The following is a 461373-nucleotide window of genomic DNA, read 5'->3' as shown; positions in this document are numbered from 1 at the left end:
GAATTCGCATGGCGCGTGGCATTAATAAAGTTATTCTGATTGGTAACCTGGGCACTGACCCGGAAGTGCGCTATATGCCGCAAGGCGGCGCAGTGGCGAATTTAACGGTAGCAACCTCAGAGAGCTGGACCGACAAAGCCACTAACGAGAAAAAAGAGCAAACCGAATGGCACCGTGTAGTGATTTATCAGCGTTTAGCCGAAATTGCCGGTGAATACCTGCGTAAAGGCAGCAAAGTGTATATTGAAGGCAAGCTGAAAACCCGTAAATGGCAGGATAAAGACGGTGTAGAACGTTATACCACCGAAATTATTGCCAACGAGCTGCAAATGTTGGATGGCCGTGGTGATGGCCAGCAACAAGGCGGTGGTATGGGCGGCGGCCAACAGGGCGGTTATCAAAAACCAGCCCAACAGCAGGGTGGTTATCAGCAACCGGCTCAACAAGCTGCACCGGCCTATCAGCAACCACAACAAGGTGGTTACCAGCAAGCTGCACCACAGCAGGGCGGCTACCAAAAGCCAGCGCAGCCACAAGGTGGTTACCAGCAGCCGGCACAGCCGCAACAGCAACAACGCGCTCCGATGGAACCGCCAATCGACTTTGATGACGATATTCCGTTCTAAGATTGTATTTTAAAACAATAAATTAGAATGCTCTGAAAGCCTCACATCTGTGGGGCTTTTTTGTGAGCGCCATTCACCCTCAATCCCTGACAATGCTGATAATGCCGGCTAAGGCTCTGCACCAAATTAGAGATTCTGCTTGACAATCTGCACCGATTTTATTCTACTCAGACGCAATAACTAAAACAGTGTTATTTAATCGGGGGAATAATGAAGACTATTTTTTTATGGGCGATAACCGTGGCGCTGGCCGGATTTTTATTCGGTTTTGACACCGCAGTTATCTCCGGAGCCGACCTGCCGATACAGCAGCTTTGGCAAACAGATCCGCTATTTCACGGCATGTTCATCATGTCATCGGCATTGTGGGGTACGGTCATTGGCGCGCTTTTTGGTAGTGTGCCGTGTGACCGGTTTGGTCGTAAGGCTACCCTTATTGCTATCGGTATTTTATATATTTTGTCTGCGCTGGGCTCAGCGTTGGCAGCAGATCCTTATACGTTTTCATTTATGCGGTTTATCGGTGGCTTAGGGGTTGGAGTTTCGTCGATTGCGGTACCGGCGTATATCGCTGAGATAGCACCTGCTAAACATCGTGGGCGCTTGGTTGCGATGTACCAGTTCCAGATTGTGTTTGGTATCTTAGTCGCATTTTTCAGCAACTACTTGTTATCAGGTATTTCAGCTGAGGATTGGCGCTGGATGTTGGGCGTTGAAGTTATTCCCGCTATGGTCTTTCTGTTTCTGGTGTTTAAGGTGTCAGAAAGCCCGCGTTGGCTGATCCTGCATAAAAGAGATGAGGCTGCAGCCAGAGTGGTATTTAACCAGCTGCAAGAGAAAGATGTAGATAGCATAGTGGCTGATATCAAGCGCACCCGGCCGACAGAGAAAAAGTCCAGCTTGTTCTCTGCCCGCTATCGCTTCCCGGTAATGTTGGCGTTTTTGGTCGCATTCTTCAACCAACTATCGGGCATTAACTTTATTATCTATTTTGCACCGAGAATATTCTCGCTGGCGGGTTTAGATAGTGATTCTGCTTTATTGTCCTCGGCGGGTGTTGGCATTATAAACCTTGTCTTCACTATGTTGGGGTTATATTTAATTGATAAGGCAGGCAGGCGTCTGCTGATGCTAATTGGTTCGGTTGGCTACATAGTGTCGTTAAGCGTAGTGGCGTATGCTTTTTATGCTGGTATCGGCGGCATGGCCGTGGTGTTTTTTGTGTTTTTGTTTATTGCTTCGCACGCCATTGGCCAGGGCGCGGTGATCTGGGTGTTTATATCTGAAGTCTTTCCTAATGCGGTTCGCGCCAAAGGCCAGTCGCTTGGGGCCAGCACACACTGGGTATTTGCGGCATTAATTGCTTTACTGATGCCGTTTTTCTTAAGCGTGTTTACACCCGCCACCATTTTTATCTTCTTTGCTTTTATGATGGTACTGCAGCTGGTTTTTGTGTTGTTTGTTATGCCTGAAACAAAGGGGCGTACGCTGGAGTCTATCTCGGAAGAGATCCAGACAGAACATTCTAAGGCTGTTGTGTTAACGAAGTAAAACCTGACAGCATGGCGTACCATCCGCCATGCTGTTATTTCTGTTGCAACCTGTCCGGTACACCGCCTTTTAACAGTACAGTGCGGTCTGGTGCGAAATGCGAATAAAGCGGCAAAATAGCACCACCAATGGCAATCGCATCTTCACCCAGGCTGCCTTTTTCGATCTGTGGTACGAATAAATTTGACGTTGGCATCGCTGCCAACCGTCTTTTGATCATGCTGATAAGCTCAATTAATAAGAACGTTGGCAATTGGGAGTCAATGACGACCTTTTCTAAATCGAGGAAACTGACACAAGACATAATGCAGAATACAACGCCTTCTGCGCAGTCCTGCATCCAGTCATGCACCAGTGCCCGGTTGTCATCAATAATATCGGCAAGATCGGCAATATTATCGATATTAACCTGATGAAACTGCAGGTGTCTCAGAAGTGTTGCTATCGAAGCCCGGTTAACTAAGGTATCCCAGCCTGAGGTGTTGCTTTGGCTGTCCAGCCTGGACTGCGGCACAGGTAACGTTGCCAGATTGGCGGCGTTGCTATGCACCCCTCTTTCCAGATTGCCATTGAGTACCAGGCCGCCGCCGACAAAGGTATCAATATAAATGTAGAGGAAATTGTTTGCCGCCTTTATCTGGCCAAAGTACAGCTCAGCCGCCGCGGCCGCTGAGCAGTCATTTTCAAAGAATATGCTGTATGGCAGGCGTTGTTCCAATTCATTGGCAAAATCGATATCAACCCACTGCTGCGCGATGTCAGGTGCCATTTCATGCTGTGCGGCCCAATTGCCTAAAAACCAGGGCATCGCAATTCCGACACCAACAAAGCGCTGACGTTGTGCTGGCGATAGTTTGCCCAGCATCACTTCAATGCCGCTACTTAAGCTATCGATAAGCTGCTCTGGAGTGGGTTCTTTATAACGATGGGATGCTTTATCGATTACCTGACCGGCAAAGTCAGATAGTACATACTCAATATTTTGTCTGCCCAGCTTGATACCAACCGAAAACAGGCCATCGGCTTTAATCTGATACAGGTTGGATGGCTGACCAATACCAACACTGCGCCGGCCGGATTTTTCCAGCAACCCTTTTTCTTCTAACGCATCGACAATACGGGTTAACGATTGCAGTGTTAAACCAATACTTCTGGCAAGATCCGGTTTAGATGCGACGCCAGCCTTGCGCACGGCGGAAATAACCACGCGCTCATTGTACTGCCTGAGAGTTGATGAATTACTGCCTTGCCCCATAAAATTCCACATTATCTTGGTTGTACAACGGTTGAACGGCGAAACGCCATATTTGCCGTGATAATAACCAGTTAAGGCACATTTTTCTATGATGATACTACGTACCCTAACGGTACGCAGAGTTTAATTGCAGTAAATCAATCAGCAATGCATCAGCAGGCCAGTTTCTGTTGAACCTCTACTTTGCTCGGCGGCATGCAGCCATGGCGGGACACATTGATGCTCGCGGCAACAATAGCATGCTTAAGTGCAGGGCGAAGTTGTTTGTCTGACAGCAATGAGGGAGCAATAGTGTCGAGGTTTTCAGACCAGAGGTAAGCTAACAGCATACTGTAAAAGGTGTCACCCGCGCCGACGGTATCGCCGAACACGTCCGGACGAATTACCGGCATTGTAATTTCTATCGCTTGGGTGCATAAAAGTGCGCCCTTATCACCTTCAGTGTAAGCAAAGAGTGCATCCGGTATCAGCAACTTAAACTTTGCCAATGCATCGCTCAGTGGCATGTCCGGATACAGTTTACTCAGGTCTTCGTCGCTTGCTTTAACGTAATCGCAAAGTGGCATCAGCTCTTCAATGCCGGCACTGTAGGCGGCTTTATCGGTAACGAAATCCATTCTGATATTAATGTCTATGCTGATCCTGACCCCTCTGGATTTGGCAAAAGCTAAAAGTGTTTTAACTTTTGTTAAGTCCTCAGGCTCCAATGCCAAAGAGCCGGTGTGCAATATGCGGGTTTTTTCCGGCAGGCAAGAAACCAGCAACCCGGTACTGATATCCCTGTCGGCAACGTGATGGCGGTAAATACTATAATGTGGCTGGCGCTGTGCATCTAACGTGACGATAGCCGCCGAGCTTGGTAGCGCTGAGCGATGCGGCGCACCATACTCAACACCCTGTGTTTGCATATAGCTCAGAAAGTTGTCACCAAACCTGTCCTGTGAAATGGGCGAAAGGTATGTAACAGGCACTTCCTGTTTGGCAATGCCAATTGCAACGTTAAACGGTGATCCCCCCAGATGAGGGCAAAAATTTCCATCAGGCTGCATTAACAGATCAACAACGTTCTCTCCAAGCACCGCAATCATAGTGTTCTCCGTGTTCATTTAAGGTGCAAACGCCACCTCGTCAATAGTAATGAGCCGTGTATCCTGGCGTTACCATGCTTTCTGTCATATGTCACCTATTCTGTTTTAGCTTTATAACTAAATCAATGTTATTTTTTATTTTATGTTTGTTATTTATAACTTAAATAATTAAGTTGCTGTTTTAAAAGAAAAATAAATATAGATTTCAAAGCGGATGCTTGATTATTTCTTAATTATTGCATTTTTCTGAACTGGTCAAACTTGATTAACTAAAACTGTGTTGTATATTGGTGCATGGATGGTCGAATAATGTGCAATATGCAAAACAGGAAAATTGACGGTTTCCAAACATGCATGTGAAAACTGCCCTTAGTTGATACTGCAAAGGGCCAGTACGGCCGGAACAGACCGCCAAAAGATAATAATTAATAGAAATCACTTCTTCTATAACAGCAAACTTTGGGGCCAGGCAGAGTTGATGTCGTCTGGCCCGATGCAGAGATGCTGTCTCTGAAGAAAAATAAAACGAGACGGGGGAGCTATGAAAAAACAAACTTTTGCGTTAAGTGCACTATGCTGTGCATTGCAAAGTGCAGGACTGGCAGCGCAGGTGCAACAGGACTCAGTGCCTGATGAATTGGTCGTGCAGCAACAAAACTCCGAAGCGCAACAAAGCGCTCTGGAGAAGAAAGAAAAAGAAGTTGAAACCATAGTGGTGGTTGGTTACAGCAGCACGCGGCAGGAAGATATTACCGGTGCAGCAGTCGATGTGAAAATCGCCGATGTGAAAGATTTGTCCTCAGCCAATATTATGCAGAATTTGCAGGGGCGGGTGCCTGGCGTACAGATCCTGACCAACGGTAATCCAAATTCAACCGCTCAGGTAAAAATTCGCGGTCAGGGGCTTGGACCACTGGGGTATAACGACCCGTTATACGTGGTAGACGGTGTGCCAATGAACTCCGGTTTGCACGAGATTAACAGCAACGATATTGAATCACTTGTGGTATTGCGTGATGCGGCCAGCGCAAGTATTTACGGGGCGCGGGCAGCGAATGGCGTCATTATCATTACCACCAAGAAAGGTAGCGGTGAGCCAAAGTTTGAAGTTAAATTAAATACCTCAACGGAAGACTTCGAGTACGACCTCAATCCGCTAAATACCAAGCAACGTGCCGAAGTTGTCTGGCGCGCTGCCGTTAATGACAGGGCTAACCCGAATAATGTCAGCCCGCTGTATCAGTACGACTGGAACGGTGACTACGATAATCCGCAGCTTAACAATGTCATTCTGAACACTTACATTGACAGTGCGCAAACCATGCGCCCGGCTGATACCGACTGGTTTGATGAGGTGACCCGGCGTTCTACGTCAAAAGATTTAAACCTGTCTTATTCCAGCGGCAGTGATACTTCAGCGGTGTACGCATCATTTGGATATCTTGATCGCAACGGTGTAGTGAAAAGCTCTGAATTTACCCGCATCAGTGGCCGGGTTAATTCACATGTTGAGCTATTTGACGGCAAAGTGCGGGTAGGTGAAAACCTTGCCCTGACTGATCAGAAGCAGAATCTGGTCAACGATCTGGCTGGCGGCATTCTTGGCCTGGCGATTGAGCAACAGTCTATTATCCCAATACGCACTGAAGATGGCACTGGCTGGGGCGGGCCAACTGCCGGTATCACAGACCGTGATAATCCGGTACGGCTGTTGGAAATGAACAAAGACAACACCAACAGATTTAACAAGGTGCTTGGCAATGTTTATGTCGAATATCTGCCGCTGGATGATTTAACGCTGCGGACCAACTATGGCCTGAGTTATGGCAATTTTAAGTTTCGTAATTTCACCAAAGCGTTTCAGGCTGGCAGCCTGAATTTTAATGACCGTCTTACGGTGACGGACGACTGGAACAAAACCACTGTCTGGTCAAATACTGCAGAGTACAAATACTTACTGAATTATGACCATATGTTTACCCTGTTGGTGGGTAATGAAACGGTTGAGTTTGAGAGTGAGTTTTTTAGCGCTTCCGGTTCCGGTTTTGCGTCACAAGACCGTGACTATGCCTTTTTAGATCAGGCAACCAGCGGCATTACTGCCAACGGTTTTGCTGATGGCTGGACGCTGAAATCTTACTTTACCAAACTCGACTATGACTATGACAGAAAGTATCTGGCGTCTTTTACATTGCGCCGCGATGGTTCGTCCCGCTTTGGCGAGAATAATCAGTGGGGTAATTTTCCGGCGGCGTCGGTAGGCTGGCGTGTTTCAGATGAGGATTTCTTTAAGTTTGATGCGATGAACCAGCTGAAATTCAGAGCCAGCTGGGGACAAAATGGTAACCAGGAAATTAATACCCGGGCGACTTCATCCATTTTTCAGTCACGTTACGCCACACAGTCGCTGTTTACCAATGAACAGGATGAAGGTACCGCGTATGATTTGACCGGCAGTGATCAGGGCAATCTGCCGTCTGGCTTTGCCAAAGTCAGCTCCGGTAACCCGGACTTAAAGTGGGAAACATCAACCCAGCTGAACCTGGGGGTGGATTTTGATTTCTTTGACAGTGCGTTATACGGCAGCTTTGACTGGTTCAGAAAGCGCACCGAAGATATTCTGACCACAACGCAGCCGCTGGCGACAGAAGGCGAAGGTGCGCAGATGATCGTTAATGGTGGCACCATCGAAAACACCGGTATCGAGCTGATGCTGGGTTATACCGATGAGTTTACTGTGGCCAGCCTGGGGAGCTTTACGTTCGATATTACCGGTAATATTTCAACCGCAAAAAACAAGGTCATTGCGCTGCCTGACTCGGTAGTGAACTCATTTGGCGGTAACGGCCGGGATAAAACCATTCTGGGCAAGTCGGTAAATTCGGTATTTGGTTATGTTACCGATGGCTTGTTCCAAAGTGCGGAAGAAGTTGCCGCTCATGCCAGCCAGCCTGGCGCGGCTCCTGGCCGGATACGTTATGTTGACCTTAATGGTGACGGTATTATTAACGATCAGGATCAGGATTTCTTTACCAATACCGATCCGGATTTTATCTACGGCCTGAATTTCACGCTGACCTACGGCCGTTGGGACTTCAATATGTTCTGGCAAGGTGTGAAAGGCGGCAGTGTTCGTAACAGCTGGCGCTTGTTTACTGATTTCACCTCACTGAATATCGGCTCTAACTATGGCGACAGAACGCTGAATGCCTGGACAGCAGGTAATACTGACACCAATGTGCCGGCATTAACCTTACTGGATAACAACAATGAAGCCAGAGAGTCCAGTTTCTACTGGGAGGATGGTTCATATCTGAAGCTGCGCAATCTTTCTATCGCATACAACATCGACCCGGCAATTCTTGATGCAAGGGTTTACTTAAGTGCACAGAACTTACTGACGATAACGCCAAGCGGCACTTTAAGTCAGGATCCTGAGGCGCCGAACAGTGTATTCCCCATTCCAAGAACCTTGACCCTGGGTCTGTCGATGACATTCTGAGTTGATGCTTAAATAGGACATGAATTATGTATAACAAACTAAAAGCAGGTGTAATGATAGTTGCCGGCACTGTGCTGCTGACAGTGGCGGGTTGTGGCGGTGATCTTGAGCAATCACCACAAGGCACCCTAACGGAAGAGCAAATTACCGGCGGTGGTAATCTGGAGGGGCTGGTGACGGCTACCTACTCTTACCTTGGCAATGATCACTATACTGCGCCAAACTTTCTTTGGCCTACAGGTAACTTGCGGGCCGGTGATGCACACAAAGGCGGCAATGGGCCCGGCGACATATTTGCCTACCATGCGCTGTCAATGTATACGTCGATTATTGCTGATATGGAGTCTTACCCACCGGATTTTGTTGACCTGAATAACAAGAAGTGGGTAAGGAACTACACTGCCATCTCAAGAGCCAATACCGCATTAAAGGCCCTTGGTAATGCCTCAGAGGCACAGTTTGCGAAAAAGACTATTCGAGAGGCTGAGCTGAGGTTTTTAAGGGCTTTTTTCTATTTCGATCTGAAAATACACCACAAGCATATCCCTTATGTTGATGAAACCATGTCATCAGAGCAGATTAAAGCGCTGACAAACTTTGATTTAACCGATCAGCAATTGTGGGACAAAATCGCCGCAGATTTCCAGTTTGCCGCCGACAACTTACCGGTTACCCAGAGTGAAATCGGCCGGGCCAATCAGTTAAGCGCCAAAGCTTATCTGGCGAAAACGAAGTTGTATCAGGCTTATGAGCAAAATGATGTGCATCAGGTCGTCAACATTGATCTGGAGAAACTGCAAACGGTGGTCGATCTGGTGGATGATATTGAAGACGCCGGTGTCTATGGTTTGCAAGATGACTTCGGACAAAACTTTCTGCACCGTTTTGAAAACAGCAAAGAGTCTGTGTTTGCTATTCAGCGCTCACGCAATGATGGCTCGCCGGATGGTCGTGGTTCCTGGCCAACAGCGCTGAATGCGCCTTTGCAAGGCGGCTTTGGTTGCTGCGGTTTTCATGTACCGACAGAGAATTTCGTGAACGCGTTTAAAACCGATGCTCAGGGGTTACCGCAGTTTGACAGCTTTAACAGCACCAATTATGTACTGGTGCAGGATGCGGTTGACCCAAGGTTAGACCACACCGTGGCCATGCAAGGTAAGCCGTTTAAATATGACAGCGAGCTGATGATTGAAAATGGTAATGCCTGGGCACGGGCGCCGGCAGTTTACGGCAATTTCATTTCAATGAAAGAGCTGGAGCATCCGGATTGTGAATGTCGTATACAAAACGGGCCCTTCCCGGTGTTTTCGATGAATACGGTGTTGATCCGTTTTGCCGATGTGTTGCTGTGGAAAGCAGAAGCGCTGATCGAACTCAATCGTCTGGACGAAGCTGTGCAAATCATCAACCGTTTACGCAGCCGGGCTATGAACAGCACAGCAATGCTGAATAATGCCAGTATTTACAATGTCGGGCTTTACACTGCATTTACGTCACAAGAGCAAGCCCGCCGGGCACTGCGTATGGAGCGACGGTTAGAACTTGGCCTGGAAGGACACCGTTTCTTTGACCTGGTGCGCTGGGGCGTAGCAAAACAGACATTAGATACTTATCTTGAAGTTGAACGTACCCGTAAGCCTTATTTACAGGAAGCCCTGTTCACCGCCGGGCGCGACGAGTATCTGCCGATCCCACAGCAACAAATCAATTTAAGTGGTGGATTGTATAAGCAACTACCCGGCTATTAATTGTATGGCAGCAGCTGAGCTCAGATGCTGCCATCTGTTAAAAAGGAATACAGTAAAATGAGAAAAACAGTTTTAGCTTTATGCTTAGCATTCAGTAGCACTATGGTACCCAATGCCTTGGCGGTAGAGGATTTATATCAGGAACCACACCGGCCGCAATTCCATTTCAGCCCAGAGCAGCAATGGATGAATGATCCTAATGGCATGGTGTATCTGGATGGTGAATACCACCTGTTTTATCAATATAACCCGTACAGTAATATCTGGGGGCCTATGCACTGGGGCCATGCTATCAGCAAAGATTTGGTGCATTGGGAGCAACAACCCATAGCGTTATATCCGGATCAACATGGCACCATCTTTTCAGGCAGTGCGGTGGTAGACTGGAACAATACCTCTGGTTTTGGTAGCAAAGACAAGCCAGCTATGGTGGCCATTTACACCTATCATGATCATTTGCAGGAAAACTTCGGCTCTGACACCTTCCAGTCGCAGGGTATTGCATACAGCTTAGATAACGGCAGAACCTGGACCAAGTACGACGCTAATCCCGTGCTGAAAAGCCCTGATATCAGGGATTTTCGCGACCCTAAAGTGAGCTGGCATGAAGATTCTTCCAGCTGGGTGATGTCGCTGGCGGTAAAAGATAAAATCAGCTTCTATACGTCAACCGACTTAAAAAACTGGCAGCATAGCGGTGATTTTGGTCAGGGCATTGGTGCGCACGGTGGTGTATGGGAATGCCCGGATCTTATTAAGATGCGGGTTAATGGCAGTGACGAAGAAAAGTATGTGTTACTGGTCAGTATTAACCCGGGCGGCCCGAATGGTGGCTCGGCCACACAGTACTTTGTCGGCGACTTTGATGGTAAAACCTTTAAACTTGATCCGGCATTTAACCAACAGCTTATGGCGGCGGAACAAGGCTCGCCTGCAAAACAAGCAGCAGTTTGGCTGGATTACGGTACCGACAACTATGCTGGTGTAACCTGGTCTGATGTGCCGCAGCAAGATGGCCGGCATCTGTTTATTGGTTGGATGAGCAACTGGCAATACGCCAATAAAGTACCGACCCAACGTTGGCGTAGTGCTATGACTATTGCCCGGCAGCTGGAATTAGAAAAGCGGGGTAACAGCTATATAGTCAGCTCGCAACCGGTAGCCAGCCTGTCGTCGTTGGCGACCGATACTAAAGTTGTACGCAATAGTAGTATTAAAGGCGGTCAAGCCGTTGAATTAGTTAAATTAACTAAATCTGCAGAGTTGGGCGAGCATATCAAACTTGAGCTGGATTTAAAGCAGTCCAAGCGGGTCGAACTATCATTTGAAAATGCAAAGCACAGCCTGAAACTAAAAATAGACGCCGTAGCGGGACAATTGATTTTAGACAGGACTAACGCCGGCATTGCCGACTTTGAAACCGGCTTTGCTTCTGTGCAACGGGCGCCACTAGATATTAAAGCTAGCGTCGTGCAGTTAGAGATATTTCTGGATACCTCTTCTATAGAAGTGTTTGCCGACAATGGCCGTACGGTGATGACCAGTGTGGTATTTCCTGAAGCACCCTATAGTCAGCTTAAACTCAGTACTGACAGTGCTGTTAACATTCAGCAGCTATCTATAGCGCAACTCAGGTCCATATGGCAAAAATAGCCATACCGGGTTGGTTGCCGGTTAACGACGGGTCGTTTTTTTAACAGCTAACCCTCCGCTAATTTATCGGGAAAAGCCTCTAAAATCAGAGGCTTTTTTATTGCCGCTTATCTAACCCTTGAAACCGCTGAGGTAGGCCCCCATTGCTAATATGGTTTTATACCACTTGGTATGTAATATCCATATTCACAGCGATGCGGAGCGCACATGATCCCTTTATCCATTTTAGATTTAGCCCCGGTTTCAGCAGGCAGCACTGTGGCCGACAGCTTTGCCGCCAGCAAAGCGTTGGCACAACATGCCGAGTCACTCGGTTACCATCGTTACTGGCTGGCCGAACACCATAATATGCCGGGCATTGCCAGTGCTGCTACGTCGTTATTAATCAGCCATTTAGCCTCTGCTACCTCGCGTATTCGTTTAGGTGCCGGTGGCATTATGCTGCCGAATCATTCGCCGCTGGTTATCGCCGAACAATTCGGCACGCTGGCAACCTTATACCCTAACCGTATCGACTTAGGCTTAGGCCGGGCACCAGGTAGCGACCAGGCCACAGCACGGGCATTACGGCGGCATAAAGTAGAAACCGAAGCGCAATTCCCGGCCGACATCGCCGAGTTACAACAGTATTTTGCCGCCGCCAGGCCAAATCAGTTAGTGCAGGCCGTGCCGGGGCAAGGGTTGCATGTGCCGCTATGGATATTAGGCTCCAGCTTATATGGAGCCCAATTAGCGGCGCAGTTGGGGTTGCCCTATGCATTTGCTTCGCATTTTGCCCCCGGCATGATGCAGCAGGCAGCAGAGCTGTACCGGCGTGAATTTAAACCCTCGGCACAACTGGATAAACCCTACCTGATGCTGGCGCTGAATGTGTTTGCAGCAGACACCGCAACTGAAGCCAAACGGCTGTTTAGCTCGCTGCAACAGCAGTTTGTTAACCTGACGCGCGGCACGCCCGGCTTATTGCCGGCGCCGGTGGATAGCATGGACACTATTTGGCAGCCGCATGAAAAAGCCTATGTACAGACAGCATTAGCCTGCTCTGTTGTCGGCGATGCCGCTGCGGTGCAGCAAGGCATTAAGGATTTTATCGCCAAACATAACCCCGACGAGCTGATGCTAACCAGCATGATGCACGACCCGCAAGCGCGGCAAACCAGTTACCGCATAGCGGCAGAGTTAATGGCATAACAAAGCACAGGTTTTTACCCGGCCACGATTGCTTACTACATTTGTTGCAGTAAAGCGGTTAAATCGGCCGGGCTGAAATGGTAGTTTTTATTGCAGTATTCGCAGTTAATGTCCAGTTTGCCTTCGGCAATATGCTCGTTAATGATGTCACGGCCCAGGCTGATAATGGCTGACGCGCATTTATCACGCGAGCAACCGCATATAAAGCTGACTTGCTGCGGGGCAAACAGTTCTACCTCTTCCTGATGGAATAAACGGTATAACAGTTGCTCGGCTGGCAGGCTGAATATTTCGTCTTTGGTTAGGGTATCGCTCAGAATCACTAAATCTTCAAAATCGGCTTTAGCTTTTTGCTGATCTACCGGCAATACCTGCAACATAAAACCCGCCGCTCGGCAGTGTGCTGCTTGTAAGTCGGTGTACAGGTATAACCGGGTGGGCAGTTGTTCTGACTGAGCAAAATAGGCTTCCAGGGTACTGGTTAAGCTGTCGCCGCTTAGCGGGATAATACCCTGATAACGCTCGCCCTGTTTTGGCGTAATGGTTACCAGCAGATAGCCTTCACCAATCAGCTCGCGAAAACTATCACCGGAAATTTCTGCCTGCATCCGCACTACACCGCGAAATTGCTGTTGATCAGTGCCATTTACCGCAGCAAAACGTATCGGGCCATCGCCCTGAATTTGCACGGCAATATCGCCATCCAGTTTCAAAGTGGCGGTTAGTAAACTGGTGGCTGCCACCAGCTCGGCCAGCAGCTGTTTCACCGGCTGCGGGTAATCATGATGTAACAGCATCTGATCAAGGCTGTCTGCCAGTTGTACCAACTCGCCACGTACGTTGCGGTTTTGAAATAAAAAGCGGAATAAATTATCTGAATTCATGCTGTTCTCTTACTGCTGCGATTTTAATAAAAGCAGCTTACGCCGCTCTTTTTTGTCTGGTTTAGTATCCGGGTGCGGAGCAAACAAGCTGTTGGTTTTTCTCAGCTCGGCCCGTTTTAACCGCTGATCAATGCTGTCGGCTGTTTCTTCATACAGCTGCTGCGCCAAAGGTGCAGCCAGGCGTTTTTCCGACAAACCCAGCACTATTACTACTTTTTCATCTGTGCCTTGCGGCAGGCGCACTATGGCGCCAGTTTCTACCGTTCTGCTGGCTTTGCAGCGCTGGCCATTATAATGTACTTTACCGCCTTCGATCATTTCTTTGGCTAAAGCGCGGGTTTTATAAAAGCGGCAGGCCCACAACCATTTATCTAACCGTAATGTTGGGGTGGTATCCTGCGTGGATTGTTTTGCTGACGACATAATTTACACTGTGTGGTCGAACTAAGATCGCCATTATAGTGCCAAAGCAGGCGAAATGGCGGCAGATACGAAAAAAACATGGTTAATACCTTGTAAATTTCGGCGCTGGCCTTGTTGGCTGCCGGACAACTGGGTAAGATAAATTTCTCTCTTAAAGTAGAAGTGTGCAATGAAGCCGTTATTAGACACGCAGCAGTTAGCGAGACAACTACAAAAGGTGCCACTAAACCGGGTGCAGCAGGTGCTGAACCTGATGTTGGTTATTCTGCTGGCATGGTTACTGGCACGCTTTAGCTGGCAACTGGTACCGGCCCCTGAAAATAATGCCCTGCCACCCGCCAGCGGGCCTGCGGCGGCAGTAAAGCAAAGCGGTGGCGTTAGCCTGGCAGCGTTAACCGGTTTCTCGTTATTTGGCAAAGCATCTGCCGTGCCGGTACAACAAGCTGCACCTGTGGTAACTGAAGCGCCAAAAACCCAGCTAAATGTTAAGTTAACCGGTCTGGTTGCGGTGGGCGCCAGCCCGAATCAGGGTAGTGCCATTATAGAAAGTCGCGGCAGCGAGGCAACCTACGCCATTGACGACACCATTGAAGGCACCAGTGCAGTGTTAAAACAGGTGTTAGCCGACCGGGTGTTGTTGCAGCAAGCCGGGCGTTATGAAACCCTGATGCTGGATGGCTTTGAATACACGCAAATTGCACAGGCTAATGCTGGCCTTGGCCGTTCTGACGAGCAAATGGAAGAGCCTTATACCGATATGGCACCGGCACCCGAGCCGATGGAAATGCAACCGTTGCAGGTAAGTGAAGATTTGGATGCGCGTCGCGACGAGCTGATTGCCCAGCCGATGAAGTTTTTTGACTATATCCGGGTTTCACCCCACCGGGATAACGGCCAACTGGCGGGATACCGCTTAATGCCGGGCAAAGACCCGTCCTTATTTACTCAGCTTGGCTTGCAGCCTAATGATTTGGCTGTAGAAATTAATGGTATTCGTTTAAATGATATGCAGCAGGCAATGAACGTAATTAATGAATTGCGCGATGCCAAAGAAGCGGCAATAAAAGTAGAGCGCGATGGCGAGATCAGGGATATTCTGGTTAGTCTGTCACAATAATTATTAAAACTAATTGGTTATAAATTAATGAAATCAGGGCAATTTTCTTTATTCTCCCGCCGTTCGCTGGCCAGTTTGCTGGTGGCGGCCGCGCTTACTGCCGTTGTTCCGGGTGTGTCTGTTGTGGCACAGGAAGAAGTAATGTATTCGCCTAACTTTAAAGGCACTGATATTAATGAGTTTATTAATATCGTCGGTATGAATCTGAAGAAAACCATTATTGTTGATCCGCAGGTACGTGGCCGCATTAATGTGCGCAGCTACGAAATGCTGAACGAAAAACAATATTATCAGTTTTTCCTCAACGTACTGGAAGTGTACAGCTTTGCTGTGGTGGAAATGGATAATGGCGTATTGAAAGTTGTACGCAACAAAGACGCCAAAACCAGCAATATACCTGTGGTAACCGATGATGCACCGGGCCAGGGTGACGAAATGGTTACCCGTGTGGTGCAGGTGCGTAATGTGTCGGTTCGTGAGTTGGCGCCGTTATTACGCCAGTTTAGTAACCAGGCCGGTGGCGGCCACGTAGTAAACTACGACCCGTCTAACGTGATTATGATGACCGGCCCGGCCGCGGTGGTAAACCGGCTGGTAGATATTATTCAGCGGGTAGATAAAGCCGGCGATCAGGAACTGGAAATTGTCAAAATGCAGTTCGCCTCGGCACCGGAAATTGTGCGGATACTTGAAAGCATTTATAAAAGCCAGGGACGGGCTGAACAGCCAGATTTTCTGGTGCCGCGTATTGTGGCTGACGAGCGCACCAACAGTGTGATTGTCAGCGGCGAATTACAGGCGCGCCAGCGTGTAATTGAGCTGGCCAAACGGCTGGACAGCGAACTGCAAACCAGCGGCAATACCCGGGTGTTTTACTTAAAATACGCCAAAGCGGAAGAGTTGGTACCGGTGCTAAAAGGCGTTAGTGAATCAATAGTAGCAGAAGTACAGGGCGCCGCAGGTGCTGCCGGAGCACAGGGCGGGCGCAGTGCCTCCGCCAATACCGGCCGGGCTATCAGTATTGAAGCCCACGCCGACAGTAACTCACTGGTAATCACCGCCCAGCCGGATATGATGCGCTCGTTAGAAGAAGTGCTGCGCCAGTTGGATATCCGCCGTGCCCAGGTACTGGTTGAAGCCATTATTGTTGAAGTATTTGAAGGTGATGGTACCGATTTAGGCGTGCAGTGGCTTAATAAGAACGGCGGAGGTACTAACTTTAGTAATGGCAATACCATTTCTATTATTGATGCTGCCGGTGCAGCTTTAGCTGCCAGGCCAATTAGGAACCCACCTCGGGTTGAACAATCAACTATTCCTGGTGTTCCCAGCGTAACTATACCTGTGCCGGATACAGAAGGTGACTACACGCTTGCAGGGCAGGTATTGGGCGGATTAAATGGGGCTTTGCTGGGCTTTGTCAGCGGCGATTGGGCCGCTCTTGTGCAGGCGGTACGCACCAGCACTAACTCCAATGTGCTGGCCACGCCGCATATTACTACTATGGATAACCAGGAAGCGTTCTTTCTGGTAGGCCAGGAAGTGCCGGTTATTACCGGCTCTACCACTGGTTCCAATAATACCAACCCGTTCCAGCAGGTAGATCGGCAGGAGGTGGGTATTAAGCTTAAAGTGACACCGCAAATTAACGAAGGCGATGCGGTGCAATTAACCATTGAACAGGAAGTGTCCAGTATTGGTGGCGCCACTGCGGTGGATATCACCATTAATAAACGTGAAATTAAAACCACGGTTATGGCCGATGACGGTGCTACTGTGGTGCTGGGCGGCTTAATTGATGAAGACGTGCAGGAAAGCGAATCCAAGGTGCCAATTTTAGGCGATATTCCTATTTTGGGGCATTTGTTTAAATCGACCAGTGTTACCAAACAAAAACGTAACCTGATGGTATTTATTAAAGCTACTATAGTACGCGAAGGTTCGGCCATTTCCGGTATTTCGAAAACCAAATATAACTATATTCGCGCCGAGCAGTTAAAGCGTGAAGAAGCCGGTATCCGCTTAATGCCAAATACCAAGCAGGTGGTGATGCCAGAGTGGGATGAATCACTGACATTACCGCCTACTTTTGATGATTATATGAACAAGCAACAACCACCGGCCGGTGTTGAGCAAGGGAAGCAAGACTAATGGACGCGCTGGAAGCAGAACAGGTAAAACCGGCCAGTAGCCGCATCCGCCTGCCGTTCGGCTTTGCCAAACGCCACGGTGTCTTGCTGAAACTACAGGCCGATGAGGGCTGGCGCTTATATATTCATACCGCGACCACCGCTGCTGCCGTGTTGGAAGTGCGCCGTATGCTGGCAGAGCCGTTTCAGATTCAGCGTTTATCGGCGGTAGAATTTGAAGCCATGCTGGAAGCCAGCTACCAGCGGGACTCCAGCGAAGCGCAGCAGCTAATGGAAGATATAGGTAACGAAGTTAACCTGGCTTCACTGGCTGATGATATTCAGGAAAGCGAAGACTTACTGGAAAATGAAGACGACGCGCCTATTATCAAGCTGATTAACGCCATGCTGGGCGAAGCCATTAAGCTGGGTGCGTCCGATATTCATGTGGAAACCTTTGAAAAAGCGCTGATAGTGCGTTTTCGGGTAGACGGTATTTTGCGCGAAGTACTGCGGCCAAACCGGCGCTTGTCCAGCTTGCTGGTGTCGCGTATTAAAGTAATGGCCAAACTGGATATTGCCGAAAAGCGTGTGCCGCAGGATGGCCGTATCAGCCTGCGCATTGCCGGCCGGGCGGTGGATGTGCGGGTATCTACTATGCCGTCCAGCCATGGCGAGCGGGTGGTAATGCGTTTGCTGGATAAAAACAATTCCCACCTGAATTTAGCTGATTTAGGCATGACATTGTCAGTGCAGCAGGCGTTTTCGCAGCTTATTTTAAAGCCGCACGGCATTATTCTGGTTACCGGCCCTACCGGTTCCGGTAAAAGTACTACTTTGTATGCCGGTTTAACCGAAATTAATACCAAAGATCGCAATATTCTTACCGTAGAAGACCCGATTGAATACGAGCTGGAAGGTATTGGCCAAACCCAGGTTAATACTAAAGTGAGCATGACCTTCGCCCGTGGCTTGCGCGCTATATTACGGCAAGACCCTGATGTAGTGATGGTAGGTGAAATACGCGATCTGGAAACCGCACAAATTGCTGTACAGGCCAGTTTGACCGGCCATTTGGTGTTATCTACGTTGCACACCAATACAGCCGCCGGTGCCATTACCCGGTTGGAAGATATGGGCGTAGAAGCGTTTTTATTATCGTCCAGCTTGCTGGGTGTATTGGCACAGCGCTTAGTGCGTACCTTATGTATACACTGTAAAGAAGCGCATGAACCTGATAAAGAAGAGCGTAGCCTGCTAAGTGTGACCAAAAAAGAAGGCGTACTGATCTACCGCGCCAAAGGGTGCGATCAATGTAACTTTACCGGCTACCGTGGCCGTACCGGTATTCATGAACTGTTACTGGTAGACGAGCATATCCGCGAGCTTATTCACAACGGCAAGGGTGAGCAGGCCATTGAAAAATATGTGCGCCAGCACAGCCCCAGCATCCGCGCCGATGGTTTTAGCAAAGTGCTCAGTGGCGAAACCACGCTGGAAGAAGTGCTGCGTGTTACGCGTGAGGATGTATAGTGCCAGCCTTTGAATATCAGGCACTGGATGCCAGAGGCAAAAACAGCAAAGGTGTGCTTGAGGCCGATAATGCCCGCCATGCCCGCTCGTTATTGCGTGAACAAAAATTAACACCGGTTAGCGTGGCGCTGGCGTCACAGCAGGAAAAAATGCTCGCCTCGGGTAAGCAATGGTTTAAGCGTAATATTTCCGCCTCCGAGCTGGCGCTTATTACCCGCCAGTTGGCTACGCTGGTTGAAGCTGCCCTGCCGATTGAAAGCGCATTGCTGGCCGTTGCCGAGCAATGCGACAAGCCACGGCTAACCAATATGATGATGACTGTGCGCTCTAAGGTAGTGGAAGGTTACAGCCTGGCTGAAGGCTTAGCTGAGTTTCCCTATGTATTTGACCATTTATTCCGCTCTATGGTGGCAGCGGGGGAAAAATCCGGCCATTTGGATCAGGTGTTAAACCGGCTGGCCGATTACACAGAGCAGCGCCAGCATATGCGCAGCCAGATTTTGCAGGCCCTGCTGTACCCTATTATTCTGACCTGTTTTGCCGTGCTGGTGATATCAATCCTGCTGGCGGCGGTGGTACCCAAAATTGTCGGCCAGTTTGAGCATATGGGCCAAACCCTGCCCGGCACAACCTTGTTTTTAATTGCCGCCAGTGACTTTTTACGCGCTTACGGCATCTTTGTCCTGATTGGTTTTATGCTGTTGCTGGTGCTGTTTAAACGGGCGCTACGTAAACCAGCGTTTCGTTTTCGCTGGGATGCACTGGTGCTAAAAAGCCGCATTATGGGCAAAGTAACGAAAGGGCTGAATACCGCCCGCTTTGCCCGTACCTTAAGTATTCTCAATGCCTCAGCAGTGCCGTTACTGGAAGCTATGCGCATTAGCGCCGATGTGCTTAGCAATACTTATATGCGCCAGGCAGTAACAGATGCCACGGCAAGGGTGCGTGAAGGTACTTCGCTACGTAACGCGCTGGAGCAAACCAAGCTGTTTCCGCCGATGATGCTGCATATGATTGCCAGCGGCGAAAAAAGCGGCCAGCTTGATTCAATGCTCGAGCGCGCTGCCAATACGCAGGACCGCGAGTTTGAAACCTTAGTTACAGTGTCGTTAAAAGTGTTTGAACCGGTGTTAGTAGCGGTAATGGCCGGTATGGTGTTATTTATTGTCATGGCGATTTTGCAGCCGATTTTAGCGTTAAACAATATGGTAGGTGGTGGTTAATATGGTAAGGCAACATAAGTTTAGACAGCACAGCGGCTTTACGCTGTTAGAAGTGATGGTGGTTATCGTTATTCTGGGCATTATCGCCAGTATGGTGGTGCCGAACCTGATAGGTAACCAGGAAGCCGCCGCACGGCAAAAAGCCGTAGTGGATATTCAGCAGTTGGAAAGCGCGCTGGACATGTACCGTTTGCGCAATGGCTTTTACCCCACCACAGAGCAAGGCATGCAGGCACTGGTTACCGCACCAACGTCACAACCGGTACCACGCTCATTTCCGGATGGTGGTTTTATCCGCCGCTTACCGAAAGACCCATGGGATGAAGACTATATTCTGGTAAGTCCGGGCCAGGTTGGCCGTATTGATATCCTGAGTAAAGGCCCGGATCGCACCGCAGGTACTGATGATGACATCGGTAACTGGAATCTGGATGCCAACGGGAATTCAAACAACTAATGCCATCTCTGCCGGCTGTTCAGCATCGTAGCAACGGCTTTACCCTGGTTGAGGTAATGCTGGTTATGCTGCTGATTGGTTTGCTGGCTACCACAGTGGTAATGAATTTTAGCGGCGAATCACGCGAAGAGCGGCTGGAAAAAGAAGCCGAGCGTTTTCAGCAGTTATTTCAGTTTGTCGCAGAAACTGCCATGTTAAAACAGCAGGAATGGGGCCTGTATGTGCTGCCAGATCGTTATGGCTTTTTGTATTACGACAATAACGAAGGCAAATGGGCTGAAGCCGATGAACCTGCCGGTTTACGGCAATATACATTACCGCGCGATATCGCCTTAACACTGGAGCTTGAAGGCTTGCCGGGCGAGGAAACCAACCTGCTAAGCCAACTGGACTGGCAACTGGATGACGACGACCAACAAAGCGACGAAGACAGCAAAATACCGGTGCTGCCGCAGGTGTTTGTGCTGTCGTCGGGCGAAATCAGCCCGTTTCAGCTATTGCTGACAGAAAGCTCTGATCTGACACCGTTGTATAGCGCAATATCGACCGATTTTGCCATACCGCTTACCCGCACGCCGGTATCTGCGGAGCTGCCATGAAGCGTAACGGCTTTACCCTGCTCGAGCTGCTGGTAGCCATGGCCATTTTTGCTACCGCCGGTATGGCCATTATGCAAGCCAGCTCTGCCCATATCCGCAGTTTAAGCCAGTTAGATGATTTAACCATGGCCAGTTACATCGCCAACAATCAGATGCAACTGGCGATGATAGAAACCGAGTGGCCGGGCAAAGAGAAAGATCAGGGTCAGGTAGAAATGGCCAATCGCAACTGGTTATGGCAACAACAGCTAACCCGGGTACCGGACGAAGATTTACGCCTGATACAAATCAGTGTCAGCCTGGCTGAATCGCCGGAGCAGGTGCTGTTTCAGTTGCAAAGCTACAGGGGTAAGCCCGGTGGTTAAGATAATGGGCCCGGTGGTTAAGGCAAACAGCGGTTTTACCTTTATTGAGATGCTGCTGGCAGCGGCCATTTTTGCTTTGGTAGGGCTGGCGTCGGTAGCGGTGTTAACCAGTGTAACGCAAAGTGATGAATTATCGCAGCAGGCCAGTGAGCGCCTGGTGCAGCTGCAGCGCACTATGCTGATGCTGGAACGTGACTTTATGCAAATCAGCGTGCGCCATGTGCGCCTTGATGGTGAAGCCGCGCAAAAATACCGTTTGTTTGGTGAGAAATTTTTACTGGAAAGCGAAGATCATGGCGTTAGCTTTGCCCGGCACGGCTGGCGTAATCCGGGCATGATTTTACCACGCAGTGAAATTCAAACCGTTGCTTACCGGTTACAGGAAGGCACTTTGCAGCGTTTATTTACCTTGTACCCGGACGCTGTAACCGGCACTGAGCCTAAAGTACAGCAGCTGCAAAGCGGCTTATCTGGTTTTGAAGTGCACTACCTGCAGGGTGAAGAATGGCTGGAGCGCTGGCAGGATGCAAATTTCCCGCTGGCGGTACGCATTACGCTGGTTGATGAAAGCCTCGGCCGGTTAGAGCGTATTTTTATGCTACCGGATGCTGCCGTTGCCGCAGGAGCAATAGAATGATGAGGCCGCACAAACAAGCCGGTGTGGCATTGGTTGCGGTGCTGATGATCATTGCCATCGTAGTGGTGATTGCGGTAAACATGACCGGCCGCCTGCAACTGCAACTGCAGCGCCAACAGAATATGCAGCAGCAACAGCAGGCATTCTGGTATGCCATCAGTGCCGAGCAGTTTGCCCGTGTACTGCTGGCCCGCGAGTTATCTGGCCAGGAAACGGTAAACCTGTCACAAAACTGGGCCATGGCCGGCGCGACCTTTCCGGTAGAAAACGGCACCATATCGGGCGATATTATCGATTTGCGCAGCTGCTTTAACTTAAATGCGCTGCAAAATGTTACACCGCAAAGCGGTGGCAGAGTAGAGCAAAGTGCCGGGCAAAAAGCGTTTCAGCGCTTATTGGAGCTAAAAGCGGCAGAGCTATCAATGCCGGCCGAATATCTGACAGCGCGCCTGGGCGACTGGCTGGATGAAGATGGTATGCTAAGCACTGCCGGTAGCGCCGAAGATGATGATTATGCCGCGCTACGGTTTCCGTATTACGCCGCTAACAGCCTGATGGCCAGTGTGTCAGAGTTGCGGGTAATACTGGATATGACACCGGCAGATTACCAGTTACTGGCACCTTTTGTTTGTGTGGTGCCGGAAGATAACCGCTTATTACTGAATGTAAACACACTGACCGAAGATACGGCAGTATTGCTGGCGGCGCTGATCCCTGAGCTGACAGAGCAGGCGGCACTGGATATTATCGCTAACCGGCCGGAAGAGGGTTTTGCTACATTGGAAGAGCTGTTTGCCACCGCTGAGCTTAGCGCTATTACCGTGCCGGATGAGGCTAAAAGCATGCTGGCGCTTAAGTCAGATAGTTTTCAGCTAACAGCGACAGCGGCCTATCTGGAAAGTGGCTTTGTATTAACGTCGGTACTTAAAATAAATGATAATAATCAGGTCAAAGTATTGGCCCGGCGATTTGGAGGCCAGGGGTGAGTGAACAGTTGGTGATCCGGCTAGGTAGCCGGGCAGAACAAAGTATCAGTTGGCTGGTGTGGGCCAGCCATAACCAGGAAGTGATCGCCAGCGGCGAACTTACCGGCACTGAACAATTGCCGGAACTGGCAGTACGGCTAGGTAACCGGCCGGTGGTGGCATTGGTACCCGCATCCGATGTGGTGTTAAAGCAGGTAACCCTGCCGGGCAAGCCTAACCGGCAACTGCTGCAGGCATTACCTTATATGCTGGAAGAAGACCAGGCCGAAGATATTGAGCAGCTGTTTCTGGCGTTGGGTGATGTAGTGCATCACGACGGCCAGTACAGCCAGCAAGTAGCGGTGTGTCAGCACGAGCGGTTGGAGCATTGGCTGAGCGCACTGCAAAGTGCCGGTTTTAGCGTTAGCCGCATGTTACCCGACGCCCTGTTGCTGCCAGAGCAGCAGCTACCCGCCTGTATTCAGTTACATGAGCAGTGGTTGTTAAAACAAAGCAGCTGGCAGGTAGCGGCTATTGATGCACCCTGGTGGGCAGATTACCTGCAACTGGCCGCTTTGCCGATGTTAACCAGTTACAGCCCCTGGCCAGCAGAGCTGATGCAGCCGCATCAGCTGGCAGAGCCGGAGTTGCCTTTAGCATTACTGGCCAGCCAGCTAAACCAGAATAGCTTTACGTTGCTACAAGGCGAATATAAACCCAAGCGTCAGGTAAACCGTCACTTGCAGCTGTGGCGCAATAGCGCCATTTTGGCCGGTGCCTGTTTAACACTCTATGTGCTGCAACTGGGCTTAAATAATTGGCAGTTAGGACGGCAAAGCGCCGCACTGCAACAACAAAGCCTTAGCGTATATCAGCAGGCTTTTCCGAATGAGCGCGTGGTTAACCTTAACCTGCAACTGCAGCAAAAGCTTGCCGCGGTAGGCGGTAGCAATGAGCAGAGCTTTCTGGCCTTGCTGGACAGCCTGCAGCAGCAACTGGCAAAAGTGCCGGATATCAGCCTGGAAAACCTGCGCTTTGATGGTAAACGCGCCGAGTTGCGCTTTCAGGCCAAAGGCGAAGGCTTTCAGAGTTTTGAGCGCTTAAAAACCGCACTGGAGCAGGCTGGCTTTATTGTTGAACAGGGCGCATTAAGTAACGATGGCGGCAAGGTGCAAGGCAGTGTCGCGGTGCGGGGCAAAGTATGAAGCAGCAGTTTTTAACCTGGTGGACAGGGCTACAACTACGCGAACAGCGGCTGGTTGCCGGTGCAGCAGTAGTAGTGGTATTGGGTTTGTTTTACTGGATGCTGTGGCAACCGCTGCATCAGGCCCGTGATATACAGCAACAAAAGGTGCAAAGCGCCCAGCGCCAGCTTAGCCAGTTGCAGCAATTACTGCCGCAGTTAAAAGCAGCCTCTGTTACTACTGCGCGTAGTGGCGGCAGCCTGGCACAAATTATCAGTAACAGTGCGCGCAGCAGCGGTATCAGTGTCAGCCGGATGCAGCCGCAAAACGAGCAGCTCACACTGGTGCTGGAGGATGTCAGTTTCGACAAACTGTTAAGTTGGCTGCATGCGCTGCAGTATCAGCATGGTGTGAAACTGGTAAATTTAGACGTAGCCACTGCTGAAACACCCGGCATAGTGCGGGTGCGGCGTATGGTAGTGGAGTAAGTAAAGCTATGTCAAAAACCAAACTTATTGTTATTGGTGTAACCTGCTATTTAGTGTTTACCTTGCTGTTAACGCCGGCCAGCTGGTGGTTAAAACTGGCGCCAATGCCAGCACAACTGCAGCTGGGCACAGTGTCGGGCACCTTATGGCAGGGCGAAGTAGCCGGTTTACGTTATCAGCAGCTACAGTTTGACAACCTGCAATGGTCTTTAAGTCCCTGGCGGTTATTTACCGGCAAACTGCAGTTTGAGCTGCAAAGTGGCAGCGCGCAAAACCCGGCCCAGCCTTATGTAAAAGCGACAGCCAGTTACGGTTTTGACGGTGGCGCGCTGCAAAATAGTTTATTAAAGCTGCCTGTCGTACAGTTATTGCCAATGTTACCCTTGCCATTACCGGTAGATGCCAGTGGTGAACTGGTGCTGGATGTAGCAGAGTTTAGCCAGGGCCAGCCCTGGTGTAAGGTATTAAACGGCCATGCCAGCTGGCAGGATGCCCGCTTACAAACACCAACCGGCACCTGGCTTGAGCTGCAAAGCCTGTTTGGTGAATTAAGCTGTGCTGACGGTACTGTAGTGCTGACAACCGACGGCGCTAACCGGCTGGGGCTGGATATTAAAGCGGTAATTAATGCCGAGCAGTTACTGGTAAACGGTACGCTAAAACCCGAGGCCGATATGCCCGAAGAAGTGCATCAGGCGATGCAATTCCTCGGCAAGCCGGATCCCCAGGGGCGCTACCGTATTAGCTTTTAAGCCCTAAGCTTAACGGCTAACTGCGATAGTTTCGGATATCATCCAGCAGCACGGTGTAATCGGTAATGGCCGGAAACTCGGTAATTTGCCGGCTTAATTGCTGGCTGTCCGGGTTGGCTACTGCCAGCAAATGCTTAATACCAAAATTCTGTGCGGCTGTTAAAATTGGCAGGCTATCGTCAACAAATAAGGTACGCTGCGGGTTAAAACCGAGCCGTTGTTGCAGCTTTTGCCACAGTGCCCAGTTTTCTTTGGTGACACCAAATTCATGGGTAGAGATCAGCGTATCTATATAACTGGCCAGTTCGGTACGCTCAATTTTAAGCGATAAACTATCCGGATGGGCATTAGTAACGAGCGCTATCTGGCGGCCACTTTGTTTTAACGCGGTAAGAAACTCTGGCACATCGGCACGCATAGCAATTTTATGCATTACTTCGCGCTTTAGCTCGTTAATCGGCAGTTGCAGGCGCTTACCCCAGTAATCCAGACAATACCATTCCAGTTTACCGGTCAGTTCAGCGTACTCGGCTTTTAATTGTGCTTCTGCATCTGCAATGCTGATGCCGCTAATCTCGGCCCAGCGCTTGGGCAAATGTTGCAGCCAGAAGTAATTATCGAAGTGCAGATCCAGCAAAGTACCGTCCATATCCAGCAGCACAGTATCAATTTCAGCCCAGTTCAGCATAGGTTTTTCCTGTTAATCGTTTTATAGTAGCAGTATTGGATTGTACCAGAGGTGGCAGCATGGCGCAGCGGCAGGACGACAAACACAGCAGCAAACAAAAGCCTGAAATTTTAAGTGCAGATATCGTTGCACAAAGCCGCTTATTTAAAATTGAACAGCTGGAGCTCTTGTTTAGTAACGGTGAGCAGCGCACCTATGAGCGTATGCGTGGCGGCGGCCGCGGTGCGGTAATGATTATTGCCTGCCCGGATGCGGAACATTTGTATCTGATCCGCGAATATTGCGCCGGCACCCACGATTACCAATTGGGATTTCCAAAAGGCTTAATTGATCCGGGCGAAGATGTGATTACCGCCGCGAACCGTGAGCTAAAAGAAGAAATTGGTTTTGGGGCGCAACGTTTTGTTCAGCTGAAGTCGCTGGCCTTAGCCCCGGGCTATTTTAATGCTACAATGCATATAGTTCTGGCCTTTGATTTATATGCAGAAAGCCTTGAAGGTGATGAGCCCGAGCCACTTGAGCTGGTGCCGTGGGCACGGCAAAACAGCGTAGCTCTGTTACAGCAGGCCGATTTTACTGAAGCCAGAAGTGTCGCCGCTCTGTTATTAGCGCAGCAATATTTGGAAGCGAACCCGGATGTTTTTAAGCAAACTGCTTGACCCTGTTAAATCTGCGGCCAGAGAGGCCGGAGCAGAGCTATGGCAGCTATACCAAAGCGGTGATTTTCAGCAGCAGCAAAAAGCCGATTTAAGCCCGGTAACCTCGGCCGATCTGGCCGCCAACCGGATTATTATTAATCGTTTGTCTGAGCTGACACCCGATATCCCGATTATTTCAGAAGAATCTCATCTTATTCCGCTGGCACAGCGCCAGCACTGGCCACGTTACTGGCTGATCGATCCTATGGATGGTACCCAGGAATTTGTTGCCAAAAGCGGTGATTTTGCTGTCAGCATTGCGCTGGTGGAACATGGCTGGCCCGCGCTTGGGGTGATTTACTGGCCTAAAGAAGAGGTTATGTACTACGCCAGCCGAGGTAATGGCGCTTTTAAACAGCGGCGTAACCTGATTAATCGTATGCGGGTTAACCAGCACCAGGCCGGGCAAACGCTGAAAATTGCTGTTAGCCGGCGCCAGCCGCTGCAGCCTATTGTCGATTTACTGCAAAGCCAGCACGATGTGGAATATATTGCCCTTGGCAGTTGTTCGCTAAAAAGCTGCCTGGTCGCAGAAGGCAAAGCCGATTGTTATATGCGTCTGGGCCCTACCGGCGAGTGGGACACCGGCGCAGTACATGTTATTGTTGAAGAAGCCGGCGGTAAAATTCTCGACAGCGAATTTACCCCGCTAAGCTACAACCAGCGCGATACCCTGGCAAACCCTGACTTTATGGTAATGGGGCAAGCCAGTATTCCGTGGCCAAAATTAATTAAATCCCGACCTACCGAACGTAGCCTTACCGCTTGATACTGAAAGCTTTCAGTGTGGGTTACGAAGTGTTTTTCATTACTATTATCTTACCGCTGGCAGTTTGGCAACTCCATATCTGGTAAGGCTTTTAGCCAAATCAGCGCATTTTCCGGCTATCTTTTATTCTGGCAAAACGCTATTATGTAGCCGGGTTTTTGCACAGAAAAACAGCATATTGTGACAAAAATACCGAAAATTAAGTCCGCCAGAGACTGCACCCTTACCTACAGTACCCTTAGGAGTTACATCATGTCCGATCTGGATCTGGGCCAATACGGCATCACAGATGTCACGGAAATCGTTTATAACCCTTCGTATGATCAGCTATTTGCGGAAGAAACCCGCAGTGATTTACAAGGCTATGAACAAGGCAAACTGACCAAACTGGGCGCGGTTTCAGTCGATACCGGTATCTTTACTGGCCGCTCGCCAAAAGACAAATACATAGTACGCGACGACACTACGCGCGACACTGTGTGGTGGTCTGATCAAGGTAAAAACGACAACAAAGCCATTACACCTGCAGTATGGGCTGATCTGAAAATGCTGGTAACAACACAGCTTTCGGGTAAGCGGTTGTTTGTCGTAGATACTTTCTGTGGCGCCAACAGCGACACCCGCTTAGCGGTGCGTTTTATTACCGAAGTGGCCTGGCAGGCGCATTTCGTTAAAAACATGTTTATCCGCCCAACGGATGCCGAGCTGAAAACTTACAAGCCAGATTTCATTGTGATGAACGGTGCTAAGTGCACTAACCCTAACTGGCAGCAACAGGGCCTGAACTCAGAAAATTTTGTCGCCTTTAACCTGACTGAGCGCATTCAGCTGATTGGTGGTACCTGGTACGGCGGCGAAATGAAAAAAGGTATGTTCTCCATGATGAACTACTTTTTACCGCTGCAGGGTATTGCCTCCATGCACTGCTCAGCTAACGTGGGCAAAGACGGCGATGTTGCGGTATTTTTTGGTTTATCCGGCACCGGTAAAACTACCCTGTCTACCGATCCTAAGCGCCAGCTGATTGGCGACGACGAGCACGGCTGGGACGACGATGGCGTATTTAATTTTGAAGGTGGTTGTTATGCTAAAACCATTAACCTGTCGAAAGAAAACGAACCGGATATCTACAACGCTATTCGCCGCGATGCGCTGCTGGAAAACGTAACGGTATTAACTGACGGTGAAATTGACTTTAACGATGGCTCTAAAACCGAAAATACCCGCGTGTCTTACCCGATTTATCATATCGATAATATCGTTACACCGGTGTCTAAAGCGGGCCACGCGAAAAAAGTGATTTTTTTAACTGCTGATGCCTTTGGTGTATTACCACCGGTATCTAAGTTAACTAAAGATCAGGCCAAGTACCACTTCCTGTCTGGCTTTACTGCCAAGCTGGCCGGTACTGAGCGAGGTATTACTGAGCCAACACCCACCTTCTCCAGCTGTTTTGGTGCGGCGTTTTTAAGCTTGCACCCAACCAAGTATGCCGAAGTATTAGGCAAGCGTATGGCGGCATCGGGCGCAGAAGCTTATTTGGTGAATACCGGTTGGAATGGCAGCGGTAAGCGCATTTCGATTAAAGCTACCCGCGCCATTATTGATGCCATTTTAGATGGCAGCATTGAAAATGCGGAATTTGTGCAACTACCGTATTTTAATCTGGCAATGCCAACCGCACTGCACGGGGTGGATGATGTATCTATTCTCGATCCGCGGAACACTTACGCTAATGCGGCAGAATGGCAGCTAAAAGCCAAAGACTTAGCCACACGTTTTATTGATAACTTTATTAAATTTACCGATAACGAAGAAGGTAAAGCATTAGTGGCCGCAGGCCCGCTGCTTTAATTTTAAGGTTATTGTTTAAAAGGCCGCACCTGCGGCCTTTTTTTATGATGCGTTTTATGCTGTTGTTATTGATATGCTGCTACTATGTGCAGTATTAAGGCTATTAGGAATGCAAAAAATAGTGCAAAAAAGTATGCTGGGTAAGAGTAGATGGCTTATAAACCCTAATTGGCAGTGAATCATTATTTGGGAACGAGGTAACCGATGTTAAGAACGATTTCGATTCAAAAGCGGCTGTTAGCTGCTTTCGGTACACTGGCACTGCTATTGGCTATTACAGGTGTGTTTAGCTTACACAGCTTATCTAAAGTGCGTGAGCAGGCTAATTTGGTAGAAACAAATTTATTGCCTTCGGTCAGTTATTTAGGCGATGTTGATGCTGATATTGCCCGAAGCCGGGCGCTGACATTGCGGCTACTGCTGGCGATTGATATCAGGCAGGAGGGTGCTACGTTTGATAGTCTTGAAGTGCTGAGGCAAGGAGTTGAAAAGTCAGAGCAAGCTTACGCTGCAACGGTTTATATGCCAGAAGAGCGCAAGTTGTATGAGGCATTTAGCGGCGTTAAAACGCAATATTTCGCGTTACAACAACAGGCTCTGGCGCTGCTGAAGCAGGAAGAAGTTGGTGCGGCTACAGATATGCTGGACAAAATGAACCCGTTGGCTGATCAACTGACCAGCATTTTAAACCAGCTGTCAGAGCTTAATCAGAAAGCAGCCGCTAATGCACGGCTGGAATCTATAGCTACTTATGGCTCGGCACAGATGACGGTTATAGTGTTAATTGTTATTGCAATTATGATTGCGTTGGCTATTGCTATGCTAATTTCCCGCAGTATTAATCAGCCTCTTTCACGGGCTGTAGTATCAGCACAGTATATTGCTGATGGCGATCTAACCCAACAGGTTACGGTCGAGGGTAGTGACGAGCTTACCCAACTGGCAACCGCGCTCATGCAAATGCAGGAAAAACTGCGAGATGCGATTGGTCACATTGCCAGCTCTTCTAATCAGCTGGCTTCAGCTGCTGAGGAACTGAATGTCGTTACTGATGAATCAGCCAAAGCACTGCAACTACAAAATGATGAAGTTCAGCAAGCCGCTACCGCTATTACTGAGATGAGCTCAGCAGTAGATGAAGTGGCAGGCACTGCTCTGAAAACTTCTGAAGCCTCCGCACTATCAGCTAATCTGGCTAAAGACGGCACACAAAAAGTGGTACAAACCCGCAGCGTGATTGAAAAAATGAATGCCGATGTGCGCCAGAGCACTACTGTTATTAACACCCTGGCCGAGAAAGTATCATCTATTAATCAGGTGCTTGAAGTTATTCGCAATGTAGCCGACCAAACTAACCTGCTGGCGCTTAATGCTGCGATAGAAGCGGCCCGTGCCGGTGAGGCTGGCCGCGGTTTTGCTGTGGTGGCTGATGAAGTACGCAGCCTGGCGCATCGCACTCAAACCTCTACCGGCGAAATTGAGCTGATGATTCAGCAGGTGCAATCGTCAGCCAAAGAAGCCGTGAACGCGATGCAGCTCATTAGCGGCAATGCGGATAATGCGCAAAATGTTGCTAAAGCTGCTGCCGATGCGCTGGAGCTGATAGCAGAAAATATTATGGCGATCAGCGACCAGAACCATGTGATCGCCGGGGCTGCAGAAGAGCAATCGAAAGTAGCACGCGAAATAGACAGAAACATAGTAACCATCAGCGATTTAGCGGCACAAACGGCGGCAGGTTCAAATCAAACTACCGCCAGTGCATCTGAGCTGTCGCGCCTGGCCATTGAGCTGAATACGCTGGTCAGTAAGTTTAAGGTGTAGTATTTATTTTAAATTAAATTACCCCAGCAAAAGCCAGAATATTTATTCTGGCTTTTTTATATCTGCTGCAACACCGTTAATTTTTTATCAATTATTAAGTTTTAATTGTTTACTTTTGAATTCATTTGAATACACTGAGTGTTAGTTGAACACAACGACTATCTGGCAAGGAGCGCACAATGAGTAGCAAAACGGTGCCTTTTAGTGCCCGTATCAGCATTGAAGACGCAGAGTTTATCAGTATGTTGGAATATGATGGTGCTCATACACCATCGGATAAACTCCGGGCACTGCTGGCTGAAACCCGGCGCCGGCATGCCAGTTATACCGATTACGGCCAGAATCTGGCACAAATGCAGGAATGGTTAGGACAGATTAAACGGCAGTTGCTGGTGCGTCAGCAGCAATTGAACCAACACGCTGAGCCAGTATCCCGCGTGCTGGACGCTCTGCCTGACTTACTGGCAACATTGCAGACCATGTCCGCCCGCTGCCCGACAATGAATGTACGTGAATTACAGCAAACAGAGCACAGCGTACTGCAGAAAGTTTACCGTTTGAACGAGTTATTGTTACCGCTAGCTGTTACACAGTCAGGTGGCGATAGCTGCGAATTACAGCAAGGTTTATTCGCACTGGTAAAGTTAGTAAATGAACACAGAATGGCAATACAAGGAGAGCAGGCATGAGCGAGAGTATTACCCGCCGGGTAGCCCGGTTAGTTAGCGGTAGTGTTAATGCATTGGTTGACGCTGTAGAAACCAGCGCACCAGAGGCGGTAATGGAGCAGGCAATTCGCGAGTTAGATACCGCTATTGCTGACACCCGCACAGAACTTGGCCAACAGGTTGCACAAAAGCACCTGGCTAGTAAAAAGCTGATGGAAGAAAACAGCCGGTACGAAGCCTTAGCCGGACATCTGGAAGTTGCAGTTGCTAATGGCCGCGATGATCTGGCAGAAGCGGGTATAGCAGAGCAAATGGATATTGAAGCACGGATCCCGGTGTTGGAGGCTTCAATCAGTGATTGTGCCGCACGTGAGAAAGAGCTGGAAGGCTTTATTCAGGCGCTGCAGGCCAAAAAACGCGAAATGAAGGCTGAGCTGAGTGCTTTTGTACAAGCTCAGGCGGCAAAAAACACTGCTGCAACAGCAGGCACCCGCGCCAGCACAAGTGCTACAGATAAAGCAGAGCGCGCCAGTGATGCATTTGGCCGGGTACTGGAAAAAGCCTCTGGCATAGCCGGACGTGATACTGGCTTGGGTAACGCCGGTAAATTAGCTGAATTGGAAGAGCTGGCACGGAAGAACCGTGTAGCAGAACGTTTAGCGGCGCTTAAAGCCGGTAAAAACTAATGCTAAGTCTGATGCTGGCCAGCGAGAATCTGGCTTTTAGCATAGCTCTTGTTCTGATGATAATGATAGCCGTGCTGGAAGGCGTAGCAGCATTGCTAGGTGCAGGAATGTCCTCAGCATTAGAAAGCTTGCTACCAGAATCCGAACTTAGCCCGCATACCGAAGTAGGTCAGGTTGACGCCGATACAGCATTAAGCCGCTTTCTGGGTTGGTTACGGATTGGCGAAGTGCCGCTGCTGATGTTACTGGTTATATTTCTATTCAGCTTTGGCTTGTTGGGCATACTGCTGCAAGGGCTATTTCAGGCTTTAACTGGCTGGCTGGCGCCAGGGTGGCTGGCAGTACCGCTGGTATTTGTAGCCAGTTTGCCTTTGGTGCGGTTGGGGGGCGGAGTATTGCAGGCGGTTATGCCAAGAGATGAAACCACAGCGGTGACTGAAGACAGCCTGTTAGGGCGTATTGCCGTTATTACATTAGGCACTGCCCGGCAAAATTATCCGGCAGAGGCCAGAGTGAAAGATCAGCATGGTTACACCCATTATCTGCAACTGGAACCCGATGCTGAGGGCGATGAGTTTTTGCAGGGAACAGAAGTATTGCTGTTGTCCCGTCAGGGCGCAGTTTATAAAGGGATTAAAAATATTAATCCTCATTTGTCAGATCAGGACCAAAGCCGATCCTGAAATAATGGAAATACATTAAGGTAAAGGAGCAGTAAATGTTGGCAATGAATTTAGTGGATATTCTCGTTATCGCCGGTGTGGCACTGGTAGCGTTGCTGGTGCTGGGGATGATTCTCGCACGGCTATATAAGAGGGCAACCAAGGAAATTTCTTTTGTTCGCACCGGTTTTCGTGGCGAAAAAGTTATTATGAACGGCGGCGCCATCGTGCTGCCGGTATTACATGAAATTATTCCGGTAAATATGAATACGCTGCGCCTTGAAGTGCGCCGTGCTGCCGAGCAAGCGTTGATTACACGGGACAGGATGCGGGCTGACGTAACAGCAGAGTTTTATGTTCGGGTAAAGCCGACAGTAGATGCTATTGCCAACGCAGCGCAGACGCTGGGTTTAAAAACCATGAACCCGCAAGAGCTAAAAGAGCTGGTGGAAGGTAAGTTTGTTGATGCACTGCGCTCTGTTGCGGCTGAAATGGCAATGGAAGAGCTGCACGAAAAACGGGTCGATTTTGTGCAGAAAGTACAGCACGTAGTGTCAGAAGACTTGCTGAAGAACGGTCTGGAACTGGAGTCGGTATCATTAACCGGGCTGGACCAAACCGCATTTGAACACTTTAACCCGCAAAATGCCTTTGATGCGGAAGGTTTAACCAAGCTGACTCAGGCAATTGAATCGCGTCGTAAGATCCGTAACGACATCGAGCAGGAAACTGACTTAGCCATCAAAACTAAAAACCTGGAAGCTGAACGCGCCAAGTTGCAGATCTCACGCGAAGAGGAATACGCCCGCTTAGAGCAGGAACGTGAAGTATCAATTCGCCGTGCCTCGCAAATGGCAGAGATTGCCCGTGAGCAGGCAGAAAAGAAACGTGAAGCAGAAGAAGCTCAGATTGCTTCACAGCGCGAAATTGACTTAAAACGTATTATGTCTGAGCGTGACATTGATAACGAGAACATTCAGAAAGACCGGGCAGTACGCGAAATGGATATCGCTAAACAACGTGCTGTGGAACAAGCTGAAATTGAACGGCAAAAGGCGGTAGAACTGGCGTCACAAGAGAAGTCGATAGCTGTTGCAGAGAAATCCCGTGCTGAATCTGAAGCTAAAGCTGAAGCGGATAAAGCCAGGGCTTTAGCAGTAAAACAGGAAGAAGGTGTTATTACGGTACGGCAAACCGAACAGGCAGAACGTGCTAAACAAGTTGAATTGATTCAAGCGCGTCAGCAAGCAGAAAAAGATGCGATTCATTTAGTTGTAGCGGCTGAGGCCGAGAAAAAAGCAGCTGAAGATCAGGCTGAAGCATTGCGGGTAGCCGCTCAGGGCCAGGCAGACAAAGAGCGTTTAACTGCTAAAGGTCAGGCCGACGCCGAGCTGTTACTGGCCGATGCTAAAGCACGCAGTTATGAAGTTGATGCTGAAGGTAAGAAAGCGATTAACGCAGCGGCAAATATGTTGTCAGTTGACCAAATCGCGATGCAAATCCGGTTAGCGTTGATCGAGCAGTTACCAGAAATTATTGCGCAAAGCGTTAAACCGATGGAGCAAATCAGCGATATTAAGATCCTGCAGGTTAACGGTATGGGTGCTCAGGCTGGGGGTAACGGCGAAACTGCTGCAACCGAAGGTGGCAATGGCTCCTTGGCTGATCAGGTTGTTAACAGTGCACTGCGCTATCGTGCTCAGGCGCCAATTCTGGATTCACTATTGTCTGAAATTGGTTTAAAAGCTGGTGATATCAATGGTATGACTGAAGCGTTAAAAGCCCCACTTAAGCCATAAATAAATACGTTAACAAAAAACAGGCCGCAATTGCGGCCTGTTTTATAGAGTGAAACGTCAGTTAGTCTTCTGACAGGTTTTTCAGTTTATGTTCCCAGCGGCGCTTGGCAAAGCGGCGCATATTAGGGATATCGTCGGTTTCGTCCATAATGGGTTGGCCGATAATGGTTTCAATCACATCTTCCATCGTTACCAGGCCAAGCCAGGTACCGTATTCATCGTATACTAAACACATGTGCTGGCGGTCGTGCATCAGTTGAGCCATTAACTGCTCTACACTCATTTTATCTGAAATAACCTTTACCGGTTTCATCAAATCAGCCACTGTTTTTTGCTCGGTAATGTTGAGCATATCGTAACGGAACGCTATACCCAGCGGGGCTTCATCTTTATCCAGCACCGGGTAGCGTGAAAACTGGCCTACCTTAACCCGTTTAGCAAAGCTATCCAGCGGCTCTTCGGGGCTGGCGGTTTCGCATACGGTGCGCGGTGTCATAATGTCGCGTACTTTAATGTCGTGTAAATCCAGAATATTGGCGATAACGCGCTGCTCGTCTTCATCCAGTTTGTTTAGTTCGCGGCCCAACACGGTTAGGGCTTTAATTTCCTGGCGTAAATCATGTTCGTGGTGGCTGCCGCCAAACAGCTTCATAATTTGATCTGACAACCAGATAAACGGTTTTAACAGTGTAATCATACTGTTAAGCATAACAGGCAGTATCGGTGTCAGTTGCGGCCAGTAACGTGCGCCTATGGTTTTAGGCATAATTTCTGACAACACCAGAATAAGAATAGTCATTATTGCTGACGCAATACCCAGATAGCCATCACCAAATACTAGCGTAACCTGAGCACCCACACCGGTAGCGCCGACTGTATGAGCAACCGTGTTTAGTGTCAGAATGGCTGCCAGTGGCTGGTCAATCTTGTCTTTTAATACTTTTAGCTGTTCATACAGCTTAGGCCGGGTAAGTTTTTGCTGGGCAATGTAGCTTGGGGTAATCGATAGCAAGGCTGCTTCGAGGATAGAACAGACAAAGGATACAGCTATTGACAGAACGACAAAAGCAATTAGAAGACTCATACAGGTTAGTTACAACACTCCGTTTTACTAGGACAGTGGCAGTATAAAGGTGGTGCAGTAAAAAAGCGAGCCACACGCTGATGGTGTGGCCCGCTGTTGCATCGTGCTGAAACGGTTAGAATTTACCTTTAACGCCCAGCGCAAAGGTCATGCCGTACTCTTCAAACTGATAAGTGTAGGCTGAGCTACCCTGATACAGCTCAAGTGGTTCGTCTGTCAGGTTTACCAGCTCTGCCACCAGTTCAACATGCTTGCTCAGTTTATACGATGCTGTAACATCAACCTGAGTATGGGCCGCGACATAGATATCATAGTTGCTGTCATCACCTACTTCGCTTAAGAACTTGTCACGGTATGACACACTTAAACGGGTGCTGAATTTACCATCTTCATAACCCAGATACAGGTTACCGGCCCGCTCAGCAGATTCCGGTAAGCTAAAGCTTTCACCGGCACGCTCTGCGACGGCTAAATCGGTGTCGAGCAGAGTAAAGTTAGCACCCATTAATATCCCGGCAAGCGCCGGCTGGATAAAGCTGTGCTGCCACGCAAATTCAAAGCCTTTTACGCTGGCACTGAGTGCATTAACCGGGCGGGTTACATCAAAGCCGGCAAACTCTGCCACGTCGTTGCTGGTTAGCTCAACAATAAAGTTATCGATATCTTTATAAAACACACCGGCGGATAACAGGCTGCCATCGTTGTAGTACCAGTCTAGCAACAGGTCATAGTTTACGGCTTCGTATGGGTTCAGATCCGGGTTACCCAGCTCAACTTCGTTGTCTTCTAAATTTATCTGGGCACGGGGAGAAATATCATTAAAGCTCGGGCGCGCTATGGTGTTGGTCCAGGCGGCGCGTAGCACCAGATCGTCGGCCAGATCGTAGCTCAAATGCAAACCCGGTAGCAGGTTAGTGTAATCGCTGCTTACCGAACGGCTGCTGATTGCCAGCTCACCGTCTTCATTAAATGTCAGCTGGTTACCACTGGCAGAGTAGTCGGTACGCTCTACCCGCATACCGGCAATTAAGCGCCAGTTCTGTGCATCGTACGTCGCCATCAGGTAACCGGCCTGCACGTCTTCGTCGGCAACAAAGTCTTCACCTAGTGACAGCTGCGCATTTTCGGCCATATCTTGTGGCCGCTCGGTAAAATCACTGCGGTTTTGATTAAAGAAGTTGATATAAGCGCCAGAGCTGATGCCCTGGCCCAGATTGCCTAAACCATAAGACGGCGCACCTGTAGTAAACTGATCCAGCGTTGCGTCTGGCGTGCGGCGCAATTCAATAATATCGGTGTTGGTGTCTTTTTGTTTCCAGCGCAGATCGGCACCGGCTTTTAACGTCAGGTTGCTGTTGCCAAAGGCATAAGGCAGCTCAATATTGGCGCCAAGGTTATACTCATCGTCGTCGATGATTTTTGGCTCCAGTACCGCCCGATCCAACTCATAGTTGGCGTTGTCCAGGTGCGTAGTGTCAGCCACACCGTCACGTAAAATGGCAAAATTTGGCACACCATTGCCAATCGAATACGTTGCATCCAGCTCGTCACCGGTATATTCAAAACGGCCTTCGTTCTCGTCCAGTACCCGCTCACGGGTTGTTGATACACCAGCATAATAATCCAGCGTATAGCTGTTGCGGATATGCTCAGCCCCCAGGTTCAGTGCCAGTGTGTCTTGCTCTTTGGTACGGTAGCGCACGCGGCGGCGCAGTGCGTCAGGGGCTATTTCGGTAACCGTAGCAGCACTGCCGTCGAAATCAGTTAAACTGCCTTCTTCAAATACATAAATGCTACGCTGGCGGGTTTCTGCGTCACTAAAGCGGCTAAATACGGTATTGGCGAAATATTTGTTGCTGCTGTCCGGGCGGAACTCCAGGTTCAGGTTGGCGCCAATACGCTCACGGTTCACAAAGTATTTGCGCTGTTGCAGTTCAATTAAGCCAAAGGCTTCGCCGTCCTGATAATCAACCATATCGTAGGCCGCTTCTACGTTATCGGACTCCAGCTTGCGATCTAAGTAGTTAATGCCGAACGCTACACCAAAGTCTTTACCGTCACCGGATAAACTAAAGGTGTCGCTGGCGTTGAGGCTGAATTTCGGGCTGGTTTCGCTGCTCAAATCGTTATACGACGCTTCAGCGCGATAACGTATTTGCCGGCCGTCTTTCTCAAATGCAGACGCCGATTTTACATCTATAGCACCACCAATAGCATCGCCCGGCATATCCGGCGTAGGCGCTTTGGTAACCGAGATACCTTCGATAGAGCCGGTAGGAATAACATCCAGTGGCACCGCGCGTGAGCTGCCTTCTGGTGTACCAATACGCATGCCGTTTACTGTGACAGTGCTTAAACCGGCAGAGATACCACGCACGCTAACAAAGCGGCCTTCACCCTGATCGCGGCTGATTGACGTGCCGGGCAAACGCTGTAGCGATTCGGCGACGTTTTGGTCAACAAACTGCCCCATATCATCCGAGGCGATAAAGTTGGTTACCGCGTCTGACGCACGGTACAGATTCAAGGCTTTATTTTGCGCCTGACGTTGGCCTACCACAGCCAGGCGTTCAACTTCGTCCAGTTGCACTACAATTGCGGTGTTGCTGTTATCTGTAATGTTAATTTGCTGCGTCTGCGGCGGTAAACCAATATAACTGACTTCCAGTGTCACTGCGCCGGCAGCCAGATTACGCAGCACAAAGCGGCCTGAGGCGTCAGTAAATACTTGTTGCTCGGTGCCAGCTACTTTAACCAGTGCGCCCGCCAGTGGCGTGCCGCTGTCTACTTTTTGTACTATACCTTCAGCTACGCCAGCGGCTTGTACATAACCCGCTACCGGCAATGCCAGTGCCAGCATCAGGCCGCTTAACAGCGGGCGCTGGCGCAGGGTTACCGTGGTTTTGTTGCTTAACATATTGACATCCTTAAGATAATTTTAAGTTCTGGGCCAAATGTTAACAATGTCAGATTGCATTAGGGTGACATTGATATGTCACTAAAATGACAAAAAAGACAATTGAGGTTATTGTCATGTTATTGTCATCTGCTGCTTTTAAGCTCGGCCGCTTTGGCCTGTTGTCAGGAGTGCATGCTGTGCTGCGTTGTGGTTTACCACTAAGTTTTATATTGGCTTTTGCCGGTTTTGCGATAGCAGAGCCACAGTGGCAGGCCAATTCGGTTATTGAGGTAACACTGGGCCAGTTGCGTCCGACACAAAGTGTTATTGCCCATGAGCAGGTAAATTATAAGCTGGCACTGTACCGGCAAAACCGTCAGGCGTTATTCACTGATTTATGTGAAAGTGCCGGTTGGGGCAAAAAAGTCAGTTTTACGGCCAACTCAACACCACAGCAGCCCGGCAGTTATCAGTGTACCAATGCCGGGCAGAAAAAACGCAAAACACAGCAGATGAAAACAGCCGTGCTGGGCGCAGATAACCAGTTATATCTGACCGATGGTCATCACACCTTTTCAGCGTTTTATGATATGCCAGATGGCGGTGCAGAACTGCCGGTAGCCGTATATTTGCAGGCAAAGCTTGACGTGAAAGAGCAGCAAGCGTTCTGGCAACTTATGCAGCAGCAGGGCAACGCCTGGCTGTATGACGCCGCCGGAAACCCTATCGGCTATCAGCAACTGCCCGCCAGTTTAGGCCGCGCCAGTTTAGAAAATGATCCTTACCGTGCCGCCATGTATTTTTTACGCGATGGGGTTTGGGACAAACCCGAGCCCGCTATCCCTTTTGTTGAATTTTATTGGGCACAATATTTGCGCCAGCAAGACGGGCTGCAATTTCCGGGCTATTACAGCGGTGCTGACTATATACAATGGCTGGAACGTATTCATGGCCATTTAGCTGGTTTAAGCGCTAATACCGCTATTTTTGCCGGTTTTACTGCAGCAGATTTAGGCTGGCGCGGTGGTGTGCATTACCAGCAGCTAAGCCAGTTATTGTGCCAGCGCAATAGCAGCGGCGCCAGCAGTGGCAGGCTGGCGGTAGCGTTGCAGCAACGGGGCATGCCGGTAAATTGTGACAACAGACAGTATCTGGATCGTAATGCGCTGCACAGTGGGCTTAGCGCATTACCTCAAGCCACAAATGCCGATGGCAGTATTAATGTGTTGATTGAAATAGCCGCTGGCAGTGCAGACAAATGGCAGCAAGATAAACAAGCGCCGCTGCAACTGGAGTGGGAGCAACAAAACGGCGCTTTGCGCCAGGTGCAGTATCTGCCGTATCCGGTAAATTATGGCATTGTCACCAGCACTTTACTCAGTAAAGCGCAGGGCGGAGATGGTGATCCGCTGGACGTGCTGCTACTGGGCAGTGCCCTGGCACAGGGGACAATACAGCAGGTAAGGTTGGTTGGCGTTATGCGCATGCTGGATAACGGCGAGCACGACGACAAGCTGCTGGCGGTGCCATTAAACGGCACTTTTGCCAGCGTACATGATCTTGCCCAGCTACAGCAGTTGTTTCCGGGTGTCACGGCGCAACTACAAAACTGGTTTGAGCATTACAAAGGCCCGGCCGCTAAAATAACAGTGCAGAAGTTTGATGATGCAGCGGCGGCACTGACGCTGATAAAAAACAGCCAACTTTAAGGTTGGTTGTTTTCCTGTTGTAAAAACACCTGCTTTGGCATCAGGTTAATACTTTCATGCAGCTCAGAATAAACAATCACTACGTCGCCGCTTTTTAGCTGGCGTTTTACCATAGCAACTTTTTCTGCCATGGCCATTTCATACTCGCCGTAATCGGTGCCTTCGCGCAGTACATAGTATTCAATCAGATTGTTTAGCGTATCTTCGGCGATGTCGGTGTACGGAATAATCATTTTGGTAACTGCTCAGTAATAAATTGCGGAATGCGTTGGTTTAACCAGAATTTGGGTTTTAACGGGCTGCCATAAACAAAACCGACATGGCCGCCGCCGCTGGTTAGTTCGTAATGAATATGCGGGCTAAGCTCACTGGCCTTGGGAATCACGTCGTCGCTTAAAAACGGGTCGTCCTTCGCATGAATAATCAGCGTGGGTATGCAAATATGGCGTAAAAATGCTTTGCCACTGGCTTTTTGATAATAGTCCTGCGCGTTTAAAAAGCCGTGGATCGGTGCGGTGTAATACTCGTCAAACTGTTCAATACTGCTAAAACCCTGCACCTGTTGCGGCGTGAGTGGCAGCGGAAAATCGGTAAATTGCGTTAGTTTAAGCAAAGTGCTGCGCTTTAACCGCCCCAGCAGGTAACGCTGATACAGCTTGCTGCTACCGGTATTAATGCGTTTAGCACAGGCCGACAGCGACAGCGGCGGGCACACGGCAACTGCCGCCGACAACGGGTTGTGTTCAGCCTGCTCACCACAGTATTTCAGTAACACATTACCGCCAAGTGAATAACCTACGGCGACTAATGGCCGGTTCGGGTAACGGCGTTTAACTTGTGTTATCACCAACGCCGCATCGGCAGTATCGCCGCTGTGATAAGCGCGGGGCAGCTTGTTGGGTTTGCCGTTGCAACCACGAAAATGCAGTAATACCGCCGTCCAGCCCAGTGCATGGCATTGGGCCAGCATGGCCTGAATATAATGGCTGTTAATATCACCGGCTAAGCCGTGCAGCAAAATAACCACCGGGGCGTTGTCGCTGCTGTTTTCACTATGCAACCAGTTTAGTTGTACTTCATCGCCATCTGGCAGAGGTACGGTTTCTGCTTCGGTGTTCAGGCGCTGATTCGGGCTTAAATATTTGGCAAAAATGGTTTGCAGATGGGCATGTTTTAACCACCAGGCTGGCTGAAATGGGTTGGTTGATACTGGTCTGATCTGGTCTTGCAAAGTCGCGTATCCTGATAAACAATAAGTGAAGTTTTACTGCAGGTGCAGCACTATGGATCGGCGGCAATTTATTTTATCTGGCATAGCCTTAGGTGCTGCATCCAGCCTGGGGTTAGGTGTGCTTAGCTGGCAGCAAAGCCGGCAACCACATAACGATAACCTTGATCTGGTGCTTAGCGCACTGCTACCTGCGTTATTGTACGGTGCTTTGCCACAGGATGCGACTTTAGCTGCCGCTGAAATTAGCCGCACTAAAACTGCTGTTTTCGACTTTATGCCGTTTTTACCGCAGCGCCAGCAGCAAGAGCTGCACCAGCTGTTTAACCTGCTGGCCGGCCGGGTTACGCAACTGGCATTAACCGGCCATATCACTGCTTTAGCACAACTTTCGATTAGCCAGCGGTTGCAGTTGTTAAACCAGTGGCGTGACAGCTACCTTGGCTTATTGCAGCAGGCTTATCATGGCCTGCGCGAACTACTGTACGGTGCCTACTACGGCCAGAGTGAACACTGGCAAGCGCTGGCTTATACCGCGCCGCGGTTTCGCTAATGACAACAAACCATCTTGATGCCAGCCAGTTTACGCACAACCGGCAGTTTGAAGCGGATATCGTTATTATCGGTTCCGGCGCCGGTGGTGGTATTGCAGCAGAACAACTGGCACAGGCCGGTTTTAAAGTACTGCTGCTGGAAGAAGGGGCTTATTACACCCGCGACGATTTTGTGATGCAAGAGCGCTGGGCCTACCCGAATTTGTATCAGGAGGGGGCAGCGCGTAAAACCCGCGATCAGGCGATTGGTATTTTGCAGGGCCGCACCGTCGGCGGTTCAACCACCGTGAACTGGACAACGTCAATACGCACACCCAAGGCCACATTAAGCTATTGGAATAGTGAGTTTGGCATCAATTTTAGTGGTGATAACGATTTAGCCGCTTATTTTGCGATGGCCGAGCTACGGCTGAATATTCAGCAGTGGCAGGTAGCACCCAATGCCAATAACGCCAAGCTACAGCAGGGCTGTGAAGCGCTGGGCTGGCAGCATACGGTAATTAGCCGTAACGTTAACGGTTGCGCTAATTTGGGTTACTGCGGTATGGGTTGTCCGATTAATGCCAAGCAGTCGATGTTGGTCAGCACTATTCCCTCAGCTATGGCACTTGGCGCCACGTTAATTTCGCGAATTTCCGTGCGCCAATTGCACTGGCAGGGCGATAGCATAACCGGCCTTGAAGCGGTGCCGGTAGATCAACATTTTCAGCCGCGCACTGACCTGCGTATCCGCATTAAAGCAAAACACTATATTGTTGCCGCCGGCGCTATCGGCTCACCGGCGTTGCTATTGCGCTCCGGCGTGCCCAACCCGTCCGGCCGCTTAGGCAAACATACCTATTTGCACCCCAGTGTTATTTCCGGCGCCTTGTTCGATACTCCAATTAACGGCCACAGCGGCGCACCGCAATCGATTTACTCTGATCAGTTTGTCTGGCCGGCAGATAACAGCAAGCCTGGTTATAAACTGGAAGTACCGCCGCTGCATCCTGTGTTAATGGCGACTAAGCTGATTGGCAGCGGCGGGCAACATGCCGCCTTAATGCAGCAATTTAACCACTTACAAGCCACCATAGCGCTACTGCGCGATGGCTTTCACCCGCACAGCCAGGGCGGCACTGTGCTGTTGGACAGCGCGCAGCAGCCGCTGTTGGACTACCCCATCAGCGATTACCTGTGGCAGGGCATGCGCAGCGCCCTGCTGTCGATGGCCGAATTGCAATTTGCTGCCGGTGCTAAACAGGTGTTGCCCATTCACCACGATGCCAAATTGTATAGCAGCTGGCCAGAGGCCAAAGCGGCCATATTGCAGTTATCGATGGAGAAACTGCGGCAAACCGTGGTATCGGCGCATGTAATGGGCGGTTGTAATATGAGTACCAGCCCAACTAAAGGCGTGGTCAATCAAAACGGCCGCCACCATCAGCTGCAAAACCTGTCGGTATTCGACGGCTCTATTTTACCAACCAGCCTTGGCGCTAACCCGCAGCTAACTATTTACGCGTTGGTATGGCGTAATTGCAGATTGTTGATCGATGAGTTGAAGGCTGGATAAAACAATGGGGAACTTTAGCATCAACATTTCAAAGAGGTTTGCTCATTCGTCAAAAAATGGTCGTGGATATTGCGTCATCTGTAGTAGTTATGGTGATCTGAGTTTTGATCATGTTCCGCCACAGGGCTCTGTAATAATAACTAAAACAGAACAACGGCTTATTACAGAATCGACAGTTGACACATTCCATAAAGTGAAAGGGTTGATGTCAAAGAATGGTAGTAAATTCAGAACAATATGCAAATCATGTAATGGATTATTAAGTCTCGGCGACAATGAAATTGCCCGTATCTATCAAAGTTTGACGCCAGTAATCAGGCAGTATTTTGAGTCTCCGTTTGAGCTATACAGTTTAAAAAAAATCAGAATAGATACAAAAAAGTACACTCGATCTATGATTGGTCATATTCTCTCAGCTACTTCAGAGGAGGAATGTAAGGCTGAGTCGATCGAAGCTCCCTACTTTAGTCCGCTGCAACGGTTTGTATTGGGTGACGACAACGCGATCGCCGATACTCATGACATATATTACTGGTTTTATCCGTTCAGGCGGCATATCAGCGCAAAGATGGTTGGTTTTTACAACAATGGGCATCTTTGCACGATGAGTTTATTGTCATTTTTCCCTATTGCATTTCTAGTTGTCGAAAAAAATAAAGGGATATACCCTGCGCATGCCAAACGACTTGAAATTACAGATGAGTTTCTCTTTCTCGACCTTTCTCTATCAAATCATGCTTATATAACGTTTCCGTTTGTGGAATTGACGGGGAACCGTATGTATGCCGTCAAAGATGAACTTTGTATAGTCAGTTATCCAGTGGGTCAGTAGAACCCTAATAAGATTAGAATTTAATATTTATTGCAAAGAGTCAGCCACAGGTCCGGCTTGTTAATACATTGACGGATAGTGGGTTCTGAGACATTCAAAATAGTCAACGAATTACAGGTTGTGAAACATTACAGCAGTTGCCTAATCAGTCCCCGCTACTTATAGTGTCCTAAAGCTGTTTTCACGGACGGATATGACAACTAATTATAAGAAAACAATCTCTAGCTTCGGTATTCAGGGTTATAGAAGCTTTGGGTCCACCCCGCAGTTTTTCCCCAAGCTTGCTCAGATAAATCTTTTTATCGGCCAGAACAACTGTGGTAAGTCAAACGTTCTTCATGTTGTGAATAGGTTGTTGCCGAATGCACCAAGAAAAAATGCAAAATTAGATACTTTGGACTATCACCTTCCAGAAGCGGTTCACGGTGTTTATATCGAATCTGATTACCAAGAACGTAACCAAAAGCAAATTGATGAGGTAAATGCGAGAAAGCAAGCAAGACGTAATTTTACTAACGATGATAACGAGAAGCTGCAAGGCTATTATGCTCTTAAAAGTATCTTAGACGCGGCAGCTGACGGAGACGGAAAATTATGGTTTTGTTTTTCGCACAAGGGTGAGCTTATCGTGCCGCAGTTCGCTGGAGATATTCTACCCGTTCATTTGATTGAGCCGATTCTAAATATCTTTCCAAGAGTCTCATTTCAGAGGCACGAGTCTTTTCAATCAAAGATTAGTAAAATTTGGCCTCACTTATCACCAGAGTCTAAAGAGGCTTATTCTGCCATTTTTGTTCCTGCGATTCGCGCTGTAGGAAAATCTGGTTCTTCCCCGGAAGGTTTTGGTGGTGATGGAATTATAGAAAGGCTGGCAGAGCTTGAAAGTCCTAATATCCTTAAGCAGTCACTAAGGGATAAATTTGATGCAATAAATCAGTTTTTGCGTGAAGTAGTTGACTCTGACGGTGCCACAATCACGGTTCCTTATGAGCGCAATACAATCCATGTTCGTATGAATGACAAAGTACTGCCAATAGAATCGCTAGGGTCGGGCATTCATGAAGTGATTATTCTTGCCGTTGCTTGTACCTTACATGATGAGACAGTGATTTGCCTGGAAGAGCCGGAACTGCATTTAAACCCGTTATTACAAAAAAAGCTGATCCGTTATTTGCAAAAATCGACAAGCAATCAGTATTTCATAACCACGCACTCCGCAGCCTTTATGGATGTTAAAGATGCCGAGATTTATCATGTCAGGCTTGAGGATGGGCAATCCAAAGTAAGTCATATCACCGCAAACCAACACCGGGCGCAAGTTTGCTGGGATCTTGGTTATCACCCCTCGGATTTATTGCAAACCAACAGCATCATCTGGGTTGAAGGCCCGTCTGACCGTATTTACCTGAACTGGTGGCTTAGTCAGAAAGCGCCGGAGCTATTGGAAGGCGTGCATTTTTCTATCATGTTTTATGGTGGACAGTTATCACACCATATAACCGGTGGAGATGAAAAAGAACTGCTGGACGATTTTATTTCCCTTAGCAGAATGAACCGAAATTCAGCAATTCTGATGGACTCTGATAAAAGTACTGCCAGGGCTTTATTGAAAGCTAATACTCAGCGGTTAAGAAAATCGTTTGAGGAGCAACAGAGGCTTTGTTGGATAACGCAAGGCCGGGAGGTTGAAAACTACTTGCCTGCAGAGCAAATAGCAGAAGCTCTGGGTCACACTCACCCTGAGTCAAACATAGCTACAGAACTGGGTGTGTATGACAACCGTTTAACAATTAAGGCAAAGCGCAGTAAGTCCAAAGAAGTACAGGCAAGTAAAGTGAAGGTTGCTCAGTATATTACAGAGCACTTTCAACCAGACTTTACTATTCTTGACTTGGAGAGAAAGTTAGACGAGCTGATACATTTTATTAAAAATGCAAATCCAAAGACCTCGGTGGAGTCATTTAAACGATGAAAGTATTGCTGTTGTATAGCGTAGGGTCTGTGTTTACTGATTTTCATTCGAATGTTCAGCCAATGCAATGCCGGATATTACAGGAAGAATATTAGCTTTATTTTATGTAAACCGGCCTGCACCACCAGATATCCTTGTTGATTCATGCTAAGGTTTAACAAACTCCCTGTTGTAGTTGTTTCGCAGTTTTATGAATACTGACAGTTACAAAGCCCTTAGCCAATATATTGATTTACTGCTGGATGCCATCTGCGTAGTAGATAAAGACGGCCGTTTTGAATTTGTCAGCGCCGGTGCTGAACGTATTTTTGGTTACACCCCAGAGGAATTGTTGGGGCGGCCGATGATTGAGCTGGTACACCCGGACGACAGGGCCCGCACCTTGCAAACGGCCAATGAAATAAATGCTGGCGCGGTAAAAGTGGACTTTGAAAACCGTTATATCCGCAAAGATGGCCAGACAGTGTATTTGTTATGGTCGGCCCGCTGGTCAGACACCGATAAACGCCGTGTAGCCGTAGCACGGGACATTACCCGCAGCAAAAAAATAGAGGCGCGTCAGGCCGCCGTTTATGCTATTTCAGAAGCGGCTTTTGCCAGCGACGATTTACCCGGATTGTACAACAGCATTCAGCATATTATTGCTGGCTTAATACCCATGTGCCGCTTTGCCATCGTATTGCCAGATGCAAACAGCGGGCAATTAGACTTTGCCTATGATTCGCTACTGCAAATAAGTGCAGTGCCCTCAGGTTTTGACATTTTGGCATTATGTGCCGAGGTAGTCAGGCGCTCGGAAACTGTGCTGCTTACCGGCGATAATAAAGCGGAATTGCCAGCAAAGTTGCAGCAATTGTCAGTTGGCACAGCCATTAACTGGTTAGGTGTGCCGCTAAAATCACACACTGCGGTTATGGGCGCCTTAATGGTACAAAACAGTGCAGACGCGCCCCGTTACCGCAATAGTGAAATGGAATTGCTCGAGTTTGTTTCGGTACAGGTGGCAGTGGCCATAGAGCGCAAACAAATGCTGGATCGGCTGCACCGCAATGCGCTGTATGATCAGTTAACGCAATTGCCTAACCGTGAACTGTTTTACGACAGGCTGCAGCTGGCGCTGATCACGGCCGAACGCGAGCAAAGCCAGTTTGCGTTGTTATATCTGGATTTAGATAAATTTAAACAGATTAATGATAATTACGGCCATCATATTGGTGACGAATTACTGCAACATACTGCCCTGCGTATACAGTGCTGTTTGCGTAGCAGCGATACTGTGGCGCGCTTTGGAGGCGATGAATTTGTTATTTTACTGCAGCAGGTTGATAGTGAAGATCTCGCCCTGCTGCTGGCAGAAAAAATCCGCCAGGCGCTAAACCAGCCTTTTACTTTAGCTGACACGTCCTTGCAGGTGCAGCCCAGTGTTGGCGTGGCTTTGTATCCGCAGCACAGCAATGAAGCACAGGCATTAATGCTTAGCGCCGACAATGCCATGTACCGGGCAAAAAAAGCAGGTGGTAACAGAATTATGTTAAGCGATGCTGCGGTGGTAAAACACCGTGTTACAACACCTGGCGAGCCTGTTTAATTAAGCCTGCTTTAGCCCAACATCGCCAGTGCTACTGCTTCGGCTACTTTAATGCCGTCTATACCGGCGGATAAAATACCGCCAGCGTAACCGGCACCTTCACCTGCCGGATATAAACCTTTGATATTAATGCTTTGGTAATCTGCACCGCGTTTAATGCAAATAGGTGACGAGGTGCGTGTTTCTACCCCAGTCAGTAAACCATCGGCCTTAGCAAAGCCTTTAATTTGCCTGTCAAACGCTGGTATGGCTTCGCGAATAGCGGCAATGGCAAAGTCGGGCAGTACCTGTGTCAGATCAGTGAGGGTGATACCAGGGGTATAAGAAGGCTTAACATCGCCCAATTCGGCCGAGGTTTTGTCTGCTAAGAAATCACCGATTAATTGCGCCGGCGCATGGTAGTTTTCACCGCCGACTTTAAACGCTAAGGCTTCCAGATTGCGCTGCAACTCAATACCTGCCAACGGGTGGCCGGGATAATCACGTTCCGGGTCTATACCTACAACTATAGCGCTGTTGGCATTACGTTCGTGGCGAGAATACTGGCTCATGCCGTTGGTAACCACACGGCCTTGCTCTGACGCTGCAGCCACTACTGTGCCACCCGGGCACATGCAAAAGCTATATACGGTGCGGCCATTGTTACAGTGATGCACCAGTTTATAATCGGCGGCGCCTAAAATCGGGTTACCGGCATTGGGGCCAAAGCGGCATTCGTCAATCATTGATTGCTCGTGTTCGATGCGAAAACCAATGGAAAACGGCTTGGCTTCGACATAAACGCCTTTGTCATACAGCATTTGAAAAGTATCGCGCGCGCTGTGGCCCACTGCCAGCACCACATGGCGGCTGTTTAAGCGCTCGCCTGTTGCCAGCGTTAAACCTGTTATTTGGCCATCTTCAATATGTAAGTCGTCTACCCGGCTGCTAAAGCGAATTTCGCCACCCAGCTCAATAATGGTGGCGCGCATTTTTTCTACCATGCTTACCAGCTTAAAGGTACCGATATGTGGCTTACTTACATACATAATTTCGTCCGGCGCACCGGCGGCAACAAACTCACTCATTACTTTGCGGCCATAATGCTTAGGGTCTTTTACCTGGCTGTACAACTTGCCATCGGAAAAGGTACCGGCGCCGCCTTCGCCGTACTGCACGTTAGACTCGGGGTTTAGCTCTTTACCACGCCAAAAGCCGAAGGTGTCCTTAGTGCGCTCACGTACTTCTTTGCCGCGCTCTAAAATAATCGGCTTAAAGCCCATTTGTGCCAGCACTAAGCCGGCAAATAAACCACAGGGGCCAAGGCCGATAACAATGGGGCGCTCGCTTAGCATGGCCGGAGCCTGAGCGACAAATTTATAACTGGTATCCGGCGACGGTTTTACATGCTGGTCTTTGGCAAAGGTGTGCAGCAGTGCCGCTTCGTTATCCACCTCAATATCCAGAGTGTAAATAAGCTGGATATCGGTTTTTTTGCGCGCATCAAAGCCGCGTTTAAATACCGTAAAGCTATGCAGTTGCTCTGGTTTTAGTTTAAGTTTATCGATAATGGCGGCAGTTAGTGCATTTTCGTCGTGGTTTAACGGCAGTTTTATTTCGGTCAGGCGCAGCATAGGGTTTCCAAATCGGTGTCATTGCTGCGCAGCAACAGGCGGGCAGCTCACAAGATTAGGTTATTTTACGTCAAGCATCGGGTTATGTCCGTATTCGTTTTAAAACTGACGGACTTTTCAGCGAGAACCTGACTACTCTAAGCTAACCGTTGCAGGCCAGGATGGCCGAATCGAGCCCCCAGGGATGGGTTCACGGCGTGTTAGCGTGAGTTGTCAGGTTCGTGCCCGATAGCGACTGATAGGTTGTTTTTTCACAGCGCTGCAGTATGATCGCCCCCTGAAACAATAGGAATCGATACGCTATGGCCTTTGTGGTGCTGGATAACTGTATAAAATGCAAATACACCGACTGCGTTGCGGTATGCCCGGTAGATGCTTTTTTTGAAGGCCCCAACTTTCTGGCCATAGATCCGGTTATTTGCATTGATTGCGGCTTGTGTGAGCCGGAGTGCCCGGCCAATGCCATAGTGCAGCAAGATAAAGTGCCGGCAGAGCAGCACGGTTTTATTCAGCTAAATGCTGAACTGGCTGCGCTGTGGCCAAATATCCGCGAAGTAAAACCGGCGCCAACCGATGCCGATGCCTGGAATGGCGTGCCGGATAAACTGCAGTATCTGGCGTTAGAGTAAGCTCTTCAGCTCTTCGCGGTTTGTGCCAGCACCATATCAAATACCCATGGTCTTAATGCTACTAATAACCCAACACCTTTTTTGTCTGTAGATTCGGTTGCCAAATCTAACTCAGCCAGCTCAGCAAAGTGTTCACTAAGCTGGGTTAAACGGCGCTGTAAAATGCTGACAGACGCACTGGACAGCTCGGCAGTTTCCAGACGCAGTAAATGCCCCGGTGCAGTAAAGCTGTCATCAATAAACATCATTTTCACCTGTTGTTCATAGCGACGGCGCACTGGGCCATTTGGCCGCCACTGTAAATCGCGTGCTACCAGCAACCGCACTTTGTTGTAAGGCTGCAATTCAATCAGTTTTAAGCGATCCAGTGCAGCTAACAGCCGGGTGCTTTTAAGTTCATCCAACTGGTAGCGGCTATTAATCTTCGCAGGTTGCCAGCCATTTAACAGCAGGTATAAATATGTCAGCAGGATAGGGTCATCGGCCAGTGCCTGTTCTTGTGCCGGGCTTAATTGTCTGGGCAGGCTGTCTTTTGCCAGGCTGCTCATTTTCGCCAGTTCATACAAGCTGATATCCAGAACCCGGCAAATTTGCTCCAGCCGGTTTAGGGTAAAACTATGCTTGGCAAAGATACGTTTAACGCTGGCCTCACTTAGCTGCAGTTGCTCTGCTAAGTGGCGATAGCTTATGCCTTTGGCTTTCAGGCAGTGCTTTAGTGCAGCAATCAGTTGATTGGTTTGGTTCGTCATAGTCGCCTTAGTCGCGCCTTAAGGTAGCGGAATCTAATACTTTGAATGTTTGTATAGCATAAGTTGCTAACTGTCAGCTAGTGTCGGCGCATAACCTGCAAACAGGAGTTATGTTATGTGTAATAAGCCAGAGCCAGCGGTAGTTGTAAATGATGTGCATGCCAAATTAAACCCAACTGTGATGCAGCGCTATTTGCAGCCAAAAACAGTGGAAGAGGTAATAAACGTTGTAATACAAGCAAATAAAGACGGCAGCACTTTAGTTGTTGCCGGTGGCCGTCATGCTATGGGCGGGCAGCAATTTGTTACCGGCGGTGTACTGCTTGAACTTAGCCGGTTAAACCAGTTGGAGCACTTTGACCCGCAGCTGGGGCAGGTAACAGTTCAAGCCGGTATGCAGTGGCCGGAGTTAATGCGTAAATTACATGTCATGCAACATGGTGCCAGCAGGCAGTGGGGCATCAGGCAAAAGCAAACCGGAGCCGACCGGCTGAGTGTGGGTGGTGCTATTGCAGCCAATATTCATGGCCGGGGCCTGAATATGCCGCCTTTTGTGGCTGATATTATCAGTTTCGAGCTGGTGAATGCCGATGGCCAGTTAGTGCATTGCAGCCGACAGCAGAATACAGAGTTATTCCGGCTGGTGGTGGGAGGCTATGGTTTATTTGGTATTGTTGTAACAGCAACCCTGCAATTAGCGGTACGACAACAGGTAGTGCGCGAGGTTGAGCTGTGTACTTTAGCGCAGATGATACAGACGCTGCCACAACGGATACAAGCCGGTTATTTATACGGTGATTTTCAGTTTGAGACGGCGCCGGCATCTCCGGGCTTTTTGCGCCACGGGGTATATTCCTGCTATCGCCCGGTAGCCACAACACCGATAGACAAACAGCAACTGCGCCTTAGTAAAGCCAATTGGCAGCAGCTGTTGTATCTGGCCCATACTGATAAAGCAGAGGCATTTCGCCGGTTTTCACAGTTTTACCTGGCATCCAGTGGCCAGCGCTACTGGTCAGATAGCCATCAGTTAAGTATTTATCTGGACGATTATCATCTGCTGCTTGATCAACAGTTAGCCCGGGGCTGTGCCGGTAGTGAAATGATTACCGAGCTTTATGTGCCGTTGCCAGCATTAGAACACTTTATGGCAGACTGCGCAGAAGACTTCCGGCGACATAACGTAGACTTAATATATGGCACGGTACGGTTTATCCGCCGCGATACGGAAACCGTATTAGCCTGGGCCAGACAAGACTATGCCTGCGTCATTTTTAACCTGCATATTGATCATCAGCCAGCTGCAATCGCCGCCTCGGCGACACATTTTCGCCGCCTGATTGATATTGCAATTCGGTATCAGGGTAGCTATTTTCTTACTTATCACCCCTTTGCCACTAAACAGCAAGTTGTTGCCTGTTATCCGCAGTTTGCCAGGTTTTTGCAGCAAAAACGTGTTTACGATCCTGCGCTGCGCTTTCAAAGCAACTGGTACCGCCATTACAGCGACCTGTTTAACGGGGAGTTAAAATGAGTAATACCAGCCTACTTATTTGTGTCAGCCAGTGTTGGCCGGGGTCCCCGGGTGATGGGCCTGGCAGCCTCAACCAGCAACTCGCCAGGCAAGTATTACAGCACAGTGGATGGCGGGGCCGCTTGTTACTGGCCATGTTGCGCTGGCGATGGAGCCGCGCTTTATTTAGCGACCTGTTGCAATGTAGCCTGCCGGGTATCATGGCGCACTATCAGTGGCGCAAGCGCCATATTAATGCCTGGATACAGCAACAGGTAGAACAGCAGGGTATTGAGCAATTGGTAATTATTGGTGCCGGTTTTGACGCGCTGGGAGCCATATTCAGTGCCAAATATAAGCATCTGCAGGTAGTCGAAATTGACAGGCCCTGCACCATAGCTATAAAACAGGCGGCTTTACACCGCTTAAATGCACTGTCGCCAAACCTGTGTATCAAAGGTGCCGATCTGGCTTGCTGCAGTGTGGCTGAATTGCTGGCAGACACCGCCGCATTTTCTGCTAACCGGCCAACGCTGGTATTGGCTGAAGGCGTGCTGATGTATATAACAGAGCCAGCAATTAAAACCTTGTTCCAGCAATTGTGCCAAAGTGTGAGCGCCCCGCTGCAGCTTGTGGCCACCCAGATGCAGTTGGATCAACAGGGCCGGCCTCAATTCGCTCAGCAACGCTGGTTGGCCGATATAGCGCTGGCGATCAGTAAAGAACGTTTCGTCTCAGGGGTTGTGCGAAAGGACTTGCCAAATTGGTTAGCCGGCATGGGGTTTAGTTTGCAACAGCTGGTTCCGGCAGGCCTGCCGGAAAACGCCGATCCTTGCCCCGGCGAGCTGCTGTTTTATGCCAGTGCATTACCGGCAAAACCGAAACCTTATTAGCAACTGCAACTATTTACCGTCGGGCTGCTCGTGTCCGACTTTATACATAAAGTACACGGCGTAAAAAATACATAAGCCAATCACTATAGCCAAGCCGCTAAAAGAGATAAAAATTACCGGGTCGTTTAAAAATTCTTGCCACAGGTTCATAACCTTACCCTCTTGCTGTGTTGTTAGCGCAAGTGTAGGCAAAGCAATAACCGGCTTAACTGATACAGATCAAAGATTAGCCGCTGTGCTGCTTTAACCGTTTGCTGGCTTGACGCAGATCAAGTATTTGCGCTGACAGTGCGTCGATATCAGCGTTGAGTTGCGCTAAATACAGCTCCAGCAACGGTGCGGCTTTCTTGCTTAGCGCCGGACAGTGTTGCAGCAGCAGCTGTTGTTCCAGCTTTTCCAGTTCCAGCTCGGCTTGTAGCAACGCCTGCTTTAACGTCTGCTGTTGTGCCGGCAGTAGCGGGGCTGCAGCGCTGTTTTGCCGCAGTGTGCGTAATGGCTTGGTAAACTGCGCGCTGAAGTTTTCCAGTTTTGCTGCCAGTTGCTGCAGCTCAGAGGCGGTTAAGCTAAGCTGCTGCTGTTCTAAATAGCACAGTAGCAGCAGCAGGTTAACGTTGGCGCTCAGCTCATTCTGCCATTGCAGACAGAGGTTTTTTACCTGAGGGTAGAGTACAAGGCTAAATTGCCACAGCTGTTCCGCGCTGATCGGCTCAGCCATTTTGCTGTGATGGTTAAGCATTGTTTTGCCAGAACTGCGCAGTTTTTTGCTCCAGTTCATCCTGTGCCATAAACCAGTCTTCTTCAATACTGGCCAGGCTGCTGCTGGCGCTGGCTTGTTTCGCCAGCAATTCGGTCAGCTCAGCTTTACGTTTAGCGTCGTAAATATCGGGGTCGGCCATTTTTTCTTCTATCGCCGCCAGCTCTTTAGTCAGCTTTTCCTGTTGCAGCTCCAGCTTTTCCACTTTTTGCTTTACAGGCCTGAGCAAATTGCGCAAGTCAGCTTCCAGCCGCTTCTGATCTTTACGCACCACATTACTGCTGGCTGGCGTATCAGCCTGAGCGGCATTGGCTGCTTGCCGTGCATCTTGTTGCAGCCACTGGTAATAGTCGGTCAAATCGCCGTCAAAGGGTGCTACGCGGCCATGGGCGACTAAATAAAACTCGTCGGTACAGCTGCTGAGCAAATGCCGGTCGTGCGATACGATAACAATGGCGCCTTCAAACTCCTGCAGCGCCATCACTATGGCTTCACGCATATCCAAATCAAGGTGGTTGGTTGGTTCATCCAGCAGTAACAGATTGGGGCGTTGATACACGATTAAGGCCAGTACTAAACGGGCCTTTTCGCCGCCGGAAAATGGAGCACAGGCTTCCAGTGCTTTATCACCATGAAAGCCAAAACCACCCAAAAAGTCGCGCAGTTTTTGCTCGGGTACTAACGGGTCTAACCTTACCAGATGCTGCAAGGGGGAATCCTGTGGCCGTAGCGTCTCCAGCTGATGCTGGGCAAAATAGCCCAAACTTACGCCGTTGGCATACCATACTTCACCGCTTTGCGGCGTCATACCACCAGACAGCAGTTTAATTAGGGTAGATTTACCGGCGCCGTTGCGGCCAAGCAAACCAATGCGGCTGCCGGGCAACAGCTGAAATTTAATCTGGCTTAAAATAATATTGTCGGCGTAACCAGCCTGCACGTTTTCCATTTTTAATAATGGATTGGGCAGTGCTTTGGGTTCACGAAAGCTAAAGCTGAACGGCGAATCTACATGCGCTGGCGCTAACACAGTCATCCGCTCCAGCGCTTTAATCCGGCTTTGTGCCTGGCGCGCTTTGGTGGCCTGAGCTTTAAAACGGTCGATAAATTTTTGTAGATGCGCCACCTGGCGCTGCTGTTTGTCAAAATTGGCCTGATGCTGTGACAACTGCTCAGCGCGCTGGCGTTCAAACTGGCTGTAGTTGCCTTTGTACACTGTCAGCGTTTGGCGCTCGATATGCACAATATTGTCAGTTACCGCATCAAGAAAGTCGCGGTCGTGGCTGATAAGCAGCAGGGTGCCCTGATAGTTAGCCAGATACTTTTCCAGCCAGAGTACGGCGTCTAAATCGAGGTGGTTAGTGGGTTCATCCAGTAATAACAGTTCGGCGCGTTTCATTAACGCGCGTGCCAGGTTTAACCGCATACGCCAGCCACCAGAGAACGATTTGACGGCGTGTTGTTGTGCTTCACCACTAAATCCCAGACCGTCGAGCAAAATACCGGCTTTGGCTTCAGCGCGGTAGCCGTCTAAGGCTTCAATTTGCAGGTGTATTGCGGCTAAATCACTTTCGCTGCAACCGGTGCGCACTTTTAACAGTAACGGAAATAACTGCTCGTCACCTTGCAGTACATAATCCATCGCGCTGCAGTCCAGCGCGGGTGTTTCCTGTGCTACGGTGGAAATATGCCAACTCGAAGGAATACTGATATTACCAGCATCGGCGTGCAGTTTATTTTGCAGTAAGGCAAACAAGCTGGATTTACCACAGCCGTTAGCACCGACAATTCCCACCTTTTGCCCCGGAAATACGGTAAGATCGGCGCCCTGAAACAAACACTGAATACCGCGGCGCAATTCGACCTGTTGCAGTTGGATCATGTTTTTTCCTGTGTACTGAATTGGGTTGCTAATTTACCCGTATAACGCCAACAAACCAAGGCTTGGCGGATAAAATCGCCGTGGTAACCTGATGAGGTGCGATATGACAACACGTAAAAAGAAACGTTTTATTGCCGGCGCCAGCTGCCCGAAATGCAAGGCGGTAGACACGATGATGTTGTTTTTGGAAAATAACGTAGAAAAAGTCGAATGCGTGGCATGCGGCCACCAGATGGTGCAGCCCGAAGCGCAGATAGCCAAAGCCAGCCGCGCCGCCGAGCAGGTTATCGGCGTTTTTAAGCCGGAATAACCTGCAGCATATCTGACAGGCAGCGTATTACCCTAAGCTGACCGTTGAAGGCATGGATGCCTGAGTCGAGCCCCCATGGATGGGTTTACGGCGTGTCAGCGTGGGAAATGCGCTGCTTGTGCAACAATCATGTATTCGACATTTATTTGCTCTAATCAATAATGCGGCGGTGGTGGCTCTTCCTCCGGCCGCAATATACCCTGATCGTCCGGCAGGTTGCGTAGTTTCTCGGCCAGCAGCATTACCTGCTGGGCCAGCCGGTCTATGCGTTTTTGGTGCTCCAGCAATTCATTGCTTAAGCTGTTTACCGTATCTTCCTGAAACGCCAGTTTGCTCTCCAACTCAATAATATGCAGCTGTAATTCCTGCTCACTTGGTGTCATCTGTTATCTCCCATACTTCGGCTATGCCACTGGAGCTTTCGCTTATCAGCTTGTTGTCTGTTAAAAATGCTACCGCATGCACTACCGCGCTGGGCGGGCGGCTGTCTGGTTTTACGCCGACTTGCCATTGCTGCAACTCGCGGCCGCTTTGCACATCCCATAACGCCAGTTTGCGAGTGGGGGCGCCAGTGGCGAGATATTTACCATCGCGGCTAAAGCGTACTGCACTGAATATTTGCTGGCGGGCGGTAAATTTTAACGTGCTGACTAACTGGCCGGTTTGAATATCCCAAATTTGCGCTAAATCCTGGCTGTCGGCAGTAAAGGCATAACGGCCTTGCGGGTCCAGTGCTACTTTGGTTACCCGGCTGGGGTGGCTAAAGCTATATAAAATTTGAGCGCTTTGCGTATCCCACAAATGTGCTTTGTAGTCGTTACCGCCGGTTAAGGCGTAACGGCCATTGGGTGACATGGCTACACTGTTAATGCGCTCGGTATGGCCTAAAAACTCCAGCCGCCGGCCTGATGCCAGCGTAATATGCTGCACACCACCATTACTTTTACCAATTAATAAATGTTCACCGTTATCCGAAACGGCTACGTCGCGCACGGTAGCGGCATCTAATTGCCAAAACCCGACATTTTCGCCGTTACTAAGCTGCCACAACGCATAGGTGTTTTGATCTGCCGTGAACACATGGCTGTTGTTATGGCTTATTGCCAGGCTAAACACCAGATTTTCAGCGCTGTCCTGATGCTTCCACTGGTATTTTAACGCATTGGTTTGCAAATCCCACAACGCCACACCATCCTGAATTGACGATACAGCACTGTAGCGGCCATCATCTGACAAAGCTGCGGCGTAGCTACCCTGAGCCACATGCGGAAATTGTTGCACCGGTGGCGTTGATGTCAGTTTTTCGCAGCCACAAAGCAGTAATAGCAGAAAAAACACAGGATATTTCATGTCGGGTGTTAACCTCATCCGCACAAACCGTTAGTATAGGTCAGTTCATTGGACACTATTAAAACATACTTTTGCAGCCTGGCTGCGTAAATCTTGGAGAACCGAATGCGCTTAGTTACCAAAATGTCACTGGTCGCAGTGGCTGTTATTACTCTTGCAGCCTGTCAGAAAGAAGCAGAGCAAAAGCCAGCTGTGCTGGATACTGACGAAGCCAAACAATCTTATAGCTTAGGTGTGTCTGTTGGCCGTTACCTGGACAGCACGCTGGACGAATACAGCAAAATGGGTCTGTCGCTGGACAGCGCGTTAATTTTACGTGGTGTACAAGACGCTATTGCTGATAAAACCGCACTGACTGAAGAAGAAGTGCAAACCATGATGACCGCACTGGAAGAACAGTTCCGTGAAAAACAAGCTGCGGTAGTGGAAGCAGAAGCCGCGCAGGCTATTGCAGCCGGTAAAACATACTTAGAAGAAAACGCCAAGAAAGAAGGCGTAACGGTAACTGAATCAGGCTTACAGTACGAAGTACTGCAGGCGGCAGACGGCGCCAAGCCAGCTGCAACTGATACCGTGAAAGTACATTATGTGGGTACCTTAACTGACGGCACCAAGTTTGACAGTTCACTGGATCGTGGTGAACCGGCACAGTTCCCGTTAAACCGCGTTATTCCAGGCTGGACAGAGGGCGTACAGCTGATGAACGTAGGTTCTAAGTTTAAGTTTACTATTCCAGCAGAGCTAGCCTACGGCGAGCGCGATATGGGCGTTATTAAGCCAAACAGCGTGCTGGTATTTGAAGTAGAGTTGTTAGAAATTTCAGCGGCAGAAACAACAGAGCAATAATCTTTTGCAACAATAAAAAAAGCGGCCCAGGCCGCTTTTTTGTTTTGCTGTGGTGGTTATTCCACTACAGGCTCAATATGAATTTCTACCCGGCGGTTTAGCGCGCGGTTGGCTTCAGAGGTGTTTGGCACTATTGGGTAACTTGGGCCATAACCCTGAGTTTCAATACGAATGGCCTGTACATTCTGTGCCGTCAGATACTGTTTAACACTGTCAGCGCGCGCCTGCGACAATGTCATATTATATTGATAAGCTCCGGTATCATCAGTGTGGCCGGCAATAACCAACATGGTTTTTTCATAATCACGTAGTACCTTGGCAATATCATTAAACACCGGGTACAGGTTAGAGCGGATGTCTGAACGGTTAATATCAAATGTTAGCTGAGCCGGAATATCCAGGCGTAATTTGTCGCCATCGCGCACCACTTTTACGCCACTGCCGCTTAACTCTTTATTAAGGGCTTTTTCCTGGTTGTCCATGTAGCTGCCTACAGCAGCACCGGTTAAGGCGCCAATGGCAGCGCCGATAACCAGACGTTTGTCTTTATGGTTACCGGTGGCTTTACCTGCAACAGCACCAACCACACCACCTATAGCGGCACCCTTGGCAGTGTTAGAATATCCGTTGGTGGCACAACCTGCCATTACCAGGCTGGCAGATAATAAAGATACTAATAAAGCTGAACGGCGCATAAGAAACTCCCGATAAATTATTCTGTTTAGCATAGTGCTGACAGCTGAATTCGGGCTGAACTATAACGGAACTAAGAAAAAGCTTTTGTTGCTATTTTGTATATTTATGTAAGCATGATTCACTTTAGGTGGTTTTTTCAGTATTGTAAGCAGGATTTTGTCTGCACGCAGTTTGCCAGTGTGCACTAAGGGATTGAATAATGACAATAATGATACGGTTATATTTACCGCTCGCCAGTCTGCTGGTTGCGCCTTATATCAGTGCTGAAGTATATAAATGTACGGCTGCTAATGGTGACGTGGTATTTCAGGGCGAGCCTTGCCGTGGTGGTGACGAAGTAAAAGTAGATATTCGCTTTGGTGAACAACAGGCCGTGGATATTAATCAGTTAATTTCTGGCAGTTGGTGCGAAATAGGCACTTCTGTTGTGGCTGACGGCACTGTTACGCTGGACAGCGCCATGCGTAAAACCTGGATTTTCAGCGAGCGGCAGATGGTGCAGCATATCAGCCAGGGCCAACGCCAAGACACCTTTAAATATGCTATTCGTCAGACCCCAGGCTCTTTTGTTATTGACCACCCGGCTTTCGGTAGTGGCCAGGTTAGCTGGCAGGTAAGAAAACTTACTGACGAGCAACTGATTATTGCTGCTTATGGCGGCTTTACCCATTTGTCGCCCGGCAACTGTGAGGTAAAAGTAGCCCGCTCTCAAAATTAAATAGACATATAGACGCCTGAACTTTAAGCTGCTGCCACTACAGCAGCGTGAAGGTGTGTCTATGTTAAATTCAGCCTGGCGGCGCATTGTGATCAAGGTTGGCAGTGCGCTGATCTCCCCCGATGCCAAAGGGTGTTCTACCCGTTATTTACTCGCTATTGCGCGCTTTATCAGCGAATGCCGTCAGCTAGGCGTTGAAGTGGTGTTGGTGTCTTCCGGCAGTGTCGCCGCCGGGCGTTCGGCCATTGCTTTTTCACACCATCCGTTACCTATCAATATTAAACAAGCTATGGCCGCCGTAGGCCAAACCCAGATGATGGCCACCTGGAGCCATTTATTTGATTTCCGTTGCGCCCAGATTTTACTGACACATGATGATCTGGCCGACCGGCGCCGGTATCTTAATATCGACAATACGCTGCGTACCTTGCTGGCGAACCAGATACTGCCGGTTGTGAATGAAAACGACAGTGTTGCTACGGCGGAGCTGAAAGTAGGTGACAACGACAACCTGGCCGCGATGGTGGCGGTATTGGTTGATGCGGATGTACTGATTATTTGCTCGGATATTGACGGGCTGTACAGTGCCAACCCAAGAACTACACCAGATGCGCGGTTTATCCCCAGAGTAGAGCAGGTTGATGCCGCCATTTATGCCATGGCAGGCGGCAGCCACCACGCTATTGGTACCGGCGGCATGGTAACCAAAATTCAGGCAGCAGAAAAAGCTACCCGGCTGGGCGTAGATACTTTGATTATTAACGGCCAGAAAGCCGAAAGTTTTGATGCTTTACTCAAAGGTGAGCAGGCCGGTACGTTATTTGTACGCCAGCAAGACCGGCTCAGTGCAAAAAAACACTGGCTGCTGCACAGCCTGAAAAGCCATGGCAGTATTGTACTGGACAGTGGTGCAGTGCAGGCACTGTTGCATAAGGGCGCTTCTTTGCTGGCAAAGGGCGTTACCGCGGTAACTGGTCAGTTTGATAAAGGCGACGCTATCTGGTTGTGTGACAGCGGTGGCAAGCAACTGGCAAAAGGTATCTGCCAGTACAGCGCAACTGAACTACAGTTAATTAAAGGCTTACACAGCCAGCAAATTGCTGACACACTGGGGTTTTGCCCCAGCGAGGAAGTGGTACACCGCGATGATATTGCACTGACAAACTAAGGCAGATACCGGATGAAAATAGCAGTAGTGGGCGGAGGCATTAATGGCTTAAGCAGCGCCTGGCAACTGGCGCTGGCCGGGCATGATGTTAGCCTGTTTGAGCGGGACGGCCTGATGCAGGCTACCAGCCAGGCCTCCTCGAAGCTGCTGCATGGCGGTCTGCGCTATTTAGAACAGGGTGAATTCCGTCTGGTGCGCGAGGCTTTGCAAGAGCGGCGCTGGTGGTTAAAAAAAGCGCCGCAGTTAACCCGCCGCCTGCCCATTTTGTATCCGCTGTATAATAACTCGCGCCGCGCCCGCTGGCAGCTAAAAATAGGCCTGTGGCTGTATGACACTTTTGCCGGCAGAAAAGGTATTGGCCGCCATCGCTGGTTAACGGCTGCGCAGGCACTGCGCTGTTCGCCACAATTGAAAAGCGAAGGGTTAACCGGGGCTTATCTGTTTTTTGATGGCCAGATGGACGACCAAAAGCTGGGTCTGTGGATGGCGCGGCAGTGTACTAAAGCCGGGGTGCGCATTTTTGAGCATAGCCCGGTGCAGCAGGTAACAACAGATGGCAAGATATTGCTTAACAACGGCTGGCAGCAGTTTGACCGCATAGTAAACGTGGCCGGGCCCTGGAGCCAGCAGCTGTTGCAGCAATCGGACTTGCCGCAGCAACCGCTGGACTTAGTGCGCGGCAGCCATTTATTGCTGCCGCCAATCAGCCGTTACGGCCATATGCTGGAAGTGCCGGGCGAAGCGCGGATTGTGTTTGTGTTGCCGTATCAGGGCAAAACCTTGCTAGGCACCACCGAAGTGCGCCAGCAGTTGGATGAGGCTATAGTCTGCTCTGATGCCGAGCGTGATTACCTGCTTGGTGTATACAATCACTACTTTTTACCGGCGCGCCAGCGCGATGCAGTGCTGGCAGATTTTGCCGGTGTACGGCCTTTGCTTGGGGGCACAGCCAATGCCAGCAAAGCCAGCCGCGAATATCAGCTTAGCTGGCAGGGCCAGTTGTTAACAGTGTCGGGTGGTAAATGGACTACTGCGCGGGCCCTGGGCCAGCAGGTTGCCGCGCAGATACAACAGCCGGGCTGATTACAGCGTAATCGCCAGAATTTTAGAGCGGCGCTGGTAGTTATATAGCTGCTTTTTCTGTGCCGGTAAATCGTCTACCGTTAACAGCTCAAAGCCTTGTTCTAAAAACCAGTGAATGCTGCGGGTGGTCAGGGCAAACAGTTTGTCGTACTTACGCTGCCGCGCTTGCTGAATAATGCTTTTTAGCAGCAGACTGCCGCGGTCGGCATCGCGGTAATCCGGGTGCACTGCCAGACAGGCAAATTCGCCGACATTTTCTTCCGGGAACGGATACAGTGCCGCACAGCCAATCACTAAGCCATCGCGTTCAATTAAGGTAAACTGGTTTATTTCCATCTCCAGTTGTTCACGGGAGCGGCGCACCAGCAGGCCTTGCTGCTCCAGCGGCCTGATCAAATCCAGAATACCGCCGATATCTGAAATAGTGGCTGCGCGTAGTTTTTCTGCCGATTCGGTAACAATTTGTGTACCGATACCATCACGCGAGAACAGCTCCTGCAGCAGGGCGCCATCTTCGTCGTAGCTAACTAAGTGGCAGCGTGGCACACCGGAGCGGCAGGCAGTAATAGCGGCATGCAAAAACGCCAGTGTACCGGGGCAGGCATTGGGTTGCTGCTCCATCTCCAGCATAATTCTTTCGGCGTAGTTTGGCATTAACTCTGCCGTTATCTCGCCATTTTCGCCAACGATACCGCCAATTTCACTAAAGCCAATCATTTTGTCGGCTTTCAGTTTTACCGCGACCTGGGTAGCAATATCTTCGGCGGTAAGGTTAAAGCTTTCACCGGTAACCGAGGCCGCTATTGGCCCCATCAGCACTATGCCGTTATTATCCAGCTGGCGGCGGATACCGGCCGCATCAATACGGCGTACCCGGCCGCTATGGTGATAATCGATACCTTCGTCGACACCCAGTGGCTGGGCGATAACAAAGTTACCGCTTACCACGTTAATTTGCGCGCCTTGCATCGGGGTATTGCTTAAACTCATCGACAGCCGGGCAGTTATATCCAGTTGCAGCGCACCAGCGACTTGCTTAATCAGTTTAAACGAGTCGTCATCGGTTACCCGCACGCGGTTATGGTAAGTAGGCTCTAAGCCGGCTTGCTGCAGTGCCGCATTAATTTGAGGCCTGGCGCCATACACCAGCACAATTTTAATGCCCAGGCTGTTTAGTAGGGCAATGTCGTTAATAATGCTGCGAAAACCGCTTTGGCTAATAGCTTCACCACCGAGCATGACCACAAAGGTTTTGCCGCGGTGAGCATTAACATAAGGGGCAGACTGACGAAAACCGGAAACAAGTTCAGTAGTGCGCACGGGCTTGGGGCTTCCTTCTGAAAAGACAACACAGGTGTAAGGCTTAAAGATGGCAGCAAGATGACAAAATGCCAACAGTAGCTGCGATAAAAGCGGCATTTTAGGTGATTAGTGGGTGTATATCTACTTTTTAAGCATATTTATTCTTTTTTTGTGCTATAGCTGGGCATGCGTGACATACTGATCTTATTGTTCGTTCTGTGTGGCTTGGAGCGTTTCCTTACAGCCAACATAGCGTCGAGCGGCAATAACCAACCCACAGCAACTGCAGATTAAACAAACTCTGACCTCGACGACTGCAGAAGGTGAATGCACCGAATATTTTTCCCTGCAAGCCGAGGCAGATGGTAACGCTGGTGCTGACCGAAGGCATTGCAGGCCGCGATATCGCTGAGACGTTAAAGCAGCAGGTGGTTGAGGCGTTGTTACATTGAAAGCTCGTTGTGCAGCTGGTTCTGCAGTGATTTTCGTTCTATGCGGAAGTTATGAATGAATTTATGTTGGCAGACGATAATGAGAAAATCTTAAAGTCAGCAAAGTTGTCAGTTGTTACAGTATTTTGAGCTGTATGCTGCTTCGCGCTATGATGCTGTCATATATTTACAAGGATAGTTAGTGCTATGTCCGTAAATCCTCCAAAAGTATTTATTAGCTACAGCCACGACTCTGCCGAGCATAAGCAAAAGATACTGGCGTTGTCGGATCAGTTGCGAAACGACGGCGTCGATAGCTTCATTGACCAGTACGTTAATGGCCAGCCCAAAGAGGGCTGGCAACGGTGGATGGAGAAGCAAATTGAAAGCGCCAACTTTGTGCTGATTGTGTGTACACAACTGTATCTACGCCGATTCAGAGGAGAAGACCGTGAAGGAGGACGCGGAGTAAACTTTGAGGGAGTTATTATTTCGCAAACTTTATATGACCAGTTTCAACAAAATAACAAATTTATCCCTGTACTGACTGACAACGGCCATATTGATCATGTGCCTTTAATATTGAAATCTGGCAGTACTTACTACTTTGGTAAGCAGTATGAAGAATTATATCGAGTTCTTACTGCTCAGCCACTAACAGAAGCCAGGCCACTTGGCAGCGTAAAACATTTTCCGCCTCAAAACAGTGGTTTGAAAAACGCCACGGTTGGTCGAATCTATTCTGACCGTCTGCCGACAGTTTCAGGTGGGTTCTTTGGGCGCGAAGCTGAACTTAAACTGCTTAGTGATGCTCTGGAAAACGGCACCACCAACATTATTCAATTTATTGCTCCAGGCGGTACCGGCAAAACTAAGATGCTGCGTTACTGGTTGGATCAAGTTCAACCTGAAAAGCTTATTGCCTGGTCATTTTATTCACAAGGTGCGAGTGAAGAAAAGCAGCCTAGTGCTACCTTGTTTTACAGTCGTGTGTTTGAGCTACTTGATCCATCTAAAACTATCACTGATTTTGCTAACCAACCAGAACAGATGGGTGAGTATCTGGCAGATCTTCTGCGTCAGCAAAATTGCTTATTGATACTTGATGGATTTGAACCTCTGCAGCATTCCAGTTCCGTGGTACGAGGGGAGCTAAAAGACAGAACATTGCGGGCATTATTGAAATCGCTCGCCGCTAAGCACTCTAGCCTATGCATTATTACTACCCGGATTGCAATACGTGAACTCAGTGGCCACTCACAGCCAGCTGTTATTTCTTATGATTTACAAAATCTTGATGAGCAAGATGGCGTAAAACTATTGAAATCCCTACATGTAACGGGCAGCGATGCTGCGCTGCTTAAAGCGGTAAATGAATATGGTTGCCATGCGCTGGCACTGCACTTACTGGGCAATGCGCTTACCATTTATCTGGATGGTGACATTCTTAAACGCGACACACTGGATGAGTTGTTTGGTGAAGAAGCCTACACCGATGTTGAAAGGCATGCCTTTAAAGTTATGCAGGCATATAAAACATGGTTGAAAGATACGCCGGAATTGCAACTGCTGTATTTGCTAAGCTTGTTTGACCACCCGATTGAAGCTGAAGTGCTTGAAGTGCTCTGGAAAGCACAGCTTCCAGGTTTAACAGATAAAATTCCACTCAAGGCATGGAAGGTTGCTATTCGTGACCTGCGAGAGAAGCACCGTTTATTATCCATACACGAAGGTAGGGACGAATTGCTCGACTGTCATCCGCTAATCCGTGAATATTTTGGTAAACAACTGGAGCAGAATCAGCCTCAAGTTTGGCAGCAAGCACATAAAAAATTGTATGAATATTACAAAGGGTTATCGCCGAAACTTTATCCAGATACATTGGACGAAATGCGGCCATTGTTCCACGCAGTAACCCATGGGTGCGCTGCTGGATTGCATCAGAGAGCATTAACAGAAGTGTATTATTCCCGAATTTCTCGTAAGGAAGAGGCTTATAATGTCAAAAAGCTCGGAGCTTTCAGTGATGATCTTGCCATTACAGCTTGTTTTTTTACTGAAGTGTGGCATAAGCCGTCTGCAAAGCTAAAAGACTTGTGGCAACTTCAAATGTTAGGTAATGCAGGGTTTTGCTTGCGGGCCCTGGGCCGATTACATGAAGCATTAGGCCCTGTTCAAGCAAGTATTGATATAGCTTTACGGCAAAAAAACTGGAAAGAAGCAGCTAAGGGAGCTTGTAATCTTAGTGAGCTACAGCTCATTTTAGGAGAGGTAGCGCAAGCGGTTGAGAATGGTTCTTCTAGCTGGCAATATGCCGATAAGTCAGATAACATTTTTTTTACTTCTGCTTTCCGGACGACCCAAGCAGATGCTTTACATCAAGCTGGGAACATTACCGCTGCTCTTGCCTTGTTTCAGGAAGCCGAACAGCTCCAAAAACGACACCAACCTCAGTTTCCATGTTTATATTCAGTGCAAGGTTTTCGTTATTGTGAGCTGCTGTTAGCACAAGGGGGCGCAAAGGAGGTTCTGGAACGGGCGACACTGGCGCTGGAGTGGGCAAAGCAGGAGGGGGCCTCACTGCTAAGTATTGCTTTAGATCAACTTAGTCTTGGCCGCAGTTATCTGCAGCAAGCTTACACAGGAGATTTAAGTGATTGTATTTTATCAAATGAGCTTTTGAAACAAGCTACCTGCTGGCTGGAGGATGCTGTGCTTGGTCTACGTGCAGCAGGCCAGCAATCGATGTTACTTGGTGGCTTACTTTCTCGTGCTGAAAAATATCGCCATGCTCGCGATTTCACTCTTGCCCGCCTGGATTTAAAAGAAGTATTTGATATCGCGGCAGGAAGCGGAATGAAACTACACTTGACTGATTATCATTTGGAGATGGCTCGACTATTGATTGCAGAGTCGAGTATGGCTTCTACCCTTGCCGGCGAGAATGTGGGATATAAGAACAACAGCCGCGCGTCTGACTTGGCAAACCATATAAACGCTGCGGCCAAGTTAATTACAGAAACAGGCTATCATCGTCGTGACTCAGAACTTGCAGCTTTACAAGCTGAGTTCGCAAGGCAACAAGTTGGCAATTCTACAAGCTGAAGTATTGCCGCCAACAGCACGGGCTGGCGCTATAGTTCTGGGATTTACCGTTCCAAAAGCTTCAGTATCGCCTAGGTTATTGTCCGCGTAGCAAACTCTAAATCTCAAAACATTTACTATTTCTGATAGATACTGCTGACACTTTAAACATCAAAAATTTAACTTTCCATAAACATTGCAAGCAAGCATAATGCATTAATTTGTAAATTTAGTGTTTTTTTTGTGTTTTCGTAGTGCGGTGATAATGCCGTCATCTTTAAGTTACCAACGAAAAGAGAAGGAATTTTTATGAAATTAGAGTTTTATCTAGTGCCAGAGGAAATATTCCGCCTTGGCAATGCCAATTCACCTAAGTTGTCTAACGTACGTCCTCGTGACGTTGATACAATGTCAATCAACGGTGTTACTGTTATAGTCGCAAATGGTAAAGGCGTCAGTGTGTATGACAGGCAAGGTATGAACGAATCGCCAATGACGGGCTGGGTGTGGCGCTTTCCGCCGAATACACAGCCGCCGGTGGGGCTGAAGTTGGTGCAAGACAAAGCACATCACTACTGCATCGCCCCAATTCAGAATATGCCAATAGATAAGTATAAAGGTTTACTGGAAGAGATGGCGCTTAAAGCCGCAAGAGTATTTAAGAAAGAGGGTAAAGTGGTATGAGCCAATTTCAACTTAACTTAGTGGAATCAGAGCTAAAAATTGTGCTGGAAGCCTTGATTGAAATGGAGTCGCGTATGGCGCATATCTGCGAGACATCTGACGACGAAGATGAAATCGCTGATATTGGTAATGATCTGATTGAAGTTCGGCTGTTACTTAAACCATTGCTGGCAAAAGCCGTAGCACAGTATGGCGAAGGCATCCGGAATTTCTCTCGCGAGCCGTTGTAATAGACATAGACCAGAATATGCCAGGGATCGACAACCGAACACTATTAGTGTCGTTGCAGGCAACTTATGAATGCATTAACCGCTATGAGACGTTACTGGATTCTGAAACGCTGAAAGACCCTGAAACCATCGATGAAATACTGATGTTGTACTACGAGGGTTTTAACGTTCTCAAGGCCGTGTATCAGGAGCAATTAGATAAAGGCGAGGCTTTACCGTCTTTGCAGCAGATTATTCCGGCTAAGTTGTAGGACAGACTTATGTTTGAGCTAATCAAAGGTAGTGGCATGACTCTGCCACGGGAAATGCAAACGTCGCTAGGCGACTGGGAAACAAGGTATATTCTTGAGGCCCTGAGCAACGAAAAAGCACGCTTGTTGCAAATTAACCAAACAGCTGAAGATGAAGATGCCGCTGCTGATGCGGGTAACGATTACATCGAGCTGGCAGGCTTTTATAAGCGATTTGAGGCCGAAGCGGTTGCGGTTTTTGGCGAGCAGATCAAAAACTTTAGCCGCGAGCCGCTGCAGTATTATCACTGTTCTTTTTAAACACCAACTGGTCGCGACTGCGGCCTGGGTTGTTTGCTACAGTGCGTTTCGTTACATTTGCGCATTGAATTAGTTGTTACAAGGAAAACACAAGCCAGATGGTAATGACTGAAGTCCAGATGTTAGACCTGTTTTTCCGCTTTGCTGCTGTCGGCCAACTGATACTGTTAGTGCTGTTGCTTTGGCGAAGTAAAGTTATTGCTGCCAAGGCGGCCACGAATACACTGCTGTTATGCTGCATTGCTTATATATTGCTTACGGCGCCTGTCGATGATGTCCATTATGGCTGGTTGAGGCCGCCTCTTTTATTGTTTACCGACCTCACAGCCTATGCGTTGTTAGCGGTTTATTGGCAGGCGGTGCATCACAAAAGTTTACTGTCGCAGCTATCTGGTTGGCTGAAAGTTATGTTTAGCCTTTGGTTAGTATGGCTGTGTTACTTTTTTCTGCTGCTGCAAGGCAAAGGCCTGTTTCATGATGTTCATCACGCCATACTGCTGTTGGTGCTGGTTTTTGTCGTCATCAATGCATTTATTGGCTTGAGTGATGATTTAGTTGAACGGCGGCGCCGGCTAAGAATTGCTATTATTGCGGCTGGCAGTGTGTATATGGGGCTGCTGACGTTGCTGGAATTTTCGCCGCTTGCTATCAAGGACAATATGTTATTCAGCAGTTTTAATGCCGGGCTGCTTTTTGCGGTGACAACAGTTATTGCGGTTTGTCGTTTAGCCGGCTTTCGATCAGAGCAGCAAACTAAGGTGGCAGAGCCGATCAAACAAATTGCTGCCTCTGAGGTACACAGCGAGAGTGCAGAAGCTAAGCAGCTGAAAAGCAAAATGGCCGCGGGCTTGTACAGGATAAATGGCCTGAATATCAGCCAGCTGGCGGCAGAGCTTGGCATACCGGTATACCAGTTGCGTCAGTTAATCAATGTGGAATTAGGCTTTGATAATTTTTCCCACTTTATAAACAGCTACCGTATTCCTGCAGTTTGCGCCAGATTGGCAGACCCGAAAGATAATGATAAACCGGTACTGACGCTGGCACTTGATGCGGGTTTTAATTCTATTGCGCCTTTCAATCGCGTATTTAAACAGAGCCTGGGTATGACACCAAGCCAATATCGTGCCCAATTTTAAAAATCGATCAGACTTTTTTCAGTTTCAATAAGACAGGCCGCAACCTTAGTTCTATTTTGCAGCAGCTATTTTCACTACTCTAAGGAAAGCTGTTCATGCGAAACAAAATTATCGCGGTGTTAATTCTATTATTGCTGGCAGGCGCCTATGCCTTGCTGCAACCGGTATATCAGTTTTATAGCCACAAGGGGGATTGGCCCCTGCCGTTTTGGGGCTTTGTCAGCATTGAGGAGCCTGTGCCAGAGCTGAACCGGGTATTGGATACTAAATACCAGGGCGCGGCAGACGAGGCTATACAAAAACTAAAAACGCATCGTAAGGCTATTAACAGCCCTGGTATCTCGGCAGCGGTGGCGATTGATGGCAAGTTGGTATGGCAAGGTGTTGCTGGCTGGGCCGATATTGCTGCGGGGAAACCAATAAACCCGGAAACACAGTTCCGAATTGGCAGCACATCCAAGGCGCTGACATCGACCTTGCTGGCCCGGATGGTGCAGCGAGGCAGTATTGAACTGGATACCCCGCTGCAACGCTACAAACTGATTGAACAGTACCCACGCTGGCGCAATATTACACCCCGTCAATTGGCTTCGCATATGGCGGGTATACCACATTATGATGAAAACACCGATTGGTTGGGGCTCTACAAAACCATAGCACTAAATACCCGTTTCCACGATGTCAGCGAAGCGCTGACAGTATTTGATGACAGTGAAGTATTGTTTTCGCCGGGTGAACAATTCAGTTACTCCAGTTTGGGCACGGTGTTGCTAAGTGCTGTCATGCAGGAAGCCGGTGGCAGACCCTATGCAGAGTTAATGCAAACGCAAGTCTTTGCCCCACTGGGAATGACCCACACCGCTATCGAGCCGGAAATTGGTATTACTACGCCAGAAGCTGCACAAATTGCAAGTTTTTACTGGCGTGATGATGAGTCACAGCCGGTGGTCAGAATATGGCGCGACGTGGATTTAAGCCATCGGCTTGCTGCGGGCGGATTTATTTCTACCTCAACAGATTTAGTTAAACTGGGTCTGGGATTTTTGCGCGATGATTTTGTTTTACCTGCTACCAGGCAACAATTCTGGACTGCGCAAACACTAAACAATGGTGAGGTGAATGAACAGCAATATGCTATTGGCTGGCGGGTTAGAGATTATGATTTTGCTGATCCGGTGGGGGTACTCTTTAACGCCAACCATGGCGGTGTCTCCAGAGGTGCGCAAAGCTGGCTGATGGTAATACCTGAGTTCAACATGGTTGTAGCAGTAAATATCAATAGTAATACCGAGCAGTTTTGGGACTTTGGTAAAGTGTCAGTTGAGCTGGTACGGGCATTTCTGCTGGCACGGCAACAACAGGTTTTAGCGCAACAACCTTCAGGTTGATATGGAGCACTGCACGACGTGGTTGATAAATTTTTTATACGACACCATGTTGTTACTAAACAGGCCGCAGGAGCGGCCCGTGGTTTTTGGCGCTAGGCTACATGCTACATAGCTGCGCCCAGCTGCTGTCGCTGCCAGGTATAGATTGTGTCCACCAATTGGCCTGATACAGCGCGTTTTGGTAGATCAGTTGATCGCTACCGGCGGCGTGTCCGGCTTGGCCCTGAGTGTTGCCTTGTGGCCAATCAGGGTAGGTGTTTACGCTACTCAGGTCATAACCCGGACAATTACCCGGTGGGTTGTTGCCGCCATCATCTGACGCCGGGCGCAGGTCAAGGTTATAAAAGCTGCTGTTATCCCGTACATAGGCGCGGTTGTTGGCTAAATCGCTGCTAAAAACCACATTATCGCCGCTTAACGCGCCAATTTGCAGCAGATTACTGTACTGGGTGTTTATCTGTGTTGCCAGTTCTGTGGCCCAGAGTGCATTGCCGATATTGGCGTTGGTGATCTGCCAGCTTTCGTCTATCAGCTCTTGCCCGTTGGCATCAAATAGCCGTAGCTGAGCATAACCGCCTATTTCTGCCGGCGTTTGCAGGTTAACAAAAGCACCTTTATCAAACCATAGCACTGGCGAAGTGTCGCTGCTGCCATTTACCAATTCGATATCTGAGCAGTTATAGAAACCTTCGCCAACTACATCCACCCGCTGCCAGCGGGTATAAAGCACTGCCGGGCCGCTGCGATCTGCTGGTAGCTGCATATTAAGGTTATAGTAACCTGCCTCTGCGGTGACATCGTTTTGCTGGTGTATCAACTGTAGCTGGTTCCAGCTAAGTGGCTCTGCTGCAGCATCGAAGTCCGGTTTACTGATATAAATTTGCCAGTAGCTGGGGTTGTGTGGCGTGGTGGCGCGAAAACGCAGTGTGATCTCATTGCTTTGCGTAAGGTTAATACTGGTGCGTTGCCAGTCGGTTGAGGGAATATCCATCCCACTTTTGCGGCTGTCACCACCGGCGCACAGGCTACCATCGCTGACGACTGCCTGCACGGCTGCCATATTGCGGTAATCGGCAACGTTGGCCGAAAACTCATGGTGCTGCGTTAGCATATAACCGCCCGATTGCTGGTAAGCGGCGCGGCAGGCAGAATTAGGTATGCCGCTGCCATCGGCAGGCCACCAGTAACCGCCATCGTCTTTACAAATTTGCTGCCGGGCTTTGGGGTAGTCGACATAGCCATGGCTGCTGGCCTGCAGGCTGGTAAATAGCAGGCTGGTTGTTAGTAGTGTAGGGAGTAAGTATTTGGGTTGCATAGTGATTTCTCTTGGTTATGAGGCTTGGCGCTCCGGGTCGAAGACCTTCTCAGGCTCGCCACAGCAACTCGCCCGCACTGGCGTGCGGACTCAGACACTCTGTGGCGCCCTGATAAGGCATCGACCCTCGCAAGGAAAAGCGGTAAGTCTGCTACTCACCGTTTTCCGCTTGGTAACAGCTTACAAATTACAGATAAAACTCCAGCTGCCATCACTACCGGGCACCGAGTTTGTCCACCAGTTGGCTTTGTAAACGCCGCCCTGATACGACAGGTAATCACCATTAACAGCATGGCTTGGGTTACCTGCCCAGTCGGGTTGCGGCCAGGCCGGGTACGGGTGAATAGTGGCGGTAATGCCGCCACAACTCTCGCCGTTACCGTCGCCATCTCCGTCACCGGGGCCATCATCATTGCCGATGCTAACAACCGGTAACTGTGGATACTCTTCGGCAAAGGCATAACTGTTACCATTGGCGCTAAGGATCCAGTTAGACGGCATCGGCATTGGCAACTGATAATTCAGCGTAACGGTAACGCTTTCACCGCTGGCTACGCTTAAATAACCCGGCAGATTAAAAGCGACCCGGTGCAGGTTATTTTGCAGGCCGCCAATATTATTGCCGCTGGTGTTTCGGCCACTTTCCACTACCGTTAAACCAAAACCGCTTTGATCGCTGATGGTATCGGGTATTGCTGTGGGTACGTCAAAGCTGAAACTGCTGCCACCGGGAATAGTGCTGTTGCTGTGGTTAGTCAGCGTAAGCTTGGGGTTGATAGGGAAGTTTTGATCGCCGAGTTTAAAATCACTGATACTTAAGCGCACATCTATCGCCTGGGTTGGCATAGCGCGTTCGGCTTTTACTGCGCCATAAGGGCTGGCATTTTTAAAGCTGTTATAAAACAGCGATGTCAGCGTGTTACCGATAAAATATTCGCTTTTGGCTGCGTCCCAGTCGTAGTCGCCGGCCAGCTCCCAAAACATCACGCCGCCAATGCCGTTGTCAATCACATACTGTGCTTTGGTAGCGATGCTTTGCTCAGTTTCTACCGATAAAAACACCTTTTTTTGCGCATTCCATAACCAGGGGCCTGCGGCAGTGGCATCATAGTGGCGGCTGTAGCTGCCGGTTAACTGGTGCTCTGGGTTGCCTGGATCAAGAGCATACAGGCTGAAGTAGCTGGCGCTGATGCCTTCGGCCAGGTTCATGGTGTGCCACAACGGGTTGGAACCTGCCGGCATCTCACTGCCCTGAGTATTTTTGTCGTGCCACAGGTTATCGATACCCACTGCACCGTTACCGCACTGGCTTACCGTGCTGCCACCGGTGCCGGGCGGGCACTGGCTCTGGTTTGGTAACGCCGCCGAGCCCCACAGGCCTAAGCTGCCACCCTGTACATCTTTCCAGCCGCGGCTGTAATACGGAATGCCAATATTAATGCGGCCTGCAGGCATGGTGCCGCGAAAATAACGGTAAGCCCAGTCGGTATTCAGGTAACCGATTTGCTGGTACTGGCTGGTGTTGTAGTAATTCCACGCTACCAGCTCGGCGTCCTGGCCGGTGTCAAACAGTGCCGCATTGTGGCCAACAAACTGGTTCCAGGCACCGTGCAGGTCGTAGGTCATAATGTTAACGTAATCCAGGTATTGGGTTACCTGAAAGGCTTCCATACCGCGTAGCAGATAGCCGGACGAGGGGGAAGCTATGGTAAGCAGATAATGCTTACCGTCGGCAGCACCGGCGGCATCCAGTTTTTGCCGCAGCACTTTCATCAGCTCGACATAAGAGCGCATCAGGCCACCACGCAGGCTGTTAGCCAGCGCAAAGTCGTCTGGGTTGCCGGCATCATTCATGCTGGTGGGATATTCGTAGTCAATATCCACGCCATCAAAACCATACTGGCGAATAAAAGCTACGGCCGAGTCGGCAAAGGTATTAATGCCCTGAGTGTTAATGCTTAAATCGCTGTTGGTGGTCATCGTATAAAAACCACCACTGGCAATGCGTTCGCCGTCGTCGTCAAAATAGCCACCACTTTCGGCCCAGCCACCGACCGAAATCAGCGTTTTTACGTGCGGGTGCTGCTGTTTGTATTTTTGCAGCAGGTTAAAGTGACCTTTATAAGGCAGGCTTGGGTCCAGTTCAGCGCCGGCCACGCCAGGCCATTCCATATTGGTTGATGCATTATCAGGCGAACCCGTATTACCCACAGAAATCTGGTTCGCGCCATTTACATGGGCGAAGGCGTAGTTGATATGGGTAATTTTATCCCACGGAATATCCGCGGCTAAATACGCTGGCTGACCGTTTTTGCCATGGCGCCAGCTGGTGAAGTAACCAATAATGCGCCGCGGATGATCCGGGCTGATTATTTCGCGGCCGTCAGTATCGTACACAGTGCAGTAGGGTACGTTAATGCCTGGGGTTTGGTACAGGCCGTCGGGCCTGCAGTTGTTATCATCAGTTTGTTGTGAAAATGCCGCTGTGCTAACCAGTGCCAGCAACGACAGTAAGATAAGTTGTTTCATTGTGGTATTCCCGGAAAATGCCGCAGGGAACCTGAGCTAATGGCAGGGGAGCAAGAACCGCTTTGCTCTAAGCTAACCGTTGCAGGCCAGGATGCTGACAAATTCGTCTGGAGCGAATTTGCACAGCTCTGCTGGCCCGAAGGGTAGACTTCAGGAGGAAATCTACAATCGAGCCCCCAGGGATGGGTTCACGGCGTGTTAGCGTGGGCAAAGCGGTTTTTGCTTACTCCTCTGTTTGTGTTGTCAGTATCCGGGCCGCGGCAGTATGGTTATTGCTGCGGATGGCCTAAGCCTTCATGCATCGCGTTTAAAATATGGCCGTTGTCGGCATCGATTTCCCAGGCGAAAATACCGCCCAGCTGATGCTGCAGAATATAGGCCCCTTTTTCCTGTACCGAGCGCTTGGTATCAATGCTGATCAGCGTATTGGTTGTAGGGTTCCAGACATAGCTGGCTTTGGCAGTGTTATCCCAGCCCACGGTAAAGCCATTAACACCGCTGGCTTCAGGCCCGCCCATATAGTCGGTTTCAATTTTTTTGTAGTCCATAATGCCAGGTTCCCAACCACCACTGATGCCTGCACCACCGGTGCCGGTAAAGGGGTTATTACCGGTTACACCTGCCACGTTTTGCCAGCCGCGGCCATACATGGCGGCTCCCAGCGCAATTTTGCCTGCCGGTACGCCGCGGTTAAGCAGGTATTGCACGGCTTCATGGGCGCTAAAGCCGGGAGTGGGAGAGTTAGCCGACGGATACAGGCCAGTCTGGTGGCCCAGCACGCCGTTCCAGGCGCCGTAGTAGTCGTAGGTCATCAGGTTAATGTAGTCCATGTACTGGTGGGCATCTTCCCAATCAACAACGCTGAGTTTTTCTACCCCGCCAGACATCGCTGCGGCCAGCTCATAATCGCGGCCGGTTTCTACACTCAAGGCATCCAGGGCAGCACGCAGCTCTTGCATCAAGGTGGCAAAACCGGCACCGTCCTGGGCTGAACCTAAATTAGGGTTGGCACCACCACCGCCAGGGAATTCCCAGTCGATATCAATACCGTCGAAAAAATCATAAGTGCGGATAAAATCGATAATAGAATCAATAAATACCGCCCGCGCTGCTGGATTAGTACCTACGGCGTACAAGGGGTCTGACAGTGTCCAACCGCCAACTGATGGCAAAATTTTAATATGCGGATGAGTTTGTTTTAAGCGATACAGCTCGGCAAAAATACCGCGTATCGGTTGATCCCAGACATCGCCAGGGTAGCTTTTTTCCAGAGCGGCAAATTTGTCGTGTATTACCACAGAGTAATCCGGTTTACCGGCACATTGGCTGTTCAGAGCAGCGTAACCTTCGGGGTTTGCCTGTTGTAAGCCGGCGTTCGTGCCACATAGCGGAATAAAACCGTAGTAAATATGCGTCAGGTTTTGCGCCGGTATATCGGCCGCATTAAAGGCGCGGCCATAAATACCCCATTCGACAAAATAAGCACCCACTTTTTTGCCGGTGGTATTCTGATACGGCAGATTACTTTGTTTTAGCGGGTGCGGCCAGGCGGTTAAATCCAGATCAGTCCAGGGGTTAAAGCCGTCATCGCCGCCACCGTTATCTCCACCACCATTGTCACCTCCGTCACCACCGTCGCTGCCGGTAATATTAATAGTGGTAATGCCACTGCTGGCGCATTCTTCTGCAGTACCCGTTACCTGGCACAAGCTTGCCTGTAACTGATAACTGCCGGGTTGGGTAAAGGTAAGGTTGGTAGTGCCGGTTTGTGCATTCTGGCCATTTGGTGTTATTGCAGCAGTAAAGACAACGCTGTCATTTTGTTTTAAATACCACTTGTTACCGTTGGTACCCCACCACATATCCCAGCGTACCGGCACCTGCACACTGCCGTTTTGCAGGCTGTATTCTGTTGGCATCCAGCTGATCACCGGTGCATTCGGTGTGGCGGCCTGTACACTGGCTGCCAGTAGCAGCAGTGAGGCAGCACTACATAGGTTAACTGTTTGTTTAAACATAACTTCCTCCGGTTTTGTTACTTGTTTTTATCTTTTTTTATCTCGTGGTGCTGGCTGGGTTTTACCGTTGCAGCACATGTTTGTTGTTGCACATTCTGGCGCCTGCCTGGCGTAAGTAGCGGTTCCGTATCGTATAGGAAATGAGCGAATTGACTATGGCAAAAATGACAGCGTTGTCAAAAAAGTGATTTAATTTTTAGATGATAAATTTTTGATGTAAACTTAAATGACTGAAATAAGACGAAATGTTTTTACATCGCGGTGCCGGACTTCTTTACATATTATCGGGCCAGAACGGTGTTTTTCGGGAAGAATGTTAATTTTAACCGGAGCGCTTTAGCTTGCGCCCCGGTGCGTAACGGTGAATTAGTCGAGGATAATATGCGGCAAAAAGCGTGAGCTGTCTTTGGTGATCAGGCTGTTGTCTTCACGGATGCAAATACCGGCGGCACTATCTGCTACTACCCAGCTGCCAATCAGCGCATAGTTGCCGTTAAACTGCGGCAATGGCGCTAACGCCTGGCGGATATAGCCGCTGTCGTTGTAAGGGCCGTCTTGCTTTAGCGCTTTGCCATCGCTGGTTACCAGCTCTATATTGGCGCCTTCGCGTGAAAGCAGTGGTTTACGCACCCAGCCATTTTGTAATGCGCTGCCGTCATCAAAAAAAGCCGGTAGCAGGTTAGGGTGGCCCTGATATTTTTGCCATAGCAGCGGCAATATGCCTTTGTTAGACAATAAACACTTCCACAGCGGTTCAAGAAACTGGGTCTGGCTGGTAACAATAGTGCTGGCAAAGTCTTCCTGCAGCATAAATTCCCACGGGTACAGCTTAAACAAGCCTTGTATCGGGAAGCCTTCAAGATCAACCAGTTGGCCATCGATATCACCCAACTGCTCTAACTGAATATAACGGCTGTTAATACCAGCTTGCAGGGCTATATCCATCAGGTAATCTACTGTGCCTTTATCTTCAATGCTTTCGGTTACGCTGGCAAAGTAAAACGGCTGTGGCAGGTCAAGTTCACTAAAGGCTTGCTGCAGTTTGTCCTGCAAAGAGTTGAACTGATCAGCGCCTTGCGGTAACTCGCCACGCATCAGTTGGTCTTCCAGCCATACCCACTGAAAAAAGCCGGTTTCATATAATGAGGTTGGCGTGTCGTAATTCAGCTCCAGCAATTTAGCCGGGCCGGTACCGTTGTAGCTAAAATCCATGCGGCCGTATAAATGCGGCTGTTGGTTTTGCCAGCTGCTGCGCACGGCGTCCCAAAACTGGCGCGGTATCGCAAGTTGCTGCAGCATTTGCTCGTTGTTAACGATATCGTCAACCAGATCAAGCGCCATCTGGTGCAGCTCTTCGGTAGGCTGTTCCAGATCCTGCTCTATTTGCTGCAGGCTAAACTGATAATAGGCACTTTCGTCCCAGTACGGCTCGCCATCAAAGGTATGAAAATTAAAGCCAACACTTTGTGCAAAGGCCTGCCAACCCGGCCTTGGGGTGCTGTTCACTCGTTTCATGCCGGTTTAACCACCATAGCTGCCAACATTGCGCTTAGCTGCCTGGGCACCAAAACCACCACGGCGAGCCATGGAAGCAGGCTTAGGCTGCACTGCTGATGGCCGTATGCTGGTGCTACCCGGCTGGTTGGCAACGGCAGTATTGGTTGCTGTACGAAAAGTACTGCGATCGTCGCGTGATTTATACAACGGCTGGTTTGGCACCGGCGAGCGGTTGGCGGCGGCTGCCTGCTGCTGTGGCGCCCCGGCCATACCACCGCGGTTTAGCATTTGCCCGGCCATAAAACCCATCATCATCGGCATAAAAAAGCCGCTGCTTTGCTGGCTTTGTTGCGTTTGTTCTGTTGGCACAGTGTTGTTTGCGGCAAGTACCGGTGCGGTTTCACACTGGCCGTTACCAAAATCGGTTTCACATTCCTGCTTGCTGGCATAGCGCGGTGCCACCTGCGGATGCAAAGCTTTGGCGTCGTCAAACGCAGCTTTACATTCTGCCGGCGGGTTATAGTAGGCGGCGCATTCGTCTGGCGAGTTAAACACCTGTACTTCAACCGGCTTTTCGCCACAGCCTGCCAGCACCAAACCTGCGGCCGGTACCATCATAATCAGGCGGGCGGTTTTGCTGCGTTTAAATGTTTTAGTGTTAGTCATAGTGCGATCCTTAATAACTCATACAGGCGGCATTTAATATACCTACGCTGACTGAGCAACAAGCCGAGAAAATACCGGCTGCCAGTTCACCCTGCGTAATACGCTGCGGCAGCTTTTTTAGCACAGCGGTGCTGATAAAAAAGGTCAGAATCTGTACCAGCAAGGCTACGCCGCCCCAGATAGCGCAGTCGAGTAATGACATGGAGTGCGTAATAGCGCTTGCCAATGGCCAGGCAAAACCAATTAAGGCGCCACCAAAAGCAACAGCGGCAGAGGCGTTGTTAGCGCGGATCAGGGCAAATTCGTCATGCGGTGTCACCAGTGTGTACAGGCGGACAAATAACAGCACCAGCACAATGGCCAGCGCAAAGTACGCTGCGAAAGCCGGTAAACCGGTTAGTGAGGTTAAGGCAGTATTTAGCATAATAGATCCCGTGTTTTTAGTGATAGTGCCGATCCTGCGGAAAATACGGCTGTAGTTCAAGTTAAATCGGTCTGCTGCGGCAGGTTATTTATCGCAGCAGGCCTTCTGCTTAACCTGTATTGGCTGGACACCGCTGATCATGCTTCTACACTGGCCTGCGTTAAAACAATAAGAATGTTAATAACCAGGAATCACTAATGAAAAAAATTACAACAGTCGCGCTGAGTATTGCGCTGGCGCTGGGCGTGGCATCGTGCTCGAACAGCAGTGTAACCGCTGAAAATAATGCTGTGGTGCAAACCCAGACCGGCCTCAGTTCAGGTATCGAACTGGCGAATATGGACACCAGCGTAGCCCCACAACAGGACTTCTTCCATTATGTAAACGGCAGCTGGATGGAGAAAACCGAGATCCCGGGTGACAAAGCTCGCTGGGGCAGTTTTGACGAACTGCGCGAAAACGCAGAAAAACAAGTATTGGCCATAGTGCAGCAACTGGCGGCTGAGCAACATGTTAAAGGCTCTGACGAGCAGAAAATTGCCGACTTATACAGCGCATTTCTCGATGAAGAGCTGGCCGAAGTGCTGGGCCTGAACCCTTTACGTGGTGAATTGGCGCAAATTGATAATATTAAATCGCACAAAGACTTAACGGCGCTTTGGGGACAATGGCAGCGCTACCGCGTTGGTACACCGGTAGCTGTGTTTGTCGGCCAGGATCAAAAGCAGTCTGATCAGTACATTACCGGTGCATCGCAGGCGGGTTTAGGTTTACCTGATCGTGATTACTACTTAAAAGATGATGCCCGCTCGGCCGAATTGCTTGGCCAGTATCAGGCATTTATTGCCAAATTATGGGCCCTGGCGGGCATGGATAATGCCGAGCAGGCTGCCGCCGATATCGTTGCGCTGGAAAAGCAAATTGCTGCTGCCCAGTGGAGCCGGGTGCAAAACCGTGACCGCAACGCGACATATAACAAGCTGACTATTGCTGAGTTAACTAAACTGGCGCCGGGTTTTGACTGGCAGGCTTTTTTAACCGCAGCGGGCCTTGGCAGCATCAACGAGTTAGTGGTGCGCCAGCCCACCTACTTTACCGAATTTGCCAAACTGCAGGCCAACACCCCGGTAGCGCAGTGGCAGCAGTATCTGAAGTTTCATTTAATCCGCAGCAATGCCGGTAACCTTAGCAGCGCCTTTGCCAATGCCAGCTTTGATTTTTACGGCAAAACCTTAAATGGCCTGCAAGAGCAGCGTAGCCGGGAGAAGCGTGCAGTTAGCCTGGTAGACAGCAATCTGGGCTTTATGGTGGGTAAAAAATACGTAGAGCAACACTTTAAGCCAGAAGCCAAAGCCCGTATGGACCAGATGATTGAAAATCTGCGTGGGGCATTTCGCCAGTCAATTGATGAGCTGGAATGGATGAGCCCGGTAACGAAAAAGCAGGCACAAATTAAGCTGGCTAAATTTAACACCAAAATTGGTTACCCGGATAAATGGCGTGATTACAGCTGTGTAGAAATTAGCCCTACTGATTTAGTTGGCAACCTGCGCCGCAGCGCCGAGTGTGAATATCAGCGCACCATCGGGCGTTTAGGTAAACCGGTAGATCGCAGCGAATGGGGTATGACACCGCAGACGGTAAATGCCTATTACAGCTCTACCATGAACGAAATTGTGTTTCCGGCCGCTATTTTACAGCCACCGTTTTTTAATGTAGACGCAGACGACGCGGTAAACTACGGCGCAATCGGCGGTGTTATCGGCCACGAATTTACCCACGGTTTTGACGATCAGGGTCGTCGCTCAGACGGCGATGGTAACCTGCGTGACTGGTGGACAGAGCAAGATGCTAGCCAGTTTCAGGGCCGGGCTCAGCTGATGATTGACCAATACAGCGCTTTTAACCCGATAGACGATTTACACCTGCAAGGCGCTTTAGGTTTAGGCGAAAATATCGCTGACTTGGGCGGCTTAACAGTGTCGTACAGAGCCTATCAGAACTCACTGAACGGCCAAAACGGTGCAGTCATTGATGGCTTTAAACCGGAGCAGCGCTTCTTTATGGGCTGGGCTCAGGTATGGCGTATCAAATTCCGTGACGAAGCGCTGCGCCAGCAAGTGATCACCGGGCCACACTCTCCTGGCATGTATCGCGTGTTAGGTACACTATCGAATATGCCACAGTTTTACCAAGCCTATGATGTAAAACCGGGTGATGGCATGTACCGTGACGACAAAGTGCGGGTGAAAATCTGGTAATAGATGCTGTAACAATTAAAGGGCTACATTGGTAGCCCTTTAATTTCAATAGTTCTGGTAAATTGAATAAATATTGATAATAAACAGCTTTATTTAACTGAGTTTTTATTTAGTAAGTGTACGCAGTACGTTATTTTATAGGATTAAAGTGACGTGAGTTATGTTTAAAAATCCCACCTTATGTTAATTGTGTAACAAATTTAGTTTGCCTGTCTTCTGAAAATAAATTATAAAGGTTAAAATTTAGCCGGTAATGGCATTGTTTTAGTATTTATTCAAGGAAGAAGAAGTATGCTACGTTGGATATTGGCGTTGTTGTTTGTTTTTCCACTGGCCGGTCAGGCCGTAAGCTTTACCCAATACCCCACTTCAACTAACACAAGCGGTAGTTTTACCCTGGCATGGCAGTCTCTTCCCGGAGATACGCAGAATTTCAAAGTGCAGGAGCTAAAAGCAGGGGTAGAAACACGTGTTGTAGCGAGTAGTGGCACTTCTGTGATTGTTACCGGCCTCAGTAGTGGTACTTATAGCTATGAATTGTGGATAACCAGACGTTATTTTAATAATCAAATTAGCGAGTGGGTAAGGGAAACTACTAAGCATGACACTATTTCAGTTGTTGTATCTGTAACCATACCGCCACCTGCCAAACCTACAGCACCCTCATTAAGTAATAATGGCACTTATAGTGTCAGCTGGGATGCTGTTACTGGTGCAAGTAGCTATCACCTTGAAGAACAAATAAATACCGGAGGTTGGCTTGAAGTACAAAACTCTGCTGATCGGAGTAAAGCTTATACCGGTAAAGCGGATGGCACCTATGCTTATAGGGTGAGGGCTTGTATTGGCGGTAATTGCTCAGGTTATAGTGCTACAGCAACAGTGCAGGTTACTTATCCACCTGCCAGCGCACCAGGCATTACCTCGAATATTAGCCAGACAACGTACAGTTATACAGGCAATCTTAGCGTGGCATGGAATGCGGTCGCTACGGCTACGCGTTATGAGCTTGAGCAGTTAATTGGCAGCACCTGGACAAATAAAGTGAGGGCTAACCAAACCTCGGCATCGTTACTAAATTATGAGTTAGGCAGTTATTCGTTCCGGGTGCGGGCTTGTAATGCCGGTGGCTGCAGTGGCTGGTCAGCAACGAAAGTTATTTCGCTGGCACAAGCGCCAAATATTACCGGCGCCACCACATCCCGAGGGGCGATAAGCTTAACCTGGGCACAACCGGGGCCTGCGAACTATGTTAATGTGGTAGAGAACAACGTATTAATCGCCACATTCAGCCCGACATTAGACGGTAAAACTCTCACCTTAAACCGGCCGGATGGCACCTATAACTATGCCATGCGCAGTTGTATACAGATTGATGGTGGTACAGATAACTGTAAGCCTTATGGCCTGCCGCATACGGTGCAGGTGCTGACTGTACCGGGCATACCGGCCTCTATCGCGATGCCGGCGACCTCAGATAACCGCTCGTTGGCCGTATCCTGGGGTGTAGCCACCGGTACAGTACACCGTTATCAGTTATTTCAGCAGTTGGGCAGTGGGAGCTGGCAGCCGGTATATAGCGGTACGGCCAGAGCAGCTACAGCAACAGGTTTAACGGATGGCAGCTACCGGTTTCAGGTGCGGGCATGTAATACGCTGGCAGGTAGTGAAGACTGTAGTACCTACCGCACATCTACTACTGCGCTGGCGGCTGCTAAACCTGCGGTGCCAGCAGGAATAACGGTGCCGGCGAACAGTAGCAGTGCCAGTTTGAGTATAAGCTGGCTGGCCGAACCGTCTGGTAATGCAGATGAGTACAGGCTGCAGCAGCAGTTTAATGGCGGAACATGGCAGAATGTATTTAGCGGCAATGTGTTGAATACAAATGTTAACGTGAATGCAGATGGCCGTTATTCCTTTCGGGTAATGGCATGTAATACCGAGCAAAGCTTTACCAGTTGCAGCGGCGAAACGGCGTCTGCCAGCGTTATAGTTGCTATTGCGCCTGGCATGCCTGGGGTGTTTTCTGGTGTCCCTACAACCAGTACATCCGCTGCGTTTAACATTAGCTGGGGGCAGGCCAGTGGCAGAGTAGATCGTTATGAACTTGAGCAAGTGGCAGCAGGGGGAGGCCTTACACATTTATATGATGGTCCGCTACTAAGCAATGCCGTTGCAATAGGCGCGGATGGCAGTTATACATTCCGGGTACGGGCTTGTAATGACGAAGCGGGTTTTTCCGGTTGTAGTACTTACCGAACCTCTTCTGCAACCATTGTGGCAGCAATCCCTACTACGCCCGGTGTCCCTTCGCATAATACAACCGGGCTGGGTAAACTTGCTATCAACTGGGGCGTATTGGCGAAGCCTGTTTATTATGTATTGCTGCAAGGCCGGGTCAACAACGGCAGCTGGACTGCAATAGGTGGCAACCATAGCGGCACAGGGATACCGCCAGTGAACCTTACCGATGGGCAATGGCAGTTCAGAATGCGGTTATGTAACGGATACAATTGGGCGTGTAGCAGCTATTCGCCGGCCAGCAGCGCGGCGGCAGTGCGCAGTGCACCTCTGGCACCTACCGGTTTGCAATTGCCTGATTCAAGCGACGGAGCCTTACTGTTAAATTGGTTGGCGGCAGATAATAAGGCCACCTATTTTCAGGTATTTAAACGCCAGGGAGGCGGAGACTGGCTACCCGCCGCGGCAGATGTGGCGATAGAAACTGCGGCGATCTCAAACCTTGCTGTGGGCAACTGGGAAATTGCCGTTAAAGCCTGTAATGGCTTTGCCTGGGCTTGTTCGCCTTACAGCAGCCCGGTAACCCATACCGTGATTGCTGTACCCGATTGGGTAAGAAAGTCTTTTGACCAACCGTTACTGGGTAATATCTCCAATGATACCTATACACCGTTAAAGCCTGATATTGGTGCTATCCGGGCCGAGGCCGGTGTCAGCGGTGGCCAGGCCAGTTACCGGCTTGCTATGCCATTGCCGCCTGGACGGGCAGCAATGCAGCCAGAGGTAATTATTAACTACCATTCACAGCAGGGTAATGGCGTTATGGGGGTTGGTTTTGGTTTGGCCGCTGGTGAGGCTATATCCCGCTGTGCAGCAACAGTGGCTCAGGATGGTGTTACCGCTAACGTAAGCTATACCGCTACAGACAGATTATGTTTGAATGGTCAGCGTCTGATGGCAGTAAGCGGCAGTTATGGTGCGGTTAACAGCCAGTACCGCACCGAAATTGACCAATTCAGCCGTGTCACCCAGCTCGGCGGCAGCCTGAACGAGAGCAGCACTTACTTTAAAGTTGACTACCCGAATGGCCGTACCGCGTATTTCGGTTCTGCAACTAATATCGCTAAAGTTATTCATAGTGGCCGCAGCGAAGCGTTTAGCTGGCTAGTGGACCACATCCTGGATGCAACCGGCAAGAATGCTATTCATTATAACTATGATGATTTGGGCAGCGGCGAGGTGTTATTAAACAGTATTTATTACACAGGAAGTTCTGCTTCTGTCCAGGGCGATCGCTCTGTACGTTTTACTTATGAAAGCCGGCCTGATATCAGCCAGTCGTATCTGGCAACCGGGTTATCTATGCAAACCCAGCGGCTAAAGACTATTAGCAGCTATGTTGGCGGCGATATGACACAGCAGTTTTCGTTGGCCTATAAAGCCAGCGGCGCATCCAGCCGTAGCCTGCTGCAGTCTGTTCAGCAATGTGGTTACCAGCAGGCGCAGCCTGTTTGCTACGAGCCTACAGAGTTCAGCTGGCAAGATACGCCGATACAGTACCAGTTGGAACAACTAAAGTTTGATGGTGTACCGGTTTACCAGCAGCATCGTACGGTGGATACGTTGGTGCCGCATGGTGATATTAACGGTGATGGGGTAAGGGACTGGCCGGGCCATTTTGTATCGGCCGAGGGCATAGTAACTGGCGAGCATAGTTTTGCGCTGAACAACTGCCAGAAAAACCCTTTTACGTTACGTATGGAGTGTGTAGAGGGTGATTTTGATAACAATGGCCTGACCGATGGCTGGGATGTTAACGCCGGTAAGTTACGGCTACTGCTGACTCAGCCGTCAATGCAACAAACGATAGTTAACACCAATATTAATTTGCAAAGCAAGCAGGCTTTTGCCCGTTATCAGGATCATGTTCGGCATATTGCTGATTTTAACGGTGATGGCTGGCAAGATATTGTAATTTATCGTTACAACAGTGGTCATCCGCAACTGCAGCTATATAGCCATTCGGGCAATGTTGCTATGCCTTACAGCGAGGCGAATAAAGTATTGCTTTATACTTTTGAAACAGCGATTCAGGGCTCTTTACGGGTAGAAACATCTTCAGTACAGTTTATTGGCGATATTGATGGCAACGGGCTGCCAGATCTGGCAGAAGCCGGCACCTATACTTTTGATCATGGTAGTGTTTCACCAATCCCATTAGTCAGAAAATTTTTACTGAACCGTTCTACTTTAACCATTACACAGTTTATCCCCCAAGCATTTATACCTTTTGGTAACGCTGCGGTGCCGAGGTACTTTAGCTACTTTTTAGATGTAAACGGCGATGGTTTAGCGGATTGGCTAGGCTGGGCAGATGATAACTTTACTGTTCAGTTGCGGTTGAACAAAGGTGGTGGACAGTTCTCTGATTTGATTGACCTGGGCGTCACGGTAGCAGTACGACGCTATAGAACCCATATTAACGGGGAGTGGACGGTTACGGCCTACCCTCAATATTTAAGTAGCTTTCGCGTGATGGACATTGACAGTGATGGTAAAGCCGAACTGCTAATTCCTGGTAGCCGGGTTGCTGTTGCCTGCACTATGGTAAAAGAAGCCACCAACGCTGGCGTTCAGGACAAAGAAGTGTGTGGTGATGAAATGTACCTGCCTGTGAGAATGCAACCGGGTTCATCTAATACCTCACCGTTACCGACTGACCAGTTTGATGACAGTGTATATCGCTTTACCGCGCTGAAGTTTGATGTAACGGCGGGCGGCAATATTACTGCTACCGAACAACTGACCGATATCTATGGCTCTGCTACAGAGAACTTTGCCACTGATGCTTTTGGCAAAGGGCTAACCGATATGGTGTTTGCTTATGGCCCGCGCTTTCCTGAAACACATATCGACTCTGTCAACGGGGCAATGGCGCCGTTTGGCCACCAATACGGGCTATATATTAACCGTAACCGGGGCAGTGCCACAGGCGCTGCACCTTATGCCCAACCTGACGTATTAAAAGCGGTGCAGGATGGCTTTAACGTGGTACATCAGTGGGATTATCTACCGCTTTCCACCGCCAAAGCCACGCTGCGAAACACAGCGTTAAGCCTTGATAGCGCTGACATCTCCGCTCAAAACTCATCTTTGGCGTTCTACCTGCCCGATCGTAGCTACGTTGAAGATGGTCAGCATTTTCATTTTGCTTCCAGTATGTTTGCTGTAGCCCAATTCAGCAGCAGTGACGGTTTAGGCGGCATGAGCCACACACGTTACGCTTATCGTGGCGCGATGTACCATACACAGGGGCGGGGATTCAGAGGGTTTCGTGCCATTGTCACAGAGGATAGTAATACCGGGCTTATCAACCATACTGATTTTAGACAGAAATTTCCGTTTACCGGCCAGGTGCGTGGCCAGTTCAGTTTTGCAGGCACCGATTACCCCTCTGCGTATCCGGCATTTGGTTATGACGCAGCGCAGGCCACGCAGGCAGCTAATGCACTGTCGGTGCAGGTATATAACTGGCAGCAGAACCCTGCTCATGCCAGTGCTATGGGTACCAGTTGTACCAGCCAGTACCGGCCTGAAACAGACGAAACCGATCTCAGCTGCCCTGCCGGTGCTATTGTTAGCCTATATCTGGCGGGATCCGACAACTATACGTATGACTTACATAGCAAACAGCAGTACAGCCACCAGCGCAGCCGCACGAGCAGTATAGATGCGTTTGGTAATGTGCTGCAAAGCAGCCAGACAATAACAGATGATAGCGGTGTGTACGCCTCACAAACGGAAGCAACGTATGTGTCGCAAACCAGCCCCTGGTGGCCACACCGTTTACAAAGCCAAACCCGGCACAGTATACCGGTACAGCAGCAGGGCACAGTGCTGAGCTATGATTCAGCACTAGACAGCGCAAGTTGGGTAAAAACCAGCTATAGCGACTGGCATCTGTCTGGTGCACCACAGCAGGTGGCGCTGAGCAGCAGCGACAACAGCCGTAGCCAAAGTGTGGTAACCAGCTTTAACGACTACGGCCTGCCACTGTCGGTAACACGCACGGCTGAAGTAATGAATGCTGGTGGTGTATGGAATTCGCAAAGCCGGACAGAGCAAATTCGCTATAGCAAAAACGGTACCACCGAAGTAGCAGATGGTTATTTCCCGTTTAAACTGACCAACGCATTAAACCATACCAGCTATCTGCATACCGATGCTGCCACTGGCCAGCCGGCCAGCCAGATTGACGCCAACGGCGTAACCACCACTATGACATACGACGCTTTGGGCCGCGCCGCCAGCATGCAGCGCACCGGCCAGGCTGCACAATACAGCTGGTATGACAGCGCAACGCATGACAGTAATGCACCTGCCGGCGCTGTGTGGATGCAGGTAGTTACCCAGGCCGGTATGCCACAACAGCGCAGCTATTATGACCAGTTGGGCCGTGCGCTGCGCAAGAGTATTAAGGGCTTTGCCGGTGACTGGATAAACCAGGATACCGAATATAACCACCGTGGTTTAGTGGTACGCCAGAGCGGGCCGTATCAGGCAGGCAGTGCCGGTGGCGAAACCCTGTTTGCTGATTATGATATTTTGGGCCGGCCCGGTAGCAAGCTGTTACCGGGTGGGCTGGGTATTGAATATCACTACAGTGGCCTTAATACCGACATTACCGCCAACAGCAGCCTGCAAATGCGTCGCAGCTATAACAGCCTGAACAAACTGCTGCACACTGAAGACGCCAACGGCGGCCATACGTATTATCGCTACAATGGCCAGGGGTTGCCGATAGTACTGCAGGACGCCAACGGCGTGCAGTTAACGGCCAGTTACAATGCGCTGGGGCAGAAGCTAAGCGTTATTGACCCGAACCAGGGCAACAGCAGCTACCAATACAACGGTTTTGGCGAGCTGGAGCAGGAAACCGATGCCAATGGCCTGGCCATAAGGTTTGACTATGACGTACTGGGCCGCCAGACCACGCGCACCAGCTACAGCGGCAGTACAGTAAAAGACAGTGCCGCCTTTAGCTACGACACGGCGTTTAAAGGCCTGCCGTATCAGGAAAGCGCCAATGGCATAACGCGCACCTTTGGCTATGACGGCAGTGGCCAACTGGTGAGTAATATGCTAGCGCTGGATGGTAAAGGCTTTACCACACGCTACTTCTACGATAACAGCACCGGGCAACCGACGGGCCTGCGTTACCCCAATGGCCTGACAGTGCAATACGGCTATACCGCCAGCGGCTATTTGCAGCAGGTAAGCAACCTGGCCAGTGGTTATGTGTATCGCACAATAACCAGCCAGGACGGCTTTGGTAACACACTGAGCGCCAGCCTGGGCAATGGTACCGCACAGGATAACCAGTACGACAGCGAAACGGGTTGGGTACAGAGTTTAACGGCCTGGCGTGGTGGTACACGGGTGCATGATGTGGAATGCCAGCAGTATGATGTATATGGCAATATCCGCCAGGTGCACAACCATGTCACCGGCGCGACAGAAAGCTACGACTACGACGCACTGCACCGTTTAACCAACAGCACCTACAGCAATATGGGTTATACGGTGCCAATAAGTTACGACTATGACGCCGTAGGTAACCTGCAACAAAAGAGCGACTACGCCAACACCTACCGATACGGCAATGCGCAAAAAAGCTTAGGCGGCAATGCCGGTGCCAATGCGGTGCGTCAGGTAGTTAAGCTCAATAACAGCACGGTAAATTTCAGCTATGACAATCAGGGTAACCTGCTTAGCGGTGACGGCTTAAGTATCAGTTACAACAGCTTTAAACAACCCACGCAAATCACCCGAGGCAGCAACAGCTTCGCCTTTACCTATGGTGCTAACTTAGAGCGGTTAAAAGAAACGCGCAGCGGCATAACCACCTATGAAATAGACAAACTGTACGAAGAAGAAAGCAACGGCAACTGGCGCATTTACCTAAGTGATATTGCTATTATTAAATACGATGCGACCAACCAGCACCAGATACGTTATACGCATAAAGACCGTTTAGGCAGTACGTTAACCTATACCGACCATAACGGGCAGGTCACGGACAGGCGGATGTTTGATGCCTTTGGTAAACCCAGAGCGGCAGATGGCAACACCCTTACACCACCCAGGCTGCAAAACCTTGCATTAAGCCGTAATGGCTTTACCGACCATCGGCATTTGGATGAAGTAGAGTTAATTCATATGAACGGGCGGGCGTATGATTACAACCTTGGCAGGTTCCTCTCTGTTGACCCGTTAATACAGGATGCAGCAAACAGCCAGAGCTTAAACCCGTATTCGTATATCATTAATAACCCACTTTCTGGTACAGACCCTACAGGATATGCCAGGATAACCGGCAGCCGGATAGATCGTGATATAAAAGAGTCAGATATTATCGGCGACAACATCACCGGGGTCGGTGGTAATGTAACGTTTAGCGGCACATTCCAAGGTGGAGGCAATGGTGCTCCGACCGCGCAACAGGCGCAAGTTAGTCCGCAGACTCCGGCGACGGATATTGGTAGGCAAAGCGGAGGGTGTGGGAGAGCGGATAGTTCTGGATGTAATTATACGAGCGGCCAGCGGAAGAATACTCAAAATGTAGATATAGGAGGAATTGTTCGGGAAGAATATCCACTGTCGACAATTACGGATTTTACTCCAATTGTCGGGGATATTAAGGGTATTGTAGAAGCTGTATTAGATCCCTCATTACTCAATATAACCGCTGCAGGTGTGGGTTTATTTCCTTTCTATGGCGATGCTGCTTCTAAGGCTATGAAGGAGGCTAAGCATCTCAGAAATGCATCAGAAAGTGTTGCAAACAGTGCACAGAAAGCTCTTGGTCATTTACGCATCGGTCATACAGTTCCTTGGGCTGATATGACAAAAGCTCAGCGCAAAGCATTTCAACATTCCTATTCACGCCATGGGGCTGAGCTAGGGCTTCCAAAATGGCAGCAAGGAGATGCGGAGGCATTAAGGCAGCAGTTCAATAATGTTGTTGGGCATATTCGTGAAACTGGAACCAATCTGGGAACCATGATGAAGCCTTTCAATGGTAAATCAACGCGGGTCAATTATTTCGAATCAAATCTTCAAGGTACTAAATATTACTATTACGAAACGATGAGTGGCCAATTTGTTAGTGCTGGAAAAGCAAGATAAGGGGCGGAAATGGAAATTATAGAGATCTACATCCTTTGCAAAGAAAGATCCAAAAAGTTGGTTTTGGAGTTTTTAGATAAACTTCTTCCCAATAGGGATACTTCAGCAGAAGATTATCCCTATCCAGAATATGATGATGAACCTGAGCATGTCTATGATGATATTTATGATTTAATGGTTGTATTGGACGATAATAAAAATGAGTCGTACTCATTATATTGGGGTGCCACTGATAGCGCTGAAGTAAAAAACGCGATGGTTTTCTATACAGCAGACGGAGGATTAATAGCTGGTATTGCGGTTGAAGATGGTGATAGGGAAGCTTGGCTCAAAAGACTCTCCAAATTAGTTGGTGGTAAGTTTGGTTACGTGAGTTTTGACAGTCCTCCCCCAGAGACTACTCAAGACTTTATAGCGTATTGCGAAAGTTCTGATCAAATAAGGCTGGTTGCAGGTAATGTAATACAAGGTTAACTTTTGTGTGATGTCCCGTTCATACCGTTCGCATGGTTGGGGTGGATAAAACAACCGGATTTTGTTTGAGATTTAATCGACTTCCGGTTGTTGGCAATCACCTGAAATGAGCAGAACCACCAGCAGGCCGCGCAGGCTTGTCCGGTAGAAGTGATCAGCGTGGAGCAGCGGGCCTGGCAATCCGGGCCAGTGCCACTACTAATGCTGTAGCCTGATAATTCACACCACCAACAAAGGCTGTTGTTGCTGATCTAACCGGATAATATGATCGGCAGTGCTGGGTAGCTGCTGCCAGCTGGCTTGGGTTAAGCGCTGAAACGGCAACATAAACCGCGCCAGTTCGGCTTCTGTCATGCCTTTACCACGGCTTTGCCACAGCTGTTGCTCTTGCTTGGCACGCCAGCGGCATACGCAATCCCAGCTGGGTGCCTGTAGCCAAATCAGTGGTGCTAGTAACCGCCAATATTCTGCGTAAGGCCAGGCCAGTTGCTGGTTTACATAATGCCTCCAGCGGCCGCTGCTATCCTCGTGTGCTTCCAACTCGTTAACCGGTGTCGTCAGTTCTGCTTCAGCCTGCGCCGTTACACCCAGGCACCAGCCTTCAACAATGAGAATATCCAGTGTTTGTGCCGGTAAGGTAGCCGCAGGCTCATCCAGGGCTTTATCAAATTGCGGCAATGCTACCGGCTCGCCGGCCATCACCGCTCTGGCATCGGCCAGTGCCTGCGTAATATTTTGCGTACCCGGTACACCGCGTTGTGCCAGCAGGGGGTGAATATCTTCTGCCAGTTGCCGGCGCTGTGCTTTGCTCAGGTAGTAATCGTCCAGCGATACGGCGGCAGCGCTGCAGCCTGTTGCATTAAACATCTGCGTCAGCATAGTGGCCAGCGTACTTTTGCCGCTACCCTGAGCACCGCTGATACCGATAACCACCGGGTGCGGCATATTCTGCAGTGCGCTGAAGAGTTGCTGCAGCATTTGCCGGTAAGCCTGCTCTGCATCTGTATTAAGCTGCAGCTGTTGTAAACATGCGTTAAGTTGGCTCATTGTTGCCCGGCCTGTTGTTCTTCCAGCCAGCGATACAGCGTGCGGCGGGTAATGCCGAGCATTTCTGCCGCTTGTTGCTTATTGCCATTGGTATGCTGCAATACCTGACGCATATAGTTGTGTTGTACCTGCTGCAGGCTGGGCCAGCTGGTGTCACTGGCTTGCTGCGGCACCGCCGGTTTGCCCTGATAGCTGACAATACGCTCGGGTAAGTCGTCGGGGGTTATTTCATGGCTGCTGGCAAAGGTATAAGCCCGCTCCAGCGCATTTTGCAGCTCGCGCACGTTGCCCGGAAACGGATAACGGTACAGACAATCCAGTGCATCGCTGCTGATACTGTGTACATTCGCCGGTTGTTTTTGCTTTAACTGCGCCAGAAAATGCTGCGCCAGCAGCTCCAGATCGTCGGCACGCTCGCGCAGCGGCGGTATATTCAGCGTAAAGGTTTCCAGCCGGAAGAATAAATCGGCGCGAAACTGGCTGGCTTCAACCAGCTGTTCTAAATTCTGATGCGTGGCGGCAATAATGCGTACATCAACCGCTACTTCGTCATCGCCACCCACCGGCCGCATGCGGCCTTCCTGCAATACGCGCAATAATTTGGCCTGCAACAGCAGCGGCATTTCGGCTATTTCGTCCAGCAACAGAGTGCCACCATCGGCCTGTTTAAATAGCCCGGCGCGGCTACCTCTGGCACCGGTGTAGGCGCCAGCGGCGTGGCCGAAAAATTCACTTTCCATCAGTTCGGCCGGAATGCCGGCACAATTTATCGCAATAAAGGGCTTGCTGGCGCGGTCACTTTGCTGGTGCAGTGCCTGCGCTACCAGCTCTTTACCGCTGCCGCTTTCACCCAGAATTAATACTGCGCCCTGCGCTTTGGCTATGCGCTCAGTTTGCTGGTATAAACGGCGCATGGCACGGCTTTGGCCGATCATACCACCCGGCCCTTGCTGGCTGCTCTGGCGGTATTGTTGCACTTCCTGTTGCAGCGCCTTATGCGCCAGTAAGCGCTCAACACTAAGCAGCAGATGTTCTAAATCCAGTGGTTTGGTAAGAAAGTCATCGGCACCCTGTTTTAGGGCAGCCACGGCCTGGCGTACGGTGCCAAAAGCGGTGATTAAAAGCAGTGCCGGTGGTTTAGGTTGCTGGCGCAAACGTTGCAACAGTGCCATACCATCAATACCTGGCAGGCGGATATCGCTTATTACCAGATCAGGCGTTAAATCTTCCAGTTGCGTCAGTAAGGCTTCGGCACTGTCACAGGCTGCTATCTGATAGCCATGGCTGGTTAACTCTTCTTGCAATAGCTCCAGCAGTGCCGGGTCGTCCTCTACTACTGCAATACGGTACGGTGAGGCGTTTTTCATACATTGGCCTCCGGTTTAGCTGCTATTTCTGCCTGTAACGGCAGGGTTATACGCACACAACCGCCGCCTTCTGGCCGGTTCGACAACAACAGTTTACCCTGATGCTCCAGCACAATTTGCTGCACTATGGCCAGCCCCAGCCCGGTACCGCGGCCCTGCGCTTTGGTAGACACAAACGGTGATAACAGCTGTTCGGTACTAAATTGCGGCGGTAAACCGGCGCCATCATCCAGCACACTAATGGCCAGCTCGCCGGCATTTGCTTCCACCTGCACCAATACACTGCTGGTTGCCGCCTGCACCGCATTACGCAGTAAATTCACCAACGCCAGTTCAAGCCGGCCCGCGTCACCATACAGCGTTACTTTCGGGCACGGCTGTTGCAACTGCGGCTGTGTATCTTCGGCCTGCAACTCAAAACTGAGGCTGTGAATGGCCTGTTGTAATAATTCGGCTACTGACAGCGGCTGGCGCTGGGCCACCGGCGTATAAGCAAATGCCTGTAATTGCCGTACCAGTGTGCTTAAGCGCGACACCTGATTACGTACGGCCTGCAACTGTCGCTCGGTGTCTTTATCGTTGTGCTCGCGCAGTACGCGTTGTACACGGCCATCAATTACCGTGAGCGGAGCGCCAAGCTCATGCGCTACGCCACTTACCAACTGACCTATTACCGCCATTTTTTCCTGTTCTTTTAATTGCTGGGTCAGCAGTTGTTGTTGCAGCTGCTGCTGGCGCAGCTGATGCTCGGCCTGCTGCATGCTGTCTAGCATGGCGTTTAAACCATGGCCGACTTCCTGAAACTCGGCCGGGCCAGACAGCACAGCCCGGTGTTGCAACTCGCCTTGCGCCACCCGGCGCATACTGCCCTGCAGCTGCCATAAATAGCGGCCAATGGCCTTGTTATGGCCAAAGCGGATAATTAAAAAACTGAGCAGCGCCAGCGCGCCCCAGCTAAGCCAAGCCAGACGGGACAAATGGGTTAATGATTGCTCAAAGTCACTGGCGCGGCGGGTAATTTGCAGCAGGCCATGAATACGGCCACTGCGATCGGTTACCGGCATAAACTGCGAATATAACTGCCAGCCGGATACCACACTATAAGATTCCTGCTGCTCGCCGGTACGCACGGCTTCCGAGGCCGCCAGTGAGCGGGTTAAATCAGTTTCTGCCAGCCCGGTCGAGGCTACCAGCCTGCCACTGGTGTTATAAACCGCAGCACCATAAATTTCATTGATGGCAAACACCGATTCCAGATTTGCCAGTATAGCATTGCCATCGCCACTGAGCAGGGCGTCACTTACCGGGGTACGAATGGCCCGGCCGATTAGCTCCAGATCGCTGCGCAGGCTCTGGCTTACCATGTCGTGGGTAAAGCTAAGGCCAAAGCGGATGGCCAGGCCACACAGCAATAACATAGGTAAAACCACATAGCAGAACAAGCTGCGCTGTAAGCTGCCTTGAGGCCAGCGTAGTAAACTGGATAGTTTTGTCACAATGTCTCCTTTGGTGTGTAATAAGTATACATAAACTTAGCGGTATAGCCGAATCTCAAGTCGCCATTTAAATATAATTCATTAAATTCAACAGCTTAAAAATTGGCACGCAACTGGCAATAGTAACATTGCAACAGTAATAATGAATTGTTATCAGAGGAGACTCTTTATGCGTAAAACTTATTTAGCCGCCATTCTGGCTGGTCTTACCCTGTCTGGTGCAGCGTTGGCACAACAAACTGCTACAGAGACGCCTACTCAGGCTGCAGCAGCTACGCAGCAAAGTGCGGTAGATTTGAGTGACGCTAATTTGCTGAAGTTCAGTGTAGCTATGGATTCCATCCAGAAAGTTGGCTCAGAGTATGAAAGTAAGTTCCAGGCAGCTGAAACGCCGGAGCAAGCCCAGCAAGTGCAGCAAGAAGCACAGGCTGAAATGGTAAAAGCGGTGGAAGCGGCGGGTTTAACTGCTGATGAATACAATGCCATCGCCCAACAGGCTCAGCAGGATGAAGCCCTGCGTAACAAAATTCTCGCTATGGCGAAAACCCCTGCGTCAAACAAGGGTTAAGCCAGGCAGAACCGCTGGGTAAACCTGCCAGCCAGGCCGGAGCTGATCCGACTGGCTGGCAACCTTTCACTTTTCGCGTTAGGCTAAGTGCAACATTCTGTTGATTCAGTGAGTTGCCATGTTAAACGCCGCAGCTAAACCCCTTGTTAAACTGGTTGAACGCTACCTGCCCGATCCCTACATCTTTGTGTTACTACTCAGCATAGTGGTGTTTGCCGCAGCAGTGCTGTTTGAGCAACAAAGCCCGCTGGCCGTTATAGGCTATTGGGGTGATGGCTTCTGGGGCTTACTCGGTTTTTCCATGCAGATGCTGCTGGTACTGATTACCGGCTTTATGCTGGCCAATACGCCGTTGATCACGGCTATATTAAACCGCCTTGCCGCACTGGCAAAAACCGCCGGCCAGGCGATAGTGCTGGTAACGGTGATCTCATTAATTGCCAGTTGGTTAAACTGGGGTTTTGGATTAGTAGTCGGCGCTTTATTTGCCAAAGCCTTAGCGCGGCGCATCAAAGTAGATTACCGCCTGCTGGTGGCCAGCGCCTATTCCGGTTTTGTGGTGTGGCATGGCGGCCTGGCTGGCTCAGTGCCGCTGACTATCGCCACACCAAATCATTTCAGCGAAGCGCAAATTGGCATTATTCCCACCAGCGAAACCATTTTTGCCGGTTTTAATCTGCTGTTAGTCGCACTGCTGTTTATCGCCGTACCGCTGGTGAATTATCTGATGTTACCGGCCAAAGGCGACAGTGTGTATGTTGACCCGGCCAAGCTGCAGCCTGCTCAGCCGCTGGATACCGGCAGTGCGCGGCCGGCTGATAAGCTGGAAAACAGCCTGGTGCTGGCGTTGTTGGTCGGCTTTGCCGGTATTGCCTACTTAGTGCAATACTTTGCCAAAGGCGGCACATTGAACCTGAATATCGTTAACTTCTTATTTTTATTTCTTGCCATAGTACTGCACGGCACACCAAGACGTTTGCTGCACAGCCTGCAACAGGCGATAGCCGGCGGTGCCGGCATTGTTATTCAGTTTCCGTTTTATGCCGGCATTATGGCTATTATGGTGCAATCAGGCCTGGCACAAAGTATGTCGCAGTGGTTTATCAGCTTTGCCAGCGCCGAATCACTGGCGTTCTGGAGCTTTATCAGCGCCGGTATTGTGAATATCTTTGTACCTTCAGGCGGCGGCCAGTGGGCAGTGCAGGCACCGGTAATGCTGCCGGCGGCGCTGGAGTTGGGTGCTGATGTTAGCCGCATTGCCATGGCCGTGGCCTGGGGCGATGCCTGGACCAACCTTATTCAGCCGTTTTGGGCTTTGCCGGTATTGGCCATTGCGGGTTTAAAAGCTAAAGATATTATGGGCTTTTGTCTGGTACAACTGGTTATTACCGGGGTAATTATCAGTCTGGTATTAAGCTTTGTCTGAGCTGGCAGGGTCAGCTCAGCTCAATTTACTTCTGGTTTAATATTTATAAATGATAATCGATATCAATCACAATAGCGGTTGATAAGGATTCCTATTAACATTAATATATGTGGCTTGATGTAAGGTACACAGGCACTAAAAGATGGCAAAACTCAGTAATCGTTTTTGGTTTCAGTTGCATGGCTGGTTTTCGCTGCCGATCTGGTTGGTGTTTTGCTTTGTTTGTTTAAGCGGCACGGTTGCTGTATTAAGTCATGAACTTACCTGGCTAACCAACCCGGCATCGCGTGCAACAAATCCTGACAACCTGCCAGCCAAACCCACCGCAGAACTGGTAGAAATAGTGCAGCAGGCACATCCTACGGCAGCAATTACCATGGTTGTGGCGTTTGAACCCTACCTGGTAAATGGCGTGATGTTTACTGATCACGATAAGCCAATGGCCATTGCCTACGTTAATCAGTACACCGGCGAAATTCAGGAGGTTAATCAAGGCATAACCTTTATTAATTTTATGCGCAGCCTGCACGGCTGGTTGCTGTTTCCGTGGCAAAACGGCTACAGCGTTGGCTATTATCTGGTGTGTGCCATGGCAATAGTAATGCTGGGGGCCTTAATTACCGGCCTGATTATCTATAAAAACTTCTGGCGTGCTTTTACCCAGCCCAAATTGCGGCTGAATCAGGGGAAAAAAACTATCCTGACCGACTTACACCGTTTAGCCGGGGTATGGTCTATCTGGTTTTTATTGGTGATGAGTGCCACCGGGGTGTGGTATCTGGTGCAGGCAGTGCTGTGGCACGCCGATATTGATATCGAGCCGCATGATCCTATTGTCGCCATTCATGACTTACCGACAGAACAACAAGCACCTAAGGTCGATTTCGCTGCGGCAATGCAGATAACACAGCAGCGCTTCCCGGATTTTCAGCCAAGCTACCTGATGCTGCCAGAGCATAACCGCGGTATGTATACGCTGGTGGGCGGTGGCGACCATATTTTCTATGATCAGTATTCGTATCATCTGAATATTAACCCCTGGACCGGCGAAATTGCCAAAGCCAAATCACCAGAAACCATGACAGCACTGCAAACGGTAATGCATATTGCCGACCCGCTGCACTATGGCACTCTGGGTGGGATCTGGACGAAATTATTGTGGTTTGTGTTTGGCCTGATATTAAGTGGTATGTCGATTACCGGTTTTATGATGTGGGGCAGCCGCACCGTGAAAGCGGCCAGAGAGCGGCGCAGCACCGACAACAACCTGTTAACGGAGGCCAAAGATGGCGTTTAAAAACAGCTTTTGGCAGCGTAATAAATTTAAGTTAAGCGGTTTGCTGCTGATATTGCCGTTCTGGTTTTTGTATGACTCGTTAACGCCGGTATTCCCGCCAGCCTGGAGCGAGCAAGCTGTTGGCCCTTACGTTATAACGCCAATGCCGTTTGATTTAAAGCAGCCTTATGCGCACCACGAAGAGTTTGTAAAAGATTTTTTGCTGATGTTTAAGCAAGGCGATGTTAATACTATCCGCCAGGGATACGTGAATATTGGCCCCTCAGCGTTGCCACTTGCCACACTGCAACAAGGTGATGAAGGCATATTACATGGCAGTGAACATGGCCTGCATGTACATGCGATAGCGCCAAAGCAGTTTAGTGCCACGGATAAACTTTGGCTTACTATTGAAACCTGGCAGGGTGAACTGCTGACCAGCAGCTGGGAGCTACCACCGGAATTACTGCCCAAAATTCTGCCATAGCCTGATCGCGCCGCAGTGTTGGCGCGTAACCTGTGGCATGCCAAACAAACCACAGGTAGTAAAGGGTGACAATAGCAATTATTGGCGCAGGTATCGCCGGCGCCGCCTGTGCCGCTGCACTTACGCAGCAGGGGCATGATGTGGTGGTGTTTGATAAAGGCCGCAGTGCCGGCGGGCGTATGAGCAGCAAGCGCACTGAGCAGGGTTACCTGGATTTAGGTGCGCAGTATTTTACTGCCCGTAGCGACGCTTTTCGGGCGCAGTGTGATAAATGGCTGCAAACAGACACTATTAGCCGCTGGAATGGCCGTTTGGCTGTGTTTGATGGCGGTAACCTCATGCCATCACCGGATAATACCGAACGCTATATTGGCCAGCCTGCTATGCAGGCGCCGGTGGTGCAGTTACTGAATAACATTCACCTGCAGTGCAATTGCCAGATAGATCAGCTGCAATTTGATGGTAAGTATTGGCAACTGTTCAGTAAGGGTATTGCGCTTGGCAGCTTTAGCCAACTGGTGCTGGCGATACCACAGCAGCAGGCGCAGCAGTTATTACAGCCTGTTCTGACACAAAGTGCCCGGCTGACAACACTATTTGCCGCTACGGCGCTGTTGCCATGCTGGGCGGTAAATATTCAGCTTGAGCAACCTTTCCTGCCTTATGACGCTATTTTTGTTAAAAACCACCCTCTCAGCTGGCTGGCCCGGCAAGCCTCCAAACCGGGGCGTTGCAGTGCAGAGCACTGGCTGTTGCATTTCAGCCCGGCGTTTTCAGCCCAACATCTTGAAGCCAGCACTGAAGTCATAGCTGAGCAGGCTGTTATAGCCTTACAGCAGATAAGCGGGCAGCCAATAAATGCGGTAACAACCCTTTGCCATCGCTGGCGTTATGCCCAGCAGGCAGCTGAGTTTCCGGTAGCTGGCGCAATATATTTACCGGCATTAGCGCTGGGGCTGGCCGGAGACTGGCTTAACGGTGGCCGGGTAGAAAACGCCTGGTTAAGTGGCGTGCAATTGGCAGAGGAGTTAACGCTATGACGCAGTCTGTGTTGGTTATTGGCGCCAGTAAAGGCATAGGTTTGGCGCTGGCCCGGCATTACGCAGATAGCGGCGCCAGTGTTTGTACAATAAGCCGGCAAAATAATAGTGTCGGCAACGCTGGCATGCACTGGCTGCAAGCCCCGTTGCTATCGGAAGAACACAGCGCACAGGTGGTAAAGCAGGCATTGCTGTATCAGCCGGATACCATCTTCATTTGTAATGGCGTATTGCACGACGACAAAGCTATGCCGGAAAAAACCATTCGCCAGTTGGATACTGCCATCCTGGCTGAACGTTTTTTAACTAATGTGCAGGTACCGGCTTTATACCTTAAACTGTTATTCCCCTACCTTAGCAAGCAAGCCGATGTGCGCGTGCTGGCACTTAGCGCTAAAGTGGGCAGTATCAGTGATAACGCCCTTGGCGGCTGGTATAGTTACCGAATGACCAAAGCAGCGCTGAATATGTTGATAAAAAACCTCAGTATTGAGGTGGGCAGGCTAAATAAAACCGCTGCGATAGTGAGTATTCACCCCGGCACCACAGACACCTCATTGTCAGAACCTTTTCAGCAAAATTTACCTCAGGGGCAATTACAAACCGCGGCTGCGACTGCACAGCGGCTGGCACGTGTGGCCGCCGGGCTGAGTGCAGACAAAACCGGCCAGTTACTTAACTGGGACGGCACCACATTGCCATGGTAATCAGCGGTTACAACAAAGCCAATTAGCCCAAAATCCACCAAAGTGGCTATAAAGATTTAAGAGTTCAACGCTTACTACCTGCTTCATATCTCAAGTTTTACGCACTTTCATTGCGGTGGATATTGTTATGTTATAACATTTGCCAATCACTTCACCCAAGCAATGTAAAACTCATGAAAAAGCGGTTCTTATTTTCGTTACTCGCTATCTCTACCAGTGCAGCAGCACAAAATACCGGCAATAATGCTATTGAGCATCAAGAGGCTAATGCCGGTATTGAGCATATTGAAGTTAAAAAACACTGGCAGCCTTATCGCGGCAATGTACCACTTATTGATACGCCGCAAGCCATCGATCGCATTAGTGTTGATAAATTAGAAAACGAGGGCATTACCCGTCTTAGTGACGCCTTAGACTTTTCTGCATCTATCGTTCGACAAAACAACTCTGGTGGTATGTTTGATAGCTTTGCTATCCGCGGTTTTTCCGGCGATGAATCCAATCCAACTGGTTACTTAATCAACGGTTTTAACGTACGCGGCTATAGCGGCAACAGAAGTACGGTAAATATTGAAACCATTGAAGTCATGAAAGGGCCCGGTTCTGCGCTATACGGCCAGGGAGAGCCTGGTGGTACCATCAATGTGATCACCAAGAAACCCCTGTTCGATGAGCAGGGTTACCTTCAGGCAACAGTAGGAAATTACAACAAGAAAGTACTGGAATTTGACTACACCAATGGCCTTAACGATGTCAGTGCTTACCGTATTACGGGGGCTTATGAAGATTCTGATACACACCGGGATCATGTTTTCTTTAAAAATCTAAACCTAAACCCCTCTTTTATCTGGAACATTTCTGACCAGACCAGTCTCAGCTACGAGATGGAAATTCTTGATCAGGAAAAACCACTGGATCGCGGTGTTTATATTTTAGATAACGATTTCGACGCGGCCAATCCTGAAGATTTTTATGGTGATATTCGGGACCGTGCCCACGAAGTTAAAGCCTTTGGTCATCAATTGATCTTAAATCATACACTGAGTCAGGATTGGCACCTGTTAACCGGTTTTGCCTACAGAGATTCATCCATGAAGGGGCAATCTTCAGATACAGAGTTATCAGATGGCAGGCAGTTGCTGTTAACTGATCCCAATCGTTTATCAAGACAACGCAGAGAGCGGGATTATCAGGCACGGGATCTGTCTTTACGTTTTGAGCTAAGTGGTAACATCCAGCTTGCCGGTATTGTGAATAACGTATTGGTCGGCGTAGATTATTACAATTATAACCTGGACACTGATTACAGATTGTGGCGAACAGTCTGGGGATCTGGCGATACAACCTATAGCATTGACCCGAATAATCCTGATTACACCATCTTCCGCCCGGACGTGTTACCGGCAACACTGACGGATGAAAAACAGCAAGGCTTAGGTTTTTATGCCCAGGACTTAATTGAGCTGACAGAGAGAACGAAGTTACTACTTGGTTTTCGGGTAGATCGGTTTGAGCAAGATATTTTCAATAGAATCAGTGGAGTATCTCAAAGCCAGGATAAAACACAATTTACACCACGGGCCGGCTTTGTTTATGAAATTAACGACAGTGTGAATTTGTACACCAGTTATGCTGAAGGCTTCAGACCCAACCCGGGGCTGGATTCTGACAGAAATGCCTTTGCTCCTGAGGAAACCAGCTCTTTTGAAATCGGTGCTAAATGGCAAAATCTCGCCGGACGTTTCTCAGGTAGTGTTGCTATTTTCGATGCAGAAAAAACCAATATGTTGACGGCTGTACCAAACTCCAATTTTTCAGCAACCTTAGGTGAAGTAGCAAGTCAGGGAATTGAATTTCAGCTAACGACCAGCCTGACGACAAGCACCAGTATCGACCTGGGCTATGCCTACGTTGACGCAAAAACAGCTAAAGAGGCAACCAATCTCGAGTGGGGTGTACCTATTCCTAAAGGCTCACGGTTAATAAATATCGCTAAACACTCTGGCTATATTTCTGTGAATCACTTTACTCAGGTATTAGCCAAAGACGCTTTTTTTGCTGTAACTGTACGCCACGTTGGTGACCGCGTGGGTGAAACAACCGATGCGAACTACATTTTGCCTGCATATACCCTGGTTAACCTGGCAGCGTCTGTCGATTTAAGCCAACAGCTTAGCCTGAAGTTTGATGTAAACAACCTGTTTAACGAAGCATACATTGAGAACTCTTACCATAAGTTATGGAACCTTCCGGGTTCGCCGGTAAACTACAGTGTTAGTGTGAAATATCAGTTCTGAAGTTAAGGCTTCCCCCACTACATGTAATATTTTTTATTGAATTTCGGGACGATTTAAAATGCAGGAACTGGTTATAAGTGCTTCAAATTTATGCGTTAACGTCAAAGAAAAGCAAATATTGAAGAATGTTTCTTTTAGTGCCCGAAAAGGCGAAGTAATGGCGCTGCTGGGCGGTAATGGCGCAGGTAAATCAACTACCATCAAAACCTTTCTTGGTCTTATGACGCCATCATCTGGCTCTGTGTCATTGGCAGGGGTTAATGTGCACCAGCAACCGGATGTCGTTCGGCAAAAAGTCGCGTACTTGCCTGAGTCTGTCATGCTGTACGGCCATTTAACGGCGATTGAAAATATAAAATATTTTTTATCATTGTCTGGCAAGCAGAAGACAGCTGGCGATATTGCTGAAGCTTTACAGCGTGTTGCATTGCAGGAAGCATCCTGGAATTCAGCACTGGCTGGTTATTCAAAAGGCATGCGGCAAAAAACAGCAATTGCCCTGGCATTGCTGCGTGAAGCGCCCATTTTGTTTTTAGATGAACCCACATCTGGCCTGGACCCTGTTGCTATTGATGAATTCAATCGTTTAGTAAAACAGTTGGCCGCGCAGGGCTCTACTATTTTTATGGTAACTCACGATGTTTATGGTGCCTGCCATGTAGCTGACCGCATTGGTTTACTGCATAACGGAGAAATTGTTGGCATGTTCGACGCGCCCGAACACGGCAATATCGACTCTGAGGTCGTGCACAAAGCGTTCACTGCAGGGGCGCGGAATGAGTAGCGCGGTAATGGGTAGTAAGGTATTAGCAATCGCCAAAGACGAGTGGCGCTACTGGCGACGTTCCAGTTTGGCGCAAACCGTGTTGCTGATTGCACTAGTGTTAGCAATTGCCTCGGTTTGGGTAACGCAAGCCGCCATTACCGCAACGGCTGAAAAGCGTCAGCATATGCAATCTGATGCGACGCAGGTGTTTGAGGCACAGCCAGACCGCCATCCACACCGCATGATCCACTATGGTCATTACTTATTTCGCTCACCGCCACCGTTAAGTACATTAGATCCGGGTATCGATGCGTTTACCGGTAATGCCATTTTTCTTGAGGGGCATCAGCAAAACAGCGCGACCTTTGCCGAGCAAAAGCAAAGCAGTGGCTTAACCTGGCTCGGTAAACTCACCCCGGCGTATGTCATGCAAGTACTCACCCCGCTGCTGCTTATTGTACTGGGCTTCGGCGTTATGACCCGTGAGCGTGAGGCCGGCACCCTGGATTTTCTTAAGGTGCAGGGGGTGTCACCGCTAACACTTATTCTGGGTAAAGCTGTGGCGCTGGCCGGTGCGGGCCTGTTAATACTTGCCCCGCTTGTTGTGGGGGCACTATTGACGCTGTTAAACGGTGCCGCGCTGTTACCTGTGGTGGCTTTTGTCTTCGCCTATCTGCTGTATCTGGCTATTTGGTGCGGCATCGTGCTGGCTGTTTCTGCTTTGGCATCCTCTAACAGCACCAGTTTTAGTGGCTTAATGGCGGTTTGGATCCTCATGTGTCTTATCCTGCCGAGAATTGCCGGCAACACTGCCAGTGTTGCTCTGGCCTCGCAGGGTAAACTGGAAACCGATTTCGCTGTGCTACAAAGTATTCGTGACACAGGGGACGGGCACAATGCTAACGATCCTGCTTTTAAGGCGCTGAAAGACAATCTTTTAGCGCAATATAATGTTACGACAGTGGAAGAGTTGCCTGTTAATTTCAGAGGTGTGGTATCACGCTATTCAGAGTCGCAGCATACAGACGTTTTGAACAAATTTGCCGAGCAAAAAATGCAAATTGAGCAAGCTCAGGCTGATATTGCCCGCAAATTTGGCTGGTTATCACCGGTTATTGCCATTCAAACCGCCTCAATGAAACTGGCCGGCACCGATTTGGAGAACTACCAGCGTTTCCTGCGCAAGGCAGAAGCAATACGCTTTGACTTTGTGCAATCGCTGAACACGCTGCACGCTGAAGGGCTTAGCTACGCGCAAGATGCAAACAGATATGCCAGCCAGCAAGCGCAGAAAGAGGCGACTGTCAGCTCAGCTAACTGGCAAATACTGGATGAATTTCATTTTACACCATTAGCGCCAACGCAACTTTTTGCAAACAGTCTTATGGCGTTGTTACAGCTATTTTGTGCCATGGCTATTGTGGTGGGATTTATTTTATTTGCAGGTAGACGTATATGAGTTGGTTAGACATTTGCCGTGAAACCAGATTTGTTTTACACAAGAAGAGCGTCGCTTTAGTGCTTTTGGTTGGTTTTTTACTGGCTTTATTTTCTGTGTGGACCGGCAGTGTGGAAGTCGCGCAGCAACATGCCACCATTGAGCGTATGCAAAAAGCAGATGAGCTGGATCAAGCCGGTGTAACAAAGCGCTATGATGAGGCGGGTCTCCTTGCTTATTATACTTTCCACCTGACTTATGCGCCGCCATCTTCACTGGCCTTTGCAGCTGCAGGCGTACGTGATGTTTACCCGTGGAAACATCGTATCCGCATGCTGGCAATTGAGGGGCAAATTCATGAGTCTGATACCCAAAACCCTGAACTGGCAATGGTTGGCCGTATTGATTTTACTTTTGTAATCGCCGTGATTGCGCCACTACTGCTTATATTGTTGCTACATGATTTACGGGCCAGCGAACGGGCTGCCGGTCGGTTAGACTTTTTATCTATTACTGCGCGCACGGGCTATAGCTTGTGGCCATTACGGGCCGTAGTTGTTGTACTGACGCTGTGGTTAGCACTTGTGCTGCCTTTTATCGCAGGCGCTATATTCAATGGCGTCTCTGCCGGGTTAATACTATCGGTTATATTTATAGCACTGGTTTATATTCTGCTATGGTCATTACTGTGTTATTGGGTGGCACGTTTTAGCTTTTCTGCCCCGGTACTGGCTTCGTTTTTAATCGGCTTTTGGTTATTAACCACCTTTATTATTCCTGCTGTTGCTAATGTCGCAATTGATAAAGGCTTTCATGGCCCGCAAGGCGGCGATATTCTGATGACCCAGCGTGAGGCGGTAAATGATGCCTGGGATATTCCTATTGAAACAACCATGCAGGCTTTTGTGGTCTCTCACCCTGAGTGGGCTGACAAAACGCAGGTAAAATCGCTGTTTGAATGGAAATGGTATTACGCCTTTCAGCAACTGGGTGATGAAGCGGCCAAGCCATTAGCGCAGGCTTATCAGCAAACAGCAGAAGATAAATATCGGGCAGCGGGTTGGGTCGCATGGTTATCACCGGCAACCTTACTGCAAAGAACTCTTACCGATTGGGCGCACACAGACGCGAAAGCGGCATGGCGCTATGAGCAAAAAGTCAGAGATTTTCACGCCCAACTGCGTCATTTTTATTACCCGCTGCTGTTCAGTGACGATAAATACCACGCTGAAGTTCTGGACGCCCGGCCAGTCTTTAAACCCTGATACAGAGACTGGCGGCGCATTGCCGCTTAAGCTTAAAGTCAGCAGTAAAGTTAATTACTGCATGTTATGCTGCTGTTTTAGTGCGGCAAATCCGGAGGCGTGGTGTTTCAGGCAGTTATTTTCGATATGGACGGTGTGCTGATCGATTCAGAGCCGTTATGGCATCAGGCCGAGCAGGCCATTCTGGGCGGCTTGGGGGTGGATTTCACTAAACCACCACGGTTGCAAAGCACCGGGTTAACTACCGCCAGCGTCATTGCGCATTGGTATCAGAATCAGCCCTGGCCAACGTTTACACCACTGCAGGTAGAGCAACAGATTATCCAGTTTGTTGCCAACGGCGTAAAGCAAGGCGGTGTGGCCAAAACCGGTTTGCCTGCACTGCTACAGCAACTTGAGCAAGCGGCGCTGAAGATCGCCGTGGCCACTAACTCGCCGCAATTGCTGCTTGACATTACCTTGCAACGGCTGAATATCGCGCATTATTTTCAGGCCCGCTGTCATATTGAGCTGGTAAAACAAGGTAAACCGGCACCGGAAATTTATCTGTTGGCAGCGGCTAAACTGGGTGTTGCGCCACAACATTGCCTGGTGTTTGAAGACTCCTTCGCTGGCGTTACGGCCGCCAAAGCAGCCGGTATGACAGTGGTTGCCATACCGGCAGAGCATGAATGGCATCATAGTAAATTTGATATTGCTGATCATAAAATCCGCTGTTTTACTGAGTTTGACTATCAACAATTGTCACTGCGGGTAAATAGCCGGTAGCTCTGGAGCAAGTATGGATTTTTACAGCAAAATAACAGCAAGCAGGCAGTTGCAAAGTAGCGCAGCCGATTTACAAAGTGCCTTGGAGAGTGACCGGGGCCGCATTATTCACTCTGCCGCCGTACGGCGTTTACAGCAGAAAACCCAGGTATTCCCGCTGGAGCGCAACGCCGCAGTGCGCAGCCGGTTAACCCATTCGCTGGAAGTGCAACAAAGCGGTCGTTTTATTGTGCAGACTATTTTTCGCAGCCTGACACCGGAGCAACTGGAACAATATGGCCTGACAGAATTGGAGCGGCCGATAGAGTCGTTGGTTGAAATGGCCTGCCTGCTGCACGATGTCGGTAACCCACCATTTGGCCACAGTGGTGAAAGCGCCATTAATACCTGGTTTAGCCAAATACTGCCTGAACTAACCAAACAGCATAAGCTGGAAAACAACGCGCTTTGGCGTACTTTAACTACTGAATTGGCACAGTTTGAAGGTAATGCCCAGGCCATCCGGCTGGTGCACAGTTTACAGCGTATGAACCTGACCTATGCGCAAACCGCCTGTATTTTAAAATACACCCGCTGCGCCACCGCCACTAAACCCGATAAGCAGTGCAGCCTTAGCTATTTGCAAAAAAAGCCGGGATATTATTTTTCTGAGCAGCCTTTTGTTGAGCAACTGTGGCAAGCGCTTGGTACCGCGCCGGGTTGTCGCCATCCGCTGACGTATATTATGGAGGCAGCAGACGACATTTCGTATTGCCTGGCTGATATTGAAGATGCAGTAGAAAAAGGCTTATTCAGCCTCAAAGAACTGGCTCACCAGCTTAACATTGCCTTTACTGAGCTTGAGCCCAGCGGCCGTTTAATTACTACCCAGCGTGGTGGCAGCGCCAGCTTTTCGGCACTGATTAAAGCCGCGCTGGACACCGCTGAGGCTGAGCCGGTAAATTCTGTTTCGGCCTTTTTTATCAGGCTGCGCGTCATGATGATACACCCATTGGTTCGCCATGCAGCAAACCAGTTTATCAGCAATATTACGGCGGTGTATGACGGCAGTTTAAATCGTGCTCTGCTGGAAGATGGCAGCCAGTATCATGCCATTACCAGTGCCTTTAAGCAGGTTGCCCGCCAGTTTGTGTTTAACCAGCCCGAGGTAGAAACATTGGAATTGCAGGGCTTTCGTATTATTGCCGGTTTGCTTGGCAGTTATCAGCCGTTATTGCTGTTATCGCGGGCTGAGTTTGACGCTGTGTTACAAAGCGACGGTTATCATTTAGCCCAACAGCAACGGCTGGCACACCGGCTGCCAAATAAACATCTGGCGGCGTACCAACTGGCAGTGGCGCAATTAGCCCCGGACGACAACGCGCTTGAGTTGTATTACCGCTGCCGTTTATTGCAGGATTTTATCAGCGGTATGACCGACCATTTTGCGTTTGACGAGTACCAGACACTGGTGCATTGCCACCAGTAACTTTCCCTAAGATTCAGTTCCTAGGTTAATACCAATTTTGTGTAGAAGAGCTGTCCTTGCGAGAAATGATTAGATTGCTCCTACTCACACTTATAAAGTCAAACACATTGGCTAAATCTGCACCGATGATAATATCACAATGCGGGACACCAACAATCATATTAGATCTGACTCTATATAAGCCAGATCCAATCCTGACATTGATAAAACTATACACCCGATTGTTAATCTCTATATTTTCAAGTTCATCAGAGTTGGCAAACCAAGGGTAAAATAAAAATCTTTCCTGATATCGCTTAGTTAAGTATGAAAAACGGCTGCCAGTGTCAAAACAGTAACTCATTCCGTCTTCAGCCAGAAAAGTGATAATCCCTTGGTAGTATATAAAAGGAAAAATATCTCCTTTGATATTCTCAATGCTAATTCCCGAAGTGTTAAATGCTAACGGGTTATAACGAATTAAAGATGATCTTAAAGATAGTACGTTATCATCTTGGTTATCCTTTACCCAAATTTCACCTACAGCATAGCTGTCTACGCACTTAAAAACTTGCTCAGTTTTTCCAGAAAGAGTTTTTATTTCTTTGGTATCATCAGTTACGCAAGAAATTTTTTTCCTAGAAAAAACGTTAGAACTAGCTCCTGTATCAATGACAACATTTAATTCATTATCAACATATCTAAAGTCTTTGCTTAAAAAAATTTACCGTTAGCGTTATTGTAAAATTTGGAAACAGAATCAAGGCTTCTATCATCACTTAGATTGGCATTTCTTACATAAGCTATTTTACAACTATTTTTATATACCGCATCAGCACAAAAACTCTCGATATCGTTTTGTGAGTAGTCCCTGCCTGACAATAGATAGAAATTATAGCCAAATAATTCAGCCAGCTGCTCCTCCATCACTTTTGTAGGTAATAGCGCCTTAGTTATATTTTCATGAATTACCGCAGGTTTACCACATAACCCGAGCCTGTGAAGAAGCATGTTTCCGCTAACTTTTTGTTTAAATAGAGAATTTATTTCTTCATGTATATATAACTTTAACAGAGTAGGATCTTTTACTACCTCACTAGAAAAAATGTGAGCAAGTACTCCCCCCATCATACTGTCAAAGTTCGTACCTATTTTTTTATTTTTCTTTCTTAAAATTGAAAAATTAGTGCAGTAATCATTCATGTTCGGGTTTAACAAAAATTGCTCAGCAAGCGAATTGGTCCACCTACCTTCGAATGGAATGTCTAAGGCTCTGTTTAGTATTCGATATGAATTCAGCGTTATCAGGCTTGCAGCATACTCATTAACTAAAAGATCGCTGAGTTCAGAGTTACCCTTGAAAGGGGGGTACAGTATATGGAAATTTTCATGCATCAATGAAGCTAGTCCAGTAGCAATGCTATATTTTGAACTTTCATTAAAGGCAGCATTAACTGGAATGTAAATAGTTATGCAGGGATTAATATCTGCTTCTAGATCATAACTCTTATTTTTGTCGACAATAATAAGGCAGTAATTCCTACCATATAGTGAGTAATAGTCAAAGCCTTGTGATTCTTTTGCTGTTCGTCTGAGTTTAAAAAAAGCATCGTGAGTTAATTTCGCATACTGTTCATAGTCAATTCTATTAATATCACAATCAATACTAACGCTAATATTTTCGTCTTTTAAATTATAGCAATTTTCAATATTTATTGATTTTTTATTTCCGATGTTGCTGCTTTTTAGTGTTTCACGCCCATCTTTATAATATTCGTAACTATAATTAGCATATATACAAAAAGGGCACAGAGCTAAGAGTAATAAAATTTTTTTTAACATTAAGTACCTCTCGAAGAGCTTGGCGGTGCTTCCGCCAAGCTGGCATTTTACCTATCTACTTGCTCTGCGCCACCACCACCGATATTGCCGCTACGATACGAGTATGTAGAAGCCGCAAGTGTATTTCCTGAATATTGCACTGCGGTAGTAATACCCCCTGAAGTTCCACCAAAATTTGGCTCGATATCTACGATCTCTGCACTAAATTCATCAATGCTATCGTAAGTTAAAACCCATGATTTTACTGCAGAAGGGTTTGTAAATTTTGCACTGCTTTGAGTGTCAATGAGGTAGGCAAAAGTTTTCCTCGCAACTTCATTGCCGAATGACTTAAGAATAACTGTCACCTGCCCTGGTTTGTTGGTTACAAACGCATTTTGCCCGGTGTAGTTTATGCCGAATTGGCTAAAATCTAGTTCAATCAGTTCGTCGTTGACGTATGCATAGAGTTCTTTTCGCTGATTCCCTTCGTGATCGATCTTAAAGTTTACCGTAACCTCAGCTCCCGCAGAAGTTTCACATTCCATGTTATTACAAGTCGTTGATACGCGCGCTGACGCACTACCAGCACAACCTGAAATTACGAAACTTGAAGCGCAGCATAGCGGTTTCTGTCATTTGCATGTTGCTTCATGCTCAGCTTTTAAATTTAATCAGCCAGTCTGTTATTTTAGTAGCCAGCTTGCCATAGGGCGGCAGCAACATGCTGACGCTGTTAAAGGCGCCCTGATAAAACACCGGCCGCAGTTTGGAAAAGGTAATAAAACCTTCGTAGCCGTGATAGTGCCCCATGCCACTTTGGCCAATGCCACCAAAGGGTAAGTCGTGCTGGCTGACATGCAAAATAGCGTGATTAACCGTTACGCCACCCGACATGACTTGTTCAAGATAAAATTGCTGCAGCGCTTTATCATAACTAAACGGGTAAAATGCCAGTGGCCTTGGTTTAGCGTTAATATAGTTAACTACGTCGGTTTTATCGCGGTAGGTTTTTACCGGCAGCAACGGGCCGAAAATTTCACGCTGCATCACCAGCATATCGTCGGTAACATTAAACAACAGTGTAAGCGGAAATTTTCGCAGCCCCGCTGCTGTAGTTTGGCCCGGCATCAGGTTTACCGCAGTGGCACCTTTAGCAATGGCATCGTCCAGCGTGTGCTGTAGGCGCTGGTAAGCGCGCTGGTCAATAATAGCTGTGTAATCGTTATGGTTAATGTCGGGGTAACGCTGTGCCACCAGCTTTAACGCCAGCTCGCTAAAGGTTTGCTCGCTGCCGTGCGGTAAAAACAGATAATCGACATTGGTACAAATTTGCCCGGCATTAAACGCCTTGGCCCATAAAATGCGATCGGCAGCTTTTTGTAGCGGGAAATCCGGCGCGATAACAGCGGGCGATTTCCCGCCCAACTCCAGGGTTACCGGGGTCAGGTTTTTTGCGGCGCTGGCCATAACAGCTTTGCCGGTTTGCGCAGAGCCGGTAAAAAACAGATGATCAAACGGCTGTGCTGAAAAGGCCGGGCCGCTGCCGTCGTTGTCGGTAAAAAACTGCAGTTTGTCGGACGCAAAGTATTTTGGCGTCAGCTCAATTAACAACTGTGCCAGCTGGCCGGAGTTCTCCGACATTTTTACCATGGCGCGGTTACCGGCAGCAAAAATGGCGACCAGTGGCGACAGTGCCAGCATGATTGGGAAGTTCCACGGTACAATTACGCCAACCACGCCCAGCGGTTGTGGCAGCACTTTGCAGCTTGAGGTTGGAAACAATAAACGGTCAATGTGACGCCGCTGTGGCTTAAGCCATTTTTTCAGCTGTTTTTTCGTGCGGCTAATATCTTCCAGCACCATTAAAATTTCAGAAAAGCGGGTTTCAAACCGGCAACGGCTGCCGTAATCAGCATTTACCGCGTCAACCAGCGCAGTTTCGTTGTCGCTTACCAGTGCCGCCAGCGCAGTTAAATCGGCAAGGCGCTGCTGGTAACCAGGCACTGGGTTGGCATGATAAGCCTGGCGCTGCAGTGTCAAAGCCTCGGCAAACAGCGAAAAAGAGGGGTGGGTTTCTGCGCTATTATCAGCGGGCAGATGCATAGCAAACTCCAAAAAAATAACAAAAACCCGTTAAGCGCCCGGGTTCAGCCCATTGGCTGCAGTTAACCCGCAGCAATAGCGCTGGCCGAATCACGGCATACCAGCACCGGCTCAAATACATTCTTTAACTGTAGCGCCTGTTGCTGGTAAATATTTTTTAGTACCCAGCGTGCTGCCATACGGCCCATTTCGCCGATTGGGTAGTCAATAGTGGTAAGTTTGGGGTAAATGTAGCGTGCCAGGATCAGGTTATCAAAACCGACGATGGATAAGTCGTACGGCACATTCAGGCCGTGGGTGCGTGCTACTTCCATCGCGCCGGCTGCCATTTCATCGTTGGCGCATACCAGTGCCGTAAATGGTAAGCCTTTAGCCAGCAACTGTTGCATACAGGCGCTGCCGCTGCTGTCCTGAAAATCACCTTCGGCCAGTAAGGCCGGGTTAAAACTCAGGCCATGCTCTGTCATGGCGCGTAAGTGGCCGTTGTAGCGTTCTTTGGCATCGCTTTTCCACATTGGCCCAGCCATATAGGCCAGTTGCTTATGGCCTTGCTGCAGTAATTGCTTTGTCGCCAGATAACCGCCCAGCTCGTTATCCAGACTGATGCAATTATTTGCCAGTCGCGGAATAAAACGGTTAATCAGCACTATTGGCATGTTGCCACTTGCCAGTTTAATCAGATAGTCGTCGGATACCGCTTCAACATGCAAAATCAGCGCATCACAGCTACGGCTGATTAAAAACTCAATACCGTCTTTTTCACTGGCTTCTTCGCTGTGGCCGGCAGCAATAATAACGTGCTTACCAGCTGCGCGGCATTCGTTCTCAATGCCGCTTAGCATTTCACCATAAAAAGGGCCATGTAGCTCTGATACCAGAATACCCACGCTGTTAGAGCGGTTTGACGCCAGCGATTGCGCAATAGAATTGGGCCGGTAGCCCAGTTGCTCCATTGCCGCCAGCACTTTATTGCGGGTGGCTTCGCTGACACGGGCGTTATTATTCATTACCCGGGATACTGTCGCCAGCGATACCCCGGCTAATTCTGATACTTGGTAAATGGTTGCCATTGCCTGCCTGCGTAATAACGTTTATGTAGTTACTCTAGCATGCTCGGGTGCAATGCCACCAGCGCGCAGCGCCAGCTGACGGTGGATATCCAATACCCGTGGCCCGGTTAAGCGATAACGGCTCATGACTACTGCTACCAGTACTGAGCCAATAGCAGGCAGTACCGTAAAGCTGAGTAAAATACCCTGCTGTGCCGCTGCGGTTTGCGGCACGTCGGCCTGATAACCGTAGCCGGCCAGTAACCAGCCTGCCAGTGCACCACCTAACGCCAGCCCTAATTTGATAAAGAACACGATAGACGAGTACACCAGGCCGGTAATACGAATGCCGGTTTTATAGTGGCCGTAGTCAACGGTGTCGGCCATTTTTGCCCACAACAGTGGCGTGGCCATTTGTAAAAAGAAGCCCCAGAGAAAATACAGCGCAAATGCCAGTACCAGTTGCTCGCTGCCGATAAAAAAGCTCAGTATACAAATGACTGCAGAGATCAACTGCAAACCAATATAGGCTTTTACTTTATCGACGTAACGACTAAGCCACTGGGCTACAGCGCATCCGGCGATATTGCCAATCATGCCCAGCGTAACAAAAGCCGTGATTAAATCTTCACGGCCTAAAAAGTATTTAACATAGTAAATAGCCAGAGTGGTACGCAGCACCATGCCGGTAAGCAGAAAAAACGCAGCGACACACAAAATACGCCACTGATCATTTTGCCACAGCGAAGCAAAACTGCTGCGCAGTGTAAGCTGCTGATCAGCCGGTGGCAGCACCCTTTCACGGGTGCCGGCAAAGCAGAGTAAAAACAGCACCAGGCCCAATACGCTCATAGCGGCGATAGTAAGCTGATAACCTTTAGCGTTATCGCCATTACCAAAGAAGTTAACCAGCGGCAGTGTACATGCCGTAACCAGCAAGCCACCCAGCATACCAAACACAAAACGGTAAGACTGCACAGACACCCGCTCGGTTGGATCGGCTGTTAACACACCACCGAGCGCAGAATACGGAATATTAATGGCGGTGTAAGCCAGCATCAGCAGGGTGTAAGTAGCAAAAGCGTAGATAACTTTGCCGTTGGCAGATAAATCCGGTGTGGTAAACGCCAGCACACTGCACAGGGCAAAGGGTAATGCCAGCCAGAGCAAATAGGGCCGGTATTTACCGTGGCGGCTTTTGGTTTTATCTGCCATTGCACCCATTAACGGGTCGGTTACCGCATCAATAATGCGCACCAGCAAAAACATGCTGCCTACCACCGCCGGCGAAATACCAAAAATATCGGTGTAGAAAAAGGTTAAAAACAGCATTACCGTCTGAAACACAATATTGCTTGCGGTGTCGCCAAGGCCGTAGGCCACTTTTTCCCGTTTTGTCAGCATACTAACCCCGTGATAACTGCTTTATTATTATTTTTTACGCCCGGCGAACACTTCTCGCAGTGCTATAGCACTGTCTTTTAATGTGCGCTGTTGTGTAGCGTAATCGACATAGACTATACCAAAACGCTTGGCATAACCTTCGGCCCACTCAAAATTGTCCATCAGGCTCCAGGCAAAGTAGCCATCAATACGCATACCGGCTGTAATGGCATCTTCAGTGGCTTGTAAGTGCTGTTCAAAGTACTTAACCCGCTGCGTGTCCTGCACCTGTCCAAGATGCATACTGTCAGGTATGGCGGCACCGTTTTCGGTAATATACACCGGCGGCAGCTTATAGCGCTTATGTATTGCCAGTAATATTTCAGTTAAGCCCTGCGGATAAATTTCCCAGCCCATATCTGTTAACGGTGGCGTGGTGGGCGGTACATCGCTAAACCAGCCTTTGCTGTTAGCACGATACACGGTGCGGGTGTAGTAATTTACACCGAGAAAATCCAGTGGCTGGGCAATAATAGCCATATCGCCGTGTTGAATTTGTGGCTGCTCTGCCGCGGGCAATTGTTGCAGCAGTGCCGGATAACAGCCTTCCATTAACGGTTGCAGGTACCATTGGTTGTGGTACTGATCGGCCATATCGGCGGCGCGGATATCCGCTTCGCTGTTGCTGGCAGCATGACAGGGGCTGAAGTTCAGTACTATGCCGTTAAGTGCCCGTGGCGCGTTTTTCTGCAATACCGGCATGGCCAAACCATGTGCCAGCAATAAATGGTGCGCTACCTGCCTGCCTTGCTGGCGGTTTTGCACGCCAGGGGCATGAATACCGGCTTCATAGCTTAAATAAGCACTACAAAACGGCTCATTTAATGTGGCGTAAGAATACACTCTGTCGCCAAAAGCCCGGCTAACAATATCGGCGTATTCTGCAAATTTATAGGCAGTGGTGCGGTTAAGCCAGCCGCCGTTATCTTGCAGGTACTGCGGTAAATCCCAGTGATATAGCGTAACAAAAGCTTTGATATTGCGTTCGTTTAACGCATCAAGCAGTCGCAGGTAAAAATTCAGCCCGGCCTGGTTTATGCTGCCGTCGGCATTAATTACCCGGCCCCACGACACTGAAAAGCGGTAGGCATCTACACCCAGCGCGGCAATCAGCTCAACATCGTCACGCCAGCGTGCGATATGGTCGCAGGCAACCAGGCCGTTTGAGCCATCTTTAATCCGGCCGGGTTGCGCACAAAACGTGTCCCAGATGCAGGCCTCGCGGCTATCGGCGGCCCCTTCAATCTGAAACGATGCAGTGGCAACACCAAACACAAAGTCAGGTTTAAGTAAGGGTGAGCTGTTGGCTAAGGTTATTTTCATCGGTTTTGCTGTCTTCCGGTCGTATTGTTACGGGCTGCTGAGCGACAAAAGGATTGCCAACAGCGTGATATATGCTATAAATGAAAGCGCTTACATAATACTAGACGGCGACAAAGCGCGCGTCAATGAAAAACATAAAACACCGGGGAGGACAAGATGGCTGTAACACCAACGCTTAGCGAGGCTGCGCCACAGGCTGCATCAGGCCAGCTCAACTACAGATTTGCTTTAACATCGTTAACCACGTTATTTTTTATGTGGGGCTTTATTACCTGTCTGAATGACATTCTGGTGCCTTATCTCAAAGGCTTGTTCGATCTCAGTTACACGCAGGCGTTGTTGATTCAGTTTTGTTTTTTCAGTGCTTATTTTGTGGTTTCTGTGCCTGCTGGTATGTTGGTAAGCCGTATTGGCTATCAGTCGGGTATCGTTACCGGCCTGCTGATTGCCGGTGCCGGTTGTCTGTTGTTTTACCCTGCCGCAGCCGCGCATTACTACCCGCTGTTTCTGATCGCGCTGTTTGTGTTAGCCGCCGGTATTACCATTTTGCAGGTTGCTGCTAACCCCTATGTTAGTGTGCTGGGCCGACCTGAAACGGCTTCCAGCCGTTTAACCATGACGCAAGCTTTTAACTCACTGGGTACGACTTTAGCGCCCTTTTTTGGTGCTTGGTTAATTTTTGGTGGTATGGAAGCGCCCACGCCGGGCGAGGTCACCGAATCGACCGTGCAAATGCCTTACCTGCTGCTGGCTGCAGTGCTGATTATAATGGCCCTGATTTTTGCCTTTTTACGCCTGCCAAAACTGGGCAAAAAAGACGTTAACCTGGATATCAGCAGTGGCTCTGCCTGGCGTTACCGGCATTTGGTGCTGGGTGCTGTGGGTATTTTTGTTTATGTGGGTGCCGAAGTAGGGATTGGCAGTTTTCTGGTTAGCTTTATTACCCAGCCTGATATCAGCAGCCTGGATGCTCAAAAAGCATCACATTATATTGCCTGGTATTTTGGCGGCGCTATGGTTGGTCGTTTTATCGGTGCTTATGTTATGCAATATATTGCCCCTGGCAAGGTTTTGGCGTTTAACGCGGTGTGTGCCGTGATTCTGCTGGCGCTGACGATCAGCAGCAGTGGCAGTCTGGCTATGTGGGCGCTGTTACTGGTGGGCTTATGTAACTCTATTATGTTCCCAACTATTTTCAGCCTGGCTATTCACGGCTTAAAGCAACACACCGGTCAGGGCTCGGGCATTTTATGTCTGGCGATTGTCGGTGGTGCAGTGCTGCCACTGGCGCAGGCGCGGCTGGCTGACACGGTTAACGTGCAGATCGCTTTTATTATTCCTTTGCTGTGTTATGTATTTATTGCCTGGTACGGCGCGGTTGGCAGCAAACCGCGTGCTGTGGCGTAACGGAGAACCCCCTATGACATTTCGCCTGAAACTTTCACTATTAAGTTTAAGTTGCGCTGTCATTTTGACAGCCTGCGCCAAAGCCCCAACAGAGCCTGACACTGTGACAGATAAAACCGCTGCCATTTGGCCAGAATTACAATTACCTGTAGCAAAAGATGCCGCTATGGAGCAAAAAATCAGCGATATTATGGCAGGCATGACGCTGCAGCATAAAATTGCCCAGATGATCCAGCCGGAAATCCGCGATATTACCGTTGAAGATATGCGCAAATATGGCTTTGGCTCATTTTTAAACGGTGGCGGTGCTTTTCCAAACGATAATAAACATGCCACGCCTGCCGACTGGATAGCTCTGGCCGAGGCGATGTATCAGGCATCAATAGATGACAGTCTGGACGGCAGCCGTATTCCAACGATGTGGGGCACTGATGCCGTACACGGCCATAATAATGTGATTGGTGCGACATTATTTCCACACAATATTGGCCTGGGCGCGGCAAATAACCCGGCATTAATTGAAAAAATTGCCAAAGTAACCGCCCGCGAAGTGATGGTTACCGGTATTGACTGGGTATTTGCACCCACGGTTGCGGTGGTACGTGATGATCGCTGGGGCCGCACCTATGAAGGTTACTCGGAAGACCCCGACATAGTGCACGACTACGCTGCCGCTATTGTTACTGGTTTACAGGGCGCGGCAGATCAGGATTTTCTCGGCGATGAGCGGGTGATCAGCACTGTTAAGCACTTTGTTGGCGATGGCGGCACTTTAGGTGGTGATGATCAGGGCGATAATATTGCCAGTGAGCACGAGCTGTTCAGCATTCATGCCCAGGGCTACGTGGGCGGCCTGCAGGCTGGCGCACAAAGTGTTATGGCGTCATTTAACAGCTGGCACGGCAGTAAAATTCATGGTGATAAATACCTGCTAACCGACGTATTGAAAACCCGGATGGGCTTTGATGGCTTTGTGGTAGGTGACTGGAACGGCCATGGCCAGATCCCCGGTTGCACTAATGATAACTGCGCCCAGGCCGCACTGGCCGGGCTGGACGTTTACATGGTGCCAACGGCAGCCTGGAAACCGCTGTACTATAACCTGATTGAGCAAGTTGAAAACGGCGCTATTCCACTTAGCCGGATTGACGATGCGGTACGGCGTATTTTACGCGTAAAACTGCGTGCCGGTTTATTTGATAAACCCAGCCCGGCGAAGCGGCCATTGTCGGGTAAAACTGAATTAATCGGCTCTGCTGAGCATCGCGCTGTAGCGCGTGAAGCGGTGCAGCAATCCCTGGTGTTGCTGAAAAACAACGACGCTATTTTGCCGCTAAACCCTAAGCAACGTATTTTGGTTACCGGTGAAGGTGCCGACAATATTGGCATGCAGTCGGGTGGGTGGACTATCAGTTGGCAGGGCACCGGCAACACTAACAGCGATTTTCCCGGCGGCAGTTCAATTTATGCCGGTATTAAGCAGGCGGTAGATGCCGCAGGCGGAAGCACCGAGCTAAGCACCGATGGCAGCTACAGTAACAAACCTGACGTAGCGGTGGTGGTATTTGGTGAGCAACCCTACGCCGAAGGTAATGGCGATCTGGACAACTTAGAGTATCAGCGTGGCAATAAAACCGATTTAGCCCTGCTGCGTAAACTTAAAGCCGATGGCATTAAAGTGGTGTCGCTGTTTATCAGTGGCCGCCCGCTGTGGGTTAACCCCGAACTTAATGCCTCTGATGCGTTTGTCGCAGTATGGTTGCCGGGTAGCGAAGGTGCCGGTGTGGCCGATGTTGTTATGGCAAAAGCAGACGGCAGTGCTAATGTCGATTTTCGCGGTAAGTTATCTTTCAGCTGGCCTGCCACCGCGCAGCAAATGGTAAACCGGCATGATGCTGACTATCAGCCGCTGCTGCCATATGGCTTTGGTTTGCGCTACGGCGATGCCAGCACGCTGAGCAATGCTCTGCAAGAGCAGGTCGCCACGGATACAACGCTGGACGACCTGGTACTGTTTGAGCGGGCAGTAAAAGCGCCGTATCAGTTGCAGTTACACAGTGGTGCAGAAACGCAGGCCGTAGTAAGCAGCGTGCAGCAGCTGGGAAATATTGCCATGCGCACTTTTGATAAAGCTGTGCAGGAAGACGCGCGTCGTTTTGCCTTTAGCGGTCAAGCCAAAGTGTCACTAAGCAGTGCTTTCCCGGCCGATTTACGCTCTTACCAGGAAGCCGGTAGTGCGCTGGTGTTGCAGGTAAAACGCAGCGGCGCAGTGCCTGACAGCGTAATGCTGGGTATGGACTGCGCGCAAAACTGTAGTAGTGCGGTTAATATTGCACCACAACTGCAGGCTCTGGCCGATGAAGAGTGGCATACCCTCAGCGTTGATTTAGCCTGCTTTGCACGGCAAGGCGTTGACTTCAGCCAGATTTTCACGCCGGTATCATTAGCCACAACAGCGCCGCTGGTGCTAAGCTTGGCTGATATCCGGCTGAAACCTGCTGCGGCAGGCAACGCTACTCTTTCCTGCAACGGAGACTAAAAATATGCGCCGTTACCTCGTGACCCTGCTTGCCAGCGCTGTGCTGGTAAGCTGTAGCACCACAGTGCCACCAGAGCCAGATGAACAAAGCGTGGCACAACATCAGCCTGATGCGATTGACAGCTCAGACTGGCAACTGGTGTGGCAGGACGAGTTTGACAGCAACAGTATTGACCAGAGCAAATGGAGCTTTGAACAAAACTGCTGGGGTGGGGGTAACGACGAGCAACAGTGTTATACCGACAGGCCGGAAAATGCCTATGTCGATAACGGCGTGCTCAATATAGTGGCACGCAAAGAAACGTTCACCGGCCCGGCGTTAAACGAAGATGCCCCGGATTTTAGCCCGCATCAGCGTAAAACCTTGCCGTATACGTCGGCAAGGCTGCGCAGTAAAGGTAAAGGCGACTGGTTATATGGCCGCTTTGAAATCCGGGCAAAATTGCCAAAAGGCCAGGGTAGCTGGCCGGCAATATGGATGCTGCCAACAGACTGGCAATACGGCCCCTGGCCGTTATCCGGTGAAATAGACATTATGGAAGCGGTAAACCTGGGGTCTATCTCTGATGAACCCAGTGCGCTGGCTGATGAGCCAGAGCGGCGTATTCATGGCACCTTACATTATGGCGAGCCGTGGCCAGACAATATCCACAGTGGCCAGAGTTATAAACTGCCCGACGGGCAAAGCCCGGCTGACGATTTTCATACCTACGCCATAGAATGGCAGCCGGGTGAAATTCGCTGGTATGTCGATGATGTATTGTATGCCACGCAAAAAAGCAGTGAATGGCACGCTGGCGCTGTGACACTAAAAACCGCCTTGCCCAGGCATGCCCCTTTTGACCAGCCTTTTCATTTACTGCTGAATTTAGCGGTGGGTGGCAATTGGGCAGGCTCAGTAAATGAAACCGGCATTGACCCCAATGCCTACCCGCAAAGCCTGCAAATTGACTATGTGCGGGTATATCAGCGCCAGAAACCCTAATAGTTTAGTCAACCAAACTCTTTAAAGCCGCTTATTACAGCGGCTTTTCATTAAATGCTGCCAGTACTGCTAGCGCCCTATCGGCTTATTATACCCATATAGAAGTTATGGTTTGATGTGGCGTGTTATTTTTACTGCTACACTTTGCATCGGTATTAGCAGATGATTATTTATGAGCAAAAAGTTACTGATAGCATTGCTTTTTATGTTCACGGTTGCCACTAATGCCGCGGCTGGCATCGATCTGAGTACTAAGCGTGTCTTACTGCTGTATTCTTATGACCCTGCATTTCCTACCTCAGAAAAGATTCTTAAGGGTTTGTTGTCTGCTTTTCCTCAAACCGCCCCGATAATTGATCAAGAATTTCTCGATAGTAAACGTTTGTGGGATGTTACCAGCCAACAAAATGCTTTGCGTACTTTGTCTCACAAATATCAGTTCAGGCCTGCCTATGATGCGGTGGTAGTGGCTGATGACAATGCATTGAATTTTGTCTTGCAACATAAAGCAGTGCTGTTTGCCAAAGCACCCATAGTATTTATGGGGATCAATGATATTGAGAGTGCAGTAAAAAACAGTAAACGGTCTGATGTAAGTGGTGTAGCAGAAGTACCATCTTTTAAAAAAACACTGCATATGGCCATGTCGCTTTTTCCGCAGCGGCAATATTTACATATCATCACGGATGCCGGTGTTGCCGGGCAAGCTGATTTAAACGCAATACGCGTACTACAGCAGCATTTTCAACAATATCACTTTGATGAATTAGATTTGTCTTACCTTAGTTGGCAAGAATTAGCCGACCGTGTGGCACAGCTAGGGTCACAGGATCTGATTTTTCTACTCTCGGCGTTCCATGATAAAGAACAAACAGAAAAGTCTTTTAACGGCAGTTTAGCTTTAATTAATGAAAACAGCCGCGTGCCAGTATTTCATTTCTGGGAGCACGGCATTGGCGACGGAGTGTTAGGTGGTTTTGTTGTAAGCCATTTTGAACATGCTCATCAGGCGGGCTTAATGGTGCAACACATTTTAGCTGGCAAAAGTATCAGTGAGTTGGCGCTGATTGCAGAAAACGCCAATGTCCCGATGTTTGATCACCGTCAGTTAGAGCGGTTTTTAGTAGATAGCGCGTTATTGCCAGCGGGTAGTATTATCTTAAATAAACCTGTCACACTTTGGCACCTGTATCGTACAGAGCTCATTTTTATCGCCAGCCTGGTATTTACCTTATTGCTGACAACGGCTTATCTGGCCAGACAAAATTTGATAATGAGAATGTTGAGCAGCAAACTCAGCGAGAAATCGAGTTTTTTACATCTGTTGATGAATACTTTGCCGGATCTGGTCTGGACGAAAAATCCGCAGGGCATTTACATAAACTGTAATCAGCGGTTCGAAGATTTCTTTGGCGTAAAAACAGCAGAAATTATTGGTAAATCAGATGCCGACTTTGTTGAGCAATCGCAAGCTGACGCTTTTAGAAAAGATGATCTCAGGGTTATCCGGCATGGCCAAGCCATTTTTATTGAAGAAGAAGTGTGTTTTAAGAATGATGGTCATTGTGAATTACTTGAAACAATAAAAACGCCGGTTTACAACACGCAAAGCGGTGAATTACTCGGAGTATTGGGGGTTTCACGTGATATCACCGAGCGCAGAAAGAGCGAGCTGGCAGTACGTGAAAATGAAAAAAAATACCGGGTATTATTTGAACAAATTACTCAGGGAGTGTTGGTTTATGATCAAAATCTTTGTGTTATTGATGTTAACCCGGCGGCGCTGGCCATTTTAGGAAAAAGCCGGGCTGATATTATACTGCAAAGATTTGTACCAGAGCTGTGGTTTGCCATTGATAAACCGGCAGCAGTTCAACACATAGAAACGATTCTTGAGCAGGTATTTGAACAGCGCAGCTTGCGTAAAAACATCTTGCTCAAAGGTTGGCATCAGGTTCGGCAAACTCAGGCTTGGTTGGTGGTGGATATAGTGCCTCTGGTATCGGCAGAACAGCAAAGCGCCAGGCTTTTTGTCAGTTTTAATGATGTCACAGAGCAAAAACAAGCCGAAGCATCGTTAAGTTTGGCGGCCAGTGTGTTTGAAAGTTGTGCTGAGGGGGTAGTGATTACCGACGCAGAACACCGGATTATTGATGTGAATGGTTCATTTTCCCATCTGACCGGTTACGTCAAAGCAGAGGTTATCGGGCAAACATCGCTGATACTGGAATCAGAAATTATTCAACCAGAGGTATACCGGGAGATTTGGCAGGCGCTTAGCCTTAAAGGCATGTGGCGGGGCGAATTACAACACCGGCATAAATCCGGTAACACTCTGGCTGTGTGGCAAACCATTACGGCGGTGAAAGATGCCGGTAATATCCTCAGCCACTACGTTACGGTGTTTTCAGATATCAGCCCGTTAAAACAATCACAACAAGAGATTTATTATCTGGCTCTCCACGATGCGTTAACCGGATTACCAAACCGGCGTTTTTTGAACGAGCAACTGGAGAGAAATATTCGCCAGGCTAGCTCTGACAATAGCGCTTTTGCCGTGATCTATCTGGATCTGGATAATTTCAAAATGATTAATGATACTCAGGGACACTGCGAAGGTGACAAGGTATTGGAGGTGGTAACCGGTTATCTTAAATCCTTGTCGCTGGCCGATAGCACAGTGGCTCGGGTAGGTGGCGATGAGTTTGTTATATTAATTTCTAATAATACTAAGGAGCAGGTACACCAATTGGCCTGTTCCGTATTAGAGCAAATTGAACAACCTATCATATTAAACGGCCAGCGCATTAATGTGGCAGCCAGTATGGGTATTTGCTTTTATCCCCATGATGGTGAAAATGCAAAAGACTTACTACGCAATGCCGATATTGCCATGTACAAAGCTAAACAGCAGGGTAAAAAGCGCTGTTTGTTCTATGACAAAAGCATGGCTGACGACATTCTGGCCAAAGCCCAGATAGAAATGCAGCTACGCCTTGCCATTTCTAAAAATGAATTATCGTTGGCTTATCAACCACAATATGAACTGAATTCAAAAAAAATCATTGGTGTTGAAGCGCTACTACGCTGGACTAACCCTCAATTAGGCCCGGTTTCGCCGGACAGAATGATCCCGGTAGCGGAAGAAAGCGGGCTTATTTTGCCACTGGGCTTATGGGTGCTTAATGAAGCTGTACGACAGATTAAAGACTGGCTAGATAGGGGCGTTTTTATTGGCCGGGTGGCAGTAAATGTTGCCGGGCCGCAATTATATAGCGGTAATCTGGTAGAGCAGACGCAACAAATCTTAGCTTTACATAAGGTGCCGGCAAAGTATCTGGCGCTTGAGGTAACAGAAACCTTCATTATGCAGCACAGTGCGACAGCGATTAAGCAATTGCAGTTGCTGCACGATATGGATATTGAAATTGCGATAGACGATTTTGGCACAGGCTACTCATCGTTGAGCCACCTGAAGCGGCTACCGGTAAACAAGCTAAAAATAGACAAATCGTTTATCAATGAAATTCCGGGTAATAAAGACGACATCGCCATTACCAAAACCATCATAGCGTTGGCAAACTCTCTGAGCTTGCGGGTCATTGCCGAGGGTGTTGAAACAGAAGAACAGGCGCACTTCCTCCTTGAGCATGGCTGCGATGAGGCCCAGGGTTACTTATTCTGTAAACCGGTGCCGGGTGACGAAATTGAGCGCTTATTGCGTCTGCAACAAAGCCTTTTAACTGCTACGCAGGAAAAGTAACAGACGCATTGCAGAGGTTGCCAGCAACCTTAGCGGTTTAACCGGCTTAGCAAACGGCACGTAATTACGTGCCGTTTGCTAAGCATTGGCCCCAGTATGCCGCGTTTATCCGCCGGCAAATGTGCTGCGATGTCGTGATTTGCATTAAACACATTATAAAAAGGGGCTGAGCTAATTAGCCCCAATCTAGCTGTGTCGCTTGCCTGTCGGGCCCGCACTCTCTCAAATGCACGCCCAAAGACTTGCCCGACAATGCTCGCCGCCTAAGGGGGGCATTGTCAGGGACACTGTATCCATCATAACGGTTAATAGCGATATTCTCAGCCGAGTTGTTTGCTATTGCTACAACTAAGCCTTGGTGATTCGATACTATATCTTGGCGGTAAGTGGATACCGTGCTTGCGTTAGTGTATTGAAATTGCGCAACTATGGCTGATGTGCAGCCAAATTCGCCTCGCTCCGTGAGCAGCCTGACGCTATCACGGAACGGGCGGGCAGCCCGGCGTTACTTACTCACTGCCGGACAGTAGCTTTGCAAAAACATCTGATGACTGGGTAATTGCGCTACTAAGCGCTGATTTTGTTGCTTAATTTGACTGAGAAAATGATTAAGCTCTTGCTCGCTCATCAGCTCTACTATCGGGTGGTGTTGCTCGGGCATAATGCCCTGGCCCAGCATTACCTGGGTCCAGGAGTTCTCGCCAAATAACTCATTTGGCACCTTAAATACCCGGCCGGTTTCCTTAAACAAACGAATACGATGCGCCAGTGACTCCGGAATGGGCATATTTTGGCAGTAGCGCCAAAATGCCGTGTCACGTCTTGCGGTAACGTGATAGTGGAGAATAATAAAATCACGAATATTCAGCACTTCATGTTCGGTTTGTTGATTAAACTCATCAATATCGGCCTGGCTGATGCCACTCAGCGGGAACATTTGCAGCAAGCGCACTATACTGCGTTGGATTAAGTGAATACTGGTCGACTCCAGCGGCTCGATAAAGCCACTGGCTAAACCCAGAGCAATACAGTTTTTGTTCCAGTGCTTACGGCGCATGCCGGTGCGAAACTTAATTAAACGCGGCTCAGTCAGTAACTCGCCACTAATATTTGCCAGCAACACCGCTTTAGCTTCTTCATCTGAGTAATACTTACTGCAGTACACTAAGCCGTTACCTACCCGGTGTTGCAGTGGTATTTGCCATTGCCAGCCTGCGCCATGAGCGATAGAGCGGGTGTAGGGCACAGGTTCACGCGTGGCGCGGGTTTGCACTGCTACTGCAGAGTCGCAGGGTAACCAGTGGCTCCAGTCATCAAAGCCGGTGTTGAGGGTTTGCTCAATTAACAGCGCGCGAAAACCGGTGCAATCAATAAACAGATCGCCGGCAATGCGCTCACCGTTGGCCATCTGCAGCGCGCTGATATTGCCGCTTTGCTCACAGGTTTCTACGCTGGCGATTTTGCCCTCAATACGTTTTGCGCCATGTTGTTCTGCCAGGGCGCGTAAAAATTTAGCATATAAGCCAGCATCGAAGTGAAAGGCGTAATTTAATGGCCGGGTCGGCAAGTGGGCAAATTTGCCAGCCTTTGTTGCCAATAATTCCGGACAGTAATCACCGTAGTCACTGGCCAGCCCCAGTTGTTGCCCTTTTAGCCAAAAATGCTGAAAGCCTGCCGCCCAGCAGTCCTGGCCGGTGGTACCAAAGGAGTGAATATAGTCATGGCCCTGATCGCGCCAGTTTTCAAATTGAATGCCCAATTTAAATGTCGCCTGAGTGGCGGCCATAAATTCAGCTTCGTTAATACCCAATAGCTTATGCAGGGTTAATAACGGCGGAATAGTTGCCTCGCCCACGCCGACAGTGGAAATTTCATCACTCTCTACCAGGCAAATGTGTAAATGCTTACCCATTAATTTGGCGATAGCGGCGGCCGCCATCCAGCCAGCGGTTCCACCGCCGGCAATCACCACGCGTTTGATTGCTTGCGACTGCATACAGACCTCATTGTTATTGTTTGAGTTATCGGTTGAGTTTATTTAACAGCTCGGCGCGGATTTTCCGGGCCACGGGCTCAGTTAGGGGCCCTTGTAAACCACGCAAATGTTCAGGTATGTGTTCAGCACTACCTTCGCCAAACACATAGTGTTCGAAGTGCGCGCGCCATGCTGCTTTTTGCTCTGCCGGTAAAGCGTTAATGCTAAGCATTGCCAGCTTCAAAGCTTGCTCTGGGCTGGGAATATAAGCCGGGTTGTCACGCCACCAAAAATTCATCAACACATTAAGCACGCTAAGTGCTTCAACGTGATGCCACCACATACTGGGAATAATTAACGCATCACCCGGCTCCAGTTCAATCACTTGCGCATGCGCCATAGCTTGTGCAAATTTTGGAAATTGCGTTAAATCTGGCTTGGCAAAATCTACCAGGCTAATGGCCCGGCCTGCCGGAGAGGCATCCAATGGGCCAATATACAAATTGGCCAGTTGTTCAGGCGGGAATAGGGTAAAACGACGCCGTCCGGCTACCACAACGGCCAAATTTTGCGGCAAGTCGGCATGCGCTGCTACGCGACTTTGATTGCCAATCCATAGGCTGACCAGAGCATCATTGGCATATTGTGTTAGTGCGGGCACCTTCTGCTGCTGCAACCAGTTTGGAAACCAACGCGGTACAAAGGTGGCGCCGACATACCAGTGTGCAGCGCCGGGGGGCGATGCTAACAGTTGCTCAAGTTTGGCATGCACCGGTTTAAAGTTAAAACCGCTGAAATCGGCATTGTAAAACACCCGGCCGCCATTTTTCGCATCACTGATAAAGGCAGTAAGTGGTTCACCACTGTAGTGGCTAAGCAGATAATCAGCAACGCCAGCCTCACTTTGCTTAGCTGCACCAACCGCAGGCCAGTGCGCAGCAAAATCCGGTAAATACAGTGGCTGCGGGCTATTGAGTAAGGCGGTGCTTATGCTATCGGCGGTTACCCCGGACAGTGTTGCCACCGGTTGCGCTGCAGACCACATCTTAGTTGCTTGCCGACAGTTGATTTTTAATGCCAATTAAGCGCGCAAACTGGGATTGCGAGGCCAGCATCATGTAAATAGCTTCCAGGTAGCCCGTTTGCTGCAACTGTGCCAATTGTTCAGCACTAAGCCGGGCTAATCGTGGCTCATTGATAGTATAGAAACCATGCAAACTGTGTTGTTGGCCATTATTTAATGTGACATCCAGCACAAAAGACTCAATTAGCTCCAATGCCAGCAGCTGCTGGCTGAACTGCCCGGCGTCTGTAATGCCATGGTGCAGGGTTTCCAATTGCTCAGCCACTTGCTGTAAATAGGGGCTTTGGCCACCGAATTCTAAAAACAAGGCTTCACCGCTGCTGGTGTTTACCTTGGGGTGCGCCATATCAAGGTGGATCACGCGCTCAGCATTTTGCATGCCAATGGTAAACGGTGCGCGGGCGATGTCTAACGGCACATAACCGGCTTGCCAGCCTTGCTGTTGCACAAACAGATTTTCACCTGCTTGAAACCCCAGCAGCAACACGGGCATAAACCGGCCGGTGTTATTGTCTTTGTAAAACAGGATAGGGTAATAGGCTTGTGCAGCGCGAAACTCAGCGGGAAAACTCAAACAAAACATTTGGTTATCACCCAGCTGTGGGCTACGTTCAGTGCGGATCTTCACGCCGGAATGATCAACGTTGTTAAGTAATTCAATAGTAGCCATTTGCTCCCCTTTAAATCTTTTGTAAGCCGTGAGCTTTGATTTGGTTCAATAATTCGCGATTACTGACCAGGCCCGCTCTGAGCTGTTGTGTTTTTTGTTGTACTTCGGCAAATGCCTGGTTGGCACGTAAAGCTGAGCCTGGCGTTATGGGCCGCCCGCAACCCGGTAAGTGTCGCATACCGTATAGAATATATTGGTAACTGGCGGCCGGAAATAATTCTTCTGCCATCGGTAAATCATAACGGCTTGGCATAAATTGGTGCCACATCAGCAGTTTTTCCTGCAGTGACGATGGTATTGAGCCCTCAGCGCGCTGGGCCAACCAATATTCGCTATCATCGCGTGTCGACAACACGTAGTGCAATTTTAAAAACTCAACAATTTGCTGCCAGCGGTAGCTGAATGTTTGATTAAAGCGCTGACTAACTATAGCCAGCTGTGCCAGGCTGCGTGGTAATTGCTCACTGATAAACTTAGCTGATAACTCGACCATCACCAGGGCTGACGCTTCTAACGGTTCAATAAAACCCGCTGCCATGCCTACAGCTACGCAATTGTGTCGCCAAAATTGCTGACGGTAGCCAGGTGTAAAGCGGATCAGTTTGGGTTGATAGTGTGAGCTAAACTCACGCTCTGATAAATGCAGGTACTGTGCAAGCGTAGCCAGTGCTTGCTGTTCGTTAGTATGGCCGCTGTGGTGCACAAAGCCTACGCCGCGTCGGGTAGGTAAGCCGATATCCCATACCCAACCTTGTGCTTGCGCAGTGGCCAGCGTCGCCGATGCGATGGGCGCGTGCTCATCCTCGTATGCCACTTGCACCGCCATGGCGCTGTCGTTTAGTAAACAATGCTGCACACTAATAAGCGGCGTTTGGTAATGCTTGCCCAGCAGTAAGCTTTGCAGCCCCGAGCAGTCGACAAATAGATCGCCTGTTAAGGCGCCGTGTTGCAAAGTTTGCAGCGCGGCAATACGACCATCGGTGTGGCTGTGTACAGCAACCACATCATCAATGATGTGCTTCACGCCAAGCCGTTTCGCATGCTCACTTAGCAAGGTGACAAACTTACCGGCATCTAAGTGATAGCCGTAGTTTTGTAAAAAGGCGTATTCCGGGGTTGCGATACGTTTAGGGGCTAAGCCAGCGGCAATCACTGCGGGTTGGCTGGATACCGCCGGCGCAAACTCGACTTGCTGATGGTGGCTGAACCAATGCTCAGCAATGTCCAGTTCATTAGCAGCCACAGGGGCGGTAAACGGGTGGTAATAGCAATCTTGTGGCACAGCGCTGCGCCATTGCCGGAACACACTGCCTTGTTTAAAGCTGGCATCGCAGCGGATGATAAATTCGGTTTCAGAAATGCCAATTCGCGCTAACGTTGCGCGCATTGATGGCCAGGTGCCCTCGCCAACACCAATGGTAGGCACTGTAGCGGACTCAATAAGGCTTATGGTTACCAGTGGGTTAGTTTGATGATCTGCAGCCAGTAATGCTGCTGTAAGCCAGCCAGCGCTACCGCCACCCACGACCACTATATTCACCCGCCCTTGGGCAAACGACTGCGTGTTTGCAGCAGTGGTTAGGGTATCAGTTGCGCGAGACTCGGTTGCTTGCATCATGACCACTTCTTGTAAAAAGTAGCCATCTTGCGATGGCTACTTATTCAGTGCAACAACATCTTAGAACGTATAACGCGCACCGATGTTAAAACGACGACCTGTTTCAGTATAGTTCACCAATTGCAGTGAATTACGTTCATGTGAACGGGTCGATTCGTTGGTCAGGTTGATGGCTTCAATAAAGAAGGTCAACTGTTCGGTTACGTCATAGCTGGCGCTGGCATCCCATTGACCGTAGGATTCTACGTAAATTGGGTTTTGCAGGCCTTGTGCGTTAACGGTTGATGCCAGGAACTTATCACGCCAGTTATACGCTATACGTGCTTGTAAGCCATCTTTGTCGTAGAAACCAACTACGTTATAGGTATCACTCATGCCCAGCAACGCAAATTGTTGGCCTAAGCTGTAGTTGTCGTAATTAAAGTCACCATCGACAAGCGTTGCGTTGGCAATCACCCCAAAGCCTGACTCACCGAATAAGTGTTGTACGGCAAACTCCCAGCCATCTAACTTAGCGTCATCTTGGTTAACCGGGATAACAATATCAAAGGTCGCTGCTGGATCGCCTTCTACACCCAGAATAAAGCCATTCTCATCAACCGTTTCCGGGTAGTTCGTTCTGATATAGTTACGAATTGCTGTGGCATCACTCCCCACTGCCGCAACAGCTTCGGCATAACGCGGGCCTTGCGCAGGGTGTGGCAAGTTGAACGTTTGCTCTTCAACGGTAGTACGGCCGATAAAGTTTTCCGCCTTTTTCCTGAAATAACCGGCCGCTACATAGCTGCCCTCGCCGTAATACCACTCTGCTGACAAATCGAGGTTGGTTGATTCAAACGGGTCTAAGTCGGGGTTACCGCGAGCACCATCGCCGCCGTCAATCCGCACTAAAGAGTTAAGGGTTTGACCGCCTTGAATATCGGCATAACTTGGCCGGGCAAGGGTTTTACTTACTGAGGCACGCAGAATAACGTCGTCAACAACTTCAATATTAAAGTCGATATTGGGTAACGCATTGGTATAAGAGCCTGTCAAATTAGTGTAGGCAAATTCACCGGTTTCGATCAGAGAAAACTCGTTATTAGCCGTCCAGGCAATACCGCTGTATACCGGCACTAAGGCACTTGAAGTAACATCGGTTTTCTCATAGCGTACACCAGCGGTTAAGCCATAAGGACGCTCGCCAATTTCGCCGGCAAAGTTAAACTGCACATAAGCCGCTTGCTGTTCTTCAGTAGTGGGGCGATCAACATTGGGGATTGATGATGCACAAAATGACGTGCCGCAATCACCTACTGAGCCTAAATCACCATAGGTGTCGTTAGCAATTTGACGAATGGTATTGAAATCCCAACGAAAGAATTCTTTCAGCATGTCGCTGCCGGAAGAGGCATCAAAATTATCGGCCAGCTGATCAAGCTGAAATACCGATGGGTCGATATCGCCAGCGGCCCCTAAGCCACCCCAGTTATCCTGTTGCACGTTAGAAAACGCTGAACGATTTCGCGTTTCTGAACTTGCTACACCAAAATCAATGCTGCTTAACAAGCCTGTATCAAAAACGTAGCTACCGCGAATTTGCAGTTGCTCAATATCACTGCGCATTTGGCTGTTACGGAATGAACTACCTGTTATACGCACATCTTCGGCATTAAGGCCGGTAAAACCATCAGGGTAAGTGATAGCTAAAGTCGGTAAATCGCTGTCGAAACGTGCTGTCGTTACCGAGCGCACAAAGGTTGCGGTACCAATGGTATTGTTGCTGCCGAACGGGCTATCCGGACGCGACTGTGCTGAAGAGTCGTGATAATCCAACTCTAATTTCAGGTTGTCGTTAACGTCCCATTTGGCATTGAAGCCCAGAGACTTATTCTCGTTCATCGTCGAGAACTGGCCTGCGCCCATGGCTAAATCGCCTGGTGCAGTTAACGCTTCGGAGTACACAATCGGCGCTGCTACCGGGCCATCGCTCCATATACCTGTCGACGGGCCGAAGTTAAACCACGCAGACACGTCGTTGTAACGGTCTGATACTTCGTTTTTCGAATAGGTGTAGTCTAAGGTGGTGGTTAATGCTTCAACCGGTTTATATTGCAGCACCAATTGGCCGTTAGTACGGGTTCTTTCCACTTCATGGAAGGCAAAACCTAAGCTTTGCGGTACTGAGTAGATTGAGTCTGCGTCGGGGTAATTTTGATAGGCATTTTCGCCGTCAGGGATCAAGCCACCCCAGTCAGCATTACCGCCATCCCAGTCGAAACCATTAACGTTTCCAGGAAATGTGCGCCAACCGCCGGTATTGGCTTGCTTATTACCGCTATCACGTTTTTGATATGAGCCGCTGATTGCGACACCAAACTTGTCGTCGTTGAAGGTATTGCTATATAAACCTGATAACTCAGGCGTGATATTTGAACCCTCGTCAGTTGACTGGTCCATAACACCTTTAACACCAAAAGTGGCTTTCATGCCGGGAGCATTTAATGGTTTTGTGGTCAAAATGTTAATAGTTGAGCCCAAACCGCCGGTTGCAATGCTGGCTCGACCGGTTTTGTATACTTCAACTCCTGCAACACCTTCTGACGCAAGGTTTGCAAAGTCAAAGGAGCGGGATGATGAAGCTGTTGTTGCTTCCAGTGATGATGCGGGCATCTGCCGGCCATTTAGCATCACCAGGTTAAATTCCGGACCAAAACCACGTACCGTAACCCGGCTACCCTCACCGTTTGAGCGGTCAATAGATACACCGGTAATACGTTGCAGTGACTCAGCAAGGTTAGTGTCGGGGAATTTACCAATATCTTCAGCAGAAATCGCATCCACCACACCGACGGAGCTACGTTTCACATCCATCGACTTGACTAAACTGCCGCGAATGCCTGATACCTGAATAACTTCGATTTCTTCACTGCTGTTTTCTGTTGTAACATCCTGAGCGTAAACAGGAGCCAGAACACCAGCGCCTGTGATCAGTGACAAACTTACCGCCAGACGCGATAGCTTGAAACGTGTTTGGTTCATACCCTTTCTCCCGTGTTTTGCTGAGTATCTAATCGTTTTAATTATTTGGTAGCGCTTACATTTTTAATTTTACAACTGAAATTGATAATGTAAGCGCTTACAAAATGTAGATGATAAAGGCAGCAAGGTCAACACTTCAACAGTAAAAAGCTGCACAATATTACAGCACGTTTGACTCGCGGTGGTGCAGTGTGTCAGGAAAACTTAGCCATTACATAAAGTTTTACTTTAAATACAATTTGTTGAACATAATCCTGGCTCTATCAGAGCGTAGCTGGATTGCTCTTCGGTAGTGCCTCCACAGCATGTTAAAGCAGTGGCAGAACAGTGTTATGCAAAAAGCAGTAACTTAAAAAAGTTACTGCTTTTTGCTGTGATATACGACTGTGCTGCTAATGTGGTTAGTTTGTCAGGTGCTTTAATAACATCTGATGAAACTCCTGCTCAGCTTCTACCTGCGGTGAATGGCCCAGTTCGGGCAGTTCCACCAGTTTTGCTTGCATGGCTTTAGCTGCGGTCCGACCCAGTTGTGGATAATTGCCAAGCTTGGCTGCCAGTTCTTTGCTGGCGCGGTTTGCGCCCGGTGCGGTGCGATCTTTTCCGCCAATAATCAGTACTGCTGGTACGCGGATATTGGCAAATTCATGTACTACCGGCTGGGTAAATATCATCTCAGAGGTTTGTGCCTGATTCATTGCTACTATGTTTTTGCCTGCTCCGCCATAAAGACCGGCCTGCATAGTTACCCATTGCTCATACTCAGGCTTCCAGTTGCCGTCGTAATAAAACTTCAGCTGATAGGCTTTAATACTGTCGAAGCTGGTTTTCAGCTCGTTGGCGTATAAGGCGTCAATAGTGGCATAAGGTACACCTTCAGCCTGCCAGTCTTCCAGGCCTATAGGGTTAACCAGTACAATTTTTTCCACGTTTTGCGGGTATTGCAGCGCATAGCGTGCGGTTAGCATGCCGCCCATAGAATGGCCGATAATAACCGGCCGGGTAACACCAATACTGTTAAGTAAACTGTGCGTATTAGCGGCTAATTGCGCCAGGCTAAACTGATAGCCCTGCGGCTTACTGGATTTACAAAAGCCGATTTGATCAGGCACTACTACACGGTAGCCTTGCCCGGCCAACACCTTAATACTGGCGTGCCAGGTGGCGGCGCAAAAGTTTTTACCATGCAACAGCACCGCGGTTTTGCCGTTAGCTGTTGCTGTTGGGCTGATATCCATATAGGCCATTTCCAGCTGTTGGCCCTGGGTTAACAACGGGTAGTTTTTTACTTCAAACGGATAGTCAAACCCTTCCAGGCGCGGGCCATAAGTGGCTTGGCCAAACGCCGGGGCTGAAAAAACATAAGCCATAGCAGTGGCAACAATAGCTGTGAAAATACGCATAGATTGTTCCTGTTTTGTTTTAGCTTCGTTTGAGTGTAAAGAAAAACACCGTGATGAAACACCCCCTATTGTTGCACCGGTTTTTGCTGGCTGTTAGCGGTGTGGCATTAGGCTACTGTTTTTACTTTACTACTGGAGTGTATAAAAAACAGCGCAATCGCCAGGCAGGCAATTGCCGCCATGCGGCTGTTTGACAGCGCAATGGCTTCGTTGCCCAGCCAGCCGAAGTTATCAATCAGCACACTCATGGTTAACTGGCCAAAGATAACGGCTACCGTGGCTACTGCAGTGCCAATGCGTTGCACCGCAAGCACCATAATAACGATATAAGGCACCCCGCACAGAGCACCAAGCAGCTGCCATTTAGGGACATCCAGCAAGGTAACGGCATGGCGGGGTTCAAAAAAGAAAATAAGTAATGCCGTAACTAAAGCGCCGACCGAAAAGGTTAAAAAGGCACTGCGAAACACACCAACATTACTGCCCAGCCGGCCATTTAATGCAGCTTGCACACTTAGTGTGGCGCCACCAATTACCGCCAACATAATCATTAAAATAGTCATAGCGTTACCTTACCCTTTAGCCATAAACACCAGTGCGGCGACAATAAACAGCAGTGCAATAATACGTTTAACATCAATTTTGCGGCGCGCCGTACCAAACAAACCATAGTGGTCAATAATTAAGCTTTTAAACACCTGGCCAGCCAGAATGCCAATCATGGTCATGGCAATACCAATGGCCGGTGCTGCCAGTGTCAGAATAACCACATAAACCGGACCTAGTACGCCGCCAAGCAGCAGCAAGGGGGGCTGTGCAAAAAATGATGGGCTGTTGCGCGGGCTGAAAAACAGCATTAACAGAAATGTCAGTGCTGCGCCGACACCAAAAATGCTGAAGGTGGCCCATAACTCACCCACTTCACTGCCCAGCGGCCCTAACAGGCCAGCCTCAACCGACAAGCCCATGCCGCCGGCCACAACCAGCAATATCAATAAAATCTGCATAAACACGCTCCAATAGTTCAGGTGGCGCAGCATACAGCAGTGCAGTATTACGAAAAACGCTATAATCTGGAAATGACCTTTGCAGGAGTTGCACAAGTGAACGATGTAAATGCAGTGAGTATTAAGACACTACTGTTGTTTATCAGTGTGTTTAATGCGCAGAGTTTTTCCGAGGTGGCACGCAGGGAGGGGGTTTCTGCCTCTATGGTATCGCGCACCATACAACAGCTGGAAGACGCACTGGGGCAGCAACTTTTTTACCGCAACACCCGCGCAGTGGTGCCTACAGAAGCTGGCAGGCTGTTTGTTAACTACGCCAGAACTATTACCGATCAGGTAAGTGAGGCACGAAAAGCGCTGCAGGACAGAACCCTGGAACCGGGCGGCTTGATCCGAATTAATGCTCCGGTATTTTTTGGCCAGCGCCATATTGCGCCCTGGCTGGCAGGTTTAACTGAACGCTACCCGCTGCTGCAAATAGAGCTGACACAAACCGACGACTTTATCGATCCGCATCGCGATGCCACTGACCTGATCTTTCGCATCGGCGCCCTGACAGATTCTTCATTTCATGCCCGGGTTTTCGGCACTCAGGTGTATCATCTTGCCGCTTCGCCTGGCTATGTTAGCCAACACGGTAGGCTGCAAAGCCCGGCCGACTTAAACCAGCATAAATGTCTGGTGTATAAAGGTTCTTCAGGTCCCAACCGCTGGCTGTTTAAACAGCAGCACGAAAACTGGACCCATTATCCGGTAGCACCGCTGCTGGCATCTAATAATGCCGAAACCTTACTGATTTCCGCGCTTAAAGGCATGGGTATAGTGCTGTTTCCCGACTGGCTGCTGGGCGATTGTCTGAAAAAAGGCGAGCTGATTAAGTTGCTGCCGCAGCACGATGCGGCCATTGATACTGAGCCTCAGCACATCGCTGCTATATATCCTAATGTACGTCACCCGCCGCTGAATGTCAGGGCAACCATTGACTACTTTGCCGAAGTGTACGGCTCGCCACTTTACTGGCAACTGTGATAGCAGTTCATACCGGTGCGTTTTAACGCGCTAAAGCAGTGTTCTGCCGAAATGCTGACAATCTTTACCTAATCTTGACGTTTGCTGCGTTGAGCCAATGTTAACGCTAACTTATAGTAAGCGCGGATTTTACTCAGGTTACAGGAATTACGGAAAATGGCGTTGCTGAAGAAACCTTTGCTGTTGGCAGGTGTGGTAGTAGTAGTTGCAGCTGCAGCTTATTTTTTATGGCCAAAGGCTGGCAATTCAGACGCAGCGCCCGCCAGGCAAATGAATCCCTGGGCAATGCCGGTTCCTGTGCGGGTAGTAACAGCTAATGCTGCCGATTTGCGGGTGCAAATAAAAACTATTGGCACGGTTACGCCATTAAATACCGTAGTAGTGCAAAGCCGGGTAACCGGCATACTGCAAAACGTAGCCTTTACCGAAGGTGGTAAGGTTGAGCAGGGCCAGTTGCTGGCAGAAATTGAGCAGGCCGATTATCAGATCCAACTGGCGCAGGCACAGGGCCAACTGGAGCAAAATCTGGCCCAGCTGAAAAACGCTGAAGCGGATTTACAGCTGTACAGTAAACTGCGTGAGCAAAGCTCTATTTCAGCGCAGCAATACAATCAGCAGCAGGCGTTGGTAGCGCAGCTTGAGGGCACAATTAAATCGAATCAGGCACAAATTGACGCGGCCAAGCTGCAATTGTCCTATACCCGTATTCATGCTCCTATCAGTGGCCGGCTGGGTTTGCGCCGGGTTGATCCGGGTAACCTTATTCAGGCCAATAATACCGAAGGGCTGGTCACTATTACCCAAAGCTCACCTATTGCAGTGGTGTTTGCCATTCCTGAGAGTCAGTTGCTGCAGGTGCGTGATGCCGTGCGCCGCGGTGAAAGCTTAACGGTAGAAGCCTGGGATAGATCTGAGCAGCAATTGCTCAGTCAGGGCGCGCTTACGATTCTGGACAACCAGATTGACACTGCTACCGGCACACTGCGGCTGAAAGCCGAATTTGCTAACGAGCAGGAAGAGCTGTTCCCTAATCAGTTTGTCAATGTAAGGCTGAATGTAGCGGTGCAGCAAGACGCGGTAACCATTCCGCAAGACGCAGTGCAATATGGTTCGGCCGGTAACTATGTATATGTTATTGAGCAAAACAAAGCGCAAATCCGCCAGGTTAAACTGGGTGCTGCAGATAACGGCCTGGTGGCGGTGGAAGACGGCCTGCAAACCGGCGATCTGGTGGTGTTGGAAGGGCTAGACCGCTTAAGGCCGGGCCGGGCAGTGGAAGTGATTACCGATCAACCGGTTCCGGCCAGTTAAGGGGCCGTTGATGAATTTATCCCGTCCTTTTATCCTGCGGCCTGTGGCTACGTCATTGTTGATGCTGGCGATACTTATAGCCGGTATTCTCAGTTGGCGGCAGTTACCGGTAGCCGCGTTGCCACAGGTAGATTACCCGATTATTCAGGTATTTAGTTTTAACCCCGGCGCCAGCCCCGACATTATGGCACGCACGGTTACTGCACCGTTGGAGCGGCGGCTGGGGCAAATTCCCGGTTTAAAGCAAATGTCATCCAGCAGTTCAGCCGGTGCATCGGTTATTACGCTGCAGTTTGCGTTAGTGGTGGATATGGGTGTGGCCGAGCAGGAAGTGCAGGCCGCCATTAACACTGCTGCCTCGCTATTACCATCCGATCTACCCACGCCACCGGTGTATCGTAAAGTAAATCCGGCTGATGCGCCTATTCTTACGCTGGCCGTAACGTCTGACACCCTGCGCTTGCCACAGGTATACGACTTAGTCGACACCCGGATGGCACAAAAGCTGGCACAGCTGCCTGGTGTGGGCATGGTCAGCCTGGCCGGTGGACAGCGCCCGGCGATAAGGGTAAAAGCCAATCCGGCTGCACTGGCGAATATGGATTTAAGCCTGGAAAACCTGCGCACCGCCATTGCTGCAGCTAACACCAACCAACCCAAGGGCAGTTTTGATGGCCCGTTTCGCTCAACCATGCTTGATGCCAATGATCAGATCCGCGATATCGCTGAATATCAGCAACTGATTATTGCCTGGCGTGACAACGCTCCGGTGCGGTTGGCAGATGTTGCCACGGTAGAGCAAGGTGCTGAAGACCGTTTTCTGGCAGCCTGGGCTAACGAGCAACCGGCTGTGCTACTGAATATTCAGCGTCAGCCCGGCGCTAATGTTATCGAAGTGGCCGACAGAGTGCAGGCGCTGCTGCCGCAACTTACCTCCACCATGCCGGCAGCGGTGAATGTAACGGTATTAACCGATCGCACCTTGAGTATCCGCGCCTCGGTGCGTGATGTACAAAAAGAACTGATTTTTGCCGTTTGTCTGGTGATCCTGGTCACTTTTGTATTTTTGCGCACCATACCGGCCACCATTATTCCCAGTCTGGCGGTGCCGTTATCACTTATTGGTACCTTTGCTGTAATGTTGCTGCTGGATTTCTCGGTAAACAACCTGACGCTAATGGCGCTGACTATCGCCACCGGCTTTGTCGTAGATGACGCCATAGTGATGCTGGAAAATATTGCCCGTCACCGCGAGCAGGGTGCCTCACCGATGGAAGCGGCACTTAAAGGCGCCAAGGAAATTGGCTTTACGCTGATTTCGTTAACCTTTTCCCTGATTGCCGTGCTGATCCCGCTGCTATTTATGGCCGATGTGGTCGGCCGGCTGTTTTATGAATTTGCAGTAACCCTGACCGTGGCAATACTGATTTCGTTAGTGGTGTCGTTAACCCTTACGCCCATGCTGTGCGCCCATATGCTGACAGCACTGCCACCGCACGAAGATAAAGATAATCCCGGTACCATGCAGCGGGTGATCAACGCCTATGGCCGTGCGCTGCAATGGGTGCTGCGCCATCAGCGGCTGGCGATGGCCAGTATGCTGGCAACAGTGGCCCTGACGGCCGGCTTGTATATGATTGTGCCAAAAGGGTTTTTCCCGGTACAGGATAGCGGTGTAATACAAATTATCACTGAAGCGCCGCAGGACATTTCGTTTCAGGCAATGGCGCAGCGCCAGCAGCAATTGGCGGCGAATATTTTGCAGCACTCTGATGTGAGTAGCCTGTCGTCATTTATTGGTGTAGACGGTAACAACAGCAGCATCAATAGCGGCCGTATTCTGGTGAACTTAAAGCCTCATGGTGAGCGCAGTGAATCGGCGGTGCAAATCATCCGTCAACTGGAGCAGCAGGTGCTGGCTGTGCCTGGAATTAAAGGTTGGTTCCAGCCGGTGCAGGAGCTGAGCATCGAAGACCGGATCAGCCGTACCCAGTATCAGTTTAGCCTCAGCACACCGGACCATGAAATGCTCAGCCAGTGGCTGCCAGACTTATTCAGCGCTTTGCAGCAACGGCCGGAGTTGTCTGAGGTAGCGCATGACTTGCAGCAGCAAGGGTTACAGGCCTATATTGATATTGACCGCACAGCTGCCGCACGGCTGGGCCTGAGTGTGTCGCAAATAAGCTCGGTGCTGCAAAGTGCCTACAGCCAGCGCCAGGTTTCAACCTTGTTTACCCAGTCGAACCAATACCGCATTGTGCTGGAAGCTGATCCGGCACAGGTAACCGGCATCGATGCGCTGGACAAACTGTACCTGACCAGCAGCAGTGGCGCGACAGTACCTTTGTCGGCGGTGGCAACGGTAAGCCAGCGACCCGCCCGGTTGCTGATTAACCAGCAGGGCCAGTTTCCGGCGGTTACGCTGTCGTTTAATCTGGCCCCAGGCTATTCGCTGGGCGAGGCAGTTGCCGCAATTGAGCAGGTGCAGCAACAGCTGCAACTGCCACCCGAAGTTGAGCTAACCTTTCAGGGCGCGGCCGAAGCATTTCGGGCTTCACTTAGCAATACGCTGTGGTTAGTGCTGGCAGCTATTGTCACTATGTATATCGTACTGGGTATTTTGTACGAAAGCCTGATCCACCCGGTAACCATTTTATCTACGTTGCCATCTGCCACAGTGGGCGCCTTGCTGGCTTTACTGATTACCGGCCAGCCGCTGGATCTTATCGCAGTAATCGGCATAGTGCTGCTGATTGGTCTGGTAAAGAAAAACGGCATTATGATGGTCGATTTTGCCCTCGATGCGCAGCGTAATCAGGGCTTAACACCAGACGAAGCCATTTATCAGGCTGCTTTAATGCGGTTCCGACCCATTCTGATGACAACACTGGCGGCCTTATTTGGTGCCGTACCACTGATGCTGGGCACAGGTTCCGGTGCCGAGCTGCGCCAGCCGCTGGGGCTGGTAATGGTAGGCGGTTTAATGGTCAGCCAGATACTGACACTGTTTACCACGCCAGTGGTGTACCTGTGGTTTGACCGGCTGTTCAGCAAACGCAAACCGGCAGTGCAGCCAGAGGCTAGCGCAGTATGAACCTGGCGCAGCCTTTTATTCAGCGGCCGGTAGCCAGCTCCTTACTGGCCACCGCCATTTTGCTGCTGGGTTTATTAAGCTGGCGTTTGTTACCGGTGTCGCCGTTACCCGCCATTGATTTTCCAATGATTGTTGTTACCGCCAGTTTGCCCGGCGCCAGCCCGGAAAGTATGGCGGCAACGGTGGCAACGCCGCTGGAGCGAGCGCTTGGCAGTATTTCCGGTATCCGCCGTATTAGTTCGTCCAGCAGCCAGGGCTCTACTCAGGTACGGCTGGAGTTTGAGCTGGACCGCAATGTCGATGATGCCGCCCGCGAAGTACAAGCGGCCATTAATGCTGCCCGCGGCCAGTTGCCATCGGGTATGCCGGGCAACCCGGTGTACCGCAAGTTTAATCCGTCACAGGCGCCGATTATGGCGCTGGCGCTAAGCTCAGGTCATCTGGCCGGCAGTGTGCTGTACGACAACGCCTCTACCGTGCTGGCGCAAAAACTGGCGCAAATTACCGGCGTAGGTGAAGTGGAAGTCAGCGGCTCTTCACTGCCTGCAGTGCGGGTGCAGCTTAATCCCGGCATGCTGGCGCACTACGGTGTAGCGTTGGATGAAGTCCGGGCTGCCATCAGCAGTGTCAATGCTTCCGTGCCGCTTGGTGTGCTGGAAAGCGACAGCCATCGCTGGCAGTTAGCCACCAGCGAAACGTTACGTCAGGCCGCCGATTACCAAAACCTGATTATTAAGTACATTAACGGTGCGCCAATCCGGCTGTCAGATGTGGCACAGGTAACCGACTCAACCGAAAACCGTTACAGCGCGGGTTTTCACAATGACAAAGATGCCGTGATCCTGCTGGTAAGCCGGCGTACCGGTGCCAATATTGTCGAAACTATTGATGCTATTTATCAGCAACTGCCTTTGTTGCAGGCACTGACCCCGGCCGGAGCTGATTTAGCCGTGGTGATGGACCGCAGCCCGGTGATCCGCGCTACACTGGCGGAGGCGCAAATTAGCCTGCTGATTGCTGCTGTGTTGGTGGTATTGGTGGTTTGGGCATTTCTTGGTAGTTTTCGCAGTGCACTGATCCCCAGCCTGACCATACCGATATCACTGATTGGCGCCTTTACCGTGATGTACCTGTGTGGCTTTTCACTGAATAACTTATCAGTTATGGCGCTGATTGTTGCCACGGGGCTGGTGGTAGATGATGCCATCGTAGTGGTAGAAAATATCAAACGCCATCTGGAACGTGGTTTGTCGCCGCTGCAGGCTGCCCGGCAGGGCGTGGCTGAGGTGGGCTTTACCCTGCTGGCGATGAACCTGGCACTGATTGTTATTTTCCTGTCTATTTTATTTATGGGTGGTCTGGTCGAGCGGCTGTTTCGAGAATTCTCGATTACGCTGGTGGCCGCTATGGTTATTTCGCTGCTGGTATCATTAACCCTTACGCCCAGTATGTCGGCACTGATGCTAAAAGCATCGCCGTTAGCACAACAGAAACAAGGGCTGTTTTACCGCTTTGGTCAGGGGTACCGGCGTAGCATTGATGTAGGCCTCAACCATTACCGCTGGTTGCTGTTGGTGCTGGTGCTACTGTTTGCTGCCAGTGGCTGGCTGTACAGCAAAATACCGTCTGGTTTGCTGCCAGAGCAGGATACAGGTCAGCTAAATGGCTTTGTTCGCGGCGATGACGGCGCCTCCTTTCAGATGATGCAGCCAAAAATAGAAGCTTTCCGCCAGTTTGTGTTGCAAGACCCTGCCGTAGCCGATGTTACCGGCTCCAGTGGCGGCAACAGCGGTGTCAGTAATTCATGGATGCGGGTAAGGTTAAAACCATTGGCCGAGCGGCAGGTATCAGCGCGTGAGGTAGTCGACCGGCTGCGGGCAACGGCACCTAAGGTGCCGGGCGGTATTTTATTTATGAATGTTGATCAGGACATCCGCTTGTCCTCACCCTTTGGCCGCAGTGATTACGAAGTACAGCTGCTATCGGACGATCTGGCATTGCTACGTCAGTGGGGCAAAAAAGTCGGCGAAAAACTGCAGGAATTGCCTGGCCTGGTAGATGTAGACACGCCGGGCGGCGAAGATGCCCAGCAAATTGAACTGCATATTGACCGTGAAGCCGCGCAAAGGCTGGGCATTGATATGCGCACTGTAGCTACGTTATTAAATAACTCCTTTTCACAGCGCCAAATCGCTACCTTATATGATCAGCAAAACCAGTACCGTATCGTGATGGAACTGATGCCGGGTTACACCGCCCAGCCAGAGGTGTTGCAGCAATTGCAGGTTATTACCAGTGACGGCCGGCAGATACCGCTGTCGGCTATTTCCAGTTACCGCTATGGTTTGGTTAACGACAGGGTACAGCACGACGGCCAGTTCGCCTCTGTTAACATCGGCTACGGTCTGGCGCCCGATACCACCATGGAACAAGCATCAGCAGCAATCGATCAGGCACTGGCAGAGCTGATGGTGCCGGGGGCCATTCATGCTATTAGCGGTGAAAACCAGCGTAATGCCATGTTTGCCAGCAGCGATCAAACCTGGCTTATTATTGGCGTGATCCTGGCCGTGTATTTACTGCTGGGCATATTGTATGAAAGCTTGTTACAACCGCTGACTATTCTGTCTACCTTGCCCTGTGCCGGGCTTGGCGCCCTGCTGGCGCTGTATCTGACTAACAGCGATTTTAATTTGATCGCGCTGCTGGGCCTGTTTTTACTCATTGGCATTGTGATGAAAAACGCCATTTTACTGGTCGATTTTGCCCTGGCAGCCGAACGTAATCAGGGGTTATCGCCCCAAGAAGCGGTTGCGCAGGCGGCCCAGCAACGGCTGCGGCCTATTTTAATGACAAACTTTGCCGCTTTGCTTGGGGCTTTACCGTTATTATTGGGCGTAGGCGAGGGCTCTGAGCTGCGCCAGCCGCTGGGTATTACCATAGTAGGCGGTTTACTGGTAAGCCAGATCCTCACGTTGTACACCACCCCGGCGGTATATCTGCTGATCAGCAAGTGCCGTAAAAGCACGTTAAGTACTGATGTAACATCGTCATCTGCCGCGGGTTAAATTGTTAAAACAGACCGGTTGCCATCAGGCAGCCGGTGCCTGCAATGGCTTTTTTTACCGGTCAACCGGTAAATTTTTCTGTATCCCGTTCATATAGCCGTTTTATTTTATCGCTGAATTTCCATTAAAACTTTAAATATCAATAACATAGTTTGTTTTGTAAAAGCTGGCATGTTATTGGCTATATTCCTACTGACAATTGACCTTGTGCATATCGCACATAAGGAGAACATTATGTTGGGCTGGGCATTAACATTCTTAATTATCGCGCTTATTGCTGCTGTTCTTGGCTTTGGTGGTATTGCTGGTGCAGCTGCAGGTATAGCTAAAGTTATTTTCTTTATCTTTATCGTGCTGTTGGTTATCTCACTATTGGCAGGCGCATTGCGCGGTAAGTCGCCAAGACTTTAAGTGACAAGTAGTAAGTGTTTAATTTGTAAGCTGTAAGAAGAGGAAATAAAGTATGACAATAACTAACGTATTATTCCGTTTAATGTTGGTAGCAACACTGGTTTTTTCCGTTGTAGCATGTGAAAAAAATAATGCTGAAGAAGCGGGTGAAAAAATTGATGAAGTCGCTACTGATGTAGGTAATAAAGTGGAAGACTTATGTGAGGATGTCAAAGACAAAGCAGATGCTAAAGACGACGATTGTTAAGCATATAACGTAGCCGCCCATGGGCGGCTACGTTTGTCTTGTTTGTCAGGAATACAGCTTTGGCAGGAGGACGACCGGCTATGATCATCGCTCTGTACTATGTGTTGCTGGCATTATTATTCGCTGTTAGCAGTTGGTTTGTTCCCTACCTGTTGTTACAACTAATATTGGGCTGGGCGGCATTGTCTTTTCTGGTGGTCAGTTCTGCTTACTGGCTAAATACTGCAACTGTGTTTCGCAAGCGCAACGATGGCAGCTTGCCATGGTACAGCCGCTGGTTGTTTATTCCCTTTTTATTTAGTGCAGGCCTGTATAACCTGCTGGCTCGACGTCGCGATAAAGTGGCGCCTATGCAGCGGGTCAGTGGTGGTTTATATCTTGGCGCCCGTTTAACTGCAGCAGATATGGTGCAGTTGCGCGAAGAGCAAATAACGGCTGTGCTGGATGTTACCGCTGAATTCGCCGCTCTGGACGAATTAAGCCAATCTGATGATATCAGCTACCTGAATATTCCGGTGCTGGACCACGCCAGCCCCAGCCGCACCCAGCTGCAACAAGCTGTAAACTGGCTACAGCGCCAACGCGCAGATGGCCGTAAAGTACTGGTGCACTGTGCTTTGGGGCGCGGCCGCTCAGTGTTAGTGTTGGCGGCTTTTTTACTTAGCCGGCACAACAGCCGCAGTGCCGATAAAGCCGTAGCGCTGATCCGGCAGGTGCGGCACACCGCCCGGCTTAACAAGCATCAACTGGCCGCACTGCGGCAATTTACCGATAGTTACACCGAACAGGGCCAGCAGCCGGTATGGCTAATTGCTAACCCTGCTGCCGGTGGCGGTAAGTGGGCAGAAGCAGAAACAGAAGTTGTCGAATTGCTTTCACCTTTTATGCAACTAAGTGTGCATACCAGTAGCGATAACTGCTCCGCGCATCAACTGGCTGAGCAGGCAAAGCAGGCTGGCTGCACTATGGTTATTGCCTGCGGCGGTGACGGCACGGTTAGCGAAGTCGCTTCAGTGCTGGCTGGTAGCAAAATCCGTTTGGGTATTATTCCGCTTGGCACAACCAATGCCCTCAGCCATGCGCTGTGGGGTATCAGTGCCAAGCTGATGCCTGTGCGTTCTGCCTGCCTGAATATTATTGAAGGCCAAAGCCGAGCAATAGACACTGCACGCTGTAACGACAAGCTGATGCTGCTGTTAGCTGGCGTTGGTTTTGAACAACAAATGATAGCGGCGGCAGATCGTGCCAGTAAAGATCAGCTTGGGCAACTGGCGTACCTCAATGGTTTATGGCAGGCCGTACAGGCCAACCATATTCAGCAGTTGCTGGTGCAATTTGATGATCAGCCAGAACAACAGCTGGATACCGCCAGCCTGGTGATCGCCAATGCCGCACCCCTAACTACCTTATTGGCTCAGGGCCACGGTGCACCTGATTTAACGGATGGTAAACTGGATATTACCTGGCTGACGGCCGACAATGCCGACAACAACGCCGTACTGGGTTTAGCAGAGCTGGCACTGGCGGGTTTAACCAATATCAGCCTGAATGCCATCAGCCAACATTGCAGCGCCCGCCGGATAAAAATTCGCCGGCAGGACGGGCAAAACTTGCAGTATGTTATAGATGGTGAGCTTTACAGCGATAGCGCACTGGATATCAGTGTTGTTCCGGCATCACTGCTGGTTATGCTGGCAGACAGTGCTGACAGCGAGCAGGCTGCCGCCTGAGCACAGCTTACTGCTCGGTCTGCTGATATTTTTCCAGTTTGTTGTACAGAGTTTTTACACTGATACCCAGTTGTTGTGCGGTATCGGTTTTATTGCCGGCATTTTGTTCCAGCGTATTTAAAATAGCGGCCTTTTCCAGCTCTTCCAGTGATACACCACAGGGTACTTCGGTCAGGCACTGTTCATCAGCATCCTCTGTAGCGGTTTCTAGCAGCAGATGCTCGGGCAGAATGTCTTTATCGGCCAGAATATAGGCGCGCTCTACCGCATGTTTTAGTTCACGCACATTGCCAGGCCAGCTGTGCTGCGCAATCAGTTGCAGCGTTTCGGCTGCCAGCTGTTTTTGTTGCTCTTCTTTAGCGTTACGGTAGGACAGAAAGTGCTTGGCCAAACCGCAGATGTCATCGCCGCGATCGCGCAGTGGTGGCACATGCACCGGAAATTGCGCCAGGCGAAAATATAAATCCTCCCGCAGTGCGCCATCAGCGATAGCTTGTTGTGGGTCACGGTTTGTTGCCGCCACAATACGCACATTGGCCTGATGTGCTTTGTCGCTGCCTACCGGGCGGTATTCGCCGCTTTCTAATACCCGCAGCAGCTTAACTTGTTGATCTATCGGCATCTCAGTTATTTCGTCCAGAAACAAAGTGCCGCCTTCTGCCTGTGAAAATACTCCCTGGTGTTCACGTAGTGCACCGGTAAAGGCGCCTTTGGTATGGCCAAACAGTTCGCTGTCTACCAGCTCGGGGCTTAGTGCTCCACAGTTAATGGCCACAAAAGGCTGCTCTGAGCGGTAGCTGGCTAAGTGCAGCGTATTGGCAACCAGCTCTTTACCTGCACCGCTTTCACCAACAATTAATACGTTAGCTTCTGTTACTGCAACTTTCCGTAAAATCCGGTACAGCTTAAGCATGGAACGGGAAGATCCCACCAGTAAACCGAACTGATCCAGCGCACTGACGTTAGTTTTTGCCTGCTGCTGGCTGGTGCTGAGCTGCTCATAAAAATCTTGCAGGACATTAAGTACGCGGGCGATGTCCAGCGGCTGGCGGAAGTGATAACCAGCACTGGAGCGCATCAGCTGATCCAGTACCGGATCAGGGAAGCCGTCGCTGATGACAATAAAATCGATCTCTGCCAGCAACTTACTGCTCAGCAGCCGCTGATAGTCGGCCTGGCTGTGTTTATCCGCCTGAATAAATGCCAGCTCACAAGGCTGTTGTTGCAGTTGCTCAGGCCAGGGAGCGGCATCGCTGCTTCTTACTACCACGAAGCGGCGCACAGCAGACGATTGTAACAGCTGGGCAGCCAGTCCGGAGTCCTGCACATGCAGGAATAAACGTGGTTGTTTCATTTGTCAGCTCTCAGTTGCGATATATAACTCTATGTCAGCACGGTAAATTTAACAATCCGAATGGGTAAAACTTACCAATATGTGTTACGGCCAAACTGCGAACTTATAAAATAACTAATTAAATCATGAATATACACTTTGGTATATGAATTGAATATGAACTATGACCGCTAAAACCGCACAGGAGGTACCCTTATGGAGTATGCAGGTTCAGCAAAGTCAGAACAATGGGCAGAAGAAAGAATATTATCTGGCGTTTATTCCGTCTGCGTCGCAGCACAACGCTTCTTTCAACAAGCAGCACAGCAAGTCGCCGATAGTAATCTGCGCTACAACTTCATTGAATTGTCGAAGCTACATAGTGCGGCAGCACAGCAGTTACCTGTTGCAGCGAAACAGGAAGCTATACCGCAGGATTACAGCAGCGAATTGGCTGCCGTGCAGTTTTGGTACCTGCATCAGCAAACGGCTTTGCATAATCAGCCATTGCTGCAGCCTATGCAGGACGAACTGGCCGGTTTGTTACAGCAGCAACTGAAGGTGTTAAAGCAACTGATTAAAACGGTCCATAGCCGCGCAGCAAAAGTAACATTGGCGCATTTATCTGCTGCGCTGCAAATGGCCAGTGATCAATTACAGCCATTGCTGAAAGTTTTACCGGTAGATAGGCAAAATATACAAACAAAAAATTAACACGAGCTGAATGGTAAAATAAATTCTTTATAGAACAATGGCTTAAATTGTGGCATCAAACTGGCATTAGTCTTATCGTCTCAATAACAAGGAGCGACAACATGAAACGTACAACTTTAGCAATGATGATGACTCTGGCATTAACCACCACAGCAGTAGCGGCGAATGACTGGAAAGACGGCGCCAAAGATGCGTGGATTGACGGCAAAGCCGAAACAACATTACTGTTGAACGGTAATCTGAATTCGTTTGATATTAATACCGATGTTAAAAACGGCAACGTGACGTTAACTGGTAAAGTGGAAAGTGAAGTAGATAAAGCACTGGCAGAAGAGCTGATCGAAAATCTTGAAGGCGTAACTGACGTAGATAACCAGTTAACTGTAGTTAATACAGGTAAAAATGCTGACAGCAAAGACAGCAGTGCGTTAAAAGACGCCAAAATTGCCACTGTGGTTAAAACCCGTTTGCTATTTGAATCAGAAGTAAGTGGTACCTCGATCAATGTCGACGCTAAAAACGGCGTAGTAACATTGCACGGTGAAGTCGATTCTGACGCTGAAAAAGATTTAGCGGTGACCATTGCAAAAAACACCTCTGATGTCAGCCGCGTAGTCGACAAACTGCAGGTTGCAAAGTAGTAGCGTAATACCATTGCCGTGACGCTGCGGCAGTAAATTAACCGCCGATCTGAGCCTGCCGGGCCAGATCGGCTTTTTGCTGTCTGGCGTAGTATCCGGTATGCTTTGGCCACTGATTTCCCCGGTATTTTCCCGCTATGCGTATTCTGCACACTTCTGACTGGCATCTGGGCCAGCACTTTATTGGCCGCAGCCGACAGGCTGAGCATCAGGCTTTTTTAACCTGGCTGGTGCAACAGGTAACAGCACTGAATATTGATGCCATTATCGTTGCCGGTGATATCTTCGACACGGCCACACCGCCCAGCTATGCCCGTGAGTTGTACAATCAGTTTATTGTTGAGTTACAAGGTAGTGCTTGCCAGCTGGTGATTTTGGGCGGTAACCATGATGCCGCTGCAGTATTGAATGAAAGTAAAAATCTGCTGCACTACTTAAACACCCGGGTATTTGCGAGCAGCAGTGAAGATCTGAACCAGCAGTTGGTACTGCTGCATGATCAGCAAAAACAGCCTGCCGCGCTGCTGTGCGCCGTACCTTTTTTACGTGCCCGTGATTTACTGCAAAGCCAAAGTGGCCAGAGTGCCCGTGACAAACAGCTTAGCCTGCAGCAGGCCATAGCACAGCATTATCAGCAACTGTATGTGCTGGCACAAGGCTACAACACTGAGCACCAGCTGCAACTACCAATCATTATGACCGGACACCTGACTACTGTCGGCGTTAGTACGTCAGAATCTGTACGCGACATATACATAGGTACGCTGGATGCATTTCCGGCGGATGCATTTCCGCCGGCTGATTATATCGCGCTTGGCCATATTCATCAGAGCCAACAGCTAAAAGCCGCTACCGACATCCGTTACAGCGGCTCGCCGATAGCACTGAGTTTTGATGAAGCCAAAGCGCAAAAACAGCTGTGGTTGCTCGAGTTTAACGGCGCTGAAAAAACCGTTAGCAGCGTGCCTGTGCCGTGTTTTCAACCGTTGTGCAGTATTAAAACCAGCCTGGCTGATGTGCCGGAAAAAGTGCAGATGGCGCTGCAGGGCGTATCTGATGGTAGTACGCTATGGCTGGAGCTGGTGATAAGCGAAACTGATGCTTACCTTACTGACTTACAGCAAAGAGTTGAGCAACTATTGCAGGGTTTACCGGTGCAACTGCTGCGCTTACGCCGTCAGCGTAGCAACCAGGCTGGTGGTTTAACTGCGCCGGTGCAGCAAAGTTTGTCTGAGCTGACGCCAGAGCAGGTATGGCAAACCCGGCTGCAAACAGAAACATTAAGCGATGAGCAGCAACAGCAACTGACCATACTGCACCGTCAGGTGCTGGCTAAAGTGGAACAAACGGCATGAAGATTTTGTCGGTGCGGCTGCAAAACCTTAATTCTCTGCGTGGCGAGTGGCGGATAGATTTTCGCCTGCCACCTTTTAACCAAAGCAATATTTTTGCCATTACCGGGCCCACCGGTGCTGGCAAAACCACCATTCTCGACGCCATTTGTCTGGCGCTATATCACGAAACTCCGCGGCTAAGTACTTCTGCTTCCAGCAATGAGCTGATGACGCGCCATACCAGTGAGTGCCTGGCCGAAGTTGAGTTTGAGGTTGCCGGGGTGGGCTACCGGGCGTTTTGGAGCCAGCGCAGGGCCCGTGGCCAGAGTGATGGCAAATTACAGGCTGCTAAAACTGAACTAGCGAAGCTGGATGGTAGCATTTTGGCAGAAAAAACCAGCGATAAATTGCGTCTGGTTACCGAGATCACCGGGCTAGATTTTGGCCGTTTCACTAAATCTATGCTGCTGGCGCAGGGCGGCTTCGCTGCTTTTCTTAATGCTAATGCCAACGAGCGCGCTGAATTACTCGAAGAGTTAACCGGCACTGATATTTACGGCCGTATTTCACAACAGGTATTTAATGACTGCCGTGAGCAAAAAAACCAGCTGGACCTGCTGCAGGCCAGGGCCGGTGCGGTAGAGCTGCTTAACGAGGAACAACAGCAAACGCTTAGCAATGAGCTTTCAGCGTTAAAAGCGACACTGACACAACAACAGAAGACAGTGACACAGCAACGTAAAGTGTTGGCCTGGCGCGAGCAGTTTGACAGTGCTGAGCAAGAACTGCAGCGCTCAGAGCAAGAGGTGCAGCAAGCATTGGCCGCAAATGCAGCGCATAAAACGGAGCTGGCCCGGCTAAGTGCTTATCAGCCGGCCAGTAAGTTGCAGCCGTTGTACACTGCTGTGCAGCAACTGCTGGTGCAACAACAGCAGTATCAGCAACAACAAGCCACACTGGCACAGCAAATAGCCGGTGGTAGCCAGCAACAGGCCGAGTTGCTGTGGCAGGGGGTAGAATTTCTTAAACAACAGCAACACAGTTTTGCTCAACAGGCGCAGCAGCGTGCGAAACAGCAACAAGATACCCAACAACAGCAGCTTACGCTGACAACGCAACTGGACGGGCTTAACAGCCGCCAACAGCAGTTAGATAGCGCATTAAGCGGCGCTGAGCCAGACAGCCTGCGCCAGCAACAACAGCAACGCCGTGAGCAGCAGTATCAGCTGCAGCAATTACAGCAGACATTACAGCAGCAACAAAAACTACAATTAAAAAGCACTGAGTTGAAGCAGCAACTTAGCAGCACCGCAGAGGCATTGGCACCGGTAACCGCGCAGTTAGTCACGCTGCGCCAGCATTACAAAGCACTGACCGAGCAGATCAATGACAAAAAACAGCTGTTGGCCCAGCAACAGCTGATTATGCAACTGTCTGAGCACCGCTCAAGGTTGCAGCCAGAACAGCCCTGCCCGCTGTGCGGCGCGACAGAACACCCGGCTGTCACTGCATATCAACAGCTTAACAGCTCCACTACAGAGCAGCAGTTGCAGGCAAAAGAAGCTGAACTCAACCAAACGCAACGTCAGGGCGAAGAGCTTAACAAGCGTGAATCAGCGCTGCAGGCCGAGCAGCGGCATTTAACCCAGCAATTAGCCCAGCTGGACAGTGAGCTGGCAGAGCTAAACACCGAAATTTCCCACCAGGCTGAAGGCAGTTCGCAGGCAACTATTACCACACAGCTTGATGCTATCGCGGCAGAGCTCAGTAAAAATGAGCAACACCTGCGCCAGTTGGAGCAGTTGCAACAGCAGCGCCAGCAAGTAAAAGAACAGCAGCAGCAGCTTGAGCGACAACTGGCAGATAACCAGCATCAGTTGCAGTTATGGCAGCAGCAGGCGCTGCACCTGGATAAACAGCAGGCAGAGCTGGCGGCACAGCATGATCACTGGCATCAACAATGGCAAGCTATGCAGACACCACAACCACAGGCAGCAACGCCGGTAACGGAGTTAAAGACAGTAACGGCTGCTTTGCAGCAGTTACAACAGCAAATGCAGCAGTGGCTTGGCCAGCAGCAGGTGCTGCAGCGCCAGCAACAGCAAACCGCTACTGAGTTGCTACAGGCCACGCAGCAATGGCAGCAAGCGCTTACCGATAGCAGCTTTGCTGACGAAGCGGCGTTTAAGGCTGCATTGCTTAGCGAGGCTGAACTCAGTGCCCTGCAGCAGTTACAACAGCGGTTACAACAAACCGAAGTTGCCGCAAAGCGCTTGCTGGCCGACTGGCAACAGCGGCTGCAACTTATTGCCCAGCAGCAGCTGTCGGTGTTATCTGCCGGTGAGTTGGCTAATGAGCTGCAGCAGCAAGAAGTGCAAGTACAGCAAATGACCGAGCAACTCGGGCAGTTGCAGCAGCAACTTAATAGTGATGCCCAGCGGCGCGATAGCCAGCAGCAGTTGCTGCAGGATATTGCCGGTAAACAGCAGCAGTATGAACACTGGCAGCGGCTGAACAGTTTAATTGGTTCGGCGGACGGTGCCAGATACCGCCGCTTTGCCCAGGGCTTAACACTACAGCAACTGATTGTGCTGGCCAACCGCCAGCTGACGCTGTTACATAACCGCTATCAACTGGCACGCCATGCTGATGCCGAACTGGAACTGGTGGTACTGGATACCTGGCAAGCCGATAGTTTGCGCGATACCAAAACCTTATCTGGCGGTGAGAGTTTTCTGGTCAGTCTGGCGTTAGCGTTGGCATTGTCAGATCTGGTGAGCAGCAAAACCCGCATTGATTCGCTGTTTCTCGATGAAGGTTTTGGCACTCTTGATGCTGACACGCTGGACAGCGCGTTAAGCGCACTGGATAATCTGAACGCGAGTGGCAAGATGATTGGTATTATCAGCCATGTAGAGGCATTAAAAGAGCGGATAGCGTTGCAGATAAAAGTAGAAAAACAACAGGGCCTGGGTTATAGCCAGATCCGGGTTGTCAGTTAAGCGGTGATTGTGAGGAAATTGCCCGCCAAATGGCGGGCACAGCAATTAGAACGAATACACCAGAGTCAGAGAAGTCTGGGTGTCAGTGCTTTTTTTGCCTACGGGTACATCAGAGTCATTTTGTACCAAAAATGCGGCTTTCATCTGCAGTGAGCCATTTATTTTCGCCATTAGCGAGGTCTCTGCGATAGAACGGGTATTGTCGTCACCGTATTCTACGCTTAGCGTTTGGGCAAAACTGGCAGACTCACTGATGGTCCATTTAAAGGCAGCTGCGCCGCGCACAATCAGACCGTTTTCTGTTTCACCGGTAGAGCGTTTGCCGCTGAAATAACCCGGACCTATCTCCACATCCAGCGATTTATCTTCAACGTTGTACACCCGGGTGCCATAACCGATAGCAACAGTGGTGTATTCGGTATAAGCACCAAATTCATCATCAGTGTATGAGCCAAAAGCAAACAGTTTGGCAAACTCGCTTTCCAGTTTATAAGCAGTTTTTGCCGAGAGCATATACCGCTCTGCCGACTTCTCGGTTATTTTGTCGCCGTTGTCATCGGTTTTCTCATCTTCTTTAAAGAAAGCACTGAAAATATACTGGTTGCTCCACTGCTCCAGCTCCTGTTTGGCATCAATCTTACCGGTAATAGAGGTGCCGACAGTGTTGCCTGAGGTGGTAATGGCACCAAGTTCTGCTGAGGTGGTCCATACTTTGCCGGTTGCTGCGGCATCATGGGCCTGAGCCTGTGCACCGCCAGCGACAACCAGTGCCAGAATTGAAAAATACTTCATGCTTACTCCTGCGTGTCTTTTTTGATATGAACGTCCATTTGCGGGAATGGAATACCTATGCCTTGCTCATCGAAAATCAGTTTTACTTTTTCCAGTGTGTCCCAATAAACGCCCCAATAATCGGCAGAGTTTACCCAAGGCCTGACGTTAAGGTTTACTGATGAATCGGCCAGTGCGGCCACTTTTACGGAGGCTGCGGGTTCCTGTAATACCCGCTCATCGTTTTTCAGAATGTCTTCCAGAATTTGTTTCGCTTTGCGCAGGTCGGAGTCATAGCTGATACCGATAACCAGGTCAACCCGGCGCAGAGGCTCAGCAGAGTAATTTGTAATTGGCCCACCGGTTATTTGTGCATTGGGTACAATGACCTTTTTGTTGTCAGGCGTGCGCATCAGAGTCTGGAATATTTCAATCTTGTCGACAGTACCGCTAACACCGCCGGCATCGATAAAATCGCCAGATTTAAACGGCCGGAATAAAATAATCAGAATACCGGAGGCAAAGTTAGCCAAAGAGCCCTGTAATGCCAAACCTACCGCCAAGCCGGCAGCACCTAAAATGGCGATAAAGGAGGTGGTTTGAACACCAATTTGCGATAGTGCCATCAACACCGTGGCGATCAGCAGAATGGCATAAATAAGACTGGCGACAAAAGCCACAACTGCTTTGTCTACCGCTCGCGCCACCAGCGTTCTTTCGATAAAGCGTGAAACCGCTCTTGCCATCATACGGCCAATATAAAAAATAAAAATTGCGGCGATAACCTGCAGAAAAATCTGTAGCGAATAGGCGAGCAAAAGCTCGTGATTACCCTCAAATAACGTAGTTATTTGTTCCATAATACTCTCCGGTAGCATAGGTAAGATTGCAAACGGCGAAAGGATACCACAGAATAAAAGCGTGCTAAATGAAAACGCCAACAAGCTGTTAACTGATTTCTTGCCTGAAAAGGCTTGGTGTTGAAAAAAAACTTCGTTAGAATAGCGGCCCGCAACGGTGACTGTAGCTCAGTTGGTAGAGCCCCGGATTGTGATTCCGGTTGTCGTGGGTTCGATCCCCATCAGTCACCCCACTTTATTCTCCCGCAGCTAAGCTTGTTTCACTATGCCACCTACTACAGGCTTTGCTCGCTATGACTGATCTGTCTGCTATACAGCGCCATCTCAACCAGCCTGGTCTTGCACCAGTTGAAAGCTGGAACCCACCATTTTGTGGTGATATTCCGCTGCATATCGATGCACAAGGTCAGTGGTTTTATCAGCAAAGTCTAATCCAACGCCAGGCCATGGTTAAACTTTTTGCCTCGGTTTTAATCTGCCAACAGGGTGAGCATTTTTTGCAGACGCCGGTAGAAAAAGTACGCATCACTGTGGCAGATGCACCGTTATTAATTACCGACTGGCAGTGGACAGACACCATAACCGGCCCGGCATTGCTGCTGACCACTAATTTGCAGCACCAACTAGTGCTAGGGACTGAATACCCTATGATTGTCAGGCAGGACCCGCAGCAGCAGTTATTGCCGTATATCCAGCTTTGGCATGGCTTACAGGCCAAACTTAGCCGTAATGTGTATTATCAGCTTAGCGGGCAAGCCAGGCCGGTGTATTGCAATAGCCAGCAACATTTCCAGTTAAAAAGCGCCGGTTACCCTTACACTTTTGCTATTGTTTAATCCTACGCTGGTCGGCTAAAACCGTTCGCCCGTCTCAAGCTGGTTGTTCATTGCTGCGATAATGCTATCACTGAAGCGCAACTTCTATTTAAAAGGCACTAACAATATGAATAAAACGCCCCTTGCTATACTCATCAGCACCTTATGTATCAGCCCGGTCGCCAGCGCCGCTACGTTGATCCATGCTGGTACGCTTATTACTGCTGAAGATAAAAAAGTACTTTCTAATCATACTATTGTAATAGACCAGGATAAGATTACCGCTATAGAAGCTGGCTTTCGCAACCCCACTGCGGAAGATCAGGTTATCGATCTGCGCCAGCATACGGTAATGCCGGGTTTAATGGATATGCACACGCATTTTTATAGCCAGTTTAGCCCAACGGTGTACAGCGAAGGCTTTACTATGAATGAAGCTGACTATGCGCTACGCGGGGCTACATTCGCCGAGAAAACCTTAATGGCGGGTTTTACCACAGTACGTGAGTTGGGAGATAACCATCACATTAGTAATGCACTGAAAAAAGCTATTGCCAAGGGTTATATTAAAGGGCCGCGTATTTTTGCGGCCGGTAAATCGATTGCTACCACCGGTGGACACGCCGACCCGACTAATGGTGTGGCCTATGCGTTAATGGGCGACCCAGGCCCTAAAGAAGGCGTGGTTAACGGTGCAGATGAAGCACGCAAAGCTGTGCGTCAGCGCTATAAAGAAGGCTCCGATCTAATTAAAATTACCGCCACCGGTGGGGTGCTAAGCGTAGCAAAAAGTGGCAGCAACCCACAATTTACTGATGAAGAGCTGGCGGCTATCGTTAGTACTGCCAACGACTACGGTATGAAAGTCGCTGTACATGCGCACGGTAAAGAAGGCATGGAGCGCGCAATTAAAGCCGGGGTACATTCTATTGAGCATGGTACCTACATGGATAAAAACACCATGGCGATGATGCGCAAACAGGGCACCTACTTTGTGCCAACGATCAGCGCCGGTAAATGGGCGGCAGAAAAAGCGGCTATTGCAGGCTTTTTCCCAGACCTGGTACGACCGAAGGCGGCCACTATCGGCGCTAAAATTCAGCAAACCTTTGCTGAAGCCTACAAAGCCGGGGTGAAAATTGCTTTTGGTACCGATGCCGGAGTATATGAACACGGTGAAAACTGGCGCGAGTTTATTTATATGACTGAAGCCGGTATGCCTATGCTGGAAGCCATTCACAGTGCCACCATTGAAGGCGCACGTTTACTTGGCGTAGCAAACGAGCTGGGCAGCATCAAAGCCGGTAAAATTGCCGATATTATTGCTGTGCCGGGTGATCCGCTGCAGGATATCCAACAAATGGGCAAGGTAAGTTTTGTGATGAAAGCCGGCCAGATATACCGGCAGTAGAGCAACACGCAGCCATTAAAATACCAGCCGGCTTAGCCCGGCTGGAAACGCTGTAACAGGGCAGCAGTATCTGCCAGAATAAAATCTTTCAAGTCTTGCTCAGCTTTAAGCCTGATTTCATCCTGCTGGCGGGTAAGTACTTTGTCCTGTTGTTTGCGGGCTTTGTGGGTTGGCATATCTTTAACCACCTGATACATCTGGTGCAACCCCGGATAAGTAACAACCGGATCAGGTTGGCGCTCTGGTACCAGATGATCCAGTAACACCCACAGCCGTAATGTGCCTTCCGATAATTCGCACTGTTGCTCCAGCATCGCTTTGCAAATCAGCGTAATACTGTCACGCAGGTACTTTTCTTTGTCGCTTTTCTGTTGCTGTTGTTGCCGGCTTTGTTGTTGCAGTTGCCACAGCAGGCTACCGGCATAAAACGCCAGGGCTGCTACTATCAGGCTACCAACAATAATTACCGCTAATAGAGTACCGCTCAATATTAATCCTCATCGCCTAGTAAGTCTTTACGCCAATCTTTACTTTCAAAAGCAGCCAGAGGATCAACAATAGCATCATCTTCGTCTTCTGTTAAACCCAGTTCCTGCAGCAGCTGCTCCAGGCGGGCCGTTTTGGCGTTAAAGTACTTGGCGTCTTTACCTGTCAGCACTTCGTCTTTTTCAACCCGCTCCAGCAGTTGCTGCAAATGGCTGTCGTTTTCAATCAGTGCCAGTTCCTGCTCAGCGGTTAATTCTGCCGGTTTTACTTTAGCTAAGCTGGCTTTGGGCTGTAACAGCGGTTGAACCACAACCGGTTGCTCGGCCACAGGCAGCAGAGCTATGGGGGTTTTGCTGCCAATACGCTTGTCTTTTTTGCTTGAATCTTTAGCGGCTTCAGCTGTTTTTACTGGCGCAATATTGTTGCGGTTGCCAGATTTAAGGCCAGATCCCTTTTTCTTGGTTTCTTCTTTGGGCTCGCGTGTTTTGCGGGCGTCTTCCGCTGACAGATGGCGTAAACCATTAGGGCCGGCGGAACGGGTTTTTTTCTGACGAGTCATGTTTGTTACCTGTAAAAAAGGGCGCACATTTTAACCAGTTTTGTGCTGAAACACTAATGCTTTATGCGCTGCAGAATAACCACATCTTTATCAGCAAATTTCACACTAAAACCGTCGCGTTGGGCTAAGTAAGTAAAAGTATAGTCAGCAAAAAAACTGACATGGGTTGGATCCAGTTTGTAGTGCCAGTTAGCAAAAGCGTCTGCCGTAGTATAGCGTTTGGTCATAATAGCCAAAGTGCCCTGCGGCTTTAGCAAGCTTAGCCACTGGGCCCATTCTGTTGCGGGCCGGGAAAAATGCTCTATCGCCTCGCTACAGCTGATAAAGTCATATTGTTGCTGCAGTGCAGTCTTGTCAGCTGCAAAGTATGGGTCCCACACCGACATATGTTGGCCCGCTTCAGTAAGAATTTTCGCCAGCAGTGGGCCAGGGCCACAGCCAAAATCCAGTCCGGCGAGCCCGGTGCTCGGCAAAGCTGTCAGCAATGGCCCGGCTAGGCGCTGCAGAAAGCGGCGATAGCCTGCGTCGTTAATATCGTTATTGTGCAGCTGATATTGTGCCAATTCATCCTCAGCAGATAGCAAGCTGGTACGATCAGCAAATACCAGCTGACATTGTTGGCATTGATAGTAGCATCGGCGTGTATCTTGGTGAAATAAGCCACAGTGCAGGTGTAAGCACAGCGGGCATGCAGTGTCGGACATAGGGCTATTGCTGAATTCAAAATAAAAGAAAAGGCGATAAGATCACTTATCGCCCTGGATATGCTTGTGTCAAATGGACACTTCTCTCATTCGCTGTCATCATCCTGATGTTGCTGCAACGCCCTGTCTGTATGTTCCCTTTGTTATTCTGGCTTTCCGTACCAATTATTTATTCTTTACGATCATCCTGATACTTTCGTAATCATCCCTGAGCGTGAATCACGCAGCACATCATCCTGATGTGTTTATTAAGGCACCGCGCACTTACGTACTGGTACAACCCCTTCCTTGCGACGAATCCCTGTTTTTTTCAGTTACAAAATGTAACAGGTGGTAATTTACTCTTATCTGCTCATATGGCAAGACATTGCTGCAAAAAAAAGCGCTGCATTGTTTTAAATTTGAAATATAGTTATTATTTTCATTGTGTTATGGGTTATTCACTAGAATAGAAAAGTTCCCTGAAATTATAATACGGGTACTTTTCCTACAGAGCTTGTGAGATATATCTCACAATTTATCAAAGGCCAAATAGCAAAAACCGGCGATGAACGCCGGTTTTTATGCGATTATCTGCGAAAAACAGGGTAATTAATGCAAGCCACCCAGATACTGCGACAATACTTCTATATCATCATCAGTTAATTTTTTCGCGATATCCTGCATCATGCCATTGAGATCATTAGCACGCTGGCCGCTACGGAATTCCTGCAGAGTCGTTTTCAGGTAGGTGGCATTTTGAAACGATATTTTTGGGAAGCCACCTAAGCTGCTGCCTGAACCACGTGGGCCATGGCAGGCAATACAGGCTGCGATACCACGGTTAGCATCGCCGCCACGGTATAATTTTTCACCGCGGGCAATAACATTTTCCGGTGTAGTGCCAGACTTCATTTTTTGCGAAGCAAAATAAGCTGCCAGATCTTTCATATCCTGATCAGACAGCGACGCTACCATGCCAAACATAATGCTGTTGTTACGGCCCTGTTTGCCACCGGTTTCCATGCCTTGTTTGTATTGGCGTAATTGCTTATACAGATAAGGTGCATGTTGCCCGGCAATTTTCGGGTACATATCAACCAGGCTATTGCCATCTGGACCATGACAGGCTGCACAGGTAGCCGATTTAGCTTTACCTGCTTCAGCATCACCGTCAAATGCATGGGCTGTTCCGATTAGACCGAATAACAGCGTCAGTGGAAGTAGAAGTTTTTTCATTTTTTATCCGTCTCTGTCCGCATTAAACCGCCAGCATACTGGCAACCAAGAGTAATAACCTTAATTTTTATGCCTATTTTACACGAAACTGCCCAAAGTAAAATCCCATACAGCGCGCAAAAGCTTCTGCCGATCCGCCAGATCCGCTACAATGGCATCAAATTATTCGCCGGAGAAGGCAGTGTACAAGTCAAAAATCAATTATCAGCAAGCTACTTTTTTAACCAGTGCGCCTGATATCAAAGCATTACCAGCAGATGAGGGCATTGAAGTTGCCTTTGCCGGCCGCTCAAATGCCGGTAAGTCCAGCGCATTAAATACGCTGACGCGGCAAAATAGTTTAGCCCGCACCAGTAAAACGCCGGGCCGAACCCAGCTGATTAATACTTTCAGTCTGGATGAACAGCGCCGGTTAATTGATTTACCCGGTTATGGTTTTGCCAAGGTGCCGCTGGCGGTAAAAGAAAAGTGGCAAAAGTCCCTTGCCGAATACCTGATGAAGCGCAGCAGTTTAAAAGGTTTGGTGGTGTTGATGGATATTCGTCATCCGTTAAAAGATTTAGATCAGGATCTTATCCATTGGGCGGTGGGCAGTGAGCTGCCGGTACTTATTCTGCTAACCAAAGCCGATAAACTGGGGCCGGGAGCAAGAAAGAAAACCTTGCTTGAAGTGCGTGAAGCGACATTGGCATTTATGGGTGATATCACCGTGCATGCATTTAGTTCATTAAATAAACTCGGCTTACCAGAACTGGAGCAGGTGCTGGATCTCTGGTACGGCGTAGCAACAGATACCGAGACGGCCGCGCAGTAAGCTGCAGGCATAAAAAAACCGACACTCGAAAGTGTCGGTCATAGCAAACGGGGAGAAGCTATAATTTCAAATCAACAGGGTGTCTTATCGCTAAGACAACTTCATTATACAGCAAATTTTTATTGTTTGAAGTATTTGCTCTAAAAAATCTAATAAATTTTCATTTTAGTTGGTGCCTTGTTACTCAGTAACCGTTTTGCTGTGCTGATATTATCGCCAGATAGCCGCTTGTCTGCGGGTTTTTCAGGCAAAAAAAAACGCCCCACTGCAAGCAGTGGGGCGGCTAAATAAGCCTACTTTCATTCGCTGGAGCCCTAAAGCTCTGGCACTGAAAGATAGAACATCTTACCTCTGTACCCTACACGTCAAATTTTAACCAGCCAGCCTGATAAAGCAAGTGCTTTTTGTAATAAAACTACAAAAATTGCTGTTTGTTTGCTCTTTTTACTATTTTTGGTAATTTAATTACTTTTTTACACAAGGCCTGAGATAAAAAAAGCCCCGCTTGGTAGCGGGGCTAAAAAGTGTAAACAGGAGAGATGAATAACTTAACTATAACGTCAGACTGGTGCCTGCGTAGTTAGTTCAACATTAATGTGCTTCATCCCAATTATCCCCGTCTCCTGCTTCTGCCAGCAGCGGAACATCCAATGTTGCAGCCGTTGCCATCAGCTCAACTAACTGTTGTTTTATCTCGCTGACTTTATCGGCATCCACTTCAAACACCAGTTCATCGTGCACCTGCATAATCATGGTAGCAGCGGGCTGTTTTTGCTGTTGCAGCCAGTTATCTACAACTATCATGGCTTTTTTTATAATGTCGGCAGCAGTGCCCTGCATGGGAGCGTTAATTGCTGCGCGCTCTGCGCCTTTGCGCCGTGCCATATTCTGGGCATTGATCTCTGGCAGATATAAACGCCTGCCAAACAAGGTTTCAACATAACCCTGTTCATGCGCTTGCTTGCGGGTACGCTCCATATAGTTAAGTACGCCGGGGAAGCGCTCAAAGTAACGGTCAACATACTGCTGTGCTTCTGAACGGCTTACGCCAAGCTGTTTGGCTAAACCAAATGCTGACATGCCGTAAATCAGGCCAAAGTTAACGGCTTTGGCGCTGCGGCGCTGATCTGAGGTAACATCGTCCAGTTTAACGCCAAAAACTTCTGCTGCTGTAGCACGGTGGATATCGCGGCCCTGGGCAAAAGCGTCCAGCAGCGCCTGATCCTGTGACAGATGGGCCATAATACGTAGTTCAATCTGGGAGTAATCCACCGCGACGATCTTTTTACCTTTAGGGGCAATAAACGCCTGCCGAATACGCCGGCCTTCTTCGGTGCGAATAGGGATATTCTGCAGATTGGGATCGGTTGAACTTAAACGGCCGGTTGCGGCCACTGCCTGATGATAGGAGGTATGTACCCTGCCTGTCAGCGGGTTCTGCATTTTCGGCAGTTTGTCAGTATAAGTGGACTTAAGTTTACTTAAACCGCGGTGCTCGGTAATCAGCTTGGGGAATTCATATTCCAGTGCCAGTTCTGCCAACACGTCTTCGGCGGTGGAGGGGGTGCCGGTCGGGGTTTTTTTCAGCACCGGCAGTTTCATCTGCTCAAACAAAATTTCCTGCAACTGTTTAGGCGATGCCAGGTTAAACGGTTTACCTGCCTGCTCGTAAGCCAGTTGCTCCAGTTCGGCAATACGGCTGGCCAGTTGCTCACTTTGTATCGCCAGCAACTTGCTGTCTATCAGTACGCCATGGCGTTCTATCCGCGACAAAATATCTACCAGCGGTATTTCAATATCCTGCAACACGGTAACCAAGCCGGCATCCTGCTGTAGCTGCGGCCAAAGTGTCTGGTGCAGTTGCAGAGTAACATCGGCATCTTCGGCGGCATACCGGGCTGCTTTTTCCAGTTCTACCTGATTAAACGTCAGCTGTTTAGCGCCTTTACCGGCAATGTCTTCAAAGCTGATGGTTTTACGGCCTAAATACTTCAGTGCAAGGCTATCCATATCATGGCGCGAGGCCACTGAGTTCAGCACATAGGATTCCAGCATCGTATCGAAGCACACACCTTTTAATGTGATGTCGTAGCGTGCCAGTACGCTTTGATCATACTTCAGGTTTTGGCCTACCTTTGCTTTGCTGTTATCTTCCAACCAGGGTTTAAGCTGTGCCAGTACCCAGTCGCGGTTTAATTGCTCTGGCGCACCGATATAATCATGCGCTACCGGCACATACCAGGCTTCGCCTGCTGCGGTGGCGACAGACAACCCAACCAGCTCAGCCTGCATATAATCCAGGCTGGTGGTTTCGGTATCAAAAGCGACCAGTTCGCAGCGGTGCAACTGCTGCAGCATACTATTAAAAGCTGCTTCATCCAGTACAGTAAGGTAGTTATCGGGCACGGTGCTAACTGCTTTCGTTGTGTTGTCAGTATCATCGCTGCTGGCAAACATATCCGCTTGTGCTTCGCCGGTTTGTGGCTTGGCTACTGCCGGTTCATTACTTAATACTTCACTTAACCAGCGGCGAAATTCGCACTCTTTATATAGCTCGGCTAACTGCGTATTGTCTGCTGTTTTAATCATTAAGTCTGTTAGCTGATAAGGCAGTTCAACGTCGGTTTTTATCGTTGCCAGCTGATAGGATAACTCCAACTGGGTACGAAACTCTTCCAGCTTTGCCACCATGGTTTTAGCGCCGCGAAAACTCAGTGTTGGCACCTTATCTAACTGCTGATAAATCTGCGCAATAGAGCCCAGCCCCTGCAATAATGCCGCTGCGGTTTTTTCGCCCACACCGGGCAAACCTGGAATGTTGTCTACTTTGTCGCCCATCAGCGCCAGATAATCAATAATCAGATCAGGGCCGACGCCAAATTTGTCTGCAACACCTTGAGGGTCGAGCAGGGTGTTGGTCATAGTATTAATTAACGTGACATGTTCATCTACCAGCTGTGCCATATCTTTATCGCCTGTAGAAATCAGCGTATGGCGGCCTTGAGCGCTGGCTTGCCGGGCCAGCGTACCAATAACATCGTCAGCTTCTACACCACTGACACATAACAGTGGCAATCCCATGGCTTCTATAATGCGGTGTAACGGCTCGATCTGGCTGCGCAGGTCATCTGGCATCGGAGGTCGGTTGGCTTTGTATTCATTGTACATTTCGTTACGAAAAGTGGGGCCTTTGGCATCAAATATTACGGCCATCTGTGTTGGCTGATACTGGCGTAGTAAACTTTTCAGCATGTTAACCACGCCATAAATAGCGCCGGTAGCTTCGCCACGGGAATTAGTTAAATGTGGTGGAGAATGATAAGCACGGAACAAATAAGACGAGCCATCGACCAGGATCAGTGGAGTGCCGGAGATAGAAACCATGGGTAGTAATATCCTGCAGAAATAAAGCTATAGCATGCCACAGCGCGTGCAGTGCTGCCAGTCATACGGCTGTCTTGTTCAGGATGATAAGCTGTGGATAACTTTGTGCAAAACATAGCCGAACGAACCATGTCTTTTTGCAAGATATAGTTTGATGGTGTTTTAATGCTTTGTTTTATAAAGAAAAATAGGGGTTTACCGCAGCGCCCATATTACTATTTTCTAATTTTTATTTTGTGGAAAAGCTTTTCCATGTTAATCAGGTACTTCACAGAACTGCAGAATAAATCGTGAATTACCGGCCGAATAGACTACCACAAAGTTGGTGGATTCAAAGCGAAAACATTAAATAATTTAGCTTTAAAAGAAGTTCTGTAAGGAACAAAAAAGCATATAGCAGATCTGCCAATATCTGTTGCAGATTTAGCGCCAGACTGGTAATAACAGCGCACTTTATTACGCAATTATAACGGCGGCTATTGTTGGGGCTTCCCCTTGCTGTGGCTTGGGGGCTATAATGCCTCAAATTTTGTGCGGCTTTTACCACAGGAACCAAGAAGATGAAAAAATTAACTCTCGCTTTCGCCTTGTTGTTAACAACAGTGAGTGTCAATGCCAGTTCTGATACAGACAACGAAGCACTGGCTAAGCGTCTTGCCCCTGTGGGTCAGATTTATGTTGCAGGTGCTGCAGCTGCCTCTGACGCCGGTCCTTCTGGCCCGCGTAGTGGTGAAAAAGTATACCAGACAGCCTGTTTTGCCTGTCATGGCACCGGCGCACTGGATGCTCCAAAGAAAGGCGATGTAGCCTGGAAAGCACGTATGGATCAAGGCTTCGATATTCTGCTTAAACATGCGATTGAAGGTATTCGCAATATGCCGGCCCGCGGTACCTGTGCCGATTGTTCAGATGATGAAATTGCCGCTGCCATTAAGTTTATGACCGACGGCGTATAACAGAGTATTGTCACACTAAGGCCGCTTAATGCGGCCTTAGTTGTTTTTGTCAGTACAGAAAATAAATTGACCTAAGCAATTGTTAATTAGTACCGGTTTGGCTCTTCCATGTGGTTAAACTTTGTGCATAATGAGTCGGTTAAAAATAAAGTTGCCCAGTAATAACTGGCCATATAAAAATCGTATCAGCGTTGAAGGGATCAACAAAACTGAATAAGCGTTTACGTCAGGCTGAAATAAGGTTGCGGCGTCTTACATTGCTAGCGCAGCGCTATAAACAAGCCTATATCATTCAGGGCGCTTTACTGCAGCTATCTGAACTAGCCAGCACTATCAGTGATATGCGGGAATTTTATCCTGCTATTCACAAGATGGTATCTGAACTGCTGCATGCCGAAAATTTCTACGTCGTGTTTTATAACAACGCAACCGAGCAGTATTCCCCACAGTATTTTTCTGATGAAAAAGATCAGCAGCTTATTGCACAGGTGCCTTCAAGTGCTTTTTCAACCGGTTTAACCGGCTATGTTGTCCGTAGCGGCAAGGCGCTAATGTGCGACAGTGAGCAGTTTGAGCAACTGGTGCTTAACGGCCATATTCAGGCACAGGGTTCACCTTGCGCGCACTGGCTGGGCATACCGTTGTGCCGTGGAGCCCAGGTTATTGGTGTCATGGCTATTCAGTCATATAACGCTGAGCATCTGTATACCGAAGCTGATCTGGCATTGTTCAGCAACATTGGTGGCCACACTATTACCGCGCTGGACAGAGTTAAAAGCCGTGAATTGCTTGAAGATACTGTACGACAACGTACACAGCAGCTGCAAAGCATTAACCAGTCATTGCAAAAAGAAATAAAAGAACGCACCAGTGCTGAACAGTTGCAGGTGGCGTTGTACCGTATTTCTGAACTGACCGCCAGCAGCAGCGATATGAACAGCTTTTATCGTGCCGTGCACCAGGTGTTGTCTGGTTTGATGCATGCAGACAACTGTTATATAGCCTTGCTTAACAGCGATAAAACCAAACTCACCTTCCCGTTTTATATTGACCAATACTCACCACCTGCGCGTGAACGGCCGTTAAGCCGCGGTTTTACTGAATATGTAATACGTTGTGCTGACGTAAGGCTGATTAACGCCGATACCGCCGCAAAATTGGTTGCCAGCGGTGAAATATGCCGCGGCATCAGCGATTTGGCTTCCGCTGTACGCTATTCTACCAGTTGGCTGGGCGCACCCCTGATGCTGGATAAGCAGGTTATTGGCGTGATAGCGCTGCAGTCTTACGAAAAAAGTTATTGTTATTCAGAGGCTGAGCTGAATATTCTGCGCTTTGTATCGCAGCATATAGCGGTGGCTATTCACCGCAAGCAAACAACAGAACAGCAAAAGCGTCATCAGGAAGAGCTGGAACGTAAAGTATTTGAAAGTACCCGCGAACTGCGTCAAACCAATCTGTTTTTGCGCTTGCAGGTAGAAGAGCGGAAAAAAGCCGAGCAAAAGCTGTTTTACGAAGCCAACCATGATGCCTTAACCGGGCTTGCCAACCGGCAAATGTTTCTGCAACAGCTAAAACAGCAATTTGCGCTGAGTAAGCGCCAATCGCAGCTGAAAATAGCCCTGCTGTTTATCGATCTGGACCGTTTTAAGCAGATTAACGACACCCTGGGGCACCATATTGGTGATGCGTTTCTGGTTGAGGTAAGTAAGCGCCTGCAAACTACAGTACGTGAGCATGATCTGGTGTCGCGTCTGGGTGGGGATGAATTTGTGGTGCTGCTCACCAGCCTGGCCGATGAAGTAGACGCGGAAGAAGTCGCTGAGCGTATTATTGACATGATACGCCAGCCGTTTTTATTGCAGGGCCAGCAGGTAAACTCGGGTGCCAGTATCGGTATTGCCCATTTTAGCCATGAACACAGCAAAGCCGAAGCCTTACTGCGGGATGCTGATGCTGCTATGTATCAGGCTAAATCGATGGGGCGTAACCGCTTTGTAATTTTTAATGAAACCATGCGCGAGCAAATGCTGCAGGCCCTGAGCACCGAGCAGGTCATGATGCAGGCATTAGAGCAGCAGCAATTTACTGCCGTGTACGAACCGGTGCTGTGCGGTCAGGCGCGCAGTTTAATGGGCTACGAGTTACATGCCCAGTGGCAGCACCCGCAACTGGGTACCCAGTATAATTTCAGTCAGCATGCCGCCCAGGTAGGTATTTTGCCGCAAATCGAACAACTGTTGCTGCAGCAGGCTTGCCGCCAGTTAATGCTAAGTGATGCAACCGCAGGTTTATTGACTGTGCGCCTTAGTGTGCAGCATTTGCAGCAACATGACTTATATGACGCGTTAAAGCGACGGCTGACAGGGGGTACAGAATTACACCGGTTATGCCTGGCATTTTCAGAAGCTGACTTGCTGCAAAGTGGCAATGCAGCGACGGTGCAGCATAACCTGCAGCAGCTAAAACAGTTGGGTGTGCGCCTGGCGCTACACAACTTTGCTGCCGACATGGCGCCGCTGAGTTTATTGCTGCAACAGCAGTTTGATTTTGTCAAACTTGACGCTGCTTTTTGTCGCCAGTTGGTACGGAGCGAGCAAAAACGCCAGTTACTGCAAATGCTGCAGTCGCTGGCGCTAAGCTACAAATTTCGCTTACTAGCCGATGGGGTTGATAACGCCGACTTACTCAACCTGCTGCTGGCCGAAGGCTGCTGCTTTATGCAGGGCAAATATGTGGCTGAGCTGTTGTCGGCCCAAGAGCTAAGTTCCACACCGTCAATTGTTCTTCAGCATCTGGCGTAAGCGTTCAATATGCGCCTGGCCGGTTTGCTGACGCTGCTCGGCCGTTTTTACCGGCGCAGCGCTTTGCCACTCTAAATCATCCTGCGGTAATTCATATAAAAACCGGCTTGGTTCGGGCCGCACCACTTCGCCAAACTGGCGCCGCTCTTTAGCATAAGTAAAAAACAGCTCGCGCTGGGCGCGGGTAATGCCAACATAGGCCAGCCGGCGTTCCTCTTCAACGTTGTCTTCATCTATGCTGACCTGGTGCGGCAAAATGCCCTCTTCCATGCCTACCATAAACACATAAGGAAACTCTAACCCTTTAGAAGCGTGCAGCGTAAGCAATTGCACCTGATCGGCGTTATCCTCTTGCTCCTGGCGCTCCATCATATCGCGTAGTGTTAAACGGGTAACCACTTCAGGCAATGTCATCGGTTCGTCGTCATCTTTGCCTTGCAGCATTTCGCTGATCCAGCGGTATAGCTCATTAACGTTTTTCAGCGCCATTTCGGCCGCTTTAGCACTGGTGCTGGTTTCAAACAGCCAGGCTTCGTAATGGCTCTGGCGAATTAAATCACGTATTGCTTCTGCCGGATCGGCGCGCTGCACATTGTCGGCAATGCCAACAATCCACTGGGCAAATTGTTTAACGGCATTGTGGGCGCGGGCCGATAAATGCATCGACAACTCACTGTCGCAGCAGGCCTCAAATAAACTAACTTGCTTCTGGTTCGCCAGATTACCAATATGCTGCAGGGTAGCTGCGCCAATTTCGCGCCGTGGCACATTAATAATGCGTAGCAGGGCGTTATCGTCGTCCTGGTTTACTATCAAGCGCAAATACGCCATCACATCTTTAATTTCGCTGCGCGAAAAAAACGAGGTGCCACCGGAGATTTTGTACGGAATGCGGTTGGTCATCAGCGCTTTTTCAAATAAACGCGACTGATGGTTACCGCGGTACAATAAGGCATAGTCGCGATACTGGCTGCGGTTAATAAAGCGGTGCGAGATAATCTCAGCTACCACTTTTTCGGCTTCATCTTCCTCATGCTTACAGGGGATCACTTTTAGCGGCACGCCGTAACCGTTTTCGCTGAATAGTTGCTTTTCAAATTCGTGCGGGTTGTTGGCAATTAAAATATTGGCGGCTTTTAAAATACGCTCGGCCGAGCGGTAATTTTGCTCCAGCTTAATCACGTTTAAATTGGGAAAGTCGGTTTTTAACAGCACCAGATTTTGAGGCCGCGCACCGCGCCAGGAATAAATAGACTGGTCATCATCGCCCACCACGGTAAAACGCTGGCGCTCGCCTACCAGCCATTTCACCAGTTGGTACTGGCTGGTATTGGTATCCTGATATTCATCTACCAACAGATACTGAATTTTTTGCTGCCACTTCTGCCGCACCTCGGCGTTATGGGCAAAAAGTAAGGTGGGCATTAAAATTAAATCATCAAAATCCAGCGCGTTATAAGCGGTTAGCTGCTGGGTATAGTGCTGATAATAATTAGCAAAGCTGATGCTTTGCGCATCTTGTGCTTCAGCTATGGCTTTGGCCGGCAGCGTTAATTCGTTTTTCCAACTGCTGATACGGCTTTGCAGTGCGCGCAGTAAGTCTTTGTCACCCTGTATATCGTTTTCGCTCAGCTCTTTTAACAGTGCCATGCTGTCCTGATCGTCAAACAGGGTAAAGTTGGCTTTATAGCCAATATGGCGGTATTCCTTTTTCAGAATTTCCAGCCCAAGGGTGTGAAAGGTAGAAATAGTCAGGCCGCGGGTGGCGGTTTTCGGTAGCTGATGGTTAATACGCTCACGCATTTCGCGGGCGGCTTTATTGGTAAAGGTAACCGCAGCTATGTGCCGTGCCGGCATGTCGCATTGCTGGATCAGGTAGGCAATTTTATTAATAATTACCCGGGTTTTACCACTGCCGGCACCGGCCAGTACCAGGCAGGGCCCGGAGATAAATTTAACGGCAGCATTCTGTTGCGGATTTAACTTCATTCACTCACCCTTACACTAAGGCTGGCATTGTAACGAAATTTGCCGCTAAATAGCATGCGTGATTACGGTTTTGGCCTGTAGAATAAGGCTTACGGTTCAGCATAACGTCGCAAGCTACTGATGCGATACAGGAGAGCAGCATGATAGACCCGAAAAAAATTGAAGATATTGCCAAGCAAATCGGCAACGCCATTCCACCACAGGTACGCCAGTTTGCCGATGACGTTGAAGCCAAGGTAAAGCAGGTACTGCAAAGTAAACTGGCTGATCTGGATTTTGTCAGCCGCGAAGAGTTTGACGTACAGCGCCAGGTATTACTGCGCACCCGCGAAAAAGTAGAAAAGCTGGAACAGCAACTCGCTGCGTTACTGGCCGAGAAAACTCAGCAGTTTGACACCAAAGAACTGCCATCGTCTGATCAGCAATAAACTGTTAGCGCAATATTACCCGGATATTGCGCCAATTTGTTTAGTTTTTGCTAAGAGTTACGGCTGCTCCGACAGAAAGTATGAACCGACCTTGCTGTGCTATTTCTGCTGCGGCAATACTGCCTTGGTTAGTAACCAGTGGTCGTCGTTGCGTTGAAATAAAGCCAGATGGCTTTTAGTTTCGAATAAGATCAAATTATTATGCTGGCTAACTTTGGTTTCAGGGTCGAAAGGTGAAATCATGGCGTCAAAGTGGCGCAACAGCTCTTGCTCAATTGTAGTTTCAAAATCCTTTCCCAATCGATAGCCAGCAACGAACTGACTAAAATCATCCATGCTCATGGCATCGGTTACAACATATTGATTTATAAATTCGTAGTGTTCACATTCAGAGAAGATAGTTGTAGCCTGGCCATCAAAGCTGGTTTTCTCAGCGCAAATTTCGGCAGGAACAATAGCAGTAACTGATTTCTTTTCAATTTCCACTCCGTGACAACCAAACACCGAGAATGCGAGCGTAAGAGGTAGCAAAATTTTCGTTAGCATAAATCAACCAGCCCTTTTTATACGTTGTACCATATGCGCTTCCAGTTTAACCCGCCACATATCAAAACTTAGCGGATCCAAAATGATGGCTTCGATAGGTGTAAAAATATCAGTCATTGTTTTTAATGATTTTCCTGTCGAGAATACCTGACCCGCCACACCTAACTTACTAAGTTGCGAACCATACTTTCCCATCTGGTTACCACTTTTTTCAGCTATGTGGCTGCTGCCTTCAGTTGCAAAGCCTTCGACACCACTAACTATTTGCAAGACTTCCGTAAGTACACCTTCAATCATCAGGGTTCTTAAATCGTAGCTCAGGTTATCACGATACATCATAGCAATTGGTCTTTGCCGAAGAATCTGGTTTATTGCACCAGCACTTAGCGCCTTGCTTGAAAAAAAATCAGCGAAGGTTGCAATTTCTACCCGTTCCATTTCTGAAATAGTCGAGTTTTTATTGAGCTGGCGTAGTATGTTAAGTAAACGATTTTTGACCTTGTCATAATGCTGCATATATCACCTCCATTGATTTTCTGTTAAATTAACGCAAATTATTAACTTGATCAACGTTTTTGCCACATGGTAGTAGGGAACCGTCGGGCTGGTTTCATTTGTTGATTGAGGTCGCTGTGTTCGGAATGAAAGCTAAGAATTCTACCCTTTAGCAAAACGAGGTAATACATCTGGACTCCGGCAAACGTGATGCGCTATGCAAATGAACTGAAGTCAGCATGAAAATTATCTATCACGAAAACTACAACATCGACGTAGGTATTTTTAAATTTCTGCACCCATTTGATGGCTGTAAGTTTAGTAAAGTACGTGCGGCGTTAAATGACGCAGATATCATTGCACCGCAAGGTCCTATTGCTGAAGATGCCATTCTCAGCTCTTTAAATGAGCTGCTTAAAATTCAGATTAAAGATAAAGCCGCGTTGTGCAGGGCGCTGGAAATTCCGAAAATTCCTTTCCTATCGTTTTCATGGCTGGATAGCAGAATATTGTCGCCTATGCGCTGGGGCGTCGCCGGTACGTTAATCGCCAGCCGTTTAGCGCTTGGCGGTGACGATGCGTGGAACCTTGCCGGTGGTTATCACCACGCCAGCCCACACCGAATGGAAGGCTTTTGTATTTACAACGATATTGGCATTAGCTATCAGCAGCTTATCGCCAGCGGAGAGTTAACAGCTGATGACAAAATACTGATTATTGATATCGACGCCCACCACGGCAACGGCAACGCCCGAACCTTTCACGAAAACAAAAACGTCACTTTGCTTGATGTGTATAACGCCGATATTTACCCCAACGACCCGGTAAGCCGACGCAGAGTTGATATCGCCGTACCACTGCCAAGCGGCACCGGTGGTGAGTTATATCTGAATAAACTCAGTGCGGCATTAGAGCAGCTAAGCAGCGGTTATAAACTCGCTTTTGTGGTCGCCGGTACAGACGTTTTAGCCACAGATCCATTGGGTGGCTTATCTCTTAGCGTGGCTGAAGTAGCACAAAGCCATAAGCTGGTGTACCAGCGCTTAAAAGCGCTGCATATTCCAACGGTGTTTTTAGGCGGTGGCGGTTATGGCAAAGATAGCGCCGCGGCAATGGTTGCGGGGATTAAAGCGGTGTCTGCAATGGACTGATGCTCTTAGCATTTAGAGACTTTGGTCTTTAATAAGTCATGAACACAAAAGCCAGCGCTACGCTGGCTTTTGATGTTAAACAGCCGCTAATTACACCAGCAGTTGCTGGCGCAGGTAGTCGTATAGGCGGCGTTCTTTCCGTGCTTCTTCGCCATCGCTTTGCATAATCTGCTTAGCGGTATCCAGCGCTTTTTGTTTATTGAACATCAGCGCATCTTTCAGCCCTGCCAGATAAGCTTCGGTTTTATCAGCACGAATAGCTTCGCGCACATCAGCCATGGTCTGGCTTTGTACAGCGGTAATGCTGTTAACACCATCCCAGCTTAAGCTATCGGCTATTTCGTCAACCAGCTCCTGCTCGTTCAGACGAATTTTACCGTCTATGCGATACATCATAATTGCCAGTTTCAACAGTGCTTCGTTAAACGCTTGTTGTGTTGCCATGTTCTTTTCCTTTTAGCTATTACCGTACGTTCGCGTTACTTCTTCGGCTGGGCGATTTTTAGAATTTCGGTTAAACCGGCAACAGCACCGCCGATATTGGCAAGTTCGGCCGGTACTATCATGGTGTTGTTCACTTTGGCCAGGTTACCGAACTCTTTTACATATTGCTCGGCTACGCGCAGGCTTACGGCTTCTGAACCACCCGGGTGATTAATGGCTTCGGCAATCTGGCGGATACCTTCGGCGGTGGCAATGGCGATAAGCTCAATTTCGCGGGCGCGGCCTTCGGCTTCGTTAATCTGGCGCATCTTGTCGCCTTCAGACAGGTTAATTACTTCCTGCTTCTGGCCTTCAGACACGTTAATCATGGCCTGGCGCTCACCCTCAGATTTGGCAATAGCCGCACGGCGCTCACGCTCGGCACGCATTTGCTGCTCTAACGCATCTTTAATGCTAAGCGGCAGTTCAATGTCTGAAATTTCATAACGCAGCACCTTAATACCCCACGGCGATGCGGCTTCGTCCAGTGCTTTTACCACTTCTTCGTTAATTTTGGCGCGCTCTTCAAAGGTTTTATCCAGATCGGTTTGGCCGATAACTGAGCGCATTGTGGTTTGCGCCAACTGAGAGGCGGCGTAGCGGTAATCGTTAATACCGTAACTGGCTTTGTGTGGGTCTACTACCTGCAAATACAGCACGCCGTTAATGCCCACCTGAATATTGTCGCGGGTAACACAGGTTTGCCGCTCTACGTCGATCACTTCTTCTTTTAAGCTGTGGGTATAGGCCACTTTGTCGATAAACGGGATCAGAATATGAAAGCCTGAGTCCAGCGTGCGCGAGTATTTACCTAGGCGCTCTATAACATAGTTACTTTTTTGCGGCACTACGCGCGCTGTTTTTACGATGGTAATCACAACGGCGATGGCAAAGCCGGCCATTAAAATAGTGTTGATATCGATTGTTTCCATCAGATTTACTCCTTAAAACAGATGGTTAGTTTAGAAACTCAGGCAGATTTGGCGCCAGACACCACCAGCTTGATACCGTGATTGGCCACAACAAAAGCAACATCACCGGCTTTCAGTGCATCGGTTGATTCGGCATCCCATTGCACGCCGTTTAACACTACGCGTCCGGCGCCCTGATGAAAATCGCTATGTACGATAACGCGACGGCCAATATCATCGGCCAGCCTGGATGGCTGCTCTGTGCTGTCTGCGGTGTAACCAACAAACCAGCGCTTGCAGCGGCCTCGGGCAGTAAACAGTAATACCAGCGATAATACGCCGAACAGTAAATACTGCATGCTGTAGCTTTCAATCAGGCCGAAGTTCAGTAATAAACCGACAATAATAGCGGCAATACCGAAAAATACCGCAACTATGCTGGTGGCCATAAGCTCAGATAAAATCAGCACTATGCCAACAATGATCCAGATGGTAGCAACACTCACTTATTCTGCTCCGTAACAATTGTTATGCTGCACATTAACGTAAGGCATACAAAGCGGTCAATCTAATACGTAATTGCTTTGTAACAGTATTTTACGCCGCTGGCACCGCAGCTATACAGCCCGGTGCCAGCATGAAGTGGGTAACAAGAAGTGGATAAGCGGCTATGCCGGATTAAACAGCTTTTGCTCCAGCGTCTGGCCTTTGGTCAGGTTGCGGTAGCGCCAGCCATTGGCAGCTAAACATTGCAGCACGGCCAGGTCAAAATCGGCATTATGCTGCGGGTTATAGCTTAGCACCAGCTCTCGGCGCTGGGCACTGTGTAAATCAATCAGGCCGGGCAGTTGGCGTAGCGCCGCGCTGATGGCGTCGTTGTTGTCCTGCTCTAAGTGCAGGGTAAGGTATTGCAGCTGTGCTGCGTTATCGCTGCCGCTGTGCTGTTTTAGCTGACCGTTTTCTAAATAAAGCACTTTATTGCACAGTTGCTCCAGCTCAAAAATATTGTGCGAGCTGATCATAAAGCTAACTTCACCACTTAAGCGGCTAATTAGCTGGCGAATATGCAATGCATTTACCGGGTCCAGCCCGGCGGTGGGTTCGTCCAGCAGCACCAGTTGGGGTGTGCCAATAAACGCCTGAGCAATAGCTGCCCTTTTACGCATACCGTGGCTTAGGGCACCGGCTTTATGCTGCAGTTGCTCAGTCAGTTCTACCAGTGCCAGTACCCGTTTGCTTTCTTCACGCGCGGCTTTGCTGCTTAAACCTTGTAAGCGGCCGTAAAAATCCAGTTGTTCGCCAATGCTGAAGGCCGGGTCAAACTGGGCATCTTGTGGCAGGGCTGCAACCTTACCAAACAGCGCACTGCTACCGGCTTTATGGCCAAAAATACGGGCACTGCCGCTGTCCGGGGGCAAATAACCACATAAAATGCTGAATAAGGTGGTTTTACCGGCGCCGTTGGGGCCAATAAGCGCGGCGACATCGCCCTGATGCAATTCAAAACTAAGTTGTTGCAGCACAGTTTTGCTGCCAAAGCGCTTTGCCAGTTGCTGACACTGAATAATAGCGTTCATAGTGCTTTCCTTGTTAACAAAAACGTGGCGCTGCTGAGTAATACCAGTGTTTGTAGCAGCGGCAGCAAGGCATGTTGCAGTGTTTGCCAACCTTGCATAGGCAGCAACTGCATTACCTGAGTACCGGGCATATAACCGAGTAGAAACAGAAAGTCAGGAAAGTAAAAAACAAAGGTGCTAAGCAGTACAAACACCAGCCCCAGGCTAACAATCGCCAGGCTTACCGCAAGGCGGGATGAGCGCACCATGGCAGAAAAGCAGCTCATTAATGCTGTAAAAGGCAGTAATACCAGCAACAAATTAACGGCAATAACAGCGGCGGCATTTAGCATAGCCAGGGTTAAGCCGCCTTCACGCCAGGCCGCCAGCGAGAGGGTGGCCACCAGAGACAGCAAAATTAAACAGCTTTGCACCAGCATCTGGCCGCTAAAACGGCCCAGCACTATGCTTAAGCGGCTGCTGCGCAGTGCCAGCAAGCGCAGGGTGCCGCGCTCCAAATCACTACACAGCTGGTTAGCGGTAAAAAATAAACACAGCAGCGGCAGTAGCATTAAACTGAGGATCCAGTAAATTGCCAGCTCCGGTGCCGGCCAGGCAAACAGCTGGCTTAAACCAAAGGCGCCAAAAGCGTCGCGAAACATTTGCTGAAAGCCTTCACTGCCAATCAGATCGCTGGCGGGGGCGATGGCATAACGCAGCAGAAAAAACCACAGCACCGCGGTGGCGGCTAATGTCATCAACCCGCGGCGGGTTAGCCACAAGCGGTGAAGTTCAAAACCGGCATATAAACCACAATGTTTTAAGGTTGTTATAAATCGCGCCATAGCGTGCTTCCTGTGCAGTGCATTATTGTCAGTGTTACCACAATACTCCCGGTGGCTTATTGCAGTATTAGTACCTTGCAGTATTAGTGCCATTGATTAAGTGCTATTAAATCAAAATCTTATGTTTTTTTACCCAATGCACTTGCTGAAATTGGTGACTAAATCGTTAATTTAACCACTTTGCAGCCTATATTAATTACTTTTTAAAATCACAAAAATAGATTGAGTTAATTTAATTTAATCATTTTTTTCGCTTTCAATTAGCTACTACTCTTGAGCCTGCAGGAAGGGATAGACAACATTTAAAAGGCAATAGCTATGTTTAAACGATCAATAATAGTAATGGCTATCAGTTTGTCGCTGGGAGTTCAGGCAGCGGGTACACTGACTAAAGACAACAGCGCGCCGGTAGGCGATAACCAGAACTCTATCACAGCCGGGCCAAATGGCAGCACTTTGCTGCAAGATGTGCATTTAATTCAGAAGTTACAACGTTTTGCCCGTGAGCGTATTCCTGAGCGGGTAGTGCATGCCCGTGGCACTGGTGCCCACGGCGAATTTGTTGCCAGTGCCAATTTATCTGATCAAACCGTGGCATCGCTGTTTGCTGCTGCCGGTAAAACCACGCCGGTGTTTGTGCGGTTTTCTACCGTAATTCATGGTAACCACAGTCCGGAAACCTTGCGTGATCCACGCGGCTTTGCGGTAAAGTTTTACACCGATCAGGGTAACTGGGACTTAGTGGGTAATAACCTGCCAGTGTTTTTTATCCGCGATGCGATCAAGTTCCCCGATATGGTGCACTCATTAAAACCCTCGCCGGTGAATAATATGCAGGACCCAAACCGGTTCTTCGATTTTTTCTCGCATGACGGCACCGCCACCCACATGTTAACTCAGCTGTACCACGATATTGGTATTCCGGCCAGTTACCGTCAGATGGACGGTTTTGGTGTGCACGCCTACAAGTTTGTTAATGAAGCCGGCGAAGTGCGTTATGCGAAATTTAACTGGCGCAGCCAGCAAGGGGTAAAAGGTTTAAGCCTGGACGAAGCCGCTAAGGTGCAAAGCAGCGATTTTAACCACCTAACCCGCGATTTATATGCGGCGATTAATGCCGGTGATTTACCCAAATGGGATCTGTATATCCAAACTATTACCCCGGCCCAGCTGAACAGCTTTAGCTACAACCCGCTGGATGCTACCAAAATATGGCCGGATGTACCTGAAGTAAAAGTGGGCACCATGACACTCAACCGGATGCCGGATAACTTCTTCCAGGAAACCGAGCAAGCCGCTTTTGCGCCGGGCAACCTGGTACCGGGTATCGAGCCGTCAGAAGATCGCTTATTACAGGGGCGTATTTTTTCTTACAGCGACACCCAGTTATACCGTTTAGGCGCCAATCACCAGCAATTGCCTATTAACCGGCCGTTGGTTGCGGTAAACAGCAATAATCAGGACGGTGCAGCCAACAGCGGTAACACCAAGTCGAATGTAAATTATGAGCCAAGCCGGGTTGAGCCAAAAGGCGCGTTAACCACAGCGCGTGCTGTTACCACAGCGTTAAACGGTACGGTGCAGCAGCAGGCCATAGATAAAACCGACAACTTTAGCCAGGCCGGTGCCTTGTACCGCGCTTATAGCAAAAAGGAAAAAGATAACCTGATCCGTAACCTGGCAGCCGACTTAGGCCAGGTAACAGACAGTGCTACCAAGCACGCCATGTTGTCTTACTTCTACAAAGCTGATGCAGATTACGGCAGCCGTATTACCAAAGCGGTAAAAGGTGATTTAGCCACGGTAAAACAATTGGCGGCACAGCTGTAACCCAGCACGGCAATATTGCTATTGCCAATAGCGGTGCAGCGCTATTGGTACTGAATAAGCGTTAAAGCCCTGCAAAGCTCAATCAACCCTTCCTGCACCTGGGTGAGCTTTGCAGGCACTTATACAAGCAAATATTTAAATACAGAGACCCGATTATGAGAACACTGACATTAATACTAAGCCTGTGCCTGTTGCTGTCAGCGGGCATTAATACTGCTCAGGCCAGCAGCAACGACATACCTGATCCGACCCCAGCACAGCAACAATTGACTGACTATTTTTTTGCCGCTGCCCGCAGTGGTAACAGTGAAGTGTTAAACGAGTTCTTAGCCGCCGGGTTTCCGGTAAACCTGCAAAACAGCGACAGCTATACCGCATTGATGACAGCCACCTACTACGGCCATGCCCACGCAGTGGAGCTATTGCTAGCTTACGGTGCTGATGCCTGTATCCGCGATAAACGCGACCACACAGCGATGATGGGCGCTATTGTAAAAGCAGAATGGAGCATTGCCCGCACTTTATACCGCCTAGACTGTGACAACCAAACCGGGCAGCAAAGTATGAAAACAGTGGAAGAATTTGCCGCTGTATTTGGCCAGAGTGAAAAATTAGCGGCATTAAAACAACAGATGCAGACACAGCGTTAAGCCGCGTTTACTGCGCGGCTATAATTTTAATCTCAATCTTCCAGCCCGGATCGGCCAGTTTAGCTTCAACGGTGGCGCGGGCCGGAGCTTGGCCCGGTGCTACCCAGTTATCCCAGGCCAGGTTCATTGCGGCATAATCGGCCATATCGGCCAGGTAAATAGTAGCGTCAACCAGTTTGGTTTTATCGCTGCCGCACTGTGCTAACAGCGCATCAATTTGTGCCAGCACGTCTTCAGTTTGTAAGGTGGCATTGCTGCTGGTGGTAGATGGCACCATGCCGGCACAAAAAATTAAACCGTTAACAATTACCGCTTCAGAATAGCGGCTGGCAGGTAAAATACGTTGAATGGTCATCAGTTACTCCTTGGATGTATCGCTACAGGCTAACCTGAAGTGGCGCGGATAACCAGTCGGAGCAGTAACGGCGGCAGGCAAAAAAGACGCGCTGTCAGGACGAGAGCAGCGCGCCAAAGTCGTGGTTGGGAGGGTACACGAAACCTTTTTGTCAGTTGAATATGAATATCAGTTGTACAGGTAAAACGCAGTGCTGTTATTGCTGTTTACCTCAATTAAATCGTATTGCTGCATTTGCGGTATCGCCTGTTGAATTTGGCTTTCCAGCGTATCCAACGCTTGCAGGTTGTTACACATTGCATCACCACGTTGTTCCAGCGCCTGGGCTTTAATATCCATCCGCGCTTCTAAATCTTCACCAAAACGTTCCATCCGTTCGCCAAAAGCTTCCATCCGTTGTTCAAAGTTGCCTTCGCCGCTGGCCATGGCTTTGCCCACCAACATTAAAATGCTGCCCATCGAATTGGTAACGGCTTCTTCAATCGCCTGTTCAAACTCGGCACCAAAGGCGTCATCGAGGTTGTCAAAGCGGCTGCCGTAAATGTCGATATTGTCGCCGCTGCGCACTACGATGCTCTCGGTGCTGGTTTTAATTTTATCCAACGCGGTTTGCAGCGCCGGATGTTGTTGCAGCGAGTCACCGGTTAGTTCGGTCAGCACAGAGTCAACGGCATCGGCCGCCAGCACCAGCGCATCTTCTACCAGTGCTACGGTTTCCAGTGTTTGTGTGCGAATGCCGGCCTGATACTCGCGCAGCAGTGCCTGAGTATCGTGGTCGGTGGTTACCGCTTTGCCATCCAGCCACAGCTGACCGCTGCTATTAATGCGCCACAATTCAGTGCTGCCATCTTTCATGCTGACCAGTTGGCTGTTAATAGATAAGTCTTTATCAAAATTGACATTACAGCTGTGCTCGTCGTGTGCCATTACGGCAGTGCTGATGCTGGTTAAGACAAAACTGCTGGCGATAAGTAAGTTTTTCATTTTCGTTATCCTTGTGGCCGTTAGCCGCTGTTAATTACGCCAGAGCTATTACAAAGTTAATGCCAATATTTAAGTGGATGTTATTTATGAAAAAGTTTGAATGTCAGCAATAAATATTTTTTTCTACTTAGTGTTTTTCACTATTTTTTGGTCTGTTTATCAGCGCTGTGGTATAGCCAGGCGCTAGTTTTTAATTACTTATTGGAATAAAGAAGAGAGATCCATTCTTTTACTGGTATACATATAGACGGCTAAAATGGCTGTAATTATTGTGTGCAGGGTGTTTTATGCTTTTATCTTCCTTAGTGGCGCAGGCCAGTCCGTTGTCCGAGCAGCAGGTAAGCCAGCTGCAGGGCTTAGTCAGCCAGTTAAACCCTATTCAGCAAGCCTGGGTTAGCGGTTATCTGGCGGCCAGCGCTCAGCTTGCCGGGCAACTCTCCGGACAACTGCCCGGACAGCCAGCAACTGCGCAGGCCGCTGCCAGTGCCAGCCTGACTATTTTATTTGGCTCGCAAACTGGCAATGCGCGGCATCTGGCAGAAGCCTTAGCTAAACAAGCGCAGGGTAAAGGCATAGTAGCCAAAGTGGTTGATATGGCCGAGTACAAAACCACTCAGCTAAAGAACGAGCAATATCTGGTTATTGTTACCTCTACTTATGGTGAAGGCGAGCCGCCGGAAAATGCCATTGGCCTGCATAACTTTTTATTTAGCAAAAAAGCGCCAAAATTAGCCGGGTTAAAATATGCCGTGCTGGGGCTGGGCGACACCAGCTATGAGTTTTTCTGCAAAACCGCACAAGACTTTGATCAGCGCTTAGCCGAGCTGGGTGCGACATCTGTGCTGCCACGCATTGATTTAGATGTCGATTATCAGGCTCAGGCCGACAGCTGGAGCAACGAGCTGGTTACTAAGCTGGAACCGGAGCTTAAAGCTTCTGCCGCGCCGTCAGCGCAGGTTATTGCCTGGCCAGGAGCAGACATTACTTCAGGTAGTGTTAGCCAATACAGCAAGCAGCAACCCTTTGCTGCCGAGCTGTACACCAATCAGAAAATTACCGGTCGCGACTCCACCAAAGATGTGCGGCATATCGAAATTTCACTGGCCGACAGCGGTTTAACTTATCAGCCGGGTGATGCGCTGGGGGTGTATTTCAGCAATGATCCGGAGTTAGTGCGCGAACTACTGCTGTTAACTGCCATAGCGCGAGATACACCGGTTACGCTCTCTGATGACAAATTGACAGTAGAGCAGGCATTAACCGAACAGCTGGAACTGACGCAGTCGTATCCGGCCTTTGTCGAGAAATACGCTGCCGCCACCAATAACGCAGCTTTAACTGCGCTGGCCGCCGATAAAGCCGCGCTGCGCGCTTACATTAATGAGCGGCAGATTATTGATATAGTACGTGACTACCCGGGTTTGCTTAGCGCTCAGCAATTAGTAGATGCGCTGCGTAAACAGCAGCCGCGGTTATACTCTATTGCCTCCTCTCAAGCCGAAGTGGAAGAGGAAGTGCATTTAACGGTAGCTGTGGTGCGATACGATGCTTACGGCCTGCCGCATTTGGGCGGTGCCTCCGGCTTTTTAGCCGAGCGTTTGGCTGAAGGCGCTAAGGTAAAGGTGTTTGTTGAGCACAACAACAACTTCCGTTTGCCGGCCAATGACGACACGCCGGTGATTATGATAGGCCCCGGCACTGGTATAGCGCCGTTTCGCGCCTTTTTGCAGCAACGTGACGCCAGCGGCGCCGCGGGCAAGAACTGGTTGTTTTTCGGCAACCCGCATTTTACCCAGGACTTTTTATACCAGTTGGAGCTGCAAAATTACCTCAAGCGTGGCCTGTTAACTAAACTAGATGTGGCCTTTAGCCGCGACCAGGCGCAAAAAGTGTATGTGCAGGACAAACTGCGTACGCACGGCAGCGAAGTATGGCAATGGCTACAAGACGGTGCCCACCTGTATATTTGTGGTGACGCTAACCGGATGGCAAAAGATGTGCAGCAGGCCTTACTGGATATAGTGCAACAATATGGCGGTAAAACCGCTGAACAAGCGCAAGCTTACTTAGACGAATTACGTGTCGCAAAACGTTATCAGAAGGACGTGTATTAATGAGCCAGTATCCAATTAATCCAGATTTAGTGGCACCGGGTGCACTGTCTGATAACGAGCGCTTAAAAGCAGAAAGCCAGCATTTACGCGGCACCATTGAAAGCGATCTGAAAGATGAGATCACCGGTGGTTTTAACGGTGATAACTTTATGCTGATCCGCTTTCACGGCATGTATCAGCAGGACGACCGTGATATCCGCGCTGAACGCACCGCGCAAAAACTTGAGCCGCTGCATAACGTGATGCTGCGTGCCCGCATGCCGGGCGGCATTATTACGCCGCAGCAGTGGCTGGCAATTGATAAATTTGCTGGCGACAACACTATGTACGGCAGTATCCGTTTAACCACGCGGCAAACCTTTCAGTTTCACGGTGTGTTAAAGCCACATATTAAGCCGATGCATCAGTTTTTAAACAGCATTGGCATTGATTCTATCGCCACTGCCGGCGATGTTAACCGCAATGTATTGTGTACTTCTAACCCGGTAGAATCAGAGCTGCACCAGCAGGCATACCAGTGGGCGGCGAAAATCAGCGAGCATTTACTGCCGAAAACCCGCGCCTATGCCGAAATATGGCTGGATGAAGAGAAAATTGAAACCACCGAAGTCGAACCGATCCTTGGTGACAACTACCTGCCACGCAAGTTTAAAACAGCGGTAGTTATTCCACCGCACAACGACATTGATGTACACGCCAATGATTTAACCTTTGTCGCCGTAGCGGAAAAAGGGCAGTTAGTCGGTTTTAACGTGCTGGTGGGCGGCGGTTTAGCCATGACCTTTGGCGACGATGCCACTTATCCGCGTATGGCCGATGACTTGGGTTATGTTGCGCTGGAACACACGTTAAAAGTGGCTGAGCATGTGGTAACGGTGCAGCGCGATTACGGTAACCGCTCAAACCGCAAAAATGCCAAAACCAAATACACCATTGACCGCATCGGCCTGGACGCCTTTCGCGCCGAAGTGGAAGCGCGCACCGGCGTGGCTTTTGCACCTGTGGTGCCATACAGCTTTACCAGCCGCGGCGACCGCATTGGCTGGGTAGAGGGCATCGACGGTAAGCACCACTTAACGTTATTTATTGAAAACGGCCGCGTACTGGATTTTCCGGGCAAACCGCTGAAAACCGGCTTAGCGAAAATTGCCGCTATTCATCAGGGCGATTTGCGTATGACAGCCAACCAAAACCTGATTATTGCCGGTGTGCCGGCGGCGCAAAAAGCCGAAATTGAAGCTATTGCCCGCAGCCATGGCTTAATTGATGAAGGCCACAGCGAACAGCGCAAAAACTCGATGGCCTGTGTATCATTCCCAACGTGCCCGTTGGCGATGGCCGAAGCCGAGCGTTACCTGCCTGAATTAGTAACCAAAGTAGAAGCCTTACTAGGTAAACACCAGGTGGCTGACGAGCATATAGTATTGCGGGTTACCGGCTGCCCGAATGGTTGTGGCCGCGCCATGCTGGCCGAAGTAGGCCTGGTGGGCCGTGGCCCGGGCAAATATAACCTGTATCTGGGCGGTAACCGTGAAGGTACCCGTATTCCGCGCCTGCTGCTGGATAACGTCGGCGAAACGGATATTCTGGCGACCCTGGATGGCTTGATTGGCCGCTGGGCCACTGAGCGCAATAACAGCAGCGAAGGCTTTGGTGATTTCGTGATAAGGGCCGGTGTAATAGCGCCGGTAGTGGTGCCAAAAGATGACTTCCATAGCTAAAGCATCGCGCACAGATTACAGCGCTATTCTGCTGCAGGATGATGCTACGCAGCGTGCCTGGCTGGCTGAGATTAACCATCTGCTGACGCCACTAAGCGCGGCAGAGCGGGTGCGCTGGGCGCTACATAACCTGCCGCAAAACCCGATGCTCAGCTCCAGCTTCGGTATTCAGGCGGCGGTGATGTTGCATCTGGTAACGCAGCAACAGCATGATATCCCGGTAGTATTAACCGATACCGGCTATTTATTTGCCGAAACCTATCAGTTTATTGATCAACTGACGGCGCAATTAAAACTAAACCTGAAAGTATACCGGGCGCAGCTAAGCCCGGCCTGGCAGGAAGCACGCTTTGGCAAATTATGGCAAAGCGCCGAGGGTATTAAGCAGTACAACCAACTGAATAAAGTAGAGCCGATGCAACGCGCACTGCAGGAACTGCAGGTAGGCAGCTGGTTTACCGGCCTGCGCCGCAGCCAAAGCAGCAGCCGTGCCGATAAGGCGATTGTTGAGATCAGCCGTGGCGTAGTGAAAATTCAGCCGATCATCGACTGGAGTAATAAAGATGTGTTTTATTACTTAAAAGAACACGGCTTAAGCTACCACCCGTTGTGGGAGCAGGGTTATGTCTCGGTAGGCGATACTCACTCCACGCAAAAGCTGGAACTGGGGATGAGCGAAGAAGACACCCGCTTTAACGGCTTTGGCCGTGAGTGCGGCCTGCACGTAGATGGTGATGGTATTTAAGCGTGGCCAGGCCGAAAAAATTAATGTTACTTTTTGTTCAGTCTCTGCCATAGTCACAATTAATCGTGTTACTAAGGCAGAGTGAGGGTATGAGGAAAATCTGGTCAGGCTTAGTTGTTGTAATGTCAGTCTTTTTGACAGATGCTGCGCCGGTGAGTGGCCAACTGACAATTTACACCGAGCATTTTCCGCCATACAGCTATCTGGCCGATGATACCGTTACCGGCATTAATACTGAGCTGGTAAGGCTTAGCTGCGAAAAAGCAGGTTTAAATTGTCATTTTTTGCTTTACCCCTGGTTACGTGCTTATGAAGCGGCACAAAAAGAGCCTGCAGCGGCCGTTTATTCTACCTCGCGCAATGCACTGCGCGAGCCGCTATTTAAATGGGTTGGACCGCTGGCACATTCACATGCCAATATGTACCGGTTAAAAAGCCGGCCTGATATTAACCCCACAACGCTGGAAGAGGCAAAACGCTATGTGGTGGCAGTTGCCCGTGGTGATGTGTATGAGCTGTATTTAAAAAGCCAGGGCTTTGAACACGGCGTTAATTTGCTTGGGCTTACTGCCAAAGCAGATGCCGTGGGGCTATTTTTGCAGGGCAAAGTGGATTTACTGATTGGCTCTGAGCTTATTTTGCCGGTGTGGCTGGCAAAATATAACCAAACACTGGACAGTATTGAGCCGGTGCTGGATTTGTCTGTAGTAGGGGCTAATTATCTAGCACTGAACCTGGCAGTACCAAACGAAACGGTAGAAAAATTACAGCTCGCGTTAGACGAGCTGCATGCCAATGGTGAATATCAGCGCTTAATGCAGCTTTATATTCACAACAACTCAAACTGATATTCAGCGTCATCGTTGCGTAATGTCATCACATTATTATTAAATGTCACTTTGGGCTTGCCTTGCAAAAAGCTGCTGAACGCTTGTTCGCGCTGCATTAGAGGCTCTGAACAGGCCATCATGGTACTGGCCAGTTGAGAAACCACCAAGCTGCCCTCATCTAGGCTGTAATTGCCAATCATGTTGTTGCAACCGGTAAAACCTGTCAGGCGGTTGTCCTGCAGGCTAAGGCGCAGCGGTTTAAGAGTCGTATCGTTGTTTAGTTGCTGGTATTGGCCTTGCGGTAAGCTTAATTGCTGGCAAGCGGTAACTAACAGCAGCAGACAGCAGGCTGCAACAGTACAGATAAAATGCTTAGTAAACATAACAGGCTCCTGATGCGTTGTGTGGCAATACACAATGCCATAGTGTAGCTAAGCGTAGGCTGAACAAGCGGCAGTAAATATTGTCATCAAAAAAAGCGATTAAATTAATTTGTTTTATTCGTTTTGATAACTGATTGCAGCACGGTACACTGGCTGCAGTTGAAACATTACCTGTGAACCAACCTAAAGGAGTAAGACTATGTCTTCTATTATCAACACTAAAATCAAGCCGTTTAAAGCTACTGCATTTCATCAGGGTAAATTCGTACCTGTTACTGAGCAAGATTTAGCTGGCAAATGGTCAGTAGTAGTATTTTACCCGGCTGACTTCACGTTCGTATGCCCAACTGAATTAGGCGACCTGGCTGATTTCTACGCTAAGTTCCAGGAAATCGGTGTTGAAGTGTACTCAGTATCTACTGACACGCATTTCACGCACAAAGCATGGCACGATGCGTCTGAAACCATCAAGAAAATCACTTACCCGATGATTGGCGACCCAACTGGTGCCATTACCCGTAATTTCGGTGTAATGATCGAAGAAGAAGGTTTAGCACTGCGTGGTACTTTCGTAATTAACCCTGAAGGCGAAATCAAAGTTGCTGAAATTCACGACTTAGGTATCGGCCGCTCAGCTGCAGAGCTGTTCCGTAAAGTACAGGCTGCACAGTATGTTGCTAACCACGATGGCGAAGTATGTCCTGCTAAGTGGACGCCGGGTGAAGCAACGTTAGCACCATCTCTGGATCTGGTTGGTAAGATCTAAGTAGTGCAACAAGCTGCAGTTATTGCAGCGGGATCTGGTTACAGCCTGCGTTAAGAAGCTGTAGCTCAGCTTCCCTCTGCCAAACTCCGGTTTGGTACCCGGGCAGGCAACACCTGCCCGGCTTACCCCAAAACTGAATATTTACAGTCTGTTTTACAGGCTGAGGCTTTGTGACGCTGATTTTTTATCGTCTTATTATTTACCCAGTTAATTTTCCGGGAGTTTTTATGCTAGATACTAACCTGAAGCAACAATTAAAAACCTATCTGCAGAACCTGAAAACCGAGGTAGAGCTGGTGGTATCTTTAGACGATAGCGCCAAAGCTGCTGAAGTAAACCAACTGGCAACAGACATTGCCGAATTATCTGATTTAGTGTCATTGCGCCGCGATGACAACGCCCTGACACGCAAGCCAGCGATGCTGGTGCGGTCGGTGGCTAACGACACCCATATCACTTTCGCCGGTGTGCCGCTGGGCCATGAATTTACCTCTTTAGTGCTGGCGCTGCTGCATTCAGGCGGCCACCCGATTAAAGTTGCTGCCGATACTATTGAGCAAATCCGTCAGCTACAGGGCAGCTTCGCCTTTGAAACCTATGTGTCATTAAGCTGCCAAACCTGTCCGGAAGTAGTACAGGCGCTGAATATTATGTCGGCGATTAACCCCGGTATTACTAACGTGATGATTGACGGCGCTATGTTCCAGCAGGAAGTGGCCGACAAAAACATTATGGCGGTGCCGTCAGTGTACTTAAACGGTGAGCTGTTCTCACAAGGTGCTATTACACTGGAAAAAATCATCCAAAAACTGGATGTAAATGCTGAAAAACGCCAGGCAGAAGCACTGAAAAACAAAGCCGACTTCGATGTATTGGTAGTGGGCGGTGGCCCGGCCGGTGCTGCAGCCTCTATCTATGCTGCCCGTAAAGGTTTAAACACCGGTATCGTAGCCGAGCGTTTTGGTGGCCAGGTAGCCGATACAGTGGGCATTGAAAACTTTATTTCGGTGCAGTACACCGAAGGGCCAAAGCTGGTAAACAGTTTAGAAGCCCATGTGCGTGAATATAACGTTGATATTATGAACAACCAGCGTGCTGTAGCACTGCGTAAAGACGGTAAGGTACAGCTTGAGCTGCAAAACGGCGCCGTAATGAACAGCAAAACGGTTATTTTAAGCCCGGGCGCGCGCTGGAGAGAAATGAATGTGCCTGGCGAGCAGGAATACCGTGGTAAAGGCGTGGCGTACTGCCCGCACTGTGACGGACCGCTGTTTAAAGGCAAAAAAGTAGCGGTAATTGGTGGCGGTAACTCAGGCATTGAAGCCGCTATAGACTTAGCCGGTATTGTTGAGCATGTTACCGTGCTGGAGTTTGCCGCTGAATTACGTGCGGATGCGGTACTGGTGAAAAAAGCCAAATCAATGGGCAATATCACTATTATCACTGAAGCGCAGTCTACCGAAGTCACTGGCGATGGTAGCCGTGTAACCGGTATTAACTACACTGACCGCAAAACCGGTGAAGCACATCATGTTGCACTGGCTGGTATCTTTGTGCAGATAGGTTTAGTGCCTAACACCGAATGGTTACGTGGTGCCGTGGAATTATCACCACGCGGCGAAATTATTGTCGACGAACGTGGCCAAACTTCACTGCCGGGCGTGTTTGCTGCCGGTGATGCCACTACCGCACCGTACAAGCAAATTATTATCGCCATGGGCTCAGGCGCTAATGCTGCGCTGGGTGCCTTTGACTATATGATCCGCCAGTAAAGCGCTGGCGTACAGTTTTAAACTTCACTCTCTCTGAAGCTTTGACGGCAACTGTGGTTGCCGTTTTTTTTATTTTCACACACTACAGTTAATTTTTATTTAAATATTAGATACTATGTAACCATAAAATCATCATTAATCTATAACAAGGACGAAGATAATGAAGTTATACTTTTTACTAGCTGCAATGATTCTGTGTTCAACTATGGTGAACGCAGATCAGGAAAGGATCATTTCAGATTTTAGTCAGAATCCGCAATTTAGTAATATGAAAATATCTCCCAATGGTGAGTACCTCGCTGTCGAGACATATATTAAAGGTATAAAGGTGCTTGCATTTATCAAGCGGCAGAGTCTGGAGATGGTAAATGCTGTGCGATTTGGCTCAAGCGGCGAGCTCAGCAATTACTATTGGGTAAATAACGAGCGTGTAGTTATTCAGCTAGCACAATCAGAGCCTTGGGCTAAAGAACCACAATATACTGGCGAGCTTTACGCTATCAACATTGATGGCAAAAAAGCTGAGTTGATCTACGGTTACCGTGCTGGCAAACAACAAGTCGGTTCAAATATAAAAAAGCGTGAATCAATCTATGGCTGGGCTGATATTATTGATCTTTTACCTGATGATGAGCGGCAGATCCTGATAGCCAGCACTTCATGGAGCTTGAAAGGAGACCGACATGCTGATGTGTTGCTTTTAGATGCCTATACAGGGAAGTCTCGCAAAGTTAGCTATGCACCTGGTCCGTACACCCGCTTTTTAACTAATCAGCAGGGCGAGCTAGCATTAGCTGTAAGCTTAAATAAAGATAACCGTCAGGATGTTTTTACTTTTGACAAGGAAAATAACGACTGGGTGAAAGTGCCTCCTCAGACGTTTGGTAGGAGCTTCTACCCCGTTGCTTTAAATGATGATGCCAGTGCTGTATATGTTTTGGATGATTATCAGCAGGATAAGCAGGGGTTGTTTGAGTTTTCATTGTCGGATTTTAAATACAAAGCGATTTTTTCCGATGAAAAAGTGGATATTTCCACCCTGCAAGTAACAAAAAAACAGCAGATATTTGGTGTTAAGTTGGATGATGGATTACCTACCTATGCCCTCTTAACAGATAAATATACTGAAGCTCAAATCTTTAAAGAGTTACTCGCGGTTTTTGCAGGAGAAGCAATAGAGATTACGAGTAAATCACTGGACGATAGATTTTGGGTTGTCTATAGCTATTCAGACAAGACACCTGGAAGTTACTTTCTCTTTGATAAAAAAGAAGGTTCGTTGGCAAAAATAGCTGATGTTATGCCTAATCTTAATAGTTATTCAATGGTGGCGATGGCGCCTATCCAATACGAATCTTTTGATAGTAAAAAAATACATGGGTACTTTACTGAAAGTGAGCTTGTATCAGAGCATAAACCGTTAGTTGTCTATGTACATGGCGGCCCTCATGGGGTGAGAGATCGCTGGGGTTTCGATCCTGAAGTACAGCTACTTGCCAAAGCAGGCTACTCCGTACTTCAGGTAAATTACAGAGGCTCGGGTGGTTACGGCACTGTACATTTGGAAGCAGGTTATTTGCAATGGGGGGATGCTATACAGAGAGACATTATTGCAGGTACAGAATGGGCCATTGCCTCGGGTAAAGCAAAAAAAGGCAACATCTGTATTGTCGGAGCCAGCTTTGGTGGTTATTCGGCGCTACAATCCGCCACGATTGCCCCCGATTTATATAAATGCATTGTTGGAGTTGCAGGCGTATATGATTTGTCGCTTATGCGAACTGAGGGTGATATTCCTTTAAGAGATTTCGGTATTTCATTTTTGAATGAAGTTATTGGCACTGATGCTAAAATTCTGTCGCAGTATTCGCCGGTTAACAACGTTGCTAAGCTTACTGCTCCTGTACTAATAGCTCACGGCAAGAATGATAAAAGAGCACCATTAGAGCATGCAGATGTGTTGAAAAAGGCTATGGACTCGGCAGGCAAGAAGTATCAGTGGTTGTTATTTAATGATGAAACCCATGGTTTTTATTCTCCTGAAAACAGAGAAATATATTACAAGGAGTTATTAGCATTTTTGAACAAGCACCTAGCACATTGATATATTAGCATTATGAGTAAAAATGCAACAACCAGAGGTGGTTGCTGGTAGCTAATTTGTCCTATCTATATTTGTAGTCATCACGGCAACTCCGGTTGCCGTTTTTTTTGCGTCCAGCTTCAACTATGCTTTTTACAATTCCACTTATTACAATCTTTGCATTAATTCCTTTTAGTTATATCTGAGCGTAATTAACTATTTTATAAAAGCCATACAGACGGCTATGCTGCAAGCCTGAAATCTTTGTAGCAACCTGACCGCAGGAGTTGGTGTGCAGTACTTACCTTTATTTGTAAAGTTAACCGATAAACCGGTGCTGATTGTCGGCGGCGGCTCGGTGGCGCTGCGCAAAGCCGGTACTCTGTTAAGCGCCGGTGCCAAACTGACCGTAGTCGCACCGGAGTTTGCTGCTGAGTTTGTGCAGTGGCAGCAACAAGGCCAGGCCGAATTAATCCATGGCTACTTTAGCCCTGAGCTACTGGATGGCAAGTTACTGGTAATTGCTGCTACCGATATTGATGCAGTTAATGCCGCGGTATATGACGCCGCCACGGCGCGTAATATGCTGGTGAATACTGTAGACGACCAGCCCAAATGCGGCTTTATCTTCCCGTCGATTATCGATCGCAGCCCGATATTAATTGCTATCTCCAGCTTTGGCACCGCCCCGGTGCTGGCACGGCGCTTGCGCGAAAAACTAGAAACTTTGTTACCACAGCATTTAGGGCCATTGGCAGAATTAGTTGGTCGCTTTCGCCATAAGGTAAAAGCCAAAATCAGCGGTTTTGCCGCCCGGCGGCAGTTTTGGGAGCAGGTATTTGATTCAGACGTAGTGCGTGATGTGCAGGCAAACCAACTTGAAAACGCCGAACAACGCCTGCAGCAACTGCTGGACCAGCCACAGCAACAAGCCGGTGAGGTTTATATAGTGGGTGCCGGTCCCGGTGATCCGGAATTGCTGACGTTAAAAGCCCTGCAACTGATGCAGCAGGCTGATGTAGTGGTGTACGACTACTTAGTGTCGGCACCCATTATGGAGTTGGTACGGCGCGATGCCGAGCGCATTTGCGTGGGCAAAAAAGCCGGCGATCACTCAGTGCCGCAGCAGGATACTAACCAACTATTGATTGATTTAGCCCTGGCCGGGAAAAAGGTTTGCCGCTTAAAAGGCGGTGATCCCTTTATTTTTGGCCGTGGCGGCGAGGAAATTCAGGCGCTGATACCGCATAACATCGCCTTTCAGGTGGTGCCGGGTGTTACCGCTGCCGCCGGTTGTGCGGCGTATGCCGGTATACCGCTAACCCACCGCGATCATGCGCAAAGTGTACAGTTTGTGACCGGCCATTGCCGGCCGGATGGCAGCGAGCCGGATTGGCACAGCATGAGTAAAGCTAACCAGACACTGGTAATTTATATGGGGTTAATGAAAGCCGCCCATATTCAACAACAGCTGATTAGCGCCGGGCGCAGTGGCCGCACGCCGGTAGCCATTATTGAAAACGGTACCCGCAGCGAGCAGCGGGTGGTTACCGGCAGCCTGGATCAACTGGCGCAACTTATTGCGCACTACCAGCTCGGTTCACCTGCTTTGCTAGTTATTGGCGAAGTGGTAAGCTTGCAGCAGGACTTACATTGGTTTGGTAAACGGCCGCAAACTGCGGTGTTCAGCCAGACCATTACCCAGATGGAATGAGGATCATAATATGTCTGAAGTAGCAGGCACTTTGTCACATCTACAGCAGCTGGAAGCGGAAAGTATTCACATTTTCCGTGAAGTGGCCGCCGAGTTTAAAAAACCGGTCATGCTGTATTCAATCGGTAAAGACTCATCAGTATTACTGCATTTAGCCCGCAAAGCCTTTGCGCCGGGTAAAATTCCGTTTCCGTTGTTGCACGTGGATACCAACTGGAAATTCCGCGAGATGATCGAGTTTCGCGATCGCTTAGCCAAACAGTACAACTTTGAGCTGCTGGTGCATAAAAACCCGGAAGGCTTAGCGATGAATATTAATCCCTTTATTCATGGCAGTGCCAAGCACACCGACATTATGAAAACCCAGGGCTTAAAACAGGCGCTGAATGCCTACGGCTTTGACGCGGCCTTTGGTGGTGCGCGGCGCGATGAAGAAAAATCCCGCGCTAAAGAGCGGGTGTATTCGTTTCGCGACAAACATCACCGCTGGGACCCGAAAAACCAACGGCCAGAGCTGTGGAATATCTACAACGGTGCCATTAACGAAGGCGAAAGTATCCGCGTGTTTCCGCTGTCAAACTGGACAGAGCTGGATATTTGGCTGTATATCCTGCAGGAAAATATCGACATAGTACCGCTGTATTTAGCCAAGCCACGGCCGGTTGTTGAGCGTAACGGCACCCTGATTATGGTAGATGACGAACGTATGCCACTGGAACCGGGTGAAACACCGCAGTTAAAATCGGTACGCTTCAGAACCCTGGGCTGTTATCCGCTGACCGGTGCTATTGAATCTACCGCCGATACGCTTGAAGGCATAGTGGAAGAGATGCTGCGCGCCCGCACATCGGAGCGCCAGGGCCGGGTGATTGATCAGGATCAGTCCGGTATGGAACTGAAAAAACGCGAGGGTTATTTCTAATGTCATCATCTCTGGTTACCTCGTTAAACGAGCAATTAAACAGCCTGGGTATTCGCGGCTATTTACAGCAGCATCAGGACAAAGGCCTGCTACGGGTACTTACCTGCGGCAGTGTTGACGATGGCAAAAGCACCTTGATCGGCCGCCTGCTGCACGACAGCCAACAGTTGTACGATGATCAACTGGATGCGTTAAAGCGCGATCATAAAGGCCGTAACAGTGAAGGCGAGTTAGAGCTGGCGATGCTGGTTGACGGTTTACAGGCTGAGCGTGAGCAGGGCATTACCATCGATGTGGCCTACCGTTATTTTTCTACTACCGAGCGCAAGTTTATTCTGGCCGATACACCGGGCCACGAGCAATACACCCGCAATATGGCCACCGGCGCCTCTACTTCAGATGTCGCTATTTTGCTGATCGACGCCCGTTACGGCGTGCAAACGCAAACCCGGCGCCACAGCTTCATCTGCGCTTTGTTGGGTATTAAGCATTTAATTGTTGCCGTTAATAAAATGGATATCGTTGGCTACAGTGAGCACATTTATAACGCTATTGTGCAGGACGTGCAGGCACTGATGGCGCAATTGCAGGTACCAACGGTAGATGTGGTGCCGATCAGCGCACTAAAAGGCGAAAACATTTTAACGCTGTCGGCCAATATGCCGTGGTACACCGGCACTGCCTTATTACCACTGCTGGAAACTCTGCCAATACCGCAGCGCGGTGGTGCTGCAACACGGTTCCCGGTGCAGTATGTTAATAGGCCAGATCTGGATTTTCGTGGTTTTGCCGGTACTCTGGTTAGCGGCCGTTTAGCTGTTGGCCAGGCCGTTACTGCCTATCCGTCAGGTAAAAAGAGCACCATTAAGCAAATTGTCAGCTTTGCCGGTGAACAGCCATCAGCCACTGCTGGTGAAGCCATCACATTAACGCTGAACGATGAAATTGATATCAGCCGTGGCGACTGGCTGGTGCCGTCGGATAACACTGTCAATTTAAGCAACCGTGCGCTGGCCTATGTAGTGTGGTTTAACGACCAGCCGCTGCAAACCGGCAGGCTTTACGATTTAAAACTGGCGACGCGAAAAAGCAGTGTCAGCATTAACCGGCTAAACCATAAGGTAAATATTAATACACTGGCGCAGGAAGCGGCAGAGCAGGTAGCGATGAACGATATTGCGCTGGTAGAGCTGGAATTAACCGAAACTTTGCCGCTGGATACCTTCAGAACCCAACCCGGCACCGGTAACTTTATTCTGATCGACCGCTTAACCAATGCTACCGTCGCGGCCGGGTTAATTCAGAATGTATTGGCAGAAGAAAAAGCCGCCAGCACTAATATCAGCGCTTTTGAGCTGGAACTGAATGCACTGATCCGCAAGCACTTTCCACACTGGGGTGCGCAGGACGTGCGTGAGCTATTTAAGGCAGGGTTGGATAAGGAAGAACAATAATGCCGTATCAGCAGTATGGTGTAATCGCACTGCTACTGGCGCTGGTGGCGGGGCTGGTACTCAGCAAACGCTCACCGGCACAGTGGTTTGGCGGTGCCCTGCTGCTGAGTTATTTGCTGGGTTGGTTGCCGCTGGAAAGTGCGTTGCAAAACTTCGCCAATCCGTCGCTTATTACGCTGCTATTGCTGCTAATGGTGTCAATTGGCATTGAGAAGTCACAATTGGTTAGCTGGCTCAGTCGAGGCTTTGCAGGCAAGCGTTTAAGCAGTGTTATTGCCCGCTTAAGTTTATCCAGTGCGCTGATGTCGGCTTTTATTAACAACACGGCGGTGGTATCTACACTGATGTCATCGCTTAGGCATCATAACCATTTTGCCGCGTCCAAATTGTTGTTGCCGTTGTCGTACAGCGCTATTCTCGGTGGCATGCTAACGCTGATTGGCACCTCAACCAACCTTATCGTTAACGGCTTTGTTGAACAAAGCGGTGAACCTCTGCTGGGCTTTTTTGACTTTACCCTGCTTGGCGCTTTGGTGCTGACAGCAGGTACCATAGTACTGGTGATCGGCAGTCACTGGCTGCCTGATAACAGCAAAAATGCCAGCCAGGCCGCACCCTATTATCTTACCGCCCATGTGCGTAGCGACAGCCAGTTAATTGCCAAAAGCGTAGAGCAAAACCAGTTGCGTGAGTTACAGGCCTTGTTTTTGGCCGAAATTCAGCGCGGTCCGCAGCGTATCTGCCCGGTAACGCCGGAGACAGTAATTGAAGCCGGTGACGAACTGCGCTTTGTCGGCGATCTGGAGGCCGTATCGCGCTTACAACAATTTCCCGGTTTAGAACTGCTGCGTCAGGATCAGCAGCAGGGCGAATTGCTTGAGGCCGTACTTAGCTACAGCTCGCGCCTAGTGGGCAAAAGTTTAAAACAAATTCGTTTTCGCCATGAGTACGATGCAGTAGTCATTGCTGTGCGCCGCGGCCATGAGCGGCTGCAAGGCGGCTTGGGCGATCTGGTGCTGCATGCCGGTGATGTATTAATTTTATCGGTGGGTAAACATTTTCCCGGCCAGCATCAGCTTAGCCAGGAGTTTATTTACGTTAATGGTTTATCTATTTCTACGCCGCTGTCAAAAAAACGCAGCCATTGGGTATTGCTTAGTTTTGTGACGGCGCTGGCGCTGTCTATTTTCGCTATAGTGCCGTTGATTAAAAGCCTGCCGGTGCTGCTACTGGCGTATGTTGCCGGTAGTGCGGTAACGGTAAATGAAATTAAAAACCGCTTTCCGCTGGAGCTATGGCTAATTGTGGGCTCGGCCATTGGTTTGGCGCAACTGATGATCCAAACCGGGGTTGCCGGCCAGGTAGCCGATGGTTTGATCATGCTGGTTGATGGCAGTGGAGCTTACGGTGCACTGGTAGCCGTATTTGTTGCCACCTGGCTGTTTACCGAGCTGGTAACCAATAATGCCGCCGCCGCGCTGACGTTTCCTATTGCCTATGCCATAGCGCAAAACCTGGGGGTAGACCCGGTACCATTTTTTATGGCGGTGGCTTTTGGCGCTTCGGCCAGTTTTATTTCGCCGTTTGGTTATCAAACTAACTTGATGGTGTTTTCGGCCGGTAATTACCAGTTGCGTGATTATATTCGTCTCGGCGTACCGATGGCGTTGGTATACAGTGCGGTAGTATTGATATTTTTACCGCTGATTTATCCGTTTTAAGTGATGAAGAGCAATGACACATAACGATATTAAATGGCAACAACATGATGTTAACGCCGCGCAACGCCAGACTTTATTTGGCCACCAAAGTGCGGTGATCTGGTTTACCGGTTTATCCGGCTCGGGCAAATCCAGTGTGGCCAATGCGCTGGAGCAGGCTTTGGCCACACAGGGCAAACATACCTACTTGCTTGATGGTGACAATGTGCGCCACGGTTTATGCGCTGATTTAGGTTTTAGCGCCGAGGACAGAACCGAAAACCTGCGCCGTGTTGGCGCGGTGGCAGGCTTAATGGTTGATGCCGGCTTGCTGGTATTAAGCGCCTTTATTTCGCCGTACCGTAGTCAACGTGAACTGGTAAAAAGCCTTATTCCATCGGGCAAGTTTATTGAAGTGCATATCGCCACCCCGCTGGAAGTATGCGAACAGCGCGATGTAAAAGGCTTGTACAAAAAAGCCCGCGCCGGGCAAATCAGCCACTTTACCGGTATTTCAGACCCGTACGAGGCACCCGAAGCTGCCGATTTGGTGTTGGACACCTCAGTAACATCGCTGGAAGATAGCGTGCAACAGTTACTGGCGTTGCTAAAGCAAAGACAAATTATAAACTGACACCCAGACACAGTGACAAGGTGTACTTTCGCAGCAGCGGCAGGGATGCCGCGCAGGCTGAGACAGCACAGGGATGTGCTGTTGAAGGCGGCGAAGAAAGTATTGCCTTGTCGCTGAGTTTACGTCTGAGCTGAAAGCTTCGACAGCTAACAGCACTCGGGGACGCCGTAAATATGTCCCTATAGGCTCCTCTCCGGCATCCCTGCTGGAGACGCCCCGCTTAGCTGTTAGCTGTCTGCGCTGGATCTTCAGGTGTAATGCCCCACAATAGAAAAGGTTACTTACATGAACTATTTACCTGCGATTATCGACATAGCAGAACAAGCCGGTCAGGCGATCCTCGAGGTATATCAGCAAGACAATGCCGCCTTTAATATCACCGGCAAGGCCGATGACTCACCGCTGACAGCAGCCGATTTAGCTGCGCATCAACTGATTGTAAAAGCCTTAACGGCACTGACACCAGAGCTGCCAATACTGTCAGAAGAAGCCGCTGATATCAGCTGGGACATCCGCCAAAACTGGCAGCGTTACTGGCTGGTTGACCCATTGGATGGCACCAAAGAGTTTATTAAGCGCAACGGCGAATTTACCGTCAATATCGCGCTGATTGATAACGGCGAGCCGGTGCTGGGTGTTATTCATGCTCCGGTATTGGCTAAAACGTACTACGCGGCTAAAAGCGAAGGCGCTTTTGTTAAAGCTGCTGGCGAGACGAGTGCCATTCAGGTTGCCAAACCTGGTAATACCGTGAGGGTGGTAGGCAGTCGCAGCCACCCCAGCCCGGATTTAGCCGGTTATCTGGCGCAATTTGCGCAGCACGAAATGGTGCCGGTTGGCAGCTCATTAAAGTTTTGTTTAGTAGCCGATGGCAGCGCCGATGTTTATCCGCGTTTTGGCCCAACTATGCAGTGGGACACCGGTGCCGGCCATATTATCGCGCTGGAAGCAGGTGCCACTGTCAGTTTCGACGGTATCAGCGAAAAAGTGTATCAGCGTGAAAACCTGCGCAACCCTAACTTTATCGTGTCTGCGCTAACGCTGTGAAACGGCACTGAGTTAGCGACGAACTGGCCAAATTTGGTTACACTAGCTAAATACCCAAACTAATTGAAGTTGTAGCTAGGCGGCAAGCGAATGAATCCCCATGAGCATAGACATGCTATGTGATTGGGGTGAGCGAACGCAGCCAACAACGCTGCAGCTTTAAGTAGGACGGGGATTTATAGGTGAATTATGCGTTTAGATAAATTTATATGTGACTGCACCGGCTTAACCCGCAGTCAGGCCGGTAAAGTGATCCGGCAAAAATTAGTAACAATGAACGGTGAACTGGTAAAGCAAGCCGCGCTGCAGGTAAAAGACAGTGACGTGGTGAGCCTTGATGGCGAGCAATTGCAGCTAATTGGCTTGCGCTACTTTATGCTGCACAAGCCAGATGGCTATATTTGCTCTACTGAAGACCCGGAACACCCAACGGTATTTACCTTAATGGATGAGCCATTAATCGAGCGGCTGCACACCGTTGGTCGGCTGGATTTAGACACCACCGGTTTAGTGCTGATAACCGATGATGGCCAATGGTCGCACCGCATCAGCAGCCCAAAACATCACGTGGCTAAAACCTACCGCGTCTGGACTGCAGACCCAATCCCTACAGCCGCAATTGCGCAATTTTCTGAAGGTGTAATGCTGCGCAATGAGAAAAACACCACCTTACCGGCGCAGCTGGAAATAGTCAGAGAAACCGAAGCCCTGCTTACCATCCACGAAGGCCGTTATCACCAGGTGAAGCGTATGTTTGCCGCTATTGGTAATAAAGTTGAGCGGCTGCACCGCGAGAAAGTCGGCGGCTTGCAACTGCCAGATGATTTAGCTGAAGGCGAGTATCGCGCCCTGAACCAGCAGCAGCTTGAATTACTGCGTAGTTAAAAAGCGGGGTTTTAGCCCCGCTCTCTGGGATTAGCGCAGCAGAAATTACTTCTTCTTTTCGCTAGGTACAGGTTGGCCATATTTCGGCGATCTCGGGCCGTACAATAAGCCGTTGTGATCTTCAACAAACAGTAGACGGTTTGCACTAATCGCGGCTATGTCAAAACCACGGTCTGTAACGGTTTCAATGATTTGACTAAGCGCAGCCTCTACTAACATGCCAACCAGACCACCGCCGCTGTTGCCACGCTGTTCTGCTGAAGACGCACGGGCAATATCTTGCCACAGCACCACGCCTGAACGCAGGTCTACGAGAGTGGCAGACACTTTTACCACCGTTTCACTGGACAATATAACGTAGCTGGTACCATATTCTTCAATGGTCATGTACAAACCGGTGTCTGCACCGAAAATTTCATACATCTTTTGAAAAGGTACTGCATGTATGTCTGCAGCTTCAGTCAGACCATTACTGCGGAAAGTTTGATTAACTAATGCTACAGGGAAAACATAGTAACCTGATTCAGCAATTGGCTGGTGAACCTGGGACATCAGGCTGTAAGGAGCAATAACCTCAACCGTGTTATTTATCGGCGGCAATATCAACACTGAGTGCGGGTCTGCAATACGAAATGCAGTGTAGTCGTGTGCCGGTGGTGCACTGACGCAGCCGGTTAATATTACTACAGCGCCTGCCAGACAAAACTTTAACCAGCTCATATCAAGCTCCTTGGCGCGATGTTAATAAAAAGTCTAGGTACTTAACGGACTCTGGAAACAACACTTTTTCCTGTTCGAACTGTTGTTTGCCCAAATCAGCATTGCCACTATCGAAATACAATAAACCAAGGTGAGCATGAATACCGGGAGCTATCGGCTTACCTGCATTCGCCGCAGCCTGGATGGTTTGTTGCAGAATATTAATTTGTTCTTCAAGCGTGGTGTCTTCCGCTTTAAAATAAGCGTAAACCGCCTTATTGTAAGCGCCGTGGTAGTATAAAGGTTCTGTAGTTTTACAGGCGGATACTGCCAACACCATTACCGTTACAGCAAATAGTTTTTTCATTTTTAGTTCTCTATTCTGCCTGCCATTGGCCTGACTCTAAGCCAGTCACCAGTTTATTTACGACTTCACGGATAGCTAAATCTAATACTTTGCCATTTAATGTTGCATCGTAACCTGCTGTACTACCAAAGCCGATAACTTCGCGCTCAGATAAACTGTACTCGCCAGCTCCCTGAACTGAATAGATCACTTCAGACGTCGTTACATCAACCACGTTTAACGTTACCTTTGAGTAGGCAATTTGCGACTTGCCTTTGCCCAGCAAGCCGAAAAGCTGCCTGTCGCCAATAGATTTACGACCAAACTCAGTGACATCACCGGTAACCACATAACGAGCACCTTTTATTGACTGCTGCACACCGGAAAGTCCGGCCTCACCAGACAGTAGTTGCATATTGTCGCGGTCCATTACACTAAACCGATTGGTTTGTTGCAGATGACTGATCAACGTTGTTTTAGCCTGATTGCCCAGCATATCGACACCATTGGAAAAGATGCCATTCTGGAAATTTGAGCGGTTCACAAATTGGCCGATCACCAATTTACTTTTTGCACCACTATAACTAGTGCCGTAACTGGCAACTGTGGGCGTTTCAACTACTTTAGATGATGTTGTCGCGCAGCCAGAAATTAAAGAGGCTGCAACACCTGCCATCACAACAGTTAGAACTTTTTTATCTAAATTTCTAATCATTTTGCGTTCCTTGGTAGAAATAATAGTTGCAACAGCACCTGCACAGCGTTAACACAAACTGTTCATTAGTAACCGTTACCAACCGCATAATATCATTAAGCTAAAAACTTGAAATGGAATTTAATGAGTAAAAAAATATTTAAAAGAGGGCGGCAAAATACAAGTAGCTGCTGTGGTGTGGCGGAGTTGGCTGGCTGCTGCGTTGATCTGGCTTGAAGGGCCAGCTACGAAAAAACTAGGGTTTATAATTTTTTTTTAAGACTCTTGAGTTTTGTACCGTTTTATCATAGCTTCGCTACGCAACTTAAGTTGCAATAAAAATAAAAAATATGGAGATTTTATGAAAATATCTTTAGTTGCCGCAGCTGCTGCTGTTGTTGTAGTGTCTTTAGCTGTTGCACCTGCCGCGCAAGCGCAACAAAAACTAAATCCATGGAAGCAATGCGGTATCGGCGCGATGATTTTTAATGATAACGGCGCTGCTGCCGCTATTTCTAATATCATTTGGGACTTAGGTACTACGGCGGTATCTTCAAACATTAGTTCACAAGACTCATGTGAAGGTGCAAAAGTCGCCGCTGCACAGTTTATCAATGACAGCATTGTTAACATCGAAGAAGAAACTGTGGTAGGTAATGGGCAGCACCTGACTGCGATGTTAAATATGATGGGTTGTGAGGCAACTGTTCACCAAGCTATTATCAATGCCGTGCGTGTTGATTTAGATGTTTCTGCAGTTAATAACAATGCTAAAGCTGAGGCTTACTATCTGCAACTGGAAGATAAAACATCAGGTCAGTTTGTCGCTCAGTGCCAGGTTATCTAATTTAGTTTTATTAGTGCTTTTAAACCCGCCTAATCGCGGGTTTTCTCATTTTGCTGGCTGTAAATTATGTGGTGTTGTCTCCGTATCTTGTTACTTAGTATTTTACTGTGCAGTGGTTTTCGCACTGTTGCTGAACCGGTAAAAAGCTTCAAAGAGTTAGCCGATGAGCCATACTGGCGCGCTTTACTGCATTTCCCTAAGGGCGCTGAGCACAGCGAAATTGTTGATGTTGGATTTTTTCTGGCTCCTGATGGTGCCCGCAATCCTTACGCCGAGTTACGTGCTACTGTGCAGCAGCTAAATGCTGCAGTAAGTGAAGATCTAAACAGCCACGCGCAGTGTCGTTTTATCGCCCGTTTTCACTGGCTAAAGCGGCATTTACCTAATGAGTTTACAAATGCGCCGGCGGTTAGCTGCCCATTATTTAATAGCTGGACAGATCAGCAACAAATAAGCTCAGTTAGCGCAGTATTTGCCAGTGGTTACCTTGGCAATCCTGCCTCTTTTTATGGCCATATTCTTCTAAAATTAAATAGCAGTAACCAGAATAAAAATATTTTACAACAGCAAAGCCTTAACTTTGGCGCGGCCGTGCCAGACGCAGAGCATCCGCTGGTGTACATCGCCAAGGGTTTGTTTGGTGGTTATAAAGCAGTGTTTTCGCATGGCCTGTTTTATAAAAACGTACAGACTTATGGTGAGGCAGAATTACGAGACTTATGGGAGTATCAGCTACAGCTTGAACCAGAGCAGGTGCAACAATTGGTATTTCATGCCTGGGAGCTCATAGGGCGGGACTATAAATACTTTTTTTTGAAACAAAACTGCGCCTATCGCATGGCAGAATTGTTGGAACTGGTTATCGATAAAGAGTTGATCAGCAAACGCCAACTTTGGGCTATGCCGGTTACCGTATTTCATCGTTTATCAGAGATACAACATAACGATACCCCATTAGTGCAGCGTGTTATCCACCATCCATCGCGCCAGCAACGTTTTCATCAGCGTTTTCTGGAACTGAATACCGACCAACGTAATGTTGCCAGCGCTATTATTGATGCAGGCTTTTTGGTTCATTCAGATGCCTACGCTCTGTTAACCGCTAAGCAGCAAAGTGAAGTGTTAGAGATGTTGTTTGATTATCTGGAATTTTTACGGATCAATGAGCATGCTTTGTTTTCCGATGATTCAAAACAGCGCTTACTAAAAGCCAGGCTTGCATTGCCGGTAACTGAATTAACTACCTCTGCAAATAACAATGCGACACCTCCGCACTCAGGCACACTTCCCTCTATGCTGCAGCTAAGTGCCGTGCAGAAAAACACAGCAAATAATGCTGTACAACTGAGGTTTCGCGCTGCTTATTATGATCTGTTGACTGCCGATGCTGGTCGAGCACCGTATTCAGCGTTGTCGATGTTTGACGTAACGTTGCGTTATGACGGTGAAGTTGATTTACAGCGCTTTGAACTGCTGAATATCGAAAATATGAATCTGGGCAAAACAGGATTACCCGGAGATGGCGGTTATGCCTGGAAGATTAATATAGCTTACGCGCCACAACATCTTGCCTGTGATGATTGTCTGGCTCCGCAGTTTACGGCAGGCTTAGGCAAAGCACAGATGTTGGCTGATAACGTCCTGGCTTATGTCCTAACAGACGGTAGCTTGCATAGCAATACTGAGCAAACAGGTATGGTATCTTTGCAGCCAAGGCTAGGGGTGGTGGCTGATATTACGCCGTGGTGGCGCATGCAGCTTGAAGCCGGGCGCCGTTTTTATATTTCCGGCAATGCTGAGCATATGAATTGGTATAGCTGGCAGCACCGTTTTGGCACTTGGCAAGGTGCTGATATCCGTTTAGGGATACAACGAAAAAAAGAAACGGAATTGACGTTGGCTTATAGCTTTTACTGGTAGTGATACTTTTGTTGCATTTATTTTGTTGGAAATATTATCTATGAAATATCTGTTCTGCATAGCAATGCTCAATGCGGCAATACGCTAAATACGGGACTTGTTTGAAAACAACTCCAGCGACTCGCCACTTGTTGGTGAGTCGTTATCCTTTTTAGCTTTGGCGTTTAATCTGGCCCGACGCTGGCTTAGCAGTTTTAAGATATGTGCGCGCTCTTCCACCGGCTTGGCGTGCCAGTTAAAGCGCTCATCGCGTGAGCGCAAGCAGCCAATGCAGTAGCCGCGGCTGTTGCTCTGGCACACACCGATACAGGGATTGGGCAGTTCAAACAGCTCTAACTGATCCACAGGCCACCACGCTGACTAACGAATAACTTAAGTGTACGTTGCCTATCACTACAGGTGCAAACTATCGAACCGGTTTACACACACCAACACGCCGTAAATACGTCCCTGTAGGCTCGATTATAAACTTCATCCATGAAGTTTATCCTGCGGACCAGCAGAGCTGTTCAAATTCGCTCCGGGCGAATTTGTCAGCATCCTGGCCTGCAACGGTTGGTTTAGTGTAAGCCGATTCTCACTTCGATGTGGCTGTTACCTAATTGACTATTTTTTAGCAGATCGCAAAAACAAGTTGACTTCAGACTGATAGACGGCTATTTCTATTAGCCAATTGCGCTGCTAAAAAGCGCTAAATAACAAATACAGATTTCAACCAAGCAGATAAGTAAGAATCAAATTATGCGTTTAGCTACTGTTCTGAACATTATTGTCCTCGTGGTCGTGGTGATTATTAATCTCCGCGGGGGCGGTGTTTTGGAAAAAAAGTAGCGTAAAAAGCGAAATCCAACAAAACCCCCGCTCCGCAAGGACCGGGGGTTTTGTCGTTTCAGGGCATTAGAAAAGTTAAACAAGGCAAGAGGACAGAACATGAAAGGCGCAGAGTTGGTACTACAGGTGCTGCAGCAACACGGGGTCGATACCATATTCGGCTACCCCGGTGGCGCTATTATGCCGATTTACGATGCCCTGTATCAAAGCGAGGTTAAGCACTACCTGTGCCGGCATGAACAGGGCGGTGCGTTCTCGGCCATTGGCTACGCCCGCGCTTCCGGCAAGGTTGGCGTGTGTATGGCCACCTCTGGCCCGGGTGCAACTAACCTTATCACTTCGCTGGCCGATGCCATGCTGGACTCAGTACCGGTAGTAGCCATTACCGGTCAGGTATCGCAAGCAGTGATGGGCACCGATGCGTTTCAGGAAATTGATGTACTGGGTTTAAGCCTGGCGGTGACCAAACACAGCTTTATGGTGCGCAGCGTAGAAGAGCTGGCCGCAACCCTGCACGAGGCCTTTGCTATTGCCCAAAGCGGCCGCCCGGGTCCGGTGCTGGTTGATATCCCTAAAGACGTGCAATTGGCAGAAATTGATTATCAGCCAGAGAATGCTTCAACAGCAAAGGTGGCACCAGTAAATACCTCGCTGGCCAATGCCGCTAAAGCCCGCGCCTTAATCGCTGCGGCGAAAAAGCCGATGGCCTATATCGGCGGTGGCGTGCATATGGCCGGCGCAATGCCGCAGCTGCAGCAGTTTCTGGCCGCTAACACTATGCCGTCGGTTACCACATTGAAAGCCATGGGATCGGTAGCCAAAGACAACGCGCATTATCTGGGCATGTTGGGTATGCATGGCACCCAGGCAGCGAATTTAGCCGTACAGCAGTGCGATTTACTAATCTGTTTAGGCGCCCGTTTTGATGACAGGGTAACCGGCAACCTGCAAAAGTTTGCACCGCTGGCCAAGGTGATCCACGTTGATATTGACCCGGCCGAAATTAACAAGGTGCGTTTTGCCAATGTAGCGCTGCTGGGCGATATGAAGCAGATATTACCGGCAATGACAGTCGGCACAAACTGCGCCGATTGGCTGGATCAGTGTGCGCAGTTAAAGCAGCAATACGGCTGGCGCTATGATCACCCGGGAGAGCGCATCTATGCGCCGCTGATGTTAAAACAATTAAGCGACCGCATGCCGGACAACAGCGTAGTGTGCTGTGATGTCGGCCAGCACCAGATGTGGGTGGCACAGCATATGCGCTTTAGCAGCCCGCGTAATCATTTATCCAGCGGCGGCCTGGGCACTATGGGTTTTGGTTTACCGGCGGCGATAGGCGCTAAGTTAGCCCGGTCGCAGGATACGGTAATCACGGTATCCGGTGACGGCTCTTTTATGATGAATGTACAAGAGCTGGCGACCATCAAGCGTTTTCGCTTACCGGTAAAAATTGTCATTGTTGATAACCAGCGGCTGGGCATGGTGAAGCAGTGGCAACAGCTGTTTTTTAACGAGCGTTACAGCGAAACCGACTTATCTGACAACCCGGATTTTGTCGCGCTGGCGGCCGCTTTTGCCATCCCCGGCCACTGCATTACGCGTAAAGACGAGGTAGAAAGCGCACTGGAAGCCATGTTTACCTGGCCTGGGCCTTATTTACTGCATGTATGTATTGACGATAAAGACAACGTCTGGCCACTAGTACCGCCGGGTGCCGCTAATCAAGAGATGATCACGGAGCTAAAAGCATGAACCACGTACTGAATATCACCGCAACAAACACCCCGGCCGTGGTAGAGCGCCTGTTACAGGTTACCCGCTACCGCGGCTACGAACTGGCCGGGTTAGAGCTGACCCCGCGCAATGATGCGCGAAGCTTAAGCATTACCTTAACTGTTAGCAGTGATAAGCCAATTCACTTATTAACCAGCCAGTTGCATAAACTGTACGATATTCAGCAACTGGAGCTGGCCGGTGCCGAGTTGGCAGTACTAAGTGCTTAATGCTGGTTTAACCCTATACTTTTTTATTTACCGAATACACGGAGTACCGCAATGCCAAAGTTAAGATCCGCCACCGTTACCGAAGGCCGCAATATGGCAGGTGCCCGCGCACTGTGGCGTGCCACCGGCGTAAAAGACACCGATTTTGGTAAGCCGATTATTGCCGTAGTAAACTCATTTTGTGAATTTGTGCCGGGCCATGTGCACCTGCGTGACTTGGGCAAGCTGGTGGCAAAAAGCATTGAAGATGCCGGCGGCATCGCGAAAGAATTCAATACCATAGCGGTAGATGACGGCATTGCCATGGGCCATGGCGGTATGTTGTACAGCCTGCCATCGCGCGAGCTGATTGCCGACTCGGTAGAATATATGGTCAACGCCCACTGCGCCGATGCCATGGTGTGCATTTCTAACTGCGATAAAATCACTCCGGGCATGTTAATGGCGGCGATGCGCTTAAACGTACCGGCTATTTTTGTCTCCGGCGGGCCGATGGAAGCGGGTAAAACCAAGCTGTCGGATCAAATTATTAAGCTCGATTTAGTTGATGCGATGGTGTCGGCAGCCGACCCTAAAGTAACCGACAGCGACAGCGAGCAAATTGAGCGCAGCGCTTGCCCGACGTGCGGCAGCTGCTCCGGTATGTTTACCGCCAACTCAATGAACTGTTTAGTGGAAGCTTTAGGCTTGGGTCAGCCGGGTAACGGTTCGCTGTTAGCGACCCATGCTGATCGTAAAGACTTATTTGTGCAGGCTGGCTTCAGAATTATGGAGCTGTGCAATCGCTGGTATAAAAATGATGATGCCAGTGCTTTACCACGCAGTATCGGCAATAAAACCGCCTTTGAAAACGCCATGATGCTGGACATTGCCATGGGCGGTTCTACCAACACCGTGCTGCATTTACTGGCTGCTGCGCAAGAGGCCGAAGTTGACTTTACCATGGCCGATATCGACCGTTTATCGCGCATAGTGCCACATTTATGTAAGGTAGCGCCGTCAACACAAAAGTACCATATGGAAGATGTACACCGCGCCGGTGGCGTTATCGGTATTTTAGCCGAGCTAAACCGTGCCGGTTTGTTAAACCCTGATACGCCGCATGTGTCCGGTAGCTCATTGGCCGCTGTGTTGGAGCAGTGGGATCTTAAAACCAGCCCTTCAACTGAAGTGCAGCAGTTTTACGCCGCCGGCCCGGCCGGTATCCGCACTACGCAGGCATTTTCACAAAACTGCCGTTACCCCAGTGTCGACGATGATCGCGTAGAAGGTTGTATCCGCAGTAAAGAACACGCCTATTCGCAAGACGGCGGCCTGGCTGTACTGTTTGGTAACCTGGCACCGCAGGGCTGTATTGTAAAAACTGCCGGGGTAGAGCCAGAAAACCTGGTATTTAGCGGCCGCGCCCGGGTGTTTGAAAGCCAGGATGATGCGGTAGAAGCGATATTAAAAGGCAAGGTAGTGGCCGGCGATGCGGTAATTATCCGCTATGAGGGCCCCAAAGGCGGGCCGGGTATGCAGGAAATGCTGTACCCCACCAGCTACTTAAAATCGATGGGGCTGGGTAAAGCTTGTGCCTTGATCACCGATGGCCGCTTCTCCGGCGGCACTTCGGGGTTATCGATTGGCCATGTGTCACCGGAAGCTGCCAGCGGCGGCGCTATCGCGCTGGTGCAGGAAGGCGACAAAATTGAGATTGATATTCCCAAGCGCAAAATCGGTATTGCTATCAGCGATGACGAACTGGCGCGGCGCCGTGTAGCGATGGATGCCAAAGGCAAGCAGGGTTGGAAGCCAGAGAACCGCCAACGCGTTGTCAGCTCTGCTTTGAAGGCCTACGCCCTGCTGGCAAGCAGTGCTGATAAGGGCGCAGTGCGGGATTTGTCGAAACTTGAAGAATAAACCTGAGTTGCAGGCTACGACAGGTAACAACACGCGGGGACGCCGTAAATATGTCCCTATAGGCTCCTCTCCAGCATCCCTGCTGGAGACGCCCCGCTTAGCTGTTACCTGTCTTCGCTTGAAACTGAAGCTTGCCGGATGGCACAAGCAGCAAGACGATAGGCGATGGGCAAGGTGTGCTCTTGCAGCAGCGGCATGGATGCCGCGGAGGCTGAGACAGCACAGGGAAGTGCTGTTGAAGGCGGCGAAAAGAGCATTTCCTTGCCGTGAGCTGGAGCTGGATTTGCAGGCTGGCGCGTGCTTGAAGTAGATGGAACTGAAAAACACGAGCCCGCTATACAGTCCGGCTACGCGTTTGAATAATTAACAGCAGTGGAGCAACAATGAACAACCTGGCAACAGTACAACAAGCGCAGACAGATACCGATTTGATGCAGCAGTATCTGCGCGAAATTCTGCTGTCGCCGGTATATCAGGCTGCGGTAGAAACCCCGCTGGATGCCATGACTAAACTCAGCCTGCGCCTGGGGCATAATGTGTTGCTAAAGCGCGAAGATAAGCAGCCGGTGTATTCGTTTAAGCTGCGCGGTGCTTTTCATAAACTGCATAAAGTAAAACAACACAGCCCGGATGCCAGCGTGGTGTGCGCTTCGGCCGGTAACCATGCCCAGGGTGTGGCGTTATCTGCCAGTAAGTTGGGGCTTAACGCCACTATTGTTATGCCCATTACCACACCGGAAATCAAAGTCGCAGCGGTAAAAGCGCTCGGCGGCAATGTGGTGTTGCACGGCACCGCTTTTGATGAAGCCAACAGCTACGCCATTAACCTGGCTAACAGCGAAGGCGCTATCTATATTCCGCCGTTTGACGATAGGGACGTTATTGCAGGGCAAGGCACGGTAGCCAAAGAGTTGCTTAGCCAGCATAACCAGCTGAACGCTGTGTTTATTCCGGTTGGCGGCGGTGGCTTAATGGCCGGTATGGCGGTGTATATCAAAGCCATACAACCGAATGTTAAAGTCATCGGCGTGGAGCCTGAAGACGCCGCTTGTTTAAAAGCCGCTATGGCCGCCGGTACGCCGGTAACGCTGGAACGGGTGGGCTTATTTGCTGATGGCGTGGCGGTTAAGCGCATCGGCACTGAAAATTTCAATCTGGCCAAACGCTTTTGCGATGAAGTGGTGACTGTAAGCAGCGATGAAATATGCGCTGCAATAAAAGATATTTTTGATGATTTACGCGCTGTGGCCGAACCGGCCGGCGCGCTGGCGCTGGCCGGGCTGAAGAAGTACAGCCAGCAGCTGAAAAACAGCACCTTAAGCAAACCGCAGCAGTTTGCTGCTGTGTTAAGTGGCGCCAATTTAAACTTTGATACGCTGCGCTATGTATCTGAGCGCTGCGAACTGGGCGAGAAAAAAGAAGCAGTATTTGCCGTAACGATACCGGAAGAAAAAGGCAGTTTCCGCCGTTTTTGCCAAACGCTGGGCGGGCGGGCTATAACCGAGTTTAACTACCGCTACGCCAGTGACAATAAAGCGCATATCTTTGTTGGTATTAAACTGCGCCACGGCCAGCAGGAGCTAAACACTGTAAAAGAATTGCTCAGTAAAGCCGGCTATGACTATCAGGATTTATCTGACGACGAATTGGCCAAATTACACGTGCGGCATATGGTCGGCGGTATGCCGCCCCGCCAGCTGCAAGAGCAGGTGTATCAGTTTAACTTTCCGGAATACCCGGGCGCGTTAATGAATTTTTTAAACACCCTGGGCGAGCACTGGAATATCACTTTGTTTCACTACCGCAACCACGGCGCCGCCACCGGTGATGTACTGGCCGGCTTTGAAGCAGCCAGCCATAACGATATTGCAGCTTATTTGGATAAACTGGGCTATCAGTATCAACGTGTTAGTGGCAACAAGGCTTATAAAACCTTCTTGACTGCAAATTAGTTGAGAAACCAAAACTTGAAATATTAAGGTGAGAAGCACTGTAAAGCAGTGCTTCTCCGTGCTTTAAATATCAGTATGACAAGTAGGGCAAGGCTGGTGGTTACCATTACCCCCTGTAACTTTGCCCAAGTACTTAACGGTAGTATAAGTGCCGTCATTAATGGTCGCGTAAACTCTGAAATCGGTGCCGAAATAATCAGAAGCAAAATTCACAGTAATGTTACCTGTCCGCTGGTCAAATGCATATGGATAATGCTCTATCATACTACCCTCAAGCGCAGTGCCGTGAAATTTGATACTCGCCCGGGTGTTGGGGTCTTTCACAGCTTTTGAATACTGATCAATATTAACTTTAACTACCGCTTGCCCATAGGTTAGCGATATCAGCTGAAAATCAGGTTTCTTCTGTACCCAAACGCCCTGCGCTGAGCATAAACCACCTCTGGTAACCCAGGCTAGGCCATAGCCGTATGTAGTGTCAAACTGTGTGTCATAATATGCATTAGCTTCTATGCTGGATTTATCCTGTCCGACATAACCTTTTTCTGAACTATGGAAGTTAACATAAGCAAAAGTATCGAATAAGTTACCTTTGAAAGTAAAAGGCACGCCCTGTAATACATGGCTTGGTGCTTCTATTCTGAGATAATCAAAACTATTCAATAATGAGCCAAGGCTGTAAGCAAACTCTGCCCAGCTGGATACATCATATGGATTGCCATAAAACGCTAACCCGCTTTGTACCGCTGATGCTACATCAGAAGCAGCAACATCGTACTGCTTGACGCGGCCATACTCACAGCTCGAAGGTAGTGAATTATCAACGGCATAACATGTAGTGCTGCCCAAAAAAAATGTAGCTGCTACCAATACTTTAATTTTCATGCTTATCTCCTATATTGTAAGCCGTCGAATGTTTCCATATGAGAAAATTAAATTAAATAAAAAGAGTAAAATATCATAAAATTATCACTTATATGTATTTTTGATGTTTGTTTTTTTGGTTGCAAAATGATTTAACTCCACGTGAAGCTATGGAGTTTTTCTCTGCCGCAGTTATTATGCTTATTTAGAAGTATCGAGCGAATAAAGATGCCAAAACCGTATTATTTTTACACTACCTTATTGATTGCACTGCTGATCTTTATTGCCTGCTTAATGATGAACGGCCCGATGCGGCCGGGGTTGCCGGTAGGCGATGATTTAGCCACCCGGCTGGCTTATATCAACGCTAACCTGACGTTATGGCAATGGGGCTGGCTAAGCTGGATGGCCGCCGCGCTGAGCCTGCTGGCGTTTGCGGTGATGCTGTCAACGGAACTGCAACCGGGTGCTGCACGCCAGTACGGCGTTTTGCTGGTGGCGTTGGGCATTGCACCGGATCTGATAGCCGAAACGCTGTATGCCTTTGCCATGCCACAAGTCGCGGTTACCGATATTGCCTTGCTGCAGTTTATCGATAACCTGGCCATGCACCTGACCGGCTTTCTCGGTAATGGTTTGTATAACCTGGGTGGTATGTTGTTAACGCTGGCGCTGTTAAAGCAGCAACCTGCGCTTAAGCTGTGGCTGTATCCGGGTATAGTAGCCTGGCTGCTGGGGTTGGGGTTATCCGTTAGCATCGCCTTGCAACAACTAAAACTGGCCGAGTATTTTACCGCCGGCAGTATGGCGTTAAGCACGCTGTGGTTTGTGCTTATTGCATGGAAATTATGGGGAGGCCAACGTGTACGCTGCGCTTAAAGTATTGCACTTAGGTTCACTGATTATGTGGCTAGGCCCCGCCATTGGCTCCTGGTTGGTACTGCGTTATATGCAACAGCAGGAAGGCGAGCTGTCGCCTGCTACTGCCAAAGTATACCGGGTGTTTTTCTGGACTATTACGCTGGAACATATTGCACTGTGTAGCCTGTTGCTAAGCGGCGCGGCTATGGCATTTCATTACGGTTTTATTGCCATGCCCTGGTTGCAACAAAAGCTGTGGCTGGTGCTGTTACTTATAGTGCCGTTGGAAATTGTCGATATTTGGCTGGGTAACTGGAAGGTGAAAAAACTGACCGAAAAGCGCAGCAGAGGCACTGCGCTAAGTCAGCGCGAGCAGGCGATGATTAGTTTCTACCATAAAGGCTTTACCAACCTGGCACTGATCACTCTGCCGCTTACAGTGTTGGTAATTATGTGGCTGGCAGTGTCGAAGCAAACGTTATGGTAAGCCAATTAACGCACAAACATCCATACCCCGGCGGCCAGCATAATCAGGTTTTCAGTTAGCGAGACAAACCCCAGCGGTACCTTGCTGTCGCCGCCAACGCAGGCGCAGGTTAATTCACGCTTATCAATATAAACGGCTTTAATCACTGATATAGCGCCCACAGTACCAATAAAGATTGATACCGGTGCTACCAGAATGGCAGATAAACCTGCAATCATGCCAAGACCGGCATAGGCCTCCAGAAATGGATAGACATAAGCGTACGGGATCATTTTCATCGCCAGTAAATCGTAAGTAATAAACGAATTGGAAAAGGTATACAGGTCGCGCAGCTTCTGTACTGCTAACATCACCATCGTCAATGCCACAAAAAGCTCTATAACCTGCATCACGCCAGCAGTCTGATTATCAGCAAATACCACCGCCAGCGCTGTCAGTAAAGCAATGGCAAAAATGGTTATCACCGGTGTATAGGTGGTGCCCTGTTGTCCGGCCTTGCCCATATTAAAATACTGTCGCAACGCGTCATACCCGCCAATGCGCTTATCATCAATAAAGGTTTGCGGTGTCGTTTCCACTTGGTGCTGTTGCTTAAAACGATCTGTTTCTTCGCGCGATGTCAGCTTGTGATCTGACACGCTATAACCCTGACGTTGCAATAAGTCTTTGGACTTCAGACCAAAAGGGCAAATATGCTCGTCTGTTTCCATCCGGTATAAGGTCGCTTGTTTAGTCATCTGCTGCTCCTTTAAACGGGTTTAAAAGATGCTGGTACCACTTCAGTATAGCCCCTCAGTTTTTGCCGTGATTAAACATAGCTAGCGCTGGAACTTATTGCCGTTGCTCAGGCCAAAGCTTGCGGTTACACTGTGCGCGTTTTTTAATCAGGAGTAAAAAGATGAACAAACCAGCGGCGTTCGAGCATGGCCGCGGCGAGATCCGCGATAATGCGATAAAGGCCTTAGTCACCAGTAAGTTGTTTCAAACCAGGGTGGTAAAGGCGAAAAAGGGCAAAGGCTCCTACAACCGAAAAGGGCGTAATTCAAAAGATTACGCCCTTGTTGTTTTGGTAAGCCGTTACACTAACCAACATACCGCTGCTTTTTAATTGCTTTTCACCCGCATCCGGCCAACAATTACTGCGTTGAAGGAGATGCAACCATGCCAAGCCCGTTAAGAAAAGATGAAGCCCATAAACTGATAGATACATTGCCCGCTGATGCCACCTGGGACGACCTGATGGAGCAAATTTACGTACACCAGGCGATAGAGAATGGTTTACGTGACAGCGAACAGGGCAAGTTGCAATCTGTGCAGGAAATCCGGCAAAAATACGGCTTGCCTGAGTAAGAGTGAACTTTTAATTGATAACCAGCTTTCAGTCCGGTTAATCGCAATGGACAGGTGATACTCCTCTTTCTTAAAGTCGGAATCTATTTCTCAAACCGAGGCCAATTAAAAACAAGAAAATCACGCCAAGTAAATTTTGAACTATTGTAAGTGATGAAAACAGTGTTGATGAATGTCCCACGTTTAACGCGGTATATAAATTCTGTTGAAGAGATCGACTTATTGGGAAAACCGGCAATGTTTGAACAAGCGAGTACAGAAAACCATCAGCGAAATTAGCCTGAGAAAAGGTATCTGAAAAGCTCCGTGCTAATAAATCTTTTTGCGCGATAACTGAATACACAACACCAAATCCAAGTACCAGAATTCCCCAGGCAATAAACGGTCGGAGAATACTTTGTCCATAATTACTAAGCATAGAAAAAGCAGCATCAAGAATGGACGACAATTTTGGCATGTCATTCCATCTTCTGGCGCGCATTTCAGCAGCATGAAATCGTAACGCTGCAGTGTGATTCTTATTCGTTTCGGCAATTTCTTTTAAACGACGTAACTTAGATGCGGCCGCTTTTGAATTGGTTTTTAGCGTTCCAGGAAGATATTTGACAGCCCGAGTACGGTGCAGTGTAAAACCTAAATTATCAAGGGTGGTGTGAGTTGCCAACTTTGTTTCTCTTAAGTCAATGATATCTTCGGTGGTTACCCAGCTAACATCAAGTGTGCTGTGAAATAATGACTTTCGGAATGAAAACTTCTTTGCTTGAGATTTTTGTTGTGCTCGGTCAGAGAAGGATGCTCGGCCAGAGAATTCGCAGGACTCAAAAATGTAATTCCCATCGGCAAGATCTAATTCACTGAAATCTACTATCTTGCAATCAAAAGCCGAGTATGAAAAATCTATAGTTATTTTTGCAAAAGTGGACATGCTAAAGAGCGCGCTATAGCCACTTGTTTTCAAATATCTGAAGTTCACTGAGTCGCTAACTTTAGAATAGTTGCAACCATGAAAATCTAAATTATCAGTTCCAAAATCGACTGATGAGAAAGAAACCTGTGCGACTTCAAATGTGCACTGGCTAAAAAATTTGCTTCCAGCTCCGAATTTACTACCTTTAAAATCAACAATATCTCCTTTTATTTGTGCTCTGGATAGGGAGAAATCGCCATCACGAAATACTGTGCCTGAAAAATCCGCAGCCCCTTGGTTGAGCTGCAAGCCACTGAAGTTGATATCACCTTTGCCGAAAACCATATCCCGACACAGTAAATCTCCGAGGGAAATAGAAATATTTGTCGCCATCAAATCAGTTCTACGGTCATGGCCTCCGATTCGTGACCCGCTCAGATGTATTGTTCCGACACCAATTTTTAAGTTTGAAATGTTAATGGAAGGGCCATGTAGTACAATATCAGCTAGCGTTAATGATGTATTTTTCAAGTCAAGATTAGAAAAATCCAATGACCTTGCACCAAAATCTGTTCCTGAAAAATCCAGATTTCCAGATTTAAAACAATACCCTTTGAAGCTAATAACGCTATTTTTCAAACCTTGTTTAATATTTAGAGCATCCAGCCGCATTTGATAATGTGGCCATTGGACTTTTGAGAAATTAAAGTGAATTTCATCGTAGCTATCAACAAATTGATTCCATGAGTCAGGTCCTTCAAGATATAGATCTAGCGTCTTTTCCAGACTTAATGTCACACTTCTCATATTTGGAATTGATGTTGGCATTAAACGCTGATCCCATCAGTAATCTTCACCAACTCCCTGAAAAATCTGACGGCTTTATCCAAATCTTCTTTTTTCACCAGATGTGCTTTTTGTGGATTGTCACTTTCGCAGGCGCTATGTACTGCATCGCCGCGTTTGGACAACCAGTGATTTAGTTGCTGGCGCGCCTGCGCAGGCTCGGTGTTGGCCCATTTCCAATATTCAGTAATATCACACCGCAAAAACTCTTTAGAGAGTTGTCGCACCTTATCGCCACTGGGGTTATTCAGTCTTTTAATTTCGGCTTCAAACTTTTGCTGAATAAAGTCACCGGCAAAACTACCCTGAATACCGTTGATCTTTTTTATCAGTAACTCATGCAGGAAGGTCTCGATATAACTCTCCCATGCTGTGGTGGTCATCACTAACGCTGCGCGTTTCAGCACTTCGTACTGCTGGCGTTGCTCTGGCGACTCCAGATTGTCGAACAGCTGTATCAGCTTGGCGACATCCTGCATTCCGGTTTCAAAAATAGCGTAGGCACGGCTGGTCATAACTTCCTTTTCCTACTGCGGCAGGTAGTCCTTTATTGTTTTATAGCTTTAACCTAAGCCAAGGCGGAGAAAAAGCAAAGCACTTTTTTGGTACATCAGTAAGTAAGATATTACCGGGTGTTAGAACAGCGGCTGTCTGATCTCAACTTACTTTTATGTCTGTTACGCCGCTATAATGCCGGTATTTATCCTGTCTGAAGACTAACCGATGCAACCCGAAGTAAAAATTGAAGATATTATCGAAGGCACCGGCAAAGCCGCTGAGCGTGGGGCGCTGATCACTGCGCATTACCGCGGCTGGCTGGAAGATGGCACTGAGTTTGATTCATCTTACAAACGCGGTGAGCCGTTTCAGATAGTGCTGAGCAATAACCGCGTGATCCAGGGCTGGATACTGGGCCTTAAGGGTATGAAAACCGGTGGTAAGCGTAAGCTTTGGGTGCCGTCGGTTCTGGCGTATGGCGAGCGCCAGATAGGCACTATGATCCCGCCCAACAGTAATCTTATTTTTGAGATTGAGCTGCTGGAAGTGCTGACACGGGATGACTGACCGCAGTATCGCCGAATTGCTGCGATCAGTCCGGGTAACAGCTGGTTTATCTGGCCATTGGCCGCAGTGGTAAATCAATATAGCTGCCGCTAAGCCATGTCAGTTGCAGCGGCTCTGCTGCATCCTGTATCGATTCGTCACTGACATCGGTTCCAGTGCCATAGTTTATCTGCGCAAAACCATTGTAGTTAACGTTTGCCAGTAGCAGCAGGCGGCTGCCTTTGCTAATTTTTTTGCCAACCATTCTGCTACGGCTGAAAGGCATATGTTCTGCTTGGCCGGGTATCAGCAGTTGCCTGCGGGTTGGGTCTTTGGCATAGCTGGCGCGGCCAAGAAAATAACTTAAATGGAAGTATTGTCCATCAGGCTTTACCTCATACAAGGTTAAGCCCAGGTCGACATCTTTTTTATTCAGCCGCAGTATCAGCTCGCCACTGAAGGCACCAGCCAGTGCCATATCCTCTGCTAACGGTTCGCTTAGTAACTGCAAACCATTCTCTGGCACAAAAGCGGGCTGCACTATCGGGCTGGGATAATAATGTTGGTTGTAACTCTGGCTTCTGTCTTTAAAATCAATGCGTTGCTCTGCTATTACGGCAATGTCCGGGGCCTTGGGTTGTAATTGATAAGAGCCATCAGCGGCTGGCGGCGCAAAATATAACCTGTGCTTTTGCTGCTCCAGCGCCGTTAATGAGGCAGCATAGTGCCAGCTGTTATCATCCATCAATTGATAAGTTATTTTATCTTTGAGTAACGCCGGCTTGGCTTTGCCTTTAAGCACATAGTCAAACCAGCCGAAAGTCAGCGCCAGCAAATCTAAGTGGGCTACAGCATCAAGTTTATAGCCGCGCAGCATAGTGTTGGAACCATGCTGGGCACCGAAGTGATCATAAGGCCCAATCACCAGATAATGTTCCGCTTGCGGCCGGTGCCGGCTGTGGTCGCGCACATACTGCAGCGCCGAAATCTGGCCGTCATCGTAGTAGCCGGTAATACTTAATACCGGAATAGCTAAGCGGGTATATTGCTCAGCGGTTGGGATCAAGTTTTGCCAGTAGCTGTCAAAAGACGGATGGCGCAACCATTTTTGTAACCACGGGTTGGCCTGGCCAGCAATCTGGTCAAAATCGCGATAAGGACTGCCACTTTGGTACCACTGCTGGTTAATGGCAAACCAGTCCTGTGCTTCATAGGCTGCATCATCGTTATAGCGGGCATTACTGACAAAAAATGGCCAGGCATAATTGGCATTGAGAAAAATATTATTTTCCATTGGCAGGCCCTGACCGGGAATGGCCGCTGCTGCCGGTACTATGGTTTTCAGTGCCGCCGGTAGTATTTTGGCGGCGGCCCACTGGGTAAAACCAAGGTAGCTGCCACCATACATGGCAACCTGGCCATCGCACCATGGTTGTTGGCTAATCCAGTTGATAACGGCGCTAACATCCTGGCTTTCGTTCTCGTACGGCGTTATGGCTGCAGTACTATGCCTTTTGCCGCGTGAATCCGACACCACACCAACATAACCTCGTGCTGCCGCCGCAATGGCATGCTGTAAATTACCGGCCTCGTCGGCGTAAATACTGGCGCTTAAAATAGCTGGTAATGGCGTATTGTGCTTTTTGTTACGCACGACCATGGCAGAAAGCTCAATGCCTTCGGCGGTGCGAATCATTACCCTGGTATCTATGTGGTAGCGGTTCTGCCTGTCTAGCTGCAGCGGTACGGCGGCCAGTTGCAGCACCTGTGCATGCAAATAATAGTCAGCATAGGCACTGAAGAACTGCAGCCACAGATCACGTTGCGCCGGGTGTTGCCGGTTAAATGGCAACTCAGCGCCTGTTGCAGCAGATGCCAATTTCTGTCGCACAAATTGTAAATAGCTTAAGTCTGCCGCAATACTGCGGGTAGCAAAGCGGCTAGCCAGATGGGCATCGGCATCAGACAGTGTGCCGATGTAGCTGGAGAAACCGTCGGCGAAGGCGTTCTCCAGCTTTTGCTCTGTGGCGTTTACCTTTAGCCGGGCCTGCGCCAGCAATTCAAAAGCGATCTGCTCATAAGGGTTGGTATTGCTGCGCTGCGCCTGATGTTCAGCGCGCAGTATATAGAGCTGTTTTAAGGCGGCCTCATTCTGATTTAACAGCAACAGTAACCTCAGTTGTTGTGAAGGGTTGGCAACTTCCAGCAACTGCGCGGCGATAGCCTGATACTGTTCGGGTAGTTGTGAGGCGCTATCTGATAGCACCAGCGGCGGTAAAGGTTCAGGTTGCCAGGGCGGGCTTTGCTGAGCCAAAACGGGCAGTGCCAGCAAGCCAGACAGTACCATTAGCAGATAAAAGCGATACAAAAGTGTAAACACAGTAAACTCCTTACAGGATGATATTCAGCGCCAGCATAGAGCTGGCCAGCTGTAAGGTCGTGTACCAGACGTGATTTTTTATGACCAGAAGTGACCTGGCGCCGAAATACGGTAAGATCCGGCCAGGTTTATAAGGGAGCACCTGCATGCGGTGGCAGTTAGCCGGGATACAATTTTGTGATGATAAGCATCTGCTGTGGCGCAGTACAGCGTTAATCCAACTGGAGCCGAAACAGGCTGAGGTATTAGCCTATTTCTGCCGCAACCCCGGCCGGATGATTAGCCGGGATGAATTTATTGCACAGGTTTGGCAAGGCCAGATAGTCACCGACAATGCCATCAACCGTATTATTGCCAAATTACGCAAATCATTGGGCGACTCAGCTAAACACAGCGAATTTATTATTACCCTGCCGCGCAAAGGCTATCGTTTTATTGCGCCGGTAAAACAACTTGCTGCAGTTGATGAGATGCCGCCAGTTGCAACGATGCTGGTAACTTCCCGTTCGAGCTGGCATAGGGCCATTCTCGGCTGGCTGTTGCTGAGTGTGCTAACTGCTTCTGCCGCAGTGGCCTGGTACCGGTATTCGGCCACACCACAAGCTGTCTATTTGCTGTCAGAACCACTGACCAGAGAGCACGCAGAAGAAGTGCTGCCGGCTTTGTCGCCGGATGGCCGCTGGCTGATCTACTCAGCTTATCAGGGCCAGTGGCTGAGGTTGTACATTAAAGATCTGCAATCCAGCCAGATTTGGCCGTTAAGTCACGGCGAAAGCCATGCAGGTAATGGTGATTGGTCGAAAGACGGCCGTCGTTTTGTGTACTACCAAACCACAACAGACAGTTGTCAGCTAACTTTACTTGAATTTAGTGCGGTAAGTATGCCCAAGCTGATATCTGAGAATACGGTGCATCAGTGCCCTGCAGGCAGCTATGGTAATGTTGCTTTTAGCCATGATGTCCGCAAACTGATTTTTAGTGAAAATAGTGGCCCGGGCACGGCATATTTTATTTATCTGAAAGACCTGGCCAGCGGAGAAATTTACCAGCCTGCCCAACCAGCGGTTTTTCTGGCCGGCAATGCAGAGTTTGATTTACATCCCAGCAAGGAACAACTGCTGATCGCCTCACCGGACGAAGCCCAGCAGCTGGCTTATTATGTACTTGATATAGAAAAGAATAAGCTTAGTTATTTATTTAGTAAGAACCAGTGGTTATGTTGCCCCATCTGGAACCAGCAGGGCAATGCTATCCTGCAAACAGACTCTGATCCGGCGAATAATATTTTACAGCTCAGTCTTAGCGGTAAGTTACAGCACAAGGTATACAGTGCCGCTCATGGCATTTTCAAATTAAAACGGGTAGCGGATGGCCACAGCTATGTGTATTCCGGCGCTAGCAGCAACCAGCAGATCCGTGTTAAACCGACTACAGCCGATGAGCCGCTAACGCTGATAACCTCATCAGTCAGCGACTCTTTACCCCGAGTGTCGAATCAACAGCAGCAACTGGCATTTGTCTCAGAGCGCAGCGGTAGCCGTGAAATCTGGTTACATCAGTTAAGCAGCGGCGAAAACCGCAAATTAAGCCAATTGGGCCGGAATGACTGGATCTATGACGTACAATGGTCGCCGGATGACAGCCAACTGGCGGTACTGCTTATTAATACGCTAAAGCTGATTAATGTTGATACCGGCCAGGTGCTGACACTGCCTTTACCTGCGCAGGAAATCCGCGGTATATCCTGGGTTACCAATAGCAGTTTGGCATTTAGCTTATTAGTTGGTCAGCAGTGGCGGTTACATCATTTCCATATTGGCGCACAACAACTGCAGATCCAGCCTGGCCGCTGGGCTTATGCCAGTTATGATGCGCAGTCACAACAGGCACTTTTTATTGATCAGCAGCAACAGCTATTTTTACAACAGCAGCTGTTAACGTTGCAATTGCCGCAGCAGATTGACCGCCAACGGCGTTTTTACTTTAGCCTGAGCCAAGGCAAACTGTATTTTGTGCAACCGACAACCGGCGGAAATACAGAGGCTAACCGCGGCGTTACGACACTGTGGAAACTGGATATCGCCAGCGGCGAGCAAACAAAACTGATGGCTCTGAGCGCCAGCCAGAGCTTTAGTGTCAGTGAACAAGGGGTCTACTTCACTACAAGAGCCGCACCCGAGGCCGATATTTTTCGTATCAGTGAGCTCGACTAGCCTATTAATAATTTATAACTTCTCGCTAAAACCCGACTGTATTTCAGCCGGGTTTTAGCGAAGGTGTTATTGTCTGGCGGTTCTGATGTCGGCGATCAGTTCAAGTACGTCCTGGCGCTGCAAAATAGCGTCGATGTTATCTGTCAGACGCCGGCGCCAGTTGGGATACTCATTGCTGGTGCCCGGAATATTAACCGGAGTAGACATCAGTAATAAATCCTCCAGCTGAAAGGCAAATAAGCGGGCCGGTTGTTGCGCAGTAAACAAATGGCTGGCGCGGATTAACTGCTGGTAATCGCCTTCATGCAGTTGCAGGCGCTGGCTCATCAGTTGTTTTTCATCGGCACGCAGCTGATAAAGGCTGTCGGCTACCTGCGGGTTGGGAAATAAATCCAGTTCGTGGCGCAGCTCAAGATCACCTTGCTGCCAGTATCCCACCAGTGTTGGCATATCGTGTGTGGTTACCGTTGCCAGTGCCAGTTCAGGATAGGTCTGGGCGGCGTAATCGTAGCTGCCGGATTTTTGCTCCAGCATAAATACCCGGTACGACAATACCTGATACTGCGCCAGCAAATGGCTGATCTCTACCGGCACTGTGCCTAAATCTTCCCCTATTACCACGCAGCTGTTGCGCTGGCTTTCCAGCGCCAGAATGGCAAACAGGTCGGCAGCCGGAAAGCGGATATAAGCGCCGGCAGTGGCATCGGCACCTACCGGACAACACCATAAACGTAACAGCGCCATAACATGATCCAGCCGCAAGGCTCCGGCAAAGCGCATGTTGGCCTGCAGCAGTTCAATAAAAGGCTGATACGCTTTTTGCCGTAAGGTTTGCGGGTTGTAGGCTAACAAGCCCCAATTCTGACCTTTGGGCGCCATAATATCGGCCGGCGCACCTACGCTTAAATCCAGCAGATAATCTTCCGGTGCGCCCCAGCTTTCTGCACTGCTGCGGCTGGTGCCAACGGCAACATCGCAGTACAGGCCAATGGCCATGCCGTGCTGCTGACACAAACGTTTTACCTCTGCCAGCTGCAACTGTGCCTGCCACTGCAAATACAGTTGCTGGTTTATGGCGTCGCTGTTTGCACTGGCAAATTCTGCTACGGCACTGCTGTGCGGATCGCGCAGTTGCTGCGGAAAATTTTGCCAGGCGGCCATATTCCAGTCTTGCTGAAACAACTGACCCTGTAACACCTGATAAATAGTCAGTTGGCGCAGGCTGTCGCCACCATCTGCCACAAACTGCTGAAACAGCGCTGCACGCGCGGTGTTTTTTGCCAGATGTTGCTGTTTAAACTGCTGAAACAATAACGTCGCCACCGCTTTTTTGGCTGTGGCTACGCCGATATAGTCAACGTAAGTTTGTTCACGTAAATGTTGTAAGCGCTGCTGAAAACTTTCAGAGTTAACCAGTTGCTGTGCGGCTGTGCAGTCGGCAAATTCTGCGGTGTACTCCAGCGCGACATATTCGGTATTTAACCATAAGCGGCTGTTCGGGCTATACGGGCTGCAGTCTTGTGGTAATTCAGGGTACAGTGCATGCAGTGGGTTTAAACCAATAAAATCAACGCCTTGCTCTGCCAGTGGTGCAACTATCTGTTGCAGATCGGCAAAGTCGCCAATACCCCAGTTGCGCGCCGATTTAACCGCATACAGCTGAATAGCCGGGCCAAAGGTTTTATGTAGCACGGCTTTGTCATGCAGCTGAAAGCAGCGCTGCGGTGTAATAATCAGTTGCTGGCTATAGTGCTGGCGGTTATTGCTTAGCGTTAACTGGTGATATCCCAACGGTAAGCTGATATCTAAAACCAGTTCGGCGGCCAATACTTCGCCCTGGCGGGTTTGGCGGCGCTCGATGATATCTTTGGCGGCAATGGTAAGGCTGCCGCTGAACTGCTGTTGTTCTTCAGTGTTAATTTGCCATTGCCAGTCGCTGACAGCGTTTTGCTGTAACTGTTGTACACGAATGCGTAGTAGCTCGCCTTGCTGACACACAGTAACCGGGGCGATAACTTCAAGCCATGGCTGCTCACTTAGCTCAACGATTTTTTCCTGCATGGCATCATTCGACGTTAAGTCATATCCCATTGCCTGCAATATGGCCTGTTGTTTATCCAGGCTAATCACTTCAGTGTGGCCCTGCGCGTGTACGTAGCTGTCCTGCAAACCCACCAGTGCGGCGAGTTGCTTAATTAATTCCATAATTCACCTGTAACCCCGGCTGGTGCAAGCCGGATAAATGACGACGTCTGTTTGCCGCGAGCTGCTGACGCTGGCGAAACACGCCCGGTGAGCAGCCCTGCCAGCATTTAAATGCTTTTTGAAAGCTGCTCTGTTCTGCAAATCCAAGCTGAAAAGCAATTTGCTGCAGGCTCAGGCTGGCGTCTTGTAAATAGTGATGTGCCAACTGGTGCCGGCACTGACACATCAGCTGACGAAAGCTGGTATCCGCTTGTTGCAGGGCGCGTTGTAACGTGCGACTGCTCATATTCAGTGTGCTGGCGGCATCCGTTAATCTGGGCGCCTGCGGCAGTTGCTGCAGAATAAACTGGCGCAGCTGCGCTAATACCGGTTGTGGCTGTGTACTCTGGCTGCAGTCAAACGCCGCCAGGCTGTATCCCGTCAGAATATTATTTTTCATATTTTGCTCCGCGCTGGCAGCAAAGCAAGATCCACAAGTTTGCTACGGGCTGCCATATGGTGGTGCAAGCATAAATCAGGGTTATGTATTTATTAAACCTGTTGCATACGTATGCATTGAAAATATCATGCGACGAAGTCCTGCAAAGGGCTGCAGATCTGTTCTGGCAGGCTGCACAGGTGGCTGTTAGTCTAAACTTATGTAGGCAGAATGCAGTTTGCACTGCGTTGGTGCGTTTTTGCGATGACCGCTCTGTGTTTGTGCAAATTAGTAATTATGAATACGTATTCATGTTGAGGTGTTGCGCTAATAAGTTTAATAAATAGCCTTAGACAGAAGTCTGGTTGTACTGATACGGCTGCGCTTACAGCTGACAGACAGCACACACAACACACCGGGGATGAAGGACATGACTAAATTTAAACTCAATATGTTGACGGTTGCCTTAGCAACGGTCGGGTTGAGCAGCTACAGTATTGCAGCCCAAGAAACATCGGCTGACGCAGAACAACGCGAGTCGCCAGCAGAAGCCAGAGAGAAAGCAAAGGCTGCTGCAAGCGTAGAAGTTATTGAAATAAAAGGATTTAGACGCTCTGTTGCCGAGTCAATTAACACCAAACAGTACTCTAACAGCATTGTAGATTCTGTTTCTGCTGAAGATATCGGCAAGCTGCCGGATTCCAGTATTGCGGAATCTATAGCACGCTTACCGGGCTTGTCAGCACAGCGTTTGGATGGCCGTGCCAGTCTGATTTCTGTTCGTGGTATGGGTGGTGATTTCAATACCACAACATTTAACGGCCGCGAGCAGGTTTCTATCGGTGATAACCGTGGGGTTGAATTCGATCTGTACCCATCTGAGGTTATCAGTGAAGTTGTAGTATATAAAACGCCGGATGCATCACTTATCACTCAGGGGATTGGTGGTACTGTTGACTTACGCTCAGTTCGTCCGCTAGATAAAAACGAGCGCATTATTAATGCTAACGTGCGTTTTGAGAAAAACGGTTTAGAAGCGGTTAATCCAGATATGGATGATCAGGGTAAACGCGGCTCTATCGGTTATATCGACCAGTTTAATGACGGCAAAGTGGGTGTGGCGTTGGCCTATGCACATATGCAGTCACCCAACCAGGAAGAGCGCTGGCACGCCTGGAATTACGATAAGAATGATGACGGTATTCGCCGGCTGGGTGGTGCAAAGCCATATGTTCGTTCTTCTGAACTGACCCGGGATTCGGTGCTTGGTGTACTGGAATTTGCGCCAAATAAAGATCTACATCTTACATTCGATGCCATGTACGTTGATTTTGAAGACAAACAAATCTTACGTGGTGTTGAGTTACCTATTGGTTATGGCCGTGATGATGGCTCTTCTACTATCGACATACTGGAAGAGCGTGATGGTGTGGCAACACGTTTCCGTGCCAATGATGTTAAAGGCATAGTGCGTAACGACGTAAACTTCCGTCAGGCAGAATTGACCTCGTTTGGCGCGAACGTTGAATACCAGTTGTCTGACTGGACTCTTGAAGCCGATTTAAGCTATTCAAAAGCCGACCGTAAACTGTGGGTTATGGAAAGTTATGCCACAACCGGTCGTGGTGGTAATGCCGGCCAGGGTGTAGGTGACGACATTATCGTTGAAATGAACGACAGCCTTACCGGTGCAACTTTTACCCCTTCTCTGGATTACTCAGACCGTGCATTATTTGAGTTAGGTGCAGCAAGAAACTGGGGTGTAGGTGAAGTGGGTGTTGATGGTCAGGACGGTAACTTACTGACGCCTGAAACTAAAGACGAAATGACCACCTTCAAGCTTGCGGCAAACCGGCTGCTAGAAAATGACTTTTTTAGTTCTGTAGAGGTAGGTGTTAACTACAGCAAACGTGAAAAGTCGAAAGTAGACTACGGTGAATACTTACGCGTGCCTAATTATGTGGCCGGCGACGTAAATTCGACCCTACCTATTGCCGATAAATATTATTTGGGTAACGTATCTCTTGGTTATCTGGGCATGGGTAACATGATTGCCTATGACTCACTGGCAATGTATCGCGATGGTGTATATGACTCTGTAGTGCAGGGCGACACAGTCCCTGATAAATGGCGTGGTACCTGGACAGTATTTGAAGATATTTATACTACTTACGTAAAAGCGGATATAAGCAGCTATGTGTTTGATTTACCGTTATACGGTAACATCGGCGTACAATATGTATACACAGACCAAAGCTCGGATGGTTTTCAGGTCAGCTCACGCCCGGAAGGTGGGTTAAATATTGACCCTACAACGCAGGGTGACAGCTACAGCAATGTATTACCAAGTTTAAACCTGGTATTAAAAGTAACTGATGAGCAGCAATTGCGTTTTGGCGCAGCACGCACTGTGGCACGCCCACGTATGGATCAAATGAACTCAAGTTTTAGCTATGGTTTTGATCGCGGACGCAACAACCCTGGCGTGTTTAACCCTGACGATCTAACCACGTCACCATGGAGCTCTGGTAGTGGTAACCCTTCACTAAAACCTATCGTTGCCGATCAGTTTGATTTGTCGTACGAATATTACTACACCAGTGAAGGTTATGTGTCTGCAGCATTGTTCCACAAAGACATAAAAGACTGGGTTGCCAATAACGATACCATTTTTGACTTCTCAGACTTTAACACGCCTAATCCGGAAGATGTGCCAATTACCAACCTGGGTGTTAATACCATACCGGACAACGTTGGTGATGCCAAAGTGAGTGGTGCTGAGTTAACAGCAGTAGTGCCGTTTAATGTTCTGACTGAAGCACTGGATGGTTTTGGTGCGGTATTAAGTGCTACTTTCCTGGATTCAGAAGTAGATGTGAAAGGTATGCAGCAGGAGATCCCTGGCTTATCTGACAAAGTATACAATTTCACTGTGTACTATGAAAAAGCAGGCTTCCAAATCCGTACCAGCATGAACCATCGCTCAGAGTATCAGGGTGCAGTGCGTAATCAGAGTGCTAACCTGGATACCAGAACAGCAGCAGCTGAGACGTTGTGGGACGCACAACTGGGCTATGACTTCTCAGAATCGTCTATCGATGCACTGAAAGGCCTGAGCGTGACATTCCAGGTACAGAATATTACCGACGAGCCTTTTGTTACCAATTTTGTTGATGGTGAAACCGGCCAGGTTATTGGCGCGCAAGACTATCAAAGATATGGCCGTAACTTTATGCTTGGCTTTGGTTATAAGTTCTAACCTTAATATTGTCTGACATTACAAAGCCCCTGTTGTCAGGGGCTTTTTTATAGGGACAAAATATGCACCAGAATGGTATTCGTCATATAGTAATCGCAGGCGGCGGCAGTGCTGGCTGGATGGTAGCATCAGCCCTTGCCAAAGTGTTTAAAGACAAGATCAGGTTAACTCTGGTTGAGTCTACTGATATTGGCACTGTCGGGGTAGGCGAAGCCACTATTCCACCCATTCAGAGCTTTAACCAGTTGCTGGGTATTGATGAGCGGTATTTTATTCAGCAGACGGATGCCACGATTAAGCTGGGTATTGAGTTTGCAGGCTGGGGGCAGGCGTCCAGCCAGTATATGCATGCTTTTGGTGATGTTGGCAGCAATGTCGGCTTAACCCATTTTATCAATTATTGGCTCAGGCAATCACCGCAAAACGCCTCAGACTATTGGCGCTATTCGTTAAATTTTCTGGCGGCAAAAGCGAATAAGTTTTCGCCTGCTAAAACATTGCCCGGAACCACTATTCCGGGGCTAAGTTATGCCTATCACTTTGACGCCTCTGCTTATGCCCGCTTACTGCGTGATTACGCGGTCAAGTTAGGCGTACACCGCATTGATGCGAAAATTTCACGGGTTAATATCTGCCCGGCAAGTGGCAGCATCCGCAATCTGATACTTGATGATAATCAGGTTGTGGCAGCCGACTTTTTTATCGACTGTAGTGGCTTTCGCGGCTTGTTGATTGAAGAGGCGCTTAATACAGGATACGAGAGCTGGCAGCATTGGCTACCGGCTGACAGTGCTATTGCAATACAAACCAGACAGGGTAATACCACACAACCTTACACGCGCTCAATAGCGCACGCTGCGGGCTGGCAGTGGCATATACCGCTGCAAAGCCGCACAGGGAATGGCATGGTGTACAGTAGCGCCTTTATGCAGCAGGAGCAGGCACTTGACACCTTGCTGCAACATTTACCTGAAGGCGAAAGGTCGGCCCCCAAATTTTTGCGGTTTACCACAGGCCGACGTAAAAAACAGTGGCATAAAAACTGTCTGGCGTTGGGGTTGGCCAGCGGGTTTTTAGAGCCGCTGGAGTCTACCAGTTTGCATTTGATCCAATCGGGTATAGGGCGTTTTCTTAAGTTATTTCCTCAAAACCCTGCAGATACCTGTCTGGCAGATGAGTTTAACCGCCAGGCCGATTTAGAAATGGAAGCTATCCGCGACTTTATTATTCTGCACTATCATCTTAACCAGCGCAGTGAGCCGTTCTGGAAAAGATGCCGCGAGATGGCAGTACCTGACACACTAACCGAGCGGATTGCGCTTTTTGCTGACTCCGGCCGGGTTTTTCGCCGCAGTGATGAGCTGTTCTCAGAAATGGGCTGGTATCAGGTGTTATTGGGGCAGGGTATTATGCCGCACAGTTACAGCCCGTTAGCCAATACTCTGCCTGAGGCAGAATGCAGTGATTTTATGAGTAATATCAGTGCTGTATTCTCAGGTTATGTTAGTCAATTACCCACACAGGAAAGCTATCTGCATGGTATCAGCGCCAAAAAAAATGAATAAAGTCGTGATTGTAGGCGGCGGCTCAGCCGGTTGGATAACGGCTTGTTTGTTAAGAAAGCACCTGGCAGCTGATATCACCATAGAGCTTGTCGGCGCACCTGAAATAGCCACTATTGGTGTGGGCGAGGGCTCCACGCCACAACTGCGTGGGTTATTTAATACCTTAGGTATCCCTGAAGCTGAGTGGATGAGTGCCTGCAATGCCACTTACAAACTGGGTATTGAGTTTACTGGCTGGACAGACGCACCGGGATACAGCCGTTATTTTCATCCCTTTGTCGCCCAGACAGATTTACACACCCAGGATGTATTTATTCATAGTTGTTATTACCGTCGTCTGGGGCTGGATGTCAATGCAAACCCGGAGCACTACTTCCTTAATGCTACCCTGGCACAGCAAGGCCGCCAGCCTTTAGCTGATGAGTCTTTCCCGTTTAGTGTGGAGTATGGCTACCATTTCGACTCCACGTTATTAGGCCAGTTTCTGGCAACTTATGCTAAAAGCCAGGGGGTAACTTATCGCGAGTTTAGTGTCAGTGACGTTGTTATAGCTGAAGATGGCTCTATCAATGCCCTGGTGTCGGCGCAACATGGTGTGCTTGAAGCAGACTTTTTTGTCGACTGTACCGGCTTTTCTGCCCGCTTAATTAGCCAGGCACTGGGGGTTAAGTTTATCAGTTACAGCGCAAACTTGTTTAATGATGCTGCCGTGGTTATGCAAACGCCTTGTCTGCCTGATGAAAAACTGATGACGCAATCCACCGCACTGCGTAATGGCTGGGCATGGCGTATTCCACTGACCAGCCGTGTTGGTAATGGCTATGTATACAGCTCGAAATACTGTAGCGCTGAACAGGCAGAACAGGAACTCAGAGCACACCTTGGCGTTGATGACAGTGTTGCGGCAAGACATTTGAAAATGAAAGTTGGCAGGCTGGAGCAGCACTGGTACAAAAACTGCCTTGCGGTGGGGTTGTCGCAAGGCTTTATTGAGCCGCTGGAGGCAACGGCTTTGCATCTGGTGCAAACTACCGTAGAGATGTTTGCGGATTGTTTGGTCAAAGGCAATTACAGTGACGCCCTGCAGCCAGAGTTTAATCAGCGCATTAACAGCCGCTTTGAGGGCATACGCGATTATATTGTCGGGCATTATCGTTTAAATAACAGAACTGATAGCCAATACTGGCGTGATAATGCTGCCAATGAAGACTTACCGCTGCACTTGAAAGGCTTAACCCGGGCCTGGCTAAGCAGAGAGGATATTGGCCCTTACCTGACAGCCAATAAACTGGACAGTTACTACAGTATCAACTCATGGCACTGTTTATTTTCTGGCTACGGTATTTACCCGTCTCAATTAGTGCCGGCAGATAGCACTAAGCCTGAGGTTCAGTCGTTTTTACGCCGCATTGATGACGTGGGCCACTTTAACCGCATGTGCAGCCAGCATTATCCGTTAAATAAACAGCGCTAAAACAGATAGCTGTGTAAGCAAAAGCCACCCTCGCAGGTGGCTGTTGTTTTTCGGTTACTGCGCCAGCAGCACTGCACCCCATTTGGCCGGAATAGTCAGGCGGATTTTATCGCCGTTTACCGTTACCGGCAGTTGGTCAATCTGCTCCTGCCAGTTTAGCTGGTCGCGGCTTAGTGTCACTTGCTGCGGCTTATCGCTGTTATTCAGAATAACCCGTACCCGTTGCTGCTGATAACGGCGCTCAAAGCCATACAGCGCTTTGTCGTTATCGGTAAGCAGGGTGCTGAAATCACCCAGTTGTAATGCTGGCAGGCGGTTACGTAACTGGATCATCTTGCGGTAATGCTGCTGCAATGTTTTATTTACGGTAACCTTATCGGCCGGGCGTTTGCTGCCGTCCGGATTAGTTACTTCATCTTCATAGTTAATATCATCCCAGATCATCGGTTTGCGATCATCCGGGTCATTGGCGCCCCACATGCCTACTTCATCACCGTAATACACCATAGGCGCGCCAACGTAGGTCATCTGAAAAATAACAAACAGCTTTTGCAGGCGTAGTTCTTCGTCATTGGGTTTACGTACTTTGTAATCCGGGTTACTGCCAACCTGTGATAACTGAAAGTAGCCGCCCCAATCACGGAAGTTACCAATGCCGCGGTTAACAATGTGCGAGCCAATCCGGTTGGAGTCATGGCTGCCAAACAGGTTTTGCGTTACATACGCCACGCCTTTAGGATACAAACCGCGCATCTCACGCAGTTTGGCATCAAATTCTGTGGCGCTTATGTTATGTGGCGGCGGGTTAAACATAAACTCAGCGGCGGTAAAGGCAAAGTTGTAGTTCATTTCGCCATCAAATTCATCACCCTGCAGATAAGGTTTTACCAGTTCCGGCGGCATAACAATTTCTGCGGTGATATAGGCCTCTGGGTTAAGGGTTTTTACATGGCCGCGCCAGTCTTTCCAGAAACCGTGCGCCACACAAAAGGCTACATCCAGCCGCCAGCCATCGATACCATACTCGGCACCTTTGCCTTTGGGGTTCATCCAGCGCTCGGTAGCGGCAAATACATAATCGCGAGGGCCCTGCACCAGGCCGTTTTTATCTTCTTTAAATTCAGGCAGCGACGGCACACCAAACCAGCCTTCATAGCTAAATTCAGTGCCGGCTTTTTCGTCTTTAAAGCTGTTTACGGTAAACCAATCTTTATAAGGCGAGTTTTGCTGGTGCTGCTTCAGGTGTTGAAAAGCAAAACTGTTGGCACCCATATGGTTAAATACGCCGTCAAAAATGACTCTGATGCCGCGCTGTTTGGCCTGTTTAATCAGTTCCAATGCCAGTTCGTCGGCTTTGGTCCATACCCAGCTGGATGGATCCAGCGGGTTTTCTTTCGCCATCAGCGCGCGGTCGCCGTCCGGGTCCGGGCCAAAGTTAGGGTCGATATGGTGAAAGCTGGCACCGTCGTATTTATGCAGCGAAGGCGCATCGAATACCGGGTTCAGGTAAATGGCGTTAAAGCCCATATCTTTAATGTAATCAAGCTTGCTGATCACCCCTTGCAAGTCACCGCCATAGCGGCGGCGCAACAAGTGTTTCCACAGTTCCGGTTCGCCATTGGCAACTTCGTAAGGTTGTAACTTATACCAGTCGCTGCCCCAGGGGTGTACCTGCCACACTTTGGGCTCTTCTACCGGATCAGCACCGGCAATATCGGCTACTGTCGGGTTGTTGGCCGGGTCGCCATCGCGGAAGCGCTCAGGAAATACCTGATACCAGACCGCACTTTTAGCCCAGCCGGGCACAAATTCGCCCTGTTCATTCAGGGCAATCGGGCCCTTCGGTGTGGCATCTGAAGTTTGCGGACAAAAAGCTGCTGCCGCAGTGGCATAAAACAGTGTACCTGCCGCCAGCAAGCCGGCCATTACCGGTGTCAGTTTAATATTGAGCATGTTGCCTCTCTTTTTATGTGGCAGGTGGCCTGCCGGGTGCCTGTTAATTTGTCTTATGGGGTAATTATCCAGCTGTTCAATGTGTAAACGTTTAGCTGGTGGCATACAAGTTTATGCATACGTATTCGTGCACCAAAACTGTGCTTTCGTGGTTTTTCCTGCACATCGACAGTGCTCTGAATGGTGTTTTATATACCAGTTTGGTGCGACTGCGGGAACAGCATTAGCCTTTTTGCACCGTGATGGACGACTGAATACGTATTCATATTGCGGGTTACTGTTTAACGGTTAATAAATAAACACTGAAACAACAGGCTGCAGGTTTTCATGCCGGTCGCATGGAGCGCGCAACCTTTAAAAAAACAACATAAAAATAAAACGGGGATACAGGGCATGAATAAGTTCAAGCTTAGTCTGCTCACGCTTGCTATGGCAGGGGTGGGGAGTCTGGCGTGTTCTGCTGTGGCACAAACAGCAGATCAGGCGCAGCAATCAGCAAATCAACAGGCAACGTTGCAAAACAATACTCAGCCGGCAGCGGAAGATGCGGTTGAGGTTATTCAGGTGCGTGGCTTTGCCAGCAGCCTGTTCCGCTCACTGGACGCCAAACGTTTTGGCGATACCGTATCGGAAACCATTTCTGCAGATGATTTAGGCGCTTTGCCGGATGTGTCGATGGCCGATGCACTGACCCGCTTGCCGGGCATTTCAGCGGTGCGTACCGGGGGCCAGGCAGCAGAGATTAATATTCGCGGTATGTCGGGTGGTTTTGTGTTTTCTACCCTGAATGGCCGTGAGCAGGTGTCTACCAGTGGCAAGCGTAATATTGAGTTTGACCAGTATCCGTCGGAACTGATTAATTCAGCTGCGGTGTATAAATCGCCAAAAGCTTCATTAATTGAAGGCGGTGTGGCCGGCACGGTAGAGCTGCAAACCGCCAGCCCGCTGCGCAATGAAAAACAACACACCTTTACCGTAAATGCCCGCGGCATGTATAACGATCGTGCCAACGAAGTGCCGGATGGCGTCGATTTTGGCCACCGTTTCAGTATGTCGTATCAGGGTAAATTTCTTGGCGACACTCTGGGTTTTGCTGCCGGCTATGCCCGGCTGTACCAGCCCAGTGTTGCCACACAGTTTGCCGGCCTGGCCTATAACGGCCAGAAAGACACTAACGATGATGGCGTAAATGAATATATCAGCGAAGGGTTTGAGCTGCAGCACCGCGGCGGTGAAGAAACCCGCGATGGCTATATGGCCGCGCTGGAATGGACACCACATGATGCCTTTACGCTAAAAGCAGATGCGTTTTTATCAAAGTTTGAAAAAGAAGCCTTTGCCCGTGGTTTTCGCGTTAAGTTTGGCGGCCCGACAGCAGCGTTGGGCAACCCGGTATTAAACGACAGTTCGGTTATTGGCGGCACCTTTAACCGCACCTCCAGCAGCTTTACCCGGGTTGAGCTGGTTAATGATGACAACCGCGACTACGACGAAGTTCGCAGCTTTGGTATTAATGCCGACTGGGATGTTACCGATACAGTAAATCTGTCAGTTGACGTTTCGCACTCCAGCGCTAAAAGCGATTTTCGCAATGGTTTGTTGTGGGGCCTGGTTGCCGAAGATGCCACTGTTGCCACGCCGGTGCTGGACAGCAATGTATCAATTTCTTACCTGTTAAATGGCCTTAACCTGCCAAGCGTGGGTTTTAATCAGGCGGCTGCATTTTCTGACATTGATAAGGTAATGGTAAGCAAATACGGCATTTACCCTTATTTGAACGAAGATGAAGTCATCGCTTATCGTTTTGATGCCAACTGGGTGCTGGATATGCCGGTTATTGCCTCGCTGGAAGCCGGCGTGCGTTACTCAGAGCGCACCTACAAAAATGACCGCTCGGTATTTGAATATGGTAGCGACGGTGCCTTTTTAGCGTCGCAGCCACCGCTGCGTTTAACTGATGATATGGCAGAGGTAGTGAATTTTAAAGGTGACTTTGCCACTTACCCCAGTTACCTGGCGATAGATCTGGATAAAGCATTAAATGCCTGGTTCCCTCAGGGTATTCCGCAACCTGTGCAAACCTGGGGCACCGGTAATGCCGGTATCCTGCCGTCGCAGCAAGTAGCAAACGGCCCCGATACGGGTTGGACTATGCTGGAAAGCGGCGAAGTATATGAAGATGTGCTGGCCGGTTATGTGATGGCGAACCTGGACACGGAAATTTTTGGTATTGGGCTAAGCGGTAATATTGGTGTGCGTGTAGTGCAAACCGACCAAAGCGCTACCGACTTAGCCGATGTAAATGGCGACCCGCTGCGCGGTGCGCAAAATATTACCGATGACGCCGGCCTGGTAAACACCCGCTATGCGCCCGGCGTGTTGGGCGAAAAATACACCGATGTGTTGCCGCAGCTTAACCTTAACTTTGCCATTACCGACAACTCACAAATTCGTTTTGCTGCTGCCAAAGTGATGTCGCGCCCGCCGATTAATCGGTTGGCGTCTAACACCTCTATTACCATCAGCGATGATGGTGAGATCAATGGCAACAGTTCCAACAGCCCGTTTTTACGGCCGTTTGAGGCAACCCAGTACGATTTGTCGTATGAATACTACATTCCATCCGGTGCCATCGCTTTTGCTTTGTTTTACAAAGACATTAAGTCATTTGTGAACGATTTTACCATTCAGGAGTTTGATTTCGCTGGTGCAGGTTTTGATGTGCCAGGCGTTATTGTTGACGAAGATGGCATTCCGCGTGAAACCTTTAACGGCGCTTTCTCTACCGCAGTAAATAACGGCGAGGGCGGTTATATCCGTGGTGCTGAGCTGGCCTTTACCAAGGTGTTCGACTTTCTGCCAGAGCTGTGGTCCGGCCTTGGTGTGCAGGGCAGTTACTCTTATACCGAAAGCGAAGTCAGCCTGATTAACAGCCTTGGCGGCGCTGCGATAGAAACCACCTTTGAAGGCCTGTCGCAGGATGTATTTAGCAGCACAGTATTCTGGAACTATCAGGGCTTTGACGCCCGTGTCAGCGCCCGCTACCGCTCGCCTTTTGTGTCATCGCAAGTGGGTATAGATGAGCAAATCACCAACTTTGACAGTGAAACGGTGATCGATATGCAAACGTCATACGACATTAACGACAATTTCAAGGTGTTGTTCCAGGTGAATAACCTGACCGACGAGCCGACAAAAAGCTACTTCGGTGACAAAGCGCAAACCGGCACTATCCAGTTTTTTGGCCGCCAGTTCTACCTTGGCGCGGTGTACACCTTTTAACCGGATTTTGGAGCAAGAATAATGACTACAACAATAAAACTGCTAAAGCTCAGCGCGCTGGCGCTGGCGGCTCATATGCTGGCTGCCTGTGGCGGCGGTGATTCAACTAAACCCGGTGAAGTATTACTAACCTGCAATGTGCCGCAAATTCCCGATGCGGCAGGCACGGCCTGTATTGATCCGCCACCGATAAAATGTAAAAAGCCGTCATTTCCCAGTGCCAATAATGAGTCCTGTATTATTGGTTATGACCCTGACGCCCCGGATCCTGTAGTAATGGCGGGGGCAAATCAGGCGGTGCTGTATTACAAACGCTCTGATGGTAATTATACTGACTGGATTTTACACACCTGGAATAATGAAAGCTGCGATGCCTATGAGGCATCTTCTGTAGCGCCGTCGTGGGAAGGCGGCCTGGTGCACAACGGTGTAGATGTGAACTATGGTGCTTATTGGGTGCTTAATATAAAACCGGGCTATGCTGGTACCGAGGGCGCCTGCGGCAACTTTATTGTGCACAAGGGTGATGAAAAAGACTTAAGCGACGCCGACATGAAAATGCCGTTGACGCAACAGCAACCGGAAGGTGAGCCTGATTTCTCCCGCATGAACTGGACCTTCTCTGCTAAGCCTGATGTGTATCAGTATCCGGTGGTGTCTTTAGGTGTCAGCATTGCCGGTGCGGCAGCACACTGGCTAGATCAACATACTTTTGTCTGGAGCTCTGCGATAGCAGCAACAGCGGCAGAGGTAAAACTGCACCACGCTGCAGATGCCAGCCTGGAAGTAGACTTTGATGAAAAAATACCCGGTAGTGCCGTGTCGTTAACGCCGGTACCTTTAACTGACGAGCAAAAAGCATTAGTGCCGCATCTGGCAGAGCAAAGTGCATTTAGCGTTGATTTTACCGCGGACGAAGCCAAAGCCATGCTGAAAAACCAGCTGGTACTTGCCGCTTACGACAGCGAAAACGTGCTGCTGGATGCCACCTGGATACAGGCAGCAAAGGTGCTGGATGATTTATACACCAAAGCGGATAACGATGCTGATGAAGCCAGTTTAGGGGTTATTTACGAAGGTGGCAGTATTACCGCTAAAGTGTGGGCCCCAACGGCACGCAGTGTAAACCTGAAAGTATACAATGCCACCAAAACCCTAACTGCTACCCATGCGATGACAGCAGACAGCGAAACAGGGATCTGGAGCTATGCCGGCAGTAGCGCACTGGACCGTCAGTTCTACCGCTATGAGGTCACGGTTTATCATCCGCAAACCCGCAAGGTAGAGACCACTGAAGCGACTGACCCTTATTCGCTGAGCGTATCTACCAACGGCCGCTACAGTCAGTTTGTTAACCTGGACGATGACGACTTAAAACCGGCTGGCTGGGATGACCGCACGGTTCCTACTGTTGCTAAACCGGAAGACATTGTGATTTACGAAGGCCACGTACGCGATTTTTCCATCCGAGATCAAAGCGTAACGGCGGCTAACCGTGGTAAGTATCTGGCCTTTACCGAAACAGACTCTGAACCGGTAAAACACTTAAAATCATTGGCGGATAACGGCTTAACACACTTTCACCTGCTGCCGTTAAACGATCAGGCCAATATTAATGAAGATGCCAGCCGCCGTATTGAGCTAACCGAGACTGTTGGCCGTTTATGTCAGTTAAATGCAGCAGCGCCGGTATGTGGCAACACCAGCGCAGGTGACGCCTTGTTGTCAGTGTTGCAAGGCTACTCACCATTTGGTGAGAAAGCACAGGAACTGGTACAGGCTATTCGCGGCATTGATGGCTTTAACTGGGGTTATGATCCGCAGCACTTTATTGCCCCGGAGGGCAGCTATGCCTCTAACCCGGATGGCGTAGCGCGTGTTACTGAAGTACGGGCGATGAACAAAGCCCTGAACGATCTTGGCCTGCGCACCGTGCTGGACGTAGTGTACAACCATACCAGTGCTTCCGGCCTGAACACCACTTCAGTGTTTGACAAAATCGTGCCCGGTTATTACCACCGCTATAACCCGGTTAGCGGCGCCATGGAGCGTTCAACCTGCTGCGAGAACACCGCTACTGAGCATCGTATGTTCGAAAAATTTATGCAGGATTCAATGGTGATTCTGGCACGGGATTTTGGTTTTAACGACTTCCGCTTTGACGTAATGGGCCACCACCCGAAAGACAGCATTCTGGCGACCCGTGACATAGTAAGCAGCGTGGCACCTGACGTGTACTTTTACGGTGAAGGCTGGAACTTTGGCGAAGTAGCCGACAACCGCTTATTTGTGCAAGCCAAGCAGCAGGATATGGCAGGCTCTGGCGTCGGCACCTTTAACGACAGGCTGCGTGATGAAGTGCGTGATGCCGTACTGTTTAGCAATGAAGCAACAGAGGAGAACCTGCGTAAACAGGATTTAATCCGCATTGGCCTGGCCGGTACGTTAAAAGACTACGTGCTGCAAAGTTATCAGGGTATTGCAGGCCCGGCATCCAGTTATACCTGGAACGGTCAGGCGGCAGGCTATGCCGAAAAACCAGCCGATATTATTAACTACGTGTCCAAGCACGATAATGAAACCCTGTGGGATCAACTGCAGTATGGCTTGGCGGCGAGTGTCAGTATCGACGAGCGGGTGCGGGTACATAATATGGCTATTGCCATCCCGCTGATGAGCCAGGGTATTCCATTCTTGCAAATGGGTGATGATTTCCTGCGCTCAAAATCAATGGACCGTGATAGCTACGACTCCGGCGACTGGTTTAACTTTGTTGATTTCAGCATGCAAACCAACAACTTTGCCATTGGTTTACCGCCACTTGAAAAGAACGAAGCTAACTGGCAGCGCATCAGCAATATACTGACTAACCCGAATGCCAAACCGGCAGCAGACGATATCCGTTTTGCCAGCGATGTATTTAAAGAGTTTTTAAGTATCCGTGCTGGTAGCAACTTGTTCCGGCTGGTTAGCGCTGATGATGTTATAGCCCGGGTAGGTTTTCATAATATCGGTAAAAGCCAGACGCAGGGTTTAATAGTGATGAGCATTGATGACGGCGCGGGTTTAACCGATCTGGACCCAATGCTGGACGCTTTAGTTGTGGTTGTTAACGGCACGCCCGAAGAGCAATCGCATACTGTGCGTACCGCAGCCGGTTTTGACTTACACCCTATCCAGCAGGCTTCTGCAGATACCCGGGTGCGCACGGCAAGCTTTAGCGAAGGCGCAGATGAGGGCACTTTCACCGTACCGGCACAAACCATAGCGGTATTTGTTAAACAACAACAGGGCGCACAGGGTACAGGCCTGGCGGCTGATGCCACCACTGGTGCACCCGATATTCCACCGTATGAAGCTACCACCGTATTTGTGCGTGGCGACATGAATGGTTGGGGTGAAGTAGATGCCTTTAACTACGAAGGTGACGGTATCTATATGGCAACCATTGATATTGCCGCCGGCAACTACGAGTTTAAACTGGCCTCCGGGGATTGGTCGACAGTAGATTTTGGCGCCGGCGCAGATGGCCAGAGCGTAACGCTGGGGCAAGCAAAAACGTTGAATCGCGGTGGGGCTAATTTGCAGATTACTATCGTAAATACGGCAACCTATGTGTTTGTAGTGGATGCCACGAATAAAGATGCACCAGTATTAACCGTGCAGGAGTTACCGCCTTACGGTGTGGATGTTACGGTGTACCTCAAAGGTGATATGAACACACCGACGTGGTCAAATAACGACCCCATGACCTATGTTGGCGGCAATGTTTATAGTATCGATGTGACATTGAATACGATTAAACCCTACGAGTTTAAGTTTGCTGATGCGAACTGGGCTACGGTGAACTACGGGTCGCAAAATGGTGCTTTTGTCCTGGGGCAGGGCAAAACACTTGAATCCAACGGCGGCAACCTATCGCTGGATGTAACCGAAGTGGGCACTTACCGCTTTAGCGTAAATGCCACAAATTCGGAGGCACCGGTAATGACTATTACTAAACTTTAACGGTGTTTTACCCCGGCTTTAGCCGGGTTCCTCTGGTGTTTAGCCGCAGCTTGCTGCGGCTTTTTTATGCACTCGCAAGCATCACCGCTTTATTGATCCGCCTGCTGAAAGTACTTGAGCTGCAGCTGCCGGTATTGCGGGCTTTGCTGAAATGCCAGCAACGCCTGATTAAAACGCTGTACCAGCCAGCTGTCCTGTCCCAGCAGGTGATAGCTGTTAATGCCAAACAGCGGCAGTTGCTGCAGGCGGGTATCACCGGGGGCGGTTTGCTGGTAGTAGTAGGCAAAAATATTTTTATCCATTACCAGCACATCAGCCCGGTTTTTTAGCAGCATAGCGGGTAGCTGTTGTTGATCGACGACTTCCTGATAACTGGCAAAGTGGGGGATCAGCTGTGCGTAGTCTTGCGGTAAAAACAGGTGCGCATTTTGAAATGCCATTACCCGCTTACCGGCTAAATCAGCCAATGTATTGACCGGAGGCTGCAGATCTGTGCGGGTAATCAGCACATTTTCGTAATGAATATAAGGCAGCGTTGCGCTAAAGCCATCCGGCACAGTGCGCTGTAGCGAAACAAAATCGGCTTGGCCTTGCTTAAACAGTTCAAGTAGCCGGCCATTAGGTGTATGTAAAAATACAGCGCAGCGCTGCATTTTCAGGCTCACCTGCTGCAGCAACTCCAGCTCATAGCCGGTTTGTGTTGCCACTTCAATATAAGGCGGTTTGTTTACACCGACTAAAAATGTCAGTTCGGGCCATTGGCATGACAGTGCCGGGCAGCAGTAGAACAGAATAACTGTGGTCCATAACCTCATGCCTGCTCCGGCGCTGCAAGTGTTAAACCCACAGGTTTAGCACCTTACATTCGTTAACTATTATATAGTCAGCTTAACCAAGCTACACCGGTTGCGCCAGTATCAAAACCGGAACAACTAGTTGTCGCTACGGTAAATGAATAACGGATACTCCTCGCGCTGACAGGGCTTTTGCTGTAAGCTGCGCGCCCCTCCGTTTGGGAGGCAACTGCAGCTGCGGCAGACTTTTTTCGCAGCATTAACTGCGGGATATCGCATGCAATTTACTGATTTAAACCTGTCGGCAGCGCTGCTTAAAGCCATTGCCGACAAGGGCTATACCACTCCTTCTCCTATTCAGCTGCAGGCTATTCCTGCGGTGCTTGGCGGCCGTGACCTAATGGCTGCGGCACAAACCGGTACCGGTAAAACCGCCGGCTTTACCCTGCCGCTGCTGCAATTGCTGACCGACGGCGCTGCTAATGGCAGGAAGGTGCAACCTAACCAGGTGCGGGCGCTTATTTTAACGCCAACGCGCGAACTGGCAGCCCAGGTAGCAGAAAGCGTAGCGGTGTATGGCAAGTACCTGCCACTGCGCAGCACTGTGGTATTTGGTGGGGTAAAAATTAACCCGCAAATGATGGCGCTGCGCCGTGGCGTAGATATTTTGGTGGCGACACCAGGCCGTCTGCTGGATTTATATCAGCAAAATGCCGTGCGTTTCACCCAGCTGGAAGTGCTGGTGCTGGACGAAGCCGACCGCATGCTGGACATGGGCTTTATTAATGACATAAAAAAAGTGCTGGCGCTGCTGCCAAAAAAACGCCAGAACCTGTTGTTCTCAGCTACCTTTTCGGATGATATCCGTAAACTGGCCAAAGGCCTGGTAAATGACCCGCTGGAGGTTTCTGTCAGCCCGGCCAACACTACCGCAGAGCGGGTTGAGCAAGTTATTTACCCGGTAGATAAAAACCGTAAAGCGGCTTTAGTCACCAAGCTGATTAACGACAATAACTGGCAGCAAGTGCTTATTTTTACTAAAACCAAGCATATGGCGAATAAACTCAGCCTGCATCTGGAAAACGCCGGTATTAATGCTGCGCCTATTCATGGCAATAAAAGCCAGAATGCCCGCACCAAAGCATTAGCCGATTTTAAAAAGGGCGAGATCCGCGCTCTGGTGGCTACCGATATTGCGGCCCGTGGCCTGGATATTGACCAGCTACCACAGGTTGTTAACTTTGAACTGCCGAATGTTGCTGAAGATTATGTGCATCGTATTGGCCGCACGGGCCGTGCTGGCGCCGCAGGCCATGCTGTATCGCTGGTATGCGCTGATGAAAGCAAAGAACTGGCCGGTATTGAGCGTTTAATTAAGCAGGAGTTACCGCGCCAGGTGCTGGACGGTTTTGCGCCGGTAAATGCATTGCCGCAGTCTAAACTTAATGCCAAGCCGTACTCTCCAAAGAAACCTAAAGCGCCCAAGCCAGAGCACCGCGATGGCCAACGTGCACCAGCCCGGCCAGCTAACAGAGCAAAATAATCTTTAATCAGTTACATTTTGCCCGCGGCAAGGTGTAACCTGCTGTGCTAGAATGATATTTCCTTGAGTGCTTGTTATTTTAACCGGCACTTTTCTATTAAAAGCAGATTGCAGTGATCAGAGCATATACCCGGTTTATAGCTATTTTCAGTGTGGTTAGGCAATGAGGTGGTTGGCCTTGTTGGCCATAGTATTGTCGTGTTGCGCCTTTAAAAGTGCAGCCGCAAGTACTGTCGTGGTAAATAACAGTGTCCCACTGGATAAACTGACCCAGGCACAACTGCGCAGTATTTTTACCATGCGGCAAATTCAATGGCCGGATGGCTCTCCTATTTATGTTGTGGTGTTACCCGACAACAGTCCCGAGCATCAACGTTTTAGCCGTGAACAGCTGCGGCTGTTTCCGTATCAGTTAGCAAACATCTGGGACAGACAGAGCTTTTCCGGCACCGCCAGCCGGCCACAACTGGCAGCAGATCAAGCACATATGCTGCAGTTATTACGCACTACGCCTGGCAGTATTGGCTATGTTGAGCAGTATCAGGCCGACCCGGCAGTAAAGGAGTTACGCATTGAATAATACCGCTAACGCCGTAGCCGCAGCTTTGCTTGCCTTGTGGCTTTCACCGGCATCAGCTGCCGATATTGATTGGAACGGCTTTATTGCCCAGGGCCTTATTAAGGCGCCGGGCAGTGGTTTTGTGAATAGCAGTGGTGATACATCCGCCGAGCTGACCGAGCTTGGCCTGAACAGCCGTTTACGTGTTGCACCTGCCTGGCATATCTCCGGGCAATTGGTCTATCTGGATGGTGGTAACCGCTATCCGTCTGGCCTGCGGCTGGACTATTTGTTTCTGGACTGGTATTTCCATAATAGTGCCGACCTGCAGGCAAACTTGTATCTGGGGCGGATAAAGAACCAACATTGGCTGTATTCCAGCACCCGTGATGTGCCTTTTACCCGGCCTTCTATTGTCTTGCCGCAGTCAGTATATTTTGATGCCTTTCGCGATATTGCAGTAGGCAGTGACGGTGCGGCGTTGCAAGCGCGGCATTACAATAGCCTGGGTGATTTCACCTTTAACTGGAGTATCGGCACAACGCCGGTATCAGCGCAGCAAAGTGAGCTGTTGCTGGGCAATGCGATTAGCGGCAAGCTGAAAATGGATTTTGACCATCAGGCCAGCCTTTACTGGCAGCCAGATCTTAGCCGTTTCAGTTTTGGTATGGTGTTGCTGGACTCCAAGTTCAGTTACCGCGCCAGTGAAACTGAGCCTTTCTATGCGTCAGACTTTAGCGTAAGCCGGGTGATGCTGAATATGCGCTATCAACTGGAAAAATGGGAGTTTTCCAGCGAAATACAACAAGAGCGGTTGCAGGTTGACGGTTTTTTCTCACCACTATTCCGCCAGGACCAACTAGGGCAAGGCGGCTATATCATGGCGCAGTACCGCCAGTCACCTCAGTTGCGCTGGTTTGCCATGCTGGATTATTCCGTGGCAAATAAAGATGACCGGCGTGGGCAACAGTTAAGTGAAAATAGCGGTGGCACTGTACCGGCCTATTTTGGCTATCAGCAATCGGTGGCCGGCGGGCTAAGTTATGATATTAGCCGCAGCTTAAGGCTAAGTGCAGAAATTCACTGGGTTGAGGGGGCTGGTCGGTTGTCGCCGGTGATATTGCCTGATGTGGTTACAAACCGGCATAAATACTGGCAGCTGTATGCTTTACAACTGACGTACAGGTTCTAATCTGATGCGTTATATGAGCCTGTCATGGAAAATACTGCTGCTAATGCTCAGCATGTTGCTACTGTTACTGGCCTGGTTTACCAGCTTGTCGCTACTGCATATGAATGATCAGTTTAACCGGCAGCAGGCGCTGCGTAAGGTTCAGGGCCAGCAGTATTTTCAGCTGTATAACCGCTCGGTAGACCAGCAATTATTAACCTGGATGCAAAGCTTTGCCGAGTTACAGCAGGTAACCGGCCGCGACAGTTTCGCGCCATTTGCGGCTATGTTGCCAGGCCAGATTGAGTCACTACAGCTTAACTTTGCGCTGCGCCAACTGGTGTTGTTCGGCCCTGCACAGCAGGTGTTGTATCAAAGCAGCCCGCAGTTATCCGAACACAGCGATGATATTTTACAACAGACTCTGCGCCAGCAAAGCCCGCAAGCTATGATCCGCTGTGACGAACAATGCTACAAGCTACTGACCTTGCCGTTGCTAAATGCCGATGGTGAGGTGGCAGTAGTGCTAATGGTTACAGAGCTGACAGAGGTGCTGTTTAACCTGCACCAGACACTGGGTACTGAAGTGGCTTTGCTCAGTTACCAGCCCGGCCAGACCATAAGGCAGCAATTCCGGCTGCTGCAGGCATCTAACCGGCAGCTGATACGCACGCTATATCAGCAGTTGCCAGATGATGTTGAGGTAGGCTCAGTGCGTAGCGACGGCATTATTATTGCGGTAGCTGATTTAAGTTATTACCTGCATTTAATCCCGCTGGACCCTGACAACGCTATGTCGTATCAACTGCTCATGGTTGAAGATGTTAGCAGCGCGATGCAGGACAAAAAGCGCTATCAGCAGCAAATTTTATCGGTGGCGGCGGGATGCTTTGTTGCTGTGCTGGTACTGATTTTATTTATTACCCGCCGTATCAGCAGCCGTATTTTACAGCTGGCAAGTGCTTTACCCTTGCTAGCCCAGCGGCGGTATCACGAATTTCGCCATGCCAGCCAATTGCCCGTAGGGTTGCTACAGGATGAACTCAGTACGTTTAGCCAGTCGGTACTTAACCTGAGCTATGAGCTGGAGCATCTGGATCAGCGGCTGGCCGACAAAACCACGGCACTGCAACAGGTTGCCATGTTTGATCCGCTGACCGGCCTGGCTAACCGCAATTTGCTGCAACAACAACTGCGGGTTGCATTGGCCGGTTTGCCGTTGCATAGCGGTTATGTTGGTTTGCTGTTTCTGGATCTGGATAAATTTAAAACCATTAACAATAGCCGTAGTCACGCTACCGGTGACTTATTGCTAATTGAAACCGCACAGCGGCTGCAAAGCCTGTGCGTCAATGGCGAAGTGGTATGCCGTTTTGGTGGCGACGAGTTTGCGCTGGTTATGCCGAATATCAGTGATCCGCAACAGGCCGAGCTTATGGCCTGGCGGGTGCTGGCGGTGTTTGATCAGCCGTTTTTACAAGGGCAGGGCGCGGTGTCGCTTAGTGCCAGTATTGGCATTAGCTTTACTGCCGAACCGGAGCTGGCAGAGGAAGAATTAATTCGCCGGGCCGACCTGGCTATGTATCAGGCCAAAAGTAATGGCCGCAATTGCTACTATGTATTTAATGAGCAAATGTCGAGCGATCTGGCTAACCGGCTGCTGCTTGAGGCTGAACTGCGCCAGGCTATAACCCTGCAGCAGTTTTCGTTAAGCCTGCAGCCAAAAGTAAATTTACGCAACGGCCAACTGGCCGGGTTTGAGGCTTTGCTGCGCTGGCATCATCCGGTACGTGGCCAGGTAGGGCCGGATGAGTTTATCAGTGTGCTGGAACAAGCGCAGCTTATTGTAGATGTGGGTTACTGGGTGTTTGAGCGTTGCTGCCAGCTAAGCAATGAACTGGCTGACATGGGGTTGCCGCATGTGGTTATTGCGCTTAACCTGTCTGCTGATCAGTTTTTACAGCCAGGGTTACCAGAGCGGTTTCGCCAGTTAATGCAGCAATATAACGTTAGTGGGCAGCAGTTTGAGCTGGAGCTGACCGAAAGCACCTTAGTTAGCCACGTCAGCCAGACGCTGGATATTATGCATCAGCTAAAAGCGCTGGGGTTTAGTTTTGCTATCGACGATTTTGGTACGGGTTATTCATCGTTGAATTACCTCAAACGTATGCCGGTAGACACTATTAAAATTGATAAGAGTTTTGTGCTCGGTATGCTGGATAACCCGTCAGACTATCAGATTATTGCGTCTACCATTGCCATGGTGCAAAAGCTGGGCCTGCAGGTAGTGGCAGAAGGCGTAGAAAACTACCAGCAGCTGCAGTTATTACAGCAGCATCATTGTGATTTGGTGCAGGGCTTTTACTTCTCAAGGCCGCTTTCACAGGCTCAGCTCAAAGCGTTTGTCCAAGAGGTTACACAACATAAATGGCCAGCGCAGTTACTGCGCTGACCGTGTTATGCCACATTAACTACCTATTGTGCCGCCATCGTCTTTAGTAATAATAACGGTAGCCGAGCGTGGCCGGCTGCTGCCGCCATCTGGCCAGTGGCTGGTAAATTCACCTGGTGCTGAACGATCGCCGGGGTGCTGAATATTGACAAACATGGTTTTCAAATCCGGAGTCATAGTCACGCCGGTAACTTCACAGTCTGTCGGGCCAACTAAAAAGCGTTTTACTTCGCGGGTAACCGGATCGGCGGCCAGCATCTGGTTGTTGCCGTAAGGGCCATCACTTTGCTGAGAGCCGCTCATATCGGTTTGGATCCACAACAGACCGTTGGGTGCAAACCACAAGCCATCGGGGCTGGCCAGATGGTTGTCTGCGGTAAGCTCCAGCTCGGTATCTGGCGTTTGGGTGCCTACGTCACCGGCCAGCAGGAAAATATCCCAATCAAAAGCTGTAGCGGCCTGCGTTTCGCGCTCATTCCAGCGGATAATATGGCCGGTGGTATTGTTAGCCCGCGGGTTAGCCGCGTCAACCTGAGCATCGGTACGGCGGGTATTGTTGGTCAGGGTAAAATATACTTCGCCGGTTTCTGGGTGTACTGCGCCCCATTCTGGCCGGTCCATTTTGGTCGCACCGGCAACATCAGCAGCCAGGCGGGTGTTTAGCAGCACATCAGCCTGATCGGCAAAAGTAACGCCGGCGGCTGTGGTTTTAGTAATAAAGTCAGCGTTGTTGACATCCAGTGGTAACCATTCACCGCTGCCATCTTCGTTAAAGCGGGCGACATATAAAATACCGTCATTAAGTAAATGGCCACCGGCGGTGTTTTTGTAATAAGGCGCTGTAGAGACAAATTTGTAGATATATTCAAAGGTAGAGTCGTCGCCGGAGTAAACTACCACCGGCTGGCCTTCTTCCAGTTTGCCGAAAATTACACCTTCATGGCCAAAGCGACCCAGTGCCGTGCGCTTTTGCGGCGCGCTGTCGGGGTTAAACGGATCAATTTCTACTATCCAGCCAAAAGTATTTGGCTCGTTGCGGTAATCGTCTTTCGCTTCAGCACCGGTAGTGCTGGCATTAAAACGCTGATACACATCGGCAGCTGGCGTGGCAGTTTCCCAAAAATAACGGCCATTAGATGACGACACGCCATAACGGCTATGTTCGCGCGGTTGTTGGGCATCGGTATTTACAAAGTAACCAGCCCAGTTTTCTTCACAGGTTAAATAAGTGCCCCAGGGCGTAAAACCGTTGCCGCAGTTATTCAGTGTGCCGCGGGTACGGCTGCCATCCTGGCTGTATTTGGTTACCACTTTTGCACTGCCGCGCACCGGGCCTGCCAGCTCCATCGGAGTGGCACCGGTAATACGGCGGTTAAACGGGCTGTTATTTACCAATGCCCAGCTGCCATCAGCCTGCTGCTGAATATGCGCTACAGATACACCGTGAGCTGCAACCTCTTTACGCACTTCGTCGGCCAGCCGCGGTACTGTGGTAATGCCGTTGGTGTGGATCAGGTTGTTGTCGATATATTCATGGTTAAATACCAGCAAACCCTCTGTTGAGTTTTCGCCGGCGCTACGCTCATCAATAGGAAAGAAGTGCATACCGTCATGGTGCATACCAACCTGTTGTTCCTGATCGCTGCCACTGTTGCTGCCATCATCCAGATATTCCGGATAGCTGCCATTTAACGGCGTACCCCAGGGCAAAAATGCCTGAGCACTATAACCTTGCGGTACGGTAATGGCATCAGCGCGGCTGGTGGTAATAGCAGTAAAGCCAAGCAGTGGCACTGCGGTTTCCGGAGGTACGGCTACCGGGTCACCGTCATTGCTACTACAGCCTACCAGTGAGCCGCCAATAAAAGCGGCAACAGCAGCACCGACACTGCCTTTAAGAAATTTGCGTCGCGCCATACGGCTGTCAACAATGGCAGCAAAAGTAGGGTTAAGCGAAAAGTTAGTTTGCGGGTCAACACCCGAGTTATCGATCGATACGACGGTTTTACTGTCTGACATTGTTGTAGGCTCCATAAATAAGCGCTTTAGAGGTTTGTGCTATTAAAGCCATGCTTAATGTCAGTGTTGTTACAGTTAAATAGCAGTTTTGTGATGCTGTTATTACAAGGCGATGGCAGCGCTGTGGTTTCTGTGTGGGCGTAAGGCTTTTTCCTCTGGTATAGTACGGTTTTACGTCGTCAGGGAGCGGGAATAAATGCAGTGGCAGGTACTAACCTTCGGTGAATTGGACACATACACGCTATATAGTTTGTTGCAGTTAAGGGTAGATGTGTTTGTGGTAGAGCAAAATTGCCCTTACCCGGAGTTGGATGACAAAGACTTACATGCACAAACCCGCCACGTTATTCTGAAAAAAGGCGATAAGGTAATAGCCTATTCGCGGGTACTGGCGCCGGGCGTCAGTTTTGATGGTTTTCCGGGCATTGGCCGGGTATGCGTGTCACAAACGGCTCGCCGTTTAGGCTTGGGCCAGGTATTGGTAGAGAAAACTCTCAGCGTGGCAACCGAGTTGTGGCCGGATACTGATATTCATATCTCCGCCCAGTGCTACCTGCAGCAGTTTTATCATGATCTGGGCTTTAAACCGGCCAGTGAACCTTACTTGGAAGACGATATCCCGCACCTGAAGATGATAAAGCCAGTGCAGTAAAAAACAAAAAGCCGCAACGAATGCGGCTTTTGCTATTAGTGATGGTTAAAAGCGGTAGCTGAGTGAAACCCACAGGCTACGTGCTTTTTCGGTAGTGTTGTAATCAGCAGTACAGCTATAAGTATCCTCTGTTTCTGCCAGCAGGCAGGTACGACTGGAAAGATCGTCGTCTAGTAAGTTGTTAATGCGGGCGCTAAAGCTTAGCTGCTCTGAGTACTGATATCTGGCGCCTAAGTGAAACAGTTCATATGCCTTATAGAACTGCTTGATAGTTTCCGGCCCGGTTGGACCACTTATATTGGCCGTACCACGGAAACGTTCACCCCGTACTTCACTGATCAATTGTAAACTCAATGCATCCAACACTTGCCAGTTTAAAGTGGCATTCAGCATATGTTCTGGTGTGCTTACTAAGGGTAAGCCCGCGTCGCGGCCACTTTTTACTTCGCTGTCTGTGTAGGTGTAATTAGCATTGAGGCTAATTGCATCAGTAAACTCATATTTAGCAGCTAGTTCTACACCGCGGGTTTCTGATTTGTCTACGTTTGCAGCTTGAGTGAACTGATTATAGCCAAGCTCTGCCCAACCTGGGCCTATATCAACACAAGGCACACCTGCAGCAGAGGTTTCACAGTTTGGCAAATTATCCTGATTTATAATTTTGTCTTTAAAATCATTGTAGAACAGCGTGATGTTACCGCTGAATGCATCGCCGTTATAATAAGCTGCTAATTCATAGTTGATACTGGTTTCTGGCTGTAGATCTGGTGTGCCAACAAAGGGGCTTACTCCTTGACCACCAAAGCCGGTGATGCCTGGAAATAACTGATTTGGTTTGGGGGCTTTATAACCAGTACTGATGCCACCTTTCACTGTCCATTGCTCTGTTGGCCGGTAGTTCAGGTATACGCGAGGGCTGAACTGACCGCCAAAGATATTGTGATCATCATAACGACCACCGGCAGTAGCAGTAAATTGTGGGTGAAATTCCCAGCTGTCTTCGGCAAATACCGCTACCTGACGATGTTTCTGGCTGGTACCATCGCGGAAACCATCGCCATACATCCCAAATACACCATCCTCCATCTCAGAATCTAAGTATTGTCCGCCAACCACGAAGTAGTGATCTTGATACTGTGATTCTATTTTAGTATCGAATATCAGGTTGTCTATTTGCAGTGTTCTTGATGGGCGAGGCAGAAATTGGGCAGTTAGCTGAGCACTTAAATCATCAGTTAGTACAGGTCTGGCAGTGCCCTGATTAATAATTTCCTGATTCCAGATCTGTTGCAGTTCGCTACGCTCTTCTACTGTAAGCGGTAAAGAACGGCCAAAATTTTCACTACGGCTCTGTGTAAGGCTACTGGTTAAAGTACCAAAATCAAAACGGCCGACATGAGCCAGAACAAATTGCTCCCGTTCCACCCGCTGATAAGGTGTATAACCTACACGGGGCTGAATAGTGCCGGCACCATTTACCCGCCACAGGCTTGCTGAGCTATCTAAGGTCCCTGTTTGACCTTCGGTGTTATCGTAACGTTGTTTGGCAATATCATATTCAAAGCTGATGTGATGTTGCTCGTTTACCGCATAATTTAGCGTGGCGCCAAGGTTCCAGTTTTTGGCGGCAACAATCTTTTTATCACCAAAACTGCCTTCATCCACCCAGGTTGAGCCATCAGGTAATGGTAAGTTTTCGCTGTAAGTTGGTTCACTTTGGTCGCGGTCATAAATGCTACCACGCAAAGCATATGTTAAACCTTTTGCTCCGGTTGGACCGGTTAAATAAAAATCAGCTTTTTTATCATCGCCATATTGGCTGTCTTGTTGCAGGTTGCTGCTGACAGTAAAACTGCCATGTATATTGTCCAGTTCTTTGCGGGTAATAATATTGATTACACCACCAATAGCGTCAGCGCCATAGAGAGTAGACATTGGGCCGCGCACAACTTCGATACGTTCAATAGCTTCCAGCGGCGGCATATACATAAACTGGCTATTGCCAAAATTATTAGGGCCTATATCGCCAATATCACTTTGGCGACGGCCATCAATTAGAACCAATGTGTAATCTGCAGGAAGACCCCGCATAGTAATACTTATATTGCCGTTTTTATCCTGACCGGCGCCAACATCTATACCTTCAATATCACGCAATGCATCAGCCAGGCTGGTAAAGGGTTTACGTTGCAAATCTTCACGTGTCACAACAGAGACACTGGCGGGAGCGTCCACCAGCTTTTGCTCATAGCCCGACGCAGTAACCACGATAACTTCCATATTGTAATCCGGCGCAGCCGCCGCGAGTTCAGCCTGGGCTGACGGTAGCGAAAAAACAGCGGCCATGGCGCAAGCCAGAGTAGTGGGGCGAAACAACATTTTTAACTCCTTTAACAGTGTTATTCAGGCATGTATGCCGGGCTGGAACGTAAATTTTTGTAAATAATGTGGCGAATGATAATTATTATCATTAGTGAGATCAATCATTATATTCCGCTTTGTGTGTTTGAGGGGCCGCCGTTATATCTAGGGTTGTTTTGGTTACCATTAATTAACTTAAAAATTGATTAATGAAACAGGCTGCAACGCCTTTAAAACCGTAGATCAAATGAGATTGATTCGTGTTTTTTACTGTGTTCTAATTGCGCGCATTAAAGCTTATTTGTTAATAAACGGAGTTTTTATGCACAAGTTATCACTGAGCCTGCTCTCGGTAGCGGTGGTATCAACGTTCTCTGCAGCGGCAGAAACCACGCTGAATACCATTGAACGCGTCAGCATTATTGGTTCTGCGCAGGCGGTAAATGATATTCCCGGTTCGGCCAGCTATATCTCGCAACAAGAACTGGATGTGTTTAGCTACACCGATATTTCCCGCGTGCTGGGCAGCACGCCAGGGGTTTATGTACAGGAAGAGGACGGTTACGGTTTGCGCCCTAACATAGGTATGCGCGGCACTGGCACCGGCCGCAATGACAAAATAACGGTGATGGAAGACGGTGTGCTAATTGCCCCGGCACCTTATGTTGCGCCCGCCGCTTATTATTTTCCGACTACCGGCCGGTTGGAAGCGGTAGAGATTATCAAAGGTTCGTCTTCGGTTAAGTATGGCCCGCGCACCACCGGTGGAGTGCTCAACCTGGTGTCCCGCAGTATTCCGCAGGCAGATCTGGCCGGGCGGATTGACGCCGCACTGGGCGAAGATGGCTTTCGTAAGCTGCACGGTTTTGTCGGCGGCGAGCGGGAAAACTTAGGCGCGGTCATTGAAGGTTATCACTACGGTGCTGATGGTTTTAAGGACTTACCTAATGGTGCAGACACCGGTTTTGAAAAAACCGACTTGCTGGCTAAATTTGCCGGTCGTTTTGGTGCGAATAATGCGCACAAACTGCAGTTAAAGCTAAGTTATGCCGATGAAACTTCAGATGAAACCTACGCCGGGTTAACTGATGCGGATTACCGGACATCGCCTTATCGCCGTTATGCTGCGTCACAAAAAGATGTGATGGACACCGAGCATAAAGGTTATCAGTTAAGCTACCAATATGATCTGGCTAATGGCGCAAAATTTAGCACCACGGTGTATTTAAACGAATTCAGCCGCAACTGGTACAAGGCCAATCAGGTTAGTCCGGCTAATTTAGCCGCGTACTCCGCATTTGAAGCCAACCCGACAGCCGAAGGCATTAATGTCAGTGTGCGCGCGAATAACCGCGATTATGAATCCAAGGGCATTCAGGCCGAATACACTCTGCCTATAGCGGCACATCAACTGACATTTGGCGGCCGTTTTCACCAGGATGAAGAAAGCCGCTTTCAGTGGGATGACGTATACCGCCTGCAGCAAGACCTGAGCATGACCCTAACCAGCGCCGGTGTACCGGGCACGCAAGACAACCGTGAGGCCTCTGCCGATGCCATAGCCTTGTTTGTGCATGACGAGTGGACCATGGGCAATTTGGTACTAAGCGGTGGTTTACGCTATGAAGATATTGACACTAAAAATGAAAACTGGAACCGGGCACCGGATCGCGCTGGTGTCTCAACGGTAAGCAAAGCCGGCGGCTCTATTGTGCTGCCGTCATTGGGGGCAACCTACCGGTTAACTGATGCTGTGGTATTGCTGGCAGGTGTGCAAAAAGGCTTTGCACCGGCAGCGCCAGCCAACGCTGAGCAAAAAGAAGAAGAAAGTATCAACGTTGAAGTAGGTGCGCGGTTTAACTTCGCCCAAAGCCGCAACGAGGTTATTTTATTTCAGTCGGGCTACGACAATATGCACGGTAACTGTGCTGCCAGCATCGGGTGCAACCCCGACAATATTGGCGATCAGTACAATTTTGGTGAAGTAAAAGTTAGTGGTATTGAGCTAAGCAGCCAGCGTGATTTTGCTCTGCAAAACGGCTTTAAACTACCGGTAAAAGTTAGCTACACCTATACTGACAGTGAATTCCGCTCTGATTTTAACAGCGGGATTTGGGGCGAAGTAAGCCGCGGCGACAAGATGCCTTATGTGCCGCAAAATCAGTTTAGTCTGCAGCTGGGGCTGGAAGGCGAGTTGTTTGCACTACACAGCCGCATAAGCTATGTATCTGCCGCTCATGCCAGCCTGGCAGCCCAGGATCTGAACGCGATAGACGGCCGCACTGTGGTAGATTTATCGGCAAAATACCAGTTGGCTGAAAAACAGCAGCTGTACTTTAATGTCGACAACCTGTTGGATAAAACCTATGTTGCCAACCGTGGTAACGGAGGTATTCAACCAGGTAAACCCCGCACTTTATCAGTAGGTTACCGGTTAGATTTTTAAACCGGCTGAATAAAAAAGCCCGTAAGGGCTTTTTTTAACGCTGCGGCGGGCCGTATATTTGCTCGGCGCTGTTAAACAGGATCCAACTGGTTAAAATGTACTTGTCGTTTGATACCGGCACACAGCCGCGGTGGGTATGGGTAAAGTACGCCGGTGCTATTACCATACTGCCGGCTTTGGGTGAAATACTTCTGTTCTGGTAATAAAACTCGGTCTGGCCGCCCTCGGCCACATCATTTAAATAAAACATAAATAATAAGGTACGGTGTAATGGCTCGGTACTGCCTTGCTGGGGATACACTTCACTGTGCCAGTAACCGTAATTGCCAATGCCAGCCTGATACTTCTGTGCCTGAATATTACCCAGACGAAACAGCGCGCGCATAAAATCCAGTGTTTTGGCCTCACCCAGTTCGGCAAAATTGTCATGCGTAATGGCGGTGGGCCGGCCGGTTTTCGGGTGCGCTATGGTTAAACCCATCGGGCCAATCAGGGCAAAGTGGTATTTTTTAAAATATTCACAGGCGTAGCGTGTTGTCGCTTCCCAGATTACTTTTAGTAGCGGCTGGTACTCGGCATACTGATACAGATATAAATCTGTACTGATTTTTTTGCTGGTATCAACGCCGGCGCCGGTGCGGCCAGCCGTGGTATGCGGGCTTTGGTCAAACACCTTAATCAGCTGTTGGCAAAACTCGCAGCTTAACGCATTATCGTACACCTCTATAAAATCGGTCATCGGGTTACCTTTATGTGGCAAGAGATTATTTCTCCGCGTTTCTCTGACACGGATGCGCTGGGGCATATCAACAATACTGTGTTTGCGGTCTGGTTTGAAGGCGCAAGACAAGATGTTTTCAAAATTTTTACACCAGAGCTTAATTTACGTCAGTGGCCGCTGATTATTGCCAGCGTAAAGCTGGATTACCATGCCCAAACGCATTACGGCGCTGATGTTGAAATCCGCACTTACATCAGCCGTATTGGCGGCAGCTCTTTTGATGTGTATCAGGAAGCCTGGCAGCATGGTGTAAAAACGGTGTCGGGTACGGCAGTATTGGTGCAGTTTGATTATGCAGCTAATAAAGCGGTGGCTATTAGTGCAGAGCAAAAACAACAGCTTAACCAGCATCAGTATAAAGCGTAAACATCGCAGGCTACGTTTCACTGGTCGTAAAGCTCTGGTATGGTAGCCGCAGGCTGAGTAAGGTCGAACAATAATAATTTTGCGGAGTGTGCTATGAAAAGCTTGTTAATCGGTGTGGCTGTTGGCGTAAGCCTGGTTTTGGCCGGTAATGCCCAGGGCTACGACCGCATTACCGGCGCCCAGTTTGCCAGTCGCTCTGAAGTGATCGCCCCAAATGTTATGGCGGCCACCAGCCAGCCGTTAGCAACGCAAATTGCACTGGATATTATGCGCCGTGGTGGCAATGCAATTGACGCCGCCATTGCGGCCAATGCCGCACTGGGGCTGATGGAGCCTACCGGCAATGGCATCGGCGGTGATTTATACGCCATTGTTTGGGATGCCAAAACACAAAAGTTACATGGTTTAAACGCCTCAGGCCGTTCGCCGCTGAGTTTAAGTTATGAAATGCTTGCGCATGAGTTACAAAAGCTTGACCGCACCGACTTACCGCCGCATGGCATGTTGCCGATAAGCGTTCCCGGCGCAGTTGATGGTTGGTTTGAGCTGCACCAGAAATTTGGCAGCATGCCAATGGCAGAAATTTTACAGCCAGCTATCGGTTATGCTGAAAACGGTTTTCCGGTAAGCGAGTTAATTGCGTATTACTGGGATCGCAGTGTGCCGGTGTTAAGCCAGCAACCGGGCGATTTCAGCGGCACTTTTACCATTAACGGTAAAGCGCCGGCCAAAGGCGAAATGTTTAAAAACCCGGCGCTGGCCAATACCTTTAAAGTGCTGGCGAAAGATGGCCGTGACGCCTTTTATAAAGGCGATATAGCGGTAGAAATTGATCGTTTTATGCGCGCCAATGGCGGTTATCTGCGTTATGCTGATTTTGCCAATCACCGTTCAAGCTGGGTAGAGCCGGTGGGTGTAGACTACAAAGGTTATACCCTGTGGGAACTGCCGCCTAATGGCCAGGGCATAGCCGCCTTACAGATGCTGCAAATTCTGAAAAACTTCGATTTAAAAGCCGCCGGTTTTAACACGCCGGAAAGTTTGCATCTGCTGGTTGAAGCGAAAAAACTGGCCTTTGAAGACAGAGCTAAATTCTACGCTGATGAAGATTTTAATAAGGCGCCGGTAGCAGCGTTAATTTCAGCAGAATATGGCCGCGAGCGCGCCAAACTGATTGGCGACAAAGCCGCAAAGCGGGTGGATGCCGGTAACCCGAATTTGTATGAAGGCGATACTATTTATATGACCACTGCCGACAAAGACGGCAATATGGTGTCGTTAATTCAAAGTAATTACCGCGGCATGGGCTCGGGCGTAGTGGTGCCGGGCTTAGGCTTTGTATTTCAGGACCGTGGCCAGCTGTTTTCGATGGATAAAAAACACGCCAATGCCTATCAGCCGGGCAAACGACCGTTCAATACCATTATCCCGGCTTTTATTACTAAAGATAATAAACCGCTGGTTAGCTTTGGCGTAATGGGTGGCGCTATGCAGCCGCAGGGCCATGTGCAGATCCTGATCAATATGGTGGATTACGGCATGAACCTGCAAGAAGCCGGAGACGCAGCACGCTGGCAGCATCTGGGCAGCACCGAGCCAACCGATGGCAGCGACATGTATCTGCAAAACGGCGGCTACATTGAAGTAGAACGTGGCATACCTTACGAAACCGCCCGCGAGCTGATGAAAAAAGGCCATGATGTACGCTATGGTTTAGGCGGCTACGGCGGTTATCAGGCCATTATGCGTGATCACGCCAACGGTGTTTGGGTGGGGGCATCTGAATCACGTAAAGACGGCCAGGCGGCAGGGTACTAAGCTTACGAGGCCACATTACCCACACCAACACGCCGTAAATACGTCCATGTAGGCTCGATAATAAACTTCATCCATGAAGTTTATCCTAGCGGACCAGCGGAGCTGTTCAAATTCGCTCCTTGCGAATTTGTCAGCATCCTGGCCTGCAACGGTTGGTTTAGGGTAACGTGATCTCGCTTTAGTTGCTCGCTAGCTGCACCTGCACCTGATAATTGGCGGTAATTTGCTCGATGGCCTGTTGCATATCACCGTCAAAATCGGCGCACAACTCGGCGTAGCTGTGCCGCAGTTTCAAGCGTTGAGTGGTTTTTACAAAGCGTAACACTTCTTCTTTGCTGGTTAAAATCAGCCGGGGTACCCGCACATTGTTGCCCTGCTCATCTTTGGCTATCATGGTGAAATACGATGAATTACAGTGCTTTACTTTACTGGTTTGAATATTCTGCGCTTCAACGCGAATACCCACCACCATTGAACTGTTACCAACAAAAATAACTGAGGCTTTTAACGTTACCAGCTCACCTACTTCAATCGGATTAAGAAAATCGACTCTGTCTACCGAGGCAGTCACACAATAACGGCCACTGAATTTTGAGCCGCAGGCAAAAGCAATCTGGTCCATCAGCGACAGCAGGTAACCACCGTGAATTTTACCGCTGAAATTAGAATGCGACGGCAGCATCAACTGCGACAGCGTTACGCGGGAACTGCCGCTTTTTTTATAGAGATCAGTCATAACAAGCCTGTTTTAGGTTTATGCCGTGCTAAGTGTAGCAAAGCTTAATTCAGCTCTTGCTGCAATGGTTTATGCTGTACCAGCACCCAGGGCGAAATTACCACCGCCCACAGCTCAGTTTGGTTATCAAACCACTGTTGTGCCTGCTGCTCGCTGGTACGCCCTACGGTACCCTTTGCCAGTAAGTCAGCAACCGTGGCTTTATCGTCCAGGCTAAAGGCAAAGGCTACCTCGACTAAATCCAGCTCAGACGCCACCGTAATAACAGCGCCCGCGGCGTAAAATTTCTGCAGCTCCAGCCAGTTAATCCGGGCCGTTTCACTGACAATTTTAGCTTTTATCAGCTCGGGGCTTTCTGCTTCGTCAGCCAGATAAGCATCGGGTGGCGTTATTGCTGTCATACCTGCTCGCTATTCAGTTTCATCGCTTTGCTCAGTGATCTGGGCGGCGCTGAGTTCATGTTTTTTCAGTAATTTATAAAAGTCGGTACGGTTACGCCCGGCCAATTCTGCAGCGCGGGTAACATTGCCTTCTGTCATCTGCAGCACGCGGATAAGGTACTGGCGCTCAAACTGGTCACGTGCTTCGGTTAATGTTGGCCAGTAGCTGCTGTCATGCGACAGCGCTTGCTCTACCTGGGCCGCACCAATAACCGGGCTGTGGGTTAATGCGACGCATTGCTCTACCACGTTTACCAGCTGGCGCACATTACCGGGCCATTTGGCGGTGGCTAACAGCTGCAGCGCATCATCAGAAAAACGGGTGACATCTACCTGATGGCGTTCAACACTTTGCTGCAGCACATGGCGCGCCAGCAGCGGAATATCTTCCGGCCGCTGCTCCAGGCTGGGCAGTTGCAGGTTAACCACGTTTAAGCGGTAGTATAAGTCTTCACGAAAGCTGCCATCGCCCATCGCCTGCTGTAAATCGCGGTGAGTTGCCGACAGCACCCGCACGTTGATTGGGATAGTTTTACTGCTGCCTACCGGGCGTATTTGCCGCTCTTGTAACGCCCGTAGCAGTTTTACCTGCAACGACACCGGCATATCGCCAATTTCATCTAAAAACAGGGTGCCACCATCAGCTTCACGAAACAGGCCGCCGTGCTCTGTAACGGCACCGGTAAAAGCGCCTTTTGTGTGGCCAAATAATTCGGATTCCAGCAAATGCTCTGGCAGGGCACCACAGTTAATAGCAACAAAGGTTTTGGCTGCGCGTGGGCTGGCTTTATGAATCGCTTTTGCCAGCAGCTCTTTACCGGTACCGCTGGCACCGGTGATTAACACACTGACATCGCGCTGAGCCACGCGGTAGCTTTGTTCCAACAGCTCTTCCATCAGGCGTGAGCGGGTGATAATTTCGGCGCGCCATTCGGCTTGCTCAGGTACTGACTGATGCACCGCATTTTGCAAGATATCACGCAGTTCATTGGTGTTAAGCGGTTTGGTTAAAAAACCAAATACACCACGCTGGGTAGCAGCGACAGCCTCCGGGATTGAGCCATGTGCCGTCATCAGCACTACCGGCAGGCCTGGGTAACGTTTGGCAATTTCATCAAACAGGCTCATACCGTCCAGGCCTGGCATCCGCAAATCGCTTAATACTACATCGACGCTGTTTTTCATCAGCAGAGGTAAAGCCGCTTCAGCTGAATCTGCGCTGATCACCTGATAACCTTCGCCTTCCAGGCGCAGGGTTAATAAGCGCAGTAAGCTAGGATCATCGTCTACAAGCAGTAACTTAGGCTTACTGGGGCTGGCCATTATCGTCCTCTTTAACCGGCGTGGGCTGATTCAGCTGCGCTTCTATCTGAGTTAGCGCATCAATTTTTTTCTGCAGTTCTTTATTGGTTTTTTGCAGCCGCTCAATATTATCGTGCTGCTGCGCATTAAGCCGGGTTAAGGCACTTACGGCTGATTCGGCTTCGAGCAGTTTTTGATTAAACACCAGATCCCAGCTTAACAACGCTGCCAAAGGCGCAGGCAAAGCGGCTAGTTGATCAGCCGACTGCATTTGCACCCGCAAGCGGGTAAGGTAAGGCGTATCGGGGTGTAGTTGTAAAATGGTGCGCTTTAATACCCAGACATCATCCTGAGCCGTTTCGCTGTTAAGTAAATCGCGTTCTTCATTAATGCGGTTTAGCATGGCTGCGCGGTAATTTACCCAGGCCTGCAAGGTGGCGGCGTCGTCGGCAATGGCCAAAGGCGTTTTTACCGGCTCAGGCTCGGGCAGTACTACCTGTTCGGGTTCGGCTTCCAGTAACGGTTCAGGCGTCGGTTCAGGCGCTACCGGTTGTGGTGCAAGCTGGCAGCCGCTAAGTGCCAGTATGGCCACAAAAATTAACCCAGTTTTCATCCCAGTTTTTCCTCTAATAGCGGTAGCCGCACCCGGATACAGACGTCGGCATAAATTACATCAACAATATCAGCGTGACCGCCTAGCAGGCGGGCGCAGTCGGCAACGATAGACAGCCCCAGGCCAGAGCCCTGTACTGAGTCAAAGCGGGGGGTGGTGCCGCGCTGAAATGGCTCAAACAGTTTTTCCCTTAATGATGTCGGAATAGGATTGCCGTTATTTGCGACATCTAAAATCAGCTGATGTTCCTGCTGATACAATTTTACCCACACCGGGCTGTCCTGGCTGCCATACGCTTGCGCGTTGTTAATCAGATTGTCGAGTATACGCCGGAACAGCGTAATATCGGTATAAATTGCGCTTAGCTGGCAACTGAGTTCGACAGTCTGGCCGCGTTGCTGCAACGATAGCGCATGGTCATTAAAACAGTCGGTAAATAATTGCTGGGGCGAATGCCAGTCGGGCTCGGGTTTGGCTTGTTGCAATAAGCGGTTGTAATCCAGCAGTTGCTCGGTTAACTGGCTTAGCCGATCGGCACTGCCGTTTAGCAGGCCAACCACTTCCAGTTGTTGCTTGTTCAGCGGCCCAACTAACTGCTCACTTAGCAAAGCGCAACCTTCACGAATACTAGACAACGGCGTTTTTAACTCATGCGAAGCATGGCGCAGTAAAATCAACCGTAAGGCTTCCAGTTGTTGCAGGCGTGAGCTGAGCCAGCGCAGTTGCTCACCCAATTCGGCCAGCTCACGCGGGCCGGTAAATTTTTCATCAGGGAACTGATGTTGCTGGCCAATAGCGCGGATCATTTTATCCAGTTTGCGTACCGGTGCGGTAATACGGCCCGATGCCCACAGCACTAACAACAGGGTTAATAGCACCAGTGCTACCGTTTGCCAGGCCAGTTGCTGCTGGCTTTCTACCACAAAGCGTTGTTGTTGTTGCAGGTTTTGCTCCAGCAGCAGCCAGATTTGTTGCGTAAGCTGTTGCTGTTGCTGACGAAACTGCTGCATCAGTGGTTCAAGCTCTGTGCTGCTAAGCTCGGTAAAGTTATCCAACAGTATGTCTAGCTGAAGTTGCTGCTGCTGGCACAATTGTGACTGGCCGACATTGTCACATACCTGGCGCAGCAATTGCTGATAGCTGTTCAGATGGGTGCGCGCCACACGGGCCAGCGCATCAGTTTTGACTACGGCATGCTGGCGCACAGCACGTTCTATATCTACCACCAGGTTTTGCATATTCTCTGCCCGGCGTACGCTGGCTACCGAGGTTTCGGCTTCAGCTACGGCATTTTGGCTAACACCGCTTAGAGCTTTATGGCTTTGCCATAGCAGCACCGCCACGGGGATCAGGGCCAGGAAAAAGCTCAGCAGCACTAACTGGCGTAAAGACGCGGTCTGAATCGAAAAACGCATAATTGTTTGTCTTATTCACAGGGTTGTTAAGCATACCCTATTTTAGCGGCAAAAAAAAAAGGCCAGTGGGGTGCTGGCCTTACAAACATTCAGCAAGTGCTGAACTCATGGGATCATCATGCAAAGCGGGCTGTTAAGCGGCTTTTGCCAAATAAATTGGTTGGTACTGTGGAACTGCCACTGGTTGTACTGCAGCAACTTGTGCCTGCTCCCAAGCCAGAACGCTGTCGTTGTTTAAATTAACACGGCGTAACATGGTTACTGCTACAGCTACGTTAGCCAGTAAAAATAACACTGTACCAAGTAAGAAAAAGTCCATAACAACCTCCGTTAGATGCAGCGTTTATTTCGATTTGGCTGCGTTAAGACGTTTTGAAGGAGAATGTTGCAAAGGCACATGAGCTATCTGGGCTCTGAGACTTGCGCTTGCGACATTCTCCTGAATCGTCGCTTGCCATAACTAATACAAGCCTTGTGCCAACTTTGAAATTTATTTTATTTTCTTTATAAATCAGTTGGTTAATTTTATTTTGTAGGCGAGGCTAACAAGGTGGGGGAATTAACTGTCGCTGTTTAGCAACAGTTAATAAGGTGCAATTTTAAAAGTGTTATTTTTCAATTGCTTACTGTGTATGCTTTTTGCGACATGACATCTATATTATTGATTTTAATCAAATAAATCCGTATCGCTTTGCTACATGATCAAAATACTCCAGGCATTGCTTGGCATATTCACGTTTTTCCACATACGTGCCCGGAAAAAAGCTCTTTTTAAAGCCATAAGCTACGATGTCTTTTAGCCGCTTTAACGGAATATCAAAGTTATCCAGTGCCAGTTGGTATTCTTTGCTGACTGTGGTGTTAGACACTAAACGGTTATCGGTACAAATAACTGTGGCAATGCGGCTTTCCAGCATATTTTTAAACTTATGCTGCTTTATATCGGTAATGGCCGGGTTGGTTTGCAGGTTGCTGGTTAAGCAAACCTCTATCGCGATACGCTTATCCGCAATGTAAGACGCCAAATTGCGGATATAGGCGGTTTTATCGCTGATATCAGGGTCAGTGATCATCTCCGGGATAAACATAGAGTAACCGTGGCCGATACGGTCGGCATAACATTCGGTTATCGCTTCAAATACGCTTTCTGCACCATAGGCTTCACCGGCGTGGAGGGTTTTTAGCAAAAAGTGCTGATGAGCATATTCGTACACTTCTTTAAATTTACTGGCCGGATAACCGGATTCCTGGCCGGCTAAGTCCAGCCCGACAATAGGAATAGCCTCTTCGTCGCGTAATCGCACACTGGCGCGCACCAGCTCCATCGCCGCCAGCTTAATGACATCAATAGGCGCAAAATCACGCATCAGTTGAAACAGGTTGGTGTAGTAGGGCGAAAAGCCTTTATCGCCAAACATCCGCATGGCGCAGTTAATAATGCCGTAGGCAAATGGCGGTTTCTGGCTGCTCATCACAACTTCGCTGCGGTTGTATTCCTGCATTGCCCGTTTTAAGCCGTTATTAACCGCATGCATTACGCGGTCAAAATCGATACCGTTAGGTAAGTCTATTAACAGCTGCGGCGCAAAACGCACTTCAATATAGTTTACGCCTTCAAGCTGGTTATCTATGGCAAGTTCGTAAGCTGCGCGCTCTAAGTTTTCCATATCGCGCAGCACCGCACAGGTGTACTGAAAACAATGCAGGTATTCGCCCAGGTTGTTGTACTTTTCTTTAAATACCAGCTGCTTTAAGCCTTCTACTGTATCGGCCGGTAGTTTAGTGCCGGTGCGTTTGGCCATTTCAATCAGGCTATCCAGCCGCAGGCTGCCATCCAGATGCAGGTGCAAATCAGACTTAGGCATCTCTTTAATAAACTCAGCAGAATAACGTGGCATAGCGGCTCCTCAACAAACACTTACTGCAACAAATAATTGCGCTAAGTGTATCGCAATTTCTGTGGTTTTCGTTGGCAAAGCGCTTAGTTAGCCGCATATTTATTGATATTGGCAAACGCCAGCAGAATATCTTTGGCATAACTGACTCTGGGGTGCTTTAGCGCCCCTTTACGCCATACCAGATAAATAAAATTCTCTGGCCCCGCTTCACCCAGTTGCACCAGCTCGCCGCCAGTTATTGCATCGCGGCATAAATAATCCGGCAGCACACTATAACCGACACCGGCTTTGACAATACCGGCAATGGCACGAATGTCGGGGCAAATGGCAGCGATCGGCGACTGGCAGCTTTCATTAAACACGGCATTAAAGTAATGGCGGATCAGCGGCAGGGTTTGATCATAACTGACCACAGGGTACAGCCTCAGCCGCTCTGCACTGACGGCTTGCTGCGACAAATGTGCGCCGGTAAAGCGGTTGGCTACCAACATCAGCCGTTCACTGTCAATAATCTGGTAATCATAAACTGCCGGATCCGGTGTTGAAGCAGTAATGGCAAGCTCAGCAGTACCATCTGCCAACAGCTGATAAATGCGATCTTTATTACCGATATGCACCACCAGATTCACCTCACCCGCCTGCAACAAATTGGCAAACTGCGCACCGGCAATATGGCTGACGTACTCGGCCGGGCCGGCAATGTTCAGCGTGCCGTACACGGCATTGCTACGGTTACGCACCGAGGCCAGTTTTTGCTCAACAGCGTCTAAATGCGCGGATACCTGCAAGGCTAAATCGTGCGCGGCAGCGGTGGGTGTTACGCCGCGTGCTTTGCGCTCAAACAACGCAAAGCCAACCAGCGATTCTATGCTTTGAATATGCGCCGTCGCCGCCGGTTGCGATAAACCCAGGTTAGCTGCGGCACGGGTAATCGTGCCGCAGCGGTACACTTCAACAAAAGTACGTAACTGCACAAAATACGACATAAGCGATCAGCTATCAGAAATATGATGGCTGATAATAAAAGCTCTGAATTCTCATCGCAAGCTAAACCGCCTAAGCTGGTACCACCTGAAACAGCACTGAGATTGCTTTAAAGCTCACCTCAGTGTTCACCTTAATGAGGAACAACTATGTTTAAGCACACTATATTAGCAGTGGCCCTGCTGGGCAGCTTTAGCCAAACGGCACTGGCGGCCGACAGCAAAGGCCAGATCTTGGTGTTGTTATCCAGCGAAAGCCAGATGCAACTGCAGGATGGCAAAACACTCAGTACAGGCTACTACCTGAATGAATTTGGTGTGCCGGCCGATGCGTTTATCAAGGCCGGCTACGAGCTGGTGTTAGCCACGCCAAAGGGTAATGCTCCGGTAGTAGATCAGAAGTCGGTAACGGTGCAGTATTTCGCCGGTGATGCAGCTGAAATGCAGCGCATCAGCCAGGTTATTGCAGCTATCCCCGGCATCGACGATACGCTGTCGTTAAAAGAAGTGATTGACGGCGGCCTGGCAAAATACGAGGCGGTATTCATTCCCGGTGGCCATGCGCCGTTAATTGATTTAGCCAATAACGCTGAAGTTGGCACCATTCTTACGCATTTTAATGCACAAGCTAAGCCCACTGCAGCTATTTGTCATGGCCCTATTGCGCTGTTGTCTGCGCAACAAAGACCGCAACAGTATCAACAGGCGCTGGTACAGCAAAATCCGGCCACGGCAACCAACTGGATTTATGCCGGTTACAAAATGACCATTTTTTCAGACGCTGAAGAAACCGTATTTGAAGGCTCATTAAATGGCGACAAGTTGCAATATTACCCTGGCAAGGCCATGCAACAAGCCGGTGGTGCTATGCAATACAGCGAAGCCTGGACACCGAATGTAGTGGTGGATCGCGAGCTGATCACCGGGCAAAACCCGTTTTCAGATAAAGCGCTGGCGCAAGCTGTGTTAGAACAACTGCAACAGCAGCGTTAATTGTCTTAATTGAATACCGGAGTAGCTATGTTAAATTTTAACTTTAAAAATCAAACCGAAATCTTATTTGGCAAAGGCCAGATTAAAGAAGCAAAAAGCCGTTTACCCAAAGACGCCAAGGTGTTGCTGTTATACGGTGGTGGCTCGATTAAACGTAACGGCGTGTACGACGATGTGATAAAGCTGCTGGAAGGTGTTAGTTACCAAGAGTTTGGTGGTGTAGAACCCAATCCGACGCTGGAAACACTGATGCAGGCAGTCGAACTGGTGCGTGCTAAAGGTATTAATTTTATTATGGCTGTCGGCGGCGGTAGCGTAATCGACGGTGCCAAGTTTGTTGCGGCTGCCGCGCATTTTGACGGCGAGCCGTGGGATATTCTGGCCAAAGGCGCTGCTTTTACCAGCGCGTTGCCTATTGGTGCTGTGTTAACGCTGCCCGCCACCGGCTCAGAAAGCAACGGCAACTCTGTGGTGACCAAAAAAGCTACAGCACAAAAACGTGCCTTTGGTTCAGATTTAGTGCAGCCGGTATTTGCCGTGCTCGACCCGGTATACACCTATTCACTGCCGTTAAAACAAGTGGGCAATGGTGCGGTTGATGCTTTTGTGCATGTGATAGAGCAGTACCTGACATATCCGGTAAACGCGCCGTTGCAAGACCGCCTTGCCGAGGGCATTTTACAAACCCTGATTAGCGAAGGCCCCAAAGCGCTGACTACGCCACAAGATTACGACGTGCGCGCTAATGTTATGTGGTCTGCCACCATGGCGCTGAATGGTTTAATTGGTAAAGGCGTGCCGCAAGACTGGGCTACCCATATGATAGGCCACGAGCTAACGGCATTGTTTGGCCTGGATCACGCGCAAACTTTAGCCATAGTGCTACCACCGCTAATGTACGTGCAGCGCGAGACTAAACGGCAAAAGCTGCTGCAGTTTGGTCAGCGGGTGTTTGATATCAGTAACGGTACTGAGGATGAGATTATCGATAAAACCATTAAAGCCACCCAGGACTTTTTCGAGCATATGGGGGTAAAAACCCGCTTGTCGGATTACAACCTGGCAGCAGCCGATATTGATAAACTTATCGCCAACCTGGAGCGCAACGGCATGACTGCGCTGGGCGAACATAGCGATATTGATCTGGCTAAAGCACGGCAAATTCTTACGCTGGCGCTATAACACCGGTTTGCCGGACAGAAAGCCCCGGCAGCGCGTCGCAGCCGGGCTTTAGTCAGTTTAGTAGCCGGACTGAGTGGGTTGTACTATCAGCTCATCCACATTCACATCGTCGGGCTGGGCAATGGCATAAGCAATAGCGTTGGCTATGGCTTCTGGTTTTAACGCCACCTTACGGAAATCTTCCAGCCAGGCTTTGGTTGCGGTATCTGTTGTGGTGTGAGCCAGCTCGCTCTCCACTACGCCAGGTGAAACGGTGGTAACCCGTACTTTTTTCGTTTCTAAGCGCAGGCCGTTTGAAATAGCACGCACAGCAAACTTAGTGGCGCAATACACCGCTGCGGTGGGAAAAACATTATGGGCGGCGATAGACGCCACGTTAATAATGTGGCCGCCGCGCTGTTCCATTGCAGTTAAAACAGCCTCAATGCCATTTAGCACACCTTTAATGTTAACGTCGATCATCTGCTCCCATTCGTCCGATTTAAGCGCTGCCATGGGCGACAGCGGCATTAAGCCGGCGTTGTTAACCAGTACATCAATCGGGCCGAACTCCTCCGTTGCCGCAGCAACCACGGCTTTGAAATTGTCACGCAATGTCACATCCAGCGCATAGGCTTTGGCAATGCCACCATCTTGCTTAATTGTCTGAACAAGGGCTTCAAGCCGGTCGGTACGACGAGCTGCAACAATAACCGTATGCCCGGCTTTTGCTAATACTTTTGCTGTCGTTTCGCCAATACCACTGCTTGCCCCGGTAATCAGAATAACTTTGGCTTTATTAGTTGTCATAACAAGACTCCTTCATAGATAAACAAGAGATACTGCTGGTTAAATACGGGTTGCCCCGATGCCTGTTATGCTAACGGTATGAAGCACTGTTATGGATACACAAAGATACGGTATGATTGCCTGATTATCCGGCCGAAAAAGGTAAATCAGAATATGGACGACAACTTGAGGCAAAAACTTTTGCGTTTGGTTAAGCAGATAGCTGTTGATGAGGGAGTTAACACAACCGCTATCCCCAACGTATTCTGCTACAAAATCTGCCGCCCCCAGGTCACCATGCCTGCGGTGTATCAGCCTTGCCTGTGTATTATTGTGCAAGGCCGTAAGAGCGTGCTGCTTGGCACAGACATGCTCTGTTATGGCGAGTTGGAGTTTCTTATCGCCTCGGTAGATTTGCCTATTCTGGGCACCGTGGTCGAAGCGTCAGAACAGCGGCCGTATTTTGTTATTCAGATCAACATTGATGTCCGGCTGCTTTCTGAGTTGTTGCTGCAAATGGATTATCTGGCTGTAGCCAACAAAACGGCGAAAAGCGGCTTATTTATCGGCCAGGTTGACCGGCAAATGGGTGACAGCCTGCTGCGCTTATTTACACTACTGGAAGAACCTGAGGATATTGCCGTGTTAAGCGAAGCCTTTGTTCGCGAGATGCACTATCGCATGCTGCGTAGCAGCTACGGCAAAGAAATCGCGCAAATTTCGTTAAAAGGCACGCCGACACAACGTATCTCTGTCGCCATTCAAAAATTGCGCCGTGATTATGATCAAACGATAACGATAGAGGAACTGGCGGGCCTTGCTGGTATGAGTGTGTCCTCTTTTCATGTGCATTTTAAATCGGTAACCAATATGAGCCCGTTGCAGTTCCAAAAATCAGTGAGGTTGGTGGAGGCGCGAAGTTTAATGATCTCGCAACAAATGGATGCAGCAAGCACTGCTTACAAAGTCGGCTATGAAAGCCCGTCCCAGTTTAGCCGTGAATATGCCCGTATGTTTGGTTGCCCGCCAGCGCGAGATATTGCCAGAATAAGGCTGTGAACACTTAACGTGTTGAACCCGTAATTACACAGCAAATTTCCTTGCTGCTGTCGGCGCACCCAGCGGATCTGATGCGTTAGCGCCGGTTGCCCTTAGCTCAGTTGCGCAGGGCCGGCATATGGTCTACTCTGTGAAACTCCGCATATTTAACAGTCAGCGTTGTAAATCTTATCTATAATAATTAAATTTCCCCTAAAAACAATAAGTTGAAGGATACATGCATGATGAATAAATTTATAACAGCCAGCATCGCCACTGCGATTTTAATCTTCGGTATGGGCCAGGCAACAGCCGGGGTATACAGTTCAGAGCAGGTTATTGCCAATCAACAGCACCAATACAATAAACAGCAGGTTTTATCTTTTGTCGACAGTGCCGAAGTACAGAACAAGCTGATTGAATTGGGCGTAAACCCTGAAGATGCTAAACAACGTATTGCCGCCATGACTACGGCAGAGCTGGATACGTTAAATAACGAACTTAACGACATGCCGGCAGGTGGCATCGTCGGTGTTATCGTAACCGTGCTGGTAGTAGTAGCCGTGCTGGACCTGATGGGTATTACTGACGTTTATCCGTTTATCCGCCCCATCTGATAAATGTTTTTTATCCGTTCAGTGTTGCAGGCCAGCCTGTTGGCTGGTCTGTTAGTTGTACTAACGGCCTGCCAGACACCACCGCAAACTAAACAGCTCTTGGCTGCGCCGCCTGATATTACGCGCCAACATGTTATTGCCCAGGTACCGTTTTATCCGCAGCAACAGTTTTTCTGTGGCCCGACAACCTTAGCTGAAGTAGCGGGTTTTTATGGTCTGAGTAAAAGCCCTGACGATATTGCGCCAGCTACTTTTATTCCCGGTTTGGATGGCACCTTACAAATTGAGATGGCAGCCGCAACCCGGCAACTGGGGCTGGTGGCTTATGCGCAGCCGCGTGCCACTATGGCGCAGCTACTCAGCCTGGTAGAAGAAGACATCCCGGTGATCGTGCTGCAAAACAACTCCATTGCCTGGTTGCCGCAGTGGCACTATGCCGTGGTAATTGGCTACGACCTTGATGCAGCCGAAGTGGTTCTGCATACCGGCGTAACACAAGCGTACCGGCTTAATTTTGCTACCTTTGAACGCACCTGGCAGCGCGGTAATTATTGGTTGTTAGCCATGCTGCCGCCGGATAAAACCAGTACGCAGTTAGAATCGTTTTTATACACCAGAGCCAGCCAGGATTTACTTAACACCGGCCAGCCTGATGCTGGCCTTGCTGCGCTTAAAAACGCCATCCGGCAATGGCCGGATTACTGGTTACCGTATTTTTTACTGGGTAATCATTATTTCTCTGTAGAGCCGTTAGTTGCTGCGGCCTGGTTTGACAAAGGCCTGGCGATGGCTCAGCAAGAAGTGTCGTATCTGAACAATTATGCCGTGTTGTTAAGTGAACTTGGCTGCTATAGCAAAGCGACAAAGCTGATCAATAGCGCGTTGAAACTGCAGCCGCAGGACAATAACCTGCTGGATAGCCAACAGCAGATTCTGACGGCACAGCAAGCTGGGGCTGATACTGTATCGGAATGCAGGCTCGATGTTGTTAATCAGGCGGCCGTTAAACTGCGTGCCGAGGCAGAGTAAGCTCTCTATTTGGGGATAATATTTTCTATTTTTATAACTTTTAGGAATAAAGTTTGACACTGACTTGAAAGCCTATACACTGGCAACGCTTTATCAGCTTGTTCAATATTTATGCGAAGTCTCGAATGTTACTGCCATTTAGTACCTCCTCCTGTATTCATAAGTTAAAACATCTCTTGTAGCACTCTCGCCTGACATCAGGCGCATTTAATATATTTAGTACAGGTACATATTATGTCTAATACAACTACTGGCACAGTAAAATGGTTTAACGAAGCTAAAGGTTTTGGTTTCATTGAACAGGCCTCAGGCCCAGACGTTTTTGCTCATTTCAGCGAAATCGCAAGCACTGGTTTTAAAACGCTTCAGGAAGGCCAACGCGTACAGTTTACTGTTAGCGCCGGTCAAAAAGGTCCGCAAGCGTCACAAATCTCTGTAATGTAAAGTTGCATTGCATAACCTGAAACAGCACCTTTGTTGTGCGTTTAGGTTAAACACTAAAAAGGCTACGCTACTGCGCTAGCCTTTTTTGTTGGCAGAAATTCAACATCAGCCACTCCAGCCGTCAGCGTTGCAGTAAGCCTGATAAACAGCAATAGCGTGTTTAACTGACTTAGGTTGGTGCAGTGGTCAATTATCTGCTAGGCTAAATCAGTCTGAATAAAACCGTTTTAAGGTCGGTTATGCAAACTGAAACAATTACCTACTTAAAAGAGCACGCCAACACGCTGGAACTGCGCGAAGAGCTACTGATCACTAAAAATGGCAAACCGGCCTTTGTGGTGCAGTCTTATCAGGATTATCAGTTTCAGCAAGACACGCTAGCACTGCTAAAAATGTTGAAGTTGTCGGAAAAGTCATTGCAAGTGGCGGAGCTAAGTCTGGATCAGGCATTTGAGTAGCACTTATACCGTTGTTGCGTCGCCGCTGTTTAAACTATCACAGCAGCGGCTTGCTGCATTTTTAACTGAAAAATACTCCGCCACTCTGACGCAAAATACGCTAATGAATATTAAACAGCGCATTAAGCAGGATCTGGCAACGCATCCCACCTTAGCACCTATCAGCGAACGTTTGCTGGCGCTGGGTATTGCAGATTACCGGCAGTGGCAGGTAGATCAGCATAATCTGTTGTTTTACCGGCTCGATGAACAAAAGCAGCGTATCGAATTATTATTGCTGATGGATAGTCGGCAGAATCTACAAAAGCTGTTGTTTGAGTTGATGCTGCTTGTTTGATACCAATGGTAAAAAGTAGTATGTAGAAATTGGATCTGATCCTTGGCGTTCAGAGTATTAGGGGAGTTGTTCGTCAGTACGCTACCCTAAAGTATTAACTTCAGCTGATGCCAGGCTTTTACGTTGCAATTTTGCCTGATACATGGCGGCATCACCAGCGGCTAAAACGGTATCGAGAGTATCCGGAGGCGTACTGAATACTGCATAACCTATGCTGGCTGACGCTGAAATGCTTTTCCCGTTCAGCTCAATAGTAAATTGCTGAAAGTGGTTTTGCAGCTCGGCTAATTTCGCCGTAATTTCTGCCTGGTTTTTAAAACTCGCCAGCGTGACAAATTCATCGCCACCAATGCGAGCCACGGCATCTGTCATGCGCATTTTTTTACTAAGATAACTGGCAACGGTTTTCAGTGCCGCATCACCAGCGTTATGGCCATAGGTGTCGTTAAGCTGCTTGAATTTATCCATGTCGACATAAAACACGGCCAGTAACGTATCTGATTGGCGTTGCATACTAAGTAGCTGCTGCGCTTTTAAGGTAAAACCCCGTCGGTTCAGAATATTACATAATATATCCATGTTAGCGTCGTTCTCGGCCCGCTCTTTTGCTACCGCAATGCGACCTATACGGCGTGAAACGGCAATGGCCAGCATAAAGCTTTCTACTGCAAAGGCGATAATGAAGCCATAACGTTGCACAAAAGGAATGCTGTCTAATAGCACTATCCTAAACACCATACTAAACAACACAATACTCAAGGCGCTAAACACTAAACTGGCTTCATTTACCCGCCGGAATACTTGCAAAAGCGCCGTGAAAAATATTGCAGCAACCAATATTAAAGTGCCATATCCCATCATAATGGAGCAGACGGCTAACCATGGGTTTTCATTGACAACTAGTCTGCACATGCACGCCAGCAGCACCAGTAATGAAGTAAGTTTAAATAACTGGCTGGTGCGGGGGAAGTCGGTATTAATTTTCAATATTTCGCACATAAACCACGTGGCGCTAACAACAGTCAGGCCAATACTCATTAAGTACGCGGTATGTATTTGTGGCAGTAAGTTGCTTGGTAAATACAGGTACAACTGGCCTTCTTGTAGCAAGATAAAGCCGCTGATACAAAAAATATATACGCTGTAAAGTGTTAGTGCCTTATCTTTGACCTCCAGATTTAAGATAAAGACATACAGCATAAGCGTAAAGCTCAACCCATAAAACAAGCCGATGATGAGGTTATGCTTCTGGCTTGAAAGCATAAAATCCATCGTTGTTTGCCATTGAAATCGCGGGTTGTATTCAAATTTAGAGTTTAGCGCAATCAGAGCAGAGGACTCGCCCTGGTCAATGATAAACGTGACATCACTCGATGGCAGTGGCGGCTTTGCTATACCTGCCTGCTGCCAGCTATAGCTGTTTAAACCATGGCGTTGAAATGAAAACACTCCGCCTCTGCTCAGGTTACAACTAAGCTTAAATTGATTGGTGCCACGATTAAGCCTGATGTCCGATTTTTCTGCCTCTACCAACACAATTGCATCGTGATTGGTATTGTGCTCAACACGCTCAAGTGCGCAGAAATCGGCTGCAGTTGCCTGGCTTGGAGTGTAAAAAGTTAGCAATAAAGCCAGCAGTGCTAACTGAACAAAAACAAAAATTTGCTTGTGAAAAGTCATATTTATCATATCGCCAACACAAAAGCAGGGTAAACAGCATTCATCTCAGCATGCAGCATAGCATTTAATCAAACCTATGGTCGGGTCTGTTTAAAGATGTTGTGTTTAACATGCGTTGGCCATGTTTTAGCGGGTTAACGAAATATTTTTACCAATGGTTGGGTTATAGTGGGCAGCTGTTGTTTGAGTTGATGTTGATTGTTTGACAGCGATAGCTGCTGGCAATTGATGATGTAACGAGAAGAAATGGTGCCCGGGGCCGGACTTGAACCGGCACGCCCTTTCGAGCGAGGGATTTTAAATCCCTTGTGTCTACCGATTTCACCACCCGGGCTGAGTCGTTTGCGGCAAAGCGCTTGGTAAGACGGCGCGCATCTTATGTAACCTTGCCGTAATATGCAAGTGGTTTTCAACACGGATAAAGTTTTTTGCCGTTTAGCCATCTATACTGTTGCAGTTAAAAAATAACCATGCTATTACTATTGGCGTTTTGCTAACCAATGTAACCAACAGAGCAATTAATGAATTTTAACCGTCGCGTTTCTACAATTAGCCTCCTCGTGCTCCTCACCGGCGCGCGGGGTGCTGCTTATTGGTAAAAACGTAACGAACCGATAAAGCTAAAACCCCGTGCCACTGGCCGGGGTTTTTTGCATTTAAGCCCCCGCCACAGGTTGCAACCTAAACCGAGATAACGGAACAGGAAACACAAGATGAGCGGCGACAATAAAATTTGGATCTTTGACACCACCTTGCGCGACGGCGAACAGGCCTTAAGGGCCAGCTTAAGCCAGAAGCAAAAAATTCAACTGGCGCATGCCATAGCCAGGCTGAATGTTGATGTAATGGAAGTAGGCTTTCCGGTATCCAGCCCCGGCGATTTTGACTCAGTACAGCGCATTGCACGGGAAGTAAAAGGCCCGATTATTTGCGGCCTGGCCCGTGCTGTTAGTGCCGATATCGAAGCCTGTGGCGAAGCGTTAAAAGATGCAGAACGGCGCCGTATTCATACCTTTATCGCCACCTCACCGCTGCATTTACAGTATAAATTGCGCAAAACCTTAGCACAGGCCAGTGAACAGGCTGAAGCCTGCATTAAACTGGCGCGGCGCTACACTGACGATGTTGAGTTTTCCTGTGAAGATGCCGGCCGCACGCCAATTGACGATTTATGCTGGATAGTTGAGCGCGCCATCGCCGCCGGGGCTACTACTATTAATATTCCGGATACCGTGGGTTACACCATCCCGAATGAGTTTGCGGCCATTATCAGCGTCTTGCGCAATAAGGTGCCGAATATCGACAAAGCCCGCTTAAGTGTGCACTGCCATAACGATTTAGGCCTGGCGGTAGCCAACAGCATCAGCGCTGTGCAGGCAGGGGCACGGCAAATTGAATGTACGGTAAACGGTATTGGCGAGCGTGCCGGTAACTGTTCGCTGGAAGAGGTGGCGATGATTATCAACACCCGCAAAGACCTATTGGCGCCGTTGTATACCGATATTAAAACTACCGAGATTTACCGCAGCTCTCACTTAGTCAGTCAAATTTGTAATATGCCCATCCAGCCGAACAAGGCGATCGTGGGTGAAAACGCCTTTGCGCACAGCTCGGGCATTCACCAGGACGGCGTATTAAAGGCGCAGAACACCTACGAAATTATGGCACCGGAGCAAGTCGGTATTCGCCAGAACGAGCTGAACTTAACCTCGCGCTCAGGCCGCCATGTTATTTCGCACCGTTTAGCCGAATTAGGCTACAACAACGGCGATTATGACCTGGAAGCGGTATACAAAAGCTTTGTCGCACTGGCCGACCAAAAAGGCCGTGTATTTGACTATGACTTAGAAGCGCTGGTGTTTTTTGAAAACATGCAGGAGCAAAACGATTACTACGCGCTGGAATTTTTAAGCTCGTCTACCCATACCGGCCATGTGGCCAGCGCCACTGTTGGCTTGCGCTGTGGCGATAAAGTTTTTACTGAAGCGGCTACCGGCAATGGCCCGGTTGAAGCGGCGTTTTCTGCCATTGCCCGTATCAGCAAACTGAATATCAAGATGGTTGATTTTAACTTACAGGCCAAAGGCAGTGGCGAAGATGCGCTGGGCCAGGTCGATATTATTGCCGAACATGAAGGCCGTCGTTTTCATGGTGCCGGTTTGGCTACCGACATAGTGCGCAGCTCGGTGCTGGCCTATGTGCATGTGCTGAATATGATCCAGCGCGCCCAGACTATCGATGCGCATAAACACGCCCGTCAGAACACCAACAAGATTGCCGCAGGGGAATAGTAATGAGTACACAGAGCAACAAGCATTATAAAATCGCGGTATTAGCCGGTGACGGCATAGGCCCGGAAGTGATGGCCGAGGCGGAAAAAGTATTACAGGTGGTGGCGGATAAATTCCAGTTCGGTATCACCCTAACACCGGCGTTAGTCGGCGGCGCGGCGATAGATGCCAGCGGTGAGCCTTTGCCTGCGGCGACGTTGGAGTTGTGCAAACAAAGCGATGCCATTTTATTTGGCTCGGTCGGCGGGCCAAAATGGACCGGTTTAGCCCCGGATAAACAGCCTGAGCGCGGCTCGCTATTGCCACTTAGAAAAACCTTCGATTTATTCTGTAATTTGCGCCCGGGCCAGATTTATCCGGCTTTTGCCGATTTATCGCCGTTGCACCCGCGTGTGAGTAGCTTGGGCATGGACGTGTTGTGCGTACGTGAGCTGACCGGCGGTATTTATTTTGGCGAAAAAGGCCGCAGCGACAGCGATGCCTTTGATACCCAGCGCTACAGTGTGCGCGAGATTGAACGTATTGCCAAAGTAGCATTTGAAGCTGCAACAAAACGCAGCAATAAAGTTACCTCGATTGATAAAGCCAATGTGCTGCAAACCAGTATTTTATGGCGCGAAACAGTAGAGCGGGTGGCAAAAGACTACCCCGGTGTCACGCTGGAGCATATGTATATCGATAATGCTGCCATGCAGCTGATCCGCAGCCCGCAGCAGTTTGATGTACTGCTGTGTGACAACCTGTTCGGCGATATTTTATCCGATGAAATCGCCGCTATTGCCGGTTCATTGGGCCTGTTACCATCGGCCAGTTTAAACGGCAACGGCTTTGGCTTATACGAGCCGGCCGGTGGTAGCGCACCGGATATTGCCGGTAAGGGCATTGCCAACCCGATAGCACAAATTTTAAGTGCCGCTTTAATGTTGCGCTACAGCTTTGGCGAAGAAGACGCCGCCCGCGCCATTGAGCAGGCGGTGCAGCACTGTCTGCAGCAGCACATAGTAACGCGCGATATCAATCCGAAATCCACTTATGGCACGGCTGCGGTTGGCGCTGCCATTGTTGCCACTTTGCGCCAGGAGCAAAACTAATGGCCCATGATTCTTCCGCAAAAACGCTATATCAAAAAATCTATGCCAGCCATGTGGTAGGTAAATTAAACCCCAGCACAGACTTACTGTATGTTGATCGGCATTTAATTCATGAGGTTACCTCACCGCAGGCATTTTCCGGTTTAAAGCTGGCTAACCGCAGTGTGCGCCGGCCCGATTTAACCTTTGCTACTATGGACCATAACGTGTCAACGCAGCGCCGCAGCATCGACGCCGCCGGTGATACCTCGCGTAAACAGCTGGAAGCCTTAGCCGCTAACTGCGAAGAAAACCGTATTCCATTGCTGGATTTAACTCATCCAGATCAGGGCATAGTGCATGTGATTGGCCCGGAGCAGGGCTTAACCCAGCCAGGTATGATTATCGTTTGTGGTGATTCACACACCTCTACCCACGGTGCTTTCGGTGCGCTGGCCTTTGGTATTGGTACCTCAGAAGTCGAGCACGTGCTGGCCACGCAAACTCTGCCGCAGCAGCAGGCAAAAACGTTAAAAGTAGAGATAAACGGCGAGTTAAGCGGCCATGTTACGCCAAAAGACGTGATCATGGCGGTAATCGGCAAGCTGGGCACTGCCGGTGGTAATGGTTATGTCGCTGAATTTAGCGGCAGTGCCATCCGCGCTATGAGCATGGAAGGACGCATGACGCTGTGCAATATGAGCATAGAAATGGGCGCCAAGGCCGGGCTGATAGCGCCGGATCAAACCACCTTTGACTATATCAAAGGCAAGGCGCATGCGCCCAAAGCAGAGCATTGGGATGCTGCAGTGGCCTACTGGCAAAGCCTGTATTCTGATGCCGATGCGGTGTTTGACACTGTGGTGGAAATTGATGCCGCCGCTATTACACCGCAAATTACCTGGGGTACTAACCCGGAACAGGTAATGGCAGTGGATCAAAGCGTACCCTCACCAGATAGCTTTACTGATGCTACCAAGCGCGACGCCGCCGAACGGGCGCTGGCTTATATGGGGCTGGAACCCGGCCAAAAGCTGACCGACTGTAAAGTGGATGTGGTGTTTATCGGCAGTTGCACCAATAGCCGGATTGAAGACTTACGCGCGGCCGCCAGTGTGGTGCAGGGCAAGAAAGTCGCTGCCGGTGTGCGCGCTTTAGTGGTTCCGGGCTCGGGCGTGGTAAAACGCCAGGCTGAGGACGAAGGCCTGGCTGTTATTTTTAAAGACGCCGGTTTTGAATGGCGTGAACCCGGCTGCAGTATGTGCCTGGGTATGAACGACGACAGAGTGGAAGCCGGCCAGCGCTGCGCCTCTACCAGCAACCGTAACTTTGAAGGCCGTCAGGGCCGCGGCGCGCGCACCCATCTGGTTAGCCCGGCGATGGCAGCGGCAGCGGCGATTGCCGGTAAGTTTGTTAATATCGCAGCCCAGACTACAGTAACAGCAGCAGGAGAACAGCCATGAGTAAGATATTTGCGCAGGGCCTGGTGTGCCCGCTGGATAAAAACAACGTTGATACCGACCAGATTATCCCAAAGCAGTTTTTAACCAGCGTTAGCCGGGATGGTTTTGCCGAGGCGATGTTTTTCGACTGGCGTTATTTAGCCGATGGCAGCCCAAATCCGGAGTTTGTTGTTAACCGGCCGGAGTATAAAGGTGCCAGTATTTTGCTGACCCGCGCCAATTTTGGTTGTGGCTCCAGCCGCGAACACGCGCCCTGGGCCATCAAACAGTACGGCTTTACCGTGATCATTGCCGAGAGCTTTGCCGATATTTTCTTTAATAACAGTGTTAATAACGCCATGTTATTAATTCAGCTGAGTAAAACCAATATCGACTTGCTGTTTAATCGCTGCCAACAGGGCCCGCAGCAGTGGCAAATTGACCTGGCCAGCCAGGAAATTATGTTCGGTAACAATGCCGCTATGGGCTTTAATATCGACGCAGATATTAAACAGCGGCTGCTATCCGGGCTGGATTTTATCGGCAGCAGCGAGCAGCTAAACCCGCAAATTGCCGACTACGAGCAAAGCCGCAAAGCCAGCCAACCCTGGCTGGGGTAAGAGGCTGGCTACGAAACACCGGCACTGTAAATAAAGTGCCGGTGTACTGCAAAATTTTCACACGGCATGGCTGGTGTACTGATTCCAATCGAGATGGTTTTTAATTAAAAATCAATATAATCATATTGTTAAGTTAATGTTTGCCGTAACTTCAGACTTGGCACTGCCTTTGCGTCCATTACCCCTATTTGCATAAGTTGAAGGGGTAAGCCATGACTAGCACCGTTACTACTATTAACCCATACACCGAACAACCGATTAAAGAATATCAATTACTGGATAAAGAGGCCGCGCAGCAGGCGGTAGACAATGCAGATAAATGCTTCCAAAGCTGGAAGCTTGTCAGTATTAAAGAGCGGGCTGAGTTAGCGCTGAAATTGGCAAAGGTGCTGGAAAGCCAGCAACAGCAGCTAGCACAGTTAATGACTGACGAAATGGGCAAGGTTAGGGCGCAGGGGCTACAAGAAGTGCAGCTTTGTGCTGAAATTTGTCGTTACACGGCGAAGCAGGCAAGTGAAGTATTAGCTGATGAAGAGCGTAGTGCAGAAGACGGTAGGGCGATTATCAGCTACCAGCCAATCGGCGTAATTTTAGGTATTCAGCCGTGGAATTTTCCGCTGTATCAGGTAATTCGCTATAGCATTGCTAACCTGGTGGCGGGTAACACCACCGTATTAAAACATGCTTCAAACGTGTTTGGCATGGCAGAAAAAATTGAGGCCATGTTTATTGAAGCCGGTTTTCCAACGCATTGCTACCAGTCGTTATTAATTGACGGCGATACCGCCACCAGCTTAATCAGACACCCTAAAGTGCAAGGCGTTAGCTTTACCGGCAGCGACGAAGTAGGCAAGTCGGTAGCTGGGGAAGCAGCGAAACTGGCGAAAAAAACCGTACTGGAGCTGGGCAGTAACGACGCTTATCTTATCCTGGACGATGCCGATATTGAGCTGGCAGTAAAAACCTGCGTGAAAGGCCGCATTATTAACAATGGCGAAACGTGCGTAGCGGCAAAGCGCTTTATTGTCACTGAAAAAAATTATGCTGCGTTTAAAAGCGCATTTTCAGCGGCAATGAGCAGCCTGAAAATGGGCGATCCTAACGCTGAAGACACCGATGTTGGGCCGCTGGCAAGAGGTGACTTACGCGACAAGCTGCACCAGCAAGTGACCGAATCTATCGAAGCCGGCGCAACAGTGGTGTGTGGTTGCGAAATTCCTGAGCAAACAGGGTTTTTCTATCCGCCGTCTATTTTAGAAAATGTCAGCCCGCAAATGCCTGCCTACGATGACGAATTATTCGGCCCGGTAGCGTCACTTATTCGGGCAAAAGATGATGCCCAAGCCATGCAAATTGCCAACGACTCCCGTTATGGCTTAGGTGGCGGGATATTTTCTGCCAACGTAGAGCGTGCTGTAGAACTGGCGAAAAAGCATTTTGATACCGGGATGGTAAACATAAATGGCTACGCCCTGGCGCAACCTAATCTGCCTTTTGGTGGCGTAAAAGACAGCGGCTACGGCCGCGAGCATGGCGGCTTTGGCCTGCGCGAATTTGTGAATGTGAAGCTGATTATGGTAGCTAGCAACTAAACGGCTCTTTTATATTGTATTCAACGCCAAGCGCGATAGGGTCGGGCAGTGCTTTTGCCAATTACAAAGCAAGACACAGAACCTGCCCTAACAACCCAGCTGCGATCCAGCGGGCTGGCAGTTAATAAAAACACCTCACGGCATATCTGCCCTGAGGTGTTTTTTTATATTGTTGCCTGTGCAATCTACCTGCTATAAATTAGGGACTTAAGGCAGCGCGGTTTAGAAATGTAACGCACAGCCACCGAGATATAACGCATGCTTGTTTTTTCAGACCGTGAAAGTAGAAATTGAAGATGTGTGATTACTTTCCAACAAATTATCAATTTCTATTTCCTCTATAGGAATTGGCAAAACGAGCATGCTCAAGAATAAAATGTTATGCAAGCCAGATTCTTAAAAGCGAGGCATAGAGATGAAAGTTAAAGAACTAATTGCAAAACTTGAGAAGCTTGAACCTGATTTGGAAATATACGGCTACACGGAGGCTGAATCGCTCGCAAGACCGAATAAGCCGTTTTATGTATTCGACATAGATAGTGTAGATGTGCAAGTTGCCGAGACTTTCAGGGATGAAAATCATTCGCCATGCATCACTTTTGGCGAAAGTAAAAATTCTAGGAAATTAGCATTTCTTAATGTCACTGCAGACTTTTGAATAAAATGCATCAAACAAATATTATCGCCAGCAAAAAGTGCTGGCTGCGACGTCAACCAGCTGCGCGGATTTCCGCGCTAAATTTGGGCGTTGAGCTCGCAACCCAATTTCAGGAGTCTTTGATTTTATGAGAACTACGAACGTTGCCCTGATTGCCGCAACCACCATCATCTTTGGCGTCAATGCTGAGATTGCACCCGAGCAGGAAAGACTCTACAACACAGTAGCCGCGCTGGACACGGCAGTATTTGATGCATTCAACCATTGCGCCGAGTCAGGGCAACTCGACAAGCACGCCAGTTACTTTGCAGAAGACGTTGAGTTCTACCATGACAACGGCGGGGTCACGTGGACTCGTGAAGACATGATCGCGGGCACTCGTAAGAATGTCTGCGGCAAGTTCAGTCGCGAGCTCGTGGCCGGATCCCTGAAGGTTTATCCAATCAAGGGCTTTGGCGCCATTGCACAGGGCTCGCACCGCTTCTGCCAGTTTTCGGGCGGCGCGTGCGAAGGACTGGCTGACTTCACCATGATCTGGCGTGAGCAAAATGGCAAATGGGAGCTTACCCGCGTGCTCAGTTATGGCCACCGGCCTGCAAGCGAGCCCTAATAGTTTATTCAAGCCGAAGCTGCTAGGCGGCTCAGATTAACTAAGGCGTTAGCGCTGAAATCGTCTTGCATTCTAATCGCGACTGACATTTTTAGTTTTTTAAATTAAACGGAATAATGATGATGCTTTGGCATTACTGAAGTGGAATCGAAAAAACTATCCTCAATCTTTGAATGCTCATACAGCCTTAATTAAGGCTTACTTACATTTCAAAATGGCAGAAGATGCCAAAGCAGCATTTAAAGATGCATTGCAGACGTTAAATGAGCTTAGCCCTGAACAAACAGCACAGCTTGAGGCTTTGTTTACTTAGTATGTATTCGAGCTCAGATACGCTAACAAGCAAAGCTAGCCGACGCGCACTGCACAGCTGCTTTGAGCGTTATAGCGCAATTGAAGTACAGCAAGATTCGGGTCGGCAGTAGTCGTTCGGCCTCCTAATATAGCATCTGTTCGGGCATATGCCCTTTTATAGTAAGCAGATCCTAGAGGAGTAACGATGACTATACTTGCCAACAAAGTTGCTATTATTACCGGCGCCAGCACCGGAATTGGTTACGCAACTGCGAAGCTTTTTGCCAGAGAAGGCGCTGCCGTAGTGGTGGCAGCACGGCGACAGCAGGAGCTTGATGACCTTGTGGACTTAATCAACACGGAAGGCGGGCAGGCACTGGCAATAGCCGGTGATGTTGGCGAAGAAGCTTTTGCCAAAGCTTTGGTAGATAAGGCGGTAAGCCACTTTGGTGGATTGGATATCGCTTTTAACAATGCGGCTATCCTGGGTGCTATGGGCCCTGTCCCTGAGATGTCACAAACCAACTGGGATCAGGTTATTGCGACCAACTTAACCAGCGCATTTTTGGGCGCAAAGTACCAACTGCCCGCCATGGCTGCCCGAAAAGGCGGTTCATTAATTTTCACCTCTACCTTCGTTGGTTACACCGCAGGTATGCCAGGCATGGCAGCCTACGCAGCCAGTAAGGCGGGCCTTATTGGGTTGACTCAAGTGCTGGCGTCAGAGCATGGGCCTCAGAATATCCGGGTCAATGCCCTTCTGCCTGGTGGTACTGATACGCCGGCAGGACGTGAGTTTGCTAATACGCCAGAAGCATTGGCATTTGTGCATAATTTACATGCTCTTAAGCGGATGGCGACACCAGATGAAATTGCTCAGTCTGCATTATACTTAGCCTCCGATGCCTCCAGTTTCACCACTGGTACTGCGATGTTGGTAGATGGCGGTGTATCTATAAATCGTGTTTGAGAGGCAGCCTCATGTCAGACTATGACCGAATCGCAAGCGCTATGGCCTATTTGGTCGATAGGGCTGCTGATCAGCCCAGTTTAGAGGAGATAGCCCGCCATGTGCATCTGAGCCCGTATCACTTTCAAAGGCTGTTTTGCCGCTGGGCAGGTACTACGCCGAAGCGCTTTTTACAGGTGCTGACATTGGAGCGGGGTAAAGGATTGCTGGATAATTCCCGCTCCTTGCTTGATGTCTCACATGAGCTTGGGCTAAGCGGCAGTTCAAGGTTGCATGATCACTTTGTGCAACTGGAGGCCGTCACGCCCGGCGAGTATAAAAATCGAGGTAAGGAGGTACAGATCGAGTATGGAGTACATCCTACCCCACTGGGACCTATGTTTGTGGCAGTCACCCGGCGTGGTGTTTGCCGGGCAGAGTTCATGGACTTCAATAGCATGGAGGCGTTGCTGGATGACTTGCATAACGCTTGGCCTCTCAGTTCGATCAGAGAAAGCCTGGCAGCTACGTGCCATGTTATTGATGCCTTTTTTAGCAGTGGCACAGCTTCCAGGCAAGGTCCGTTGTCGCTGCATGTGGCAGGAACAAATTTCCAGATAGCTGTTTGGCGTGCTCTGCTGAAAATACCACCTGGCGCTTTGGCCAGCTATGCCCAGGTAGCCAAGGCCTTGGGTGCCCCCAAGGCTGCAAGGGCGGTTGGTAACGCCATCGGAGCAAATCCGGTGGCTTTACTGATCCCCTGTCACAGGGTTATACAGCAAAGTGGTGCGCTGGGCGGTTATCGTTGGGGGGCCACCAAGAAGCTTATGGTACAAACATGGGAAAGAATGCGTGATGAACCGGTTGCGCTATAACAATACCATGCAACTGACGCTCGTACCTCGCGCGGCCAATGGCGGGCGTTATGTTTGCCTGAAAAGGTGGGTGTATGAAGCCTGCTCCCAACAACATGGCAATACTAACCGGTGTGCTGTTATTTAGCGTGCAGCCTGCGCACTATCTTGGCAATAGTGCTTTTCTGCTGAAATTGTCATTAATTAGTCTGGCTTTAATTAATGTAATGCTGGTGCATTGCCTGCCGTGCTGGCGCGCCCTGCTGGCAGGCCAGCCAGCCACGTTACTGCTGAAACTCAGCGCCTTAATCTCGCTTACTTTATGGCTTGCCATTATCACCGCTGGTCGTTGGATAGCATTTGTCTAACTTAGTGTAAGGTCCCGATTTGCAGCCCGAAAGGCGCTGTACCTCAACCCACTGCGGCAGTAAACTTATCGCACTCAACACTCAACACTCAACACTGGGCAAGGTTAATCATGGCTAAACTATTCTCTTACGGCACCCTGCAGCAAAAAAATGTCCAGCTGGCCAACTTTGGCCGCGAGCTAAGCGGCAGCAAAGATATTCTGCAGGGCTATATTATCGGCGAGGTGGAAATAACCGACGAGCGCGTGCTGCGCGAAAGCGGCAAGGCATTCCACCCGATTTTACGCCTTAGCGGTAATACTGCCGATGAGGTACCCGGCACCGTATTTGAGCTGACCGATGCCGAGCTGGCGCAAGCCGATGATTACGAAGTCGAAGCCTATGTGCGGGTAAAAGCGGTGCTAAAATCCGGTACTGAGTGCTGGATTTATGCTGCGGCTAAGCATGCCTGAACGGCTGAGCTTGCTTGAAGATGTGCGGCGTTGCACCTTGTGCGCGGGGGATTTGCCGCTGGGGCCGAAGCCCATTTTGCAGTGGCACCCGGCGGCACGGATTTTAATTGCTGGCCAGGCGCCGGGGCGAAAGGCGCATGAGGCTGGCGTGCCATTTGCTGATGCCAGTGGCGAGCGTTTGCGGCAATGGCTTGGTTTAACGGCTGAGCAATTTTATAACCCGCAACTGGTGGCAATTTTGCCGATGGGTTTTTGTTTCCCCGGTACCGGCAAAAGTGGCGACTTACCGCCGCGGCCAGAATGCGTCCCTGCCTGGCGTCAGGCACTGCTGCAGCCGTTAAAAAATCTGCAACTGACGATTGTGATTGGCCAGTATGCGCAGGCTTATCACTTACCGACAGCCAAATCCTCGGTAACCGACACCGTGGCGTTCTGGCAGAATTACTGGCCAGACATCATCCCGCTGCCACACCCAAGCCCACGCAATAATATCTGGTTGAAACGCAACCCCTGGTTTGCCGAGCAGCTGTTGCCAAAGCTACAGGCCCGGGTTAAACAGGTGTTGTTACTGAAACAGCAATAGCAATAGCAATAGCAATAGCAATAGCCTTGCCAGGCTAATCGGCGTACTGTGCTTAGTAAGCGATAATAACATTATGTTAATAAGCAGAGTTACCTGAGGACTGGCGGATGGATCTGAAAAGCGGTTACCCGTTCTGGGCCATCAAAAATGGCCTGATGTGTGCTTTTCCGCAACTACAGGCGGATATCAGTTGCGACGTGGTTGTGGTCGGCGGTGGTATAACCGGCTCACTGATCGCTGATGAGCTGACAACGCATGGTTTTGACGTCGTAGTGGTAGAGCAGCGCGATATTGGCTGGGGCAGCTCTGCGGCAAGTACGGCCCTGTTACAGTATGAAATTGATACCCATATGGTCGATTTAGCCACAATGTACGGCGAAACCCAGGCCGTGCTGGCTTATAAGGCGTGCGCGGCGGCAATTACAGATATCGGTAAGCTGGCGAATGAGCTGGGCGACGTCGACTTTAGCATGCAGCACAGCCTTTATTACGCCAGTAAACGCAGTGATAAAACAGCATTACGTGAGGAATATCTGCTGCGTAAAAAGCATCAGTTTGCTATGCAGTGGCTGGATGCAGCGGGTGTAAAAGAGCAATTTGGTATCAAAGCGCCGTGCGCTATTCTCAGTAAGCTGGCTGGTTGTATTGATCCGTACCGGATGGCGTCCCGGTTATTGCTGCGCCTGACAGAACGTGGTGGCAGGGTGTTTGACCGCACGGTCATCGCCAGCATTAAGCCCACTGCGAACAAGGTTACTTTGCGCACTGCTGAAGGGCATCAGATCCACACTAAACACCTAGTAATGGCGGCAGGTTACGCTTCGCAAAAATGGCTGAAGCAGTCGGTAGCGAAAAATCGCAGCAGCTATGCATTTATAACCGATCCTATGGCGGCAGAAGATCTGGGGTGGCTAGCGTCAACTATGGCATGGGAATCGGCCCGGCCGTATCTTTATATGCGTACCACCGGTGATAACCGCTTGCTGGTAGGCGGCGATGACGATGATACCGATATACCGGCGCGCCGTGATAAAAGGGTTGAAAGCAAAGCCAAAGGGCTGGTTAAAAAAGTAGAAAAGCTGCTGCCAGAACTGACATTACGGCCGGCATTTTCCTGGGGCGGCACCTTTGCCGAAACTGTAGATGGCCTGCCGTTTTTTGGTGAACACCCACAATGGGGCCCAAGGGTATTGTTTGCTATGGCTTATGGTGGCAATGGTATTAGTTACAGCATGATAGGGGCTGGTTTACTGCGCGCCACTCTTGAAGGCCGCAGCCATCCATTGGCACCGTTGTTTGGTTTCTCACGGCTAGATTAGTTTTGCATTAAGCAGAATAAATAACCGGGCTCGGTCAATATTACTTTTCAAGCCCGGATTGTGTCTGCGCCTTCGTGCAAATGTGCGAAATTAATTGGCAATCAGCTGCAGATTAGCGTGTTCAATAATGGCTTCTGGTGTTTCCAGGCCAGGTATGGGTTCACCGGTAGCCAGTTTTTCAAACTGCAGTGGCTCGGCAAAGTTAAACGTAAGTTTGAGCTTTTCCGGGTTATTAACAAAGGCGGTCAGGCTGTCTTTCATTGGCTGTGGCAGCGGTTCCAGCATAGAAATATTCAGCAGCGCCATGCCCTGTATGGTTTTCAGATCCGGTGCCTGGCCTTGTTCGGCCGCCATGGCAACAGCGCGTTCAATAAAACCTTTGTTTTCAATAGTAATATTGCCACTGCTTAAGGCACCGGTAGCCAGTTTGCCCATTACCTGCTGTACATAGTCTTCGCTGACGGTAAGCGCTTGTTGTTGCTCTGGTGACATGGCGCTGAACTCTTTAGCGTATTGCCAGAATTGCTGCATTTGCGCCAGAGTAAAGTCATAGCTCAGGCTAAATTCGTCATTAACGCGGGTTTGCTGGCTGAATAACAGCTGGCCGTCGGCCTGATATTCGTAGCTGTAATCACCGTGCAGCGCCAGGCTTTGCACAAAGGCGCTGATGTGAGGCGGCAGCAATTGCAGTACGGCAGGGGCGGCTTTAATACCGGTTATTTGCATACTGGCTTTGTCGGCCAGGCTTTGTGGCTTAACACCTTTGGCAGTAATAAGCTCGATGGTGGCAACCTGGCCCAGTTCAGCCATGGTGACATCCAGGCCACTGATGCTATAGCTTGAGGTAAGTACGTTGGCCGACACATCTTTATAAGCCAATGAGAATTGTGGGATTTCGCCGTTGCCGGCAAGGTCGCGGTAGCTTTGGTTTGCCTGTTCAATCTGCTGTTTAATGGCGTCTTCCGCCAGCGTATTGGCATAATACAATCCGCCACCTGCGGCTACAGCTACCACAACCAACGCTATCACTGACTTGTTCATACTAATCCTTTAAAAAGTGTGTTAAAAAAACGGTAAAATGTTAACACAAATAGCATTGGCCGAACAGTAAAGCTGGCGGCTTTTTTATCGCTATGCCACCTATTTACGCTGTTGCCAAAGCCTGTTACTTTGGCCGCTGAAACAGCCTGGGGGCAGATATGGAAAGCTATTTTCACTGGTTTGATTTACTTGGCATTGCGGTGTTTGCTATTTCCGGCACTTTAGCAGCATGGCGCAACCAGATGGACGGCTTTGGCGTGATAGTGCTGGCCAGCGTGACTGCTATTGGTGGCGGTACCTTGCGCGATGTGATTCTGGATACCCCGGTGATCTGGATTAACAATAACAGCTATTTTTACGCCATTTTTATCGCTGTTGTGGCCACTATTTTACTGGTGCGCAACCGTTTAACCATTCCGCATAATACCCTGCAACTGTTTGATGCGCTGGGGTTGGCATTCTTCGTTATTATGGGTACGCAAAAGGCGCTGGATCACGGCACTTCCACCATGGTAGCAATATTGCTGGGTACCATGAGCGGTGTCTGTGGTGGCATGATCCGCGATGTGCTGTGCCGTGAGGTGCCGATGGTGTTTCGTGGCGAGCTTTATGCAGTAACCTGCATTTTTGGCGGCGTGGTATACACCGTCTTACTGGCATTGGGTGTAGCACAATTGCCTGCTATGGTAACGGGTATGGCAGCACTGTTACTGCTGCGCTTAGCGGCAATGAAATGGCAGTTAACGATACCGGTATTTAGTAAGCATCATAACGAGCTAAACGAGCCTTAATTCGCTGATTTTGTCAGCTTAACGGCACTTGCGGTAGCTGCGCTCGGGCCGACCGATGGCGCCGTAATTTTGGTCGACCATCAGCTCTGTGCTTTCCAGCAAATATTCCAGATAGCGCCGCGCGGTAGAGCGGCTGATGCCCAGCTGCTCGCCGATACGCTGGGCGGTATAGGCTTGCTCGGGGGTTGCATTGAACACCTGCCGTACTTTTTGCAGTGTCAGGCCATCAACGCCTTTGGGCAGGCGCCCGTTCGCATTGTCTTTACCGCTATCAGCAGGGTTTAAAAACAGCGCATCTACCATAGATTGGGTCACTTCCTGCGCGGCAGACAGATGCTGTTGTTTTTCTTCAAACCGGCTTAATGCCTGGTCCAGCCTGGACAACATTATCGGTTTAACCAGAAAGTCACAAACGCCCAGTTGCATGGCTTTTTCCAGCACCTGTACTTCTTTGGCGGCGGTTAACAGCATAATTTCGCTGTTGGTATCGCGGGCGCGCAGCTCCGACAGCAAGGTAAGGCCGCTGCCATCGGGCAGGTAGACATCCAGCAGGATCAGCGCTGGGTTTAGTGCCGACAACACCGAGCGGGCCGTGGCCAGATCGCTGGCAATGCCCAATACCTGATAACGCGGTGCGTTAGCGCGCCTTTTATCCGGCGACAGTAAATACTGCGCCAGTAATTGCGCTACTTCTATTTCATCTTCCACTATCACAACGCTGTAGGTCATGCGTTTTGCCTGCCGTGTTTGGGGATAAACACACTGAGCCTGGCACCGCCAAGATCAGACTTACCCACTTCCAGCGTGCCGTGGCAGGCGTCAAGATGGGTTTTTACCAGATACATACCGATACCGTGCCGGGCGTCGTTTTTTGAACTGTACTGCGGTGTAAAAATAGTGTCCAGATCGGCAGCCAGGCCAAAGCCGCTGTCTTCGACATCAAATATCAGGTTCGTACCGACATCATCCAGCGTTACCCGCACCGCCGGTGCCCGAAAGCGTACCGCATGTTGCGCTGCTTCCAGTGCGTTGTCGATCAGGTTACCCAGTATAGACACCAGCTCCGGCATATCTTTACGCTCTATCGGCGCTAACTGGCTGTCGCTGCTGACTTCAAAGCGGATATTCATCTCACGGGCTTTATGGTGTTTACCCAATAATAAACCGGCGACCAGCGGCTCGCTGATATGCTCAAGCAGGTTATGAATTTGCGCCTGAAAGCCCTGCGACTCCTGGCCAATCAGCTCTATGGCTTTATCGTACGCGCCCATCTGGATTAATGCACCCAGAGTGTTGAGCTTATTGGCGTAGTCGTGGGTTTGCACCCGCAGCAGCTCGGCGAATTCCTGTAACTTGGCCAGTTGCTGGCTGAGGTATTCCAGCTCATCCACCGGGCGCATGCTTAGCAGCACACCGTCGGTTTGGCCCTGTACCTGTAACACCGAGCGGCCCATAACAATGCGTTTGCCGGCAGCAAATAACTCGAAGCCGCGAATCGGCAGGTGCTGATCGGCCAGCAAATAAGCGCTGTGGTCGGGCAGGACTTCATGCAGGCTGAGTTTGCCGTTATGCCGCGCCGGCGCCAGCTCGAGTATTTCGCAGGCGCGCTGGTTCAGCTTACGGATGCGGCCGTCAGGGTCTACGGCAATAATGCCGGAGCGTACGGTGTTTAAAATAGCTTCCTGTTCGGCAAATAAGCGGCCGATTTCATCCGGTTGCAGGCCAAAAATAGCATGGCGCACCCGGCGGCTGATCCAGATAGAACTAAATATACTTAATGCCACCAGCAGTAAGCCCAGCAGCAGTAACTGCAAGCCGTGGCTGTACAGTAAAGGCCGGATAGATTGCTCTAAATAGCCTACCGACACTAAACCAATAATAGCGCCGCTATCGCTTAGCACCGGCACCTTGCCGCGGATAGATAAGCCTAAACTGCCAATAGCTTCAGAGATATAACGCTCACCGCTGAGCGCACGCTGGCTGTCATCGCCGACCATCGGCAGGCCAATTTTACTGCTGTCAGGGTGCACCAGCCGCAGCTGGGCAGTATCGCCAATGACAATAAAGTCGGCGCCGGTATGCTGGCGCAATTGTTCTACAGTATTAAGCAGGTTGGCATCTGCCCGTTGTTGCAGCAGGGCGTGTTGCACATCGGGCCGGTTGGCCACGGCGTTGGCCAGTGTTAACGCCCGCTCACCGGTTTGCTGGTGCAGGTTCTCTGCCAGCAGCGCATACACTATGCTGCCAAATACCAGCAACTGCAGCAGGCACAGGCCGGTAACCCAGAGAATTAACCTTGTTTCGAGCTTTTTAGGTCGTTTCATACTGCTCCCGCCGCATATTCGTACTTAGCTCAGAGAACCGGCTTACTCACGCTAACTTAGAGTAAGCCGGTTCTCTTTATCTTACTGCTACACCGCCGCTTTACGTAAGCGCAGAAAGCTTAGCAACGGCATGGCCAGTACTACTATAGCCAGCAGCATAATACCCAGTGTCAGCGGCTTATCCCAGAAGATACTCAGTGAGCCGTCTGATGTCATCATGGCGCGGCGGAAGTTACTTTCTATCATATCTCCGAGGATAAACCCCAGCAGCAGCGGCGCCATTGGGAACGCCAGCAGGCGCAGCACCAATGCTACCAGGGCAAAGCCAATCATCATAAACAGGTCAAAGGTATTAAACGACACCAGATAAACGCCAATCAGGCTAAAAAACAGGATCATCATCGTCAGGATAGCTTTAGGCATAATCAGTACCCGCGCCAGATACGGGATCAGCGGCAGGTTAAGAATCAGCAGCACTATATTACCCAAATACATACTGATAATTACCGCCCAGAACACATCGGGATTGTCTTGCATCAGCATTGGTCCCGGCTGAATACCATAGGCAATTAGAGCACCCAGCATAATAGCCGTGGTGCCGGAGCCCGGAATACCCAGCGTGAGCAGCGGTACAAAAGAGCCGGTACAGGCGGCGTTATTGGCAGACTCCGGCGCGGCCAGGCCACGCAATGAACCTTTACCGAACTTTTCCTGTAAGGCTTTGGGTGCCAGATTACGCTCGGCAGCATAGGCCATAAAGCTGGCAATGGTGGCACCGGCACCCGGCAGTACGCCGATAATAAAGCCCAGCAACGACGACCGGCCAATGGTGGGGCTGATTTCTTTAACTTCAGTTTTGCTTAAGCGGATAGAGCCAATTTGCATTGGTTGTTCGCTGTTACCCTGTTTTACTTCCGGTTTCAGCACATTACTCAGGGCTTCGGCCAGTGCAAAGGTCGACATGGCAATCAGTAAAAACGAGATGCCGTCGAGCAAATCGGTATTGCCAAAGGTAAAGCGCTCGGTACCGGAAGACGGGTCTATGCCGACGGTAGATAGCGTCAGGCCGAACACTGTCATCATCATGGCTTTTAAAAAGGTGCCTTTGTTGGAAAACGCCGCTATGGCAGTTAAACCCAGACACATTAGCGCGACATAGTCGGCCGACTGAAAGCTTAACGACACTTTGGCCAGGGTAGGGGCGGCCAGCATCAGCAATAGCGCACCGATAGTACCGCCGGTAAACGACGCCCAGGCCGCAATGGCCAGTGCTTTACCGGCCATACCTTGTTTGGCCAGCGGATAGCCGTCAAACGATGACGCTACTGTGCCGGCTACGCCCGGCGCATTAATTAAAATAGACGAGGTAGATCCGCCGAAAATAGCGCCGTAATAGACACCTGCCATCAGGATCATGCCCGAGCTGGGGTCAATGCTGTAGGTAATGGGGATCATCAGCGCAATGGCGGTAATGGGCCCAAGGCCGGGCAGCATGCCGATAAAGGTGCCGACAAAACAACCGGCAATAACATACAGCAGATTTTGCCACTGCAGCGCGGTCGACAGACCCAGTAAAATGCCATCTAACATAGGTTAACTCCACAGTTCGCCGGGTACCAGATAGATACCCAGCAACTTTGTTACAATAAGCCAGAACACCACGGCAACCGGCACCGAGGCCAGCAGCAATACGCGCCAGCGGCGTTCACCCAGAATAAAAAAGCCGGCAGACAAAAACGCAGAGGTCGCCAGCAAAAAGCCGATAGGTTCCAGTAACGCGGTATACACCCACATTAACAACAGCAGCACCGCGGTTTGGCCGATGCTGCGGCGGTTAATCTGTGGCCAACCATCGCCGCTGTTATGCTGGCGCTTAATAGCTTGTGCCAGTAATGCCAGCAGGCTGAATATCAGCCCCAGTGCGGCATAAACTTTGGGGATAGACGCCGAATTAACGGCGTCCATTTCTTCAAATGGCAGCAACGGAATTTGCCAGGCAAACACCGCATAAGCGGTAAAAAATGCCAGAAAAATCAGTGCGCCTAACGTATCGCGATTTAACATTGCTGCCTCTGCCTGTTAGTTACGGATAAAACCCAGGTCCAGCATGACCTGCTTAAGTTCCTGCTCTTGTTCGGCTAGTGCGGCGGCAAACTCTTGTGGCCCCTGATACAGATTGATCCAGCCGTTACGTGCGCGCACAACTTCCCACTCCGGTGTTTGCAGCATTTTTTGTAAGGTCTCGTTATAGGCGGCTATTTGCTCTGGCGCAGTGCCGGGTGCGGCGAAAAAACCACGCCAGTTAGTAAAGCTCATGTCATAGCCCAGCGACTGCAGCGTAGGAATATCCGGGTAATCAGCTATCGGTTGCTCTGCCGTCATCGCCAGAATGCGGGCCTGGCCGCCGTTTGCCAGCTCCAGTGCTTCACTTAGCCCGGTAGACAGCAGCTCTACTTCGCCCGACAGCAAACCGGCTTTCGCCTGGCCGCCAGCGTCGTAAGGGATATAACGCAGTTGGCGGCCCGGAATACCGGCTGCAGCAATAGCCTGCGCTGCTACCAGATGATCCATACTGCCGCGCGCTGAACCGCCTGCAAACTTTAAACCGGACGGGTTGGTTTTCAGCTGTTCAATCACCTGCTGCCAGTTAGTGAGGGGCGAGTCGTTGCGCACCACAAAGGCGCCGTAGTCGGCTATCAGGTTAGCTACCGGGGTTAAATCGCGGTGGCTGAACGGGATGGCACCCGACAAAGCACGGATCACGATCGGGGTAGAATTCACCATTAAAATGTCGTTTTTTTTGCTACCTATTTCAATCATATAGGCAATAGCGCGGCCGCCACCGCCACCAGACATATTCTGAAATGATGTACGGCTTTCCAGGCCTGATTTCATCAGCGCTTCACCTACACTACGCGCTGTGGTGTCCCAACCGCCACCGGGGCCGCCGGGAATAATAATGTGCAGTTCGGCCAGTGCGCTGTGGCAAAAGCCAGCCAGTACCGCCGCCAGGGCGGATTTTTTCAGTAAGTTGATTATGTTCATCTTAAGGTTTCCTAGAATAAGTACTGTACGCGGGCGGCAAAGCCGGTGCCGCTGTCTTCTTCGCCGCTAAGCGCCTGCTGGCCTGCGCCGGACACACTGCTGTGCATCAGGTTGGCCATAAATTTTACTTTCGGGTTAAGGTAATAAGCGCCGCCGAGGGTGTAAGTGGTGACATCGGTACCCTGGCCGGCGTTGGCGGTGTTAAGCTGGCTGACACGGGCGATCAGCTCCCAGGCATTGCGGATGTCTTTCGGCTGGCCAAACACGGCAGAGCCAGCACTGTAAGGGCGTTGCTGCCCGCCCGGGAAAAAGCTGACACTAAGGTGATAACCGTTATGCTCGGTGCCATCGAGCGGGCTGCTGTTATCAAAGGCATTCAGTGCGCGCAGGGCGTATTCAGCTTCCACTGTCAGGCTGCGCAGTTGGTATGCCAGCTCCAAGCCCGACTGGCGTAAACTGTCCAGCGCGACCACATTGCCACCGGCGGCATAATCAACCAGCCGTACTGCCGTTTCCCGCAGCTCACCACGGGCAACCCGTGCTGCCAGCTCATTGCCGGCCATATCGCGCTCTGAATGCCAGGCACCCAGGTGCCATACCTGTTCAGCAGTAGTTTTCGACCAGGTTAAGCGGCCGGTGTAGGCTAGCGCTAACTTGCCGCTTTCATCTTCGCCGTCTGAGCCAAAAGCATCGTTTTTATAGACACCCAACGCCCAGCGTAGGCCGTTGTCTTTATTGTACTGATACGCCGATGCGCCCCAACGGAAGTAAGGTGAGAAGGTATCAGCCAGACTGCTGCGTTCAATCAGGCTGATGTTGTTGCTGCTGGTTAGTGCATTAAGTGAGATATCTTCGCGCAATTTACCAAATTGCAGGCGCAGGCCATTGTCGAAACCGGAATAGCGCACCCGCGCCATAATAATTTCGGCGGTGCCTTCGGCAAATTCCAGCAGTAAGGTGTGGTCCCAGTTTTCAAATTCTGAATCTATCGCCGTCCGCACGCGCCGTGGAAATAAATCACTGCCGCTACTGCCGTTTTCATTGGCGTTATAGGCGCCGTTAAACCAGTTGTAATCCAGCTGTACGCGGCCGCTGAAACTAATAGCGGGGGAGTCGGTTTGTTTTTGCAGTTCAGCTACCTGTTCGCTGAGTTTGGCAACCTGTGCCACTAAATCTTGTTCGGTTTCAGTGGCGTACAGCGGTGGTGCCAGGCACGACAATGCGAGCACCGGCAAAAGTGTATTATATGGTTTCATCTATCCAGCCCTGTTGATCATAGTTTTATTTTTGTAGCGGCTGAACAGCAAATGAACTCAGGCCGCAACGCAAGCCTGGAAGCAAACAGGGTTTTGCTCAACATTGTGTGCTTAAGCTGCAATTAGAGCGTTTTGCTGATTTTGTGCATTTTGTTCATGCACATTAGTGCTGCGTTATACCCGGCCTGACGTTGCCCGGATAAGAACAACTTAACTAGCTGTTTTTAATTTGTTTGTTGAGTTTTCAGCACAAATTAAACATACTTTCTGTTCACTAAATTAAAACGAAACAGCAGCTGTTCTTATGCCTGTCGTTTCAGCAGGTTTCTATGCAGCGCTTGCCTCAGCTTGACATCATTCGTGGTTTTGCCGTTTTGGGCATATTGCTGATGAACATTTTTGCCTTTGCTTACCCGATTGATTACTCACACGGCCTGGTCTGGCATGAAGCGGGAGTTAGCTTGCTGGATACCAGCTTATATAACCTACAAACCCTGCTAATATCCGGCCGCTTTCTGACACTGTTTAATTTACTGTTTGGCGTAAGCATGGTGCTGATTTTTCAGCAGTATGGCGCGGCGTATCTGCAGCGGCGGCTTCACTGGCTATGTCTGTTTGGCGTGTTGCATGGCATTTTGCTGTGGAGTGGCGATATTTTGCTATGGTATGCGCTGGCCGGACTTATTGTGCTAAAGCGTGGTTATCTGCAACTGGAAAGCGGTGCGCTATGGCGCAAAGGCGTGCGTTTTTTTGCTTATGGTTTGGTTTTGCCGCTGTTATATATTGTTTATTTGTGGTTTGCTCAGGCTGAACCGCTGTTGCCTCTAACCGCTGAAATGGTTGTCGCTGAGCAGCAATTTTGGGCCGGGCCTTACCTTGAGCAAGTTATCCAGAATGTGATTTATGCCACCTTTATGTTGATAGCCTTTGTATTGTCTTTTTATTGGTTAATGGCTGCGCTAATGCTGTTTGGTGTTTCGCTGTATAAAAGCGGCTGGTTTGAGACAGGCTACAACATGGCAACAACAAAAATGTTGTTCTGGCTTGCCTTTGCTATCAGTAGCGTTACCGTGTTGTCAGATCATGTTACCGGCTATGGTTATGATCTGAACACCGCGCTGCCGTGGGAGCAGGTGGCAATGTTGCTTATGGCGCTGTCTTTTGCCAGCATACTGATTAACCGGCGCGAAAATAGCTGGTTAAAACGATGGTTGGCACCTTGTGGCAGGATGGCCTTCACGCTGTATATCAGCCAGACGCTACTGATGGTATTACTGTTTCGTGTAATACGGCCAGACTGGTTCGCCAGCCTCGATCGTGCTGTGTTGCTGGCTATTGCTATCGGCATGATTGCGCTGCAACTGCTGTTCTGCCGCTGGTACTTCAGCCACTTTAACCAGGGGCCATTAGAATGGTGCTGGCGTACCTTGAGTAAGAAGCCGGCAATAACCGACTAAGCCTAGCGTTTTGCTGGCGTTTGCATTCATTACGTGGATAATAACCGGCAATATTTGATACCCGCCGCGCGCCATTTACGCAGACAACTACAGCGCGGCTGACAGGATGCGCTATGTCTCAATTACTTCGTATTGTGCTTATTCACACCCACCTGCCTGGTGTGGTGGAACTACAACTGGATGAACACACCAATATCTGCGGTACCAATGCCTCGGGTAAAACCACCTTACAACGCCTGGTGCCGGTATTTTTTGGCGAGCAGCCTAACCGCGTGGTGCCGAAAACCCGCAAAAAGTTTGATGAATTTTATCTGCCGTTTTCTAATAGTTATATCGTGTATGAATATCAGCGCGAGAACGGCGATATTTGCCAGGTGGTATTAACGCGTAAAAATGATGGTGGTGTTGATTACCGCTTTATCAATGCGCCTTACCACAGCGATCATTATTTGCAACACACCGCAGAGGGTGTAAAAGGCCACAGCTACAATGACTGGGCTGGCGCTATGCGCAGCCTGGCTGATGTGCAGGTATCGCATAAAATCAGTGCGACCAGTGAATACCGCAGCATTATTCAGAACGACGCTGCCGCGCTGCGTGGCAACAACGCCGATAGCGTAAAATTACGCCGCTTAGCAGCCAGCTTTAGTTTGGTCAGCAGTGGCCATAAGCTGCGCCATATTGAAAAGCTGGTTAGCGCTGTGCACGCCAAAGAAGGCAAAATGGATACGCTAAAAGCGATGTTAGCGGCTATTTTTGAAGAAGACGGCGTAACTCTGCCTACTACCAAGGTGAAAAACACCAAGGCGCGCGAGTGGATCCAGCAAATGCGCCAGTCGATGCGGCTGGACAAACTGCAGCAGGATTTTGAACGCTTAAAACAACTGGCATTACAACTGGACGGTGCCGAAGCCCAACTGGCAGCACTATTGCCATTGTTGCAGCAGGACGAGCAGCAACAAAAACTGCAAAAGGCCGATGCCGAGCAACAGGTGCAGCTATTGCGCGGCCAGCTGCAACAGTTAAAGCAGCAGTTTGAACAGCAGCAGATGGAGCAAAACAGCAAACTGAGCAAAGCTGAAGCAGACTTAACCGAAACCAGCGCGCGGTTAGATCAGCTGCAACAACAGTACGATAGCTTTGAAAGCCGCGATATGACCAAGCTGCAGCGCGATACTGATGCCTTGCCATTGTGGCGCGACACCCTGCAGGAATTGCTGGAGCAATACCAACTGATGGTAGAGCAGCACGGCGATATGGAGCGCCAGTTAGAGCAGCGTAAAGCCAAACTGCTTGAGGCTTTTAACCGTTTAAGTGAGCAACAGCGGGGTAAAGCTAAACAACTGCAACAGCAAAAAGACAGCACCCGCGAGCAGCAAGACACTAAACTCTCGGCGCTCGAAAACGCCTTTTCGCAGCGTTTACAGCAACAACAACAGCGCTTTGCCGAGCAATTAACCCAGTGCAGCAATGGCATTGCGGTACTACAAAGCCAGCTGAGCCATTCAGCGTTAACCGACGCCGAGCATGATGAATTGCGCAGCGCCGAGCTCAGGCTGGAGCAAACCCAGCAGCAGGCCCAGCAGCAGGCGCGGCAGGTACAGCAACTGCAGCAGCAATATCAGCAAGCGCGGCAACAGCGCGATCAGGCCGATAAGCAATTGGAGCACGCCAGTAAAGCGCGGCATCTGGCCGAGCAACAGCTGCAACAACTACACCGCCAGCTTACGCCGGAGCAGGGCAGTTTACGCCATTATCTGCGTTTGCATTACAGCGGCTGGGAGCAAAAGCTGGGTAAGGTGCTGGACGAGCGTTTATTAGAACGGCAGGATTTACAGCCCCATTTGTCAGAGCTGAGCGACAGCTTGTATGGCCTGCAACTTGAGCTGGCGGCAATAGACACGCCCGACTACGCCCAGGATGAAGCCGCCATCCGTCACCGTATACACAGTGCCGAACAACAACTGGAACAGGCAACAGCCAATAAAACGGCCGCCGAAAAAACGCTGAAAGACAGCCATCAGCAAGCCGAGCTGGTGCAGGCTCAGCTGGAGCAGGCGCAGTGGCAATATACCCAGGCCGAGCAAAATATTGACTACGCCCGTGATGCGCGTAACCGGCTGGAAGCCGCCCAGCGCGAGCTGGTTAAACAGCGGCAGGCCAGTGCGCGTGCCGAACTGGCAGAGCAGCAACAGCAACTGGAAAAACTGCAACAGCAGCAACAACAGGATTTACAGGCGCTTAAAACTGATCATCAAACACAGAAAATTGAGCTAAAAGCCGACTGGCAGGCGGAACTGCAGGTATTTGATGAACAACTGGACGAGCTGGAACGCCAGCTGGAGCGCAAGCGCGACGACAACAAACAGCAACTGAGTGAATTACAGCAAGCATTTAACGAAGAGCTATCGGCCAAGGGTATAGATCCAAAACGGCTGGTCGAGCTGAAGCAGCGCCAGGAGCAACTGAAAACTGATATTAAAGCCACCGAAAGCCGCCAGGACGAACTGACACAGTGGCAACGCTTTATGCAGCTGGACTGGCAGCAACTGCGGCCACAATTGCTGGGCAAAGAAACCGAATTAAAACAACAACAACGTGAATTAAGCCAACTGCTTGGCCAGTTAAAGGCTGATTTTGCCGCCAGCCAGAAACGGCTGGACGAACAAAAACGCCAGTGGCAGGAAAAAATGCAGCAGGCCGATGTCTGGCTAAGCCAGTTAAAACCGTTGCTGCTAAAACTGGCCGAGCTGCATTTAGCTGAGGTTACACCGGCTGCGCTTACGGCCTCAGCCGATTTAGTTGAACGCTTAGCCCGCAGCAATGAAGCGCTGGAGCAGCGCAGCAAGCTGGATCAGCAGTTAAAATTACAACTGGAACAGTTTGAAACCACGCTGAGTAAAGACGCCGGCAGCGAGTTTCTTGACCGGCTGGAGCACGAAAAACGCAAACTGCCCGACTACGCTGGTAAACGCCAGCAACTGCCTATTCTGGCCGACTTGCTACGGATCTTACAGGACCAGCAACAGCAACTGCTGGAAATGGGCGAAAACATTGGCGGCGATCTGAAAAAGTTCTTTACCGTATTCAGCGACATTAACCGCCGTATTGCCCTGCAAAGCCGCCGTTTAAGCGAAGCGGTGGCCGATGATTTGGTGCTAGAAGGCATCAGCAAATCCGAAGTGCGTATTTTATCAACCATTGACGAGCTGGGCTTTTGGCAGCCATTGAAACACTTTGCCAAACTGTACGACGACTGGGGTGCCTCGGGTAAAGCGCTGCCTTCCGAGCAGTATCTTAATGCGCTGGCCGATGTAGTCGAGCTGCTGCGTGCCGATGAGCAATATACTATTGAATCCTTGCTGCGGCTTGAGCTGCATTTAAGCGAAGGCGGCTCTGAGCTGGTGATTAAAAACGATCGTCAGTTGCTGGAATCGTCCAGCCACGGTATGGCTTATCTTATTTTATGTAAGTACCTGCTGGCCTTTACCCGCTTATTGCGTGGTGAGGCCAACGTAGCCATCCACTGGCCGATAGATGAAATTGGTACCCTGGCCTATCACAACGTAGAAAAGCTGTTTGCTGCCTGCAGTGCTAATAACATTATTATTGTCGGTGCCTTTCCTAACCCCGAGTCTGACGTGCTGATGCTGTTTAGCCACCGCTATTTAATTGAACCCAGCCAGCAAGACCCAAGCAAACGCCAGTTAAAACGTATTCAACCTAAAACCAGCCGGTTAGCTGAGCGGCTGGCACAGCGGCAACAGGAGGCCAGCTAATGTTACAACATGGTCCTTTACTGGAACGGCTGCTGGCCGGTGATTTTATCTGCCAGGTTAGCGACGAAGATGCCTTCCGCCATTTAAGCCTTGAACAAACGCAGCAGGATATTAACCACTATCTGCGGCCGTTAAACCGTCGTTTAGTTAGCAATGACGATAACAGCGTGTATTTTCTGGCGTATCACGAGCTGAATAAAGCCGCGCGCGAGCAACTAAGCGGCCAGTTTGCCTTAACTGTGCAATCGCTGTTGCCGCTGCTGGAATGGCTGCAACTGGTGCAGGAAACCCTGGGCCGCGACAGTGCTTTAACCGCCGGAGATACTATTAAGCTGCAGGAATTTGTGCTGCGCACCGAGGATAACCAAAGCCTGCGCCAGCGCTTAAATCAACTGGCCAGCGACCGCTTTTTTAACAGCCAGAGCGATGCGCTGGACAACCAGGTAAAGCTGATTTTCCGCCGCTTAAAAGAGCACGGCTACCTGCTGCAACCGCACAGCGATCGGCAGTACTATATTGTTACCGGTAAAATTGACTATTTAATTGATGTTATTCGGTTTATCCGTGATGAAGAGCATCTGCCGGTAGATGACACTCCAACCCAGCAGGCGATGTTGTAATGGCGCCGCTGGATACTGGCGCGGCCTCTAACCTGTTTAACGTTGGCGCCGAACGGCTGGCGCTGCTGGGCAAGCACCATAAAGCACTGATGCAGGGTTATCTGGACGGTTTTATTGATGAAGCCGCCTTTAGCGAAAGCGCGCTGAAAAAGCTGATTGCGGCGCGTATTTTGTGGCGCCCGGATGAGCAACAACCGCTGGCGCTAAGGCCACTGGTAAGCGAGCTGATTGCCAGTATGGTGGCCGATGAAAACCGCCGCCAGATCAACGCCGACGTGGCAGAAAAACTGGAGCAAATCCGCAACCGGGTGCAGGCTTACCGCGATGCACAGTACAAAGGCGATTACAGTGTGGCCGAGCTGCAACTGCAACGCTTAACAGAGCATGTACACGACTTAAGCGGCCAGTTTGAAGAAGCCATAGACAGCTTATGGCACCGGCTTAACAGCGATTTTGGTTTTGTTGCCAGCCTGGACGATAAAATCCGTGAGAACGAACGGGCGCAAAAGCAATTACGCCGCTTACTCGATGGCTTGGTGCTACTGGATTTTAACGAGCTGATTGAGTTATCCGAAGGTAATAACCAACTACGTAAGTTGCTGGTAAGCCAGCTGCAAAACCAGCTTAGCTCGCATCACAGCAGCCTGCTGGAAGTGCAAAAACGCCTGGTCGAGCTGTTAGCCCGCTTCCGCCAGCAGCAGGCGCGTTCCATGCTGATCACCAATATGGCAGCATTTTTGCGCCAGCACCCGAAGTATCAGCCGGCCGATTATCCCAATCGTTCTGATGTGCCCGTGTTATTTAATCAGGCTGCAGCAATACAGCCGCAAGCGGCGATTGCGCTGGATAAAGCCAGCGAACGCCAGATCTTGGCCGAGCTGGTGCGGGCGCTGCCAAGATCCGCCGCCATAAACCTGCCGGATCAGCAAAGCGCCAGTTTTGCCGCCGTAATGGAAGATGAAGAAATTGCCGCCCGCCAGCAAGCGCTGAAAACTGACGTGGAAAATTTCTATCTGCGGGTGATTGATAAAGCCGGGCCGTTAAGTGCGCTGGATTATCTGGCTGAGCACCAGCTAAGCTGGGACAGCGAAATCTGGCTGTATCAAATTATTGCCGAGTATCAGGCGCTGCCGCAGGATGAAAAGCATATGTTTGCCATTAAACGCGACGAAGTGCCCGCCAGTGCCGTTAACAGCTTGCTGCTTATTCGCGATATCAGCCTGAGCCTGCAGGCCGCCTGATGAGCTACCCGCCGCTGAGCGCACAAACACTGCGCTACTTGCAACAACTGCAACAGCGGCTAAATGCCCGCGGCAGCGAGCGGGTAAAAACCAGTGCTAAAGCGGTGCAGCAGGTACTGAGCTGGTGTATTGAGCATGAATTAGTGCCCGGCAATAGCCTTAAACTGCCGCAGTTTAGCTTTAACCTGGCACTGCTAAATGATATTGCCCGTGTGCAGCGCCAGCTTCAACAAGCCTGCTATCTGGATGCGCCACATCAACACCGCAGATTAGACAATGCGGCGCGCAGCCAGCAAGAGCTAAAAAGCATTGGTTTAAAGCCACGCCAGCAACGGGTTTTACTAAAACTACATACGCCGGTCGATAGTTGTCTGGGCCTGGCGGCAGAGTGTATTGATATCGATTGGCAGCAATTACCACTGGCACAATTTGATATGCTGCTGGTGGTAGAAAACCTGGATTGTTTTTACCAACTTGATGCCTTTACGCTGCAACTGGCGTATCAGCAACCGCTGATTATCTATCGCGGTGACAGCCAGTACAGCAGCGGCTGTAAAGCGCTGAAAATGGCATGGTCAGGCTTAAATAAACCGGCATTATACTTTGGTGATTTCGATGCCAAAGGCGTAAGCATCGCCTTAAATGAAGGCTACAGCGCCATGCTGCTGCCAGATTTCGCCACACTACAACAACACGCCAGCCCTGCCATGCTGCCAGACAAACAACTTAGTTTTATCGCCGGAATCAAAGCTCAGAAGGTCACCAGCGAATTTCAGCCTTACCAGCAGTTGCTGTGCCAGCAGTTACAGGGGCTTAGGCAGCAGAATATGCAGGGGATGAGACTAGCAGTGATAAATTTAAAGGCCTGACTTTGGCTGTTTATCTGCAGGGGTAAGCACTAATTTCTGCTCTGTACCACCACAAGCTGCATGATCAGTATGGCTATCGCGTTTTTAGGGCCAGCGTATTACTGGTCAAAAAGCCTCTCGTAAAACTGTATTAAATTGACGGCTTTGTTGTAGAAAGTATTCACAACGTTGCAAAGTGAGCTGGGTTAAGTTTTGTATATGAGCTTGCTGCTCAGCAGTAAGTTGGTCTGTACTAAAATCCAGCCGGTTGGCCAGATTCTGGCAGCGTATAGCCAGTAAGTCCAGACGACGCTTAATCAATGCAGGTTTGAGGCCAACCTTGTCTGAAAATGTCAGTAAGTCGTATGCGGTGATAGTATTGATATCGAAGTTGTCGCCAACGGCCATTGCCAAATTAGTATTAAGTTGAGGGTGCTGTTGCGCTTCATGCAGTATGGAAACTAAATCATAAAAAGGGCTAAGGCTAATGCCGCTGCGGCCAACAAAAAAGCTGATGTTTTTACCGTGAGCATCACTGTTGCCAATAATCAGATTAAACAGTAACCAGTCGAGCATTTTTTGGATGGTTAACAATGGCACAGCAGTATGGCGGGCAAATGAAATCAGCTTATTCAGGCTTACGCCATCTCTTATATTGGCAACGTCGCGATCATCGCCAAACTGGCGCTCGTACTTATACTCAGGAGGCAAATCTAATGCCTGGCAAGCGTCAATCATATGATGTTTGCTGACGCTATGTTCAGAACGTTTGCGGTCAAATCGGGTAACCAGCAGAGCATGGTGACCACCAAAATGCCTTTGTTGTACTTCGGCTACATTAATGCCGACTGCTGCAGCCAGCCGCATGCAAAACAATTCATTTACGACGATACTGCGATAGTTGGCAGCAGAGAATTTTACAATATGCGTGCTGGAGTAGTTACCATCAGCCAGCGATAACTGCTGGTTTTCATCAACATATACATTTAGCTTGTTTTGCACACCGGCAACGGATAGCCGGAACTTACCGTCCCAGTACACCAATTGACTCGTGTCCTGACTGCTAAGGCGCTCAGCTAGTTCTGCGTCCGTAATGGGCCGAAGTTTGCTGACGGCATCTGCTGGCTCGCTGTTATGAAACGACAGAGCGCCGGTGGTTTCAGCCCCAATGGCTTTAAGTATGGCAAGCACATTATCTTTGGATAAGCGCTCGTAACTCAGTAAACTACTTAAAGCCTCGCCTTCAGGGAGCAGGTTTTTCAGGAAGTTGATCACAGTTTCAGATGATACCGTTTGCTGAAAACCTATATGTGGCGAAATGGCAAAGCCTTGCTCTAACCAGTTGGCTGCATAATGAAACTGGCACCTGCCTGGTGACATGAATGTCAGCTCACCAACCAGACCCGAATTGGCATAGACGTTTAGTTTGGGCAGGTGATCAGAGCCAGTCATTATTGTCTTCCGCTGCTTTTACCTGTAGTTCTATGCCCCATAACGCCAGCACGGTAAATAAATTCTCTGCCCGCACATTACCCGCGCCTTTTTCAATATTCTGATATGTCTGTTTGGATAGTCCAAATAAGAGTGCCGCGTCAGCAATAGATACGCCCAGAGACGTGCGTTTATATCGCACTAACTCACTTAACGATGCCAATGTTACCGGCTGTTGTATATTCGGTTTATCAGTTGGTATAACCCGCTTCGCCATAAATCCCACCTTGATAGCTGCAATAAGCATTGTCGCTGTGATCAGTATATTAATCCTAAATAGTTAGGATTAATAGCGGCAGCATTATATGTTAGGCATATAATCCTATAAAAATAGGACTATATGAACAGCACAATGAATATGAGTTAAAATCCTATAGTAGTGGAATTTTAACTTCTAAAAAGGAAGGGTAAAAAACCACAGTAATGCAGGTTTAATTTACGTCAATACTGCCATGTTTACCTTGCGTGTACAGGGTATAAGGCAAGGCTACGGTGTCAGCAACTAATGAAAAACTGCCGTCGATAATAAAAAACGGCACATTATTAAAACTGTCGCCGAGGTTTGTCGTGCGGCTGGGTTCGCCGTGCAGCTTGCACAAGTTGTAAGAAAAGCCGCTGTAAATGCGCGGTATGCTTTGGCAGTAGCTGCGCTTACCGTGATGTTCAATATTTACATGGCTGACACTCGCCGGTAGGGTTTTTACTGTAGCGCAGGCTGTAAGGCTTAATATCATAGCGAGTAGAACGAGTTTCATTGTCTGATATCGCCACTGTCAAAATTTAGCCAGAGTGTAAATTACTGTATCAATAAAGTAAACAAGCGGTCTTGGCTAATTTGGCTCTGCGCCAGTGCATTGCTAGGGTGTAGCTATTCGCGCCAGTACGGTGGCCGGTTGTGTTAGTGGCAGTGCGACAATAACCGCTTCACCCGAGCGCGGGAAAATACCGGTTAGGGCAGTAAAATTGACCTGATGAGTTACCAGTACTGTGGGCTGGCTTAACTGAGCTTGAGAAAAGTACTGTACTAACGCCTGAGTTTGTTTATCGCCATCACCACGGCCGGCAAAGAAGGAATTAAGTAGCGGCAGCGGTTGGGGGATAGATAGTGCCATCAGCCGGGCGGTATCGAGGCAGCGGCACCATTGGCTGCTGTAAAGCTGTATATCGCCGCGGTATTGCTGGCGCAATAATTTACCCCAGCGTAGTGCCTGCTGCTGTCCTTCGCTGTTCAGGTTACGCTGGGTACTGCAATCGTTTAGTACGAAACCGGCCGGATCACCGGTGCCGGGGGCTATGGCATGGCGCATTAGCAACAGTGCTTTACCCTCGCGCCAGGCTGCCCAGGCGGCATCATCAGCTAAGCCTGTGGCCGGTAGTAACAACACTAACAGCAAGATAAAGGTTTTCATTGCTTAGTTTATCCACAACATTTGCTGCTTGTACGTTACTTTAGCCTCACAGGTTTACTGTTGCCTTGTAGTTATTGCACTGTAGTGCTTTGGTGGCCGCAAGCCGCAGGCAACTTCACCTTTAAACCAAACAACCAGCGGCTTAGCCAGAAGCGCTTGATTAGCTCGTAGCCGGCCCAGCAGCCGAAACAGGTCAATACGATCAACACTATAGCCTCAATACCTGTTGGCAGGGCCAGTGGTTTTAACCATACGGCAAATACAATAATCAGGGTTTGGTGCAGCATATACCAGGGCAAGATAGCGTTATTGCTGTAGTGCAGCAGGCCACCGTCTTTATCCAGCTTATTGGTTGGCCGGTTTAGATAACGGCCGGCGTAGCCTATTAAGGCTAAGATCCAGCTCCAGTGATTTAGGGCCAGCACTAAGCCTATTAGTAAGCGGCCGGTAACTGATTCGCCAAAGCTTTCTGGGATGCTGTCAAACAGACCGTTGCGATCAGCAATAATAAGGCTGTAGCAAATAATAGCGCTGACTAAAAAATAGCTTCTGGCTGAAATTACCCGCAGCCACCAGTTAGCTTGTAAAGCAAACAGGTAACCGGCGATAAATACGCTGAAGTATTTGGCATGGTTATACCAGTCATCGAGCAGCGCATGGCTGGACGGATAAGCCTGTTTCAAAAAATACCAGGCGGAAATAAGCACAGCCATCACCACCAGTAAGGCGATACTGCCGGGCACGGGTTGTAGTAACCTGGCCAGTGCGTTTAGTAGTGGCGCGCCCAGCAACACCAGCACGCTATAGCACCATAAATATGGCAAAAACCACAGATGGTTCCAGGTTAGCAGGCCAATAGGGCTGTGATGATCCCTTAATAGCTCTGTATTGGGATTAATATACTGCCACCAGAAGCTCAGATAACCCGGTTCAATTAACTGCTGCGATAAGGCTTCAAAATAGACCTGCGGCACCACCACAATAAACATGCCGCACAGCAGTGGAATAAGTAAACGGTTACTGCGCAGGCCAAACAGGCTGACCCGGCTGCTGCATTGCTGCGCCAAGGCCAGCGCCATTGCACTGATAAAAAATAACAGCGACATACGCCATTGGTTGGGCAGCACCATCAGGTTTTGCAGCGCTTCGCTGGTTACTTCACTTTTAATATGCCAGCCCCAATCGGCTACATAGTACATGCCAATGTGATACAAAATCAGCAGGGCAAATGCCAGGGTGCGCAGCCAGTCCAGGTCGTAGTGGCGCTGATAAGGTGTGGTGGTCATTGTTGTGCTCCGTTATTACTGTTGCGCTATAGTGCGTTGCTGCACTAGCATGAGAAACCGCAGAATGACTGACAGGCGGCGTTTGGGGATAACAGGTGGCACAGTGTGACGAGCGGTAAAACAAAAAGTGTGTTTGAGCGGTTTGACAGGCATCCGCAATTATTCAGCTATCTGCTGCTGATAGTGTATTTTTTTATTAATGCGGCAATTAATGCCAGCTCTGTCTGGATGGAGCACAGCAGAAGCAGCAACAATACGTTGCAGTTGTGGGAGCCCATAGTGTGGGAATACAGCAGTGCGGTAAGTACTTTGCTACTGTGTCCGCTGCTGTTCTGGTGGTTTAGCCGCTACCCGTTGCAACTAAGTGGCATACGCCGCCAGCTATTGCTGCACTTAACCGGCAGCCTGGTGTTTTCTGTTTGCCATGTGGCCATTATGGTAGGCCTGCGCGAGCTGATTTATTCCTGGCACGGCTGGAATTACAGCTTTGGCCCGCCGCTGCGCGAGTTTTTCTACGAATACCGTAAAGATGCCTGGGGTTATCTGTTCTTTTTACTGGGATACCAGCTGGCGCAGTTTGTTTATAGCCGGATCAAAGGTGAAGCGCATCCGTTAGATAATGCTGAAGAGGGCGTTGCAACACAGCCAGTTAAAGCGCCGGAGCATTTTCTGGTAAAAAAGCTGGATAAAGAGTTCTTAATCCGGGTAGCTGATATTGAATGGCTGGAAGCCAGCGGTAATTACGTTAACCTGCACAGCAAAGGCCGTATTTATCCGCTGCGCGCGACCTTAAGTAATACTCTGGTGCAGCTCAATAGCAAAGGTTTTAGCCGTATTCATCGCAGTTTGGCGGTAAACCATAATGCGATAGATAGCATTAGCTACGACAGCAGCGGCGATGGTGATATTTTGCTTAAAAGCGGCCAGAAACTGGCGCTGTCACGCCGTTTTAAAGAGGCATTCAGGGCCGCATTGCAACCTGATGCAGTGAATTGAAGAACTTTAACCCACACTAATAATATTAAGGGCGACATACTATGGCGACACAGTTTAAAGAATACAGAGTGATCCATATCGCTGAAGGTGGCTGTGGCACTATATTTTTCGGTGCTTCGGGTTTACCGTTAAAGAAAGTTGAGGCAGAGCTGAATGCACAGGCTGCACAGGGTTGGCAGGTAGTGTTTCAGGTGATTGAACACAAGCGTTTCTGGTTGTTCTGGAGCCGTGAAGCGATGATCGTAACGCTGGCCCGCTAAAGTGGAACGGCTGCTGCTATGGGTAATAAAGCGCTACCGCTGCAGCGGCGGTGGTAAGCGCTGGTTTGGTATTGATTGTAACTTTGAACCCAGCTGCTCTGCCTATACTTACACCGCCATTGAGCGTTTTGGCCTGCGCCGTGGTGTGCTACTGGGCTGGCAGCGCATTAAACGCTGCAGCCATCGCGACAGCTTTTGCAAATGTATCGAACCGGTGCCGGCGGCTGAGTATAATCCAGGGTTAAAATATGATGTTAAACACTAAACCATAGCAATTTGGATAAACCAGAGCAGCGGCAATAAACACACCGCTGCTGCTTACCGGTTAACGGCCGTCGTTAATCTGTGTTACCACTTTAGCCTGCATCGCCGGGTTTTCAATCTGTAGCTCAACTTCTTGCTGCAGAATAATATTACCTTCTACCACAGCATCAGCGCCGATATACAGTGTTGGCTTGTTGTCATTATTCCAGCCAAAAAAGGCTTTTTTCTTACCACGCGGTTTGTATACCACATCACCTTTTACCACCGTATTGCCGGTTAGTTTAATATCACCATTTACTGTTGTTACATCGCGGTTTGCGTTGCTGTTATCCAGCACAATATCGCCATTCACAGTGGTAACATTGCCACCAATAACCGCATTACTACCGGCTAAAATTTTACCGTTAACAGTGCTTAGTTCATCTGCTACCTGCAAGCCATTGCCGCTTTTAATACTGCCGTTTACGGTGCTGGCGCTTTGCAGCTTTACGTTATCGCGCAGCTCAATGCTGCCATTAACGGTAGAAACGCTTTTGGCACTGCTGTTACTGGCCATTTTTACACTGCCATTTACCAGCGAAATATCGTCGTAGTGTTCGTGAGCTCCCACAGAAGCTGAGCCCAGTACTTTATCAATACTGCCATGCTCAGCGGCATAAGCATTAACAAAGCAACCTGATGCAATAACTAAACTTACAGTGGCAACAATTTGGGATAATTTCATGGTGGTGTCCTTTTTATAGTTAGGTTGCCATAGGTTTTGCAAAAGCTTTGCCAAGAATAACTTATTGAAAATTAACTACTTTAGTGTTTTGCGCATTACAGTGTTAATGTTTTTAGCCAAAATTTAGCTAAAAAAGCTAATTAATAAGTTTTTATTAACAGTGGTTTTAACGCTTGAAAAATACCAGCTTATGCTATATTTTTTAAAACTAAATTTAACCTTTTGTTTAACTTTTAATTTAGCTTTAGTGTCGGTTTTAGCAGTGGCGGCGCACATTTGCAGGAGATCTGAGGCATGTCTCAAGTTCCAACCGATATTGATAACAATCTTAATCAGCATATCAGCTACCTTTGTTCGTTTAGCCTTGGCCAGAATAATGGCCAAAACCACTGCGCGCACTTTGTTTCTCATGTTATGGGCTATGAATTTGCGGGGCCAACCTGTAAAAACTTTACCTGGGACGATAAACAAAAAGCCGAGGCCGGCGCCACTATCCGGGTAGACGATATTTTTAAACGCTCACAACAAACCGGCTTGCTGGAAGATAAAAGCGCCGCGATGACGGAATGCCTGATTTTCGTTACGCTGGCGTCTAATGTTAGCAAGGTGGGCGGCTCGTTGGTGATGGGTAACCACCCGCGCAAGCACATTGGTATTTTGTCACACGGTAAGGTGTGGAATTACAGCAATACCGGCAACAAGGTTGTGGCCGACACGCTCGAAGCGTTTAAAGTTAAGTTTACTAACGCCTACAGAACTACAGGTACTACGGTTGAATTTTATTACGGTAAATTTATATGAAAAATGTCGCTTTGTTTGCGCTGTTGTTTACCACTTGCGCCTGTGCCGGATCTGCGGCTGTAACGCCACCTTCGGCAGAGCAGGTGTTTAAGGTGTTTATGCAGAATATGGCATTACCGTTAAGCAGTGAGCCAAATTGCCAGCAAACCTCTGCTGCCAACCCGGCGCAAAGCCTGACACTGGGCCAGCATTTTGCCACTAATTTATCGGTGAGTTATGCCAGCGATAATAACGTTAGTGTAAAGTCATCCTGCGCGGCTTCAAAATTTGAGCAGGAAAACGGCCAGCTGCAACCGGTATGGGACTGCAAAATAGAGCTGCAGGAGCAAGATGCACAAGGCGAATTTATTTCCAGCTCTATGACAGCATTTTACTTAACGGCAGACAGCAAAACTTTACTGCCCGGGTCTTTACGCTGCTTTTAACTAACGTTATAAACACACAGTAGCGCAGTGCTAATCATCTTGCTCTGCTGCGCGCGCTTTACGCTCTTCAGCTTCGGCAAAGGCGGCTTTTATTTGCTCTAATACGGCATCGACGTCGGTTTCGCTGGTGTCGGCAATAAATTCGCCGCTTAGCTCCACTTCCGGGTGTAGTTCACCGGCTTCATACAGCGCCCAGATTTCTTCAGCGTATTGGGTGCTAAGTAGTGCCGGGGCATACTGGCCGTAGTAGTCGCGCATATTGTTTACATCGCGGCAGAACATCCATTTAGCATTGTTGTTGGCGGCGGCATCAACGGCTTGTGGCAGGTCAATCACTACCGGGCCGTGGTCATCCACCAGCACGTTAAATTCGGATAAATCGCCGTGCACCAGGCCTTCGCACAGCATAATAACAATATAGTGCAACATGGTGGCGTGATCTGCTACGGCTAAATCGGCATCCATCGCCACATCAGCTAAACGTGGCGCTACCATGCCTTCGTCGTCGCATACCAGTTCCATTAGCAATACGCCGTCGTAACAGCCATAGGGTTGCGGCACACGTACACCGGCTTTGGCCAGTTTAAACAGCGCATCTACTTCGGCATTCTGCCAGCTTTCTTCTTGCTGTTGACGGCCAAACTTAGAGCCTTTTTCCATCGCGCGGGCGCGGCGGGTACTGCGTACTTTACGGCCTTCCTGATATAACACGGCTTGTTTAAAGCTGCGTTTGTCGGCTTCTTTATACACTTTGGCGCAGCGGATATCCTCGCCGCAGCGCACAATATACACAGAAGCTTCTTTGCCGCTCATCAGCGGGCGTATTACTTCATCCACCAGGCCTTCGTCGACCAGCGGCTGAATACGTTTCGGTATTTTCATTGCGCCGTTATACCTTAGTTAAAGGCGCATAGAAATAGCTGCAGGGGGGCTTGGCCTGAAAATAATTGCTGTGCCACCACCGGTTACCCGGCTATATAAAGGCGCATAAAGTACAGCATAATAATGGCCAACGCGGCCAGGGCAATAACGCCGAATGTCAGCAACATGCCAAATACACGAAATTTAAACGGTTCTTTTAACTGACGCACGCCCCAGGCATGGCTTAACCGGGCCAATAGCAGTGTAATACCTAATATGTGCAAATACAGCGGAGCCAAACCGCTGTACTCGGCCAGAAACATCAACAACAGGGCAAAGGGTACATACTCAGCAAAATTAGCATGTACCCGGATAGCACGCTCCAGGCACTGTTCACCTTTGCTGCCTATACCTACCTGAAAACGGCGGCGCTTCGCCACCACGTTAACACTGAGCACCAGAAAGAACAGGCCGAGTATTGCGGCATATAAAGCAGTTGTCATAGTGTATCCTCAGAAATTATACAGCCCGTTACGAGCACGGGCTTTAGCATAGCGTTGTTTTAGCCAATTTACAGCATCTTACTGTGGCTGGCGAAATTACTGTGGGTGGCAAAATAGTGTAACAGCCGCCCATACGGTATGCTTATTTATGGTAGCTACTGGATCGGGGGGCAGTATGCAAAAAATATATCTGGTGTTGGTGTGTTTATGGCTGGCAGGTGCCTGCAGTGTGGCAGCAAAGCCTTTTAGCTGGCCAAATGACGCTAAAGCGGCTGTAAGCCTGGCGTATGATGATACGCTGGCCTCACAGTTGGATGTGGCACTTCCTGCGCTAAATGCACAGGGCCTGAAAGCCAGTTTTTACCTGCAGTTATCCAGCCCACTGTTAACTGCGCGTTTAAGTGAGTGGCGCGCGGCAGCGGCACAAGGCCATGAACTGGGTAACCATACGCTGTTTCATCAATGTTCTGCGAGCAAACCCGGCCGTGATTGGGTAGCAGCAGAAAATAACTTAGATACCATCAGCGCCGTGCAACTGGTGCAACAAATTCGTTTAGCTAACAGCATGTTATTTGTCATTGACGGCAAAACTGAACGCACCTTTACCGCCCCCTGCGGTGATGAGTTAGCTGGCGGCCAGCCTTATTTACCGCTGATATACAGCGATTTTGTCGCGATAAAGGCCAAAACAGGGCCTGTTGTTGCCGATATGGCGCAGTTAAATGTGCATGCGGTTGAGGTGGTCGCCCCGGTTGGCAGCAGCGGTGCCGAGCTCATCGCGCTGGTTAAACAGGCAGGGCAATACGGCACTATGGTGAATTTTACCTTCCATGGCATCGGTGGCGATCATTTAAGTGTATCGACAGACGCCCACGCCGAGCTGCTAGCCTATCTGGCCGCCAACCGCGATACCTACTGGACGGACACCTTTTTGAATATTATGCAGTATGTAACAGCGAATTAGCCTGGGCCTTTGCTCAGCTCGTTGTTTTTTCTTAATTAATCTATACTTGCGTTACTCATTCTGTCCTAATGCTTGTCAGAGCTACAGCACAAGGAAATATTCATGCACTCTACGCTAAAAATGCGGCTGTTAATTAGCAGCCTGACCGCCGTTTTAGTTACCGTGATTACACTGGTTAGCCTTACTACTTACTTTATCCGCCACCATGCCTTGACAGACACCCAGGAAAAAATAGACCAACTGGCCATTACCTTTGCCGGTGGTGTAGGGCAGTGGATGGAGGACAAAAAAAGTAACATCAGCAGTTTAAAATCAACCATTGAAGCGGACCCTGAAGTAAATGTGCGGCTGCATTTACTGCAAACTCAAAATGCAGCCCGGTTTGGTTCTACCTTTTTTGGTAGCGAAGCCGGGGTAATGATGTACCAGGACGCAGCACTGGACAACGCCAATCTGGACCCGCGCACGCGGCCCTGGTATCTGGATGCAAAAGCCGCAGGCACCATTGCGATTACCGCGCCTTACATTAGTTCATCGCTAAAAAAACAAGTTGTTACCATTGCCGAGCCGGTGATGGTTTCCGGCCGGCTGCATGGTGTCGTTGCGGCCAACCTAACTATTGAACAGCTAACCGATGCTGTTTTAAAGCTGAAAGTACCAGGCAACGGTTATGGCATCATGGTGCAAAAAACTGGTCTGATTATCAGCCATCCCGACAAAGCACTGAATGAAAAGCAAATTACCGACATAGACAGCAGCTTCACGCTGCCGTGGTTAGCCCAAACTATGGGCACCGCAACGCTGACAGAGCACAAGTTGGATGGTGCCACCAAATTGGTTTACACCACTGCTATTCCACATACCGATTGGGCTTTAATTTTTGTTATGGGTAAGCAGGAGATTATGGCGCAATCCACCGGTCTGGCCTGGATTATGTCATTCGCAGGCGGTGCTTTAATAATATTGTTCGGTATTATTCTTATCGCTATTTTCAAACTACAGTTCCGCGATTTAGAGCGCGTTGCCCAGGCGCTTAACAATATTGCCGAAGGTGAAGGCGACCTAACCGTAAGCATTAAAACGGCCAGCCAGCACGATGAAATTGGCATACTTGCCTCTGGTTTTAACCGTTTTGTTTCGCGCTTACACGGCATGATTTCACGTATGCATGATATTGCCGGCCAATTGGAAATTCAGGCAAAAAGCAGCAGCAACTCTGCCATGCAAACCAGCCAGCGCATTGAAGTACAACAAGATGAAGTCACCATGGTGGCCACTGCTGTTACTGAAATGGCTGCCGCCACTGAGGAAATTGCCGGCAATGCCGATCACACGGCGCAAACGGCACAAGATGCGGTAGGCTTGTCTGAACACGGCAAACAGCAAGTAACAAAAAGCCAAACTTCTATTCGCGATCTGGCTCATGAAGTAGAAACAGCCAGTACCATTATTGGTGAATTAAACGCCCATTCGCAAAAAATCAGCAGCATTTTATCCACCATCAGTGGCATTGCCGAGCAAACCAACTTACTGGCATTAAACGCAGCTATTGAAGCTGCTCGTGCAGGTGATCAAGGGCGGGGCTTTGCCGTGGTAGCCGATGAAGTACGGGTGCTGTCGCAGCGCACGCACTCATCAACGCAGGAAATTCAAACCATGATTGAAACCCTGCAACAAACTGCTGCCAAAGCGGTGAAGTCGATGACGCAAAGCCACCAAATGGCAGAAACCAGTGTAAGTGACGCCCACTCAGCCAGTGAGAGTTTGGTGAAAATCAGCCAGGCTATTCACGAGATTTCAGGTATGGCCATTCAAATAGCCACCGCAGCTGAAGAGCAAACATCGGTTACCAGTGAAATTAACCGCAACACGGAATCTATCCGCACAGTATCTGAAAGTTTATCAACCGAGGCTCAGGCTGCCAAAGCACAGGCACAGGAACTGGCAAACCTTGCCGCATCACTGCAGCAGGAAGTAGGCCGTTTTAAACTGTAGGGTTTAACAAAAACGCTGTGTCAGCATAGTTAAATGTCCCCTCTTTACTCTTTGCAAGGAGTTAACGGGGCATTTTCGGCGATTTCAAAGCAACATTAGCCTCGGCTTTTAGCAAATATATTGTGACTATTCATGTTAGCGGTTTTAGTAAAACGGAGTTCATGGTGGGCTCTACTGGCCTGATTTTAGTCAGTTGGGATATAGTGCTGCCCGCAATAAGCTGCAAGTTTCGGAGAGTAAATGAATAAAATAATGGCGTTCGTCTTTTCGCTGGCTGCTTTTTCTTGTTTTTCACAGCAAGTTTGTGAGCTGCCTGAGGCATTGTGTAGTGCGCTGGCAGAGTATGAACTGGCAGATGCTGAGTTAAACAACACTTATCGCCAGATTTTGCAAAAAATAGCTGCGGATGAATTTGCAGACTACAGGGTTGCTAAAGCAGATATAAAAGACAGCTTGGTAAAAGGCCAGCGGGCATGGCTAAAGTATCGGGATGCCAATTGCGAGGCGTACTACACCTTGTTTAGCGGCGGTACATCGCGAAACGTCGACCGGACACAATGCCTGACTGAAATGACCAACACCAGAGTGTTGCTGCTAAAGAAAGTGTATTTTTGATGTTACGTTACCCAGCCGTAGCCAGCGCCGCTCAGTTAGACGTTTTGGCCAGCCGCAATAATGCAAGCCGTATTGCGGCAAATACACGTACGCAGCTGCGGTTACACGCCTTTGTTGAGCGTGCGCTAGTGTTATGGTTGCCACTGCTGGCGCCTGATAATGCCTGAAGGTATGCCGGTTTATGCGGGCTATTTTTTAGTGAAGCGGCACATACCCTTACCAAGTTCTATACCGTCGCGCTCAATAAAGCCGTAGCGGCGGTAAAATGGCTCTTTGCCTTTGGCAGCCAATAGCCCAACGGTAGCACCGGTTGTGTATGCTTTGGCCAAATAGGCTTCTACTCTGGTCATAATCGCATGGCCGATACCTTTACCCCGATAATCAGGGGCAACAATCACATCCTGAATATAAAAATACATAAAGCCATCACCCACAACGCGCGCCATACCAATAAGCTGGCCATCAAGCCGCACGGTGGTGTTGAACAATGAGCTATTCAGGCTGTTTTGCGCAATGCTAAGCTCAACGCTGTCCCAGCCTACGTTGCAACGCAGGGCGATATATTCAGACGCAGTGGGTGGCTGGTCAGCGGTAATGTAACCGGGCGTTTTCACTGCGGGCACCTTGGGCTTGGTTATAAAGCCACTTTATTCATTTACTACTGCTGGTGCGGGGTTAATATCTTTCTTAAGCACTAACACCACCAGATAAACCAGGGCAAATGGCGGGATAATGGATAACACCAGCCCAAGCAGCCCAGCCAATACTGGTGTTTGTGTTTTACGACGGCCAAGGTAGTAGCTTAAAGCGCCCATAACGAGCACAAATACAAACATAATTTCGCCGAGCAGCGTGGCATTAATATTCACCAGAACTCTCCTTGTGGTTTATAAAAGCTTATTAAAATATCTAGCTGCGAGCGTTGCGTGATAGATCCCGCAAGTTAAGAAATTGAAACTAGTTAAACGTGTAACTGAGCATAAATCAAGCTGCTTTTCTAAGCAGCTCTGGTATTTACGACATGTTTTTGCCGGTTAACTGCATTTATTGACGAAAAGCAGAGCGGCCGCTAACGCAGCCAGAAAAGGCCGTTACTCATGGCTGCCGCAACTGGTAACTACTGAGCGCGAATAATCCAGCAGCACGTCCAGGCTTGGGTCATTAAACTGAGCGCGATAGGTTTGATTAAAGAGGTTCGCCAAATCCTCAGATGACTTATTCGTTGTGCCATTGCTGGTGCCGAGTATCTGAAAGATCTCCATTATATTGCCGTGCAGGCACTCCGCTTCCGGTTCAGCCGACCCGCTACAATACTGTGTCAATTCCTCGCGGGCACCATTATTGCTGCTGCCGTTAGCTGTGGCCAAAAAGCGAAGCACACTAATGTAGCGGGCGCTAACTTGCTCTGGATCATCAGGCATCGGCTTCATCGCGTCCAGTATGGCTTTAGCTTTATCAAAGTCATTAGTGTTTTGGGTTTTAGCACCGCGCAGAATTAAAAACCGCGCAACATTGTTGCCTACAACATACTCGCGGTCGTTGCCAACTTCACGCATGGCGGCGATCGCCGCGTCAGCACCTTCGGTATTATAGCGATACTCTGCACTGCACAATTGTTGGTACATACGGGCATTATTATCGCTGCAAGCGGCGAGGATAGTAACAAGGGGCAGAACGAAGATTTGCCAGTAGCGCATACAGGAGTCCATTTTCTAAGTCGTTGCGGGGCGTTTATAAGCACCAGGGTAATGTGTTGGTGGATGGCAAACTTATATGCGGTGCAGAGTGCTGTCAATATGGTGTATCTCTATCATTGGCTGACTTTTAAACCACAACCCGTTGGCCAGTAGCCTAAATTCCACTCGCTTGCCGCTAACAAAGGGTTTGTCGTGACCCATATGTTGTTGGGTGCGCTGGTTTAGCTTAATTTCTTACGGTGTTACTGGGTCTTGCTTGTACCAGGCGACATACGTTTGTTGCTGGGAGAGGGACAGGTTGAGGTTGTATTTGTATCAGGAGAAGACAACGAAAAGAGAACTGAAGTCTCTTTCCGTTGTTGTTTAATTAGGCTGTGGCAACTTTCTGTGCACCGGCCTGTTCCAAAATGTCTTTGATTTTGTCTTTGTTTTGGCCGGTATATTTTACACCTACCAGAACAGAGCCTTCTTTAATGGCATCTTCATAGTACTTTATTTCATGTTCAGGAATAAAAGCACCGATGATTGCACCCAGTGAACCGCCAATCGCGGCACCTGCACCACCGGCGGCAAGCGCGGCAACTAAGGGGCCTGCTACAACAAGGCCAGCACCGCCGGTTGCTACAGCGCCGACAGCTGTCATGCCAGCGATAACCGCTGCTACAATACCGGTTGATGCCGCACCAATTACTCCGCCTTCACTGGCTTTAGTACCCTCATCTACGGCAAAATTTTCTTTAGAGTGAGTACCATTAGCAACAACTGAAATATCATTGTGGGTAACACCGGCACTTTCTAAACGAAAAATAGCATTGCTGGCAGCTGAAGAACTTTTAAATAAACCTGTAATAACTTCGCTCATTTTAACTTTCCTTATGGGTAAGTAGTTTTTTTCATGCATCTAGATAGAGCAAAGACAGTGCCAGCGGTGAATTTTTATAAAACATGATTTATATTAGGTGGTTACAATTTAACTGCTGACAGCAGGGCTGTACCATCAAGGTAACTATTGCTTGCGGCTGGTAAAAGTTACCAGCCACTTTACCGGCTGACTTTCAAACCATAACCTGTTGGCTTATAGCCCAAGTTCCACTCGCGCTGGCCGCTGACAAAGGGGTTATCGTGGCCCATGTGTTGCTGGATGCGATGGTTTAGCTCAATTTCTTGCGGCGTTACCGGGTCTTGCTTGTGCCAGGCAATAAACAGCTGTTGCTGGGCGCGGGACAGGTTTAGGTTGTATTTGTCGGCCATATAAAAGTAAATACGCGCTATATCACCACGCACCGGCGGAGCGGGTTCGAATACCTGTTGTTTAAAATCTACCTTAACCGGGCAGGCGCCGTGCTTTGCCGGAGTGGAGGGTAATACGCCAAATCGGTAATTGCTGCGATCGCCGTTTACCTCGCCAATGGCCGGTACCAGGTTGTATAAATCGGCTTCCATGGCGCGAAATACGCTGTCGGTTTTTACGCAGTTTTTCCGGCCGCCATCTTGCCAGCACTGGCGCTGGTGGCCAAAGTGATGCGCCGGCATAACGTGCTCCCACTCTATCCGGCTGGCACGCGAGCCGTTTTTACGCACCTGATAACCACAACCGGCTAAATCGGGTATGCCTTTTTTGCCTTGCCAGCTAATGTCGCAGTCGCAATAAAAGCTTTTCGCCTCCGGCGCGTGAATGCGCTGGGCTAAACGTTTGGCCTGATCAAAATTGGCGGGGGCGGCTAAAGCAAATACAGAAAACAGCAGCAAAAAGCTGCCGGTACAAAAGGATAAAAACTTCATTCACTACCACTTACTTCAGTGAGAACAGCCATGCAGCTGTTGACGCAGAGCTCGCCCTGCTACGACAATTTATTTTTTTGCTGCTCAGCTTAATCAGCCGCGCTGAACAGCAACTGACTTAATGCGTCTTACCAGCAATTTGCTCGATGCGGTGCTGCAGCGGTTTGCGCAGGCCAAGTTTAAAACCCAGTTCGGCCATAATAAATAACGGGCCAATCAGTAAGCCTGTTAAGTCATCGACAAAGGCCGGTTTTTTGCCTTCGTAATAATGGCCAATAAACTGCAGCACCCAACCGACAACAAAGAGGGCGATTGCACTGCCAAGCCAAAGCCCGAAGGGTAAGGCGGCCAGTTTTTCTGCCAGAAGCAGGCTAATACCGCTAAAAACAAACATAACCAGGCCAAAGCGCAAGTCCAGCCGCAGGTAAAACGCCATACTGCCAATAAACAACAATAGTGCCGGTGTAACAACAATGCCTGCCAGCGTAAATAACGGCCAGTACAGCAAGGCAAATACGGCCACCACTATCAGTGGTATGCCGGCGTAGTGGGTAAGAATATTGCGCTCATCGCGGTGGTACAAAGCGTACTGGCTTAAATGTTCGGTCAGGTTTTTCATTGTTGTTCTGCCTGCTGTTGTCTGGTGTGAACTCAGGTGTTGCTAAGCCTAAATCCGGCATGGCAGCGGGTCAATGAGACACTTTGTTCCCAATGTAGCTAAGTTGTGAAATTGGCGTATATAGGCAATAAATTTTGCAGTTAAAGGCGTAGGCTCGCGGTGTGTTAACGGAGCTTGTTGTCAATAACACTTAGTGGTGTGGGCTTAACCACACTGCTACCCACTCACGGATGGCTTGCATAAACCAATGAAAAATAAAGGATAGACCAATGCAAGTAATCAGTACCATGTTAAAGCGTCAGCTATTGTGGCTGACATTAGTTGTGAGTTCAGGCGTATTTTCGTCGGCCGCCGTTGCCGATGCGATTTTACATGCGTTTGACTGGCATTATGACGAGATTGCCGCTAAAGCGACTGAAATTAAAAATCTGGGTTACAAAGCGGTATTAGTGGCACCGCCGCTAAAATCGAATGCGGGTAACTGTGCCTGGTGGCAGCGTTATCAGCCGCAGGATATCCGCGTAATTGACCACTGCAAAGGTAACAAACAGTCGTTTGTAAATATGATCAATGCCCTGAACGACGCCAACCCGGCGCATAAAGTTGATGTATACGCCGATATAGTATTAAACCATATGGCAAATGAGCGTAACGGCGCGACCGATTTCCCCGGCCAGGCAGCAGTAAATAGCTATGGCAGTAACAGCAGTTACTGGAATAACCAGCGTTTATTTGGCAATTTAACCCAGGGCTTGTTTGGCGCCAGCGACTTTAACCCGGCCAACTGTATCAGCAACTATAACGATGTATGGCAGGTACAAAACTGGCGGCTGTGTGGCGGCGCGGGTGATGCCGGTTTGCCGGATTTAAACCCCAACAGCTGGGTGGTACAGCAACAGCGTAACTACTTAACAGCACTGAAAGACTTAGGCGTAAAAGGCTTTCGGGTTGATGCGGCCAAGCATATGACTATTTGGCATATTAATGAAATTTTCACCAGCAGCATTAAAAACGGCATGTACGTATTTGGTGAAATTATTACCAGTGGTGGCGCCGGTAATAACGAATATGACAGCTTTTTATCGCCTTATCTGGCCTATACCGACCATAAAGCCTACGATTTTCCGCTGTTTAGCGCGATTCGCAGCGCCTTTGGCTTTGGCGGTAGCTTAAGCCAGCTGGTTAACCCGTTATCTAATGGCCAGGCGCTGCAAAACAGCCGGGCGGTAACCTTTACGATTACGCATGATATTCCTACCAATGACGGCTTTCGCTATCTGATTATGGATGCTACCGACGAGTATCTGGCCTATGCCTACATTATGGGCCGTGATGGCGGTAAACCGCTGATATTCAGTGACAGCACCGGTACTGATAACAACCGCTGGGTCAATGCCTATAAAGCCGATCATATTGGCAAAATGCTGAATTTCCATAACCGTATGCAGGGGCAGGGCATGGAAATGCTGGCCTGGAATGATTGCGCCATTTTGTTCCGCCGTGGCCAGGAAGGGGTGGTGGGCATTAATAAATGCAGCAGCAACCAGAGCTTTAACATTAATACCAACGGCCGTTTTTACTGGTATCGCAATTACCGCGATGTGCTAAGCGGCGGCAATCTGGTGTATATCAATGGTGGCAGCTACAACTTCAGCATTCCTGCACGCCAGGCCAGAATGTGGTACGCCGACTAAGTGGTTTGTGCTTAGTCAGCACTGAATAACGCCAGTAAATCTTCGGCTTTGCCTTGCCATGGCTGGCCCTGGCCGCCGGCAAACAGCTGGTCGGCCAGCTGGCGTTTGTGCTGCTGCAGCAGTTGTACTTTTTGCTCCACCGTATTGCTGGCGATAAGCTTATAAACAAATACCGCTTTTTTCTGGCCGATGCGGTGGGCGCGGTCGGTAGCCTGCGCTTCTGCGGCCGGGTTCCACCACGGATCGTAGTGAATTACGGTATCGGCGGCGGTAAGGTTTAAACCGGTGCCGCCGGCTTTTAAACTGATCAAAAATACCCGGGTTTCACCACTTTGAAAGGCATCAATCTGTTGCTGGCGGTGTTTGGTCTGGCCGGTGAGTTTGCTGTAGCTGATGCCCAGTGCGTTTAGCTCATCTTCTATCAGTGTCAGCATGCTGGCAAACTGGCTGAAGAGTAAAATATTGCGGCCCTCTTCCAGCATTTCCGGCAGGGTGTCGCGCAGCCATTGTAACTTGGCATTGCTTTGCACCGAGCGGGCATGCTCAACCGGCACCAGCCGGGCGTCGCAACAGGCCTGGCGCAGCTTTAACAGTGCATCTAAAAACTGGATCTGGCTGGCGGCCACGCCTTTTTGCACAAATAATTCGCGTACTTTGGTTTCCATTACCAGGCGGATACTTTCGTACAGGTTGCGCTGGTCGCTTTCTAATTCCAGCAGTTGCACTATCTCGGTTTTGTCTGGTAACTCGCTGGCTACCTGAGCCTTGGTGCGGCGCAGCATAAAGGGCGCGATACGGGCCTTTAATGCATGGGCGCGCTCTGCATCGCCGTGTTTTTCAATCGGTTTGCGGTATACCTGGTTAAAGTGGGCGTCATTACCCAGCAGGCCCGGCAGCACAAAATCAAAAATCGATTTTAACTCGCCTAAGTGGTTTTCCAGCGGGGTGCCCGACAGTGCCAGTTTAAAGTCAGCTTTTAATAAGCGCACAGCTTTGGCCGCCAGGCTGCCGGCATTTTTAATATGCTGGGCTTCGTCCAGAATAACAGCGCTAAGCGGCTGATTCTGATAATACTTATGATCACGCACCACCAGCGGATAGCTGGTTACGATCAGATCATAATTGGCCAGTTCGTTAAACAGCGGCTGGCGTTTGTTGCCATGAACCTGTAATACCCGCAGCTGTGGCGTAAACCGCTCAGCTTCGGCCAGCCAGTTACCCAAGACACTGGTAGGGCAGATAATCAGTGCCGGGTTTTGCAGCTCGCCGCGCTGCTTTTGCAGTAGTAACAGGCTTAGGGTTTGCAGTGTTTTACCCAGGCCCATATCGTCGGCCAAAATGCCGCCTAAGCCAAACTCGCGTAAAAAGCTCAGCCAGCTTAAACCCTGCAACTGGTAATCACGTAGTGATGCTTGCAGGCCCTGCGGTACGTCGCACGGCGTAATACCATTAAAATTATGCAGCAGGTTGCTTAAACGCTGTACACGCTGCGCATTTAAAAACTGGATATCTTTGGCAGTTTCTGGCGGTAATAATGCGGCTTTAAATGCCGGTAAATCGAGGCTGAACTGCGGCTTGTTCGGATTTAGCAGTTCAATAATGGTGTCGATAAACGGCTGGATCAGCGCCAGCGGTAAGGCCAGCTTACCTTGCGGTAATGACAACCAGATTGGCTTACCGGCGTCGGGCAGGCCGTGCTGGCGCAGCCACTGGCTGATCAGCGGCAACAGCGGCACCTGGGTGCCATCTATATCAACCTGTATGGCCAAAGCAAAGCCACCTACAGCGTTGTCCTGCACCTGCAGATAAGGTGCGTCGCTCAATATATCCAGATTAAAATTATCATCGCGGGCGATATGCCAGCCTTGTTGTTCCAACTGCGGCAGGGCGTCCAGCAAGGGTTGCCACAGTAATGGGTTGTCTGGCCCTTCACCAACGCCAAACGCACTTTGTTCGGCATAAGGTGGCGGCAATGCCGGCAATTGCAGCAGTTCAAGCTGTAACAATTGCTCCAGCGCGCTGGTTTCTGTCGCCCGGTGGCGTTTTATAAAAACGGTGGTGTTGTCCTGCACCAGCTCAGTTTGTGCTTGTGTCAGATTAAGCGGCAGCAGGTAGCTGGCATACTGAAACTGCAGCACAGCAGTGGGTTCACTGCGGCCTTTAGCTTTGTGTGGCAGCATTTTTAGCTGTAATACCGGCCGTGGCGTGCTGCTGATTTGCTTTAGCCCGGCGGCGCTGGGTAATGGCAGGCTGGTTTGGTTAAACAGTTGCTGCAAGCGGCTGATGCTGGGCGCCAGTGCCTGCTGCGGTATCGGCGGCATTTTGTTTAATAGCTTTAACTGCGCACTGCTAAGAGCGGTGTCCAGTTCGCCTATCTGGTAGTAACTGGTGTCCAGGTAACAGGGCGGATCGGTATATACCAGTTCGAAGTCGCGGTCATCGTCGTCCAGTTGCCAGCCCAGTTGCTGGCCTGCTGCGGTATCCTGCCAGGTAAAGGACAGAGCACGTTTCGGCCCTTGCTGCACCGCGTAGCGCGCTTCAGAGAAAAAACAGCGGCCACTGCCCAGTAATTGTTGCAACAACTGATAGCCCCAGTCACCTTCCAGCAGCGGTAAATCGCGCAGGCTTTGGGCACGGAAATAACTGAGCAGGCGGTAATCCTGCTCATCAATCCAGTGCGGTATGCCGGGGGCCACTAAATCGTATTTGCCAATGGCAACGCCTTTGGTATAACCGCCTTTTTTGCTTTCGCGCACCCGGCGCGGGCTAAGTTGCAGCCCGGCCTGGCCATAAGACAACAAATACAGCACCACATCTTTTTCATCCAGTGGCGGGGCGAGTGATTGTTCTACCTGTTCAAACCACTGGTTGAGCTGGCGTACCGGTTGTTGCTCAAGTTGCAGCTTGTGTTGCTGGTAGTCGCGTTGCAGCCGCAGTAATACTGCCAGCACATGCTTGCAGTTAGCGCCTACCGGGCAGGTACAGCGGTTTTGCAACTGCCAGCCGCTGCTGTTGTGTTTCAGGCTGATAAATTGCCGGTACGGCGTAAAAGCGGCGCCCCATACCTGGGCGCTGATCTCAGATAAATCGCTGTTGTATTCTAGCTTGACCACTTTACCGGCCTGCAAATACGCCTGAGCCCGGTGAAAGGTCACGGCATCAAACCAGTGTTCCAGCTGTTGCTGGCTAAGTGGAAACGCAGTATCGGTTGTCATAACGCCTGAAGGTTGAACACAAAGGCGTAATGCTACCGCAGTTTTGCCTTAAGCCAAATGCGATAGCGTGAAATAAACAAAATTTGTCTGGTTAACCGGCTTAATCGTTAATTTTTACCGGGCCGTTTATGGCATTCAGCTTTAAACCACCGGAGCCGCTGTCGAGAATGGTCAGGCCGCCGGCACCGTCTACGTTAATATCGCCGGAGCCGTCATCAATAGTAACGACACCGCCCACCTCGTTGACCACGATATCGCCGGAACCATCTTCAATCGTTACATTACCGGCTACCTGACGGATAATCAGATCACCGGAGCCATCATCTACTGTCAGTTTGCCGCTGACTTGCTCAATCAGTAAATTGCCTGAGCCATCTTCCACCTTTACATTGGCGCCGCCATTAATGCGTAAATCACCGGAACCATCGTCTACCTGTAAATCGCCCTGCAGGCCATTAATGCCAGTGTCGCCAGAGCCGTCATCCAGCGTCAGGCCGAAGTGTTCAGGAACCTTAATGAGCACGTCGATATAAGGGCTGTTGCCGTTATAAAAGCTTTTCTCGAACCCGGCTTCCAATACCGCACTATTGCCACTGGTTGTCAGGCTCAGGCGGATATCGTCAGCCTTGTAGTAATAAATGTTGGCGACCATTTCTATTTCGCTGCGGCCGGCCTCACCGATAATATCCAGTTTACCGGCGCCGGTGTCTGCCTGCAGTTGTTTTAAACTGGCGGCATTTAATGTCAATTTGCGTTCTTCATGCTGTAAGTCGCCGGCGTGGCCGTTGCCAACATAAATAACACAGCCACTGAGTAAGCCGGCAGCGAGTACAGTAATAACAGTGCTTTTCATATGATGTCCTTGTTGTTTGTCTGATTTATTCAATAATGGCTAAGTTTGCCAAAGCGCTTAATAAAAGTACTGCAAAATAAATGCCTGATTTTAAGTTGTTGTAATTAAACATTTATATTTTAAAGTGGCGCTAAAGCCCGGCGGTTGTGACCACTATGTGGCTGAATTGACCACACAAATAACGTTTTTGCCAACAATAACAGCCACTACTGGAGTGTTAACAAAAATCGGACTATGTTTAAGCGGGCCGGGTTTAAACAGGCGGCGTTTAAACAAAGGGTAATAGCGCCATCAGGCATTACAACAGAATAATGTCGCAGCATAATAAGGATTGATCACTATGTTAAAAAAAGTACTGGTTGTGGTGCTAGCGTTGTTGGCGATCCCCTTGCTGGCGGCATTATTTGTAAAGCAGGATTATAAAGTAGAAACCCAGTTGGTTATTCAACAGCCTGTGCCGGTGGTGTTTGATTACATTCGTTTTTTAACCAATCAGGACAACTTCAGTGTATGGGCATCACAGGACCCGAATATGCAAAAAACCGATCGCGGGGTTGACGGCACTGTGGGTTTTGTTTCGGGCTGGCATAGTGAAAATTCAGATGTTGGCACCGGCGAGCAGGAAATAAAAGCCATAGTGGAAGGCTCGCGGATAGATTACGAACTGCGTTTTTATCAGCCTTATGCCGCGGTGTCGCCAGCTTATATGCAAACAGAAGCCGTTGGCGCGGCGCAAACCCGGGTGAGCTGGGGTTTTGCCGGCCATATGCCGTATCCAATGAACCTGATGTTGCTGTTTATGGATGTTGAAGCGATGATAGCGGCAGATCTACAGCAAGGCCTGGAAAACCTGAAGTTAATTCTGGAAGCCCCAGCGGCAGAACCGGCAGAAATGCCAGCAGGCTGATTTTAAGCTTGCTAATACTTAACAATATGCTAAATATTAATTATCTTTTTATTTGCCCGCGCAGGAGACAGGATGTCACTGGCCGTTGTTTTCAGTCGTGCCCGTCATGGTTTAGATGCCCCTTTAGTTACCGTTGAAGTGCATATCAGCAATGGTTTGCCTGCTTTTCAGCTGGTTGGTCTGCCGGAAACCTCGGTAAAAGAATCGCGTGATCGGGTGCGCAGCGCCATGGTAAACAGCGGTTTTGCTTTTCCGGATCGCAAAATCACCGTTAATTTAGCCCCGGCTGATTTGCCCAAAGAAGGCGGTCGTTTCGATTTGCCGATAGCGCTGGGTATTATTGTTGCTTCCGGTCAGTTAGCCGAAAAAAGCCTGCAAGGCTATGAGTTTTGTGGCGAGCTGGCGCTTTCGGGCGAGATCCGCAGCATAGTAGGCGAAATTCCGGTAGCCATAGCCTGCCGTGATGCCGGCCGTGAAGTGGTGCTGCCGATGTTAAATGCCCAGCAGGCGCAGCAGGTGCCCAAGGTAGCGGTGCACGGTGCTGAGCATTTATTGCAGGTGCACAGCTTTTTATTGGCCCAGCAACCATTGCCTGCTATTCCGGCATTGCCGGTGCGTGAGCAACAGCATTTACCGGATTTAGCTGACGTGAAAGGCCAGGCCCATGCCAAACGGGTGCTGGAAATAGCTGCGGCCGGTGAACATAACCTGTTAATGCTGGGCCCGGCCGGTACCGGTAAATCTATGCTGGCGCAGCGTTTACCCGGTATTATGCCGCCTCTTACAGAGCCGGAAGCACTGGCTACTGCCGCCATCTATTCTATTGCCGGGTTAAAGCGGAACTTGACCGACTGGCAGCAAAGGCCGTTTAGATCGCCGCATCACACCAGTTCTGCAGTGGCCTTGGTGGGTGGTGGTTCTGTGCCTCGTCCCGGCGAAATATCGTTGTCGCACCACGGCATTCTTTTCCTTGATGAACTTCCGGAGTTCCCGCGCAAGGTGCTGGATGTATTACGCGAGCCGCTGGAAACCGGTGTTGTGCATATTAGCCGCGCTGCACGCCAGGCGGAATTTCCGGCACAATTTCAGTTGGTAGCTGCGTTAAACCCCAGCCCGACCGGGCACCATCAGGATGGCCGGGCCACCCCCGAGCAGGTAATGCGTTATTTAAACCGGCTGTCTGGCCCTTTTATTGACCGCATAGAGCTGCAAATAGAAGTACCGTTACTGCCCAAAGGTATGCTTAGCCAGCATACGCAGGAAGAAAACAGCGCCAGTGTGCGCGAGCGGGTACTGGCAGCCAGGCAGTTGCAGCTGGCACGGCAGGGCAAGGCCAATGCCCGTTTAAGCGGCAGTGAAATTGCCGATTTTTGCCCGTTACAACAAGCCGATGCGCGCTTTTTGGAAGATACCATTCACCGCTTTAAACTGTCGGCACGTACTTACCATAAGATCATTAAAGTGGCGCGCAGCATTGCGGATTTACAGCAGCAAGCCCAAATTAGCCGCGCCCATTTAATGGAAGCACTTAGCTACCGCGCGCTGGAGCGGTTACTGAGTTATTTAAAGAACTGAGCTAATCATCCAAACCGGGGAGAACAGTAACCGGTTTGCTCACACCAACACGCCGTAAATACGTCCCTGTAGGCTCGATTCGGCCATCCTGGCCTGCAACGGTTGGCTTAGAACAAACCGATTCCTGTCAATTGGAACATCAGCGTTACACCAATTTCCAGTTTAATGTTTCGCCGGCATAAAATGGTACTATCGGGTTGCCGTTGGGCAGCGTAATTTCGTTTGGTACCTGCCACTGCTGCTTTTGCAGTGTCACGGTGCCGCGGTTACGTGGCAAGCCGTAAAAGTCAGCGCCGTAGTGGCTGGCAAAGCCTTCCAGCTTATCCAGAGCACCTAAATCATCAAATACCTGAGCATACAACTCTATCGCGCTGTGAGCGCTGTAACAGCCGGCACAACCACAGGCAGATTCTTTGCGGTGTTTTTCATGCGGGGCAGAATCAGTGCCCAAAAAGAACTTGCTGGAACCACTGGCCACAGCCGCACGCAGCGCTTCCTGATGAGTACGGCGTTTTAATACCGGCAGGCAATAGTTATGCGGCCGCACGCCCCCCACCAACAGGTCATTGCGGTTTAGCAGTAAATGCTGCGGTGTAATAGTGGCCGCCACATTGGCTGATGCTTGCGCGACAAAACTGGCGGCATCGGCGGTGGTAATGTGCTCAAACACCACTTTGAGGCTGGGTAAGCGTGCAACAATATGCTGCAGGTAGCGGTCAATAAACACCTTTTCGCGGTCAAAAATATCAATATCGTGATCGGTAACCTCGCCATGAACCAGCAGCAACATACCTTGCTCTGCCATGGCTTCAAATACCGGATACAAGCTATCAAGCGCACTTACCGCATCGCTGGAATTGGTGGTGGCACCAGCCGGATACAACTTAGCCGCAACCACGCCGGCGGCTTTAGCTGCGCTGATATCAGCAGCAGTAGTTTTATCGGTTAAAAACAAGGTAACCAGTGGCTGAAAGCTGCTGCCTGTCGGGCGGGCCGCCAAAATACGGTTGCGGTAAGCTACTGCCATGTCTGCCGTGGTTACCGGCGGCACTAAGTTTGGCATTACAATGGCGCGGGCGAATTGCCGGGCTGTGGCGGGGACGGTTTCGCGCAGCATATCGCCGTCACGAAAGTGTAAATGCCAGTCATCCGGGGTTTGTATGGTAAGCGTGGTCATGGAGGCTCCTGCAACTGCTGCGGCAAAAAAGTGGCGCTATGATACCAAGTAACCTCGTTGGGTGAAATTGCTTCAGCGCGTATTGTGGTAAGTTGGCGTTCAGCGTAGCTTAGCCATCATTGATATTTACTTAACGGAAACCGCAATGACATTAGAACAGGGAATGCTATTTGCAATTTTACTTTGCACTATAGCGTTGTTTATTTGGGGCCGCTGGCGGCACGACACCGTCGCGCTGGCAACTCTGATGGCAGCAGTTGCTGCCGGCCTGGTACCAACCGACACGGCCTTTAGCGGCTTTGGCCATCCGGCAGTTATTACCGTTGCCTGTGTGCTGGTGCTAAGTTATGCGCTGCAAAATAGCGGCGCGGTTGATTTGTTAGCGCGCAAATTGCTGCCAGCCAACAGTGGCGTTATGGCCACTATTGCCCTGTTAACCACCTTAGTCACGCTGTTATCGGCATTTATGAATAATGTCGGCGCTATGGCGCTGATGATGCCGGTGGCTATTCAGGCGGCAACCCGGCTTAAGCTAACGCCTGGGCAGGTGCTGATGCCGGTGGCCTTTGGTTCGATACTGGGCGGTATGACCACCTTAATTGGTACGCCGCCTAACCTTATTGTTTCGGGCTTTCGTGACAGCAGTCAGGGTAACAGTTTTGCCATGTTCGACTTTAGCCCTGTGGGGGTGCTGGTGGCACTGGCCGGCCTGGCATTTATTACCATTGTGGGGTGGCGTTTGGTGCCTAAACGTCAGCAGGGCGGGGTTGAGGGCTTTGATACCGCCAGCTATTTAACCGAGGTGCGGGTAGATGCTAAAGGCAAAGCTGATGGCCTGCGGCTGGCGGCACTTGAACAGCTGCTGGAAGAAGCAGATGCGCAGGTAGTAGGCCTGGTGCGTAACAAATTCCGCGTGTCTGCACCTACTGGTTATCGTATGTTAAAAGCAGACGATGTGCTGGTAATAGAAGCTGAGCCGGAATCGCTGGGCAATATATTATCTGAGCTGGGGCTGACACTGGAAGAAAATGTTAAAGCCGATATAGATACTACAGATGCAGAAAAAACCTCAGGCTCAGGCAAAGAAGAAGTCCTGCTTGAGCTGGCTGTAATGCCGGATGCACTGCTGATTGGCCGCTCAGCAGCAGATCTTAGTTTACGCAGCCGGTTTGGTATCAATTTACTGGCATTGTCGCGCCAGGGGAATCGCTCTATTAAGCGGTTGCGCCGCACTGAGTTGGTTGCCGGCGATGTATTGCTGATGCAGGGTGAGGCCGAGCTGCTGTCTGCTTTTGCCAGTGAATTTGGCTGTGTACCGCTGGCAGAGCGGTCTATTCAGGTGCCGGATAAACGCCGCATCTGGTTAACCAGCGTTATTATGCTAAGCGCCGTAGCGGGGGCAGCCTTTGGTTTGGTGCCAGCTGCGGTATCTTTTGCTGCGGGTGTGCTGGCCAGCATGCTGTTTAAAGCGCTGCCACTAAGTAAGGTGTATCAGGCTATAGATTGGCCGGTAGTGGTGCTGCTGGCGGCGTTAATCCCGGTGGCCGAAGCTATGCTGACAACTGGCTCTGCTGCATTGTTGGCTGATTTGATGCTGTCGCATTTATCACAAGGCAGCGCGGTATTTACGCTGATCCTGTTGCTGGTGCTAACGATGACCTTATCGGATTTTATGAACAATGCCGCCACCGCGGCGGTAATGTGCCCGATAGCATTAAGTATTGCCAAGCAGCTTGATGTCAGCTCTGACACCTTTTTAATGGCCGTAGCTATAGGTGCCTCTTGCGCCTTTTTAACGCCGATAGGTCATCAGAACAATACGTTGATCCTGGGGCCCGGTGGCTTTAAGTTTGGTGACTACTGGCGGTTGGGCTTACCACTTGAGTTGCTGGTTGTCGCGGTGTCGGTACCGGCACTTTTATACTTCTGGCCGCTTTAGCCTGACCGTAGCCTTTGCTACACTACCAGGGCTATTTAACTGAGGGTAATAATGATGTCTGAGCTGGATTTTGATTTAGACCATCTGGACTTTGCTGAAGCGGAACAAAATGTAGAGCGCCAGCAGCAAGCCGAACTTAGCCGTGCTGAGGCGCCACAATATGGTGATGATGACGATGAATGCAGTGGCGGTGCCTGCAAAATTTAGTCTGGGCGGGCTGCTGTAACGGGCAGCTCAGCAGGTTTATGCCACAACTGACTTACCGCAATACACAGCACCCCTGCCAGCATCAGCAGTGAAAATGGCAGCGGGGTGCCGTTATAAAACAGTGCCAGCAACGGCCCTGCCAGTGCACCTATACCAAAGCGCAAAGTTCCTATTACCGCCGTTGCGGTACCGCTGTTATCCGGAAATTTCATCAGGATCATCGCATCAGCATTAGTGGCTATCAGGCTTAAACTGGCCATTAGCGGTGCTATCGACACTACGGTATATACCAGCTCGAACTGCCAGAAATTAAACAAAGTTAATGCGCTGGCACTGACAATGGCAACCGCCAGGCCGGCCCGCAGCATACTTTGTGGGCCAAGGCGGGTAACCAGACGGCTGTTTATCAGGTTTGCCAGCATTAGCATTAACACATTAAAGCCAAATAACAGGCTGAACAATTGCTCGTCTACACCAAAAAATTTGATATAAACAAAAGGCACAGCGGTTAAAAAGCAAAAGAATGAAAATGAGGCAAACATCGAAGTAGCGATATCCGGCCGGGCAGAAACCCGCGAAAATACCACTTTATAGCCAGCAAAAAACGCCAGCTTCTGTGGCGCACCGGCTGGTTTAATTTCCGGCAGATAACGCCAGCTAAGCAACAGTATCAGTAAGCCATATACCGCCAGTGTAACAAAAATCATCTGCCAATTTGCCAGCCACAATACGCCGCTGCCAATAGCCGGAGCAAGCAGCGGGGCCAGCATCATAATCATCGACACATACGACATACCTTTAGCAGTATGTTCCTGATAAATATGTCGTACTATACCCGGTACCACCACCGTAGCGGCCGCGCCAGATAAAGCCTGAATAGCGCGCCAGAATAAAAACCACTCAATAGTGCTAACTAAACTTAGTGCAATACTGGCCAGCACAAAGCCGGTTAATCCAAAAATAGCCAGTGGCCGGCGGCCAAAGTTGTCGGCCAGCGGGCCGCAAACCAGCATGCTGATGCCAAAAAACGCCAGGAAAATACTCAATGATTGCTGCACCATACCTATAGAGGTATTCAGTTGCTGCGCCATAATGGGCATGGCAGGCAGGTACATATCAATGGCCAGCGGCGTGGTGGCGACAACAGCTGCCAGTAAAATAATGATCCAGCCTGTGGGTTTATTTGACATAGGTTAAGGCTCTTAATGTGGCAGCGCACTATAATACGCGGTTTTGTTAGCCTCAGCTAATGTCACAGTGTGAAAATAGGTTAACAAATATGTCTGCGACCGGCATGGTCATTTGCTTTTCCCGACACAAAGCAGTGTAATGAGGGTATATCAGCTAACACTGTTGTACACCTATGAAGTTTGGCCAATATCTTATTGCGGTATCCATGCTACTGCCGGTTCATGTGACACAGGCTGCACAACCGTTGCGTTTTGGCTTGCACTTATCCGCACCCTGGTCATTTTATAATGAACAAGGTGAACCAGACGGCTTTGAATACCGGTTGGTGTCACGCATTTTCAACGACGCTGGTTACAAGGTGGAATATGAGTTTTACAGTTACAATCGTTTGCTAAAACAATTTGCAGATAAAAAGCTCGATTGCGCCTCGCCGGTGGCGATAACTTACCCTGGCGCCAGCTATACCCAACCTTATTTGCCATTTCAGGACGTGGCTATCAGCCGTAAGGAGGCAAACTTAACAATCGATACGTTGCAGGATCTTAGTGACAAGCGTATTGCTGCTTATCAGCAAGCCCGGCAGGTGTTGGGTGCCGATTTTCAACACGCTGTCAGCACGGCGGGTTATCTGGAATTAGCCGAGCGGGAATTACAACTGGAGCTATTGTTCAGTAACAGGGTTGATGTGGTGGTGGGGGAGCGACGTGTTTTGCTTCATTTAGCCGCGAAATTGGCGCCGCATATAAGCTTAAGTATTTATCCGTTATTTGATGCACATGATTATCCGGCGGCGTGCTGGCAGCTGGAGCATGTCACATTGTTTAACCGAGGTCTGCAGCAACTGGCGCAAAGTGGCGAATTAGCAAAAATGCTGCAGTGGCACGATCCTGTTGTTGCAGTTGGAACAAAATAGCTTAACAGGGGGGATTGCGTTTATACTGGTGATATTAAGCAGGTCAGGATATTACGATGAAAAAAAACAAAATAATTACTACAGATGAAATACTACTGACATTGTGTCAGTCGGTAACTAAGGTACTGTCCGGTGCTGGCAATCATAATGTCGCTTATTCGCCGATGGTGCAGAAAATTCAAAAAACCTGCTTGCGGCCGGATCTGGGCTGCTTTGTGCTGTTTGACGGAGGCTTCTCCGGCCTGGTGATCATTAATTTCACGGCTCAGGCGGCAATGGAGATTTATAAAAAGTATTTAATGAGCATGGGCATGCCGGAAAGCGAACTGGCCCAGTTTCATACCTCTGATGAAGTAGGTAATGTAATGGGCGAACTGATGAACCAGATCGTTGGCGACTTTACCAACACAGTACGCTATGACCTGCAAACGTCAATTAATCAGAGCCAGCCAAAAATGATGGCGATTAATAAGCAGGTGCAAATTTTAATTAATACCCAGCTTGACCAGCCACAGGCACGCCGGGTTACTTTTAGTACGCCAGAGCATAATATTTTTTATCTGGAATTGGCGATGGATAAAACTGAGTTTATTCAGTTGCATGAGTTTGAAAAAGCCGAGCAGGAACACCCGGACGACATTCTGGCCAATGCGCAGCAATATACACCGGAAAACACCGTTAGTGCCTCAGCTGAAGTGGATGATGATTTTCTGAAAACACTGGGCTTATAACAGGCGCTGCAGCTTAGTTATCACGGCGCTGAGGTGTTGCTTTGCCGCAGCGGCAGGCGCAGACAAAAACGGGCACCACCGAGGGTAGCAGACTCACTTACGCTGATGCTGCCCTGATGCCACTGCATAATACGCTGCACTATTGCCAACCCCAGGCCAAAGCCGCCACCTTGCTTATTACGGCTGGCTTCGAGGCGGAAAAATGGTTTTAGTATTTCTTCACGCATGGCCTGCGGAATACCGGGGCCGTCATCTTCAATATCAATATGCCAATGATTTTGCTGCTGTTGCAACGTTAATGTAATGCGCTGCTGAGCATACTTTTTGGCGTTAACCAGCACATTTTGCAGTGCCCGCTCCAGATAATGGCCATCGCCAAACAAAAGAGCCTGCTGTGGCATAATTAAACTGATCGTTGCGCCAGGCAGCGGCGACAGTTTTTCGTTCAGGTTGGCAATTAATTCGGTCAGGTTTATTTGCTGCAGTTGTAGTGGCAACTGGCCTGTTTCCAGCCGGGCATAATCAAGAATTTCATCGACCAGCTGCTGTAGTTCACGCACGTCTTCACACATCAGCCGGCGTTCGTCTTCCGGTAGCTGGGTTGCCATTTCCAGCGCAAAATTCAGCCGCGCAATGGGCGTGCGTAGCTCATGCGATACGGCATGGGTCATTTCACGCTGCAGGTTCAGCAAATCGCGGATTTGCAGGCTCATCTGGCGGAAGCTTTGTGCTATTGGGGCAATAAAAGAATGCGCCGGTACGGCGATGGTACTGTCGCTGTTGCTGGCAAACTGCTTCAGGCTTAGCTGCAGGGTGCGGATATCACGTGCCACCGGCCACAACCACAGTGCTACTGCTACGGCTAGCAATACAAAAAACAGCAGTGTAAACCAGGTGGCTCCTTCCTGTTGAATAAGTGGCAGCGGGCCAAATCGCCATAGCTGTTGGGCGTGCTGATAGTAAAAATACACGCTGTTGGCTTCAAACAAGGTAACAATGTCGCCTTGTTGCAATAACTGCTGTTCTTCGGGCAACCAGCTGATGCTATCCGGGCCCAGCTCAGTGTAAGGCAGGCTGAGAATGCTTTGCCATTGCGCCGTGGGTTGTTGTAACTGCTGCTGCAACAACTGGGTGTAGCTGCTAAGCCAGGGCGGGGCGGTGTCGGGTTGCCATTGCTGCCACAGTTGTTCTACTGCCCAGCCAATGCCAAGCAACACCAGAAACAGAAACAGGTAAAAATGCCAGAATAACCTTTGCATACTCAGTGCCAGGCATCTGCGACAAATAAATAGCCTTTGCCCCATACGGTTTTAATACGAAACGGCGTTTCGGCGTTGTCGCCCAGCTTACGGCGTAAATGCGAAATCCGTACATCGACGGTACGGTCAAGGCCGTCGTATTCACGGCCAATGATCTGCTGATGAATAGCTTCGCGTTTTACGGTCTGGCCGGCATGTTTGGCCAGCATCCAGAGCAAATCAAATTCATAGCTGGTGAGTTCTACACGCTCGTTGTCGTACCAGGCTTCACGGGCACGTTGTTTTAGCATTAAACGGCCAAACTGCAGCTCTTGCTGCTCGGTTTTAGCTGTGCTTTGGCTGCGCCGCAGCAAGGCGTTAATACGGGCGACCAGCACGCGCGGCTCTACCGGTTTCACCACATAATCATCGGCGCCCAGCTCCAGCCCCAGCACCTGATCAATATCACTTTGTTTCGCCGTTAACATTAACACCGGGCCTTTGTACCAGGGGCGGATCTGGCGGCAAACACCAAAGCCGTCCAGGCCCGGCAGCATCAGGTCCAGTACTATCAGGTCGGGCTGAAACTGGCGGCAATGCTCTGCTACAGCGTCGCCCTGGCTTTGTTGCTGCACGGTAAAACCGTGTTGGGTTAAAAAGCTCTGCACCAAAGAGGCCAGGCGGGCATCGTCTTCTACTAACAATATTTTGGCCATCAGAAAATACTCCATGGGCTGGCAATCCGGCGCCGCATTGGTCTGCGGCTTAACACTTTCAGTTCTGTTTGTAGCAATACCGTATTATTGCTAGTACGCAGGCTAAGTTCGGTATTTTGCCATGACAGCGGTTGCTGCCATTGGCCTGTTGTGGTGTCTTGCCAGCACTGAATAAGTTGCTCAGCCAGAAACAGGCAAGGGCTGAGCTTTTGCTCGCTGTACCACTGCACTTGCAAGTCAGTTTGGCAGGGTTGATTGGCATGTTCGGTAACACAAATTTGTGGTTTTACGTTCCAGCATAGCGCAGCCGCACAGGAGGCGGGTGCAGCCTGTGGTGCAGTGACTCCGTTCAGTGCCAGTAACAACCAGAAACCGTGCATTAATAAAACCGGTAACTCACGCCTAAAAACCAGGTTGTTACATTATCAGACCGCACCAGCGGGCTTTGGGTCATAGCATCATCCAGATGAAGGTAGCGTACAAAAGCCAGTACAGAGACACGTTCCGATACGGGCTTTTGCCAACTTAAACGCAGCTCAGGCTGCCAGCTTGGCCTGCCATCGTAGCGCGGCAGATAAAACGGCTCATTATTATCAATGCCATAATAAGTATCAATCAGTTTGGCGCTTTTCCAGTGTAGTTTGGCACTGGCTTGCCACAGGCCGCTATTTAGCTGCCAGCCGCGGCCAACACTGATACTGGCATGCTGGCCTTTATAAGTGTTGCTAACGTCTTGCCACAGTATGGCTTGAGCCTGCCAAACGTCATTAAACCAGTCTAGCTGCACGCCTAAATCGAAGGCGGTTGGCCGTTTACTGACCTGGCGTACAGAAACGGCCTGGGCGCTGCGCTCTTCGGCATAGCTAGGCCCTACTATCATCGAGGTATGATTAAACTGCATCAGGTTGCCACCAAACCATTTTTGGAAGTAGCCTTTTTCCTGATTAAACTGGCCCAGTACACTTAACTGCCAGTTGTCTGACAACGCCAGACTGCTGCCAAGTTTGCCATTGTCAAAAAACCAGTAGCGGCCGTAATAGTAAATATCCGGCAGGATAACCAGCGGCAGCTCTTCGCCACCGTGCAGAGGGTTGCTGCGCTGGCCATAGCCCAACGCCCAGCTCATATGCAGCCGTTGCTCTTCCACGCACTGGGCACCCTGGGCGCACACTGGCGCGGTCTCGGCTTTCACCTGCCAGCTTAGCAGCAATAAAAGTATGATCAGGTAGCGCAATCTTCACCTTAGCTCAGAGGTTAGTTTACAGATATTTTTACCCTGTCAGTTTAGCAAGTTGTGCGGCCAGACATAAGCCAACATAACAATGTTTCACAATTCGCTTCACTAAGTCTGGCTTTCGCCGGGCGGCAATAAAGTGATCTAAACTCACCCGTTCAGGTATAAAACGAGTGTGGCGCAAGATGTAAATTGAATCCCCTGCCAATTCACTTTATGATAATGCCACAATAATTCTAAGATACCGGTAGTTGCTGCGGCGGGCGGCCGGTGTTGATAAGCGTAGTAATATCGCTGTCATAGCAGAGCGTTTTGATGAGAGACAAAGCTACTTCGTTCGACATTGCTTATATGGCTGGAGTATCGCAGTCCACGGTATCGCGGGCGCTACGAAACAGCCCTCAGGTTAATAAAGAAACGCGCGAGAAAGTGCAGGCGATTGCACGGCAACTAAATTACAAAGTAGATAAAAACGCCAGTAACCTGCGCCAGCAGCGCAGCAGTACGTTGGCTTTACTGTTATTTGAAGACCCCACCACCGACGAATCGCTGATTAATCCGTTTTTTTTATCTATGCTTGGCAGCATCACCCGCGCCTGCGCCAAACGCAGCCAGGACTTACTGGTGTCTTTTCAGCAATTAAGTGACGACTGGCACGCCGACTACGAAGACAGCAATAAAGCCGACGGCATTATTCTGCTTGGTTATGGCGACTATAAAGATTACGAAGAAAAACTGCATAAATTACTGGCACAGGAAACCCATTTTGTCTGTTGGGGCGCTGAAGTGCTGGGCCATCCGGAGTTTACGCTACGCAGTAATAACCGCGAGGGTGGCCGCCTGGCCGGTGAGCATTTGCTGGCTACCGGGCATAAGAAATTTGCCTTTGTTGGCAATGCCTCTGAAGGCAGCCCGGAATTTAGCGCGCGTTATCTGGGTTTTATTGATGCGTTAAACAAAGCCGGTATCAGTGCCACTCAAGTGCCTCACTTTGATGCTATTTCTACTGAAAGCGCGGGTGATAAGGCAACCGAGCAATTACTGGCTGCAGGCCATCAGGTTGATGCCATTTTCTGCGCCAGCGATCTTATCGCTATTGGCGTTATGCGCTGCCTGAAACGGCGCAACTTAAGGGTGCCGGAAGATATTGCTGTAATGGGCTTTGACGATATCCCCGTGGCGTCTTTTGCTACCCCGGCCCTTAGCACTATTCAGCAAGACACCACCCAGGCCGGTGAGCTGCTAGTAAATAACCTGCTGCAACTGATTAATAACCAGCCAATCACTGTAAGCCAGATTGAACCCAAGTTAATTATCCGCCAGTCTTGCGGCTTTAACCGCACTACCTGACAAGCCAGCAGTAGCTGGCAACTACTGTGGTTTGTTTACCTGCCCATAACCTTGCTTACGTCGCTGCTGCTTTGTGTTAATATCCTGCGCCAGAATATTGGTTTAAACAGGGACGAGTATCAGTGCGTTTATCTTCACTTCATTTTTTGCTGTTGTTTTGCCTGCAATTAGCTGTGCCGGTGATGGCCAGCCAAACCTTAGCCGACCGCATGTTGGATGTGCGCAAGGTAGAAGGCGTTGATGTGTATTACAACCTTAGCAACGGCCTGTCACTGCAAGGCGAGTACCGCTTAGTGCGCGATAGCCAGGGTTATACACTGGCCACTTTCGAGCAAGGTCTGGTGCAAGGCAACTGGCAGGTGTTCGATCAGCGCAATCAGCGCGTCTTAAGCGGCCACTATCAGGCCGGGCGCCAACATGGTGAATGGCAGTACTTTGGTGTTGATGGCAGTGTGGAGCAAATTGAGCATTATGATGCCGGTGTTGCCAGCGGCCTGTGGCAGCGTTTTAACAGCCAGCAGCAAGTGATCGAAACTACGCAATTTGAGCGTGGCGAAAAAACCAACGTCAGCCGTTTTTATGACAATGGCAAGATACGCAGTGTCGAAACCTATCAGGACAGCCTGCGCCATGGCGTGTGGCAAACCTTCCACCTTAACGGCGAAGTGGCCGAGCAATGGACCTACGCTAACAACCAGCTCACCGGGTTATACCAAAGCAAAAACGAGCAGGGCACGGTATTGCTGCAGGGCGAATACGATGCGCAGGGCCAGCAACACGGACAGTGGCTGCAGTTTTATGCCGCCGATGTGGTGGAAGTTAAAGTGCAGTACCTCAATGGTAAGCGCCATGGCTTAACTGAGCAATTCAGTACTGACGGCACTCTGGTGCGTCAGTGCAATTATCAGCAGGGTGAGCAGCACGGTGAATGCCGCGAGTTTTACCCCAATGGTCAGCTGATGAGTGTATTGTTATTTAAACAAGGCAAGCAGCATGGTGAGCAGCAGTGGTTCAGTGACCAAGGACAACTACTGCAGAAACAACGGTATATCGACGGCATGTTCGCTGGTGAACAACTGCATTATCACAGCAATGGCGAGTTGTCGAAACGCATTACCTACCACACGACAGAACGCAATGCGAATGGCCAGTTTCCGCTGCATGGTGCCAATGAAACCTATCAGGAAAATGGCCTGCCATATGATTTGTCCAACTTTGTGCTGGGTGAACGCGACGGCGTGCATAAGCGCTTTATCGACGACAAGCTGGTAGAAGAGTCGTATTACAAAGCCGGTAAACGCCATGGCCTGAGCAAAACGTTTTACTCCTCAGGTGAACCGCGTGAGCACAACACCTATGCCGACGGCCAGCTAAGCGGACCCTTTAAAAGCTGGCATATGAATGGCAACTTACGTGAAGAAGGCGAGCGCAAAGACGGCCAACTGACCGGGCGCTACCAGAGCTTTTACGACACCGGCAAAGCGCAAAAGCTGGAACACTATGCCAGCGAGAAAAAGCCTACAGAGCACAAGTTTGCCCAGGTAGGTAAATACCAGCAGTGGTTGGCAAACGGTGATCTGGCCCAGGAAGGTAGCTACGCCGACAACAAGCGTCATGGCAACTGGATTAGCTATCAGCAGGGCGAAAAAAGCCGCGAGCAGGAGTTTGTTAACGGCAAAGCCGAAGGCCGGTTTATTGATTATTATCAGGGGCGGCGCCGCACCAGTGGTTATTACTTAAATAACCAGAAAACCGGCGAATGGATTGAATACTATTATCAGGCAGACGATCCAACTTACGGTTTTATTCCGGAAGGCACCATCAGGTATAAAACACAGTGGCAGGACAACAAACAGCACGGTAAAGCCGAGTTTTATACGGCCAAAAATATCCTGCATAAAGTTGAGCATTGGGATAAGGGCGTAAAAAGCGGTGACTATCAGGAGTTTTATGTTAGCAACGGCGAACCTAAACTGGCCGGCAACATGCAAAAAGGCGAGTGGTTTGGTTTGTGGCAAGCCTGGTATGAAGATGGCACTCTGGCCCAGGCGGTACATTACGATGCCAGCCGTAAACATGGTTTAGCACAGGAATACTACGACAACGGCCAGCTAAAAAGCGAAATTGAATACGAGTATGACAAACCACATGGCCGGTACCAGCTATTTCATTTAAACGGCCGGCCACAGCAAAAAGAAAGCTATGTTAAAGGCTTAAAAGAGGGCAAAGCTGAATACTTCCACCCTAATGGTAAACCATTGCAGCAGGGCGATTACCTGCGTGATCGTAAAGAAGGCGAGTGGTTGGAATATTGGCCCAATGGTCAGGTGCGTTCTCAGGGCAGTTATATCAGCAACCGCCCGTCAGGCGACTGGCAGTACTTTGATCAACACGGCAAATTAATTAAAACTGAGCATAAAGGCTAATTAAGAACAGCTGCTGCCGGCAATGGCAGCAGCTGATTGCTTTATAGTTTTAGTTCAATTCTATTGTAATAATAATTGTTATCATTTACACTTCGCGGCCTGTTTAATTCGTCCTGCTATACAGGTTGTAATATGAAGTTCTGTCTTTCTGCTGTCAGTTTATTCTGCTCTATGGCATTTTCTGCTACCACCCAGGCCGATACTGCACCGGCTAATACTTCTGCTACCGCACTTGAACATATTGAAGTTAAAGGCCGTGCTCAAACGCTGTACCGGGTTGACTCGTCTAATCTGGGCACCCGTACCGATACGCCACTGGATGAAGTGCCGCAAAATATTCAGGTATTGCCCGAAGCATTGATCCGCGATCAGGCCGCACGGCAAATTACTGATCTTTACCGCAGTATGAGCGGTGTCAGCGCTTTTAGCTACTCGGGCGTGACCTTTCGTGGCTTTCGCCAGGACGAAATTTTATACGACGGTGTGCGCGGCGACCCGTTTAACGGCTTTGCGGTACCACAGCTATTTAACGTAGCAGAAATTCAGGTGCTAAAAGGCGCAGCTGGCGCCCTGTATGGCAGCATGGCTCCTGGCGGCCTGATTAACTACAGTACGAAAAAACCAACTGCCGTGGCCGAGCGGCAGCTAAAAGTGGGCCTGGGGAACGACAGTTTTTACAGCGGCTCGCTGGAGCTAAGTGGACCGTTAACCGATGATGCAGCCCAGCGTTACCGCGCCGGTATTTACAAAGACAGCGAAAAACCATTTCGGCAAAACACCGATGTAGAAAACCAGATCATCGATTTAGGTTATGCCATTGACCTGACACAAGACACCACGCTGACACTGCAATATACCGATGTAGAGCAAGACTACGGCGGCGCCCGCCTGCGTGGCGTAGTTACCGATGCAGCCGGTAACTTTCTGGCTGACCGTAGCTGGAACCATAACGAAAGCAGTGATTTTCAGCTATTAACCGCCGAAGTGTATCAGGCCAGGTTAGAGCATCAGGTTAGCAGCCAGTGGAGCACCGATATTACCGTGCGTGGCTACCAGAACCAGGAGCTGCAAAACTACCATGAGCCGTTTTGCAGTTTTGATACCGATGGTGATGGCGTTATTGATTATTGCGCCCGACAGTTTCGCGACCAAAACCGCGAGAATGATTCTGTCAGTGTGACCTGGAATAATATTGTCGAGCTAAGCAGTGGTGATATTAATCATACCTTGCTGATCGGGGCTGACTACCTGCAGCAGGATTCGTTTTTCTCCGGCCGCAATGCCCAACCGCTTGAAAGCGGTGGTGTGGTGCCCGGCCTGAGCCTGGTTAACCCGCAATACGGTTTAACCAGCGGTGCTGATTATAACCTTGACGCCTTAACACCAAACATTACCGATACCGAAACCGTGCGTAAGGGCCTTTACCTGCAGGATCAGTTAACGCTATCGGACAACTGGAACCTGCTGCTGGGCCTGCGCTGGGACAGCTTTGAAGACACCGACAAGCGTGATGGCAGCAAAGTATCGGGTAACGATACGTCGTGGCGGCTGGGTACCACTTATCAGCTAACCGACTATGCCCGTGGTTATCTGGTTGCTGCTACCGGCTTTGTGCCGCAGGCGGCAGCGTCGCAGGCAGCGGCAGTGGGCGGGCCGTTCGAGCCGGAAACGTCGCGTTTATATGAAGCCGGCGTGCGTTTTTCGCTGCTAAACGATAGCGTGCGGCTTAATACCGCCGTGTACGAAATTACCCGGAAGAATATTCTGCAGGCTGATCCGCGCGGTGATGTGGCTAACGATGGCCAGGATGATTTACTGGCGCTGGGCGAAGTGCGTAGCCGTGGCTTTGAGTTGGATGTGTTAGGCGATTTAACCGACAACTGGGTAATGAACCTGAGTTACGCCTACAACGATACCCGGGTAGTACAGGACAACGACGGCATTACCAATGCGTTTAACGGCCGCTTTGCCAATGCGCCACAGCATCAGTTAGGGTTGTGGAGCCGCTATGAACTGCCGGCGCTGCATTCCTCTTTTGCCGCCGGGGTTGACTACGTCGGCGAGCAACAAAGTATTGGCGGCCAGGTGGTAAAAGCTTACACGGTGTTTGATATCAGCTGGCAAACCGAATGGCAAAGCTGGTTGGTGCAATTGAATGTGAAAAACCTGTTTGATAAGACCTATGCTACCAGTGGCTTTATTAACCGTACCGGGCATTTTCCGGGCGAGCCACGCCGGGTTTATCTGACGACCACTTACCAGTTTTAATATGACGAACAGGCAATGGTTTGCGCTGCATTCCTGGGCTGGTTTTGTGCTGGGGGCACTGTTGCTGCTGGTATGCGTTACAGGTGTATTAGCCACGCTTAGCTACGAAATACAGTACCTGAGTGACAGCAAATACCGCGCATTTAGCAGCCGCAGCGGCCCGGTTAACTGGGCACAGCTGGAGCAAAACCTGGCAGCCGCCTACCCGGATAGCCAACTGCTCAGCGTACAGGTGCATCAGCAGGCTTATCTGGCGGGCGAAGCGTCACTGGCTACGCCAGACGGCTTTCGCTTTGCTTATTTTGATCCGGCCAGCGGCAGCCTTACCGGCAGTGGTGACTGGGGCCGGTTGTCACGCTTTTTGCGCAATTTGCATATGTATTTGTCGGTTGAGGGCATGGGCAAGGTTGTTGTGACTTCGCTGAGCTTTTTACTACTTATTTCGCTAATCTCCAGCTTTTATGTTTATCGTAACTGGTGGCAGCAATGGTTACGCAAACCCGGTAAATGGCGCTGGGGTGTGCGCAGCAGTTGGGCATCGTGGCACAAGCTTATCGGTTTATGGAGCTGGTGGTTTGTCTTGCTGATGACGTTGACCGGCCTGTGGTACTTTACCGAGCATTGGCTGCTAAAAACACCGCTGCAATTTTACCCGGCGATACCCAGAGCAACTTTGAGCACTACACTGCCAGAGCAGCCATTATCGCTAACTCAGATCACCACAATAGCCCAGCAGCATAGACCAGAGCTGGATATCCGTGCGGTGCTGTATAACAGCAATGCCAAAGCGCCGATTGTGGTAACCGGACAGGCGGGAGATTTACTGCTGCGCGACCGGGCGAACCGTATTTACCTGGATAGCGCCGGTAATGTGATGGGCAGCCAGAGCAGTGCCGATTTAGCTGTACTGGCTTACCTGACTGATATGGCCGACCCGTTGCACTTTGGCAATTTTAGCGGCCTGGCAGTTAAACTGATTTATGCGCTATTTGGCAGCGGCCTGTGTATTTTGGTCGCCGGGGGTATGCGTATGCACTGGCTGCGTACCAAACATAAACAGCCAAGTTTAGCCCGCTGGCTGGGCCTGTTCGGCTGGCTGGCACTAGTGGTGGTGCTTAGCGGTATTATCTGGACCAGCATAACATTCTCGCAGCGTGAGCTAAGTAAGCCGCCATTATCACCGCTGCTGGGTACGCTGGTGGGGGCTCAGCCGTCTTGATCTTCTGCTACTGCAGCTTGCTGATACAATGTTTCCAGCGCTTCGCGTAATGTCGGGTAAAAGCTAAGCTGGCCCGGCACGGGTTTTACCCCGGCTTTGGCCAGGGTTTTTAGTGGCTGAAACTGTAAATCGGCGATCACCAGCTGGGTTTTGCTTTTATGGCACTTGCTGATCAGTTTATTCAGCGCAGCCAGGCCACCGGCATCCAGCAAGGGTACGCCGTCCATATACAGCACCAGGCCGCGGCTGCGCTCACTTAAGCGGGCGATATCGGCAAAAATGCGATCGGCGGCGGCAAAAAACAGCGGCCCGCTGATTTTCAGCACCTGCCAGCCTGCGGGGATCGGCTGTTCAACCTGTTTACGGTTATGGCTGATATCGGTCACTTTACTCATTTCGGCAATTTCTTTTACAAACAGCAACGCCGCCAGCAAAATACCGGCACTAATGGCGATCACCATATCAAACAGCACAGTAAGGGAAAAACAGGTGATAAATACCCAAATATCGCTGCGCGGAGCGGTTTTCAGTAAATGCACGGCTTTTGGCGCTTCGCTCATATTCCAGGCTACTATTATCAGCAGTGACGCCAAAGCAGCCATCGGTACATAAGATAACACCGGTGCCAGCAATACCAGCCCCAGCAGCAGCACCAATGCGTGCACTATCGCTGCTACCGGTGACTGAGCACCGGCTTTAAAATTGGCCGATGAACGCGCCAACGCGGCTGTGGCGGTAATGCCGCCAAAGAACGGCGTAATAATATTACCAAGGCCCTGGCCGAACAGTTCGCTGTTGGCGCTGTGGCGCCGCCCCGACATGCCATCCAGCACTACAGCACAGAGCAGGGATTCAATAGCACCCAGCATGGCCATGGCAAAAGCGGCTGCCAGTAAATCCTTAACCAGTTGCCAGCTAAAGCCTAACAGTTCGCCATCAGGGCCGGGCCTTAGCCAGGGCCAGTCAAAATAAGGCAAATAGGGCGGAATACCGTTGCCGCTGGCGCCATCGGGCGTGGTGTAACTAAAGCGCGAACCTATGGTGTCCAGATCTGCACCCAAACCCAGCAGCAATAATGCCAACAAGGTGCCAATAAATAGTGCCGGTAGATGGGCCGGTATAATGGTTTTTAGCCTGGGCCACAGCAGCATAACGGCCAGCGTTACCACGGCAACCAGCAAGCTGGGCCAGGATAATTGCGGCAGCATGTGCCCCAGTATCAGCAGTTTGTCGACAAAGTGCTCTGGCATAGCTTCTATTGGCAGGCCAAAAAAGTCTTTAACTTGTAGGGTGGCAATAACTACAGCAATGCCGCCGGTGAAGCCTAAAGTGACGGATTCGGGAATATACTCAATTAGCCGCCCCAACCGCATAAAAGCCATAACCAGCAGTAAAACACCGGATAACACGGTGGCAATCAACAAACCGCTTAAACCGTACTTTAACGCTACCGGATATAAAATAACCACAAAGGCTGCGGTGGGGCCGCTAATGCTGTAGCGCGAGCCACCGGTTAGCGCAATCACCAAACCGGCGATAATAGCGGTGTACAAGCCGTATTGTGGCGCCACGCCAGAGGCAATGGCCAGCGCCATCGCCAGCGGAATAGCAATAATGCCCACGGTAATGCCGGCCAGCAGGTCTTTACCGAGTTTATTCAGGCTATAACCTTCGGCCAGCACTTCGCGCAGGGCATGGCCAGCACGCAGGGAAAACAGGTGGGAACGGTCAGACATAACAGCATCCGCCATAAAAGCCGCTAAGGGATAAACTTAGTGTAGCGCCGACAAAGGCTTACGCCTATGCGCTTTTAGTATGGTTGTACTGCTTTAACAATAGCGCAATACTGCTTACCTAGAATAACCACAAGGCTAAGCCAAAAGGAGTCGTTATGATAAAAGCCATTAAGTTTGTTTTGTTGTTCAGTATATTTACTGGTTGCAGCATGCTGGTAAAAGTAGGCGCCACCAGCCTGGTTGTTGAAAGCTTTAATATTCGTTACGACAACCCGGCCGATGCAATTAATGCCTGGCCAAACAGGCAGCAGCTGATATATGGCCACTTAAAAACACTGCAGCCTGATGTGCTGGGTTTACAAGAGGTGTTGCACCATCAACTTAATTGGGTAAACGAGCAATTGCCTGATTACAGCTACATTGGTGTGGGCAGAGACGATGGGGTTATTGCCGGTGAGTTTGTGCCGTTGTTTTATAATAAAAATACCATTAAAAAACTGGATGGCGGCAACTTTTGGTTATCTGAAACGCCCGATGTTGCCGGCTCAATCGGCTGGCAGGCCCAGCTTCCCCGTGTTGCCAGCTGGGGGCATTTTGAAAAAGACGGCAGTGATTTCTTTGTATTTAATGTGCATTTTAGCCATGTAAGCGATATAGCCCGGCAAAAAAGTGCTGAATTTTTACTGACACATATTCCGGCTATTGCGGGTAATAAACCGGTTATTTTACTGGGCGATTTTAATATGTTGAACAATAGCGCAGCATACAAAACGCTTACCTCTGGCCGCTTGCTACCGTTAACCGATACCACAGTTTTGGCAAACGCCGAAGATGTTGGCACCTATAACGGTTTCGCCGCAGGCGACAGCGACAGCGACCGCATCGATTATATTTTTATCAGCAATGGCTTAAAAAGCCATAACTACCGCACTTATCAACTGGGCGTTGCCGGTGTGTATATTTCTGATCATTTTCCTATTTCGACGGTCGTTACCTTGCCGTAAAAGCCTTAGTGCAATACAACTGCACTGAGGCTTACCCCGGTGCAGTTTTCCGTTGTCGACGTTAAAGGTATTGTTTTAACCAGGCTGCAGTTTCGGCATCGGCTTCAGCGCGGTTGGGGTATAGATCATGATCGGCGCCCGGATAGATCACTAATTTATGTGGATGACCTTTTTCAGCCAGTGCTTTGGCCAGGTTTTGCGATTGCGCCACTTCTACCCGCACATCTTTATCGCCATGCAATAACAGTATTGGCAGCTTAGGTGGTAGTTTGTCGAGCCAATGCAACACCGAGCGTGCCTTTAACTGCGCTGCTTTCTCAGTAGCGTAGTCAGGTATAAAGCGGGTGTAGATATTCTCCATCGCTTGGCGCACCGCCAGACTGGCCTCTAAATCGGTCACGCCGGCTGCAACAATCAGTGCTTTTAACTGCGGCATATCACGCGCTGCCAGATAGCTCATCATACCGCCACGGCTGGCGCCTTTCATGGCAATGCGCTCGCTATTTGCATCGGACATACCCTGAATAATGGGAAGCAAATTCTTGATGTCATTGACATCATTGCCGCCAAACTGATCGAGTTTAATTTCACCTGTTACCGATGTTGGAAAGGCTTTAGCACCGCGATACTGGCTGGCAATGACAATATAGCCCAGCTCCGCCAGTGGCATCAAACTGTGCTGAATCGCACCATACACCAAGGTGCCCCCCTTCGCATTGCCACCGCGGTTATAGATCAGCACCGGCAACTTTGTATTTGCCGCTGTATTTTTTGGCCGCACCATTACGCCTTCTACCAGAATGCCGTCGGATTCATAGGCGAATACCCGGCAATCCAACGTCTGCTGCCGCCGTTCAACATCGGCTCTGGGCAAGCGTTGGCTAAACATTTCAGCATTAAATTTTGGCTTTTTGCTTAGCATCGCCAGCCAGCTGTCATAGCTGGCAAAAGGGCCGTAATAACAGCTGAAATTTTCTTTTAACGAGCTTGCGGTGGAAAACGCCGGTAATAATTCCGGGCCGGTTTTTGCTTTTGCCGGCTCAGCCTGCGTGGTAGTAGCCAGCAGTAAGCTACTGAGTAAAATCAGAAAAGGTTTCATAGACACTCCTTGTTAATTTAGTAGGCACAGTAAATTAACAAAGATGCGTTGGCAAGCTTAAAGAAAAACCGCCGCTAACTTAGCCGGCGGTTTTAGGGAGAGTCTATAAGTTTCAGTTCGCGCTTTGCAGTAGCAACAGGCCGTTTGCCGCCAGTGCATTGCCATCAAGATCAAAGGCCCAGCCAGCGCTTAAACCGTCACGGTTAATAGCGCTGATATCCTGCGCGCTGTCACTCAGGTTTAAGATAAACAGGCTTTTACTGCCGTTTAGCTCACGGCTAATTTGTACTACGCCGTTATCTAATTGTGTTACCTGATAACTGCCATCTGTGCCCAGTTCTGGCCGCTGTTTTTTCTGTGCAATTAAAAATTTATACAATTGCCAGATGGAATCTGGCTGCGCCTGTTGTGCAGCCACGCTGCGATCTTCTGCCTGCAGTTGCTTAGCCAGAAAATCCGGCCACCAGTTAGGAAAACCTTCACCGAACAGCTGCATTTGCTCTACCCAGCTGTTGTCAGCTTTGGTAAAGCCAGCCTGTTTGCTGTTATCCCATTGCATAGGTGCGCGTTTAAAGACGTCGTGGCCACTGCGATCCTGGGTTAAGCCAATTTCTTCACCGTAGTAAATGTAAGGTGTACCGGGTGAGCTAAACAACATAGCTGCTGCCAGTTTAGCTTTGGCATCATGCTGTTTTAGCTGATAAGCAATACGTTCCTGATCGTGGTTGGTTAAAAACGGCGCAAAAAAGTGCAGAGGTGCCTCAGACTCAGTACGTTGTTGCGCGTTTTGCTGTAATACCGAGGCATCCGCTACCTGCTGCTGTGCGGAGTGCATAGTGCCAAACTGCGCTTCGCCACCGGCATTGGGTTGCAGTAAGCCAAGAATTTTATAGCCGACTTCAAAATCAAAGCCCTGGTCCAGGCCTTTACCCCCGCCGTAGTAGCGCGCTGCTACCGGAATATCTACCCAGGCTTCGCCCACTAAGTATGCTTCCGGGTTAACGCTTTTAACAAATTGGTTAAAATCCTGCCAGTAGGCGATGGTTTCTTCAGTGTCGGCCTGGGCATCGGGGCCGCCTTCCATTGCAAAACGTACGGCATCCAGGCGAAAGCCCGCCACGCCTTTATCCAGCCAGAATTTGGCCATTTTTTTCATTTCGGCAATAACATCGGGGTGGCGCAGGTTTAAATCGGGCTGGCTGGCGCCAAAGGCGGCGTAATACCAGGCTTTGCGGGTGTCGTTATAGTGCCATACAGCTTCGGGCTTATCGTTGTCGCTCCAGGCATGGCCCCAGCCACTGCCCGCAGGCGGCATATCATCACGCCAGACAAAATAATCTTTGTACGGTGCTTCACCGGCCGCCGAGCGTTTAAACCAGTCATGTTCACTGGAGATATGGTTAATCACCAGATCCAGTATCACCTTCATGCCTTTGGCATCAGCGGCCTGAATAAAAGCTTCAAACTCAGCCATGGTGCCGTAATCACTTTCTACCTGATAAAACTCGGTAAAGTCGTAACCGTGGTATGAAGGTGCCTCAAACATTGGCGTTAGCCATAGCGCATTTACGCCCAGTTCCTGCAAATAGGCTAGTTTGGCGGTCATGCCGTTAAAGTCGCCGTGGCCATCGCCACTGGTGTCATAAAAACTGCGCGGCCAGATTTGATAGAACACTGCCTCCTGCCACCAGTCTTTAGCAGCCTCACTTTGCTGCACTGTGGTTACCGCTTGTGGTGCACTGGATTCAACGCGGGTGGTTGGTGCAGGCTTGCAACCGGCCAGTAGTAAAGACAGCGCCAGTGCGCTTAAGGTAAAAGCTTTCATTGCGTCCCCGTCAGAGTATTATTTTATGCAGCGTGCCAGTATTTAGCACAGTGCAGCAATATGGTGCAGTTTTGCTAATTAAAGGTTGGTAATAACGCCAAAACAGTGCAACAACAAGATGAATACGTATGCACAGTTTTGCGCAAAATGGCTGCTATCGTGTAGTTTAGGCCAACATAAGAAGCATCATAATAGAATAAAAATATCCGGGGACCTGTAATGAAACAACCTAAGCTCTCTTTCTGGCAGATCTGGAACCTCAGTTTCGGCTTTCTTGGTGTGCAAATTGGTTTTGCGCTGCAAAACGGTAACGTTAGCCGGATTTTGTCAGACTTAGGCGCAGATCTGTCGTCGCTGTCTTTATTCTGGCTGGCAGCTCCTATTATGGGCTTGCTGGTGCAGCCTATTGTCGGTGCGGCGTCTGATCGTACCTGGAACAAACTCGGCCGTCGTTTGCCGTTTATGCTCGGTGGCGCGTTAGTGGCCGCGGCCGCAATGGTGTTGTTGCCCAACTCGTCAATGATGGTGGCTTTTATTCCGCCAATGCTATTTGGCCTTATTATCTTCGCCATTAAAGATGCCGCCTTTAACGTTACCTTTCAGCCGTTTCGTTCTCTGGTGTCCGATATGGTGCCGGCAGAGCAGCGTAATCTGGGCTACTCAGTACAAACCTTGCTGATTAATATTGGTGCCGTATTTGGCTCTATTTTGCCTTTTGTTTTAACCAATGTGGTCGGGCTGGAAAACGCCTCTAAAGCCGGTGAAGTTGCCCCTTCTGTTATTTGGGCATTTTATATTGGCGCTACGGTATTGCTGGGCTCTGTACTTTGGACAGTATTTCGCACCAAAGAATATGCGCCTGAGCAATATTATGCCTATAAAGGGCTGGATTCAGAAGCGCAGGCGTTAGCCGAGCAGGTACGCCAGTCGCGTTCACTGGGCGAAAAACTCAGTGATTTCTGGCAAACAATGAAAAGCATGCCGCGTATTATGAAGCAGCTGGCGTTGGTGCAGTTTTTCTCCTGGTTTGCTCTGTTTATTATGTGGACTTATTTCCCGGCCGCTATTGCACAAAATACCTGGGGCGTTGGTGTAGAGTGGTATGACGGTGCCTATATTGCCCAAATGGGTGGGGTACCGGCACATATCGCCGCTGCTAAAGGCGCTGCCGGCGACTGGGTAGGTATTTTATATGCCGGTTACTCGCTGTTTGCCGTGCTGTTTTCATTGGTAATGGCCAAACTGGCTAACTTGTTTGGCCGCAAGTTTGTTTATTCAATATCGTTGTTGGCCGGTGGCCTGGGTTATTTAAGCTTTGTACTGTTTACCGACCCGACTATGACCCATGTAAACTTGTTGATTACCGAGGTAGAAATTCCTAAAGGCGCACTTGGCCTGATGCTCCCGATGCTGGGTGTGGGTATTGCCTGGGCGGCTATTCTGGCTATGCCATACGCAATACTGGCTGGTGCCTTACCAGCAAATAAAACCGGCGTTTATATGGGTATTTTTAACTTTACCATTGCTGCGCCGCAGATTATCTCCGGGTTAATTGCCGGTTGGATCTTAGGCTCGGTATTTCAGAACCAGGCGGTGTATATCGTGATGCTGGCCGGTGCCGCTATGGTGCTGGGTGCGCTGTCGGTATGGCTGGTTAAAGAGCAGGATGTTACTACGGCGCAGTAAGCCAAAGCACTACTACTATTATTAACGGGCTATGATGCCAGTACCCGCAACTTCGGTTACGGTATTGGCATTAGCGCGCTCTATTATTTTCACCAGCACAGACTGAATGGTTTCATCTTCGCGTACATCCTGCGTACTAACAAAGCGTTGCTGTTGCGGCGTTTCACCCTCAGCAGACATAAAGCTCACCACCACTTCAGTGGCGCAATCGGCTGTGGCACCAAAATAGGCCAATGTAATAAGCGGGTATCCATCAAAGCCTTTGCTTATTTGCTTTGTAATGCGTTTTCTTGCTTTATCCAGCTTCATTCTAAAGCCTTGTGTTAGTAGGGGCAGGCGAAACTATAACACCAAATGCCACTGTGCCATTCAGGTAAAGTAGCAGAGCATCAAATGGCTGGCTCTGCAAACACTAGGGAATGCTAAGGCAAAGGATGCGCGACAAAAAATTGCCAAATCAATTCAGTAGCAGAGGTAGCAGAATCTGTGTTTCCTAAACCAAATTTCGCCATAACGTTAGCTTGTGCTGAGCCAGGCCAGGTATGCCCTGCATTCGCAGAGCGGTAAAACACAATATCAGCGCCTTGCTGGCATTTGGGGTAACTCAGCATTGTGACATCAGCAGTAATAACTTTTTCGGTTGCGGGTTGCTGGCATTGGTTGTTTTTAATCCAGCCGGCTAAAGCATCCTGTACTCCCATTCGCCAGTAGGGGGCTGAGTTATCCTGATGTTCGTAATGATTCACGGTGTCTTTTTTACCGTGAAACGTAATAACCGGCATAGGGCGCGATGGTTGGCAGTCTTCCGGATAACGCACACCGGCTACCGGCCCAATAGCCGCTATAATCTGTGATAAATCACAGCCTAAGCGGCTGCTCATGCGCGCGCCGCCGGAGAAGCCTGTCGCGTAGACTCTGGCTGGATCAATGGAATACTGCTGCTTTAGGTGTGCAATTAATTGGCGTATAAACGCGACATCGTCAACGGCGCCTTCAATTTTATCCACGTTCCATGTTACGCCGCCACCTTGCGGTGCGTATTTTGCTGCCGGAGTCACCACCATAAAACCTTTTAATTGCGCCAGTTTTTCAAAAGCAGATAAATCAGCCTGCGCTTGCGGTGAAGATGATGAACCGTGAAAATTCAATACCAGTGGTATCAGGTCGTCTTTGGCATAGCCTGAGGGTAAATAAATACGCCACTGCCGTTGCTCGCCATCCACTATTATTGACTGCAGGCTATCAGCGGGCGCAGAGGCTGTATTCAAGCTAAAAAACGCAGTAAGAAATATCACAATATATATTTTCATTTTGCTAAACCTTTGTTTTAGCCTGAAAGGCGGTAAACGCGATTGCGGTAACATTAATTTTTGGCTTGTCACCATATTCGCTTATTTCATCTATTCTAAGCCAGATCAAGCCAAATATAGTAGGGTAATTAACCGGCTTACTCATCAGCTTGTTACCATATTACGTTAAACCGAATGCGCTCAGCCGTTTAGAGCACGGGGTAGAAAACTGCTAACATGCAGCGGCACTATGCTAAGGTACAACAATAAAACCTAGCCTTTTAATCAACCTGGAGAACACCCGTGCTAAGGTCCGGTAAACTTATCGTTTTATTTACGTATGCGCTGCTGAGCCTGGGCTTGTTGGCGCTGGCCCCGGCTACCTTAGCTGCCAGTGCTACTGAGCAACTGCAAAAAGTGATAGAAGACCACTGGCAATACAGCCTGCAAGAAGATCCTGTTACCGCTGGCCGCATGGGGCTTACGGGTTACAACGATCGCCTGCCGGCTGTTACTGCCGCCGACCGTGCCCGTCGTTTTGGTACTGAACAACAGTTGTTGCAGCGGCTTAGCGCCATCGAACTAAAGCAATTAACGGATGCAGACCGGGTTAATCATCAGTTACTCAGCTGGGTGCTGCGCAATTCTATTCAAGCTAACCAGTTGTTCCTTGAGCGTATTCCGGCCAATACTTTTTACAGTTTCTGGAGCTTAGCTCTGGAGGCCAGTAGTGGCCTGTCCATGTCAAAAGTAGCTGATTATCAAGACTATATCAGCCGCATCAAAGATTTTGGCCGTTACTTTGACGAAAACATCGCCAATATGCGCAGCGGTATTAAAGACGGCTTTGTATTGCCCAAAATTGTCATCCGCGGCATAGCGCCAACGGTGCGTGCGCAGGTGTACAGCGAGCCAGACCAAAGCAGCTTATACGAGCCGTTTAAAAAGCTGCCAGCCGCTTTTTCTAAAGCTGAAAAACAGCAGTTACAAAGCGCGGCCAAACAGGCTATTGCGCAAGTCGCACTGCCGGCATTTGCCCGTTTAGCCGATTTTCTCGAAGGTGATTATATGCAGGCCGCCACAGACAGCCTGGGAGCAGAACAATTGCCGGGCGGCAAAGCTTACTACCGTCATACGATCAACACTTATGTCACTGCAGACATCGACCCGGCCGATATTCACAACACAGGCCTGGCTGAAGTAAAACGTATCCGCGGCGAAATGGATGCGCTGATTAAAGACGTCGGCTTTAGCGGCAGCTTTACCGACTTCACTACATTTTTGCGTACCGATCCGCAGTTTTATGCGAAAACACCACGTGAGCTATTAAAAGAAGCGTCGTACATTGCTAAGCGCATAGACTATCGTCTGCCGGAGTTCTTCGGCAAACTGCCACGCCTGCCTTACGGTGTAGTGCCGGTGCCCGCCGAGATAGCCCCAAATTACACGACAGCCTCTTACAATCCTGCAGCTATTGGTGGCATCCGTGGCGGTGCTTATTGGCTAAATACTGACTCGTTAGATCAACGGCCATTGTATGAGCTGGTCGCCTTAACACTGCACGAATCTGTGCCAGGGCACCACTTACAAACTGCATTGTCACAAGAGTTAGAAAACGTGCCGCAATTTCGCCGTAATTTATATCTGAGCGCCTATGGTGAAGGCTGGGGTCTGTATGCCGAACGGCTTGGCGTGGAAATGGGCGTGTATGAAAACGCTTATCAGCAATTTGGCCGCCTGAGTTATGAAATGTGGCGTGCTTGCCGTTTGGTCATCGACACCGGTATTCATTCGCAAGGCTGGAGCCGGCAACAAGCGCTGGATTTTCTCGCAAGTAATACCTCGTTATCGCAAGCTAACGTGCGGGCCGAGGTAGACCGCTACATTTCCTGGCCCGGGCAGGCGCTATCGTACAAAATGGGCGAAATTACCATTCGCCGCTTGCGCGCCAAAGCAGAGAAAGCGCTGGGCAACAATTTTGACCTGCGGGCGTTTCATGATGCATTACTGGCCAACGGCGCACTGCCATTGGAAATTCTCGAAGCTGAAATGGATCGTTTTATTGCCAGCGCCGGTAAAAACAGCAGTACCAGTGCTGATCACTGAGCGGCCCGGTTCTGAGCTATAGGGCGAAGCTTGTTTCACAGTAATCTATTTCCGTTCTGATTATTCTCTGGTCGTGCAGCATGCGGCCGGTTAAACCTGCGCTGACTTCTCAGGCTGCTACACTTATCTGCAAGGATAAACTGAGGAGAAGATTGTGATTGTCAGCGATACCCGACTACATCAACCCAGGCTTCACCCTATTCATGGGGTGTTGCTTGCGGGCACTTTCGTACTATTTTTCATCGGTTTGCTCAGTGATCTGGCGTATATGTCAAGTTACCAGATCCAATGGAGCAATTTTGCGTCCTGGCTAATCGCAGCCGGGTTGTTGTTCGGCGGCCTGTCATTGTTATGGGCTATCATCAACCTGATCCGGGCAGTTGAGCATGGCCGGCAATTTGTATTGTATACCGCGCTGCTGTTGGCTTTGTGGGTGCTGGGATTTATCAATGCGTTAATCCACGCCAGAGATGCCTGGGCTGTTATGCCTACGGGACTAATTCTGTCAGTGATTGGTGTTTTACTCGCAGGGGTTACAACCTGGCTCGGTTTCGCTAAGTTTGGCGTGGGAGGTGTACGATGATTTACCTGCAGTTATATAAGCAGTTATTTGCTGCTGTTGCTGTTGCCGGGCTATTGGCGGCCTGCAGTGGTGATGACCCGGAGCCTGCGCAATATGGCGCAAACCCGACACTGCCAGAGCCTGAGTATGGGTTATTGCCCGATATGACAATCGCAGAGCCGGCGCCATGGGGCGATCAGCAACCGACGGTGCCTGAAGGCTACACTATCTCAGCTATAGCCACTGATCTGAAGGTTCCGCGGCAGATGCTGCTGCTGCCCAACGGCGACATCCTGATTGCCGAAGGTAAGGGCGGTAATGCGCCGGCGCTAAAACTAAAGGACGTGATTGCCGGCTATATAAAATCAAAAGGTACCACTGCAGTAAAAAGCGGTGATCGGCTGACGTTATTACGCGATGCCGATGGCGACGGTAATTATGAGTTACGTAGTGTGTTTGCTGACAAGTTGAATGCGCCATACGGTCTGGCGCTGATTGATAACAAGCTGTATGTCGCTAACCAGGACGCTCTGGTGCGTTTCGATTATCAAGCAGGCCAGACAGAAGCTACAGCGCCACCGGTTAAAGTGACCGATCTGCCATCACTAATCAATCATCACTGGACCAAAGCTTTGGCAGCGAGTGCAGACGGACGTTTTCTTTACGTTGGCATTGGCTCTAACAGCAATATTACCGAGCGGGGCATGGTAGCAGAGGCTGACCGTGCGATGATCTGGGAAGTAGATGCTCAAACCGGGGCACACCGGCCTTACGCAACAGGCTTACGTAATCCAACGGCGCTCACCATACAACCAGAAAACGGCCAATTGTGGGCAGTAGTGAATGAGCGTGACGAGATTGGGCCAAACCTGGTGCCTGATTATCTGACGACAGTTAAAGAGGGGGCTTTTTACGGCTGGCCCTACAGCTATTGGGGCCAGAATGTTGACGATCGTGTTCGGCCACAAGACCCGGAAAAAGTGGCGTCGGCTATCAAGCCTGATTATGCGCTGGGATCGCACGTAGCCGCGCTCGGGCTCGATTTCTCTGCAGCCGCCATGGGTGCCGAATTCGCAGAAGGGGTATTTATTGGTGAGCATGGTAGCTGGAACCGTAACAATCCGGTGGGCTACAAAGTGGTATTCGTACCGTTTAGTAATGGTGCTCCCGCAGGGCCACCGGTAGATTTTGTCACAGGCTTTTACGGTAAAGATGGCAAGACCCGGGGCCGGCCAGTTGGCGTAATAGTAGATCCAAGAGGCGCATTAATTGTTGCCGATGATTTATCCAATACCATCTGGCGTGTGGTTCCTACTGCTGCTGGGCAGCCGGTTGATTAATAATATCTATCACAGCGTTGGCCGAGCGCACGGCCGACTCCAGCAGCGGCACGCCTTCGCAGGCCCATGAGCCACAAAAAAACACCTGACGGCCGCTTTGGTGGTGCCATTGCTTAAGGGCCTTATGCACCTGTGCAGTGTCTGGGGTAACAACAGCGCGCTGCAGCGGTATCCGTGCCAGTACGGTATCGGGCTTTGGTTCAAACAACGGGTTCCAGGTTTGAAACACCGGCGCACAGTTTTGTAGCGTCGGTTCAACCTGGTTAACCCAAACAGTAAACATCGGCTTTGTTAGAGTTTTATCCAGCTGAAAATTCAGAGCGGTCCAGTCTTGTTGTTTTAGCGGCATAAAGCGGCTGTCCTGGTGCACCCAAAGCTCGCCTGAATCAAAACCAATGTATTGCAGCATTTCGCGTTCAGCGCCAAACTGGGTGTCATCCAAAAAGCTTAGCTGGTTAGCCTGAGTGGCAATAATTACCCGGTCAAACACGCCCCCATCGCCACGTTCGTTATAAACCTTTACTCCTTGCCCGCCTGTTTTAACCTGCACTACAGGGCTGCCACTATGCAAAGGCAGGCCTTTAGCTAACGCCTGCACCAGTGCTGAAGTGCCGCCTTCCAGCCGGCAAAGCTGGCTGCTGTGTAAAATGCCATTGAGTAATAACAATAACTGCGCTGCCGGCCATTGCAGCAGATGTTTTTCCTCGCAGGTGCAAATGGTGGTAAGAATAGGTAATACAAGGCCGCGCCAGAACAGTGGGTCAAAGTTGTGTTGCTGCAAAATGTCAGCCAGCGTAGCATTTTTCAGCGTAGCATCGTTGATATGACGCTCAAGCTGGCGGGTTAAGCGCCGCAGCTGCCAGATACCCAGCCCTATACGCAGAGCGTTGCGGTTGAGGTAGCGCCACGAGCCAATAAAGGGCCAGCCCAGCAGTGGTACTTCGCCACTGCGAAACCAGGTGTGGCGGTTAGTCCAGCTGCAGGAGGTATGAGTTTGCACATTAAAAGTACCTACGCCCACTTCTTTGGCAAGTGCAAGCAGGCTGGGCCAGCTTTCGGGGCTCATGACACGCAGGGGGACATCCACCAGACCGTTGTTTACGTTAAAGCTATGGGCATCCATACCGTGGCTGTTGTGTGTTTCAAATACAGTAACATTATGGCCGGCACAGCGTGCCCGATAGGCCGCCGCTAACCCCGCCATACCGCTGCCAATTACAGCAATAGAGTATGTGATCCCACGTTCAGCCATTAATGCCCTCCCGGTTAGGCTACATCAGCAACATCTGGCGATGTTGCTTTTAGACAATAGGCTAAGTAAAACACATTTAAGCTTTGGGTGTCGGGGAAGAGCACAATGGCTGGGCGGCGTTAGGGCTAAAGTGTGCCTATTTCTGTGCGCGATAATAGGCAACCAGCGCATTGGCGTGGCCGTGGCCAATGCCGTGCTGCGTTTTTAAAAACGCTACCTGTGCCATATGCGGCTGTTCCTTCACGCTATCCAGTAAGGTTAACCAGTGTTGTATGCTCTGGCCGTAGTTTTTTTCAATCGACGGAAAGTAAGACGCCGGGCCTTTAACAGCTTGTTCTGTGCTCATTGGGTTTCTCCTGTTCGCTAAGTGGTAGCAGAGCTTAGTCGTACCATCTCGGGAAAATTCGACATGGCAAATAAAGTATTATCAAAAAAACATGCAACCAATTGGTTGCATGTTTGATTATGCTGTGCTTTAGTTTAGCTGTAGTAAAGCTTAAACTCATATACGGAGCAACTTATGCAAAACACTATTCAGCGCGACCTTACTATTAACGCCACAGCAGAGCGTATATATAACGCCATTGCCACGCCGGAGCAGGTGGTAAAGTGGTTTCCCGATACGTTAACAGGCGAATACCGGCAGGGGGCTCAAGCCGTATTCAGCTTTGGTGAAAAACACAGCAGCAGTGTTTATATCGAAGCGGCCAGCCCTTACAACTACTTTGCCTATCGTTGGGTGCCAGGAGGCAGTAATTTCATCGGTAAAGTACTCACTGTGCCGCATACTCTGGTCGAGTTTCGTATTACAGAGCTGGAACCGGGCCGCTGCAAAGTCAGCTTAACTGAAACCGGTTTTGCCGATTTACCGTCTGACATCGCCGCAAGCAGCCTGGCACAAAACAGCAATGGCTGGGACTTTATGCTGGCGCGGTTACAACAATACTTCAGTAAGGAGGGTAAGTGACTCAGCTAGCCATAGCACAGATATTTAAAGCATTGGGCGACCCGGTACGGTTGCAGATAGTGCAGCGCTTATCGAATGGCGCAGCACTGTGTCTGGGGGAACTGTCTAAAGATCTCGGCATTAGCCGCCAGGGGGCGCGTAAGCAAATTCAGGCACTGGTGTCAGCTAAAGTAGTACAGCTGCACCCGGCCGGGCGTGAAGTAAAAGTGCAGCTGGATGCCACCACACTGGCACAGAGCAGGGCATTTATTATCGCGCTGGAAGCACAATGGGACGAGCGCTTACAGGCATTAAAGCAGTTTACCGAGCACGGTTAAAGCCGCTAAGCCAACCAAAACTGATAGGCTTCTTTAATCAGCGGCTTAATGTTTTTAAGTTCAGCCAGGTTGGCAATTTTCGCGACATGGGTAACCTGCTTGCTGTCGGCAACAATTTGGCTGCGCCCCTTTTCCTAATGAATTGCTATATTTCCTGCCAGGCAGCACACTGCTTTAGTTAACCCACCACTAAACTTAAACATAAAAGGACAGAATTATGAATTTGCATATTGACCTTATTCCAGTGCTCTCCATTGTTGCCGGTATTCTGATACTGATCCGGCCGAAGATCTTAAACTATGTTGTGGCTATTTATCTGATCGCCGTAGGCGTAATCCAGATTTTTGGCTTGTAAATTTAATTAACGGGCAAACATAAGCAATCAAATTGTTCTGACTGTTTGCTCTTCCTTCCAGCGATTGCCGCTAACAAAAGTGGACAGATCATTGGATCTTACCCCTTGTTCACGCAGCACCTTAAGGGCTTTTCCTGCCACCAGTTGGCGTAAATAGAATGGCTGATTCACTACAAAATGATGGATAGTATGGGTACTGCCAAAGTTAAAACAAAATAGCTGCAGCGGCATAAAATACCAGCGATCCAAAATTTGGGTTTGCTGCAGCAAGTTATGTACGTTGCCATAGTAATGCATATGGGAAGTAATAAAGTTTAAACAGAACGAGCGAAGAACGTTAGGGGCGATCAGCACTACCACAGCGAAATCAACGCCTTGCATCAGCCATACTAAGCTCTCTGGATAGGAACCTGCGCTAATTCCACCGAACAGGGCATCGTAGGCGTGGAACAGCAAAAACACATACCAAGTTAAAAAGTACAGGCTGGCCAGCGGAAAGCTTGCTTGCAGCAGCTTTTGTACGGAAAAGTTGTCTACTTCGCGGCGCAAAATAGCGCGACGTATGAATAGCCCCGATAAACCGTCAAACATCACGATAAAACGGCTCAAGCCATAGGCGATGCCATTACCTACCAGGCGCTCTTCCATATCATTGGCCGTGCCGGAGACTTTGTGATGTAACAGATGCATATCGCGCCTGTACCACGGGCTAACTGTGTTAGGGCGCATCAACCAGGTTACTAGCATCATGCCATGGTAGATTATTGGCGTATTACGAAAATACTGACGATGGATTAGATCATGTTCAATTTCATGCGACAGGGATGCACACAGTGCGGCCACGATGATACAAGCCCAGGCCGGGATCAACTGCAAGTAATATAAACCAGCGGCAGTTAGCATACCGGTTAGGGCAAACAATAAGATACCCAGCCCAAGCCAGTCCTGGTAGCGCAGGATGGCATAGCGTTCGCGCCAATATTGTTCTTCGGCACGAATAGCATGAATGATGCAGCGGACGCGCTGCTGCGGCGATAGCTCATCTGATGCGTTGCTTACTGACATGTATGTCGCCTTTGCAAATAGGCCAGCCTGACAGCTGGAATTAACTAACGATGGGCTCTTTCTTTGTGCCTGACACAGCGCTGAAAGCAAAGCTTACCGGGTCAGGATTTTAGCCAGCGTTTTATGTTGTTCGATCATTCGGGTAGTTGCAATTGACGCTCACTACGCCAGACGCGGATCAGGCTGATACAATCTGCTTCGCGCAGGTACACCAAACGAAACGGTGGCAGGATAATTTCACGGATATTGGCCTGATTAAACTCCGGCACCATCCGGCCGGAATCTGGCTGGGCGGTAAGGCGCTGTGCTGCGGCCAAAATATCTGTAACAAACCGCTGGCCAATATGCGGTACGCCTTGCTCCAGGTACCAGGCTTTTATTGTCAATAAGTCAGACAGCGCGGACTGCGCAAGCTCTAACCGCACTCAGCTGATCCCCAGTAGCTGTTTAGCCTGTTCGGCAGTTACCGTATTGCCGTCACGAATATCCGCCAGGCCGGTGGCAATGGCTTTAACAAAGCGCAGCTCTTCAGCCGTGTTTTCGTAATCTTCCAGTGCCTGCACCACGGCAACACCGCGGCCACGGCTGGTTAATAATACCGGCCGGTGGGTGGTGTTAGTTTGCGTCACCACTTTTCCCGGGTTTATTTTTAAATCCGATAATGGCACGACATCTTCAGAGAATTTGGTTTGCATCATCAGCTCCAGTTGTAAATGGTGTCATTAATAGCACCTGTTAAAAGGTGCCGTCAAGCGAGTGAAAACTGCCAGGCCTCTTTAATCAGTGGTTCAATGTGTTTAAGCTCAGCCAGGTTGGTAATTTTAGCGACATGAGTCAGCTGCTTCCTGTCAGCAACCACTTTGATAAAAATCGGGTTATCGATCCGGCGGCCAAGATGTATCGCCACCCGCACTGCGTTTTGCATAATCGACAGGTCGACAAAGATGCGGCGGCTGCGAAACAGCACATAGCGGTCGCGGGCAACAGTTTCTACTTTGGCAAGGTTATTAATAAAGTTTTCTATAGCCCGATAAACCTCAATAACCGCTTGCGGCCTGTCGCGCAGCACATCAGCACTATGACCGGTGCCACAAGCATGGCGCTGATTTTTACGGGTGAACTCGCGCGCACATTTCGGGCATTGCCACATTGCTGGGTTCATTTGAGCCTCAAATACAGAGTTTTGCTTGGTTCAAGTGTAGCGTATGGCGTTAATTAGCTACGTCTCTTTTCTGAGGTCTAACTCGTGAAGCGGGCGTTTGTGACTGCTACTGTTATGTGCCCGCTGTCGCGTCAGGGTCATACCAGATACCATACTTATCACCTTGCCACTTCAGCATGAAAAACAAATAGGCTGTTGCAAGCATGATAATACCACCTGCCAGAGCTGCTTCACTCACAAGCCCAATACAGCAAAATAAAAAGCCGAAGATATGCGATATTTTTTCAACGCTATCTGCTGTGCCGCGAGCTGGTCTGATTTGCAAAAAATTTAGCATAAACCAAATCTTCAAAAAAAGTGGCAGTTTTTGCCAATTAGCTGTGTTTTTATCAATCATAAACGTCTCCTGGTTTAGTGTTGTCATATCGACATCAAGAGCCGCAGCAAGACATTTTAATGATTCGAAACTAGCATTGTGACCACTCTCAATACGCTGAATGGTTCGAACATTAAGCCCGGACATTTGCGCTAATTGCTCTTGAGAAATATGCCGACTAAGTCGCAGTTCTTTTAAAATCACCAGATGGCTCCTGTACTCCCGAACCAAGAGTGTTACTTATATTTGCATCTGTCAGGTACGTAAAGTACCCGACATTAAGCCGATAGCTGCAGAGTTACCGCGCATAACGTCCCTGTGTAGCGAGTCCGGCGCCGATAGGCGCGAACTGCCACGGTTTGTTATGTGATAGCTGCTCACTCTGGTAGCCCTTCGAATTCTGGCACGTCCCCTAATCCCTCGCCCCAAACAGCTTTGCTAGATGTAAAGATGTGAGCTGTTGGCGAGATTGATACTTCCGTGTCCAAACACCCAGCGGGAATAACTAGAAGACCTGCGTCATGAGTGCTTGGCAATGCTGAACCGCAAACCTTACAAAAGCTTTTTTTGTGGCGAGTACCTGCAAGCGTGAAGGTAGTCACAGAACCGGAACCCGCCAACCAAGTTAACTTAGCTGACTTCGAAAATAAGTTGGCCGCATGAGCAGACCCGGTATCCTTTTGACAATACTTACAATGACACAGATAAAAGCCATCGAAATTTCCTTGCACTTCAAATTTTGCATTGCCACACAGACAAGAACCAAAATAATGAGTCATCAAATTTCTCTATGTTGGCTATAATTCAAGCGCACATAACACTCCGTTAACGGGCGCGCGTAGTTTGCGAGTCCGTACCAGCACTGTTTGCTGGCACATGCGTTGAACGGCTTGTTAAGCCTCATTTACCAACAAGCTCTTTAATACTTTTAACGACCAAATCACGATCCGCGATATGAAGATGGTGCTTCTCTGATTCAGAATAGATCACACTGCTATCCGTAGATAAACCTTTAAAGTAGTTTTCCGCACCTAAGTAAAGCTCATCCATTGATTTGGCTATATCATCAGGAACGAAAGGTGGATCGTATCGCTCTCCCGTTGATTTGGAGCGCACCACGATAATAGGTTTGTTTCCAAAATTGGCGGCACTAACCAGTATTTCATAGCTTTTCATATGGTCTACATTTTCAGGAACTCTCTCAAACATTGGATTATGAACGCTTTGTTCAAATTGATAAAAGCGATCTAACTCCTGATTGTCTGTTTGATAGTTTTCAGGCCACCTTGTACCCATAGTGTAAAAGTAACCCAAAGGAGGTGGATCAATCAGTACGGCCCCCATAACTTCTTGTGGATAGAGGTTGTTGTATGCAGTGATGATATAAGATGCATATGAGCCACCAGCAAAATAGTATGGCCCCTTGATGTTGGCATTTTGAAGCAAACTTCTGAGCCTGTTTGCCATGTCATTGACCGTAAAAGGAACGTCACCCTTTTCGCTCTTACCCAAGCCAGCACGGTCATACAAACAAATGCTGAAATCGTTTTTCAGTCGCTTTATATTTTCTAACCAAACCCCTTCCGAGCCATAACGACCGAAACCCTGTTCCAGTATTAGCTGTGGCTTGTCACTTTCGTAACACTCAAGATAAAGCTTAAATCCACCAACATCATACAACTCAGCTTTTGTCGGTTTCACCTCTAGCTCTATAGCTAGCGCACCAAAACTAATAAAAATTGAAAATAATAATATGATTGTTTTCATATCGACTCCATTCTCTCGATGAGGCTTAACGCAAAGCGCATGGGCGGAAAAACGCGTCAGCGTTTGAAGTACCAGCGGCTGCAAGCCGCGAGTGACGCCTTGTTATGTGTTTTTAACCAAGTCATCTATTACTTCTGATGCCTCTTTTAAACCAGCGCCCGTAATTTTGCGATAAAGCCGGATAGCCTTTAACCTTTGGCCGGCTTTTACCGCCTTATGAACCTCAACCGGAACAAGGGTGCTGTCGTCAAATTCAATGCCGTTATGCTTGATAAGCGCATCAACTTTGACTTCCAGAAAGCGAATTCTTTTTCGGTAAGAATCAAGTTGTGTATTCACAATCAGATAAAGCACGACCAAAGAAGGAAATAAGACCCCTAATAATTCAGCCAATCTGTCTACTCCTTAAAACACATAATATTATTAGAAGGCAAAACCCTCGCTTTCACCGCGAGTTTCACTCTTCTATCATGTTTTTACATTCTGCTAAACTAGCTAACATTTATCGTTAAATCAACAACATATTGCACCGTGCTTTATAAACGCCTGCGTGAAAGCGGAGTTTAAGCTTGCGATTAACTTATTCACCAAATAGCGCTGCTTTACAGAGGGTTATACAGCACTTACGTGCGGTAAAAAAATGACAGGGCTTTGAGGAACCACAGCGGCTTGCGCCGCCGTGGGGTGTTGAAAGTTAACGAATATCCAGCACCAAAGTACCGCGTGCTGGTACGGTGAGTTGTTTATCCAGCTTTATACTTTTGCCGGTGATTACCTCTGTTGCGGTTTTGCCTTGCGGCAGTACTTCGCTAAAGCGGGCTAAATCCAACGTTACTGCTTTGGCTTGTTTATTCATTACCACCATTACCGTTTGCGTGTCGTTATAGCGGAAAAAAGTGTAGGTGCCGTTATCGGGTGCAAAATGCATTAGCTTGCCGCTGTGAATAGCCGTGGCGGTTTTGCGCCAGTTAAGCAGGGTTTTTACCAACTGCTGGGCGTTTTTCTGTGTGGCGTTTAAGCCTTTGCCGGTAAAGGCATTAACTTTGTCGTCGGCCCAGCCGCCGGGGAAGTCGGCGCGTACTTTACCGTCATCGCGTACTTTGGGGCTGGTCATGGCTATTTCAGTGCCGTAAAACATTTGTGGTATACCGCGCATGGTAAGCAGGTAACTTACTGCCATGCGGTATAAGTTAAAATCCTCGTCCAGCACTGAAAACAGCCGGGCGGCGTCGTGGTTGCCTTCAAAGGTGACCAGGTTAAACGGGTCAGCATACACATGGTCGTTGCTAAGCATTTCATACAGGCCAATCCAGCCGCTGTTCCAGTCTTCATCTGTACTTAGTGCTTTTAACAGCGCATCGTACAGCGGAAAATCCAGCATTGCCGGGGTGTGCGATACATAACCGTCTTTATTTTGCTTACCGCGCTGCCAGTACGACACAATCAGCGGGTTGGGGCTCCATTCTTCGCCAACGATATTAAAATCCGGGTATTCCAGCATAATGCGCCGCGCCCATTCGCTTAAAAACTGTTTGTCGGCATAGCTGTAGGTGTCTTCGCGAATACCGGCTAAATTAGCGTATTCCACCCACCAGATACTGTTTTGAATAAGGTAAGTGGCCAGTAGCGGGTGGCGCTGGTTAAGGTCGGGCATGGTGTCGACAAACCAGCCGTCGGTAAACAGTTCGGTATCGGCTTTGCTGGCGTAAGGGTCTTGTATGGTGCTGCGGCTGTGGTTAGTGCCAACAAAGGGCGCACCTTGCAGAATATTTTGCTTATTCAGCCAGTTGTCATCGGGTAAATCGCTTAGCCACCAGTGCTGATGGCCAATATGGTTAAGAATAATATCCTGAATGACTTTAATGCCTTTGGTATTGGCTGCTGCAACAAAATCGCGGTATTGCTGATTGCTGCCATAACGCGGGTCTATGTTATACAAATCGGTGGCGGCATAGCCGTGGTAAGAGTAAGCACTTTGGTTGTTTTCTGTCAGTGGCATGGGCCAGATGGTGGTGTAGCCCATGCTTGCAATATAGGGCAGGGCTTTTTGCATACCGGCAATATCACCACCGTGGCGGCCATTGTCATCCTGGCGGTTAGCTTGCTCCAGCATGCCAGGCATATTGTCATTGCCCGGGTTGCCGTTGGCAAAACGGTCTGGTGCCAGCAGGTAAATAACATCGGCCGGGTTAAAGCCCTGGCGTTTGGCAGAGTTGGCGCTGCGCTGCAATAACGGGTAGTTATGGCTTAGCACGGTTTCGCCATTGTGGCGAAAATGCAGGGCGATATCGCCAGGTTTTACGTTGTCGGCCAATGTCAGGTTAACAAACAGATAGTTGGGGTTATTGGTGCGGGTAACACCGTTAAGAGTTACGCCGTCATACTGTACCTGTGGTTGCAGCCGGGCGATATCTTTACCATATAGCATCAGCTGCAATTCGGGGTGCTGCATACCTGCCCACCAGTTGGCTGGCTCCAGCCGTTCAATAACATAGCTTTCCGCCATTACATGGCTGCTTAGCAGGGTGGTTAAGGCAATAAGGGTTTTGTGGTACATAGCAAAAAGGTCCGCTGACACTTGGGTAGCCTATCCTGAAGCAGCGCACCATAATGACGCAAGGCTAGCGGCCGTTTTGCATACGTATTCAGCTACAGCCCGGACCAGTACCGGCTGCTGTCAGCTTTGTAATGCGGCTATTTGCTGCTGCAAAAAGCGCTGCTCCGGGGCCTGTTTGCAATGGTCCAACGCCTGCTGGTAGGCGTTCAGCGCCTCCATTTTAAGACCAAGCTGGCGCAGCAGATCAGCCTTGGCGGCATATAATAAATGGTAGTGGTTTAGCTCGCCCTGTAGTTCCAGTTCGCTGATCAGTGCCAGGCCCGCTGCCGGGCCGTCGCGCATGGCAATGGCTACTGCGCGGTTTAGGGCGACAACCGGCGACGGATCGGCCTGCAGTAGTAAATTATATAAGCCGGTAATTTCATGCCAGTCGGTGTGTTCTGCGCTGGGCGCTTCACTATGAATTGCGGCAATAGCGGCCTGCAGCGTATAAGGGCCAATACGGCGGGTGCGTAGCGCCCATTGCACCAGCTCGCTGCCTTCCGTTATTTCATGGTGTTGCCATAAGCTGCGGTTTTGTTGTGGCAGCAGTACCAGCTCGCCGCTGGCGCTGATCCGGGCGGCGCGTCTGGCATGTTGCAGCAGCATCAGTGCCAGCAAACCTGCGGTTTCGGCATCGGGCAGCAGTTGCAGCATTAAGCGGCCCAGGCGGATGGCTTCATCACTTAAGCTGATATCCAGCACTTGCACGCCGCTGGAGGCCGAATAGCCTTCGTTAAACAGCAAATAAATTACCTGCAGTACGGCATCGAGCCGTTGCGGTAATGCTGCTGGCGGTGGCACTTCGTACGGAATACGCGCATCGCGTATTTTGCCTTTGGCTCGCACTATGCGCTGCGCCACTGTGGCCGGGCTGGTTAAAAAGGCGCTGGCAATTTGCTCGGTGGTTAAACCGCATACTTCGCGCAGTGTCAGTGCCAGTTGCGCATCGGCGGCTAAACTGGGGTGGCAGCAGGTAAAAATCAGTCGCAACTGGTCGTCGGCTATCGGTTGCTGATCTGGCGCGTCTTCTGCTGTTAGCTGTCGCAGTATTTCATCCGGCAAGTGGGTTAAGCGTGCCGTTTTACGCAGCTGATCTATGGCTTTAAAGCGCCCGGCCGATATCAGCCAGGCGCTGGGGTTGGCCGGTATGCCGTCCTTTGGCCATTGTTGCAGCGCAGCATGAAAGGCTTCGTGCAATGCTTCTTCGGCTAAGTCAAAATCGCCCAGCAGACGGATCAGCGTAGCCAGCACTTTACGCGACTGCTGCTGATACAATGCGCTGATCTGCTGCTGCATGGTTCCAGCTGCCACCTAAAGGTTATACCTCAAGCTGGCGCACTGGCCGCACTTCTACCGAGCCTACCCGGGCTGCCGGTATGCCGCTGGCAATCTGAATGGCTTCGTTTAAATCATGCGCTTCTACCAGATAAAAGCCTGCCAGTTGCTCTTTAGTTTCGGCAAAGGGGCCGTCGGTAATGCTGACTTTACCGCTACGCACCCGGATGGTAGTGGCAGTGCTTACCGGTTGCAGGGCTTCGGCGGCCTGCATACGGCCGCTGCCGTGTATTTTTTCAGCGTAGGCCAAGCATTCGCTGTCATCCGGGCTGTCGGGCAGGCTATGCAAGGTGTCTTCGTCGCTATATACCAGACACAGATATTTCATCGTTGTGCTCCTTAAGGCGCTAAGTTTGACAGAATAGTACCGCTTTCCATATCAAATGGCATCGAGTAGTGCTCGTGTACTATTTTCCAGCCATCGCTGCCACGGTGCCAACACTGTGTGGCGCGCATCCAGCAGCTTTGCATCTCACCTTTGTCGTTGGTGCCGCCACAGTGGTTCAGGCTGTGGCTAAACGCCAATTGCTCGTTAGCCTGCACTTTTAGCTGATGCACTTCAAACATCGATTCGCCGCTGCAAAACTCCATGCAGCGTTGCCAATGCTCGCGGTAGTCGGCTTTGCCTTTAAATTGCAACTGCGCTATCGCATCAAAAGCAATAATGTCGTCATGGTACAGGGTCATAATGTTGCTAACGTCTTTGCGGCGCAATGCGTTAGCCCAACGGGTAAGCAGATCGGTAATTTGTTGTACTTGTTGGCTGTGATTCATGTTGTTGCTCCTGTTTTACCATCAAAGGTATAACTGGTCGTTACGGCAACGATGAAATCGACAATGGCTGAATACTGTTACAAACTTTTTTTCGGCGGCAGTGCTACGTTGGCAAAAATAAGCCCGGCTACCAGCGCCATTAAAATCAGAAAGGTTTGCTGGCCTACGCGGTCAGACACCACAAAATCCTGGCCGGAAATCAGCGAGTTTAAACCGATATAGGTTTTACTACCGGGCACCAGCACGATTAAGCCGTGCATAGCAACAATAACGGCCGGTGCATTGGCCAACCGGGTAAACAGGTTGCTGTACAGGCCAACGGCAAAGGCACCTAAGAATGCACCTATGGTGTAGTCGAACATGCTGGCGCCGGTAATGCTGACACCATAAGCGATAAAGCCGGCGGCTAAAGACCACAGTGTATATTTGCCACGGCTTTTAAACAGCACAATCAGCGAGCTGACCAGTATGCCAACTGCCAGCCAGGCAAAGTGGCGTGAGATTGGCGGCGGCTTAACAAAATCGACCACACCAAACAGGGCAAAACCTATAGCTATGCCCAGTAAGGCACCAAAGTACAGCTTAAACAGCAGCATCAGCGCATCCATAATGCGGGCATTGCCCGATACCAGATGCCGTGCGGCCAGTTCGGCAAAGCCGATGGTCAGAGCCAGGCCGGGAATAAACGAAATAATGGCTGATAGCACGGTTAAACGAATATTAATGCCGGGGTCGATATAACTGCTAATGGCGCAGGCGCCAATACCAGCGACCAGTGCCACTAACGGCTCCAGCATATTGGCAATGCGCGGCGAGCGGGCGGCCCACAGCATAAACAGGTATACCAACAGCGATAACAACGATGACCACAGCACATCATTCCAACTGGTGGCCATTAACATGGCAAAAGCACCGCCGGATGCCATCATCGCCACCGCTGTGGCCAGTTTACTGTAAGAGCTGGGGCGCACATCAATAGCATCCAGCAGTGCATCGGCTTCGTTAATGCTGACATTGCCCTGCAACACCTGATCGACCAGTTCGTCGGTACGCGACAGTGCACCTAAATCCAGATCGCCCGGGTTTACCCGTGAGGCATGGGTGTACTCCTGCTCATGGCCATCGGTCCACAGTACAAAGGTCATCGAGGTGGGGGAGATAATAAATGAGCCTTTTAACCCAAGGTGGGTTGTTAGCTCGGATAAATGTGCTTCCAGCCGGTAGGCAGGTGTACCGTACTTGTGCAGCATCTTGCCCAGTTTAACGACAAATTTGCGTTTATGATTAAAATCAGCTGTGTACACCGGCGGCATCCATTAGGTGGGTAACTTATTCATTGTAATGCAAAAACGCGCTGTTACCAGAGAGATTAGATCGGCGCATTGGCATTGAACCGGTTTAGCCACACCAACACGCCGTAAATACGTCCTTGTAGGCTCGATTATAAACTTCATCCATGAAGTTTATCCTGACGGACCAGCAGAGCTGTTCAAATTCGCTCCCGACGAATTTGTCCGGCATCCATGCCGTCAACGGTTGGGTTAGGCTAAGCCGGTTCTCGCTATGGCAATTACTGCGCTTCCTTGGACCTATATTAGCGTATCAGAAGCTGCTGTTTATCTGCCTGCCAATCCAGTTTTACTCGTAGCTGCTTACTGGCTTTATCGTACCAGGCCACATTTTGCATGCGGTTAAAGCGGGCTTGCTGCGGTACCAGCTGAATATAGCGGCCATCAACGCTGATGTGTTTGGGTGTCGCCGTTTGGTTATGTATTACCAGGGTAAGCTCACGGCTGTCCGGCTTGCCGGTGTAATCGCCGCTGCGGCGCAGTTCAAACTTTTGCTGGCCATCCTGCTGCAGATAATAGAAATTCAGCAGCTCAAACTGGCCGTTGGCAATGGCGTCCGGCGTTTTACCATCGTCTTCATACATTTCACCTTTGGCGCACTCTACGCTTGGGTCGGCATAGTAATGCAATGTCAGCGTTTTGCTGCTGTAATCTTGCGTGCTTTGCACAACGGCAGTCATCGGTACAAAACTACCGGCTTTTATCAATACCGGTATGGTGTTAATGGTTACCGGCACCTCAACTTTGTTATTACCGGCGTAGCGTTTGCCGCTGAAATAATCAAACCAGATGCCGCCGGGTAACTGCACCGGCCATGAAGTGACACCGGGCTCGGTTACCGGCGCGACTAAAAAGGCGTCACCCCAGAAGTAGCTGTTTTTCTCATCCATCAACGCCGGGTTTTGTTCAGCAGAGAAAAATAGCGGCCGCATTAACGGCATGCCGGTTAAGCTATTTTGATACGCCAGCGTGTAGTTATATGGCAGCAACTTATAACGTAAATTCAGCCAGGGCCGCAGGGTTTCGATGGTGTCGCTATCGTGAAATACCATTTCCGGCGCGATATGTTCTTGTGCATGTGGCCGGTATACCGGCTGGAACACGCCGTATTGCAGCCAGCGGATATACAGCTCTTTATCAAACTGTTCGCCACCGGCAAAGCCACCTAAATCAGAGTGGATATAACCAAAGCCAAACAGGCCCATGCTCAGCGCCAGTTCTACCTGCGGCTTTAGCCCGCCCCAGCTGCGCTCAACGTCTCCTGTCCAGGGCACCATGCCAAAGCGCTGGCTACCGGGCGCACCTGCGCGCATCATAATAAAAGGGCGCTGTGAGGGGAAATCACGCCGCATGCCGCTGTACACCATATCGGCCCATTGATGACCGTAAGCGTTATGCACTTCGTTGGCAGTGCCGATAGCATGCACGGTATCTTCGGGGTGTACTTCAGGTTCGCCTAAATCGCCCCACACACCTGCCACGCCTTGTTCTGCCAAACCTTTATAAATTTGCCAGAACCAGTCTTGCGCTTTCGGGTTAAACATATCAATTAAGCCGGTATTACCAAAGTAAAAATCAAAGGTTTTTGGTCTGCCATCCAAGCCCGGTGCTATAGCACCGGCCGCTACGGCTTCCTGCCAGCGTTTTGAGCTGGTAAGCACAAAGGGCTCGGTCACTAAAATAGTGTTAATACCGTCGGCTTTTAGATCGGCCAGCATGTTTTCCGGTTGTGAAAAGGCGGTTTTATCCCAATCGAGGTTACCCATATGGCCCTGAATATCCGGGCCAAACCAGTATAAATCCAGCACTAAGGCATCAAGCGGCAACTTAAGGTCACGAAATTTTTGCACCACAGCGCGTACTTCAGCCTCGTTACGGTAACCAAAACGTGAGGCATAGTTGCCTAAGGTCCAGCGTGCCGGTAGCGGCTGGCGGCCGGTTAGTGCGGTGTAGTTGTTGATAAGCGCAGGGTAAGCTTCGCCTGCAACAACCACATAGCTGCTGCGGCCACCTTCGGCGCTAAACTGCATAACGCCGGGCTCGGTGTGGCCTAAATCAGCTTCGCCTTTGGCCGAGTTATCAAACAATAACAAATACTTATTGCTCGACATTACCGCCGGCAGGCTAAAATACATCTGGCTGGACTGCGTGCTGTAGCCATAATGAGCTTTGTTATACAGCGGAAATTTTTGCCCGCGCCGGTCCATACCTAATACGCGCTGGCCGCCGCCCAGCAGTTTTTCGCCATCGCTTAGTGCAAAACGAAAACCGTGCTGTTGCGGCTGGTGTTGACGCGGTTGCTGTTGAAAATAACCTTGCTCTTCGGCCAGCAGCAACTTGCCCTGATAGTAATAGCTTAGCTGTAGTGGGGCTTTATTAATTTTCACTGTTAAACTGGCCGAGCCCAGCGTTAAGGCAGCTGCACTTTCGGTCAGGCGTAACTGCTGCGGTTCGCTTTGCTGGCTAATCGAAAACGACGGCAGCTGTTTTACGCCGTCTGGCTGATAAAACGCCTCTACCACATCGCTTTGATAAAACGTCAGGCTAAGCTGGCCGCTATCGGTTTGAATATTTAGCGTATTACCCTGCAGGCTATGTTGCTGGTACTGCGCCGCCTGTGCTGCGACAGTGCAGCACAGGGTTAATAAAACAAAGAATAACCGCTTCATATTACAGCTCCAAAATAACTGATGCCAGCGGTGCCAGTTCCAGCGCCACTGTGCCCACGCCGTTGGCTACCTGCAGCGTATATTGCGCGTTGGTTAACTTGTCGGTTAGCGGATATTGGCCATCGGCCAATTGCCACTTTGTAATCAGTTCTGCCGGTAGCGTTAAGCCAAAGCTGACGTTATTTTCGCTGTTAAAATGGCTGACAATCAGCAGCTTTTGCTCTGCATTATAGCGGGCAAACGCCAGTTGTTGCTCGCTATAGGCGGTGCCTGCAGCCAGGTTGGCGCTATGCAGCTCAGTATATTCACCCATTAGCGCCGGGGCGCTGGCGGTAAAGCTAAGCAGGGTTTTATAAAAATTATGCAGTGCCAGCTCGTCAGCCGACAAGGCGCCACCATCAAACTTGCCGCCGTTCATCCAGCGCTGATGGTGCGGTACGCCCCAGTAATCAAAAATGGTGGTGCGGCTGGCCTTGCCAAAACCGGCATCTTCAGCGCCCGGTTCGCCTACGTCCTGGCCAAAGTACAGCATGGTAGGTGAGGTACTGATAGTGGCGGATACCACCATGGCTGGCATGCCTTTTTTGGCATCACCGGCAAACTCCGGTGCGGCAATACGCTGCTCGTCGTGGTTTTCTAAAAAGTGCAGCATATGGTGTTCAATATCGGCCATCCGTTGTTGGGTTTCTACCAATGCAGACGTTGGGCCTTTGCCTTGCATCACCAGTTTTAAGCTATCGTAAAACTCGACCTTGTCGTACAGGTAATCCATTTTGCCAAGCCTAATATAGTCGCGGTATAAATGCGGCTGATACACCTCCGCCAACAGGAACGCATTTGGGTTGCTATGCTTAATATGCGAGTTTAAATAGCTCCAGAATTCTACCGGCACCATTTCGGCCATGTCATAGCGAAAGCCATCTACGCCTTTATCCAGCCAGTATTGCGTAATGTCGCGAAATTTTAGCCAGGAGTCAGGTACGTCTTTACCCTGCCAAAAGGCGTAATGGGCCGGCCAGTCTTTGTCGGCGTAATCGGCTGGGAGTTTGTCAAAGTCGTAGCTGCCGTCTGGTTTTACACCATAGTTAATTTTTACTGTTTCGTACCAGTCATCAAAGGCTGGTTGTGCCGCACGCGAGCCATTACCGGTCCATTTGGCTGGTATTTCGTTAAATTTGCCGTCGGCGGCAGGGTGAGCATCGCCGCCCAGTACTTTATAACTGGTAGGAAACGCCGGCACATTAAAAGGCTGGCCCGGCACATAGTAAAAGTTGTTGTCGCGGGCATATTCAACACTGGTATCGTCACTAGCGCCAAAGTCGGATACTCCTGCCGGGTTCGACAGCGATTGATACTGGCGTGCCACATGGTTGGGTACGATATCAATCAGCACTTTCATATCATGCTGGTGCGTGCGCTTAATCAGTGCTTCAAACTCGGCCAAACGGTTGGCCGGATCAGTGGCTAAATCGGGGTTGACGTTGTAATAGTCTTTTACCGCGTAAGGTGAGCCCGCGCGGCCTTTAATTACGTCCGGGTCGTCCAGGCTTATGCCGTAAGCGCTGTAATCACGCACCAAAGCATGGTGCGGTACACCGGTATACCAGATATGGCTGGTGCCCATGGCTTTAATGGCGCTAAGGGCTTCTGGCGTAAAGTCGGCAAATTTGCCCACACCGTTTTGCTCCAGTGTGCCCCAGGGGGTGTTGGTGGTGTTCTGGCTACCAAATAAACGGGTGAACACCTGATATACCACTACTTTATGTTCTGCAGTATTCACAATAGTAACGTTATGCTCAGTGGGTTCTGCCTTAGCAGGCGAGGCTTGTTCTGGTGCTTTGCCGCCGCAGGCCAGCAGCATGCTGCCAGCAAGGCTTAGCATCAGAATAGTGGCTGTTTTGTTCATCTGTCTACCCTGTATTTTTCTATTTGTGCCGTAAAGTAGCCGAGTGTATTACAGCTGGCTTGCCTTTTTATGGTGCATACGTATGCAGGCGTTGCCAACAGACTTATCAACTAAGGTCGCATCCCGCTTTCTTTCCACCTTGTTTACACTATGCTGTAACAGAATCAACTTGTTATGGCATAACGCGGAGTTTGTCTATGTTCAACTTTAAGCTGAAAAATAAAATGCTACTGCTGGCGGTATTGCCAATAGTAACAGTGGTATTAGCGCTGATGCTGTTGATATATAGCCAGATGCGTGCGATGGGAGAAGCTGAGGTTGTGCAGTTTCGCGCTGATATGATGCACGAAAAGCAAAATGCACTGGAGCATCATGTCGCTATAGCGAGAACTGCAGTGGCACCGTACTTTAGCGGCGGTGAGCCGTCGGCAGAGCAGCTAGATGCCGCCAAGGCAGTGATCCGCGCCATGAAGTTCAGCGATGACGGCTATATGTTTGTTTATGATCTGGCGGGTGTGAATATAGTGCATGGCTCTAATGCTGCACTGGAAGGGCGCAACCTGATTGAGTTAAAAGACCCTAACGGTGTGCTGCTGATCCGCGACTTAATTGAGGCCGGCAAAAAAGGCGGTGGTTTTGTTACCTATATGTGGGATGAAAAAACCCGTGGCGGCTTAACGCCGAAACTGGGTTATGCCGCGCCTATGTACAATAACCGCTGGATTTTGGGCTCGGGTTTTTATATCGACGACATTGACCGCCGCGTGGCAGAACAACAGATGCAAATCAGTGAGCGTATTCGCAACACCCTGCTGCTGATTATCGGCGGCGCCATCGTCATGCTGGTGTTGGTGGTACTGCTGGCGTTATTTGTAGCAAATCTGGTGGTGTCGCCACTGCAAAAAGCTTCAGCGGCACTGATTAATATCGGCCAGGGCGAGGGCGATTTAACCCAGCGCTTGCAGGTAGAAACCTCCGATGAAGTAGGCGAGGTGGCGCGCGGTTTTAATGAGTTTGCACAGAAAATTCAGCAGTTGGTAAATGAAGTTAAACAAGCAGTGCTGGCACTAAGCCATTCTGCCTCTACCATGCAGCAAATTGTGCATTTAACCGATCAGGATGCCAGCAGACAAAAAGCCGAAACCACCCAGGTGGCTGCGGCGGTGTATCAGATGTCTACCGCTGTGCAGGAAGTAGCCGGCAGTGCCGGTTTAGCTGCCAGTGCCGCACAGGAAGCCGATAAAGAAGCCGTTGGCGGCCAGCAAAGTGTAGCGCTTACCATCAGCTCGATTAATAAGCTGGCAGAGGACGTAAACCGTGCCGGTGATGCGATTGAAAAGCTTGGTGCCAATGCCGATAAAATTGGCTCAGTGGTTAATGTTATTCGCGGTATTGCTGAGCAAACCAACCTGCTGGCGTTAAACGCCGCAATAGAAGCTGCCCGTGCCGGTGAGCAAGGCCGTGGTTTTGCCGTAGTAGCCGATGAGGTGCGTACGCTGGCAACCCGCACGCAGCAAAGCACCAATGAAATTCAGCAGATGATTGATGTATTTCAGCAAGGCACCCGTGATGCCGTGCAGGTAATGCAGCATGGCAAGGAGCAGTCGGTACACACGGTAGCGCAGGCTGATAAAGCCAGTGAGTCACTGCAAACCATTACCAAATCGGTTAGTACCATTACTCAGATGAATATACAAATTGCCACCGCGGCGGAACAGCAAACGGCAGTTGCAGCTGATATCAGCCGCAGTATTCATGAAATTGCCCAACTGGCCGATCAGGCAGCAAATAATGCGTCTGAACTGGCAAAATCGACCGATGAACTGGGCACTATTGAACAACGGCTCAGTGCCCTGGTGCAGCGGTTCCGCGTTTAAGCGGCAGGTATTGTGCGCGCCGGGGCGGGTAGTTCCGCCAGAGGCCGGCGCACAAACCAGCGGCCAAGGTGCCACAGTAGCCACAATGACAACAGCGGAAACACCAGAGTTTGCAGGCTGTACACCACAATTAACTGGATCAGTTTTTCTACCATATTGTCGGAAAAACTTTTAACCGCGGCAAACATATCGTTGGCCTGCGCCGCCATTTGCCGCAACCAGCTTAATGAGCCTTCATCACCGCTTTGCAGCGGCTGATCAACCCGTTGCAAAGCCGCTGTTTCACCGCTAAGCGCGGCTTCTGCCGCTATACGCTGCGGCTCCAGCACCCAGTCTGACAACTCGGCTACGCCAAAAGCGGCCAGTGGCACACCAATGCGGATAACCAGCAGCAAGGCAATAAAAATACGTAACAGGTAGGTAGCGGTGCTGCGCCAACTTGCCGGGCCCAGCAATAGGATAACGGCCGACAGCAGAATGCCCGCACCAAACAGGGGCAAAGCCGCCAGCTTGCCAAATTCGAGCAAAAACAGCTGCAGGCCAATAGATGTCATGGCCAGCACCATTAAGTCGGAATACCGCACTGCCATATCCTGCAGTGGTTTTAACAACTGACCGGGTTTTATACTGGCAACACCAACGCCTACCTGGGCTTCAGATACAAAAGCGATGCCGCGGTCAATTAAACGGGCAGTGGCAAATGAGGCACTGCTAAGCACTAAGCTGCGTTGTAACGCGGCGCTGGCGCTGTCATCCAGCGGTGACAGCACTGGGTTTACCAGCCGTTGTTGCAGCATACCGCTATATATACCGGCACACAGCGCCAGCAAAAACAGCAACAGCGCGAATAAACGTTGGGTGGGGCTAAGCTTGGTCAGTAGTTTCATGGCGGCCTCCGGCTAACAGCATGGCGGACGCCTGCTGAAGCCAGTATTAACCATTTTGTTATCCAGTAAAAGCGCTGCAGCTAAAGTAAAGGCGCCCTGAGGCGCCTTTACTGCTGATTAAAACGAGTAACTAACACCGAGCATAATATTGTCGGCTTTATTGCCTTCCAGATGATAGCGGTTAAACAACGCCTGTAAGGCGATGTGCTCGTCCAGTGCATAACTGGCGCCAAGCGCCCAGTAGATGTCGGTGTCGCTGGTTTTATAACGGATCAGGTTGTTACCTGCAGTGCTGTTGGTTTCGCTGTTCCAGGCAAATACACCAGCCTGCACGGTAGCTGACCAACCGGCATGTTGCCATACGTGGTAAGACAAACCGCTGCGTACACCTTTTGCCAGCATCGGGCCAATGTCAGACAGTGCCTGATGAAACGCCTCAGGTGTTAGCGTTTCGCCGCGCATACTGACACTGGCATCGCCTAAGTCAACATAATGTGCCTGTACTGCCAGGCGAGGAGTAAAGTAATAGCTCAGCCCCAGCGCCCAGCTTTTACCGCTGTCATCATATTGCAACAGCTCTGTATTGGCTGGCAGTTGCTGGGTGATATCATTAAGTGACTGCTTAGTGGTGCTTTTGCCAAACATAGCATCAAGCGACCAGTTTGCCTGAGTGTTAAAACTCAGTAGGGCTGCTAACAGCAACACGGGCTTTAGCAGCATTTTGCGCCGCCGGCCCAGTGCCAGCCCGGCCAGTAATAACAGTGGCCAGCCATGTACCGCGCCGCCAGACGATTTATTTACCACGGTAATCACCTCAGATGCTTTAACACTAATGACTACTTCACCGCTGACACTGCCACCACGGTTATCGCTTACTGTAAAACTTATTGTATCGGTGCCGGTAAAACCAGCCTGCGGTGTATAACGCAGGGTTTGTGCTGCGGTAATACTAACAGTGCCGGTTTGGGCGTTGGCACTGCCGATGCTCAGGCTGTCGCCATCCGGATCAGTAGCATTGGCCAGCACATGAATTTCGATAGCCGTTTTGTCATTTGTGCTTGCTGTGGCATTAGTTACCACTGGCGGTCTGTTGTAGTACACCGTAACGGTAACTGTTGCACTGGCACTACCATTATTGCCATCGATAATGCTGTAGCTAAGCGTATCGGTGCCAACAAAGTCCTGCGCCGGAGTATACAGCAGTGTCAGGCCGTCATCACTGATACTGACAGTACCAAATGCTGCTGATGTCTGATTAATGCTTAGCGTATCGCCGTCAGGATCGGTGTCGTTTTGCAGCACTTCCAGGCTATGGTTTTGGTTCCACTGTACTGAGTAAGCATCGTCTGCAGCCACAGGCAACTGGTTGCCATTTAATACAACGGCCACACCGCCCGGGTCAACAATAGTGCCATTGGCCAGGCCGTCAGCATCGTTAGCACCGCCATCTTCTATCTGTAACTGCACACACCAGTGGCCTGCATTTAAACCAGCCTGCCAGCTGCTGTCGCCCGGAGGAGGACAGAAACCAGGTTCGCCAGCGGCGCTGAACAACTGATTACGCGCATTTTGCACAAAGTTAGTCCAGCCATTGGCCTGGGTATATTTGCGGTAAACGGCATTTTGTGGCACAGGTTGGCGCTGTGGCAGCACCAGCGCATAACTTGCCCCGGTTGTGGGTAGGTTACGCAGGATAAAGTCGAAGGTACCGCCGATATTGGTGGCTTGCATATCAGGCTCCAGCCATTGCAGGTCATCGTTGGTTAACTGCAGGCCACCGCTATTGCTCAGTGCTGCGGTTGCGCCTTTACGCAAACAAATACCTGGCTCACCCTCAACAACAAACTGGCTAATGTTGATTAGCTGTTCAGGTATTACATTGCAATCAAAACCCGGATCCAGATAGTCAGGAATACCATTGCTGTTGCTGTCGCCGAAGCCTTCAACATTATCAGGTACCAGATTGTTGTTGCTGTCGCTGTTATCCAGAACAGGCAGTACATCCTGTACCAGCAGGTAAATTTCCGCAGTACTGCTTAGCGGCTCTGCCGCGTTATCTGTTGCACTCAGGGCAATGCGGTATACGCCGCTGCTCAGGCTGGCAGGTTCAAATACAAACTGCGACGCATCCGCAGAGATATTTGTCAGCGCTGCATCAGCTTGCCATTGCTGGCTGACAGTATCACCAGAGTTAGGATCAGTAACCTGAGCCGAAATAGTAACCACGCCAGCGGTTTTGCCGACTGTCAGGCGGTTTTCACCTTGCTGCTGTGCATCCAGCACCACTACCGGAGCCAGATTAGCCTCAGTAGCCGTAATGGTTGTGCTGGCATTGGCGCCCAGGTTCAGGCTGCTGCTCAGCGTAACAACAATATCTTTCTCTGTCTGAGTCGTTAAATCAGCAAACACATCAAAGCTAATGCTTGCGCGCAGGCCCGAACTTAGCTGCACTGAACCGGTTGCTAAATTGTGTTCAGTTACCGCACTGGCAGAACCAGCAACACTGTAAGCCACCTCAAGCGGATACACCGGCGCCGGGCCATTGAGTATTACCTCTATGGTAACAGTACTGTTGTTAATAACCGTTTGCGGCTTGCTTAGTGACACCAGAGGATTAATTTGCAATAACTGGGTAACCGTGCTGCTAATACCGCTGGCATCAGTGGCCCGCCAATATAATTCATGGCGGCCTGCAGCAAACAGCGGCGAACCGTTAACTAACGATACTGCCAGCCGGTTACCATTGCGATCAACTGCCGTCGCCACACCGACATCTACCTTGGTAAACAGGCCGGTAGCATTGATAATTAAATCATCCGGAGCGGTAATCACCGGTGCATCCGGGTTGCTGCCGTCAATTTGCAGGGTAACTTTTGCCTGATCACTAAACTCACCATCAGTAATGCTATAGCTGAAAGTGGCTGTACCGCTGAAGTTTTCCGGTGCATTAAATTGCAACTTATTAGCCTGAATACTTACCAGACCAATACTGGCTTTGGCGGCCGTAATAGTCAGGCTGTCTTCGTCTGGATCAGTGTCGTTTACCAACACATCCAATACATAGGTGTGGTCGCCACTAAATGGCAGGGTGATGTTGTCATCCACGGCGACCGGAGCGGCATTAACAGAAACTACTTCAATGTTAAATGCGGCCAGGCTGGCACTAAGCTCGCCATCGCTGACAGAAATAACAATATTACTGGTGGTGCCAACATGTTCTTTAACTGGAGTACCGCTAAGTGTACCCGTTGTTGTGTCAAAGGTTGCCCAGCTTGGCTTGTTTGCAATACTAAATTGTAAAGTTGTGCCAGCATCAATATCGCTGGCGGTGGGCGTAAATAAATACTCAGAACCCTGTTCCACAGTTGTAGCAGGTGTACCTGATATTTCAGGTGCGGAATTTGCCGACGTTGGAGTAACAGTGTTTGATGCTGCGGAAGCAGTACCGGTGCCAGCAGAGTTAGTTGCCGTTACGGTAAAGGTGTAGGCCGTGCCATTCGTTAAACCATTCACTACAACCGGCGAGCCAGCGCCGCTGGCTGTTAAGCCGCCAGGGTTAGATGTAACGGTATAACCGGTAATATTAACGCCGCCATTACTCGCCGGGGCGGTAAATGCAATGCTTGCAGCAGTATCAGCCGCAGTGGCAACAACAGCCGTTGGTATGCCTGGCACTACCGGGTTAACTGTAAAGGTCCGGCTTACTTGAGGCGCAGGTAAATAGCTGCTGTCACCTGCCTGACTGGCAATAATAGTACAGCTTCCTGCGGTAACAAAAGTTAAAACTCCCCCGCTGGTAATGGTACAAACTCCGGCAGTAGACGACGTAAAGGTTGGCGTCAACCCTGAGTCCGATGTCGCTGTCAGTGTTGGGCTGGTGCCAAAGTTCTGCGCACCTGGATTCGCAAAAGTGATGGTTTGGGTTGCAGCAGGCGTTATCGAATTGGATACGCCCGATGCAGGGCCAGTACCTGCCACATTATCGGCAGTTACGGTAAAGGTGTAAGCCACACCGTTGGTTAAACCAGTTACGACAATCGGAGATGAAGCACCGGCTACTGGTGCAACATCTGCCGGGTTTACCGTCACGGTATAACCGGTAATCGCTGAACCGCCGATATTCACCGGGGCAACAAAGGCAACACTGGCCTGGGTATCACCGGCTGTTGCTATCGGGCTGGTCGGTGCTGCGGGAACAACAGGGTTAACGGTGAAAGATCGGCTGACCTGGGCGGCTGGCAGATAGGATGAATCACCCGCTTGGTTTGCGTTGATGGTACAGGTGCCTGCTGCGATAAAGGTCAACGTTCCGCCTGTTGTGATCGTACAAACTCCTGTGGTTGATGAGGTAAACGTCGGAGTTAATCCTGAGTCCGATGTCGCTGTCAGTGTTGGCGTAGTACCAAAGTTCTGCGTACCAGGGTTAGCAAAGGTAATGGTCTGGGCTGCAGCGGGTGTTGCCGGGCTGGATGCAACTGATGCAGTGCCGGTACCCGCAGAGTTAGTGGCGGTTACTGTAAAGGTATAGGCCACTCCGTTAGTAAGGCCGGTCACTGTAATCGGTGAACCCGCGCCGGTGCCATTAAAGCCGCCCGGATTTGATGTTACGGTATAACCGGTAATCGTCGTACCGCCGGTATTGGCGGGTGCTGTAAAGGCCACGGTTACCTGAGAGTCACCTGCGGTTGCAGTACCTATCGTTGGGGCGCTGGGAACTACCGCATTCACAGTAAACGTTCGTGATACCGTTGTTGCAGCATTAATGGCAGCATCACCCGGCTGATCGGCGTCGATAGTACAGCTACCTGCAGTAACAAAAGTCAAAGTGCCGCCGGTAGTAATGGTACAAACCCCGGCAGTGGCTGAGCTGAAACTTACTGCGTAGCCAGCTCCGGCAGATGAAGTAGCCGTTAGTGTCGGCGTGGTGCCAAAGTTCTGCGCGCCCGGGTTGTTAAAGGTGATAGTTTGTTCGCCTTTGGGTGTAACCGCATTCGACGCTGCCGAAGCAGCGCTGGTACCGACACCATTGGTTGCGGTAACGGTAAATGTGTAGGCGGTTCCGTTAGTTAACCCACTTACAGTAGCAGTACAAGCCGCTGGCCCGGCACACGTGCCAAATGCACCACCCGGGTTGGCAGTTGCGGTGTAAGTGGTAATGGCTGAACCACCATTATTGCCCGGTGCGGTAAAGGTCACTGATGCTTGTCCATCGCCAGCGTTAGCAGTACCTATGGTTGGGGCAGCAGGTACTGTTGGAGTTACGACTGTGTGAGAAGCCCCGCTGGTGTAAGCCGCCGGACCAGCATTACCTGCCGCATCAGCAATATTGGTTGATGCATTAAGGTTTACCTTGATAGTGCCGTCACCAGAAATACCACTCACCGTAACCGTGAAACTGGAACCAGACCCGGAAACACCGGCAATGGTGCCATTGGCTGTTCCGGTACTTCCTAATGCAAAGTCGTCGGTTGAAACGCCGGTCACCGATTCACTAAAGGTCACATTGAAATTCACACTGGTAGCGGTGGACGCTGGACTACCACTTACCACAATGCTGGATACCGAAGGTACAACACCATCAATAACAATATTTTTATTCGCGCCCAAAGAATTAGCCGCACCAGGGCTGGCAAGTGTAAGGATGGCATTATTGCCATTCGCATCACTAATAGTACTGCCGTTCAAAGCCAGGGCAGTGGTTGAGGTGTAATCCAAATCAGCACTGACATCACCCGCCTGTACGGTATACGTAAACGTCAAGGTACTGGTGCCGCTGCCACTGTCATAGTTAACTGTTCTGTCGGTAGTGCCGGTTTCCAAGGTTAATTGTGGTGTGCCTGCTACAGTAACTATCTTATCAAAATTAACCTGGATGCTAATTGGAGAGCCTATTTTATAGGTGCCGTTTAGAGTGCTGGAGGTGACTAAACTGACTGTCGGAGCAACAACAAATGCACCTGTTGGGCTATACCCGATACCGCTGCTGGTACCTGTTAACAGAGAAGAATTAGTCTGGCTATCGTTGACTGTCGTACCGCTGGCTTCATTCAGCTTCCAATAACCCAGCAGGCCTGATTCATTGCCCACCAATTCATTACTGCGATTATTTTCAATCTGCGCTTGCGTGCGCGCACTACTCCACAAACGTATATCATCAATACTGCCAACAAAATCATCGACAGCCGGATTATTTTGCGCACCAAACACCAGGTTGGTCACTCCCACTGCCAAATAATCAGGGACACTAAAATTAGCACCTAAATCCGGAACATTTGTTCCCTGTGCCGCACCATCAACATAAAAATCCCAAACTCCGTTATCGAAGACTGCTGCAATGTGATACCAGGTTTCGGTGTTTAACGACAACGCATTACTTTCTGTCAGGCAGCCAAAATCACAAGCAAGATCGAAATTTAACTTTCCTGAGTTCAGTATGAGGCCACCGGCATCAGCTCCACCGGTGAAATCTACTAAATTAATGATCCCACCCACATTGGTAAATTTTGCCCAAAACTCCAGTGTAAATGTTGTCCTGTTAGATAGGGCCGAGCCTGCATTTGTCAGCGTAACGGTGTCGCCAGTTGTAAAGTCAAAAGATCGATTTTGAGCATTAGCGCTATGGGATGCCATCGCAAACAAACAGCCTGCAATAAATATTTTCCAATAAGAATGCCAGAACCCGACAATAGGATTCTTAACAGCATGAGCCATTTTATAAACATGTTGCAGCATGACAAATCCCCAAAATTAGCTTGCTTTAAATACAAATAGCGCGCTGTCCGTGCGCGCATTTTCACTCACAAATTCAAACAGACCCTTCCCGAATTAATTACGTGAAGGGAAAACGCCTTCAAGAGCAATAATAAAATTAACAACTTGATAAGGTTGCACTATATGAACTGGCATATTGTTACCGGCAATACCAGTATTTCCATTTACGTTAACAGTTGTGGTGGCAGTCACAGGCGACAGTGTGGTGTCCGGTGCAGTAGTGCTAAAAGCATTAAGTGCAGCTAAGCCACTAACCACTTTGGCGGGTACCGTGGTTGGCCCTGGAGTAGCGGTATTACCGTTAGCGGAGGAAGCCCCCAATGCAACGCTCGTATTTCCTGTTCCATTTAGTGCTACAGAATGAACATGCGCGGGTAATTCATTGGCTGTCAAGGTCACATTTTCAGTTCCACCCGTTTGTCCCAGGGTATATTGACTGGTGCCAGGGCTTTGGCCTTGATGCACAGGCACACGGCCCTGCAGGTTTGGTAAACCGAAAGTTGTAGTACCGTTACCGCCATAAGTAGTGCCTATTATTGCAAACAAGGCCTGATTGGTTTGAATTGACAATAACTGGCCATTACAAAAAGCCCAACCACGTGGAGCAAAGTTGCCTGCAAACATTTGTATTTCGCCGATAAATGGATCAGCCATATCGTGTTCCTTATTTAGAGTTTGGTAGTTTAAATTATGAGGGGTTTTTGCGCTAGCTGAATACAAGCTTAACGGTAGTTGAGTGTGAGCAATAAAGCAACAATTTGCGTTTGTTAGCAGATTTTTTTTAACAGTTTTACCTGCTTTGTGGATGGCTACACTGCCAACACATGCTGTAATGAAAGTCTTGTTGCTGCGTAATGCTAAAACCCAGTTTAAGGTATAACGCCAGGGCTCGCTTATTAGCGTGATCAACCGACAGTTTTAGCGGCAGTTGCTGTGTGTGTGCCAATGTCTGTAACGCCTTGATCAGTGCAGTACCATAACCCTGGCCCTGATGCTGTTGCACTATAGACAAATCCATCAGGCGCATATCCTGGTTACTGTGATTGACAGTTAATTGCCCGGCGGGTGTATTGTGCAGTAACACGATAAATACTTCTGCGTTGGGTGCTTGTTGCCGGTAAGACGCCTGCTGCAGCTGAAATTGCTGCTCTGCCAAATGTGTTGCTAAAGCCTCTGGTAAGCCCATCTGGCTGAAAACCGGCCTGCTACTGGCAAACAGCCGCAACAAAAACGACCGGTCGTCGGTTGTTGCAAGGCGCAGTGTCAGATTAAACGGCAGGTAGGGGGTTAAGTTCATCTGCGTTCCAGTCTTGGCATTGTAAACGTAGTAAATGATATTGCTGCGCTAGTTCAGGGCTGCAGTCAGATGTAGCCGGTTCAGCAGGCCGGTAAAGCTGGCCGTTGTTTTTAGCATCCAATTTCAGGTGTTGTTGCCAGGTCATAATGTCACTGTCGTTTAGTGGTAAACCGGTAAGCTGTCGCCATTGCCTATTGCTTAGCTGGATCAACTGCTGATAATCAATCAAAGTGCTGTTGCCGGTTTTAACAAGTTGCGCAGTTAGTTGCATTAACTGGGTTAATTTTTGCTGTTGATAGGTAATAAGATCTTCGGCCTGGCAATTGTCATCAAGCCAGACTGTAACGCGTTGTTTCACCATATGGCGGCCTGCCTCACGTTTATGTGAGCGTAATACAGCGGCCGGTTGTCTTATCAGGCACAGGCTTTTTGCATCGGGAAATGCAGTTTGCCAGAGGCGCCATTGTTGTAAATCCCAGGCATTGGTTTTAATAATGATGCTGGAGCATTCTGGCCAGGGGCTGCTTTGCAGGTGCACCAGCAATTGTAGTAGCTCTTTGGTTCTGTCTTGCCAGACCGGATCGGTTAACACATCGCTGATTAACATAGACTCTGACAATACCAGGCAACGGGCAGCAGGCATCATACTGGATGCCAGCAAGGTTGAGCCGGTTCTGGACCAGTGAAATATCAGCAGGGCCGGTACCACTTTGGTTGGGGCTGCAACAGCCAGTAAATCCGCTAGCAGGCTGTAGGGCTGGATCAATGTCGCCAGCAGGCTCTGACGGTTTGCGGCGATATAATCGGCCAGAAAAGGCTGTTGTGGTTTTTCGTTGGCCAGCAGCCAGCGTACGCTTTGTTGGTTTGACTGATAAGCATAAGCAAACCAGCAGCGATTAAATTCTATGCTTTGAGGTACTACTACCTTGGCATTTTGCTGACGCAGGAAGGTAAGCATTTGTGGTTCTGTCAGATCCGGCCAGTTAAGATAGCGCGCCAGCAGATCGCAAAAGTGGGCCATGCTGTGTTGTGCCGCCAATTGTTGTAACTGCTGGCGGTTGTGTAACAACTTTATATAGCGTTGTGTCAGGTCGTTCATTGCAGCGGGTAGCTATTAACGTACTGCACCATTCTTGGTTTAGCCGCCCGGTTTACACTGGCACCGTGCGGTAATGCCTGATGCCAGATTATTAAATCTCCGGCCTTAGCTGCAATGGCTTTTACCGGCCATGCCGACCAGTCTTGTTGTTGCATTTCGAACTCTGTTTTGTTTTGCGAGTTGATCCAGTGATCTATTTGCAAATGAAACCCCGGCACACAGCAAAATGCTCCTTGTTGTTCTGTGGTATCCGTCAGATAAATTAACCCCTGGGTACCAAAGGGTACCGGACTTTTCAGCATGAGATCCCAGTGCATATCCGGGCCAGGAAATTGCCATAGTGGTGTTTGCGGAGGGTTAAAACTAACACGATCAGTACTCATGGCTAAATCGGTACGTTGCCATAACTGTTCAAAAATCTGGCGCAGTAGCGGGGTTTGGCGATTGTTATCCAGCACTGGATGGCGATATATCTGCAGCATAATTTTTTGTGCTTTTTCACTAAAGTTGTACCAGCTGTCAGGCTTTTCCGGGTCAGCTTCCAGATATTGCCAGATCACGTCACGGCTTTGTGCGCATTGCTCGGCAGACAACACGCCGGGGATCACTAAATACCCCTGCTGTTGCCAGAATGCCAGTTGTTCTGCCGATAACACCTGTGGTAATTCCGTGTCATGTTGCTGACGCAACAGCTGTTGCAGCCGTTGGTTTATCTGTTGCTTAGCATCTTCGCTAAGCTGCCAGGTGTTTATCCAGTTAAGTAATTCACTCAGACGTTGGTGTTGATGCAGTTGCTGCATGCCTGGCTCCAGGCCAATACCGCAAAGATCCAGCACTGCTTTATCCAGGCACCATTCTTGTTCATGAGTATTTTCCTGCCGCTGGTGTGAGCCGCTTTGTTGGGTTTTTTGCCATAAACGGTATAAATGAAAAATGCCTCCGGCACGTAAATCATCGCTGGCTGCTAATGTTTGCTGTAGCCGGGTAATATTAATATGCCAGTCGGGGTAGGTGCCTTGCACATAGTTGCAATACAGCACAGAACCGGGTTCTGGATACAGCGCCTTTTTATATTGTGTCAGGGTTAGCTGGCACTGGTTTTGTTGCAGGCGGTGTTTGTTGTAAATCACAATTTCGGTGTCCAGCGCCAGATCAACCGGCCCGGCTTCAAAATCCGGCAAGGTAAACTGAGCTTGCAGTAACTGCGTATCACCGGCGGCAAGCCGGGCAGCGCTATGGTGGCTTAATCTGAAAATTTCGCCCAGTCTTTGTTGTTGTTGCGCCCAGCGCAAGGCGGCACTGAGGATAATTTGCTGCGGGATAAGGTCGCCGTCCGGGGCAAGAAACTGTTGTAAATGGCTGAAAATAGCAACCTGTGGCTCCTGCTGTAACATGTGCTTCATGGTTTCTGAAAGGATTAAATCAAAGCGTTGCTCCGGCAAAGGCTGCCACTGGGTGGCATCTGCAACGACCTGCATGGCAACACGGTCTGCAACGTTAAAATGCTGCAGCAGCATAGTTAACCTGTGCATTGATTGCGGATGAATATCCAGTAAGGTTACCTGCAGCTGCGCCGGGCTAAAAAGCGGCAGCAGTGGCAGTAGCAGCCAGCCAAAAGGGCCTGTGCCGGCGTATAGTAACTGTACCGGGCGGCCGTTTTCAGCTGTATTGTAGCGGCTGACTTTATCTGTGATTGCCTGATACAGCCCTTGCATAAACACCCGGCTGCGTTCAGGGTCTTCTGCGCACTGTGCAGCCGTAATGGGTGACACCGCTTTGCCATTAGCCGTGTCGGTGGCTTCGGTATCACGGAATATAGCCGGATGCAGTTCAAGTTCTGTCAGTTGACACAGGCCGTGAAGTACAGGGTCTAACAATTGCTTAGCAATACCGGCGTTATCCGCCCGTAACATGGCCTTGGCAAAGCGAACCAGTTCTGCTGTGTGTAAAGTGTTATGCGGGCTCACCAGCAGCATACAATTGCTCCTTCAATGTTGTGGTGGCCTGGCAATCCAGCACCAGGTTTATCCGGCTGCTATTGCCTTTGTTGTACACGCTGTGGGTTTGATCGGCGTTGATATACCATAATTCACCTTCCTGCATCGGTACCAATTGTTGGTTAACCCGAAATTCCAGGCCGGGGTTAGTTTGCAGGCACAAATGCAGCCGTGCCTCACCAGCTTCAAGGCTTAAACCGGCGTCACGGTGTGGCTTAATTTCAGCGCCAGGGTGCAAGCGCATTAGCCTTACAGATTTAAGCGGGTGAGGGAAAGAATTAATAAATTCAGCCAGCGCCGGGCTTTGTGCTAGTTGCGGTAAATTGCGCCAGTCGGAACCGGAATGTACAGCAAAGCTTTGCAACACCGGGTGCTGGGGCAGATATTCAGCTGCACAGCGCAGTGGCATCACGTCCCACTTACCGGCATAGTCACGCTGGTTTACGTGGGCATACCATTCCCCTTGTAGCAGAGTGCTTAATTCATGCTGCATTTGCTGATAACCCGTGACACGCTGCAGCAAGGCAAAACTCAGTGTTGTCATAATTAACGCTTTGTTTTTATTCTGTTAAAGCTCAGCCTAGCAGAGACAAAACGAATTACAACTGCCTTAGCGCCATATCAGCAATGTATCCAGCTCAGTAAGCACAGCAGCTAAAGTAAAGGCGCCCGTAGGCGCCTTCATTAAGCAAACAATGCATGACATTAGAAGCTGTAACTGACACCGAGCATAATATTGTCGGCTTTATTACCTTCCAGATGATAGCGGTTAAACAACGCCTGCAAGGCGATGTGCTCGTCCAGTGCATAACTGGCGCCAAGCGCCCAGTAGATGTCGGTATCGCTGGTTTTATAGCGGATCAGGTTGTCACCTGCAGTGCTGTTGGTTTCGCTGTTCCAGGCAAATACGCCAGCCTGCACCGTAGCTGACCAGCCGGCATATTGCCACACATGGTAAGACAAGCCGCTGCGTACACCTTTGGCCAGCATCGGGCCAATGTCAGACAATGCCTGATGAAACGCCTCAGGTGTTAGCGTTTCACCGCGCATACTGACACTGGCATCGCCTAAGTCAACATAGTGCGCCTGTACCGCCAGCCTTGGGGTAAAGTAATAACTCAGGCCCAGTGCCCAGCTTTTACCGCTGTCATCATATTGCAGCAGCTCTGCGTTGTCAGGCAGTTGGGCAAGCACCTCAGAGGTAGATTGCTTAGTGGTGCTGTTGCCGAAAAACGCATCGACAGACCAGTTAGCCTGGGTGGTAAAGCTACACAGCGCGGCCACTATCAGCCCCGCTTTAAGCAGGGCTCTGCGCTGACGGATTACCGCCATACAGGCCAGTAATAACAGTGGCCAGCCATGTACCGCGCCACCAGACGATTTATTTACCACGGTAATTACCTCATAAGCCGTTATAGAAATTGTCACGGTGCCATTGACGCTGCCGCCGCGATTGTCCGTTACGGTAAAGCTCACAGTATCAGTACCGGCAAAGCCAGCTTGCGGGGTGTAGCGCAGGGTTTGTGCTGCAGTGATGGCTACCGTGCCGTGTTGAGCACTGGTGCTGCTGATAGTAAGCGCATCACCGTCTGCATCGGTGGCGTTGGCCAGCACATCAATGTCAATCGCGGTTTTATCGTTGGTGCTGGCCGTAGCATTAGTTACCACTGGCGGTCTGTTGTAATACACCTCCACTGTAACGGTGGCACTGGCACTACCATTATTGCCATCGATAATGCCGTAGCTAAGCGTATCGGTGCCGACAAAATCCTGCGCCGGAGTATACAGCAGTGTCAGGCCGTCATCACTGATACTGACAGTACCAAATGCTGCTGATGTCTGATTAATGCTTAGCGTATCGCCGTCAGGATCGGTGTCGTTTTGCAGCACTTCCAGGCTATGGTTTTGGTTCCACTGTACTGAGTAAGCATCGTCTGCAGCCACAGGCAACTGGTTGCCATTTAATACAACGGCCACACCGCCCGGGTCAACAATAGTGCCATTGGCCAGGCCGTCAGCATCGTTAGCACCGCCATCTTCTATCTGTAACTGCACACACCAGTGGCCTGCATTTAAACCAGCCTGCCAGCTGCTGTCGCCCGGAGGAGGACAGAAACCAGGTTCGCCAGCGGCGCTGAACAACTGATTACGCGCATTTTGCACAAAGTTAGTCCAGCCATTGGCCTGGGTATATTTGCGGTAAACGGCATTTTGTGGCACAGGTTGGCGCTGTGGCAGCACCAGCGCATAACTTGCCCCGGTTGTGGGTAGGTTACGCAGGATAAAGTCGAAGGTACCGCCGATATTGGTGGCTTGCATATCAGGCTCCAGCCATTGCAGGTCATCGTTGGTTAACTGCAGGCCACCGCTATTGCTCAGTGCTGCGGTTGCGCCTTTACGCAAACAAATACCTGGCTCACCCTCAACAACAAACTGGCTAATGTTGATTAGCTGTTCAGGTATTACATTGCAATCAAAACCCGGATCCAGATAGTCAGGAATACCATTGCTGTTGCTGTCGCCGAAGCCTTCAACATTATCAGGTACCAGATTGTTGTTGCTGTCGCTGTTATCCAGAACAGGCAGTACATCCTGTACCAGCAGGTAAATTTCCGCAGTACTGCTTAGCGGCTCTGCCGCGTTATCTGTTGCACTCAGGGCAATGCGGTATACGCCGCTGCTCAGGCTGGCAGGTTCAAATACAAACTGCGACGCATCCGCAGAGATATTTGTCAGCGCTGCATCAGCTTGCCATTGCTGGCTGACAGTATCACCAGAGTTAGGATCAGTAACCTGAGCCGAAATAGTAACCACGCCAGCGGTTTTGCCGACTGTCAGGCGGTTTTCACCTTGCTGCTGTGCATCCAGCAGAACTACCGGAGCTAAATTAGCCTCAGTAACCGTAATGGTTGTGCTGGCGTTGGCACCCAGGTTCAAGCTGCTGCTCAAAGTAACAACAATATCTTTCTCTGCCTGAGTCGTTAAATCAGCAAACACATCAAAGCTGATGCTGGCTTGCAGGCCAGAGTTTATCTGTACTGAGCCTGCCGCCAGGTTGTGTTCAGTTACTGCGCTGGCAGAACCACTAACACTGTAAGCAATCTCAAGCGGATAAACCGGAGCAGCGCCATTTAGTATTACGTCTACGGTAATGGCGCTATTGTTGATAACGGTTTGCGGTTTACTTAGCGACACCAGCGGGTTTACTTGCAGTAATTGGGTAGCAATGCTGCTTATGCCGCTGGCATCAGTTGCCCGCCAGTATAGTTCGTGGAGGCCGGCTGCGAACATTGGTAAGCCATTAACCAACGATACGGCCAGGCGGTTGCCATTGCGATCAACTGCGGTAGCCACACCCACATCTACCTTGGTAAACAGGCCGGTAGCATTGACGATTAAATCATCCGGTGCGGTAATTACCGGTGCATCCGGGTTACTGCCTTCAATTTGCAGTGTAACCTGAGCCTTATCACTTAGCTCACCATCGGTAATGCTATAGCTAAATGAGGCTGTACCACTGAAATTATCCGGGGCGGTAAATAACAACTTATTGCTTTGAATACCCACCAGGCCAATACTGGCTTTAGCCGCAGTAATGGTCAGGCTGTCTTCGTCCGGGTCGGTATCATTGCTAAGTACATCCAGCACATAGGTATGGTTGTTACTAAATGGCAGGGTGAAATTATCATCCACTGCTACCGGGGCGGCATTAACGTTAATAACCTCCAGACTAAACGCCGCCAGACTAGCGGTAAATTCGCCATCAGATACACTAATTACAATACCGCTGGTAGTGCCAACATGCTCTTTTGTCGGCGTGCCGGTTAACGCGCCTGTTGCAGTGTCAAAACTGGCCCAGACTGGTTTATTGCTAATGCTAAAGGTTAGCGTATCGTCATTCGCGTCGCTTGCCGTCGGGGTAAAGCTATAGGCCTCACCCTGATTAACTGAGCTTGCCGGTGTACCGCTAATAGTTGGGGCGGCGTTGACAGCCGTGACGGTAAGGCTAAAAGCAGGCAGTGCGGCCGTTAAACTACCGTCAGATACACTGATCACGATACCTGCAGTAGCACCGACATGCTCTGCCGTTGGCGTGCCGGTTAAGGCACCGGTAGAGGTGCTGAAACTAGCCCAGACCGGCTTGTTTGCAATATTAAACGTCAAAGTGCCACCATCCGCATCGCTGGCGGTAGGGATAAAGCTGTAAGCGTTGCCCTGAGGCACGTTCAACACTGGCGTACCTGCTATGGTTGGCGCCTGATTAGGCTGTAGTGGTGTGACGCTGTTTGATGCCGCAGACGCTGCACCGGTACCGGTAGCATTGGTTGCCGTAACAGTAAAGGTATAGGCCGTACTATTGGTTAACCCGACAACAGTAATGGGAGAACCGGCACCTGTTGCAGTAATACCGCTGGGGTTGGCTGTAACGGTATAGCCGGTAATGGCCGAGCCACCTGTAGAATCCGGCGCACTAAAGGTCACGGTTGCGGAGCCATTGCCCGCCGCAGCGGCAACGCCGGTAGGTGCACCGGGTAACATGGTAAATGTCAGGGCTTTGTCATTGCCATCTCCGGCCACGTAACTCGCAATTAAATTGCTGGCGTTTCCGCCTGCCACGATGACACCCCCTTCAGCGAGACCGGAGAAGGTGCCGTTAATCGCGTCAGCACCATCATTGGTAATCACTAGATAGCTGTCACCATTGGCAGCTGCATAGCTGTGGGTAGCTGCGAGGTTGGCTCCTGACAGCGATATTGTACCTGTCACATCTACTTGATCGTATTGCGTGCCTGCCGCAGTACCGGCAATATCCAATAGCAGATTACCACCGGAATTTATCGTTAATCCGTTAGCAATAGAGAGAATGCCGATACCCGAATCACCCGGCGCCAGGTTGCCGCCGCTGTTGATAACGACACCCGGCGCGGTACCCAACCCACCTAAGGTTGCGCCCGATGCGACCGTCACATCAGAGCTGGTAGAATTGGAACCATTCACTATCAAACTGCCTGCAGACACTTGAGTTGAACCCGTGTAACTATTGGTACCTGTGAGTTTGAAAGTGCCGCTACCATTTTTGGCAATGCCGGACACATTTGTAGAAGAAATAACACCCGAGAACGTTGTGCTACTGTTGTCACCGCCGGTGGTTAAACGATAACTCAACACGACATTGCCGGCGCCTGCAAGGGAACCAATGGTTTCGTTACCAGCCGTCAAGTTCAGGGTTGCGCTTGCGCCTACCGTCACCGGGACTGTATCGGCAACGGCGCTACCGCCAAATAGTGCTAAACTGCCTGCAGCAACGTTGATCGCCCCTGTTGCTGTATTGGTGCCACTGAGGGTCAATACGCCTGCGCCGCTTTTGGTCAAACCGCCCGTGCTACTGATAACACCGGATATTGTCATGGCATTGTCGTTAGTGATCGTTGCGTCACCGGCCAGCACAATGGCGTTAGTAACCGTCTGGGCACTACCGGTAAGGGTTAGCAGGCTGGAAGCATTGATCGTGACTGCACCTGAACCCAGATTATTCGAATTCGCTGCCGTCACGCCATTTGTTCCGGAAATAGATAAACCGCCGGAGAAACTATTAGTGCCGCTTAGCGTTAAATTACCGCCACTGGTTTTACTCAAAGCACCGCTGCCACTGATATTGCCCGACAATGTCAGCGTTTGTGCCGCGCTCAATACTTGAATGCCACCACCGCTGGCACCCAGCACTATGGGGTTATCCAAATTAAAACTGGCCATGTTATTGCCCAGAACACCGCCATTCAGGGTGAGGGTTCCTGTAGAGAAAGCACTATCGCTGCTAATCCACAATTCACCCGCTGTGACAGTGACATCGCCACTGTGACTATTGTTGTTTGTATTCGTCAGGATTAAGCGACCAGCACCGGTTTTGGTTAAAGCGCCCGCACCGCTCAATTCACTGCCCAAAGTTAACCGGTCACCGCTGCCATTGGTCAAACTGAGGCCGCCCGCCAGGGTGAAAGTACTACCGGTAATAGAGGCAATGCCCAGCGCATCTGCATCTATCGTAATGCCCGCTGGAACTGTTAAAGGCGCGCCCAAAGTGATAGTGGTGCCGTTCAATCCCATCGCGAAATCAACAGTACCGCTAGCCGCTACATAATTGAGCGCCTCACGTAGGGACAGGCCGCCACCATCGACCAGATCAACCTCCAGGCTGCCATCGATAGTCGCATCAGCACCTGAGTCAGCATTCGTGGTGACTGTGACCGGGCCATCGATAGTGACCGCCAAAGCCGCCGAGGCAGCGCTGACATTAGCTGCCGCATCAGTTGCCGTGGCGGTAATGTTGTGGATGCCATTGGCCATAGCGCCAGCGGTAAAACTCCAGTCGCCGGAGCCATCCGCCGTTGTAGTACCCAAAGTTCCACTCAGCGACGAAATCACTGTCACTGTGGCATTGGCTTCTGCCGTTCCGGTAAAGGTTGGCGTGTTGTCGCTGGTGACGTTATCTGTGTCGGATACTCCCGTATCAGAGCCAGCAGTTAAATCCGGGGTGGAAGGTGCAGCGGGCACATCGCGATCCACACTGTGGGAAGTGCCACTACTGTAAGCTGCTATACCATTGCCAGCCGCATCTGCAATATTGGTTGAACCATTGAGATTTAACTTGAGCGTGCCCGTACCACTAATGGTATTAATGGTGACGTTTACGGTGGAGCCTGACACTGCCGAAACACTGGCAATAGTGCCTGCCGCCGTTCCCGTCGTAACCAGTGCGAAGTCATCAGTCGAAATGTTGTTTACCGACTCATCAAAAGTAACCGCAAAGTCCATGCTTGCCGCATTGGCTGCCGGCGAACCGCTGGGGGCGATGCTGGTGACGCTGGGGGCGACTGCATCAACTAATACCGAGGTTGTTGCCCCCACACTATTGAGGGTCAGGTTAGCATCATTAGACGCTGAGTCTCGCAAGGTACCGCCATTTGCGCTCAAAATGCCGACAGCAATACCATCTGTATCAGACTCTCCCGCTTGAACGGTGTAACGGAACAATAATGCGCCGGTGCCCGAACCACTTTGATAAGTTGCTTGACGAGTTGTCGCGCCAACAGTAATGGATAATTGTGGTGTACCGCCTCCGGTATTGACGGTAACGTTTTCACCGAAGTTAATGGTGAAGTCCAAGTTTTGTCCTGCGGTATAAGTAGCATTAGCCGGAACAGTGACGGACGTAACTGCTGGCGCAGTTGCATCAACTAATACCGAGGTTGTTGCCCCCACACTATTGAGAGTCAGGTTAGCATCATTAGAAGCGGAGTCTCGCAAGGTACCGCCATTCACGCTCAAAGTGCCGACAGCAATACCATTGGAATCAGACTCTCCCGCTTGAACGGTGTAACGAAATAATAAAGCACCGGTTCCCGAACCACTTTGATAGGTTGCTTGACGAGTTGTCGCGCCAACAGTAATGGATAATTGTGGTGTACCGCCTCCGGTATTGACCGTCACATTGTCATCGAAATTAATAGTGAAATCTAAATTTTGACCTGCGATATAGGTTGCGTTCGCAGGAACGCTAACGCTATTCACAGTTGGTGCGACACCATCGACAACAATCGCTTTATTTGCACCTAATGAATTGGCTGCCCCCGGGCTTGCCAGCATCAGGGTTGCGTTGTTAGCCGCAGCATCGCGAATGGTTCCGCCGTTTAATGCCAGCGGGTTAGTCGCAACATAATCTAAATCTGCCGAGGTATCGCCCGCTTGCACCGTGTAGTTAAATGTTAGTGTGCTTGTTCCACTGCCACTGGCGTAATTAATTACGCGATCAGTCGTGCCGGTTTCCAGTGTCAATTGAGGCGTGCCGGTCACTGTCACCGATTCATCAAAGTTGACCTGAATACTAATTGCATCACCTACTTTGTAGGTGCCATTGGCAGTGCTGGAGTTAACAGAAGTTACTTCGGGTGGGGTGGCGTCGGGGGCAGAAACAACAACATCGAATGTTCGATTGGTGACATTGCCAGACCGATCTGTAGCAGTAATGGTAATTGTAGAAGTTCCAACGGATGCCCCTGTAACCGTTACAGTGCGGTTTGCACCGCTCCCCCCCAACACAACATTGGCCAAAGGCACTGCGGTGGTATTGGAACTTGCGCGAGTGACATTGATGCTTGCCAACGGCGTATAGTTGTCACCAACCGTGAACGCAAGAGCGCCGGTGTTGCCGCCTGACACTATATTCTGATTAGAAATGGCGCTGATGGTCGGACCTGTATTGTCAGCTGGCTCAGCCTCAAAACTATTCAGTGTCATGTAGGTAAGATTAGATCCACCCGCATTGACAAAAGCCAAACGAAACTTCGTTAAGTTCACGCCGACAAAATTTGACAGCTGACTTCCAGACGTAAAAGTAAAAGTATTTGCAGCGGCTGTATCGCTTGTAATAGCTGTTGATTCAATAGTCCCGCCACCAGAGACATAACCTATTACCTTCACACTACTGAAAGTGTGGCTGCCCGGAAACTCGCCTGCAACAACATTGGTCAACTGAAAAGTGCCACTGCTTCTGCGCACTTCAATATGATTTGTACCGCTGACAGTTTCCTGAGCAACTGCAAGGCCACCAGCCGTCTTTAAAAATGCGTTGGTATCGCCACCAAAGTAATTCGCTAAAGCAACAGTCGTTCCGCTATAACCATTGTTGTGCATGAAACCGCAAGCAATGTAGTTACCCGACGAAAGCGAGCCGTAATTATAGCTCTGGCTTGGACTGTTATCCGGGCAATGACTTGGATTACCAGGTTGAACATCCGCATCAGGAGTGTTCCCGTTATAGGTGAAATTAAGCAAGTCATAGGTCGCCAGCACACCCGAAAAATCCTTCAACGCCTTTTCCGAAAACGCCAATTCCGTTTCAATATTGCCGCGCTGGATTTCCAAATCCCAATCGCCCTGTTGCTGGATATTTCCGGTTAAGTCATTGGACGCAGCCACATCCAAGTGGGTATTGCGCTGCACAATATCCAGTAATTCCTCGCCCGCTTCGGTGGATGCCAAATCACAACCGTATAAAAGTAGATCGCCGCCTTCGCGAACTGCGCCATTGAGGGCAGCAAAAGTTTCCACTTCAGTTTTAAGTGTTTCTGCGGAGATTGTCGAATTGCCTAACTGCAAACTACCGGCCTGGGCGTGAGACACAATATGAACCGCCGCAAGGTCTTTATAATTCGCCAAAATAGATTTCAACTGCGTAAGCCCCGCAGCAGACGATTCTATTTCAACAATATCAACGCCCGGTTTTACCGCGCGATAAAACTGCTGTTTATCAGGCACCGCCGAATCGATCACTACCAGTTCACTTACAGCAACGGCACTGACAATATCCAGCTCATCCTTTGCCAGAATCCGACGCTGTGCAGTTTTAGCTGAAAAGATGCGCTTATTGTCAGAATAAGCCGGGTTGTAACCTGCACCTGCAGTACTCAGGTAGCTGCGTTGGTAAGTGCCGGCAGTCTGCATCGGCACACCATATAGCCCCAGAGGCAACAATAGAGAGGAAAAGCTGGTAAGGAGTGTTTTATTCATGATGGTAAATTTCCATTGCTGTTCGCAGAAGGTGTCGGTGTTTTCTTACTGGCAATGATATTGGCAGCAGTACCTTTGGTATCCTGCCAAAAATCCATCTCCTGATACTTAATGAACAAATCAGGCGGTAAAATACTGCGACGGGTTTTGAACTCCACTTTCTTTTTCACTGTGTGCAATCCTTTAACTCCCAGCTTTTGATCAAATTCGCTCTCTTCATAGCTCACATTATTAAAATCATGCTCAAACACCGGCTCACCAATAAAACGATAAATTAGCTCAATAGTTCGCGCAGGATGTTGTGTGAGCAGGTCGTAATCCACTAATAACAAGCGATCAGAAAATTCGCCGTAGTAGGCTTCTTTCAAAGCAGTCCATGCGCTACCCACAGTGCCACCACCGTTGATAAGCGAATCGCACCGGCTATATACGGTACCGCGTGAGGCAGCACTAAACATCCGGCTGTAATCAAAAGGGTTTTTACGGTAGATGGCTTCAAAACTGTCCATAATCCAGGCCGGATTACGCACGCAGCAAATCACTTTAAAATCGTCAAACAACTCGACCAATTGGTGCAATCTGGCTGTCCAGTGCCGATTTGTGTCGAACAACACTGGTTGGTTTTTATCGGCGTAGTACGCATCGATCAAGGCCCTGCAAATCGTCTTACGTTTTGCTTCATCAAAAAACGAATAGGATTCGCTGGCCGCGCCCATCTGCTCCAGTACACCATTAACCAGCCCTGCTACCGGGCTGCTCATTGCAGCATGAAAACGCGGATTTTGTTTGAGAATACCAGCCAGTAAGGTTGAACCGGAGCGTGGTAAGCCGGAGATAAAGTGAAACTGTTGCTGCATCAGAAAAGCACATTATTGTAGTTATTTTAGGCAAGTCTGGGCTATGAAATCATTTGCCGCAAGCTATATGTTCAGTTTAGATTCATTTTTATTTTTCAAAATTTGCGGGGTTTACGGTTGCTTATTTTAGCAAGATCAACATTGTACCCAGTACAGTAAGTACTGCCCCCAGCCAGGCACCGGTGGCCGGGCTGCGTTTATAGATCAGCCACAATAGCGGTAACACCAGCACCGGGCTTACCGAAGACAGTATGGCCACTAAACCGGCATCGCCGTATTTTAATGCCTGCAGTATTAATGTCATACCCAGAACCATAGAAATACCGGCATTGGCCAGCACCAGTAGGAATACTTTTTTGTTCAGCGGTAAATAAGCGCGGGCTACTTTAAAACCCAGCATAAAAATAATTTGATGCAGCACAAAAGCGGTGGTCATGCGCACTGCTGAAGCGGCTACGGCGTCTATATCAGTTTCCATCAGCGGCTTTAACATTAAGGTGGCAACGGCCTGACACAATGCGGCCAGTAAACCTAGCGCGATACCACTTTTTAGCTGACTTTGGTTGGCCTCCCAGATATGCAGCTCGGTTTTACGTTTGCCAAAGAAAATAGCTGTCATCACACCGCTTATAAGTAAGCTGCTGCCGATCAGTGTCCAGCCCCATAAGGTTTCACCAAGAAAGAAATACGCCAGCACCACAGAAAACAGTGAATGCGTAGCAAACAACACACCGGCGCGGCGTGGGCCTAAGCGGTTCATCGCGGCAAATAAGGCGGTGTCGCCAATAAAAATACCGATCACGCCGGAGAGCAGTAATAAACCAAAGCTGCTAAACGCCAGTGTGGCCCAGCCACCGCTAATGGCGGCTATCAGCCATAACAGGCTGGCAGCGCACAACATACGCCAGCGGGTAAAAGCAAAGGCACCTAAATGAGAAGAAGCCTGCGCCGACAACAAACTGCCCAAAGCCCAGCAAGCTGCGGCTGCCAGCGCCATATATTCGTAAGACAAAGTCACAGAGCCTGCGCAGAATAAAAACGCAGATTATACGTGGCTATACAGTTAACACCAGAGCTGGCTTACGGGTGTGTCTGCACTAAAACGGTGGGCCAGCTGGGCCTGTAATAGCTCGGCGCAGGCCAGCGCATCGGTTACCGCATGATGCGGCCGGTAGGTTGGCAGATTGTAACGTAAACGGCTGTCTGCCAGGCGGATAGACGCCGGTTTTTGCCCGCGTAGCTGTTGCCACCAGCTTAGTGGTTTGTGGCGGTGCAACCTGGCTTCCAGCTCCATAGTGTCGATAACCGGAAAGTGAATACCTTCTCCCAGTCTGGCTTTGAGGGCCGCATTTAAAAAAGGCCGCTCAATACCGCGGTAATGCAGCACGATCACTTTACCGGCCATATGTTGCAGCAATTCTGGCAATACGGCGGTTAAATCCGGTGCTTCGGCAATATCTGAGTGAGTGATACGATGTAGCGTAACCGACTCATCACTAAGGGCAAAGCGCGGTTTCAACAGCCATTGCCGTGCTTGCGAGCTGTATAGATGTTGCTGTGTCATCGGCAATAAACCAATGCTGACAATGCCGTTATTGGCCGGGTTAAGGCCGGTGGTTTCAAAATCCAGCGCCAGTAAAGGTACGTCGTGTAAAGGTGTGTCGGCGCTTACCATGCCAGCCTGATAAAAACGGCGCAGCAGGGGGTGGCGGGCACTGTGCGCTTGTTGCTGGTAAAACTGCTGCCAGTTATCAATGGGGTGTTCAAGATGCGTACGGGCGCGGTGTTTTAACGCAGATGGCCCCAGATACAGCATGGCTATGCCTTAAAGTGAAATTTAAGGAATTTTTGCGCATTACTCAGCACCGAAAAGGCTTCTTTTAAATGCTTGCGCTCAAATTCAGATAACCGCTCGGGCATAACATTATTGTCGGGTGTTTCATCTGCCTGTAATGCCAGTGCTTGCTGGCGGATGCGGGTCATGGCGATCACTTCATAGGCGTCCCGTAAGTCTTCGCCGCGGCCTTTGGGCAATACGTTAGCGGCAATAATATCACGCAGCCGCTCGAATGAATTGGTAGCATCAGAGCCAACCGCCAGTGCATGCACGCGGATTAAATCTACCACCGGTGCGGTACCTCGGCGTTTAATATTCAGACTGTTGTTTTGCCTGCCGTCGTTTTCCATCACAAAGTCTTTAAAAAAGCCCAGTGGCGGTGTCCGCTGCAACGCATTACGTACCATGCAGGCTAAAAAATGCGGCCGGGCAGCGGCTTTGGCCAATATCAGTTGGTTAAGCTTATCGGCCCACTGGGTTTGGCCCCACACACCGTCTAAATCAAAAAAGATATTGCTGTGCAGCAAGCGCTCGGCACTGGGTTGCTCTATCCAGTCAGTAAAGTACTGCTGCCAAACCTTAAGTGGCTGGCGCCATTGGGAGTTGGTAGCCATAATATTGCCGCTGCAATAGCTGTAGCCACAGGCGGCCAGGCCATCGCAAACAAAGGTGGCCAGTTGCTGAAAATAGGCGTCGTGTTGTTCTGCTATAAAGCTGTTATCCAGAATCAGTGCATTGTCCTGATCGGTTACGATAAGCTGCTCATCGCGTGCCATAGAACCTAAAGCCAGAAAACAATATTGCACCGGCGGCGGCCCCAGTTGCTGCTCTGCCAGCTCCAGCAAGCGCTGTTTAAAACTGCGGCCGATAGCGGCCATAGCACTGCCAATCATTTGCGAGTTGGCGTCTTCATTTACCATGCGTACAAAGCAGGCTTTAACATCTTTGCCAAGGGCGCTGAGCTCTTCTACCGACTGCTGGCGGAAAATACTGCTGACCACAAACAAGCTGTTTTGCGACTCGTAACGGATAATATCGGACAACGCCAGCACACCAACCGGTTTGGCCTGTTTTAACACCGGCAGGTGGTGCAAATTATGCCGCAGCATCAACATCATGGCTTCAAATACATATTGCTGGTGTTCAACGGTAACCAGTTTTGTTGACATGATCTGGCTTACACCGATCTCTGATTTTAAACCAGGCGCCACCAGGCGGGAGCGGATATCACGGTCGGTAATAATACCGGCCAGAGTGCCCGGCTGGGGTGCTGCAACATCAGGTGTAGCGGGGGTGTTTTCGTGCAGTATCAACAGGCAGGACACGCTGTGCTCTGTCATGGTTTTAGCCGCTTGCCAGACACTGGCACTGCTGCCCAGACACACCGGCTCGCGCTGTAGCAGAGTACTTATTTTTACACTGAGCAAATCGGCTTTAGCCTGCCGGGCGGCTTTGCTTGACTGGCGCCGCTCGGTGTCGCCTACTTCAACGTAATCGGCAAAAAACTCATTGCTGTCAAACAGCTGCTGAAATACGTTGTCGGGAATAAAGTAAATTAACGTGTCTTCCAGCGCGGTAGCCGGAAAGCGGACCTTGCCGCCACGCAGCAGGCCTTGTTCGCCAAAAATACCGCCTTCGCTTAAGCGGTTATATAAGTCGCCGCTACGGCGGAAGGTTTCCACTGCGCCACTGCGGATTAAATGCAATGCCTGCAGGGGTTCGTTAAAACGCAGTATTTCGCTGCCAGCCTGAAAATAGCCAACATCAATACTTTGTGCCAGCTGCAATAACTGCGGTTCGGGCAATTCCTGAAACGGCGAATGCCGCTTCAGAAATTCAAGTATTTCAATTTGTTCTATTTCCATGGTGTTGGTTTTCCGTCGGGCTTATTTTCCACCGGATCAGGCTCTGGGCTCAGACATCAGGCCTTTTACCACCGCCACACAGGCTGCCAGCAGCACCAGAGTAAACGGAAATCCGGTAGATACAGCCATGGCTTGCAGTGCCACTAAACCGCCACCTAAAATAAGTGCAATGGCCACCAGGCCTTCAAAGGTGCACCAAAATACGCGCTGCGGCGTAGGGGCATTTACTTTACCGCCTGCGGCAATAGTGTCGATAACCAACGAGCCGGAGTCAGACGAGGTAACAAAAAACACCACCACCAGAATAATACCGATAAAGGAGCTGATTTGTGCCAGCGGCAGCGCATCGAGCATAGCAAATAACTGTAACGGTAGCTCTGCACCGACAGCAACTTCATAGCCTTGCTGTACTACCTGATTGATGGCAGTACCGCCAAAAACGGTCATCCACAATACACAAGCCAGCGAGGGGATTAACAACACCGAAATTAAAAATTCGCGCACGGTGCGCCCGCGCGACACCCGGGCGATAAACATACCGACAAAAGGCGACCAGCTGATCCACCAGGCCCAGTAAAATGCCGTCCAGCCCTGCGAGAAATTAACATCTTCTCTGCCAAGTGGATTAGCCAGTGCCGGTAAATGCTGCAGATAGGCCGCCAGGTTAGCAACAAAACCGGTAGCGATTGCCAGCGTAGGGCCGACAATAATGACAAACAGCAGCAACATTGCCGCTAACACCATATTTATTTCAGACAGCCGCTTCACCCCGGCTTCAAGCCCGGCAACCACAGATGCCAGCGCAATCAGCGTAATACCTACTACCAGTAATATTTGCACGGTGTTGCTCTGCGGCCAGTCAAACAAGTAATGTAAGCCCGCTGCAGCCTGAGAAGCGCCTAAGCCTAAAGACGTAGCCAAACCAAACAAGGTGGCTAAAACGGCAAGAATATCAATAATATGACCCGGCCAGCCCCAGATACGCTCGCCCAGTAGCGGGTAAAACACCGAGCGAATAGTTAGCGGCAGGCCTTTGTTAAACGAAAATAACGCCAAACCCAGTGCCAGAATGGCATAAATTGCCCATGGATGCAGCGCCCAATGGTAGATAGTCGCAGCCATACCCAATCGCTCTGCCGCGAGGGCATCACCGGCCGCGCCACCCAGAGGCGCCCAGTCAACACGCACGCCATCTTCAATATTTACGCCGGCATAAGCGCTGCTAAAGTGCGACAAGGGTTCAGACACGCCATAAAACATCAGGCCAATGCCCATACCAGCGGCAAACAGCATAGAAAACCAACCGGCGTAGCCAAAGTCGGGTGTGGCTTCAGTGCCACCGAGGCGCACTTTACCAAGCGGTGACACGATAAGGGCTAAACACAGCAGTACAAAAACATTGGCCGCTGAGATAAAAAACCAATCCAGATTTGCAGTAAGCCAGCCACGCATGTTGCTAAACACCGGCTCTGCCTGTTGTTTAAAGCTGATTGTCAGCACAACAAACAGTATTACTGTCAGGGCTGAAATTAAAAATACTCTGTTATGAATATCCAGGCCAAAGGGGCCAACTTTTACCAGAATATTGTCCTGGCCTATCTGGTAATCCGTGTCGATAGGATTAACCTTGCCGTCCGGTATCATCGGATCTTTGTTATCTGTCATGGTGTTATCCTTGTACTGTTATCAAAGCCGAAGCATTTTTTAGAAGTAGTAACCGATATTAATATTAAAGCGGCGCTCGGTTTCGCTGCTGTCGCCGGCAGCACTGCCACCAACAAACGGCTGATTTCTGGCGTGTACTAAATCAAAATAGGTAAACAGACCGCCGGCGGCGACAGAAAAGCCGGTGACATTCATCATGGTGTCGCGGCTGTTATCAGATTTGTCGTACACCAGGCCATAGTTGTTATAAAACTGCAGGCCGGTTACCGGGCCCCATTCAATGGGCAGGCTGTAAGCCAGGTTGATGGTGCTGGTTTTCGCTTTGGCAGCAATGCTGTCGTAAAATGCATAGGCACCTACGGCCATCTGATCAATGGCGTTACCGGCCATATCATCAAGGTTGTAACGGTATTCACCGTGTTGCAATTGCAGGTTCCAGCGCTGATAGTGGCTATTTAAATGTAATGCCCAGGCATTGTAACTACCCGCCCGTGAAGTGCCATTGTGCAGGCCACCGGCCAGGCCTGATATACCCAGCTCAGTGGTAAAATCGGTACTGTGTTCTAGCTGATAAGCAAAACGGCCGGAGAAGGTGTTGTATTCGCCCAGCGGCTGCGTCGGGTCGTCATAAATGCCGTCTTCGCCCTGACGATAACCGACGATATCGTACGAGTAGCGATCGGCACGGCTGCTGACAAAGCCATCCACGCCGCCCAGCTCGTCATTTTTGAAAAAGCCCAGGTCCAACTGCCAGTTGTCTGCCAACTGACGCTTAAACATAATGCCCAGATCGTGATCATCTTCCAAGCCCAGGTAATAATTGGTGCTAAAGAAATAATTATGCGAGTTATACGGCCAGTTACCAAAAGGCACCTGAGTAATACCGGCTTGTACCTGCCAGTCTTCAGTTAGCTGATAACCCACATAGGCGTATTTAACTGCAGTCATATAATCAAAAAAGCGGATTTCTGCATTTAACAGCACATCGCCGATGCTACCGTTTAAATTCAGCCGGAAGATATCAAAATCAAAGTCGCCACCGCGATTTTTATTACCATCGCTGTAAGAGGTATGGCTGTAGTTGGTTCTGATAGCACCACCCAGACTGATGCCGTCTGCGTTATCTTTTTGTTCTAAGCTGGCCAGATCAGCAGAGGTTTCTTTGCTGTTTCGTTCTACTGTTTCAAGGCCCTGCTGTTGTACTGCCAGCTGCTGTTCTTGCTGCTCTATTTTTTGTTCAAGCAAACCTAATTGCTGTTTGAGTTGTTGTAACTGTTGGCGCAGTTCATCCAGTTCAGATGCTTCAACGCAAACCGTGCTAAAAGAAAGGATGAGACAAAGCATCAGGCGACTTTTACGGGGCATGACAGTACCTATTTGATCTAAATGAAAAATTTATTGAAAGATGATAGCGCAAAACTGGCGGGATTCCCAATTTGCGGCATAATTGACAAACTGCCCTATGGCATCTTACCCGGAAGAATTTCATGAGCATTTTTACATTTAAAACCATGCGTAGTCAGATTTCAGTGATAGCCGGTAGCTGTTTGATTATGGCTGTAGCTGCCTGTATCTGGTTTGGAATGATGTTATCGGATCAGTTATTTCAGTTTAACCGGGCCAGCAGCACGGAGTTGTTTCAGCAAGAGGTAGAGCGTTCACTGAGTAATCAGTTGCAGGTGCGCGCAGATGAGATTGAGCAAGTCATTATAAATTCGCTTGGGGTCGCCAAAGGCTTGGCTGACAGCATGCAGTCTTTAGTTGACTCAGGAGCTGTTAGTCAGCTAAGTCGGGAGGATATTAGTAAGTTGGTGCTTACTGCGATAGAAAACAATCAACAGGCTTTAGGGGCCTATATTGTGTGGGAGCCTAACGCAGTTGATGGCAAAGACGCTGAGAACTACGGAGAGGGCAAACACTCCACTGAGACGGGACAGTTTGGCCCTTACTGGACGAGGAATCAGAGTAACCAGCTTGAAGTTAGGCCTGTAACCACAAAAGATTTATATAGCGAGACAAGGGATGCGCAGGGATTGCGGCTGAATGAATGGTACCTGTGCTCGCGCGATAAGCAGTCGTCTTGTGTTATTGATCCAGCAGTCTGGGATGTACAGGGAGTGCCAACACTTATGAGTTCAATCGTCCATCCGGTGATGGTGAATAAGCGTTTTGTTGGCATGGCCGGAGTCGATGTTTCGATGGCATTTTTAAAAAAGCTGTTGGAGGATTTAGACCGTGATTTATATCAAGGTGCCGGGGACTTGCGTATTGTATCTTACCGGGGATTTTTGGTAGGGAGTACCTATAGTCAGCAGGGCGTTGGTAAACCTTTGGATGGCAATGAGTGGCAGCTGTTGCAACCTCAGGTACGATCTGGCGGAGGCGGAGTTAGCCAGCAAGGCGATGATTTTTTAATTACAGTACCTATTGCGCTTAGTGCTTTTGAAACACCTTGGTTGCTTGAGTACCGGGTACCGGTAACCACAGCATTAGCACAGATGATACAACTGAATGACACCCTTGATGATCGCTTTAGCCAGAGTTTGTTTTGGCAGCTATTGCTGGGGATTCTGGTGGCGTTGGCCGGTGCTATTATCCTGTTTATAGTTGCGGGCCGTTTGGCGAAACCCTTGCAACAGCTGACCGTGATGGTTGATAGTCTGGCTCAATCTGATGGTGATTTAACCAAGCGTATTGGTTTGAAGCGGCACGACGAAATTGGCCATCTGGCGTCTGCGCTTGATTTATTTCTGGATAAAACCCACCAGATAGTGCGTGATACCGCGCAACTCGTACAACAACTGCAGGACTCGTCTGCCGTCAGTGCTGATATCTCCCTACGAACACATCAGGAAGTGGCGTTGCAGCAGCGCTCTATTGAGCAGGTTGCAACTGCTGTAACACAAATGTCGAGTACTGCATCTGAAGTGGCCGGTCAGGCATCGCTGACAGCTGAATCGGCACAGGACGCAGCTGGCTCGGTGCAACAAGGTGATCAGGCTGTGCTGGGCACCGCCCGGGTGATTACACAGTTAGCTGAGAGTATGCAACAGGCGGGTGCCATGATGGGTGAACTGGAGCATGCCAGTGGCAGCATAAACAGCATTGTTGAGGTAATACGTAATATTTCTGAACAAACCAATTTGTTGGCATTAAATGCCGCAATTGAAGCTGCGCGCGCGGGTGAGCAGGGCAGAGGCTTTGCGGTCGTTGCAGATGAGGTGCGCAGTCTGGCGTCCAGAACGCAGGCATCAACCGGCGAAATTCAAGGCCTGATAGGTGAGCTGACCAGCAAAACCCAGGCGGTGGTGCGAGCTATGCAGCAAAACCAGCAAATGACGGTACAAACTCAGCAACAAGCCAAAGAAGCGCAACAAAAACTGGAACTGGCCATTAGTGCTACCCACCGTATTAGTGATGCCGCAACTCAGATTGCCAGCGCTGCCGAAGAGCAGAGTGTCGTCAGTGAAGATATTAGTAAAAACGTGGTGGAAATCAGTACTGCAGTTACCAGTTTAAGCGAGGCTGCAACGGATGCCGCCGAGCAAAGCAAGTTGATTTCTGCTATTGCTAGAAATATTCATGCTCAGGTTAGCCGGTTTAAATACTAGAAAATACCTGATGATAAGTAGCGATCGCCGCGATCACAAATAATGGCAACAATAACGGCGTTATTGTGTTGTTCGGCCAGTTTTATCGCGGCATGTACTGCACCGCCAGAGCTGACGCCGGCAAAGATACCTTCTTCGCGGGCTAAGCGGCGCATGGCAGTTAACGCATCCTGCTGGCCGATATCCATAACCTGATCAACGCGGCTTTTATCAAAAAAGCCTGGCAAATAAGCCTCAGGCCAACGGCGGATACCGGGAATATTGGCACCATCAGCCGGTTGCAGGCCAATAATCTGTATCGCCGGGTTTTGCTGTTTTAAGTAACGTGACACGCCCATAATGGTGCCGGTAGTGCCCATGCTGCTAACAAAATGCGTAACTTGCTGCTGGCTTTGCTGCCAAATCTCCGGCCCGGTGCTGGCATAATGCGCTGCCGGGTTATCCGGGTTATTAAACTGGTCCAGCACTATGCCTTTACCTTCTGCCTGCATTTGCAATGCTAAATCGCGCGCGCCTTCCATACCTTGCTCTTTGGTTACCAGTATCAACTCAGCGCCGTAAGCACGCATCGAGCTTTTACGCTCTTCGGTAGCGTTATCCGGCATAATCAGTGTCATGGCATAGCCTTTAATCGCTGCCGCCATCGCCAAAGCAATACCGGTGTTGCCGCTGGTGGCTTCAATAATACGATCGCCGGGCTTTATAGTGCCGCGCCGTTCAGCCTGCACTATCATATTCAGCGCCGGGCGGTCTTTTACCGAACCGGCCGGGTTATCACCTTCCAGCTTAAGCAATACCGTGCTGTTGGTATGCGCCGCCATGCGCTGCAGCTTTACCAGCCGCGTGTTGCCAACAGAGTGTTCAATAGTAGGAAAGGTCATAGTCAAAGCCGCCGGGTTAACGAGAAAATACTGCCGCCAGTGTAGCCCAAAGCGGCCTGGCTGTTAATGCTTAGGCGCAGCGGAACTAGCCTGTGAATCCATATTTGCTTAAAGTAATCCATTGGATTATATTGCAACCATGCTGACGACGATCACCGAATTGCCGGAATACATCAAGCGCGCAGAAGCCTTGCTCACAGAGCAAGAGCGTAAAGCTGTCATTGATTACCTTGCAGAACACCCAAAAGCGGGAGATCTGATGGAAGGCACGGGTGGCATTCGTAAATTACGGTGGAGTCGTGGCAGCAAAGGCAAAAGTGGTGGCGTAAGGGCTATTTATTATTATCACGATGAGCGAATACCGCTGTATTTACTCACGCTGTTTGGCAAAAACGAACGGGCGAATTTGTCTAAATCAGACAGAAATGCGTTGTCGAAGTTAGTTAGTATTCTTGTTGATACAGCATTGGAGAAACATCATGGCTAAGGCATTTGACAGTATTGCGCAGGGGTTGCAAGAAGCCATAGCGTTAAACAAGGGACAACCTGTTGCGGCAAAAACGCATCGCCCGGCAGAGGTAGATGTAGCAGGGATTCGGCATAAACTGGGCATGACTCAGTTGGAGTTTGCCGCTAAGTTTTGCATTAGCGTGTCTACCTTGCGGCATTGGGAGCGGGGCGACCGCACGCCACATGGGCCGGCTTTAGCATTATTGCATGTTGTTGCTAAAGAACCTCAAGCGGTGCTTAGGGCGCTGGCTTAGTAAGATACTGATGTTTACAAGAGCGCAGATGGTTAATAGCAACACACACTTATGAGGTGAACAATGTATCCATCTGTGAAAACGGTAGCGCCGCTGGATAATTATCTGTTGGCAGTGAGCTTTGATAACGGCGAAAAAGGCATTTTGGATATGAAACCCTATTTGGATTTCGGCGTATTTAAGCGGTTGCAAGACGTGGCAGTATTTAACCGGGTTCGGGTTTCATTTGACACCATAGAGTGGGATGCCGGAGTCGATCTTGCTCCTGAGTTTGTTTACAGCAAAAGCCAACGTTCAACAGCTGAAAAAGCGATGACAGTTACTGCTTAGTAGCACTGTCGGTGCTTAGAGCTCTGGCTTTATCATGCAAAAGCATTTCATCATATTAATCTATGATGCAGGGTAGCAGTTATAACTCTTGATACGCGTTATCAAGTCTGTGAGTGTGCCTAACGAGACGTCTAGTCGATTACGTGTTATTTGCTTAGCTGTCGCAGTGTTGGAAAACTGTTGAATTCTCTTTATTATCGGTGGGAAGAATGCCGCTAAGTGAGCCTCTACGAAGTGTTTAAGTATAATTACTCCTGTTACTTCATTGTTTTGAATGTAGGTTTCTGCTGCTTTAACCCTGGTGTCATTGTTGTTAGTTAACTCTTCCGTTGCTGGGGATTTTTCCTTAGCTTTATCACTGGTATTCTTGAGCGATTTTAGTAACGTTGAAGAGAATATACCGAAATATTGAGTACGACCTATGCCAGCTCTTACTTCATTATAAAAACATGGAAGCCAGAGGCCCTCGTGAGCAACATGATTTCGGATAGCTTTACCAATAAATATGATTGCCGATTGAGTCGAATCATTAATTTGGTATTGCAAAGAGCTTGATTGCATCGTTTGCCGTACTGCTTCAGTATTTATGAAATAACTTTGTATGTGGCTTGCAGCGTCCAAATAAATCTCAGACATCGTATCTTCAGGCTCTGTGAGCTCGAGTAGCATATTTGCTGAGCGGATAGCGCGTTCCATTCCAATTAGCAGATGAAATGCACTGGCATAGGTTTGGTTAACTTTTGCTGCTTTCTCCATGAGGACATCCTGATAATCAGTGGTTATAAAGCTTTGCTGCTACATCTATGCTTCGATTTCCTGCGGCTTTTAGCTAGATATGGATATTTACTGCTTGCTTAGCCTTAGCAAATTATCGCAGATCACCGCGGCGGCTATACCAACATTGAGTGATTCCGCTTCACCAAAGGCGGGGATGGTAATTTTACGGCTGATCACGTCCTCTAATTCTGTGCTGATGCCATTGGCTTCATTGCCCAGCACAATAAAACCACCGGGTTGGCTAAGTTTTAAGCTGTGCACCGGCTCACCACCCAGATAAGCGCCGTACACCGGCGCAGAACTTTGTGCCAGCAGCGGCTGCAGCGGTTGGTAATGCAGCTGCACCCGCAAAAACGAGCCTTTGGCGGCGGCAATAACCTTGGGGTTGTAGCAGTCGGCAGTATCCGCCGAGCAGACAATATGTTTAATACCATACCAGTCGGCAATACGGATAATGGTACCGAGGTTACCGGGGTCATTGATCTGGTCCAGCACCAGTACAAAGCCGTGGCTATGCGGCACAAAATCGCTCTGCGCTGGCATTTTTACCACTGCCAGCGCAGCATCATTGCTGCTAAAGGTGCCTACCTTTACCAGCTCATCGGCGCTGCATTGTTGCACCAGCGCCGCTGTTGTTACTTGCTGCGGGTAGCGCTGTAAAAATGCTTCGGTGGCAAAAACGGCCTCTACCTGCCAGGTGGATACCAGCAATTCCAGCACGGCTTTTTCGCCTTCAACAAAAAACAGCTGTTCGGCTTTGCGGTATTTCTTTTGCTGTAAGGAGCGGATTAACTTGCTCCACTTCTGGCTGATCATTTAGCGAATACCTGTTTACCGTTAACCCAGGTTTGTTCTACCTCTACCCGCCATAACTGCTCGGCCGGAATGTTGTAGATATCGCGATCTACCAGGATAAAGTCGGCCCAGCTGCCTGGTGCCAGCGTGCCCATGCTGTTTTCCTGAAAAGCGCCATAGGCGGCGTCAACAGTAAAAGAGCGTAGCGCTTCAGTTAAGCTAAGTTTTTGCTCTGGCAACCAACCACCAACCGGTTGGTTATCCTGGCTTTGCCGGGTAACCGAGGCATGAATGCCATGAAATGGCTCGGCCAGTTCAACCGGAAAATCGGAGCCGCCAACAATAATGCTGCCTTGATCAATAAAGCTGCGCCAGGCATAGGCGCCACGCAGCCGTGCCACGCCTAAGCGATCGCCGGCCATATTTTTATCTGAAGTCGCATGTACCGCCTGCATCGCCGGCAACACATGCAGTTTGGCAAAGCGCGGAATATCTTTGGGCGATACAATTTGCGCATGTTCTACCCGGTGGCGGCTTCGCTTACGTTTATCTTCTGGCACTAATTGCTCGAAGCGGTCCAGCACCAGGCGGTTAGCTAAATCGCCTATGGCGTGCACGTTGGTTTGAAAACCAGCATCTATCGTCATTTGCATAATTTGCGTTAACTGGTCCGGCTGGGTCACCAGTAAGCCTTTTTGCGATGGCTGGTCGCTGTAGGGCTCTATTAACGCGGCACCACGGCTGCCGAGGGCGCCATCGCCATAAATTTTTACTGAGCGGATATCAAGAAAGTCGGTTTTATCATCAATAATGCCGGCTTCCAGCCACTGCGGCAGCTGTGGGTCGCGTGCTGAAAGCATCGGGTAGATACGCAGTGGCAGTTTTTGCTCTGCCGCCAGTTGCTGATACAGCTTGATGGTGCCGGTATCAACACCTGCATCATGCACGCTGGTTATACCCAGTGCCAGCAAATGGGAAAAGGCTACGTTTAACGCACGCAGGGTGTCGTTGTCATCTGGTTCGGGTATATGTTGCTCTACCAGCGCCATGGCGTTGTCTATTAATACACCAGTTGGGTTACCTTTGCTGTCGCGGATAATTTCACCGCCGGGTGGGTCTATGGTGTCTTTATTAATACCGGCCAGCGCCAGCGCTTTGCTGTTGGCCCAACCGGCATGGGCGTCAACCCGGGTTAAATACACTGGTTTGTTGTTAACGGCTTCATCCAGTAAGGCTGTGGTAGGAAACTGCTTAGCAGGCCACAATACCTGGTTCCAGCCACGGCCAATAATCCAGGACGCATCCGCATTGGCAGCAGCAAATTGCGCTACCCGCGTCACGGCGTCTTGCTCTGTTTCGCTGCCACGCAGTTCTGCCACGGCTAAATATTGCCCCAACCCCAGTACATGGCCGTGGCCGTCAATTAAACCCGGCAATACGGTTTTACCATTGCCAGCCAGCTTTTTTGCCTGCGGATATTGCGCAGCAACAGCGCTGTCGCCGCGGGCCAGTACTTTACCGGTTGTATCGTCAAACACCAGTACGCTGAACTGCTGCAGCTGGCGCGCAGAGTTGAAGCCGTAGCCTTTAATATCTGACAGTACCACCGGAGCGGCGCTGAGATTGCTGGTAAAAAGGCCGGTAGCGAATAAAGCACAAGCTAAGCTGGCAAAGCGAAACATAAGGTATTGTCCCTGTTTGGTTTTGCTGGCAACTATAGCAATAAAACAGCGCCAGCGGAATCTGGCGCCGGTATTCAGGGTGTGTCGTGTTGCCGGGCTTGCTCGATACGCTCGCGGGTGTCGGGGTGAGTACTGAGATACTTTAACAATGTGCTGGTACCTTGGTCGTCAGTACTGCGCTCGTTCAGTAATGCCGACATCGCATCGGCAAAAGCCGAGGGCGATTTACCCAGCGCTTTTAATTGCTCCACAGCAAACTGATCAGCTTCGCGTTCCATATCGCGCGAGAAAGCACTTTGCAGCATTACTGAGCCAGAGCCGAGTAATAAGTCGGCAATGCCTTCAGGATCGCCAAACAAAATACCAAATACCAGTGCTGCACCTAACGACTGGGCAATTAACCGCACACTGTGCTGGCCTTCGACGTGGCCAATTTCATGTAACAGCACGGCCAGAATGGCATCGGGTTTGTCTTTTAATAAGGTAACCAGTTCGTCTGTCATAACGACTGTGCCGTCCGGCAGGGCAAACGCATTGGCGCCAAAAAAATCTGACTTATACAAATGCAGCTTGTAGTCTTTATACTCCAGCGGTAGCTTTTGCAATGCCATTTGCCAGTGATAATGCACTGTAGCTTGTTGTGCCGGTGTTAGCTCTGTTGGCTCCAGCGCGGTTTGTTGTAAGGAATAAAACGTTTGCTGGCCCATTTGCTGTTTAACGCTGTCGGGCACCAGAGGCACAGCAGCGCTGGCCAGCATGGGCATTAAATCAACAATAATCCACCACAGTAACAAGGGCGACAGGATTACTGCAGCCAGAATAGATAGCTTGTGGCTTTCCAGCCTGGCGGCAGTTTTGGCAGTGCCAGACAATTGCGGCCAGCGAAAGCGCGGGTCATCTGGTACAAAGATGGCGCCATCACGCAGTTGCAGTTCAACTGCCAGTCCCGGTATCACACTGCCAAAACGGTAATCGGCTGGTGTGGCTTCGGTAAGTATAGTGTCGCTTTGCGTGCTGCGGATCATCAGCTGGCCGTTATCTGCAAAGGTGGCAACAGCACGGTATAACGTGCTGCTGCCAGCATGCTGGAACTGGCCGTTAACGGCAGATAAGGCTGACATCAGGCTAAAGATACATCTATGTCAAACAAGCCTGCCGCTTCTTCGCCAAAGGCATTGCTGCTTTGCTGCACCTGATCAACCAACGAGTCGGCCTGCGGATATACCGCTACCGTCGTTACTGAAGCCAGATAAGCCGCTTTACGAATTTTTGCCCAGGGGTAAGCCAGGCCTAAACTGAAAATAATCGCCAGCAAGTTTGTTACCGTTAACCATAAATATGGCATTACCTGCATTTCAGACTTAAATTTGGCAATGCCAGGCAGTTCGGTGCGCTCAAATATATGGTTGCGGATCATGCTGTGGTAAATGGCGCCGCTTAAAGCAAAAGCAAAAAAGTACAAAACAAATACTGCGCCGGTAACAAGTACTGTGGCAACGCCAGCGTCAGCAACACCGGTAGCGGCCATAACACCTACTAATACTACACCCACAATTATCATCACTGTGATAACACCCATAACGGCAGCCATCGCCACTAAAACAGCAATATAGTATGAACTGGTGTCAGTATTTATTTGCATTTTCTGGCCAGCAAAACTGGTATTACTGCAAATATAGCGGTCAATTTTTTTCAGCACCCACGGCATAGCCAGGTAGAAAGTGAACAGCGCCAGCACCGGCAGCAATACAAAGTATTTAAATGCGCCGGCATAATCACCGTGAAAAGCAAACCGCACATTACGGTAGCTGGTCATACGCATATTGAATTTCAGGCTTTGTACAATTAACCAGGGCGACGCCAACATAAACAGCAATGCCAGTACAACGGCCAGAACCGGTGATAAAGACGACGCAATAAAAAACAGCGCAAAGATAATAACCGCGATAATACGGCCTTTTAAAATTTGTATCGGTGTAGCCAGATAACGAAATGGCTGGCTGTCAATGCGGGTGTGGCCATAAAAATACTGGTTAGTACGTACCTTAGCCCATGCACTGTATATGCCTAAGGTAACAATACTCAGTAACAGATTGACAATCCAGATACCAAAAAACTCACCGGCCTGACCGCTAAATAGCACTTTACCAACACGCACCGGCGGGTTTTCCTGCGCCGTAGTGCTAACAGAATTCTCCATGAGACAGCTTCCTTATTGTTATGTTGATGTAAAACAAAAGCAGAATTATACCGACAAAGTAGGGGGGCTTAGCAATGAATATTTAGTAAATATTTAACGACACCACGGTGCAGTATTGAATAACTAATACTGTACCGTGGTGATGGGGTTACTTAAGGTTGGGCTTCGTAGCCGCTGATATCACCTATACCAGCAGGCAGCAGGCCTTTTAGCATATCAGGCGTATAAGCGCTGGCGTCGGTCCACAGCACCCAGTCGATATCGCCAAGATAGCCGCTGCCACCGGCATCTCCCAGTTGCAGGTAGTTGTCGGTATTGTTGCTGGCAGGGCGCATGGTTACGCCTTCAAGCTGCACTAACGGCGTGTTGTTACCGGCAACATACAAGGCAACATTACCGGTAGTGGGCGAGGTTAACGCAACGGTAAAATGGTAAACCCGGAACTGGCTCATATCCAGCGGATCGGGCTCGTTGCCTTTACCTGCGGTAACAGATGAACCGTTATCGGCATTTTCCAGTTGTACCCCTGAATTATTACCGTCATTACGAAACACCACTTTTAACCGGCTGGTGGCGCCCGCTGCGGCACTGTCGCCCAGCGCAATTTCGGTTTCCAGCATGCGGTTACCACCGGCATTACCTTTGATACCCATTAGTAAGGTGAAAAACTTCGGATAAACCCCATCTGCCGGTGCCACATTATTTAGTTTAGCGCGGCTGCGATCAGCAGCATTGGCCAGGCTGTCAAAGGTAACAGTGCCATCACCATTGGCGGTAAACAGATTCGGCTCGGCTGCACCACCGCTTTGTTGCGGCTCGAAGCTGCTCTGTGTGCCATCCGGTAAGGTAATAGAATTGGCTGCAAAGGGCTGCAGGCTGCCATCATAAGCGCCCCAATCGACACTTAGTGGTGGTTCTACCGGGTCAATCGGCACCGGTTCTGGCCCTGGGTCTACCGGCTCTGGTGGTGGCGGTGCTGCGCATAAACCCGGGCTTGGCGGCGTGTCGATAACGCCAACGCCAGCGTAAGACAGTACTGTAGCTTTTACGTTATGTACCGGGATCAGGTTACCACTGTAGTTGTATGGCACGTCGAGCTCGCCGGTAGACTCGGCATCTTCACCGGCAACCACACCATCGGCCGGGCTTTCTTCCCAGGTGATATTTTCAAAGATATTGTCAATCAGCTGCCAGTAGCCAATTTCCTGGCTGTATAACGACATTACCGGGTTTTTCATATCAGCGAAGTGGTTGTGCTCAATGCGGATAACCGCACCCATGCGCGAATTAATACCGCTTTCCAGCGCGCCATCATAGAAGTTGTTATAGATATGGCCTTTACCAAAACGGAACAGTGGCAAGCGCGAATTAACGTTATACCAGTGGTTGTGGTGATAAGTTAGTGTGCGGTCAAAGTTGTCGCTGTCAGATGAGCCTACCAGCGAGGTTTTCCAGCTGTTATGGAATTTATTAAACGAGATGGTAATAAACTGGGCATCGCCTTTGGCGTCTACCAAGCCGTCATAATAGTCTTTTACCTGATCTTCGGTTAGTGCCGGGTCGTCCACTGTCAGGCTGTTGTAAATCTCGTTATGGTCAATCCAGATATTGCGTACGGGGCCTTCCATACTGATACCATCACCTGGCGCGCCCATATTCGCCCGCACATGGTGAATACGCAGGTTGCGGATAATAATATTTTCTGCACGCACAATATTAAAGCCGATGCCGGCCATTTCGCCTTGAGTACCCAGGCCTATAATAGAAATATCTGATACATCTTTAATGTCGATGCGGCTGTCGTTGGCATTTTGCAGTGTAATAGTGCCATTTACCCAGATGGTAAGCGGGCGAGCAGGATCTTTATTTTTAATAGCGTTGATCATCTCTTCGCCGGTACAGACAGTAATTTCTACTTTATTTTCACCACTGCCGCCGGTGGTGCCGCCATTTTCTGCGGCATAACCGTATACCGAGTCCAGATCAGTCAGGTTAACTACGCTGGTATCCGGTGCCGGAGTTTCAGCGCCGGTATCGGGCTCTGGTGTTGTGTCGTCGTTGTCGCTGCTGTTGCAGCCCAGCAACAAACTACTGCCAACCAGAATGGCAAGAAGCGTTTTATTAAACATTGTTGGCTACCCTTTGCTTTGGGTGCACTTTACCGCCGTACTGCTTAACCGAAAATGCAAGACACCCTGTTGATTTTAAATAATTATTTTTATATGCAGCTATTAATTTTGTTTTTTGTCTACCGGTGGCAATTTTGTTGCGCACTAAGGCAGTAATCATATTGCTGCGGGCATAGTTATGGCCGAAGGGAGGGATAAAGCGCAAGCCGTGGTGATAAAATCACCAGGCTTTAGCGCAAAACGTTCGTATTTGAACCAAACACTGCTGATTACGCCATATTACCGCCAGCACTAAGGCGGGCTGGATCGAGTAATTTTTCCAGTTCGCTGCGGCTATAGCTGGTGTGTTCCAGTGCTACATCCAATACCGGCCGTTGCTGTTTGTAGGCTTGCTTGGCAATTTCTGCCGCTTTGGAGTAGCCAATTAACGGGTTAAGTGCGGTAACCAAAATAGGGTTGCGCGCCAGCGCTTTACTGATGTTGTCCTCGCGCACCGTAAAGTCTTTAATGGCTTGCTCTGCCAGAGCTTTGCAGCCATTGGCTTGCAGTTCAATGCTTTGCAACAGGTTGTAGGCAATAACAGGCAGCATAACATTCAGCTCAAAATTACCAGACTGGCCGGCAACGGTGATGGTGGTGTCATTGCCTATTACCTGGGCGCTAATCATGGCAACCGCTTCAGGAATAACCGGATTAACTTTGCCCGGCATAATAGACGACCCTGGCTGCAGTGCCGGCAGTTCAATTTCCGCCAGGCCGGCCAGCGGGCCTGAGTTCATCCAGCGCAAGTCGTTGCATATTTTCATCAGGCATACTGCCAGGGTTTTTAATGCACCAGACGTTGCCACGGCAGTGTCTTGTGAGCCAATAGCACTGAAGAAGTTGTCGGCAGGGCGAAATGCCATACCGGTGTTGCTACTCAGTTGCTGGCAAAATACCGCAGCGAAGCGTGGATCAGCATTAATGCCGCTGCCTACTGCCGTGCCACCTTGTGCCAGGGCTTGCAGCTGGTGTAATTGTTGTTGCAGCTGGTTTGCTGTCAGGTGTAACTGAGCCTGCCAGCCACCCAGCACCTGAGCAAAGCTAACCGGCATGGCATCCATCAGATGAGTACGACCGGTTTTAATCAGGTGGCCTACTTCAGCTGATTTTTCAGCCAGGCGCTGTTGCAATAGTTGTATTGCCGGTAATAACTGCTGTTGTATCGCCAGCGCAGCACTGACGTGAATTGCACAGGGAATAGTGTCATTGCTGCTTTGGCCCAGATTAACATGATCATTCGGGCTTACGGCTGTATTCAGGCTTTGGCTGGCCAGTGTCGCCAGCACTTCATTTACGTTCATATTGCTGCTGGTGCCGGAGCCGGTTTGAAAGATATCCAGCGGATACTGCTGCATATCGGTTGTGGTTAACTGCGCATCAGCAGCGTTTATAATAGCCTGACTGATGCCTGTATCCAGCAGCCCCAACTGTTGGTTAGCGCCGGCGGCCGCTTTTTTAATCTGTAACAGAGCCTGAATAAACTGTGGTGGTAAGGGTAAACCACTTAAATTGAAGTTTTGCACAGCACGCTGCGTTTGCGCCTGATACAAAGCTGATACAGGTACCTGTAGTTCACCCATGCTGTCATGTTCGGTGCGGGTAGTCATAAAGCCTCCTCTAAGTTGGCTGCAATTAATGTCTTTAGTTGTATCTTGTTTACCGTGCTGGCGCCAGCTTGCCAATAAAATAGTGGCAGTGGTTAGTTGCGATAACTATCATTTTTTTTGCGGTAAAGCCTGCTGCCAGCAGCTGTCAGGCCGGCCGGTTTCAATAGACTTTTCTGACAGATAACGGTATAAATATCGGCATTACACCCGACAAACTGATTTTTCAGCCCGCCCATGTTGCAAAGGCAATCTGTCTTCTATGCTTAGTTAACTGCCTAGGATATCAACAACTTAATCTGTAAGATTAATGGCAGAGGCTGGATGTATCAGTTAAGTTTATTCTAATAAGGACGCGCGACAGTTATGACACTTATGTGGATTTTACTTCTGCCGCTGCTTGGAGCTCTGGTTCCGCTGCTGGCTGCTAAATGGAACCGCAGTGCCTGTGCACTGGCTACCGCTCTGCCGCCCGCTATTGCGCTGATGCTGGTACTGTTACATACCGCACCGGTACTGAGCGGTGAAACTGTACGTTTTTTCCTGTCGTGGATCCCGTTACTTGGCCTGGATATATCCATACGGCTTGACGGCCTGGCGTATTTATTCAGCCTGCTGATTTTAGGCATTGGCCTGCTGATCATTCTGTATGCGCGCTATTACTTGTCTGAGCGCGATTCGATGCCCCGTTTTTATGCCTATTTAATGCTATTTATGACCGCGATGCTGGGCATAGTTTTGTCGGGCAATTTACTGCAGCTTTGGATGTTCTGGGAGCTAACCAGTATCAGCTCTTTCCTGTTAATCAGCTTCTGGTGGCATAAAGCTGAAGCGCGTCGTGGTGCCCGTATGGCATTAACGGTAACAGGTGCTGGCGGTTTAGCCTTGTTAGCGGCGTTTTTATTAATAGGGCAAGTGGTAGGCAGTTATGATTTAGATGTGGTGCTGGCCAGTACCGATGTTATTCAGCAACACGGTTGGTATCCGATATTGTTAGTGCTGTTTTTGTTGGGTTGTTTTACCAAATCGGCGCAGTTTCCGTTTCATTTCTGGTTGCCTAATGCCATGGCGGCACCCACGCCGGTAAGTGCTTACTTACACTCAGCCACTATGGTAAAGGCGGGTATTTTTCTGCTGGCGCGGTTTTACCCGGCGCTGTCTGGCACCGAGTTATGGTTTATTCTGGTGAGTTTAACCGGCCTTGCTACCTTGCTGATAGGTGCTTATCTGGCGCTGTTTAAGCATGACTTAAAAGGCTTGCTGGCCTATTCAACGATCAGCCATCTGGGCTTAATTACCTTGCTGTTTGGTATGGGCACCGATTTAGCGGCAGTAGCTGGGGTGTTCCATATTATTAACCATGCCACTTTTAAAGCATCGTTGTTTATGGCTGCCGGTATTATTGACCATGAGTCCGGCTCGCGTGATATGCGAAAGCTCAATGGTCTATGGCAATTTATGCCAATTACCGCAACTCTGGCGATGGTGGCTGCTGCTGCAATGGCGGGAGTACCTTTACTCAACGGTTTCCTGTCGAAAGAAATGTTTTTCGCTGAAACACTACATCAGCATCTGCTGGGCTCTTTGTCATGGGTTATTCCTGTGCTGGCAACGGTAGCCGCTATATTCTCTGTCGCCTATTCAATGCGCTTTATTCATGATGTATTTTTTAACGGCCAGCCAAAGGGTTTAACCAAAACACCACACGAGCCACCACGTTATATGCGGGTTCCGGTAGAAGTATTGGTCGCATTGTGTATTCTGGTGGGTATTTTTCCGGCTTACTTAATTGGCGATCTGTTACATGCAGCCTCGGCTTCCGTGGTCGGGGGGGCGGTGCCGGAATACAGCCTGGCAATCTGGCATGGTTTTAACCTGCCGCTGATGATGAGCATACTAGCGCTGGCCGGTGGTACGCTGATTTATGTCAACCGTAAGCACCTGTTTGATTTTCAGAATAGTTTACCTGATGTGGATGCGCTAAACAGTTTTGAAGGCGGTGTTAAGGCGCTGATTGCCCGCTGTGATCAGTTTTATCAGTGGCTCGACAACGGCTCGTTGCAGCGATACATGGTACTGGTGTTATTGGCCTTTATTGTGTTGGCGGGAATGCCTCTAATTGAACTGGACACCTTGTGGGGCGGGCGTGATGAGTTGCCTGTTGATGCAGTAAATGCCACGGGGGCGGCGATGTTGCTTATTGCTGCTTTTGCTACGGTGGTATGGCACCGCAAGCGGGTTGTGGCGCTGTTAATGATCTCGGTAGTAGGCTTGATGGTGTCGATAGCCTTTACCCGTTTTTCTGCGCCGGATCTGGCACTAACCCAGCTTTCAGTAGAAGTGGTAACCGTTATTCTGTTGATGCTGGCGTTATTCTTTTTACCGCATAAAACTCCTAAGCAATCAGAGGCCCCAAGGGTGGTACGCGATATCAGTATTGCCAGCATGGTCGGTGTGCTGGTTGGCAGTTTAAGTTATGCCCTGATGACCCGGCCGTTAAACAGTATTTCTGAGTTTTTCCTGGCCAATGCTAAAACCGGTGGTGGCGGAACTAATGTGGTCAACGTTATTCTGGTTGATTTCCGTGGGTTCGATACCATGGGCGAAATTGCGGTATTGGGTATAGCTTCTTTAGGTATTTTTAAGCTGCTGACCCGTATTCCGGTGTTTAAACCCAGCAGTGACGGTGAAGGCCGGCCCTGGGCGACAGAGCGGCATTCATTGTTGCTGTCTACGGTATCGCAAAGCCTGTTGCCACTGGCTGTTATGGTGTCGGTGTATATTTTCTTCCGCGGCCACAATTTACCCGGCGGCGGCTTTATTGCCGGCTTAATTACCGCTGTAGCAATTATTCTGCAGTACATTGCGCAGGGGGTTGACTGGGTAAAAGAGCGGATGAATGTAGAATATCAGCGCGTGGTAGCCGTAGGCTTGCTGATTGCGTTGTTTACCGGTGTGGCCAGCTGGGTATTCGGCCGGCCATTCCTGACGTCCTGGTTTGACTATTTTGATATTCCGCTGCTGGGCACTATTGAGCTGGCCAGTGCTATTGCTTTTGACCTGGGAGTTTATATTACGGTTGTCGGCTCTACACTGCTGATTCTGGCCAGCCTGGGTAAAATGACTACCAGCCACCGGCCTGTGCATAAGGATACAATTTAATGGAAACCTTGTTTGCTTGCTGTATCGGTTTTCTTACCGCTTGTGGCGTATTTCTGATGTTACGTGGCCGCACCTTCCCGGTAGTGTTAGGCCTGACCATGCTGTCTTATGCAGTTAACCTGTTTATTTTCTCTTCCGGCCGCTTAACGCTGCGGGGGGCTGCAGTGCTTGGTACCAGCGAGCAATATGCTGATCCCTTACCGCAAGCACTGGTGCTCACCGCAATTGTAATAGGCTTTGCTATGACGGCATTTTTGGTGATTCTGGCAATACGTGCCCGGGCAGATCTGGGTAATGATCATGTCGATGGCAAGTTGCCGGAATCTGAGATGTCGAAGAAGGAGAGTCGCTGATGTGGCATCTGATTACCGCGCCCATTTTGCTGCCATTTTTAACAGCATTAATAATTATGTTGCCACCGGTGCATTACTCGCCAATGCGCCGGCGCTGGGTAAGTATGATTTCCAGTGCTATTCAGCTGGTACTGGCGGTGTGCTTACTGTTACAGGTGCAACAGCAGGGTTTAATACATTATGCAGTGGGTGATTGGCAGGCGCCGTTTGGTATTATTCTGGTAGCCGATACCCTTTCAGTGGTGATGGTTTGCCTGACGTCCTTTCTGGCGTTAGGGGCTATTTGTTACGGCAGTGCCGGCGAAGATGAAAAGGGCTCGTTCTTTCATCCGCTATTTCAGTTTCAGGTGATGGGTATTAATGGCGCCTTTCTAACCGGCGACTTATTTAATCTGTTCGTGTTTTTTGAAGTGTTGCTGATCGCGTCGTATGCGTTGCTGATCCATGCCGGTGGCAAAAATAAAACCAAAGCGGCAGTACATTATGTGGTACTGAATTTAACCGGTTCGGCTATTTTCCTGTTCTCGCTGGCGGTAATGTACGGCACGCTGGGTACATTAAATATTGCCGACATGGCAGTAAAAGTAGCGGCATTACCGGCAGAAGATCTGATGCTGGTTAAAGCGGGCGGCTTGATGCTGATGATAGTATTTGCCCTTAAAGCCGCAGTGTTGCCGCTACAGTTTTGGCTGCCTGCAACTTATGCCTCGGCATCAGCACCGGTTGCCGCATTGTTTGCTGTAATGACTAAAATAGGAGTTTATGCGCTGCTGCGGGTGTATAGCACTATCTTTGGCGAGAATGCCGGGCCACTTGCTGGAATGGCCAGCGATTGGTTGTTACCCGCAGGCCTGGCGACCATCGCTTTAGGTGCAGTAGGTGCATTGGCAAGCCAGGATTTTCGCAAACTGGTGGCTAATTTGGTGCTGGTGTCTGTGGGTACCCTGGTTAGTCTGGTGGCGTTGCAAACCGAGCTGTCAGCTGCAGCTGCATTGTATTACACCGTGCATTCCACACTGGTGACAGCAGCACTGTTTCTGATAGCAGATTTAATCGCCAATCAGCGCGGCAAAGCCGGCGACCGGCTGGTTTCAGGGCGGCGGGTGAGCCAGCCAATCCTGCTTGGTTTTATCTTTATGATCGGTGCGCTAACGGTTGCGGGATTACCGCCGTTTTCCGGCTTTGTTGGTAAGCTAATGATTTTACAATCTGCTGTTGAGCCGGTTACCCGCATATTGCTGTGGAGCCTTATTTTGCTAAGCAGCCTGATGGTTATAGTGGCATTATCGCGTGCTGGCAGTATTTTGTTCTGGCGGGTAAGTGGCACTGAGCCGGGCGGCGAAAAGGCGCCAGGGTTGCAGATTTTCGCTGTTATCTGGTTACTGCTAGCCAGCCCTTTGCTGGCAGTATTTGCCGGGCCATTAACAGCACTGTCGCAACAGGCTGCTGCCCAATTATATGATACAGCCACCAGCACGAATATTATTCTTGGCCGGCAGTCGGTACAGGAGATCAAACCATGAGATTTGAGCCTAAATATCGCTGGCTACCCACACCTTATCGTAGCGTTTTACTGTTTATCGTTTGGTTGCTGTTAAGCCAGAGTATAGCGCCGGTGCACCTGTTTTTTGCCGTTATACTAGCCGTAGTTATTCCGCTTTTTACACTTAGATTCCGTGATCCGCAGCCATTAATAGAGCACCCTTTGTTGGGGCTACGCTATATACTGCGGGTGCTGGCTGATATTGTCACAGCAAATGCCCAGGTAGCATTGCTGATTCTGGGGCCAAGAACACGATTAAAACCGGCTTTTGTGAAAGTACCGCTGGATTTACAACACGAGCTGCCAATTACTATTTTGGCCAGTACTGTGTCGATGACACCCGGTACCGTCAGCGCTGAAATTTATCCGAGCAAAGACAGCTTACAACCGGGCGAGCCGATGCCACAGCGCTGGTTATTAATTCATGTATTAAACCTGTCGGGTACCGAGGCGGAGCTGATTAATGACATTAAACAGCGCTACGAAGCGCCATTAAAGGAGATTTTTCAATGCTAGATAATGTCATTATGCTGGTGTTTGCCATGATCAGCATCGCGTTGTTGCTAAACCTGTATCGCCTGTTACGTGGCCCCAGTATTCCGGATCGCATTCTTGCGCTGGATACTATGTACATTAACAGCATCGCGCTGATTATTCTGTACGGCTTGTTGATGGAGTCGCCGCTGTATTTTGAGGCGGCGCTGCTAATAGCGATGCTGGGCTTTGTTAGCACAGTAGCGGTGTGTAAGTTTCTGCTGCGCGGCGACATTATAGAATAGGAGAGCATGATGGAATACTGGATTGAATGGGTAGTAGCATTTTTCCTGTTACTGGGTGGCAGTTTCGTGCTGATAGGCTCTATTGGCCTGACGCGGATGCCCGATTTTTTTATGCGTTTACATGGGCCTACCAAGGCGACCACGCTTGGCATGGGCGGTATACTGCTTGGCTCGATGTTCTTTTTTTATACCCTTGGTGAAACCAGCGTACATGAACTGCTGATCACCATATTTTTACTGATCACCGCGCCCATCAGCGCACATATGCTGATAAAAACAGCGTTGCATTATAAGTTAAAGGCAATAGATAAAACGACAGGAAAAGACAGCATACACCCGGCACAACAGAAACAACATGACAGAAAACCACTGCCTTAGCAGCTTAGTTTTCGTCGAAACCGTTTTTGATCAAATTTACCACCGCGTCCAGCGCTTGCTGCGCATCGGCACCTTCGGTACATACCTGCAGCGTTTTACCTTTACTGCTTGCCAGCATCAGTAATGCCAGAACACTACTGGCATCAGCGCTTTTGTCTTCCTGTACCAGCTCTATACGTGCGCTGAACTGCTGGCACAGTTGCGCCAGTTTGCTGGCTGCCCGTGCATGCAAACCCAGCTGGTTGACGATAGTAACGGATTCACTGCATTTGCTCATAGTTAGCCCTTAGCTGCGTGTCTGAACAACTCGCGGTGCCTTACCTGAACATCATCCCGTAGGCTGCGGTAGCTCTCTGTCAGGCTTTCTGCAATGTAAACTGAGCGATGTTGTCCGCCGGTACAGCCGATAGCAATGGTTAAATAGCTGCGGTTGTTACGTTCAAGATGCGGCAGCCAGGTACTGATAAAGCTGTTAATTTGCCAGATGTATTTTACTACCACAGATTGTGCCGCCAGATAGTCTTTTACCGGCTGGTCCAGCCCCGTTAATGGTTTCAGATCTGGCTCCCAGTGTGGGTTGGGTAAAAAGCGTGCATCAAAAACAAAATCGGCATCTTTGGGTATACCGTACTTAAAGCCGAATGATTCGAACAGGATCACCAGACGGCCGGTTTTCTGGCCTAAGATACGTTCACGCAGCTGCTCTGCTAACTGATGCACGTTCAGTTCAGTGGTATCAATGTATAAGTCGGCGCGGCTGGAGATAGGGTCCAGCAGTTGCTGCTCTTCAGAAATAGCTTCATCAAGCGACATGGCCTGATGTGACAATGGGTGCAGACGGCGTGTTTCGCTGAAGCGTTTAATCAGGCTGGCGTGATCTGCATCCAGATACAGAATGGTTAGTTCCAGTTTTCTGGGCAGATAAGACAAAATCTCGGTTAATTCGTCTGGGTCTTTGGGTAGGTTACGTACATCAATGCTAACAGCGACACGTTCGTACTGGCCTATTACTGTAGTGGCCAGCGTAGGCAGTAAATTGACCGGAATATTATCAACACAATAGTAGCCAAGATCTTCCATTACTCGCAGGGCTACAGACTTACCCGAACCGGAACGACCGCTGACTACTAGTAGCTTCATTTTAACGTTTCTGCCTCACTGTACTGCACGAGCAACTGATATAACTGCTGGTTGGTTTGTGCATGACGGATTTTTTTGGTCAGCTCTTTTTGGCTGAGCAATTTTGCGATACCAGCCAGGGTGCTCAGATGCGCCTGGCACTGGGCTTCGGGGATCAGAATGGCGCAGAAAATATCTACTGGCTGGTTATCAATAGCATCAAACGGAATAGCTTCTTTACTGACCACAAATACCAGCAAAGGCGAAGTGACACATTTTAATTTGCCATGCGGGATAGCGATACCACCACCAATACCGGTTGAGCCGAGTTTCTCGCGCGTCATCAGCGCTTCAAGAATGCCGTACTCGGTCATCTCGGGTAATTGCTGATGCGCCAGTTCGGCAATGTATTCCAGAATACGTTTTTTGCTATTAAAAAGAACTGCACTTTTAGTGCAGTTCTCGGCCAGCATAGAGGTTAAATTCATCATAGTTTACTTAGTGCCGGGCTATTTTCTCTTTGTGTTTAATTACCTGACGATCCAGCTTGTCTATTAACTGGTCAATGGCCGCATACATATTCTCGTCTTCGGAAACCGCAAATACTTCACCACCATTTAAATGCAGTTTAGCTTCTGCGATCTGCTTTAATTTTTCCACGTTTAGGATCACATGTACATTATTTATATGATCAAAATGGCGTTCCAGTTTAGCAAATTTGTTGTCAACGTATTCTTTTAATGCAGTTGTGATTTCAACATGGCGACCAGTTAGATTGATTTGCATAGACATATTCCTTCTTTTAGGCTGACTTACATCAAGGTCTTGCGTTGATTTGACGGCGGAATAAACAAAGATTCACGATACTTGGCAATAGTGCGCCGCGCTACGTTTATGCCTTGCTCAAGCAGAATATCAGCCATTTTACTGTCACTAAGCGGTTTGGCCGGATTCTCCGCCGCCACTAATTTTTTTATAAAGGCGCGGATAGCAGTAGATGAGCACTCTCCACCACTCTCTGTACTAACATGACTTGAGAAGAAGAACTTAAGTTCAAATATACCTCGCGGTGTATGCATATACTTCTGTGTAGTAACACGTGAAATGGTGGATTCGTGCATGCCTACCATCTCTGCTACGTCATTCAGTACCATAGGTTTCATGGCTTCTTCACCATGTTCAAAAAAGGCTTGTTGCTGCTGTACTATGCAGTTGGCCACTTTCAGTAACGTTTCATTACGGCTTTCCAGACTTTTTAAAAACCACTTAGCTTCTTGCAGATGAGAGCGGATAAACTGTGTATCTGCGCTGTTTTTAGCTGTTCTGGACATTGCTGCATATTGCTGATTAATACGTACTTTTGGCATAGCATCGGGGTTTAATTCCACCTGCCAGCGGCCTTTTACTTTTTGTACACTGACATCGGGTATGACATATTGCTGCTCTTCCCGGATAACGTCTGCACCTGGCCTTGGGTTCAGGCTGTGAATTAACTGCATGACTTCTTTTAACTCATCCTCTTTGAGTTTAGTCACACGCATCAAAGAACGAAAGTCGCGATTGGCTAAAAATTCAGTATGATCACGGATCAGCTTTTGTGCATCGGCCAGATAAGGTGTAGCAGGGTCGAATTGGCGTAACTGCACCAGCAGACATTCCTGTACTGAACGGGCGGCCACACCCACGGGATCAAACAGCTGAATACGTTTTATTACCGCTTCAACTTCGTCAGCTTCAATATCGTCCATGCCGAGCGATTCAAGAATATCGTCGCAGCTGATGGTCAGCAGGCCATTGGGATCGATGGCTTCAATAATGATTTCGGCAATAACGCGGTCGGTATCTGAAAACGGGGTCAGCTGCATTTGCCAGCGCAGGTAGTCTTGCAGGGTTTCAGAGGTTTCGCCCTGATAAACGTAGTCTTCGTCAGCACCATTGCCCGCACTGACCGGCGCGGCGCTGACTAAGTCATCCCAGTTATTATCCAGTGGCAAATCTTCCTGAATGTTTTGTTCAGTCATTGCCTCACTGGTATCGGGTTCAGCGGGCTCATAATTGTCGTCAGTTGACTTGGTTTCAGCAGTATCTGCATAATCATTCCGTTCAGCCTGGGTGGCCGCCTCCGGGAAGCTGTCAAAGTCGTCTTCAGCTTCAAGTAATGGGTTGGCGTCCAGAGCTTCCTGAATTTCCTGTTGCAACTCAATTGTCGACAGCTGTAACAGGCGTATAGCCTGCTGCAACTGTGGCGTCATGGTTAGCTGCTGTCCTAAGCGAAGTTGCAAAGAGGGTTTCATGTACTTCTACCGTTCTCCTGAATGATACGCTGTTATTATTTTTGCTAACTATAGCCTGAATTGCTCACCGAGGTATACATCGCGTACCTTCTGATCTGCCAGAACCTGTTGTGGTGGTCCGGAGGCTATCAGCTCACCATGGCTGACAATGTAAGCCACTTCACACACATCAAGCGTTTCACGCACATTGTGGTCGGTAATTAATACACCGATACCACGCTGACCTAAATGCTGGATAATTTTTTTAATATCAAGTACTGAGATGGGGTCAACACCGGCAAAAGGTTCATCCAGCAAAATAAACGCCGGATTAGCTGCCAGCGCCCTGGCGATTTCTACCCTGCGCCGCTCACCGCCGGATAAGCTCATACCCAGGCTATGTTTTATATGGCCGATATGAAACTCTTCCAGTAAGTCATCTGCTATTTCTTCACGTTTACTGCGGCTGAGGTCTTTTCGGGTTTGCAAAATAGCTAACAGGTTGTCGTGCACTGTTAGCTTACGAAAAATAGAGCTTTCCTGTGGCAGATAGCCTATGCCCTGGCGTGCGCGGGTATGAATAGGGTCGAAGGTGATGTCTTTGTCACCCAGAGTGATATGGCCCTTATCTGACGGTACAAGACCAACAATCATATAAAAAGTCGTGGTTTTGCCTGCGCCATTGGGCCCTAGTAACCCAACAATCTGCCCCGCATTAACTTCAAGGCTGACATCTTTAACCACCTGCCGGCCTTTGTAACTTTTGGCCAGATGCGACGCGACTAGCTTCATGGGTTGTTTTTTTCCTCTGGCGTGAAAATGGTTGTCACGCGTTTTGATTCGTCACTCTCTGCGCTCAGTTCCTGCTTTTCTACGTTATAGCGAATGGTTGATGCCTTTACCACGCTGCCACTTTGCGCCAACTCTGCTTCGCCGCTGAATGTCAGGGTGCGGTTTGATGGCTCATAGCGCATTTCTTTCGCCTGGGCAGTAACTTGCTGGCCGTCGGCCAGCAGTTGAGAATAGGTAACAGGGTTGCCAGTAGCGATATAAACTTCATTGCCTTTACCGGCAGTAGCATTAATTTCCAGTTGATTAGCCTTTAACTGCAGCGAGCCCTGGGTAACTACAACATTATTACGATAGGTGAGTACGTTTTCTTTGACTGAAGATAAATTATCAGCATCTATCTGAATTTGCTGGGTATAGTCAGGTTGGTTTGCCTGCACAGATAAGCTGCACAGCAGCAGGGCTACAGCCGGAATTATGTTAATCTTCATTACGATATACCGTTTTCTGATGTTGGACTAATTGCAGTGTTTTTTCGGTTAAATCTGCCTGCAAACCAATGCCTTCAATGTAAAACCCTTTACCCTGAATGTAGACTGGTTGGTTATTTTGCAACCTGTTATCAGGAAATAACATCTCCAGTGTATCTGTTTCTATGCGCTCAACCAGCTCATTTTGCAGTAAACTTTCAATAACGACCTGTTGCTCAAGAATGATTTTATCCTGTGGGAACCAGATAGCGTATTTACTGCTGGCTTTCCAACTGGGCTGAAACTCTTCATTAAATAGCGTATAAACCGGCTGCTCAAATTGGGTAAATCCCAGTAATTCAAAGTGCTCCAGCCGTACTGCCGTGACAGAATCGGAGCGGTAACCTGCTTCGTTATACAAGGTTCGGGTAATATTGTCTGCAACATAATCAGGTAATAACTCCTGATCTGTTTGCAGTGCATCCGGACTATCTTCAGGCTCAAACCACAAATAGGCAGCGGTGCCTGTTAATATAAGCACCAGTAAAACAAGCAACTTTCTCATGAACTGCTACCGTCAAAAAGGCCAAAGTGCTGCTGGCTTATCAGTATTAAATCGCAGATTTCACGCACGGCACCAAAACCACCGGCCATGGCCGTAATGTAATTTGCATGCTGGCGCAGGTATGGGTGCGCATCTTTAACGGCCACTGATAAACCACAATGTTGCATTACCGCCCAATCGGGCAGGTCGTCACCTATATAGGCAATCTGTTCGGGAGTTAGTTGCAGTTGCTGCTGCAGATCAGTAAATGCGGCCAGTTTATTTTCCTGGCCCTGGTAGATAAAGGGCACGGTCAGGGCGGTCATACGTTGTTGCACTATGGCTGAATTGCGGCCGGTAATTACTGCTACTTCCACTTTGGCCTGACGCAACGCTTTAACGCCGTAGCCGTCGCGTGTGTGGAAGGCTTTTAATTCTTCGCCCTGATTACCCAAATAGATACGGCCATCAGAAAACACGCCGTCAACATCACAGATCAGCAGTTTTATGCCTCTGGCTTTATGCATAATACTGTCAGATACCGGCTGATACAGCGTATTAAACAACGACATTTTACAATACTCCGGCACGTAGCAAATCGTGCATATTCATTGCGCCAATTGGCACTTGTGTATCATCAACCACAATCAGGCCATTAATCTTCTTCTGTTGCATAATTTGCAGCGCTTCTGCTGCCAGCATCTGGGCATTGGCAGTGATACATTTGCGTGTCATAACTTCTGCAATCAAATTAGTGTGAATGTCATAGCGTTGATCCAAAATACGGCGCAGGTCACCATCAGTAAAAATGCCAGCCATCCGGCCTTGTTCATCTACTACTGCGGTCATGCCTAAGCCTTTTTTGGAAATTTCCAGCAAGGCATCTTTAATCGATGCGGTTTGTGGCACCACCGGCACCTGTTCTGAGCGATGCATAATGTCTTCCAGTCGCAGCAGTAGTTTACGACCCAAACTGCCGCCAGGATGCGATAGCGCAAAATCATCAGCCGAAAAGCCCCTGGCATCAAGCAGGGCAACTGCCAATGCATCCCCCATAGCGAGGGTGGCGGTGGTGCTTGCTGTAGGTGCCAGGCCCAGCGGACAAGCTTCCTGTTCTACCTTAACACATAAGTGAGCATCAGCCAGTTTCGCCAGTGTTGACGCAGGGTTCCCCGTCATGGCTATCAACTTAATACCCAGGCGCTTTATTACCGGAATAATGGTCAGTATTTCTGCTGTTTCACCGGAATTAGAAATGGCGATCACGACATCCTCAACCGACAGCATCCCCAAATCGCCATGGCTGGCCTCTCCCGGGTGGACAAAAAACGCCGGCGTGCCGGTTGATGCCAGTGTTGCAGCAATTTTGCTGCCAATATGGCCTGACTTACCCATACCGGATACGATGGTTTTACCTTTGCTGTCAAAAATAAGCTGGCATGCCAGATTAAAATCCGCGTTCAGATATTGTTGTAGTTGCTCAACAGCGGCGGCTTCGATTCTGAGAACTTCGGCGGCCCTGATACGAAAATCGGTGCTCATATTGCTTCCATCACGCCAATATAGTGGTAAACAGCAAATACTGATAGCCAACAAAACCTGTCAGCAGCAACAAGCCTTCAATGCGATTGATCCGGCGGATGCGGCCAAAACGAAATGACATTACCAGCATAAGCAGGGTAGCGCCTATCATAACGTAGCTGTCGCGGCTGCCGGCCATCGGGTCCAGTATTGATGGATGGATCACGGCACCGAGGCCCATGACGGCCAGAATATTAAAGATATTCGAGCCAATAATATTGCCCAGCGCCAGGTCATCCTCGCCTTTAAGAATGCCAATAATACTGGCGGCCAATTCAGGCAAGCTGGTGCCTATAGCAATAATAGTCAAGCCTATTACCAAATCGCTCATCCCGGCGTAACGGGCGATAGTCACTGCGCCATGCACCAGCAGCTGTGAGCTGGCCATTAACACGACTAGCCCGATAAACACCCATAATAGCGCTTTGGGCAGCGGCGCGTATTCGGGTATTTCGCTATTTATCTCGCTGATTAAAGGGTCATCGCTGCTGGCGTTTTTACCCCAGTACACCATTAAACACAAAAAGCCGGTAAAGGCGACCAACAGCATAATACCTTCGGTACGGCTTAAGTAGTTATCGGAAATAAAGTAATAACCCAGCAGGGTACACAGCAGCACGAGCGGATATTCACGTTTTAACGTAAGTGAAGAGACTGCAATAGGTTTTAACAGTGCTGCGGCGCCGATAACCAGTAAAATATTAGTGATATTTGAACCCAGTGCATTACCGACAGAGGTGTCGAGGCGACCTTGCCATGCAGCATTAGCCGAAACCAGCATTTCCGGAGCGGAGGAGCCCATGGCCACTATCGTCAGGCCTATTATCATCGGCGAAATGCCTGCTGAGCGGGCTAAAGAGGATGCGCCAAAAATAAAACGATCTGCACTCCATAACAACAGGACGAGACCAATAATGACAAAAATAATAGCGAGTAGCAAAGGTGACAATATGAAGTTCCCTGTTCTCTGTAAGTTCTGTGTAAGGTATTACCTGTTATTTTCCTGCTTATCGGCGCGAATTGCAAAAAAAGCTGCCCTCTGATGGCAAGATCGATTTTTCGCATACTTTGTTACGATTTAATGTGACGACTTTACACCTGAACACGTTTACAATAATACAACTTTAGCAGCAGTCTGATTGAAAACATACACTAATGTATGTATATTGTCTGGCATCATCAGGTTGTGGGTAGCGCAGCAAGCAGTATAGCTGTGATAAGCGGAGACAATAGTTTGGCTGATACTCTGATTGACATCCAGCACCTGACCTTTAGCCGGGGTGAGCGGATAATTTACCGTGATTTGAATATGCAGTTTGCCCGCGGCAAGGTTACCGCCATTATGGGGCCAAGCGGCATAGGTAAAACCACTTTGTTGCGCTTAATTGGCGGCCAGTTAAAGCCTGATAGCGGCAAAATTTTGTTTGAAGGCCAAAATATTCCCGATTTGTCGCGCCGGGAGCTGTATCAGGCACGCAAGAAGATGAGTATGTTGTTTCAAAGCGGCGCTCTGTTTACCGAGATGTCTGTATTTGACAATGTGGCTTTCCCGATCCGTGAACATACGCGCCTACCCGAAGCTCTAATCCGCTTGATTGTACTGATGAAACTCGAAGCCGTTGGCTTACGTGGTGCCCGTGACTTAATGCCGGCTGAGTTGTCCGGAGGTATGGCAAGACGTGCTGCACTGGCCCGGGCAATAGCGCTGGATCCGGAGTTAATAATGTACGATGAACCTTTTGCCGGTCAGGACCCTATTTCTATGGGTGTTATTGTGCGGCTTATCCGCTCGTTAAATAATGCACTGGGCCTGACATCTGTTGTGGTATCTCATGACGTAACAGAGGTGATGAGTATTGCTGATTATGTGTATGTCGTTGCCGAGCAAACAGTGATTGGGCACGGTACGCCTGAGCAGCTGCGTAATGACCCTTCTGCATTGGTGCAGCAGTTTCTTAAAGGTGAAGCTGATGGCGCTGTACCGTTTCATTTCAAAGCCGCACCGTATGAGCAGGAATTAATGGAGTTAACCAGGTGATTGCAGACAAGTTACAGCAACTGGGCGCAGCAACCATTAACAACATCACTGGCTTTGGTCGGGCTGGCATCATGTTGTTTGGCGCTATTATAGGTATTCCCAATGTTCGCAAAGGTTTACCACTATTGATAAAGCAGCTTTATGTTATTGGCGTGCTGTCTTTACTTATTATTCTGGTATCTGGTTTGTTTATCGGCATGGTGCTGTCGTTGCAGGGCTACACAGTGCTGGTGAAGTTTGGTGCTGAGCAAATGCTTGGGCCCTTGGTAGCTCTAAGTTTGTTACGTGAGCTGGGCCCTGTGGTTGCCGCTTTGCTGTTTGCCGGGCGGGCAGGTAGCGCGTTAACAGCGGAAATTGGCTTGATGAAAGCTACCGAGCAACTGTCCAGCATGGAAATGATGGCGGTAGACCCGCTGCGGCGCATTATCGCACCCCGGTTCTGGGCGGGTGTAATTAGTTTGCCGCTACTGGCGATGATATTTACTGCGGTTGGTATTTTGGGTGGGCATCTGGTTGGTGTTGACTGGTTAGGTGTTGATAGTGGTGGTTACTGGTCTGCTATGCAGGCAAACGTCGATTTTTATGATGATGTGGTAAATGGCATTATCAAAAGTGTTGTATTCGCTCTTATTGTGATCTGGATCGCTCTGCACAAAGGCTATGACGCTGTGCCCACCTCTGAGGGTATCAGCCGGGCAACAACACAAACTGTTGTTACCGCATCGCTGGCAGTGTTGGGTTTTGACTTTATTTTAACTGCATTAATGTTTGGTGGATAACATGACCACACGGAAAATAGAAATTTTAGTAGGTTGCTTCATCGTATTAGCAATAGCAGCATTTCTGATGTTGTCATTGAAAGTCGCCAGTACCGGCATGGGAGGCAGTAGTCAAACCTACCAACTGCATGCGAAGTTTGAGAATATCGGGGGTTTGAAAGTGCGCTCGCCGGTAAAAGTGGGTGGCGTAGTGGTAGGGCGCGTTGCTGCAATACAACTGGATACCACTTACTACACTCCGGTGGTTACGCTGGAAATTAACAGCGATTACAGTAATTTTCCCGAAACAAGCACTCTGGCGATTTTGACGTCTGGTTTATTGGGAGAGCAATATTTAGGCCTGCAACCAGGTTTTCTGGATGAAACCGTTGAAATTCTGGTCGAAGGTGACTACATCGAAGACACGAAGTCAGCGTTAGTTCTGGAAGAGCTGATTGGACAATTCTTATTTAACCGCGGGAACTGATGATGAAAATTTATGCATTCTTACTAGCTTTTCTGGTCGCTTTGAGCGGCTACACGTCTTCTGCCAACGCATCGACAGACACCTTCACTGATCCATATAAGATGATGGAAGTGCTGGCAGACAAAACGTTTAGCCGCATTGCTCAGGATCAGAGCAAAATTCAGGCCGACCCTGAAGTACTGCGTTTAATTGTAAATGAAGAACTGGTGCCTCATATTGATAGCCGGTATGCCGCGCTTCGCGTAATTGGTAACAGTGCTGATCTGCGTAATACACCAAGAGAAGATTTACTGGCGTTTGTTGATGCATTCCAAAACTATATGGTTGCTACTTACGCTGGTGTGTTTACTCAGTATCGTGATCAGAAAGTGGTAATTGAGCCAGGCCGTATTGCTGAGAACCAAAAAATTATTTCCATCAGAACCCGCGTTATTGACCCTGGCAAGCCAGACATCAACATTGAGTTTAAATTGCGCCGTGGTAAAGATACAGACAACTGGCTGGTGTTTGATATGGTGGCTGAGGGTATATCACTACTGGATAGCAAAAGAGCAGAGCTGAGTAACCTGATCCGTCAGCAAGGCCTTAATAGCGTAACCACTATGCTGATTGAAAAAGCCAAGGCACCTATTACCAAGGCGGAAGAAAAGTGACGTTAAACATCGTGCAGGACGGCGACAGTTTGCGTTTTACCGGTGCGTTAAATCGTGATACGTTAATGCTGTATTCACCCTTTACCCTGTTAAATAGCCTGCAAGGTTCAGTACGGTTTGATTTTACTGCACTGAACAATGTTGACACAGCAGGCTTAGCCTGGTTACTGCAGCAATTGGCAGTAGCGAAAAGCCAAGGGGTTTCTGTAGCATTATGTAATGTGCCGCAACAGCTGTTATCATTAGCCGATGTTAGTGCGGTTAAGGCGTTATTGCCTGTTATAGATTAAGGTTTAACTTTGGAAATAAAACAGATTGAGCAGCTGCTGACTGAGAAGTTGCAGCTAGCTGAAGTCAGAGTTACTGCTGAAGGCTCTCATTATGCAGTAATTGCAGTGGGCGATTGTTTTACTGATGTCAGCCGTGTTAAGCAGCAACAAATGATTTATGCACCTTTAATGGCTGCGATAGCTGATGGTTCTATCCATGCTGTCAGCATTAAGACCTTTACACCGCAGCAGTGGCGTAGAGAAAAACTTCTTAACCCTCCGATGTAGTAATATATGCAGCAATTTCTTGTAACAGGTGGCAAGGCTTTAACAGGGGATGTCACCATATCTGGCGCGAAAAACGCCGCTTTACCGATCCTTTTTGCCAGTTTACTGTCTGAAAAGCCCACTACTATCACTAATGTACCTAAACTAAAAGACATCGAAACTACCGTTAAGCTATTACAGCTATTTGGTGCTGATGTCAGTTTTGCGGACAATGTGGTGCAAGTCGATGCCGGTAAAGTAAATAACCAGTTTGCTCCCTATGAGCTGGTAAAAACCATGCGGGCGTCCATTCTTGCACTGGGCCCTTTGTTAAGCCGGTTTGGACAGGCTGAAGTATCTCTGCCTGGTGGCTGCGCTATTGGCGCACGGCCGGTTAACTTGCACATTGATGGTCTGCGTAAAATGGGCGCAGAAATCATAGTTGAAAATGGTTATATCAAGGCAACTGCAAGCCGCCTTAAAGGCGCTCATATCATTATGGATATGGTGAGTGTAACCGGCACAGAGAATCTGTTGATGGCCGCTGTGCTGGCAGATGGTATAACCACCATTGATAATGCTGCGCGCGAGCCTGAAGTTGTTGATTTAGCGATATACCTTAATACCATGGGCGCCAAAATCAGTGGCGCAGGCACAGACTGTATTGTCATTGAAGGTGTTAAAGCACTGCAAGGTGGCGAGCATAAAGTACTGCCGGATCGGATTGAAACCGGTACATTTTTAGTTGCAGCAGTAGTGAGTGGTGGCGATGTTACCTGTCGTAGCACAGATCCGGCAGAGTTAGAAGTTGTGCTGGATAAGCTACGTGAAGCAGGCGCCGATATTACAACCGGTAGCGACTGGATCCGCGCTAATATGACCGGGCGTACTTTAAAAGCTGTCAACGTTAAAACAGTGCCGCACCCTGGCTTTCCGACAGATATGCAGGCGCAATTTACTGTGCTGAATGTCGTTGCACAAGGCGTAGGTATGGTAACTGAAACTATCTTCGAAAACCGCTTTATGCATGTACCAGAGTTACAGCGTATGGGCGCGCGGATCAGCCTTGAGGGCAATACTGCGGTATGCCAGCATACAGATAAGCTGATGGCGGCTCAGGTTATGGCAACAGATTTACGTGCATCTGCCAGTTTAGTAATCGCCGGTCTGGTAGCTGAAGGGACTACAGTGGTAGATCGCATTTATCACATTGACCGTGGCTACGAGCAGATTGAGCATAAACTAAAGCGGCTTGGCGCCAATATTGAAAGAGTAAACGCGGCTTAAGCCGCGTTTTTTAACGGCGTAATTCGCGGGTTGTGGCTGTAATGCTTAACTGTTGATTATTCCGATCAATGGTTAGTACCATTTCGCTGTTAGGCGTGGTTTCGGCAATAATATTCAGAGCTTGTTGCACGCTGTTAAAGCGCTGGCCGTCAATTTCCAGAATGATATCACCGGTTTGCAGGCCAGCTTCGGCTGCCGGTCCGTTAGCGTTTACCGCAGTAATACTAAGGCCGTATAACGTCTGCCCTGATGATATCAGCCTGTCGCCAGCCGCGTTAACTACCGCATCACCTGATACACCAAGGTGGCTGCGGGTGACTTTGCCATGCTTTATCAGTTTCTGCATAACGTTCTGCGCCAGTTTATAAGGGATAGCAAAAAAGATCCCCTGAATATCCTGGTTTTCCAGTTGAAAGGCCGCAGCATTAATACCCACCAAAGTACCGTTGCTGTTTACCAGAGCGCCACCAGAGTTGCCACGGTTGATGGCGGCATCCATCCGCATAAAATCAATATAACCGCGTGAGCTTAAGCCAGTGTTACCATTGGCACTGATAATGCCTTGGGTAATCGTTTGGCCCAGATTGAGCGGATTACCTATTGCCAGCACTACATCACCCACCTGGGGTTCAAGCTCGGTATCTTGCGGGATAACCGGTAAATTTTCCGCCTGTACATACAATACCGCCAGATCAGTGAGTTCGTCCTGGCCAATCAGTACGGCTTCCAGCCAGCGGCCATCCTGTAATGCAATCTCAATATGATCGGCACCATACACCACATGGTAGTTGGTAAGAATATAGCCCTGAGCACTCATGACCACGCCTGAACCCAGCTCTTGGCGCTCTATAGTGCGGGGACGTAAAGAACGGGGATCAACCAGGGTGCTGCGGGTGTAAACATTAACTACCGCCGGTGCAGCACGCCGGACTGCCTGAGCGTAGCTGACAGGGGCGTCATCTTCGCTGACTTCTGCGGCTTTAAACAGTGGTATGGACAGCTGATTTAGGGATGGAAATACCAGCATCAGCAAAAATGCTAACGCAAGCCCGTAGGCGATGCTCTTAAGCAAAAAAAACAAAAATTTGGCCACGGGATCTGAATTATCTGCAAAGTTTAAGTTAGGCTAGCATAGCATTAATATTGTTTAAGCAGTAGCCATTGGCTACTGCTTAAACCTTTGCTATCAGCGGATTAACACATAAAGATTAGTATTACCGCGCTGAATATTAAGTGCAGCTACACCACTGCGGTTTTCCAGCGCTTTACGCAGTTCAGCCAGGTTGGCAACACGCTGACGGTTTACACCAACGATTACATCATCTGGCAGCAATCCAATCTGGGCTGCTGCTGAGTTATTGGCCACGGTATCAATTTTTACCCCGCCGTCAGCATTGGATAACTCGGCACCATCCAGCATAGGATGCATCTGATTAGCGGCTACCTGGCCACTGGCCAGTTCCTGCAACTTAACGGTCACCGTACGCTCTTTACCATCACGCAGTATGCCAAGCTTAGCTTCACGGCCAGCGCCCAGGGTACCCACTTTAGCGCGCAGTTCCAAAAAGGAGCTTATTTTGTTGCCATTCATGCTGATAATAACGTCACCGGATTTTAAACCCGCTTTTTCCGCAGCGCTGTCAGGCAGGACTTCATTAACAAAAGCACCACGGCTAACACTTAAGTTCATCGCTTCTGTCAGCTCAGCATTTACATCGCCACCACGGATGCCTAAGCTGCCACGACGAATTTCACCATGTTCAATAATTTGATCAACCAGGTTCTTCATCATATTGGCCGGAATGGCAAAACCAATGCCGATATTGCCGCCGTTTGGCCCCAGAATAGCGGTATTAATGCCAATGAGCTCGCCACGCAGGTTGACCAAAGCACCGCCTGAATTACCGCTGTTTATCGCAGCATCGGTTTGGATAAAATCTTCCAGACCTTCAATACCCAGGCCGCCCCGGCCCAGTGCGCTGATAATACCGGAGGTAACGGTTTGCTCCAGGCCAAACGGGTTACCAATAGCAACAGCAAAGTCGCCGACCCGGGTTTTGTCTGAGTCAGCCAGGGGGATTTCTACCAGTTTTTTCGCTTCAATCTGAAGCAGGGCGATATCACTTTCCGGATCGGCGCCAAGTTTTTTCGCTTTAAAAGTGCGGCCATCTTTTAGCCGCACTTCGATGTCGTTAGCATCCTGAATAACATGGTTATTGGTGACGATATAACCTTTATCGGCATCAATTACCACGCCAGAACCCAAGCCTTTAAAAGGTCTTTCTTCGCGGTACTCACCCTGGCCACGCTGGCCAAAGAAATAACGAAAAGCTTCAGGTAAACGCTGACGTACCTCGCGGCTGCCTTCAACCGAGATATGTACCACTGCCGGTGTTGCCTGTTCCAGCATCGGCGCCAGAGTAGGCATTTCCTGCTCTGATGAGAACAGCGGTATTCTGGCGTCTGCTGGTTGTGGTGTTGTCAACAACAGACTGGCAGCGACAGCTGCGCCAAGCAATGACAATTTCTTATTCATAGCGTAATAGTCTCCTTTAACATTGTGCGACTAAGAACGTGTCGTAATGAAAAAAGTTCAGCTGACGGTTTTGCTTTGTGTAACAAATTATTCCGCAGGTTTACGTTGCTTAATTATTCCGCTGGCTTCAGCAGAGTAATCGCGCGGTTGTTGCTCTGCGGTAGAATAAACCCGGCGTTTCTCGTCAATTTGATTCAGCGACTGGCGAATATAGGCTGCGGTGTCACCGGACAGATAGTTTATATCCTGGCGTACGGACTCTGTCGGGCGTTCGACCAGCTGCATTTTGGAGTCGGCAATATGGCGGGCAATACGGGCGTAATTATCCTGCAGCTGGGTCATGAGCTGGTTGGTGGTTTCCAGATGCTCTGAAACATCGTGCCGGTATTGCTTTAATTGAGTTTGGCTTTCTTCCAGTTCCAGCTGCAGTTTATGCTTGTTAAACTGTTTCAGCGTTAACCAGCGTGTGATGCCTGCACCTATCACTAAACCGGCGATAAGCCAGGCTGCAGCGTACATATATTCCATAACAACTCCTGCGGGGGTAAATTCAGCAATAAGTGTAACCTAACTTCTTATCCAGAGTGGTAAGGCATGTTACTATTAATGCTCTTATTTAGGGCTTGGCGTGCCAGCTTTCAAGTAGTACTCAGATGACACCATTAGAAAAATACCAGCAGGATTTAACGCGGGATGACTTTCAGCATGATGCGGCGCAGGCTTTTGCTGTTGCCCAGTTGCAGCGACTTTATGATGATATTGTCAGCTACAAGCCAGCCTCACCTTCATTGTGGCAGCGGCTTACCGGCAAAACAACGGTACAGCAGCCACTAAAAGGCCTGTATTTCTGGGGCGGAGTAGGGCGTGGTAAAACCTATCTGGTAGATACCTTTTACGAATGCCTGCCAACCACCCGTAAACTGCGGATACATTTTCACCGCTTTATGCACCGGGTGCATGAAGAGCTGAAGTTGCAAAAAGGTGTCAGTGACCCATTGGAAAAAGTGGCAGATAAGTTTAAACAGGAAACCGACATTCTGTGTTTTGACGAGTTTTTTGTCTCAGATATTACGGATGCCATGATCCTTGGTACTTTAATGCAAGCTCTGTTTGCGCGCGGTATTACATTAGTGGCAACGTCAAATATTGAGCCCGATGGTCTGTATCGTAACGGTCTGCAGCGTGCCCGGTTTTTGCCGGCAATCGCTTTAATTAAGCAACATACACAAACCGTCAATGTAGACAGCGGTATAGACTACCGGCTGCGCACGCTGGAAAAAGCTGAAATTTACCATTTTCCGCTTGATACGCCGGCAGAAACAAACCTGTTGCAGTACTTTAATGCGCTATCAGCAGAGCCGCGCCAGCAAGATGCTCAAATAGAAGTTGCCAACCGTAAACTGAACGCCCGGCATGAAGCTGACGGTATAGTCTGGTTTGCGTTTAATGAATTATGTGAAACTGCGCGCAGCCAATATGACTATATGGAGCTAAGCCGCTGTTATCATACGGTGTTGCTGTCTGATGTTAAAACAATGGGGCGGCAAAATGATGACGTAGCTCGGCGTTTTATTGCCCTGGTAGATGAGTTTTATGAGCGCCACGTTAAGCTGATTATTTCGGCAGAAGCTGCGTTGGAGCAACTTTATACCGAAGGCATTTTAAATTTTGAATTTAAACGCTGCATCAGCCGGTTGCAGGAAATGCAATCACGTGATTATCTGGCCAAAGCGCACCTGCCATAGTTTTTTTGCCATTTCAGTGGAAATTTCTGCACAGAGTGCTGATTTTTATAATTGGTTAATATATAATCCGCGCCCGGCCTACGTTACAGCCTAATACTGCCGTTAGCCCGGTAGTTTTTGTACTCGAAGGGGTACGCTAACGACATCCGCTGCATCAGCCCTGCACGGTGTCAGGTGTAACTAAGTTATTTTTGGATAGATAAATGAAAACTTTTACTGCTAAGCCAGAAAGCGTAACCCGCGACTGGTTCGTTGTTGATGCGTCAGGTAAAACACTGGGCCGTATCGCAACAGAAATCGCTGCCCGTTTACGTGGAAAGCACAAGCCAGAGTACACCCCACATGTGGATACCGGTGATTACATCATCGTGGTAAACGCGGAAAAAGTGGCTGTTACCGGCAACAAAGCACAGAACAAAATGTATTATTCTCACACTGGCTTCCCTGGTGGTATCAAGGAAATCAGCTTCGAGAAATTGATCGCGAAGAAACCAGAAATGGTTCTGGAACTTGCTATTAAAGGCATGTTACCAAAAGGCCCGCTGGGCCGCGCTATGTTCCGTAAGTTGAAAGTTTACGCCGGCGCCGAGCATCAACATGCCGCTCAGCAACCGCAAGTATTAGATATTTAATCGGAGCATAACATGGCACAGAATCAATATTACGGAACTGGTCGTCGTAAAAGCTCAACGGCCCGTGTATTCATCAAAGCCGGTTCAGGTAACATCGTTGTTAATCAGCGCGCGTTAACTGAATACTTTGGCCGCGAAACTGCTTGTATGATTGTTAAACAACCATTAGAGCTAGTTGGTATGGTTGAGAAATTCGACCTGTACATCACTGTTAAAGGTGGTGGTATCAGCGGTCAGGCCGGCGCTATCCGTCACGGTATTACCCGTGCACTGATGGAGTTCGACGAGTCACTGCGTCCTGCACTGCGTAAAGCAGGCTTCGTTACCCGTGACGCCCGTCAGGTTGAACGTAAGAAAGTGGGTCTGCGTAAAGCACGTAAACGTCCACAGTACTCAAAACGTTAATCGTTTTATCAAGTACCAGAACCCGGCACCTGTTGCCGGGTTTTTTTCGCCTATAATTTGTGTTGTTTTGTTGCTGTAAACTGGCGGCTATAGCTTGCCGTATAACGCAAAGCTTTAAGATAATACTGATTCAGCCCGCCTTAATCCTTGTGTAAAGCAGGGCTTTTCATTATGATCGGCGATATTTTTTCGATTTATAATAATTGCTGAAATTCAGCCGCTTAAATTCTGTTTAAGCGTTAACGTGGAGATGAGTGGATGAGCAATGCGCCTGTAGATCATGGTCGCCGCCGCTTCCTTACCATTGCAACCTCAGTTGTAGGGGGCGTGGGTGCTGTCGGAGCTGCTGTGCCTTTTGTCGCGTCCTGGATGCCAAGTGAAAAGGCAAAACAGGCTGGGGCAGCGGTCAGTGCGGACATCAGTAAGCTTGAGCCGGGTCAGTTAATTCGGGTTGAATGGCGTGGTAAGCCAGTATGGATTGTAAAACGGCCTCAAGCTATGCTGGATGAGCTGGCTACACACGAAGATAAACTGCGTGATCCCGAATCTGAAGTTGAACAACAACCTGCTTATGCACAAAACCGTCACCGCTCGAAAAAGCCGGAGATTTTTGTTGCGGTTGGTATCTGTACGCACCTGGGCTGTTCACCAACTTATATCATTAATGATTTTGCCGCTCAGGTAGAAGGCGTTAAATCAGGTTTTTTCTGCCCTTGTCACGGTTCTAAGTTTGATATGGCCGGTCGTGTATTTCAAAGCGTACCCGCGCCGAAAAACCTACAGATCCCTCCGTATATGTTTATCGACGACAATACCATTGTGATTGGTGAAGATGAGGGGACTGTCTGATGTTTAAAAATCTGATGAGCTGGATTGAATACCGCTTACCCTTTATGGATAAGATGAATCTGCATGTTATGCAGTATCCGGCGCCAAAAAACTTTAACTTCTGGTACTTCTTTGGCTCGCTGGCCATGTTGGTGCTGGTTAATCAGATCCTGACAGGTGTCTGGTTAACGATGAACTATGTGCCATCAGCAGATGGCGCTTTTGCCTCTGTTGAATACATTATGCGTGACGTAGATTACGGCTGGCTGCTGCGCTATATGCATTCTACCGGCGCTTCGGCGTTTTTCGTTGTGGTTTACTTACACATGCTACGCGGCATGATGTATGGCTCTTACCAGAAACCACGCGAGCTGCTGTGGATTTTCGGTATGCTGATTTTCCTGGTGTTAATGGCTGAAGCGTTTATGGGTTATTTGTTGCCCTGGGGGCAGATGTCGTTCTGGGGAGCACAGGTAATTATCGGTATCTTTGGTACTATACCTTTTGTTGGTGAAGATTTAACCCTATGGATACGTGGTGACTACGTTATCTCAGGCGCCACGTTAAACCGCTTCTTTGCACTACATGTGATTGCACTGCCACTAGTGTTAGTGATTTTAGTGTTTCTGCACATTATGGCGTTGCACGAGGTAGGCTCGAATAACCCTGACGGTATCGAAATAAAAAAAGATAACGACGGCACGGTTGAGCAGACTGAAGCAGATAAAAAATTCACTTTCCACCAGTACTTTACCCGTGGTGGTAAGAAGATCATTGTAGATGCGATCCCTTTCCATCCGTACTACACAGTGAAAGATTTACTTGGCGTTGCTGGCTTCCTGCTGATTTTTGCCTGGGTTATCTTCTTCTTCCCTGAAGGTGGTGGTTACTTCCTGGAGCCGCCTAACTTTGAGCCGGCAAACGCCTTGAAAACGCCTGCACATATTGCACCTGTTTGGTATTTTACACCGTTTTATGCCATTTTACGGGCGATTCCTCATCCATTTATGGGCGCTGTAGCTATGTTTGCCGCTATTGTGGCATTAGCATTATTGCCTTGGCTGGATAGAGGCCGGGTACGTTCTATCCGTTATCGTAGTGGTTTACATACTGCGAATCTGATCAACTTCTGTATCAGCTTTGTAGCTCTGGGTGTATTAGGTGTGTTGCCAGCTGAGGGTCTGTATACCTTATTGGCACAGATATTCTCATTTACATACTTTGGCTTCTTTATTTTGTTGTGGTTTTACAGCAAGAATGAAAAAACCAAGCCATTACCAGTAAGGTTAACCTGATGATGAAGAACTTATTTTCAGTAATTGCATTGGTAGCGTCGTCATGGGCGATGGCTGCCGGCCCGTCTGTGCATCTGGACAAAGCACCTATTGATCTGACAGATAAAGCGTCACTGCAAAACGGTGCCAGGTTGTTTCAGAACTACTGCCTGGGTTGCCACCAGATGCAGTATCAGCGCTATTCACGTACTTTTAGTGATTTAGACATCCCGGAAGATGTCGGGGTGGAGAACCTGATGTTCACGGGGGAGAAAGTTGGTGATCATATTACCAACAATATGTCAGCAAAAGATGGTGAGAAGTGGTTTGGTGCCACGCCACCGGATTTGACTAACGTAGCCCGTGTGCGTGGACCTGATTGGTTATATACCTATTTACGCAGCTTCTATGCCGACCCGTCACGCCCCTTCGGTGTAAACAATGAGGTGTTCCCATTAGTTGGTATGCCACACGTGTTACAGGAGCTGCAGGGCATGCCATACAAAGCTTATGAAACCCGGCTGGTAGATGGTGAGTCAAAAGAAGTTTATGTTGGCCTTAGTACAGACGGTAGCGGTGAGCTTAACGCAGAAGAATATGATCGCGCTGTTGCAGATCTGGTAAACTACCTGGAATACGTTGGTGAGCCAACAAAACTGGAAGCTCGTGAACTTGGTACCAAGGTTATGGTGTTCCTGCTGATTTTCTTTGTGCTGGCTTATTTGCTGAAGAAAGAATATTGGAAAGATGTACATTAACTAGTTATATCAACTAGATATGTTTACAGGGGCCTTCGCGCCCCTTTGCCGTTTTTTAGATTTTACCGGAGGAAGACATGGCGATCACTGCCAATAAACGCCCTGTGATGACATTGTTCTCAGCAGCTGATGACATGTTCAGTCATCAGGTACGTATAGTACTGGCTGAAAAAGGCGTAACTGTCGATATTCTTCAGGTCGCACAAGATAATTTGCCGGAGGATCTGTACGAAGTAAACCCGTATGGTAGCCTGCCAACTTTGCTTGATCGTGAGCTGGCGCTGTATCAAGCCAATATTATTATGGAATACCTGGATGAGCGTTTTCCGCATCCGCCATTGATGCCGGTGTATCCGGTTGCACGTGGCCAGGCGCGGCTGATGATGTACCGCATTGAAAAAGACTGGTATCGCCAGGCTGCAGCTATTCTGGGCGGTGACGACAACGCTGCAACGGCACGTCAGGAGCTGAAAGAAGGCTTGTTATCTATAGCGCCGCTGTTTAACGAAGCGCCATTCTTTATGAGTGAAGAATTTGGGCTGGTCGATTGCTACATGGCTGCCTTGCTATGGCGTTTGCCTTTACTGGGTATTGAGCTGAACGGTCCGGGTAGTAAAGAGCTGAAAAACTACATGACGCGCATTTTTGAACGTGACGCATTCCAGGCATCTTTAACAGATATTGAGCGTGAGATCCGCAGAGGAATGAAGTTCTAATGAAGATGACGGCAAACCGCCCTTATTTATTACGGGCGTTTTACGAGTGGATTGTGGATAACAATTGCACGCCTTATCTGGTTGTTGATGCTACTTTTGAGCGGGTGAAAGTACCGACTCAGTTTATTCAAAATGGCCAGATTGTGCTAAATGTTACGCCCTCAGCAGTGGGTAATCTGCAACTGGGCAATGATGCGGTTACGTTTAATGCCCGCTTTGGTGGTCAGCCATTTTCGCTTTATATTCCGGTAAATGCAGTATTAGCAATATATGCCCGTGAAAATGGCGCTGGTACAGTGTTTACACTGGAAGAAGAAGAAGATGAAGCTGATATTTTCAGTGAAAACTTTGACCACGACGATATTCATCCTGAGCCACCGAAACCAAAGAAAGGCTCACACCTGAAAGTCATTAAATAATGAAGCTGCTCAGGCAGCTTCTAGTTTTTTGCTACAGCGACTTGCCAGAACGCCTGGATCAGCGGTTCATTTAAACGTTTGCTCAGCATACACACGCCTAAATCAAAAGCTTCAAACTGATACCCCAACTCCAGGCTGCGAACCCGCTCACGTACCGGGCTATGTAGCACTACTGCGTCAGCTGCCAGAGCAATACCGGTGCCCAAGGCTACCATGGACACCATCGCTTCATGTCCATCTACTTTAGCCACTACCGGCGGGTTAATGCCGGTATCGTGCAACCAGCGATCAAAACGGCTGCGGGCAGGGCCATGCTCGGGCAGAATAACCGGTATATCCTGCCATGGAATAGGTTTTTTTTGCAGCAGATCGTTCACTTTGCAGGGAATAACCGGTGCAATCATCATTACCGGCAGCTTGGCGATACTGCGAAAAGCCATATTAGCGGGTAAGGTTGTGGGGTGGGCAGCCAGGGCAATATCTGCTTCATCTAGACGGACTTTTTCGATTGCGGCTGATGCATCACCGGTAGTCAGTTTTATTTCTGCTTTGGGACACATAAGGCGGAACCTGTCCAGAATAGCGGGCAAATGGCTATAACTGGCAGTGACAGTGCAGAATAGTCTGATCTCACCACTGAGCCCGGCGCTGGCCAGCTGTAAATCAATTTGTAGCTGATGCCATTCATCAAGCCATAACCGGACAAATTGCTGAAAGCGATGGCCGGCGGGTGTCAGTTTTACTGAGCGTTTGTCACGATAGAACAGCTCAGTATTTAACTCCTGCTCCAGACGTTGTATCACCCGGGTCAGCGTTGGTGGGCTAACATACAGTTGCTCACTGGTTTTACTGAAGTTCAGGCTGCTGGCCAGGTGCTGAAATAGCTGTGCGCTGCGAATATCCATCTGCTTCTATTCCATAAAGTGAAATACAGAGTTGTAAATATATCACTTCACGCAATTATATGCAGCGACTAAGATGAGCTTATTAAAGCAGAGCCTGTGCTGTGCTTATGCTCGCCAAAACTGGCCGGAGCAAACTTCACTAATTCCGAGATGTAGTATGACAAATTATTTTAATACGCTGAATTTACGTCAGCAGTTGGGCCAGTTAGGCCAATGTCGTTTTATGGATAAATCTGAGTTTGCCAATGGCTGCGCACTGCTACAAGGCTGGAAGATTGTTATTGTAGGTTGCGGTGCTCAGGGGTTAAACCAGGGCCTGAATATGCGTGACTCAGGTTTAAATATCAGTTATGCATTGCGTGCTGAGGCCATTGCAGAAAAACGCGCATCGTTTCAAAAGGCCAGCAGCAACGGTTTTGTTGTAGGTACATACGAAGAGTTAGTTCCGACGGCAGATTTGGTATTAAACCTGACGCCGGATAAACAACACAGCAGTGTAGTAGATGCAATTATGCCGCTGATGAAGCAAGGTGCAACCTTAGCCTACTCACACGGTTTTAATATAGTAGAGGAAGGCAAGCAAATCCGGCCTGATATCACGGTAGTGATGGTGGCACCTAAATGCCCGGGGACGGAAGTGCGGGAAGAATATAAAAGAGGATTTGGGGTACCGACATTAATCGCGGTACACCCGGAAAATGATCCCAAAGGACAAGGCTTGGAAATTGCCAAAGCATACGCATCGGCAACGGGGGGAGATCGGGCTGGTGTGCTGCAGTCGTCTTTCGTGGCGGAAGTGAAATCCGACCTGATGGGCGAGCAAACCATACTGTGTGGCATGTTACAAACCGGCGCTATTTTAGCATTCGATAAAATGGTCGCCGATGGGGCGGAGGCAGGTTATGCCGCCAAGTTGATTCAGTACGGCTGGGAAACGGTAACCGAAGCGTTAAAACATGGTGGTATTACCAACATGATGGATCGCTTAAGTAACCCGGCAAAAATCAAAGCCTTTGATTTAGCAGAGCAGCTAAAACACACACTACGGCCCTTATTTGAAAAACATATGGACGACATTATCAGCGGCGAGTTTTCGCGCACCATGATGGCGGACTGGGCCAATGATGATAAAAACCTGCTGACCTGGCGTGAACAAACTCGCAGTAGTGGTTTTGAGCAAGCACCGGTGTCAGATGAAAAAATTGCTGAGCAGGATTATTTTGACCGTGGTTTATTGTTAGTCGCTATGGTTAAAGCTGGCGTAGAGCTGGCGTTTGAAACCATGGTAGATGCCGGCATAGTAGCTGAATCGGCGTACTATGAGTCGTTACATGAAACACCGTTAATTGCCAATACCATAGCGCGTAAGCGTTTGTATGAGATGAACGTAGTGATTTCAGATACAGCAGAATATGGTAACTACCTGTTTGCCCATGCCGCAGTGCCGTTGTTAAAAGACACTGTCAATGGTTTAAGCAGCGAGTATATCGGTAAAGGTATCAACGGCAGTAATGGCGTGGATAACCTGAAGTTGATTGCGGTAAACGATGCTATCCGTCAACACCCGGTAGAAACAGTAGGTAAAAAGTTACGTGGTTATATGACAGCGATGAAGCGCATAGTGGAGTCGAATCAGTAACCGGAAGAATGATGTGGTTAAAGGTACACAAGCCGCCAGAAGCTGCTGTGTTACCTGACCAATAACGATGTTATACGTGGACCTTGGTTGTTTTGCCCTGCTATGCAGGGCTTTTTTTTTATCTGATATATTAACCACACTCACGCCCTGGGCGTTGCAATGCAGATTAAGGAGTACGATAGATATGAAAACCATAGCACTGGTCGCCCATGATGGTAAAAAGCAGGCATTGCTGCGCTGGGTGACTACGCACAAAGATTTTTTTGCTGATAAACAGCTGGTAGCAACCGGCACTACCGGCAAGTTAGTGGCTGAAGCGTTGCAACAACCGGTGCAGTGTTTAGCCAGTGGGCCTTTGGGGGGCGATCAGCAGATTGGTGCGATGATTGCTGAGCAGAAAATTGACTGGCTGGTATTTTTCTGGGACCCACTGTCATCGCAACCTCATGATCCTGACGTAAAAGCGCTGATACGTTTGGCTGTGGTCTGGAATATACCTGTAGCCTGTAATCAGGCTACAGCAGATTTTATTGTGCACTCTTCGCTTTATCAACAAGATTACCAGCGCGAGGTGCCAGATTTCTCTGTATATCAGCAACGGCTGGATAAAGTATCAGGCTGAGTTGGCTGCAACAAGCTGCTCTAGCAACTGTGTCGCTTGTTGCTTTTCGGTAAAGTCATTGCTATTTGCCAGCACTTGTCGCAGCAGCTCGATAGCTTCAGCCTGACGCTGCAGTTTTACCAGTGTATAAGCTATATGAAAACGAATAGTCGGATCAGTGGCATTCAGTGCATTTGCCTGCCGCAAGACTGCCACCGCTTGCTGATACTGACCCGATTGCGCCAATACCCAGCCGTAGGTATCTAACGAGAATGCCTGTTTAGGTGCCAGTGCCAGCGTTTTTTCGGCATGTTGTAAGGCTTTTGCGGTATCAGAGCCCAGATACAGGTTAGCCAGGTTATTGTGCAGCAAAGCGTCTTCCGTAAAGTCGCCGTTGGCCAGCAACGTTTCATACTGAGTAATAGCTTCTGCTGTGAGTTGCTGATTCACATAATGTTCTGCCAGTAATCTTCGAAGCCAGCTTGGATCTTTGCTGGTATTTAGTGTTTTTAACGCTGCGTCAGTAAAGGCATTTGCGCCATAGCCAGATTTTGCCAGCTGGTACAGCTTAACCCAGGCTAGTCTGAACTGTGGGTCGTGCCCTATAGCATTTAAGTAGATTTTTCTGGCAGCTTCGTATTGCTGCTGAGCGGCGACAATATCACCTTGTAACATCAGTATGTTCGGATCAGATGGAAACTTAGCTGCCAGCGGTTTAAGCTGTTGCTCTGCTTTGTTGTACTGCTCAGTAATAAGGTAATGGTTGACCAGTTCCAGCTGTAATAGCTTATGTTGCGGAGCAAGTTGCAGTGCACTGTGCAGTGACTGGCCGGATGCTGCAAGATCTGCGCTTTCACGCTGCATCAGGGCCAGGCGTAGCATCTTGTCTGCATCTGCCGTTATCAGGCCAACCAGCAAGTTCTGTACTTTTATGCTTTCGTCAGGTTGCTTTAATAACAGCAATAGTTGGGCTTTCTTCCACAGCAGTGTTTCATCCATAAAAGAACGTTTAAGCGCTTGCTCTGTCACAACCAGAGCCTGCTGGTAACGGCCTTGGTGAAAGTACAGGTCAAACAGCAGTTCGTCTGCCGGTGGATAGGGTTTACTGGCAACGGTTTTCAGTAGCACCGTTTCAGCTTTTTCAAACTGCTCAGCCCTGAAATACGCCATGCCCAATAAGGTACTGGCTGGCTTATGCTGTGGATAAAGCTGTACCAAAGGTTCCAGCAATGCAATGGCCTGTTGATACTGCTGCTGGTGAATAGCCAGCGTTGCCAGATTAAACTGCGCTGCCGTATGTGCTGGCTGCAAGGTTAATATATGCTCCAGCACAGGAATAGCTAGCTGTGCCTGGCCACTTTTGATCAGTGTCGCAGCTTTAAAATTCAGATAATGCACATTATCGGCGTCTTCCGACAGCAGTTGATCCGCCAGCGTCAGTGCCTGGGCATAATCTTTATTATCCAAAGCCAGCAACGCATGGTTTATACGCAGTAACAGGTTATCGCTATGCAGTGCTGATTGCTCGGCGATTAAATCACGGGCTTGTTGATCCTGGGCTATTTGCTTTAATACAGCAGCATGAAGCAGTGTAAAATCGATATTGTCTGGGAACTGTAAGCGTAAATTAGCTATCAGCTGCTCAGCTTTGTAAGCCCGGTTTGTTCTTATATAAAGTGTTATCAGGCGCTGTGCCAGTTCCGGCATATTATTAAGCTGTGCTAAATGGCGCTCCAACAGTTGTATTGCTACGCCGTTATCGCCCTGTCTGATATAAACATCTGTCAGGATAGCAACGGCGTTAAGATCTGCCGGCACCGCCTGATTATAAGAAACCAGATCACTGCGGGCTTTCTCATAGTTGCCGTCGACGTAAGATAACAAAGCGCGGGAAAACAGCAGGGATGGTTGGTTAACTACTTGCTCTTTCGACAGTTGCCACAATTTTTCGCTAAGCTGAGTGCTGACAGCTGTGGCATCAACCAGATTTTGTTTTAATGATGACAGCCAGGCTGATAATAGCAAGGCATAAGGGTCATCCGGGGTTTGCTGTAAAATTATTTGCAGCGTTGCTTCTGCCAGCTCCGTTTTATACTGGCTGACATAGTTGCGCAGTAAAGCACGTCGAAGTAAGGGATCCTGGGGGCTGAGCTGAACCGCTTGTTCATAGTACTGCTGCGCTTTGGGCAACTGTCCTTGTAGTTGTAATAACTCAGCCTTCAACTGCAGTGACTGGGGGTTAGCGTTATTTTGTTGCAACGCTTGCTCTATCAGTAATTCGGCTTCTTTTAAACTTTTTTCTTTTAACAGCAATGCAGCCTGGCTGTTTAACAGCCGTACAGAGTCTGGCTGCAGTTTTCCCGCCAATTGAAAATGCTGCCGCGCGTTGTCAGTGTCATTCAGATTAAGATAGGCCGCAGCGGTAAATAAATGCCAGTCAAACTGACTGTCGGCAGATAGCTTATGGTCCTGGCCCAAAGCAATAACCTGTTGATGTTTGCCGGTAAATAAATAGCTATTTGCCAGTTCAGCTAACATAAGCTCGATATCGGCGCCTTCACGCAGGGATTCTTCAAACTCGACAATAGCCTCGTTGAAATAACCTTTTTGCAGCAGGATCTTTCCCATCAGCACTTTGGCAGGGATATGGTCGGGGGCTTGTTGCAGGACATTTTTCAGGTGAATATAAGCGGCCTGTTGCTCGTCTTTCTGAAAGGCTTGTAGTGCTTTCTCATAATCAGCCTCTGCTGAGGCAAACAATGTCCCGGGCGTTAACGATAAACACCATAACAATATAATGCAGGTTCTACGTCCATTTAATGGCATATCAGATACAGGTCCTTTGACAGATTACAGCAAGGGCAAGTGTAGCCTGAGTAAGATAATATTACATTGGATTTTGTACTGAAGATGAGATAAACGAGTGTGGGGCAGGTAGATATTGTTGCGGTATCTGTAAAGAAGGTAGGCCGCAAACTACGCGGCCACCTAAGGTCCTTTTTCGTCATCCGTGTCGATACTATCCGTAGCATTTCATCCCTGGCTCCATCCCGGAGTGTCCAAAAGGCGTCTTGCCTGGTCCTGTCATCCATAAACATTATCATCCTGATAATGTACTCTCATCCTGAGAGCTCCTGCTTTCTTCCGTTTTTATTTTCAGCGCCGGTGAAGAATCTGAAAATTCTGTGCTCGTCCTGAGCATGTCCTGTCCGCTACCGCTGTGCTATCCTAGCAAGGTATTGCTTCGTGCATTTAACGCTGACATCCTGTCAGCCTGCTTATCCGTTGACGAAGAAATTATGCGCTTTATTGTGAGTATCCGGCAGGGCTTTTTTATAATTTGCACTATGTAATATTATTGTAAAAGTGTTGTTTTTTGTGATTTTTCTTTTACTTTCATAGTGATGCAGTTTCTTCATCTTTGTGCTTTCTATGTAAAATAGCGTTTAAACTTACTCTTTTGTGAGATATATCTCACAAGAATACCGGCCTGAAAGCGGTTATTGTGGCATGTAGTTAAAAAAGGATTGTTATGGCCAGAGAGCAACTGGGAATTTGTACTGAAGCAAACCTGCACGGTGGCTATTTATTCTTTAACGCGCTGGAGGGACACGAGCGGGTGTTACGACATAAGCTCGCCCGTTTGCCACAGCTATTTGATCGCTTGGCCGCGCATTTTTCTGAAGCATTGTTAACCAGTGTCGTGGCTATTGGTAGCAACTACTGGGATATGTTGTATCCGGATGCCAGACCTGCGGGCCTTAGCCCTTTTCCTGATTTACCTGCTGAGGATATTGATCTTGCACCTGTGCCACTGGATTTAATGATTCAAATCCGCTCTGACCGTCTTGACGTTAATTTTATTGCTACGCAACAGGTATTGCAGCTGTTACAGGGCCATGCTGAGTTGCAGGATCATATTCAGGGGTTTCGTTATCTTGACGGCCGCAGCCTTACCGGTTTCATTGATGCACCGTGTAATCCAAAAGGAAAAACCAAGCGTGTGGCGGCATTAGTTGACCATCTTCAGCAGCCGGTCTTTGCCGGAGGCAGTTACTTGTATTTACATTGTCTTAATTTTGATCTGAGCAGTTGGCAGCAACTGAACACTGCGCAACAGGAAGACATAATGGGGATGGATAAAGTGTCGGGTAAACCCTTTCTACCAGGGAGGCAGACCGCTGATAGCCATTATGTAGTGATGCAGCCAGATACCGCGCAGGGTATTTTTTTGCAGCAAAACATGCCTTTTTCACAACCAAAGGTGCAGGGGATGTTGCAGTTAACCTATGCAGCAGATGCGGGCGTTCTGCTGCAGCAACTCAAACGCAGGTTAGGGCTGGCAGAGCAAACACAGGGCTATGATCAGCTACTAAATTACAGCCGTATTGATTTTAGTGCCGCGTTTTTTGTACCGTCTATAAGTTTTCTTGAGCTGGCAGCCAAACTATAATCAGGCCAGCTTGCCTTCAAATAGCTGCGTTACTGTCTGCAGGATCTCATTAATATTCTGCACCTTATTTGGCGCGATAAAGATGGTGTCGTCACCGGCAATAGTACCCAGCACACCTTCTGCCTTGCCAATAGAATCGAGCATACGGGCTATAAGCTGCGCTGCGCCCGGGCTGGTGCGGATAATGATCATGACATCGTTGTGTTCGATATCCAGTACTAACTGGCGTAATGGGCTTTTAGTCGTTGGCATGCCCAATTCGGGCGGCAGGGTGTATACCATTTCCTGCTTAGCATTGCGGGTGCGCACAGCACCATATTTGCTCAGCATACGTGATACTTTTGACTGGCTAATATTATCAAAGCCCTCATTTTTCAGGGCGTCGACAATTTCACTTTGAGAACCAAATTTTTCCATCTTCAACAGCGCTTTAAAAGCCTGAATTAACACTTCCTGTTTGGCTTGCCTGGTCATATAACACTCTTACCTCTTGTTTCGTGGCGTTATCTTAGCAAAGTTCGTAGCCGCATTCACTTTGTGAAGTAAAGTACACTAAAATTCGCTAAAATGCTTAGACTTTAGGCTTAAGCTATTTGTATTTTCAACGCGGTTTCAGTATTGTTGGCGCGTTTTCATTCAACCGTTATCTAGGGAGATAATTATGAAAGTTGCCGTATTAGGTGCCGCCGGTGGTATTGGCCAGGCATTATCGTTATTGCTTAAATTAGACTTACCTGCAGGCACAGATTTAGCGTTATATGATTTGGCGCCGGTAACCCCGGGTGTTGCGGTTGATTTAAGCCATATCCCTACCGCTGTTAAAGTAACAGGCTACGGTAAAGAAGACTTACACACTGCACTGGCTGGTGCAGACATTGTGATGATCCCTGCCGGTATGCCACGCAAGCCAGGTATGGACCGTTCAGATTTATTCAACATTAATGCCGGTGTGGTAAAAACTTTAGCTGAAGCGATTGTGCAACAGTGTCCGAAAGCGTTGGTGGGTATTATTACTAACCCGGTAAATACGACTGTTGCTATTGCTGCTGACGTTTTCAAAAAGGCCGGTACCTACGATCCACGTCGTTTGTTCGGTGTTACTACGCTGGATGTGATCCGGGCAGAAACCTTTATCGGTGAATTAAAAGGTAAAAATCCAACAGAAGTAACAGTGCCGGTAATCGGTGGCCATAGTGGTACTACTATTCTGCCGTTATTATCACAGGTTGCCGGTGTTAGTTTCTCTGATGACGAAGTCGCATCATTAACGCACCGTATCCAGAACGCCGGTACCGAAGTGGTTGAAGCTAAAGCCGGTGGTGGATCTGCTACGTTATCAATGGGTCAGGCTGCTGCGCGTTTCTGTATTTCCTTAATCAAGGGCTTACAGGGCGAAAAAGTATCGGAATATGCTTATGTTGAAGGTAACGGCGAGTATGCGCGCTTCTTTGCTCAACCTATTACGCTGGGTAAAAATGGCGTAGAAGCATTGCTGCCAATCGGTACTTTAAGTGCCTATGAGCAAAAAGCTATGAACGACATGCTGGGTACTTTAAAAGCTGATATCACCTTAGGCGAAGAGTTTGTAAAGAATAACTAAGTTAGCCACAGTATAAAAAAAGGCGCTGATGCGCCTTTTTTTATACCTGGCAAAATTTAGTGGGTTCTGGACACGGCAATATTGGCTAAAGCCAGTAATGCCTGTTTATGTTCTGACTCCGGTAAAATCGCCAATGCCTGACGGGCTTTTTCTGCTTCTTGCTCTGCAAGGTCACGGGTGTAATCAAAGGCCTTCGTTTCATGCAACGCGGCCATAATAGCGTCAAGATGTGCCATGCCATTGCCTTCTACTATAGCTTCACGGATCAGTGTCTGTTGGGCTGCAGTGCCGTGTTTCAGTGCATGGATTAACGGCAACGTGGGTTTGCCTTCAGCAAGATCGTCGCCAATATTTTTCCCCAGCTCACTGGCATCAGCCTGATAGTCCAGTACATCGTCAATCAGCTGGAAAGCAGTGCCAAGGTGCATACCGTAAAGCTTCATACTGTTCACGATGGCTTCAGGTTGGTTAGCAATAATAGCGGCTAGCTGGGTGGCGGCTTCAAACAGCTTTGCTGTTTTACAGTAAATAACCTGCATATAGCTTTGCTCAGTCGTATCCGGGTCATTTACGTTCATTAATTGCAGCACTTCACCTTCAGCTATCACGTTGGTGGCGTCAGCAAGAATTTGCATAATGCGCATGTTGTCCAGCGATACCATCATCTGAAACGAGCGGCTATAGAGGAAGTCACCAACTAATACGCTGGCTTGGTTACCAAACACTGCATTAGCAGTTTGTTTGCCCCGGCGTAAAGTAGATTCATCTACCACGTCATCGTGTAGCAGTGTTGAGGTGTGAATAAATTCGATAATAGCCGCAACCGTAACATGAGCATTGCCCCGATAGCCCAGCGCTTTTGCTGCCAATACGGCTAATAAAGGGCGCAGGCGTTTGCCACCACTATTGACGATATAAATGCCTAGTTGATTAATCAGGGCGACATCTGAATTTAACTGAGAAAAAATATGTTGATTAACGTCAGCCATATCGGCAGACGTTAGCTGCTGGATCTGTTCGAGCGTCATGAAAAACAACTACTTAAACCATAGAATGCTGCTAATTCTACACTATTGGCCGGGCAGTCCCAAAGCAAAACCGGATCCTTTTCTGAACAGAGTGATCTTTTTTATATTACTACTTGCGGGGGTAGGGGAAATTGCGTACAATTCGCGCCCTGTGAATTGAATTAACACGCCCCTTAATCAAGCGATGGCGTGCTTTGTACGGAGTTAACTATGTACGCGGTTTTCCAAAGTGGTGGCAAACAGCACCGTGTGACGGAAGGTCAAACTCTACGTCTAGAAAAACTAGATTTAGAAACCGGCGCAACAATCGAATTTACACCGTTGATGGTCGCTAATGGCGAAGATATCAGTATCGGTGCACCTTTAGTTGAAGGTGGTAAAGTAGTAGCGGAAGTGGTCACTCATGGCCGTGGCGATAAGCTTAAAATCGTTAAATTCCGTCGTCGTAAGCATTCACGTAAACAGATGGGCCACCGCCAGTGGTTCACTGAAGTGAAAATTACCAGCATCAGCGCGTAACAGGAGTATCGACACATGGCAAGTAAGAAAGGTGTAGGTAGCACTCGTAACGGTCGCGATTCAGAAGCTAAACGCTTAGGTGTTAAGCGCTTCGGTGGCGAAACAGTTTTAGCTGGTAGCATCATCGTGCGTCAGCGTGGTACTAAATTCCACCCTGGCACTAACGTTGGTATCGGTAAAGACCACACTTTATTCGCTTTAACTGAAGGTAAAGTGAAGTTTGAAGTGAAAGGCGAGTACAACCGCAATTTCGTAAGCATCGTCAGCGAATAAGCTGATAGGCTTCAGAAAAACCCCGCCTAAGTGCGGGGTTTTTTATTAAACAAGGTGCAGCAGACTGCGTAACGTTGATGTTAGCGGGACACTTGTACTTAACCTAAGTTATACTTATCACCAGTTAGCTGTTAACTGGTTCTAATCTGATTAATCAGGACGCGCCCGATGAAGTTTGTAGATGAAGCGATAATTCGAGTTGAAGCCGGCGACGGTGGCAACGGTATTATCAGTTTTTTACGTGAAAAGTTTATATCAAAGGGTGGCCCCAACGGCGGCGACGGCGGCGATGGCGGCGATGTGTATCTGGTGGCAGATGAAAACCTGAACACTTTGGTTGATTACCAGTTTGAAAAATTCCATCGCGCAGAGCGTGGTGAAAATGGTGGTAGTGTTAATTGTACCGGCAAACGTGGTGTTGATCTTGAGCTGCGGGTACCGGTAGGTACCCGCACGGTAGATGTGGATACCGATGAGATAATGGGTGACTTAACCCGGCATGGTCAGCGTTTACGTGTAGCCAAAGGTGGCTGGCATGGTTTAGGTAATGCGCGCTTCGCCACCAGTACTAACCGGGCTCCGCGGAAAAAAACCAATGGTACACCAGGTGAAATTCGTAATTTACGGCTGGAGTTGTTGTTACTGGCTGATGTAGGTTTGCTGGGTTTACCCAACGCAGGGAAATCGACGTTAATCCGTGCGGTGTCAGCAGCCAAACCCAAGGTAGCTGATTATCCTTTTACGACCTTAGTTCCTAACCTTGGCGTAGTGCGGGTTGAATCTCACCGTTCTTTTGTTATTGCCGATATTCCCGGGTTAATTGAAGGCGCAGCAGAAGGTGCAGGTTTAGGTATTCAGTTTTTAAAACATTTAGAGCGTTGCCGTTTATTGTTGCATGTTGTTGATGTGCTACCGGCGGATGGTTCAGATCCTGCTGAAAATGCGGTAACCATCGTGCATGAATTGGCTAAATACAGCAAAAAGCTGGCGGGTAAACCACGCTGGTTAGTATTCAATAAGCTTGACCTGGTTATGGAAGACGAGCTTGATGAGATCATTGCCAGTGTTACTACTGCGCTGAGCTGGGAAGGGCCGGTATTTAAAATTGCTGCAGCTGCCCGTACTAATACTGAACGTCTGGCGGCCGATATTCTGAATTATATCGAGCTGCTGCCGGTCGATAAACCTGCTGAGTTGCTGGCTGATCCGGTTAGCTTTAAGTGGGATGATAGCCCGACAGATGTTCAGCCAGTTATTGATGAAGACGACGACGATGATGATTTTGATGATGACGACTATGATGTCGAGGTTATTTATCAGCGTTAAGGTAAGCTCATGATCATCTCTATGGTGGCAGCGATGGCTGCCAATCGTGTAATAGGCAAAGATAATCAGATGCCCTGGCATTTGCCGGCAGATTTAAAGCATTTTAAGGCAGTGACACTGGGTAAACCGGTTGTGATGGGGCGTAAAACCTTTGAATCTATCGGCCGCGTTCTGCCCGGGCGGCGTAATATTGTAGTTAGTCGTCAAACAGTAACAGATCATCGTGGCGCAGAATGGGTTAACAGCTTAGCGCAAGCTTTTGAGCTGTTGCAGGACCAACCTGAGGTAATGGTCATTGGTGGTGCGGAGATATACCGCCAGTGTTTGCCCTTAGCTCAGCGCTTATATTTGACTGAAATAACTCTGGAAACAGAGGGGGATGCATGCTTCCCTGATTACCACGCTGCTGGCAGCTGGACTTTAGCCGAGCAACATTTTCTGCCTGCTGACGATAGCAACCCGTACGACTGCCGTTTTATCACCTTAATACGCAATTAGGCTTCTGCTGGCTCTATTTGCACCTGCAGCTACATATTGTTAAGATGCTTCAGGTTGTATTCAGCAAGGAGTAGTAAATGAGATTGTTACCAATGTTGTTTTGCGGTGTTGCTTTGAGTGTCGCCGCACTGGTATCGCCGGGTGCGGTAGCAGATGATCAGTTAGCTGCTTCTATGTGTGATTATGTGGCAGCTGATGATAAGAACCGTCTGAGGAAAGTTCTTAGTGATTATCGTCTACGCTTACGCAATATTTACGATGGTGTTGTATGTAACGGTGAAAGTCTGGTCCGGCACGCTTTTAAAAGCAATGCTGCTGATGTTGGCGAATTTATTGTCAAGCAGTTACCCGGTTCTGCTGTTGGTGCATCAGGTGATATTGCCTGGGCTGAAGCAAATGGGTTCTCGGCTTCACCACTGCTTGCTGTGCTGAAAAGCCGCGCCGGAGAGGGTGACTAAATTTAGTCTGCAAATAAAAAAATCCGCCAGTTGGCGGATTTTTTTATTGCTAGCAGTTAAATCAGACTTTGAATTGCTCTACAGAAACACGTAACTCTTCTGCCAATCTTGCCACTTCATGACTGGATTCAGAGGTTTGTTCAGCACCTGATGCTGTTTCTTCCGCAATAGAAACAATAGACTCCAATAGCTTACTGATCTCATGCGACACCTGATTTTGCTCTTTAGCTGCATCAGAGATTTGTGTACTCATATCATGTGCCAGATGCACAGCATGGGTGATAGAGTCCAGCGCCTTGGTAGCAACTTCGGTTTTCGC

At 49.4% G+C, this 461373-nt stretch carries 394 protein-coding genes and 2 tRNA genes (1 of these 396 running past the window's edge); 217 read left to right on the top strand and 179 right to left on the bottom strand.

The features are described from left to right. The first annotated feature begins 8 nt into the window (after positions 1–8). Both ssb and MJX74_RS02690 read left to right on the top strand, forming a co-directional pair. Positions 9–626: a single-stranded DNA-binding protein gene (ssb, locus tag MJX74_RS02695; protein WP_240220677.1), complete on the top strand. Its 618-nt coding sequence runs from the start codon at positions 9–11 to the stop codon at positions 624–626. A gap of 210 nt (positions 627–836) precedes the next feature. After that, positions 837–2177 (top strand): sugar porter family MFS transporter, encoded by a 1341-nt coding sequence (locus MJX74_RS02690; protein WP_240220675.1) that lies wholly within the window; start codon positions 837–839, stop codon positions 2175–2177. Positions 2178–2211: 34 nt separating this feature from the next. On the opposite strand, the gene MJX74_RS02685 is transcribed toward MJX74_RS02690, so the two are convergent. Both MJX74_RS02685 and MJX74_RS02680 read right to left on the bottom strand, forming a co-directional pair. Beyond that, positions 2212–3432: an ROK family transcriptional regulator gene (locus MJX74_RS02685; protein ID WP_240220672.1), complete on the bottom strand. Its 1221-nt coding sequence runs from the start codon at positions 3430–3432 to the stop codon at positions 2212–2214. A gap of 152 nt (positions 3433–3584) precedes the next feature. Next, positions 3585–4520 (bottom strand): carbohydrate kinase family protein, encoded by a 936-nt coding sequence (locus MJX74_RS02680; RefSeq protein WP_240220670.1) that lies wholly within the window; start codon positions 4518–4520, stop codon positions 3585–3587. Between the two features lie 541 nt (positions 4521–5061). Here MJX74_RS02680 and MJX74_RS02675 point away from each other — a divergent pair. The 4 genes from MJX74_RS02675 (at position 5062) to MJX74_RS02660 (ending at position 12614) form a co-directional block, all read left to right on the top strand. Then, a complete protein-coding gene (locus MJX74_RS02675; protein ID WP_240220668.1) occupies positions 5062–8022 on the top strand; it encodes a SusC/RagA family TonB-linked outer membrane protein in 2961 nt (986 codons plus the stop codon). 26 nt (positions 8023–8048) lie between these two features. Next, positions 8049–9770, top strand: a complete 1722-nt coding sequence (locus MJX74_RS02670; protein ID WP_240220666.1) for a RagB/SusD family nutrient uptake outer membrane protein — start codon at positions 8049–8051, stop codon at positions 9768–9770. 57 nt (positions 9771–9827) lie between these two features. Next, positions 9828–11423: a glycoside hydrolase family 32 protein gene (locus tag MJX74_RS02665; protein WP_240220664.1), complete on the top strand. Its 1596-nt coding sequence runs from the start codon at positions 9828–9830 to the stop codon at positions 11421–11423. Positions 11424–11630: 207 nt separating this feature from the next. Then, on the top strand, positions 11631–12614 hold the full coding sequence (locus MJX74_RS02660) for an LLM class flavin-dependent oxidoreductase (protein ID WP_240220662.1): 984 nt from the start codon (positions 11631–11633) through the stop codon (positions 12612–12614). A gap of 35 nt (positions 12615–12649) precedes the next feature. Here the strand turns inward: MJX74_RS02660 and hslO are convergent, their stop codons facing one another. Together hslO and hslR are read right to left on the bottom strand one after the other, a co-directional pair. Then, a complete protein-coding gene (gene hslO, locus MJX74_RS02655) occupies positions 12650–13498 on the bottom strand; it encodes an Hsp33 family molecular chaperone HslO (protein WP_240220659.1) in 849 nt (282 codons plus the stop codon). 9 nt (positions 13499–13507) lie between these two features. Next, entirely contained in the window at positions 13508–13921 is a 414-nt protein-coding gene (gene hslR, locus MJX74_RS02650) for a ribosome-associated heat shock protein Hsp15 (RefSeq protein WP_240220657.1), read from the bottom strand. Between the two features lie 169 nt (positions 13922–14090). On the opposite strand from hslR, the gene gspC reads away from it, so the two are divergent. Genes gspC through MJX74_RS02590 form a run of 12 tightly spaced genes read left to right on the top strand, consistent with a single transcriptional unit; the run spans position 14091 to position 25370 of the window. Next, on the top strand, positions 14091–15038 hold the full coding sequence (gspC, locus tag MJX74_RS02645; RefSeq protein ID WP_240220655.1) for a type II secretion system protein GspC: 948 nt from the start codon (positions 14091–14093) through the stop codon (positions 15036–15038). Positions 15039–15065: 27 nt separating this feature from the next. Next, positions 15066–17189: a type II secretion system secretin GspD gene (gspD, locus tag MJX74_RS02640; protein WP_240220654.1), complete on the top strand. Its 2124-nt coding sequence runs from the start codon at positions 15066–15068 to the stop codon at positions 17187–17189. After that, a complete protein-coding gene (gspE, locus tag MJX74_RS02635) occupies positions 17189–18700 on the top strand; it encodes a type II secretion system ATPase GspE (protein ID WP_240220653.1) in 1512 nt (503 codons plus the stop codon). Before gspD ends, gspE begins: the two co-directional genes overlap by 1 nt. Next, entirely contained in the window at positions 18700–19923 is a 1224-nt protein-coding gene (gspF, locus tag MJX74_RS02630) for a type II secretion system inner membrane protein GspF (protein ID WP_068236881.1), read from the top strand. The genes gspE and gspF overlap by 1 nt, the downstream gene beginning before the upstream one ends. A gap of 1 nt (position 19924) precedes the next feature. Continuing rightward, entirely contained in the window at positions 19925–20380 is a 456-nt protein-coding gene (gene gspG, locus MJX74_RS02625) for a type II secretion system major pseudopilin GspG (RefSeq protein WP_240220652.1), read from the top strand. Continuing rightward, positions 20380–20979: a type II secretion system minor pseudopilin GspH gene (gene gspH / locus MJX74_RS02620; RefSeq protein ID WP_240220651.1), complete on the top strand. Its 600-nt coding sequence runs from the start codon at positions 20380–20382 to the stop codon at positions 20977–20979. Before gspG ends, gspH begins: the two co-directional genes overlap by 1 nt. Next, positions 20976–21344 carry a type II secretion system minor pseudopilin GspI gene (gspI, locus tag MJX74_RS02615; protein WP_068236871.1) on the top strand — a complete coding sequence of 123 codons (369 nt, stop codon included), beginning with the start codon at positions 20976–20978 and terminating at the stop codon, positions 21342–21344. Before gspH ends, gspI begins: the two co-directional genes overlap by 4 nt. Beyond that, complete coding sequence (gspJ, locus tag MJX74_RS02610) at positions 21337–21981, top strand: type II secretion system minor pseudopilin GspJ (RefSeq protein ID WP_231732127.1); 645 nt, start codon at positions 21337–21339, stop codon at positions 21979–21981. The genes gspI and gspJ overlap by 8 nt, the downstream gene beginning before the upstream one ends. Beyond that, on the top strand, positions 21978–22967 hold the full coding sequence (gspK, locus tag MJX74_RS02605; protein ID WP_240220650.1) for a type II secretion system minor pseudopilin GspK: 990 nt from the start codon (positions 21978–21980) through the stop codon (positions 22965–22967). The genes gspJ and gspK overlap by 4 nt, the downstream gene beginning before the upstream one ends. Next, positions 22964–24151: a type II secretion system protein GspL gene (gene gspL, locus MJX74_RS02600; RefSeq protein WP_240220649.1), complete on the top strand. Its 1188-nt coding sequence runs from the start codon at positions 22964–22966 to the stop codon at positions 24149–24151. Before gspK ends, gspL begins: the two co-directional genes overlap by 4 nt. Next, complete coding sequence (gene gspM, locus MJX74_RS02595; RefSeq protein WP_240220647.1) at positions 24148–24618, top strand: type II secretion system protein GspM; 471 nt, start codon at positions 24148–24150, stop codon at positions 24616–24618. The genes gspL and gspM overlap by 4 nt, the downstream gene beginning before the upstream one ends. 8 nt (positions 24619–24626) lie before the next feature. After that, a complete protein-coding gene (locus MJX74_RS02590; RefSeq protein ID WP_240220645.1) occupies positions 24627–25370 on the top strand; it encodes a type II secretion system protein N in 744 nt (247 codons plus the stop codon). Between the two features lie 16 nt (positions 25371–25386). On the opposite strand, the gene yrfG is transcribed toward MJX74_RS02590, so the two are convergent. Continuing rightward, positions 25387–26058, bottom strand: a complete 672-nt coding sequence (yrfG, locus tag MJX74_RS02585; RefSeq protein WP_240220643.1) for a GMP/IMP nucleotidase — start codon at positions 26056–26058, stop codon at positions 25387–25389. A gap of 59 nt (positions 26059–26117) precedes the next feature. On the opposite strand from yrfG, the gene nudE reads away from it, so the two are divergent. The 8 genes from nudE (at position 26118) to MJX74_RS02545 (ending at position 35018) form a co-directional block, all read left to right on the top strand. Next, complete coding sequence (gene nudE / locus MJX74_RS02580) at positions 26118–26717, top strand: ADP compounds hydrolase NudE (protein ID WP_240220641.1); 600 nt, start codon at positions 26118–26120, stop codon at positions 26715–26717. Further along, positions 26695–27525, top strand: coding sequence for a 3'(2'),5'-bisphosphate nucleotidase CysQ (gene cysQ / locus MJX74_RS02575; RefSeq protein ID WP_068236848.1), 831 nt, complete (start codon positions 26695–26697; stop codon positions 27523–27525). The genes nudE and cysQ (MJX74_RS02575) overlap by 23 nt, the downstream gene beginning before the upstream one ends. Before the next feature lie 252 nt (positions 27526–27777). After that, complete coding sequence (pckA, locus tag MJX74_RS02570) at positions 27778–29379, top strand: phosphoenolpyruvate carboxykinase (ATP) (protein ID WP_092790204.1); 1602 nt, start codon at positions 27778–27780, stop codon at positions 29377–29379. Positions 29380–29583: 204 nt separating this feature from the next. After that, entirely contained in the window at positions 29584–31203 is a 1620-nt protein-coding gene (locus MJX74_RS02565; protein WP_240220639.1) for a methyl-accepting chemotaxis protein, read from the top strand. A gap of 179 nt (positions 31204–31382) precedes the next feature. Then, positions 31383–31892, top strand: coding sequence for a hypothetical protein (locus tag MJX74_RS02560; RefSeq protein WP_240220637.1), 510 nt, complete (start codon positions 31383–31385; stop codon positions 31890–31892). Continuing rightward, positions 31889–32557: a PspA/IM30 family protein gene (locus MJX74_RS02555; protein WP_240220635.1), complete on the top strand. Its 669-nt coding sequence runs from the start codon at positions 31889–31891 to the stop codon at positions 32555–32557. The genes MJX74_RS02560 and MJX74_RS02555 overlap by 4 nt, the downstream gene beginning before the upstream one ends. Beyond that, complete coding sequence (locus MJX74_RS02550; RefSeq protein ID WP_240220632.1) at positions 32557–33240, top strand: YqiJ family protein; 684 nt, start codon at positions 32557–32559, stop codon at positions 33238–33240. The genes MJX74_RS02555 and MJX74_RS02550 overlap by 1 nt, the downstream gene beginning before the upstream one ends. A gap of 35 nt (positions 33241–33275) precedes the next feature. Then, positions 33276–35018: a flotillin family protein gene (locus MJX74_RS02545; protein ID WP_240220631.1), complete on the top strand. Its 1743-nt coding sequence runs from the start codon at positions 33276–33278 to the stop codon at positions 35016–35018. 61 nt (positions 35019–35079) lie between these two features. Here the strand turns inward: MJX74_RS02545 and MJX74_RS02540 are convergent, their stop codons facing one another. After that, the gene (locus MJX74_RS02540) at positions 35080–36102 is read right to left on the bottom strand and encodes a CNNM domain-containing protein (protein ID WP_240220629.1); all 1023 of its coding nucleotides are present in this window, start codon (positions 36100–36102) and stop codon (positions 35080–35082) included. A 115-nt stretch (positions 36103–36217) separates the two neighbouring features. After that, the gene (locus MJX74_RS02535; protein WP_240220627.1) at positions 36218–39019 is read right to left on the bottom strand and encodes a TonB-dependent receptor; all 2802 of its coding nucleotides are present in this window, start codon (positions 39017–39019) and stop codon (positions 36218–36220) included. 86 nt (positions 39020–39105) lie between these two features. On the opposite strand from MJX74_RS02535, the gene MJX74_RS02530 reads away from it, so the two are divergent. Next, positions 39106–40710, top strand: coding sequence for a ParB-like protein (locus tag MJX74_RS02530; RefSeq protein ID WP_240220625.1), 1605 nt, complete (start codon positions 39106–39108; stop codon positions 40708–40710). Here the strand turns inward: MJX74_RS02530 and MJX74_RS02525 are convergent. After that, the gene (locus MJX74_RS02525) at positions 40707–40943 is read right to left on the bottom strand and encodes a YheU family protein (protein WP_240220623.1); all 237 of its coding nucleotides are present in this window, start codon (positions 40941–40943) and stop codon (positions 40707–40709) included. The genes MJX74_RS02530 and MJX74_RS02525 overlap by 4 nt on opposite strands. Beyond that, a complete protein-coding gene (locus MJX74_RS02520) occupies positions 40940–41941 on the bottom strand; it encodes a hydrolase (RefSeq protein ID WP_240220619.1) in 1002 nt (333 codons plus the stop codon). Before MJX74_RS02520 ends, MJX74_RS02525 begins: the two co-directional genes overlap by 4 nt. Before the next feature lie 52 nt (positions 41942–41993). Between MJX74_RS02520 and MJX74_RS02515 the strand changes: the two genes are divergently transcribed. The 5 genes from MJX74_RS02515 (at position 41994) to MJX74_RS02495 (ending at position 48439) form a co-directional block, all read left to right on the top strand. Further along, positions 41994–42491, top strand: a complete 498-nt coding sequence (locus tag MJX74_RS02515; RefSeq protein WP_240220617.1) for a hypothetical protein — start codon at positions 41994–41996, stop codon at positions 42489–42491. Next, on the top strand, positions 42491–44047 hold the full coding sequence (locus MJX74_RS02510; RefSeq protein ID WP_240220615.1) for a GMC family oxidoreductase: 1557 nt from the start codon (positions 42491–42493) through the stop codon (positions 44045–44047). Before MJX74_RS02515 ends, MJX74_RS02510 begins: the two co-directional genes overlap by 1 nt. 4 nt (positions 44048–44051) lie before the next feature. Next, on the top strand, positions 44052–44879 hold the full coding sequence (locus MJX74_RS02505) for a metal-binding protein (RefSeq protein WP_240220613.1): 828 nt from the start codon (positions 44052–44054) through the stop codon (positions 44877–44879). Between the two features lie 193 nt (positions 44880–45072). Then, positions 45073–46851 carry an ATP-dependent nuclease gene (locus MJX74_RS02500; RefSeq protein WP_240220611.1) on the top strand — a complete coding sequence of 593 codons (1779 nt, stop codon included), beginning with the start codon at positions 45073–45075 and terminating at the stop codon, positions 46849–46851. A 190-nt stretch (positions 46852–47041) separates the two neighbouring features. Next, positions 47042–48439 carry a diguanylate cyclase domain-containing protein gene (locus MJX74_RS02495; RefSeq protein WP_240220609.1) on the top strand — a complete coding sequence of 466 codons (1398 nt, stop codon included), beginning with the start codon at positions 47042–47044 and terminating at the stop codon, positions 48437–48439. 11 nt (positions 48440–48450) lie between these two features. Here MJX74_RS02495 and MJX74_RS02490 read toward each other — a convergent pair whose 3' ends face one another. Beyond that, positions 48451–50052 (bottom strand): NAD(P)/FAD-dependent oxidoreductase, encoded by a 1602-nt coding sequence (locus MJX74_RS02490; RefSeq protein ID WP_240220607.1) that lies wholly within the window; start codon positions 50050–50052, stop codon positions 48451–48453. Positions 50053–50354: 302 nt separating this feature from the next. Here MJX74_RS02490 and fdxA point away from each other — a divergent pair, with 302 nt between their 5' ends. Next, entirely contained in the window at positions 50355–50681 is a 327-nt protein-coding gene (fdxA, locus tag MJX74_RS02485; protein ID WP_240220605.1) for a ferredoxin FdxA, read from the top strand. Positions 50682–50686: 5 nt separating this feature from the next. On the opposite strand, the gene MJX74_RS02480 is transcribed toward fdxA, so the two are convergent. Continuing rightward, on the bottom strand, positions 50687–51430 hold the full coding sequence (locus MJX74_RS02480) for a helix-turn-helix domain-containing protein (protein ID WP_240220603.1): 744 nt from the start codon (positions 51428–51430) through the stop codon (positions 50687–50689). A gap of 115 nt (positions 51431–51545) precedes the next feature. Between MJX74_RS02480 and MJX74_RS02475 the strand changes: the two genes are divergently transcribed. Both MJX74_RS02475 and MJX74_RS02470 read left to right on the top strand, forming a co-directional pair. After that, entirely contained in the window at positions 51546–52964 is a 1419-nt protein-coding gene (locus tag MJX74_RS02475; protein ID WP_240220601.1) for an FAD-binding oxidoreductase, read from the top strand. Further along, complete coding sequence (locus MJX74_RS02470) at positions 52961–53836, top strand: class I SAM-dependent methyltransferase (protein WP_240220599.1); 876 nt, start codon at positions 52961–52963, stop codon at positions 53834–53836. The genes MJX74_RS02475 and MJX74_RS02470 overlap by 4 nt, the downstream gene beginning before the upstream one ends. Positions 53837–53845: 9 nt before the next feature. Here the strand turns inward: MJX74_RS02470 and MJX74_RS02465 are convergent, their stop codons facing one another. From MJX74_RS02465 to MJX74_RS02455, 3 genes are all read right to left on the bottom strand, one after another. Further along, positions 53846–53986 (bottom strand): DUF3149 domain-containing protein, encoded by a 141-nt coding sequence (locus MJX74_RS02465; protein WP_240220591.1) that lies wholly within the window; start codon positions 53984–53986, stop codon positions 53846–53848. Between the two features lie 76 nt (positions 53987–54062). Continuing rightward, on the bottom strand, positions 54063–54572 hold the full coding sequence (locus tag MJX74_RS02460; RefSeq protein ID WP_240220590.1) for a TIGR02444 family protein: 510 nt from the start codon (positions 54570–54572) through the stop codon (positions 54063–54065). Beyond that, complete coding sequence (locus tag MJX74_RS02455) at positions 54565–56472, bottom strand: ATP-binding cassette domain-containing protein (protein WP_240220589.1); 1908 nt, start codon at positions 56470–56472, stop codon at positions 54565–54567. The genes MJX74_RS02460 and MJX74_RS02455 overlap by 8 nt, the downstream gene beginning before the upstream one ends. A 103-nt stretch (positions 56473–56575) precedes the next feature. On the opposite strand from MJX74_RS02455, the gene MJX74_RS02450 reads away from it, so the two are divergent. Further along, positions 56576–56782 carry a YheV family putative zinc ribbon protein gene (locus MJX74_RS02450; RefSeq protein ID WP_240220588.1) on the top strand — a complete coding sequence of 69 codons (207 nt, stop codon included), beginning with the start codon at positions 56576–56578 and terminating at the stop codon, positions 56780–56782. A 155-nt stretch (positions 56783–56937) separates the two neighbouring features. Here the strand turns inward: MJX74_RS02450 and MJX74_RS02445 are convergent, their stop codons facing one another. Further along, positions 56938–57165, bottom strand: coding sequence for a SlyX family protein (locus MJX74_RS02445; RefSeq protein WP_240220586.1), 228 nt, complete (start codon positions 57163–57165; stop codon positions 56938–56940). Beyond that, positions 57152–58132 carry a WD40 repeat domain-containing protein gene (locus tag MJX74_RS02440; RefSeq protein WP_240220584.1) on the bottom strand — a complete coding sequence of 327 codons (981 nt, stop codon included), beginning with the start codon at positions 58130–58132 and terminating at the stop codon, positions 57152–57154. Before MJX74_RS02440 ends, MJX74_RS02445 begins: the two co-directional genes overlap by 14 nt. Positions 58133–58237: 105 nt before the next feature. Here MJX74_RS02440 and fkpA point away from each other — a divergent pair, with 105 nt between their 5' ends. Continuing rightward, positions 58238–58978: an FKBP-type peptidyl-prolyl cis-trans isomerase gene (gene fkpA, locus MJX74_RS02435; protein WP_240220582.1), complete on the top strand. Its 741-nt coding sequence runs from the start codon at positions 58238–58240 to the stop codon at positions 58976–58978. A gap of 56 nt (positions 58979–59034) precedes the next feature. Here the strand turns inward: fkpA and MJX74_RS02430 are convergent, their stop codons facing one another. Further along, positions 59035–59673: a YiaD family glycine zipper/OmpA-like lipoprotein gene (locus tag MJX74_RS02430; RefSeq protein ID WP_240220580.1), complete on the bottom strand. Its 639-nt coding sequence runs from the start codon at positions 59671–59673 to the stop codon at positions 59035–59037. Between the two features lie 200 nt (positions 59674–59873). Here MJX74_RS02430 and MJX74_RS02425 point away from each other — a divergent pair, with 200 nt between their 5' ends. From MJX74_RS02425 to MJX74_RS02415, 3 genes are all read left to right on the top strand, one after another. Further along, positions 59874–60392, top strand: a complete 519-nt coding sequence (locus MJX74_RS02425; protein ID WP_240220578.1) for a DUF4124 domain-containing protein — start codon at positions 59874–59876, stop codon at positions 60390–60392. A gap of 61 nt (positions 60393–60453) precedes the next feature. Continuing rightward, entirely contained in the window at positions 60454–61560 is a 1107-nt protein-coding gene (gene proB, locus MJX74_RS02420; protein ID WP_240220575.1) for a glutamate 5-kinase, read from the top strand. 12 nt (positions 61561–61572) lie between these two features. Then, entirely contained in the window at positions 61573–62643 is a 1071-nt protein-coding gene (locus tag MJX74_RS02415) for a glycerol-3-phosphate dehydrogenase/oxidase (protein WP_240220573.1), read from the top strand. On the opposite strand, the gene argA is transcribed toward MJX74_RS02415, so the two are convergent. Further along, positions 62644–63963: an amino-acid N-acetyltransferase gene (gene argA, locus MJX74_RS02410; protein WP_240220571.1), complete on the bottom strand. Its 1320-nt coding sequence runs from the start codon at positions 63961–63963 to the stop codon at positions 62644–62646. Positions 63964–64583: 620 nt separating this feature from the next. Here argA and MJX74_RS02405 point away from each other — a divergent pair. From MJX74_RS02405 to MJX74_RS02375, 7 genes are all read left to right on the top strand, one after another. Beyond that, complete coding sequence (locus MJX74_RS02405; RefSeq protein ID WP_240220569.1) at positions 64584–67481, top strand: SEFIR domain-containing protein; 2898 nt, start codon at positions 64584–64586, stop codon at positions 67479–67481. Between the two features lie 288 nt (positions 67482–67769). Beyond that, the gene (locus MJX74_RS02400) at positions 67770–68144 is read left to right on the top strand and encodes a Tse2 family ADP-ribosyltransferase toxin (RefSeq protein ID WP_240220567.1); all 375 of its coding nucleotides are present in this window, start codon (positions 67770–67772) and stop codon (positions 68142–68144) included. Further along, a complete protein-coding gene (locus tag MJX74_RS02395) occupies positions 68141–68374 on the top strand; it encodes a hypothetical protein (protein ID WP_240220565.1) in 234 nt (77 codons plus the stop codon). The genes MJX74_RS02400 and MJX74_RS02395 overlap by 4 nt, the downstream gene beginning before the upstream one ends. A gap of 17 nt (positions 68375–68391) precedes the next feature. Continuing rightward, positions 68392–68625 (top strand): hypothetical protein, encoded by a 234-nt coding sequence (locus tag MJX74_RS02390; RefSeq protein WP_240220563.1) that lies wholly within the window; start codon positions 68392–68394, stop codon positions 68623–68625. Positions 68626–68634: 9 nt separating this feature from the next. Further along, on the top strand, positions 68635–68925 hold the full coding sequence (locus MJX74_RS02385) for a hypothetical protein (protein ID WP_240220561.1): 291 nt from the start codon (positions 68635–68637) through the stop codon (positions 68923–68925). Between the two features lie 98 nt (positions 68926–69023). Next, complete coding sequence (locus MJX74_RS02380) at positions 69024–70064, top strand: AraC family transcriptional regulator (RefSeq protein WP_240220559.1); 1041 nt, start codon at positions 69024–69026, stop codon at positions 70062–70064. A 95-nt stretch (positions 70065–70159) separates the two neighbouring features. Continuing rightward, entirely contained in the window at positions 70160–71452 is a 1293-nt protein-coding gene (locus MJX74_RS02375) for a serine hydrolase domain-containing protein (protein WP_240220557.1), read from the top strand. A gap of 97 nt (positions 71453–71549) precedes the next feature. On the opposite strand, the gene MJX74_RS02370 is transcribed toward MJX74_RS02375, so the two are convergent. The 6 genes from MJX74_RS02370 to MJX74_RS02345 form a co-directional block, all read right to left on the bottom strand. Further along, positions 71550–72767, bottom strand: a complete 1218-nt coding sequence (locus tag MJX74_RS02370; RefSeq protein WP_240220555.1) for a lytic polysaccharide monooxygenase — start codon at positions 72765–72767, stop codon at positions 71550–71552. Between the two features lie 180 nt (positions 72768–72947). Further along, on the bottom strand, positions 72948–75296 hold the full coding sequence (locus tag MJX74_RS02365) for a glycosyl hydrolase family 18 protein (RefSeq protein WP_240220553.1): 2349 nt from the start codon (positions 75294–75296) through the stop codon (positions 72948–72950). Positions 75297–75565: 269 nt separating this feature from the next. Next, entirely contained in the window at positions 75566–77314 is a 1749-nt protein-coding gene (locus tag MJX74_RS02360) for a glycosyl hydrolase family 18 protein (RefSeq protein ID WP_240220551.1), read from the bottom strand. A gap of 366 nt (positions 77315–77680) precedes the next feature. Then, positions 77681–78829, bottom strand: coding sequence for a glutathionylspermidine synthase family protein (locus MJX74_RS02355; RefSeq protein WP_240220549.1), 1149 nt, complete (start codon positions 78827–78829; stop codon positions 77681–77683). A 6-nt stretch (positions 78830–78835) separates the two neighbouring features. Further along, positions 78836–79477 (bottom strand): DUF1190 domain-containing protein, encoded by a 642-nt coding sequence (locus tag MJX74_RS02350; protein ID WP_240220546.1) that lies wholly within the window; start codon positions 79475–79477, stop codon positions 78836–78838. Positions 79478–79487: 10 nt separating this feature from the next. Further along, positions 79488–79901 carry a DUF350 domain-containing protein gene (locus MJX74_RS02345; RefSeq protein WP_068237281.1) on the bottom strand — a complete coding sequence of 138 codons (414 nt, stop codon included), beginning with the start codon at positions 79899–79901 and terminating at the stop codon, positions 79488–79490. A 197-nt stretch (positions 79902–80098) separates the two neighbouring features. On the opposite strand from MJX74_RS02345, the gene MJX74_RS02340 reads away from it, so the two are divergent. The 3 genes from MJX74_RS02340 to MJX74_RS02330 all read left to right on the top strand — a co-directional run bounded on the left by MJX74_RS02340 (position 80099) and on the right by MJX74_RS02330 (position 92065). Then, positions 80099–82162 (top strand): M13 family metallopeptidase, encoded by a 2064-nt coding sequence (locus MJX74_RS02340; protein WP_240220544.1) that lies wholly within the window; start codon positions 80099–80101, stop codon positions 82160–82162. Positions 82163–82453: 291 nt separating this feature from the next. Continuing rightward, complete coding sequence (locus MJX74_RS02335) at positions 82454–91591, top strand: RHS repeat-associated core domain-containing protein (RefSeq protein WP_240220542.1); 9138 nt, start codon at positions 82454–82456, stop codon at positions 91589–91591. A 9-nt stretch (positions 91592–91600) separates the two neighbouring features. Continuing rightward, a complete protein-coding gene (locus tag MJX74_RS02330) occupies positions 91601–92065 on the top strand; it encodes a hypothetical protein (protein WP_240220540.1) in 465 nt (154 codons plus the stop codon). Between the two features lie 219 nt (positions 92066–92284). On the opposite strand, the gene MJX74_RS02325 is transcribed toward MJX74_RS02330, so the two are convergent. From MJX74_RS02325 to MJX74_RS02315, 3 genes are read right to left on the bottom strand one after another with little or no spacing between them, the layout of a single operon-like run. Beyond that, entirely contained in the window at positions 92285–93112 is an 828-nt protein-coding gene (locus MJX74_RS02325) for a kinase (protein ID WP_240220538.1), read from the bottom strand. Continuing rightward, positions 93109–94479 carry a sigma-54-dependent transcriptional regulator gene (locus MJX74_RS02320; protein ID WP_240220537.1) on the bottom strand — a complete coding sequence of 457 codons (1371 nt, stop codon included), beginning with the start codon at positions 94477–94479 and terminating at the stop codon, positions 93109–93111. The genes MJX74_RS02325 and MJX74_RS02320 overlap by 4 nt, the downstream gene beginning before the upstream one ends. Further along, positions 94476–95975 carry a sensor histidine kinase gene (locus tag MJX74_RS02315; protein WP_240220536.1) on the bottom strand — a complete coding sequence of 500 codons (1500 nt, stop codon included), beginning with the start codon at positions 95973–95975 and terminating at the stop codon, positions 94476–94478. The genes MJX74_RS02320 and MJX74_RS02315 overlap by 4 nt, the downstream gene beginning before the upstream one ends. 169 nt (positions 95976–96144) lie before the next feature. Between MJX74_RS02315 and MJX74_RS02310 the strand changes: the two genes are divergently transcribed. The 12 genes from MJX74_RS02310 (at position 96145) to dgt (ending at position 109481) form a co-directional block, all read left to right on the top strand. Next, positions 96145–96543, top strand: coding sequence for a DUF4168 domain-containing protein (locus tag MJX74_RS02310; protein WP_240220535.1), 399 nt, complete (start codon positions 96145–96147; stop codon positions 96541–96543). A 118-nt stretch (positions 96544–96661) separates the two neighbouring features. Then, positions 96662–97969 (top strand): short-chain fatty acid transporter, encoded by a 1308-nt coding sequence (locus MJX74_RS02305; RefSeq protein ID WP_240220534.1) that lies wholly within the window; start codon positions 96662–96664, stop codon positions 97967–97969. A gap of 142 nt (positions 97970–98111) precedes the next feature. Continuing rightward, the gene (locus MJX74_RS02300) at positions 98112–99266 is read left to right on the top strand and encodes a PepSY-associated TM helix domain-containing protein (protein WP_240220533.1); all 1155 of its coding nucleotides are present in this window, start codon (positions 98112–98114) and stop codon (positions 99264–99266) included. Then, the gene (locus tag MJX74_RS02295; protein ID WP_240220532.1) at positions 99256–99732 is read left to right on the top strand and encodes a hypothetical protein; all 477 of its coding nucleotides are present in this window, start codon (positions 99256–99258) and stop codon (positions 99730–99732) included. The genes MJX74_RS02300 and MJX74_RS02295 overlap by 11 nt, the downstream gene beginning before the upstream one ends. Positions 99733–99797: 65 nt before the next feature. Next, positions 99798–100772: an NAD(P)/FAD-dependent oxidoreductase gene (locus MJX74_RS02290; protein ID WP_240220530.1), complete on the top strand. Its 975-nt coding sequence runs from the start codon at positions 99798–99800 to the stop codon at positions 100770–100772. Next, entirely contained in the window at positions 100769–101479 is a 711-nt protein-coding gene (locus MJX74_RS02285) for an SDR family NAD(P)-dependent oxidoreductase (RefSeq protein WP_240220528.1), read from the top strand. Before MJX74_RS02290 ends, MJX74_RS02285 begins: the two co-directional genes overlap by 4 nt. Before the next feature lie 173 nt (positions 101480–101652). After that, a complete protein-coding gene (locus MJX74_RS02280) occupies positions 101653–103776 on the top strand; it encodes a TonB-dependent siderophore receptor (RefSeq protein ID WP_240220526.1) in 2124 nt (707 codons plus the stop codon). A 118-nt stretch (positions 103777–103894) separates the two neighbouring features. Next, on the top strand, positions 103895–104560 hold the full coding sequence (locus MJX74_RS02275; protein WP_240220524.1) for an ABC transporter ATP-binding protein: 666 nt from the start codon (positions 103895–103897) through the stop codon (positions 104558–104560). Continuing rightward, on the top strand, positions 104553–106001 hold the full coding sequence (locus MJX74_RS02270) for an ABC transporter permease (protein WP_240220522.1): 1449 nt from the start codon (positions 104553–104555) through the stop codon (positions 105999–106001). The genes MJX74_RS02275 and MJX74_RS02270 overlap by 8 nt, the downstream gene beginning before the upstream one ends. After that, the gene (locus MJX74_RS02265; protein ID WP_240220519.1) at positions 105998–107245 is read left to right on the top strand and encodes a DUF3526 domain-containing protein; all 1248 of its coding nucleotides are present in this window, start codon (positions 105998–106000) and stop codon (positions 107243–107245) included. Before MJX74_RS02270 ends, MJX74_RS02265 begins: the two co-directional genes overlap by 4 nt. A gap of 102 nt (positions 107246–107347) precedes the next feature. Next, the gene (gene hxpB, locus MJX74_RS02260; protein WP_240220517.1) at positions 107348–108013 is read left to right on the top strand and encodes a hexitol phosphatase HxpB; all 666 of its coding nucleotides are present in this window, start codon (positions 107348–107350) and stop codon (positions 108011–108013) included. A gap of 13 nt (positions 108014–108026) precedes the next feature. Beyond that, positions 108027–109481, top strand: coding sequence for a dGTPase (gene dgt, locus MJX74_RS02255; RefSeq protein ID WP_240220515.1), 1455 nt, complete (start codon positions 108027–108029; stop codon positions 109479–109481). 693 nt (positions 109482–110174) lie between these two features. Here dgt and MJX74_RS02250 read toward each other — a convergent pair. The 6 genes from MJX74_RS02250 to MJX74_RS02225 all read right to left on the bottom strand — a co-directional run bounded on the left by MJX74_RS02250 (position 110175) and on the right by MJX74_RS02225 (position 117202). Next, the gene (locus MJX74_RS02250) at positions 110175–111302 is read right to left on the bottom strand and encodes a hypothetical protein (RefSeq protein ID WP_240220512.1); all 1128 of its coding nucleotides are present in this window, start codon (positions 111300–111302) and stop codon (positions 110175–110177) included. A gap of 47 nt (positions 111303–111349) precedes the next feature. Next, positions 111350–111829, bottom strand: a complete 480-nt coding sequence (locus tag MJX74_RS02245) for a hypothetical protein (RefSeq protein ID WP_240220510.1) — start codon at positions 111827–111829, stop codon at positions 111350–111352. A 109-nt stretch (positions 111830–111938) separates the two neighbouring features. After that, positions 111939–113387 carry a coniferyl aldehyde dehydrogenase gene (locus MJX74_RS02240; RefSeq protein WP_240220508.1) on the bottom strand — a complete coding sequence of 483 codons (1449 nt, stop codon included), beginning with the start codon at positions 113385–113387 and terminating at the stop codon, positions 111939–111941. Between the two features lie 62 nt (positions 113388–113449). After that, entirely contained in the window at positions 113450–114457 is a 1008-nt protein-coding gene (locus tag MJX74_RS02235) for a LacI family DNA-binding transcriptional regulator (protein WP_240220506.1), read from the bottom strand. Positions 114458–114478: 21 nt separating this feature from the next. Beyond that, positions 114479–115840 carry a glycoside-pentoside-hexuronide (GPH):cation symporter gene (locus tag MJX74_RS02230; RefSeq protein WP_240220504.1) on the bottom strand — a complete coding sequence of 454 codons (1362 nt, stop codon included), beginning with the start codon at positions 115838–115840 and terminating at the stop codon, positions 114479–114481. A 27-nt stretch (positions 115841–115867) separates the two neighbouring features. Continuing rightward, positions 115868–117202: a GH1 family beta-glucosidase gene (locus MJX74_RS02225; protein ID WP_240220503.1), complete on the bottom strand. Its 1335-nt coding sequence runs from the start codon at positions 117200–117202 to the stop codon at positions 115868–115870. Between the two features lie 156 nt (positions 117203–117358). Between MJX74_RS02225 and MJX74_RS02220 the strand changes: the two genes are divergently transcribed. From MJX74_RS02220 to MJX74_RS02205, 4 genes are all read left to right on the top strand, one after another. Beyond that, positions 117359–118609 (top strand): sugar MFS transporter, encoded by a 1251-nt coding sequence (locus MJX74_RS02220; RefSeq protein ID WP_240220502.1) that lies wholly within the window; start codon positions 117359–117361, stop codon positions 118607–118609. 13 nt (positions 118610–118622) lie between these two features. After that, positions 118623–121148, top strand: a complete 2526-nt coding sequence (locus tag MJX74_RS02215) for a glycoside hydrolase family 3 protein (RefSeq protein WP_240220501.1) — start codon at positions 118623–118625, stop codon at positions 121146–121148. A 4-nt stretch (positions 121149–121152) separates the two neighbouring features. Continuing rightward, complete coding sequence (locus MJX74_RS02210; protein ID WP_240220500.1) at positions 121153–122133, top strand: glycoside hydrolase family 16 protein; 981 nt, start codon at positions 121153–121155, stop codon at positions 122131–122133. Positions 122134–122305: 172 nt separating this feature from the next. Further along, positions 122306–125896 carry an EAL domain-containing protein gene (locus MJX74_RS02205; RefSeq protein ID WP_240220499.1) on the top strand — a complete coding sequence of 1197 codons (3591 nt, stop codon included), beginning with the start codon at positions 122306–122308 and terminating at the stop codon, positions 125894–125896. 505 nt (positions 125897–126401) lie between these two features. On the opposite strand, the gene MJX74_RS02200 is transcribed toward MJX74_RS02205, so the two are convergent. The 8 genes from MJX74_RS02200 to MJX74_RS02165 all read right to left on the bottom strand — a co-directional run bounded on the left by MJX74_RS02200 (position 126402) and on the right by MJX74_RS02165 (position 136671). Then, complete coding sequence (locus tag MJX74_RS02200) at positions 126402–127892, bottom strand: tryptophan halogenase family protein (protein WP_240220498.1); 1491 nt, start codon at positions 127890–127892, stop codon at positions 126402–126404. A 25-nt stretch (positions 127893–127917) separates the two neighbouring features. Next, on the bottom strand, positions 127918–128916 hold the full coding sequence (locus MJX74_RS02195) for a cupin-like domain-containing protein (protein WP_240220496.1): 999 nt from the start codon (positions 128914–128916) through the stop codon (positions 127918–127920). Position 128917: 1 nt separating this feature from the next. Next, positions 128918–129625 carry a SapC family protein gene (locus tag MJX74_RS02190; RefSeq protein WP_240220493.1) on the bottom strand — a complete coding sequence of 236 codons (708 nt, stop codon included), beginning with the start codon at positions 129623–129625 and terminating at the stop codon, positions 128918–128920. Positions 129626–129635: 10 nt separating this feature from the next. Next, entirely contained in the window at positions 129636–131243 is a 1608-nt protein-coding gene (locus tag MJX74_RS02185; RefSeq protein WP_240220491.1) for a tryptophan halogenase family protein, read from the bottom strand. Between the two features lie 60 nt (positions 131244–131303). Beyond that, a complete protein-coding gene (locus MJX74_RS02180; RefSeq protein ID WP_240220489.1) occupies positions 131304–134264 on the bottom strand; it encodes a TonB-dependent receptor in 2961 nt (986 codons plus the stop codon). A gap of 401 nt (positions 134265–134665) precedes the next feature. Beyond that, complete coding sequence (locus MJX74_RS02175) at positions 134666–135664, bottom strand: alpha/beta fold hydrolase (RefSeq protein ID WP_240220487.1); 999 nt, start codon at positions 135662–135664, stop codon at positions 134666–134668. A 107-nt stretch (positions 135665–135771) separates the two neighbouring features. Next, entirely contained in the window at positions 135772–136227 is a 456-nt protein-coding gene (locus MJX74_RS02170) for a DMT family transporter (protein ID WP_240220485.1), read from the bottom strand. Positions 136228–136236: 9 nt separating this feature from the next. Further along, on the bottom strand, positions 136237–136671 hold the full coding sequence (locus MJX74_RS02165; protein WP_240220482.1) for a DMT family transporter: 435 nt from the start codon (positions 136669–136671) through the stop codon (positions 136237–136239). 21 nt (positions 136672–136692) lie between these two features. Here MJX74_RS02165 and MJX74_RS02160 point away from each other — a divergent pair, with 21 nt between their 5' ends. The 7 genes from MJX74_RS02160 to MJX74_RS02130 all read left to right on the top strand — a co-directional run bounded on the left by MJX74_RS02160 (position 136693) and on the right by MJX74_RS02130 (position 147561). Further along, positions 136693–137700, top strand: a complete 1008-nt coding sequence (locus tag MJX74_RS02160; protein ID WP_240220480.1) for a LysR family transcriptional regulator — start codon at positions 136693–136695, stop codon at positions 137698–137700. Positions 137701–137856: 156 nt separating this feature from the next. Further along, positions 137857–139011 carry an efflux RND transporter periplasmic adaptor subunit gene (locus MJX74_RS02155; protein ID WP_240220478.1) on the top strand — a complete coding sequence of 385 codons (1155 nt, stop codon included), beginning with the start codon at positions 137857–137859 and terminating at the stop codon, positions 139009–139011. Between the two features lie 10 nt (positions 139012–139021). Further along, the gene (locus MJX74_RS02150; protein ID WP_240220476.1) at positions 139022–142105 is read left to right on the top strand and encodes a multidrug efflux RND transporter permease subunit; all 3084 of its coding nucleotides are present in this window, start codon (positions 139022–139024) and stop codon (positions 142103–142105) included. Further along, on the top strand, positions 142102–145173 hold the full coding sequence (locus MJX74_RS02145) for an efflux RND transporter permease subunit (protein WP_240220474.1): 3072 nt from the start codon (positions 142102–142104) through the stop codon (positions 145171–145173). The genes MJX74_RS02150 and MJX74_RS02145 overlap by 4 nt, the downstream gene beginning before the upstream one ends. Before the next feature lie 234 nt (positions 145174–145407). Then, on the top strand, positions 145408–145584 hold the full coding sequence (locus tag MJX74_RS02140) for a DUF1328 domain-containing protein (protein ID WP_082694821.1): 177 nt from the start codon (positions 145408–145410) through the stop codon (positions 145582–145584). Positions 145585–145636: 52 nt separating this feature from the next. Beyond that, the gene (locus MJX74_RS02135) at positions 145637–145831 is read left to right on the top strand and encodes a hypothetical protein (RefSeq protein ID WP_240220472.1); all 195 of its coding nucleotides are present in this window, start codon (positions 145637–145639) and stop codon (positions 145829–145831) included. Positions 145832–145911: 80 nt separating this feature from the next. Continuing rightward, entirely contained in the window at positions 145912–147561 is a 1650-nt protein-coding gene (locus tag MJX74_RS02130; RefSeq protein WP_240220470.1) for a diacylglycerol kinase family protein, read from the top strand. A 7-nt stretch (positions 147562–147568) separates the two neighbouring features. On the opposite strand, the gene MJX74_RS02125 is transcribed toward MJX74_RS02130, so the two are convergent. Further along, entirely contained in the window at positions 147569–148915 is a 1347-nt protein-coding gene (locus MJX74_RS02125) for a sigma-54 interaction domain-containing protein (protein WP_240220468.1), read from the bottom strand. Positions 148916–149110: 195 nt separating this feature from the next. On the opposite strand from MJX74_RS02125, the gene MJX74_RS02120 reads away from it, so the two are divergent. The 4 genes from MJX74_RS02120 (at position 149111) to sbcC (ending at position 154585) form a co-directional block, all read left to right on the top strand. Then, positions 149111–149608, top strand: a complete 498-nt coding sequence (locus tag MJX74_RS02120; RefSeq protein ID WP_240220467.1) for a hypothetical protein — start codon at positions 149111–149113, stop codon at positions 149606–149608. A 101-nt stretch (positions 149609–149709) separates the two neighbouring features. Continuing rightward, on the top strand, positions 149710–150249 hold the full coding sequence (locus tag MJX74_RS02115) for a BON domain-containing protein (protein WP_240220466.1): 540 nt from the start codon (positions 149710–149712) through the stop codon (positions 150247–150249). 137 nt (positions 150250–150386) lie between these two features. Continuing rightward, positions 150387–151604 (top strand): exonuclease subunit SbcD, encoded by a 1218-nt coding sequence (gene sbcD, locus MJX74_RS02110; RefSeq protein ID WP_240220465.1) that lies wholly within the window; start codon positions 150387–150389, stop codon positions 151602–151604. Then, complete coding sequence (sbcC, locus tag MJX74_RS02105; protein WP_240220464.1) at positions 151601–154585, top strand: exonuclease subunit SbcC; 2985 nt, start codon at positions 151601–151603, stop codon at positions 154583–154585. The genes sbcD and sbcC overlap by 4 nt, the downstream gene beginning before the upstream one ends. A 45-nt stretch (positions 154586–154630) precedes the next feature. Here sbcC and MJX74_RS02100 read toward each other — a convergent pair whose 3' ends face one another. Next, positions 154631–155377, bottom strand: a complete 747-nt coding sequence (locus MJX74_RS02100) for a DUF481 domain-containing protein (RefSeq protein ID WP_240220463.1) — start codon at positions 155375–155377, stop codon at positions 154631–154633. Between the two features lie 2 nt (positions 155378–155379). Next, positions 155380–156216 carry a mechanosensitive ion channel domain-containing protein gene (locus MJX74_RS02095; RefSeq protein ID WP_240220461.1) on the bottom strand — a complete coding sequence of 279 codons (837 nt, stop codon included), beginning with the start codon at positions 156214–156216 and terminating at the stop codon, positions 155380–155382. A 157-nt stretch (positions 156217–156373) separates the two neighbouring features. Between MJX74_RS02095 and MJX74_RS02090 the strand changes: the two genes are divergently transcribed. From MJX74_RS02090 to MJX74_RS02080, 3 genes are all read left to right on the top strand, one after another. Then, positions 156374–156449: transfer RNA gene (locus MJX74_RS02090), tRNA-His, on the top strand. A 60-nt stretch (positions 156450–156509) separates the two neighbouring features. Beyond that, entirely contained in the window at positions 156510–157052 is a 543-nt protein-coding gene (locus MJX74_RS02085; RefSeq protein WP_240220459.1) for a DUF1285 domain-containing protein, read from the top strand. A 106-nt stretch (positions 157053–157158) separates the two neighbouring features. After that, complete coding sequence (locus MJX74_RS02080; RefSeq protein ID WP_240220457.1) at positions 157159–158442, top strand: metal-dependent hydrolase family protein; 1284 nt, start codon at positions 157159–157161, stop codon at positions 158440–158442. Positions 158443–158474: 32 nt separating this feature from the next. Here MJX74_RS02080 and MJX74_RS02075 read toward each other — a convergent pair whose 3' ends face one another. The 4 genes from MJX74_RS02075 to MJX74_RS02060 form a co-directional block, all read right to left on the bottom strand. Next, the gene (locus MJX74_RS02075; RefSeq protein ID WP_240220454.1) at positions 158475–158930 is read right to left on the bottom strand and encodes a DUF2489 domain-containing protein; all 456 of its coding nucleotides are present in this window, start codon (positions 158928–158930) and stop codon (positions 158475–158477) included. Positions 158931–158932: 2 nt separating this feature from the next. Beyond that, complete coding sequence (gene yihI / locus MJX74_RS02070) at positions 158933–159487, bottom strand: Der GTPase-activating protein YihI (protein ID WP_240220452.1); 555 nt, start codon at positions 159485–159487, stop codon at positions 158933–158935. 53 nt (positions 159488–159540) lie between these two features. Further along, the gene (locus MJX74_RS02065; RefSeq protein WP_240220450.1) at positions 159541–160191 is read right to left on the bottom strand and encodes a class I SAM-dependent methyltransferase; all 651 of its coding nucleotides are present in this window, start codon (positions 160189–160191) and stop codon (positions 159541–159543) included. Between the two features lie 591 nt (positions 160192–160782). Then, the gene (locus MJX74_RS02060; RefSeq protein WP_240220448.1) at positions 160783–161409 is read right to left on the bottom strand and encodes a c-type cytochrome; all 627 of its coding nucleotides are present in this window, start codon (positions 161407–161409) and stop codon (positions 160783–160785) included. A 181-nt stretch (positions 161410–161590) separates the two neighbouring features. Between MJX74_RS02060 and yihA the strand changes: the two genes are divergently transcribed. Beyond that, the gene (yihA, locus tag MJX74_RS02055) at positions 161591–162223 is read left to right on the top strand and encodes a ribosome biogenesis GTP-binding protein YihA/YsxC (RefSeq protein WP_240220446.1); all 633 of its coding nucleotides are present in this window, start codon (positions 161591–161593) and stop codon (positions 162221–162223) included. Positions 162224–162814: 591 nt separating this feature from the next. On the opposite strand, the gene polA is transcribed toward yihA, so the two are convergent. Continuing rightward, positions 162815–165607, bottom strand: coding sequence for a DNA polymerase I (gene polA, locus MJX74_RS02050; RefSeq protein ID WP_240220444.1), 2793 nt, complete (start codon positions 165605–165607; stop codon positions 162815–162817). A gap of 560 nt (positions 165608–166167) precedes the next feature. On the opposite strand from polA, the gene MJX74_RS02045 reads away from it, so the two are divergent. Next, a complete protein-coding gene (locus tag MJX74_RS02045; protein ID WP_240220442.1) occupies positions 166168–166563 on the top strand; it encodes a c-type cytochrome in 396 nt (131 codons plus the stop codon). Positions 166564–166820: 257 nt separating this feature from the next. Beyond that, positions 166821–169367 carry a bifunctional diguanylate cyclase/phosphodiesterase gene (locus tag MJX74_RS02040; protein WP_240220440.1) on the top strand — a complete coding sequence of 849 codons (2547 nt, stop codon included), beginning with the start codon at positions 166821–166823 and terminating at the stop codon, positions 169365–169367. Here MJX74_RS02040 and rep read toward each other — a convergent pair. Further along, the gene (gene rep, locus MJX74_RS02035; RefSeq protein ID WP_240220437.1) at positions 169341–171356 is read right to left on the bottom strand and encodes a DNA helicase Rep; all 2016 of its coding nucleotides are present in this window, start codon (positions 171354–171356) and stop codon (positions 169341–169343) included. The genes MJX74_RS02040 and rep overlap by 27 nt on opposite strands. 140 nt (positions 171357–171496) lie before the next feature. On the opposite strand from rep, the gene ubiK reads away from it, so the two are divergent. Next, positions 171497–171784: a ubiquinone biosynthesis accessory factor UbiK gene (gene ubiK / locus MJX74_RS02030; RefSeq protein WP_240220435.1), complete on the top strand. Its 288-nt coding sequence runs from the start codon at positions 171497–171499 to the stop codon at positions 171782–171784. Positions 171785–171883: 99 nt separating this feature from the next. On the opposite strand, the gene MJX74_RS02025 is transcribed toward ubiK, so the two are convergent. Continuing rightward, a complete protein-coding gene (locus tag MJX74_RS02025; protein ID WP_240220433.1) occupies positions 171884–172330 on the bottom strand; it encodes a hypothetical protein in 447 nt (148 codons plus the stop codon). Positions 172331–172333: 3 nt separating this feature from the next. Next, positions 172334–172846: a hypothetical protein gene (locus MJX74_RS02020; protein ID WP_240220431.1), complete on the bottom strand. Its 513-nt coding sequence runs from the start codon at positions 172844–172846 to the stop codon at positions 172334–172336. A gap of 218 nt (positions 172847–173064) precedes the next feature. On the opposite strand from MJX74_RS02020, the gene MJX74_RS02015 reads away from it, so the two are divergent. Then, complete coding sequence (locus MJX74_RS02015) at positions 173065–173976, top strand: arginase family protein (RefSeq protein ID WP_240220429.1); 912 nt, start codon at positions 173065–173067, stop codon at positions 173974–173976. 90 nt (positions 173977–174066) lie between these two features. Here the strand turns inward: MJX74_RS02015 and MJX74_RS02010 are convergent, their stop codons facing one another. The 5 genes from MJX74_RS02010 to MJX74_RS01990 all read right to left on the bottom strand — a co-directional run bounded on the left by MJX74_RS02010 (position 174067) and on the right by MJX74_RS01990 (position 177771). Then, positions 174067–174420 carry a hypothetical protein gene (locus MJX74_RS02010; protein ID WP_240220427.1) on the bottom strand — a complete coding sequence of 118 codons (354 nt, stop codon included), beginning with the start codon at positions 174418–174420 and terminating at the stop codon, positions 174067–174069. Between the two features lie 35 nt (positions 174421–174455). Then, positions 174456–175391 (bottom strand): SPFH domain-containing protein, encoded by a 936-nt coding sequence (locus tag MJX74_RS02005; protein ID WP_240220425.1) that lies wholly within the window; start codon positions 175389–175391, stop codon positions 174456–174458. Between the two features lie 38 nt (positions 175392–175429). Continuing rightward, entirely contained in the window at positions 175430–175876 is a 447-nt protein-coding gene (locus MJX74_RS02000; RefSeq protein ID WP_240220423.1) for an NfeD family protein, read from the bottom strand. A gap of 162 nt (positions 175877–176038) precedes the next feature. After that, positions 176039–176947: an ABC transporter ATP-binding protein gene (locus MJX74_RS01995; protein WP_240220421.1), complete on the bottom strand. Its 909-nt coding sequence runs from the start codon at positions 176945–176947 to the stop codon at positions 176039–176041. Then, a complete protein-coding gene (locus MJX74_RS01990) occupies positions 176944–177771 on the bottom strand; it encodes an ABC transporter permease subunit (RefSeq protein WP_240220419.1) in 828 nt (275 codons plus the stop codon). Before MJX74_RS01990 ends, MJX74_RS01995 begins: the two co-directional genes overlap by 4 nt. Positions 177772–178089: 318 nt before the next feature. On the opposite strand from MJX74_RS01990, the gene MJX74_RS01985 reads away from it, so the two are divergent. Continuing rightward, the gene (locus MJX74_RS01985) at positions 178090–179601 is read left to right on the top strand and encodes a catalase (protein WP_275692634.1); all 1512 of its coding nucleotides are present in this window, start codon (positions 178090–178092) and stop codon (positions 179599–179601) included. A gap of 155 nt (positions 179602–179756) precedes the next feature. Continuing rightward, positions 179757–180251 carry an ankyrin repeat domain-containing protein gene (locus MJX74_RS01980; RefSeq protein ID WP_240220417.1) on the top strand — a complete coding sequence of 165 codons (495 nt, stop codon included), beginning with the start codon at positions 179757–179759 and terminating at the stop codon, positions 180249–180251. A gap of 7 nt (positions 180252–180258) precedes the next feature. On the opposite strand, the gene MJX74_RS01975 is transcribed toward MJX74_RS01980, so the two are convergent. Next, positions 180259–180606 (bottom strand): RidA family protein, encoded by a 348-nt coding sequence (locus MJX74_RS01975; protein ID WP_240220415.1) that lies wholly within the window; start codon positions 180604–180606, stop codon positions 180259–180261. Positions 180607–180774: 168 nt separating this feature from the next. Then, the gene (locus tag MJX74_RS01970) at positions 180775–181590 is read right to left on the bottom strand and encodes a YggN family protein (protein WP_240220413.1); all 816 of its coding nucleotides are present in this window, start codon (positions 181588–181590) and stop codon (positions 180775–180777) included. A gap of 287 nt (positions 181591–181877) precedes the next feature. Here MJX74_RS01970 and MJX74_RS01965 point away from each other — a divergent pair, with 287 nt between their 5' ends. The 4 genes from MJX74_RS01965 to MJX74_RS01950 all read left to right on the top strand — a co-directional run bounded on the left by MJX74_RS01965 (position 181878) and on the right by MJX74_RS01950 (position 187018). After that, positions 181878–183704, top strand: coding sequence for an assimilatory sulfite reductase (NADPH) flavoprotein subunit (locus MJX74_RS01965; protein WP_240220411.1), 1827 nt, complete (start codon positions 181878–181880; stop codon positions 183702–183704). Then, the gene (gene cysI, locus MJX74_RS01960) at positions 183704–185425 is read left to right on the top strand and encodes an assimilatory sulfite reductase (NADPH) hemoprotein subunit (protein ID WP_240220409.1); all 1722 of its coding nucleotides are present in this window, start codon (positions 183704–183706) and stop codon (positions 185423–185425) included. Before MJX74_RS01965 ends, cysI begins: the two co-directional genes overlap by 1 nt. Further along, positions 185409–186170: a phosphoadenylyl-sulfate reductase gene (locus MJX74_RS01955; RefSeq protein ID WP_240220407.1), complete on the top strand. Its 762-nt coding sequence runs from the start codon at positions 185409–185411 to the stop codon at positions 186168–186170. The genes cysI and MJX74_RS01955 overlap by 17 nt, the downstream gene beginning before the upstream one ends. 89 nt (positions 186171–186259) lie before the next feature. Then, on the top strand, positions 186260–187018 hold the full coding sequence (locus MJX74_RS01950; RefSeq protein ID WP_240220405.1) for a substrate-binding periplasmic protein: 759 nt from the start codon (positions 186260–186262) through the stop codon (positions 187016–187018). Here the strand turns inward: MJX74_RS01950 and MJX74_RS01945 are convergent. Further along, positions 187000–187383: an META domain-containing protein gene (locus tag MJX74_RS01945; protein ID WP_240220402.1), complete on the bottom strand. Its 384-nt coding sequence runs from the start codon at positions 187381–187383 to the stop codon at positions 187000–187002. The genes MJX74_RS01950 and MJX74_RS01945 overlap by 19 nt on opposite strands. A gap of 199 nt (positions 187384–187582) precedes the next feature. Between MJX74_RS01945 and ahpC the strand changes: the two genes are divergently transcribed. The 10 genes from ahpC to rsuA all read left to right on the top strand — a co-directional run bounded on the left by ahpC (position 187583) and on the right by rsuA (position 200360). Further along, positions 187583–188149, top strand: coding sequence for an alkyl hydroperoxide reductase subunit C (ahpC, locus tag MJX74_RS01940; protein WP_068236501.1), 567 nt, complete (start codon positions 187583–187585; stop codon positions 188147–188149). 227 nt (positions 188150–188376) lie between these two features. Continuing rightward, positions 188377–189921 carry an alkyl hydroperoxide reductase subunit F gene (ahpF, locus tag MJX74_RS01935; protein ID WP_240220400.1) on the top strand — a complete coding sequence of 515 codons (1545 nt, stop codon included), beginning with the start codon at positions 188377–188379 and terminating at the stop codon, positions 189919–189921. A 160-nt stretch (positions 189922–190081) separates the two neighbouring features. After that, on the top strand, positions 190082–192025 hold the full coding sequence (locus tag MJX74_RS01930) for an alpha/beta hydrolase family protein (protein WP_240220398.1): 1944 nt from the start codon (positions 190082–190084) through the stop codon (positions 192023–192025). Between the two features lie 271 nt (positions 192026–192296). Continuing rightward, the gene (gene cysG, locus MJX74_RS01925) at positions 192297–193718 is read left to right on the top strand and encodes a siroheme synthase CysG (protein WP_240220396.1); all 1422 of its coding nucleotides are present in this window, start codon (positions 192297–192299) and stop codon (positions 193716–193718) included. Between the two features lie 10 nt (positions 193719–193728). After that, complete coding sequence (cysD, locus tag MJX74_RS01920) at positions 193729–194640, top strand: sulfate adenylyltransferase subunit CysD (protein ID WP_240220394.1); 912 nt, start codon at positions 193729–193731, stop codon at positions 194638–194640. After that, a complete protein-coding gene (cysN, locus tag MJX74_RS01915; RefSeq protein WP_240220392.1) occupies positions 194640–196094 on the top strand; it encodes a sulfate adenylyltransferase subunit CysN in 1455 nt (484 codons plus the stop codon). Before cysD ends, cysN begins: the two co-directional genes overlap by 1 nt. Next, a complete protein-coding gene (locus MJX74_RS01910; RefSeq protein WP_240220390.1) occupies positions 196094–197815 on the top strand; it encodes an SLC13 family permease in 1722 nt (573 codons plus the stop codon). The genes cysN and MJX74_RS01910 overlap by 1 nt, the downstream gene beginning before the upstream one ends. 13 nt (positions 197816–197828) lie before the next feature. Then, complete coding sequence (cysC, locus tag MJX74_RS01905; RefSeq protein ID WP_240220388.1) at positions 197829–198428, top strand: adenylyl-sulfate kinase; 600 nt, start codon at positions 197829–197831, stop codon at positions 198426–198428. Between the two features lie 285 nt (positions 198429–198713). Next, a complete protein-coding gene (gene cysQ / locus MJX74_RS01900) occupies positions 198714–199475 on the top strand; it encodes a 3'(2'),5'-bisphosphate nucleotidase CysQ (protein WP_240220386.1) in 762 nt (253 codons plus the stop codon). A 189-nt stretch (positions 199476–199664) separates the two neighbouring features. Next, entirely contained in the window at positions 199665–200360 is a 696-nt protein-coding gene (rsuA, locus tag MJX74_RS01895) for a 16S rRNA pseudouridine(516) synthase RsuA (RefSeq protein ID WP_240220384.1), read from the top strand. A gap of 45 nt (positions 200361–200405) precedes the next feature. Here the strand turns inward: rsuA and MJX74_RS01890 are convergent, their stop codons facing one another. The 3 genes from MJX74_RS01890 to MJX74_RS01880 are packed head-to-tail and all read right to left on the bottom strand — an operon-like array spanning position 200406 to position 202120. Then, positions 200406–201080, bottom strand: coding sequence for a DUF799 domain-containing protein (locus MJX74_RS01890; protein WP_240220382.1), 675 nt, complete (start codon positions 201078–201080; stop codon positions 200406–200408). A gap of 1 nt (position 201081) precedes the next feature. Then, positions 201082–201426: a DUF4810 domain-containing protein gene (locus MJX74_RS01885; RefSeq protein WP_240220381.1), complete on the bottom strand. Its 345-nt coding sequence runs from the start codon at positions 201424–201426 to the stop codon at positions 201082–201084. Positions 201427–201436: 10 nt separating this feature from the next. Next, positions 201437–202120 carry a CsgG/HfaB family protein gene (locus MJX74_RS01880; protein WP_240220380.1) on the bottom strand — a complete coding sequence of 228 codons (684 nt, stop codon included), beginning with the start codon at positions 202118–202120 and terminating at the stop codon, positions 201437–201439. A 340-nt stretch (positions 202121–202460) separates the two neighbouring features. Here MJX74_RS01880 and MJX74_RS01875 point away from each other — a divergent pair, with 340 nt between their 5' ends. Beyond that, the gene (locus MJX74_RS01875; protein ID WP_240220379.1) at positions 202461–202946 is read left to right on the top strand and encodes a DUF3015 family protein; all 486 of its coding nucleotides are present in this window, start codon (positions 202461–202463) and stop codon (positions 202944–202946) included. A gap of 66 nt (positions 202947–203012) precedes the next feature. Then, on the top strand, positions 203013–204866 hold the full coding sequence (locus MJX74_RS01870) for an Lnb N-terminal periplasmic domain-containing protein (protein ID WP_240220378.1): 1854 nt from the start codon (positions 203013–203015) through the stop codon (positions 204864–204866). Between the two features lie 84 nt (positions 204867–204950). Here the strand turns inward: MJX74_RS01870 and MJX74_RS01865 are convergent, their stop codons facing one another. Then, positions 204951–205211, bottom strand: coding sequence for a DUF1289 domain-containing protein (locus MJX74_RS01865; RefSeq protein ID WP_240220377.1), 261 nt, complete (start codon positions 205209–205211; stop codon positions 204951–204953). A 585-nt stretch (positions 205212–205796) separates the two neighbouring features. On the opposite strand from MJX74_RS01865, the gene ilvG reads away from it, so the two are divergent. From ilvG to ilvA, 4 genes are all read left to right on the top strand, one after another. Then, entirely contained in the window at positions 205797–207452 is a 1656-nt protein-coding gene (ilvG, locus tag MJX74_RS01860) for an acetolactate synthase 2 catalytic subunit (RefSeq protein ID WP_240220376.1), read from the top strand. Beyond that, entirely contained in the window at positions 207449–207703 is a 255-nt protein-coding gene (gene ilvM, locus MJX74_RS01855; protein ID WP_240220374.1) for an acetolactate synthase 2 small subunit, read from the top strand. Before ilvG ends, ilvM begins: the two co-directional genes overlap by 4 nt. Positions 207704–207754: 51 nt before the next feature. Next, positions 207755–209605, top strand: coding sequence for a dihydroxy-acid dehydratase (ilvD, locus tag MJX74_RS01850; RefSeq protein WP_240220372.1), 1851 nt, complete (start codon positions 207755–207757; stop codon positions 209603–209605). A 383-nt stretch (positions 209606–209988) separates the two neighbouring features. Continuing rightward, positions 209989–211557 (top strand): threonine ammonia-lyase, biosynthetic, encoded by a 1569-nt coding sequence (gene ilvA, locus MJX74_RS01845; protein WP_240220370.1) that lies wholly within the window; start codon positions 209989–209991, stop codon positions 211555–211557. Between the two features lie 63 nt (positions 211558–211620). Here the strand turns inward: ilvA and MJX74_RS01840 are convergent, their stop codons facing one another. Then, entirely contained in the window at positions 211621–212442 is an 822-nt protein-coding gene (locus tag MJX74_RS01840; protein WP_240220368.1) for a hypothetical protein, read from the bottom strand. 207 nt (positions 212443–212649) lie between these two features. Here MJX74_RS01840 and MJX74_RS01835 point away from each other — a divergent pair, with 207 nt between their 5' ends. Both MJX74_RS01835 and MJX74_RS01830 read left to right on the top strand, forming a co-directional pair. Then, the gene (locus MJX74_RS01835) at positions 212650–213300 is read left to right on the top strand and encodes a hypothetical protein (protein ID WP_240220366.1); all 651 of its coding nucleotides are present in this window, start codon (positions 212650–212652) and stop codon (positions 213298–213300) included. After that, positions 213284–213769 (top strand): DUF2269 domain-containing protein, encoded by a 486-nt coding sequence (locus MJX74_RS01830; protein WP_240220363.1) that lies wholly within the window; start codon positions 213284–213286, stop codon positions 213767–213769. The genes MJX74_RS01835 and MJX74_RS01830 overlap by 17 nt, the downstream gene beginning before the upstream one ends. Positions 213770–213774: 5 nt before the next feature. On the opposite strand, the gene MJX74_RS01825 is transcribed toward MJX74_RS01830, so the two are convergent. Then, the gene (locus MJX74_RS01825; protein ID WP_240220361.1) at positions 213775–214506 is read right to left on the bottom strand and encodes a glutaredoxin; all 732 of its coding nucleotides are present in this window, start codon (positions 214504–214506) and stop codon (positions 213775–213777) included. Between the two features lie 161 nt (positions 214507–214667). Here MJX74_RS01825 and MJX74_RS01820 point away from each other — a divergent pair, with 161 nt between their 5' ends. After that, positions 214668–214877, top strand: a complete 210-nt coding sequence (locus MJX74_RS01820) for a ribosome alternative rescue factor ArfA (RefSeq protein ID WP_240220359.1) — start codon at positions 214668–214670, stop codon at positions 214875–214877. A 53-nt stretch (positions 214878–214930) separates the two neighbouring features. Further along, positions 214931–215119, top strand: a complete 189-nt coding sequence (locus MJX74_RS01815; RefSeq protein WP_240220357.1) for a hypothetical protein — start codon at positions 214931–214933, stop codon at positions 215117–215119. Positions 215120–215189: 70 nt separating this feature from the next. On the opposite strand, the gene MJX74_RS01810 is transcribed toward MJX74_RS01815, so the two are convergent. Then, positions 215190–216854 carry a hypothetical protein gene (locus MJX74_RS01810; protein ID WP_240220355.1) on the bottom strand — a complete coding sequence of 555 codons (1665 nt, stop codon included), beginning with the start codon at positions 216852–216854 and terminating at the stop codon, positions 215190–215192. Then, complete coding sequence (locus MJX74_RS01805; protein ID WP_240220353.1) at positions 216854–217387, bottom strand: HEPN domain-containing protein; 534 nt, start codon at positions 217385–217387, stop codon at positions 216854–216856. The genes MJX74_RS01810 and MJX74_RS01805 overlap by 1 nt, the downstream gene beginning before the upstream one ends. Positions 217388–217595: 208 nt before the next feature. Here MJX74_RS01805 and MJX74_RS01800 point away from each other — a divergent pair, with 208 nt between their 5' ends. Next, complete coding sequence (locus MJX74_RS01800; RefSeq protein WP_240220351.1) at positions 217596–217937, top strand: FKBP-type peptidyl-prolyl cis-trans isomerase; 342 nt, start codon at positions 217596–217598, stop codon at positions 217935–217937. Positions 217938–217983: 46 nt separating this feature from the next. On the opposite strand, the gene MJX74_RS01795 is transcribed toward MJX74_RS01800, so the two are convergent. After that, positions 217984–220296, bottom strand: a complete 2313-nt coding sequence (locus MJX74_RS01795; RefSeq protein WP_240220350.1) for a CocE/NonD family hydrolase — start codon at positions 220294–220296, stop codon at positions 217984–217986. Positions 220297–220442: 146 nt separating this feature from the next. Here MJX74_RS01795 and MJX74_RS01790 point away from each other — a divergent pair, with 146 nt between their 5' ends. Beyond that, positions 220443–222509, top strand: a complete 2067-nt coding sequence (locus MJX74_RS01790) for a winged helix-turn-helix domain-containing protein (RefSeq protein WP_240220349.1) — start codon at positions 220443–220445, stop codon at positions 222507–222509. A 66-nt stretch (positions 222510–222575) separates the two neighbouring features. Here the strand turns inward: MJX74_RS01790 and malQ are convergent, their stop codons facing one another. Continuing rightward, the gene (gene malQ, locus MJX74_RS01785) at positions 222576–224714 is read right to left on the bottom strand and encodes a 4-alpha-glucanotransferase (RefSeq protein WP_240220348.1); all 2139 of its coding nucleotides are present in this window, start codon (positions 224712–224714) and stop codon (positions 222576–222578) included. Beyond that, on the bottom strand, positions 224701–225153 hold the full coding sequence (locus MJX74_RS01780; RefSeq protein WP_240220347.1) for a helix-turn-helix domain-containing protein: 453 nt from the start codon (positions 225151–225153) through the stop codon (positions 224701–224703). The genes malQ and MJX74_RS01780 overlap by 14 nt, the downstream gene beginning before the upstream one ends. A 409-nt stretch (positions 225154–225562) precedes the next feature. On the opposite strand from MJX74_RS01780, the gene MJX74_RS01775 reads away from it, so the two are divergent. The 3 genes from MJX74_RS01775 to MJX74_RS01765 all read left to right on the top strand — a co-directional run bounded on the left by MJX74_RS01775 (position 225563) and on the right by MJX74_RS01765 (position 231430). Beyond that, positions 225563–228391 (top strand): TonB-dependent receptor, encoded by a 2829-nt coding sequence (locus tag MJX74_RS01775; protein ID WP_240220346.1) that lies wholly within the window; start codon positions 225563–225565, stop codon positions 228389–228391. A 62-nt stretch (positions 228392–228453) separates the two neighbouring features. Beyond that, positions 228454–229956 (top strand): tryptophan halogenase family protein, encoded by a 1503-nt coding sequence (locus MJX74_RS01770; RefSeq protein WP_240220344.1) that lies wholly within the window; start codon positions 228454–228456, stop codon positions 229954–229956. Further along, the gene (locus MJX74_RS01765; RefSeq protein WP_240220343.1) at positions 229928–231430 is read left to right on the top strand and encodes a tryptophan halogenase family protein; all 1503 of its coding nucleotides are present in this window, start codon (positions 229928–229930) and stop codon (positions 231428–231430) included. The genes MJX74_RS01770 and MJX74_RS01765 overlap by 29 nt, the downstream gene beginning before the upstream one ends. A 54-nt stretch (positions 231431–231484) precedes the next feature. Here the strand turns inward: MJX74_RS01765 and MJX74_RS01760 are convergent, their stop codons facing one another. Then, positions 231485–233383, bottom strand: coding sequence for a glycoside hydrolase family 13 protein (locus tag MJX74_RS01760; RefSeq protein ID WP_240220342.1), 1899 nt, complete (start codon positions 233381–233383; stop codon positions 231485–231487). A gap of 393 nt (positions 233384–233776) precedes the next feature. Between MJX74_RS01760 and MJX74_RS01755 the strand changes: the two genes are divergently transcribed. Further along, on the top strand, positions 233777–236665 hold the full coding sequence (locus MJX74_RS01755; protein ID WP_240220341.1) for a TonB-dependent receptor: 2889 nt from the start codon (positions 233777–233779) through the stop codon (positions 236663–236665). Positions 236666–236686: 21 nt separating this feature from the next. Then, on the top strand, positions 236687–240673 hold the full coding sequence (pulA, locus tag MJX74_RS01750) for a pullulanase-type alpha-1,6-glucosidase (RefSeq protein ID WP_240220340.1): 3987 nt from the start codon (positions 236687–236689) through the stop codon (positions 240671–240673). 89 nt (positions 240674–240762) lie between these two features. Here the strand turns inward: pulA and MJX74_RS01745 are convergent, their stop codons facing one another. After that, positions 240763–241488: a substrate-binding periplasmic protein gene (locus MJX74_RS01745; RefSeq protein WP_240220339.1), complete on the bottom strand. Its 726-nt coding sequence runs from the start codon at positions 241486–241488 to the stop codon at positions 240763–240765. 256 nt (positions 241489–241744) lie between these two features. On the opposite strand from MJX74_RS01745, the gene MJX74_RS01740 reads away from it, so the two are divergent. From MJX74_RS01740 to MJX74_RS01725, 4 genes are all read left to right on the top strand, one after another. Then, entirely contained in the window at positions 241745–243010 is a 1266-nt protein-coding gene (locus tag MJX74_RS01740) for a DEAD/DEAH box helicase (protein WP_240220338.1), read from the top strand. Positions 243011–243173: 163 nt separating this feature from the next. After that, the gene (locus MJX74_RS01735) at positions 243174–243590 is read left to right on the top strand and encodes a type 2 periplasmic-binding domain-containing protein (protein WP_240220336.1); all 417 of its coding nucleotides are present in this window, start codon (positions 243174–243176) and stop codon (positions 243588–243590) included. Next, positions 243583–244761, top strand: coding sequence for a hypothetical protein (locus MJX74_RS01730; protein ID WP_240220334.1), 1179 nt, complete (start codon positions 243583–243585; stop codon positions 244759–244761). Before MJX74_RS01735 ends, MJX74_RS01730 begins: the two co-directional genes overlap by 8 nt. A gap of 4 nt (positions 244762–244765) precedes the next feature. Further along, positions 244766–247192, top strand: a complete 2427-nt coding sequence (locus tag MJX74_RS01725) for a putative bifunctional diguanylate cyclase/phosphodiesterase (RefSeq protein WP_240220332.1) — start codon at positions 244766–244768, stop codon at positions 247190–247192. A 15-nt stretch (positions 247193–247207) separates the two neighbouring features. Here the strand turns inward: MJX74_RS01725 and MJX74_RS01720 are convergent, their stop codons facing one another. After that, on the bottom strand, positions 247208–249211 hold the full coding sequence (locus MJX74_RS01720; protein WP_240220330.1) for a PhoX family protein: 2004 nt from the start codon (positions 249209–249211) through the stop codon (positions 247208–247210). Between the two features lie 196 nt (positions 249212–249407). Between MJX74_RS01720 and MJX74_RS01715 the strand changes: the two genes are divergently transcribed. Further along, complete coding sequence (locus tag MJX74_RS01715; RefSeq protein ID WP_240220328.1) at positions 249408–249863, top strand: GNAT family N-acetyltransferase; 456 nt, start codon at positions 249408–249410, stop codon at positions 249861–249863. Positions 249864–249908: 45 nt separating this feature from the next. On the opposite strand, the gene MJX74_RS01710 is transcribed toward MJX74_RS01715, so the two are convergent. Further along, positions 249909–252242 (bottom strand): TonB-dependent receptor domain-containing protein, encoded by a 2334-nt coding sequence (locus MJX74_RS01710; RefSeq protein WP_240220327.1) that lies wholly within the window; start codon positions 252240–252242, stop codon positions 249909–249911. A 304-nt stretch (positions 252243–252546) separates the two neighbouring features. Here MJX74_RS01710 and MJX74_RS01705 point away from each other — a divergent pair, with 304 nt between their 5' ends. Beyond that, positions 252547–254670, top strand: a complete 2124-nt coding sequence (locus MJX74_RS01705; RefSeq protein ID WP_240220325.1) for a TonB-dependent receptor family protein — start codon at positions 252547–252549, stop codon at positions 254668–254670. A gap of 34 nt (positions 254671–254704) precedes the next feature. Here MJX74_RS01705 and MJX74_RS01700 read toward each other — a convergent pair whose 3' ends face one another. After that, positions 254705–255409, bottom strand: coding sequence for a 2OG-Fe(II) oxygenase (locus tag MJX74_RS01700; protein ID WP_240220323.1), 705 nt, complete (start codon positions 255407–255409; stop codon positions 254705–254707). Positions 255410–255421: 12 nt separating this feature from the next. On the opposite strand from MJX74_RS01700, the gene MJX74_RS01695 reads away from it, so the two are divergent. Next, positions 255422–255817 carry an acyl-CoA thioesterase gene (locus MJX74_RS01695; RefSeq protein ID WP_240220321.1) on the top strand — a complete coding sequence of 132 codons (396 nt, stop codon included), beginning with the start codon at positions 255422–255424 and terminating at the stop codon, positions 255815–255817. Positions 255818–255910: 93 nt separating this feature from the next. Next, the gene (gene ggt / locus MJX74_RS01690) at positions 255911–257635 is read left to right on the top strand and encodes a gamma-glutamyltransferase (RefSeq protein ID WP_240220320.1); all 1725 of its coding nucleotides are present in this window, start codon (positions 255911–255913) and stop codon (positions 257633–257635) included. 178 nt (positions 257636–257813) lie between these two features. On the opposite strand, the gene MJX74_RS01685 is transcribed toward ggt, so the two are convergent. From MJX74_RS01685 to MJX74_RS01650, 8 genes are all read right to left on the bottom strand, one after another. Beyond that, the gene (locus tag MJX74_RS01685; RefSeq protein ID WP_240220317.1) at positions 257814–258371 is read right to left on the bottom strand and encodes an acyl-CoA thioesterase; all 558 of its coding nucleotides are present in this window, start codon (positions 258369–258371) and stop codon (positions 257814–257816) included. 44 nt (positions 258372–258415) lie between these two features. Beyond that, on the bottom strand, positions 258416–258772 hold the full coding sequence (locus MJX74_RS01680; protein WP_240220314.1) for a DUF2288 domain-containing protein: 357 nt from the start codon (positions 258770–258772) through the stop codon (positions 258416–258418). Between the two features lie 9 nt (positions 258773–258781). Then, positions 258782–260134, bottom strand: coding sequence for a sigma 54-interacting transcriptional regulator (locus MJX74_RS01675; protein WP_240220312.1), 1353 nt, complete (start codon positions 260132–260134; stop codon positions 258782–258784). Next, entirely contained in the window at positions 260118–260726 is a 609-nt protein-coding gene (locus MJX74_RS01670) for a procyclic acidic repetitive family protein (protein ID WP_240220309.1), read from the bottom strand. The genes MJX74_RS01675 and MJX74_RS01670 overlap by 17 nt, the downstream gene beginning before the upstream one ends. Further along, positions 260723–262141 carry a sensor histidine kinase gene (locus tag MJX74_RS01665; RefSeq protein ID WP_240220307.1) on the bottom strand — a complete coding sequence of 473 codons (1419 nt, stop codon included), beginning with the start codon at positions 262139–262141 and terminating at the stop codon, positions 260723–260725. The genes MJX74_RS01670 and MJX74_RS01665 overlap by 4 nt, the downstream gene beginning before the upstream one ends. Before the next feature lie 133 nt (positions 262142–262274). Further along, positions 262275–262460 (bottom strand): hypothetical protein, encoded by a 186-nt coding sequence (locus MJX74_RS01660; protein ID WP_240220304.1) that lies wholly within the window; start codon positions 262458–262460, stop codon positions 262275–262277. Between the two features lie 352 nt (positions 262461–262812). After that, positions 262813–264039, bottom strand: a complete 1227-nt coding sequence (locus MJX74_RS01655; RefSeq protein ID WP_240220302.1) for an adenosine deaminase family protein — start codon at positions 264037–264039, stop codon at positions 262813–262815. Between the two features lie 83 nt (positions 264040–264122). After that, complete coding sequence (locus MJX74_RS01650; protein WP_240220299.1) at positions 264123–265025, bottom strand: LysR family transcriptional regulator; 903 nt, start codon at positions 265023–265025, stop codon at positions 264123–264125. Between the two features lie 147 nt (positions 265026–265172). On the opposite strand from MJX74_RS01650, the gene MJX74_RS01645 reads away from it, so the two are divergent. Next, the gene (locus MJX74_RS01645; RefSeq protein WP_240220296.1) at positions 265173–266015 is read left to right on the top strand and encodes a type 1 glutamine amidotransferase domain-containing protein; all 843 of its coding nucleotides are present in this window, start codon (positions 265173–265175) and stop codon (positions 266013–266015) included. A 27-nt stretch (positions 266016–266042) separates the two neighbouring features. Next, positions 266043–267197 carry an iron-containing alcohol dehydrogenase gene (locus MJX74_RS01640; RefSeq protein WP_240220294.1) on the top strand — a complete coding sequence of 385 codons (1155 nt, stop codon included), beginning with the start codon at positions 266043–266045 and terminating at the stop codon, positions 267195–267197. A gap of 57 nt (positions 267198–267254) precedes the next feature. Here the strand turns inward: MJX74_RS01640 and MJX74_RS01635 are convergent, their stop codons facing one another. Beyond that, a complete protein-coding gene (locus tag MJX74_RS01635; protein ID WP_240220292.1) occupies positions 267255–267986 on the bottom strand; it encodes an SDR family oxidoreductase in 732 nt (243 codons plus the stop codon). A 165-nt stretch (positions 267987–268151) separates the two neighbouring features. Between MJX74_RS01635 and MJX74_RS01630 the strand changes: the two genes are divergently transcribed. From MJX74_RS01630 to MJX74_RS01605, 6 genes are all read left to right on the top strand, one after another. After that, the gene (locus tag MJX74_RS01630; RefSeq protein WP_240220291.1) at positions 268152–269024 is read left to right on the top strand and encodes an AraC family transcriptional regulator; all 873 of its coding nucleotides are present in this window, start codon (positions 268152–268154) and stop codon (positions 269022–269024) included. 221 nt (positions 269025–269245) lie between these two features. Next, on the top strand, positions 269246–269620 hold the full coding sequence (locus MJX74_RS01625; protein ID WP_240220289.1) for a PA2779 family protein: 375 nt from the start codon (positions 269246–269248) through the stop codon (positions 269618–269620). 39 nt (positions 269621–269659) lie between these two features. Further along, positions 269660–270649 (top strand): PA2778 family cysteine peptidase, encoded by a 990-nt coding sequence (locus MJX74_RS01620; RefSeq protein ID WP_240220287.1) that lies wholly within the window; start codon positions 269660–269662, stop codon positions 270647–270649. A gap of 234 nt (positions 270650–270883) precedes the next feature. After that, the gene (locus MJX74_RS01615) at positions 270884–271093 is read left to right on the top strand and encodes a cold-shock protein (protein WP_068236331.1); all 210 of its coding nucleotides are present in this window, start codon (positions 270884–270886) and stop codon (positions 271091–271093) included. A 239-nt stretch (positions 271094–271332) separates the two neighbouring features. After that, the gene (locus MJX74_RS01610) at positions 271333–271551 is read left to right on the top strand and encodes a type II toxin-antitoxin system Phd/YefM family antitoxin (RefSeq protein WP_068236328.1); all 219 of its coding nucleotides are present in this window, start codon (positions 271333–271335) and stop codon (positions 271549–271551) included. After that, on the top strand, positions 271544–271888 hold the full coding sequence (locus MJX74_RS01605) for a hypothetical protein (protein ID WP_068236326.1): 345 nt from the start codon (positions 271544–271546) through the stop codon (positions 271886–271888). The genes MJX74_RS01610 and MJX74_RS01605 overlap by 8 nt, the downstream gene beginning before the upstream one ends. A gap of 81 nt (positions 271889–271969) precedes the next feature. Here the strand turns inward: MJX74_RS01605 and MJX74_RS01600 are convergent, their stop codons facing one another. Continuing rightward, on the bottom strand, positions 271970–273568 hold the full coding sequence (locus tag MJX74_RS01600; RefSeq protein WP_240220286.1) for a sensor domain-containing diguanylate cyclase: 1599 nt from the start codon (positions 273566–273568) through the stop codon (positions 271970–271972). A 247-nt stretch (positions 273569–273815) separates the two neighbouring features. Next, positions 273816–273902 (bottom strand) — tRNA-Leu (locus MJX74_RS01595). Positions 273903–274281: 379 nt separating this feature from the next. On the opposite strand from MJX74_RS01595, the gene leuA reads away from it, so the two are divergent. From leuA to MJX74_RS01525, 14 genes are all read left to right on the top strand, one after another. After that, positions 274282–275859 carry a 2-isopropylmalate synthase gene (gene leuA / locus MJX74_RS01590; RefSeq protein ID WP_240220284.1) on the top strand — a complete coding sequence of 526 codons (1578 nt, stop codon included), beginning with the start codon at positions 274282–274284 and terminating at the stop codon, positions 275857–275859. A 2-nt stretch (positions 275860–275861) separates the two neighbouring features. Next, the gene (gene leuB / locus MJX74_RS01585) at positions 275862–276950 is read left to right on the top strand and encodes a 3-isopropylmalate dehydrogenase (protein ID WP_240220283.1); all 1089 of its coding nucleotides are present in this window, start codon (positions 275862–275864) and stop codon (positions 276948–276950) included. Continuing rightward, positions 276950–278392 (top strand): 3-isopropylmalate dehydratase large subunit, encoded by a 1443-nt coding sequence (gene leuC / locus MJX74_RS01580; protein WP_240220282.1) that lies wholly within the window; start codon positions 276950–276952, stop codon positions 278390–278392. The genes leuB and leuC overlap by 1 nt, the downstream gene beginning before the upstream one ends. Then, positions 278389–278991 (top strand): 3-isopropylmalate dehydratase small subunit, encoded by a 603-nt coding sequence (leuD, locus tag MJX74_RS01575; RefSeq protein ID WP_240220280.1) that lies wholly within the window; start codon positions 278389–278391, stop codon positions 278989–278991. Before leuC ends, leuD begins: the two co-directional genes overlap by 4 nt. A 212-nt stretch (positions 278992–279203) precedes the next feature. Next, entirely contained in the window at positions 279204–280583 is a 1380-nt protein-coding gene (locus MJX74_RS01570; RefSeq protein WP_240220278.1) for an NAD-dependent succinate-semialdehyde dehydrogenase, read from the top strand. A 415-nt stretch (positions 280584–280998) separates the two neighbouring features. Further along, positions 280999–281241 carry a hypothetical protein gene (locus MJX74_RS01565; protein WP_240220276.1) on the top strand — a complete coding sequence of 81 codons (243 nt, stop codon included), beginning with the start codon at positions 280999–281001 and terminating at the stop codon, positions 281239–281241. A 127-nt stretch (positions 281242–281368) separates the two neighbouring features. Beyond that, positions 281369–281851 (top strand): nuclear transport factor 2 family protein, encoded by a 483-nt coding sequence (locus MJX74_RS01560; RefSeq protein ID WP_240220274.1) that lies wholly within the window; start codon positions 281369–281371, stop codon positions 281849–281851. Positions 281852–281978: 127 nt separating this feature from the next. Further along, complete coding sequence (locus MJX74_RS01555) at positions 281979–282164, top strand: hypothetical protein (RefSeq protein WP_240220271.1); 186 nt, start codon at positions 281979–281981, stop codon at positions 282162–282164. Positions 282165–282350: 186 nt separating this feature from the next. Continuing rightward, a complete protein-coding gene (locus MJX74_RS01550; RefSeq protein WP_240220268.1) occupies positions 282351–283115 on the top strand; it encodes an SDR family oxidoreductase in 765 nt (254 codons plus the stop codon). A gap of 11 nt (positions 283116–283126) precedes the next feature. Beyond that, complete coding sequence (locus tag MJX74_RS01545; protein WP_240220265.1) at positions 283127–283969, top strand: bifunctional transcriptional activator/DNA repair enzyme AdaA; 843 nt, start codon at positions 283127–283129, stop codon at positions 283967–283969. A gap of 74 nt (positions 283970–284043) precedes the next feature. Continuing rightward, the gene (locus MJX74_RS01540; RefSeq protein WP_240220262.1) at positions 284044–284316 is read left to right on the top strand and encodes a hypothetical protein; all 273 of its coding nucleotides are present in this window, start codon (positions 284044–284046) and stop codon (positions 284314–284316) included. A gap of 110 nt (positions 284317–284426) precedes the next feature. After that, complete coding sequence (locus tag MJX74_RS01535) at positions 284427–284768, top strand: gamma-glutamylcyclotransferase family protein (RefSeq protein WP_240220260.1); 342 nt, start codon at positions 284427–284429, stop codon at positions 284766–284768. Further along, positions 284761–285351 (top strand): uracil-DNA glycosylase family protein, encoded by a 591-nt coding sequence (locus MJX74_RS01530; protein ID WP_240220259.1) that lies wholly within the window; start codon positions 284761–284763, stop codon positions 285349–285351. Before MJX74_RS01535 ends, MJX74_RS01530 begins: the two co-directional genes overlap by 8 nt. 107 nt (positions 285352–285458) lie before the next feature. Further along, positions 285459–286670 (top strand): NAD(P)/FAD-dependent oxidoreductase, encoded by a 1212-nt coding sequence (locus MJX74_RS01525; protein ID WP_240220257.1) that lies wholly within the window; start codon positions 285459–285461, stop codon positions 286668–286670. Between the two features lie 90 nt (positions 286671–286760). Here the strand turns inward: MJX74_RS01525 and MJX74_RS01520 are convergent, their stop codons facing one another. Then, complete coding sequence (locus tag MJX74_RS01520; RefSeq protein ID WP_240220255.1) at positions 286761–287711, bottom strand: hypothetical protein; 951 nt, start codon at positions 287709–287711, stop codon at positions 286761–286763. A 158-nt stretch (positions 287712–287869) separates the two neighbouring features. Here MJX74_RS01520 and MJX74_RS01515 point away from each other — a divergent pair, with 158 nt between their 5' ends. Then, entirely contained in the window at positions 287870–288502 is a 633-nt protein-coding gene (locus MJX74_RS01515) for a trimeric intracellular cation channel family protein (protein WP_240220253.1), read from the top strand. Between the two features lie 18 nt (positions 288503–288520). Here the strand turns inward: MJX74_RS01515 and MJX74_RS01510 are convergent, their stop codons facing one another. The 6 genes from MJX74_RS01510 to MJX74_RS01485 all read right to left on the bottom strand — a co-directional run bounded on the left by MJX74_RS01510 (position 288521) and on the right by MJX74_RS01485 (position 295127). Beyond that, complete coding sequence (locus MJX74_RS01510) at positions 288521–289231, bottom strand: response regulator (RefSeq protein WP_240220250.1); 711 nt, start codon at positions 289229–289231, stop codon at positions 288521–288523. Then, entirely contained in the window at positions 289228–290826 is a 1599-nt protein-coding gene (locus MJX74_RS01505; protein ID WP_240220248.1) for a sensor histidine kinase, read from the bottom strand. Before MJX74_RS01505 ends, MJX74_RS01510 begins: the two co-directional genes overlap by 4 nt. An 87-nt stretch (positions 290827–290913) precedes the next feature. Further along, positions 290914–292416, bottom strand: coding sequence for a tripartite tricarboxylate transporter permease (locus MJX74_RS01500; RefSeq protein WP_240220245.1), 1503 nt, complete (start codon positions 292414–292416; stop codon positions 290914–290916). A 3-nt stretch (positions 292417–292419) separates the two neighbouring features. Then, positions 292420–292890, bottom strand: coding sequence for a tripartite tricarboxylate transporter TctB family protein (locus tag MJX74_RS01495; RefSeq protein ID WP_240220242.1), 471 nt, complete (start codon positions 292888–292890; stop codon positions 292420–292422). A 15-nt stretch (positions 292891–292905) separates the two neighbouring features. Further along, positions 292906–293871 carry a tripartite tricarboxylate transporter substrate binding protein gene (locus tag MJX74_RS01490; protein ID WP_240220241.1) on the bottom strand — a complete coding sequence of 322 codons (966 nt, stop codon included), beginning with the start codon at positions 293869–293871 and terminating at the stop codon, positions 292906–292908. Between the two features lie 11 nt (positions 293872–293882). Beyond that, positions 293883–295127 (bottom strand): OprO/OprP family phosphate-selective porin, encoded by a 1245-nt coding sequence (locus MJX74_RS01485; protein WP_240220240.1) that lies wholly within the window; start codon positions 295125–295127, stop codon positions 293883–293885. Between the two features lie 329 nt (positions 295128–295456). On the opposite strand from MJX74_RS01485, the gene MJX74_RS01480 reads away from it, so the two are divergent. The 5 genes from MJX74_RS01480 (at position 295457) to MJX74_RS01460 (ending at position 303093) form a co-directional block, all read left to right on the top strand. Beyond that, a complete protein-coding gene (locus tag MJX74_RS01480) occupies positions 295457–296584 on the top strand; it encodes a DUF418 domain-containing protein (RefSeq protein ID WP_240220239.1) in 1128 nt (375 codons plus the stop codon). 113 nt (positions 296585–296697) lie between these two features. Beyond that, positions 296698–300363 (top strand): ATP-binding protein, encoded by a 3666-nt coding sequence (locus tag MJX74_RS01475; RefSeq protein ID WP_240220238.1) that lies wholly within the window; start codon positions 296698–296700, stop codon positions 300361–300363. Next, the gene (locus MJX74_RS01470) at positions 300363–300983 is read left to right on the top strand and encodes a condensin complex protein MksE (RefSeq protein WP_240220237.1); all 621 of its coding nucleotides are present in this window, start codon (positions 300363–300365) and stop codon (positions 300981–300983) included. Before MJX74_RS01475 ends, MJX74_RS01470 begins: the two co-directional genes overlap by 1 nt. Continuing rightward, complete coding sequence (locus MJX74_RS01465) at positions 300983–302224, top strand: hypothetical protein (RefSeq protein WP_240220236.1); 1242 nt, start codon at positions 300983–300985, stop codon at positions 302222–302224. The genes MJX74_RS01470 and MJX74_RS01465 overlap by 1 nt, the downstream gene beginning before the upstream one ends. Further along, on the top strand, positions 302224–303093 hold the full coding sequence (locus tag MJX74_RS01460; protein WP_240220234.1) for a DUF7281 domain-containing protein: 870 nt from the start codon (positions 302224–302226) through the stop codon (positions 303091–303093). The genes MJX74_RS01465 and MJX74_RS01460 overlap by 1 nt, the downstream gene beginning before the upstream one ends. Positions 303094–303198: 105 nt before the next feature. On the opposite strand, the gene MJX74_RS01455 is transcribed toward MJX74_RS01460, so the two are convergent. From MJX74_RS01455 to MJX74_RS01435, 5 genes are all read right to left on the bottom strand, one after another. Beyond that, entirely contained in the window at positions 303199–304524 is a 1326-nt protein-coding gene (locus MJX74_RS01455; RefSeq protein ID WP_240220232.1) for a HipA domain-containing protein, read from the bottom strand. Beyond that, on the bottom strand, positions 304511–304780 hold the full coding sequence (locus MJX74_RS01450; RefSeq protein ID WP_240220229.1) for a helix-turn-helix domain-containing protein: 270 nt from the start codon (positions 304778–304780) through the stop codon (positions 304511–304513). Before MJX74_RS01450 ends, MJX74_RS01455 begins: the two co-directional genes overlap by 14 nt. Before the next feature lie 214 nt (positions 304781–304994). Next, entirely contained in the window at positions 304995–305318 is a 324-nt protein-coding gene (locus MJX74_RS01445; RefSeq protein ID WP_240220226.1) for a YceK/YidQ family lipoprotein, read from the bottom strand. A 102-nt stretch (positions 305319–305420) separates the two neighbouring features. Further along, entirely contained in the window at positions 305421–305972 is a 552-nt protein-coding gene (locus MJX74_RS01440) for a histidine phosphatase family protein (protein WP_240220223.1), read from the bottom strand. Positions 305973–306043: 71 nt separating this feature from the next. Next, positions 306044–307258: an acyltransferase family protein gene (locus tag MJX74_RS01435; RefSeq protein WP_240220220.1), complete on the bottom strand. Its 1215-nt coding sequence runs from the start codon at positions 307256–307258 to the stop codon at positions 306044–306046. 105 nt (positions 307259–307363) lie between these two features. Here MJX74_RS01435 and MJX74_RS21865 point away from each other — a divergent pair, with 105 nt between their 5' ends. Genes MJX74_RS21865 through yidD form a run of 3 tightly spaced genes read left to right on the top strand, consistent with a single transcriptional unit; the run spans position 307364 to position 308779 of the window. Then, complete coding sequence (locus MJX74_RS21865) at positions 307364–308254, top strand: LytR/AlgR family response regulator transcription factor (RefSeq protein ID WP_240220217.1); 891 nt, start codon at positions 307364–307366, stop codon at positions 308252–308254. 41 nt (positions 308255–308295) lie between these two features. Continuing rightward, on the top strand, positions 308296–308514 hold the full coding sequence (locus MJX74_RS01425) for a DUF4177 domain-containing protein (RefSeq protein ID WP_068236204.1): 219 nt from the start codon (positions 308296–308298) through the stop codon (positions 308512–308514). A gap of 1 nt (position 308515) precedes the next feature. Then, positions 308516–308779, top strand: a complete 264-nt coding sequence (gene yidD / locus MJX74_RS01420) for a membrane protein insertion efficiency factor YidD (RefSeq protein ID WP_240220214.1) — start codon at positions 308516–308518, stop codon at positions 308777–308779. A gap of 60 nt (positions 308780–308839) precedes the next feature. Here yidD and MJX74_RS01415 read toward each other — a convergent pair whose 3' ends face one another. After that, positions 308840–309502, bottom strand: coding sequence for a DUF4097 family beta strand repeat-containing protein (locus tag MJX74_RS01415; protein WP_240220211.1), 663 nt, complete (start codon positions 309500–309502; stop codon positions 308840–308842). 294 nt (positions 309503–309796) lie between these two features. Between MJX74_RS01415 and MJX74_RS01410 the strand changes: the two genes are divergently transcribed. Further along, entirely contained in the window at positions 309797–310303 is a 507-nt protein-coding gene (locus MJX74_RS01410; RefSeq protein ID WP_240220208.1) for a hypothetical protein, read from the top strand. Then, positions 310300–310728: a hypothetical protein gene (locus tag MJX74_RS01405; protein ID WP_240220205.1), complete on the top strand. Its 429-nt coding sequence runs from the start codon at positions 310300–310302 to the stop codon at positions 310726–310728. Before MJX74_RS01410 ends, MJX74_RS01405 begins: the two co-directional genes overlap by 4 nt. A gap of 30 nt (positions 310729–310758) precedes the next feature. Here MJX74_RS01405 and MJX74_RS01400 read toward each other — a convergent pair whose 3' ends face one another. Further along, on the bottom strand, positions 310759–311610 hold the full coding sequence (locus tag MJX74_RS01400; protein ID WP_240220203.1) for a PA4780 family RIO1-like protein kinase: 852 nt from the start codon (positions 311608–311610) through the stop codon (positions 310759–310761). An 83-nt stretch (positions 311611–311693) separates the two neighbouring features. Further along, positions 311694–312092 carry an MAPEG family protein gene (locus MJX74_RS01395; protein ID WP_240220201.1) on the bottom strand — a complete coding sequence of 133 codons (399 nt, stop codon included), beginning with the start codon at positions 312090–312092 and terminating at the stop codon, positions 311694–311696. A gap of 175 nt (positions 312093–312267) precedes the next feature. On the opposite strand from MJX74_RS01395, the gene MJX74_RS01390 reads away from it, so the two are divergent. The 4 genes from MJX74_RS01390 (at position 312268) to MJX74_RS01375 (ending at position 315833) form a co-directional block, all read left to right on the top strand. After that, positions 312268–313056, top strand: coding sequence for a polysaccharide deacetylase family protein (locus MJX74_RS01390; RefSeq protein WP_240220199.1), 789 nt, complete (start codon positions 312268–312270; stop codon positions 313054–313056). Between the two features lie 102 nt (positions 313057–313158). Further along, complete coding sequence (locus tag MJX74_RS01385) at positions 313159–315051, top strand: methyl-accepting chemotaxis protein (RefSeq protein WP_240220198.1); 1893 nt, start codon at positions 313159–313161, stop codon at positions 315049–315051. Positions 315052–315291: 240 nt separating this feature from the next. Further along, positions 315292–315666 carry a lysozyme inhibitor LprI family protein gene (locus MJX74_RS01380; RefSeq protein ID WP_240220196.1) on the top strand — a complete coding sequence of 125 codons (375 nt, stop codon included), beginning with the start codon at positions 315292–315294 and terminating at the stop codon, positions 315664–315666. Then, positions 315666–315833, top strand: a complete 168-nt coding sequence (locus MJX74_RS01375; protein WP_240220193.1) for a hypothetical protein — start codon at positions 315666–315668, stop codon at positions 315831–315833. The genes MJX74_RS01380 and MJX74_RS01375 overlap by 1 nt, the downstream gene beginning before the upstream one ends. A 21-nt stretch (positions 315834–315854) precedes the next feature. On the opposite strand, the gene MJX74_RS01370 is transcribed toward MJX74_RS01375, so the two are convergent. The 6 genes from MJX74_RS01370 to MJX74_RS01345 form a co-directional block, all read right to left on the bottom strand. Further along, positions 315855–316280 carry a GNAT family N-acetyltransferase gene (locus MJX74_RS01370; RefSeq protein WP_240220190.1) on the bottom strand — a complete coding sequence of 142 codons (426 nt, stop codon included), beginning with the start codon at positions 316278–316280 and terminating at the stop codon, positions 315855–315857. Positions 316281–316313: 33 nt separating this feature from the next. Next, complete coding sequence (locus MJX74_RS01365; protein WP_240220187.1) at positions 316314–316535, bottom strand: hypothetical protein; 222 nt, start codon at positions 316533–316535, stop codon at positions 316314–316316. Positions 316536–316757: 222 nt separating this feature from the next. Beyond that, on the bottom strand, positions 316758–317363 hold the full coding sequence (locus MJX74_RS01360; protein WP_240220185.1) for a hypothetical protein: 606 nt from the start codon (positions 317361–317363) through the stop codon (positions 316758–316760). Positions 317364–317730: 367 nt separating this feature from the next. After that, the gene (locus MJX74_RS01355; protein WP_240220181.1) at positions 317731–318225 is read right to left on the bottom strand and encodes a hypothetical protein; all 495 of its coding nucleotides are present in this window, start codon (positions 318223–318225) and stop codon (positions 317731–317733) included. Positions 318226–318404: 179 nt separating this feature from the next. Then, a complete protein-coding gene (locus tag MJX74_RS01350) occupies positions 318405–319145 on the bottom strand; it encodes an endonuclease (RefSeq protein WP_240220178.1) in 741 nt (246 codons plus the stop codon). Positions 319146–319263: 118 nt separating this feature from the next. After that, positions 319264–319764, bottom strand: coding sequence for an Mpo1 family 2-hydroxy fatty acid dioxygenase (locus MJX74_RS01345; protein ID WP_240220175.1), 501 nt, complete (start codon positions 319762–319764; stop codon positions 319264–319266). A 269-nt stretch (positions 319765–320033) separates the two neighbouring features. On the opposite strand from MJX74_RS01345, the gene MJX74_RS01340 reads away from it, so the two are divergent. Next, the gene (locus MJX74_RS01340) at positions 320034–321458 is read left to right on the top strand and encodes an alpha-amylase family glycosyl hydrolase (protein ID WP_240220171.1); all 1425 of its coding nucleotides are present in this window, start codon (positions 320034–320036) and stop codon (positions 321456–321458) included. Positions 321459–321469: 11 nt separating this feature from the next. Here MJX74_RS01340 and MJX74_RS01335 read toward each other — a convergent pair whose 3' ends face one another. Together MJX74_RS01335 and MJX74_RS01330 are read right to left on the bottom strand one after the other, a co-directional pair. Then, the gene (locus tag MJX74_RS01335) at positions 321470–324673 is read right to left on the bottom strand and encodes a DEAD/DEAH box helicase (protein WP_240220168.1); all 3204 of its coding nucleotides are present in this window, start codon (positions 324671–324673) and stop codon (positions 321470–321472) included. A 100-nt stretch (positions 324674–324773) separates the two neighbouring features. Further along, positions 324774–325526, bottom strand: coding sequence for a DUF4097 family beta strand repeat-containing protein (locus tag MJX74_RS01330; protein ID WP_240220166.1), 753 nt, complete (start codon positions 325524–325526; stop codon positions 324774–324776). Positions 325527–325866: 340 nt separating this feature from the next. On the opposite strand from MJX74_RS01330, the gene MJX74_RS01325 reads away from it, so the two are divergent. Both MJX74_RS01325 and MJX74_RS01320 read left to right on the top strand, forming a co-directional pair. Then, complete coding sequence (locus MJX74_RS01325; protein WP_240220163.1) at positions 325867–326433, top strand: SRPBCC family protein; 567 nt, start codon at positions 325867–325869, stop codon at positions 326431–326433. A gap of 72 nt (positions 326434–326505) precedes the next feature. Then, on the top strand, positions 326506–328008 hold the full coding sequence (locus MJX74_RS01320) for a YifB family Mg chelatase-like AAA ATPase (RefSeq protein ID WP_240220160.1): 1503 nt from the start codon (positions 326506–326508) through the stop codon (positions 328006–328008). 145 nt (positions 328009–328153) lie between these two features. Here MJX74_RS01320 and pyrC read toward each other — a convergent pair whose 3' ends face one another. Further along, positions 328154–329185, bottom strand: coding sequence for a dihydroorotase (pyrC, locus tag MJX74_RS01315; protein WP_240220157.1), 1032 nt, complete (start codon positions 329183–329185; stop codon positions 328154–328156). 145 nt (positions 329186–329330) lie between these two features. Between pyrC and MJX74_RS01310 the strand changes: the two genes are divergently transcribed. Together MJX74_RS01310 and MJX74_RS01305 are read left to right on the top strand one after the other, a co-directional pair. Further along, complete coding sequence (locus MJX74_RS01310; RefSeq protein ID WP_240220155.1) at positions 329331–331124, top strand: SLC13 family permease; 1794 nt, start codon at positions 329331–329333, stop codon at positions 331122–331124. A gap of 54 nt (positions 331125–331178) precedes the next feature. After that, positions 331179–331331: a hypothetical protein gene (locus MJX74_RS01305; protein ID WP_240220153.1), complete on the top strand. Its 153-nt coding sequence runs from the start codon at positions 331179–331181 to the stop codon at positions 331329–331331. On the opposite strand, the gene MJX74_RS01300 is transcribed toward MJX74_RS01305, so the two are convergent. Next, positions 331328–332521 (bottom strand): Bcr/CflA family efflux MFS transporter, encoded by a 1194-nt coding sequence (locus MJX74_RS01300; RefSeq protein WP_240220152.1) that lies wholly within the window; start codon positions 332519–332521, stop codon positions 331328–331330. The two genes, MJX74_RS01305 and MJX74_RS01300, sit on opposite strands and share 4 nt — an antisense overlap. 173 nt (positions 332522–332694) lie before the next feature. Between MJX74_RS01300 and MJX74_RS01295 the strand changes: the two genes are divergently transcribed. Together MJX74_RS01295 and MJX74_RS01290 are read left to right on the top strand one after the other, a co-directional pair. After that, the gene (locus MJX74_RS01295) at positions 332695–333435 is read left to right on the top strand and encodes a substrate-binding periplasmic protein (RefSeq protein WP_240220151.1); all 741 of its coding nucleotides are present in this window, start codon (positions 332695–332697) and stop codon (positions 333433–333435) included. A gap of 56 nt (positions 333436–333491) precedes the next feature. Then, complete coding sequence (locus tag MJX74_RS01290; protein ID WP_240220150.1) at positions 333492–334166, top strand: DUF3334 family protein; 675 nt, start codon at positions 333492–333494, stop codon at positions 334164–334166. A gap of 20 nt (positions 334167–334186) precedes the next feature. Here MJX74_RS01290 and MJX74_RS01285 read toward each other — a convergent pair whose 3' ends face one another. The 4 genes from MJX74_RS01285 to MJX74_RS01270 are packed head-to-tail and all read right to left on the bottom strand — an operon-like array spanning position 334187 to position 337354. Then, positions 334187–335425, bottom strand: a complete 1239-nt coding sequence (locus MJX74_RS01285) for an ATP-binding protein (RefSeq protein ID WP_240220149.1) — start codon at positions 335423–335425, stop codon at positions 334187–334189. A 2-nt stretch (positions 335426–335427) separates the two neighbouring features. Next, entirely contained in the window at positions 335428–336120 is a 693-nt protein-coding gene (locus MJX74_RS01280; protein WP_275692632.1) for a response regulator, read from the bottom strand. Beyond that, entirely contained in the window at positions 336120–336500 is a 381-nt protein-coding gene (locus tag MJX74_RS01275; protein ID WP_240220146.1) for a DUF3019 domain-containing protein, read from the bottom strand. Before MJX74_RS01275 ends, MJX74_RS01280 begins: the two co-directional genes overlap by 1 nt. Then, a complete protein-coding gene (locus MJX74_RS01270; RefSeq protein ID WP_240220144.1) occupies positions 336500–337354 on the bottom strand; it encodes a MipA/OmpV family protein in 855 nt (284 codons plus the stop codon). The genes MJX74_RS01275 and MJX74_RS01270 overlap by 1 nt, the downstream gene beginning before the upstream one ends. Positions 337355–337669: 315 nt before the next feature. On the opposite strand from MJX74_RS01270, the gene MJX74_RS01265 reads away from it, so the two are divergent. The 4 genes from MJX74_RS01265 (at position 337670) to MJX74_RS01250 (ending at position 344617) form a co-directional block, all read left to right on the top strand. Further along, the gene (locus MJX74_RS01265; protein WP_240220142.1) at positions 337670–338704 is read left to right on the top strand and encodes a LacI family DNA-binding transcriptional regulator; all 1035 of its coding nucleotides are present in this window, start codon (positions 337670–337672) and stop codon (positions 338702–338704) included. Between the two features lie 122 nt (positions 338705–338826). After that, a complete protein-coding gene (locus MJX74_RS01260; protein WP_240220140.1) occupies positions 338827–341130 on the top strand; it encodes a toxin-antitoxin system YwqK family antitoxin in 2304 nt (767 codons plus the stop codon). A gap of 132 nt (positions 341131–341262) precedes the next feature. Beyond that, positions 341263–343398, top strand: coding sequence for a TonB-dependent siderophore receptor (locus MJX74_RS01255; protein ID WP_240220138.1), 2136 nt, complete (start codon positions 341263–341265; stop codon positions 343396–343398). Position 343399: 1 nt separating this feature from the next. Further along, the gene (locus MJX74_RS01250; protein WP_240220136.1) at positions 343400–344617 is read left to right on the top strand and encodes a PepSY-associated TM helix domain-containing protein; all 1218 of its coding nucleotides are present in this window, start codon (positions 343400–343402) and stop codon (positions 344615–344617) included. Here MJX74_RS01250 and dauA read toward each other — a convergent pair. After that, positions 344605–346353, bottom strand: coding sequence for a C4-dicarboxylic acid transporter DauA (dauA, locus tag MJX74_RS01245; protein WP_240220134.1), 1749 nt, complete (start codon positions 346351–346353; stop codon positions 344605–344607). The two genes, MJX74_RS01250 and dauA, sit on opposite strands and share 13 nt — an antisense overlap. A 155-nt stretch (positions 346354–346508) precedes the next feature. On the opposite strand from dauA, the gene MJX74_RS01240 reads away from it, so the two are divergent. Continuing rightward, positions 346509–347357, top strand: a complete 849-nt coding sequence (locus MJX74_RS01240) for an endonuclease/exonuclease/phosphatase family protein (protein WP_240220132.1) — start codon at positions 346509–346511, stop codon at positions 347355–347357. A 61-nt stretch (positions 347358–347418) separates the two neighbouring features. Here the strand turns inward: MJX74_RS01240 and MJX74_RS01235 are convergent, their stop codons facing one another. Beyond that, the gene (locus MJX74_RS01235) at positions 347419–348456 is read right to left on the bottom strand and encodes an alpha/beta hydrolase family protein (RefSeq protein WP_240220130.1); all 1038 of its coding nucleotides are present in this window, start codon (positions 348454–348456) and stop codon (positions 347419–347421) included. A 112-nt stretch (positions 348457–348568) separates the two neighbouring features. Next, on the bottom strand, positions 348569–350281 hold the full coding sequence (locus tag MJX74_RS01230; protein ID WP_240220128.1) for an alpha-amylase family glycosyl hydrolase: 1713 nt from the start codon (positions 350279–350281) through the stop codon (positions 348569–348571). A 219-nt stretch (positions 350282–350500) separates the two neighbouring features. Between MJX74_RS01230 and MJX74_RS01225 the strand changes: the two genes are divergently transcribed. Further along, positions 350501–351967 carry an MFS transporter gene (locus tag MJX74_RS01225; RefSeq protein WP_240220126.1) on the top strand — a complete coding sequence of 489 codons (1467 nt, stop codon included), beginning with the start codon at positions 350501–350503 and terminating at the stop codon, positions 351965–351967. A 21-nt stretch (positions 351968–351988) separates the two neighbouring features. Here the strand turns inward: MJX74_RS01225 and MJX74_RS01220 are convergent, their stop codons facing one another. Together MJX74_RS01220 and MJX74_RS01215 are read right to left on the bottom strand one after the other, a co-directional pair. Beyond that, a complete protein-coding gene (locus MJX74_RS01220) occupies positions 351989–352276 on the bottom strand; it encodes a hypothetical protein (RefSeq protein WP_240220124.1) in 288 nt (95 codons plus the stop codon). Between the two features lie 113 nt (positions 352277–352389). Further along, positions 352390–353277 carry an extracellular catalytic domain type 1 short-chain-length polyhydroxyalkanoate depolymerase gene (locus MJX74_RS01215; protein ID WP_240220123.1) on the bottom strand — a complete coding sequence of 296 codons (888 nt, stop codon included), beginning with the start codon at positions 353275–353277 and terminating at the stop codon, positions 352390–352392. 282 nt (positions 353278–353559) lie between these two features. Between MJX74_RS01215 and MJX74_RS01210 the strand changes: the two genes are divergently transcribed. The 3 genes from MJX74_RS01210 (at position 353560) to MJX74_RS01200 (ending at position 357264) form a co-directional block, all read left to right on the top strand. Then, the gene (locus MJX74_RS01210; protein ID WP_240220122.1) at positions 353560–355362 is read left to right on the top strand and encodes a DUF885 domain-containing protein; all 1803 of its coding nucleotides are present in this window, start codon (positions 353560–353562) and stop codon (positions 355360–355362) included. Between the two features lie 154 nt (positions 355363–355516). Further along, entirely contained in the window at positions 355517–355945 is a 429-nt protein-coding gene (locus MJX74_RS01205) for a DUF2231 domain-containing protein (RefSeq protein WP_240220121.1), read from the top strand. Further along, on the top strand, positions 355942–357264 hold the full coding sequence (locus MJX74_RS01200) for a PQQ-dependent sugar dehydrogenase (protein WP_240220120.1): 1323 nt from the start codon (positions 355942–355944) through the stop codon (positions 357262–357264). Before MJX74_RS01205 ends, MJX74_RS01200 begins: the two co-directional genes overlap by 4 nt. On the opposite strand, the gene MJX74_RS01195 is transcribed toward MJX74_RS01200, so the two are convergent. Both MJX74_RS01195 and MJX74_RS01190 read right to left on the bottom strand, forming a co-directional pair. Further along, complete coding sequence (locus MJX74_RS01195) at positions 357236–358516, bottom strand: FAD-dependent oxidoreductase (protein WP_240220119.1); 1281 nt, start codon at positions 358514–358516, stop codon at positions 357236–357238. The genes MJX74_RS01200 and MJX74_RS01195 overlap by 29 nt on opposite strands. A gap of 136 nt (positions 358517–358652) precedes the next feature. Further along, the gene (locus MJX74_RS01190; RefSeq protein WP_240220118.1) at positions 358653–358862 is read right to left on the bottom strand and encodes a DUF4287 domain-containing protein; all 210 of its coding nucleotides are present in this window, start codon (positions 358860–358862) and stop codon (positions 358653–358655) included. A 174-nt stretch (positions 358863–359036) separates the two neighbouring features. Between MJX74_RS01190 and MJX74_RS01185 the strand changes: the two genes are divergently transcribed. From MJX74_RS01185 to MJX74_RS01175, 3 genes are all read left to right on the top strand, one after another. Next, the gene (locus MJX74_RS01185; RefSeq protein ID WP_240220117.1) at positions 359037–359483 is read left to right on the top strand and encodes an SRPBCC domain-containing protein; all 447 of its coding nucleotides are present in this window, start codon (positions 359037–359039) and stop codon (positions 359481–359483) included. Next, a complete protein-coding gene (locus tag MJX74_RS01180; RefSeq protein WP_240220116.1) occupies positions 359480–359800 on the top strand; it encodes an ArsR/SmtB family transcription factor in 321 nt (106 codons plus the stop codon). Before MJX74_RS01185 ends, MJX74_RS01180 begins: the two co-directional genes overlap by 4 nt. A 217-nt stretch (positions 359801–360017) precedes the next feature. Next, positions 360018–360155, top strand: a complete 138-nt coding sequence (locus MJX74_RS01175; RefSeq protein WP_240220115.1) for a DUF3096 domain-containing protein — start codon at positions 360018–360020, stop codon at positions 360153–360155. 27 nt (positions 360156–360182) lie between these two features. On the opposite strand, the gene MJX74_RS01170 is transcribed toward MJX74_RS01175, so the two are convergent. The 15 genes from MJX74_RS01170 to MJX74_RS01100 all read right to left on the bottom strand — a co-directional run bounded on the left by MJX74_RS01170 (position 360183) and on the right by MJX74_RS01100 (position 375157). Further along, entirely contained in the window at positions 360183–361220 is a 1038-nt protein-coding gene (locus MJX74_RS01170; protein ID WP_240220114.1) for a fatty acid desaturase, read from the bottom strand. A 134-nt stretch (positions 361221–361354) separates the two neighbouring features. Then, positions 361355–361645, bottom strand: a complete 291-nt coding sequence (locus tag MJX74_RS01165) for a type II toxin-antitoxin system RelE/ParE family toxin (RefSeq protein WP_240220113.1) — start codon at positions 361643–361645, stop codon at positions 361355–361357. After that, positions 361646–361915 carry a type II toxin-antitoxin system Phd/YefM family antitoxin gene (locus MJX74_RS01160; RefSeq protein ID WP_240220112.1) on the bottom strand — a complete coding sequence of 90 codons (270 nt, stop codon included), beginning with the start codon at positions 361913–361915 and terminating at the stop codon, positions 361646–361648. 53 nt (positions 361916–361968) lie between these two features. Continuing rightward, positions 361969–362382, bottom strand: coding sequence for a DUF5655 domain-containing protein (locus MJX74_RS01155; RefSeq protein WP_240220111.1), 414 nt, complete (start codon positions 362380–362382; stop codon positions 361969–361971). 112 nt (positions 362383–362494) lie between these two features. Continuing rightward, positions 362495–362962, bottom strand: coding sequence for a helix-turn-helix domain-containing protein (locus MJX74_RS01150; RefSeq protein WP_240220110.1), 468 nt, complete (start codon positions 362960–362962; stop codon positions 362495–362497). Between the two features lie 173 nt (positions 362963–363135). Further along, positions 363136–363537 (bottom strand): GFA family protein, encoded by a 402-nt coding sequence (locus tag MJX74_RS01145; RefSeq protein ID WP_240220109.1) that lies wholly within the window; start codon positions 363535–363537, stop codon positions 363136–363138. A gap of 121 nt (positions 363538–363658) precedes the next feature. Beyond that, positions 363659–364525: an alpha/beta fold hydrolase gene (locus MJX74_RS01140; protein ID WP_240220108.1), complete on the bottom strand. Its 867-nt coding sequence runs from the start codon at positions 364523–364525 to the stop codon at positions 363659–363661. Positions 364526–364627: 102 nt separating this feature from the next. Continuing rightward, positions 364628–364918 (bottom strand): hypothetical protein, encoded by a 291-nt coding sequence (locus tag MJX74_RS01135; protein ID WP_240220106.1) that lies wholly within the window; start codon positions 364916–364918, stop codon positions 364628–364630. A gap of 301 nt (positions 364919–365219) precedes the next feature. Continuing rightward, the gene (locus tag MJX74_RS01130; protein ID WP_240220104.1) at positions 365220–367082 is read right to left on the bottom strand and encodes a glycoside hydrolase family 13 protein; all 1863 of its coding nucleotides are present in this window, start codon (positions 367080–367082) and stop codon (positions 365220–365222) included. Positions 367083–367202: 120 nt separating this feature from the next. Continuing rightward, complete coding sequence (locus MJX74_RS01125; RefSeq protein ID WP_240220102.1) at positions 367203–368420, bottom strand: RNA polymerase sigma factor; 1218 nt, start codon at positions 368418–368420, stop codon at positions 367203–367205. A 22-nt stretch (positions 368421–368442) separates the two neighbouring features. Then, positions 368443–368787 (bottom strand): YciI family protein, encoded by a 345-nt coding sequence (locus tag MJX74_RS01120; RefSeq protein ID WP_240220100.1) that lies wholly within the window; start codon positions 368785–368787, stop codon positions 368443–368445. Between the two features lie 11 nt (positions 368788–368798). Beyond that, positions 368799–369233, bottom strand: coding sequence for a YybH family protein (locus MJX74_RS01115; protein ID WP_240220098.1), 435 nt, complete (start codon positions 369231–369233; stop codon positions 368799–368801). Between the two features lie 77 nt (positions 369234–369310). Further along, positions 369311–370546, bottom strand: coding sequence for a threonine/serine exporter family protein (locus tag MJX74_RS01110; protein WP_240220096.1), 1236 nt, complete (start codon positions 370544–370546; stop codon positions 369311–369313). Positions 370547–370827: 281 nt separating this feature from the next. Continuing rightward, on the bottom strand, positions 370828–373251 hold the full coding sequence (locus tag MJX74_RS01105) for a glycoside hydrolase family 31 protein (protein ID WP_240220094.1): 2424 nt from the start codon (positions 373249–373251) through the stop codon (positions 370828–370830). A gap of 1 nt (position 373252) precedes the next feature. Then, positions 373253–375157: an alpha-amylase family protein gene (locus MJX74_RS01100; RefSeq protein WP_240220092.1), complete on the bottom strand. Its 1905-nt coding sequence runs from the start codon at positions 375155–375157 to the stop codon at positions 373253–373255. 197 nt (positions 375158–375354) lie between these two features. Between MJX74_RS01100 and MJX74_RS01095 the strand changes: the two genes are divergently transcribed. Further along, the gene (locus tag MJX74_RS01095; RefSeq protein WP_240220090.1) at positions 375355–377034 is read left to right on the top strand and encodes a methyl-accepting chemotaxis protein; all 1680 of its coding nucleotides are present in this window, start codon (positions 375355–375357) and stop codon (positions 377032–377034) included. Here MJX74_RS01095 and MJX74_RS01090 read toward each other — a convergent pair. From MJX74_RS01090 to MJX74_RS01025, 14 genes are all read right to left on the bottom strand, one after another. Next, entirely contained in the window at positions 377031–377921 is an 891-nt protein-coding gene (locus tag MJX74_RS01090) for a hypothetical protein (protein WP_240220088.1), read from the bottom strand. The genes MJX74_RS01095 and MJX74_RS01090 overlap by 4 nt on opposite strands. A 117-nt stretch (positions 377922–378038) precedes the next feature. Continuing rightward, positions 378039–384551: an Ig-like domain-containing protein gene (locus tag MJX74_RS01085; protein WP_240220086.1), complete on the bottom strand. Its 6513-nt coding sequence runs from the start codon at positions 384549–384551 to the stop codon at positions 378039–378041. A 195-nt stretch (positions 384552–384746) separates the two neighbouring features. Beyond that, positions 384747–385346, bottom strand: coding sequence for a phage tail protein (locus tag MJX74_RS01080; RefSeq protein ID WP_240220084.1), 600 nt, complete (start codon positions 385344–385346; stop codon positions 384747–384749). A 136-nt stretch (positions 385347–385482) separates the two neighbouring features. Next, positions 385483–385989 (bottom strand): GNAT family N-acetyltransferase, encoded by a 507-nt coding sequence (locus tag MJX74_RS01075; RefSeq protein ID WP_240220083.1) that lies wholly within the window; start codon positions 385987–385989, stop codon positions 385483–385485. Continuing rightward, positions 385961–387088, bottom strand: coding sequence for a hypothetical protein (locus tag MJX74_RS01070; RefSeq protein ID WP_240220081.1), 1128 nt, complete (start codon positions 387086–387088; stop codon positions 385961–385963). The genes MJX74_RS01075 and MJX74_RS01070 overlap by 29 nt, the downstream gene beginning before the upstream one ends. Continuing rightward, positions 387085–389064, bottom strand: a complete 1980-nt coding sequence (locus MJX74_RS01065) for a phytanoyl-CoA dioxygenase family protein (protein ID WP_240220079.1) — start codon at positions 389062–389064, stop codon at positions 387085–387087. The genes MJX74_RS01070 and MJX74_RS01065 overlap by 4 nt, the downstream gene beginning before the upstream one ends. Further along, entirely contained in the window at positions 389042–389629 is a 588-nt protein-coding gene (locus tag MJX74_RS01060) for an aspartyl/asparaginyl beta-hydroxylase domain-containing protein (RefSeq protein ID WP_240220077.1), read from the bottom strand. The genes MJX74_RS01065 and MJX74_RS01060 overlap by 23 nt, the downstream gene beginning before the upstream one ends. Positions 389630–389790: 161 nt before the next feature. Next, on the bottom strand, positions 389791–398652 hold the full coding sequence (locus MJX74_RS01055; RefSeq protein WP_240220075.1) for a DUF4347 domain-containing protein: 8862 nt from the start codon (positions 398650–398652) through the stop codon (positions 389791–389793). Beyond that, a complete protein-coding gene (locus tag MJX74_RS01050) occupies positions 398649–399509 on the bottom strand; it encodes a sulfotransferase family protein (RefSeq protein WP_240220073.1) in 861 nt (286 codons plus the stop codon). Before MJX74_RS01050 ends, MJX74_RS01055 begins: the two co-directional genes overlap by 4 nt. A 121-nt stretch (positions 399510–399630) precedes the next feature. Beyond that, on the bottom strand, positions 399631–400527 hold the full coding sequence (locus MJX74_RS01045) for a DMT family transporter (protein WP_240220071.1): 897 nt from the start codon (positions 400525–400527) through the stop codon (positions 399631–399633). A 45-nt stretch (positions 400528–400572) separates the two neighbouring features. Continuing rightward, a complete protein-coding gene (locus MJX74_RS01040) occupies positions 400573–401325 on the bottom strand; it encodes a 3'-5' exonuclease (protein ID WP_240220070.1) in 753 nt (250 codons plus the stop codon). Between the two features lie 2 nt (positions 401326–401327). Then, complete coding sequence (locus MJX74_RS01035) at positions 401328–403211, bottom strand: DUF294 nucleotidyltransferase-like domain-containing protein (RefSeq protein WP_240220068.1); 1884 nt, start codon at positions 403209–403211, stop codon at positions 401328–401330. Between the two features lie 36 nt (positions 403212–403247). Beyond that, on the bottom strand, positions 403248–404876 hold the full coding sequence (locus MJX74_RS01030) for a BCCT family transporter (protein WP_240220066.1): 1629 nt from the start codon (positions 404874–404876) through the stop codon (positions 403248–403250). Positions 404877–404915: 39 nt separating this feature from the next. Beyond that, entirely contained in the window at positions 404916–406241 is a 1326-nt protein-coding gene (locus MJX74_RS01025) for a porin (protein ID WP_240220065.1), read from the bottom strand. A gap of 122 nt (positions 406242–406363) precedes the next feature. Here MJX74_RS01025 and MJX74_RS01020 point away from each other — a divergent pair, with 122 nt between their 5' ends. Next, a complete protein-coding gene (locus MJX74_RS01020) occupies positions 406364–408487 on the top strand; it encodes a methyl-accepting chemotaxis protein (protein WP_240220064.1) in 2124 nt (707 codons plus the stop codon). Here MJX74_RS01020 and cysM read toward each other — a convergent pair. Continuing rightward, positions 408484–409368, bottom strand: coding sequence for a cysteine synthase CysM (cysM, locus tag MJX74_RS01015; RefSeq protein ID WP_240220063.1), 885 nt, complete (start codon positions 409366–409368; stop codon positions 408484–408486). The genes MJX74_RS01020 and cysM overlap by 4 nt on opposite strands. Positions 409369–409489: 121 nt before the next feature. Between cysM and MJX74_RS01010 the strand changes: the two genes are divergently transcribed. The 3 genes from MJX74_RS01010 (at position 409490) to MJX74_RS01000 (ending at position 410462) form a co-directional block, all read left to right on the top strand. Beyond that, entirely contained in the window at positions 409490–409855 is a 366-nt protein-coding gene (locus MJX74_RS01010; protein ID WP_218573450.1) for a type II toxin-antitoxin system RelE/ParE family toxin, read from the top strand. Beyond that, positions 409848–410132, top strand: coding sequence for a helix-turn-helix domain-containing protein (locus tag MJX74_RS01005; RefSeq protein ID WP_173499840.1), 285 nt, complete (start codon positions 409848–409850; stop codon positions 410130–410132). Before MJX74_RS01010 ends, MJX74_RS01005 begins: the two co-directional genes overlap by 8 nt. Positions 410133–410195: 63 nt before the next feature. After that, on the top strand, positions 410196–410462 hold the full coding sequence (locus tag MJX74_RS01000; protein ID WP_240220062.1) for a DUF2442 domain-containing protein: 267 nt from the start codon (positions 410196–410198) through the stop codon (positions 410460–410462). Positions 410463–410522: 60 nt separating this feature from the next. Here the strand turns inward: MJX74_RS01000 and MJX74_RS00995 are convergent, their stop codons facing one another. From MJX74_RS00995 to MJX74_RS00965, 7 genes are all read right to left on the bottom strand, one after another. Then, positions 410523–411218: a hypothetical protein gene (locus MJX74_RS00995; protein ID WP_240220061.1), complete on the bottom strand. Its 696-nt coding sequence runs from the start codon at positions 411216–411218 to the stop codon at positions 410523–410525. An 87-nt stretch (positions 411219–411305) separates the two neighbouring features. Continuing rightward, on the bottom strand, positions 411306–412055 hold the full coding sequence (locus MJX74_RS00990; RefSeq protein WP_240220059.1) for a TrmH family RNA methyltransferase: 750 nt from the start codon (positions 412053–412055) through the stop codon (positions 411306–411308). Further along, positions 412052–413716: an amidohydrolase gene (locus MJX74_RS00985; protein WP_240220057.1), complete on the bottom strand. Its 1665-nt coding sequence runs from the start codon at positions 413714–413716 to the stop codon at positions 412052–412054. Before MJX74_RS00985 ends, MJX74_RS00990 begins: the two co-directional genes overlap by 4 nt. 74 nt (positions 413717–413790) lie before the next feature. Then, positions 413791–414837 carry a M48 family metallopeptidase gene (locus MJX74_RS00980; protein WP_240220055.1) on the bottom strand — a complete coding sequence of 349 codons (1047 nt, stop codon included), beginning with the start codon at positions 414835–414837 and terminating at the stop codon, positions 413791–413793. Then, positions 414837–415916, bottom strand: a complete 1080-nt coding sequence (locus MJX74_RS00975; protein WP_240220053.1) for a YjgN family protein — start codon at positions 415914–415916, stop codon at positions 414837–414839. Before MJX74_RS00975 ends, MJX74_RS00980 begins: the two co-directional genes overlap by 1 nt. Before the next feature lie 152 nt (positions 415917–416068). Further along, positions 416069–418045, bottom strand: coding sequence for a pectate lyase family protein (locus MJX74_RS00970; RefSeq protein WP_240220051.1), 1977 nt, complete (start codon positions 418043–418045; stop codon positions 416069–416071). Positions 418046–418314: 269 nt separating this feature from the next. Further along, complete coding sequence (locus tag MJX74_RS00965; protein WP_240220049.1) at positions 418315–419694, bottom strand: class II fumarate hydratase; 1380 nt, start codon at positions 419692–419694, stop codon at positions 418315–418317. A 363-nt stretch (positions 419695–420057) separates the two neighbouring features. On the opposite strand from MJX74_RS00965, the gene MJX74_RS00960 reads away from it, so the two are divergent. From MJX74_RS00960 to MJX74_RS00935, 6 genes are read left to right on the top strand one after another with little or no spacing between them, the layout of a single operon-like run. Beyond that, complete coding sequence (locus MJX74_RS00960) at positions 420058–422853, top strand: monovalent cation/H+ antiporter subunit A (RefSeq protein ID WP_240220046.1); 2796 nt, start codon at positions 420058–420060, stop codon at positions 422851–422853. After that, positions 422853–423206 carry a Na+/H+ antiporter subunit C gene (locus MJX74_RS00955; protein ID WP_068233970.1) on the top strand — a complete coding sequence of 118 codons (354 nt, stop codon included), beginning with the start codon at positions 422853–422855 and terminating at the stop codon, positions 423204–423206. Before MJX74_RS00960 ends, MJX74_RS00955 begins: the two co-directional genes overlap by 1 nt. After that, on the top strand, positions 423206–424729 hold the full coding sequence (locus tag MJX74_RS00950; protein WP_240220044.1) for a monovalent cation/H+ antiporter subunit D: 1524 nt from the start codon (positions 423206–423208) through the stop codon (positions 424727–424729). Before MJX74_RS00955 ends, MJX74_RS00950 begins: the two co-directional genes overlap by 1 nt. Further along, the gene (locus MJX74_RS00945) at positions 424726–425265 is read left to right on the top strand and encodes a Na+/H+ antiporter subunit E (protein ID WP_068233964.1); all 540 of its coding nucleotides are present in this window, start codon (positions 424726–424728) and stop codon (positions 425263–425265) included. Before MJX74_RS00950 ends, MJX74_RS00945 begins: the two co-directional genes overlap by 4 nt. Beyond that, on the top strand, positions 425259–425528 hold the full coding sequence (locus MJX74_RS00940; RefSeq protein WP_068233961.1) for a K+/H+ antiporter subunit F: 270 nt from the start codon (positions 425259–425261) through the stop codon (positions 425526–425528). The genes MJX74_RS00945 and MJX74_RS00940 overlap by 7 nt, the downstream gene beginning before the upstream one ends. A 9-nt stretch (positions 425529–425537) precedes the next feature. Then, the gene (locus MJX74_RS00935) at positions 425538–425906 is read left to right on the top strand and encodes a Na+/H+ antiporter subunit G (RefSeq protein WP_240220043.1); all 369 of its coding nucleotides are present in this window, start codon (positions 425538–425540) and stop codon (positions 425904–425906) included. A 4-nt stretch (positions 425907–425910) separates the two neighbouring features. Here the strand turns inward: MJX74_RS00935 and MJX74_RS00930 are convergent, their stop codons facing one another. From MJX74_RS00930 to MJX74_RS00880, 11 genes are read right to left on the bottom strand one after another with little or no spacing between them, the layout of a single operon-like run. Then, positions 425911–426183, bottom strand: coding sequence for an HPr family phosphocarrier protein (locus MJX74_RS00930; protein ID WP_240220042.1), 273 nt, complete (start codon positions 426181–426183; stop codon positions 425911–425913). A gap of 2 nt (positions 426184–426185) precedes the next feature. Then, positions 426186–427046, bottom strand: coding sequence for an RNase adapter RapZ (gene rapZ / locus MJX74_RS00925; RefSeq protein ID WP_068233953.1), 861 nt, complete (start codon positions 427044–427046; stop codon positions 426186–426188). Then, positions 427043–427516: a PTS IIA-like nitrogen regulatory protein PtsN gene (gene ptsN, locus MJX74_RS00920; protein WP_215398232.1), complete on the bottom strand. Its 474-nt coding sequence runs from the start codon at positions 427514–427516 to the stop codon at positions 427043–427045. The genes rapZ and ptsN overlap by 4 nt, the downstream gene beginning before the upstream one ends. A gap of 7 nt (positions 427517–427523) precedes the next feature. Continuing rightward, positions 427524–427811 (bottom strand): ribosome hibernation promoting factor, encoded by a 288-nt coding sequence (hpf, locus tag MJX74_RS00915; protein ID WP_240220041.1) that lies wholly within the window; start codon positions 427809–427811, stop codon positions 427524–427526. Positions 427812–427837: 26 nt separating this feature from the next. Next, entirely contained in the window at positions 427838–429319 is a 1482-nt protein-coding gene (locus tag MJX74_RS00910; protein WP_240220040.1) for an RNA polymerase factor sigma-54, read from the bottom strand. 48 nt (positions 429320–429367) lie between these two features. Continuing rightward, positions 429368–430090, bottom strand: coding sequence for an LPS export ABC transporter ATP-binding protein (gene lptB, locus MJX74_RS00905; RefSeq protein ID WP_240220039.1), 723 nt, complete (start codon positions 430088–430090; stop codon positions 429368–429370). Then, positions 430087–430578, bottom strand: a complete 492-nt coding sequence (gene lptA / locus MJX74_RS00900; RefSeq protein ID WP_240220038.1) for a lipopolysaccharide transport periplasmic protein LptA — start codon at positions 430576–430578, stop codon at positions 430087–430089. Before lptA ends, lptB begins: the two co-directional genes overlap by 4 nt. Beyond that, positions 430568–431122 carry an LPS export ABC transporter periplasmic protein LptC gene (gene lptC, locus MJX74_RS00895; RefSeq protein ID WP_240220036.1) on the bottom strand — a complete coding sequence of 185 codons (555 nt, stop codon included), beginning with the start codon at positions 431120–431122 and terminating at the stop codon, positions 430568–430570. The genes lptA and lptC overlap by 11 nt, the downstream gene beginning before the upstream one ends. Further along, complete coding sequence (gene kdsC, locus MJX74_RS00890; protein ID WP_240220035.1) at positions 431119–431673, bottom strand: 3-deoxy-manno-octulosonate-8-phosphatase KdsC; 555 nt, start codon at positions 431671–431673, stop codon at positions 431119–431121. The genes lptC and kdsC overlap by 4 nt, the downstream gene beginning before the upstream one ends. Position 431674: 1 nt before the next feature. After that, complete coding sequence (locus tag MJX74_RS00885) at positions 431675–432643, bottom strand: KpsF/GutQ family sugar-phosphate isomerase (protein WP_240220034.1); 969 nt, start codon at positions 432641–432643, stop codon at positions 431675–431677. A 10-nt stretch (positions 432644–432653) separates the two neighbouring features. Continuing rightward, positions 432654–433631 carry a calcium/sodium antiporter gene (locus tag MJX74_RS00880; protein ID WP_240220033.1) on the bottom strand — a complete coding sequence of 326 codons (978 nt, stop codon included), beginning with the start codon at positions 433629–433631 and terminating at the stop codon, positions 432654–432656. A 285-nt stretch (positions 433632–433916) separates the two neighbouring features. Between MJX74_RS00880 and mlaF the strand changes: the two genes are divergently transcribed. Genes mlaF through murA form a run of 7 tightly spaced genes read left to right on the top strand, consistent with a single transcriptional unit; the run spans position 433917 to position 438441 of the window. Further along, the gene (mlaF, locus tag MJX74_RS00875) at positions 433917–434720 is read left to right on the top strand and encodes a phospholipid ABC transporter ATP-binding protein MlaF (RefSeq protein WP_240220032.1); all 804 of its coding nucleotides are present in this window, start codon (positions 433917–433919) and stop codon (positions 434718–434720) included. Beyond that, the gene (gene mlaE / locus MJX74_RS00870; protein WP_240220031.1) at positions 434717–435499 is read left to right on the top strand and encodes a lipid asymmetry maintenance ABC transporter permease subunit MlaE; all 783 of its coding nucleotides are present in this window, start codon (positions 434717–434719) and stop codon (positions 435497–435499) included. The genes mlaF and mlaE overlap by 4 nt, the downstream gene beginning before the upstream one ends. 1 nt (position 435500) lies before the next feature. After that, positions 435501–435965, top strand: a complete 465-nt coding sequence (gene mlaD, locus MJX74_RS00865; protein ID WP_240220030.1) for an outer membrane lipid asymmetry maintenance protein MlaD — start codon at positions 435501–435503, stop codon at positions 435963–435965. A gap of 2 nt (positions 435966–435967) precedes the next feature. Then, entirely contained in the window at positions 435968–436618 is a 651-nt protein-coding gene (locus MJX74_RS00860) for an MlaC/ttg2D family ABC transporter substrate-binding protein (protein WP_240220028.1), read from the top strand. After that, the gene (locus tag MJX74_RS00855; RefSeq protein ID WP_240220026.1) at positions 436615–436908 is read left to right on the top strand and encodes an STAS domain-containing protein; all 294 of its coding nucleotides are present in this window, start codon (positions 436615–436617) and stop codon (positions 436906–436908) included. The genes MJX74_RS00860 and MJX74_RS00855 overlap by 4 nt, the downstream gene beginning before the upstream one ends. Before the next feature lie 9 nt (positions 436909–436917). After that, complete coding sequence (locus MJX74_RS00850; protein WP_240220024.1) at positions 436918–437175, top strand: BolA family protein; 258 nt, start codon at positions 436918–436920, stop codon at positions 437173–437175. Between the two features lie 6 nt (positions 437176–437181). Beyond that, a complete protein-coding gene (murA, locus tag MJX74_RS00845; protein WP_240220023.1) occupies positions 437182–438441 on the top strand; it encodes a UDP-N-acetylglucosamine 1-carboxyvinyltransferase in 1260 nt (419 codons plus the stop codon). A 10-nt stretch (positions 438442–438451) separates the two neighbouring features. Here murA and MJX74_RS00840 read toward each other — a convergent pair whose 3' ends face one another. The 3 genes from MJX74_RS00840 to MJX74_RS00830 form a co-directional block, all read right to left on the bottom strand. Beyond that, positions 438452–439468, bottom strand: coding sequence for a trypsin-like peptidase domain-containing protein (locus tag MJX74_RS00840; protein WP_240220022.1), 1017 nt, complete (start codon positions 439466–439468; stop codon positions 438452–438454). A gap of 159 nt (positions 439469–439627) precedes the next feature. Beyond that, positions 439628–440977 (bottom strand): Do family serine endopeptidase, encoded by a 1350-nt coding sequence (locus MJX74_RS00835; RefSeq protein WP_240220021.1) that lies wholly within the window; start codon positions 440975–440977, stop codon positions 439628–439630. A gap of 87 nt (positions 440978–441064) precedes the next feature. Continuing rightward, on the bottom strand, positions 441065–441505 hold the full coding sequence (locus MJX74_RS00830; RefSeq protein ID WP_068233902.1) for a Z-ring associated ZapG family protein: 441 nt from the start codon (positions 441503–441505) through the stop codon (positions 441065–441067). A 125-nt stretch (positions 441506–441630) separates the two neighbouring features. Between MJX74_RS00830 and zapE the strand changes: the two genes are divergently transcribed. From zapE to MJX74_RS00790, 8 genes are all read left to right on the top strand, one after another. Then, positions 441631–442722 (top strand): cell division protein ZapE, encoded by a 1092-nt coding sequence (gene zapE / locus MJX74_RS00825; RefSeq protein WP_240220020.1) that lies wholly within the window; start codon positions 441631–441633, stop codon positions 442720–442722. Between the two features lie 203 nt (positions 442723–442925). Then, a complete protein-coding gene (gene rplM, locus MJX74_RS00820) occupies positions 442926–443354 on the top strand; it encodes a 50S ribosomal protein L13 (protein ID WP_068233896.1) in 429 nt (142 codons plus the stop codon). 12 nt (positions 443355–443366) lie between these two features. Then, positions 443367–443759: a 30S ribosomal protein S9 gene (gene rpsI, locus MJX74_RS00815; RefSeq protein ID WP_068233894.1), complete on the top strand. Its 393-nt coding sequence runs from the start codon at positions 443367–443369 to the stop codon at positions 443757–443759. 258 nt (positions 443760–444017) lie between these two features. Then, positions 444018–444608 (top strand): ubiquinol-cytochrome c reductase iron-sulfur subunit, encoded by a 591-nt coding sequence (gene petA / locus MJX74_RS00810; protein ID WP_068233891.1) that lies wholly within the window; start codon positions 444018–444020, stop codon positions 444606–444608. Next, positions 444608–445882 carry a cytochrome b gene (locus MJX74_RS00805; RefSeq protein WP_240220019.1) on the top strand — a complete coding sequence of 425 codons (1275 nt, stop codon included), beginning with the start codon at positions 444608–444610 and terminating at the stop codon, positions 445880–445882. The genes petA and MJX74_RS00805 overlap by 1 nt, the downstream gene beginning before the upstream one ends. Next, positions 445882–446619, top strand: coding sequence for a cytochrome c1 (locus MJX74_RS00800; protein ID WP_240220017.1), 738 nt, complete (start codon positions 445882–445884; stop codon positions 446617–446619). The genes MJX74_RS00805 and MJX74_RS00800 overlap by 1 nt, the downstream gene beginning before the upstream one ends. A 77-nt stretch (positions 446620–446696) precedes the next feature. Beyond that, positions 446697–447335 carry a stringent starvation protein SspA gene (gene sspA, locus MJX74_RS00795; protein ID WP_240220015.1) on the top strand — a complete coding sequence of 213 codons (639 nt, stop codon included), beginning with the start codon at positions 446697–446699 and terminating at the stop codon, positions 447333–447335. Next, positions 447335–447754, top strand: a complete 420-nt coding sequence (locus tag MJX74_RS00790) for a ClpXP protease specificity-enhancing factor (RefSeq protein WP_420851374.1) — start codon at positions 447335–447337, stop codon at positions 447752–447754. Before sspA ends, MJX74_RS00790 begins: the two co-directional genes overlap by 1 nt. Before the next feature lie 20 nt (positions 447755–447774). On the opposite strand, the gene ilvY is transcribed toward MJX74_RS00790, so the two are convergent. After that, positions 447775–448659, bottom strand: coding sequence for an HTH-type transcriptional activator IlvY (gene ilvY, locus MJX74_RS00785; protein WP_068233880.1), 885 nt, complete (start codon positions 448657–448659; stop codon positions 447775–447777). Positions 448660–448816: 157 nt separating this feature from the next. Between ilvY and ilvC the strand changes: the two genes are divergently transcribed. Further along, the gene (gene ilvC / locus MJX74_RS00780; RefSeq protein WP_240220014.1) at positions 448817–450298 is read left to right on the top strand and encodes a ketol-acid reductoisomerase; all 1482 of its coding nucleotides are present in this window, start codon (positions 448817–448819) and stop codon (positions 450296–450298) included. 184 nt (positions 450299–450482) lie between these two features. Continuing rightward, the gene (locus tag MJX74_RS00775) at positions 450483–450920 is read left to right on the top strand and encodes a methylglyoxal synthase (protein WP_240220013.1); all 438 of its coding nucleotides are present in this window, start codon (positions 450483–450485) and stop codon (positions 450918–450920) included. Here the strand turns inward: MJX74_RS00775 and prsT are convergent. Beyond that, a complete protein-coding gene (gene prsT, locus MJX74_RS00770) occupies positions 450912–453725 on the bottom strand; it encodes an XrtA/PEP-CTERM system TPR-repeat protein PrsT (protein ID WP_240220012.1) in 2814 nt (937 codons plus the stop codon). The two genes, MJX74_RS00775 and prsT, sit on opposite strands and share 9 nt — an antisense overlap. A 706-nt stretch (positions 453726–454431) precedes the next feature. On the opposite strand from prsT, the gene MJX74_RS00765 reads away from it, so the two are divergent. Next, complete coding sequence (locus MJX74_RS00765) at positions 454432–455352, top strand: Dyp-type peroxidase (protein WP_240220011.1); 921 nt, start codon at positions 454432–454434, stop codon at positions 455350–455352. Here the strand turns inward: MJX74_RS00765 and argR are convergent, their stop codons facing one another. Next, positions 455353–455826: a transcriptional regulator ArgR gene (gene argR / locus MJX74_RS00760; protein ID WP_240220010.1), complete on the bottom strand. Its 474-nt coding sequence runs from the start codon at positions 455824–455826 to the stop codon at positions 455353–455355. It lies immediately after the preceding gene. Between the two features lie 187 nt (positions 455827–456013). On the opposite strand from argR, the gene mdh reads away from it, so the two are divergent. Continuing rightward, positions 456014–456952, top strand: a complete 939-nt coding sequence (gene mdh / locus MJX74_RS00755; RefSeq protein WP_240220009.1) for a malate dehydrogenase — start codon at positions 456014–456016, stop codon at positions 456950–456952. A gap of 56 nt (positions 456953–457008) precedes the next feature. Here mdh and ispB read toward each other — a convergent pair whose 3' ends face one another. Beyond that, positions 457009–457980: an octaprenyl diphosphate synthase gene (ispB, locus tag MJX74_RS00750; RefSeq protein WP_240220006.1), complete on the bottom strand. Its 972-nt coding sequence runs from the start codon at positions 457978–457980 to the stop codon at positions 457009–457011. A gap of 210 nt (positions 457981–458190) precedes the next feature. Here ispB and rplU point away from each other — a divergent pair, with 210 nt between their 5' ends. From rplU to MJX74_RS00725, 5 genes are all read left to right on the top strand, one after another. After that, on the top strand, positions 458191–458499 hold the full coding sequence (gene rplU / locus MJX74_RS00745; RefSeq protein ID WP_068233856.1) for a 50S ribosomal protein L21: 309 nt from the start codon (positions 458191–458193) through the stop codon (positions 458497–458499). 15 nt (positions 458500–458514) lie between these two features. Then, positions 458515–458772 carry a 50S ribosomal protein L27 gene (gene rpmA / locus MJX74_RS00740; protein WP_068233853.1) on the top strand — a complete coding sequence of 86 codons (258 nt, stop codon included), beginning with the start codon at positions 458515–458517 and terminating at the stop codon, positions 458770–458772. 168 nt (positions 458773–458940) lie between these two features. Next, the gene (cgtA, locus tag MJX74_RS00735) at positions 458941–460098 is read left to right on the top strand and encodes an Obg family GTPase CgtA (protein WP_240220004.1); all 1158 of its coding nucleotides are present in this window, start codon (positions 458941–458943) and stop codon (positions 460096–460098) included. 9 nt (positions 460099–460107) lie between these two features. Beyond that, positions 460108–460596, top strand: a complete 489-nt coding sequence (gene folA / locus MJX74_RS00730; RefSeq protein ID WP_275692631.1) for a type 3 dihydrofolate reductase — start codon at positions 460108–460110, stop codon at positions 460594–460596. A gap of 77 nt (positions 460597–460673) precedes the next feature. Beyond that, complete coding sequence (locus MJX74_RS00725) at positions 460674–461054, top strand: DUF3718 domain-containing protein (protein ID WP_240220001.1); 381 nt, start codon at positions 460674–460676, stop codon at positions 461052–461054. 61 nt (positions 461055–461115) lie between these two features. On the opposite strand, the gene MJX74_RS00720 is transcribed toward MJX74_RS00725, so the two are convergent. Continuing rightward, positions 461116–461373, bottom strand: the end of a protein-coding gene (locus tag MJX74_RS00720; protein ID WP_240219999.1) for a methyl-accepting chemotaxis protein. The gene runs 1755 nt beyond the window's last position; the window shows 258 of its 2013 coding nt (coding positions 1756–2013); its start codon lies off the right edge, out of view — the gene reads right to left on this strand; it ends in the stop codon at positions 461116–461118.

Source organism: Rheinheimera hassiensis (assembly GCF_022436675.1).
GTDB lineage: Bacteria > Pseudomonadota > Gammaproteobacteria > Enterobacterales > Alteromonadaceae > Alishewanella > Alishewanella hassiensis.
The sequence above is the reverse complement of the archived record's forward strand: the minus strand, read 5'-3'. Positions and strand labels throughout refer to the sequence as shown.

Bases quoted from the DNA above. Each gene is read 5' to 3' on its own strand.
- ssb (WP_240220677.1), top strand. From the start codon at position 9: ATGGCGCGTGGCATTAATAAAGTTATTCTGATTGGTAACCTGGGCACT.
- MJX74_RS02690 (WP_240220675.1), top strand. From the start codon at position 837: ATGAAGACTATTTTTTTATGGGCGATAACCGTGGCGCTGGCCGGATTT.
- MJX74_RS02685 (WP_240220672.1), bottom strand. From the start codon at position 3,432: ATGGGGCAAGGCAGTAATTCATCAACTCTCAGGCAGTACAATGAGCGC.
- MJX74_RS02680 (WP_240220670.1), bottom strand. From the start codon at position 4,520: ATGATTGCGGTGCTTGGAGAGAACGTTGTTGATCTGTTAATGCAGCCT.
- MJX74_RS02675 (WP_240220668.1), top strand. From the start codon at position 5,062: ATGAAAAAACAAACTTTTGCGTTAAGTGCACTATGCTGTGCATTGCAA.
- MJX74_RS02670 (WP_240220666.1), top strand. From the start codon at position 8,049: ATGTATAACAAACTAAAAGCAGGTGTAATGATAGTTGCCGGCACTGTG.
- MJX74_RS02665 (WP_240220664.1), top strand. From the start codon at position 9,828: ATGAGAAAAACAGTTTTAGCTTTATGCTTAGCATTCAGTAGCACTATG.
- MJX74_RS02660 (WP_240220662.1), top strand. From the start codon at position 11,631: ATGATCCCTTTATCCATTTTAGATTTAGCCCCGGTTTCAGCAGGCAGC.
- hslO (WP_240220659.1), bottom strand. From the start codon at position 13,498: ATGAATTCAGATAATTTATTCCGCTTTTTATTTCAAAACCGCAACGTA.
- hslR (WP_240220657.1), bottom strand. From the start codon at position 13,921: ATGTCGTCAGCAAAACAATCCACGCAGGATACCACCCCAACATTACGG.
- gspC (WP_240220655.1), top strand. From the start codon at position 14,091: ATGAAGCCGTTATTAGACACGCAGCAGTTAGCGAGACAACTACAAAAG.
- gspD (WP_240220654.1), top strand. From the start codon at position 15,066: ATGAAATCAGGGCAATTTTCTTTATTCTCCCGCCGTTCGCTGGCCAGT.
- gspE (WP_240220653.1), top strand. From the start codon at position 17,189: ATGGACGCGCTGGAAGCAGAACAGGTAAAACCGGCCAGTAGCCGCATC.
- gspG (WP_240220652.1), top strand. From the start codon at position 19,925: ATGGTAAGGCAACATAAGTTTAGACAGCACAGCGGCTTTACGCTGTTA.
- gspH (WP_240220651.1), top strand. From the start codon at position 20,380: ATGCCATCTCTGCCGGCTGTTCAGCATCGTAGCAACGGCTTTACCCTG.
- gspI (WP_068236871.1), top strand. From the start codon at position 20,976: ATGAAGCGTAACGGCTTTACCCTGCTCGAGCTGCTGGTAGCCATGGCC.
- gspK (WP_240220650.1), top strand. From the start codon at position 21,978: ATGATGAGGCCGCACAAACAAGCCGGTGTGGCATTGGTTGCGGTGCTG.
- gspM (WP_240220647.1), top strand. From the start codon at position 24,148: ATGAAGCAGCAGTTTTTAACCTGGTGGACAGGGCTACAACTACGCGAA.
- MJX74_RS02590 (WP_240220645.1), top strand. From the start codon at position 24,627: ATGTCAAAAACCAAACTTATTGTTATTGGTGTAACCTGCTATTTAGTG.
- yrfG (WP_240220643.1), bottom strand. From the start codon at position 26,058: ATGCTGAACTGGGCTGAAATTGATACTGTGCTGCTGGATATGGACGGT.
- nudE (WP_240220641.1), top strand. From the start codon at position 26,118: ATGGCGCAGCGGCAGGACGACAAACACAGCAGCAAACAAAAGCCTGAA.
- cysQ (WP_068236848.1), top strand. From the start codon at position 26,695: ATGTTTTTAAGCAAACTGCTTGACCCTGTTAAATCTGCGGCCAGAGAG.
- pckA (WP_092790204.1), top strand. From the start codon at position 27,778: ATGTCCGATCTGGATCTGGGCCAATACGGCATCACAGATGTCACGGAA.
- MJX74_RS02565 (WP_240220639.1), top strand. From the start codon at position 29,584: ATGTTAAGAACGATTTCGATTCAAAAGCGGCTGTTAGCTGCTTTCGGT.
- MJX74_RS02560 (WP_240220637.1), top strand. From the start codon at position 31,383: ATGAGTAGCAAAACGGTGCCTTTTAGTGCCCGTATCAGCATTGAAGAC.
- MJX74_RS02555 (WP_240220635.1), top strand. From the start codon at position 31,889: ATGAGCGAGAGTATTACCCGCCGGGTAGCCCGGTTAGTTAGCGGTAGT.
- MJX74_RS02550 (WP_240220632.1), top strand. From the start codon at position 32,557: ATGCTAAGTCTGATGCTGGCCAGCGAGAATCTGGCTTTTAGCATAGCT.
- MJX74_RS02545 (WP_240220631.1), top strand. From the start codon at position 33,276: ATGTTGGCAATGAATTTAGTGGATATTCTCGTTATCGCCGGTGTGGCA.
- MJX74_RS02540 (WP_240220629.1), bottom strand. From the start codon at position 36,102: ATGAGTCTTCTAATTGCTTTTGTCGTTCTGTCAATAGCTGTATCCTTT.
- MJX74_RS02535 (WP_240220627.1), bottom strand. From the start codon at position 39,019: ATGTTAAGCAACAAAACCACGGTAACCCTGCGCCAGCGCCCGCTGTTA.
- MJX74_RS02530 (WP_240220625.1), top strand. From the start codon at position 39,106: ATGACAAAAAAGACAATTGAGGTTATTGTCATGTTATTGTCATCTGCT.
- MJX74_RS02525 (WP_240220623.1), bottom strand. From the start codon at position 40,943: ATGATTATTCCGTACACCGACATCGCCGAAGATACGCTAAACAATCTG.
- MJX74_RS02515 (WP_240220617.1), top strand. From the start codon at position 41,994: ATGGATCGGCGGCAATTTATTTTATCTGGCATAGCCTTAGGTGCTGCA.
- MJX74_RS02510 (WP_240220615.1), top strand. From the start codon at position 42,491: ATGACAACAAACCATCTTGATGCCAGCCAGTTTACGCACAACCGGCAG.
- MJX74_RS02505 (WP_240220613.1), top strand. From the start codon at position 44,052: ATGGGGAACTTTAGCATCAACATTTCAAAGAGGTTTGCTCATTCGTCA.
- MJX74_RS02500 (WP_240220611.1), top strand. From the start codon at position 45,073: ATGACAACTAATTATAAGAAAACAATCTCTAGCTTCGGTATTCAGGGT.
- MJX74_RS02495 (WP_240220609.1), top strand. From the start codon at position 47,042: ATGAATACTGACAGTTACAAAGCCCTTAGCCAATATATTGATTTACTG.
- MJX74_RS02490 (WP_240220607.1), bottom strand. From the start codon at position 50,052: ATGCTGCGCCTGACCGAAATAAAACTGCCGTTAAACCACGACGAAAAT.
- fdxA (WP_240220605.1), top strand. From the start codon at position 50,355: ATGGCCTTTGTGGTGCTGGATAACTGTATAAAATGCAAATACACCGAC.
- MJX74_RS02480 (WP_240220603.1), bottom strand. From the start codon at position 51,430: ATGACGAACCAAACCAATCAACTGATTGCTGCACTAAAGCACTGCCTG.
- MJX74_RS02475 (WP_240220601.1), top strand. From the start codon at position 51,546: ATGTGTAATAAGCCAGAGCCAGCGGTAGTTGTAAATGATGTGCATGCC.
- MJX74_RS02470 (WP_240220599.1), top strand. From the start codon at position 52,961: ATGAGTAATACCAGCCTACTTATTTGTGTCAGCCAGTGTTGGCCGGGG.
- MJX74_RS02465 (WP_240220591.1), bottom strand. From the start codon at position 53,986: ATGAACCTGTGGCAAGAATTTTTAAACGACCCGGTAATTTTTATCTCT.
- MJX74_RS02460 (WP_240220590.1), bottom strand. From the start codon at position 54,572: ATGCTTAACCATCACAGCAAAATGGCTGAGCCGATCAGCGCGGAACAG.
- MJX74_RS02455 (WP_240220589.1), bottom strand. From the start codon at position 56,472: ATGATCCAACTGCAACAGGTCGAATTGCGCCGCGGTATTCAGTGTTTG.
- MJX74_RS02450 (WP_240220588.1), top strand. From the start codon at position 56,576: ATGACAACACGTAAAAAGAAACGTTTTATTGCCGGCGCCAGCTGCCCG.
- MJX74_RS02445 (WP_240220586.1), bottom strand. From the start codon at position 57,165: ATGACACCAAGTGAGCAGGAATTACAGCTGCATATTATTGAGTTGGAG.
- MJX74_RS02440 (WP_240220584.1), bottom strand. From the start codon at position 58,132: ATGAAATATCCTGTGTTTTTTCTGCTATTACTGCTTTGTGGCTGCGAA.
- fkpA (WP_240220582.1), top strand. From the start codon at position 58,238: ATGCGCTTAGTTACCAAAATGTCACTGGTCGCAGTGGCTGTTATTACT.
- MJX74_RS02430 (WP_240220580.1), bottom strand. From the start codon at position 59,673: ATGCGCCGTTCAGCTTTATTAGTATCTTTATTATCTGCCAGCCTGGTA.
- MJX74_RS02425 (WP_240220578.1), top strand. From the start codon at position 59,874: ATGACAATAATGATACGGTTATATTTACCGCTCGCCAGTCTGCTGGTT.
- proB (WP_240220575.1), top strand. From the start codon at position 60,454: ATGTTAAATTCAGCCTGGCGGCGCATTGTGATCAAGGTTGGCAGTGCG.
- MJX74_RS02415 (WP_240220573.1), top strand. From the start codon at position 61,573: ATGAAAATAGCAGTAGTGGGCGGAGGCATTAATGGCTTAAGCAGCGCC.
- MJX74_RS02405 (WP_240220569.1), top strand. From the start codon at position 64,584: ATGTCCGTAAATCCTCCAAAAGTATTTATTAGCTACAGCCACGACTCT.
- MJX74_RS02400 (WP_240220567.1), top strand. From the start codon at position 67,770: ATGAAATTAGAGTTTTATCTAGTGCCAGAGGAAATATTCCGCCTTGGC.
- MJX74_RS02395 (WP_240220565.1), top strand. From the start codon at position 68,141: ATGAGCCAATTTCAACTTAACTTAGTGGAATCAGAGCTAAAAATTGTG.
- MJX74_RS02390 (WP_240220563.1), top strand. From the start codon at position 68,392: ATGCCAGGGATCGACAACCGAACACTATTAGTGTCGTTGCAGGCAACT.
- MJX74_RS02385 (WP_240220561.1), top strand. From the start codon at position 68,635: ATGTTTGAGCTAATCAAAGGTAGTGGCATGACTCTGCCACGGGAAATG.
- MJX74_RS02380 (WP_240220559.1), top strand. From the start codon at position 69,024: ATGGTAATGACTGAAGTCCAGATGTTAGACCTGTTTTTCCGCTTTGCT.
- MJX74_RS02375 (WP_240220557.1), top strand. From the start codon at position 70,160: ATGCGAAACAAAATTATCGCGGTGTTAATTCTATTATTGCTGGCAGGC.
- MJX74_RS02370 (WP_240220555.1), bottom strand. From the start codon at position 72,767: ATGCAACCCAAATACTTACTCCCTACACTACTAACAACCAGCCTGCTA.
- MJX74_RS02365 (WP_240220553.1), bottom strand. From the start codon at position 75,296: ATGAAACAACTTATCTTACTGTCGTTGCTGGCACTGGTTAGCACAGCG.
- MJX74_RS02360 (WP_240220551.1), bottom strand. From the start codon at position 77,314: ATGTTTAAACAAACAGTTAACCTATGTAGTGCTGCCTCACTGCTGCTA.
- MJX74_RS02355 (WP_240220549.1), bottom strand. From the start codon at position 78,829: ATGAAACGAGTGAACAGCACCCCAAGGCCGGGTTGGCAGGCCTTTGCA.
- MJX74_RS02350 (WP_240220546.1), bottom strand. From the start codon at position 79,477: ATGACTAACACTAAAACATTTAAACGCAGCAAAACCGCCCGCCTGATT.
- MJX74_RS02345 (WP_068237281.1), bottom strand. From the start codon at position 79,901: ATGCTAAATACTGCCTTAACCTCACTAACCGGTTTACCGGCTTTCGCA.
- MJX74_RS02340 (WP_240220544.1), top strand. From the start codon at position 80,099: ATGAAAAAAATTACAACAGTCGCGCTGAGTATTGCGCTGGCGCTGGGC.
- MJX74_RS02335 (WP_240220542.1), top strand. From the start codon at position 82,454: ATGCTACGTTGGATATTGGCGTTGTTGTTTGTTTTTCCACTGGCCGGT.
- MJX74_RS02330 (WP_240220540.1), top strand. From the start codon at position 91,601: ATGGAAATTATAGAGATCTACATCCTTTGCAAAGAAAGATCCAAAAAG.
- MJX74_RS02325 (WP_240220538.1), bottom strand. From the start codon at position 93,112: ATGAGCCAACTTAACGCATGTTTACAACAGCTGCAGCTTAATACAGAT.
- MJX74_RS02320 (WP_240220537.1), bottom strand. From the start codon at position 94,479: ATGAAAAACGCCTCACCGTACCGTATTGCAGTAGTAGAGGACGACCCG.
- MJX74_RS02310 (WP_240220535.1), top strand. From the start codon at position 96,145: ATGCGTAAAACTTATTTAGCCGCCATTCTGGCTGGTCTTACCCTGTCT.
- MJX74_RS02305 (WP_240220534.1), top strand. From the start codon at position 96,662: ATGTTAAACGCCGCAGCTAAACCCCTTGTTAAACTGGTTGAACGCTAC.
- MJX74_RS02300 (WP_240220533.1), top strand. From the start codon at position 98,112: ATGGCAAAACTCAGTAATCGTTTTTGGTTTCAGTTGCATGGCTGGTTT.
- MJX74_RS02295 (WP_240220532.1), top strand. From the start codon at position 99,256: ATGGCGTTTAAAAACAGCTTTTGGCAGCGTAATAAATTTAAGTTAAGC.
- MJX74_RS02285 (WP_240220528.1), top strand. From the start codon at position 100,769: ATGACGCAGTCTGTGTTGGTTATTGGCGCCAGTAAAGGCATAGGTTTG.
- MJX74_RS02280 (WP_240220526.1), top strand. From the start codon at position 101,653: ATGAAAAAGCGGTTCTTATTTTCGTTACTCGCTATCTCTACCAGTGCA.
- MJX74_RS02270 (WP_240220522.1), top strand. From the start codon at position 104,553: ATGAGTAGCGCGGTAATGGGTAGTAAGGTATTAGCAATCGCCAAAGAC.
- MJX74_RS02265 (WP_240220519.1), top strand. From the start codon at position 105,998: ATGAGTTGGTTAGACATTTGCCGTGAAACCAGATTTGTTTTACACAAG.
- dgt (WP_240220515.1), top strand. From the start codon at position 108,027: ATGGATTTTTACAGCAAAATAACAGCAAGCAGGCAGTTGCAAAGTAGC.
- MJX74_RS02250 (WP_240220512.1), bottom strand. From the start codon at position 111,302: ATGTTAAAAAAAATTTTATTACTCTTAGCTCTGTGCCCTTTTTGTATA.
- MJX74_RS02245 (WP_240220510.1), bottom strand. From the start codon at position 111,829: ATGGAATGTGAAACTTCTGCGGGAGCTGAGGTTACGGTAAACTTTAAG.
- MJX74_RS02240 (WP_240220508.1), bottom strand. From the start codon at position 113,387: ATGCATCTGCCCGCTGATAATAGCGCAGAAACCCACCCCTCTTTTTCG.
- MJX74_RS02235 (WP_240220506.1), bottom strand. From the start codon at position 114,457: ATGGCAACCATTTACCAAGTATCAGAATTAGCCGGGGTATCGCTGGCG.
- MJX74_RS02230 (WP_240220504.1), bottom strand. From the start codon at position 115,840: ATGCTGACAAAACGGGAAAAAGTGGCCTACGGCCTTGGCGACACCGCA.
- MJX74_RS02225 (WP_240220503.1), bottom strand. From the start codon at position 117,202: ATGAAAATAACCTTAGCCAACAGCTCACCCTTACTTAAACCTGACTTT.
- MJX74_RS02220 (WP_240220502.1), top strand. From the start codon at position 117,359: ATGGCTGTAACACCAACGCTTAGCGAGGCTGCGCCACAGGCTGCATCA.
- MJX74_RS02215 (WP_240220501.1), top strand. From the start codon at position 118,623: ATGACATTTCGCCTGAAACTTTCACTATTAAGTTTAAGTTGCGCTGTC.
- MJX74_RS02210 (WP_240220500.1), top strand. From the start codon at position 121,153: ATGCGCCGTTACCTCGTGACCCTGCTTGCCAGCGCTGTGCTGGTAAGC.
- MJX74_RS02205 (WP_240220499.1), top strand. From the start codon at position 122,306: ATGAGCAAAAAGTTACTGATAGCATTGCTTTTTATGTTCACGGTTGCC.
- MJX74_RS02200 (WP_240220498.1), bottom strand. From the start codon at position 127,892: ATGCAGTCGCAAGCAATCAAACGCGTGGTGATTGCCGGCGGTGGAACC.
- MJX74_RS02195 (WP_240220496.1), bottom strand. From the start codon at position 128,916: ATGTGGTCTGCAGCGCAACCGGTGGCAACACTGTCCGGGGTAACCGCC.
- MJX74_RS02190 (WP_240220493.1), bottom strand. From the start codon at position 129,625: ATGGCTACTATTGAATTACTTAACAACGTTGATCATTCCGGCGTGAAG.
- MJX74_RS02185 (WP_240220491.1), bottom strand. From the start codon at position 131,243: ATGATGCAAGCAACCGAGTCTCGCGCAACTGATACCCTAACCACTGCT.
- MJX74_RS02180 (WP_240220489.1), bottom strand. From the start codon at position 134,264: ATGAACCAAACACGTTTCAAGCTATCGCGTCTGGCGGTAAGTTTGTCA.
- MJX74_RS02175 (WP_240220487.1), bottom strand. From the start codon at position 135,664: ATGCGTATTTTCACAGCTATTGTTGCCACTGCTATGGCTTATGTTTTT.
- MJX74_RS02170 (WP_240220485.1), bottom strand. From the start codon at position 136,227: ATGACTATTTTAATGATTATGTTGGCGGTAATTGGTGGCGCCACACTA.
- MJX74_RS02165 (WP_240220482.1), bottom strand. From the start codon at position 136,671: ATGCAGATTTTATTGATATTGCTGGTTGTGGCCGGCGGCATGGGCTTG.
- MJX74_RS02155 (WP_240220478.1), top strand. From the start codon at position 137,857: ATGGCGTTGCTGAAGAAACCTTTGCTGTTGGCAGGTGTGGTAGTAGTA.
- MJX74_RS02150 (WP_240220476.1), top strand. From the start codon at position 139,022: ATGAATTTATCCCGTCCTTTTATCCTGCGGCCTGTGGCTACGTCATTG.
- MJX74_RS02145 (WP_240220474.1), top strand. From the start codon at position 142,102: ATGAACCTGGCGCAGCCTTTTATTCAGCGGCCGGTAGCCAGCTCCTTA.
- MJX74_RS02140 (WP_082694821.1), top strand. From the start codon at position 145,408: ATGTTGGGCTGGGCATTAACATTCTTAATTATCGCGCTTATTGCTGCT.
- MJX74_RS02135 (WP_240220472.1), top strand. From the start codon at position 145,637: ATGACAATAACTAACGTATTATTCCGTTTAATGTTGGTAGCAACACTG.
- MJX74_RS02130 (WP_240220470.1), top strand. From the start codon at position 145,912: ATGATCATCGCTCTGTACTATGTGTTGCTGGCATTATTATTCGCTGTT.
- MJX74_RS02125 (WP_240220468.1), bottom strand. From the start codon at position 148,915: ATGAAACAACCACGTTTATTCCTGCATGTGCAGGACTCCGGACTGGCT.
- MJX74_RS02120 (WP_240220467.1), top strand. From the start codon at position 149,111: ATGGAGTATGCAGGTTCAGCAAAGTCAGAACAATGGGCAGAAGAAAGA.
- MJX74_RS02115 (WP_240220466.1), top strand. From the start codon at position 149,710: ATGAAACGTACAACTTTAGCAATGATGATGACTCTGGCATTAACCACC.
- sbcD (WP_240220465.1), top strand. From the start codon at position 150,387: ATGCGTATTCTGCACACTTCTGACTGGCATCTGGGCCAGCACTTTATT.
- sbcC (WP_240220464.1), top strand. From the start codon at position 151,601: ATGAAGATTTTGTCGGTGCGGCTGCAAAACCTTAATTCTCTGCGTGGC.
- MJX74_RS02100 (WP_240220463.1), bottom strand. From the start codon at position 155,377: ATGAAGTATTTTTCAATTCTGGCACTGGTTGTCGCTGGCGGTGCACAG.
- MJX74_RS02095 (WP_240220461.1), bottom strand. From the start codon at position 156,216: ATGGAACAAATAACTACGTTATTTGAGGGTAATCACGAGCTTTTGCTC.
- MJX74_RS02085 (WP_240220459.1), top strand. From the start codon at position 156,510: ATGACTGATCTGTCTGCTATACAGCGCCATCTCAACCAGCCTGGTCTT.
- MJX74_RS02080 (WP_240220457.1), top strand. From the start codon at position 157,159: ATGAATAAAACGCCCCTTGCTATACTCATCAGCACCTTATGTATCAGC.
- yihI (WP_240220452.1), bottom strand. From the start codon at position 159,487: ATGACTCGTCAGAAAAAAACCCGTTCCGCCGGCCCTAATGGTTTACGC.
- MJX74_RS02065 (WP_240220450.1), bottom strand. From the start codon at position 160,191: ATGTCCGACACTGCATGCCCGCTGTGCTTACACCTGCACTGTGGCTTA.
- MJX74_RS02060 (WP_240220448.1), bottom strand. From the start codon at position 161,409: ATGAAAAAACTTCTACTTCCACTGACGCTGTTATTCGGTCTAATCGGA.
- polA (WP_240220444.1), bottom strand. From the start codon at position 165,607: ATGGTTTCTATCTCCGGCACTCCACTGATCCTGGTCGATGGCTCGTCT.
- MJX74_RS02045 (WP_240220442.1), top strand. From the start codon at position 166,168: ATGAAAAAATTAACTCTCGCTTTCGCCTTGTTGTTAACAACAGTGAGT.
- rep (WP_240220437.1), bottom strand. From the start codon at position 171,356: ATGAAGTTAAATCCGCAACAGAATGCTGCCGTTAAATTTATCTCCGGG.
- ubiK (WP_240220435.1), top strand. From the start codon at position 171,497: ATGATAGACCCGAAAAAAATTGAAGATATTGCCAAGCAAATCGGCAAC.
- MJX74_RS02025 (WP_240220433.1), bottom strand. From the start codon at position 172,330: ATGCTAACGAAAATTTTGCTACCTCTTACGCTCGCATTCTCGGTGTTT.
- MJX74_RS02020 (WP_240220431.1), bottom strand. From the start codon at position 172,846: ATGCAGCATTATGACAAGGTCAAAAATCGTTTACTTAACATACTACGC.
- MJX74_RS02015 (WP_240220429.1), top strand. From the start codon at position 173,065: ATGAAAATTATCTATCACGAAAACTACAACATCGACGTAGGTATTTTT.
- MJX74_RS02010 (WP_240220427.1), bottom strand. From the start codon at position 174,420: ATGGCAACACAACAAGCGTTTAACGAAGCACTGTTGAAACTGGCAATT.
- MJX74_RS02005 (WP_240220425.1), bottom strand. From the start codon at position 175,391: ATGGAAACAATCGATATCAACACTATTTTAATGGCCGGCTTTGCCATC.
- MJX74_RS01995 (WP_240220421.1), bottom strand. From the start codon at position 176,947: ATGAACGCTATTATTCAGTGTCAGCAACTGGCAAAGCGCTTTGGCAGC.
- MJX74_RS01990 (WP_240220419.1), bottom strand. From the start codon at position 177,771: ATGGCGCGATTTATAACAACCTTAAAACATTGTGGTTTATATGCCGGT.
- MJX74_RS01985 (WP_275692634.1), top strand. From the start codon at position 178,090: ATGTTTAAACGATCAATAATAGTAATGGCTATCAGTTTGTCGCTGGGA.
- MJX74_RS01980 (WP_240220417.1), top strand. From the start codon at position 179,757: ATGAGAACACTGACATTAATACTAAGCCTGTGCCTGTTGCTGTCAGCG.
- MJX74_RS01975 (WP_240220415.1), bottom strand. From the start codon at position 180,606: ATGACCATTCAACGTATTTTACCTGCCAGCCGCTATTCTGAAGCGGTA.
- MJX74_RS01970 (WP_240220413.1), bottom strand. From the start codon at position 181,590: ATGAAAAACTTACTTATCGCCAGCAGTTTTGTCTTAACCAGCATCAGC.
- MJX74_RS01965 (WP_240220411.1), top strand. From the start codon at position 181,878: ATGCTTTTATCTTCCTTAGTGGCGCAGGCCAGTCCGTTGTCCGAGCAG.
- cysI (WP_240220409.1), top strand. From the start codon at position 183,704: ATGAGCCAGTATCCAATTAATCCAGATTTAGTGGCACCGGGTGCACTG.
- MJX74_RS01955 (WP_240220407.1), top strand. From the start codon at position 185,409: ATGACTTCCATAGCTAAAGCATCGCGCACAGATTACAGCGCTATTCTG.
- MJX74_RS01950 (WP_240220405.1), top strand. From the start codon at position 186,260: ATGAGGAAAATCTGGTCAGGCTTAGTTGTTGTAATGTCAGTCTTTTTG.
- MJX74_RS01945 (WP_240220402.1), bottom strand. From the start codon at position 187,383: ATGTTTACTAAGCATTTTATCTGTACTGTTGCAGCCTGCTGTCTGCTG.
- ahpC (WP_068236501.1), top strand. From the start codon at position 187,583: ATGTCTTCTATTATCAACACTAAAATCAAGCCGTTTAAAGCTACTGCA.
- ahpF (WP_240220400.1), top strand. From the start codon at position 188,377: ATGCTAGATACTAACCTGAAGCAACAATTAAAAACCTATCTGCAGAAC.
- MJX74_RS01930 (WP_240220398.1), top strand. From the start codon at position 190,082: ATGAAGTTATACTTTTTACTAGCTGCAATGATTCTGTGTTCAACTATG.
- cysD (WP_240220394.1), top strand. From the start codon at position 193,729: ATGTCTGAAGTAGCAGGCACTTTGTCACATCTACAGCAGCTGGAAGCG.
- cysN (WP_240220392.1), top strand. From the start codon at position 194,640: ATGTCATCATCTCTGGTTACCTCGTTAAACGAGCAATTAAACAGCCTG.
- MJX74_RS01910 (WP_240220390.1), top strand. From the start codon at position 196,094: ATGCCGTATCAGCAGTATGGTGTAATCGCACTGCTACTGGCGCTGGTG.
- cysC (WP_240220388.1), top strand. From the start codon at position 197,829: ATGACACATAACGATATTAAATGGCAACAACATGATGTTAACGCCGCG.
- cysQ (WP_240220386.1), top strand. From the start codon at position 198,714: ATGAACTATTTACCTGCGATTATCGACATAGCAGAACAAGCCGGTCAG.
- rsuA (WP_240220384.1), top strand. From the start codon at position 199,665: ATGCGTTTAGATAAATTTATATGTGACTGCACCGGCTTAACCCGCAGT.
- MJX74_RS01890 (WP_240220382.1), bottom strand. From the start codon at position 201,080: ATGAGCTGGTTAAAGTTTTGTCTGGCAGGCGCTGTAGTAATATTAACC.
- MJX74_RS01885 (WP_240220381.1), bottom strand. From the start codon at position 201,426: ATGAAAAAACTATTTGCTGTAACGGTAATGGTGTTGGCAGTATCCGCC.
- MJX74_RS01880 (WP_240220380.1), bottom strand. From the start codon at position 202,120: ATGATTAGAAATTTAGATAAAAAAGTTCTAACTGTTGTGATGGCAGGT.
- MJX74_RS01875 (WP_240220379.1), top strand. From the start codon at position 202,461: ATGAAAATATCTTTAGTTGCCGCAGCTGCTGCTGTTGTTGTAGTGTCT.
- MJX74_RS01870 (WP_240220378.1), top strand. From the start codon at position 203,013: ATGTGGTGTTGTCTCCGTATCTTGTTACTTAGTATTTTACTGTGCAGT.
- ilvG (WP_240220376.1), top strand. From the start codon at position 205,797: ATGAAAGGCGCAGAGTTGGTACTACAGGTGCTGCAGCAACACGGGGTC.
- ilvM (WP_240220374.1), top strand. From the start codon at position 207,449: ATGAACCACGTACTGAATATCACCGCAACAAACACCCCGGCCGTGGTA.
- ilvD (WP_240220372.1), top strand. From the start codon at position 207,755: ATGCCAAAGTTAAGATCCGCCACCGTTACCGAAGGCCGCAATATGGCA.
- ilvA (WP_240220370.1), top strand. From the start codon at position 209,989: ATGAACAACCTGGCAACAGTACAACAAGCGCAGACAGATACCGATTTG.
- MJX74_RS01840 (WP_240220368.1), bottom strand. From the start codon at position 212,442: ATGAAAATTAAAGTATTGGTAGCAGCTACATTTTTTTTGGGCAGCACT.
- MJX74_RS01835 (WP_240220366.1), top strand. From the start codon at position 212,650: ATGCCAAAACCGTATTATTTTTACACTACCTTATTGATTGCACTGCTG.
- MJX74_RS01825 (WP_240220361.1), bottom strand. From the start codon at position 214,506: ATGACTAAACAAGCGACCTTATACCGGATGGAAACAGACGAGCATATT.
- MJX74_RS01820 (WP_240220359.1), top strand. From the start codon at position 214,668: ATGAACAAACCAGCGGCGTTCGAGCATGGCCGCGGCGAGATCCGCGAT.
- MJX74_RS01815 (WP_240220357.1), top strand. From the start codon at position 214,931: ATGCCAAGCCCGTTAAGAAAAGATGAAGCCCATAAACTGATAGATACA.
- MJX74_RS01810 (WP_240220355.1), bottom strand. From the start codon at position 216,854: ATGCCAACATCAATTCCAAATATGAGAAGTGTGACATTAAGTCTGGAA.
- MJX74_RS01805 (WP_240220353.1), bottom strand. From the start codon at position 217,387: ATGACCAGCCGTGCCTACGCTATTTTTGAAACCGGAATGCAGGATGTC.
- MJX74_RS01800 (WP_240220351.1), top strand. From the start codon at position 217,596: ATGCAACCCGAAGTAAAAATTGAAGATATTATCGAAGGCACCGGCAAA.
- MJX74_RS01790 (WP_240220349.1), top strand. From the start codon at position 220,443: ATGCGGTGGCAGTTAGCCGGGATACAATTTTGTGATGATAAGCATCTG.
- malQ (WP_240220348.1), bottom strand. From the start codon at position 224,714: ATGGAATTAATTAAGCAACTCGCCGCACTGGTGGGTTTGCAGGACAGC.
- MJX74_RS01780 (WP_240220347.1), bottom strand. From the start codon at position 225,153: ATGAAAAATAATATTCTGACGGGATACAGCCTGGCGGCGTTTGACTGC.
- MJX74_RS01775 (WP_240220346.1), top strand. From the start codon at position 225,563: ATGACTAAATTTAAACTCAATATGTTGACGGTTGCCTTAGCAACGGTC.
- MJX74_RS01770 (WP_240220344.1), top strand. From the start codon at position 228,454: ATGCACCAGAATGGTATTCGTCATATAGTAATCGCAGGCGGCGGCAGT.
- MJX74_RS01765 (WP_240220343.1), top strand. From the start codon at position 229,928: ATGGTATCAGCGCCAAAAAAAATGAATAAAGTCGTGATTGTAGGCGGC.
- MJX74_RS01760 (WP_240220342.1), bottom strand. From the start codon at position 233,383: ATGCTCAATATTAAACTGACACCGGTAATGGCCGGCTTGCTGGCGGCA.
- MJX74_RS01755 (WP_240220341.1), top strand. From the start codon at position 233,777: ATGAATAAGTTCAAGCTTAGTCTGCTCACGCTTGCTATGGCAGGGGTG.
- pulA (WP_240220340.1), top strand. From the start codon at position 236,687: ATGACTACAACAATAAAACTGCTAAAGCTCAGCGCGCTGGCGCTGGCG.
- MJX74_RS01745 (WP_240220339.1), bottom strand. From the start codon at position 241,488: ATGAGGTTATGGACCACAGTTATTCTGTTCTACTGCTGCCCGGCACTG.
- MJX74_RS01740 (WP_240220338.1), top strand. From the start codon at position 241,745: ATGCAATTTACTGATTTAAACCTGTCGGCAGCGCTGCTTAAAGCCATT.
- MJX74_RS01735 (WP_240220336.1), top strand. From the start codon at position 243,174: ATGAGGTGGTTGGCCTTGTTGGCCATAGTATTGTCGTGTTGCGCCTTT.
- MJX74_RS01725 (WP_240220332.1), top strand. From the start codon at position 244,766: ATGCGTTATATGAGCCTGTCATGGAAAATACTGCTGCTAATGCTCAGC.
- MJX74_RS01720 (WP_240220330.1), bottom strand. From the start codon at position 249,211: ATGTCAGACAGTAAAACCGTCGTATCGATCGATAACTCGGGTGTTGAC.
- MJX74_RS01715 (WP_240220328.1), top strand. From the start codon at position 249,408: ATGCAGTGGCAGGTACTAACCTTCGGTGAATTGGACACATACACGCTA.
- MJX74_RS01710 (WP_240220327.1), bottom strand. From the start codon at position 252,242: ATGTTGTTTCGCCCCACTACTCTGGCTTGCGCCATGGCCGCTGTTTTT.
- MJX74_RS01705 (WP_240220325.1), top strand. From the start codon at position 252,547: ATGCACAAGTTATCACTGAGCCTGCTCTCGGTAGCGGTGGTATCAACG.
- MJX74_RS01700 (WP_240220323.1), bottom strand. From the start codon at position 255,409: ATGACCGATTTTATAGAGGTGTACGATAATGCGTTAAGCTGCGAGTTT.
- MJX74_RS01695 (WP_240220321.1), top strand. From the start codon at position 255,422: ATGTGGCAAGAGATTATTTCTCCGCGTTTCTCTGACACGGATGCGCTG.
- ggt (WP_240220320.1), top strand. From the start codon at position 255,911: ATGAAAAGCTTGTTAATCGGTGTGGCTGTTGGCGTAAGCCTGGTTTTG.
- MJX74_RS01685 (WP_240220317.1), bottom strand. From the start codon at position 258,371: ATGACTGATCTCTATAAAAAAAGCGGCAGTTCCCGCGTAACGCTGTCG.
- MJX74_RS01680 (WP_240220314.1), bottom strand. From the start codon at position 258,772: ATGACAGCAATAACGCCACCCGATGCTTATCTGGCTGACGAAGCAGAA.
- MJX74_RS01675 (WP_240220312.1), bottom strand. From the start codon at position 260,134: ATGGCCAGCCCCAGTAAGCCTAAGTTACTGCTTGTAGACGATGATCCT.
- MJX74_RS01670 (WP_240220309.1), bottom strand. From the start codon at position 260,726: ATGAAAACTGGGTTAATTTTTGTGGCCATACTGGCACTTAGCGGCTGC.
- MJX74_RS01665 (WP_240220307.1), bottom strand. From the start codon at position 262,141: ATGCGTTTTTCGATTCAGACCGCGTCTTTACGCCAGTTAGTGCTGCTG.
- MJX74_RS01660 (WP_240220304.1), bottom strand. From the start codon at position 262,460: ATGGACTTTTTCTTACTTGGTACAGTGTTATTTTTACTGGCTAACGTA.
- MJX74_RS01655 (WP_240220302.1), bottom strand. From the start codon at position 264,039: ATGCCACGTTATTCTGCTGAGTTTATTAAAGAGATGCCTAAGTCTGAT.
- MJX74_RS01650 (WP_240220299.1), bottom strand. From the start codon at position 265,025: ATGTCGTATTTTGTGCAGTTACGTACTTTTGTTGAAGTGTACCGCTGC.
- MJX74_RS01645 (WP_240220296.1), top strand. From the start codon at position 265,173: ATGTTTAAGCACACTATATTAGCAGTGGCCCTGCTGGGCAGCTTTAGC.
- MJX74_RS01640 (WP_240220294.1), top strand. From the start codon at position 266,043: ATGTTAAATTTTAACTTTAAAAATCAAACCGAAATCTTATTTGGCAAA.
- MJX74_RS01635 (WP_240220292.1), bottom strand. From the start codon at position 267,986: ATGACAACTAATAAAGCCAAAGTTATTCTGATTACCGGGGCAAGCAGT.
- MJX74_RS01625 (WP_240220289.1), top strand. From the start codon at position 269,246: ATGATGAATAAATTTATAACAGCCAGCATCGCCACTGCGATTTTAATC.
- MJX74_RS01615 (WP_068236331.1), top strand. From the start codon at position 270,884: ATGTCTAATACAACTACTGGCACAGTAAAATGGTTTAACGAAGCTAAA.
- MJX74_RS01610 (WP_068236328.1), top strand. From the start codon at position 271,333: ATGCAAACTGAAACAATTACCTACTTAAAAGAGCACGCCAACACGCTG.
- MJX74_RS01600 (WP_240220286.1), bottom strand. From the start codon at position 273,568: ATGACTTTTCACAAGCAAATTTTTGTTTTTGTTCAGTTAGCACTGCTG.
- leuA (WP_240220284.1), top strand. From the start codon at position 274,282: ATGAGCGGCGACAATAAAATTTGGATCTTTGACACCACCTTGCGCGAC.
- leuB (WP_240220283.1), top strand. From the start codon at position 275,862: ATGAGTACACAGAGCAACAAGCATTATAAAATCGCGGTATTAGCCGGT.
- leuC (WP_240220282.1), top strand. From the start codon at position 276,950: ATGGCCCATGATTCTTCCGCAAAAACGCTATATCAAAAAATCTATGCC.
- leuD (WP_240220280.1), top strand. From the start codon at position 278,389: ATGAGTAAGATATTTGCGCAGGGCCTGGTGTGCCCGCTGGATAAAAAC.
- MJX74_RS01570 (WP_240220278.1), top strand. From the start codon at position 279,204: ATGACTAGCACCGTTACTACTATTAACCCATACACCGAACAACCGATT.
- MJX74_RS01565 (WP_240220276.1), top strand. From the start codon at position 280,999: ATGAAAGTTAAAGAACTAATTGCAAAACTTGAGAAGCTTGAACCTGAT.
- MJX74_RS01560 (WP_240220274.1), top strand. From the start codon at position 281,369: ATGAGAACTACGAACGTTGCCCTGATTGCCGCAACCACCATCATCTTT.
- MJX74_RS01550 (WP_240220268.1), top strand. From the start codon at position 282,351: ATGACTATACTTGCCAACAAAGTTGCTATTATTACCGGCGCCAGCACC.
- MJX74_RS01545 (WP_240220265.1), top strand. From the start codon at position 283,127: ATGTCAGACTATGACCGAATCGCAAGCGCTATGGCCTATTTGGTCGAT.
- MJX74_RS01540 (WP_240220262.1), top strand. From the start codon at position 284,044: ATGAAGCCTGCTCCCAACAACATGGCAATACTAACCGGTGTGCTGTTA.
- MJX74_RS01535 (WP_240220260.1), top strand. From the start codon at position 284,427: ATGGCTAAACTATTCTCTTACGGCACCCTGCAGCAAAAAAATGTCCAG.
- MJX74_RS01530 (WP_240220259.1), top strand. From the start codon at position 284,761: ATGCCTGAACGGCTGAGCTTGCTTGAAGATGTGCGGCGTTGCACCTTG.
- MJX74_RS01525 (WP_240220257.1), top strand. From the start codon at position 285,459: ATGGATCTGAAAAGCGGTTACCCGTTCTGGGCCATCAAAAATGGCCTG.
- MJX74_RS01520 (WP_240220255.1), bottom strand. From the start codon at position 287,711: ATGAACAAGTCAGTGATAGCGTTGGTTGTGGTAGCTGTAGCCGCAGGT.
- MJX74_RS01515 (WP_240220253.1), top strand. From the start codon at position 287,870: ATGGAAAGCTATTTTCACTGGTTTGATTTACTTGGCATTGCGGTGTTT.
- MJX74_RS01510 (WP_240220250.1), bottom strand. From the start codon at position 289,231: ATGACCTACAGCGTTGTGATAGTGGAAGATGAAATAGAAGTAGCGCAA.
- MJX74_RS01505 (WP_240220248.1), bottom strand. From the start codon at position 290,826: ATGAAACGACCTAAAAAGCTCGAAACAAGGTTAATTCTCTGGGTTACC.
- MJX74_RS01500 (WP_240220245.1), bottom strand. From the start codon at position 292,416: ATGTTAGATGGCATTTTACTGGGTCTGTCGACCGCGCTGCAGTGGCAA.
- MJX74_RS01495 (WP_240220242.1), bottom strand. From the start codon at position 292,890: ATGTTAAATCGCGATACGTTAGGCGCACTGATTTTTCTGGCATTTTTT.
- MJX74_RS01490 (WP_240220241.1), bottom strand. From the start codon at position 293,871: ATGAACATAATCAACTTACTGAAAAAATCCGCCCTGGCGGCGGTACTG.
- MJX74_RS01485 (WP_240220240.1), bottom strand. From the start codon at position 295,127: ATGAAACCATATAATACACTTTTGCCGGTGCTCGCATTGTCGTGCCTG.
- MJX74_RS01480 (WP_240220239.1), top strand. From the start codon at position 295,457: ATGCAGCGCTTGCCTCAGCTTGACATCATTCGTGGTTTTGCCGTTTTG.
- MJX74_RS01475 (WP_240220238.1), top strand. From the start codon at position 296,698: ATGTCTCAATTACTTCGTATTGTGCTTATTCACACCCACCTGCCTGGT.
- MJX74_RS01470 (WP_240220237.1), top strand. From the start codon at position 300,363: ATGTTACAACATGGTCCTTTACTGGAACGGCTGCTGGCCGGTGATTTT.
- MJX74_RS01465 (WP_240220236.1), top strand. From the start codon at position 300,983: ATGGCGCCGCTGGATACTGGCGCGGCCTCTAACCTGTTTAACGTTGGC.
- MJX74_RS01460 (WP_240220234.1), top strand. From the start codon at position 302,224: ATGAGCTACCCGCCGCTGAGCGCACAAACACTGCGCTACTTGCAACAA.
- MJX74_RS01455 (WP_240220232.1), bottom strand. From the start codon at position 304,524: ATGACTGGCTCTGATCACCTGCCCAAACTAAACGTCTATGCCAATTCG.
- MJX74_RS01450 (WP_240220229.1), bottom strand. From the start codon at position 304,780: ATGGCGAAGCGGGTTATACCAACTGATAAACCGAATATACAACAGCCG.
- MJX74_RS01445 (WP_240220226.1), bottom strand. From the start codon at position 305,318: ATGAAACTCGTTCTACTCGCTATGATATTAAGCCTTACAGCCTGCGCT.
- MJX74_RS01440 (WP_240220223.1), bottom strand. From the start codon at position 305,972: ATGAAAACCTTTATCTTGCTGTTAGTGTTGTTACTACCGGCCACAGGC.
- MJX74_RS01435 (WP_240220220.1), bottom strand. From the start codon at position 307,258: ATGACCACCACACCTTATCAGCGCCACTACGACCTGGACTGGCTGCGC.
- MJX74_RS01425 (WP_068236204.1), top strand. From the start codon at position 308,296: ATGGCGACACAGTTTAAAGAATACAGAGTGATCCATATCGCTGAAGGT.
- MJX74_RS01415 (WP_240220211.1), bottom strand. From the start codon at position 309,502: ATGAAATTATCCCAAATTGTTGCCACTGTAAGTTTAGTTATTGCATCA.
- MJX74_RS01410 (WP_240220208.1), top strand. From the start codon at position 309,797: ATGTCTCAAGTTCCAACCGATATTGATAACAATCTTAATCAGCATATC.
- MJX74_RS01405 (WP_240220205.1), top strand. From the start codon at position 310,300: ATGAAAAATGTCGCTTTGTTTGCGCTGTTGTTTACCACTTGCGCCTGT.
- MJX74_RS01400 (WP_240220203.1), bottom strand. From the start codon at position 311,610: ATGAAAATACCGAAACGTATTCAGCCGCTGGTCGACGAAGGCCTGGTG.
- MJX74_RS01395 (WP_240220201.1), bottom strand. From the start codon at position 312,092: ATGACAACTGCTTTATATGCCGCAATACTCGGCCTGTTCTTTCTGGTG.
- MJX74_RS01390 (WP_240220199.1), top strand. From the start codon at position 312,268: ATGCAAAAAATATATCTGGTGTTGGTGTGTTTATGGCTGGCAGGTGCC.
- MJX74_RS01385 (WP_240220198.1), top strand. From the start codon at position 313,159: ATGCACTCTACGCTAAAAATGCGGCTGTTAATTAGCAGCCTGACCGCC.
- MJX74_RS01380 (WP_240220196.1), top strand. From the start codon at position 315,292: ATGAATAAAATAATGGCGTTCGTCTTTTCGCTGGCTGCTTTTTCTTGT.
- MJX74_RS01375 (WP_240220193.1), top strand. From the start codon at position 315,666: ATGTTACGTTACCCAGCCGTAGCCAGCGCCGCTCAGTTAGACGTTTTG.
- MJX74_RS01360 (WP_240220185.1), bottom strand. From the start codon at position 317,363: ATGCGCTACTGGCAAATCTTCGTTCTGCCCCTTGTTACTATCCTCGCC.
- MJX74_RS01355 (WP_240220181.1), bottom strand. From the start codon at position 318,225: ATGAGCGAAGTTATTACAGGTTTATTTAAAAGTTCTTCAGCTGCCAGC.
- MJX74_RS01350 (WP_240220178.1), bottom strand. From the start codon at position 319,145: ATGAAGTTTTTATCCTTTTGTACCGGCAGCTTTTTGCTGCTGTTTTCT.
- MJX74_RS01345 (WP_240220175.1), bottom strand. From the start codon at position 319,764: ATGAAAAACCTGACCGAACATTTAAGCCAGTACGCTTTGTACCACCGC.
- MJX74_RS01340 (WP_240220171.1), top strand. From the start codon at position 320,034: ATGCAAGTAATCAGTACCATGTTAAAGCGTCAGCTATTGTGGCTGACA.
- MJX74_RS01335 (WP_240220168.1), bottom strand. From the start codon at position 324,673: ATGACAACCGATACTGCGTTTCCACTTAGCCAGCAACAGCTGGAACAC.
- MJX74_RS01330 (WP_240220166.1), bottom strand. From the start codon at position 325,526: ATGAAAAGCACTGTTATTACTGTACTCGCTGCCGGCTTACTCAGTGGC.
- MJX74_RS01325 (WP_240220163.1), top strand. From the start codon at position 325,867: ATGTTAAAAAAAGTACTGGTTGTGGTGCTAGCGTTGTTGGCGATCCCC.
- MJX74_RS01320 (WP_240220160.1), top strand. From the start codon at position 326,506: ATGTCACTGGCCGTTGTTTTCAGTCGTGCCCGTCATGGTTTAGATGCC.
- pyrC (WP_240220157.1), bottom strand. From the start codon at position 329,185: ATGACCACGCTTACCATACAAACCCCGGATGACTGGCATTTACACTTT.
- MJX74_RS01310 (WP_240220155.1), top strand. From the start codon at position 329,331: ATGACATTAGAACAGGGAATGCTATTTGCAATTTTACTTTGCACTATA.
- MJX74_RS01305 (WP_240220153.1), top strand. From the start codon at position 331,179: ATGTCTGAGCTGGATTTTGATTTAGACCATCTGGACTTTGCTGAAGCG.
- MJX74_RS01300 (WP_240220152.1), bottom strand. From the start codon at position 332,521: ATGTCAAATAAACCCACAGGCTGGATCATTATTTTACTGGCAGCTGTT.
- MJX74_RS01295 (WP_240220151.1), top strand. From the start codon at position 332,695: ATGAAGTTTGGCCAATATCTTATTGCGGTATCCATGCTACTGCCGGTT.
- MJX74_RS01290 (WP_240220150.1), top strand. From the start codon at position 333,492: ATGAAAAAAAACAAAATAATTACTACAGATGAAATACTACTGACATTG.
- MJX74_RS01285 (WP_240220149.1), bottom strand. From the start codon at position 335,425: ATGCAAAGGTTATTCTGGCATTTTTACCTGTTTCTGTTTCTGGTGTTG.
- MJX74_RS01280 (WP_275692632.1), bottom strand. From the start codon at position 336,120: ATGGCCAAAATATTGTTAGTAGAAGACGATGCCCGCCTGGCCTCTTTG.
- MJX74_RS01275 (WP_240220146.1), bottom strand. From the start codon at position 336,500: ATGCACGGTTTCTGGTTGTTACTGGCACTGAACGGAGTCACTGCACCA.
- MJX74_RS01265 (WP_240220142.1), top strand. From the start codon at position 337,670: ATGAGAGACAAAGCTACTTCGTTCGACATTGCTTATATGGCTGGAGTA.
- MJX74_RS01255 (WP_240220138.1), top strand. From the start codon at position 341,263: ATGAAGTTCTGTCTTTCTGCTGTCAGTTTATTCTGCTCTATGGCATTT.
- MJX74_RS01250 (WP_240220136.1), top strand. From the start codon at position 343,400: ATGACGAACAGGCAATGGTTTGCGCTGCATTCCTGGGCTGGTTTTGTG.
- dauA (WP_240220134.1), bottom strand. From the start codon at position 346,353: ATGTCTGACCGTTCCCACCTGTTTTCCCTGCGTGCTGGCCATGCCCTG.
- MJX74_RS01240 (WP_240220132.1), top strand. From the start codon at position 346,509: ATGATAAAAGCCATTAAGTTTGTTTTGTTGTTCAGTATATTTACTGGT.
- MJX74_RS01235 (WP_240220130.1), bottom strand. From the start codon at position 348,456: ATGAAACCTTTTCTGATTTTACTCAGTAGCTTACTGCTGGCTACTACC.
- MJX74_RS01230 (WP_240220128.1), bottom strand. From the start codon at position 350,281: ATGAAAGCTTTTACCTTAAGCGCACTGGCGCTGTCTTTACTACTGGCC.
- MJX74_RS01225 (WP_240220126.1), top strand. From the start codon at position 350,501: ATGAAACAACCTAAGCTCTCTTTCTGGCAGATCTGGAACCTCAGTTTC.
- MJX74_RS01220 (WP_240220124.1), bottom strand. From the start codon at position 352,276: ATGAAGCTGGATAAAGCAAGAAAACGCATTACAAAGCAAATAAGCAAA.
- MJX74_RS01215 (WP_240220123.1), bottom strand. From the start codon at position 353,277: ATGAAAATATATATTGTGATATTTCTTACTGCGTTTTTTAGCTTGAAT.
- MJX74_RS01200 (WP_240220120.1), top strand. From the start codon at position 355,942: ATGATTTACCTGCAGTTATATAAGCAGTTATTTGCTGCTGTTGCTGTT.
- MJX74_RS01195 (WP_240220119.1), bottom strand. From the start codon at position 358,516: ATGGCTGAACGTGGGATCACATACTCTATTGCTGTAATTGGCAGCGGT.
- MJX74_RS01190 (WP_240220118.1), bottom strand. From the start codon at position 358,862: ATGAGCACAGAACAAGCTGTTAAAGGCCCGGCGTCTTACTTTCCGTCG.
- MJX74_RS01185 (WP_240220117.1), top strand. From the start codon at position 359,037: ATGCAAAACACTATTCAGCGCGACCTTACTATTAACGCCACAGCAGAG.
- MJX74_RS01175 (WP_240220115.1), top strand. From the start codon at position 360,018: ATGAATTTGCATATTGACCTTATTCCAGTGCTCTCCATTGTTGCCGGT.
- MJX74_RS01170 (WP_240220114.1), bottom strand. From the start codon at position 361,220: ATGTCAGTAAGCAACGCATCAGATGAGCTATCGCCGCAGCAGCGCGTC.
- MJX74_RS01160 (WP_240220112.1), bottom strand. From the start codon at position 361,915: ATGCAAACCAAATTCTCTGAAGATGTCGTGCCATTATCGGATTTAAAA.
- MJX74_RS01155 (WP_240220111.1), bottom strand. From the start codon at position 362,382: ATGAACCCAGCAATGTGGCAATGCCCGAAATGTGCGCGCGAGTTCACC.
- MJX74_RS01145 (WP_240220109.1), bottom strand. From the start codon at position 363,537: ATGACTCATTATTTTGGTTCTTGTCTGTGTGGCAATGCAAAATTTGAA.
- MJX74_RS01140 (WP_240220108.1), bottom strand. From the start codon at position 364,525: ATGAAAACAATCATATTATTATTTTCAATTTTTATTAGTTTTGGTGCG.
- MJX74_RS01130 (WP_240220104.1), bottom strand. From the start codon at position 367,082: ATGTACCACAAAACCCTTATTGCCTTAACCACCCTGCTAAGCAGCCAT.
- MJX74_RS01125 (WP_240220102.1), bottom strand. From the start codon at position 368,420: ATGCAGCAGCAGATCAGCGCATTGTATCAGCAGCAGTCGCGTAAAGTG.
- MJX74_RS01120 (WP_240220100.1), bottom strand. From the start codon at position 368,787: ATGAAATATCTGTGTCTGGTATATAGCGACGAAGACACCTTGCATAGC.
- MJX74_RS01115 (WP_240220098.1), bottom strand. From the start codon at position 369,233: ATGAATCACAGCCAACAAGTACAACAAATTACCGATCTGCTTACCCGT.
- MJX74_RS01110 (WP_240220096.1), bottom strand. From the start codon at position 370,546: ATGCCGCCGGTGTACACAGCTGATTTTAATCATAAACGCAAATTTGTC.
- MJX74_RS01105 (WP_240220094.1), bottom strand. From the start codon at position 373,251: ATGAAGCGGTTATTCTTTGTTTTATTAACCCTGTGCTGCACTGTCGCA.
- MJX74_RS01100 (WP_240220092.1), bottom strand. From the start codon at position 375,157: ATGAACAAAACAGCCACTATTCTGATGCTAAGCCTTGCTGGCAGCATG.
- MJX74_RS01095 (WP_240220090.1), top strand. From the start codon at position 375,355: ATGTTCAACTTTAAGCTGAAAAATAAAATGCTACTGCTGGCGGTATTG.
- MJX74_RS01090 (WP_240220088.1), bottom strand. From the start codon at position 377,921: ATGAAACTACTGACCAAGCTTAGCCCCACCCAACGTTTATTCGCGCTG.
- MJX74_RS01085 (WP_240220086.1), bottom strand. From the start codon at position 384,551: ATGGCATCCCATAGCGCTAATGCTCAAAATCGATCTTTTGACTTTACA.
- MJX74_RS01080 (WP_240220084.1), bottom strand. From the start codon at position 385,346: ATGGCTGATCCATTTATCGGCGAAATACAAATGTTTGCAGGCAACTTT.
- MJX74_RS01075 (WP_240220083.1), bottom strand. From the start codon at position 385,989: ATGAACTTAACCCCCTACCTGCCGTTTAATCTGACACTGCGCCTTGCA.
- MJX74_RS01070 (WP_240220081.1), bottom strand. From the start codon at position 387,088: ATGAACGACCTGACACAACGCTATATAAAGTTGTTACACAACCGCCAG.
- MJX74_RS01065 (WP_240220079.1), bottom strand. From the start codon at position 389,064: ATGCTGCTGGTGAGCCCGCATAACACTTTACACACAGCAGAACTGGTT.
- MJX74_RS01060 (WP_240220077.1), bottom strand. From the start codon at position 389,629: ATGACAACACTGAGTTTTGCCTTGCTGCAGCGTGTCACGGGTTATCAG.
- MJX74_RS01055 (WP_240220075.1), bottom strand. From the start codon at position 398,652: ATGAATAAAACACTCCTTACCAGCTTTTCCTCTCTATTGTTGCCTCTG.
- MJX74_RS01050 (WP_240220073.1), bottom strand. From the start codon at position 399,509: ATGCAGCAACAGTTTCACTTTATCTCCGGCTTACCACGCTCCGGTTCA.
- MJX74_RS01040 (WP_240220070.1), bottom strand. From the start codon at position 401,325: ATGCTGTATCTGGGGCCATCTGCGTTAAAACACCGCGCCCGTACGCAT.
- MJX74_RS01035 (WP_240220068.1), bottom strand. From the start codon at position 403,211: ATGGAAATAGAACAAATTGAAATACTTGAATTTCTGAAGCGGCATTCG.
- MJX74_RS01030 (WP_240220066.1), bottom strand. From the start codon at position 404,876: ATGACAGATAACAAAGATCCGATGATACCGGACGGCAAGGTTAATCCT.
- MJX74_RS01025 (WP_240220065.1), bottom strand. From the start codon at position 406,241: ATGCCCCGTAAAAGTCGCCTGATGCTTTGTCTCATCCTTTCTTTTAGC.
- MJX74_RS01020 (WP_240220064.1), top strand. From the start codon at position 406,364: ATGAGCATTTTTACATTTAAAACCATGCGTAGTCAGATTTCAGTGATA.
- cysM (WP_240220063.1), bottom strand. From the start codon at position 409,368: ATGACCTTTCCTACTATTGAACACTCTGTTGGCAACACGCGGCTGGTA.
- MJX74_RS01005 (WP_173499840.1), top strand. From the start codon at position 409,848: ATGGCTAAGGCATTTGACAGTATTGCGCAGGGGTTGCAAGAAGCCATA.
- MJX74_RS01000 (WP_240220062.1), top strand. From the start codon at position 410,196: ATGTATCCATCTGTGAAAACGGTAGCGCCGCTGGATAATTATCTGTTG.
- MJX74_RS00995 (WP_240220061.1), bottom strand. From the start codon at position 411,218: ATGGAGAAAGCAGCAAAAGTTAACCAAACCTATGCCAGTGCATTTCAT.
- MJX74_RS00990 (WP_240220059.1), bottom strand. From the start codon at position 412,055: ATGATCAGCCAGAAGTGGAGCAAGTTAATCCGCTCCTTACAGCAAAAG.
- MJX74_RS00985 (WP_240220057.1), bottom strand. From the start codon at position 413,716: ATGTTTCGCTTTGCCAGCTTAGCTTGTGCTTTATTCGCTACCGGCCTT.
- MJX74_RS00980 (WP_240220055.1), bottom strand. From the start codon at position 414,837: ATGTCAGCCTTATCTGCCGTTAACGGCCAGTTCCAGCATGCTGGCAGC.
- MJX74_RS00975 (WP_240220053.1), bottom strand. From the start codon at position 415,916: ATGGAGAATTCTGTTAGCACTACGGCGCAGGAAAACCCGCCGGTGCGT.
- MJX74_RS00970 (WP_240220051.1), bottom strand. From the start codon at position 418,045: ATGTTTAATAAAACGCTTCTTGCCATTCTGGTTGGCAGTAGTTTGTTG.
- MJX74_RS00965 (WP_240220049.1), bottom strand. From the start codon at position 419,694: ATGACTACCCGCACCGAACATGACAGCATGGGTGAACTACAGGTACCT.
- MJX74_RS00960 (WP_240220046.1), top strand. From the start codon at position 420,058: ATGACACTTATGTGGATTTTACTTCTGCCGCTGCTTGGAGCTCTGGTT.
- MJX74_RS00955 (WP_068233970.1), top strand. From the start codon at position 422,853: ATGGAAACCTTGTTTGCTTGCTGTATCGGTTTTCTTACCGCTTGTGGC.
- MJX74_RS00950 (WP_240220044.1), top strand. From the start codon at position 423,206: ATGTGGCATCTGATTACCGCGCCCATTTTGCTGCCATTTTTAACAGCA.
- MJX74_RS00945 (WP_068233964.1), top strand. From the start codon at position 424,726: ATGAGATTTGAGCCTAAATATCGCTGGCTACCCACACCTTATCGTAGC.
- MJX74_RS00940 (WP_068233961.1), top strand. From the start codon at position 425,259: ATGCTAGATAATGTCATTATGCTGGTGTTTGCCATGATCAGCATCGCG.
- MJX74_RS00935 (WP_240220043.1), top strand. From the start codon at position 425,538: ATGGAATACTGGATTGAATGGGTAGTAGCATTTTTCCTGTTACTGGGT.
- MJX74_RS00930 (WP_240220042.1), bottom strand. From the start codon at position 426,183: ATGAGCAAATGCAGTGAATCCGTTACTATCGTCAACCAGCTGGGTTTG.
- rapZ (WP_068233953.1), bottom strand. From the start codon at position 427,046: ATGAAGCTACTAGTAGTCAGCGGTCGTTCCGGTTCGGGTAAGTCTGTA.
- ptsN (WP_215398232.1), bottom strand. From the start codon at position 427,516: ATGATGAATTTAACCTCTATGCTGGCCGAGAACTGCACTAAAAGTGCA.
- hpf (WP_240220041.1), bottom strand. From the start codon at position 427,811: ATGCAAATCAATCTAACTGGTCGCCATGTTGAAATCACAACTGCATTA.
- MJX74_RS00910 (WP_240220040.1), bottom strand. From the start codon at position 429,319: ATGAAACCCTCTTTGCAACTTCGCTTAGGACAGCAGCTAACCATGACG.
- lptB (WP_240220039.1), bottom strand. From the start codon at position 430,090: ATGAAGCTAGTCGCGTCGCATCTGGCCAAAAGTTACAAAGGCCGGCAG.
- lptA (WP_240220038.1), bottom strand. From the start codon at position 430,578: ATGAAGATTAACATAATTCCGGCTGTAGCCCTGCTGCTGTGCAGCTTA.
- lptC (WP_240220036.1), bottom strand. From the start codon at position 431,122: ATGAGAAAGTTGCTTGTTTTACTGGTGCTTATATTAACAGGCACCGCT.
- kdsC (WP_240220035.1), bottom strand. From the start codon at position 431,673: ATGTCGTTGTTTAATACGCTGTATCAGCCGGTATCTGACAGTATTATG.
- MJX74_RS00885 (WP_240220034.1), bottom strand. From the start codon at position 432,643: ATGAGCACCGATTTTCGTATCAGGGCCGCCGAAGTTCTCAGAATCGAA.
- mlaD (WP_240220030.1), top strand. From the start codon at position 435,501: ATGACCACACGGAAAATAGAAATTTTAGTAGGTTGCTTCATCGTATTA.
- MJX74_RS00860 (WP_240220028.1), top strand. From the start codon at position 435,968: ATGAAAATTTATGCATTCTTACTAGCTTTTCTGGTCGCTTTGAGCGGC.
- murA (WP_240220023.1), top strand. From the start codon at position 437,182: ATGCAGCAATTTCTTGTAACAGGTGGCAAGGCTTTAACAGGGGATGTC.
- MJX74_RS00840 (WP_240220022.1), bottom strand. From the start codon at position 439,468: ATGCTGGTATTTCCATCCCTAAATCAGCTGTCCATACCACTGTTTAAA.
- MJX74_RS00835 (WP_240220021.1), bottom strand. From the start codon at position 440,977: ATGAATAAGAAATTGTCATTGCTTGGCGCAGCTGTCGCTGCCAGTCTG.
- MJX74_RS00830 (WP_068233902.1), bottom strand. From the start codon at position 441,505: ATGGAATATATGTACGCTGCAGCCTGGCTTATCGCCGGTTTAGTGATA.
- zapE (WP_240220020.1), top strand. From the start codon at position 441,631: ATGACACCATTAGAAAAATACCAGCAGGATTTAACGCGGGATGACTTT.
- rplM (WP_068233896.1), top strand. From the start codon at position 442,926: ATGAAAACTTTTACTGCTAAGCCAGAAAGCGTAACCCGCGACTGGTTC.
- rpsI (WP_068233894.1), top strand. From the start codon at position 443,367: ATGGCACAGAATCAATATTACGGAACTGGTCGTCGTAAAAGCTCAACG.
- petA (WP_068233891.1), top strand. From the start codon at position 444,018: ATGAGCAATGCGCCTGTAGATCATGGTCGCCGCCGCTTCCTTACCATT.
- MJX74_RS00805 (WP_240220019.1), top strand. From the start codon at position 444,608: ATGTTTAAAAATCTGATGAGCTGGATTGAATACCGCTTACCCTTTATG.
- MJX74_RS00800 (WP_240220017.1), top strand. From the start codon at position 445,882: ATGATGAAGAACTTATTTTCAGTAATTGCATTGGTAGCGTCGTCATGG.
- sspA (WP_240220015.1), top strand. From the start codon at position 446,697: ATGGCGATCACTGCCAATAAACGCCCTGTGATGACATTGTTCTCAGCA.
- MJX74_RS00790 (WP_420851374.1), top strand. From the start codon at position 447,335: ATGAAGATGACGGCAAACCGCCCTTATTTATTACGGGCGTTTTACGAG.
- ilvY (WP_068233880.1), bottom strand. From the start codon at position 448,659: ATGGATATTCGCAGCGCACAGCTATTTCAGCACCTGGCCAGCAGCCTG.
- ilvC (WP_240220014.1), top strand. From the start codon at position 448,817: ATGACAAATTATTTTAATACGCTGAATTTACGTCAGCAGTTGGGCCAG.
- MJX74_RS00775 (WP_240220013.1), top strand. From the start codon at position 450,483: ATGAAAACCATAGCACTGGTCGCCCATGATGGTAAAAAGCAGGCATTG.
- prsT (WP_240220012.1), bottom strand. From the start codon at position 453,725: ATGCCATTAAATGGACGTAGAACCTGCATTATATTGTTATGGTGTTTA.
- MJX74_RS00765 (WP_240220011.1), top strand. From the start codon at position 454,432: ATGGCCAGAGAGCAACTGGGAATTTGTACTGAAGCAAACCTGCACGGT.
- argR (WP_240220010.1), bottom strand. From the start codon at position 455,826: ATGACCAGGCAAGCCAAACAGGAAGTGTTAATTCAGGCTTTTAAAGCG.
- mdh (WP_240220009.1), top strand. From the start codon at position 456,014: ATGAAAGTTGCCGTATTAGGTGCCGCCGGTGGTATTGGCCAGGCATTA.
- ispB (WP_240220006.1), bottom strand. From the start codon at position 457,980: ATGACGCTCGAACAGATCCAGCAGCTAACGTCTGCCGATATGGCTGAC.
- rplU (WP_068233856.1), top strand. From the start codon at position 458,191: ATGTACGCGGTTTTCCAAAGTGGTGGCAAACAGCACCGTGTGACGGAA.
- rpmA (WP_068233853.1), top strand. From the start codon at position 458,515: ATGGCAAGTAAGAAAGGTGTAGGTAGCACTCGTAACGGTCGCGATTCA.
- cgtA (WP_240220004.1), top strand. From the start codon at position 458,941: ATGAAGTTTGTAGATGAAGCGATAATTCGAGTTGAAGCCGGCGACGGT.
- folA (WP_275692631.1), top strand. From the start codon at position 460,108: ATGATCATCTCTATGGTGGCAGCGATGGCTGCCAATCGTGTAATAGGC.
- MJX74_RS00725 (WP_240220001.1), top strand. From the start codon at position 460,674: ATGAGATTGTTACCAATGTTGTTTTGCGGTGTTGCTTTGAGTGTCGCC.